The following is a 461,373-nucleotide window of genomic DNA, read 5'->3' as shown; positions in this document are numbered from 1 at the left end:
TGAAATTTCCCTATTATTTTTTGGTAACCATATTTTCCACGCGTAGTATCTAAATCCATTCTACCAATATTAGCCTCCGGAAATAAATGTTCTAATTCTTCTTCAATTTGCTCTGTTCCAAAACCTTTTGTATTTAAAGTTGGACTACCACACGCACCGCAATTATGTAACATAGCTTGTTTATGTCCACAATAATGACATTGTAATTCTTTTTTATAATTATGATATGTTAAGCTTACATCACAATTTGGACATTGTGGAGAAACTCCACAAGTTTCACATTCTACAACTGGAGAATATCCTCGTCTATTCTGAAATAAAATAACTTGTTCTTTTTCTTCTAAAGTTTCTTCAATCATTTTAATTAACCTATCAGAAAAATGACCTTTCATTCTTTTTTTTCTGTACTTCTCCTTTATATTAACTAGTTCAATTTCTGGCAACAGTACATTGTTAAAACGTCTATTTAATTCAACATAACCATACTTGTTTTGTTTGGCATTGTATGAAGTTTCAATACTTGGAGTTGCAGAACCTAACAATACTTTTGCTTTATGAAAACCTGCTAAAACAATACTAGCGTCACGTGCATGATAGCGTGGCGAAGGATTGTATTGCTTATAAGAAGGCTCATGCTCTTCATCTACAATAATTAAATCTAGATTTGAAAATGGTAAAAATAATGATGATCTAGCTCCTAAAATTAATCGTGCTTTTTTCTTATTGTGCAGTGTATTATTCCATACTTCAACTCGCTCGTTAACCGTATATTTTGAGTGATAAACTGATAAGTATTCTCCAAAGTACAATTGCAATCGCTGAATAATTTGAGTTGTTAGAGCAATTTCAGGTAATAAATACAAAACTTGCTTTCCTTTTTCTAATGCTTCTTGAATAAGTTTTGCATAAATTTCAGTTTTACCACTACTTGTAATACCTTTTAATAATGTAACATGTTTGTTTTCAAAAGAAGATTTTATTTCTGAATAAGCTGTGTTTTGATATTCTGTTAATTTTTTAATTACAGATTTTTTTACATTAAAATCTACCCTATCTGTTTGAATGTAATAAAATTCAAAAATTTCTTTATCTACTAAAGATTTTATTACAGCTGTTGAAACATTTGCTTTTTCAATTAAATCTGTTGCTTTTATTGGTTTTTTTTGAGCTTTTAATTGAAAATACGTTAAAACTGCGTCTCTTTGTTTTTTAGCTCTACTTAACTCTTCTAATAACTCTGGTAATTTAGTTTCATTATCAAAACTAGCGTTTAAACGCACATACTTTACCAACTTTGGTTTATACTGCTCGTAAATTTGTTCTTTTATAACAATTATTTCTTTTTCAATTAATTGTTTTAAAACAGGAAAAACAGTTTTTTTTCCTAATATTTCTACAACTTTATTTACAGTTAATTCTGGTTGATGTTGTAAAGCTTCATAAATTAAAAACTCATCATCAGTTAATTCAGTTTCATCTTTTTCACCTAAAACTAATTGAATAATACTTTCACTTTCTAAAAGAAATGCTGAAGGCAATGCAGCTCTAAAAACCTCACCTAGAGAGCACATATAATAATTTGAAAGCCACTCCCAATGTTTTAATTGTAGCTCGTTTACCACTGGTTTATCATCTAAAATTTGATGAATATCCTTTGCTTCATAAGCTATTGGTGGGTTTTGATGAATTTCATAAACTAAAGCAGTATATACTTTTGACTTTCCAAACTCTACAGCAACTCGCATTCCAGGTTTTAGAAATTCTGCTTCAGCTTCTGTTACACTATATGTAAATAGCTTTTGAAGTGGAATTGGTAATACTACGTTTATAAAATTGCTCAATTTGACTAATTAAAGTGTAAAAATATTCATTTCAATTTAATAATGAAGAAAAATTATTACTTCTTAATTAGAATTATTCTAAATAGTGACTTTTATCACCTTTTCAACTAAACCCAAGTATTAAATTTGTTGTTTAAAACTAAAACTTATGAAAAAATATTTATACGTAATTATACTATTAGTTATTGCTACAAGTTGTAATACTTCTAACAAGAAAAAAGAAACAAAAGCATCAAATCCTGAATATGTTGCGCTTCAAAAAAAGGCATCAACAATATTTGGAACACTTCCAACACAGGTTAACAATCCTGAAAATGAAATAACCGAAGAAAAAGTTGTTTTAGGGAAAAAATTATATTTTGACAATAGATTATCTAAAGATAATACACAAAGTTGTAATACATGTCATGATTTAAAAACTTATGGTGTAGACAACTTACCTACTTCACCGGGGAACGATGGTGGCTTAGGTACTAGAAATTCTCCTACAGTTTTAAATGCTGCATTGCATAAAGATCAATTTTGGGATGGTAGAGAACCTGATGTAGAAGCACAAGCTGGTGGGCCTATTTTAAACCCAGTTGAAATGGCTATGCCTAGCGAAGAAGTTGTAGTAGAAAGACTTTTAGAAGATGAGAATTACCTAGAAATGTTTGAAACTGCTTTTCCTGAAGATGAAAAACCAATTACTTATAAAAATATTCAAAAAGCAATTGGAGCATTTGAACGTAAACTAATAACACCTTCAAAATTTGATGATTTTATTGCAGGAAATATTGAAATTCTTAATGAAAAAGAACTAAAAGGTTTACAATTATTTATAGATAATGGCTGTACTGCTTGCCATTCAGGAAATGCTTTAGGAGGAAATATTCATCAAAAATTTGGTTTGTTTGATGATTATTGGAAATACACAAAAAGTAAAACTATTGATGAAGGTAAATTTGAAGTAACAAAAAAAGAAGGTGATAAATATATTTTTAAATCACCATCTTTAAGAAATATTGCTAAAACGTATCCTTATTTTCATGATGGAAGTGTAAATGATTTAAAAGATGCGGTATCAATTATGGGTAAAATTCAATTAAATAAAGAGTTTACACCAGATGAATTAGATGCTATGGTAGCATTTTTAAACTCATTAACTGGTGAGTTACCAGAAGACATTAAAAATACTTTATAAATTATATTTTATTAATACTTAACAAATGTTACAAAGCATAGTAATACGTGTTACGTCTAATTTAAAATATTAAAAATATATTTGTTGTGTAATAAATTCGAGTTTATTTATTAAGGTTTATAAAATTGTATAACCAACTAAATACAAGTATTTTAAAGTAAATAAAAAACCTTAATAACATTGATTTATTCATGGTAGTTTGTTTAAGTTAGTACCCTATTTTTATAGGGTACTTTTTTTTTGGCACGTTGTTTGTAATTGTAAAAGTGTAATGCTGGGAAGCACACAAAGTATTAACTTAAATTTATCAATTATGAAAAACAAATTATTTTTATTCGCAACATTTGTATTAGTTAGCATTGGAGCAATTGCTTCAACAACAACAAACAATAATACAACCGATTATAACCGTTACAATAATGGTTATGGAAATTCTTTCACATTTGTTGAAGACGGTGTAACATTTGCAGTTTTTCAAAATGGTGAATTTGATTTTTACCTTAATCAACGTAAAGGCGTAAACGTAAATTACCACAGTAACAATGTAGATATATCATTCAACTCTGGTTACAATTACGATGCTTATTTACAGTACGATAGATTTGGAGCTGTAATTCAAGTAGAAAACATTCCTATTTTTTATGATTACTACGGAAGAGTTTCTCAAATTGGTAATGTAGATATTAACTATTATAACAATAGAGTTAGAAGAGTAGGACATTTATATGTACATTATGATAACTATGGATTTTACTCTTACACTAGTGGCTATATTAATAGATATAATAGAAAATATGTATACCATCCATACCATAATTTCTTTACAAGACCTTATTTTGAATATAGAGTGGTAAGTCACAAAGCTTATAGAAATAATTACAAACCTATTAGAAATAAATACTATTCAGATCATTCAAAAAACAAATATTATTCAAAAAGAAATTCTAATAATACACATAGAAGAGTTGCAACTAGTTCAATTCCAAAACGTTCAACAAACAACTCTACAAGAGTAAACACTTCTAAAAAAAGAGATTACAATACTAACAGAACAAGTACTTCTACTAGAAATAGAAATGACGTTACAACAAGAAGAAGTACATCTACTTCACCAAGTAGAAGCACAAATCGTACTTCTACAACAACAAGAAGTATTAATACAAAAACACCTAATAGAACAATAAATCGTTCTTCAACTTCAACTAGAACTCCTTCAGCAACAAATAGAAGCTCTAGTTCAACACAAAGAAAAAGTTCTGCAACTAGTAGAACTCCAGTAAAAAAACAAAGTACAAGAAGCACAACGTCAACAAGTAGAAGACGTAGTTAATATATAGTTTAAGTTTAGAGAATAAAAAGGTGTTGCATTATTGCAATGCCTTTTTTTCTTTTCTACTTCCTTCGTAAATTTCGTATTTCACAAATTTACAATTCAAATCAGCATTTTTAAGTGCAATTCTTTTTGAAGTACGTAAACCAACATGTTTTAAAGCTTCAAAATCTGACGTAATTAGCCAAGCTGTTGTATCTGGGTAATGGTGTTTTAACGTGTCTCCTATTTTTCCATAAAATTCTTCAACATCAATATTTAAACGCTCTCCATATGGTGGATTAAATACAATGGTAGTTTTTCCAAAAACTTCTTTTACAGAATTAAAAAAGTTAACATGGTGTACACCTATAAAATCACTTAAATTAGCGTTCTCAACATTCTCTTTAGCTTTTCTAACTGCCGAAGGTGCTTTATCAAATCCCATAATTTTAAAATGCGGATTGGTAATTTTTTTCAATAAAACATCTTGAATTTTAAAAAATAAATCTTCATCGTAATCATCCCATTTTTCAAAAGCAAATTCGTTTCTATTAATATTTGCTGGTATGTTACAAGCAATCATAGCTGCTTCAATTAAAATAGTTCCCGATCCACACATTGGATCAATAAAATTTCCATTTCCATTGTAACCAGAAAGTAATACTAAACCTGCAGCTAAAACTTCGTTAATTGGAGCAATATTTGTGGCGCTTCTATAACCACGTTTGTGTAAACTATCTCCAGAACTATCTAGCGATACCGAACAACCACCCTTTTGAATATGAACATGTATTTTAATATCTGGATGTTTTAAATCTACATTTGGTCGTCTATGATATTTATGCCTAAAATAATCGGCAATTGCATCTTTAGATTTTAATGATATGTAATGTGAGTTTGAAGTAAAACTTTTTGAATTTACCACCGCACCAATAGAAAATGTGCTATCAGCATTCATAAATTGTTCCCAATTTATCTTCTGAAGTTTTTCATACAAATCATCTTCATCAAAAACTCTAAAACTTTTAATTGGTTTTAATATTCTTATTGCGGTACGTAGTGACATATTTGCCTTATACATAAACCCTTTGTCTCCAAAAAACGAAACGCTTCGTACTCCAGTTTCAACCTTTTGTGCTCCTAATTGCTTTAATTCATTTGCTAAAACTTCTTCTAAACCGAATAAAGTAGTAGCAACCATTTTAAAATTTTGATGCATTAAATATCTTTTTTGCAAAAGTACTTAAATAAAATGAAGCGGTTTTCAGTTTTTAGAATAAAACAAATGCTTATTTTTGCATGAATTTAAAAATTATGTCAAAAAAAGATTGGTTTGCTTTGTGGTTTAACACAAGCTATTATCACACATTATACAAACATAGGGATTTTACTGAAGCTCAAGAGTTTATGCAACATTTACTTTCTTTTTTAAACTTTAAGAAAGAAGATTTATTATTAGATTTAGCTTGTGGAAAAGGAAGACATTCTATTTACTTAAACTCACTGGGTTACAATGTGATAGGCGCAGATTTATCGCCAAACAGTATAAAACACGCTAAAAAATTCGAAAATGAAACTTTACATTTTTTAGAACATGATATGCGTATTCCATTTAAAAGAAAATACAATGGAATATTAAATTTATTTACAAGTTTTGGCTTTTTTGAAGATGATAACGAAGATATTAATGTGCTTAAAAACATTAAAAATGCGTTAGAGCCAAACGGAATTGCTGTAATTGATTTTATGAATTGTACTAATGTAATTTCTAATTTAGTGCCTGAAAATGTTCAAGAAATAGATGGTATTACGTTTAACATTTCGCGTTATATTGAAGGTAAATTTATTGTAAAACAAATTGAATTTAAAGCTGACGGTAAAGAACATGTTTATTTTGAAAAAGTTAAAAATTTAGACCTAAATAGAATTCAAGAATATATGAATTTGGCAGGTTTGAAAGTAAAACATATTTTTGGCGACTATAAGCTAAATGAGTTTAAAAAGAATAGTTCGGACAGATTAATTATTATTGCAGAATGACATATTTAATTTTGATTTTATCAGTTTTAATAGGTATTGCTATTGTTTATGGTTTAAAACCAAGCAATAAAATTGCTCAACTTTTACTTGGCTTTAGTGGAGCTTACCTACTCTCAATTACCATACTACACTTAATACCAGAAGTTTACACCGCCAACAATGATTCGGTAGGGTTATTTATTCTTCTTGGGCTTTTAATGCAATTAATATTAGATTTTTTCTCAAAAGGTGCTGAACATGGACACATACATATTGAAACAGAAAATGTTTTCCCTTGGGCTTTATTTTTAAGTTTGTGTGCACATGCTTTTATGGAAGGACTTCCGTTAACTAATCACAGTCATCATGAGCATTTACTATGGGCAATTGTAATTCATAAAGTTCCAGTTGCAATAATATTAGGTACATTTTTTGTTAATTCTAAATTCCCAAAAAAAATGTCTATATTATTTCTAGTATTATTCTCATTAATGTCTCCACTAGGTACTTTTGCAGGAGAAAAAATCCCATTTTTAATTAACTATAAAACTGAAATTTCAGCTATTATAATTGGTATATTTTTACATATTTCAACAGTAATTTTATTTGAATCTTCAAAAGAACATAAATTTAATTTATTGAAATTTTTAGCAATACTGGTAGGTATGTTTATAGCTTATTTAGCTTAATAGTATAGAACTGAAATACGTTAATAAAAAAAAGCTCTTTAACCATAATAGTTAAAGAGCTTTTTTTAAATATTATTCTATTATTTAAAACTTTAATTAGCAACTTGGCTAATAAATTTAATTCTCATTAAACGCAACTCCTCTTCATCATAATCACCATCAAATTCATCTAACGCATCTTGAATTCTATCCGTTTCAGAATCCATAAAGTATTCAAATATTTCTTCTTGTTGATCTTCATCCAACATTTCATCAATACAATAATCTATATTAAGTTTTGTTCCACTATAAACAATACGTTGCAGCTCTTCAATTAAAGCGTTAAATTCTAAACCTTTAGCTTTTGCAATATCCATTAAAGGTAATTTTCTATCTGTATTTTGAATTATATACAATTTTAGTCCAGAATTAACACCTGTACTTTTTACTACAAAATCATCAGGACGTAAAATATCGTTTTCTTCAACATATTTTGTAATTAAATCTACAAATGGTTTTCCAAATTTACGTGCTTTACCTTCTCCTACTCCAAAAATATTCTTTAATTCATCCATAGTAATTGGATATTTTAAAGCCATATCTTCTAATGATGTTTCTTGAAAAACAGCATACGGTGGAACTCCATTTTTCTTTGCTACAGATTTTTGCAATTCCTTTAACATTTTAACCAATGTTTCATCTGCAGCTACTCCTGAACCTTTAGCATTTGAAATTACTGGAGTTGTATCATCATCTGTATAAATATGATCTTCAGTCATCATAAATGATGTTGGAGTTTTTATATAATCCGCTCCTTTTTCAGTTAATTTAACTACTCCATATTGTTCAATTTCTTTTTTTAAATAACCGGCTACTAATGCTTGTCGAATTAACGCCATCCAATAGTTAGCTTCATATTTTTTTCCAATACCAAAAAATGGTTGCTCATCTGTTTTATGAGATTTTAATAAAGCATTTACTTTACCTATTAAAGTATTTACAACTTCTTTAGATTTGTATTTTTGATTACTATCTCTAACTACTTCTAGTAATATTTTAAGTTCTGCTTTTGCTTCTATTTTCTTTTTTGGATTTCTAACATTGTCGTCCATATCTGCTCCCAGACCATTTTCTTCATCAAATTCTTCGCCAAAATAATGCAATAAATATTTTCGTCTAGACATAGAAGTTTCTGCATAACCAACTACTTCTTGCAAAAGTGCATTTCCAATTTCTTGTTCTGCAATTGGTTTACCTGAAAGAAATTTTTCTAGTTTTTCAATATCTTTATATGCGTAATATGCTAAACAAATACCTTCTCCTCCATCACGTCCAGCTCTACCTGTTTCTTGGTAATAACTTTCTAAACTCTTTGGAATATCATGGTGAATTACAAAACGAACATCGGGTTTATCTATTCCCATTCCAAAAGCAATAGTTGCTACTACAACATCTACATCTTCCATTAAAAACATGTCTTGATGTTTTGCTCTGGTTTTTGCATCTAAACCAGCGTGGTATGGAACTGCTTTAATTCCATTTACTTGAAGTAATTGAGCTACGTCTTCAACTTTTTTTCTACTTAAACAATAAATAATTCCAGACTTATTTTTGTGCTGATTAACAAAGCGAATTATATCACTATTAATATTTGCTGTTTTTGGTCTTACTTCATAATATAAATTAGGTCTATTAAATGATGCTTTAAAGGTTTTAGCATCAGACATACCTAATGTTTTTAGAATATCTTCTTGAACTTTTTCAGTTGCTGTTGCCGTTAAACCTATTATTGGAACATCATCAATTTGTTGAATTATAGTTCTTAAATTTCTATATTCAGGTCTAAAATCGTGTCCCCATTCTGAAATACAATGCGCTTCATCAATGGCTACAAAAGAAATTTTCTGACGTTTTAAAAATTCAACATATTCTTCCTTTATTAAAGATTCTGGCGCTACATATAATAATTTTGTAATTCCATCTTCTATATCTTTTTTTACTTGTGCTATTTCGGTTTTATTTAATGAAGAATTTAAAACATGTGCAATACCATTTTCTGAAGAAATACCTCTAATGGCATCTACCTGATTTTTCATTAATGCAATTAAAGGAGAAACTACAATAGCTGTACCTCCTTTTACCAAAGCTGGTAATTGGTAACATAGCGATTTACCACCTCCTGTTGGCATAATAACAAAAGTATCATTCCCTTCAACAATACTTTCTATAACTTCCTCTTGTAAACCTTTAAATTTAGTAAAACCAAAATATTTTTTTAAAGCGCTTTGTATATCAATCTTTTTGTCACTCATTATGCTAGTAATTCGTTAATCTATGTTTTAAATATTTTGTTTTATTTGGGTTAGTTTTGAAGTAAAATAATATTTTTTTAGATCTTTATTCAATTTCTGACTAAATAAATATATTTTTGTTAGCTACTAAAGATAAACATTTTTTAATTTAAAAAAAAAACAAATCTTTGAAAAATAAAAGCAAAATACTTAATACTGCTATACAAACAATAAACCTTGAAAGTAAAGCAATTGCGAATTTAATAAAATTTCTAAACGAAGAGTTTGAAAATGCTGTTAAATTTATTAGAAATTCTAAAGGAAGAGTTATAATTACTGGAATTGGTAAAAGCGCCATTATTGCTCAAAAAATTGTAGCTACTATGAATTCTACTGGTACACCTGCAGTTTATATGCATGCTGCTGACGCTATACACGGTGATTTAGGTTCTATTTTAAAAGATGATGTGGTAATTTGTATTTCAAAAAGTGGAAATACTCCTGAAATAAAAGTTTTAGTTCCTTTTATTAAAAATTATGGGAATAAAATTATTGCTTTAACGGGAAATCCAGAATCTTTTTTAGGAAAAAATGCAGATTTTGTTTTAAACTCTCATGTAGAAAAAGAAGCATGTCCAAATAATCTAGCTCCAACAACTAGCACAACAGCACAACTTGTTATTGGTGATGCTTTAGCAGTTTGTTTATTAGAAATGAATCATTTTTCGAGTTCAGATTTTGCAAAATACCATCCTGGTGGAGCTTTAGGTAAAAAGCTATATTTAAGAGTCAGTGATTTAATCGAAAAAAATGAATTACCACAAGTAAAACCTACTACTCCAATAAACGATGTTATAATTGAAATTTCTAAAAAACGATTAGGAACAACTGCTGTTGTAGATAATGAAAATAAAATTATAGGTATAGTTACAGATGGTGATTTAAGAAGAATGTTAAAAAACAACACCGATATTTCTGGCTTAACGGCTGAAAATATTATGAGTAAAAATCCTAAAACTATCCAAGCTAGTGCTATGGCTATTGAAGCTTTAGATACTATGGAAAATAATAGTATTACTCAATTATTGGTTGAAAAAAATAACAAATATGTAGGTGTTGTACATTTACATGATTTACTAAAAGAAGGAATTTTTTAAATGGCAGAACAAGAAAAAGAAATGTCTTTTTTAGACCACGTAGAAGAATTGCGTTGGCATTTAATCCGTTCTACGCTTGCAATATTTTTATTTGGAATTATTGCTTTTGTAATGAAAGGATTTATTTTTAATACCATATTATTTGCACCAAAAGATGCCAATTTTATAACCTATCGTTTTTTTTGTAAAGTTTCCCAGTTTTTTGGAACAGATGGTTTATGCATAGATGATATTCCGTTTACTTTTCAAAGTTTAGCAATGGCTGAACAATTTAGTGTTCATATTTGGACCTCAATTACGGTTGGTTTTATTCTGGCTTTTCCTTATTTAATTTATGAAGTATGGAAATTTATAAGTCCAGGATTGCATAAAACAGAACGAAAAGGAGCAAAATCGTTTATTATAATTTCATCATTTTTATTTTTTCTAGGAGTGTTATTTGGCTATTATGTGGTTACACCATTATCCGTTAACTTTTTAGGAAATTATTCGGTAAGTGATGCTGTTGAACGTAACATTAAAATTGGTTCGTATATCAGTCTTGTTCGCTCTTCATTATTAGCGTCTGGATTAATTTTTGAATTACCAATTGTAATTTTCTTTTTATCAAAAATGGGATTAGTTACACCTTCATTCTTAAAAAAATACAGAAAACATGCTTTGGTATTAGTATTAGTTTTATCAGCTATTATTACACCTCCAGATATTATTAGCCAAATTATTGTAGCTATTCCTATTCTAATTTTATATGAAGTAAGTATCTATATTTCCAGAGTAGTTGAAAAACGTGAACTAAAAAAATCTAAAAAAAATGCCTAATCAAGTAGAAGAATTTAATGCTTATCGTGAAAAAATGAACGATAAGATATTATCCGGAAATCATAAAATAATTAAACGTATTTTTAATTTAGATACAAATACATACAAAGAAGGACATTTAGACGTTAAAACTAAAGAACTTCTAGGTTTAGTAGCATCTGCTGTTTTACGCTGTGACGATTGTATAAAATATCATTTAGAAACTGCTTATAATGAAGGTATTACTAAAGAACAAATGATGGAAACTATGGAAGTTGCCACTTTAGTTGGTGGAACTATTGTAATTCCTCACTTACGAAGAGCTTACGAGTTTTGGGAAGAATTAGAAAAAGTTAATGGTGAGTAGTGAGTAGTGAGTAGTAAAAGTTATTTTAATTTAAATATAACTTTTAAAACCATTAAGGTTGAAACTTTATAAACTAAAAAAGAATGATTTTAAGAGCTGAAAATATAAAAAAGAAATACGGTAGCAGATACGTTGTAAAAGGCGTTTCAGTACAAGTAGAACAAGGTGAAATTGTTGGTTTATTAGGTCCAAATGGTGCAGGAAAAACAACTTCATTTTACATGATTGTTGGAATGATTAAACCTAACGAAGGGAAAATTTATTTAGACAACGAAAATATTACCGATTTCCCAATGCACAAACGCGCCCAAGCTGGTGTTGGATATTTAGCACAAGAAGCTTCTGTTTTCAGAAAATTATCTGTTGAAGATAATATTATGTCTGTATTACAATTTACAGATTTATCTAAAAAAGAACAAAAAGAAAAATTAGAATCGTTAATTGATGAGTTTAGTTTAGGTCATGTTCGTAAAAACCGAGGAGATTTATTGTCTGGAGGTGAACGAAGAAGAACCGAAATTGCTCGTGCATTAGCATCAGATCCAAAATTTATATTATTAGATGAACCTTTTGCAGGTGTAGATCCAATTGCTGTTGAAGATATTCAAAGTATTGTAGCACATTTAAAAGACCGAAATATTGGTATTTTAATTACCGACCACAATGTGCAAGAAACTTTGGCAATTACTGATAAAACATATTTAATGTTTGAAGGTGGAATACTTAAAGAAGGAACTCCTCAAGAATTAGCCGAAGATGAAACTGTACGTAGAGTTTATCTAGGTAAAGATTTTGAGTTGAAACAAAAGAAGTTTTAACTTATACTTTTTCTCTAATCTTAAAATAAAGCCAGTTATTACAAACGATATACAGTAAAATATGGTTACCTAAATATGAAGTTTAAAACCTTCGTGTGTAGCTTTAAAACCTAAATTTGTGTAAAATTTAATGGCTTTAGGTCTTTTTTTATCACTAGTAAGTTGCACAATATGTGCGTTTTTTTCTTTTGCTCTTGCAATTGCCCATTCAAATAATTTTTTACCTATTCCTTTTCCTCTAAAACTTTCATTAATAAAAACGTTTTCTATTTGAACTCTTAATCCTCCTTGATAAGCTAAATATTGAATAAAAGTTAATTGCAACGTTCCAATAATGGCAGAAGTATTTTTATCTTCAACAACAATTAATTCATTTGAGGTATCTGCATCAATAATTTTAAAGGCTTCATAATATTTTTCAGGAAGTGGTTCTTGATAGTCTTCTCTTAATTTGCCTAACGAATCACTTGCAATAATTTTTACAATACTTGATACATCTTCTATTCTAGCTTTTCTAAAAATCATTTTAATTTAATAGTGTTAGAAATAATTGATAAAACAACATAGGTTATAATAATAAGTGGAACCGCAACAAATTGCAAAACAGCAAATAATAGAACAGTAGTAATTAAAAATACATATTTTATTTGATTGTTTTTCCATGCATAATTTTTAAACTTTAATGAAAATAATGAAATTTCGGCATTCATTAAATATGTGAGTACTAATGAAATTAGTATTAAAAACCATTTATTTAAAATTAACGCATGTATAAATTCAATTGAACTAAATTCTAATATTAATGGTAAACTTAATACAAAAATTGAAGCTGCAGGTGTTGGTAAACCTATAAACGAGCTTGTTTGGCGTTCATCAATATTAAATTTTGCTAATCGGTAAGCTGCACCAAGTGTTATTAAAAGACCTAAAAAAGGCAACAATTCTAATTCACTACTTTCCCAACTAACAATTTTAGTGTTAAATATTTCTAATGTAGTTTTAGATTGTAACAACTTATAAATAACAATTCCAGGTACTACTCCACTTGTAACAACATCGGCTAAAGAGTCTAACTGTTTACCTAATTCACCAGATACTTTAAATAAACGTGCTGCAAATCCATCAAAAAAATCAAAAAATATGCCTAAAAAAACCAAATACGCAGCAATAACTAACTCATTATTAACAGCATATATTACAGCTATTGTACCACTTAATAAATTTAATAGCGTTAGTAAATTTGGAATGTATTTTTTAAGTGTCATAAAATTATTTTTGTAAAAATAGTAAATTGTTCTTCAAAAGATTTAATTATATTTATTTTTTAAAAAATTGTAAATGCCAATTATTCAATCTAGTTACAAACCCAACTTATTTTTCAAAAACACGCACCTAAATACTTCGTATAAAACCTTATTTACAAACCAAAAAATTAAGTATAGCAGAAAACGAATTTCAACACCTGACAAAGATTTTTTAGAACTTGATTTTTCTACAGTTAATTCAGAAACGTTAGTAATTGCTTGTCATGGATTAGAAGGAAGTTCAAATTCTAAATACATTATTTCTGTTTGTAATTACCTTAATAAACAAAAAATTGATTGTCTTGCTTTAAATTTTCGAGGTTGTAGTGGAGAAGATAATAACTTTATGTACTCTTACCATAGCGGTAAAACTGACGATTTAGAAACTATTATAAATTATGTTACAGAAAATTATAAGCACAAAAACATAGCACTTTTAGGTTATAGTATGGGAGGAAATATTGTATTAAAATATTTGGGTGAAAACTCTATAATTTCACCTCAAATAAAATGTGCAATTGCCATTTCTACACCTGTTGATTTAGAAAGTTCATCAAGAGAGTTGGAAAAAACACACAATAAGTTTTACTTAAATCGTTTTTTAAAAACCTTAAAACAAAAGTCTTTGGAAAAAAGTAAAAAATTTCCTGAAGCAAAACTTTCTAAAAAAGCTATTTTAAATTCTAAAAATTTTGAAGATTTTGACAATGCTATTACGGCTCCTTTATTCGGCTTTAAAAACGCTGAAGATTATTGGAAAAAAAACAGTTCTCTTCAATATTTAAATAAGATAACAACACCTACATTACTTATAAATGCTAAAGACGATACTTTTTTAGGTGAAAACTGTTACCCTATTCAACATGCTAAAAATAACACGTATTTAAATTTAGAAATTCCAGATTATGGTGGTCATGTTGGTTTTAACACTTCTTTTAATTCTAATAGAAATTTATGGAGCGAAAAACGTATTCATCAATTTATAAAACATATTATTTTGTAAATATAAACGTTTACTAATAAAGATTTTTTATTTTCGCTTAACCTTAAATAAACAACATTGAAAAAAATAGTAGTACTTATTTTTTGTATTTCACACATTGCTTTTTCACAAACGGCACGAAAATATTCTAATGAATTTTTAAATATTGGTGTAGATGCAGCTGCATTTGGTATGGCAAAAGCTGTAGTTGCAACTAGTAACGATGTAAATTCTGGATATTGGAATCCTGCTGGATTAACACAAGTTGAAGACTACCAAGCATCACTTATGCATGCCAATTATTTTGAAGGAATTGCTGGTTATGATTATGCTGGTTTTGCAATGCCTCTAGACGATAGAAGTGCTATTGGTGTATCTATAATTAGATTTGGAGTTGATGATATTTTAGATACAACAGAATTGATTGATGCAGATGGTAATATTGATTATAACAGAATTAATTTATTTTCAACTGCAGATTATGCCTTAAACTTTGCTTATGCTCGCAAATTACCTGTACAAGGTTTAAATGTAGGTTTAAACACTAAAATTGTTCGAAGAATTATTGGAGATTTTGCAACTTCTTGGGGATTTGGTTTAGATGTTGCAGTTCAATTTGAAAGAAACGATTGGAAATTTGGGGTAATGTTACGCGATATAACTACCACTTTTAACTCTTGGAGTTTTGATGAAGATGAATTCAATAAAATAAAAGATGCCATTCCTGGAGAAAACCAAGATTTACCGGAATCTACTGAATTAACTTTACCTAAAGCTCAATTAGGAATTGCCCGAAAGTTTGAAATAAATAGAGATTTTGGACTTTTAGCTGAAGTGGATTTAAATATGCGTTTTACAGAAACAAACGATATTATTTCAACCGATTTTGTAAGTATTGATCCTGCATTAGGTTTACAAGCCGATTATATTGATACGGTATTTTTACGTTTAGGTGTTGGAAATATTCAAAATGAATTACAATATGATGGATCTGAAGAAGTTTCTTTTCAACCAAATTTTGGTGTTGGTTTTAAATATAGAGGAATTCAAATAGATTATGCATTAACTAATATTGGAAATGTTGGTAGCGCATTATATTCTAATATTTTCTCTGTAAAAGTTGATTTTGATTATTTCAGATAAATGAGTGTTAAAAAACTACTTTTTGGCTTTTTTCTTTTAAGTTTTATACCAATTTTTGGACAGTTTAAACTTTCTAATAAAGCTACGGTTAGTGTAATTACTTGTGGCCCTTATAATGAGTTGTATAGTACTTTTGGCCATAGTGCTTTTAGAATTCACGATCCAATTAATGGTGTAGATTGGGTTTATAATTACGGTACTTTTGATTTTGACGCTCCTAACTTCTATCTAAATTTTGCAAAAGGGAAACTAACATATCAACTTTCTAAAGACAATTTTAATAGATTTATTTATGTTTACAATTACCAAAAACGTTGGGTAAAATCACAAGTTTTAAATTTAAATGCTAACGAAACTCTAGCAGTTTTCAATTATTTAGAAAACAATGCTAAACCAGAAAATAAAAATTATAAATACGATTTCTTTTACAACAATTGCGCTACAAAAATTGAAGATGTTGTTAAGGATGTTTTACAAAATAACGTTGAATTTCCAAATAACCATATTACTACCACAAAATCTCACAGAGATTTAATTGAAGATTACACAAAGAATCAGAAATGGGGAAAATTTGGAATTGATTTAGCTTTAGGTTCTGTAATTGATGATACTGCAACACCTGATGAATACAAGTTTTTACCCGATTATATTTATCTAGCTTTTGAAAATGCTACTATTTTAAGAAATGGCAAAAAAATTCCTTTAGTTAAAAAAAATATTGAATTATTAAATCATCCTATTAAAAATTCTTCAAACTTTCCACCTATAGGAGTTACTTTGATAATTGCTTTACTGGTAATTTGGATTACTAGAAAAGATTCTAAAAAAGGAAAACGAAGAAAATGGCTAGATTTTAGTTTGTATTTTATTACAGGACTTACTGGTGTTGTAATTCTATTACTTTGGTTTGCTACAGATCATACTGCAACTTATAAAAACTTTAATTTTTTATGGGCTTTTGCACCTAATATAGTAGTGGCATTTTACCTTTTAAAAAGTAAAATTCCAAAATGGATTGTTGGTTATAACCTACTATTAATAGTGCTTATAATTTTAACTTTAATTTTATGGCTATTTAAAGTTCAAGTTTTTAACTGGGCTATTGTTCCAATATTAGCGTTACTTAATAACCATTATGCTCACCTTAATAAAATAATTAGATTAAATAAAGCTCTGTAAAGCCAGCTCGTAACTTTGCAATCCAAAACCAGCAATTACACCTTTAGCAACAGGTGCTATATAGGAAACTTGACGAAATTCTTCACGCGAATGCACATTAGAAATATGCACTTCAATAACAGGAGTTGTAATTCCTTTAATTGCATCACCAATAGCTACTGAAGTATGCGTATATGCACCAGCATTTAAAATTACACCTTCAAATTCAAAACCAACTTCATGTAATTTATTAATTATTTCTCCCTCTACATTACTTTGAAAATAATGCAACTCGATGTCTACATACTTTTTAACTAATTGTTGGTAATATTCTTCAAAAGTTTTACTACCATAAATTTCAGGTTCTCGCTTACCTAATAAGTTTAGGTTTGGACCGTTAAGTATTAATATTTTCATAAAGTAAATGTATTAATTTTTTAGGCATAAAAAAAGAGGAAATATAGTTCCTTTTATCTGTACTTTAATTAAATAAATACCCAACAGAAAACAAAAATACCGAGTTTTTAATTTCAAAATCATATTCACCATTATCTTCAGCAATCTCATCAATCTGTGGCATAACGTTATAATGTGTTGCGTCATCAATATTATACAACCCTACATTATACCTTGCTCCAAAGCTAATTTTTTTACTAATAGTATAGGAAACTCCAAAATTTAACCCAAAATCAATAGATTTTAAATCATTTTTAGAATCGTATTCTTCATTTGTAGGTTCTCCTCCATAATTAAATGTATAATCATCTTTAGCTGAAAGAAGAAAACCAATTTGTGGCCCTACTTCTACTGCAAAATTATTCACAACATAATATTTTATTATTAAAGGAACATTCAAATAATTATATTTAAATTTTACCTTATTAGAATATGCTTCTCCAGAGTAATCACTTTTTGCGCCTTGCATAGAATACAATAATTCTGGTTGGAATATAAGTTTTTCAGAAATAAGTATTTCTGCAAATACACCAAAATTTAAACCTAGCCTTGAATCAGCACCTTCTAAATCTCCACTTAAATTTGCGATATTTAAACCCGTTTTTACACCAAATTGAGTTTGTGAATTTACATTTATAGCCGTAAGTACTGTAATAGCTATAATTAAAATTAATTTTTTCATTATTTTTTTAAAATCTATAACCTAAACCAATATTCAAAAAGTTTAATTTTGAATCTATTTGATTAGTTTTATAATAATCGTTTAATTGTAAGGTGTATTTAGCTTCAACAAAAACCTTTTCAGAAATATCAAAAGAAGCTCCTGCTCCAACACCAATATTAACCTTTCTAACTTCATCAATTGTTTTCTCTAAAGTGTACGTTAATTGAGGACCAGCTATTATACTAAATTTAGTATCTAGTTTAAATTTTACAAAAACTGGAATTTGCAATAAGCTTTGATCATCTAAATTAGTATATAATAATTGAGGTGTTAGATAAACTTTATCAGAAAATGGTATTTCAGCTGATATTCCTGCATAAAAACCACCTTCAGATTCTTTTATTGTAACATTTTCCCCATCAGCAAAACTAGTATCTACATCATCAACTAATACTATACCATCAAATTTAATCTTACCAGCACCACTAACGTAACCTGCTTGAAAAGAAAATTTTGCTTCTTGTGAGATACCAATTGAAATACATCCTAGAACTAGAAGTATAAATAAATATTTTTTCATAATAATTTTTTGTTTTAGAAATTAAAAATACACTTTTATAATTAAACAACACTATAATTAAAGTTTACTCTACTATAAAATTAAATAGTGCATTATATAGTAATCAATACTACCTATGGTTAAAAAAATAAATTTAAATAATTGAAACAATTATATATTTGAAATAGTAAAATTAAAACAATGTTTATTCAATAACACATACATATCCCTATATTTACACAATGAAATGGAACAACGCTTTACAAGATTATAAATACTATTTAAAGTTAGAAAAAGGGCTTTCTGAAAATTCTATTGATGCGTATTCTAGAGATGTAAAAAAACTAATTTCGTATTTAGAAGAAAATGAAATTTCAATTTCTCCAATTTTAATACAACTTGAAGACCTTCAACAATTTATATATGCTATAGCTTCCAATTTAAATACACGTTCACAAGCTAGATTGGTTTCTGGCTTGCGTAATTTTTTTGATTATTTAGTTTTTGAAGATTATAGAAAAGAAAACCCAACCGATTTAATTGAAACTCCAAAAATTGGAAGAAAACTTCCGGATACACTTTCATTAGAAGAAATTGATTTATTAATAAACGCTATTGATTTAAGTAAACCTCAAGGTGAACGCAATAGAACTATTTTAGAAACCTTATACAGTTGTGGTTTACGTGTTTCGGAATTAATAAACTTACAACTTTCTGATTTATTTTTTGAAGAAGGTTTTATTAGAGTTATTGGTAAAGGAAATAAGCAACGTTTTGTTCCTATTAACCACCAAACTCAAAAATATATTGGCCTTTATGTAAATGATATACGCTCACATATAAATGTTCAAAAAGGATTTGAAGACACGGTATTTTTAAACAGAAGAGGAAAAAAACTAACTCGAGTAATGATATTTACTATTGTTAAAAATTTAGCAATTAAAATAGATTTAAACAAAAAAATTAGCCCACACACATTTAGACATTCATTTGCTACACACTTATTAGAACGTGGCGCAGATTTAAGAGCAATACAGCAAATGCTTGGTCACGAAAGCATTACTACTACCGAAATATACATGCATTTAGACAAAAGCTTTTTAAAAGAAGTTGTAAATACGTTTCATCCTAGAAAATAAAAAAAACGGTAGTAAATACTTAAGTACTTACTACCGTTTTTATTTAATTAATTCTAGATAAGTTTATTTTTTATACAAAGGATCAGCACCAATTGTACCTTTCAAACTCTCTAAATATTCATTAGAATTTACTTCTTCTAGTTGTAATTTAGCTTTGGTTAATTTATTTACTAAATCTAATTCAACTACTATATCTGTGTTATTTGAATTTGAAATAAAATTCTCTAAATATGAAATTTGTTTTTCATAAAATTGAATATCTTTTTGTTGTTTTAATTTTAAACGATCTTTATACCAATCGCTATTTAAAATAGCTTCTCTATCAAAATAAGCTCTTAATTCAGGATGGCTAATATCTTTACCTTCATAATGTCCATAAGCCATAATATGAAGTAATATTTTTAATGGAGGAATTGCTGCTTCCACACTTCCATCTTCAAAATAACGAATACCTACTTTTTGCTGTGCTTCCACAATATTATTAATTCCGTCCACAAAATCTTCTAAACCTTGTAACTCTGGTTTTAGCATTTTTTCGTTAAAAACAGCATTAGGCTCATCAAATAATCTATTTAAACAACGTAATGAAAATTTACTTGTAATTCTATAGCCTAAACGGCTCGCTAAAACTTTTTCACCTTTATATTCAAAATCTTCTAATTTTTCTAAAGAACCATTTGCTATTAAAGCTTTTGGATCTCTATCTTCAGCTTCTAAACGTGCCCAAATTTCTGGAATTAATAAACTAATATCATGATCAACTTTGTTATCTCCACCAACATAACCTGCTGCTGTACTAAAAGCATTAGACTCTGTTAATATGTGTGATAATAATGCGTTATTTAAATCTGTTGTTGGTGTTAGCATATTAAAAGGCCCTTTTGTTAAAGCTCCTTCAGAACCTGCTCCTGTAGTTGATGGTGATTTACCTGTTAAACTACAAACAAAGTCCATAAATAACTCTGGAGTTTCTTGATAATGAATTGGGTTGTATACCGCCAACGGTCTAATTCCTGCTTTTCTTTCTGCTGGATTATTTCTTCTTCCTGGTAAAACCGCATTAACAATATTAATTACTGGATCTTCAGATTTAATTTTTCTATATAAACGAACTCCAATATCTCCCAAGTAGCTATCTTCAGTTTCGTTAATAAAAATATTACGTTCTAAATAACGTGGATTTTTAGTTGGTTCTCCATCAACTATTCTTGTATGTGATGGTAAAGAGAAATATTCTTCTTCATTTGGACTGTTAACAATACTAATAATTAAGTCTTTTACCGGTTGAGTGTATTTATCAAAATTAATAGTGTCTTCGTAAATTTCAATAGCATCTTTTTTAGTTAAAAGCTCATAATTTGTTAAGAAAACATTGTTTGAAACCAAATCACGTTCAGCTCCTTCATCATAACCTCTTACAATTGCTTCATCTGGTCTTTGAAATAAATGACTTTCACAATTGGCTACAACTTTTAAACTTTTGTTTGTAAATCCTGGATTTAAACTTTTAAACTGAATTCTAGGTAAAGTTATTGAAGCAGAAATATCATCTTCTAATTGAATTTTTTGACTAGCTGAAAAATCTGATCTTAATTTATTCAACATCCATCGTCCTTCTTGGTTAAATCCAATACGCACATAACTACCAACAACATCTGTATTAAAATATTTTAGACCTGTACCTTTTTGACCGTTTACTATTTCAACAGACATGCAATCTTTCCAATTTAAATCACCGTGATCTTGACGATATAAACGTTTTACAAACAATACCAAAGATCGAATATGCACAGGAATTTCCTTAACAAACTGGTTAAATTCATCTGAATTTTTTTCTGAAGGTGTTAATAGCTTCACTGCTGAACCTAGCGTTCTTCCTTTATCTAAAAATGATCTTGATGGAGGTAAACTAGCATCGTAATTTTTCCATCTTTTTGAATAATCAAATTCAATTATTTCATCTGCTTTTTTGAAATCTTCATCAATATCAATAATATTGAATGCACTATACGTAATTGCATTTAACATTGATTTTGATATTTCAGATTTTCCACCACCAGAAACAGTACAAGGTTTATGACAAAAAATACCTTCTGGTGACGTATTTACAATTCTCCATAAAGAAATAGCTTTATGTTTTTCTAATTTAAACTTATTTCCTGTTGGATGAATATATGTTTTATAAGGTGATAATATTAATTTTTGTTCCTTATTATTATAGGTCCAAGTAATACTGTTAATATTTGTATTAATATAAGCATCTTCTGGTATGTAAATTAAATTTGGATACTTTTTATCAATAGCATAATTTTCAGGTTTTATTTCAATTCTATCTCCTAATAATGTTTTAACATCATTAAAAGTAAAACGATTTCCATATTTTGCAGAAAATGCAGCACCATCAACAATATCACCCATTACACCTCTTGGAAATGCAATTGCACCACCTGAATGTTCTTCTTCAACTAAACCAAATAAATTTGCTGAATAACTAATTTGTGTTTTAATTTCTTTTTTTGAATATCCAAAATAATTATCAGCAATTAAAGTAACAACTACTCCTCTATCATCTCTACAAGTAATTTTAAATGCACCACCATTATTATAAAGTTCATCTTCATTTTTCCAGCACATTCCATCATTTCTTTGTCTTTCAGTAGCATTATCCCAATGTGGTAAACCAACATCTTTTTTCTTCAATGTTTTTAATTGCGGTGCTAAAATAATACAACCTGTATGTCCTGTCCAATGTTCTGGATCTAAAGCAGCATCATTATGCGCTAAATTTGGATCACCTGCATTTCCAAAAATAGATTCAACAAAGTCCAAATTACTTACCAAACTTCCAGGAGCAAAAAAACGAACTTCCATTGTTTTTTTAGGTATAACACCTTTAACTTCTGGACATACCATTGGACGCATTAATAATGAAACCATTACTTTAGCTTTGTCTTTTTGATTAGCTGTAAATGGTAACGTTTTTAATTCGTCTGATGGATTTAATGCTGCATTTAGAAAGTGAGCAAAAACAATTTTAGGTACCTCAAACTTATCTAATGGTACAGGTAAATCTCCTTCAACTATATGAAAAGTACCTTTAGTTGTTCTTTTATCGTGAATTGGATTGTTAAGTATTCCTTGTTTTATTCTATGCGAAGTAATATTTTCACTCACAAAAGAATTTCCATTTGGTGGTAAACTAATTTCTCTTGCATGACCTTTTTGATTTAAAACTAAAGTATCATTTGGAATATTATATTCTTTATTACATTCAACTTCTTTTAAATAGTCATTTAAATAATCTTGAATTCTTGAATCCGCTGGTGATAGATATTTTGAAAGTAATCTAGATTTCTCTCTAAAGCCTTTAGTAAAGGATTCTGTTAATTTTTGAAGTTTAGGGTTACAAAACTTCTCCACATCATTTTCATTATCTTGAAAAATTGGTTGCCCTAAAGAGGCCAACTGAAGATTAACATATTGTACTATATCTTTCCTACTTTGACTAGCTTCACTTTTACTTGTTCCCATTTCTATATTTTATGATTGATTTTATTGTTACAGTTGTGCAATCGATTGATCAAATATATTAAAAAATAATTGAAATTGGTTAACCAATTTCAATTATTTTAAAATTTCACAAAAAAAAGCTCTCAATTTTTTGAGAGCTTTAAATACAATATTATGTTTTAATACTTTTATTTAGCAATATTTACTGCGCGAGTTTCTCTAATAACAGTAACTCTAACTTGACCTGGGTAAGTCATATCATTTTGAATTTTTTGCGAAATACTAAAAGAAAGTTCTGCCGCTTTAGCGTCATTCACTTTTTCACTTTCAACAATTACACGTAATTCTCTACCAGCTTGTATTGCATATGCTTTTTGAACTCCTGTAAATCCAAAAGCTATATCTTCTAAATCTTTAAGACGTTGAATGTACGAATCTAATACTTGGCGTCTTGCTCCTGGTCTTGCTCCAGAAATAGCATCACAAACTTGTACTATTGGTGCAATTAAGCATTTCATTTCTACTTCGTCATGGTGAGCTCCAATAGCATTACATACATCTTTGTTTTCGTTATACTTTTCAGCCCATTGCATACCTAATAGTGCATGTGGTAACTCGCTTTCAGTTTCTGGTACTTTACCAATATCGTGTAATAAACCGGCACGTTTCGCTAATTTTGCATTTAACCCTAATTCAGCTGCCATTAAACCACATAGGTTAGCAACTTCACGTGAGTGTTGTAACAAATTTTGTCCGTATGACGATCTATATTTCATACGGCCAATAGTTTTAATTAACTCTGGATGCAATCCATGAATTCCTAATTCTATTACAGTACGTTTACCTATTTCATTAATTTCTTGTTGAATTTGCTTTTCAGTTTTTGCAACTATTTCTTCAATTCTTGCTGGATGAATTCTACCATCAGTAACTAATTTGTGTAATGATAGTCTGGCAATTTCTCTTCTTACAGGATCAAAACATGATAAAATAATAGCTTCTGGAGTATCATCAACTATAATTTCAACACCTGTAGCAGCCTCTAAAGCTCTAATATTTCTACCTTCTCTACCAATTATTCTACCTTTTACATCGTCACTTTCAATATTGAATACAGAAACACAGTTTTCAACTGTTTGTTCAACACCTACACGTTGAATTGTGTTTAGTATAATTTTTTTAGCTTCTTGTGCGGCTGTTAATTTAGATTCTTCTATAGTTTCTTGTATAAAGCCCATTGCATCACTTTTGGCTTCATCTTTTAATGATGTAACTAACTCTTTTTTAGCATCTTCAGCAGATAATCCAGAAATAACTTCTAATTGTTCTACTTGTCTACGGTGAAGTTTATCTAATTCATCCGATTTTCTTTCAACATAGTCTAATTTCTTTATAAAATCGTTGTTTTTTAATTCAACTTCTTTATTTAATTTTTTGTTTTTATCTAATTCTTGAGATACTTGAGACTCTTTATCACGAATTCTTTTCTCTGCATCAGCTATTTTTTTATCACGAGCAATTATTACTTTTTCATGTTCAGATTTTAATTCTATAAACTTTTCTTTTGCTTGTAAAATTTTATCTTTTTTAATAGCTTCAGATTCAATTTTTGCTTCTTTAATCATTGCTGAAGCTTCCTTTCTTGTGTTTTTTAAAACTTTTGAAGCCTTCGACTTTTCTAATGATTTTGCAATAATATAACCTATTGCTAATCCTATTCCTATACCAATTAATATTGGTATTCCATATTCTATCATAACTTTGGTTTTATATAAAAAAAACCTACACTAGTTTGGTTTTATGTAAACTCCATAAAAACAAGTTTAGAGCTAACAAACTGGTCGAGGATCCGCGCTAGACGGCTTGCTCTAATAGTTTAGACTCACTCTTTTTAAAAATGTGACGTTGAGTTTAACAAACGATAACTAATGTAGGCAGTGTTATTAATTAATTTATTTATAAGAACGTTATTCTAAATGATTTTTTAACAACTCATTCAGAATATTTAATTTTTTTTCGACTTCAATAATTTCTTCATTTTTATTTATGGCATTTACTTCAACTAACGATGCAAATTGTAAAGCACACATGGCTAATACATCTTGTTTATCGCTAACTGCATAATTCTTTTCAAATTTTGTAACCAAATCATTTATTTTATTTGCAGCTTTACGCATCCCTTCTTCTTCATTTTCATTTCTAACAACTACTGGATACACTCTTCCTGCTATGGTTACTCTAATTTTTAGTGGTTCAGCCATTTTTAAGAACTTATTCGCTTAATTGATTTATACAAACATCAATTTCACGTATTAAAGCATTTATTTTGAGTTTTGTTTCTCTACTATCTTTTTTACTGCCTTCTATAGTTTTTGCTATTTTTAAAGTTTGATACTTTTTTTCAAGCTCTTTATAATGCAAAATTTCTTTAGCTTTTTCTTGTTCTAAAATTGCTACTTTTTTTAGAAGAAAATCATTTTCTTCTTTTAAAAAACTATAATTATCTATAAGATTTTTAAGTTTTTCTTCTACTAAATTAACAACTTGTGTTATAGAACTCATTATGCTAAATACTAACTATGTTTTACAAAGTTAACATTAGTAAGTCAATATTACAACTGTTTTAGTTAATTTGGTATTTTTATTGCATAAAGTATTTTGTATTTAGCTTATTATAGTGCTATTACAGAAGATTAATTTTATTATTTTAGCCTAAAAATTAGAAGTGAAGAACATTTTTTATTTAATATTATTTATTGCAAATCTAACCTTTAGCCAAGGAGATGCATCATTGGGTAAGGATTACCCTACTAATTATTTTAGAAACCCAATGGATATTCCAATGTATTTATCTGGAACCTTTGGTGAATTAAGAGGAAATCATTTTCATGCTGGTTTAGATATAAAAACTGAACAACGTGAAGGTTTAAAGGTTTATACAGCTGCTGCTGGTTATGTTTCTCGTATCAAAATTTCTACTTGGGGTTACGGAAAAGCAATTTACATAACGCATCCTAATGGTTATACAACTGTATATGCACATTTAAAAAAGTTTAATAAACGTATTGAAGATTATATTAAAAAACAGCAATACAAAAAAGAAAGTTTTGAAATTCAACTATTTCCATCTGCTTCTACTTTGCCAATTTCTAAAGATGAAATGATTGCTTATTCAGGAAGCACTGGTGGTTTTGTAGGTCCACACTTACATTTTGAAATTAGAGATACTAAAACTGAAAAACCAATAAACCCAATGTTATTTGGTATAACAGTTAACGATTCTAAAAAACCAAGAATTAACACTTTAATAGGTTACACCTTAAGTGATAATTCACATATTAATAAAATAGGAAATAAACATCAAATTTCGTTGTATAAATCTAAAAATGGTGATTTAGTTTCAAAAAAAATTAATGCTTTTGGAGCCATTAGTTTTGGAATTAATGCATACGATCAATTGGATGGTGCCTACAATAAAAACGGATTGTACAGCCTAAAAATGTTAGTAAATGGTAAAAAGGTGCATGAATTTATTGCTGAATCTTTTTCGTTTTACGAAACTAGATACATTAACTTACTTATTGATTATGAACGTTATTCAACATTAAACCAACGTATTCAAAAATGCTTTATTGAACCTTTAAATAAATTGAGTATGTATAATTCAAACTCAAAAGGTATTATTAATATTAAAGACAGTTTAACTTATAATGTTGAAATTGTTGCCAAAGATTTTAAAGGTAATATACAAAAAGTGAAAATTCCAATAGTTGGAAAAAAAGATGTTACTATTGTAAAAAAAGAAGAAAAAACTACACCCTATAAAATTAATTATAAAGAGTATAAAAAAATAACTAAAAATGGAGTAACCGTAACTTTTCCTAGTTATTCCTTTTTTCAAGATTTTTATTTAGATTTTAAGGTTGAAGATTCTATTGCTTATATTCATAAACCTATTTATCCTTTGCATAAAAGATTTACAGTTTCATTCAATGTTTCAAAATATTCTGAAGTAGAAAAAAAGAAAATGTACATCGCCTATTTTAATTCAAAAAATAAAGCAAGTTTTGAACCTACCACTAAAGAAGGTAACATTTTTTATACCTCTACACGTAGTTTAGGAAAATACGGATTACTTTCAGACACTAAAAAACCAACAGTTATTCCTTCTAATTTTAAAAACGAACAATGGTTAACTAATTTTAAAACCCTTAAAGTAAAAATTGCTGATTACGAATCCGGTATAAAATCATACAGAGGTGAAATTGATGGTAAATGGATTTTAATGGAATACAATGTAAAATTAGGTTTACTAACCTATAATTTAAGTGATCGAAAATTTGAAACAGCAAAGCATAATTTAAAAGTTGTAGTAACAGATAATGTTGGAAATACAACTACTATAAACCGAACTTTTTACCGAAAAAAATAAATCAACTTGAAAACACTTTTTAAACTCCTATTTATATTAGTAACATGTTCTATTTCTGCTCAACAAGCTCAAATAAGAGGAATTGTTAAAGATTCAGATAACAAACCAATTCCTGGTGTTGCTATAAAATATGCAAATACCAAAGGAACAACTTCAAATTTTAAAGGTGAATTTAAGTTAACAATTCCTTCAGAAACAGAAATAAATTTAGAATTTAGTCATGTTTCCTATAAAACTATAAAAAAAATAATTTCACCAGCTCCAAAAAATAAAACCATTAGAGTTTACCCTATTTTAGAATTAAAAGTGGAACAAATAAAAGAAGTTGTTATTAAAAACAATAAAAATGCTGTTGAAGGAACTATTACAGTAAACCCAACAGATATTACTAAAATTCCAGGCGCAAATCAAGGTGTTGAAAATATTTTAATGACCTTGGCCGGAGTTAATAACAACAACGAGTTGAGTACACAATACAATGTTAGAGGTGGAAATTTTGATGAGAATTTGGTATATGTAAATGGCATTGAAGTATACAGACCTTTTTTAATTAGATCTGGACAACAAGAAGGTTTAAGCTTTGTAAATGGTGCTATGGTTCAAAATGTAAAGTTTTCGGCAGGTGGATTTCAGGCAAAATATGGCGATAAACTTTCATCGGTTTTAGATATTACCTATCGTACTCCAAAAGAATTTGCAGCAAGTGCCAATGCTAGTTTATTAGGCGGAAGTATTACTGTTGAAGGAACTATGTTAAACAATAAATTAAGTGCTATTGTTGGAGCAAGATATAGAGATAATAGTTTATTTATTAATAGTAAAGATACAGATACCAATGCTGAACCAAATTTTACAGATGTTCAAACATTTTTATCTTATTTGGTAAATGACAAACTTAAAATAGATTTTTTAGGAAATTTTTCATTGAATAATTATAAGTACACTCCAAAAACTAGACGAACTACTTTTGGAACTATAGCAGATCCGTTAGAATTAATTGTCTATTATCAAGGTCAAGAAAAAGATCAATTTCAAACACTTTTTGGAGCTTTTAAAGGAAGTTATATTGTAAACGAAAAGTTAAATTTAAACTTAACAACTTCGGCTTACCATACTATGGAAGAGGAATATTACGATATTTTAGCAAGTTATAATTTAGGTGAAGTAAATAACGATTTTGGTTCTGACGATTTTGGTGAAGTTGAATTTTCTGAAGGAATTGGCTCTCAATTAAATCATGCACGTAACGATTTAGATGCGTTAATAACAAATATTGAACTAAAAGGAACATATAAAGTAAAAGAACATCAAATAGATTTTGGTGTTAAATATCAATATGAAGATTTTAAAGATCGTTTAAAAGAATGGGAAGTTATTGATTCTGTTGGATTTAGCGTTAGACCTCCAAATTTTGTATCTAATCTACAACCTTACCAACCTTTTTCAGGTGAAATAGAACCATATCAAAGTGTAAATGCACAAAACAATGTAACTATAGATAGATTGGTTTGGTTTGCACAATACAGCAAAAACACATATTGGGACAATGCTAAAGTGTGGTATAATTTAGGTGTTCGCTCACATAATTGGAATGTGAACGCTAATAATTTAGATGCTGTTAATCAAATAATTTATTCAGTTCGTGGGCAATTCGCCATAAAACCAGATTGGGATAAGGATATGTTATTTAGAATTGCTGGTGGAATGTATGCACAACCTCCTTTTTATAAAGAATTAAGAAATTATGAAGGAACTGTTGTTCCATCTGTTGATGCACAAAAATCGCTACAAGTTGTTTTAGGAAACGAATATAGTTTTGAACTTTGGGACAGACCTTTTAAATTAATCTCCGAAGCGTATTACAAAAATTTAACTGATGTAAATACATATACTGTAGATAATGTAAAAGTTAGATATGCTGCAAATAACAATGCAACAGCTTATGCAGCTGGAGTAGATTTAAGATTAAATGGTGAATTTGTTCCTGGTACACAAAGCTGGGTTAGTTTAGGATTTTTAAAAACTGAAGAAAATATTAACAATCAAGGCTATATTTCTAGACCAACAGATCAACGTGTTAAATTCGCTATGTTATTTCAAGACTACGTACCAAGTATTCCAAATATTAAAATGTACTTAAATTTAGTATACAATTCTGGAATTCCTGGAGGTTCACCTTCTTATTCTGATCCTTACGATTATCAAAATAAATTAAATTCTTACAAACGTGCCGATCTTGGAATTTCGTATGTGTTTTTAGATGAACAAAACCCTTCAAATAAAAAATGGCTTACTAATTTTAAAGAGTTTTCAATTGGTTTTGAAATTTTTAATATGTTCGATGTAAACAACTCAATTACAAATACCTGGGTTAGAGATTCTTATTCAAAAAAATTCTATGGAATCCCAAATTATATGACTAGTAGAGTTTTAAATGTAAAGTTAGATGTAAAATTTTAGATTTTAGTTTTATACCACTAAAATCAAATTGAAGTTGTTATACCTGCGTAGACACTATATTAACTATAATCTAATAAAAAAAGTATCAGTTCTATTTATTAATTTTTATAAACTTAATTTAGATTCCTATTACCATAAGAATCAGATTCAGTTAATTTTACATAACTCGTAATACTGAACTTGGTTTAGCATCTCATCACAATAATAATTTTTATAATAAGCCAACCTTTCGGAGCAGGTTTAATTTATTAATATACAACTCGAAATAGATTTCTGCCTACGCAGGGATAAGACCATAAAAAATAGTGATCTAATCTTAAATTTTACAGTTCTCCAAAAATCTGTGCAGCATGTAATTTTGTTTTCACTTTTGAAAATACTTCTTCAATAATTCCATTCTCATCAATAACAAATGTAGTTCTATGAATTCCGTCATATTCACGTCCCATAAACTTTTTTGGACCCCAAACCCCAAATGCATTTATTACGGTTTTATCTTCATCAGCCAATAATGGAAAAGGTAATTCATTTTTATTAATAAAGTTTTGCTGACGCTTTGCCGAATCGGCACTTACACCTAAAACATCATATCCTTTGGCTAAAAACGCTTTATAATTGTCTCGTAAATTACAAGCTTCCATAGTACAACCTGGTGTACTTGCCTTTGGATAAAAGAAAACTACTAATTTTTTTCCTGAATAATCTTCTAGTTTTATTGTGTTTCCTTGGTTATCTAATGCTTCAAAATTTGGTGCTTTATCTCCTGCCTTTAATGTTGTCATAATTTGTATTTTAGCTTTTTGTAAATATACATAAAATGACAAAACAAGAAAAAGTTCAATTTGTTATTGACACACTAGAAAAATTATATCCGAAAACACCAATTCCATTAGATCATAAAGATCCGTATACGCTATTAATAGCAGTATTAATGTCTGCACAAAGTACTGATGCTAGAGTTAACACCATTACTCCTATTCTTTTTGCAAAAGCAGATAATCCGTACGATATGGTTAAATTAACTGTTGAAGAAATTAAAGAAATTATAAAACCTGTTGGTTTATCTCCAATGAAATCAAAGGGAATTCACGGCTTATCAGAAATATTAATTGAAAAATATAATGGAGAAGTTCCAAAAACATACGAAGCTTTAGAAGCGTTACCTGCTGTTGGTCATAAAACAGCTGCCGTTGTTATGAGCCAGGCATTTGGAATACCTGCTTTTCCTGTAGATACACATATCCATAGATTAATGTACCGATGGAATTTAACTAATGGAAAAAATGTAGTGCAAACTGAAAAAGATGCTAAACGGTTATTTCCTGAAGAGTTATGGAATAAACTACATTTACAAATTATTTACTACGGAAGAGAATATTCACCTGCAAGAGCTTGGGATATTGAAAAAGATATTATAACCAAAACAATTGGAAGAAAATCAGTTTTAAAAAGTCTTTAATAAAATAAAAAACCCATCTTGGTTAAAGATGGGCTAAAGAACATTAATTCAAATGCAATTCAATGTATTTGTTTTTGTTGGTTTTTACTATCCTCAATTGTTTTGAATAGTTAAGCAAATATTGAATTGTTTCTTGTTTAGGTTGCTCCTTTGACAGAGACTTTTTAGAGTAGAGTTTCATCATAATAAATTGGTTAACTTTATTATAGAACGAAACAATTCTCTATTTAGTATTAGTTCACTAAAATAATATTATGTTTTTCTATTAATTTTCTTAAATTGATTAAAGCGTAACGCATTCTTCCCAATGCTGTATTAATACTTACACCTGTGTTTTCAGCAATTTCTTTAAAGCTCATATCCTTATACATACGCATTATTAATACTTCCTTTTGATCTTCTGGAAGCTCAACAATTAATCCTTTAACATCATCTAAAATTTGCATTTTAATAATTTCACTTTCAGCATTTAAGTTATCGTCACTTATTACTGAAAAAATATCAAATTCATCTGTATTTTTAAATGTAGGAATTCGTTTATTACGTCTAAAATGATCGATAATTAAATTATGAGCAATACGCATTACCCAAGGTAAAAACTTACCTTCTTCATTATATTTACCTTTTTTTAAGGTATTAATTACTTTAATAAACGTATCCTGAAAAATATCTTCAGCTATTTCTCTATCCAAAACTTTAGATAACACAAAACTAAAAATACGCTGTTGATGTCTATTAATTAAAACCTCTAAAGATTTTTCTTGTCCGTTAATGTAGTTGCTGACTAAAACGCCATCCGATACTAATGTACTTCTTCTCATAACTCTAAATATTTATAACTCTAAGGGTTATATTTAGTCTATATTAAATTTGATAAAAAGTAATGTTTAGTATAAGCGCTTTATTTTTTTAATTAGTATGCGTCAAATATGAGGTTTTATTTCGAAAATTACAAGTTTTTACACATTAAATAACTGTAAGTCAATAAATTTTAACACTAAATTATATTTCTTTTAATATAGATATTACTTTTTTTAGATTTTGTAGTTATCTTTGCAATTATCCTATTTTTAACTACTCAATGACTCAAAATATTGCCAATTTAGATCCCAAACAAAATATACTTATTAAAGGTGCTAAACTTCATAATTTAAAAAATATTGATGTAGCAATTCCTAGAAATAAACTTGTAGTTATAACTGGTTTATCGGGTTCTGGAAAATCGAGTTTGGCTTTTGACACTTTATTTGCTGAAGGACAAAGACGTTATGTAGAAAGTTTATCTTCTTACGCACGTCAATTTTTAGGGCGTTTAAACAAACCAAAAGTTGATTATATAAAAGGAATTGCTCCTGCAATTGCTATTGAGCAAAAAGTTAACTCTACAAATCCACGTTCAACGGTTGGTACATCAACTGAAGTATATGATTATTTAAAACTTTTATATGCTAGAATTGGTAGAACCTACTCTCCTATTTCTAATAACGAAATTAAAAAACATACAGTTACTGATGTTCTAAATTATGTGAAAAATTTAGATGAAAAATCTAAATTATTATTACTTGCACCAGTACATATTCCAAAAGAACGAAGTGTTTTACAAACATTAAAAATTCTTGCTCAACAAGGTTATTCTAGAATTAAATATAAAGGTGATGTTGTTAGAATTGAAGAAGTTACTGAAGAAGTTGAACACAACTTTTATTTAGTAATAGATAGAATTGTAGTAAAAACTGATGAAGATTTCTATAATAGATTAGGTGATGCTATACAAACAGCTTTTTTTGAAGGAAAAGGAGAATGCATTATTGAAGAATTAGCGACTAACAAACAAACATTATTTAACAACCGATTTGAATTGGATGGACAAACTTTTTTAGAACCAAACACACATTTGTTTAGTTTTAACAATCCTTATGGAGCGTGTCCAAAATGTGAAGGTTACGGTAATGTAATTGGTATTGATGAAGATTTAGTAATTCCAAACACTTCACTTTCTATATTAGAAGATTGTATTTTACCTTGGAAATCAGATTCCTTCAAAAAATATAAAAGAGAATTAATTAATTTTGCTGCCGATTATGGAATTTCTATCCATAAACCATGGTTTGAACTATCAGAAGAAGCAAAACAACATATTTGGAATGGAACAAAATCATTTGAAGGTATTCATCACTTCTTTCAATATTTAGAAGAAAAAAGCTATAAAATTCAATACAGAGTAATGCTTTCTAGATATAGAGGTAAAACTAAATGTACTGAATGTAACGGAAAAAGACTTCGAAAAGAAGCTAGTTATGTTAAAATAAATGGAAAAAGTATTGATCAATTAGTAGATTTACCTTTAAACGAATTGGCTGACTTTTTTAAGAATATTACTTTCAATAAATACGAAGAAAAAATTGCCAAACGTTTATTGGTTGAAATAAACAATAGATTACAATTTTTAAATAATGTTGGTTTAAGTTATTTAACCCTAAATAGAACTTCAAACACTCTTTCTGGTGGTGAAAGTCAACGTATTAACTTGGCAACATCTTTAGGTAGTAGTTTGGTTGGCTCTATGTATATTTTAGACGAACCAAGTATTGGATTGCATCCAAAAGATACAGAACGTTTAATTAATGTTTTAAAAGATTTACGCGATTTAGGAAACACTGTAATTGTTGTAGAACATGATGAAGACATTATGAAAGCAGCCGATGTAATTATTGATATTGGACCAGAAGCAGGCACATTTGGTGGTGAAGTTGTTGCTGAAGGAACTTTTAATGAAATTTTAAAAAGCAATTCGTTAACAGCTAAATATTTAAACAACGAATTAGCTATCGAACTCCCTAAAAAACGTAGAAAATACAACAATTGCATTGTAGTTAAAGGAGCTCGTGAACACAATTTAAAAAATGTTGATGTTACTTTTCCTTTAAATACTTTAACTGTTGTTACTGGAGTTTCAGGAAGTGGAAAAAGTACCTTGGTTAGTAAAATTTTATATCCTGCTGTTCAAAAGAAAATTGGTGGTTATGGTGAAAAAGTAGGTCAGTTTACCGAAATACTAGGAGATTATGATAAAATTGAACATATTGAGTTTATCAATCAAAATCCTATTGGACGTTCAAGTAGATCAAATCCTGTTACTTATGTAAAAGCTTATGACGATATAAGAGCCTTATTCGCTTCAGAAAAATTATCTCAAATTAGAAATTATAAGCCTAAACATTTTTCTTTCAATGTTGAAGGTGGACGATGTGAAAAATGTAAAGGTGATGGTGAAGTAACCATTGAAATGCAATTTATGGCCGATGTTCATTTAGAATGTGATGCTTGTAAAGGAAAACGTTTTAAAAAAGAAGTATTGGAAGTTAAGTTTCAAGATAAATCTATTAACGATGTGTTGAATTTAACAATCGATGAAGCTATTTCATTTTTTAATGAACATAAAGAGTTTAAGATTATAAAAAAATTGAAACCTTTACAAGATGTTGGTTTAGGTTATGTAACATTAGGACAATCATCTTCTACCCTTTCTGGTGGTGAAGCACAACGTATTAAGTTAGCTTCGTTCTTGGTAAAAGGAACTCGTCAAAGTAAATCACTATTTATTTTTGATGAACCTACAACTGGTTTACATTTTCATGATATTAATAAATTGCTAAAATCATTCAACGCTTTAATTGACAATGGGCATTCTATTATTGTAATTGAGCACAATATAGATTTAATTAAATGTGCAGATTATATTATTGATTTAGGTTTAGAAGGTGGAAAAAATGGTGGAAATCTTGTTTTTCAAGGACTTCCAGAAGACTTAATTAAAAATAAAGAATCGTATACTGCTGAATATTTAGCTGAAAAATTATAATGATTTAAGCTTTATAATAACGAGAGTAAAACATCATTGCGAACGAAACGCAGTGAAGTGAAGCAATCTCACCAAATAAATGTGCAGATTACTTCGTCGCTATTGCTCCTCGTAATGACGTTATTATTACATAAAAAAAGTCATACTTCAATAAATTCAGTATGACTTTTTATATATGTTTTTATTTTACGAAAAACTACCTTGAATAATTTGGAGCTTCTTTGGTAATTGTTACATCATGAGGATGACTTTCTCTAATACCTGAAGACGTAATTTTTACAAATTTAGCATCTTTTTGAGCTTCAATACTATCAGAACCACAATAGCCCATTCCGGCTTTTAATCCTCCAATAAACTGATGCATTGTTTCAAATAATTCACCTTTGTAAGGTACACGTCCAACAATTCCTTCAGGAACTAATTTTTTAATATCATCTTCAACATCTTGAAAATAACGATCTTTTGAACCTTTTTTCATAGCTTCAACAGAACCCATTCCTCTGTATGATTTAAACTTTCTTCCTTCAAAAATAATAGTTTCACCAGGCGATTCTTTTGTACCTGCTAATAATGAACCTAGCATTACACTATCTGCTCCAGCAGCAATAGCTTTAGGAATATCGCCAGTGTATCTAACACCTCCATCTGCAATAACTGGCACTCCAGTTCCTTTTATTGCATTTGAAACCTCTAAAATAGCTGATAATTGAGGAAAACCTACACCTGCAACTACACGAGTTGTACAAATAGAACCTGGACCAATACCAACTTTTACAGCATCTGCACCAGCTTCAACTAAATATTTAGCAGCAGCACCAGTTGCAATATTACCTACAACAATATCTGTAGTTGGATACTCTTTTTTAATTTCTTTTAACGTTGTTACCACTCCTTTTGTGTGTCCGTGAGCAGTATCAATAATTAAAGCATCAACACCTTCGTTAATTAAAGCGGTTGCTCTTTCCAATGCATCACCAGTAACACCAATAGCAGCAGCTACACGTAAACGTCCATACTCATCTTTATTTGCGTTTGGATTTTCTCTAACTTTTATAATATCTCTAAAAGTAATAAGTCCAAATAATGTATTATCATCATCAACAACTGGTAATTTTTCAATTTTATGATCTTGTAAAATAATTTCGGCTTGTTTTAGAGAAGTTCCAACGGGAACTGTTACTAAATTTTTTGAAGTCATAACTTCAGAAATTACACGTGTAAGGTCTTTTTCAAAACGCAAATCACGATTGGTAACAATACCTATTAGTTTTTTTTGATTATCAACTACAGGAATACCACCAATACCATATTCACGCATTAAATTAAGTGCATCTAAAACCGTTTTTTCTTTGGTAATAATAACAGGTTTTATAATCATTCCAGATTCGGAACGTTTCACTTTTTTGACTTCATCTGCTTGTTGCTCGATGGTCATGTTTTTATGCAAAACACCTATTCCGCCTTCACGAGCCATAGCAATTGCCATATTCGCTTCTGTTACCGTATCCATGGCTGCCGAAACAATAGGAACGTTTAATGTAATGTTACGTGTAAATTTACTTTTTGTACTTACTTGGTAAGGTAAAACTTCTGAATATGCCGGTATAAGTAGTACGTCGTCGTAGGTTAAACCTTCTCCTACAAATTTTGATGAGTCTGAAATCATAGTGCAATCAACTTAAAAATTAATTGCAGGCAAATTTACAGTATTTATCTTAAATACCTATTTTTTAGCTATAAGTTTTGTAAATATATAATTATTGCTTTTCTAATATCAAAAGCTTTATCAGTTTTCTTATTTTTATATACTTTAATAACTTCTTTATTTTCAGGTTTCAAAAACGGAATATCAAATCCTTTTAATAAATAATCGCTAAATGCAACGGTATAAATTTTAGCATCTTCAATCTCTTTATTTTGAACTAACCATATCTTTTTCTCTTTATTATAAGAAGCGTTATATCTCTGTAAGTAAGCTCCTTTACCAGCTTTTAGCCTTCCGTAATTTAATACTTTTTTTAAAAGACTACCTTTTAAATCAACTTTTAAAACTTCACCTCCATAAGGCAAAACTCTAAAAAAGTCAACACCTGTAATATCACCTTGTAATTGATCATCAATTCTAATAGAGCCTCCATTCACCAAAGCACAATCAATTTCAGTATCAAAACTATGTGACATCGCTTCAGCAATTAAAACACCTAAGTTAGTTTGAGTACTTCTAATTGGTGTATCTCTCCCATCTAAAGGTTCTACTGCTTTAAAAATTACAGCATCAGGATTTGGAAGTATTTCTTTAATTTTTGAATCTAATAAAACATTCCATTGTTGAACAATTCTATCTACATTTTTATCAATACCTGTTTCTTTAGTTATTGGAGCTAATTCAGAATTTATAACTGTTTCATTGGTTTTAGTATTGAAAGATATTCTATGTACATATACAGTTTTAGCATTAGCATCAGCCTTTGTTATTTTAGCATTACCAACTGGTACCGACATATTTACGTGCTCGTGACCTCCCATAATTAATGGAACATTAGGTAGCATTTTTGAAACTAATTTATCTTGTTCTATAGACAAATGTGTTAATCCAAAAATTACATCTGTTTTTGGTTCTAAAGTATTGTATGCAAATTTTGCAGATTCATAAAAATCTTCATATTGTACATACTCTTTAGGGTTTGAAGGTAAACAAGCGCTAAAAAAACCTATGTTAATTTCTTTACCGTATTCATTCTTCACATTAAATGTTACCGTTTTTGGCAATACTGTTTTTACCCCATTTTTTTCAATAGCAAAACGAGCAACACTATCTTTCAATTGATGATTTGTATTGGTTGCAATCCATTGAAAATTAGATTCATTCAACCTTTTTTGAAACTCATCTTCTTTTAAGTCAAACTCATGATTTCCAATGGCTACCAAATCAAAATTCATAGCATTCATTACTTCAACCATTTGTTTTCCTTTTATTCTTTCACCTTTGTATTTTAAAGTTCCTAACAATGAAGGATACAAAAAATCCCCAGCCAACATCATAAATGTGTTTGGGTTTTCTTTTAATAAATCTTGATGTAACTTTTCAACACGAGACATTCCTCCTACTTTTCCTCCTTCTAAAGGAGCAATTTCGTAGACATCATTCAATTGTAAAAAAGTGAAATTTACAGTGTTTTTTTCTTCTGAATTACAAGATATTAGCAAACAGAAAATTACGAATAGTAAACTTATTCTCTTCATAACATTAGCTTTTAAGAGATAAAATTAAACTATTCTATTTAGAAATAATATTTATTTCTTGACAAAAATAACCTGATGAAAAATTAGAATTATTGCAGTTGCATAACATGCACACATTAATATTCCTGAAAAAAGTACTACGTATTTAAACCATAGTATTCCTTTCCACATTAAAAAAATACCACCAAATGTTAATACTAAAGATACAAATGGCTCAATCATTAAGAATTGTTTGAGACCTTTTTTTATTGAAGTTGTTGCTAAAATAAGAGCAATTAAAAAGAAAATTACTGAAAGTGATAATATATGGTTATGAACTAAAGTAAGAATATCTCTCTCACTTTTTTTGAATTTCATTACCTCTGCATTCTCGTCATTTTCATTCCCTAAATAATTAGACTCTATACCCGTTGTAGAGTATGACGTAGTATTGCCAATAAAACTAATACCTCCAAAAAAACCAATACTTAATGTTGTAATAAACACTAAAATTAGCATTTTTATTTCTTTAGGAAATTGATGAATACTACCACTTAAATTCATTTAAATTATCTTTTTTGAATGTAATTCTGACACTGTTTTTAAAACTCTATTTACTTCGTGTGTCAATGCTTTTGCTGAAAGGGTTGCACCTGAAATCCCAACAATATCTTCAAAGTATTTTAACTTTTTTGAAGATGGTTTACCTATAAATTGTTTTAACCATCGTTTGCTTCCAATTTCTCCACCATGTTCTTCTCTATAAACTAAAATTTTAACTTTTGCTACGATTAAATCTTCGTTGAAAATAACCAAAAAGTCAAAATAATCAACTTTTCCAAAAGCTTTTCCAACGTAGTAATGTCCTTTTAAATTTTTATCAACTCTAACTTGAACAAAATTAGATTCGGTAATTTTAACAGGAAGATTTGCATTTATTTCTTCAGAAACATGAATGCTTTCAATTGAATATGCTTCAATATTAAATACTGATTTTACTTCCTTTTGAATTAACTTTTCAACTCTATTAGAAGTAAAATTTGAACTTAATAAAATTGTGAAAAAAATAATTAATTTATTCATACTTAAATATTAAAATCGAGACCATCACGAGGGAAATTACTTATATGATGACCCCAATTACTAGAAATTATATTTTAAAACCAGATAGCAACTCCTGCATTAAATTGTTTTGCCGTATCACTTCCATATTCTTCATTATTTACAAATTGATAATCTACCTTAAAAGCTGCTCCATTAGCAACTTTATAGTTTAAACCAAGTATTAACTCATTTCTATCAAATGCATTATTTACAGCTAATGTACCCTCAGTTTTAGCATGTGTATTATAATTCTCATATCGAACAAAAGGCGTTAATACTTCTACTCCTTTTAAAGGAAAGTTATAAGCAGCTTCAGCGTAAAAACCATCCATTTTAGAACCTAAATCACTACCTATCAACAAGTTATAATCTTCAGTATCCTTTAAAGTAGTAGTTATATATTGACCTCTTAACTGAAAATTTTTCAATCTATAACGCGCATCAAAACCTAACATTGAAACTCCAACTTGGGAACCTTCAATAGCTATATCATCAGTTTGCGTTTTTCCAAAATAACCAGAAATTCCTAACCGTAATCCTTGGATTCCATAATAATCCAATTTAGCTGATAAATTGGCATTATTAATTACAGACTCTGCTCCTTTTTGACGACCTTTTCGTAACCCATCAATTCCCCTTAAAACTCCTTCTCCGTCGGCAAAAGATTTAAATCCATTAAAAACGTATACTTGATACTTTAAAGATGCTGAATTTATAGTCCCAGAAACACCAACACCTAATTCTCTCCAAGTAGTTGGCACAATATACTTATCAACATTTGGTCTTTCAACTCCGTAATATGTAGTTGGTTCATGATATTCATTAATTATTCCCATTGGAACTAACATTAAACCGGCAAGAATATTTAAATTCTCTTTGGCTTTATATTTTAAAAATGCTTGTTCTACATATATTTCTTTTACATGTTCCAGTTCAATTTCTGTTAAAAAGCTAACTTTATCATTAAACTTATAACCGAAAAGCAACACCATTCTATGAACATCTAGTTTACCTGCTTTAGAACCATCATATTCATTATAATCGATTTGAGCATAACCTCCCAAAGTAATACCTTTATTTTCGCTTGACAGAATTCTTTGTCCCGCATTATTTTGTAATGTGTTTTGTGAAATTGCATTAATACTTGTTAAAATTAGTATTGCTAAAAGTAATTTTAAATGTCTCATTTTTTAATTTTATTTAGAATCGTTTTAAATAATGGGACAAAAATATGTAACTAAAGTAACATAACAAAAGTTTATTTAGAATATTTCTAAATAAGATGATAAATGTCAGATTTCAATTATAAAAAAAAAATATTAAGTCGCTGTTTTTGTGCTAGTTAAAAATCTTCAAGGCTTCGTTGTAGGCACTTTCAAAACTCATTGCTTGGATATTTGTATCAGCTTTTTCTTTTGTAAAATAAGAAACTAGCTTTTCTGTTGGCATATTTCCAGTTAAATCATCTTTTGCCATTGGACAACCTCCATAACCTTTTATGGCTCCATCAAAACGATGACAACCAGCTTTGTACGCTGCATCAACTTTTTCAAACCAAGTTGTTGGTGTAGTATGTAAATGAGCTCCAAATTCAATTTTAGAATATAACGGAATTAAATGTTTAAATAAGTATGCAATTGTATCTGATGAAGAACTTCCGATAGTATCGGATAACGACAATATTTTTACTCCCATAGTTGCCAATTTTTCTGTCCATTTACCAACTATCTCAACATTCCAAGGATCTCCGTACGGATTTCCAAAACCCATTGACAAATACGCCACTACTTGTTTATTTGTTTTAGCAGCTATATTTAATATTTCATCCAAAATTAAAACAGATTCTTCAATAGTTTTTCCTGTATTACGCATTTGAAAAATTTCAGAAATAGAAAATGGATAGCCCAAATAATTAATCTCTTCAAACTGCGAAGCATCATTTGCGCCACGAATATTTGCTACAATTGCCAATAATTTACTTTCAGTTTTACTTAAATCTAGCTGATTTAAAACGTCTGCAGTATCACGCATTTGCGGTATAGCCTTTGGCGAAACAAAACTTCCAAAATCTATGGTGTCAAAACCACAGCGCAATAACGCATTTATGTATTGTGCTTTTGCTTTTGTAGGAATAAAATGTGATTTAATGCCTTGCATAGCATCACGCGGACATTCTATAAGTTTTACTTTTGCCATTCTTAAATCAAAGATAGAAATTATTGAGAACTGTTAAAAGGTTTATTCGTTAATAGTAAAAGTATTCATTTATTTATGGATTCTCACCTTTACAAGAATGATAAACATATTTAGTTTTAATTGTTTTATGAAAAAAGTATGAATAACGCTATTCCTAAAAATACCATAATTTTTATCCATTTTAAATTGGAATTAAATTTAGGATGTAATTTTATATAATTTGAAAAATTCCCTGCGAGTAATGATACTATTGAAAAAATAATAAATGCTTGAATTATAAATAGAAACCCTAATACATAAAATTGAGTAGTTATACTTTGATTTGTACTGTATAAGAAACTTGGGAAAAATGCTAAAAAGAAAATTGAGACTTTTGGATTAACTACATTCATTATAAAACCTTGTATATATAATTTCCATACGTTTTTCTTTTCAACTGTATTCTCTACACTTATTTCTTCTGAAGAATTATAACTTAAATACGCTAAATAAACCATGTATATTGCTCCAAAAATTTTTAATAAAAAAAATAAATTAGGAGTTTGAGTAATAAATACAGATATACCAAATGCTACTAAACTTGTATGAACTAAAATTCCAGAAACTAAACCTAATGCGGTTACAATTCCATATTTTTTACCGTTTGAAATACTTTGCAAAAGTACATAGATAATATCTGGCCCAGGCATTAAAGTTAGCACTACGGATGCACTTATAAATGATATTATGATTTCGAAATTCAAAATTAAGTTCCTCTAAAAAACAGTACTGTACTAATGGTTTTGATTATAATTTTTAAATCTATAACTAAATTACGTTGTTTTATATAATACAAATCAAACATTAATTTTTCTTTTTGATCTTCAACTGTGTGTGCATAAGGATGCATTACTTGTGCCCACCCTGTTAAACCAGGTTTTATAACATGACGCAAACCATAGTAAGGAATTTGTTTTTCTAATGTTTTTACAAACTCTGGTCGTTCTGGTCTAGGACCAATTAAACTCATGTCTCCTTTTAATATATTTATAAACTGTGGAACTTCATCTAATCTTGTTTTTCGTAAAATACGGCCTATTGGTGTTATTCTACTATCTGCTTTTGTAGCCCATTGTGCTCCACTTTTTTCTGCATTAGGAATCATGGTTCTAAATTTAATAATATTAAATTCCTGTCCTTTTTTTCCTACTCTATTTTGTAAATAAAAGAGTTTACCTCTATTACCTATTAAATTTAAAACAAAAACAATTGGAATCATAATAATAAATCCTAAAATTCCACCAATTGCAAAAATAATATCTACAATTCTTCTGAATGCTAAATACAAATTATTTTCATGGCTTTTACTAAATGAAAAATTATCGTAAAAATTAGATTTTAATTGATTTTCAGAAATTTTTGATGTTTCGTTTTCTAAAAAGTTATCGATACTTCTAATACTCATTCCTTTTTCAAATAAATTAATAAGCTGATTATTAACCTTTTCACAAATTAAACTCGTGTTATTTGAACATACTAAAATTTCGTTAACTCCAAAGATGGAAATAAGAGGAGCAATAGAAACTGTTTCAATATTTGAAAATGGTATTTCAGAATAATTTGCAATTGGTTTATCTGAAATATAGGATACTACTTTATTACTTTGTTTATGAACGTTACTTTCTATAATTTTAATAACGGTTTTTTCATCTCCAATTACTAAAATATTTTTATAAAATCTAGGAGAAAAAATTAATAAAATATAGAGTAATCTATTCACCATTACTACAGTAAAAATTGTTAATGAAAAATATACAATTTGCAGTCTGTTTTCTGGTAAAATAGGTGATATTTTAGGAGTAAATACGTAAAACACACTTGTAAATATTACTGTTATAATTACACTACGTAATGTTAAATAACGATCACTTGCTACGTTTAAATTAAATAATTCAAAAATTTGTCCAAACAAATAGTAATAAAAAATTAGAACTAAAATCCATATTAATAAATTAGGATCGTTAAAATCAAAATATTCAAATTCGAAAATAAAATTTAACCCATACAATCCTAAAACAATAAGAATTACATCAAAAACTCGTAAAAATACTTTACGTTCTGATATTGAAAAATGAAAGTTTTTAGATTGGGGCATTAGAATAATTTTAAATATTCTGAACTTAAGTAGTCAAAGTTATGGTATTTTTTTACAAAATTGTAACCTTTTTCGCCAATTTCTTCAAAATAATTTAAAGGTTTATCAAATAATAAATTTAGCTCTTTTATAATTGCCTCACTACTTTCAGGTTTTACAATTATAGAACATTTTGACATAGAGCCTGGACTAGCAATATTGTTTGAAGATTCTAATATTAACTTTTTTGCAATCATATAATCAAAATATTTGTTGTATGAAACTCCATATTTATACAACGGATTATCTAATCGACTTAAGTAACAAATTTTTAAAAATGATAGCATGTGCTGTACTTTGCTTTTCGAAATTTTATCAATAAAAGTTATATTATTACAGCCAATTGTATCCTTTATATATTTTTCTTTTAAATACCCTTCACCCACAACTACAAAATGAAATCTTTCATCATCCTTTAATTTTATAACAGTTTCAAAAAAACAATCCATAGCGTTAGCCATACCAATTGTACCCGTGTAACCAATAACAAATTTATTCTTTGGAATTGTATTTACAATTTCATTATCTAAATAATCTTTGCCTAATAATTCCTCATCCAATCCATTAGGAATGTACTTATACTTTGTTGGCTCACCTGATATATTATCTATATAGGTATTTGCTTTTGGTAACACTGACACAATAAAATCTGAATTTTTATAGCCTACTTTTTCTATCCATTTTAGTATAATTACAAATGGATTGTACTCTGAATAATTAGATAAATGAATTGGAGTTAACGGCCATAAATCTCTTATTTCAAAAATTAATTTTTCAGCTTTTAACTTTCTCTTTAAATATATTCCTGATAAAATTGAAAATATTGGCATAGATGATACAATAATCGCCGAAGGGGATTCAATTTTACTAGAGGTCAAAAAACAAATTTTTAAAGCAAAAATTAAGTTACTCCAGAATTTAAATACGCTTCCTCCTTTATACTTTGGTACTTTTACCCAGCAAAAGTCTAAACCATCATTAATTTTTTCAATTGTAAAGGTGTTAGAAGAAACCTTTGGTTGATTCACAAATAAATGATTATATGAACCTGATATAATTTTTACTTTATACCCTTCTTCAATCCATTTTTTTGATAAAAAATAATGACGTTCACCCCAACCTGAATCCAATTTTCCTGCCGTTTGATTTAGTACCCAAATTACTTTTCTATCCATTATTTAATCTAGATATTACTGCTTTATATTTTCCTGAATTTGTTTTACCTATAGTATTTACATACTCAAAATTAATTTCAACTTCTCCTAATTGAGAAACAATTCTTTTTACTATTATTGTTTCCTGGCTTTTGTCAAATTCTTTTTCAACTACCAATTTAACTCTTATTAAATTAACTTTTTCTTGAATTAATTGACTTTGAATTAAACCAATTATATCAATGAAAATTCCGTGAAAACGAACCATTTTTCTTCCATTTTCACCTACAATTACATCTTCCACTCTACCTTCAATTTGTTTAATAATTGGCATATTTAAAATTCCATTAGAATTTTGATTTTTAGATAGTGTAATACAATCGCCTATTCTATATCGAATAAGTGGTTGATCATAATTTAACAAACCTGTTGAAACTACTTCGCCTAACTCTCCATTTAAAACTTCTTCTCCATTATCATCCAAAATTTCTAAAATTCCAGAATCAGGACTAAACAATAACTCTCCAAATTCGTTTTCCGAAATTAATCCACATGCTTCAACTCCGCTATACGCATCAAAAACTTTACATTGAAAAACATTTTCAATTACAAACCTCATTTGTTCAGTTAATTTTTCACTTGATGTTAAAACTGCTAATAATTTTGGTGCTTTAATGCCTAACTCTTGAATATTTTTTGATAATAAATATATGCTAGTAGCATAACCTACTAAATATTTAATTTTAGTTTTATCAAGTTCTTTTACATATTGTTCACTACTTTCTGATGATATATGATATGCAGAGAAATAGGCCTGTTTTTCAGCTAAATTATATCTATAAAATGGTGGTTTTAACTTTGAATTAGATAACACCCTTCTACCTCCTATCATTGCTCTAGACATTTTATAATCTACTCCTGCCCAATTTCTTACTCTAGCTTCGTACAAAGCACTCCATTTTCTATGAAAATCTTTACTGAAATAAACTTTTATAGGTGTTCCTGTACTACCACTACTGCTATAGAACTTACCTTTCGCTTTATTTACTGCTAATAATGTTGAGCTTCCATACGTTCTTAATTCATCTTTAGTTAAACATGGTAGCTTCTTTAAATCTTTGATTTCAAATGACTCAAAATCTTTGGCTGAAAATCCTGCTTTCGAATATTTTTTATTATAAAAAGGTACATTTTTAAAAGAATGTATTAATAGATTTCTTAATTGAATTGTTTGATATACCTCCCATTCTTTTTTTGAGAAAGATTCACGGTTTTTAGCTTCTTCTAAATGTTTTTCAAAAGCTTTACCATATCTTCTATTTTTCCAATAAAAACCATATAATGAAACAAATGCATTTTGTAGAAAAACTGGACTAATATTATAAATGTTATTTAATAAACTCATATAGAATTTAATAGTTTAATCCATTCTTTCATTGTACTTATAGTGTCATAATTTTCCACTTTTTTTCTTGCATTTAATGTAATCTTTTGCCCCTTTTCTGGGTTATTCATCAGGTTTCTAATTTGATTTGTCATTTCTTTAACATTATTGTTTTCAACTAATAAACCATCAACTTTATTATTAATTAAATAAGGTATCCCACCAACATTAGTTGAAATTACTGGTAAACCTAGAGCCATTGCCTCAATAACACTCACTGGCATATTATCAATAGTTGTTGTGTTAATAAAAATATCGTAATCAATTGATAATTGATGCCATTTTTCCTTTGGAAGAACTCCTGTTATTTTTATGTTATCTTGTAAATTATAATCTTCAATTAATCTTTTAACATCATCAATAGTAGTATCTTTAAATGGTCCAACCATACAAAGATCAATGTTCTTAAATTCATGGGTTAAATCTTTTACCACTTCGATTGCCATTATTGGATTGTAAGTTTTATCAAACGCTCTCACCCATAACAATTTTGGTCTATATAATTTTCTTAATCTAAAATTATAATTATCTATTGAAATGGCATTGGGTATATATTTTATTTTAAAACCATGACTTTCAAATTCACTTTTTAAATAATTAGAGGGAGAAACATTAATATAAGAGTTATTAAATAGCAGTTTAGATAAAAATGAATTCTTTTTTAATCTGTAGGGTAAATTACCTCCGTGTAAAATTGGAATATATTTTAACCCTAACAATCTGCAAAGTTGTGAGATTATTAATGCATAATAAAAATTAATCGTGCTAAATGTATCTATTAAAATAACATGAGAAGTCTTTCTGTTTTTATACACAACAAAACACATCTCTAAAATTCTTAATATTTTATTCTCTTTATCTGAAGAAAGAATTATTTGAAAATTGTTTTTTTTCAATCCTAAAGCCAACATTTCCATAGCTGAAAAATAATTCGTCTTTTTGGCTAAATTATTCCCTATGTAAACTATCTTCTTCATCTAAATAAATATTACAAACACTCAATCCATAAATAAATGCTGGAAATGCAATTCGCATTGCGGAATGGTTAATTGTTAAAAACCAAAATACTAAAAAGGAACCTAAAAAAGCTATTGCAAAATATGGTTGTTGATAAATATGATTTAAAGGTACAGATATTAATAAAATTAATATAAATATTCCTATTAAACCATGCTCACTAACTAACCTACTCACTTCATTATGCGATGCTGCATATTTATCAAGCATGTCTAACCTATAAAATTTACTTCCACCAACACCCAAACCAAAAAACGGATTTTCAAAAAAACCATCTAAATCAGTTGCTGCAATTTCTAATCTTCCAGCGCTAACATCGTCTTTTACAATACCTGATGCATTTTTATTTGTATATCTATTCAACAACATTCCATTAGTAACAATTGAAGTATATGTTCCAATTGCCAACACAAATAAAAATACAATACCAGAATATTTTAAAATTAAATTAACCTTATCTTTTCTTGACAAAATAAAAAAGATTGAAAAAATTGAAATTGCCACAAATGCTGTTATCATTCCTCCTCTAGAAAAAGTCAACAATCCTCTATAAATTAAATATGAAAAGAATAAAATATCTATAAAAAAAGATAGAATAAATCGCTTTTTTAAAAACAAATAAACTGAAAAAATAAAAACACCCATTCCTAAAATTGTAGCCACTTGATTAGGTCCATAACCACCAGAAGCAGCAAAATTTGCAACTCCCCCAAATCTAATTTTTTCAATATCTGGAGTTTTAAAATACAATAAACTTAACATGGAGAGTATAGGTAAACCCATAAAGAAAAGTAATTTAAATAACATACTTAAACTTAAATTCCTTTTATAGAAATAAATAGCTGACAATCCCAATAATACGGGGCCACTTAAATTAAAGGCTATCGCTTTTCTTATAGATTCATTAAAAGGTATATCTGTAAATGCAATACCTATTAATAACAATAAAATATAGATTACATAGCTTACGGAAATATGATGACTCTTTTTTTCAACATATAATCCTATTGCTAAAAATATTAATACTGAATACTTCGGTAATTCGTGAAATACCATTCCTCCAGACATTCTGAACAACACTTCAGCACCTACCAAATAGGCACTAAATAAAATAGCTTCATTATTTTCGTTTTTTTTCCGAATAATAATTAGTATTCCAAATACTACAACAAGAGCTGAATATATTTTACCTACAAAAGGTGAAAGTAATAAAACACCTAAAAAAAGATGACTTAATGATAGTATGAATCTCGCTTTGTTTGACATGCTATTTCAAATATACAGCAATCAATTTTTCTAGGTAGGCATCTTCTGAATAATTTTCTTGAACTACTTTATATAAATTTTCACCAAATATATTTATCAATGCATTATCTTCAATCAATTTATTTATTTTTAACGCTAATTTTGTAGCATTTTTAGATGGAACTACAAAGCCTGTTTTTGTATGTTCTACTACTTTAGAACAATCACCCACATCAGTTACAACTACAGGTAATTTAACCAATCCGTATTCTAATAAAGTTACTGGTAATCCTTCTGATTCTGAAGCTAAAACTCCAATAGTAGCCTGACTTAAAACATTTGCTATATTTTGAATACTCCCATAGCAATGTACTACTGAATCTAAATTATTTTCTTTAATATATTGATGCACATTTTTAGAATATTCATCGTTTAAATCTAGCCCTACTAAATGAAGTGTCCAATCATTATATTTTTTATTTATAATTTTAAATGCTTTTAATAAATTTAGGTGATCTTTTTGTGGTCTAAAATTAGCTAAACAAATTATTCTTTTTCCTTCCACTCCTTTTAATTGAAAACTATCTATTTTATTTTCACTTAAACTAGCAAAGTTTGGGAGATTAATTACACTTTTTAATTTCAATATATTTTTACTCCATTGAAATAACAACTCATTTACCACAATTGCTATATTAATTTTTCTTCCTATGAATCTTAATAATAAGTAAGGTCTTTTTTTTAAAGCTTCGCTTTTACCATAATGATCGTGCCAAACCAATGTTAACTTTGGCAAAAACAACTTCATTATAAAACCAATAAATATAGATGATGAGTGTGCGTGAATAATTGTTATTTTTTCTTTTTTAATAAAATGTAATAACGTTTTAAAAGCTCTAATATCTAACGTGTTCTTCCTATTCAGAAACAAATAATTTTTAGTGTTCTTAATCTTTTCTTTTAATAATCCTTCAGTTCTAGTAGTACACAAAAATGATTTTACATTCTTTTTTGAAAGTCCATTAGCAATGTTTACAGCCATCATTTCTGCTCCTCCAGGGTTTAATGAATCTATTATTTGTATGACTTTTAGGTTTTGTTTCATATCTTACTCCCCTCTTGAGAGGGGTTAGGGGTGTGTTTTTCAAATTCAAAAATATAAAATTCTATCGCTTTAATCACATTTTCAATACTGCTAAATATCTCCTCATCTTTAAATCTTAAAATTGAGACTCCAAGTTCATTCAATCTTTTTTCTTTTAATATATCTTTTTGATAAATTTCTTCTAATTCATGAGAATATCCATCTAGTTCAATACCTAATAATAATTCTGGGCAATAAAAATCTAAAATATAATTATCAATTGGTTTTTGCCTCATAAACTTATAATTATTAAGTTGTTTGTTTCTCAATATTTTCCATAAAAGTATTTCAGATTTAGTTGAATTATTTCTTAATTTTATCGCTAATTCTTTTAGTTTAGGGTTATAAGGAATGATTTTTCTTTGTTTCATACTTTATTTACTTTTACACACCCCTAACCCCTCTCAAGAGGGGAAAGTAATTTCTCAATTTCTTCTTCAAATTTCTCTAACGTATATTGTCGCGACCAATCCATTGCATTCTGAGCATGCATTTTATATTTACCCTTTGTATTTAAATAAGATTCTAATCCATTAACAATCTCTTTAATGTCAGGTTCTACTAGAGTACCTCTACTACCATCACCAATCATTTCATTAACACAAGACACATTACTTGTCAATGGTACACAACCCCAAAACATTGCTTCCGCTACAACTTTTGGCCATCCTTCAGATTTTGAAATAAACAATAAAAAGTGCGCTTTTTTATAAGCTGCTTTCACTATTTGTTCTGATTGATTTCCGTGTAAAAACATCCTGTTTTGTAAATTGTTTTTAACTATAAAACGCTCAATTTCATTCCTTTCTTTTCCTTCTCCATAAATGTTTAATTGTGCTTGAATCCCTTTTTTTAGTAATTGGTGAACTACTTTAACTGATAATAAAGGTTGCTTTCCTGGAGTAAGGCCTCCTACAAATAAAAATTTTAGTATAGATTGATGAGATTCCGTGTCAAGCAATGAACGATTGTTGTTCTCGTCATTTTGAGAAGTTTGCGACGTGACAATCTGCTTAGTTGATGAGATAGCTTCACTACTTTCGTTATGACGGTTGTTATCGCCATTTTCAACTTGATTGGAAATCCGTGACTTCTGTCCATGAGACCCTGAATCAAGTTCAGGGTGACGATTCATGGTCCTAATTTCAACATCTTCAATTTCATGCTCTGAATAACTTGCCGTAAAAAAAGGAATTATATTTTTCGATTGATTTGGCCAATTTCCATACACCAATACTTTACAATTTTTTGTTAAAAAAGTATTTGAAAGTATCCATTTTTGAAATCGATAACTAATGGGTTGTTTACTTTTAGGATCCCAATTTCCTGCATATTTAACCGTTTTAGGCTTTGAAGGAAACAAGATTTGAACAAGTGCGCCTAACAAACCAATATTCCCTGGACAACGTACATGAATATGATCAGCCCGTTTCATCGCTTTAAAAATATTCCATAGTATTTTCGGAATTACTAATAATGCTTTTACACTCTTTTTTAATGAAGTAATATCAAATGATGGTATTTGAGTTAATCTAATTCCGTTCAAATCATGAGATCTCGCATCAAGTGCGAGATGACGTTTGTGTTCGTCATTGCGAAGAGTGTGCGACGTGGCAATCTGCTTACTTGATGAAATAGCTTCACTACGTTCGCTATGACGGTTAGGGAGATGATATCTACTATCAATAATACTAATTTCTTCATTAGAAATAGGTGCCACAATTTCTACTTCATCAACATGTTTTAACCATATATTCATTTCTTTCACATAAGGTTTGTAAGCATAGATTTTATCTTGCTTTACTTTATGCTCGGCATGTGTTATGATTACAAATTTCATTTTAAATCTATTTACTCTTCAATTAGATTATTATAAAATTGAATATTTTGCTGAATTATATCTTCAGAATTGAATTTAAAATTCACTTCCTTTTCAGCGTTTTCTGAATATGTGATTGCTTTTGATGGATGAATCAATAAATCTATTACTTTATTAGCAATATCATTTGAATTGAATGGATTACATTCTAAACCAGACACTTTATCCTTAATTAATTCTTTAAATGGTGGAATATTGCTAAAAACTATAGGCTTTTGCATTGCCATTGCTTCAATAACCGTTAACCCAAATGATTCCATATGCGATGGATACACACAAATTTGAGCACTTGCAATTATAGATGGAATTTTATCTTGAGGAATACTTCCATAAAACTTTACATCCTCCAATATATTTTCCTTAATCCTTTTCTTTAAAAAACTAATATATGATGGTATTTCATTACTTTTCCAATCTCTTCCTATTAAGTGCAATGTTGCATTAGGAACTTTTTCTTTTACTATTTCAAAAGCATCCACCAATTCTTTCACACCTTTTTTTTCACAAATAGTACCTATAAAAACTATAGAATTCTCAACAATATCAATTTTTGTATTGGTATTAAATCGATTTAGGTCTATAAAATTATAGATGGTTTTATATGATTTTTTTAAAGATAAAAGTTTTGTTGTTGTTTCGCCTACATAATTACTTACTGCAATTAAAGCATCTGCTTTACTAAAAGATTTCTTCTCTTGAAAGGATCTCCATAGTGCAGGTTTTTTACCAAGTGTTACTGCAAAAAAATGATGTCCACCATGCATACGTATCACTTTTTTATAAGCAGTTTTATTGGGTAAAAATGCAAAAGACAATTCAGAACCTTCAATAATATCAATAGGTTTATTCTTATTTATATCTATTAAAGCTTTTCTAATTCTATAAGAATTGAATAAAAACTTACCAAATTTAGCTTTTGATTGCTGAATTCTATAAACTTTTACTCCATTATCTACTTCAACATTATTTATAGACTTATGAATACCAATTACAGAAACTTCAATACCTTTTAAACATAGATTTCTACCTAAATTTTGAACAAAAGTTCCAATACCTCCATGAGAACTATTTTTATCTGGGTATTCGTTTGTTATAAAAACTATGTGCATAACTTATTTTAGTAATAAATTAGTTATATTTTTAGAAGCTATTTCTCTATCCGTAGAAATTAAATTTAGCCATTTCTGCCCATCTATAATCTCTTTTGAAGTTTTATCAGATTCTAATGCTTTATTTAATGTATCTAAAATTAAATTTTTATTATTCAACCAAAAAACTGGATTCAAAGTATTCATACTTCTAAAATGATGAATTTTATAAATCCTTTTTACTGACCAATTTTGATTAATGGGAACATCATAGTTAATATAAATTGCAGGTTTATGAATCATTGCAAAATCATGTGCCATTGTTGAGCCTACATTTATAACTACATCACAATGTTTGACTGTATTTACTAATAATTTCACATCATTAAAAGTCGGATAAACCAATGTCCAATCATTTTTTTTGGACTTATCAAAATTCCATAAGGGTACTGCCTTTTTTATAATTTCAGGGAACTTATCAACTACCTTATCAAATCTACCCGATACATCTACGGGACATCGTCTTAATAAAATTTGATATTGATTTTCTTTTGGCATAGTAGCAATTGCTTGAGCAAGGTCTTCTAAATAAAGGGGATCGTAAGGTGAGGTACGTGTATCATCTCCAGAAAAACAAATTGTTTTTTTGTTACTATCTAAATGATACTTTTCAAAGAAATCTTCTTTATTTTCTATTAAATCTTCTTTTAAATAAAACTCAAATTGAGGAGTACCTGTAACAAAAATATCATTCTCATTTATTTCTGAATAAAATTGAAGCAACTCCTTTTTCATGTATTCCGACCAAACGAAATAAAGGTCTGTTCGCACACTTAACCTAGCTTTTGGTATATTATCCCAAGAAAAAATAGCACCAATTGTTTTAATTTTTAATTGTTTAGCCTTTTTAATAAGTGGTACAGCCTTAACAGCTCTTTGATGTGTATTTAAAATAACATCTAGCTTTAAATCACTAAAAAAAGTGTCGTATAAACTTGAATCAATGGCATTCTGATACTTCCGTTCTAATTTTAAAATGAAATTATAATTTTTAGTAAGAAAAAAACTTAAAATTTCAATTACTGTATAGAATATATAATTTTTAAGTTTCTTTTTGTTTGGATTCCAATTATTTATTATTGCCTCATTTTGCACTAATTTCTTATTAAACTTTAATCTTGATATTGCAATCAACTCTCGCAAAAATTTTTCTCTGAAAGATTCTTTATAATTAGGTAATCTTTTTAATTTTATTTTTTGACTATGTTGATTCTCTATTTCAACTATTGCATTCTGCGAAATAGAATGTAATAATATTACCTCTATATTTTGCTGCTTCAATAATGTTATAATATCCGAATATAAATAATTTCGAATACCAATTCCATCAACTATTACTATTCCAATTGTTCTCATTTCTAGTTATTATTTTTTTTGTTTCTGACAAAAATAATTCTGTAGAAATCAATCTTATTAAAACCCTCATATTTTGTTTCTCTCCATTATTATGTTTTGTAATTAAATCTTTAATTATATTTTTTGATACATATTTTGAAATTAAGGAATCGTCTGACAAAATTGTTTTGTTTATTAAGGATTTCCAAGATGAATTACTTCGAAGCCACATATCAAAATCAGAGTAATACCGATTATGGGGTTCTAATTTTTTATTTTGATTGAATAACTTTAAACTTTTTAATTCTCGTTCCTTCAATTCTGCAGTACTCTCAATACTTGGTTTTTGATGAAAAGGAAGCATTGTTGCTTGGATATTAACATCTCTTGATTTTTTAATAGAAATATCTGCCAAATCACTATAAAACTTATAATCTTTCAGATAATTTTTAGGGATTGATTTCATTAAAAAATAATTTTCATATGAAAACATAGAATATCTATCTTCCATAAATTCCCTATGAAATTTTTGACGCAAAAATAGTTGCGAAAAAATTCTATAATTTGATGTATAAATATCATTATCTTTTAAATCAAATTCATGTTTTGAAAAATTATTTGTAGGTACTTTAAATCTTTTTTCAATCTGTGTACCTCCAATAAAATTGTTTAATCCAATTCCTGTGTCAAAAATAAAATTCTTATAATCATTTTTATTTATATACTTTTTTATTTTATAAAAAGCAGATTGTACAAAAATATCTAACCCAGCAACATCTAAACAATAAGAAGGTGAATTAGTTACATAATCTTCAGCAAGATATTCTACTTGAGCATAAGGTGTTTTTGTAACTTCGGCTACTTCCCTAGCAATTTTCAATTCATCACTCTCTAAAGTTCCATAAATTAACGCTTTAACATCAATCTTGTTTTCTACAAAACATTCTAATAAAAATCTAGAATCCATTCCTCCTGAAAGCTGAAGTAAGACAGAAGAATCCTTATGAATTTTTTTAATATTCTTTAATACATTATCATAAAAAAAGCTTGGGTTTACTCTTTTATTTTCAAAAGAATATTTATCAGAAAAAACTTCAGTACTATAAACACTTTTCGATACAAAATCTATTATACTAGAAGGTATAATCATTTTAATTTCATTAATAAAGGTTTCTTCAATATCAATTAATCTATTTTGATTTAAATTTTTCTTAATATGCTTATCATTGAATGAAATTGAATTTAAATGAGAATATAAAAATTTTAAGTCTGTACTTATACTTAAGTCTCCATCTGAAATAAAATGTTTTCGAAGCGCAAAAATATCATTAACAAAAAATGGATCTTGATTTTTTTTATCAAATAAAAATAGATTGAACTGTCCTTCAATATAACTTGTAAACTCCTTTCCATATTTAGAATATAAATTCACTATAAATTCAGCTTGAGTTTCATAAGAGTTGGAATTAAAAATCCAACCATCAATTAACACAGCTACAAATTCATTTTCAAAAAAAACTTGTCTATTGTCTAATCGATGAAATGATAAAGTTATATTATAACTTCCATATTTTTTTTTAATAGAACTATGGTAATGTTCTTGATATATTTGATATTTTGATATATGTAATCCAATCATAAATTTTTAATTAATTTATTAGCAATAAACAACTCTGTTTTTTCGATTGATTCCACAGTATTTCCTCCAATATGAGGAGTTATAATAACATTTTTATTGTGTACTGCAAATTCTTTTAAAGGATGCTTATTAATAGTTGGTTCTCCATACAACACATCTGTTGCATACCCAGAAATTATATTATTTTTTAAAGCTATAAGCAGATCTTCTTCATTAACAACACCTCCTCTAGAGGTATTAATAATTACAGTAGTTTGTTTCATTCTTTCAATTAGATCATTATCTATCATAAAATGATTCATCTCATTATAAGGAATATGTATAGATATAATATCAACTATAGAACATAATTCTTGAGCTGAATTACATTTTTTAAAAGATTTAGTTGTAGTTCTATTTTCAATATCATAATAATAGACTTCCATTCCTAAAGCTATTGAATAATCAGCAACTATTTCACCTAATCTTCCTAAACCTAAAATACCAATCTTCTTTTTATATAATTCTCTTCCCTCAAATAAATATCTGTTCCATTTTCCTTTTTCCACATGTACAACTGCTTCTTTTAAATTTCTATACAATGCCAATAACAAACCAATAGTATGCTCTGCTGTTGCTCTAACTTCTTTTAGAAATTCAACTTCTCCTTTTAAACTTATAATTGTTATACCAAACTCTTTACATGCCACCTCATCTATATGATCTAAACCTGTAACAGCACATAAAATATATTTACATTTTGCCTGTTTTAAAACACTATATGTTAATTTATGATTTAATCTAAACCAAAAAACATCGCAATTTTTAAGCGATTGTACTAAACCATCTTTTGAATTGATTGACTTATATTTAATAGTTGCAACATCTTTTAAAACATCTGTTACTTCATTAGATAATTTATCGATACCAGAAACATGTATTTTTAGTTTTTCCATTGTATTAATCTCTTTGAGATTTCATTAAAAATTCTACAAATTTTAAATCTCTTTCTGTATCAATATTTGCCCATTTAGTTTCTGGCATTACATATGCTTTTTTAGTATCTGTAATTAAGGTTTTTTTCAATAAAAACTCTTTAGTTGTAATCGCATAAATACATCCGTTTCTTAAATATACTGGTGTTAAATCTTGCCTTCTGCTACGCTCGTTTTCTTTTTCTAAAGGAAGTAATGCTTCATTATTAGATTTTGAGTACATTCTGGCCGGATGTATGTCATTTAATTCAACAACAGAAATAACATTTGTTAATGTACTATCTTCAATAAACATCTTAATCACATTATCTATATCTTCATTTGTACGTAATGGAGCTGTTGGTTGTAATAATATAATTAAATCATATTTATCACCTAATTTTTCTATCATTTCTAATAAAACATCTTCAATAGGTGAATTATCTTGAGCGTTTAAACAATTCCGTTTAAAAACAGAACAATTGTACTTTTTTGAAATTGCACATATCTCATCATCGTCTGTAGCAACAAATACATCCGTTAATAGTTCGCTTTTTAGTGAAGTTTCAATTGAATAAGCTATTAAAGGTTTATCTTGTATTAATCTAATGTTTTTTCTAGGTACACCTTTTGAACCTCCTCTAGCTGGTATTATTCCTAAAACTCTCATTAATAAGTTATTGTTTTATGAAATATTAAATCAACCGTTGCTAATACTTCTGCAATTTTTTTACCTGACTGTCCATTTCCGTAGATAGTTTCTGAAGTTAAACCACTACTTTCTATATGTTGTTTTATGGCACTAATAATTTCGTTTTTATCATAATTTACATCAATCACATTTATGCCTCGTTCTCTTTTATGTTGACGTGTTCCAATATTTACAACTGGAACTCCTAAATAGGAACATTCTCTAATTCCTACACTTGAATTTCCTATTAAACATTTTGAATTTTTCAGTAATCTTAAAAAATCATTTGGCTCCATATTTTTGAAAAAGCGAATGTTCGTCGGTTTTTTTAATTCTCTAAATGTTCTAATTCCACTTGAAGTTCCATCTGAACCTGCATCCACATTAGGCCAAAACCAAAAAGTTGGTATATTTAATTCTTTAATTGCTTCTAATGTAGTAGTAACATCAAATTTTGATTGCTTATATTCTGTTGTTACAGGATGTTGCATTACTACTATATATCCTTTTTTCCAATCTATCTCTGTTCCTACACCACCATATTTTTGTATTGGATTATAATTAAGAGACGGATTGTCTAAAACTTCTTTAGCCAAATCTATTGAAGGACAACCTGTGTTAAAAACCATTTTTGGGTTTTCCCCTAATTTTATAACTCTCTCTTTAGCTTCTTTAGAAGCTACCAAATGAATATCCGCTAACTTTGTATTTGCATGTCTTACTTTTTCATCAATATTACCAGTTACTTCTCCACCTTGGATATGAACTAATGGTATATTTTGATAAGCTGCTGCAATTGAAGTTGAAATTGTTTCAAATCTATCCGCAATAGTAACTACTGCATCTGGTTGTAGCTTATAAAACACATTACTCAATTCCATAACTCCAAGTCCTGTAGTTTTTGCCATTGCCGTAGGGTTCTCTCCTTCTAAAACCATAAAAACCTTTTCATCAACCTTAAATCCATCATTTTCTATATAATCAACAGCATTACCATATCTATCTAATAATGCAGATCCAGCAATTACCAATTGTAATTCTAATTTTGGATGATTTTTTATGGCTGCTAAAGCTGATTTTACCCTACTGTAAGAAGGTCTAGCTGTTACTACAACACATATTTTTCTTTTAACCATGAAATTGTTTTATAAAATTTAAAAGTAGTTAAAATTTAGCTAGGGTAAAAATGAATTAAACAAGAGTTTTACCAATGCCAAACTAAACTTGCAAAGGCTCTGTTTTAACCAATAGATAACACATACAACTCACACTTCGACAGGCTCAGTGTGACATTAAGTAGTTTATATTATATCTTCCTCATTTAAAAAATCCCATTGATCTAAATTTTTAGATATTTTTTTACCCAACACTTGTTCAAATTGATTTGCATCAATTCCATAACCTTTAGGTTTTTTTGCTTCTAAATCTTCAAAAGTAAGAACGTGTCCAACTTTTAAATTTTTATTTACAGCTAAAGACTTTTCAAAAATATTTTTTAATTCGTTATAGTTAGAATTACTAGCTTTATCTACTGGATTTTCTATAGCTTGCTCTATACTTTTAATAGCGGTAACTAACTGTTTTACCTCTTTAAAGTTCAAAGATGATTTTGTATCAGGACCAAACATTTCTTTATTAAAAGTTACATGAAATTCCACTATTTCAGCACCTAAAGCTATAGCTGCAATCGAAGTTTCAATTTTCGATGAATGATCTGAAAAACCAACAGGAACATGATATCGTTTTTTTAATTCAGAAATCACATTAAATCCAAACTCTTTAGGTTCTGTAGGATATGCTGTTGTACATTGTAGTATAGAAACATCTACATTTCTGTCTTTTAAAAACTTAACCGTGGCATCTAACTCTTCAAAAGAACTCATTCCTGAAGATATAATAATGGGCTTCTTTGTTTTTGCTATTTTCTCTAATAGTAATAAGTTATTAACTTCTCCAGAACCTATTTTATAACGTTTTACTCCAATTTCCTCTAATAAATCTACAGCTTTATTACTAAATGGTGAGCTCATAAACTCAACACCAACTTTATCACAATGTTGTTTTAAACCTTTCCATTGTGTTGAACTAAACTCCATTCGTTTCCAATAGTCAAATCGTGTAGCATCTTGTTTTGAAAATTTCACTCTAAATGGCTCGTATTTACTACTTTCAGCTTCAGCAATATGTGTTTGAAACTTCACAATATTAACACCGGCATTTGCGACTGCATCTATATACGCATGTGCCATTCCTAAACTACCATCGTGTGCTTGACCTATTTCTGCTATTGTTATTGCCATGATTAATATTTTATTGAAGACTTCTTATCTAAACCTTTTAACCTTAAAAAAAATCTCCAAATAAATTGCTTAAAAATTATTCTAGAGAATATCTTATAAACCATTAAAACAATTTTTTTATCTCTTCCTTTTTTAATTGTTGGTATTTCAAAAATATTAAGTTCTTCTTCTAGTGAATTTAATGCTTTATCCATCCATTCTTCATGGGTATTCCCCATGTGATAGGTATAATTATCTTCAGTTGACAACCTCCAATAACCATAATCAATCACTGGTTTATCTAATAAGGTTATTTCACTTCCTCCACCTAAACTATAAGTTGAAGCTTTTTGTTTTATTCTATCAAAAATTTCACCTCGATAAGTTCCAACAAAATGACCTGCACCTATTACTGCTTTTTCTTTGCCATTTGTTACAGTTAAATATTGTTTTAAATGAACAGGTTTAAATAAATTTGAGTCTCCTATACTTTCTGCAAATAATTTTAAAGCTTTCTTATTTTTAACTTTTGTAAATTTTACTCTTTTTGAAAAACCTAAATCAAAAATTGTATTTGAGGTAAGATAACGTAATAATTTTGGGTTTGGTGTTGTTGAAACTATACCTGCTTTTGAGAAACCTTCAAATATTTTATAGGTTTCTTTTTGCCAATTGTTTAAAAACAGAACATCTGCATCTGCTATTGTTATTAATGAAAATGAATGTCCAACAATACCTTTTAATATAGCATTTAACTTACCAATGTTAGTTGTATGAATCAGTTCATGAATAATTTTTTTATTGTATAAGTTTGCTAAATAACCAACAACTATATCACAACTCCCATTATTTACAACTGTAAAATAAGTTTTTTTATGGCAAGTTTTAAAAAGTGACTCTAAACAATATTTAAATATTTGAAAGCTATCTTTAAAATAACCTTCTTCATTTGGTATATACACAGGTATAATTACCTGATGGAAATAATCAAGTTTTGAGTTTTTTTTATCTTTATTGGGGTTATGTCCTATTCGCATTTTGAAATGTTAATTTTAAATTACTTAAAAAACCTTATTATTTAACTAAAAAATAATTCTCCTTTTTTTAAATATCTAATTGAATAAATCCCTATTAATATCTTTAATCTGTCAAAAAAAGAAAAAACATTAACTTTTTTAAAAATAATGAATAAAAATTTGGTAGTCAATTTTGGTTCTTTCATTAAAACACTTTGTTTAATAGAAGATTTCAAAGCTTTTTTCAAAGTTAAAATTGATTTTTCAGAAAGCTTACTTCTATGATTAACTAATATTCTCAAATTTACTCTAAAATTTGAATCACATTTACTCTTTGTAAATGAACTATGTGAAATACTTTCAGAATGCTTCCTAAAGAGGACTAAAGGACTTTCATCATAAAGATAATTATCAACTTTATCTAAAACTCTTATAAAAAAATCCCTTTCTTGCGATTGAGATAAAGTTTCATCAAAGCTCAAATTATTCTTCAAAAGAAAACTTCTTTTAATTAACGGTGCTTGTGTTAACCATTTAATATCATTTGATATAAAGTCATTAAAAAAATCCTTTGAATAAATACTCTTTTTACGTAAACCAAGTATATTTTTCCTATTTTCTTCAAAAACCAAAGTTTGACAAACGGTAAAATATAGAGGAGATTTTAATAATTGTATTACTTGAAGTTCTAATTTTGAAGGCATCATAATATCATCACTATCGAACCAATTTATAAAATCCCCTTTACTCTTTTCATATCCGTAATTACGACAAGCATTAGCTCCTTTATTACGTTTTTTTGGTCTAACATAAAATTTAAAACGGCTATCCTTCTTACAATAATTTTCTAATAAGGTATTTGTATTGTCTGTTGATCCATCATCTACAATAATGCATTCCCAATTAGTATATGTTTGCACATATATACTTTCTAAAGTTTCAATTATTAAATTGGAACGATTATATGTTGGAATTATAATGCTTACCAATGGTTTATTCATTGAATCTTTTAATTATTTTAGCGATATAAAATTTGAAAAGTAATTCAAAATATTTTAATCTTAAATTCTTTACGTTTTCAATTTTCAAAATTAAACTACTATTAAACATCTGAAATCTATTTACATGTACAAAATACTTAATGTAATGTTTTATAAACTCCTTATACTTCCTTGGTAACTTGAAGTAATTAATATAATTAATTTTTTCTAAATATACTTGTTTTTGTCTTGTTTTAGAAATTTTAACTGTTGTTGAACCATCATGTCTTCTAAAAAAATTTAAGTTTTTATTCAAAAAAGCAAATGAATTATTTTTAATTAAAAAAGTCCAAAAAAATTGATCTGATGATTGTTTAAAACTAAATAACTCTTTGGGTATTGCTTGTTTAGGTTTTCTAAATACAACACTGCTACCATTGGTTATATATGTGCTAAAAGGCATTCTATCTATAAATATTTTTGAATCAAATATTTTAAAGCTATTAGTAGGTACATTTAAATCTCGTGTTCTATTAGTAGAATTATACAAATATTCACCTTTTTGGTTCATATAATTACTGCCACAAAATACGAGTGACGTATTTTTATGCTTATCTAATATTTCAACCTGTTTTTTCAGAAAATCTTTATGTGAAAAATCATCAGTTTCAGCAATCCAAACATATGGTGTTTCAGCTAATTCTACACCTTTTTGCCATGAAGTATATCCTGAACCAGAATTTACTTCATTTACAATAAAGTGTTTTACCTTAAATGCTGGATTATTAGTTATAAATTGCTTTATTATGTTAACACTATTATCAGTTGAACAGTCGTCAATAATAATTACTTCAAAATTTTTAAAAGTTTGATTTAAAATTGAAACTAGTCTTTCTTCTAAAAAAGCTGCGTGGTTATAACTTGGAATTACTACTGATACATTTGACATTTTTTAAAAACTTTAATTACTCTGATTTAAGCTTCAGAATTTCTTTAAAAATAACCCTTCCTATTTTCAATAGCCCTATTTTATTTAATACTTTTTTAACCATTAAACCTGTTTGGAAAGTGTTTGATTTTTTTGTTTCAATTAATACTCTCTTATATTTCTCCGATGAATTATAGTATCTTTTCAACAACGAATTGCTAAATTCATAAAATTCTTCATATGATAAAACCTCTTTAAAATATTCAAGAACTTTTGTGTTATTATCATCTATACCTAAAGTTTTCATTCTGCTTTTAGAATTCATTCTATAATAAGCCAAAGGTCTATTTATAAATTTAACTATATTACTTTTTTTTAAAAGTTTTACCCAAACTACCCAATCTTCTTGAGCTGATAATTTTTCAGGAAATCGTATATTTTCAAAAAGACTATTTTTAAAAAATCCACATTGAATTTGAATAGAAAACGATACATTCCATTCATATAAAAAACTATCTAAATTAAAATAATCCTGTTTTATATTACAAAAAGGAGGAAGTATTTTAGTACCATCTTCAGATAGCGTTTTAAAATTTGAAACTACAATGTTAACTCCTTTATTCTCTGGCATATTAAATTCTTTCAAAGAAAGTTCAAACTTTAAATGATCTAAAACATCATCACAATCTAAAAATTGAATATAATCACCTTTTGCTCTATCTAAACCAAAATTTCTCGCACTACTTACACCTCCATTTTTTTTATAAAAGTATTTAAATCTTTTATCTCTAGACTCCCATTTTTGACTAATAATTTTAGTATTGTCTGTACTTCCATCATCAACAATAATACATTCCCAATCTAACACCGTTTGATTAGAAACAGATTTTAATGCAGCGTCTAAAAATTCACCTTGATTGTAACATGGTATAATAACCGATACTAACATTTATTATAGTTTAATTAAAGATTTAAAAAAAAGTTCATATTCTTTTGAAATCTTTGTTGGGTGGAATTCATTTTTCTTTTTTAAATAATCTTTTGTCAAAAATATTTTTTTAAAATCTGTACTTGTTACTTTATCAAGTACATTCTTATAGTTATTTTTTTCAAAATCTAACAATGGAAAATTAAAATATGCTGCCGTTTCAGTCAGATTTCCAATTCTGGGTATCACCATTGGCTTATCAAATGTAAACCCTAAATATAAGATTCCAGAATTTAAATTTCTTTTTCTTGGTATTATTATTAATGATGACTTATTAATTAAATTCACTAGTAAACCGGTTTCAACAAATTTATAACCAAAATAATATTGATTTCTTTTTAATGGATATAGTAAAAGTAAACTTTTAATGGTTTTATATAAATTTCTATATCTGTATGGAAAATGTTTTGGTATTTTAAAATAATTATACATTTTAGGAACTACTAAAATCTTATTTCTTGCTTTTATTTTTTTAAAAATTTTAATTATTAGTTTCAGTTCCTCTAATGATCTAACATTTCCTACAACCGTAACTACAAGCTTATTGGTGAAGTTAACATTAAAAGCCTTCTGAAAATCTTTTTCTACACACTCATTTTTTAGACCTATATACAATGGATGGTAAATTACTTTATGCTTACAATTTTTAGAAAACAGATGAGCATAATTATTTAAAGAATATTCCCCTAAATGAATTACTCCATCTACATATTTTCTAATTAGTATAAATAAACTCTTAAATTTATTTTCTGAATCGTAATGAGATTCAACATCATTAAGAGTTAAAACAATTTTAGATTTTTTTTTCCAATAAATAATTCTATTTTCAAAATCAATAAGTTGTTCTTTTGTTGGTTGTTCCCAATTAAAAATGGCTTCTGGAAATTGAATATTTACTATCTCATAGGTTGTTGAATAGTTTTCTAAAGATGAAAATATATAATTTATGGAAGCATAACTTATAATTTCATCAAAATAAGTATTAAAATCTTTTTTATGTGGAACAAATACATTCATTCAAAAACAATTAATTTCTATTGAATAGATTTAAATATATTTTTTTTAGAGTTAATTTTAATAGTTTTTTAAAATTAAAATGTTCTAAAACCATATTAGATTTTATTTTTTCCGTTCTTATTTTCTCATAAAATTTATCTAGTTCTACTTTCGCTTCTTCAAAACCTCCATGACTGGCTACCATTAAACAAGTTTCTAATTTCATTTTATCAACCTCTGCAGTAGTTTTTGCAGTTGGATGTGTATAGGCGTGTGCAAAACTTTGCTCTATTCTATCTAACTTAAATGTTTTTGATATTTTAATCCATAAATCTACATCCATACAAAAAAATAATGATTCATTTAACGGACCACATTGCTCCCAAGCTTGCTTTGTAAAAAAACAGGCTGGTTGCATAAAATCTTTCTTGTTAGACCATTTAAATAAAGATTTTGTAGTTATTGGATTGTAATATTCTGGTGTATAAACTACAGTATCATTAATATTAATAATATGTCCAATTCCAACTACCGCACCTATCTCTTTACCCCATGTATATTCGCCAATTGTTTTAAATGTGTTTGGTAATAAATAATCATCACTATTAATCCAATAATAAATATCTCCCGTTGCTTTTAAAAAACCTTTGTTTATAGCATCACTTTGGCCATTGTCTTTTTCACTAACCCAATAATGTAACTTATTCTGATATTTTTTAATTATTTCAACGGTTTCATCTGTACTACCACCATCTATAATTATATATTCAAAGTTTGGATAATCTTGATCTAAAACTGATTGTATAGTTTTCTCTATAAATTTTCCTTGATTGTATGAAGGTGTTACAATAGATATTTTTGGGTAGTTATTCATGAATCTTATTTTGTTTTGCAGTTTAGTTACTTGAGAACTTAAAACATTGCTTTATTCTATCAAATACTAGTAGTTTAGGGTAGTTGTAATGTTTTTTTATTATTAGCTTTAAATTATAGTTTGTAAAGAACCTTATTAGGTGATGGCTTTTATCTCCTATTTTTTTATACTTTAAAATTTTCTCTACTACTTTTTTATCTTTTTGAGATATTTTATACGCTACCTCATTCTGTAACAAGTTATCAACTTCTTTAAGATAATCGTCCATAAATTCTAATGATAGCTGGTTGCTTGATCTAATTCTAAATCCACTTAATAAAGATTGAAGAGTGTATAGTTTTTCGTATCTAAAAAATCTTAACCATAATTCAAAATCACCTGCATATTTTAAGTTGGTGCTAACTTTTGATCCTGCTTTTTCCCATAAACATCTTCTCCAAAAAACCGATTCTTGCTGAATCCACTTAAAATCATTTGTATAGTAATTAAATTTAGACCATCTTTTAAAATTATCTATTCTAATTGTTCTTCCTTTTTCATCATAAGCCGATGGTATTCCAACTAACCAATTTACTTGGTTAAAATTTAAAAACACTTCTGAAACTATAGAAAAACCTCCTTTTGCATACATATCATCTGAATTTATCCAAGCCATAATTTCACCTGTTGACTTATCAAACCCTTTTTGAATAGCATGGTACAAACCACTGTCTTGTTCTGAAACCCAATACGATAGTTTAGATTCATATTTTTTTATAATTTCAACTGAACCATCTGTGCTTTCTCCATCAATAATTATATACTCTAAATTAGGATAATTTTGATTTAGAACTGATAAAATTGTCTGCTCAAGATATTTAGCTCCATTAAAATTTGGAGTTATTATTGATATTTTTGGTAATTTGCTAGCATCCATATTTCTAACTATCTCTTATAACAATTGTTTTTCGTTTTGTATTTCAATTTATAGACTTAATGTTTTACAATAACACTAATCATCTATTTTTTTATTACACTCATCCAAAATTCTTTATTTCCTTCGTAAGGTATTTCAGATCTATACCAAGCATGGCAAGCAAAAGGCAACTTCTTGTATTTATTATACAAAAATGCTGGATGTCTGTCCCAAGAGAATAAAATAGCTTGGTTTACATTTGGTGTTTTTATTTTTTTATAAATCAAACTTGCTTGCATAAAAAAAACATCCTCATTGGCTTTGTAATTTTGTGCTAAATAATTTAAGTTGTTTTTATATCCCATTAATCTAAATGGAAAAGAAAAAAACCATTTATAAATATTAAAATTAGCTTTATTCTTTAATTTATTCTTTTCTTCATTTAACTGCTTCATATTTTTTAAAGGAGCTTTAGATGACACTAGTTTTATAACAGTTTTAATATTTCTTAAAGAAAGCCCTCCATTTCCTGGAAACCATTCTTTAGCGCCTAAATTAGGGTTTCCTCTATAATTTTCAAACCAAACACCTCCTATATAATCATAACCTTTATTCGCCCATGCTAATAATTCATCTTTAATAACATAACAGTCTGTTTGGTATAGTAACATATAAGAATAATTCTCAAATGTTTTATAAAAATTGGCTGAAAGCATTAAGCTGTTATATCCCTCAATATTCGCAAAATATTCTTCCTCAAAAAAGGTATAATTTGTTATTTCTTTAAATTTACTTTTATAAAATTTAATATTTAGTTTTTTGGAACAAACAAAATGAATATTGTAATTTGATAATACCTTAATACATTGTAAAATAGATATAATTTCAAACTTATTTAAAGTTTCCTTGTAAATAGGAATAACTATACAAATTTCTTTTTTTATCATTATCGATTTTGCTTGAAAATAATTATTCAATTATTTCAAATTTTTTATCTTTAAATAACCTAAAACCAAAAGTTAAATAACATAATTGATTTAGTAAAAACTTTTTACTTTTAAGTTTTTGCTTTTCTTTTTTTAAGTTTGAAATTTCAATTTGGGCTTTTGAAAAATCAAAGAAAGATCCATATTCTTTTACAAAAAAATCTGCATGTTTTACACTTAAATAATTAAATAAATAGTTTTGCTTTTTATCTGTTAAATCTTTAACCATTGATTTTGATTTAACTCTATAGTAAAATAGTGTTTTATCTATACATTTTACTTCACCATCATTTTTTAATATTGAAATCCAAAATTCCCAATCTTCCCATCCATAAATCATAGCAACATCATAACCGTTCACCTTTTCCCAATCACTTTTTTTAAAAACTGCAGAACAGAAAATCATATTATACCGTACTAATTTTTCTAAAGAAAATTCGCCTAATAACCATTTTCCATTTTCTTCTCCAAACATCTCGGCTTTACAATACACCACTTTTAAATTTAAGTTTTTTTCAAATTCTTTTAAAGCTAATTCTAAATATTGTTCACCAATTTTATCGTCTGCATCTAACGGTAAAATGTAGCTACCTAAAGCGCTTTTTATACCAGTATTTCTAGCGTTACTTAAACCTCCATTTTTAATTTCAATATATTTAAATCGGTTATCTTTGGTTAACCACTTACTAGAAACTTGTTCAGTATTATCTGGTGAACCATCATTTACAATTATGCATTCCCAATTTATATAGGTTTGGTTTAAAACTGATTGTAAAGCCTCATCCAAATATTGAGCTTGATTATAACAAGGGACTATTATTGAAACTAATGGATTCATAATTATTTAACTCTCTTTTTTTTTAAAATATTTGATCCTTTTTTTTTAAACCTAAAAATTAAATTCTCTTTTTCTTTAGCAATTAATTTAGCAATTTCACTATTAAAATAAGTATTGAAAATTCTTTTTCTTTTATTAAGAATTAAGATTCTTTTCAAAAAAACAAATACTTCTATTCGTTCTTTAAATTTTAGATCTTTATTCATAAGAAAAAAATATTTAAAATGTATTTGTGTTAATTTTTCTCTTTTCTTTTTGTTTTTAAAGCCTAATAATTCTAATTGAAAATCTATAGAAGGAAGCACACAGTAATCTTGATCTTCTTTTTTCAGTAAACTTATACTTTCACTATGTGTTCGATAACTTATTAATTTCTTGTCACTATTAGTTACATCATATTTTTGTGCAATTCTTATCCATAAATTATAATCTTGAGCATATTTTATGTGTTCATTATACTTAAATTCTTTAAGAACGTTTGTTCTAATCATTATTGAGGAATGAATTAGTTGATTTTTAAAAAATAGCTTTTCTTTTAAATTAGAAACTTCAACATTAATTTCTCCAATTTGATTATTTCTTTCATCAATTAAATAAGCTGATGAACCCACAATTGCTAATTTTTTTTTACTAGTATTAAATATGTTTAATTGAGTAGCTAATCTATTTAGTTTACAACTATCATCTGCATCAATTCTGGCTATAAATTCTGTTTCTATAATATTTAAAGCTTTATTTAATGATTTAGTTAAACCTATATTCTCATTATTTTCTATCAATCTAATTCTTTTATCAGAATAAGAATTTATAATAGCTAAACTTCCATCAGTACTACAATCATTTATAATATAAAACAGAAAATTTGAATAGGATTGATTTAAAACACTATCAATACACGTTTTTAAATACTTTTCAGCATTGTAAACAGACATTAAAACCGATATTTTTTCTTTCATTTAAATTATATATAACCCCAACCTGGAAGGCTAGAAGAGTTAAAATCATTTTTATCTTCCAACATATTATCAATTATTTTAATACCTAAATGTCTAAAAAACGTTCCCCAACAGTCTGCTAAATACATAGGTGTCTCCATATAGTCCCAACTACTATATTTATATTTTTGCTTATCTAAATTCTTATCAAAAAATTTATGAATTTTACCTTTCGGATACATTCTATAGGAAAAACTACCATCTCTTTTTTTATCATTTAAAAGTGTTTGTTTCATTAGATGTAATTTTTCAAAAACTTCATCTTTCCTATAATCAGTTTGTTTTAAACAACGTAAATATATTTCAATAATATCATAATCTTCACAAGCTCCACCTTCACTTGTTTGAATTAAACCATTTGTTGTATGCATTTTTAAACAATGATCTATAATTTTACTTGAATAAGGTATTTCTTTATTGTAATAATCATAAAATAAATAAATATGTGCCGCACCATAAGCTTTTGCATAATTACTTTCTGTAGTTATATTATCTCCCCAAAAACCATTTTCAATATTTTGATTTGCATTTAAAAACTGAAAAATTCTTTCCATATAGCTTTTGTATTCCTCTTTATCTACATCTAAATTTGCTATACTATAGGTGATAAAATACATAAAAAACATGAGCTGATTTGAAGTTGCCCAAAAATTCTTTTTTAATGAATTTTCAAGCTCGTTATCTACATATTTAGTGTTTAAATTATTTAAAAATGGAAGTTCCATATTTTTCACTCCTAAAACATCTAAAGCTAATAATGTAAAAAATGAAAATTGTGGTATTACATAACTTGAGTTGTGTTCTGGGTGTTTGTGATATTTATAATTAGCATCTATAAAATACCCTTCACTATTTCTAGTGCTTAATAAATACTCTATTATTTTATTTTTATTTTCAATATTTTCACGAAGTAAATTTTTAGTCAATACAACAAATGATGTACTTAAAATTGTTTGGTTTGAATATTGTGAAAATTTAAAACCATTTTCTGTTTTTATTTTGTTAAAATACCTCATTTATTTAATAGCTATAAACATCCATTGATTTATAATATGATAATTACTAAAATATTTTTCAAGAATTTTTTCAAGTTCTGTTTCCGTAAAAATATGTAAATGGTATGGATTTGTAATTCTTAAATCTTTTGCCTGTCTATCGGTGTCTGGAAAAGTAGAGGTTCCAATTAACACTCCGCCACTATTAAGAACTTTTGACATTTCAAAAATATATTTTTCTCCATTTTCTTTAGTAAAATGTTCAATTGTTTCAAATGCAGTTACTACATCAAATTTTTCACCATTTAAAAAACTATTATTTAAAGCATCTCCAATAATAAAATTTGTATTTTTTAAATTCCAAAAACTTCCACTAAAATCAATCGCTTCTTTTTCAATATCAAAAGCGGTAACTGTTTTACTATAGTTACTTAATATTGTACTTCCCCAACCAATTCCACAACAAGAATCTAACACCTTTTTATTTTCACAAAACACTTTTCCTGCAAAAAAATATCTCTTTAACATGGTGTGTGTATAACCTGTTTTCATAAAATTCTCATCTCCCGGAAAAGCTCTTTCCTCCTTCGCAATAAATTTCACTAAATCAGGATTAAAACTTAAAATTTTATCGATTGTTATTTTATGTTTTACTTTTTCTTCTTCATAAATATAATTCACTATTGATAAATTAATTTTATCTAGATCTTTCTCTAAATTAAAATCGACTCTGTTTTTTATAACTTTTGCCGGGTTTCCATAGGCTATACAATTTTCAGGTATAGATTTTGTTACAATACTACCTGCACCAATTATACTTCCATCTCCAATATTAACTCCATCAAGTATCACAGAATTAGCTCCAATCCAAACATTATCTCCTATTTTTATACCTTTTCTACTTTCACCTTGATATTGAATTGGAATATTTTTAAATGAAAAATTATGGTTTGCTGAAATTAAAGTGCAACTAGCTTCAATTTGTGTATAACTTCCAATTTTAACACCTCCATTACCGTAAATTATAGAATAGTTGTTTATTAAAGAATTATCTCCTATTTCAATAAAGCCTCCATATGTTAAAATATTTGCCCCTGTACCTAGCGTAAAATCACATCCAATCTTAAGCACTCCATTTTGATTTTTTAGAACTGCTAGTTCATGTATTTTTGAGTTTTCACCAATAATTATATTGTTTGGAATAACTCTCTCGTTTTTAATTAGTCTAATTAATTTTTTCCTTTTTTTTAGTAAAAAAAGAATATCAATTAGTAAATATTTTATTTTTTTAATCATCAATACTAAATTCAATTTTATTAGTTGTTATACCTGAATAAAAGTTTTTATAATTAAATTTTACGGGTATATTTCTCCACCAAAAAATGCATTCTTCTCTATTTTCATTGAAAATGGCTATAAAAAGGTACATTTTTAAACCGTTTATATGCAAATCTTTAAGTGTTATACTTAATTCTCCTTCACCCTCATTTAAATCAATTACACTGCTATTAACTTTATTATTAGCTTGAAAAAAGTCTATTCCACTCATTATTGAAGCTCTTAAAACTATATCTACATCTAAATTTTTTAATTTATTTTTAGTTTCATATTTAATTTTAATAGATAATTCTGTTTCATTATTAAAATTTATATTAGAATTAATAAGTTTAGGAGAAAAATTTACATCTTTAATTATAAAGTTTTTATTACCAGTAATTACTTTTTCTATTTCTTTTTCAGAATTAAAATCAGCTAACGAATCTTTATAATACTCAATGCTTTTTTCTACTTCACCATAATAAAGTTGATTTCCTTTACTGATAGCAATACCTCTATTACAAAACGTTGTTATTTGGTGCAGATTATGAGAAACTAAAACAATTGCAACTCCATTTTTTCTTAATTCTCCTATTCTATCAAAACATTTTAGTTGAAAATTTATATCACCCACAGCCAACACTTCATCTATTATTAATACATCAGGCTCCATTTGAGCTGCTACAGAAAAACCCAAGCGTACTTTCATACCACTACTATAATTTTGCACAGGCATTTCAATAAACTCACGTATTTCGGCAAAATCTATAATTTCTTCTACTTTACTGTCAATTTCTTTTTTAGTAAAACCTAAAACAGCCCCATTGTTGTAAATATTTTCTCTTCCTGTAAGTATTGGATTGAAACCTGCTCCAAGCTCAATAAGTGCTCCTACTCTACCTTTAATAGTTACTTTTCCTTCATCAGGATTTATTAAGCCGTTTAGTATTTTTAATAGTGTAGATTTACCTGCGCCATTATGCCCAATTAAACCTAAACATTCGCCTCTACGAAGTTCAAAATTAATATTTTTTAATGCCCAAAACTCTTGAGAACGTAAAGTTCTTTCTTTAGAATTACCACGAACATTGGTAAATAAATCTTTTACTCCATACCATAAACTTGTCTTTAAGTCTTTACAAAACTTTTTAGATAGGTTTTCTACTTTTACCAAGACTTCGTTTTCTTTCATTTTAAATTTTTATCACCTGTTCTAATTCACTTTTATTAGATTTCTAGCTATAAACAAACATTCTTAAATCTATTTAGGCACTCATCCGTTCCACCAATACAGGAATAGATACTCTATAAAATACCAATCCTAACAATAGTAATGGAATACAAGCTACTAAAACAATTATAAAATAGGTTGTATAAATTGGTGTTTGTCCAACTATTAAATCTCTAGTTGTTGCAATAATTGGCGTTAATGGATTTAACTCCATAATTGTTTTCATTAAACCATTTTTAGGCACCATATAAACTACTGGCGTAGCATACATTAAAAAACCCAACCCTAAATTAATTACTTTTTTCACATCGTTATACAACATACCTATTGGGGTAATTAAAATACCTATAGTTGTTCCAAATACTATGGTTCCTATAAATGCAAATGGAAAAAGCAATAAACTGGTATGGAAACTTACCTTAAATACCCATAAAAAAATGAATAACAAAAGTATTTTTACAAAGCTATTAAACAATAATTTATAAATTCCAGATACCAACAAGGCTTCTTTTGGAAAGTTAATTTTAGATAATATTCCTTTAGCTGCAATTGTACTAGTCATAGGAGAATCGATTGCTTCTTTTAAAATAGACCACAATAAAGTTCCTGAAAAAGCATACACAGGATAAGGTATACCAGTATCTGTTAATTTTATAGTTCCTGTAAGATTTAAAAACACCCAAACAAAAGCAGTGGTTAAAGGTGTTATAAATGCCCACATAATACCTAAATAGCTTTGACGATATTGCGCTTTTATATCTCTAACGGCCAATTGTTTAGATAAGAAACGAGAATTATAGATATCTTTTAAGCTCTCTTTTAACAGCTTTCCAATATGAACATTACTTTCTTTTTGGTAAATTTTTGTTTCTAGTTTCATACATCTAAAAAGTCAAATTGGTCTTCAATTATTTTTGAATGGGGTTATTTTTTGACTATTAAGCTGTAAATATAGCTGTTTGTACATGAATTTGAAAATGTTTTTTTAACGCATTCACTCATGTTTATTTAGAGTCTTTTAAAAGTTGCCCGACAAATAAAAAAAGTCGCCCGACTTTTTGAAAAAGTTGCCCGACTTTTGAAATTTGTTGGTGGACTAGTTTCATTTATGTTTACAATTTTGAAAATTATCACTTTCAACCAAGCAGATTACTTCGTCGCTATTGTGACTCGTAATGACGAAAGGTAAATAACGTCATTGCGAATGAAACGTAGGGAAATGAAGCAATCTCTTTTTTGCGATGAACTTATTACTTCGTTTTTTCAAAACCTCGTAATGACAGTTGTTGTTTTTATAGGTAACTTAACTTAAAATTGAGAGCTTCAATCCAAAAGGTTCCGTGTCAAGCAAGATAGGTAAGCAATTTTTCTTTTTCTCGTCATTTCCAACTTGATTGGAAATCTTCCATTTTTAAACCTAAAGACCTCCAGTCAAGCTGAAGGTGACGTTATATCCTGTTCTTTGTAATAACAGATTACTTCGATTTCTTCAAAACCTCGTAATGACAGTTGTTGTTTTTATAGGTAACTTAACTCAAAATTTAGAGCTTCAAGCCAAAAGATTCCGTGTTAAGCACGACAGGAAAACGATTTTTCTTTTTCTCGTCATTTCCAACTAGATAGGAAATCTTCCATTTTTAAACCTAAAGACCTCCAGTCAAGCTGAAGGTGACGTTATATCCTATTCTTTGTAATAATAGATTACTTCGGTTTTTTCAAAACCTCGTAATTACGAAAAGGTAGAAACAACTTATTATCAAATTATTCTTCCTATTTTTGCAGTATGAATTCAATTAAAAACGATACTATTATTGCGTTAGCTACATCTGCTGGTGTTGGAGCTATTGCTGTTATTAGACTTTCTGGGGAAAAAGCTATTGAAATTGTAAATGCTAATTTCAATTCAAAATTTGGAAACAAAGATTTGAATACTGTAAAATCGCATACCATTCATTTAGGAAATATTGTTGATGATAAGCGTATTATTGACGAAGTTTTAGTGTCTGTTTTTAAAAACCCGAATTCGTACACTGGTGAAAATGTAGTTGAAATAAATTGTCATGGTTCGGTTTATATTCAGCAAGAAATTATTCAATTATTTATTAAAAAAGGTGTTCGTAATGCTGATGCTGGTGAATTTACCCTACGTGCCTTTTTAAATGGTAAAATGGATTTAAGTCAGGCGGAAGCTGTGGCTGATTTAATTTCTTCTAATTCTGAAACTTCTCACCAGGTTGCAATGCAACAAATGCGTGGTGGCTTTAGTAATGAAATTCAAAATTTACGTCAACAATTACTGAATTTTGCTAGTTTAATTGAGCTTGAACTTGATTTTGCTGAAGAAGATATTGAATTTGCAGATAGAACTGAATTCAATAATTTAGTTACTAAAATTAGTAGTGTTTTAAAACGATTAATTGATTCTTTTGCATTAGGAAATGTTCTAAAAAACGGAATTCCTATTGCTATTGTTGGAGAACCAAATGTTGGAAAATCAACGCTGTTAAATACACTTTTAAATGAAGAAAAAGCTATTGTAAGTCATATTGAAGGAACTACTAGAGATGCTATTGAAGATGAAATAAATATTGATGGTGTTGCATATCGATTTATTGATACTGCTGGCATTAGACACACTCAAGATTTTGTTGAAAATATTGGTATAAAAAAAACGTATGAAAACATTGAAAAGGCACAATTAGTGCTGCATTTAATTGATGCTTCTAAAATAAATGAGTTAGATACTGCTATAAAAGAATTGACTTCGAAATACCCTTCTAAAAAGATTTTAACCATTGTAAACAAAGCTGATTTACTTTCTGAAAAAGAAATTTCAGACCTCAAATCTCAAATTTCAAATCTAATAATTCTGTCAGCAAAGCATAAAACAGGAATTCATAAACTAACTACAACGCTCACTCAATTAGCAAACAAAGGAGCGTTAAGTAATAATGAAACCATTGTTAGTAATTCTCGTCATTTTGAAGCTTTAAACAATGCCTATAACGCTATAAAAGAAGTTCAAAAAGGAATTGATGCTCAAGTTAGTACAGATTTGTTTGCTATAGATATTAGACAAGCACTCTTTCATTTAGGTGAAATTACCGGTGAAGTAACTACCGAAGATTTATTAGGTAATATTTTTGCTAATTTTTGTATCGGTAAATAAATTACAAAAAATCACATAAAAAACCACCTCTAAACACAGAGTTATCAACAGATTTCTTTCGTTTTCAGCATGTAAAATTTTGTAAAATTTTGTAAAATTTTGGGGCTATTTGTATCTTTATTGTACCTCATCAGAGAATTGTTATTGAAAATTTTTTGATGTGTCTAACTTGTGAAACGATGATACACTATGACACACACAGATACATTCTGACACACTATGACATAATAATTGATGAGTTAATTAAACTTAATATTTTATGAAAATTAGAAAAAAATGCCTCAATTGCGGTAAGCTCTTTTTTGCCCAAATGACAACAACTAAGTATTGTAGTCATTCTTGTAATCAACAACATTACAGAATAAAAAAGAAAAAAGAACGAATAAAAGAACAAGCATTAATTGCTCCTCGAAAAGTTGATGAAACACCTTTTGAAGATAAGTTAATAAAGCTTCAAAACCAAGATTTTCTTAGTATTGCAGATGCTTCTACATTATTAGGGGTTAGTAGATCAACAATTAATAGATTGTTAAAAAATGGACTTCTAATACATTCCAAAGTTGGCTCAAGAATTGTAATTAAAAAGATTCATTTAGAACAAATTCTTATACCTCAAACAATTACGGGTATTAGAGAGGAGAATATTCAATCAAAAACCCATAACAATAGAAATTCGTATTTTTACACCAAGGAAATCCCTGACTATTATGATATTTCTATCAGGACTTTAGACAGGCATTTAAAGAAACAGAATATTAAAAAATTTAGAGATGGGAAAAATACATATGTTTTAAAAAAAGATATAGAAAGGATATTTGGAAAACCTACAAAAACCCCAAACAAAAATGGCTAACGTAACCCTGCGGCAAAAGAAAATTGCAAACGATAAAATCAGCTTATATCTAGACTACTACCCTCCTATTATCAGTCCTAAAACTGGTAAGGAAACCAGACGTGAATTTTTAAAATTAAAAATTTACAATAGTCCACAAAACCAGCTTGAAAAAGAACACAATAAAACAACCATAGAGCTTGCTGAAGTTATAAGAGCAAAAAGACTGGTACAGATTAAAAATAAAGAATTTGGCTTTAAAGAAAATATTGAGCTCAATGTAAACTTTGTAGAATATTACTATTCCATTGTTGAAGATTATATGAATAAAGGAGGCAGAAATAATGGTCTTAATTGGCAAGCTTCTTATAAATATTTCACGTCTTTTATTGGTAACAAGATTAGTTCTCAAAATTTAACACTGGGAATAGCAAATAAGTATCGAGAATACCTTTTAACAACCACCACTTTAAAATCGAACACCAAAACACTCTCTCAAAATACTGCGGCTACCTACTACAAACATTTCATTTTTGCTTTAAAAAAAGCATTCGCAGAGAATATTATCTCCACTGATATTGCAAAACAAACTGAATATATTAAACAAGAGCAAACCTTTAGAGAATACCTTACCGAAGATGAACTAGTTAAACTCTGGAATACAGATATAAAATTTCCCCAGATCAAAAGAGCGGCTTTGTTTTCAGCATTAACTGGTTTGCGTTTTGTAGATATCAAAAATCTTAGTTGGGAAACAATTTATGGAGATCAACATCAAGGGTTTTATATTAAATTGAAAGAACAAAAAACTGGAAATATTCATAATCACCCAATTTCAACCAATGCTTTTGATATTTTGAAACAAGAAGAAACTTCTGAAGGTAAAGTTTTTGAAAACCTTAAATACGATCAAGTTTCAAGATACCTGAAACCTTGGATAAAGGATGCCAAAATTCATAAAAAAATTAGCTTCCACAATTTTAGACACAGTTATGCTACTTTACAACTAGCAAATGGGACAGATATTTATACTGTTTCTAAACTTATGGGGCATAAAAATGTGACTACAACACAGATTTACACTAAAGTAATGGATAGAAACAAAATTGAAGCTGCTAACAGAATAAAACTAGACTTGAATGGATTATAACCAGATTTATTTTAACACTTTCAATCACCATATAAAAATAGCAGAAAAGCTATTGAAGAAAAATAGTAAAACGCTAAAAAATAATGGATTTTCATTTAAGTATTCGTACGGTTTTCTATCAGATGAAATTTCTATTTATAAAGATCATATTTACAAAATTTTCTCCTATGAAAATAAGCTTGAACTCTTTAGAATATTTAAAAACAGAAATAAAATTTTTGAATCAGATCCAATAAATCTAATTGTGCAACATAAAATGATTCCATTTTTAAAGAAAAATGATGTACTACGTGAAATAGATCTTGAACATTTAATAAAATCAATTGCAAAATATGAAGCTGTTAGAACCTCTGGAAGATTATTTCAGAATAATAACCAACTCTACCAATTGATGTATGACTTAAACAATTTTAGCAAGCTAGAGTTAAAATCATATGGCACTTCAGTTAGAAATACAGCTATTTATAAAAAACTACATTCGAAATTATTTCCTACTCCTAAATCTTCAAAAACAAAGATTGTAAAAAGTAAAAGCTCTGAAGATGAATTTTTAAATGTGAATGAAGTTGCCGAACTTGTTAATTATGCTGTTCCTACTATTTATGATCTAAAGCATAAGGGGAAGATTCCATTTTATAAAAATGGAGCAAAACTTCAGTTTAAGAAATCTGAAATACTAGAATGGATGGAAAACGGAAAAGGAATTACTAAATCAGACATTGAAGAAAAAGCAAACGAATATTTATTAAAAAATAAATTTTAATTAATTATGCGTAAAACAAACGTTTGTTTTACGCATAATTCCAATAATATTATGGAAAAACAATATTACACCTGTCAATTTTGTCAAGAAGAATTTATTCCAAAAAGAAGAAAAGTTCAAAAATTTTGTTCAGATACTTGTAGAAACAAAAACCACTATCACAAAAATAATAATGTAAAAAAGGAGCCTATTGAAATACTAAATGAACCTATAGAAGCTGAAGAAAAAAAGAAAAATAAAGTTGAAGAAATGAGTACTGCTGGAATCGGTAATGCGGCACTTGGAAGTTTAACAGGGATTGCAATAGTTGAATTACTCAAGAAATTCTTAACTTCATTTGAAAATAAAACTGCTACAAAAGGTGATATTGAAAACCTTCTTAAAGGTTTAAATCAAAGATATTTTCCCGTTGTTAACGTAGCACCTCGTTTTAACAAAAGTACCTATTACGACAAGCAAACAGGAAAAATTGTATTTTATGATAAACAAACCCAAATGTTTGAACTTCCAATTATGGATCTTCAATAATTAAAAACTAACCAGATCTATTTATATTTGAAATCTAAAACTAGTAATTAAATGCAAATACAAGATTTAGTAGGCACCTATAACATTATTGGAAGTAACCAAGATAATTCTGATATCAATTACAAGGGAAAACTCACTCTAGAACTAGATTTAAATAACAGAATACTTGCCAAATGGCTTATTCATAAAGACCAAGAACAAATAGGATCTGGTTTTTTTAAAAATAATATCTTGGTAATAAACTTTAGCTATTTAGGCGAAGATAATGAGACCTATAAAGGTGTTGTGGTTTATAAGTGTTTATCACCAAATATTTTAGAAGGTTTTTGGTCTGAAGAATTTGGAGATCCTTTATATCTGGGAGAAGAACGTTGTTTTAGAATTAAAGATGAAAAAGAACTTTTAAATTAACAACTATGCAATGTCCTTGTAATCCTGAAAAAGACTATAAAAACTGCTGTCAAATAGCTCACAAAAATATTAACTCTGCTACTACAGCTGAACAACTAATGCGATCTAGATACAGCGCATTTGTATTAGCCAATATTGACTATTTACAAAAAAGTCATCACTCTTCTACTCGACCTACTAAAAAAGAGAAAAGAGAAATCGAAAAATGGACTACATCTGTAAACTGGTTAAAACTAGAAGTTTTAAACTCTACATCAGATACGGTTGAATTTAAAGCCTACTTTATGGAAAATGGATCTATCAACGTTATTCACGAAAACTCAAAGTTTGTGAAAGAAAATGGACATTGGGTTTATTTGGGAGCTGCTGAATAGAATAATTTAAAACATAAATCCTTTTTCAGCTTGCATTTCTTCTGTTAAATATTCAGATTTAAATGCTACTAATTGTCCTTCCTTTGCCACACTGTAATCTAAACAAATCACCTTATCATTCTCAATAACTGGATTTCCTTTTAGCCAATAATGTCCAAAAAAGACTGGTTTATTTGATGTGTAATAAAATCCTTTATCATCTTCAATTAGTTCATTTCCATATTCAACAGGGCACATCATTAAAATATCACTATTATTTCTTCTATTTTCTATAGGTTGCCACCATTTTATCCTACATTCTTTTCTTTCAACACCGTCTTTATCAAAAAATGTATGTCCATTTTTTAAAATAATTTCTTTTCCTTTTAAAGTCTCCTCAATAACTCTATTTTCAATGGAGTCATTTTTTATAAAATTGGCAAGAAAATCAATTGTTAGTTTTCCTCTATAGTTATTTTTTATCCAAGAAATGTGCTTATCATCCCAGCAGGCATGAACTCCTCTAAAATTATCCTTTTCTATAAACAAAGGCAATTCCTTAAACCAGTTTAAAAATAGTTCCAACTCTTCATCAAAACCTTTAAACTGTTTTAATGTTTCAAAATGCTGATTGATTTCTGTAAATGTATGCTTTCTATAAAAACCTCCATTTTCTTTATCTGGCGTATGAAAACAAACTGCATTAAACTCATGATTTCCCATAATAGCTTCTGCAGATCCTTCATCACACATATTTTTAACAATATGAAGTGTTTCTCTAATTTTTGGACCTCGATCTATGTAATCACCCAAAAACACTACTTTTCTACCTTTTGGATGTTTATATACACCTGAATTTAAACTATAGCCTAATTTTTGAAGTAACTTCTCTAACTCATCTGCATGTCCATGTATGTCCCCAATTATATCGTAATTCATAAAAAATAAATAATCTTAAAAGTTATATTCAAATTTAATTTATAAATATATTACTAAATAACTTTTTCCCCTTCTCCATACCATTCAGTAATAGTTTTGGAAATTTCTTTTTGCCAATCTTTTATACTAAATATGCTAGGTATCGATAATGAAATTATACTACAATCTTTTTTTTCTAGTTCATATGTACCAGATTTTATGAAACTTTTTTCGCCTGGATATACAAGAGCAACTAATTTTGCATCATAATAATGAGAGTATGCATACATTTGTCTTAAATCAGCTGGTGATGGGTTATATCCATTTAAATTTTTCCATTTTGTATCTAAAACAATACAATCATTCCTGTCTCTATTAATTACAATGTCTGGACGCATTTCAGATACTCTACCCTTTTCTGGTCTCCAAAAATATTTAGATGTTTGTGCTGTAATTGTTGATCCTATAGGTTTATACTTTCTAAGACTTACATAAACAAATTGTTCCCACAATAAATTCATATCAAACAATAATGCAAGAATATTATTCTTTCCAACACTAACATCTGGATGATAATTTAACAATAACAACCTAGCTATTTCTATTGCATTTTTGTACCCTTCTGTTTTACGATTGTAATTAATAGTTTCGAACGTTGCTTCACTGACTATTATATCTAATAGTTCTGGAAAATCTAATAAAATCGACCCTAGTTCGCTTTGTAATGTTGAATTTGTATTAACTTGATTTAATAACTTTAGTGTTTTAAGTAAGATTTGATGCAATTTATGATTACCATCGTATGTAGAGTACTTTACATAAAATCGTTCTTTATGCACACTATTTTTTTGAATGTTTTTTGAGAATTGTAGCCTTCCTTTTAAAGAATTACAATTGCCTTCTGTTTTTCTGTATTTTTTAATTAAACCTTTATGTATTAAATAATTTACTTCTTTTACAAATAACTCAATATAAAGATCTAAAATAGAGTTAGATTTCAGTTTTAAAGAGCTTAAACTTGGTGCTTTTACATTGAATATACCTACAGATTGTAACATTCCTATTAAAAAACTATTCCAGTCTTTTTTAACAGAAATATCGCTATTTTTATTAACTTTTTTATCTGCTTTTGGTAGAATGTTAATTGTCAAATTACCTACTTGTAGCACTCCAACATATTCACAAAAACGAACTCCTTTATTTGTTAAAGAAAAGAAAGGGACACCTTTATCTCCATAGAACTTACCTAATTGATTAATTATAGTTTCATCAACTAAAATACCATCAATCTTTTGACCAACTTTAATAGTTTCGTGTTCAAAAACAGTTATGTATTTAGATTTTTTATTCACTCTGGTTTTTTAATAGTAATTCTATAGCATCTAAAAACTCTATCGTATCCATATCAATTACATTCAATAAATGAAATACTTGTCTCTCGGATAAACTATCAGCATCATAATTGTTTATTGAAAAGTTTGCAAATACGTTATTCTCATTCTCCTGATTATTTTCAAAAAAACCTTCTCCTAATACCAATCCAATTTTACCATAATCTCCGAAAAAATACTCTTGCAATAAGGGTACAATTTTATTTTCGAAGCAGTCTTTTAGTTTATCTAAACTATCTACAGATAAGAAATAACTATGCCCTATTTTATGATCTCTATCAATTAATTTTTCAATTCTCTTATTGATAGTAATTAGCAATTTTTCTAAATCAATATTTTCAATTATCCCTTCTATTTCTCCAGATTTCCCTTCTGTTTTTATTAGCTCTGGTTTTGGCATCATTTCTTTAAAAACAAATCTACGTCGCAATGCAGTATCTAGAGCTTCTACACTCCTATCAGCAGTATTCATTGTACCAATAATATAAAGATTTGGAGGAACTCCAAATTCTTTTTTACTATATGGTAATTTCACTTCTAGAGCTTCCGAATTACCCATACGCTTATCTTTTTCAATTAAAGTTATAAGCTCTCCAAAAATTTGTGAAATATTTCCTCTATTAATTTCGTCGATTATAAGAACAATAGGTTCTGCTTTTTTTCCGAATTTAGTAATAGATTGATTAAAAACACCTTCGTCAAATTTCTTTATAATTTGAGATGTTTCTATATCTCTTGATATTTCTTCTTCTTCCTTATTTTCCCTTTTGTATTCTTCAAATTCGTTTGATTCAAAATCTTTTAACCCTTTAAAAACGGCATAAAACTCTGTTAATCTCGGAGAAACCCCAACAGTTTCTTTTATTTGCTTAAGACTATTTATTTCCTCTGTTGAACTAAAAGAATCATACATTTTCTGTAAATTTTCTTTAGTTAAAGGTGCAACATGCCTTGCAACAGAACCTTTTGCTCTAGCCCTTATTGAATCATTTTTATTAATTTCAAATATCTCTGTAGGTTTGCCAGTAATCGATTCAAAATAAGGCTTTGGATTTGCTTCATTATAATAATTTAAAAAAGCTTCATATAAAGTATCGAAAGTATAATTATTAGTCTTATTCTCTCCTTTTTTTGATGCTAAATAACAATTATAAGCTGCCTGGGCACAACTAGATTTAAAAATACCAGAAATTACTTCATAAGAAATTTGTTTTTCATTTTCTGAATTTTCATCAATTATAGGTTTAATTCCTTCCACAAAATCTTCGTAACTCATACTTTGATGAAAAGTAGTAAAAATGATTTGCTCCCTTTTTCTTAATTCCTTAAAACGATTGGTTAGCTGTTTTCTATCTTTTAAATTTTCTAACAAAAAAGATGAATCAATAATTTCTAAAGCTTTATTTATAGTGTTATAAGTTTTTCCTGTTCCTGGAGGGCCATAAAGAATTTGATTTAATGACATATTTTTTGAATTATTATCTTCTATTGAATCTTGTTTAATAATGTTTTTATTAAATCTTTCTTTTAAAAAATTTAAATATTTCCCTACTCCTGCAGAATAAAATCCTTTTAATCCATAGGATGGAGACTTTTCATTATAATACTTTCCATTTTTATTTCGCTGATCTATAATTAAATCCTCGTAAAGTGAATTAATCTTTCTAATATCATTTATATCATAAATGTTATAAGTTAAAATATCATTCAATTTTTCAATTGCATTTAAATAAGAACTAACTGCATTACTATTCTTCTTTTTGGTTTTATTTAACCAAAGTTGAAACTCTTCCTTTAAATTTGATTCAATACTCATTTCTGAATTTAAATTTGAATATTTATCAAACCTCTTTCCAAGTTTCTCTTTCATCTTCTTAAACTCTTCTTGGCTAATTCTATGTGCAACAAATTGAGGGTTTTTTGCTTTCTCTTTTTTAATACATTCATCAACTATCGGAATGATAAGCTCTAAATTTTTATCAATATCTGATAACATTTCTTCAAGGTTTGAATACTTATCTTTCCTAGATTTAGTTTTAATTGTACACATTTTATTGCTATCTGGACTTGCATAAGAATTACCAACAGCATTATCAAGAGGGGTTTCCAAAGATTTTATAAGGTTTAATACTGAGGTATTCTGCCCTTCATCAGGTGAGTTAGTTTGTGTAAATTCAAAATTATAACTGTATGTTAAAAAGTCAGCAGACACTTGAAAAATTAAATCAATACAATCACCAGAAGATCCTGGAAAACCAACAGGAATAGTCCAAAATGTTAATCCAAAATATCTTGATTTTTCTGTTCCTATGAAGTAATCTGTTTTAGCTCCTTTTGATCCATTCTGTCTTAAAGAAAATGTAAAATTTGGATCTTTTTTATTTTTTTCAATTAACCAGTTATAAACTTTTTGTTCGTATTCTTTATAATCTATCATTAACATCTATTTTTTACGAAACCATTCCTATTTCAAAGATTTCAATAAATTGTTTCATTTTCGCAATTATTCTTTCGCCAATAGTTCTGGCTTTTAACACACTTGGTCTATTTTCTAAACAGCCAAATATTTCATTTCTTATAGGTTCTTGTCCGCTATAGATATAGGCTTCAATTAAATTCTTGAATTGAACTTCGTCTAGATTTTCTTCTTCGCATAAAGTATGTAACGCTTTTATTTTTTGCTCTTGCCAAAACTTTTCAAATTCATCTTGAATTAAATCTACGTCTTCAATATTAGGTAAGTTTTCATCTATAAACTGTTCTATTAATTCTCGTTTACTTCTTAATTCTACTTCTCCACCTAACAACTCAATAATTGCTTTCTTCTGTTGTTTAGCATCTGACTCTTTAGCTTGTTTTAACTTGGCTAATAATTTTAATATATAAGCTACATTAATCTCATCTCTATGAATAAGCTCTAATTCAAAATCTACATCATCTAGAATAGAAGTTTTTTCTTTTTGGTGGTCATTTTTAACCTTGTCATATAAATCTAGATACTTGCTTTTATAATCTTCAAAAGCCTGTTCACTCATAGGTAAATCGTCCCAAGAAAAATCTGTAAATGATGCCAATACATTTTTTATTCTTACTAAAGCTCTAAAAGCACTTACAAATGCTAGTTCTTCGTCTTCACTTGGCAACGTATCAACACTTTTTACGGTTGGTGCAATTTTTAATAATTCAACAAAAGCTTCACTAAATTTCTTTGCAATAGTATCATATGGAGGTACAAAAATATCTTCTTTTGCATTCTTGTTTGAAAACAATAAAATAGCATCATCAGTTGCTTGTTTTAAATTTCTAAAAACCACTATATTTCCTTGTGATTTTTGATCATTTAAAATACGATTGGTTCTGGAATATGCCTGTATTAAACCGTGATGTTTTAAATTTTTATCTACATACAAGGTATCAACTTTTTTAGCATCAAAACCTGTTAAAAACATATTTACAACCAATAAAATATCTAACCTATCTTTTTCATCAAAGGTTACTTTTTCACGTTCTTTTAAACGCTTACTAATATTTTTAAAATAATTTTCAAATTGTTTGCTGTCTTTAGTAGAAAAGGCTGTGTCAAACATTTTGTTATAATCAACAATATATTCTTCTAATTTTTCTCTGGTATGATTTAATTTGTAAACTGGTTTTGGTTCGGCTGCCTTATTTTGAGTATCTGGTAAGGATCCTGATGCTTCTTCATCTTCTTCATTTGCTCCGTACGTAAAAATGGTAGCAATACGCAAATTGTGCTCTCCAGCTTCTTTCTTCTTTTTAAATAAATCGTAATACTTTATTAAATTTTCAATACTACTAACTGCAAAAATGGCTGAATAAGTTCTGCTATGCGTTTTTTGATCGTGATATTTTATAATATAATCTGTAATTTTCTCTAATCGCTTTGGAGAGTCTAATACTTCTTTAGTATCTATAGCCTCAACATCTATATCTACAAAAGTGTTGCTGTTTTTCTTATACTTACCAATGTACTCTATTCCAAATTTTAAAACATTTTGATCTCTAATAGCATCTGTAATTACGTATTTGTGCAAACATTTGTCAAATAGATCTTTAGTTGTACGTTTTCCTAAATCGTTTTTTGAAGCATTGTCTGCAAAAATAGGTGTTCCAGTAAACCCGAAAAGCTGACTGTTAATAAAAAAATCTGTTATTTTTTTATGTGTATCTCCAAACTGACTTCTATGACATTCATCAAAAATAAAAACAATGTTTTTATCTTTTAAATGGTTCATACTTTTTTGATACCTACCAGGAGAAATGGCATTATTTAATTTTTGAATGGTAGTTAATATCAACTTGGTATCATCGGTAAATTGTGAAACTAACGATTTTGTATTATTAGTAACATCTACACTATCCTTTTTAAAGCTGTTAAACTCTTTCATTGTTTGGTAATCCAAATCTTTTCTATCTACTACAAATACAACTTTGTGTACTTGTGGTAAATCCATTATAATTTGACTTGCCTTAAATGATGTTAATGTTTTACCAGAACCTGTTGTATGCCAAATATAACCGTTCTTTTCTGTAGTTTTTACGTGATCTATAATGGCTTCAGTTGCATAATATTGATACGGACGCAAGGCCATTAAAATTTTATGTGTTTCGTTTAAAACTATGTATTTAGAAATAAATTTCCCTAATTGATTGGTGTTTAAAAATGAAGATGAAAAAGCTACTAAATCTGTTATATTTTTATTGTTTACATCTGCCCAAAAAAATGTTTGCTTAAATGTTAAAGCTGCCAACGGATTGTTAGAGTAATACTTTGTATTTACACCATTGCTAATTACAAATAGCTGCACATAATTAAATAAGCTATAATTTGTCCAAAATGAATGCCTTTTATACCTACAAATTTGTTTAAAAGCTTCCTTTAGCTCTAACCCTTTGCGTTTTAACTCAATTTGAACCAACGGTAAACCATTTACTAAAATGGTAACATCGTACCTGTTTTTGTAGCTTCCTTCTTGGGTTATTTGATTGGTAACCTGAAATAAATTTTGTGTCCAATCTTCTGTATTAAAAAACCGTACATAAAAAGTATCTCCGTTGTCTTTTGTTAACTGAAAACGATCTTTTATTTTTTTAGCTTTTTCAAAAATAGAACCTTTGGCTAAATTGTTTAAAATAGCATTAAACTCTTTGTTTGAAAATGTGGTATTGTTAAAGGTTTCTAACTGCCTTTTTAAATTTGCTAGTAATGTTTCCTCGTTATTAATTACAACACACTTATAGCCTAACCCACTTAATTGTTTTAGTAAGTTATTTTCTAATTCAGCTTCAGATTGATGACTCATAGCATTCTTTTTTTCAATCAATAAATTTAGTGAATAGAACTTGAAATTTACACTTCATAAAAAATAGTTTTAAAATTATCTTCTATTGCTTTTACTTCTCTTTCTTTCAAAATTGAAAACTCTTTTTTTAATGCTCGTTTAGATAAAACACCTTTATTTTGCTCTAAAAAACGAACCAACATAGCAACTGTTTTATCAGGCATTTCAAAATTATTATCTAGGTATTTTTTAAACTCATCGTAGTTTTGAAGATAATTCACTTCTTCTGGAATCACTCTTTCTAACGTATCAAATACACAGTCATATAAAAATTCCGCTTGTTTTGTAGCATCAAAATAACGATAAAAATCAATAGTTTGATTGGTTACTTCAACATTATGATTTGTAGTTTCTTTATATTGAATATAGTCTAATAATGGGTGTGAATAGTTTTCTAACACCTTTCTATAATCATTAATATGATCTAAAATAGATGCCGAAACAGGAAAAATAACACCTTGCTTTGTAAATTCTTTTTTTGCTAGAATATGATGAATTAAGTAACGATGTATACGCCCATTTCCATCTGTAAACGGATGTATAAACACAAAACCAAATGCAATTGCTGTTGCAGCTAGTACTGCATCATAGTCTTGTTCTTGCATTATGGCATTTGCAGCTATTAAACCATTTAATAGATGCTCTAAATTTTGTTGTTTGGCTGAAATATGATCTGGAATTGGTTCACCTGTACTTCTATCGTGTTCACCAACAAAACCTCCTTCGGTTCTCAAGCCCATTTTTGTAAACCTACTATTTTCTATTACTATTTGTTGTAAGCGGATTAATTCTTCAATATTTAATTCTTTTTCACCTGCTTGCCCAATGGCTTTTCCCCAACGTGTTGCTCTATTATTGGTTGGATTTTCTCCTTCTATGGTAAATGATGCCTTGGAATCTTTTAATAATAAAAATGAAGAGGCTCTTTGCAGCACATCTTTATGTATACTATTTAAAAATGTGTTTTTTTGGTCTGATAAATTTGTTTTTATGTATGCTTCTAATTTTTCAGTTTTAAATATTAACGGACAAAAATCTACAGTTCCTGGAAGATTGTTTATTATTTTATGTCTTTTTGAACGTGTCCCTTTAACTGCAAACTGAATTTTTTCATCTAACAATGGCACAAAGTTTTTAATAGTTAAATCTGGAATATTCAATTGTTTTTGCTGTAGCCATTCGTATAAAAACCAAATTTTACGACTGTATTGTCCTGTGGGCTCAATCTGTAGTAATTCTGTTATTTCTTTTTCTTGTAATTGCTCAAATAACTTTTTAAAAAACAATAGATTTACTCCTTCATATTTTAAGGCAAAAACTAAATGTTTATAAAGCGTATCATCAAAAGTATTTCTGTTTGAAAACACTTTCCATTTTTTTGAACTATAACTGCGTCTTTTTGTACTAATTATTGCTAATTGTTCTGGAAATGGCATAGGTAATTGAAACCCTTCAATTAAAGCACCATAGCCAACTAATGTGCCTTCTTCTGGAGTTTGTACTCCTTGAAAAATTGTTATTTTTAGTGAAAAACGCATATTATTCATTGCTTTTGGTGAAAAATAGTTATTTTTTATACTTCGTGAAAAACACTTATAAATGGTGAATACTGCTTACTAATTACTATTTAAGGTGAAAAACACTTATTCAAATATACTGGAAAAATAGGTTTTTAACTGGAAAAACAGGTTTTCTTTTGATTATTTTCGGAAAAACAGGTTTAAAAATGTTGGAAAAATGGGTTAAACAATGGAATTTTAGGTTATTTTATATACAAAAATGGCTAAATAGGTTTTAAAATAGGTGTGTAAACTTAACTAATTCGAGCTAAAATAGGTTTAAAATTAAAACTGCGCATTTTTACCTTCTATCAAATAACTTCAATTCCAGCTCTGCTAAAGACAATTGTTTAAACTCGTCTATTCCGTTTCTAATAGTTTTAGCAAATTCTATAACCGCTCCATAATTTGAAGCATTTTTAAACTGTGTCCAAGATTTAACTTCTTGAGTAGGTAAGTTATTCAATTTTGCTATTTTATTAAACTCTTCTTGTATTACTCTATCTACCGGAAAGTGCGGTGGCATATGAGTTAACTCTTCTAAACACCACAAATACTTTAAATATAAGTTCAACATTTTTTGAGCTACTCCAAAATTTATAGGGATAATTTCACCTTCAATTTTTAATTGCTCACTAAAGCTTACAATTGACTTTATATGTTTAATATGTTCTTTTTCTGAAACTTGAACCGAATAATAATCTTTAACAATCTTCTCAACCTCTTCTCTTAATGCTTTTCTAAAAGCAGTTCTTGTTTTTTCAGGATAATTTTGTGTGTACACATTAGCACGTTGAAATGCACCACCAAAAGTGAGTATCCAAATTTCATTATTTATAAAAGTCTTTTTCATAATTTTTAATTAATTTATTGCTACATTATTATTTTGTTATTGAACAAGTTACATTTAACAAACCAACAATAATTTCTATAAACTAAAATAAGGTTGTAAATTTACACCGAGTTTCTCTTACCAGTTGGAAGAAGGAAATCGAAAAACGCAAGCCTAGATGCTATGCGTTTTTTGCTTTATTAGAGTTCTAGTAATTTTCTTCTATTATATTTATTTGCAATTATTTTATATTATTCCAAGTTTTACATTTTTCATAGAAACCATCTAACATTGCTTTTACGTTCTCATCTGTAATTTGCTCAATCCAGCTTTCGTAACTAATTACACCTACTTTACATTCTTTTGCTTTATTGACAATTTCCTTTTCATATTCAATTTTAATATCGTTAAACTTATTATGATCATCTATTCTCTTTTCAATACACTTAATAATTTTTCCTGAATTAACTATATCATAGAATTGATTATATTCTTTTTTGTTTAGTTTTAATTTAGATTCAGGAACTACAACATAGAAAAATATGTCACAATTTTTTGAATATGTGTTTTCAGCAATACAAGCAACATTTCTAGCGGCTTGATTATAATCTGGTGCATTTTTAGTTCCTTTACTTAAAGAACTTCCCATTTTTGCTTCAATAATTCCAAAATTATTAGCATTATCATTAACTGTTAATTTACCTTTTTTCTTTTTTTTACTATAATCAACTGAAAATTCACCTAGAGTAATATCTGCGTGTGTGTAGCCTTCATTATTTATTTTTGCATTTACAAACGGACTAGAAATTAATGCTTCAGATGTCCAATTTTGTATTTTACTAAAATCTATAATTACTTTTTCGTTATTCTTTAATACTAGTTTTTCTTCTATAGAATAATAAACCAACAATCTTGTCATCCAACCTTCATTATATATTTCTGTTGGATTAATTTTATCTTTAATTCCTTTTATTACTTCTAAATTCATCTCCATAGCATTTTAATTTACACAAACAACTGCTGCAACAAGCCTTTTTTAAAGGTTTGGGTTTTTAGCAATTGTTGGTTTACGGTTTCTATTTTTGTGTCTAATGCGGACAAATAATTGGCAATTTTTTGTTGTTCTTTTAAACTCGGTAGACTAAACTTTATTTTTTTTAATTGATTGTAAGAAAGAACTGTTTGAGATGTCCCTACACTATATTTACCAATATAGTTTTGATAATAATTAAGATTCTCAACTATAAAATTTGGATCTCCCAAAATAGAATTAAAAACTGGATAGTATGTACTAATTATTCCAGTAATCCCTAAATTATTAAGATTAAATGTGAACTTTCTATTATCACTTCTTGATCTATAAGTAATATAATTTTCAGGAATTATATTAAAACCAATATTATTTCTTTCAGTCAATCTGTTTTCACCATAATAATCACTTTGTAACATTAACCCTTTATTAGATGATGTCAAAACTTCAAACTCGTCGTTAACCTTTGAATTTTCTTTATATTCTATAATCAAATCCCCTAACCTCTTCTCTTCCCAATCTGGAAAAGCCTTGCTATTTTCATCCCCTTCGACTTCGCTCTGGACAGGTTTAAACCTCAACTGCTGCGAAAACAATTGCTGCATTGCTCCTTTTTTGTATTGGGTTAATAACTCTTTTTTGGTAGTTAGTTGCTGTATTTTGGTATCTACAGATGTTAAAAAACTGGCTATTTTTTGTTGTTCTGGGAGTTGGGGAATGTTGAGTTTAAATTTTCTTAAACTTCCAACTAAAACATTTGGTTGGGCTCCTGATGCATTAAATTTATAAACTTCCTTCATCCCATAATCACTTGTGAGAAAATGTACTAAAAAATAGGGGGAAGTTTTACTGTCACAAGTTATTTTAGCAATATTTTGTTGAATATGAAATTTATTGTTTTCTTCAATTACAACAGCATTTCCAATACTTCCAACACAAGGATAAACTATATCTCCAATGGATAATCTTGAACGTTTTAATTTCATTGACAACCTATCTGAAATATAAGAAAGATCTCGCAATTCCAATTTACCTTTACCTATATTATAACCACGAAGAGCAATTATTTCTTTATTTTCATCTTCAACCCAATATTGTGAATATTCATAACCTGCTAATCTTGTAATTGCTGTAATTTCATCAAATTCCTTGCTTTTAAATTCCCCTTCAAACTCTTTAAAGCGTAGTTTTGGTGTGAGGGTTTTGGGTTTTGTTGGTGAGATTGCCACTTCGCTATCCGTAATTTGAGAAACAGATTGCTTCGCTGCGCTCGCAAATACGTTTTTGTTGGTATTAGTATGTTTTGTTTTGTTGGTCATTTGGTTGTTTTGTGCACTAATTAATGAGATTCTGAAACAAGTTCAGGATGACGAGAAAAACTAAAATGGTGTTTCAATATTTAATTGTTTGCAAAAATCGGCTATGGTAGCATCGGTGTTTTTACTTTGCTCATCAACTTCTTTTAATTGTTTAGAAACTTCAGCCAAATCTACTTGTTCTTCTTCTTCAAAAGTATCTACATAACGTGGTATGTTTAAATTGTAGTCATTTTCTTTTACTTCATTTAACGTGGCTACATAACTGTATTTATCTATGGTTTTTCGCTCTACATAAGTATTTACAATTTGCTCTATATCGGCATCTCGTAAATAGTTTTGCGTTTTAACTTTTTCAAACTGTTGGCTGGCATCTATAAATAAGATATTCTCTTTTACTGCGCTTTGTGGTCTGTTCTTTTTTAATACCAATATACAGGTTGGTATGCTTGTACCATAAAAAATATTGGCTGGCAAACCTATAACGGCATCTAAATAGTTGCGTTCTTCTATTAAAAACTTACGAATATGTCCTTCTGCAGCACCTCTAAACAATACACCGTGCGGTAATACACACGCCATTGTACCATTGTTATCTAATTGATGCACCATATGTTGTACAAAGGCAAAATCGGCCTTGCTTTTTGGTGCTAGTTTACCATAAGATGAAAAACGATCGTCGCTTAAAAATAACGGATTTGCACTCCACTTTGCCGAAAATGGTGGATTGGCTACTATGGCTTCAAAACTTTGATCTATATGGCTTGGCGATGGATTTTCTAGTGTATCCTCATTATAAATATCAAAGCGTTTGTAATGCACATTGTGCATAATCATATTCATACGGCATAAGTTGTAGGTTGTTGGGTTGCTTTCTTGCCCATTAAACGAGCCTACTTCTTTTACTTCTTTGGCTACACGCAATAACAACGAGCCCGAACCACACGTTGGATCGTACACACTTTTTAATTGTGTTTTACCTACAGTAACAATTTTGGCCAATATTTTACTTACCTGTTGTGGTGTGTAAAACTCACCTGCTTTTTTACCTGCGCCACTGGCAAACATACCTATTAAATACTCGTACGCATCGCCTAAAATATCGCTCTCGGTATTGTTTATGTCAAAATCTATTTCGTTTAAATGCGAAAGTACATTTACAATAAGTTCGTTTTTTGCGTTTTCAGATTTTCCTAGTTTGCTACTGGTTAAATCTAAATCTTCAAACAGGTTGCCAAAATCGTCTTCGCTTTCGCTACCCATTGTACTTTGCTCTATGTTGGTAAGTACTTTGCTTAAATCGTCTAAAATAAACTTGCTTTTACCTTCGGCATTTCCTCTACGGTTTAACTCGCTAAATAACTCACTTGGTGCTAAAAAATAACCTAGTGTATCTAACGCTTCGTCTTTTATGGCAAGTAAATATTCGTTTCCTGTTTCGGTAGTTGTATCAATTTCGCTAAATTTTAGATTGTCTGGTTCTAAAATTTCATTGGCAAACTGTAGCATTTTATCACTTAAATACTTGTAGAAAATAAAACCTAATATGTAGTTTTTAAATTCGTTACCATCCATATTACCACGAAGGCTGTCGGCAATATTCCACAGTTTTTGTTCTAATTGTTGTTTTTGTTCGGTCATTTAAATTGAATGCTATTTTTTTGAAGTCTAAAAATAAGAAACCTATTTCACATACACTTATGGAATACCATAAAATGTAGGTGGAATAGGTTGAAATTATTAATCTTTTTAATTTTCCTTATTATAAAATTATTTTATCTTTTACTTGTGATTCATCTGCTCTTTATGTGCAGCCGTTATTTTCTTTCCTAATTCACTGTACTCAATTGCGTTTGCTATTTTTTTTAACGAATTTAAAGAAACAGTACTTTGATCTTTTAGAGCACTATTAAGCTGGCAAGTTGGTAAAACATAAAAGTCCCATTGTTCCATTTTTAATGGATCTATTGTATTTTGGTCTTTATGTTTTAAATGACAAAACACATACAAATCCGCTTGTCTTTTTGGTTCTCCACGTTGATTTGTGTCATAATCCCAACCTCTAGTTGGTTTCACTGAAAAAGAAATAGAAGAATATTTATTTTGATTCCAGCTTTGAATATATGCAGCAGATTTAACCTCTATTTTTATTCCGTTTTCTGTTGTTAAATCATAAGCATCCCATTCTTCTCTTAAATTTTCAGGATTAAGCCCAACAGCAGAGCCAACAATAAATTCAGCAAAACTACCACGTGTAGCATTGCTTAATAAATCTGAAACACTCCAACGCCAGAAATCTAAAACACTGTATTTAATTTGTTTTCCTTGATCTGAAATACACTCGTTTCCACTTTTAGATGTTGCGTTAATTTTTTTAAGTTTATGCATGAAACCCGCCTTTTAAATGGTTTTTCTTTGTTTTGAACGTTAAATTTAGAAAAATCTACATTACTTTTTCAGCTAAATACTTTTGAACCTCATATACATCTACTTTACTATTAAATTTTTTACTTACAGTAGGTGTATTTTCGCTCGATATCCAAATTTTCAATTCAGCATCTAAATCAAAGGTTCCAGCAGTTTCAAGTGAAAACCTTGAAATGTTTTTATATGGCATTGATTTATATTCAACTTTACTACCTGTTATGCCTTGTATATCGATTAAAATCAATCGTTTATTAGTAAACATAAAAACGTCTCTAAACAATTTAAACCCAAGTTCTACTTGCTCACCATCTGCTAATAAACGTGCATATTTATCTGTTAATTTTTCTGAAGAAACCTCACTTGCGTTTCCTAATATTTTATTGAATATTCCCATAGTTTTTAATTTTTAACATAAACCACATAGGTTTTTGTAATTTTATCGTATAAGTTTTGATTTTTATCATCCCATAAAATCCAAATTGAAGGTATAAATAAATATCCTAAAACGTTTTTTAAAAATTCACGTAATGCACCTTCTTTAGCGTTGTTATAGTCAATGCCTGTTTCTGCCGATATAACTTTAATCTTTAAAATTCTATGTCCTAAATTACCACAAAATCTAGGGTAGAAAATAATTCCTACTATTGCTCCTGCTAATCCAGACCACAAGACCTCTAACAAGCTTGATTCTTCACCAACAATATTTAATATTGAAATATTAAATACCCAAGAAATAAATAAGACAAAAAGGATGAATATAAAGGTTTGAAATAAATTAGCTAGAAATCTATCTGATTTTGATGCTATGGTATATCCAAAAACACTATTCTCTTTCATGAAAACATTTTTTAAATTGAAGTTGTTGAAGTTTTATTTTGAACTAAATCTTTTAAAATTTGAAGTTCTTTTTCTTCCTCTTCAATAGTTAATTGATAGTCCCTTAATATTTCTTGTGTTAAACTATCGGCTTTGCTTATTAATTTGTTTCGATGTTTTAACTTTTTAGTCAATCTACTTATGTATAAAAATGATAAACCTAATAGAATAAAAACAATTGCTAAAACACCTATTGAGTCAACAATTTCTTTTTCAGCTGTTTTTTCGATTGACTTATCCAATTCATTTAAGAAAACATCAACTCTTCTTGGGTCATCTGAAGTTATTACTGCAAAAACACCATCTTTTAGTGTATTTCCAGCCATTTCTTTATATTCCTTTTTATAATCGTTAATCAATTCTTCTTTTAAAGTTTTATCTTTAAAAATAGTTTCAGGGTTGAAATAAAAAAAAGCACCTAATCCTATTAAAACTATAGATAAAACAATTAGAATAAGTCGTTTTAAAAAATAATATACGTTTCTAAAGGATCTTGAAAATTTAGATGAAAATAATTCAACATCTATATTTTCAAGTTGTTTTTTTCTTTCTCTTAAAATAGTTTGACGTTCGGTTTTTTTTAATAAAAAATCATTTAATTGGGTTTGGTTCATAGTAATTTTATTACAGTTAATACCTGTTTGTTGTTTAATAATAATATTTGTTCGGAGTGCAATTTTTCCAAATCAAATATAAGTTAACCTTACCATATGAACTATGATATTTATCAAATTAATTGTTTTGTTAAAAACACTTTTAATAGTGCTATTGGTTAATTTTATTTAAATTCGCTGATAGTGATATGGAAGAAAACACAGAGAAATACAGCTTATATTTATTAAAATTAAATAGAGGGTATAATAAGGGTTTGGGTCGAGCACCTCATAAGCCTATACTATTATTATCAATTCTTCAATTAATTAGATCAGGAAATATTGATTCTAATAAAATTTTTATAACCTCTGAACTTGTTTTAGCCTTCAAATCAAACTGGAATCAACTAGTTGAAACCAAACATACGCCTAATTTTGCGCTACCCTTTTTTCACATGAAAAGTGAGCCGTTTTGGAATCTTATTCCTAAACTTGGTATGAGGCCAACAATTACATCTTCAAAGAGTATAAAAAGTTTTAAGAATTTAAATGAAACAATTGCATATGCTGAAATTGACAAGGCTCTTTTTGATTTATTTAAATCAACTAAAACCTCATTAATTTTAGCGGAGTTACTATTAAAGAATTATTTTAAAGCATCTAATTTTACGCTTACTGAAACACCTCAACTTCAAATTGAAATTGAAGATCAAATCTTAAATGAGGGTAAGCATTCTTATACTTCCAAAATTGAAGAACTTCATAATAAGCTAAATGAAGAAGAATTTGAAGAAGAAATCTTTGTTAGAAGTGGAATTTTCAAAAAAACGATCCCAAAAATTTATAATTATCAATGCTGTATTTCAGAAATGAAAATTGAATCAACTGTAAATGCTCAAATGATTGATGCCTGTCATATTATACCATTTAGCGAATCTCATAATGACACTATTCAAAATGGAATTAGTTTATCTCCCAACTTGCATAGAGCATTTGATAGAGGATTATTAACAATAAGTAAAGATTTTATAGTTAGAATCTCACCAACCGTATCTGATAATAATTCAGTTTATTCAATTAGGCAATTTGATGGTAAACAAATTAGCCTTCCTATAAACCCAAAACATTACCCTTCAACAGAATCTTTAGATTGGCATAAGAAAGAAATTTATCAAATATAAGTACTACTCTTTAGAATTTTTTATTTTTTACACACGGTGTTGTAAGCAGTTTTTACCTCATGTATTATTTTATTCACATAGATTTCTCTCTTTATAGACGTCTGTGCTGGATGATAAGCATTTATTAAAATTTTACCTTTTAATTCACAATCACTTAATACACTTTCCTTCAGTTTTTTAAACGTATCATTACCCGCTGTACAAATTATAATATCTGGATTAATTGTTTTAATTTGGTCAAGAAGCGCAACCTTATTTTCATTGAAATATTTTAAAATATTTTTGTTATTTGATTTTGATGATGCTGGTAATTTCTGAATATTTATATAACCAATATTTTTTAATGACTTACTATACTCCTTGTAAATTTTATTTTTATCAAGTTTATCAAATTCATCAATATTGTTCAATATTGCGTATGTTACGTATGTGATAGGATGAAATGTTGCTGATGAATCTTTATTTAATCCTTCTGACCTTACCTTTCTAATATTTTCAACAATTGACCAACCACCACCAGTATTATTTTCACCATCTCTAGGTTCTTTAAGTATCCATAAAATCTTATAATTTGACTCGAAATAAGTCTTTAAATCAACAATACCATCTTTAATCCATTTTCTATCTCTTGTCTCAAGTAACTCATAATGATTTTCAAGTCTTTTATTTAACTCATCAATTTCTTTTTCAAATATTGATAATTTTTGAGTTTTCATAAGTGTTTCGTATTAAATTACTGCCAATGGTAAATTGTATGAGTAGTGGTAGATTGCGTGATACTTTTCTGTCAAGCCGATACGCAGTTTGAGCGGGCTATAAACCTTGATATTAAGCATTATACCTGCCATTACTTATACAAAATGTTATAGCCATTTGCTTTATTCTCCAAAATACCTTCGTATCATCTCCTGTAATTCCATTTCATTAACCGGTTTAGTTATATAGTCATTACACCCTGCTTCTATTGCTTTGTCCTTGTCTCCTGTAAGAGCAAAAGCCGTTTGTGCAATAATAATCACGTTTTTATTGAATTTGCGAATTTCGCGAGTCGCTTGATATCCGTTCATTTTGGGCATTTGTATATCCATAAGTACTAAATCAATATCTGAATGCTGACGACAAGTTTCTATCGCATCTATACCATTTGTTGCTTTAAGTATTTCTTTGCTGAACTTTTTCAGTTTTATCGAAATTAACATTTCGGATGCTTCATCATCCTCGGCAATTAATACTTTCAAGTCAGAAACTTCCGAAATTATTGATTCTGTTTCGTTTTCGGGTATTTTATCAATTAAGATATCGTTTTCCTTCTTTGAATTTATATTACAAGGAAGAGTAAAAAAGAAGGTTGAACCTTTAGATTCTTCACTTTCTACCCAAATTCTGCCACCCAGCATTTCAACATAGGCTCTCGAAATAGCCAATCCCAACCCAGCCCCTTGCCGAGCCATTTTATCTGTAATATCAGCTTGAATAAAACGTTCGAAAATCACTTCTGCCTTTTCAGTTGAAATACCTATTCCGCTATCTTTCACATAAAATTCCACTTCTTCACCTTTATTAATACAACCAAATTCTATTGTTCCTTCATCTGTATATTTTATGGCATTTTTAACCAAGTTAGAGAGTGTACCATAAAACTTTTCACTATCCGTATTAATCGTTGATTCCTTTTCCGGCAACTCACATGTAAAACATAGTTTAAGATTTTTATGGTCGGCATCGAGTTTTAAAGAATCGTAAACAAATTGCAACTGATTATTTATGTTTGTTTCGGAAAGGTTAATATCCACAATCCCCGCTTCTATTTTAGAGATACTTACAATATTATTAATAATATTCAGCATTCGGGCACCGCTTTTTTCGATAATCTGAATATACTTCTGTTGTTTTTTGTCAGTTAAATAAGGTTCTTTCAGTAGTCCGGCAAAACCAAGAATTCCATTCATTGGAGTTCTGATTTCATGACTCATATTAGCCAGAAAGGCTGATTTTAATTGGGTGCTTTCTTGAGCTTTTTCTTTGGCGACAACTAAATCCTCTATAATTCTTTTTCTTTCCGTAATATCTTCGCTAACCGACACAAAGTTGGTCAATACCTGGTCTTCATAAATGGGTGAAATTGCCTTGTTTACCCAATAAAATTCCCCGTTTGATTTTTTATTTTGAAATTCACCAGACCAGGTTTTTCCGGCATTTATTGTATTCCACAATTCTTTATAAACCGTATTGGGAGTTTTACCTGATTTGAGCAAGCGTGTTGTATTTTGACCAATAGCTTCATCGGATGTATAACCAGTTATTTTAACAAACGCCTGATTTACATACTCAATAATCCCTTTTTTATCGGTAATTGTAATTGCAACCGGGCTTTGTTCAACCGAACGGCTTAGTAAGCGAATTAGATGCTCCTGTTTTTTCTTCTCACTAATATCGTGGACAATGGAATATAAATATTGCTTCCCTGAAATGTTGATAGTACTCGAAAAAACTTCCACGGCAGTAGCAACACCATTAGCTTTTCTGTGTTTAAACTCTAGGTACACTTTTCCATTTTTTTTGGCAAGCGCAATAATTTTTTTTATTTCCGAAATTGGCAATGTGTTAATATCGCCAATATTCATTTGGCAAAGTTCCTGTAAACTCCATCCATAAAATGCAGCAGCAGCAGGATTGGCATCGAAAATTTGTCCGGTTTCAGCACATATTAATAATTTAACCGCCGTATGGTCGTAAAATAGTTGTTTAAATTTTTTCTCGCCTTCTTCTGCTTTTAACTTGGCTGTCACTAAATCATGGTTTAATTTTAAAATATCTGAGTTCTGAATTTTAAGTAGCTTCTCAATTTTTTTTCTTTTAATAATATTAGCAGACAATACAGCAATTAAAGCAAGTAATGCCAATAAAATCAAAAGCGTAATAAGTATAGCTTGTTTATACTTATTCCAAAATGAAACTGGTTGATTAATGATGATTGAATTATCGGGAAGTTTATTAAGTGGAACATTATATCGTATTAGTTGATTGTAGTCAAACATAAAAACATTCGGACTCTCATTAACCACCCTTATATCAGAAATAGATTGCCCTGAAAGAATATTGCAGACAACTTCTGCCGCTTTTTTCCCTTGGTCGAAATGCGAGATAATCTTCCCTCCAAAAACACCATTACCCATCCCATGCTCCCATAAATGGAAAAGCGGTGCATTAAGGTTTTTATGAAGGTGATTAATTGTATTGTGAAAATCAACAGTGTTATGTATTTTGTCGCTATAGGCAGAAAGAAGCAATACGGGTGTATTGGAGGAGATTGTTTTTAATTTGGCTTTATATTCGGAATAGGTAAGCTGCGACAGGTTAATTTCTTTGAACTTTGTATTAGGTATTTGTGCCGATATTTTTCTGTACAATTCTAAATCAGACAAACCGCTACTTGTACTATCCGTTATACAATATACGCTGCCGGTTTCAGGAAAGAGTCGTATCATAAGTTCAATTGTCTCTTTCATCGAAACAGATTCAACTATTCCTGTTACATAGGGATTAGAATTTTGTTTTAGTGCTTTTTCGATGTTATTTACCCCAAAAAATACAATAGGAATATTTTTAAACAATTCATCCTCGTGTCGCAATACAAAGTTAAAAGCATCATCATCTGCAGTAAGCACCTCATCATATTTTGTGCTGTTTGCAAGCTTGTTTTTTAGTGATTTGTAGAATAAATCATACGTTGCAGGCTTAGTAAATCTTTTACTATCCATAAACTCTACATCAAGGTTAACATCAGTTGTATCTAGAATCGATTTAATACCGTTTATTTGCTGAAAATAAGTCGGAAACCGGGAATTATATGAACTTATAAGCAAAACATTCTTGTTCTCCTGCGCAGATATATCAAACGATAAATACAGGAAAAAAAATACTAGTAATATATTCCATTCTTTCATTGTCTTCTATTTTGATTATTAAAATAGCATATTAGAATAATTTCCAGTATACCTATATTATAGACGCACTTAGCATTGGCTATAACGTGATTGTGTATGATTTCGTTGCGTTTTTAAGCAACTAATTTAGTAAATAATTACCGACCAAGAAAATCCGATAGGATTTTCGTAAATGTGCTAAAACCAAAATATAAAATATACCAGTTGATACCACACGTTTTTATTTTCAATTTTCTTTTTTTAGTGTAAAACGTGAATTATTATGTTCATATGACAACGTTTCTTCTGATAATTCCAATATATAAAACTTCTCCAGTCTTGAATTGAATCGAATATCAATTATATCACTATCGTCAATAGACCAGATACCATTTGTTACATCTTTATTTTTATCATTAAAAACAAAAGTGTCGTCATCCCAAAATTCAATTGTGCCTAAATTATCTTTCCAAATTCCAATTAATTTTTCTCGTACAATATCTGATTGATTGAAACTTTTGTTTTCACTGACTTTTGTTTTTAGTAGCTCAACTTTACTTTCAAATTCGTCTTTCGTAAAGAGTCCACTTTCAAATAGATTTTTTAAATTGAGATAACCTTTTGATTTATAAATTCTATCAATTTTAATCTGATTTTCTATAATATCTATTTTCTCTCGATATTCAGATTCATTTAGCAATCCTTTTTCTTTAAGAATTTCAACACTCTGTTTTTGTTCCGTTTTTGAAAATCCTTGTTTTTTTGTTTTAGGTGTACTTTCTTTTGATGATGAATTTATATTGACATTTAATGAAGGTTTAATAGAAGAATTGTAGAAAAAAAAAATAATTGCTAAAATCCATTGTGCTGGTGGGAATATAATACAAAAGAGTAAGATTATCTTTTGAGGTTTAGTAAAATTATCTGAATTCCAAATGTAAATTGATGTGCCTGTAACTGCTCCAACTAATAAGCCAACTCCAATTTGTGTATTCATATTTCTAAACGTTTTTTAATTTTTTCAAACAGTCCATAATAGGAATCCTTTTGTCCCTTTTGTTTTGAAACTACTTCTTTAATTAATCTATTGTTTAAATAATATACCATTCCATTTTCCCAAGAATTCCAAACCTCATTGGGTATTCTTCCCATAGTTTTCCATAAATATTCTTCTGCGCAAAAATTTAAATAGTCAATTATAAACTTTTCATATTCTGATGATATTTGATACTCTTTATCTTCTTCCGATTTCTCAACAATTTCTTGTAAGACGTTATTAAATGTTTGGTCATATTTATAGTTGAATTCCGTAAATAGTTCTTTAAAGAGTTTATCATTTTCAGTTTTAGATTGTCTAATTCCGAGTGATAATGAAATTCCAGTTGCGATAACAGCACCTAGCACTTCAACTTTTTCTTTAGTTAAATAGAATAATCCGATTCCAATCACCATTGAAACTAGATTTATTAATATTATGTCAGCGTATTTTTTCAAATGTGTGGTAACGGTTTAATAAATGAAAAGTAGCGTTTTTGAAAACGATATTTTCCGATGTTTAAATTTAATATTTTTTAGGTTTAGAAACATTCTATTTTAATAAATGAAGCTATTTTTTATGTACGTTGTTGTGCGCTGGTTTTTTTAATTATTTCATTATATTTTTTTCTTTATATATGCTTAAAAGACGAGATGTATCAATCAAATGGATTATATAATTCTTGAAATGACTAATGTTTAAAATCTTATAACTTACATTTTCTGAAAACGGTTCTACAGTATCAAAGTGATAATTGTTTTCAAGAAATTCTTCATTGTCAATTACGTAAGTCATTTTTATGTTATGAGCTAAACATTTTTTGAGTTTCCTTTCATCCCTTTTTTTATTCTTTTCAAATAATTGATTAGCAGATTTTTCTCCATTACCACCAAAATCGACTGGTTTAAAATGTTGAACTCCTTGACATTCAACTGCTATGTTCAACTCTGGAAGATAAAAGTCTAACGATTGCCGACCTAACCATTTGAACCTTTTTTGTCTTTTATATGTTATTTTTTGTTCATCCAATATTAATGCGAGTTCTCTTTCTAATTTAGATTCATTGCATATTGGACAACCGCTTTTTCTGGATAAGTGACTATTCGGTGTAACCTCAAACACGCCATGTTCAGGACAAATAAGACTAACTTTTGTTTGTCCATTTACGTATTTAACTTTTGAGTAGTTAAACTTATCTCCAAACAACTCTTTTGCTTTATTAATGAATAGTTCTTTACCCATTGCTCTGTCTTTTGCCATTTGGTCAAAATGACATTTAGGACAACCACGACCCTTTAAATGCTGAACTGCGCTTTGTTTAAAGATTCCATGAGTAAGACAATTTATCTCTAATTTATCTGTAGCATTAAAACATTGGGTCACAGAATAGTCATACTTATCTCCATGGACCTTTTTAGCATTTTTTATGAAATATCTAGTGTTGTATTTATTTACTTTGGATTTAGCTATTTCTCTACCACATTTTCTACATCCACATTTAAGTCTGATATGATTTTGTGGCACTTGCTCAAATTCCCCATGAATTTGACATATGATTGTTATTTTAGTTCTAGTATTTTTCCATTCTACTTTAGAATAATCATATTTTTTACCATGTATTTCTTGAGCTTGTGAAAGAAATTTTTCGAAAGAAGTCAGTCTATATTTTCCATGACTGTACTTATAAGCACATTTCTTACAACCATTTCCTGATAGATGATTAGTTGCTTTTTGATAAAATTCGCCATGTTCTGGACATATTATGCAAACTTCGTTGTGGCTGCCTGTATATTCTACTTTTGAATAGTCAAATTTATCGCCATGGACTTTCTTTGCTTTTTCAATAAACTCTGTGTTGGGCACAGTATTTATATCATCTTTACTGTTTGTGCACACGGTCCAGTTTTATTTTTTCCCATTTCATAAGTAACTAATTGACCGTTTTCAAGTTGTTTCCAATCGCTCCAATTTGCTATGTCAATAAAATCATATCGGTGAGCGAACACTCTACTGTCTTTAGTTTCTATAAAAACGTAATTATCTTTAGGATTTTTTGTTCTACGAATGTTTCCAACTAATTTTTCTTCTTCTGATTTAAAATTAATTAAGCTATTTAAAGAATCATCTGAAAATTTATCTTTATAATGTAAAATTATTTTTTCCTTTAAATCAACTGTTAAATTGATGAATTTGTCATTATCTAGGATTAATTCTTTTATATATTCCTTATAATCTTGAATTTTTACAACTGGTAATATTCTAATAAAAGTTAATATGGCAACACTAAAATTCTTTGCCATTTTATAATCGACAATCTTTTCTTGTACGCAATCCTCAAATAATTCAAAAGCTTTTTTATAGTGTCTTATTCCATTATCAATATCTGTTTGAATTGTAAGTTCACTTTTACCTGTTTCTGAATAATATGATATTAATTCTGTATTCGCGATTCTTAAGTTTTTAGGGTCAAGTGCAACATTTTCCTTAAGATTTCTTACAACTTGAATAGCCTTATTAAATTCTTGTGCTGAATTGAAACATCTTGCTATTAAGAATGCTGTAAATGGATGATTCGGTTTTTGTTCATATACTTTTTTAGCATATACTAATGCACTTTCGACATCTTCTAATTTGAACACTAAAAATTGTGCATAATAGAATAAAAGCCTTGGGTTTTCAGGTGCAATCTCTAATCCTAATTGATAATCCTCTTCTGCACTTAATAAATCTCCTTGTGTAGCTTTAATAAAAGCACCTACTCTATAAACTTCAAAATAATTTGGATCAATGTTTTTAGCCTCTTTTACCTTTAGTAATGCATTATCAAAATCTCCATTTTTTGAAAAAAGTAAGGCTTCGTGTAAAAATTTAGCACTAATCATTTGATTTTGATTATCATAAACTAAAGCGTTGAGAGCAAATTCATTGTACTTTTGGACTTTGTTTATTTGCCTAATTCCTGAACTTAATTCTTTAGATTTTTTAATATTGGCTTTGACGTAAGATTGTTCAATTGGGTACTTTTTAGATAGAAAATCTTTTGCAAAGTCTGATATATAATAAATTACTTCTTCATAGTTATTACCATCTTCAATTTGTCTAGAAATTAAGGTAGTTTTAAATAGTTCAATTAAAAATTTTCGAGTTTCAAGAGGTTGATATGATGACAGATAAATAATTTCAGCAATAGTAACTTTTTTTCTAGAAGCTCTTATCGTTTTTAAAATTGAAATTGCTCCTTCACTTAATTTTTCATAAACATTGGTTAAACAGAAATCAAGTAAATCCTCTTTATTATTAATTACTTCGTGAGGAGCAATTCCAGTTTCTACAGTACTAACAAACCATTTAATTGCTAAAGGGTTAAAGTAAAGTTTACTTGAAATTTCTACCAAAGTTTTTTGAGGAAGTTTCATTAAGGTTTCACTATTTCTAATTCTTGCAATCTCTCTAATTAATTTGGCTGATTCAGTTTCGGAAAGACCTTTTAATTTTCTAGGATATTCTAGCTCTCCTAAACCAATTCTTGAAGTAATCAAAATATTACATTTAGTTTGAGCTTCCCTAATAAACTCTCTTACCTCTGGACTTTGAATTGTTTCTAAATTATCAATTACTAATAAAGTTTTAAAATAATCAAGATATTCTAAAATTTCATGAAGTTTACTATCTGTTCCTATTGAATCACTGATTTCAGAAATCAATCCAGAATAATCAGTAATTGCTGTAAAGATATCCTCTATCCCTTTAGATGTTAGCATTGTTGTTTTGGCGGACGTCCAAATTATTAATTCAAATGGACAATTTTCATTCATATCGACAATGTCATAGGCAACTTTTAATGCTAGTGCCGTTTTACCAATTCCTCCATCTCCTAAAACAGAAACAACTTTATTTGAAAGAACTAATTTTGTTAAAGCTTCAATATCTTGGCTTCTACCTATAAAACCTGTTTCGTCAAAGTCAGGAACAGGTAAATTATGACTTACTTTTGAGATTTCTTCATCTAAATGGTTAGTTGGGAACTTTAATGTTAATACATATGAAGGATCTTTTTCAATTTTATCTCTCGTATCAATCGTTACTGACCATTCAATTGGATCTGATTTTTTAAGGTTAGAAATGAAATTATATGTGAAAGAAAAATCACCACCTAATAAAGGACGAGTGTGCATTACACGATTCCTTATTGGTGTTAAATCACTTAATTGTTTAAATCTTCCTTTTAGATAATTAACTGTTTCTTTTTTTAAGAATTCCTTGTTTTGATTTAGGATTGTAAATGTATCTTGAAAATCAAGAAATTCAATTACTTCATCTAAATTTTCTGAATAATTTACACCAGGATTATCTTTTTCAAATCGTTCAATTATTTTTTTTTCTAATTCTGCATTTTTAAAAAATGCTAAATTTTCAAAATATGGGGTAATGTTTTTTTTAATAGAGTTTTTCAAATCTATTTCAACTCCATAAATTAATGCAGCTAATGTTAATCTTGTTTCTGTAATTTTTGACATTTGCAATTTTTTTATATTCTGCCCAACTCCTTATATAATTACTAATAGCACTACTTAAACATATTATACCCCAGATAAAACAATAATTACTTTATTAGTAAAAATACCTTTTAAAATAAATGATATAACTCAACCACTTTTATCTCTAAAATATACACTGATAAACCAACTATAGTTAAAAGTATAGAATTAAATATGTTTTGTTTTTAGCAATTCTATTTTTGTTACTCAAATTTAAAAAAATATGTCTAAATAAATATAAATCTTACAATTTTTATCAAAATTTAAAATCATTCTAGTTTTGTACCTATTGTACCTCAAAAAAGAGTCATTTTTCCTTATTTTGCTCACTTCCTAAATGTCGGTGGGGAATTTTGACAAAAAAAAGCAACAAAAAATGCTCTTTTTGAACTTGGCCAACTTCTCCCATCAAAAAAGTGATAATTTCAATAAACCCAGTGATAATAAGGGCTCACAGGGTGGTGAAATTAAGGGAGAAATGATTACCTTTGAAAAAGTTACTAACAATTGCAAACTTTTGTGCTAAATGTTTTGCCTTTTTGTACCTCAATTCTTCTGAAAGCCTATAAATAAAGGGATTGCTAAATGTTGTATCGAAATTATAACGAACAAGAGGGTTTGTTTTACAATTTTTTCATTCTTTTTAAATGCCTACTCTATTCAGTTTTCGGCTACCCTCATTAGTTTACCTCAAATGTACTTTAACAAAAAAATAAAGCCTTACGGTTACCCGTAAAGCTTTAGAATCTTTTTCAATATTTACAACAATTTCCCTTATTTTTTTATAGATTAAAATCTATAAGACTCTATATTGATAATTAAAATTAATCTTTTTCATAGCAATTAATTTCACTTCAAAAATAAGGTGTTCTATGCTAACTTTTATACGGATTTCCGTAAACAGTTAGTTTTTCTAAAAAATATTAAACTAAACCTAAATCTTTTGCTATGGAAACTAAATGAGTAGGATTATTAGCATTAAAATGTTCTCTTAAAATATAAGCTTTATAATGATGATTTTTTGCTTTAATAATTTCTAAAGTATCATTTTTTTCACTTTTTTGTGTAAAAAATGAAGCTGACCATAGCACTAAAAAAAATAAATTGAGAGGTGAATTTTATCTAATTTTTCTAAAGAGTTTTATCATTGGTTAACTGTTTTGGATAATAAAAATCAGAATTCTCTTTTTTTTTATTTTTCCAATTTAATATGTAAAAATAAATTTACATTCTCTTCTTCTTTTCCTATTCTAATATTTTCAGGTTTATAACCTGCTTTTTCGGCAAGTTCTTTTAATTCAATTTCCGTTCTATGAATTAAATACCATTCTCCCAAAAGTTCCATATAATCTCTACTAGGATTGTGGTTTTTGTTGAAATTTCCGATAATTATTTCACCATCTGGATTTAACCAATTTTTAAATTTCTTTAAAATTAAGATAAATGCTTTATCATTAAAATAATCAAATAGCCCTGCTGACCAAATTACATCGTATTTATTATTTTCAGAGTGTCTAAAAATATTTTTATGAATGAATGTGATTTGATTAAGGTATTTCTTATTCAATTTTTTTGCATATTTAATTGCAGCTTCATCCATATCAATACAAACAGTATTCATATTAAGCCCAATATTTTCCTCATATAGTTCAAATAAATCTCTCGCGGGTCCACTTGCAACATTCATAAGGTTTAAAGGTTGTTTATTTTTGATTTTTGACTTTATATCTTTTTTAAGATACTCTTTTCTATTTCTTACGGCTTTTGGAGCTGATTGACGGTGGAAATATTCGTCCCAAATTTGATATTTTTCAATTGATGATTTATGAAAAGTGTAAATTTTATCAATCATTAAAAAATCACCAGCATATCCAAAAGGTTTTCTCAACCCATATCCCTGGATTGTATTTTCTAAAAAATCTTTTCCAAAACTTCCATTTATCTTAGAGATATCTTCTTTTGATATTTCACCATTTTTAAATTCTATACTTATTTTTGAAATTAAATTATCTAGTTTGTCAAAATCTTTCTCGGATTTAATTTCTTGGGTTAACATTTCTATTTTTGATTGTTTCATTTTTGCTTTTTGGGGTTATTTTTAAAATGGCAAGTTATTTAATGATCCGTATTTTTATTTAAAGTTCTACATTAATTTTACAAGGTGTTGCAACCAGTTTTTGTTAAATTCTAATTTTAAAATACATACGTTAATCTAAAACTTATCCCTGTAATATTGTATGAATTATTTTCTGTATTTAAACTTGATGATTTTAAAATTGACATATCTAATTTAGGTTGGTATTCTATTAAAAAGTCAATTTTTTGATTTAATATATTAAACACTGCTCCTGCATTTATATTATAACACAATTCATTATTAGTAGTATAGTTTGTGTAAGTTAGGCTATTTGAATTTGAAGTCAAAAAAATTGAAGAGTTTGAATTTAGAATTATTCCACCTGAAATCCCTATATATGGTTTAATATTTGTATTAAGATTATTAAATAAATAATTAGTACCTAACATAAGTTTTGTAAGTTGAGTTTCACTATATAAAGTATAATCTAAATTGTTAATCTTTTGTTTATTTTTCATAAAGTAATCCACAGAGATATTGAAATCTAAATTTTCATCCAACATATTTGAATGAAAGTATAATTTAGCGCCTACTGATGTAAGGATTGTATTAGTTGCTGAAATATCAATTATATTATTATAATCAGTATTTAAATTCATTAATCCGAGAGATACTCCAAATTCAATTTTTTCGATTGGCGCCATTGATTTTTCTATTGCTTCATCAGCAATTTGTATTTCTGATTCTAAATTACAAGAGTTGTAAATTTTAATAATATTTTTTAAATTTCTTAAGGTAAGATTTGTAGCATTTTGTTCTAATTTATTTACTGCTAATTTACAGTTATTAATAAATAAAGAAACTACTCCTGATTTGAATACAGGATAATTTAAATATTCTTTTTTAGCTATTTCTTTTAAACCAAATTTACTGTTTTCTAAATAATAGTTGCTTTTACTTTTATAAAGAGATAATTCTCCACTTGAAATTTGAAGGAATAAGTATCTTCCCCAACCATAGTCTTTTACAAGATATGATTTGTCTTCAATTACTACTTTTGTAATATTATCTAAATTTGAATTTGAATTTTCAAAACGAATATTTTTAATAAGATCATTTTCATAAATAAATATTCCAGAAGTTTTTATTTGTGAACTATCGGTTTTAAAAATAGTCATATTCATAAGTTGTTGAGAAAAAGAGTTTAAACTCAATAGAGTAATACAAAAAAAGGTTAAAATTGTTTTCATAGTATATTATTATTTTAGTAATATTTAAACATCTATAACTAGCTGTTTTGTGATAATTACAACTAGGTACATCTTGAAAAATAGAAGTACTTAAAAGCATTATATTAAGAATAAAACACTAATATTAATTAAAAATTAATTTAAACAAACAATCTAGTTCAGCAGTGTTTATTTTTAGAAAAAACACTAATAATCCAACCTTGTTTAATAAGTGTGGTATAAAAATTTATTTGATCTTTAGCAATTCTATTATGTTACTCAAATTTAAAAAAAAACGATTATATATATTTATAATCTTATAAATTTTATTGAAATTTAGAATCATTCCATTTATGTGCCTTTACAGTTTAAAAAAAAGCTTTTTTTGACTGTTTTGCTTTATGGATTTCTATATATAGATATTGAGTTTATTTTAATACTTATATATTTAACGCTTTACTTAACAAAATCTGGCCATCTTTTTAAATACGTAATAAACTTCTCTCCTAATCCTTCTTTTTTTAAATGTTCCTCTGAAACTGGAATTGCAATTGGTTCAAAATTAGAATTAGCAATTACCAATTTTGGAAAATTATGGTGTAATATGGCTGAAGTTCCAATAGATACAAAATCTACACCAGCATCTAAAACTTTTTGTACATCAACAGCATTGTATATTTTTCCAGCAACTGTCCATTTTACCTTTTTAAAATCTAAACTTTTAAAGTGTTCTAATAAGGTTAAGTTTTGATATTTTTTATCATCAGGAATTTTAAAACAATCCCATAAGGATATGTCTAAAAAATCAATATTTCCTTCATCAATTAATCGCTGACAAACTAATTTTATCTCATTAATATCCATTCCAAATCTTTCAGGAGATAATCTAACACCAAGCAAAAAATTATTACCACATTGTTCTCTAATTCCATCAACTATTTCAAAAAGAAGCCTCGCTCTATTTATTAATGAACCACCATATTCATCTGTTCTTTTATTAACTTCTGAACTTAAAAATTGAGTTATTATGTATCCATGAGCTCCGTGAACTTCTACACCATTGTATCCAGCTTTTTTAGAACGAATAGCCGCGGAAATAAAATCATCTCGCAATTGCTTTACTTCTTTTAATGAAAGTTCTCTTGCATTTGTTTTCTCATTATTTGAAGGACAAACTGGTTGACCTTCTATTAATTCTGAAGGTGTTCGCATACCTGCATGATGTAATTGAATAACAGCTAAACTTCCATGTTCTTTTATTTTTGCTGTCAATTTAATATGTCCATCAATTAAACTATCATTAAAAATACCAAGTTGACCAGGAAACCCTTTGCCTATTTTTTGAACATGTGATGCACAAGTCATAACTAAACCAAAACCACCTTCTGCTCGCATAGCTAACCATTTTAGTTCATCATTAGAAAGCTTTCCATCTTCATAACTTTGTTGGTTTGTTAGAGGAGCCAACATAAATCTGTTATTCATTTTTAATCGGCAAGAGAAGGAAACTGGGGAATTTGTACTTATCATGTTAAAGTATTAATGGTTAAGTTCAAATTTAAGTAGAAATATTGTATTAAGAATTGTTAAAATCTGAATTCATTAATAAAAAGTTATAGATTAATCAATCCAATTTTTAAACTCTTTAACGCGTTCACGACTAACAATAATTTCATTGTTTTTATAGGACTTTAAAACAAGTTTTAATCTACTATTTGTGTACGCAACAATATCTTTTATTGCATTTATATTTACAAAATATTTTCTATTTACTCTAAAAAAAATATTTGGATTTAATTTAGGATCTAGTTGCTCAAGTGTATCATCTAATAAATAATTTCTACCATTTACAGTATAAATATTTGTAGCCTTATTTTCGCTATAAAAACACTCAATATTTTCTACTGAAATCATTTTTAAATGCTGACCAATTTTTACGGTAAACCTTGATTTATAGTTATTTGTTTCATTAGATAATAAACTTTTTAATTTACTTAAATCTAATTTTGTATCTATTTCTGTTTGTTGAAATTTTTTAAATTTTGAAACAGCATTTTCTAATTCATCACTATCTATTGGCTTTAACAAATAATCGATACTATTTAGTTTAAAAGCTTTCAAAGCATACTCATCATACGCTGTGGTAAAAATTATTGCGCTATTTACCTCTATTTCATCAAATATTTCAAAAGATAAGCCATCGGAAAGCTGAATGTCTAAAAATATTAAATCTGGATGCTGATTATTTGTTAACCAATTAAGTGATTCTTCTACAGAATGTAGCATAGTTTTGGGTTCTAACCCAAGCTCATTTAACATTCTATTTAACCTTCTTGCTGCTGGTTTTTCGTCTTCAATTATTAGTACGTTCATTTGGTTGCTGATTGCTGGTTAAAATTAAAAAAAATATCAATTGTTTTTTTTATAATTTAGTTTAAAAAATTATTCCCACATATCTTTTTTATCGCGATCCATTAGTTCTTTAATCTTTCTATCTTCCCAGTTTTTACCTAAAACAAAGTCCATTCCAAACACTCCAAATGCATGAAATGCGATCCCAATTCCCCAGAAAAATAGTGTTCCGTATGAACTCCAATCTAATAAAAGCCCAACACCTTCACCTGATATTATTCTTGCTAAAATTAAAAAAGCATTTACACCGATATAAACAAATAAATGAATGTAAAATCCTTTTATTGCTTTTACTCTTTTTTGAGCTCTTATATATTTTTGATTTTCTAAATTATTATTTTCCATTTTTTTAAAATTTATTGTTTGAATCTTTTTTCATTATCTCTTTAATTTTACGCTCTTCCCAATCTTTCCCAAAAAGTATCTGTTGACCAAAAACTCCATAAGCGTGAAAAACAATTCCAATTCCCCAACCTAACATTGGCCACCAAAACCATTGATACCCTGGCGATGTCATAAGGTTTATAAATATTAAAAAAGGTATAACTAAACAGTAGGATATTAGATTCCAATAAAATCCTTTAATTTCATCAACTTTCTTTTTTGCTCTAATATATTTTTGTTCTTCTGTAAAATCAGTTTTCATACTATTGTTTTTTGTTTTATGATTGCGAATGAAATTTAATTGAGTGAAGCAATCTATTGTTTCAATTTGAGATTACTTCGTCGCATACTCCTCGTAATGACGTACTATATTAATTTTAGGTTTCAACTCAACTCTACTCCCAATATTGTTTTTGATCACTTTCCATAAACTCTTTAATTTTACGTTCCTCCCAATTTCTACCTAAAATTTTATTACGTCCAAAGGCTTTAAATCCTTGTACTGTCATTCCAATTCCCCAACCAAGCATTGGAAACCAAAACCAGTGAAATTGTGGAATATATGTTAAGTTTATATAAATTATTATTGGAATTACTATGCAATAGGCAATAATACCTCCATAAAAAGCCTTTATTTCTTCTACTTGTTCTACTGCTCTTAAATATCTGCTACTTTCTATATTTTCTGATGTTCTCATTTTTTTAGTTTGTTGTGTTAATAATGGTATTTGTACTGTAAAACTTTCTGAAGTTTTTTCAATAAATACTTTTTTTAATGTGATTAAGTTATAACGATCTACAATATTGTTTAATCCAACCTTTGTACTTTTTTCTACAGTAGCTTTTGGGTTATAATTGTTTGTGATTTTTAAATAACCATTTTCTTCAGTTATCACTACTTTTAATGGATTCTCCTCTGAAACAGCATTGTGTTTTATAGTGTTTTCTAATAATAATTGTAACGAAAGAGGTATAATTTTTAATGAAGGATTACTAGCAGAATCTGGAATTTCAAATGTAACAGCATCTTCAAAACGCATTTTTAATAGTTCCATATATGTTTTTGCAAAATGTAACTCTTCATCTAAATCAATTAAATCTTTATTTTTTTGTTCTAAAACATATCTATAAACTTTAGATAGTTTGGTAGTAAACTTTTCAGCTAGTTTTGGATTTTCACCTATTAATGAAGTTAAAACATTTAAACTATTGAATAAAAAATGTGGATCAATTTGGCTTTTTAAACTTTCAAATTTGGCTGATTCTGTTTTAGCAACTATTTTTTGTTCTGTTACTTTTTTTTCAGTTAAAGTTTTGTAAAAGAATATAGCATGAAAAACTAAACTTACAATTAACGTAATTACCAATCCAAATGTGTAGTAATTTATAGCATACGCATCGTTAATAAAACTTTCTACTGGCTTACCAGATATTAAAACAATAGTTACAAATCTTAAAACAACTAACCCAAGCATTGTAAGAGCTATAGAACCTAATGCTCCATAAATTAATCTGCTTTTTGAATTCTCTTTCCAGGTAAATTTAGTTCCTATATAATTGTAGAAATAACCATTTATAACTGATAAAACAAAGGCATACATAAAATGAACACTTAAAACTTTTACTAGTTCACTTATAGGTAAATTAAAACCTTTTGCTGAAATTAATCGTTCTATAATAAATATAGCAAATCCAAGAATTAGCGAAACTTTAAGTAGCGATTTTAAATCTGTTTTCATTGAAATGGTTGTTACTTTTTATACTTGCAATTTAAAACTTAATTTCTAAAGATAAATTTTTGTTAGTCACTTCAAATTTTGATGGCTCAAATTGTGGAGGTCCATAACTCATAGGGTTATTAGATGTTCCATAACTTTCTTTAGGCATTCCATTTAATTCAAAATCCATTTTATTGTTTTCGTTTTCATCATGAAAACATATAATAGCATACTCACCTTCTGGTACATTTTTAAATGTTACTTCAGCTTTTCCATTTTCAATTTTTGAAGATTCAGAATACATTGCTTTTGCCTTTCTAAAAGTTTCTTTTGTATGAAGTGAAAAATAGATAATTCCTTTATCACTTAAAGCATTTGTTACAGATACTTCAATAGTTTGTCCTTCTTCTAGTTCTGTTTCTTTACTAGTTTGAGCAAATAGAACTGATGAAATTAAAAGTGCGATAATTAAAATTGAATGTTGCATAATTTTTTGTTTTTGAGTTAATACTTATTTTTTGATAGTTCAAAAGTCCTTTTTTATTACAACACTTAAAATTATAAATTACCGAACTGTATTTTTTTTAGGATGAAATGTAAAACCGATATTTTTAAAAACAAAAAAAGCAGCCAATTGGCTGCTTTTAAAATGTATTTCTAATTTCTAAAATTCTGAAATAGTCTTTTTTATTATTTCCACACACTCTAACAATTGCTCTTTATTCATAACTAAAGGTGGTGCAAAACGAATAATGTTTCCATGTGTTGGTTTTGCTAATAAACCATTATCACGTAATTTTATACAAATATCCCAAGCTGTTGAACTATCTTCAGTATCGTTAATTAAAATTGCATTTAACAATCCTTTACCTCTAACTTTAAGAAGTAAATCACTAGAATCTACCAATTTTTGAATTTCACTTCTAAATAATTGCCCTAATACTTCCGCGTTTTCAGCTAATGCCTCATCTTTAATTACATTTAGCGCTTCAATTGCCACAGCACAAGCTACAGGATTTCCACCAAACGTAGAACCGTGTTGACCTGGTTTAATCACATTCATAATCTCATTATTAGCTAAAACTGCAGATACAGGATACACACCTCCACTTAACGCTTTTCCTAAAATTAAAATGTCTGGTTGAACATTTTCGTGATTAACGGCTAATAACTTTCCTGTTCTTGCAATTCCTGTTTGTACTTCATCAGCAATAAATAAAACTCCATATTTTTCACATAGAGCTTTAGCTTTTGATAAATATCCCTCGCTTGGAACATAAACTCCAGCTTCACCTTGAATAGGTTCAACTAAAAATCCAGCTACATTTTTAGTTGAAGTTAGTACTTCTTCTAAAGCTTGTAAATTATCATATTCAATTTTTATAAATCCCGATGTATAAGGTCCAAAGTTTTTACGTGCATCTTCATCGTTTGAAAAAGAAATAATAGTTGTTGTTCTACCATGAAAATTATTTTTACAAACAATAATTTGTGCTTCATTTTCTACAATTCCCTTTACTTCATATGCATATTTTCTACATAATTTAATCGCAGTTTCTACAGCTTCAGCTCCAGTATTCATTGGTAACACTTTGTCAAAACCAAAAAAATTGGTTACAAATTTCTCATACTTTCCTAAAACATCATTATAAAACGCTCTTGAAGTTAAGGTTAATGTTTCTGCTTGTGATTTTAAAGCATTAATTATTCTAGGATGACAATGCCCTTGATTCACAGCTGAATATGCCGAAAGAAAATCGTAATATTTTTTTCCTTCAACATCCCAAACATACACGCCTTCTCCTTTACTTAAAACTACTGGTAATGGATGATAATTATGAGCTCCATACTTATCCTCTAACTCAACAGCTTTTTGTGATGAAATTTGTTCTGAAATCATCTTTTTTAAAAATTTTAAATTGAAAAACTAATCAATTCCTTCTTAAAGGAGAGAAATCATCCTATTCTATTCTGCAAATTACAATATATTTTTACAAAAAACATAGTATTTTATTAACCTAACCTTGCTAAAAATTCATAATCCAATAATATTATTCATTAAAAAAAATGTTGAAATTTGTTATAATAATTACACTTTATTTTAAAATAAATAGATAAATTTGTTTAATCAATTTTAAATTAAAATCAAAAAAATGAAAAAATCACTATTTGTACTAGGTATAGCTGCAGTACTATTTGTAAGCTGTGGAGAAAAAAAGAAAGAAGAAGTTAAGAAAGAAGTGGAAACTAAAGTAGAAACTGTTAAAGAAGAGGTTAAAACAGAAGTTGCTGCTGTAGATAATATTGAATTAGGTAAAAAATTATTTGCTGAAAAAACATGTGCTACTTGTCACCAACCAGATGCTAAAGTAATTGGGCCTTCAATTAAAGAAATTGTAAAGGTTTATGCTGAACAAAAAGGAAATATTGTAACGTTTTTAAAAGGTGAAGCTGAAGCAATTGTAGATAAAGATCCAGGACAAGTTGCTATTATGAAAGCAAACCTTGATGGTTTTGTAAAAGATATGAGTGGTGATGAATTAGCTGCTGTAGCTGCTTACATGAGAAGTGTAAAATAATTTAATACACATAAAATTTAAAAGCATTCCTATTTTGGAATGCTTTTTTTATGCGTAAAAATGTACATTTGCACAATGGCAAGAAAAAAGAAACAATACATTTTTGAAAATATTGAAGTAATTGATGCTGGAGCTAGAGGAAAATCAATAGCAAAATCACCAGAAGGGCAAGTTATTTTCTTAAACAATGCAGTACCTGGAGATATTGTAGATATTAGAACAGGAAGAAAACGAAAATCTTATTTTGAAGGTACTGTAATAAAAATACATAAACATTCTGAAAAAAGAACAGAACCTGTTTGTGAGTATTTTGAACATTGTGGAGGTTGTAAATGGCAAAATATGGGTTATGAGCATCAACTTGCATATAAACAAAACGAAGTTACCAACAACTTAATTAGAATTGGGCATTTAGAACTGCCAGAAGTTACTCCTATTTTAGGCTGTAAAAAACAATATTTCTATCGTAATAAAATGGAATTTTCTTTTTCAAATAGCCGTTGGTTAACTTTTGAAGAAATAAATTCAAAAAAAGAAGTTGATAACCGAAACGCTTGTGGATTTCATATTGCTGGAATGTGGGATAAAATTTTAGATATTGAAAAATGCCATTTACAAGAAGATCCTTCTAACCAAATTAGAAATTTTATTAAACAATACGGAATTGAACACAATCTTCCTTTTTTCAATCCTCGTGAACAAAGTGGTTTTTTAAGAACTATAATGTTACGTATTTCTTCAACAGCTGAAATAATGCTAGTTATTCAGTTGTTTGAAGAACTTAAAGAAGAAAGAGAAAAAATGCTACATGCTATTGCTGAAAAATTTCCTGAAATAACATCGCTTCAATATGTTATTAACGGAAAAGCAAATGATACGTTGTACGATCAAAATATTATTCTTTTTAAAGGAAAAGATCATATTTTTGAAGAAATGGAAGGATTAAAATTTAAAATTGGACCAAAATCTTTTTACCAAACAAACTCTGAACAAGCATATGAGTTGTATAAAATAACACGTGATTTTGCAAATTTAGAAGGTAACGAAACTGTTTATGACTTTTATACAGGAACAGGAACTATAGCACAATTTGTTGCAAAAAAAGCAGGAAAAGTTATTGGTGTTGAATCGGTTCCTGAAGCTATTGAAGATGCTAAAATAAATGCACAATTAAACAACATAAATAACGTTGAGTTTTATGCAGGTGATATGAAAGATGTTTTTAACAATGCTTTTATTGCAAAACATGGAAAACCTGATGTTATAATTACAGATCCACCACGAGATGGAATGCATAAAAATGTAATTGCAAAAATGTTAGAAATTTCGCCAAAACGTATTGTATATGTTAGTTGTAATTCAGCAACACAAGCACGCGACTTGGCCTTAATGAAAGAACATTATAAAATTATTAAAACACAAGCAGTTGATATGTTTCCACAAACACATCATGTTGAAAATGTAGTACTTTTAGAAAAAATATAAAATGAAAAAATACTTCACATTATTAATTTTAGCAATAATGTTTGCTGGTTGCGACAAAGATGATATTTGTTTGGAAGATAAAACACCAAGCTTAATCATTCGTTTTTATGATATTAATGACCAAGACGAAACAAAAACTGTTGAATTAGATTCTATTTATGCAGATGGTTTATACGCAGTTGATGATACAACTAGTGAAGAAACAGATTCAATTGCTATACCTTTAGATTTAAATAACGATTTTACAAAATACTATTTTGAATCTGAAGGATTAACAGATACCATTAATTTTACCTACATAAGAAATGAAATTTATGTTTCACGTTCTTGTGGGTATATTATAAATTATGAAGATTTTGAAGCTGATTTAAGCACTTCAAACTGGATAAAAGATATAGAAATAATTAACAATTCAATTTCCGATGAAGAAACTGCTCATATTCATATTTTTCATTAATATTTTTAATTTTCAGCTTAAAGCACAAGAAAATAAAGCTCAAGATTCTACAATTTCTAATAAGAAATATTATGCACTACGTGTTGGTTTAGATATAAGTAAACCTATTATTGGTTTTACAAATGACGAAGACCGAACAGAATTTGAAATAGTTGCCGATTTAAGATTTTCAGAAAAATGGTATGCTGCTATTGAATTAGGTATAAGCGATAAAAATACTATTGAAGATTATTTAGATTTTACAACTAAAGGAAGCTATTTTAAATTAGGAGCAAACTTTAACGCCTACGAAAATTGGGTTGGTATGAACAATGAAATATATATCGGAGCTAGATATGGATTTGCTTTGTTCGATCAAACATTAAATTCATACACTCCAAATGTTTATGGAACTTATTTTGAAGGCGAAACTATTGAAGATGGAACAACATTCGATGGACTTTCTGCGCATTGGGTTGAATTTATTGCAGGAATGAAAGTAGAAACTTTTAAAAATCTATTTTTAGGCGTTTCAATTTCCTTTAACAAAATGCTTTCTACCAAAGAGCCTGAAAATTTTAGCAATTTATATGTTCCAGGTTTTAACCGTGTATTTTCAAACGATGCCGGAATAGGCTTCAACTATACAATAAGCTACCAAATACCTATAAGTAAAAAATAATTTTGTATTTTTAAAAAGTTAACCTAACTATTAAAAATAATGCAAAATATACCAAGTGTTGATTTGTCTGATTTTTTATCAGATGATGCTAACAGAAAACAGAAATTTATCAAAGAAATTGGCGAAGCTTACGAAGAAATAGGTTTTGTAGCGCTGCGTGGTCATTTTTTAAGCGACCAACTTTCAGAAAACTTATACAAAGAAGTAAAAGCCTTTTTCGATTTACCTGAAGAAGTAAAAGAATCGTATGAAATTGAAGGTATTGGTGGTCAACGCGGTTATACTTCATTTGGAAAAGAAAGTGCAAAAGGGAAAAAAGAAGGCGATTTAAAAGAGTTTTGGCATTTTGGACAAGAAGTTGTTGGAAACGAAAAGTTAAAAGCACAATACCCAAAAAATGTTCTAGTAAACGAAGTCCCTAACTTTAATAATATTGGTTCTGAAACATATAAAAACCTAGAAAAAACAGCAATTTATGTATTAAGAGCACTAGCCTTGTACATAGGTTTAGATGAATTATATTTCGATAAATACGTTACTAATGGAAACAGTATTTTACGTGCAATTCACTATCCTCCTATTCAAGGTGAACCAAAAGGAGCCGTTAGAGCTGCTGCTCATGGAGATATTAATTTAATAACCTTATTAATGGGAGCTTCAGCTTCTGGTTTAGAAGTACAAAATAAAAAAGGAGACTGGATTGCAGTAACTGCTTTACCTGAACAAATAGTTGTTAATGTTGGTGATATGTTAGAACGTTTAACAAACAACAAACTACGATCTACAATTCACCGTGTTGTAAATCCGCCAAAAAAAGATTGGAATAAACCACGTTATTCAATTCCGTTTTTTACACATCCAATTAGTGAGATGAAACTAAATTGTTTAGAAAAATGTGTTGATAAAGAACACCCTAAAATGTATGAAGATATTACAGCTGGAGAATTTTTAAACGAACGTTTACGTGAACTAGGATTAATAAAATGATTTCAAAAAAAGTAATTTCATTCTTCACCTTTGGTGTATTTCTTTTAATTGCAGGCATTATATTAATGTTTACTAAAAATCCACAAGCTACAATAATTATGACCATAGGTTTAATTTTTGAACTAATAGCAATTTTAATTTTTGTTTGGAATAAACTTAAAAAATAAATAAACTTTCATTAATTTTACATTTCTTTTTCAACAAAAAATGAGTAAAAAAAAATTAAACAGTCTTGAAGATTTAGGCGGATTTGTATTTTCTACTAATAATGAATTTAAATACGATCAAGAAGAAACACAAGAAACACTTCCTCCTAATAAACAATTTCTTGAAGCTTTATTTTCCAACAAAGGCAGAGGCGGAAAAATAGTTACCGTAATTACTGGTTTTGAAGGATCTGATGAAGATTTAAAAGCACTTGGAAAAATGTTAAAACAAAAATGTGGAGTTGGTGGAAGCGTAAAAGATAACGAAATAATTATCCAAGGAAACCACAGAGATAAACTAATGCAAATCCTTAAAAAACAAGGATATAACGTAAAACGCGTAGGCGGATAAAATTATGAATAAAATAGCACCTTCAGAATTAATTCTGAACCCTGACGGAAGTATATATCACTTAAATTTAAAACCAGAACAAGTTGCCAACAATATTATTTTTGTTGGTGATCAAAACCGTGTTTCAAAAGTGACAAAACATTTTGACTCTATTGAATTTGAAATTCAAAAAAGAGAATTTAAAACCATTACAGGAACTTATAAAGGAAAAAGAATTACAGTTATGTCTACTGGTATTGGACCAGATAATATAGATATTGTAATGAATGAATTAGATGCACTTGTTAATATAGATTTAGTAAACCGTGTTCCTAAAAAAACACACACTAAATTAAATATTGTACGTATTGGAACTTCAGGATCATTACAAGCAGATATACCTGTAGACAGTTTTGTTTTAGCTAAATACGGTTTAGGATTTGACGGTATGCTCCACTCTTACGATTGTGAAGCTATTTTAGAAGCTGATGTTGAAGATGCCTTTATAAAACATACCAACTGGAGCCCAAGAAAAGCAAGACCATATATTGTAAAAAACAGTAGTGAACTTGAAGAAAAATTGATAAGCGATAAAGTTTTTTCTGGTGTTACAGCTACCGCTGGAGGTTTTTACGGACCACAAGGAAGAGTGCTACGTTTAGCCATTCAAGATCCAGAATTAAACAAAAAAATTGATAACTTTGAGTTCAATAATACAAAAGTTACCAATTTAGAAATGGAAACATCTGCTATTTATGGTTTATCTAAATTATTAGGCCATAATGCATGCTCTATGAATGCTATAATAGCTAACAGAGCAAATGGTACTTTTAGTCCTGACCCATACAAACCAGTTGAAGAATTAATAGTTTATACATTAAATAAACTTGCTCAATAAAATATTTTTTTAGTTATTGCGTTAAAAATTAAAACTTTATACAATGAAAAATTTTAAAATTTATATTTCAATAGTAGCACTTACAGGTTTATTTATAAGTTGTGGTTCTACAAATTGTGGCTGTGGATTAACTGGTGATGCCAATAAAGTTGAATTAAATACAACAGTTTTAGAGCAACAAACACTTGTTTCTGAAATAGAATAAATAAAAAATATCTATAATAAATAATCCGCTAAATAGCGGATTTTTTATTTCAAATAACCGTGTATCTTTGCACAAAATAAAAAAACAAGAAATGAATAACGGATTATACGCAAAATTCAACACTTCAAAAGGTGTTATTTTAGTAAATTTAGAGTTTGAAAAAACTCCTGGAACAGTTGGTAACTTTGTTGCTTTAGCTGAAGGAAATTTAGAAAACAAATCAAAACCACAAGGAACACCTTATTACGATGGTTTAAAATTTCATAGAGTAATTGCTGATTTTATGATTCAAGGTGGTTGCCCACAAGGAACAGGAACAGGTTCTCCTGGATATAGCTTTGACGATGAATTTCATCCAGAATTAAAACACGATGCTCCTGGAGTATTATCTATGGCAAACTCTGGACCTGCTTCTAATGGAAGTCAGTTTTTTATTACACATGTAGCAACACCTTGGTTAGATAACAAACATACTGTATTTGGAAAAGTTGTTGAAGGACAAGATGTTGTGGACACTATTGCTCAAGACGATTTAATTGAAACATTAGAAATTGTTAGAGTTGGTGAAGCTGCTGAAGCATTTAATCCAATTGAAGCATTTAGAGTATTTGAAGGTGCTAGAGAAAAACGTGAAGCAGAAGCTAAAGCTACTATGAAAGCAGAATTAGATAAAATTGCTGCTGGTTATAATGAAACTCCAAGCGGATTACGTTATAAAATTTTACAAGAAGGTAACGGAAAACCTGCAACTAAAGGTAGTACGGTTTCTGTACATTACAAAGGTCAGTTATTAGATGGTCAAGTTTTTGATTCTTCATACCAACGTAAACAACCAATAGATTTTACAATTGGTGTTGGACAAGTTATTCCTGGTTGGGACGAAGGTATTCAATTATTAAAAGTTGGTGATAAAGCCCGTTTAGTTATACCTTCTCAATTAGCTTACGGAAGTCAAGGTGCTGGTGGAGTTATTCCTCCAAATGCAACATTAATATTTGATGTTGAATTGATGGATGTAAAATAAATTCTTCAAAAAAACATAAACAAAAAAAAAGCATTGATAATCAGTCAATGCTTTTTTTGTTAGTAACTTCGGCTAAAGTCACTAAACAAATCATGAAATAGATTGTATAATTCTAAAATGTTATCTAAAAAATTAGTTTTCTAGATGTGGTTTTTGTTGTTGAATAGACTTAATGTCGAGAAATACAATAACCAAAAATGCTACTATCGAGACAACAAATACAATTTTACCTATGGTACAAAAAGTACATTGATAAAAATTAATTGTAGAACCAAATAAATGACTTGCACACCCTACCAAAATCATTATCACATAATCAACAAATGCAATTAGTGGTAAAATAATTAAGGATTTTAGTACTACATCCTTCATAATAACAGCTTAAAAATTATACAAATAATTAAACAAACAATTAGATAAATTACAATTAACAATTTAATGCAATTATTGTATTACTTATCTATAGTATAAAATTACAACACCCTAATGTTTTCATAAAATTTAATGTATCTCAATTTTAAATCGGTATTAATTTAATAATTACATAAGATTAATGTAATTTTACATTAAATATGATGTAATTTTAAATCTACTCTGTAGTATGCCAGATTTTTTTAATACCGAAACTCAATTTAATTATGACTTTTTAGACGCTAAAGAGTGTTTAAATATACTAACAAATGAAGAAAAACAACAATTAATTAATAATAAAACTGATGTTGAATTTGACGCTGGTGAAACTATTATTAAAAGAGGGATTGCTGTTAGTAATATACTTTATTTAAATGAAGGTTTAGTTAAACTAGAAATTATAAATGAAGGAAAACCATCTACTATAGCATTAGTTGAATCTCACTCTTTTATTGGGATTATATGCTGTTTTGCTTTTAAAAACTTTGATTTTACAGCTACTGCTCTTGAAAAAACTAAAGTTAGCTTTATTAAAAAAAATGTTTTTGAAGATTTTATTAAACTAAATGGCGATTTTGCCCTTAATTTAATTAAACATATGTCTGGTGTGTCTAATGGCTTATTTCATAAAATAACCACACTTTCACAAAAAAATATTGATGGTGCACTTTCTATGCTTCTATTAGATTTTGCTAGAGTTTACAAATCTGATAATTACATATTACCTATGGTTAGAAAAGATTTGGCAAATATGTTAGGCTATTCTAAAGAAAGTGTAATTAATACACTTTCTAAATTTAATAAAGAAGGAATTATAAAGGTGGCTGATAGAAAAATTAAAATTTTAGATAAAGATAAATTAACTCAAATAAGTAAAATAGGTTAATTTTTTTGAAACAAATTTATATTCAAATCGTCTGATTATTAATAATCAAACGATTTTTTTTATTTTTAAACCACATATATTTCTCTATGAAGTTCAATTACTTTATTTTTTTAATCTCTTTTAGTATAATTGTTAGCTGTTCTTCTTCTACAAACACTAATGAATTTATTAAAAAAACAGAAGGGCGCTATTTATATACTTCCGATGAAGTTTTAGAAGTTTATTTTGAAAATAATATACTTCAATTAAAATGGCGAGGCGCAAACAATATTAAACCTTTAAAGGTAAACGCTACTACATTTTTTGTTAAAGAAATGAATGAAAAATTAGAATTCACTCAAAACAATAAAAATGAAACTTATATAACCATTGTTCCAAAAGAAAACGACACTATTGTACGTAAATTTAGAAAGTTAAGCATTAACGAAAAAATCCCAAGCGAATATCTAAACAATGGAAATTTTGAAAAAGCATTAGCTGGTTATTTAGCAATTAAACAAACCGATTCTCTAAATAAAATTATTGACGAACATTATTTTAATAAATTAGGTTATAATAAGTTAAACAATAAAGAAATCGAAAAAGCGCTAGCCATTTTTAAATTAAATATAGAGCTATATCCATATAGCGCTAATACTTATGATAGTTATGCAGATGCTTTAAAAAGACAAGGAGATACAATACAAGCTTTAATTTACTATAAAAAATCGTTAGTAATAGATTCAGGTAATAAAAGAGCTAAAAAATTTATAGAAAAATATGACCAAAAATAATATTAGAGTAACTAAAACATGCTATTGGTAAGTTTCATTTTTTTTTAGAAATTAAAAAAACTTAATTTAAGTTCTTTTTTTCTTTTTTTCTCTGTAGCTACGTTTGCCTTTTGGCGGTTTTAAACTGTATGTAAAACTTACCATAGTGTACGTTCCTAAACTTTTTCTAAAAGACTCTTCATAATAATCTGCTGTACTTTTTATATGTACTCCAACATCTTTATTTAACAAATCAAAAACCTGTAGTTTTAAGTTCCCTCTTTGCCCTTTTAAAAAAGCATATTCTAACGCTACATTCCAAATAGGCAAAGTTTGTGTATCAAAGTTAGTGTCAGAAATAATAGTATAATTAAATTGAGAATTAACATTTAAACTATTCAAAAAATCCCAATCTACTTTTGTGTAATAGTTTTGGTTGTAGTTATTATTCTCACTATTATCAATTGAATATTTGGAATTTGTATAATCAAAATTAGTTCCAATAATTATATCCAATATATTTTTATTTGTGTTATTAAAACTTAACCCAAAACCTGCTTTTGTATAATCTATTTTATTATAATTATCATCTACATTTGTAATTCTATCGTACAAGTTTGTATTTATTTTTACAACATAACGTAAACCCAATCTACTTATTTTTTTACTAAAATGGATAATACTTTTAAAATTAAATCTTGATCCATAGTTTTCATATGTGGAATATCTAATATTATCTTCATCAAAATAACGTTTTGGTATAATTGCATTTTTTACGTTTGAATATCTAACAAAAGCATAAAAATTATTGGCATTTTTAAAATTATACTTGTAATATTTTAATTGTATGTTTTCTGTTTCTGAAGGTGTTAAATCAGGATTACCAAATGATATTCGCAAAGGATTAAAATCGTTAATAACAGGCGACATTTGATTGTAACCTGGCAATCCTATATTTTTATTGTAAATAACTCTAAAGTTACTTCCTTTTCTAGGCTGATAACTAAATGAAGCTCGTGGTAATAAATTGTTATATTCTTTCTTTACCAATACCTCATCATCAACTTCAAGTTTATGTTCTTTAACATCTAAAATACCCGATAAACTAAATTGAAATTTGTTAATACTAAAATTATAACTTAATTGATTTGAATAATTATCTCTATAATAATCTTGTACATAATTATAAGGATTTTCGATAGTATTTACCGTTTTATTTTGAATTAGTTCAATATCTCGTATTTCATTTCTTATTGATGAAGTAAAACTTAAATGATGGTGTTCTATTATAGGCTCTGAATATCTAAAAGATAAGTTATATTTTACACCCTTTTTTATATCGTCTTGAGTTGTAATTACGTCCTTCTCATTATCCGAATCAGGATCTTGTAATTGATATTTAGTAAAGTTTTGTTGAAAATTTTCATCAAAATAATCAGTAAACGAAAAACCAGAAACAACCTTAATACTTCGGCCATTTTTATTCATTTTTTTTCTATAAGAAAAATCTAACTTCCCATCTTTCCTAGAATCTTCACTATGCGTAATTCTATCATTCAAAATATCCTCATTTTCGTTTGCATCTAAATATATAGTTTTTGAAGTTCCATCAGAAACTCTATTATCACTTTTAAAGTTTCCTCTTAAAGCTAAATAACTATTTTTTTTAGAACGATCTCTTAAACTAAAATTTATATTATGATTGTTGGAAACATTATCAGAATTATAATCAATTTTTGAATTCAATGTTTCATCGTTATTTATAAATTCAGTTCTATTAGAGTTTACTTCTTGTAGGTTTTCTGAATAACCATAATAATAATCTACATTAAAATCTAAATCCTTTTTAATTTCATAATTAAAATTAGCTCCAGATGTTCCTGTAGTTAATTCCCCAGAACTACTACTTGTTTTTGAACCGTCACGCTCAAAAACAGAGGCTCCGGTATTATTAATATTATTTAACTTTCCAAAAACTGCTAGTTGAATATCAGATGTAAAAGCATTAATATCTAAATTAGTAGTGTATCTATTATTGGTTCCAACACCAACACCAGCTTTCCCAAAATAACCAACTTTTTTACCTTCCTTTAAAACAAGGTTTAGAACTTTATATTTTTCACCATCTTTAACACCTGTTACTTTAGTGTCTTCGCTATCTTCATCTATAATTTCAATACTTTCAATTGCATCAGCAGATAAATTTTGAAGCGCAATTGTTGGATCATTATTAAAAAACTCTTTTCCATCTACTAGAATTTTCATTACTACTTGCCCTTGAGCACTAACCTCACCATTTGCTTCTACTTCTACTCCTGGTAATTTTTTCACCAAATCTCCAACATTATCATCTTGCCGAACTTTAAAGGCTTTTGTATTATATGCCATTGTATCTTGTTTTATTTTTACAGGAATAATGGCTTTTACAACAACTTCATCTAACTGATTAACTTCTCGTTTAAGAATAACATTGCCAAGGTTTTTTGGAGTTTTTGATAGATCTATTTTACGTTGATCTACTTGGTAAGTCATCATATAAATTTGAATTAAATATGCACCTTCTTTAAAATTTTTAATTTCAAATTCACCTTTAATTCCAGTTGTTGTGTATTTAACCAACATAGAATCTACAGGATTTAGTAATGAAACTGAAGCAAATTCTAAAGGTTTTTTTTCTTCGTCTAAAACAATTCCAGAAATACTTTGAGAAAACAGATTTAATGTAACTAAAAATAAAATCGCAATAAACACTAATTTTTTATAAACTATAGAACAGCTATTAAAAACACTCAAATTCAATACTTTAGATAGTATTTCAAATTTTATATATTTAGCGAACATAAATTCATTTTTTTTGAATATTCAAAAGTAGTAAATGGTTTATTAATAAACGTCAGTTTTACATTTAAAAATAAAAATAATGAAAACACAAAAACAATGGTTCAGTGAGTACGCTGTTAGTCATCAAATTAAAACAAATCAATTAATACATTACATATGTGTTCCTGCAATATTTTTTAGTATTGTAGGCCTTTTAATGAGTATTCCTTCTAACTTTATACAATCAATAACTAAACTTAATTTACCTTTAATTGAGAATTGGGCTACCATTGTTTTAGTTCTCTTATTATTTTTCTACGCAAGCCTTTCAATAAGCACATTTATAAAAATGTTATTATTTGGTGTACTTTGCATAGTTGGCAATTTTTATTTATCCTATTTAATACCCTTAATTTACATTTCTTTATTTATTTTTGTTATAGCTTGGATTGGTCAATTCTATGGACATAAAATTGAAGGTAAAAAACCTTCCTTTTTAAAAGATCTTCAGTTTCTTTTAATTGGGCCAGCTTGGGTTTTTGAAAAACTTACAAAATAAACAATGAAAAAACATTTGGTATTTATCACCATTTTATTCTATTCAGTAATTCAATCGCAAGAAATCGAATTTAATGTATTTAACACATCAATAAACAGTAAATATGCAGAGCTCGGCACCAAATACTTTGGGCCTTCAAAATTAATTTTTGCAACTTCTAAAAAAAATGAAAACGATGGTGCATTTAAAAAAAACAGACGTAAAAATAATCGCCAACTTTTTTTAGATTTATACGTAGGTGTTATAACAAAAAATGGAGACATTATACAATCTAATAAATTTTATAATGAAACCGACAACAAATTTTTTGAATCAGATGTAGCATTTACATCTGATTTAAAAACAGTTTATTTTACTTGGAATAACTATTATAATGTTGATAATAGAAGAGATTCTACAAATTGGAAAACATTAAGAATAGTAAAGGCAAACATTGATGAAAACTTTCAAATACATAATGTTCATCAATTACCTATAAATAGTGATAAATTTTCAAATAAAAATCCAGTTTTAAATAAAGATGAGACCAAACTTTTTTTTGTTTCAAATAGAGATACTAAAAAAGGAGAGACAGATATTTATGTAGTTGATATTTTAAAAAATAATACTTACGGAGTTCCTAAAAAATTAAACGCCAAAATAAATAGTGAAGCTTCTGAAATATTTCCTTTTATTGATGAAAATAACACATTATATTTTGCCTCAAACGGACATAAAGGCTTTGGTGGGTTTGATATTTTTAAAGTAAATTTAAATAATGAATTAAGTGAAATAGAACCATTACCTACACCTATAAATTCAAGTTTTGATGATTTTGCTTTTATAGTTAATAATACATCAAAAAGTGGATTTTTTACATCTAACAGACCACAAAGTAAAGGCGATGTTGACATTTATGCATTTAATTATAATGAATTAGAAATCGAAATTGAAGAACCACCTTGTGAGCAATTAATTACAGGTACTATTATAGATAGTGAATCAAATAAACTACTAAACAATATTCAAGTTTTTTTATATAATGATTCTCAAATAGTTGAAGCTATTGAATTAAATAACTCTGAAGAGTTTTCTTTTAAATTAGAATGTGAAAAAAACTACAAAATAGTTGCAAAAAAAAATGGTTATTTACCTAACGAAATTGAATTTTCAACAAACAATACCAATCTAACTAACTTAAAAAAACAACTACTGCTAACTCCAATAAAATGTAGAAACATTGTTAGTGGTAAGATTTTAAATTCAAAAACAAACTTACCTCTTTCTAACGCAATAGTTAGTTTATTTAAAAATGATTCTTTAATTTCTAATATTCCTATTAATAATTCTGCTGAATTTAAAGTTCAAATTGACTGTGAATCTAACTACAAGTTGTCAGCCAAATTAAATAACTTTAAAAAAGATTCAGTTTTATTAGTAACTACAAAAGAAAATCATAAAATATTCTATAAAATTCTACGTCTTAAAGAAATTGAAAAAGTAGAAAAAGATATTGAATTTGTAACCGTTCGAAAACAAAAAATGGTAAAAACAAATCCTATTTATTTTGATTTGGACAAATCAAACATTAGACCAGATGCAGCTATAGAACTTTCTAAAGTTGTAGATGTTTTAAAAAAATATCCTACAATAAAAATTGAAGTTAAAGCACATACAGACAGTAGAGCTCCAGACTCATATAACTATAAATTATCAAACTCTAGAGCAAAATCTACTATAGATTACATTATTTCTCAAGGCATTGATTCTGAAAGAATATTTGGTAAAGGATATGGTGAAACACAATTAATTAATAAATGCTCTAACGGCGTAAAATGTACAGAAACAGAACATCAATTAAACAGAAGAACCGAGTTTATAGTAATTGATAAAGAATGAAAGAAGAAATTACATTTGAAGATTTTCAAAAAGTAGATATTAGAATTGGGACAATTATTGAAGTTAATGATTTTCCTAAAGCTAAATTACCAGCCTATCAACTTAAAATAGATTTTGGTGCACTTGGAGTAAAAAAATCAAGCGCCCAAATTACGCATTTATACAGCAAAAAGGATTTGTTAAACAAACAAGTTACCGCAATTATTAATTTTAAAAAAAAACAAATCGCCAATTTTTTTAGCGAGTGTTTAGTTTTAGGTGTTTATAATTCTAATAATCATGTAGTTTTACTACAATCCTCAAAAACTGACATAAAAAATGGTGAACAAGTTTCTTAAATTGATTTAACCAAAAAGAAGTTTTTTTCCACCTATTTTTTATCTTTGAATTACTAAAATAATATTTGTGATTCAACAACAATTAAAAGTGCTTTCTAGTGAAATAAATGGCGAATTAGTTTTCGACAACCTACACAAAAGCATCTACGCTACAGACGCTTCAGTTTATAGAAAAATTCCATTAGCTGTAGCTTTTCCGAAAAATAATACAGATTTAAAAATTCTAATAAATTTTGCTTCAAAAAACAATATTACCTTAATTCCAAGAGCTGCAGGAACTTCATTAGCTGGACAATGTGTTGGTGATGGAATTGTGGTTGATGTTTCAAAACATTTTACTAAAATACTTAAGTTTGATGAGCACCATAAAACCATAACTGTTCAACCAGGAGTAATTAGGGATGAGTTAAATCTATTTCTAAAACCATACAAATTATTTTTTAGTCCAAACACTTCTACAAGCAATAGATGTATGATTGGCGGTATGGTTGGAAACAATTCTTCTGGTACAACTTCCATTCAATATGGCGTTACTCGCGATAAAGTTATTCAACTAAAAACTATTTTAAGTGATGGTTCTGAAGCGATTTTTAATGAAGTCTCAAATGATGAATTCAACCAAAAAAAAATAGGTAATTCTTTAGAAAATCAAATTTACAAATCTATATTTAATGAACTTTCTTCTAAAGAAGTTCAACAAGAAATTATAAATCAATTTCCTAAAAAAGAAATACATAGAAGAAATACAGGTTATGCCATTGATGCGTTAATAAATACAAATGTTTTTAACAATTCAGAAGAAAATATAAATATAGCTAAATTGCTCTGTGGAAGTGAAGGAACACTCGCTTTTACTACAGAAATCACCTTAAAACTAGATGACTTACCACCTACTGAAAGTATGCTGGTTGCTGCTCATTTTACAAGTATTGAAGAAAGTTTAAAAGCCGTTGTATTAACAATGCAACATAACCTACACATGTGTGAATTAATGGATAAAACCATTTTAGATTGCACTAAAAATAACAGAGAACAACTAAAAAACAGAGATTTTGTTGAAGGTGATCCTGCAGCAATTTTAATGTTGGAAGTAAAAGCGACTTCAAAAAAAGAAGTTGAAATATTGGCGCAAGATTTAATTAAAGATTTACAAAATAATAATTTCGGATATGCTTTTCCTGTTTTAAAAGGTGAAGAAATTCAGAAAGCCGTTAATCTTCGTAAAGCAGGTTTAGGGTTATTAGGAAACATTATTGGTGATAAAAAAGCAGTTGCTTGTATTGAAGATACTGCAGTTGAAATGAGCGATTTGCCTAATTATATTTCAGAATTTTCTGAAATGATGAAAAAATACAATCAAAATGCAGTGTATTACGCACACGCAGGTGCTGGAGAAATACATTTACGACCTATTCTTAATTTAAAGAAAAATGAAGACGTTGCACTTTTTAGAACAATTACAACCGATGTTGCAAAACTAGTAAAAAAATACAGAGGTTCTTTTAGTGGTGAGCATGGCGATGGAATTGTTCGTGCTGAATTTATTCCGTTAATGATTGGAACTAAAAACTATGATTTATTAAAACGAATAAAAGCTGATTTTGATCCTAATAATATATTCAACAAAGGAAAAATTGTAGATGCGTTTCCTATGGATAAAAGTTTACGTTATGAAGTTGACAGAATTGAACCTGATATTGAAACCATTCAAGATTTTACTGAAAGTGAAGGAATTTTAAAAGTTGCCGAAAAATGTAATGGTTCTGGAGATTGTAGAAAACCAGTTTCTGCTGGTGGTACAATGTGCCCAAGTTATAGAGCTACAAAAAATGAAAAAGACACAACACGTGCAAGAGCAAATGCATTACGAGAATTTTTAACAAATTCAGACAAAATAAACAAGTTTGATTACGAGGAATTAAAAGATGTTTTTGATTTATGTTTAAGTTGCAAAGCTTGCGCAAGTGAATGTCCTAGTAACGTTGATATTGCAGCTTTAAAGGCAGAGTTTTTACACCAATACTACAAAAGCAATAAACCAACATTACGAACAAAACTTTTCGCTGAAAATGTAAAATATAACAAGCTAGGAAGCATTGCTCCTTTTATAACCAACGTTGCTTTAAACAATCCTATTACTAAAAAAATAATTGGAATTGCACCAAAACGTAGTATTCCTAAATTATATAAAACCACTTTAAAAAAATGGTATAAGCGTAATGTAGCTAAACTTCAACAAAAGGAATTTAAAAATGGTGAAGTGTATCTATTTTGTGATGAATTCACCAATTATTACGATGTTGAAATAGGTATAGATGCAATTAAATTATTAACTAATTTAGGCTATAAAGCAATTATTGTAAATCACGAAGAAAGCGGCAGAAGTGCCATTTCTAAAGGATTTTTAGACAAAGCGAAAATAGTAATTGATAAAAACATTGAAACATTCAAAAATTTAATTTCTGAAAAAACACCACTTATTGGAATAGAACCTTCTGCCATTTTAGGTTTTAGAGATGAATATTTGAGATTAGCTGATGATAAAACATCTGCTAAAGAAATTTCAAAAAACACTTTTACTTTTGAAGAGTTTATAAAAAATGAATTTAAAAAAGGAAACATTTCATCAGAACTGTTTACCTCAAATTCAAAAGAACTTAAAATACACGTACATTGTCAACAAAAATCGTTGAGTTCTTCAAAAGCAACTTTTGAAATGCTAAATATTCCTACTAATTATAAACCTGTTATTATGAATACAGGCTGTTGTGGAATGGCTGGAAGTTTTGGTTATGAGAAAGAGCATTACAACGTTTCAATGCAAGTTGGTGAAGATACTTTGTTTCCAAAAATTAGAAATACTTCAGAAGAAATTGAAATTTCTGCTGCAGGAACAAGTTGTAGACATCAAATTTATGATGGAACAAAAAGAACTAGTAAACACCCAATTACACTATTAAAAGAAGCATTAAAATAATATAAATAACTTTCGTCATGCTGAACTCGTTTCAGCATCACATCAAATTTGTCACATTAAGCAAATGAGACCCTGAACTCAAAGAATCACGAATTCAACATAAGAATAAAAAAACAAGTAATCAAGTTCAAGGTGACGATTTCAAAAAACAAACCAATGAGTAAAAAGAAAAAATACCAAGCAAACGAATCTCGTTACCAAAAAATGAATTATCGTAGAACTGGAAATAGTGGACTATTATTACCTGAACTATCTCTAGGTTTATGGCATAATTTTGGAAAAAATGATGATTTTGACAATGCTAGAAATCTACTAAAATGTGCTTTTGACAACGGAATTACACATTTTGATTTAGCTAATAATTATGGACCACCTTACAGTTCAGCTGAAACTACTTTTGGAAAAATTTTAAAGAAAGATTTCAAAAAATATAGAGATGAATTAATAATTTCTTCAAAAGCTGGTTACGATATGTGGCCTGGACCTTATGGAGATTTAGGTTCTAAAAAATACTTGGTTTCAAGTTTAGACCAAAGTTTAAAACGTATGGGATTAGATTATGTAGATATTTTCTATCATCATAGACCCGATTACAATACTCCTTTAGAAGAAACTATGGGAGCACTTGATTTAATAGTAAGACAAGGAAAAGCACTATATGTTGGACTTTCAAATTACCAACCAGAAAGAGCTGCTGAAGCTTTTAAAATTTTAAAGGATTTAGGAACTCCATGCTTAATTCATCAACCTAGATATAGCTTATTAGATCGTTGGGTTGAGGATGGATTACTTGATTTGTTAGGAAATGAAGGTGTTGGTACAATCGCATTCTCACCATTAGGACAAGGAATGTTAACTGATAAATATTTAAATGGTTTTCCTAAAGATTCTAGAGCTGTAAAAGATGGACGTTATTTAAAAACTGAACAAATTAATGAGCAGTTAGATAAAATTAGAGCATTAAACAAAATTGCTAAAAACAGAAATCAAAATTTAGCTCAAATGGCAATTGCGTGGATTTTAAAAGATGAACGAATTACTTCTGTTCTAATTGGAGCTAGTAAAACTGAACAAATTTTAGATAGTTTAAAAGCAACTGAAAACACAAAATTCTCTAATGAAGAATTAGAGAAAATTGAAAATATTTTGAAATAAATAATTTGTTATTATTTTGAATGAAAAAATAACAATTCTGTTCTTATTTCTACGCAAATAAAAATCTATAGAATATTAGTAGAATTTCTGTTTTCACAGGGATACTAAAAAGCAAAAAGGGATTCCAATAAAATGGAATCCCTTTTCTATTATGCATTCGCCAGCCATAGCTTGTGCATCGTTTTTTATAAGCTGCTTAAACTAGCTTTTATTGTTTCTATTTTTGATAAAGCATCTGCTTCTTTTTTGCGTTCCATAGCTATTACTTGCTCTGGTGCATTGTTTACAAAACGCTCATTACTCAATTTCTTTTGAACAGATTTTAAGAAACCTTCGTTATATTTTAGTTCTTCTTCCAACTTTGCTTTTTCAGCTTCCACATCAATTGCATCACCCATTGGAATAAAATACTCGTTAGATTTTACTCTAAAACTCAACGCTCCATCTACTTTTTCTTCAACATAATTAAGTGATGACAAGTTACCTAATTTTTCAATAACTGCATCAAAATCGGTAGAAACTTTATCGTTATTCAATACAGAAAATTCAATCTGATCTTTAAACGAAATATTTTTATCTTTTCTAACAGTTCTAATTCCTGAAATTACTTCTGAAGCAACTTTAAAACCTTCAATTAAACTTTCGTTAACTTCAATGGCTTTAGGGTATTCGGCAATAATTAATGCTTCTTCTGAAGTTCTTTCAGTAATAGTTTGCCAAATTTCTTCAGTTAAGAAAGGCATAAACGGATGCAATATTTTTAAATTATCTTCTAAAAATGAAATAACTGCTTTGTAAGTTTTAGCATCTATTGGTTGTTGATAACCTGGTTTAACCATTTCCAAAAACCATGAAGAAAAATCGTCCCAAACTAATTTGTAAATACTCATTAAAGCTTCACTAATTCTGTATTGGTCAAAAGATTTTTCTAAATCTACTAATGTTTGTTGAAATTTAGCTTGATACCAATCAATAGCAATTTTAGCTGATTTTGGTTGTTCTATATCTTCAGAAACTTCCCATCCTTTAATTAATCGGAATGCATTCCATATTTTGTTAGAGAAATTACGACCTTGGGCACATAATTCTTCATCAAACAATAAATCGTTACCCGCAGCAGAACACAATAACATACCAACACGTACACCATCTGCACCATATTTCTCCATTAATTTAATTGGATCTGGAGAATTCCCTAACGATTTAGACATTTTTCTTCCTTTACTATCACGTACAATTCCTGTGAAATAAACATTTGTAAAAGGTTTCTCATTTCTAAATTCGTAACCAGCAAAAATCATACGAGCAACCCAAAAGAAAATAATATCTGGTCCAGTAACTAAATCGTTTGTTGGATAATAGTATTCAATTTCTTCATTATTTGGTTTTCTAATTCCGTCGAAAACAGATATTGGCCATAACCAAGAAGAGAACCAAGTATCTAAAGCATCAGGATCTTGTGTTAAATCTTCAACTTTAAACTCCTTCCCTACTTTTTCTGAAGCTAATTTTACAGCTTCCTCAATGGTTTCAGCAATTACATAATCTTCAACACCATCTCCATAGAAAAATGCAGGAATACGGTGTCCCCACCATAATTGACGAGAAATATTCCAATCTCTAATATTTGTTAACCAATGCTTATAAGTACTATTGTAATGTTTTGGAAAGAATTTTACTTCTTCATCTTCCAATACAGCTTTTAAAGCAGGCTCAACAATAGTATCCATTTTTAAGAACCATTGTGCCGAAATTTTAGGTTCAATAACTGCTTTTGTTCTTTCAGAAGTTCCAACTTTATGTAAATGCTGTTCAACTTTAACTAAACAACCTAATTCGTCTAATTCTTTTGTTATTTCCTTTTGAACAACAAACCTATCTTTTCCTTCATAATGTAAACCATTAGAATTTAAAGATGCATCATCATTAAAAATATCAATGACTTCAAGATTATGTTTTTCACCTAAAACTTTATCGTTTTGATCGTGTGCAGGTGTAACTTTTAAACAACCTGTACCAAATTCAAGATCTACATATTCATCTTCAATAATAGGAATCACTCTATTTACAATTGGTACAATTGCTTTTTTACCCTTTAAATGTGTAAAACGTTCATCAGTTGGATTGATACATATTGCAGTATCACCTAAAATTGTTTCAGGACGTGTAGTTGCAATTGTTAGCACATCATCACTACCTTCAATTTTATAATTTACATAGTAAAGATTTCCTTGTTTTTCTTCAAAAACAACTTCTTCATCAGATAATGTAGTTTTAGCTTCAGGATCCCAATTTACCATTCTATAACCACGGTAAATTAAACCTTTGTTATATAAATCTATAAAAACTTTAGAAACAGCTTCACTTAAATCAGCATCCATGGTAAACTTTGTACGTTCCCAATCGCAAGATGCTCCAAGCTTTTTAAGTTGTTCTAAAATAATTCCTCCGTGCTCATCAGTCCAATCCCAAGCGTGTTTTAAAAATTCATCACGCGTTAAATCTGCTTTGTTAATTCCTTGTTCTTTTAATTTAGCAACAACTTTAGCTTCTGTAGCAATAGATGCATGATCGGTTCCAGGAACCCAACAAGCATTTTTTCCTTTTAAACGAGCACGTCTAATTAATACATCTTGAATAGTATTATTTAGCATGTGTCCCATATGTAAAACTCCAGTTACATTTGGTGGTGGAATTACTATGGTATAAGGTTCTTTTTTATTTGGTATAGAATGAAAATAATTATTTTCCATCCAATATTTATACCACTTACCTTCTACTTCTTGAGGTGAATATTTTGTTGCTAAACTCATTTTTGGTCTAATATTTGTAATACAGTTTGCAAATGTACAATTATAAGCATTAACATAAAATATTTTGAAAGCATAAAAAAATAATTACCTTTACACTTTAAAATTTAAATTATGAAAAAAATAGTTACACTATTATTTATAGGTTTGTTAACATTCTCAATGAATGCTCAACAACAAGAAACTACTACTCCAGCAGATCCAAATGCAGCTGCATTTGAATTTGAAGCTGAAGTTATTGATTACGGAAAAGTTGAATTCAATGGTGATGGAGTTAGAAAATTTGTATTTAAAAATACTGGAAAATCTCCATTAGTTATTTCTAGAATTCAGTCTAGTTGTGGTTGTACGGTTCCAAAAAAACCTACTGAACCAATTTTACCTGGAGAAACTGGAGAAATTGAAGTAAAATACGCTACTAACAGAGCTGGTGGATTTTCTAAAATGATTACTGTTTATTCTAATGCTACTGAAAAAGTAAAACGCCTTAGAATTAAAGGGATTGTTGTAAAATCTGAATCTCCTGTAGATAAAAAGAAACCAATGGTTTCTTCTAAAGTATAATAAACTTTAAAATATATATAAAAAAGGCTTCCAAATTGGAAGCCTTTTTTATTCTAAAATATTTTTTAAATAGAATTGGAAAACGTGATGTTGTCCATTTCGTTCAACAGTAACTGATACTTTTTTCTTTCTTTTATAATAAAAATTAGAAAGCACTTCTTCAAAATCCATTGTGTGCACATACTTACCATTTACCTTTATTAATATATCATCTTTTAATAAACCCGCATCATAAGCTGGTGAACCTTCTAATATTTTAAAAATTCTATAAGATGGTTTAAACTTGTATTTATAGTTATAATCTATTACAACTTTGTTCCCTCCTTTTTGTTTATTTTCATAAGAAAAAGAAGAATTATCTCTTTCTTTTACTAAAATTTTTCCATTGTATACTAAATCAATACCACTCATATTATACCTAAAAGCTTCTTTAAAATGAGCGCCTTTTTTTAATGAAATTTTACTATTCTTATAATCAAAAGTTACAATAAACCTTTTAAGAATACTTCCTCCCATACTTCCATTTCGTTCTTTAAACTTTTTTGCAAAAGCAATTGAGATAGAATCTGGGTAAGATACTGTGGGATTTTTTATTTCAAATTTCCCAAAAATTAAAGCTTTAATTTTTGCTCTTTTTCCGTAAATTGCTCCACTTAAACCTTCGCCTAAAAAATCATCAAAATATTTTGTAGGACTTAAAATATCTGGATGACTATTTTCAAACAACCACATGGCATCACTTCCTCCTAAATCTATCAGTAACTTAACAGGTGTAATTTTAGCATTTGTTAACTTAACTTCAGCCTTTATAAATGGTTTATTTTGATAAAACTCTAAATCAAAAATTTCACACTTTTTACAGTTTGAATAATTATAAACACCACTTTTATAAAACGTTATTTTTTTTGAATTATAATTTATTTTTACTACAAAATTCTTTAATAACTTATAGCCAATAATTCCATGAATAGTTATACCTACTTTTGAAGATAAATCGAAATTATTATTAAAAATCACATACAACTTCTGACTATTACCAAGAATATTTTTAAGTTTAAAAACATTGCCTGTTGAAACAATAGCATCAACTGGCTCTTCACTTCCTAGACCTCTTAACTTTATGCTTTTTACATTTTTTAAATCAATTGAATCTTTTGTTTTAAGATTAAACAATATACTTTGATTTACACCAGAATCCAGTATAAAGTTTAATTCTTTCCCATTCACTTCAATAGGTAAAATTATTAAGTTACTTAACAATTTAAAATTAATAGTTTGCTTATCTAATCTATTTGGTAGTTTAAAACTTCCCTGTGCAGAAACAACACTATAATAAAATAGCGTAAATACAATAAAAGAAATGTATAATAATTTAGATTTCAAACTATTCAAATTTGGCTCTTTAAATTACAAAATAGCCGTTTGACTACCTAACTTTTACAATAATTTTAACCTTTAGTTACTAAATAATTACGTTATCTTGTTTTTTTTCGTCAATTTTGTAGGAGAATCAAATAGATATACTAATATGCCTAAAATTTCTAAAAAAGGTATTAAAATGCCTGAATCTCCAATACGTAAATTAGTTCCTTATGCTGAAAAAGCAATAAAAAGAGGAATTGAAGTTTTTCATTTAAATATTGGGCAGCCAGATATTAAAACTCCAGACTGCGCATTAGAGGCTGTTAAAAATAATACTATTGAAGTATTATCTTATACGCATTCTGAAGGTTCAGAAGAATATCGTGAAAAAATTGCAAATTATTACGTTAATAAAAATATTAATGTTACGGCTGAAGATATAATTGTTACTACTGGTGGTTCTGAAGCTTTATTATTTACTTTAGGAAGTGTTACTGATTTTGGTGATGAAATTATTATTCCTGAACCATTCTATGCTAATTACAACGGGTTTTCAATTTTTTCTGGTATTAAAATTATTCCTATAATTTCAAAAATAGAAAATAACTTTGAGTTACCTCCAATTGAAGAATTTGAAAAATTAATTACACCCAAAACAAAAGCAATATTAATTTGTAATCCTGGAAACCCAACAGGTTATTTATATTCAAAACAAGAAATTGAAAAACTCGCAGCTATTGTTAAAAAACATGATATATTTTTAATTGCTGATGAAGTTTATAGAGAGTTTGTGTATGATAATGCTCAACACCAATCTGTTTTATCTGGGTTTGGACTAGAAAATAACGCTATAATTGTTGATTCTGTATCAAAACGTTACAGTATGTGCGGCGCAAGAATTGGATGTATAGTTTCTAAAAATAAAGAAGTTATTACCACAGCTTTAAAATTTGCCCAAGCACGCTTAAGTCCTCCTACTTTTGCCCAAATAGCAAGTGAAGCTGCATTAGAAACTCCTCAAAGTTATTTTGATGAAGTAATTGTAGAATATAAAGACCGAAGAGATACTTTAATTAATGAACTTTCTAAAATTGAAGGTGTTAAAATAGCAAAACCAAAAGGTGCATTTTACTGTGTTGCTGAACTACCTATTGATAATGCTGACTCTTTTGCAAAATGGTTGTTGGAAGATTTTAGTTCAAACAACCAAACTGTTATGGTTGCACCTGCTGCAGGTTTTTACTCAACTGATGGCTACGGAACTAATCAAGTTAGAATTGCCTATGTTCTAAAAAAAGAAAACCTAATTAGATCGGTTGAAATTTTAAAAGAAGCTATTCAAAAATACAACACATTATAATTGAAAATACAAGAAAATATATCGCTTAAAAATTACAATACATTTGGCATAGATACTATTGCTAAACGTTTTGTTATAGTATCTACTTTAACAGAACTTCAAAACCTAATAAAAACAGAAAAAGACTTATTTTTAATTGGTGGAGGTAGCAATATGTTACTCACCAAAAATATTGACAAACTTGTTGTTCTATTAAATTTAAAAGGAATAATTGTTAATGACACCAAAAAAGACGAGGTTTTTGTTACCGCTGAAGCTGGTGAAAATTGGCACGATTTTGTACAATGGTGTATTTCTCAAAATTATGGTGGTTTAGAAAACTTATCGCTAATTCCTGGAAATGTTGGCACCTCTCCTATTCAAAATATTGGTGCGTATGGCGTTGAAATTAAAGATACTTTTCAGCAATTAGAAGCAATTGAAATTGAAACTGGAGCACTGAAAATTTTTACTAAAAACCAATGTAATTTTGGGTATAGAAATTCTGTTTTTAAAAATGAATTAAAAGGTAAATACATTATTGTTAATGTGACTTTTAAATTAACAAAAAACAATCATAATTTCAATATTTCTTACGGAGCTATTAAAGAATTTTTAAAAAATAGTACGCATCCAACTCTACAAGAAATAGCTAAAGCTGTAATTTCCATTAGAGAAAGTAAACTTCCTGATCCAAAAATAATTGGAAATAGCGGTAGTTTTTTTAAGAATCCCGTAATTTTAATAAGTGAATTTCAAAAACTTCAAGAAAAATATCCTGAAATACCACATTATATTGTTTCTAATACTGAAGTAAAAATTCCAGCTGGTTGGTTAATTGAAAAAAGTGGTTTTAAAGGAGAACGTTTTGGAGAAACTGGTGTTCATGAAAAACAAGCTTTAGTACTTGTTAATTATGGCAATGCTACTGGTAAAGAAGTCTATGAATTAGCACAAAAAATTCAGGAAACAATAAAATCAATCTTTAATATTGATTTAGAAATAGAAGTAAATATCATATAAACACCGTTTTAAAATGAGAAAAATATTTGTAATAATAGCCATATCTATTTTCCTAATCAGTTGTGAGGAAACTAAAGAAAATAGCTCAATAAATCCTGAAAACTGGTTAAAACGCACTGTAAATTTAAAAGGTAAAGACTCTCTAGAATATGGAAAATCATATCTTTCTGTTTACTCTCAAATCTACAGTAAAACCCAACACAGAACACACAATTTAACGGTTATGGTTAGCATGAGAAATACAAGCGATTTAGATTCAATTTACATTCTAAAAGCAGAATATTACGATACTCATGGAAAATCTTTACGTACATATTTTGAAAACCCTATATTTTTAGCTCCAATGGAAACCACAGAAATAATTATTGATGAAATTGATGTATCTGGTGGTACAGGCTCTAACTTTATATTTGAATGGAAAACACCACAAAACTGTCCTGAACCTTTATTTGAAGGTGTTATGAGTTCAACAATGGGGCAACAAGGCTTATCTTTCACAACACATGCTAAACGAATTAAATAGAACTTTGTAAATAATAACGTTTACTTATCAATACTTTTTTTTAAGTAAAAGGGATTAATTAATTTTTACTCAAACTTAATAGCTTTTGCTGGGCTAATTTTTGAGACAATAATTGAAGGAATAATAAGCATTAATAAACAAAGTAATAAAGTTCCAATATTCAACAATAAAATATATACAATATTAAATGCAATTGGCACAGTATCTACGTAATATGTTTCTGGGTTTAAATTTATAATCTCAAATTTATATTGAATAAATAAAATTATAAATCCTATTAGATTTCCCCAAAACAATCCTTTTAAAATTAGGTAACCAGCATTGTATAAAAACACTTTTCGAATACTTAAGTTATTACTTCCTAATGCTTTTAAAATACCAATCATTTGAGTTCTTTCTAATATTAAAACCAATAAAGCAGTAACCATATTAATTCCAGAAACTAAAATCATAATAGCAATAATTAAGTAAATATTATTATCAAAAAGATTAATCCATTCAAAAATTGCAGGATATTTTTCTAAAATACTAATGCTATTCAATGTTGAAGAAGTTTGCAAGTAAATTTCATCGCTTTTAGATTCAATTTCATTAAAATCATTTAAAATAACTTCAAAACCTCCAACCTGATTGGCTTCCCATCTATTCATTTTTTGAATATGACGAATATCTGCAATTACAAAATTTTCATCAAAATCTTGAAATCCAGAATTGTAAATCCCAACAATAGTTACAACTCTTAACCAAGGTGGTTTATTTGTATCTTTTTTTACAAATAAAATATTGCAAGTATCACCTAAATTCAATTGCATTCTATTTGCTATTTCTTTCGAAATTAAAACCTCATTCGATACTTCTTCAGAATAATTTGGTAATACACCTTCAACTAAATAATCTTTAAAAAAGCTCCAATTATAATCGCTTGCAACACCTTTAAATATAATACCTTCAAAATCGGATGCTGTTCTAATTATACCTGCTTTTGTAGCGTATACTTGAATATTATTTATACCAGAAACTGTGCTGAATTCTGGATAAAAATCTTGTTCTGTAGAAACAGGTTCTAGTGTAATTTCAGAATTGTTATTATCAAAATTAGTTATTTGAACATGACCGTTAAATCCTGATAGTTTTTCTCTAATTTTTTGCTGTAAACCAAAGCCAGTTGCTAAAGAAATCATCATAATTGTAATACCCAAAGCAATGGCAATAATTGCAATTTTTATTATTGGCGATGAAATACTACTTTTATAGCGCTTTGACGCTATAATTCGTTTGGCAATAAATAACTCGTAATTCAATTAAAATGATTTATAAACTGTTCAAAAATACATATTTCTTATTGGTTTTAATATGTTTTAGTTTGAATTCTTGCAAACAATCTAAAACTCCAACTATTGCTTCACAATTACCTTTAATTCCTAAAAAAATTGAGACCGCAGCAAATCAAACCGATAGCTATTTAAAACTTCTTAAAAATAAAAATAGTGCAGTTGTAGCCAATCAAACAAGTGTAATTTTTAAAAAAAATGGAAATTATATACATTTAGTCGATTCTCTTTTGAAGTTAAATGTTAAAGTAAAAAAAGTGTTTTCACCTGAACATGGTTTTAGAGGAAAAGCGGATGCGGCTGAAAAAGTAGCTGATGGAATTGATATTAAAACAGGTTTACCAATTATTTCATTATACGGAAAAAATAAAAAACCTACTGCTGAAAATTTACAAGAAATTGATATCGTTTTATTTGATATTCAAGATGTTGGCGTTCGATTTTATACCTACATTTCTACGTTACATTATGTAATGGAGGCTTGTGCCGAAAATAATATTCCTGTAATAGTTTTAGATAGACCAAATCCAAACGGACATTATATTGATGGGCCAACTTTAAATTTGGAATATAAAAGTTTTGTTGGCATGCACCCTATTCCATTAGTTTATGGAATGACTATTGGAGAATATGCACAAATGATTAATGGAGAAAACTGGTTGAAAAATAATGTAAAATGTGATTTAACAGTAATTCCTTTAAAAAATTATGCTCATTCTAGTGACTATAATTTACCTATTAGACCTTCACCTAATTTACCAAATAATATTTCAATTAATTTATATCCAAGTTTAGGTTTTTTTGAAGGAACTACTATAAATGCTGGGCGTGGAACTGAAAATCAGTTTCAACAATATGGTGCTCCTTTTTTTCCGAACAGTGAATTTAGCTATACTCCACAACCAAATTTTGGTTCAAAATATCCAAAACATAAAAATAAATTGTGCTTTGGAGTGAATTTAAAAAATAGTCAAAAATTAGACTCTATAAATATTGGTTGGTTAGTAGATGCGTATTCTAAAACACCAAAAACAGAAAAGTTTTTTGGAAATACATTTACTATTCATGCTGGTGATACCATTTTAGAATATCAACTAAAAAATAAAATATCACCTAAAAAAATTAGAGCATCTTGGCAACCAAAAATTGAAACATTCAAAAAAATTAGAAAAAAGTATTTAATTTACAACTAAATAATCAGTATTTTTTTTTGATACTGTTGTGCATTTTGCTTGAACGTTAAAATATAAATACCAGGTTGTACAGGAACATTTAAACTTTCTCCAGTAAAACTTTTCTGAAAAAACACCTTATTACCAGAAAAACTATAAACAGTTATTTCTTCTAATGTAACATATTTAGTAAATTTTAATATTCCATTTTCCACAGGGTTTTTCACATTAAATTCAGATGCTTCAATTAACTCAACACTTAAATTAGATTCACAAGAAGATGAAAGAGAATTTTCGTCCTCTATTATTGATAATTTACGTTTTTCTATAGATGAAAAACCATCGTAATCAATAGGATACCTTTCTGCTCTAAAAATTGCATTACTAATTGGATCTTCTGCTTGGTTGTATATTCTAGATCCAGAAGGATTTTTATAGACCCATAAAATATCGCCATTTTTATTAATTTCAGTTATTTGCCCTTTTGATGTTTCGCAAAATATAAAATTTCCATTAGGTAAAGATTGAGCTCCTGATTTATTACTTTGATAAACTACTTCTCCAAAAACTGAACCGCTCCAACTCCAATTAAATTCATTAGGCAAAAAAATACTTTTCTCTTTTTTATAAGAATTATTGTCAATTTCAGGAACTATTAAATGAATAGAACTAAAAATTTCAGTTCCATTTCCACCATTGTTAAACACAGAAATTTTTCCTTCATCTAAATAGCCTTCTTCCACCCATTTAGCATCGTGTTGTAAAAACAATTTTTGATCTTTAGTATCTCCTTGTTGATAAACTTTAGGATTTCCCCACCTCCATAATATATCGCCTCCTCTATTGTAAGTTCCTCCTGTGCTTCCTTTTGCTTCACTTGTAGTTGTGCTGTGATCTATTATATATATTTCATTTAAATTTCTAGCTGAAATTAATATTTGATCTAATTCTTTATTATAATCAATTGCATTACCGTGTATAAAATCCGATATACTTAATTCATCGTCGTAATAATTTATATCAATCAATTGAGAATTTTCTGAAACATTTCCATAATTAAATTTAGTTTTATCATAATCTTGAATTATATGATCAATAAATTTCCACTCCCAAACTATATTTGCATCATTTGATCCAAGTGGTTCAATTTCAACAATTTTCTCTAATTTAAAATCATTATCATCTAAATTTTTAGGGTTTCTACCATATTCAGCCATTGCAGAACTTGTATATAAATCTTTAACCAGACATAATATGTTGCCATTTGGCAATGGTTCTATGTCATGGTGCTGATTACCTATAGTACTCATATCATAAGACCAAATAATATTATTATCCCAATCTCTAATTTCTATTGATTTTTTACCTGCTCTAAGTAAATTCCCATTTTCTAGGAAATAACAAGTAGATCCGGGAGTTTCATCAAACTCCCATGAGTTAACTAAATAACCACAATTATTAACTAAATAAACACTATTATTTCCCCCTGGAGTAAATAACACATAACCATCTGAAACTCCTTCATTATACAATCTTAAGCCTAAAGTTGTATTTTGAGCAATTAAAAATTGACATAAATTCAATCCTATTATTAATAAAATAGTAAGTTTAATATTATTTTTCATTATATATTTTAAAGCATCAAAATTAAAAAAATAATGTAACTATACAGTCTGTTATTATGAATGATTTTAAAACTTTTAAAACCGAACGGTTAGTGCTTAAACCAATGCAAATTGAAGATGCAGCATTTTTATTAGAACTGCTAAATACTCCCAAATGGATTAAACATATAGGAGATAGAAATGTACACACAATTAAAGAAGCTGAAGAATACATTAAAATTAAAATGTTTCCTCAATTAAAAGAACTTGGCTATGGAAACTATTTAATAGTTAGAAAAGCTGACAATTCCAAAATTGGAACGTGTGGATTATACAACCGTGAAGGTATTGAAGGTATAGATATAGGTTTTGCGTTTTTACCACAATTTGAAAAACATGGCTATGGTTTTGAAGCTGCTCAAAAAATAGTAGACGTTGGTTTTAATGAATTTAATATTTCTCAAATTTCTGCAATTACAACAAAAGAGAATATTGATTCTCAAAAACTAATAGAAAAACTTGGATTAAAATTTGAGAAAATTATTAATATACCTAATGATCCCGAAGACTTACGTTATTATAGTTTACAACGGTAATTTCTTTTTCAACTCTTCTATAATACTATAAACAGCAGGACAAACTTCTGTATTTTTAAGTGTTAAATCTGTTAATTGAATAAATTTACGTCTATTCGTATGCGGATATTCTTTACACGCCTTTGGTCTAACATCGTAAATAAAACACATATTATCATTTAAATCTAAAAACGGACAAGGAGCGCTTTTCAAAACATAATAATCATCTTCATCTACTTGTAAATATTGATCTACAAACTGATATTCCTTCATTTTTAAATGCTTTGCAATACGTTTAATATCAACATCTGTAAATATAGGACTTGTTGTTTTACAGCAATTTCCACACGCTAAACAATCTGTTTTTTCAAATTCTTTATCGTGTAAATCTTGCATAATTAAATCAAGATTTTTAGGCGTTCTTTTCTTTAGTTTTTGAAAATACTTTTTAGATTCTGCTAATTTCTCTTTTGAAAGTTCTGGTAATTCCTGCAAACGTTTTTCCATAGTGCAAATATATAATGTTATTATTTTGAAGAACTACTAAATTTATTATTAAATTCGTTTCACAAAAATATTTTAAAATGAAATTCTTCAAATCGCTCATTCTTTTTTTTGTTGTAAGTTTAACATTTGCGCAAACAAAAGAACAACTTCAACATTTAGATACTTACTTTCAAAAATCACTTAACGAATGGCAAATTCCAGGAATGGCAATTGCAATTGTAACTAAAGATTCTATAATTTTTAGTAAAGGTTATGGATTTTCAAATATTGAAAAAAAACAAAAGGTTGATGGAAACACTTTGTTTGCCGTAGCATCAAACTCAAAAGCATTTACAGCAACTTCTTTAGCTAAATTGGTAGAAGAAGGAAAACTAAATTGGACTGATAAAGTTGTTGATTATTTACCATACTATAAAATGTATAATGATTATGTAACTAATAATATGACCGTTGAAGATTTATTATGTCATAGAAACGGATTGGTAACTTTTAGTGGTGATCTATTATGGTACGGAACTACCAAAACACCTGAAGAAATTATTGCTTCGCAACAATATTTAAAGCCAAAATATGAATTTAGATCTACCTATGGCTATTCAAACATTTCATTTTTAGCTGCAGGAAAAATTGTAGAAAAATTAAGTGGTAAAACTTGGCAAAATTATGTTTCAGAAAACTTTTTAAAACCATTGCAAATGAGTAGAACTTTAACTTCTACTTCTCAATTAAATACAACAAAAAATGTGGCTACACCTTATTATTTTGAAAACGGACAAAACAATATTGTTGAATGGGTAAATTGGGACAATATTGCGCCTGCTGGCGCATTAATTTCTTCAGTTAATGATTTTTCAAAATGGTTACAATTAAATTTAAATGAAGGTAAATTAAATAATAATCCCATTTTTTCAGAAAAAAGTTATCGAAAAATGACTACACCGCATATCAATAATCAAGTTAGAAAAAATGATGAAAAAGTTAATTTTAAAGGTTATGGTTTAGGTTGGAGTCTACAAGATTATCAAGGTTATAAAATTATTGGTCACGGTGGTGGTTATGATGGAATGATATCAAAATCGTTTTTTATTCCGGAAAAAGGCATTGGTGTAGTAATTCTAACCAACAGTATTAACTGGTTACCAAGTGCTATTGGAAACAAAATTATGGATGTTATTTTAACAAATAATTTAGAAGGAAAAGATTGGTCTGCTGATTATCTAGGTTATAAGAAAAAACAAGACGAAGATAGCATAAAAAAATATGTTGAAATTGAAGAAGAAAGAGGTAAACAAAACTCAAATCATTTAGATTATTCAGAATATATTGGTATCTACAAAGATAAAATGTATGGTACAATAACCGTTTCAGTAAAAAATGAAAAGCTTCATTTTAAAATGGATAATACACCTATTTTTTATGCTAATTTAGAGCATTGGAATCATCATATTTTCACCTTTGATTTTCCCAAAAATTTAAGCTCACTTCCTGAAGGAAAATTATGGTTTGATTTAAATAAAAAAGGAAAAGTCTCAAAATTACACATAGATGTTCCAAACCCAGATTTTTATTTCACTGAATTTGATTTTGTAAAACAGTAATAATCAGTATGAATTTATTATTTTTGCACCTCTTAAATTTTACCACTTAAATAACAATGCAAAACATTTTAGAAAAAGCCGTTAAAGAAGGATTCAAACAAATTTACGATGCAACTATTGAAAACGTTGAGTTTCAAGCAACACGTAAAGATTTTGATGGAGATATAACTATTGTTGTATTTGCTTTTTTACGCCACGTTAAAGGAAATCCTGTTGAAATAGGTACAAAAATTGGTGAATATTTAAAAGAAAATGTTGCCGAAGTTGCAGATTTTAATGTTGTAAAAGGTTTTTTAAACCTAGTAATTGCTGATGTTTATTACGCTAATAGCTTTAAAAACATAAATGCTTCAAGCAATTATGGAATTATTGAAGCAAAAGATGGTGAAAAAGCTGTAATGGTTGAATACTCTTCACCAAACACTAACAAACCTTTGCATTTAGGTCATATTAGAAATAACTTATTAGGTTATTCTGTTGCTGAAATTATAAAAGCTTCAGGTAAAAAAGTGTATAAAACACAAATTATAAACGACCGTGGTATACATATTTGTAAAAGTATGTTGGCTTGGCAACGTTTTGGAAATAATGAAACTCCTGAAAGTACAGGCTTAAAAGGCGATAAATTAGTTGGGAACTACTATGTTGCCTTTGATAAAGCTTACAAAGAAGAAATTGCACAATTAATTTCTGAAGGTAAAACAGAAGACGAAGCTAAAAAACAAGCGCCAATATTGTTAGAAGCTCAAGCAATGTTACTAAAATGGGAAGCTGGAGATGAAGAAGTTGTAACACTTTGGAAAACTATGAACGAGTGGGTTTACAAAGGTTTTGACCAAACGTATAAAGAACTTGGTGTAGATTTTGATAAAAACTATTACGAAAGTAATACCTACCTTTTAGGAAAAGACGTTGTTGCAAAAGGTTTAGAAAAAGGTGTTTTCTTTAAAAAAGAAGATGGTTCTGTTTGGATAGATTTAAGTGCTGAAGGTTTAGACGAAAAAATAGTTTTACGTGCCGATGGAACTGCTGTTTATATGACACAAGATATTGGAACCGCTATTGAACGTTTTAAAGATTATGATTTAAACGAATTGGTTTACACCGTTGGTAACGAACAAGATTATCACTTTAAAGTGTTGTTTTTAATCTTATCTAAATTAGGATACGATTGGGCTAAAAATATGTACCATCTTTCTTATGGAATGGTAGATTTACCAAGTGGTAAAATGAAATCGAGAGAAGGTACTGTTGTAGATGCAGATGATTTAATGTTTGAGATGACAAACACTGCTAGAACTATTTCTCAAGAATTAGGAAAACTAGATGGATACTCTGAAGAAGAAAAAGAAACGCTTTACAAAACCATTGGTTTAGGCGCTTTAAAATATTATATTCTAAAAGTAGATCCAAAAAAACGAATCTTATTCAACCCAGAAGAATCAGTAGATTTTAACGGTAATACAGGACCGTTTATACAATATACATACGCTAGAATTCAATCAATTTTACGTAAAGCAGATTTTAATTATTCAACTGAAGTTAAAGTTTCACTTCATTCTAAAGAAAAAGAATTAATTAAAATAATGGAATTGTTTCCAGAAACCATTCAAAATGCAGCATTAAATCACAGCCCAGCACTAATTGCTAATTACACATATGATTTGGTAAAACAATACAACTCATTTTACCAAACTGTACCAATTTTAGGTTGTGATGTTGAAAATGAAATGATATTTAGAGTTCAGCTTTCTAAAAAAGTTGGCGAAATAATAAAAGATGCTTTTAAACTTCTAGGAATTAATGTTCCTGAAAGAATGTAAAAAAATCGAAAATATAAAGAATTAGTCATTGAGCAGAATCTAAATAGCATATTGTTAAAGATTAAAACAATCTTAACTAAATTGACTAAATTTTTAAAATAAAAAAGTTAAATTTGCGCTTAATAGCCAACCAAAACCAAAAGAAATATGAAATACAACGTAATAATTATAGGTAGTGGTCCAGGAGGATACGTTACAGCCATTAGAGCATCGCAATTAGGATTTAAAGTTGCCGTTGTTGAAAGAGAAAATTTAGGTGGAATTTGCTTAAACTGGGGTTGTATACCTACAAAAGCATTGTTAAAAAGTGCTCAAGTTTACGATTATTTAAAACACGTTGATGAATACGGTTTAAAAGCAGAAGCAATTGATAAAGATTTTGAAGCAGTTGTTAAACGTAGCCGTGGTGTTGCAGAAGGAATGAGCAAAGGTGTTCAATTTTTAATGAAGAAAAACAAAATTGATGTTATTGACGGTTTTGGTAAAATAAAAACTGGTAAAAAAGTTGATGTAACTGATGCAAATGGAAAAGTAACAGAATATAGTGCAGACCATATTATTATTGCTACTGGTGCTCGTTCAAGAGAATTACCAAATTTACCTCAAGATGGTAAAAAAGTAATTGGTTACCGCCAAGCTATGACTCTTCCAAAACAACCTAAAAAAATGATTGTTGTTGGTTCTGGTGCTATTGGTGTTGAATTTGCACATTTTTATAACTCAATGGGAACTGATGTTACTATTGTAGAGTTTATGCCAAATGTAGTTCCTGTTGAAGATATTGACGTATCTAAACAATTTGAACGTGCATTAAAAAAATCTGGAATTAAAGTAATGACAAATTCTTCTGTAGAATCTGTCGATACTTCTGGTAAAGGTGTAAAAGCTGTTGTAAAAACAAAAAAAGGAGAAGAAATTTTAGAAGCTGATATTGTTTTATCTGCTGTTGGAATTAAATCTAATATTGAAAACATTGGTTTAGAAGATGTTGGAATAATAGTAGACAGAGATAAAATATTAGTAAACGATTTTTATCAAACTAACATTCCTGGTTATTACGCAATTGGAGATGTTGTTCCTGGTCAAGCTTTAGCTCACGTAGCTTCTGCTGAAGGAATTACTTGTGTTGAAAAAATTGCAGGTTTACATACAGAAAAAATAGACTATGGAAATGTTCCAGGTTGTACATATGCTACTCCAGAAATTGCAAGCGTTGGTTTAACTGAAGCAAAAGCAATTGAAGCTGGATACGAAATTAAAGTTGGTAAATTCCCATTCTCTGCTTCTGGAAAAGCAAAAGCAGCTGGTACTCCAGATGGTTTTGTAAAAGTAATTTTTGATGCTAAATATGGAGAATGGCTAGGTTGCCATATGATTGGTGCAGGTGTAACTGATATGATTGCTGAAGCTGTTTTAGGTAGAAAATTAGAAACTACTGGACATGAAGTTTTAAAAGCAATTCACCCTCACCCTACCATGAGTGAAGCTGTTATGGAAGCTGTTGCTGCTGCTTACGGCGAAGTAATTCACTTATAAAATACAATAAACACATATTAAAAGCTCAAACGTAAAGGTTTGGGCTTTTTTTTAATAATACCAATAGTATAATTTAAAAGGTTTAATTAAATAATTAACTTTACAATTCATAATAACAAACCATGGGAATCTTCAATAAACTATTTAATAAAAAAAACAAAGAAGTTGTAAATACTTCAGATATTATTAAAGATATAGACTATAAAGAAGGAACTTTATTTGCCCAAAACGATACCAACAAAATCTATATAGATATTGAAGAATTAGGTGGATTTCCGTACTTAAAAACAGTATTAATTGGAGATACAAAAGTGAATATTAAACGTAAAGGTTGTTCCATTAGTTTTATTTTAAATAATGAAGAAATACTATTAGATTCTGATAATACCACTGTTGAATCTAACCAAATTAATAAATCAGGAGTACACTACACTCCTATTGATTTTGAATTAGATGAAGAACAAGCTAAAAAAATTCAATCTCATAAAGTAACTGAAGTTAAATACACTTTTAAAAATACCATTTTAACCTTTAAAACTGTTTAATTTTAATTTAATTAGTTTTCTACACTTATCATTTTATAAGCTAATCTTCTTTTTACTTTTTAAACATATCACGTATAAATAACTGAATATGTAGCAACTAACACATATTCAACAAAATTTAATTGCATTTAGTTTTTTATAAAATTGTGTATGCAATCGTTTTCGTAGAAAAATAACTTTATATTTTACAGGAATTATTGATTACGATACTTTTGCACGCTCAAAAACTAAAAAACTAAAAAAATGAAAATTATCAAAACATTAAGAAATCAAGAAGACAAAAATAAATTTTCTAATTCTTCAAATTTTAGAAATACTAAAAGTTCAACTTGGAACACTAAAAGAAGATTTGCATTATAAACTTAAAATACATTAAAAATTATTTAAAATAGGTAAATAGTTTTTAATGAAAAAAATTAATTCAAATCTATAAAACTAATAGTATAGATTTGAATTAATTTTAATATTCAACAATAGTAAATTGTTGCTTTAACGGATCTAACGCTTCAAGCAACATAGGAATAAGGTTGTCTCCTAGCTCTAAATAATACTCTGAAAAGTTTCTAGAACGTTCTTCTAAACTTTGATTTGGAAACAACTCATTTTGAATAGCTTTAACTCTTTCAACTTCATTTGTTAACTTGCGCTTTTGAGCTTTAAGTAATCTTTTTTCTAACTTTTGAAGTCCATTTAGTTGTTTTTTCTCTTGAGCATTTACAGCACCTTCAAAAGATTTATCTGTTTTTAAAGCAACTTTCTTTAAAGCCTTAAATTGTTCTTGTAAAAATAATTTCTGATTTGTAAAATCTATATTTACCTCTGAAATTTCTTTTACTTTTTTGTTAATTAAAACTTCTTGCTTATAAAATATTTCATCTATACTTATGTTTAGTTTATCTAGTTTTTTCTTCTGCTTTTCAGTAATTAATAAAACTGAATTCCTCAACATTAAAATAGGAAAAGGAATCTCTAGGCTAGAGAAATTAGATTTTAATTGAAACCAATAAGCTAGTTCTCCTCCACCTCCAATATAGGCTAAATTTGGTAAAATTACCTCTTGATAAACTGGTCGTAAAATTACATTTGGACTAAAACGTTTTGGGTAGTTTTCAACTTCATTTAAAATTTCTTCTTCAGAAAAAGTAATTGTTGTATTGTTTACTTTGTAAAGTTCACCATCTTTTACAATTCTTTCTCGTAAATTATTTTTTAAATAAAATAGATTTATTTCTCGTGGATTTACTTGAATTTTATAGGAATCTGAAAGCTTTTCATTAGTTTCAGAAACTTTAATAAATGAAGTAGTCTTTAATAATTCCTCTTTTACAACTGGAACAAATAACTCTTTTAAATTAGTATCATCTCCATCAACAATAACCAATCCGTATTTCCCAAACAATTCATTTACTAAAAAACGTGTTGCTTCAGTTAAGTTTGAATGCTTTAAATAAGCATTTTTAAATAACTGCTTTATATAGTTTGCATTAGTTGAATTTCCTAATTTATTAGAGAAAGCCTCAAAAACACTATCAAATCCTTCTAAATCTAACCTACCAACTCCTCCACTGCTTTCTCTATTCCATAGAACTTTTTGACCTTTAAAATTAAAATAATTAATTTCTTCAAAATCATGGTCTTCCGTTGCCATCCAATAAACTGGTACAAAGTTTTTTGAAGGAAATTCAGTTTTTAATTGTTTTGTTAAGTTAATAACCGATACAATTTTATACAAAAAATATAACGGCCCAGTAAAAATATTTAACTGATGCCCCGTAGTTATAGTAAAAGTAGTATCTTGTTTTAATAGCTTTACGTTTTCAGATGTACCTTTTGAAACACTAATAGATTTGTATTGATTTTGCAGTGAATCCACTAAAACAGTTCTATTTTTAACTGAAAAATTTTGTTTTAATTCTAATTGTTTTCTAAAACCATTAATAGATGGATAACCTTCATAAAAGCTGGTTAAACCTTCTTTTTTATCTAAATAATCACAGATTAAATTTGAAAAATAACCTGTTTGTTTAAATGGAATATTGTGTATTTTCATTAATAATTACTTCTTTAGTATAAAGTGTAAATATAGTTTCTTGTATTAATTAGTGGTTTTAACTTAAAATAAACTTATTATTTTCATTATTAATAACAAATGAAATACAGAACTATTACTACACAAATCTACTTTTTTTAGTTTCAATAATTCTGAATGATTTGTTAAATCATCCAGAATTGTTTAGTAATTTATAAATTATATTCAATATATTTTTAACTAATTAAATTATATTTGGTTTTAAATTATTTTAACATGAAGAAACTATTTTTTTCTACTCTATTTTTACTTATTTGTTTTTCAATTCATTCTCAAATTAAAAACCCTTCTGAATATTTAGGTTACGAGCTAGGATCAAGATTTACAAGACATTATAACGTAACTAATTACTTTAAATATTTAGCTAAAAACTCTTTACAAGTTGAGTATAAAAAATATGGTGAAACTAATGAGTTTAGAAGTTTAGATTTAGTATTTATTTCATCTGAAGAAAATATTAAAAATTTAGAAGAAATAAGAACAGATAATTTAAAAAGAATAGGAATTTTAAAAGGTTCTTCTGAAAAAGAAATTGCAATTACTTGGTTAAGTTACAACGTACATGGTAATGAAGCTTCTGCTACCGAAGCCGCTATGAAAACTGCATACGAACTTTTAACCGCAAACAACAATTATCTAAAAAATACTGTTGTAATAATTGATCCTTGTGTAAATCCTGATGGAAGAGATCGATACGTAAATTGGTACAACCAAACAAAAAACACACCATACAATTCAAATCCTTATGTTGCAGAACATAACGAACCTTGGCCAAGTGGAAGACCAAATCATTATTTGTTTGATTTAAATAGAGATTGGGCATGGGCAACACAAATTGAAACTCAACAGCGTTTAAAAATTTACAATACATGGATGCCACATGTGCATGTAGATTTTCACGAACAAGGTTACAACAATCCATATTATTTTCCTCCAGCTGCAGAACCTTATCATGAAATTGTAACAGATTGGCAAATAGAATTTCAGCAACTAATTGGAAAAAATCATGCCTCATATTTCGATAAAAATGGTTGGAGTTATTTTACCAAACAACATTTTGATTTGTTGTATCCAAGTTATGGAGATACATATCCAATGTACATGGGAGCAATTGGTATGACCTACGAGCAAGCCGGACATGGAAAAGCTGGACTCGGAGTTATTACAAAAACTGGTGACGAATTAAAACTAATTGATAGAATAGAACACCATACAACTACTGGTTTATCAACTGTTGAAGTTGCTTCAAAAAACGTTGATAAATTAATTTCAGAATTTGAATTGTATTTTAACAACCAAAATTTAAAACATAAAAGTTATGTTTTAAGAGGTGATTCTTTAAAAATGAATCTTCTATTCGAATTATTAAATAAACACCAAATCAACTATTTTCCAGCAAACAACGAAACTATAAAAGCATTTGATTATATAAAAAATAAGAACTCTACTGTAACTACAACTACTTCGGATTTTGTAATTCCTACAAATCAACCTAAAGGAAAAATGGTTAAAGTGTTGTTTGAAAAACAAACTAAATTAACGGATTCTTTAACTTACGATATCACAGCTTGGAGTTTACCGTATGCTTATGGCTTAAACTGTTTTGCTTCTGAAAAAGAGTATTTATTGAAGTTAAATTACGAAACTCTGCCAACTAAACTTAAAAAAAACGAACCAAACTATAGTTGCGTAGCGTATCTAAAAAATTGGACAACTATAAATGACTCTAATTTTTTAGGAAATTTATTAGAAAATAATATTCTTGTAAAATTTGCTACAAAAGAATTTAATATTGAAGGAAATTCTTACAAAAAAGGAACCTTGTTAATTCAAAGAGGTGATAATAAATCTATTAAAAACTTTGATGAAATAATTACACATTTAGCTGATAAATCTAGAGTTCAACTAACAAATGTCTCTACTGGATTTGTTGATTACGGAAGTGATTTTGGTTCTTCTGATTACAAATTAATTCCGTACAAAAACATAGCTGTATTAGCTGGTGAAGGAACTTCTTCACTAAACTTTGGAGAAATTTGGCACTTTTTTGAAAATGATTTAAAATACCCATTAAATATAATTAACACACGTAATTTCAATAGATTATCTTTAAGTAATTACAATGTATTAATTCTACCCTCTAATTTTAGCGCTAACGATAATCAGTTCAAAAAACTAAAAGAATTTGCAAGAAATGGAGGAACCTTAATTTCCATTGGAAATTCAATTAATAATTTTATTGACAAAAAAGGGTTTTCTATAAAAAGGAAAAATATTGAATCAAAAAATAATGACATTATAAAACCTTATAGTGAATATTACAGAAATCAAATTGAAAATTCTATAACTGGAAGTATTTTTAATAGTATAATTGATACAACACATCCATTAGCATTTGGGTATGAAAACACTTATTACAGTTTAAAACTAAACGCAACTTCATACAAACTTTTAGAAAAAGGAAATAACATTGGTTATTTTTCTAAAAACACAACTAATATTGCTGGTTTTGCTGGGTATAAGGCTTTAAAAAATATTCCAAACTCATTATTATTTGGTTCTGAATATATTGGTAAAGGAAAAGTTATTTATATGGTTGACAATCCTTTATTTAGAGGGTTTTGGGAAAATGGTAAACTGTTTTTTGCCAATGCTGTATTCTTAAATTAAAAAAGAAAATAAAAAAAGGGAGCAAAATTGCTCCCTTTTTTTTATTAATTTTTATTCTTAAACTGGCTCACCATACAAATCAAATTCTGTAGCCGATGTAATTTTAATTTGAGCAAATTTCCCAACTTGCACATAATGTTTAGTTGCATCAATTAAAACCTCATTATCTACATCAGGTGAATCAAATTCAGTTCTACCAATAAAATGATTTCCATCTTTTCTATCAATAAGTACTTTTAATTCTAACCCAACTTTTTCTTGATTTACTTCAAAAGAAACTTGACTTTGTAATTCCATAATTTCATTAACACGTTGTTGTTTAACATCTTCAGGCACATCATCTTCCAAAGTAGCAGCGTGTGTGTTTTCTTCATGAGAATAAGTAAAAGCTCCCATACGCTCAAAACGCATTTCTTTTACCCAATCTTTCAATTCCTCAAAAGCTTCTTCGGTTTCACCAGGATAGCCAACAATAAGTGTAGTTCTAATAGCCATATTAGGTACAGCTTTTCTAAACTCTTTTAATAAATTAGTAGTTTTTTCATGAGAAGTTCCTCTACGCATAGATTTTAAAACTTCATCATTTATATGTTGCAGTGGAATGTCTAAATAATTACAAACTTTTGGTTCGTTTTTAATTACTTCTAAAACATCCAAAGGAAAACCTGTTGGAAAGGCATAATGCAAACGAATCCATTCAATTCCATCAATTTTCACTAGCTCTTTTAATAAATCCGCTAAAGCTCTTTTTTTATAAATATCTAAACCGTAATAGGTTAAATCTTGAGCAATTAAAATAAGCTCTTTAATACCTTTTTTTGCTAATTTTTCTGCTTCAATAACTAAATTTTCTATTGGAGTAGAAACATGTTTTCCCCTCATTAAAGGAATTGCACAAAAAGAACAAGGTCTATCGCAACCTTCAGCAATTTTCAAATATGCATAATGAGTTGGTGTAGTTGTTAAACGCTCACCAATTAGTTCATGCTTATAATCTGCATCTAAAACTTTTAATAAATTTGGCAAATCGTGGGTTCCAAAATACTCATCTACATTTGGTATTTCTTTCTCTAAATCTGGCTTGTAACGCTCACTTAAACAACCTGAAACATATACTCTATCAACTTCACCTTCTTCTTTTTTATTTACATAATGAAGAATTGTATTAATAGATTCCTCTTTAGCATCACCAATAAAACCACAAGTATTTATCACTACAATATTACCATCATCATTCTCATCTTCATGAACCACGTTTTTATTATTCGCTTGTAATTGTCCCATTAAAACCTCACTATCATAAACGTTTTTAGAACAACCTAGTGTTACTACATTAATTTTATTCTCTTTTTTAGATTTTGTACGCACAAATTTGTATTTTGAAATTTAGTTTTGCAAAAGTAATCAAACCTTTTTAATTAAATTTAGTCTAAATTAAATAACTTACTATAAACTGATTAAATGAAGAAATATATTTATCTTTTACTCATTATTTTTATTTCATGTTCAAATAATAATGAAATTATAATAAATGAAACTTCTTTAACTACATTATATTTTCCACCTATTAATGAAAATTCTTGGGAAACATTAACTGCTGAAGAATTGAATTGGAACACTTCTGAAATTGAAACTTTAAACACTTTTTTAGAAGAAAATAATACCAAAGGCTTTATTATACTTTACAACGGTAGAATAGTTTTAGAAAAATATTTTAATGAGCACTCTAATTCTAAAGTTTGGTACTGGGCAAGTGCTGGTAAAACTTTAACTTCAATTACCACAGGAATTGCTGAAGAAAATGGTTATTTAAATATTAATAATAGTGTTTCTAGCTATTTAGGTGAAGGTTGGACTAATACTACTTTTGAAAAAGAAAATTTAATTACTTGCAAACACCTTTTAACAATGACAAGTGGTTTAGATGATGAGTTGGGAGATAGTGTTGATTCAGAAAACTTACAATACATAGCTAATGCAGGTGAACGTTGGGCATACCACAATGTTTATAAAAAACTACAAAATATAATATCAACAACTACAAATGTTGAATTTGAAACTTATTTTGAAACGGAAGTGAATGAAAAAATTGGTATGACAGGTTTTTGGTACAAAACAGGAGAATACAATTTATATTATAGCAACACAAGAAGCATGGCAAGGTTTGGTTTACTAGCTATGAATAATGGTACTTGGGGTACAACTGCAATTGTTAACAAAACCTATTTCAAAAATTCAATAAACACCTCACAATCAATAAATAAATCTTATGGTTATTTATGGTGGCTAAATGGAAAAAAAAGTTATATGCTCCCACAATCACAACTAGAATTTTCAGGTGAAATAATACCAAATGCTCCTAGCGATATGTATGCCGCTTTAGGTAAAAACGATCAAAAAATTTATGTAATACCAAGTAAAAAACTAGTAATTGTTAGAATGGGAGAAAGCGCTGATAATGAAAACTTTGCAGTTTCCACTTTTGACAATGATTTATGGGAAATTCTAAATTCTATTATAAACTAATTTAAGTTTTAAACATAAAAAAAAACCTCTTATCAAAAAATAGATAAGAAGTTTTTAAAATATATTTTAATTGATTCTATTTAAAAAAAGAATCAACAAATTCAAATTTATTAAATACTTGCAAATCATCAATACCTTCACCTACTCCAATATATTTAACTGGAATTTGAAATTGATCAGATATTCCAATTACTACACCACCTTTTGCTGTTCCATCTAATTTAGTAACAGCAAGTGAAGTTACTTCGGTAGCCAATGTAAATTGTTTAGCTTGCTCAAAAGCATTTTGACCTGTTGAACCATCTAAAACTAACAACACCTCGTGTGGAGCATCTCCAACCACTTTTTGCATTACTCGTTTTATTTTTGTCAATTCGTTCATTAGGTTTACTTTATTATGTAAACGACCAGCAGTATCAATAATTACAACATCAGCATCTTGTGCAACTCCAGATTTTAAAGTATCAAAAGCCACTGAAGCTGGATCACTTCCCATTTCTTGTCTAACAATAGGTACTCCAACTCTATCTGCCCAAACTTGTAATTGGTCAATTGCAGCTGCTCTAAATGTATCTGCCGCACCCAAAACAACTTTTTTTCCTGCTTTTGAAAATTGAGCCGCTAATTTTCCAATAGTAGTTGTTTTTCCGACTCCATTTACTCCAACCACCATAATTACGTATGGTTTTTTAGTTAAAGGAATTGTAAATTCAGTTTCATTTCCAACATTAGTTTCAGATAATAAACCTGCAATTTCTTCTCGTAAAATCGAATTTAATTCATCGGTTCCCAAATATTTATCTTTAGCAACACGAGCTTCAATTCTATTAATAACTTTTAAGGTAGTTTCTACACCAACATCTGAAGTTACTAAAATTTCTTCTAGATTATCAAGAACATCCACATCAACTGTTGATTTTCCTGCAACTGCTTTAGATAATTTTGAAAAAAAAGAAGTTTTACTTTTTTCAAGACCTTTGTCTAGTGTTTCCTTTTTTTCTTTCGAAAATATTTTTTTAAACAAACTCATTTATATCAATTTTAAGATGTAAATATAAAAAAGAAAAAGCTACTCTCAATAAAATGAAAGTAGCTTGTATATTTTATGAGCAAAAAATTTATTTTTTGCTAAAAAAGTCTTTTACTTGTGCTGGATCCATAATAGCTTCCACAAATGTATAAGCTCCTGTTTTTGGAGATTTTTTCATTTTGATAGCTTTACTTAATCTTTTAGATCCTGTCTGTAACGATGCTACTGATTTCTTTGCCATGGTCCTTTATTATTTAATTTCTTTATGAACAGTCATTTTCTTCAAGATAGGATTGAATTTTTTAATTTCCATTCTATCTGGAGTGTTCTTTTTGTTCTTTGTTGTAATATAACGAGAAGTACCTGGTAATCCAGTAGCTTTGTGCTCTGTACACTCTAAAATTACTTGAATTCTATTACCTTTAGTCTTTGCCATTATTTATTATTTTTTTAAGAAACCTTTTTCTCTTGCTTCTTTAATCACAGCAGAGATTCCTAATTTGTTAATATTTTTTAAAGCTGAAGTTGATACTTTTAAAGTAACCCACTTATCTTCTTCTGGAATGTAAAAACGCTTTTTTATTAAATTAGCGTCAAACTTTCTTTTTGTTCTATTCAAAGCGTGAGAAACATTGTTCCCAACCATTGCTTTTTTACCTGTAAGTTCACAAACTCTTGACATAATTCTTTACCTTATTTAGTGTAATCTGAAACGAGATGCAAAATTATAACATTCATTCTAATTACACAAACTTATTTTATTAGTTTTTTAAAATTTCTTTTCTTAACAATTCTAATGCTTTTATGGAAGCTCGTTGAATTACCTTTTCTCTTGGTTTCCCAAACGAAAATTCTTCTACCTCAACACCTACTGGTGTAGCAATTGCAATATATACTATTCCTACAGTTTTATCTGTATTATCAGTAGTTGGGCCAGCGTTACCTGTTGTTGCAATAGCATAATCTGTTTTATATTTTTGTTGAATTCCTAGTGCCATTGCTTTAGCAACTTCTGCGCTAACTACTGAATATTTTTTAATAACTTCTTCTGAAACATTTAGTTCTAACATTTTAATACGCACATTATAAGCGACAATACTACCTATAAAATAGTTAGAAGAACCAGGAATAGTAGTTATTATACTTGCAATATTTCCTCCTGTACAGCTTTCAGCAGCTGACACTGTTTGATTTTTTTCTTTTAACAACTTTCCAACTACAATTTCTAAAGCTTCATTATCAAAACCTATAATATTATTTGGTATAATTTTTTGTAATTTAAAAATTTGTTGCTCTATTGCTTTTTCAATTTTTTCTTTACTCTCACCTTTTGTAGATAATCTTAATCTAACTTTTCCAAAAGAAGGTAAATATGCTAACTTTATAGTAGATGGTAAATTATTCTCCCAATCTTCAATTTTTTCTGCTAAAACACTTTCTCCTAAACCGTAAGTTAAAATAGTTTTATGCAAAATATAAGGTAGGTTAAATGTTTTTTGAATTTTAGGTAGTACTTGATTTGATATGAGACCTTTCATTTCATAAGGCACACCTGGTAGTGAAACCAAAACTTTACCATTTTTATTAAACCACATTCCTGGAGCAGTTCCCAATTCATTTTTTAATGGTGTACATTTAGAAGGAACTAACCCTTGTCTTCTATTTGCTTCAGAAAAAGGATAGTTCATTTTTTTAAACATTTTTTTTATATGCTCAACTATTTCTTCATTTAACACTAATTCATCATTAAAATATTCTGCAATTACTCGTTTTGTAATATCGTCTTTTGTTGGACCTAAACCACCAGTTAAAATAATAATATTAGAATGTATATAAGCGTTTTCTATAGCAGATAATATATGCTCACAATTATCTTGAATTGATGTTATTTGATATACTGATACTCCAATTTTATTTAGTTCTTCAGCAATCCATTTTGAATTTGAGTCTAAAATTTGTCCAATTAAAATTTCATCTCCAATAGTTATTATTTCAGCTTGCATTAATTAAAAATATTTTTGGTATAATAATTGTGTAAAAATACTAATAACAACGCAACCTTTATACATAAATCACATCTATTTATAAAAGGAAAACTAAAACTCACCTAGCTATGACTACTACTGAAACAATGAGTAATACTGATTTACTCGAAAAAATTGAAAATTGCACCTTACCAACTAGCGAATTTAACCATGAAACTATGCTAAAATTAGCATGGATTTTAATAAATAAATATGGTGTAGAAAAAGCAATAGCGAAAAATGCAGCGTTAAAAGAAAACTATTTTATTAATGCCATGAACAGTGAAAAATTTAACATCTCACTTTCTAGAGCATATGTTGAGATAATGTACTATTTTATGGAACAATCTTCCCATCCGCAAGATTTTAATAGAATATTAAATGCTTTTCCTAGATTAAAATACAACTTTAGAAATTTAGTTAAAACGCATTATGGTTATAACATTCTAAAAGAACATAGAAAAGAAGAACCTAAAGGAATGAAACCAATTCTATTTACTTTTTAAATTTCTTTGAAAAAAAATCTTTTCCATCTTCTAATAGATTAAAACATTTAACCTTTTAAAATTCAATAAAAAACAGCTAATAATTCAGTTAGCTGTTTTTTTATTTTTTATATTATTGAGTCCTAAAATCAAATACTTGAGATTCTGAACTGTTTCCATGTTTATCATGGGTTATTACCTTCCAGTAATACACTTCATCAGCATTTAATGCTACATCTTCAATTTTAGTGCTTGTTGTATTTTTCAGTAAACTTGTTGGAGGATTATCAACTGATAAATACACATCATAAGATTCTATATCATTATCTACATCGCCTCCATCCCACTCTAAAGAAACTATTGAATTGGTTAATCCACCCATTGGTGGACTTACAACTCCCGCAGGAAAAGGTGCGTAATTTTCAACAGGTAAACCGGCATTATACAACTTCCATATTTCACTAGTAGCTGTTTTAGTTGTACCAGACGCCTTAGAAACTACTTTCCATGAATATGCAACACCTCTTGTTAAAGTTAACGTTATATATGTGTTAGATGTAGAGTTTTCCGTTGTTTTATTTGATTCTAAATTTTTAAGAATTAGCACATAATTATCCGTATTTTCTGAAGCATTCCATTCAAATTCAACATTACTTTCTTCATCTGAAATTATATTTCCTTGATTACATTCTGTATTTTTTAATGGAGATACTAAAACTGCTGCTTCTGGATTTTCAACAACAGGAATATCAGGATCATCTCCACCACCACCGCAAGACACTACCAATGCTAAAATCGAAATAAAAGTGATTTTTTTTAATAAGTTTATCATTGTTTAATAATTTTAGATTGAGAATTAATTGATGTTGAAACAATATGAATAAAGTAAATACCATTACTTAAACCTTCAACGTTCACTTGTATATTTTGATTTTTAATTTTTTCTGTTTTTTGAAATATTACTTGTCCAGTTTGATTAACTATTTGATAATTAATTTCTTCTCCTAAACTAGAAACAGGCACAGCTATTATTAAGTTATTTTTAACAGAATTAGGGTAAATTTTAACCGATTCAAAAACATTAATTTTTTCTAAATACTCACCTTGGCAATCTAATTCTGTAGTTACTTTTAAACTATTCACTCCATTTTTTAGTTGTAACTTTAACTCACTTTGATCAGTCGCAAAAACTACATCATTTAGCTCTACCCTATATATTTTCGCACCTTTTAAACTTAACACAACTTCTTTATTAACTTTATTTATTTTAGATGAAACATTTAATGCCTCCGGTTCCGATATTGTTAAATCAAAGCACTGTTTATACTCTGTATCTTCTGAAGTTGTAATGCAAACAGTATAATCACCAGCTTCTAAATCTGTAAATTCAACATTAGTTGTAAAACTCTTTTCAATAGACGTTCCTTGAATTTTAGCTGTAAATGGTAAGTTTTCATTTGAAGTTATTAAGATTGAACCATTATTACTACTAGCACAATTCTCACCAGAAACTAAAACCTTAAAATTATCAGAAGCCAATACAAAAACTGCACAACCATTTGTGTTTACTGTTGTTCCAATTGGGGTATCTGGGCAATCATCATTCTCGTCAGATACACCATCACTATCTTGATCTTCTTTTGGTAATTGAATACAATCTTCACCTGGAAGTCCGTAACAACCTAACCCTGTTGGTCCGTATAGATAATTCCATGTTATACCTGCTACCCAATTCTCACCTCCATATTCATATGCACCAACATCAGGGTTATTACCTATATAATCATCTGTAATTCCACTAATTATTTTACCTGCATCAATGGGGCTAGAACTGTCCTTTAAATTAAAATTTCCATTATCTGAATCTATAAAAACATCTGAAGTAACAACAAGGTTATTTTGTTGATCAGATTGTGGTTCCCAATTTGCATCACTTCCTAAATTATTCCATACCCTAACATTGGTAAAAGAAGTACCATCTTTATGCCATGCTCCCATAACTCCAGAACCATTCCATAAAGTATTATTAAATATGTCAATATCCTCTCCATTCCAATTTATTTGAACATTGGTCCATTCTGTGTTCCAAACTACATTATGGTGAACTGAAAACCCTGCTGCATCATTATCTAAATAAATTCCAGCAGCTTTATATTTTTCTCCACTTGAAGCGGCATCATGAAACCAATTATGATGAATTTCAGTAGTATATTGTGAACCTGTAGTGTAAAATAACCCACAGTCATCAGCTAGTAAGTTACTTCTAGAAACATCATTATATGATAGCTCATTATCTGTTCCATAATATTGAATAGCATCTCTTCCTCCATTTGCAATAGTGTTATTTTTAATAAGACTATTGTTAATACCTCTAGCAACTAATGGCGCATCATAATTAGATAGAAAATCAAAATCGTGGATATAATTATCTAAAATTGTTTGGTTATCACCTCTTACCTGAATTCCTGCAGAGGCATTAAATGCTATTTCACATTTTTCAATTATATTATTGGATCCTTGTAAATTAAGACTTGCTTTACCAGAACGCGAAGATTCAACAGCACCTTGTGTATGATTTCCATAGAAAGAAGAAATTCCGTACAGCACATTGTTTGTAGTTCTAGTATTTCCATTTGACTGCCAAGTTGAAGAATCTTCCATATTAATGCTTCCACCAAAAACAGCTAAATTTCTTATTTCAATATATTTTTTATCCTTAAGATTAATAGTTTCGAGTCTTCTTCTCATCTTTACCACACCATCAACTGGAGCTGCTCCATTAGGTAATTGAATAAACAATTCATTTGTTGAAGAATCAAAATACCATTCGTTTTCATAATCTAGAGCATCTTTTACACCCTCTAAATAAAAATCTCCCAAATCTGCTGGAGCATGATAAGTTCTAACCCAAGATTCATTATCGCCAAAATTCAAATTAAAGTTTACTCTACCCGCAGAACTACTTGTAATAATTCTTTTCCAAGCTGTCCAACCAGAACCAGCTTTATCACCATAAAACCAAACAGCTCCACCCGTCCAATCAAAACCAGGAATACTTGCTTCAGTTAAATATGCATTGGTAATAACATCTGGACCACTTCCTCCTGTATTTCTTAATGAATTTAATTGAAACGGATCTTCATTAGTTTTATTTGGCCAACGTGCTAAATTGCAAGCCGATTCTCCGTTCATTACAAAATTTTCTTGTTCAAGACTTGAAAAAGAAATGGTTGTTTTATAAATAGAGCCACTATCTAATGTCCAACCCGATAAAGCTTCCATTGCTGAAATGATTACCTGATCTCCTGGAAAAGATTGAAATATTATAGGACTTCCTGCAGTACCAGAATTACTAGGAGCTAATGTTTCTTCATAAGTTCCTTCTTTAATAAATACTGTATCACCAGCTACGGCAACACTGGCTGCTTTACTTATAGTTAAGTATGGTGACTCTTCCGTACCTGAATTAGAGTCGTTACCATTTTTAGCTACATAAATATCTTTTGAATAAACATTCGATAGCACAAAAAAAGTAACTACTATTAATAGTAATTTTTTTACGTTCATTTACTTTTAAATTTTGACTCAAAAATACAGCAGTCAAAATGTTATTAGTAAAACAAATAGGTTTTTTAAGGTTACAATTGGTTTTTTAAAGAATAATTAGTTGTTTCTATCTTATGTTAATCTGAAAGTTTTCTTTTCCATTTAAAATTCCTGTTAAAATATCATTTTCATTTACTTTACCTACACCTGCAGGTGTTCCTGTAAAAATAACATCTCCTATTTTTAATGTAAAAAATTGTGAAACATATGCAATTATTTCGTCAATTTTCCACAACATAGCTTTTGTATTTCCATCTTGAACTAGCTCTTTGTTTTTTTGTAATGAAAAAGATAAATTACCTAAATCTCCTAATTTTTCTTTTTGAATAAAATTACCTATTAAAGCACTTCCATCAAAAGCTTTTGCTTTTTCCCACGGCAAACCTTTTTCGCGTAATTGATTTTGCAAATCTCGTGCTGTAAAATCTATCCCTAAACCAATTTCATTATAATAATTTGGCGCGAACTTTTGAGAAATATGTTTACCTACTTTACAAATTTTTACTAAAATTTCTACTTCATAATGTACATTATTAGAAAATGAAGGGATTACAAAAGGCATATTTTTAGACAACACAGCTGAATCTGGCTTTAAAAATATTACCGGATTTTCAGGTTTTTCGTTTTGTAATTCTTCAATATGCTTGGCATAATTACGCCCAATACAAATTATTTTCACAGTTTATTTTTTAAGGTAAATATTTCTTTTCAAAATTTGGTTTACGTTTTTCTAAAAATGCATCTCTTCCTTCTTTCGCTTCATCAGTCATATACGCCAAACGTGTTGCTTCACCAGCAAATACTTGTTGTCCAACCATTCCATCATCAGTTAAATTCATGGCAAATTTCAACATTTTTATAGATGTTGGCGATTTACCTAAAACTTCTTGTGCCCATTCATAAGCTGTATTTTCTAACTCATCATGAGGAACAACCGCATTTACCATTCCCATTTCAAAAGCTTCTTGTGCTGAATAATTTCTTCCTAAAAAGAAAATTTCTCTAGCCTTCTTCTGCCCTACCATTTTTGCTAAATACGCAGAACCATAACCTCCATCAAAACTTGTTACATCTGCATCCGTTTGTTTAAAAATAGCGTGTTCTTTACTTGCCAACGTCATATCACAAACTACGTGTAAACTATGTCCTCCTCCAACTGCCCAACCTGGAACAACTGCAATTACAACTTTAGGCATAAATCTTATTAACCTTTGTACATCTAATATGTTTAAACGGTGATAATTATCTTCTCCAACATAACCTTGATGTCCACGTGCTTTTTGATCTCCTCCGCTACAAAAACTATACACTCCATCTTTGCTTGAAGGCCCTTCAGCAGATAGTAAAACTACTCCAATAGAAGTATCTTCTTGCGCATCATGAAATGCTACTAATAATTCACTAGTTGTTTTTGGTCTAAAAGCATTTCTAATATTTGGTCTGTTAAATGCTATTCTTGCAACTCCATTGCATTTTTTATAGGTTATATCTTCAAATTTCCGAACGGTTTCCCATTTAATTTCACTCATAATTGGCATAATTTTAATTGTAAAAATAATCTAATTTATTTACTTTGAAATAGCCTTACAAATTAAATTAATTAGATTGAAGCAACCAATAAATCTTATTGTTATCTTATAACAAATATTACTTCATTTTATTTAATAATAAATATGGAAACTAATTAAAAAAAATAATACAGTAACTTTGCCTAAAGTTTTACGACAAAGTAAGTGTGTTTAATAAATTTTGAATGAAAATATTAAAATCTACATATCAAAAAAATTGTGAGTTACCATTGAAATTAAAGGTGAGTTTTAAACCTATTTTTAATTATCTTGAATTGATTTCAAATGAGGAAAATCACTATTTAAACGCTTCTGCAATTAAACTTTTAGAAGAGTACAAAGCATACCCTGAACTTAAGGATGGTTTTGAAGATATGAGTTTGTTAACTAAATACAATAGTCAGATTGATAGATTATTAGATTTGTTATTTCCAGACATTTTACAAACAAACGAGATTAAAGCTATAAGTATTCCATTTGATTTTACTGCTTTTAAACTATCAAAACGATTTGAAAATATAATTAATGACGCTGGAGAAGATTACGAATATCAATTACGTAATTATGAAGATTCTAAAGTTTTTATTTTGTCTTGTGCGTTTATTTTAGCTTATTGCTACGACACTTATATAGATTTTAGAAGACCATTCTACTTTGATATTCCTGATAAAAACGGTATTGAAAAACATTACAGATCTTTATACAATGGTGATTTTTTTAAAGTAACTCCTTTAGAAAATGCTCCAAAAATAACAAAGGAAGATATCGATATTTTAATAGATAATTTTGACAATATAGATTTATGGATTGAGAAATTTCCACCTAAAAGTTATTTGTTTGAAGGTTTTGGAATTATGAATTTATTTGATGTTTCTGCAGATCAATCTATTTCAAAAATTAAAGAAAATTTATTGCGAGTAGATCAAAACACTTTTATTGAACTTGAAAAAAGCATCTCTAAATTATATCAATCTCAAACCATACAATTAGGTTTTTCAACCTACAATTTAGTAAAAGAAGGAGTAACATTTGACAATAATAAAACTGAAAAAAGTTTTATTAAACATGATAATTGTGCAAAATCTTGCGCTGATTTTTTCTGTGAAGGAGTTCTAGATAAAGTATTTAAAAATGAAGAATTAATAGCTATATCAAATATTGAAAACTACGGTAAAAAAACAAATAACAACAAGTTTTACCAAAGTTTAAAAAATCAACTTATTCAAAGTTTAATTTTAGTCCCTATAAAATTAAAAGATAATGTTATGGGTATTTTAGAACTTGTTTCAACAAAAAAACAAGAACTAAACTCTATAAATGCTTACAAGTTAAATGATGTTATTCCGGTGTTTAAAATTGCTGTTGAACGCTATATGGAAGAATATGAAAATAAATTAGAGTCTATAATTCAAGAAAACTACACCTCGCTACACCCTTCAGTAAAATGGAAATTTTTTGATGAAGTAGAAACGTATTTATACGAATTAGAACTAAACCCAAAAGCAGAAATTAATTTAGATGATATTATTTTTGAAAATGTAATTCCGTTATATGGCCAAAGCGATATTAAAGGCTCTTCTATAGCTAGAAACGAAGCTATTCAACAAGATTTAGTGAAGCAATTAAAACTAGCTTCAAAAGTTATTGAAAAGGCCAAACTAATATACAATTTACCTATTTATAACGATTTACTATTCAGAATAAAAGAATGTTTACAAAATATTAGAAAAGGACTTGATTCGGGAGACGAAATTTCTCTAACTGATTTTTTAAGAAAAGATATTTATCCTGCTTTTAATCACTTAAAGCAATTAGATTCAAAATTTAAAAAAGATGTTGATGAATACATGTCGCATATAGATCCTGAAATTCATGTTGTTTATGAAAAACGTAAAGAATACGAAAGAAGCGTTAATAAATTAAATGAAGAATTAGCTAAATTTATAGACAAAAAACAAGAAGAAGCTCAAAAAATGTTTCCACACTATTTTGAGCGTTATAAAACTGATGGTATTGATTATAACATGTACATTGGTCAATCTTTAGTTAAAAACCATACTTATAACGAGATTTATTTAGAAAATCTACGTTTATGGCAATTACAAATGATGTGTGAATTAGAAAATGTAGCTTACAATTTAAAATCTAAATTACAACACCCTTTAGAGGTTGCTAGTTTAATTTTAATCCATAGCAATCCACTTTCTATAAAATTTAGAATGGATGAAAAACGTTTTGATGTTGATGGTGCTTATAATATTAGATATGAAATTATTAAAAAACGTATTGATAAGGCTTTAATTAAAAACACCGACGAACGATTAACACAACCTGGAAAAATTGCAATTGTTTACAGTCAATATAAAGATGCTCAAGAATATTTAAAATACATTCAATACCTACAAGCAAACAATTACTTAAAAAATGGCGCTATTGAATATTTAGATTTAGAAGATTTACAAGGCATTACAGGTTTAAAAGCATTGCGCGTAAGTGTAAATTATAATCAAATTAATGAGAGTAACACTTCATTAGAAGAAATTATTGGAACTATTGAACAACAAAAAAATTAACCTAGCTTACAGCATTCAATAATTCAAAAGAAATTATAAAAGAAATTACTGAAAGTACTATCCCAATCATAAAAATAGTATACGCAATACGCAATAATTTATATTTACGTTGTAAAACTATACCTAGAAAATATAAATCTTTAGTTAAAGATTCGTACAAATAATCTCGATCCTTCATTAATTCTTTCATCCCATCTTGAAAATCTAGTAGAGGCATTTTATGAAAATTTCCAAAAAACAATAAGTTCACTTTTTTATTTTGAACATCTTCTTTTGTAAACTTTCCTGAAGTAACTTTAGGTCTAGTAGATAAAATACTAAATATCATAGTTATAACAGTAATTATTAAAAAAAGTAATGTTGGAAAAATTAAATACGCATTTGCTGGTTTATCTAATTTTGGAAATAAACTAGAAAGTGCAATAGATAAAACAATTGCACTTACTGAAAGTAAAATATTTGCTTTTGTGTCTGCAATATCACTTAATTTTATATGGTTACGAAGTGTAACTCTATACATAGTTTCAATGCCACGTTCTGGTCTTTCTTCTTTTTCTTTTTTACGTTTTAATTCAGCTTTTTTTAATTTTTGTTTTTGTTTTTGTTCTTCGTCTTTAACAATTGCTTTTTTTAAATCTTTTTTTGCTTTTAACCAATTTTGTGTTTTCCGTTCGTTTAACGTTGTAAAAGCATAATTGGTAAAATATTTATGCTCTTTTATAAAATTTTCATTTTGTTCAAGCCATTCAATATCAGTATAATGCTCATTACAAATTTGTTCAATTTCAGTTCTAATTAAATCTGATTTTACCTTAAAGTCATCTGTTCCTAAATGATATAAATCTGCATCGCAAATAATTTTATCTAATTTATTTTTTGGAGTTTGAGGCATTTTTGTAGCATCAATAATTGAGCAAACTTTTGCAATTTTATCTTCGCTAAAACTTTTTTCTTTTAGAAATTTTGTAGCAATATTTTTACTGTGTTCTTCATGTTTTTTGTGACTTACAACAAAGCCTGTATCATGAAACCAAGCCGCAATTAACAATAATTCCAAATCAGCATCGCTTATATTTTCAGCTTTTCCAATTTCTTCAGCAGCAGTAACTACCTGATATGTATGGTTGTAATTATGATAAACTGTTTTTTGTGATAATTTGTTTTTGAAAATATCAAATACAAACGTTTTAACTTCAATAAAAAAATCGTTTTCTAACATCGTTAAATAAGTTTAGTCAAAAATACATATTTTTATGTACTTTTAAAGCTTTTATTAAACGCCATTTATGAGTAGATATTTTATCCTAAAACCTATATTATTATTCTTACTTTTAATTGTTTCTAGCTGTGCTACTTACAAAGTAAATTATAATAAAAATGAAGTTAATTGGAAGCAAAATATCCCTGAATATAATTCAGAAATTATTCATTCATTTTATTTAATTGGTGATGCTGGTTACGCAAAAGCTAATATGCCTTTAGAACATTTAACTTTGCTAAAAAACGAATTAGAAGAAGCTTCAAAAAATTCTACAACTTTATTTCTTGGAGATAATTTATACCCTAACGGACTTGTAAAAAAAGAACATTCCAACAGAGAACTTGCTGAACATAGATTAGATGCTCAAATTGATTTGGTTAAAAATTACAAAGGTCAAACAATATTTATCCCTGGAAATCACGATTATTACAGCAACGGCGTAAAAGGCTTAAAAAGAGAACAAGATTATATTGAAAAAAAACTAGGAAAAAACACTTTTCAACCAGAAAATGGTTGCCCTTTAGAAAAAATAGAAATTTCTGATAATGTAGTTTTAATTATTGTGGATACGCAATGGTATTTAGAAAATTGGGATAAAAACCCAACTATGAATGATGATTGCGAAATAAAAACACGCGAAAAGTTTTTTGATGAATATGAAAGTTTAATTAAAAAAAATGAAGATAAAACTGTTGTTATTGCACTACACCACCCAATGTTTAGTTATGGAAACCATGCTGGTCAAAGTTCTTTTAAACAACAATTATATCCCGTAAAAGGAAGTATTCCACTTCCTATTATAGGAACTGCAGCAAATATTTTTAGAAAAACAAGTGGTATATCTCCACAAGACATGAATAATCCATTTTATTTGGAATTAAAAAAACGATTGGTAACTATTTCACAAAAAGCAGAAAAAACCATTTTTGTTTCTGGTCATGAGCATAATTTACAATACATTATTAAAGATAGTAAAGTGCAAATAGTTAGTGGTGGCGGTTCAAAAATAAATCCTGTTAGAACTATAAACGGAAGTAAGTTTTCTTATGGTGGTTTAGGATATGCAAAAGTTGATATTTATAAAAACGGTGCTTCAAAAGTTTCTTTCTTTACTGAAAAAAATAACAAACAAGAATTGTTATATAGTACTGAAATTTTTCCACCATCAAATAACAATAAAATAACAACCTACCCTACAAAATTTCCTAAAAGTTTTTCTGCTTCTATTTATTCTGAAAAAGAAATTGAGAAAAGTGAATTGTTTAAAACTTTTTGGGGAAAACATTACAGAAAATACTATGGAACTAAAATAAATGCACCTACAGTTTTATTAGATACTCTAATGGGTGGTTTAACACCTATTAGAAAAGGTGGCGGAAATCAATCTCGCTCCATCAGATTAAAAGATAAAAATGGTAAAGAATATGTAATGAGAGCCTTACGTAAAAGTGCTATACAATACATGCAAGCCGTTGCTTTTAAAAATAATTATATTGAAGGACAGTACGATAATACGTTAGCTGAAAAACTACTATTAGACATATATACAGCTGCACATCCATACGCACCTTTTACCATAGGAAAATTAGCCGATGCAATAGACATTTATCATACAAATCCAAAACTATACTATATTCCAAAACAAAATGCATTACTAGAATTTAACGAAGATTTTGGAAATGAATTGTATATGATTGAAGAACGAACAACTGAAGGACATGGTGATTTGGCTAGTTTTGGTTATTCTGATGAATTAATTAGTACAGATGATTTACTAAAAGAATTAAGAAAATCTGATGATAATAGTATTGATGAACAAACATACATTCGAGCACGTTTATTTGATATGTTAATTGGAGATTGGGATAGACACGAAGATCAATGGCGTTGGGCTGAATTTAAAAAAGGAAAACAAACTATTTATAAACCAGTTCCAAGAGATAGAGATCAAGCTTTTTCAAAAAACGATGGACTAATTTTAGGCTTTTTAACCAGAGCAATTCCAGCTTTAAAATTAATGCAAGTGTATGATAAAGAAATGCGTAATGTTAAATGGTTTAATTTAGAACCTTATCCATTAGATATTTCATTTATAAACCATGCTACTTATAAAAATTGGCTTAAAGAAGTTGATTATATTCAGAAAAATATAACTCCTGAAGTAGTTGAACAAGCCTTTTTAGAAATGCCTGTTGAAGTTAGAGGTAAAACAGTTGAAGATATTAAACAAAAACTACTAGGTAGATTAAATAATCTTCCTAAAATCGCAAAAACGTATTACAAACACTTCTCTAAATATGCTATAGTAAAAGGTGACGATAAAGATAATTGGTTTGATATTAAACGTTTACCTAATGGTAAAACAAACATCAAAATTTTTAACATAAAAAAAGGCGAAAAAGGAAGCAAAACATTTGAAAAAACATATTCAAAATCTGAAACAAATGAGATTTGGATTTATGGGTTAGATAGTGATGATATATTTAATGTCAAAGGTAAAGAGCACAATGTTATTCCATTAAAAATTGTTGGTGGACAAAATAATGATGTATATACTATTGAACATGGAAAAAAAGTAAGTATCTACGATTACAAATCGAAAAAAAACACGTTTAAAACTTCAAAAGGAAAACAAAAATTGACCAATAGTTATAAAACTAATGTTTACAATTATAAAAAAATAAAATACAGCCAAAATCAAATTATTCCTTCAATTGGATCAAATCCAGACGACGGTTTAAAAATTGGAATTAATAATACATACACCGTTTATGGTTTTGAAAGAAATCCGTTTACTAGGCAACATATTTTAAACGCTTCACACTATACAGCTACAAGTGGTTTTGATTTAAATTATAGTGTTGAGTTTGCAAACATTATAAATAAATGGAATTTTTTATTAGAAACCAGAGTAACAAGTCCTAATTTTAGCATTAACTATTATGGATTTGGAAACAAATCTATAAATTTAGAAGACGATTTAGGAGACAATTATCACAGAGTAAAAATAAGTACACTCTATGCAAAACCAACCTTAAAATGGATTGGACGAAGCGGTGCTGAAATAAAGCTTGGAGCATCATTTGAAAGTTTAGAAGTTGAAGACACTTCAAATAGATATATAAATACAGTTCCAAACTTTATAGAAGAACGAAAAAACTATGCAAGTATAGATGCTTCATACACCTATAAAAATGCAGACAATCATACATTTCCAACTTTAGGCATGGGATTTGAGTTAAAAACTGGGTGGAAAACCAATATAGAAGAAAGCAATGAAAACCATGCATATATTTCACCTGCTATTAGTGTAAACTATAAATTAGTATCCAACGGAAAACTAGTTTTAGCAACAAAATTAAAAGGAAACATACTAATTGGTGACAACTTTGAGTTCTATAATGCAGCAAGCATTGGCGGTTTAGATGGTTTAAGAGGTTATAGAAACCAACGTTTTATTGGAAATAAGGCTTTTTATCAAAATACCGATTTAAGATGGAGCTTTAAAAAGGTAAAAACTGAATTAGTACCTTTACAACTAGGTTTGTATGGTGGTTTTGACTACGGAAGAGTTTGGCTAAATGGAGAAAATTCTAACAATTGGAAAACTTCCTACGGAGGTGGTCTTTGGCTAGTTGGCGCAAATATGATAAACCTAAATTTAGCAATGTTTAATTCTAACGAAGGTCCATATGTACAATTTGGATTAGGTTTTGGATTCTAAAAAAATATAAATATGAAAAATTTTATTTTAACACTACTAATTTTAATAGCTTTTAGTAATAGCTATTCGCAAAATATAATAACCAAAAAGTTTAACTCAATAGAGTTAGAAAACGATCGTTATTTAAAAATTTATATTCCTCCTAGTTATTCAATTGACTCAACAAAAGTATATCCGCTTACAGTAGTTTTAGATGCAGAATATTTATTTGATGCTTATGTTGGAAACGCCATTCTTTTTGCTAAAAAAGAAGAAGCTCCCGAGCAAATTATTGTTGGAATTAATCAAAATATGTATGATGAACGTTATGAAGATTGCTCCTATTTAAAAGAAAATAGTTTTCCTACCGAACAAGGCGAAGCATTTTATAGATTTATTAGAGGAGAACTTTTCAATTACTTTGATGAAAATTATCGAATTTCACCTTTTAAAACAATAATTGGAAATACCTTAACAGCAAACTTTACAAATTATTTTTTAGTGGAAGATTATCCAGGCTTTAACGCTTTTATAAACATAAATCCATACTACGCTATGGATATGCCTACAATGCTTCAAAATAAAATTGCTACTTTAAAAGATGAAAATATTTATTATTATTTAAGTAATGGAAACTACAATTCAGAAAAAAGAAAAAAACAAATAGAAACTACCAATGTTGTTTTAAAAAGTAGTGAAAACACTTTATTTAAGTACAAATACAACTATTTTGAAAAGAGTACAAACACTTCATCTATTGGCCAATCAATAGCCAATGCATTGGCATTTATATTTGAATTATATTCTCCTATTTCAAAATTAGAATACGAAAATAACATTAAAAATTTATCTCCTGCAGATGCCATTGCTTATTTAGAAAATAAATATGTTGAAATAGAATACCTTTTTGGAAGTAATCTAAAAATTAGAGAACGAGATATTTATGCTGTTGAAGGTATTATTTTAGATAAAGAAAATGGTGATTACCTAAAAAACTTTGGAGAAATGATTAATAAACTATATAAAGAATCTCCTCTTGGCGATTATTATATTGGCCGTTACTATGAAACCGGAAAAAAATACAAAACAGCTCTAAAACATTACAAAAATGGTTATATGAAATTACCTGAAGGTGATCCAAATTCAGATGGTTATTATCAAAATATTGAACGAGTTATGGATAAACGAGATGGAATTTATGTTGAACCAACAAATAATTAAATTTAAATAAATGAAAAAATACATTTTAGCTATTGCTATTCTTACAAATACATTTCTTTTTGCACAAGAAGATAATGTTGTAAAAGTTAATCTTCAAAACGAAGAAAAATACGAATTTACTCCAATTATAGATATTGAAGCTTCTGCCGTTAAAAGCCAAGGAAATACTGGAACTTGTTGGAGTTTTTCAGCCTCTTCATTTATTGAGTCTGAAATATTTAGAAACTCTGGAGAATTAGTTGATATTTCAGAAATGTACAACGTACGGTATACGTATCCTGCAAAAGCATGGAATTATGTTATGCGACAAGGTAAAATTCAATTTAGTGAAGGTGGTTTAGCACATGATGTTTTAAACTCTGTTGAAAAATACGGATTGGTTCCAGAATCAGCTTATTCAGGACTTTTAAATGGAAGTAAAAAACATAATCATGCTAAAATTGTCCCTGAATTAAAAAAGGTTTTAGATGCATATATTAAAAACGATAAAAATTCTTTACACCCAAATTGGAAAGTAGCTGTAGATTCTATTTTAGATGTTCATTTAGGTAAAGTTCCAGAAACATTTTTTTATAAAGGTGTTACCTATACTCCAACAACTTTTTTAGAAAGAACAAAAATAAATACGTCTAATTATGTTACATTAACTTCGTTTTTACACCAACCATTTAATACAGAATTTATATTAAATATCCCTGATAATTTTTCAAACGGTAGATTTTATAATATTGAATTAAATACTTTAGAAACTCAAGTTGATAATGCATTAAAAAAAGGATATACTGTTGCGCTAGATTGTGATGTTTCTGAAAAAACATTTTCTTCAAAATACGGTGTTGCTATTCTTCCAAAAAATCCAGAAAACAATACAAAAGGCATGACATACATTGTTGAAGAAGCCGTTATTACTCCAGAATTTAGACAGCAAGAATTTGAAAATTTTAATACTACTGATGATCATTTAATGCATATTGTTGGTATGGTAAAAGATCAAAAAGGGAATGAATATTATAAAGTAAAAAACTCTTGGGGAGGAAATAGTGAGCGTATTGGAAATAATGGATATGTGTATATGAGTAAAGCTTTTTTTAGACTAAAAACTATTTCAGTTTTAGTACATAAAGATGGATTGCAAAAAGAGTTAATACAAGATTTAGGTTTATAAAACTAACCTAAAAATATATTTCAAAACCTTTGATAATAATACCCAAAAATGAAATTAACAAAAAAACAAATTGTTATTGCATCTCCATTTTTAATTATTGCAATTAATTTTGGGATTGCCTTTTTATTTGGGAATATTATTGGAAAGTAGGAAAGTATCAAAAAGATAATGGTTTGGTACTTGTATTTAGTACAAGTTTAAAAAATTTACGAATTTCTACTGGAAACAATACTCAAAAAATATTAACCAATAAAATTTGTAAAAACACCATTGATACTATTATAATTCCAGAATTTAAACAAGGAAATTTTTATAAAGGAATTAAAAAAGGATTAGAGGAATTAATGCGCAAATAGAAATAAGTTGTATTTCATAATTTTACAACTAAACATTGTAACAACTTAAAGCTATTTATACTGTAATCCTTTTTTAATTATATTATTAAGGCTATTATTTAACGTATTCCGTTAAGCTAATCCCTTCATTGGAAAGCGTAATTAATTTTTGACGATATAAACCTCCAATTGCACTTTTAAAAGCCTTTTTACTCATTTCTAACTGACTTTTAATTTCAAATGGATCACTTTTATCATGCAATGCTAAAAAACCATCATTCTTGCGTAAAGCATTTAGAATTATTAATTCATTACCAACTATAGTTTGTTTAAATCCAATTGGTTGCAGACTTACATCAATTTTATTGTCTTCTCTAATTTTTTTAATATAACCTGTTAATCTTTCGCCTTCAGAAACAATTTGATACATTTCATTTTTGTATAACATTCCTTCAAATTCATCATCAATTAAAACTGTAAAACCCAAATCTGTATGTCTCACTACTAATAATTCTACCTTATCTCCTACTTTTAAATTCATTTTTTAAGCTTTTAAATTTTTAAAATATGCTTTTAGCACTTTATCATTTACATTTTGAGGTGTAAAAACCTCCAATATTTTTGCTTTTTCACTGTTCTTAAAAAAGACTTTTAATTCTTGTTGTAATTCATCAATTGTATTAGTAGATGAATATTCTAAATTATACAATTTAGAAAGCGGTTTTGCAGTTAAATTATGTGGTGTTTCAAAATAATTTAACGCATTTGATTGTTGTGGTCCCGGAATAAATCTAAAAATACCTCCACCGTTATTATTAATTAAAATAATTCTAAAGTTTGAAGGAATGTAGGTGTTCCAAAGTGCATTACTATCGTAAAAAAAACTAATATCACCAGTTATAAATATGGTTTGTTCTTTTACTGCAACTGACGCTCCAATAGCTGTACTTGTACTTCCATCAATTCCACTTGTTCCTCTATTGCAAAATACTTTTATTGAAGTGTGTATATCAAATAATTGTGTATATCTAATTACAGAACTATTACCAACTTGTAGTTGAATATTTGCAGGAATTGCATTTAATATAGTTTCAAAAACCTTTAAATCGGAATATTTACAAGAACTTAAAAATGAAGCATGATTTTGAAGTCGTTTTGACTTTTTCTCCATCCAAAATTGCTGATAATTACTTTCTTTAAAATTAATTAAAGGTATAAACTTTGAGAAAAAATTGCTTGAGTTTGTTTTAAAATGCTTTGTTAAACATAAAAAAGTATCTAACGCCTTTTTGGAATCAACATGCCAATGGTGTTTTGGTTTAAAGTTTCGTAAGTGTTGTTTTATTTTTTTTGAAACTATAAGTCCTCCAATACTTATTACTATATCAGCTTGAAACGCTTCGGCTTGATCTTCTTCAAAAGGAAAAATTAATTTATCTATACTATTAATAAAATTTGGATGCGAAACATTTGCTGTATTTTCTACCAATACTAAAACCGATGGATCTTTAACTATTTCTTCTAAATATTGTTGCAACTGTTTATTAGGAAAATGTTGCCCAACTAACACTATTTTTTTTGAAGCTTTATTCCAAATTTCTGCATAATACTTATAATCAATTTCCTCTTTATTTTCAACTAGTTGTTTTTTAGTCTCTACTTGAATTAAGCTGGAAGTTGTTTCGTACAAAGGTTCGTCAAAAGGTACATTAATATGTACTGGACCTTGATTATTTTTTGAAATTGAAAGCGCTAAATTTACTTCGTTTAAATTAAAGCTATGGTCAGATTCTATAGCTAAATTAGCTTCATATAAAATATGATTTGAAAACACATGCTCTTGCCTAATTGTTTGACCATCACCAATATCTATTAAATGTTTTGGTCTATCTGCTGAAATAACCACCAACGGAATATCACTATAAAATGCTTCTGCAACTGCTGGATAATAATTTAACAACGCAGAACCTGATGTGCAAACAACAGCAACTGGTTGTTGAAGTTGTTGAGCCAAACCTAACGCAAAAAAACCTGCACTTCGCTCATCCACAATACTATATGTTTTTATAGTTGGATAATTTGAAAACCCAATAGTTAATGGAGCATTTCTAGATCCAGGTGAAATAACAATATGCTTAACTGAATTTGCTATGCAACTGGCAATAACAGATTGAGCTAATTTATTTTTTGGGTATTGTGGCATTTTATATTTTTAAGCAAGCACAAAGGTACAAAACTTAAGTAACCTAATTATACCATTGAAATAACAAATACATTGACTTTTATCATGCCTTTTTAACAAGTTAAAAGCTATTTTTATTCTTGTTAATAATAAACTAACCATTTTGATTAAACTAATAGCGCTTTTATCTACAGTATTTATTAACTTATTTGCAGGAATAATTTTGTTAGGAACTTCCGATAAGCAATTTAAAAATCGCTTTTTTTTAAGTTTATTTTTTTTTGACAGCTTTATTTTATTTACAGGTCATTTTTTATCTTTTAATGAAGTTTGGCATACTTTCAAATATTTCGATTTCTTATTTATAACTTCAATAGTAGCATTTTATCCTTTTTATTATTTGTACCTATATAGTGCTTTTAACATGAATTTTATTAAGGCTAAATTTATTGTTCATTTTATACCTGCTATTGTAATTGGTTTAGTAATGCTTATTATTTCCTATACTGCTAGTTGGAATGAATATTATGAGTATATGCAAAACAACTTAAATGGTACACCTTTAAAAAATACTACTTCAAAAATTTTATCGTACTTATACAAAGGCAGTAGAGCATTTCATTTAATACAAATAGTAATCTATAATTTTCTTGCAATTCGATTTATATTAAAAGCCAGAAAACAAATGAATAATTTGTTTTCGAATTTAGATAAATATCAATTAAAATATTTTTATATAGCAAACATATCATTTATTATTTGTATGTCTGTGCCAGGTGTTTTTGTTACTATTTTAGGAAGAAAACCTATTAATACTGATATTATTTCTTATTTAGTTTTATGCTCTTTGTTTACACTACTTTATATAATATTGGCTATTGTTGGTTTAAAACAAATCCCAGCAAAAATTAATATTAGTTCTAAAGAAGATAAAACCGAAAATAAAATTTCATTAAGCAATATTGAAGCTGATTTTGATTTAAATGAAATACATCAAAATTTAATGAACTACTTTGACAAAAAGAAACCTTGGCTTCAACCCGATTTAAATATTTGGGATGTATCTAAAAATATTGGTTCTAACAGAACATACGTTTCAAAAGTTATTAATGAAGAAATTGGTTGTAATTTCAATCAATTTGTTAACGGATATAGAATAGAAGAAGCTAAAAAATTATTAACAAAAACACCCTTAATTCCTATATCTGAAATTAGCGAACTTTCTGGGTTTGGCTCTGTAAATTCTTTTATAAGAATATTTAAAGCTTCAGAGTTGTGTACGCCTAACCAATATAGAATGTAGCTGTAAGTTTATACGATTTAAGGATTCCTTTTTACGATTTAAACACTAAAATAAAACAATCATATTTAACTTTACTATACAAAACTAAGTTCATTGTTAAATACTATTGGGAATGAATTGCTAAAAGGAAATTTATAGTGTTTCCCACAGACACTTTTTTAAATTACTTTCAAAAACTTTGGACTTAGTTTTATTCTATAAAATCGTTTTCATAACATTAGATTTAAATACAGTTTCATTCCACTCTTTACTTGGAATACTACTTGCAGTTATACCTCCACCAATATAAATTGAAACCACGTTAGTATTTACTTCCATACATCTTAAATTTACAAATAAGTTTGTTGATGAATTTATATTTAGTTCTCCTAAAAAACCTGTGTAATACTTTCTATTATATTGTTCATTATTCAAAATAAACTCTTTAGCATTTTCTTTAGGCATTCCACAAACTGCAGGTGTTGGATGCAATTTATGTATCAATTGTTCAACCGTATTTTCAGAAACTACTTTAGAAGTAATATCGGTTTTTAAATGCAATAAACTTCCAGCTTTTACAGTATATGGACCAACAGTTTTAATTGTAGAGAGAATTGGTTTTAAATTATCTAAAATATAATCTGTTACAATTTTTTGCTCTTCCAATTCTTTAGTTCCCCAATTTACATTTAAACTACCTTCATAATTTTGTGTTGAAGCTAAAGACATTGTTTTAAAAACACCTTTATCAATTTGTATTAAACGCTCTGGAGATGCTCCCATCCAAAGTCCTGTTTTTGGATGAAACCAGCAATAAACAAACGCATTTTTGTATTTATGCAGCATATTAATAAATGTTTTTATAACATCCATATTAGCCACCTCAACATTTTCTTTTCTAGAAATTACAATCTTTTCAATTTTAGTTTTATTAATGTGTTTAACTGTACTTTCAATTAAATTTTCATATTCTTTTTTTTCTAATGAAGAAGATAAAACACTAAAATTAGAGTTTAAATATTCAAAGTTACTATCTTCAACAACTGTTGAAATTTTTGAAGAATTATTTAATGAAATTATATAACTATTTTCTGAATTAGTAAACGGACAAAAAACAAACCCTTTGCTATTAAACGAGTCTAAACTTATTAAATTATCTGTATTTTGAAGCAATCCAAAAACCTCAACTTCATTAATGTTTCTATACATTACAAAAGGTGTTTTAGCTTTAAGCTTTTGAGTTATTTTGTCAAAAAAATCTAAATTATTTAATTGCAATTTGTTTTAATTTAATTGTTGTAATAAAGTTGTTTTAATTTCTTTAAATCTAGTCCACACCAAACCATGACCAGCATTAGGTAAAGTTATTAATTTATAGTTTCCATTAATATATTGTTTTTTTAAATAAACTGAATTATCATAGGGTACAATCCAATCTTTATCTCCATGAAAACTAATAATTTCATTAACATTTAAATTCCATTTGTTTTCAAAATTCTTTAAATCTTTTGGGTGCGATATTTTCTCTTTTGATGCCGCTTTCCATACTTCAGGAACTAACCACTGTGTTAATTTCCACTTATAAAAATTCAACGCCCAAGGCATTGGCTCTACTTTAGAATATACAGCTGGAGCTAATAAAATTACTTTTTTATACGTTTTATTAGAAGCTAAAGCAATTGGTCCTCCGTATGAATAGCCTACCAAAATTATTTTTTCAGAAGGAATATTTTTAATTAAATCTTCTAATAAATTCTTTTCAAACTCAATTGATTCCTGAACATCTCCAGTTTGAAACACTCCATAACCTACTCTATCATAAGCAATTAAATTTGCTTTTTTATTTAAATCTTTATCGGTCAAATACTTTTTAAAATTAATTGCTGAACCTATAGAGCCATGAATAAATACTACTGTTGGAAGTGTAGAATCATTTTTTTTCTGAAGTGCTAACACTCTATATGTAAACCCTTCAAATTTTTTTGTTGAAATAAATACTTCTGTATTTTCGGCTTTAAAAGATTCATTAATTTTCTCATCAGTTTTTGGAGTAGACATTTTATAAAACAAAATGTATAAAACAATCACTAGCAATAGTAAAATAATCCCTATTAGTTTTAGTATTTTTTTTAGTTTTTTCAACCTACTATTTGGCAAGAATAAAATTGGTTAGTTTACATAGTGAAATTACTCTACCTCTATCATCAACTACTTTAATTTCAACCAAATGAATTGTTTTTCCTTTATGAATAATTTTGCCAGTAGCAGTAACCATTCCACTTTTTACACTTCGTAAATGATTTGCAGAAAATTCAATACCTCTAACAGTGTATTTTTCCATATCTATTGCTAATAATGATGTTGGACTTCCAACACTTTCAGCCAAAGCCATAGTAGCGCCACCATTTAAAATTCCATCTGGTTGATGTACTTTTGAAGTTACTGGCATTGTGGCTACCAAAAAATCTTCTCCATAATCGGTATATTTAATATCTAAAGTTTCCATCAATGTGTTTTTGCACATTGCATTAAACTTATCTAATGTTGATTTTTTATCCATTTTAATTAACAATTGATTGGTAAAAATACTAATTAAAAGTACTAACTTTGCCGCAATATAAAAAAGAATTATGGCATATAAAATTAGAGCAATTTTAGACGTAAAAGAAGATGTTTTTAGAGATGTTTTGGTATATGAAACTTCTAGTTTAGAAGATTTACACTTTACCATTGCAAAATCGTTTGGATTTAAAGGTCAAGAAATGGCTTCGTTCTATTTAACTGATGATGATTGGGAGCAAGGCGAAGAAATTCCTTTATTTGATGTTTCTGAAGATGGTTCGGCTTTAACTATGTCAAAGTTTACCGTTGAACAAGTTCTAAAATTGGAAGGTGCTAAACTTATTTATGTGTACGATTTTTTTAGTATGTGGACTTTTTATATTGAAGTTACAGATATTGCTTACAAAACTACTGAAGAATTACCTTTTATAGCACTTTCTTTTGGTGAAGCTCCAGATGAAGCTCCAGAAAAAGAATTTACTGCCGAAGACAATGATTTTGATGATTTTGATGCCTTTGACAGAGAAGATGGTTTTGAAAATATAGACGATTTAGATTTGGATAATTACTAGTTATCTTAAATGATTCTTTTTAATTAAATAAGAATTTACATTCTCATAATTTCTAACAACAAATTCAAAAGCTACACCTAAAATATCGCCCATAGATTTTGCTTTTTTAAACTTTACATCTTTTGTATATTCTACTAAACCCATTTTCAACTCATTAATTTTTTCAGGAGTTGATATTGTATCGTTTTTCATACATTTTACCAATCTACGAATTCGCTTTTGAGAACCTTTTAATCTTCTAGCAATAGCTGAACGCTCTTCACGCTTATATTGTTCAATAGATTCTGGTTGTAAATTATCAGCAACCATTTTAACAAACGGATAGTTTTCTTTAAAAAATTGAGGAAAGTATAACCTTAAATTTCCTTCATAACTTTGCTGATCAAAATCCATTGCTCTAATTCTATATTGCACTTGATCAAAATCATACGAAGCTACAATTACATAATTATAAGCTCTCATATCACCTAATAAACGAATCATACAACGTTCATTAAACTTTACAAACTCTTTAGCTAGTCTTTTTTTACCATTTACCGAAACACGTTGAACATCTTCAGCTAAAAAAACATCTCCTGGAATACCTAAAACATGTTCTTCAATTAAAGTGTCTTCATAAACTAAAAAATTAATATTATTTGGTGATAAAATATGCTCTAGTTCCAAACCATAAACACGTGAAGCATCTGCAGTTTTAACGTATAAATAGGTATGGTTATCGTTTAAAATATTTCTTACTTTTATACGGAAGGGTTTAGAGTTTCCGAACGTACAATAATCTATGGCATCAACAGATAAAAAACTTAAAGACTCTTCACTCCCATCTCCATGTAAAATCATGTACATGCGCTTTAAACTCATATCAATTTCATCACGCTCATGTTCAGGATAGTAAACTCGAATCCATAACGTATCATCTCCATTTTTGTCATATACTTCAATTGCTCCAGAAAAACGCAATAAATCATCATAACAAACAGGAATTTTAATACTTCTGTTATAAATAGATAAGTATTCATACAAATCCTTATTTATTGGAAATGCAGGTTTTTTTAATAAAACTATCTTCTCTTCTTCCATACCTCAAAAATATTATAAAAAATCTAATTTCCTATATTGCTGTAACAAATCTCTCTAAAAGTCGTCTTAAAACTATACTAAACTTCAAAATATTGGAAACAATTCTATCTATTAGCAATTTAAACAAAAAATTTGGACATATTCATGCGGTAAATAATTTATCTTTTGAAATTAAAAAAGGAACCGTTTATGGTATTCTTGGTCCAAACGGAAGTGGAAAATCTACAACGCTTGGAATAATTTTAAATGTAGTAAACAAAACTTCAGGAGAATTTAGTTGGTTTAATGGAGATTTATCTACACATGAGGCACTAAAAAAAGTAGGCGCTATTATTGAAAGACCTAACTTTTATCCATACATGACTGCTATTCAGAATTTAGAATTAGTGTGTAAAATCAAAGAAATTCCTTTTAACAAAATTGAAGAAAAATTAAAAACAGTTAATTTATTTGAAAGAAGACATAGTAAATTTAGAACTTTTTCATTAGGTATGAAACAACGTTTAGCTATTGCTTCTGCATTGTTAAACGATCCAGAAATTTTAATTTTAGATGAACCAACCAATGGTTTAGATCCACAAGGAATTCATGAAATTAGAAAAATAATTAAAGATATTGCGGCAAATGGCACAACCATTCTTTTAGCTTCGCATTTATTAGATGAAGTTGAAAAAGTGTGTTCTCATGTTGTTGTTATTAGAGAAGGTGTAAAATTATACTCTGGAAGAGTGGATGAAATGACCGCCTCGCATGGTTTATTTGAATTGAATGTTGAAGAAAATAAAGAAACATTGTTAGAATTACTTTCTAAATTTGATGGAATTGCATCTACAAAAACTGATAATTCTATAATTATTGCTACACTCAACAAACCCATTTCAGCTTCAGAAATTAATAAATTCTTATTTGAAAACGGTGTTGTTTTAACACATTTGGTTAAACGTAAACCTAGTTTAGAACAACAATTTTTATCACTAACAAAGAACAATTAAAATGCTACGACTTTTAAATATAGAAATTCATAAATTAAAACATAATAGAGCAAGTAAAATTTTAATTTTAATTTACTTTTTATTGCTCACATCAATCGCTTTAATTGCGGCTATTAAATTTGATATTGGACCTGTTAAATTTCATTTAGCGGAACAAGGAATTTTTAATTTTCCTTATATCTGGCATTTTAACACTTATATGGCATCCACATTCAAATTTTTCTTATTGCTTGTAATTGTATCTATGATGGCGAATGAATACAGTAATAAAACACTAAAACAAAATTTAATTGATGGCTTAAGTAAAAAGGAATTTATACTCTCTAAATTTTATACTGTTATTCTATTAGCAGCTATTTCAACTATTTTTGTATTTGTAGTTTCACTAATTCTAGGTTATGTATATTCTGACTTTAATGAAATTTCTATTATTACTACTGATTTAGAATATCTATTTGCCTTTTTTATAAAATTAGTTGGTTTTTTCTCTTTTGGGTTATTTCTTGGAATTTTGGTAAAACGTTCAGCTTTTGCTGTTGGAGCCATGCTTATTTGGGCTATGTTTGAAGGTTTTGCAAAAGGTATACTCTATTGGAAATTTAAACCAAATGCTGATGATTTAATGAGAATTTTTCCATTAGAAGCTATGAGCAATCTAATAAAAGAACCTTTTACCAGATTAAGCGCTGTTAAAACGGTTGCAAAACAAGTTGGTGAAGATCTATCTAAAGACTTTTCAGTACAATTTTTTGATATAGTAATTGTACTATTTTGGACAGCAATTTTTATCTATTTATCGTATGCTTTACTAAAAAAACGTGATTTATAACTGTTTACTCCTTCGCTAATAAATGCTTACAACATTAAAGGTTATAGTGTTAAAGTTTAAAATTTAATCTTCGCATCTATAATGGCTACGGTAGATAATATATATTAAATTACGCGTTTATAAAAGTTGAATACAAGTACAAAATAAAAACGCAAAACAAACTACACATAATAACACATTAACAAACTAGTACAAGCCATACTTCAACAATAATTTTCCAAGTAACTTATTCATATTTGGGGAAATATAAAAAAATCATTATAGTTTAATTCAATAGTAATATAATATTTCATTTACTTTAAATATATTTGGGTATTGTTTATTTGAATACTTCTTAATGAAAAATTATATATTTTGTCTTCTTTTATTAATACCAATGTTTATTTTTAGCCAAGGTGAAGCTAACAATTGGTATTTTGGGTTAAATGCAGGAATAAATTTTAATGGTGATACTGTAACTGCTATAACTGGAAGCCTTTCTACTAACGAAGGTTGCTCTTCATTTTCTGATAAAGATGGAAATTTATTATTCTACTCTGATGGAACTACAGTTTGGAACAAAAATCATAATCCAATGCCAAATGGTAATGGAACCTTAAAAGGTCATCCATCTAGTACCCAATCTGCAATTATAGTTCCGCATCCTGGAAATAGCGACCTTTATTATATTTTTACTGTTGGTGCTAGAGTTGGTCAAGTTGGAGAATTTGGATTTCACTCTTATATTGTAAACATGACATTAGATGGTGGTTTAGGAGATATACAAGGTGGAAATACAGATTTATCTAACGGATTAAATACAAATTGGAGTGAGAAAGTTACTTCAGTAAAAGGTTCTGAATGTAATGAATTCTGGGTAATATCATTAGTAAGTAATACGTATTACAGTTATAAAATAGATTTAAACGGATTAAATACAACACCAGTAATTTCAACTGTTGATTATGCCTTTTCAGATAGACGTGGTTATTTAAAAGTTTCTCCTAATGGTGAGAAATTAGCAAGTGCAACATTTACACAATATACAGATGGAAGTGGTAATAATATAATTGGTAATGGAAAACTTCATTTATACAGTTTTGATGATACAACTGGAATAGTTTCTAATAATGGAATTGAATTAATTAATGTAACAACTGATGGAGCACCTTATGGTGTAGAATTTTCACCTAATTCAACTAAATTATACACCTCAACATTCAACGGAACATATAACAAATTATACCAATTTGATATTGAAAGTACAGATATTCCAAACAGTAAAACCTTAATAAAACAACAAATAGGTTTTAGAGGTGGATTACAATTAGCACCAAATGGAAAAATTTATGCAACTGTTCCTGTTAGTTATGATCAAGGAACAAACACTTTAGATATAATTCACGAACCAGATAATGAAGGTATAGCTTGTAATTACGAAACAGATGGTTTTACGTTAAATGGAATGTCTATGCAGGGTTTACCTCCATTTATAGCTTCACTATTAATACCTATTGAAATTACAGATGGTATCTCAACTGAAAACCTCAATAATACAACCATTCAAAAATGTATTGGAGATAACCTTACGCTTACACCTCAAAATATTGAAGGTTCTCCCGTTTATAAATGGTTTTATAATAATATAGAAATAAGTAATTCTCCTAATCTAACCTTTACAAATTTACAACTAACTGATTCAGGAAGTTATGAAATTGAGATATCTACAGTAGATGATTGCGGTTTTAATACTACATACAAAGGTAGCTTTGAGATTAATGTTAACGAACTTCCAAATACATTTCCAACAATTATTTACAATCAATGTGATATAGATTCTAACAGTACAGATAGTAATCTACTATTTAACTTAAATTATAAAATTGAAGAAATTACAAATAATGTTAGTGATTTAGAGGTTACTTTTTTTGAAAATGAAACCGACTTTTCTAATGATAATTTTATTACATCACCCGAAAATTATCAAGTTTCAAATAGCACAACTCTAATTGTTAAACTAACAAACATACTAACGGGCTGTTATGTAAAAGGCTCTATTGAATTAAATGTAATTCCAACTAGTTTAAGTGATTTTGGAATTAGGTATACTTGTGAAAACGATTTATCATTAGGTTTAACAGATCAGCTTAAAAGTATTCCAAGTAACACTGGTTATTTTGATTTTGAAGAAATAAGAACATCAATTTATAATTTATATACAAACCCAGACATTGAAGTTAGTTTTTATGAAACCGCCGAAAATGCACAACTTCAATCAAATCCAATTACTGGTGTAAATGAATATTCTAATACAGAAATAATTGTAGTAATTTCAAATAAATTAACAAAAAATTGCGATTCTGCTGGTACATTAAAACTTCAACTAAATTCACTACCTGATCCTGAAGGAGAAGATGAACCTTTAATTTTATGTGTAAATAATCCAATTGATAGTCCTCAATTAATTTCTTTAAATATAGACGGTTCTACATCTAATTCTACTGATACTTTTCAATGGTATTTAAACAATACTCCAATATCTGGAGCCACATCTAGCAATCTCGATGTTTTTGAAAAAGGTACTTATAAAGTTGAAGCTACTAGAGAATATTTAAATAACACTACTGATACTTCTGATGATAACTACTGTTCAGCATATAATACATTTATTATTGAAGAGTCTAATAGCCCTCTTATTACAATAGATGATTTAACAATAATAGACGATTCTACAAACAATTCAATAACAATAAATGCAAGTAATTTAGGTATTGGAAATTATTGGTTTGCTTTAGATAATGGAAGTTATCAAGATGAACCTTATTTTGATAATATTTCTCCTGGTATTCACCAAATTTATGTTGCTGACCAAAATGGATGTAGTCCAATTGTTTCTATCGAAGTACCTATAATTGGTTTTCCAAAGTTTTTTACACCAAATGGAGATGGCCTAAATGATACTTGGCAAATTCAAGGTTTAACCGAAGGCTTTTATGCAAATTCTAAAATCTATATTTTCGATAGATTTGGAAAACTAGTTGCAAAAGTAAATCCTGAAAGCGAAGGTTGGGATGGATTATTTAATAACAAAACTTTACCCTCAACTGATTATTGGTTTTCTATTGAATTAATAGATAGCAATGGAAATGTAAAACTTCGTAAAGGCCATTTTAGCTTAATTAGATAGCTTAAAACAATATTTTTTTGCTTCTTTTTCGTTTTTAATTTATTAGAAATAAGATATTTATCATATCTTTATAAGAAACGAAAAATCTTTTCCCTATGAAAAGAATCTTATTTTTTTGGTTAATAATTATTCCCTACATATCATTAGCTCAAAAAGAAGCTGCTATATGGTATTTTGGGGAAAATGCAGGGTTAGACTTTAATTCTGGAAGTCCTGTTGTATTAACTGATGGGCAATTGGACACTTTTGAAGGCTGTGCTACTATAAGTGATTCAAATGGAAATTTATTGTTTTATTCTGATGGTGTAACTGTTTGGGATAGAACTCATACCATTATGCCAAACGGAACAGGTTTACTTGGAGATGTTAGTAGTACACAATCTGCTATAATTATTCCAAAACCCAATAATACTGATCAATATTATATTTTTACTGTTGATGATAGACCAGCAACTACAGTGGGTTCTAACGGAATAAACTATACTACTATTGATATGACCTTAAACGGTGGTTTAGGAGATGTTGTAGTCGCTGAAAAAAACTTGGGCCTATTAGGTAATGCATACGAAAAAATATCGGCTATAAATCATTCAGATAATAACACCTATTGGGTAGTTACTTTTGTTCAAAATAGTTTTTACTCCTGGAGAATTGATGCTACAGGAGTTAATACAACTGCAGTAGTAAGCAATGTTTCTTCAACAAGTGCAACTAGAGGTTGCCTAAAAATTTCTCCAGATGGAACAAAAATAGTTTGTGCAAATTTTGGAAGCGGACAAAGTTTACGCTTATATGATTTTAACGATACAACTGGTGCAGTTTCTAATGAACAAACTTTAACTCTAGATGAAAACGATGATATTCCTTATGGTGTAGAATTTTCTCCAGACAACTCTAAATTATACGCTACAACAAGTAAATTAAGCGGAAACACACACATAACACCTGGTAAATTAATTCAGTATGATTTATTAAGTGCAAATATTTCAACATCTAGAGTATTAATTCACTCATCTAATGTGAATACCAGAGGTGGACTTCAACTTGCTATTGACGGTAAAATATATAGAGCGCTCTCTGTTTCTGCAGTAAATCAACTAGGAACCAACTTTTTAGGAGTAATACACAACCCTAATGCAAGTGGAGCTGCTAGTAATTACCTTCATAACAATTTAGATATAAGTGCTGGTGACCCAAACCGAAAAGTGGTAGAAGGCTTACCTCCTTTTATTCAATCTTTTTTTAGAACAAATATTTATGCCAATGATGTTTGCTTTGGAGATGCCACCCAATTTAACTTAAGCTCTACATCAATTCCAGATAGTATTCTTTGGGATTTTGGTGATCCGGCTTCAGGAATAAACAACACTTCAACATTAGAAAATCCTACACATGTATTTTCTGCTCCAGGAGTATATACCGTTACAGCAAGTGTTACCGTTGGATTGATTACAACTGATATTACTTTAGAAATAACTATTTATAGTTTACCAATTATTACTTCACCCTTAACTTTAATACAATGTGATAATGATTTAGATGGAATTACTGATTTTAATTTAGAAGAAGCAAACACTGCTATATCTTCTGAAACTCCAGCTCCAACAATAACATATTTTTTATCACAAACAAATGCTGAAAATAATACGTCTTCTATTCCAAACCCAACTACATTTTCCAATGCAGATTCAGTTACCCCAAATACTGTTTGGGCCAGAATTGAAAATGCTGTAGGTTGTTATACAACTGCTGAAGTAAATTTACAAACCACTTCAACTCAAATTCCAGCAAGCTTAATGTTAAACTTTTATGAATGTGATAATGATACTGATGGAATTATAAATTTTGATTTTAGTACAGCTACAAGTCAAATTGAAACTGCTCTTTTACCTGCAACTAATTTATTGATTACATATTATGAAGATATGATAAATGCTTTAGCTGAAACAAACGCTATTGATGAAACCAACTATACAAATACAACTCCAACAACACAACAAATTATAGTTAGAGTAGATGATTTAAATAATGGCTGCTATGGTTTAGGCTATCATGTAACACTCAATGTAAAATCAATTCCTCAATTTGATTTAGATACTACTATTGAATTCTGTGCAAATGACACCAATAAAACTGTTGAAATTTCGAATCCAACTGATGTGTACGATTATCAATGGGAAGATTCATTAGGAACTATTTTAAGCAATACTTCTTCATTTACAGCAACAACAAGTGGAGATTATATAGTAACAGCTACCAGTCAAAATATTGTAGGTGGTATTTCTTGTGAAAATTCTAAAACAATACAGGTTACAATAAACCCAATTCCAGTTATTACAACTCCAGTAACTTTAATTCAATGTGATGATGATTTAGATGGTATTGTTGATTTTAATTTAGAAGAAGCCAATGCTGCAATATCTTCTGAAACACCAGCTCCAACAATTACTTACTTTTTAGATGAAATAAATGCATTAGCAAACACAAATCCAATAACAAATCCTACTAGTTTTTCTAATAGTATAGCTACAACGGTTTGGGCAAGAATAGAAAACGCTTCAAATTGTTATGTTACAGCTCAAGTTAATTTATCGTTAGCTGCCACAAGTATTCCAAGTGATTTAATGATTACTTTTAATGAATGTGATGATGCTCTAATTGACAATAACGATACTAATGGAATTAAAACTTTCGATTTTAGTTCCGCTACAACTACTATTCTAAATGAATTACTTCCTGAAACAAATTTAGAAGTTTATTATTACGAAACTATAGCAGATGCTTTAGCAGAAACTAATGTAATTGACCCAACTAATTTTAGAAACTCAATTCCTTTTACACAAGAAATAATTGTTAGAGTTGACGATTTAAATAACGATTGTTTTGCTTTAGGAAATTACATCACTTTAAATGTAGAACCTTTACCTACCTTTACTTTACAAACTGAAGTAACACTTTGTTTAACTTCATCAAATTCAAAAATTAGTGTTGAAAACCCTCAAGATGATTATATATATGAATGGCAAAATGAATCGGGTATTAGTGTTGGAAATACGCAAGAAATAGAAGTTGACTCTGCAGAATTGTACACAGTAATAGTTCAAAATAATTCTGCTTCAGCATGTGATAAAATAGCATCAATCCAAGTTATTGAAGCTCCAATAACTCCATTAAGCGAGTTTTCAGAAACTAACTTACAAATTCAATCAAACAGTTTAAATAACACCATAACTATTTTAACGGATAACTTACCAAGCGGAAATTTAGAATTTGCTTTGGACAATGGAATGTATCAAACAGAAAATATATTTACACCAGTTTATGGAGGTGAACATACTATTTATATAAGAGATTTAGAAAATTGTACAGCATCACAAATACAAACATTTTTAATTAGTGTACCTAACTTTTTTACTCCAAATTTTGATGGAACTAATGATACTTGGCAAATATCTGGTATAGAATTTCAACCTAATTCAAATATTTACATTTTTGATAGGTTTGGAAAATTATTAAAAGTGTTAGATCCTCTTGGACCAGGATGGGATGGTTTATATAAAGGAAATAAATTACCATCTACAGATTATTGGTATAAAATAGAATTAGAAGATGGACGAGTTTTAAAAGGTCATTTTAGTTTAATTCGCTAATCTAAAAAATTCGGCAATAAAAATTATTACCTTATTTTTGCAAAATGCAATTCAAATTAGAAGCCAATTTTAAACCAACCGGAGATCAACCTGAAGCTATAAAACAATTAGTTGATGGTATTAATAATGAAGAAAAATATCAAACTTTACTTGGTGTTACTGGGTCTGGTAAAACATTTACGGTTGCTAATTTAATTGAAAAGGTTGAAAAACCAACGTTAATTTTAGCACATAACAAAACGTTAGCTGCTCAATTATATTCTGAATTTAAACAGTTTTTCCCAAACAATTCTGTTGAATATTTTGTTTCGTATTACGATTATTACCAACCTGAAGCATACATCCCAGTTACTGGAACATATATAGAAAAAGATTTATCTATAAACGAAGACATTGAAAAACTTCGTATCAGTGCTTCTTCTGCTTTATTATCTGGTAGACGTGATGTAATTGTAGTTGCTTCAGTTTCTTGTTTGTATGGTATTGGAAACCCAATAGAATTTAAAAAGAACGTAATTAAAATTGAAGTTGATCAAGCAATTTCGCGTACCAAATTTTTACATCAATTAGTAACTTCATTATACTCTAGAACTGAAACTGAAGTTTCTTCGGGAACGTTTAAAGTAAAAGGAGATACTATAACTATTTTTCCTTCTTATGGTGAGCACGCGTATAGAATTCATTTTTTTGGTGACGAAATTGAAGAACTAGAAAGTTTTGATGTTGAAAATAATACGGTAATTGAAAAATTTGAAGAACTAACCATTTACCCTGCAAACCTGTTTGTGACTTCTCCTGATGTTTTACAAAATGCAATTCATGCAATTCAGGAAGATTTGATGAAGCAATACGACTATTACAAAGAAATTGGTAAACACCTTGAAGCAAAACGTTTAAAGGAGCGTACAGAATTTGATTTAGAAATGATACGTGAATTGGGTTATTGTAGCGGAATTGAAAATTATTCTCGCTATTTAGATGGAAGAAATCCTGGAACACGTCCTTTCTGTTTGTTAGATTATTTCCCAGATGATTATTTAATGGTTATTGATGAAAGTCATGTTACAGTTCCTCAAGTTCACGCTATGTACGGTGGAGATAGAAGTAGAAAAGAAAACTTGGTTGAATATGGTTTTAGATTACCATCAGCAATGGATAACAGACCTTTAAAGTTTGAAGAATTTGAAGTAATTCAAAACCAAGTAATTTATGTTAGCGCCACACCTGCTGATTATGAATTGCAAAAAACAGAAGGCGTTTTTATTGAACAGGTTATTAGACCTACAGGATTATTAGATCCTGAAATTGAGGTTCGTCCAAGTATCAACCAAATAGATGATTTAATTGAAGAAATTCAAATTAGAGTTGAAAAAGATGAACGCGTTTTAGTTACAACATTAACCAAACGTATGGCCGAAGAGTTGACTAAATATTTAACTCGAATTCAAATTAGATGTAGATATATTCATTCTGATGTTGACACATTAGAACGTGTTGAAATTATGGCCGATTTACGTAAAGGTTTATTTGATGTGTTAATTGGTGTAAACTTATTACGTGAAGGTTTAGATTTACCTGAAGTTTCACTTGTTGCTATTTTAGATGCTGACAAAGAAGGTTTTTTACGTTCTCATCGTTCATTAACACAAACCATAGGTAGAGCTGCTAGAAATGTAGAAGGTAAAGCTATTATGTATGCAGATAAAATAACTAGAAGTATGCAGCAAACAATTGATGAAACTGAAAGACGAAGAGAAAAACAAATTGCTTACAATACGGCAAATAACATTACGCCTACTCAAATTAAAAAAAGTATAGAAAATACACTAGGAAAAAATACAGGATCATCATACCAATACGATGATTCTGCTGCAATGGCTGCTGAAGAAGAATTAGGTTACTTACCTAAACATGAAATAGAAAGTAGAATAAAAGAAAAACGCAAACTCATGGAGGAAGCAGCAAAAGGTTTAGATTTTATTGTTGCCGCTCAATTACGTGATGAAATTAAAATATTGAAAGAGAACCTATAAAAAAGTCGTTGCGAACACAGTGAAGCAATCTCACAATTCATAATTAAAAAATTCTTCGATCTTACAAAAAATTTGATTTATAGTGTTTTTTATACAATTTCAAATAAATGTTTCATATTTGTAAAAAATCAAGAACATTTATGAATACTTTAAAATATCTATTAACTATCTTTTGTTTCCTGATTACTTTTCAAAACTATGGACAAAATCAACTAAAAATTTCTGGAAAAGTTGTTGATGAAAAAAGTAAATCTCCAATAGAATTTGCTACTGTTGCCATACTAAAATCTACTACTTCTGAAGCTATCACAGGAAATACAACAAGTACAAATGGTACATTTTCTTTCAATATAAAAAATCAAAATTTTTATATTCAAATTAGTTTTATAGGTTATAAAACATTGAATATAAAAGAGTTTTCTATTAATAATAATGTTTTAAATTTAGGTACAATTTCACTAACTGAAAATGCCGAAAGTTTAAATACTGTTGTTGTTAGAGCCGAAAAATCTACTACCGAATTTAAATTAGATAAACGTGTTTTTAATGTTGGAAAAGATTTAAGCAGTACCGGAGCAAGTGCGTTAGAAATTTTAAATAATGTCCCATCGGTAAATGTAGATATAGAAGGAGAAATAAGTTTAAGAGGAAGTTCAGGAGTCCAAGTTTTAATAAATGGTAAACCAAGTGTTTTAACTAGCACCGAAGGAAATGCTTTGGGTTCAATTACTGCTGATATGATAAGTAGCGTTGAAGTTATTACCAATCCTTCAGCAAAATATGACGCAGAAGGAACTACCGGAATTATCAATATTATTTTAAATAAAAATGATAAAAAAGGACTAAATGGAGCTGTTAGCCTAAATGTTGGAACACCTACAAACCAAAGTATTGGTTTAAGTTTAAATAAACGCACCGAAAAATTTAATTTATTCAGTCAATTTGGAATTGGAAAAAGAATTTTCCCTAGAGATAGTTATACTGAAACTAATGATTTAATCGAAGAAACTACATTAATAACAGCTAGTGAAAACGATAAACAAGAAAAATTTTACAATATTGTATTAGGCACAGATTACTATATTAATAAAAATAATGTTTTAACACTTTCAGGACATTATGCTTTTGAAAAAGAAGATGAAGATTCACATTTAATTTACAACTATTCAAAACCTTCAACTAGTAGTTCATCTGAATGGACAAGAGATGAAGACACAAAAGCTGATAATCCAAAATATGAATATGAACTTCAATATAAAAAGGATTTTAATCGTCATAAAAAACAAGAATTATTATTCAGCGCTTTAGGTTCTTTCTTTGGGAAAGATAAACTATCTAATTTCACAAATTCTAACAGTAATTCAGAACAAAATGAAACTGATTTTAAACGAGCAGAATACACGTTTAAATTAGATTATGTTCACCCAATAAACAATACATTTACCATTGAAACTGGATCACAATACCTAATAAATAATGTTACAAACGATTATGTGATAAGAGATCTTATAGATAATGTTTGGGTAAAAGACAACTATTTATCAAATGTTTTTGAATACAAACAAAACGTATTGGCTGGGTATGTTACAACTGCCTATGAAAATGATTTTTGGGGATTAAAAATTGGATTACGAACAGAAAACACCAATATATCTACGCTACTTGAAAACACAAATCAAGAAAACAAACAAAATTATACTGATTTTTTCCCTAGTGCTCATACATCCTATAATTTATCTAAAAAAGTTTCTGTCCAAGCAGGTTATTCAAAAAGAATTTATAGACCTAGAATGCGAAATTTAAATCCATTTTTTAGCATAAGAGACTCTTACAATCAAACTGTTGGAAATTCAAATTTACAACCTGAATACTCTGATTCTTATGAAATTACTTCTATTTATAAATTTAATAAAATAAATTTCAATTTGGGTTTGTATTACATTTACACTACCGATGTTATAGAACGTATTACTACTTATGAAAATCAAATTCAAACTAGAATGCCAGAAAATATTGGAACAAAAAAATCAACAGGAATTGAATTAAACGGAAAATATACTCCTACAAAATGGCTAAATTTTAATGCAGATTTAAATTATGGTTTTTATAAAAGAGATGGTGAATTTGAAGGTGAAAGTTTTGATTTTGAAACTAATTCTTGGCGATCAAAATTTACTACTAAAATAAAATTACCTAGAGATTTAGATATTGAAATAACAAATCAATACAATTCTGGTTTTGAAACTATACAAGGTGAAATTGCATCTAATTATTATGCCAATTTAGGAATAAGAAAAAAAATTGCTAAAGGAAAAATTATCTTAAATTTAAGTATTAGAGATTTATTTGAAAGCAGAGAATATGAATCTACAATTATTCAAACAGATTATAACACTTTTAGTAAAAGTTCTAGAGGAAGGTTTGTAGTTTTTGGTATAAGTTATGGATTTGGAAAAGGAGAAGCAATGGAGTTTGGTGGTCACAAAAGATTTTAATAAAAAAACTGTCTAAAAAGTATTTGAAATTAATTTGACACTAAAATCACTTTTTGGACAGCCTCTTATATAGTAACTATATTCTAAAATAGAATTAGTTTCCTTTTGCGTAATCTTCTAAAAATTTAGCTAAACCACTATCAGTTAATGGATGTCTTAACAATCCTGTAATAGAACTTAAAGGTCCAGTCATAACATCACTTCCTAATTTTGCACAATCAATTACATGCATTGTGTGACGAATTGAAGCTGCTAAAATTTGAGTTTCAAAAGCATAGTTATCATAAATTAATCTAATTTCAGAAATTAAGTTTAAACCATCAGTTGAAATATCATCTAAACGTCCTAAAAAAGGAGAAACATACGTTGCTCCTGCTTTTGCAGCCAATAAAGCTTGACCAGCAGAAAACACTAATGTTACATTTGTTTTAATTCCTTTATCAGAAAAATATTTACACGCTTTTACTCCATCAGCAATCATTGGTAATTTAATTACAATTTGTGGATGTAAAGCAGCTAAAGCCTCTCCTTCTTTTATCATTCCTGCAAAATCTGTTGAAATTACTTCAGCAGAAACATCACCATCAACAATATTACAAATATCTACATAATGTTGTAAAATATTGTCTTGCCCTGTTATACCTTCTTTAGCCATTAACGATGGGTTTGTTGTAACTCCATCTAAAATTCCTAAAGCTTGTGCTTCTTTTATTTGCTCTAAATTAGCTGTGTCTATAAAAAATTTCATATTACTTATTTTAAGTTGTTCTGTATGAATGCAAAAGTAATTAAACTTATTACATTTTATAATGATTCATTAATAACTTTTCGTAAACTTTATCAGGTAAAATACGTTTTAAAGCAATTGAGAATTTTTGCATAAAATCACCTACTTTATAATGCACTTTTGGATTGACATTATTTATAATTTTATAAATAGCTTCAGCCATTTCAATGGGATCACTTCCACTATCAACGTGTGCATCCATTAAATCTAAATTTGACTGATATATATCTTTATATGGTGAAGTTTCAAAAACGGGTGTATGATATCTACCAGAAGCAATATTGGTTGCGAAATCTCCTGGAGCAACATTGGTAACTCTAATACCAAATTGCTTTACTTCCATACGCAAAGCTTCCGTAATTAATTCTAAAGCTCCTTTTGTTGCAGAATAAACGCCTCTAAATGGTAAACCCATATAACCAGCAATTGAGGTTACATTTACAATTAATCCATCTTTTTGCTTACGCATTTGAGGTATAACCGCTTTCATTACTTCAATGGCTCCAAAAAAATTGGTTTCAAATACATTACGCATTTCTTCGGTTGGAGTTTCTTCAATTGGGCCTGTTATTCCCATTCCTGCATTGTTTACCAAAACATCTAATTTTCCTTCGTTTTTAATAACTTCAGCAATTGCAGATTCAATAGTTTCAACATTCCTAACATCTAAAGCCACTAATTTAAATGGGTGATTTTCAATTTTTGAAGGATTTCTACTAGTTCCGTAAACTATAAATCCTTTTGAAGTTAGAAACTCACCAACAGATTTTCCAATTCCTGATGAACCTCCTGTAATTAATACAACTTTTGACATTTTATTGAAGAATTATTAAATAAATGATTAAAATTTTAGTTCAAAAATACATTTTCAAACTAATATGATAGCATTTTAATAACGATTTTATTTGAAGAAAAAAGTTTTTTTAAACGTAACTTTAGCGCATAAAAAATGGCAAGCTACCTACATCACACTGCTACAACCTAATACCTTTGCTGCGTTCCCGCCCTGGAGGATTCAAAGGGAGCTAGTTGTGTAGGACTTGCCGATGCAAATTTACAATCATTTTTTAGTTTACACAATCATTTTTTTTATATTTTTATGTAACATTTTTAAGCATCTGTTTACTAATAAATTATAAAAATATAAATCAATTAATAAACTATAACAATGTTACTATTAGACCTTAATTAGTATATTTGTTTAACTAAAATCAAACTTTATTATGGAAAACCAAAAATCATCAGCTACAAGTGTAATGTTAAACTATGGTTTAATATTAGGATTTATTTCAATTTTAATGGCTGTTGTCAATTATGCAATAGGAGACATTTATAAACCTCACTGGGGAATTGCAGTATTAAGTTTTGTATTAACAACTGCACTAATTGTATTAGGACTAAAAAAAGTTAAAGAAAACAATGGTGGATATTTAAATTTAGGTGAAGCTCTTAAAACAGGATTAGGAATAGCTCTTATATCAAGTATTATTTACGTTATCTACTTATTTATTTTTACAAGTTATATTGAGCCAGAATTTTACCTAAACATGGCAAAAGTCCAAGAAGCTACAATTCTAGAGCAATATCCAAATATGAGTGATGAACAACTTGAAACCTCAAAAGAAATGGCTTCAAAATTTATTGGTCCTGGAGTTACTACAGCTTTTACATTAGCAGGTAGTTTATTCTTTGGTTTTATCATATCTTTGATTGCAGGATTAATAATGAAAAAATCTGAAGAAGAATAAAAACATTTTAAATGAATATATCAGTAGTAATTCCACTACTAAACGAAGAGGAATCTTTAAACGAATTATACGATTGGATTGCAAAAGTTATGCAATCCAATCGTTATTCTTATGAAATACTTTTTATTGATGATGGTAGTACAGATACTTCTTGGGAAGTAATTGAAAAACTTTCGGAAAAAGATAAAAATGTTAAAGGTATTCGCTTTCAAAAAAATTATGGAAAATCCCAAGCATTAAACGCTGGTTTTTTAGAAGTACAAGGTGATGTTGTTATTACCATGGATGCCGATTTACAAGATAGTCCAGATGAGATTCCAGAACTTTATAATCTAATTAACACTAAAGGTTTTGACTTAATATCTGGTTGGAAAAAGAAACGTTACGATTCTAAAATTAGAAAAAACATACCTTCAAAATTATTTAACGCAGCTGCACGAAAAACTTCTGGATTAAAATTACACGATTTTAATTGTGGTTTAAAAGCCTATAAAAAACAAGTTGTAAAAAGTGTTGATGTTAGAGGTGAAATGCACCGTTATATTCCTGTACTTGCAAAAAATGCAGGTTTTACTAAAATAGATGAAAAAGTAGTAATTCACCAAGCCAGAAAATACGGAGTTACTAAATTTGGAATGGAAAGATTTATAAATGGTTTTTTAGATTTAATTACCATTTGGTTTATCTCTAAATTTGGTAAACGTCCAATGCACCTTTTTGGTTTATTAGGTACTATTATGTTTGCTATTGGTTTTCTATTTGCATTTTATTTAGGAATAGATAAACTTTTTATACATACAGAAGGACGTTTAATTACACAACGCCCTGAATTTTACATTTCATTAATTACTATGACTATTGGAACTCAATTCTTTTTAGCTGGTTTTTTAGGTGAAATGATTTTACGCACAAAAAACAATGAAAAAAGATATACTATAACTTCAAAAATTAATTTATAACGTTTTAGTAAAAAGTTCTAAAAATTAGTATAATTAGCATTATTTTTACAACATATTACATTCAATTTTAAGCCTTAATTATGGACACAATATTAGAAAAAGCAAAACTTTGGTTAACAGACACTTTTGATGTTGAAACTCAAAAAGAAATCCAAAATTTAATAGATACAGATCAAGATCAACTAGCTGATAGATTTTATAAAAATATGGAATTTGGAACTGGTGGAATGCGTGGAATTATGGGCGCAGGAATTAACCGAATTAATAAATATACACTAGGTAAAGCTACGCAAGGTTTATCTAATTACCTTTTAAAAACATTTCCAAATAAAGAACTAAAAGTTGCAATTGCTTTTGATTGTCGCCACAATAGTAAAACATTTGGAAAATTAGTAGCCGATGTATTATCAGCTAACGGAATTAAAGTTTTCATATTTGAAGATTTACGTCCTACACCAGAACTTTCATTTTCAGTAAAACATTTAGGTTGTGATGCTGGTATTGTTTTAACAGCTTCTCACAATCCTCCAGAATACAATGGTTATAAAGTATATTGGAATGATGGTGGTCAAATTGTACCTCCACAAGATGGTGATATTATTAACGAAGTTAACAAATTAGGTTTTGATGAAGTTAATTTTGAAGCTCAAGAAGATTTAATTGAAATGATTGGCGAAAAAGTAGACAATGCTTTTATTGATGCTTCAGTAAAAAACGGAACTTTTTCAACAACAAAACAAAGAGAAAACTTAAAAATTGTATTTACATCATTACACGGTACATCAATTACAGCTATTCCAAACGCTTTAGAAAAAGCTGGATATACTGATGTTAATATTGTTGAAGAACAACGTGTACCTAATGGAGATTTTCCAACAGTAGCTTCACCAAATCCAGAAGAACCTGCAGCATTAAAAATGGCAACAGATTTAGCTGAAAAAACCAATGCTGATATTGTAATTGGTACAGATCCTGATTGTGATAGATTAGGTATTGCTGTTAGAGATTTAGAAGGAAATATGAAGTTGTTAAACGGTAACCAAACTATGTGTTTAATGACTAGCTTCTTAATTAAAAAATGGAAAGAAGAAGGTAAATTAAACGGCAAGCAATTTGTTGGTTCTACTATAGTTTCTACTAATTTAGTAAATGAAATTGCTGATAGCTTTGGAGTTGAAACCAAAGTTGGTTTAACTGGTTTTAAATGGATTGCTAAAATGGTTCGTGAAGCTGAAGGTAAACAAGATTTTATTGGTGGTGGTGAAGAAAGTTTTGGTTATATGGTTGGAGATTTTGTTAGAGATAAAGATGCTGTTACCGCAACTTTATTAGCTTGTGAGATTGCAACTAGCGCAAAAGCTAATGGAAGCTCAATGTACCAAGAGTTATTACAAATTTATGTAGATAATAATTTTTATAAAGAACATTTAATTTCAATAGTTAAAAAAGGAATGGATGGAGCACAACAAATTGCTCAAATGATGGTTGATTTACGTCAAAACCCTGTGAAAGAAATAGATGGCTCTAAAGTTACTTTTTTGTTTGATTATGATGCATCAACTAAAACAAATCTTTTAACTGGTGATGTTGAATCTATAGATGTTCCAAAATCAAATGTTTTAATTTACCATACTGAAGATGGAACTAAAGTTGCTGCTAGACCTAGTGGAACTGAACCTAAAATTAAATTTTATTTTAGTGTAAAAGATGAATTATGTTGTATTGAAAAAGCTAAAGAAATTGAAGCTGGTTTAGATACAAAAATTCAACGTATTATTGCTGAAATGAAATTAGCTTAATGGATTATTTCAAAAAGATATTAAAATACTCAAAACCTTATCTTAAATATGCATACTTAAATGTTGTTTTCAACATTTTGTATGCATTATTTAATGTACTTTCTGTTTTAGGTTTTATACCTGTACTCGGAATTTTATTTGGAAAAGAAGAAAAAACCTATTCAAAACCAGTTTACAGCGGAATTTCGAGTTTGTATGATTTTGTTTCAGGCTCTTTAAATTATAAGGTTACCGAATTAATGGAAAGTGGTGGAATTGATAAAGCGTTGCTGTTTATTTGTATTTTATCTTTTAGTTTGTTTTTCTTTAAAAATTTATTTAGATATTTAGCTTCTTACGTATTGGCTTTTTTACGCAATGGAGTTGTAAAAGACTTACGCGACAGCTTGTACCATAAAATAATAGAATTACCACTCGCCTACTTTTCTGAAAAGAAAAAAGGAGATATTATTGCACGTATGACTTCTGATGTTCAAGAAGTTGAAAACTCTTTTTTAACTTCGTTAGAAACCATTGTACGCGAACCTTTAACCATTGTTTTAACATTAATATCAATGTTTGCTATTAGTGCAAAATTGACATTATTTGTATTTATTCTATTACCTGTTTCTGGATTTATTATTTCTGCAATTAGTAAAAAGTTAAAAGCAAATTCATTATTAGCACAGCAAGAAACTGGTAATTTTCTATCTTTTATTGAAGAAACTTTATCAGGTTTACGTATTATTAAAGGTTTTAATGCTGAAACTAAAATTGAAGCTAAATTCAACAATTCAACAACTAAATTTAGAAATTTAATGACCAGTGTTATTCAACGTAAAACTTTGGCTTCTCCAATGAGCGAATTTTTAGGTTCAGCAACTATAATTGCAATTTTATGGTTTGGAGGAAGATTGGTTTTAGCTGATAATAGTGATATGCAACCTCAAGAATTTTTTGGATATATTGGGTTGTTTTATTTAGTATTAAATCCTGCAAAGGCAATTTCAACAGCATTTTACAGCATACAAAAAGGAAATGCTTCAGCAGAACGAATTATTGATATTTTAGAAACTGAAAATACTATTGTAGACAAACCAACTACAATAAAAAAAGAGTCATTTGATAAAACTATCTCTTTTGAAAATATTTCATTTAAATATAAAGATGACTATGTTTTAAAAGACTTTTCATTAACCATTCCAAAAGGGCAAACAGTTGCACTAGTTGGTCAATCTGGAAGTGGAAAATCTACTTTAGCAAATTTGATAACACGTTTTTACGATGTTAATAAAGGTTGTATTAAAATTGATGGAATAGATATTAAAGATATCCCTCAAAAATCATTAAGAAATTTAATGGGAATTGTCTCACAAGAGTCTATTTTGTTTAATGATACTGTTAAAAACAATATAAGTTTAGGTGTTGAAAATGCTACATTAGAACAAGTTAAAGATGCTGCCAATATTGCAAATGCACATGAATTTATAAAAAACTTACCACTACAATATGAAACCAATATTGGAGATAGTGGGAATACACTTTCTGGTGGACAAAAACAACGTTTAAGTATTGCGCGTGCTGTACTTAAAAACCCTCCAATTATGATTTTAGATGAAGCAACTTCTGCTTTAGATACTGAAAGTGAACAATTGGTACAAATAGCTTTGGAGAAAATGATGGAAAACAGAACATCTTTAGTTATTGCTCATCGATTATCTACCATCCAAAAAGCCGATAAAATTGTTGTAATGAAAAAAGGCGAAATTGTTGAACAAGGTAAACACGAAGAGTTATTAGCTAACAAAGGTGAATACTTTAAGTTAGTAAGTATGCAATCTTTATAAGGTTATACGTATTTTTAATAAAGAGTTTTATATAACAACTGTCATTCCTTGGCAGGAATGACAATCTAAAAAAATATAAAGAGTCTAAAGTTTTACTTTAGGCTTTTTTCAATCCTAATTTTTCGGCTCTTTTTAACATAAAGGTAAAAGCTTCATTATAGTCATTTGCAATTTTACCATCTAAAATAGCTTCTTTAATAGCATCTTTAATAATACCAATTTCTCTACAAGGCTTCAACTTAAACGTCTCCATAATTAACTCACCTGAAATTGGTGGTTGAAAATTACGAACGTGATCACGCTCTTCAACTTCTTTAATTTTATCACGTACAATTTTAAAATTGTTATGATATTTTTGAAATTTATGAGGATTTTTTGTAGTAATATCAGCTTCGCAAAGCGTCATTAAACTATCAATATCATCACCAGTATCAAAAACTAATCTTCTAACAGCAGAATCGGTAACATCTGTTGCTAAAACAATTGGTCTAGAACTTAAGAGTACCATTTTTTGTACAAACTTCATTTTTTCATTTAAAGGCATTTTTAACCTTTTAAATAATTTGTACACCATTTTTGAACCCACAAACTCGTGTGCGTGAAAAGTCCAGCCAATAACTTTATCAAATTTTTTAGTTGGTGCTTTACCTATATCGTGTAATAACGCCGCCCAACGCAACCATAAATTATTGGTGTTTTGGGCAATATTATCAACCACTTCTAATGAATGGTAAAAATTATCTTTATGCTTTTGTCCTTCTACCTCTTCTACTCCTTTTAAAGCGGATAATTCTGGTAAAAAACGCTCTAATAAATTGGTTTTATTTAACAATAAAAATCCAATAGAAGGCTTATCCGATTCTAATATTTTATCAATCTCAACTACAATTCTTTCACGCGTAATAATATCTATTCTTTCAGCATTTTTAGTAATTGAACTTAACGATTCATCTTCAATTCTAAAATCTAACTGCGTTGCAAATCGAATAGCACGAAGCATTCGCAAAGGATCATCAGAATACGTAATATCAGGATTTAAAGGTGTTTTAATCAGTTTACGTTCTAAATCTCCTACTCCATCAAAAGGATCTAATAATTCACCATAATTAGATGCTTTCAAACTTAAAGCCAATGCGTTAATAGTAAAATCTCTTCTATTTTGGTCGTCTTCTAAAGTGCCATTTTCAACAATAGGATTTCTACTATCTTCGTTATAAGACTCTTTTCTTGCACCCACAAATTCAACTTCTAAATCTTCAAATCGCAGCATGGCAGTTCCGTAGGTTTTAAAAACCTGTACTTTTGGTTTATTTGGCAATAATTGAGCAACTTTTTTAGCTAAATCTATTCCGCTTCCAATAGCTACAACATCAACATCTTTTGCTTTTCCTCTTTTTAAAATATAATCGCGTACAAAACCACCAATTACATACGAGTCTATTTGTAACTCATTAGCAGCTTGTTTTATATAGTTGAAAACAGGATGTTTTAAAGCATCTGTGTATATCGAGTTTTTTGTCATGTTTTCTAAACAATAAAATTCTAATAAAAACGTCATTCTGAACTTGATTCAGAATCTTATCAAGGCAATTTTCTAATTATGATGCGAACCTGAATCTAGTTCAGGTTGACGATACTTAATACTATTGATTTAAATTACTTACGAAGCACAATAATTTTTCCATTTTCTTCAACCTTTAAAATGGTTGAAGATTTTATGTTTTTTTCTTCGCGCTGCAAACTTACAACATAGTCAACGCTATCCAAAATTGTTTGCGATATTTCAGAAAAGCTTTTTGGAGTTGGTTCTCCGCTTACATTTGCTGAAGTTGAAACAATAGGTTTTCCAAATTGCTGAATTAATTCAATACAAAAATCATTTTGTGGTATTCTAATAGCAACTGTATTATCTTCGGCAATCACATTTTTTGCTAAACCAACCGGGTTTGAATATATTATTGAAGTTGGTTTTTTTACCGTTTTCAACAATACTAGTACTTCAGAAGAAATATTTGGAATGTATTTTTGTAACATTTTAATACATGAAACTAAAATAATTAAACTTTTACTTTCGCTTCTTTTCTTAATAGTAAATATTTTTTGAACCGCTTTTTCTGAAGTTGCATCACAGCCAATTCCCCATACTGTATCTGTTGGGTACAATAATACTTGTTGTTTATTTAAAACTTCTACACCTTTACTTACATCACTCAATACCATACACTTATAATAAAATTACATATTATCAATATGATAAAAATTCTTTTTACTAGTTAAAAAATATTTTAAATTATTTATTAATATAAGTGGTGTTTTTTGGATTTTTCTTTTAATACTATCTATATAGTATGTAATCCCTTTCTTTTTATTTGACCAAGAATCTTCCCACCAATGTATTGCCATTGTATTAACCTTAACACATTCAACAGTAAATTTCTCATTCCAAGAAAACGGATAAAAATATTCTGTTGAAAGTAATTTAACATTATTTAATAATTGAGTTCCATAATTTGTTAGGCCATAATCAAAAATAACTTTGGTCACAATTGGCGGACCACCCATTGCATTATATTCTAATCGTTGTTTTTTTTCAGTTTCTTTTATACAATCTAAAACAAATAAATTTCCCTTTTCCGCCCCAATAACAGCTGAATTTAAAGGGTACTTTGTATCTAAACCCGACTGAAACCCAACAAATGATTTTTCTTTTAATAATTTCCCAAAATCCTTTAAAATCTCTATATCTGTATCTAAATAGATACCTCCTTCGGTATATATTGAATATAACCTCATAAAATCAGTAATAAACGACCATTTTTTTTGCTTATACAATAACCTTAGAAAAGGTAATTTTTCAAAAGGAGTGTTTGTTTCATCCCATTTTTTTATTTCATAATCAGGTAATTTTTCTTCCCAAGAAACTATACACTTTTTAATAACATCGTTATATTCACCCTTACCATACCAACAATAATGAATTTTTTTTGGAATCATTTTTTCCTTATTTTTGTTTACACAAAAGTATGATAAATATTTAAAATAAAAACTATGAAAATAAGTGGATTGGTTATTACTTATAATGAACAAAAATATATTGAAGATTGCATAAACACACTCTTTAAAGTATGTGATGAAGTAATAATTATAGATTCTAATAGTAAAGATAAAACAGTTGAAATTGCCAAAAACCTTGGAGCTAAAGTTTATTCTCAAGATTTTTTAGGAGATGGTCCTCAAAGAATTTATGGGTTGCAATTTTGTAAAAATGATTGGATTTATAACCCAGATGCAGATGAGTTTCTTGATGAAGATTCGGAATCCTTTATAAAAAGCGGTTCTTACATAAATGATGTTTATGATGGTTATGAATTCAGAAGAAGAAATTTTTTAGGAGATGAAGAAATTGGATTTGCCTGTTGGTATCCAGATTATGCTTGTAGGTTTTTTAATAAAAAAACTGCTTCACCTTCAAATGACATAGTTCATCAAAGAGTTGAAGGTGAAAATATAAAAAGAGAAAATGTTCATTTAATCCATTATGGCTGGGATGACTTTCATCAAATTATAGCGAAAAAAAATCAATACACTGATTGGCAATCTAAACAATTTATCGAACAGAATAAAAAAGTAAATTCGTTTTCACCATTTTTACATGGTTTTTCATCTTTTTTTAAATGTTATTTTTTAAAAAAAGGCATAATAAACGGTGTTGATGGGTTTACATTTTCACTTATCCAAGCATTTTTTTCTTATATGAAATATGCAAAGTATTTAAAATCAAAGAAAAAAAATCCTGCTTTTTAAGCAGGATTTTTGGATGGTTTATATTTTAAATATTATTAAACAGCTACCTCATTTTCTCTTAAAGCATCGTTTAATGATGTTTTTTTATTTGTACTTTCTTTACGCTTACCTATAATCATAGCACAAGGTACATTAAATTCACCAGCTGGAAACTGTTTTTTATAACTTCCAGGAATCACTACAGAACGTGCAGGAACTCGACCTTTAATTTCAACTGGTTTATCTCCAGTTACATCTATAATTTTAGTACTCATTGTTAAAACTACCCCAGCACCTAAAACAGCTTCTTTTTCAACACGAACACCTTCAACAACTATACAACGCGAACCAATAAAAACATCATCTTCAATAATTACTGGTGCAGCTTGTAATGGTTCTAAAACACCACCAATTCCAACTCCACCACTTAAATGAACGTTTTTACCAATTTGCGCACAACTACCAACTGTTGCCCAAGTATCTACCATAGTACCTTTATCTACATAAGCTCCAATATTTACATAACTTGGCATTAAAATAGTACCAGCTGAAATATATGCTCCGTGACGTGCAACTGCGTGTGGCACCACTCTTATTCCTTTTTCTTTATACCCTGTTTTTAACGGAATTTTATCGTGAAATTCAAAACATCCAACTTCAATAGTTTCCATTTTTTGAATAGGAAAGTATAAAACAACTGCTTTTTTTACCCATTCATTTACTTGCCAACCACCTTCAATTGGTTCAGCAACTCTTAATTCTCCTGAATCTAATAAAGCAACTACTTTTCTAATAGTTTCTTGTGTTTTTGTTTCCTTTAAAAGTTCTCTATTTTCCCAAGCTTGTTCAATAAGCGCTCTTATTTCTTTCATTGTATTTAATTGTAATTTTTGCAAATATATTACTTATAATCTTATGTCAATAGAAATGACTAAATTTGCACACTTTTAAAACTTATGTAAAATTTTGGCACGTATTTTAGCTTTTGATTATGGTACTAAAAGAACAGGAATAGCTGTTACAGATGATTTTCAAATAATTGCATCTGGTTTAACAACGGTTAATACCAAAGAAATATTTTCGTTTTTAACTAATTATCTAAAAAATGAGAATGTTGAATTGTTTGTAGTTGGTGAACCTAAACAAATGAACAATCAACACAGTGAAAGTGAGCAGTTTATAAAAATATTTATTGAAAAACTAAAAAGTACTTTTCCTAAAATTGAAGTTGTTAGAGTAGATGAACGCTTCACCTCTAAAATGGCATTTCAAAGTATGATTGATGGTGGGTTGAAAAAAAAGCAACGCCAAAATAAAGCTTTGATTGATGAAATTAGTGCTACAATTATTTTACAAACTTACCTTTCAAATAAATAATATTAATTCGTATTTTTGCATTCTTAAATAAATAAGAAATGATTTTACCAGTAATAGCATACGGAGATCCTGTTTTACGCAAAGTTGGCGTTGACATAGATAAAGATTATCCAAATTTAAGTGAGTTAATTGAAAATATGAAAGAGACTATGTACAACGCTCAAGGTGTTGGATTAGCAGCTCAACAAATTGGTAAAGCAATTCGATTATTTATTGTAGACACTTCTCCTTTTGCTGAAGATCCAGATTTAAGTGAAGAAGATCAAAAATTTTTAGCTGATTATAAAAAAGTATTTATAAATGCTAAAATTACCAAAGAAGAAGGTGATGAATGGCCTTTTACCGAAGGTTGTTTAAGTATACCTGATGTAAGAGAAGATGTTTTTAGAGAAGAAAAAATTACTATTGAATATTTAGATGAAAACTTTGAAAAACACACCGAAGTTTTAGATGGTTTAGCAGCGAGAGTTGTTCAACATGAATATGACCATATTGAAGGAATTTTATTTACAGATTTAATTTCTTCATTAAAGAAAAGATTAATTAAGAAAAAATTAGAAAACATTACTAAAGGGAAAGTAAAAGCTGATTACAGAATGAAGTTTCCTACATTAAAAAGAAGATAATTTATGGAGTTAAAAGATATAGTAGCAATTAACGGTAAACCAGGTTTATACGAAATTAAAGCACAATCTAAAGGTGGAATTATTGTACAATCTTTATTAGATAACAAAAAATTTCCTGTAACTATTACACACAATATTAGCGCTTTAAACGAGATTGCTATTTATACGTACGAAGAAGAAGTTCCTTTACGTATTATTTTAAAATCTATTGGAGAAAAAGAAGCAGGAAAAGAAGCATTAAGCCATAAAGAAAGTGGAAAAGTATTAACTTCATATTTTAGAGAAATTTTACCAAATTTTGATGAAGAACGTGTGTATACTTCTAACATTAAAAAAGTATTACAATGGTATAATTTACTAGCTTCAAAAAACTTTGACTTTACTGCTATTAAAGAAGAGGAAGAAATAACTGAAGAAGAAGCATAAAATGAATACAAGAGAACAACAACTTGCAGCCTTTGACAGATTGTTAACTATTATGGACGAGTTGCGCTCTCAATGTCCTTGGGACAAAAAACAAACTTTACAATCATTGCGTCATTTAACTATTGAGGAAACTTATGAGTTAGGTGACGCAATTTTAGATAATGACCTTGAGGAAGTTAAAAAAGAATTAGGAGATGTACTGCTTCACATTGTTTTTTACTCAAAAATAGGTTCAGAAACTAATGACTTTGACATTGCTGATGTTGCCAATTCTATTTGCGATAAGTTAATTACACGTCATCCACACATTTACGGAGATGTAAATGTTGAAAACGAAGAAGATGTAAAAAAGAATTGGGAACAAATTAAGCTAAAAGAAGGAAAAAAATCGGTTTTAGAAGGTGTTCCAAAATCTTTACCTGCATTGGTAAAAGCAAATAGAATACAAGATAAAGTTGCCGGCGTTGGTTTTGATTGGGAAAAGCCCGAACAAGTTTGGGAAAAAGTACAAGAAGAACTTGCAGAACTAAACGAAGAAATTAAAAAAGGAAATACCGATAAAATAGAATCGGAATTTGGAGATGTTCTATTTTCAATGATAAATTATTCACGTTTTATTAAAGTAAATCCTGAAAATGCTTTAGAGCGCACCAACAAGAAATTCATCAATCGCTTTCAATATTTAGAAAAAGAAGCTAAAAAATTAGGTAAAGAATTACACAATATGTCTTTAGCCGAAATGGATGTTTTTTGGAACGAATCTAAAAAGTTCTACAAATAATACTTCTTGACATTTCATAATTAATTTGTATTTTACAATTGTCATTACAAAGAATATAACAACGAAAAAATCTGTCTGTATATATTTAGTAGATTGCTTCTCGATGTTCGCAATGACAAGTTAACCAATCCTAAATTAACTATGCAACTAAAAGCCAATAATCCAGAAGAGTATATTGCTCAAATCCCAGAAAATAGAATTCCGTATTTTAAAAAACTACGCCAAACTATTTTAGATAATATTCCAAAAGGTTTTGAAGAACAAATGAGCTATGGAATGATAGGTTATGTAGTACCTAAAAGCATTTACCCTGATGGTTACCATTGTGATACAACTTTACCATTACCTTTTACAAATATTGCTTCACAAAAGAATTTTATTGCTTTATATCATTCAGGAATATATGCCAACAAAGAAATTTTAGATTGGTTTGTTGCTGAATACCCAAAATATTGTAAACGTAAATTAGATATGGGAAAAAGCTGTATTCGTTTTAAAAAAGCTGAAGAAATTCCTTTTAAACTAATTGCTGAACTAATGCAAAAAATAACAGTAGATGAATGGATAAACATTTACGAAACTAATGTAAAAAAATAATGAAAAAAATAGTAATTATTACTGGCGGAAGCAAAGGTTTAGGTCTTGGACTTGCTAAAGAATACCACAAACAAGGTTATCGAATAATTTCAATTTCTAGAAGTAAAATTGAACGTTTATATTCCATTGAACAATATCAATGTGATTTAAGTAAATTTGAAAATATTGAACCTATTTTAAACGAAATATTTTTACATATAGATAGTGAAAATACTGAAAATATTACACTTATTAATAATGCTGGATATTTAGGAGAAGTAAACACTATTGAAAATATTATAGCTTCAGATATAAATTACGCATTATCTGTAAATTTAATTGCTCCTTTAATTTTAACATCGCAATTTATAAAGCATACTAAAAATTGGACTTCAAAAAAACAAATTTTTAATATTTCATCTGGCGCAGCAGTTTCTGCTTATGAAAGCTGGGCAAAATATTGTTCGTCTAAAGCTGGTTTAGATATGATGACCAAAGTTGTATCTAAAGAGCAAGAAGATAACTTAAACGGTGTTAGTATAGTTTCTATTTACCCTGGAGTTGTAGATACAGATATGCAAGCTGAATTAAGAAATACACCTAAAAAACAATTTAAAAAACTTGATAAATTTAAGGACCTACACGAAAAAGGACAACTTTATTCTCCATCTTATGTTGCTAAAAAAATATACGAATTAGATATGAGTGGAAAACTAACCAACGGAACTATTTTAGATGTTAGAAATGTATAAAAAAAGCAGCCAATTGGCTGCTTTTTTTATTTACAAGTAATTACTAATTATAATTTCTTCGCATTTTTTACTTTCTGTTTCATAAGTGCTAAATCTATAACTTCACTCATTTCAGTTACATAATGAAATTTCAATCCTTTTAAGTAAGATGCTTTTATTTCTTCAACATCCTTTTGATTGCTTGCACATAAAATAAGCTCTTTAATATTTGCACGTTTAGCTGCTAATATTTTTTCTTTAATTCCTCCAACTGGTAATACTTTACCTCTTAAAGTAATCTCACCAGTCATAGCTAAATGAGCTTTAACCTTGCGTTGTGTAAACACCGAAACTAAAGATGTTAACATGGTAATACCTGCACTTGGTCCATCTTTTGGTGTTGCACCTTCCGGAACGTGAATATGCACTTTATAATCGTCTAAAACTTTTGGTTTAATTCCAAAACTTTCAGCATTTGCTTTAATATATTCCATTGCTATGGTTGCAGATTCTTTCATTACAGTTCCTAAATTTCCTGTAATACTTAAACCTTTCCCTTTAGAAATAATAGATTCAATAAATAAAATATCTCCACCAACTCTTGTCCAAGCTAAACCAGTTACCACACCTGCAACATTATTACTTTCGTATTTATCGCGTTCTAAATGAGATGGTCCTAATACTTTTTCAATAGTTTCAACAGAAACCTTTACTTCATAATCTTCTTCCATTGCAATAGATTTAGCTGCATAACGCACCATTTTTGCAATCATTTTTTCTAAACCACGTACACCAGATTCACGTGTATAAGCTTCTACAATTTTTTCTAATTGCCTCTTCCCTATTTGTAAATGAGTTTTTGTTAAACCGTGTTCTTTTAATTGTTTTGGTAATAAATGACGTTTAGCTATTTCAACCTTTTCTTCAATAGTATAACCAGTAACATTAATAATTTCCATTCGATCTCTCAACGCCCAAGGTATTGTAGATAAACTATTTGCTGTAGCTACAAACAATACTTTAGAAAGGTCATAATCTAATTCTAAATAATTATCATAGAATGCTGTATTTTGCTCTGGATCTAAAACTTCTAACATTGCCGAAGATGGATCTCCATTATGGCTAGAACCTGCTAATTTATCAATCTCATCCAATACAAAAACTGGATTTGAAGTTCCTGCTTTTTTCAAATCTTTAATAATTCTACCAGGCATTGCTCCAATATAAGTTTTTCTATGTCCTCTAATTTCAGCTTCATCACGCACACCACCTAATGACATACGCACATATTTTCTTCCTAATGATTCTGCAATAGATTTACCTAATGAAGTTTTACCAACACCAGGAGGTCCGTATAAACAAATAATTGGCGATTTCATATCACCTTTTAATTTTAATACAGCTAAATGCTCAATAATTCTATCCTTCACTTTTTCTAAACCAAAGTGATCTCTATCTAATATTTTTTGAGCACGTTTAAGGTCAAATAAATCTTCAGAGTACTCATTCCAAGGAAGTTCTAATAATAAATCTAAATAGTTACGCTGAACAGAATATTCAGCTACTTGAGGATTCATACGTTGTAATCTTCCTAACTCTTTTTCAAAAGCAGCTTTAACTTCTTTATTCCATTTTTTTGTTTTAGCTTTTACTCGCATTTCATCCAATTCTTCATCGTATGAAACTCCACCTAATTCTTCTTGAATGGTTTTTAACTGCTGATGTAAATAATACTCACGTTGTTGTTGATCCATATCCGTTCTAGTTTTAGACTGAATATCGTTTTTCAACTCTAAACGTTGTAATTCTTCATCCATTTTACGCAAAGTCAATAAAGCTCTTTCCTTTAAGTTATCTACTTGAAGTAACTCTTGCTTTTCCTCCACTCTTAAATTCATGTTTGAAGAAACAAAATTGATTAAAAACGGATTACTTTCTATATTTTTAATTGCAAATGAAGCTTCAGAAGGAAGGCTTGGATTTTCCTTAATAATTTTTACCGCCATTTCTTTAATAGAATCGATAATAGCTAAAAATTCAGGGTCTTTTTCTTCTGATCTATCTTCTTTTCTTTCCTTTGTAATTGCCTGTATATAAGGCTTTTCTTTTACAAATTGTTCTACTTCAAAACGTTTTTTCCCCTGAATAATAACAGTTGTATTACCATCGGGCATTTTAAGCATACGCAAAATTCTAGCTACTGTTCCTACTTTATAAATATCATTTATAGTTGGATCTTCAACAGCCTCATTTTTTTGCGCTACAATACCAATAATTTTACTTCCTTTATTTGCTTCTTTTATTAATTGAATAGACTTATCTCTACCTGCAGTAATTGGAATTACTACACCAGGAAATAATGCCGTATTTCTTAATGGCAGAATTGGTAGAACTTCAGGAACATCTTCATTATTAATTTCTTCCTCGTCCTCTGGAGTCATTAACGGTATTAAATCCGCATCTTCGTCCAAAATATGTTCTAATGACAGATTGTCTAATTTTATAAAATTTGATTTACTCATATCTCTTTATTGGGGTCATTTTGTCACTCCTAACCTTTATGTATTTAATTTAGAATTAACAAAAATAACTCATTTATCTGTTTTACAGTAATTTAAAATATATTCTTATGTATTTCTATTAACTATTTTTCAATTGTTATGCCAAAAATTAGAAGTACAACCATATTTTTTTTAGTAATTTTAATTAAAACTGTAACAGATTAAATTATAGTTTGTCTTTTTAATAGAAACCAGATTTTTGAAGGTAGAAAATCAACATAACAACCAACTAATTTATCGCTGTAAAAAAGGAGATAAATCAGCACAGTTTAAAGTATATAAATTATACTACAAAGCTATGTTTAATACTGCTTATAGAATTGTGAACAATCAATTTGAAGCAGAAGATATTATGCAAGAATCATTTTTAGCAGCTTTCACAAAATTAGATAGTTGGAGCGAAAAAGTAACATTTGGAGCTTGGTTAAAAAGAATAGTAATTAACAAAAGTATTTCAGCATTAAAAAAGAATCACAAATTTGAAGCCGTTTCTTTAGAAAAAGTAAACATTAAAAACATTGAAGAAGAACCAATTGATTACAATAATTTAAATCCTAAAATAATACTTAATAAAGTAAAAGAGCTAAAAAACAATTATAAAGTTGCGCTTACTTTAAATTTAATTGAAGGCTATGATTATGAAGAAATTGCCCAAATAATGAATATAAGTTATGAAAACAGTAGAACTACTGTTTCAAGAGCAAAAAATAAATTAAGACAATTATTAGTTACTGAATATGCCAGATAATTTAAAACATATTTTCGAAAAATTTGAGAATCAATTTGATATTGAAGAACCAAGAATTGGCCATTTTAAAAGGTTTGAAGAAAAACTGAATCCAGTAAAACCTCAACACTTTACAATCAAAACATTATTTGCGCGTATTGCCGCTGCAGCTTCTATTATTTTAATGGTTGGTATTTGGATTGGATCAAATTTAAATTCAACAAACGGAATGGAATTAGCACAGGTTTCAAATGAAATGGAAGAAACACAAAGCTATTTTGTAGCAACTATTGAAAAAGAATTACAAACTATAAAAACAGAACAAAATTCTGATACAGAGCAATTGATTAACGATGCTTTGAATCAGCTTAACAAACTAGAAAATCAATACCATATACTTACTCTAGAGCTCAAAGAAAGTGCTGAAGATAAACGAATTATTTACGCTATGATTTCGAATTTTCAACAACGTATTGAACTATTACAAACACTAATGCAGCAGATAGAAAATGTTAAACAATTAAAAACACAAAACAATGAAACTTATATATAAAACACTACTTATTCTGTTATTTGTTCCACTAACCATATTTGCATCTGAAAAAGGAAAATATACAAGAAACAAAGTAATAAATAAAGAGTTTAAAGTATCCAAAAATGCCACCCTAGAAATTTCTAACAAGTATGGTAATGTAAATATAATAACGTCTAATAGCAACCAAATTATAATTAAAGTTAGCATTACTACAAATGGAAATGATGAAGAAAAAGTTGAACAAAGACTCGATCAAATAGATGTTGATTTTGATGCTAGTTCAAGTTTTGTTTCTGCAAAAACTATTATCGAAAAAAATACTAGCTATTGGAGTTGGTTTGGAAAAAGAAACAGCATAAACATTGAAATTAACTATCAAATTCAAATGCCTATTACAAATAATTTAGAAGTTAGTAATGATTATGGTGGTGTAAACCTAGACAAAATTGAAGGGACAACTAAATTTGATGTTGATTACGGTAAACTAAATATTGGAGAGTTACTAAACTCTAAAAACAACATTAATATAGATTACACTAATAAATCTCAAATAGATTTTATGAAAGATGGTGATATTAATGCCGATTATTCTACACTGCATATTGAACGCTCTGGTAGAACAAACTTAAACGCCGATTATTCAAACATTTCTTTTGAAATGGTAACAAATTTAGATTTTAACTGTGATTATGGAAGTTTAAAAATTGACAATGCAGGTAACGCTTTTGGAAATACGGATTACCTTTCTATAAAAATAAATAAGTTAAGTGGATCAGGTGATTTTGATGTAGATTATGGTGGTATACATATTGACAATTTAGGTGAAAATTTTAAAACGCTAAAAGTAAAGGCTGAATATACAAGCGTAAAAGTTGGAATTCCTGATAATGCTAATTTTAATATTACTGCATCTACAAGCTATGGTGGATTCTCTTACAGAGACGGATTTACTTTTAACAAAGAAATTAAAGAAAATACTTCAAAATATTATGAAGGATATTATGGAACTGAAAACTCTGAAAGCTCTATACATATTAAAACAAGCTACGGAAGTATTTCATTAAAAAACTAAACTACAAATCATGAGAATTTTAACAACAATTTTGGCACTAGTTATTTGCGTATCGGTAAACGCACAATGGAACAAAAAAATTAAAGGAAGTGGAACTATTAAAACTGAAACTAGATCTGTTAAAAATTTTGATAAAATATCCATTTCAGGAAGTTTTGATGTTGAATTAATTAAAAACAACGAAGGAGATATCACCATTACAGCAGATGATAATTTATTAGAATACATTATAACAGAAACAGAACAAAGTACTTTAAAAATAAAACCTAAAGATAAATACAATCTTCGCCCTTCAAAAAGCATAAAAATTAAACTAACTTTTGAAGACTTTGAAAAACTATCACTTGCAGGTTCTGGAAATGTTTTTTCTGAAGATACTATAAAACAAAACGAACTTAAAATTTCTATGGCTGGTAGTGGAAACGTTGATTTATTAGTAGACACTAATTCAACCTCAACAAGTTTAGCTGGTTCAGGAAATTTAAATTTAGAAGGGAATACTTCTAATTTAAAAACAAGTATTGCTGGATCTGGAAATTTGAATGCTTTAGATTTTAAAGCAGATATTGTAAGTATTAGTATTGCCGGTTCGGGTAACGTAAAGGTACATGCTGTAAACGAAATACACGCAAGTATTGTTGGGTCTGGAGATGTTAGATATTTAGGAAATCCAAAAATTGAAAAATCTTCAAAAATTGGTTCTGGAAGTTTTAAAAAAATAAACTAATTCAAAATATAAACTCAAAAAAAATCCTGCAATAAGCAGGATTTTTTTTTAATAATTTCTATACTTTTTAGAGAGATTAAATACATTTTCTAATATACGTTCCTCAACTTGGTCTAATTCAATTCCTCTTCTGCTCATTACAATTTTAGCAGTTTCAGCAGCCTTTTTTAATTGATAGGTTGTAAAACCTGAAGCTCCTCCCCAACTAAAAGAAGGAACAATATTTCTTGGAAAGTTACTACCATATATGTTGGTGCTTACTCCAATTACAGTTCCCGTATTAAACATAGTATTTATTCCACATTTAGAATGATCTCCCATAATTAAACCACAAAATTGAAGTCCTGTTTTTGCAAAACTTTCGGTCTCATAACTCCATAAACGCACCGGTGCATAATTATTTTTTAAGTTTGAAGTATTTGTATCTGCTCCTAGATTACACCATTCACCTAAAACAGAATTTCCTAAAAATCCATCGTGTCCTTTATTTGAATATCCAGAAATTACAGAATTATTTACTTCTCCTCCAACTTTACAATGTGGTCCAATAGTTGTACCTCCATAAATTTTAGCACCCATTTTAAGCGTTGAATGCTCTCCTAATGCAAATGGCGCTCTTACCGAACAACCTTCCATAATTGTAGCGTCTTTACCAATATAAATAGGACCATCAGTAGCATTTAAGGTAGAAAATAAGATCTCTGCTCCTTCTTCAATAAAAATATTTTCTTTATTTAAAAACTGAACACCTTTTGGGATTGGTTGCGATTTTCTTCCTTCAGTTAAAAAATCAAAATCTTGTTGAATAGCTTTGTTATTTAATGAAAAAATATCCCACGTATTTTTTATTTGAAGTACTTTTTCTGAAAAATCAATTTGCTTATAGGAATCAAAATCTACTTCTTCTTGAGTATCTGTAGTATAAAACGCAACAACTTCTTCTTCATAAAATATTGCTTCATTTTCTTTTAATTCTTTAATCTTATCAACCAATAATTTTGTTGGTAAAAACGAAGCATTTATCATAATATTTTGCTCCATTTCAACCATTGGAAATTTTTCTTCCAAATAATCTTCAGTAAGTGTTGTGGTAGTAAAACCAAGATAGTTTTCCCATTTTTCACGAATAGTTAGAATTCCTACACGTAATTCAGCAACTGGTTTTGTATAAGTTAAAGGCAATAGAGCATTGCGTACCGTACCATCAAACAGAATGTAATTCATAATAAATTAGGTTTACACAAATGTACGGTAAGTTTTTACGTTCTCAAATGTAAAAAGTATTTTAGATAGCTTTAATTTTTTTTAAGTAAGTATCTATATTATCAGCTGTATCAAAACAAGCACTAATAGTTTCTACGTCTGTACAATAACGAGAATCCATTTTATGACCACGACAGCTAACAGCTTTCATATCTATTTTTTTAAAATCTTTATCAACTTCAATACATTTATTGTATAAACTTTCAATAGTATCTTCTATTGTAACGTTTACATTGTTTTTTATTAAAAAACCTTTCAAATAATTTTCGATAGAAATTTGGGCATTTTTACATACAGAATAACTTACTAAATCTTCTGAAGGCTTAAACAGTTCTTCTTTTGCCTCAACTAACTTTTCATTTGCTTTTTTAAAGAAAGCTTGTGCTCTAGTTTCCATAATTTTATTTTAATATTAAAAAAAAGTGCTGCACGAAATTACGTGCAGCACTTATGTATTTATAATTTATTATAAATTTTTAAACAACTCTAGTCTTTCCCATTGAACTTCTACTTGTTCTTGAGCTTTATCTAGTAACATTTTTCCACGTTCTGCATCATCTTTTACAACTCTTGTAAAACGAGTTTCTTGATACATGAATTCTTCTAGCGGAGCTGAAGGTGCTTTAGAATCTAATTTAAATTTCTTTCCTTTAGGTGCTAAAGGATTAAATCTAAATAATGGCCAATAACCTGTTTCAACCGCTTTTTCTTGGTGTGCTGCTCCAAATTTTAAATCATAACCATGATCTCCACAATGTGAGTAAGCTATAATAATAGATGGTCCTGGATAAGCTGCTGCTTCTTCAATAGCTTTTAATGTTTGCATATCTTTAGCTCCAATTGCTATTTGAGCTACATAAACATTTCCATAAGAAACTGCTTGTAATGCTAAACTTTTCTTATTACTTAATTTACCATTCATAGCAAATTTAGCACTTGCTCCAGTTTGTGTCGCTTTTGATGCTTGTCCACCAGTGTTAGAATAAATTTCAGTATCCATTACTAAAATGTTAATATTCTCACCAGAAGCTAATACGTGATCTACACCACCGTAACCTATATCATAAGCCCATCCGTCTCCACCAAATATCCAAACCGCTTTTTTACGTAAATATTCAGAAAGATTTTTAAGTTTTTTAGCTTCAGGAGTAGCTATTAAATCAAGTTTTTCATTTAATTCAGCAATATGATCTAATTTAAGCTCTTTTAAAGTTTCTGTATCTTCAGTGTTAGAGATAATATCATTTACTAAAGTACTTCCTACTTTGTCTTCTAAACGTTTTAATAAACCAACAGCAATGTCTTGTTTTTTAGTTAAAGCTAATTGCATACCTAATCCATACTCTGCATTATCTTCAAATAAAGAGTTTGCCCAAGCTGGTCCACGACCATCTTTATTAGTTGTATAAGGTGTTGTTGGTAAATTACCTCCATAAATTGAAGAACATCCTGTTGCATTTGCAATCATAATACTATCTCCAAATAATTGAGTAATTAGTTTAATGTAAGGTGTTTCACCACAACCAGAACAAGCTCCAGAGAACTCAAATAATGGTCGTAAGAACTGTGAACCTTTTACAGTACTAGTTTTAAGCTCTTTTCTATCATAATCTGGTAAATCAATAAAGTAATCCCAGTTTTTATTTTCTACTTCTTCTACTTCTAGTTTTTTATGTAAGTTAATTGCAAATAAGCCTTCAACCTCTTTACTTTCTGCTGGACAAACTTGCACACAAAGATCACAACCTGTACAATCTTGAGGAGAAACTTGTAATACATAACTTTCAGTTTCTTTATCAAATGGTCTACCTTTTGCTGGTACATATTTTAATCCTTCTGGAGCATCGGCTAATAAATCATTTGAAACTACTTTAGCTCTAATTGCTGCATGAGGACAAATGTTAACACACTTATTACATTGTGTACATAAATCTGCATCATCCCAAGTTGGAACGGCATCTGCAATACCACGTTTTTCGTATTGAGTTGTTCCTGTTGGGAACGTTCCGTCAGGTGCAAAAGCACTTACAGGAAGTGAATCTCCTTTACCAGCTAAAATGGTACCTAAAATTTCTTTTACAAAATCATCCGCTTTTTCATCCATCATTGGTAATAATCCATCTTCATTAGTTACATGATGAGGATATTCAACTCTTTCTAAATTTTCTAATGATTTATCTACTGCGTTAAAGTTCATTTGTACTACCGCATCACCTTTTTTAGAGTATGATTTTACAATAGCTTCTTTAATTTTCTTAATTGCTTCGTCTTTTGGAAGTACTCCAGAAATAGCAAAGAAACAAGTTTGTAATACTGTATTTGTACGTTTACCTAATTTTGCATCTTGAGCTACTTGAGTTGCATCAATTACATAAAAATCAATATTTTTATCGATTATAGTTTGCTGCATTGTACTTGGTAACTCTGACCATACTTTATATTTATCGTAAGGTGAATTTAATAAGAATGTTCCACCTTCTTTAATATGATCTAATACATCATATTTATGAATAAAACTAAATTGATGACAAGCAATAAAGTTTGCTGTTGTAATTAAATAATTAGAATAAATTGGGTCTGGACCAAAACGTAAGTGAGAAACTGTTTGAGCTCCCGCTTTTTTAGAGTCATACACAAAATATCCTTGTACAAAATTATCGGTAGTTTCACCAATAATTTTAATTGAGTTTTTGTTTGCCCCAACAGTACCATCAGATCCTAAACCATAGAACATACAGTTAAATGTAGATTTTTTAGTTTGGAATCCTGATTCGTAAGGTAAACTTGTATGTGTTACATCATCATTAATACCAATTGTAAAGTGATTTTTTGGAGTATTATTATCTAATTCATCAAAAATTCCTTTCACCATTGATGGTGTAAATTCTTTTGAAGAAAGACCATATCTACCACCAACAACTGAAGGCATTTCAACACCCATTTCTACATAAGATGTTACAACATCTTGATAAAGTGGTTCTCCAACACTACCAGGTTCTTTTGTTCTATCTAAAACAGCTACTTTTTTAACTGTTTTTGGCATTTGTTCAATAAAGTTTTCTACAGAGAATGGACGATATAGTCTAACAAATAATGCTCCAACTTTTTCACCATTTTCTACCATAGTATCTATAGTTTCCATTACTGGACCTTGACCAGACCCCATAACTACAACTACTTTTTCTGCTTCAGGATGACCTACATAATAGAATATACTGTATTTTCTACCTGTGTGTTTATAAAACTCATCCATAGTATCTTGTACTATTCCAGGAACTTTTTCGTAATATTTATTTGCAGCTTCACGCGCTTGGAAAAATACGTCTGGGTTTTGAGCTGTACCTCTTAATACTGGATTATCTGGATCTAATGAATTCTTTTTATGTTTCATTATTTCCTCTTCTGGCATCATTGCTTTAATTACTTCATCAGGAATAGCATCAATTTTAGAAATTTCGTGAGAAGTTCTAAAACCATCAAAAATATTCATAACAGGAACTTTACTTTTTAAAGCTGCTACTTGAGCAATTAAAGCAAAATCTTGAGCTTCTTGAACTGAACCTCCAAATAACATTGAAAATCCTGTTTGACGAGCTGCCATAACATCTGAATGGTCTCCAAATATTGATAAAGCGTGTGTTGCAATAGTTCTTGCAGCAACATGTATTACAGTTGGTAATAATTCACCAGCCATTTTATACATATTAGGTATCATTAATAATAAACCTTGTGATGCTGTAAATGTAGTTGTTAATGCTCCTCCTTGTAATGATCCATGAACTGTACCTGCAGCTCCGGCTTCACTTTGCATTTCAATAATTCTAGGAACATCACCCCAAATGTTCTCTTGTCCTTTTGCACTATAAACATCAACATGCTCACCCATAGGTGATGCTGGTGTAATAGGGTAAATTGCACAAACTTCATTTGTTTTGTGAGCTACTCTAGCAACCGCCTCATTAGCATCACAAATTAATTTTTTTGTTTTTAATTTCATTTTATTTTGTATTTACATAAAATAATTTGCAGTAAAGATTCAGGAATTGTTACAAACTATTAAATTCAATTATTTATTTTAGTTCTGTAAATTTAGAAGAACAAAACAAGACTTATACTGATATATGTCAGCTAAAATCGAATGAAATTTATTTAGAATTAATCAAAATAAAGGTTTTAAAGTACTGATTAACATGTGGTTTACCTGTTTGGTTAACCAATTAATAAAGCTTGTGTAACATTTTTAACAATCCGTTAACTTGAATTATTAAGGAAATTTAAGTGTCTTTTATTGTAGTTTTATATCAAAAAAAGAAAATTATTCTATTTCAATTTTATCAATTAAAAGTTTAAAATTTTCATTCTTTTTATTTCCAAACAAAAATCCTATCTCTTCTAATTCTTGACCTGGGAAATTTGGATAATTTAATTTTCGACCTCTATATGTTGACTCTAATTCTGAAAACAAAATTTCAATACTTTGCCAATCTTTTGTTGTTTGAAAACGTGTAGTATACGCAAACTGATGATATTTATCTGGTTTAAATCGAAGTTGATATTTTTTACCATCACCTTTTACACGAAGTATGATTTTTTTGTATTTCGAAACTTTTAATTGTTCAAATTGATATTTTACCGATGAAAATCCTCCATTGTTTTCTAAAGAAACATTCCCCTCAAAAACTCCATTTCCATTTGTATCTAAATAAAAACTTCCATTAGACTTTCCTCCCATAACCACATCATCTACAATTTTCCAATCTGAAGTATTACTTTGTTTTTTAAAATCAAAAATGGTTAAAGTATTCATTATTAAAAGTGTTATAAAAAATGATTGAACTAAATACATATACTATTATTTATATGTTCCAAATAATTGATTCAGCTTTTTAGTTCTGTAGTTAAAAATTTCAGTAAGCTTTGGTTTTACTATAATTGGATGTACTAACCTACCTAAAAAACCTAAAGGTATTTTATAATCTATAATATCTTCCATTTCAACACCACCATCAATTTCTTTAATAAAATGTTTGTGATGCCAAAGTGCATAAGGACCAAAACGTTGCTCATCTACAAAATACTTTTTATCTACAACGTGTGTAATTTCGGTTACCCAATTTGTTTTAATACCTAATATTGGAGTTACTATATATTGTATTATCTGCCCTGCAAACATTGGTTTTTCGGCTCCAGATAATATATCAAAACTCATATAATCTGGCGTAATTGTTTTTAAATTTTTTGGACTTGACAAAAACTCCCAAGCTTCATTTACAGAAATTGGTAATTTTTGTTTTGAAGACAAACGATAAACAGTTCCTTTTGTACTAAAATTCATAAATCAATTTTTTAAATAAGAGTAAGCATTTAAACTTGTTGCAATCAATAACCATATAAAGTAAGGCGCTATCAAAATTGATTTATACTTCATTTCAGAAAGAAAACTGAACAAATAATAACCAACTATTACAGTGAGTAAAATAATTACTATTAAGGCTAATCCTATAGCATGTTGATTAAAAAATATAAAGTTCCAAGATACATTTAGCAAAAATTGAATACTAAACAAAACCCAAAAGGTATTTGTTTCTTTTACAGTTACTAGATACGATAAGTATACTGAAAAACAAATCATTATGGTTGTCCAAGCTACACCAAAAACCCATCCTGGTGGTGTCCAGGGCGCTTTATTTAAAGTTAAGTACCAACCCGATGTTGGACCATTATTCATTAACCAGCTACCTATACCAAGCGCTGCGAAATTTATTATTAAAAATAATACTAACCACATTAATTGTTTCATTATAGTTGCTTTGTAATTTTACTACTCATTGGATTTGTTAATGAGTAATAAAAATCAATATACTTTCCGTTTTCATCAATTAAATATTTTTGAAAGTTCCATTTTACAGATGAACTTTTTACGCCATTTAATTCTTTTTTTGTTAACCAAGCATATAGTGGATGTTGGTCATCACCTTTTACATTAATCTTTTCAGTCATTAAAAATGTTACTCCATAGTTAACTTTACAAAAATTTTGAATTTCTGTTAAAGTTCCTGGCTCCTGCCCGCCAAATTGATTACAAGGTACACCTATAACAACCAATTTATCTTTATAGGTTTTGTGCAATTTTTCTAAATCTTCATACTGTTTTGTAAACCCGCATTTTGAAGCTGTATTTACAAACAATATTTTTTTACCTTTAAAATCTTTTAGGTTAATCTGTTCACCTGTAATACTATTAATTGAAATAGCATATAATGATGATTGCTCCATTTTATCCATTTTTGTTGTAGTTGTTTTATTTATAAAAAATACTGAAAGTATTATACTTGTTACTAAACCTGCTATTTTCATTCGTTTTATTTTAAATTAACTTTTAAATGTAGTAATTCCGCAATCCATTTCAAAAATTTGACCTGACATAGATGCTGCTTTTTCTGAAATTAAATACGAAGCCATTTCAGCAACTTCTTTAGAAGTTAAATATTTTTTTAGCGGATGTCTTTCAATCATTTGTTCCTTTTGCCTATCGTTTCTTAATAATTTAGATGCTAAAGTTGTATCAGTAACCGTTGGTGCAATAGCATTTACTCTTATTTTTGGAGCATATTCGGCAGCTAAAGATTTTACTAAACCTTCAACAGCAGATTTTACACTTGCAACACTTGCGTGAAATGGCATTCCTAATTTTGAAGCAACAGTACTAAATAATAAGATGCTCGAATTATCTACTTGTTTTAAATTTGGCAAATACTTTTGAATAGCTTTTACTGCTCCTATAAAATTCAACTCATAATCAGTTTTAAAATCTTCTATTTTTAAACGTTCAAAAGGTTTTAAATTAATACTACCAGGACAGTAAATAAGTGTATCAACACTATCTAAATCAGGTAATTCATCAGCTAAAATATCACAACCAAAATGTGTTAAATTTTGATGCGTAAGTTCTGGCCTAGTTCTACTAATATTAATTATTTTGTTAGTACTTACTAGTAGATTAGATATTTCTTTCCCTATACCTTTACTACCTCCAACTATTAGAATTGTTTTCATACTTTCTATTTTAAACGGTAATGCGCAATTTTAATCGTTTTTCAATTTTTTTCTTAATCACAGTTAAGCGCTTCATCATATCCATTAATTCAGGATTTTTTGTTTTTTTGTAAACCTCGTTTATTCCTAATATTAGTGCTTTAACTTTTTTTGAAGCAATTATTCTATCGTTCGTAGATTTTAATGAAAGTTTACGTTTTTCAAATTCTAACGCTTGTTCTATTAATTCCATACTTATAATTTTAAATAATTTTGAAGTTCTACAATTTTTTCTGGTGTATTAAAAACACCTCCATAGTAACTTGTAACTGTTGCTGAAGAATCATCTTTAATACCTCTAGAGGCAACGCACAAATGCTTTGCATCTATAATTACTGCAATATCATCTGTTTCCAATATACTTGAAAGTTCTAATGCAATTTGATTGGTTAAACGCTCTTGTACTTGTGGTCTATTTGCAAAATATTGCACAATTCTATTAATTTTTGAAAGCCCAATAACTTTCCCCGAAGAAACATACGCCACGTGAACTTTTCCAAAAATTGGCACAAAATGATGTTCACAATTTGAATAAAATTGTATGTTTTTTTCAACCAACATTTGGTTGTACTTATATTTATTTTCAAACAATGCTATTTTAGGCTTGTTTTCAGGATTTAAACCCGAAAAAATTTCTTCAATATACATTTTAGCAACTCTTTTAGGTGTTCCTTTTAAGGAGTCATCTGTTAAATCCAAGCCCATAACTTCCATAATTTGTGAAAATAAATCGGCTATTTTTTCTTTTTTTTCTTCATCTGAAATATCAAAAGCATTATCAGTTAAAGGAGTTTCTATTCCAGTATATAAATGATCATCTCCTATTTCATCAAAAGTAAAACCGTTCAGTTCAGTTCCGTTAGTAGGGATATTCAACAAAGTTTCGTTGTGTCTCATAAAGCTTAATTTTTAGTTCGTAGTTTTCCTCTATATAAGGTCTTAATATGTTATAAATAACAATTGCAATATTCTCAGCAGTTGGATTTAAATTTTCAAATTCAGCAACATCTAAATTCAAATTTTTATGATCAAATTTATCAAGCACGTACTTTTTTATTAAATCCGATAGCAGTTTGGTATCTATAACATAACCAGTCTGTTCATTAACCGTGCCAATAACTTTTACCTCTAATTCATAATTATGACCGTGGTAATTTGGATTGTTACATTTACCAAATACTTTTAAATTCTTTTCATTAGACCAATGTTTATTATGTAATCTATGAGCCGAATTAAAATGTTCTCTTCTTGATATTGCTACCTTAAAATTCATTTTGTTTATTATTATTTAAACAAAGTTAAACATTTTAAGTTAACATTCAACAATACACAATCAATTTTATTGATGCTTTAATAAACATTTAACATAGTTAATTAACTTGTAAGTTATTATTTTTTGTTTAATTTGTTTATATTTACATTAAACAATATAAAATTAAGTAAAAATGTCAAAAAAGAAAGAAATAAACGCGTTAGAAATTTTAACATTGTATATGAGCTATGTTTTAGAGCATAACACAAAACCAAGCTCTGTTTACACTTTTGCTAAAGAAAACAAATTTGAAGAAGCTATTTTCTACAACTATTTTGGGTCGTTTGAAGCTATTGAAAAAGAAATTTTCAATACGTTTTTCAAAAACACCATTTCAATTCTAGAAAAAAGTAAGGACTACCAAACTTTTGATGCTCGCAATAAGTTGTTAAGTTTCTATTATACATTTTTCGAAAACTTAACCGCCAACAGAAGTTATGTTATTGCAACTTTAGATTCTAAAAAGTTAGATTTAAAAAAATTAGATGTATTGTCTAGCCTTAAAACTAGTTTTACAAATTATATTGATAGTCTTGAAATTGAAACAATTGATTTAAAACAAAAAAACATTGCTCAAATTCAGCAAAAAAGCATTAAAGAGTCTGCTTGGATTCAACTTTTAATAACGTTGAAATTTTGGATGAACGACACTTCTGCTTCCTTTGAAAAAACAGATATTTTTATTGAAAAATCTGTAAATACCAGCTTTGATGTTATAGACTCAACACCTTTAAAAAGCATTATAGATTTGGGTAAATTTTTATACAAAGAAAAAATGAACATAAACTAATAAACTATGCTAAAAACAATTGATACAATTCCCGTTTCTAAAATTCATAGAGCTTCTAAACTAGTGCAAACTGGTGCAAAAGTTGGTATGAATTACCTAAAGTATTACGGAGATAAACTAGTAAATACCGAGGATGAAGCTAAAGAAAAATTAAACAAAAATAATGCTGAAGATATTTATGATGGACTTAAAAAGTTAAAAGGCAGCGCATTAAAAGTTGCTCAAATGTTGAGTATGGAAAAAAGTGTTTTGCCACAAGCTTATGTAGAAAAGTTTTCTTTATCTCAATTTTCTGTTCCGCCTTTGTCAGCTCCTTTAGTTGTTAAAACATTTAAAAAGTACTTTGGAAAATCTCCAAATGAAATTTTTGACACATTTAATGCCAATTCAGTAAACGCAGCAAGTATTGGTCAAGTGCACAAAGCAGTAAAAGATGGTAAAAATTTAGCCGTAAAAATTCAATATCCTGGCATTGCAAATAGTATTTCAAGCGACTTAACAATGGTAAAACCAATTGCTATTAGTATGTTCAACATTAAAGGAAAAGATTCTGATAAATATTTTAAAGAAGTTGAAGATAAACTAATTGAAGAAACCAATTATTTAATTGAAATAAAACAAAGTAAGGAAATTTCTGAAGCTTGTAAACACATACCTAACTTAAAGTTTCCAAAATATTATGAGGAATATTCTTCAGAAAGAATTATAACAATGGATTGGATGCACGGAGAACATTTGTCTGAATTTACAGCGCATAATACCAACACAAATAAAGCCAACAAATTGGGGCAAGCCTTATGGGATTTTTATATGTACCAAATTCATTCATTAAAAAAAGTACACGCCGATCCGCATCCTGGTAACTTTTTAATTTCTAAAGAAGCTAATTTAATTGCGTTGGATTTTGGCTGTATGAAAACCATTCCTAATGATTTTTACATTCCTTATTTTGAATTGGCTAAAAAAGAAAACATAAACAATCCAACATTATTTGAACAAAAACTATTTGAATTAGAGATTTTAAGAGAAGACGATTCTAAAGAAGAATTAGCCTTTTTTACAGCAATGTTTCACGATATGTTAAGCTTGTTTACGCAACCTTTTCACCAAGAAGTTTTTGATTTTTCTGATGCAAATTTCTTTAAAAAAATTGCAGAATTGGGCGAACGTTATTCAAAAAACACTGAACTTAAAAAAATGAACGGAAACAGAGGCTCTAAACATTTTATTTATATCAACAGAACCTTTTTTGGATTGTATAATTTAATGTTCGATTTAAAAGCAACCGAAGTTCATATTAATAATTTTAAAAATTTATAATGACGCATTTTAATATTGATGATATTAATCGATTAAATCATTTATATAAAATAAACTTAATTAATAGTTGTGCTGGCTATAAGTCAGCCAACTTAATTGCAACAAAATCTTACAAAAACAACACTAATGTTGCTATTTTTAGCTCAATTATTCATTTAGGTTCTGCACCGCCATTATTAGGTTTTATTTTAAGACCAACAACAGTTCCTAGAAACACCTATGAAAACATTTTAGAATCGGGTTTTTATACTATTAATCATATTCATAAGGAGATTTTAAAAGATGCGCACCACACATCAGCTAAATATAAAAGTGATATTTCTGAATTTGATGTTACTAATTTAGAAACAGATTATAAAAACAACTACTTTGCGCCTTATGTAAAAGATTGTCCAATTCAAATTGGAATGAAATATGTTGAAGAGTATGATATTAAATCAAATAACACAAAACTTATTGTAGGGGAAATTCAAGAGTTGTATATTGAAGAAAAACTTATAAAAGAGGATGGTTTTGTTAATTTATCTGAAGGAAATATTGCAACTATAAATGGATTAAATGGTTATGCCATTCCAACTTTAAAAGAACGTTTTGAGTACCAAAGACCTATAAAATAAATGAAAATTCTAGTTACAGGAGCAACCGGCTATATTGGAAAACGCTTAATACCACTGTTATTAAGTGATGGCCATAGCATTGTTTGCACTGTACGCGATAAAAATAGAGTTCCCAAAAATTTTATAAATGATGATAACATAATTATTGTTGAAGTTGATTTTTTAAAACCAGAAACTTTCAATAATATTCCAAAAAATATTGATACAGCTTATTATTTAATTCACTCTATGTCTAATTCTTCAACAGAATTTCATACACTAGAAGAAAAATGTGCTCAAAACTTTAAAAACTATATAGAAACTACTGCAGTAAAACAAGTAATTTATTTAAGCGGAATTACAAACGACACAAAACTGTCTAAACATTTACTATCTCGTAAAAATGTAGAAAACAGGTTGGCTTCAAACAATTATGCATTAACTACTTTTAAAGCAGGTATTATTGTTGGTTCTGGAAGTTCATCTTTTGAAATTATTAGAGATTTGGTTGAAAAACTACCTTTTATGATTACGCCAAAATGGCTAAATACTAAAACTCAACCAATTGCTATTAGAGATGTATTAACCTTCTTACAAAGAGCGAACGGAAAAAAAGAATTATACAACAAATCGTTTGATATTTTTGGTCCAGAAATACTTACCTATAAACAAATGCTGTTACAGTTTGCAGAAATTAGAGGTTTAAAAAGACATATTATTACCGTTCCTTTAATGACTCCAAAACTATCGTCTTATTGGCTTTATTTTGTTACTTCAACTTCTTACAAACTTGCAGCCTCATTGGTTAACAGTATGGGTATAGAAATTATTGGTAAACCTAGTAATATTTATCAGCAGTTAAAAGTTAAACCTATTTCGTACAAAGAAGCTGTAGAAAATGCTTTTGTAAAAATTGAGCAAAATAGCATTGTTTCTAGTTGGAAAGATTCTTTTATTAGCAGTGCTTTAGTAAGTGATTTACACAAACATATTAATGTACCAACATACGGTTGTTTTAAAGATAAAAAACAACGTACTATAAAAAATGAAAACTATACATTAGAAAAAATTTGGTCTATTGGAGGTAAAAATGGTTGGTATTATGGCACTTTTCTATGGAAATTACGAGGTTATTTAGATAAATTTTTTGGAGGAATTGGTTTAAGACGAGGACGCACGCACCCAACAGAATTAAATAATGGAGATTCTTTAGATTTTTGGCGTGTAATTTATGTAAACAAAGAAGCTAAAAAACTATTATTATATGCCGAAATGAAACTTCCTGGTGAAGCTTGGTTAGAATTTAAAATAGAAAATAATACGCTATACCAAACAGCAACCTTTAGACCACAAGGTATTGCAGGACGTTTATATTGGTATGCCATAACACCTTTTCACTGGTTTGTTTTTAATGGGATGATTTCGAAGTTAGTTTAACTTAAAACCTATTGCACTAACGAAGACTTTACAACTTCTAAATAACGTAAACGAGCAAATTTATGCTCCACAATTTCAGGAATATTTTTATAATTAGGATTCCACTTTTTGATGTATTCAAAATTAGGATCAAATTTTTGTTGCTGTGTTGTTGGATTAAAAACTCTAAAATACGGCGCCGAATCGCAACCAGTTCCGGCAACCCACTGCCAATTACCATTGTTTGCCGCTAAATCGTAATCCAATAATTTTTCAGCAAAGTAAGCTTCTCCCCAACGCCAATCTATTAACAAATGTTTGTTTAAAAAACTAGCAACAATCATTCGTACTCTATTATGCATATAACCTGTTTGGTTTAATTCTCGCATACCTGCGTCTACAATTGGGTAACCGGTTTTTCCTTCGCACCACATTTTAAACTCTTCTTCATTATTTCTCCAAGGAATAAAATTATATTTCGCTTTAAAATTTTCATTTACAACCTTTGGAAAATAATACAAGATTTGCATAAAAAACTCTCTCCATATTAGCTCATTACAATATGTCTCGTTTTTAGTTTGCGCATATTTAAATAGTTTACGTGTACTAATCAAACCAAAACGTAAATACACTGAATTGTTAGACGTAGCAATAGCCGGAAGATCTCTAAAATTTTGATAATCTAAAATAGCCTTCGTATTAATTGCTCTAACTTTAATAGTACTTTTAGTAAAACCAATAGTATCTAATGAAGGAAAATTGAAGATTTTTTTTATGAAATTATCTTTATAATTTTCTGAAGGAAAAAACTTTAATTCCTGTGAATTAAATAAATTCCACCACTTATTTTTATAAGGCGTATAAACGGTGTACGGTTTTCCATCAGCTTTTAAAATTTCACCAGCTTCAAAAATAACCTGATCTTTATAAGAATGTACTTCAACATTATTTTCAATACATAAATTGGTTATTTCAGCATCTCGTTTAATAGCATACGGCTCATAATCTTTATTAAAAAATACTTTTTTTATGTTGAATGTATTCAAAAGTGCTTTCCAAACGGTTGCAACTTCCCCTTTTTCAATATATAACGAGGCATTATTTTCAAGTAAATCTTCATTTATTTTATGTAAAGATTGATGTATAAAATTTACGCGAGCATCCTCTTTTGGCAATTCATTTAAAATAGCTTCATCAAAAATAAAAATGGGTAAAACCGGATATTCTGAATTAAGCGCATTAAACAAACCTACATTATCGTACAAACGTACATCTCTTCTAAACCAAAAAATTGAAACTTCTTGCTTATCTATCATTTTTTTTATTAAATATTGGTTTCAATTTTTCAATTAACATAGTTGCTCCAAACAACATACTAAACGCATAAAAAATATCTTCAACAGGAACAGTACCTAATCTAATTCCTAGATTTTCTGCATTATTATACCAAACTACTTGCTCTTCAATAAAACTCCCTGTTAATAATCCGTTTACTATAAAAAAAGGTATTAAAACCACTAAAAATGTAAGGTAAAAAGAATTTAAACTACTATTTTTAGTTACAAATGCATAAGACAGTATTACTACAAAAACTGAAAAATTTACAAATGTGTACCACTTATCATAATTAAAAAATAGCACTAAAACAGTTATAAATAAAAGGATTACAGTAATCCATTTTGTAACTTGTTTTGACAATGCTAACTTTGGAAAAAAGTGTAACAAAGCATAATGTGTAAATATACTTGCATATGGTATACAAAAAAAGAAAAGGACTTCTTCAAATGGTAAATTAGCAATTTTTGGGCCTAATAAGTAAGCTGAATTAAAACCCCAAACACCCATATTTGTAAACCAAACATCCCAAATTAAAAAAGGAATTGCCACAATTGAAATTGCTAAAAAAACAGATTTCCAATATTGTATAAATCTCATTTTTTTCTGAAAACTATACAAAAACGGAATAAAAAAAGACGCTATATTTATTATAAAATATAATGCAATCATATTTTAAAATACTTAAATGGAACGAATAACATACCAAAACATTCACCGTGCTCCTTACCTAGATGTTTATGATGCACTTTATGCGCTTTTCTTAAACCAATTAAATATTTATTTGTTGTTTTATTAAACCACTTAAAACGTTTATGAATTAAAACATCATGCACTAAAAAATATGCAATTCCGTATAATAAAATACCTAAACCTATAAAAAATAAATAGTTTAAACCACCTTCTACACCAAAGTAAAATAAAGCAATACTTGGTATGGCAAAAATTACAAAAAACACATCGTTACGCTCAAACCAATTTTGATATCTTGGTTGGTGATGATCTTCATGAAAGTACCACAAAAAACCGTGCATTACATATTTATGCGTTAACCACGTAACGCATTCCATTAGTAAAAAAGTAGCTATTGTAATAAGTGGAAATACAATCATTGATTTAATAATTCGTTAATTTTTTGTTTATGTGAAATTGATAATTTATCTAATTTCAATAGTATTTTAAGCTCTCTATTTTTAATAAAATCTGCTTTATAAATAGCTTTAAAATCTTCTATTTTATCCTCATTATAATTTAAAAAGCTTGGTATCTGATGTTGAAATATAAAACGTATATAATGTAATTCAACAACATTTGGATTCTTTTTTATTAATAAATCCAAAAGATTCTTTCCCTTTTTAAAATACTTATATTTTGTAGTAGGAAATTTAACATACTTTGATTTAAAAAAATACATTGCAGCTAAATACCCTTGAGAACTTACATCTTTTCTATTTTCTAATTTCTGAATAAAATTCTCTGCTTCTTCTTTATTTTCAATAAGAGGGAATTTAGAACGAATTTGGTCTAATATGGGAGATGCAAAACTCTGAATATTAATAAATAAAAAAAGTGTTATTATAAATTTCATTAGAGCATGTTTAACTTAAAAACTACAAAAGATTTTGCTAACAAACTAATTTTTATAGGATTAGAAACTCTAATTCTTGTATTTAAAATTTCTTTAGAAGGTGTTTTTTTAAGCTTAAACAACAATCTTTTATAATAGACATATGCTGTATAAACTCCAAATTTTGCTTCTAACGGTAGCTTTTTAATACCTGTTAGTGCTTCGTTAAAATCAGCTTCAATATCTTCAATTATTTTAGCTTTTTCATTGGCATTTAATTCTTTTAAATTTACACCTGGGAAATAAGAACGGTTTAATAACTCGTAATCATCTTTTAAGTCGCGTAAAAAATTTACTTTTTGAAAAGCAGAACCCAATTTCATTGCAGAAAATTTTAATTCATCATACTTTTCATTATCTCCATTTACAAAAACTTTCAAACACATTAACCCAACTACATCTGCAGAACCATAAATATACTCATTGTATTCTTCAACTGTATTATACGATTCCTTATTTAAATCGGCTTTCATACTTTTTAAAAACGATTGAATTAAATCATCTGTAATATTATATTTTTTTACAGTGTGTTGAAAACAATTTAAAATAGGATTTAAACTTATACCATTTTTATATGCTTTGTAGTAATCTGCCTCAAATTCGTTTAATAATATCTCTTTTTCATGAGAGTGAAAAGAATCTACAATTTCATCAGCAAATCGAACAAAAGCATAAATACTATAAATAGCCTCTCTAATTTTGGGTGATAACATATAAACTGCTAAAGAAAAAGAAGTGCTATATTTTTTAGTAACAATTTTACTGCATTTAAATGAAGTTTCATCAAAAAGCTGTTTCATAATTTAATTTTTTTAGTTAGTAGTAGTAGTAGTAGTAGTAGTAGTAGTAGTAAGTTTTTAGTTTATTTAGTATTTTTTATAACCATATCTGAAACAATTTTTCCTGAAATAATTGATGGAGGAACACCTGGTCCAGGAACTGTTAATTGACCTGTAAAAAATAAATTTTTCACTTTTTTACTTTTAATTTTTGGTCTTAAAAACGCCGTTTGAAATAATGTATTAGCCAAACCATATGCGTTTCCTTTATATGAATTGTAATCCTTTTCAAAATCTTTCACACAATAGGATTCTTTAAATATAACATTTTTTAATAAATCTTGACCAGTTAATTCTTCCATTCGCTTTATAATTTTTATAAAGTATTCTTCTCTAACTTCGGGAATATCATCTAAACCTGGCGCTAAAGGAATTAAAAAAGTAGCCGCTTCCTTTGAAATAGGGGCAAAACTATTATCGGTTAAACTTGGGAAACTCGCGTAAAAAAGCGGCTCTTTTGGCCATTTTGGCGTATCGTAAATATCTTTAGCATGTACATCAAAACTAGTATCAAAAAACAACGTATGATGTTTTACATTTTTTATTTTTTTATCAAAAGCAACATAAAATAGTAATGAAGAAGGTGCAAATGTTTTTTTATCCCAATAATTTTCAGAATACGCTCTAAACTTTTTTGGAAGTAGCGTTTCTGTATGATGATAATCTGCTCCGCTTACAACAAAATCAGATTCATAAAAAGATTCTGATGTTTTAACACCTCTAACTATACCATTTTCTACAACAATTTCTTCAACATTTTGGTTTGTTTTAATTTCAACACCTAAATCTTTTGCTAATTTTACAAAACCATTTACCACTTCATACATACCTCCTTTTGGATGCCATGTTCCTAACCCAAAATCTGCATAATTCATAAAATTATAAAAACTTGGAGTATTTGATGGTTTAGCTCCTAAAAACAACACTGGAAACTCTAATATTTGCTGAAGTTTATTACTTTTAATTTTTTTTCTAACAGTTGAACTAATAGAAGTGAAAAATTGATTAACTCTTGTAATAGTGGTTAAGTTGATTAATTCTAAAAGTGAATTTCCAGGCTTATAAACTAAATTGTTAATTGCTACATTGTAATTGAATTGGGCTGATTTTAAGAATTTTTTGAGAAATTTAGAACTTCCCTTTTCTTCTTTTTCAAATACACTGTATATGGACTCTAAATTATCACCAATTGTGATTGTATCTTTTTTACCAAAATAAACTTGATATGCAGGACTTAATTTTTCTAAATGATAATAATCTGAAGGTTTTTTGTTAAAATCTTTGAAAAATTTTTCAAAAACATCTGGCATCCAATACCAAGTTGGTCCCATGTCAAATTTAAATCCTTCTTTTTCAAATTTTCTAGCTCTTCCTCCCAAAGAACTATTTTTTTCAAGTACAACAACTTTATAACCTGCCTTTGCTAAATAACAAGAAGCTGCTAAAGAGGAGAAACCTGAACCAATTATGATTATTTTTTTACCCATTTTGTTTAACAAATATAGTCAATTATTAAACATAAACAAATTGTTTAATAAAAATTATAGATTATTTAACAAGGTATCAATTGTTTTAAAAGCTTTTATTTTTGAGTTAGACGATTTAAAATCAGATTCAGCAACTTTTCTACCAAGTAACCATAGCTCTCCTTCACCTTCATTTAACACTTGTTCTTCTACATTTGTAATATAATCTTCAACAGATATTCTTGATGGTTCAACAGTAAGATATGTTATGAAACATATTGAATTATAAACTTTTTGAATATCGTTTAAATTAGCTACAGGCACACTCTGACCTAAATATATTGATTGATAACCATGTAATAGCAACTCAAAATGCAGATACAACAACCCTAATTCATGAATTTCATTCATTGGTAAATACAAAACAAATATTTTATCAAAATTTGTTGGAGATGACAATTGCAATCTCTCAATATTTATAAATATTTTTTGTTTGATAAGGTTTGTAATAAAATGTTCGTGCGCAGGTGTAATAGAATTTACTTGCCACAACAAGCCTATTTCATTTAAAAATGGCAAAAAAACATTTTTAAAAACGTCTCTAAGAGATGATTGAGCAATTAAATTATTATAAGTAACATTAAATAAGTTTTCATCAAAATTTAACATAGAAAGTTTTAATGAATTTGAAGCTTGTGTATTTGCTCCTTCTTTTGCTACTAACTCCCTTACTTTAACAGCTATTTGCGAATCTGGCAAGTCTGCAATTCTAGAAATTTTTAACCCGTTATTATTTAATAACGATACATTTAAAAGCTTTTGTAGATTATTAATATTATAATATCTAATGTTAGAATCTGTTCTATTAGGCTCTAATAAATTATAACGTTTTTCCCAAATGCGAATAGTGTGCGCTTTAATTCCTGAAAAATTTTCAAGATCTTTAATTGTAAATTCAGATTTTATATTGTTCAATGTAATTGATTTTTTATTGAACAAATATAGTATATATTTTTAAATTAAAAAAGAGCTTCAATTATGAAGCTCTTTTTTAATTTAATTTTGAATATTATATTATTTACTCAAATACATTTTTCGTCTAGAATACAATTCGTAAAACTGATCGTCTTTTAAACTATCAATAAACAAAATACTCTCTCCTGTTGATTTCATTTCAGGTCCTAACTTTTTATCAACATTAGGAAATTTATTAAATGAGAAAACTGGCTGTTTAATTGCAAAACCTTCTAGTTTTGGATTAAAATTAAAGTCTTTTACCTTATTCTCTCCTAACATAACTTTTGTAGCATAATTTACATAAGGCTCTTGGTATGCTTTTGCAATAAACGGTACTGTACGTGAAGCTCTTGGATTTGCTTCAATAATATATACAATATCATCTTTTACTGCAAACTGAATATTTATTAACCCTTGTGTTTTAAGAGCTAATGCTATTTTTTTAGTATGATCTTTAATTTGCTGCATTACAAATTCACCTAAATTAAAAGGTGGTAATGTTGCGTTTGAATCTCCTGAATGTACTCCACAAGGTTCAATATGCTCCATTATTCCAATAATATATACATCTTCACCGTCGCAAATTGCATCAGCTTCTGCTTCAATAGCACCATCTAAATAATGATCTAAAAGTAGCATATTATTAGGAATCTTACGTAATAAATCTACTACATGCTTTTCTAATTCTTCTTTATTAATTACAATTTTCATTCCCTGACCTCCTAATACATAAGATGGACGAACTAAAATTGGAAAATCTAAATCATCTGCTATCAAAGAAGCTTCATCAGCAGTTGTTGCTGTACCGTATTTAGGAAAAGGAATGTCTAAATCTACCAATAATTCAGAAAAACGTTTTCTATCTTCGGCTAAATCTAAAGCCTCAAAACTAGTTCCAATAATTTTAACACCCCATTTATCTAGTTTCTCTGCTAATTTTAAAGCTGTTTGTCCACCTAATTGAACAATAACTCCTTCTGGTTTTTCGTGCTCAATAATATCGTAAATATGTTCCCAAAAAACAGGTTCAAAATATAGTTTATCAGCCGTATCAAAGTCTGTTGAAACGGTTTCAGGATTACAGTTAATCATAATAGTTTCATAACCAGCTTCTTTTGCCGCCAAAACTCCATGAACACAACAATAATCAAACTCAATTCCTTGCCCAATTCTATTTGGCCCAGAACCTAAAACAACTATTTTCTTTTTATCGGTAACAACACTTTCATTATCTGAAATTGCTTTCCCTTTAGGAGAAATCATTTTATTTTCAAAGGTTGAATAATAATAAGGTGTTTGAGCAGCAAATTCAGCCGCACAAGTATCAACTAATTTATAAACCCTATTTATATCTAGTTCTGTTCTTTTTGCTTTTACTTCACTCTCCCAACAACCTAACATATGCGCTATTTGTCTATCAGCAAAACCTTTTTGTTTTGCCTCTAATAACAATTCATACGTTAATGTACCTAGTTTGTTTGTTGAAATTTCATTCTCAAGAGCTAACAATTCTTCATATTGCTTTAAGAACCAGTAATCTATTTTAGTTATTTCATGAATTCTACTTAAAGGAATTCCAATTTGAATAGCATCGTAAATTACAAAAACTCTATCCCAGCTTGCGTATTTTAATTTTTGAATAATTGTTTCATAATTTTTTTCACCTTTTCCATCTGCACCTAATCCATTTCTTTTAATTTCTAAAGATTGTGTTGCTTTGTGTAATGCTTCTTGAAATGAACGTCCAATTCCCATTACTTCTCCAACAGATTTCATTTGCAAACCTAAAGTTCTGTCTGAACCTTCAAATTTATCAAAGTTCCAACGTGGAATTTTCACAATTACATAATCTAATGTTGGCTCAAATAATGCTGAAGTTGTTTTGGTTATTTGGTTATTTAATTCATCTAAATTGTAACCTATAGCCAATTTTGAAGCAATTTTTGCAATTGGATATCCAGTTGCTTTAGATGCTAATGCTGATGAACGCGAAACACGAGGATTAATTTCAATAGCGATAATATCTTCTTTTTCATCAGGACTTACAGCAAATTGTACATTACAACCACCTGCAAAATCACCTATAGAACGCATCATATGGATTGCCATATCACGCATTCTTTGAAAAGTAGTATCACTCAAAGTCATTGCTGGAGCAACTGTAATTGAATCTCCTGTATGAATTCCCATTGGATCCATATTTTCAATAGTACAGATAATTACAACATTGTCGTTTTTATCACGTAATAACTCCAACTCATACTCTTTCCAACCAATTAAGGCTTTATCTATAATTACTTCATGTATTGGAGAAGCTTCTAGCCCTCTACTTAATAAATCGTCAAAATCTTTTTTATCATAAACTATTGAAGCTCCATAACCACCTAATGTAAATGAAGGACGAATTACTAATGGAAAACCATATTCTTGTGCAATTTCTTTTCCTTTTAAAAATGAAGTTGCTGTTGTGGAAGGTGCTTGGCCTACACCAATTTCAATCATTAACTTTCTAAACTGCTCTCGATCTTCAGTAATATTAATAGCATCAATATCTACACCTATTAATTCAATATTAAAATCTTTCCAAATACCTTTATCATCAGCTTCAATACATAAATTTAGTGCCGTTTGCCCTCCCATTGTTGGCAAAACAGCATCAATATTTGGATGCATTTGTAAAATCTCTATAATAGATTTTGTGGTAAGCGGTTTTAAATAAACATTATCTGCAAGCGAGGGATCCGTCATAATAGTTGCAGGATTAGAGTTAATCAAAGTAACTTCAATTCCTTCTTCTTTTAATGATCTAATTGCTTGGGAACCTGAATAATCGAATTCACAGGCTTGACCAATAATTATTGGACCTGAACCTATGATTAAAATTGATTTGATGTTAGTATTTTTTGGCATTCTTAAAAATTTGTTTTCAAATATCTATAAAAATCGTTTTTTATAACAGAATAGTTATTAAAACTTATCAATAGGTCATAAAAAAAGGTGTTACTAAAAAAAAGTAACACCTTATATATAAAACCTATAGTTTCATTATTTTTTTGGTCTTGGATCAGAAGAAACACTTAATCTCTTTCTACCTTTAGCTCTTCTTCTCGCTAGCACTTTTCTACCGGTTACAGAAGCCATACGCTCTCTAAACCCATGTTTGTTTCTTCTTTTTCTTTTCGAAGGCTGAAATGTTCTTTTTGGCATTACTTTATATTTTAAATCGTGTTTCTTTTATTTTTAATTTGCTTTAAGAAGTAGACTCCCTGAAAGCGTGGGCAAATATACAAATCCTTTTATGTTTGACAAATAGAATTTAAAAAAAAATTAAAAAAATTTAATACTTGAATAATTCTTCAATTTATTTTTTAGTTTTTTATACATTTATTACTCTATTTTATGGTGTTATTTATTTCTGAAAAAACTATAAATTACGTTTAAGTAGTTTATTAATTTTTAGAAGTAATTCTTCTTTTTTTATTGGTTTTGTAATGTAATCATTACACCCTGCATTAATTGCTTTTTCTCTATCTCCGTGCAAAGCATATGCTGTTTGGGCAATTACACCAACACTTGTATTTATTTCTCTTATTTTTTTAGTTGCCTCATAACCGCCCATTTCAGGCATTTTTACATCCATTAATATTAGATCAATATCTTTATTTTTAGAAAAAACTTCTACTGCTTCAATACCATTTTTTGCACAAAGTATTTTTTCAAATTGATCTTTTAAAATTATTGTTAGATAATCCATTGCCACTTCTTCATCTTCAACAATAAGTATTTTAAATTTAGAATAATCTATATTTTTAATATTAGTTTCTTTTTTAACTTGCTTTTTATTATTTATAGTTAACGGTATTGTAAATCTAAATTTTGACCCTTGCCCCTCGTTTGACTCTAAAGTAATTTCTCCATTAAGCATTTCTATATATGATTTAGAAATAGACAAGCCTAAACCAGAACCTTCTAAAGCTTTTACATCTTTCAAATCTGCTTGTACAAAACGATCAAAAATTGCTTTCTGTCTTTCTTTTGGTATACCAATTCCAGTATCTCTTACAAAAAACTCGATACAATCATTATAAATTTCATAACCAAAATCTACACTTCCTGTTTCACTGTATTTTATAGCGTTTTTAATTAGGTTACTTAAAATTCCATTTAACTTATCACGGTCTGTCTCTATCACCAACAGATCGCTATTTTCAGGTAGTAACAAATTAAACAACAGGTTTTTACAACTTGCCTCAAGTTTAAAAAATGTATGTAAATTTTTAAGTTCTTCGTTTAAATTTATATTATTTAAATGTATTTTTACTTGCCCAGTTTCTAATTTAGACATTTCCATTAATCCATTTAAAGTATCGAGCATGCGCTCTCCACTTTTTTTAATAATATCAATAAATTTTGTCTGATTTTCAATTGATGTATTTGGATCGCTAAGTAGATTGGCAAAGCCCATTATCCCATTCATTGGTGTTCTAATTTCATGAGATATATTTGCTAAAAATGCAGTTTTTAACCTATCACTTTCTTCTGCTTTTTCTTTTGAAATGGATAGTTCTTTTGTTCTTAATTCTACAAGTTCTTCTAGATGGTTTTGATATTTTTCAAGTTCAATAGTTCTAATTTTAACTTTTTTTTCAAGAGAAGTGCTTAACTCTTTTAATTGCTGATTTTGAACAACTAATTGGTTTTCTTGGTGGTAACTTTTTAAAGCTTGACTTATGGTTAAAATTAAATCATCATTATTCCAAGGTTTAGCTATATACCTGTATAAATCTGCTTTATTTATTGAATTTGTGACTCCTTCAACAGTTGCCTGCCCTGTAAGTAATACTTTTAATGTTTTTGGTGATATGCTATGTATTTTTTCTAACAGCTCATCTCCTTTCATATTTGGCATTACATAATCAACAATTACAACTGGGAGTTTATATCCTAAAGATAGTAACTCTTTAATTGCTTCAATAGCTTCGTCTCCCGATTCTGCAGTTTCAATAATACAATTATTACCAAACTCACTTTTTAATTCAGTTTTTAAACTATTTAAAACAATTTTCTCATCATCAACACAAAAAATTATCTCTTTATTCATAATTTAATAATTTTATATCAATACTCTTTAAAATATTAATTTTAGTTAGAGTAAATTAACACTAACTTATTCTACTTCAACAGGTAAAAATACTTTAAACGTAGTTTTTCCTGGTTTACTTTCAACTTCAACTTTTCCATTATGCTTTTTCACTATTCTTTTTACAATATCTAGACCTATACCTGTTCCTTCTCCTGCTGGTTTTGTAGTGTAAAAAGGATCAAATATTTTAGCTATTTCTGTTTCGGGTATTCCTTTTCCATTATCGGTAATAGCTACAACAACATAATTTTCTTTATTATAAACGCTAACATCTAAATTTCCTTTTAGCTTCATTGCATAAATTGCATTGTGCAAAATATTTGTCCAAACTTGATTTAATTCATCTGGATTACATAATATTTTTGGTACAATTTCATAATCTTTAGAAACTATAATTCCTTGTTTTATTTGGTTGTTGTATAGCGTTAATACTGTTTCTATACCTTCTGTAATATTAAATAACATTTGTTCATCTGAATGACCTAACCTTGATGAATTTTTTAAAGCAAATACAACTTTAGAAGCTCTATTGGTGGCGTACTGTATATTACTTGTACTTCTTTGCAAACCTGTTAATTTATAGGCCATATCTATTAAAACTTTTGAATTTGGTAGCTTTAACAAGCTCAAATACTTTTCTACATTATTTACAACCATCATATCTACAAAAGTATCGGCAAAATAATGTGAGTTTTCTATATGGTTATTATCAAAAATTTTGATGATATTTTTTTTATAAGTTCTCTCTTCTTTTGAAGTTAATAAATGTTGATTTTTTAATGATTCTTCTAAAAGCTCCGTAAATAGTTTTCTTGAATTAGGTGGAATTTCATTTATAAAATTTGGATACTCTTTTATTACTGTTTTTAAAGAGTTTTTAAAATTTCCAATAGACGACCTAATAGCTCCTAATGGTGTATTAATTTCATGTGCAACACCCGCAATTAACTGTCCTAGAGCTGCTAGTTTTTCTGAATCTATTAATTTTTGTTGTGTTTTCTTTAAATCATCAAGAGTTTTAGACAATTGGTTTGTGCGCTGTTTTAAGGCGTTTTCTCTTTCATATACTTTGGCTAACATTTTGTTATACTCATCTACTAACTCACCTATTTCATCGTTTCCTATTTTTTCAACTCTTAACTTGTAGTTTCCTTCTTCTGAAATATTTTTAGTAGCTTTTGTTAGTTTTAAAATTGGGTCTGAAAGTATTCTTTGTAAACCTAAAGCAATAAAGTAACTTACAAATAATAACGCAGTTAACAAATATAGCATTGTTAATAAATAACTTTTTATTTTTTGTGACAATTTACTGGTTGAAACTTTTAAATAAATTTTACCTACAACATTATTTTCGTATAAAATTTGTTGACAAACATTTAAATAATCGCCTTCAAATTTACTCCAAGATTCAATACTATCTGGTAATTCAACCTTAACTTTGGTTCCTTTTTTATAAAACTCAGCAAATATTTCATTTTTATTATTAAAAACTATTCCTATTTCAACTGAAGGAATATTTTGTAATTTTTCTAATGTTTCGGCAGCGTTTTCAGACATATCAAAGTCTAAAGGAACTGCGCAATAATCACCAATTAATGTAGCATTAATAATGGTGTTATTTCTCATATCATTTTTAAAATTGGCAATAGTATTTACAATTACATATGAAAACCCAATTAGTAATGAAAAAAGTGATACTAATTGAATAATTAAAATAATCTTAAATTTTATGGATAAATTTTTAAAAAACATATGCAATTTCAACAACTAAAATTCCCAATTTAAACCAATTAAAATTTGACTACCTATATTATCTACAAAACCATATTCTTTATGTTTTCCTAAAATATTTTTAAAACTTATATTGGTTGAAGTTTTTTTATTTAACTGATATGATGCTCTTGCATTTAAAATTAAATTAGAATTCACATTTGTTTTAATTAGTGCTTCTTCAACACTCTCTTCGTCTGTTAACTGATAATAATTAGAATTAGAAAACTCTTGACTTGACATAAAATAAGCGTCTGTACTAAAATTCCATTTATTATTAGCTTTAAAGTTTATTAAAAAACCTCCAAAAAATGATGGTGTTAAATCTTCATTCCATTGAGTTGGATTCATTAAAGTATTAACTTCTGTTGTAACTGTATTACTAGCGGTAAGCTCACCAACATTTACTCCAGTTACCGTAAAATCTATATTCTTTCTACCCTTAATATTGGTTTTTTGAAATGTACCATAGAGTTTAGCTTTCAGTTTTTTAGAAAAATTGTAATTTAACGTAAAGCCTGCACCAAATTGATTGGCATCTAAATTGTAATTCTCAAATAAAACTTCTCCAGAGGCATTTATACCAATAACTCCTAAAGATTCTCCTGATGTATTGTATTGCTCTGTTATAGTTGAAGTTCTATAAACATTTGGGTTTACAAAATTATCAACTTCTGAATAAAACAATTCTAAATCTAAACTCAAATTTTTACCCAATTTAGTTCTCCAACCAATTTCTTCACTTGTAATTGTTGGATATTTTAAATCTTCTTGACCGTGAATACTTAAACTAACTGGCAATCTTATTGACGTTTCATCTGAAACACTTACATCAGAATTTACTACAATACTAAATTTTGAATATGTATCTATAAAAAATGGAGACTTATTAGCTCTAGAATGCGCAAACCTAATTAAGTTATTTTTATCTATTCTATAGGTTGAAGCTATTTCGTGACTTAAAAAATAATTTTTATTAAAACCAAACTTGTCTACCCTTGCCGCACCAATTACTCTTAATTTAGATGTAGGTTTATACTCTGCCAATACAAATGCTGAATATGATGATGTTTCTCTAGGTTCATCTTTAAACTCATAATTAAGATTGTTTAAACTAAAAGGCTCATCATAAGTTACAGGACTATTGTATGATAAAAACTTATAACTTAAACCTGGTCTAATACTAAATTGCTTAAACTGTTTAAAATATTCAATATTGGCTTCGATATTGGTGAATTTCACTGAATTATATTGATAATTACTTAAATCTTCTCCTGAATTTATTGAGAATTGCCCATCGAAGTTTTTATGATGTATTTTTGCATTTACATAGTAACTTTCGGTTTCAATTTGAGATAAAGCAGTTGAAAAATTTAAATATGCAACCTTTTGACTTTGAGATTTTTGAGCTCCCATTGCAATATCTATATTAGTTTGTTCTGAAAAGTTATGAGTTAAAAATACATTTCCTGCTAACTTTCTTAAACTTAAATCAACATTATAATAGGCGTCTAAAACTTTTTGATACTCATCAAAAGTCCATTCTTCATCATAGTTATTGTATTTAACTGCTGAAACAAACATTGAAATATCATCAATAGAGCTATAGTCTTTTTTATTAAAATCGTAATACTCATTATCAAACCTTTTTCTTTCAGTAAAGTTACCCGAAAAAGATAGTTTGGTTTTATCATTCCAATTATAACCTATAGTAGTATTTAAATTTTTTGCTTGGTTGCTTCCAACACTTGTATTAACTAAAATATTCTTTCCTTTTTTACTTGCGTGAGACGTAATAATATTAATAACTCCAGTAACAGCATTTGTACCATATAAAGCTGATGCTGGCCCTCTAACTACTTCAATTCTTTCTACATCGTTAATATCTACAGGTAAAGATTCCCAAGATGTTCCTCCAGAAAAATAACTATAAACCACTCTATTATCAATCATAACAAGAGTTGTTGTATTGTATGGTAATGTTAAATATACATTTTTAGTAATATCATCATAACCTCTTATATGAATATCATAATTTCCAGGCGTAATTTCTCTAACAATAACGCCTTGCGATAAACGTAATGCTTCAGGAATACTAGTAACACCAGATTGTTTAATCTCTTCTTTACTAATTATAGTTGTTGACAAAGGTGTTTCAAACAAGTCTTCAGGTTTTTTTGATGCGGTTACAACCACATCAATATCCAACAACTCATCTAGAGTCATTTCATCATAAACTTTATTTTCTTGGGCTACCACCATAAATCCTAAATTACTTAGAAATAGTAATAACATTATATATTTTTTCATTCTCTCCATAACATTCTCATTTACATATTATAGCAATTCTTAATATTTCAGAAGAAAGCGATTGATTCTCTTCCTCCAATGATTTTAAATTCAAAAATATTTTAGGCTTGTTATTTTTAATACCAAAACCTAATGACACCTTACCTTGCACTACATACTCCGAGTTCCCGGTAACTGACAACACCTTTTCTTTTTTACAAATAGAAGCTTCATCCTGTAAACCCGGCATAAAATAAACCAAGTCAACACCATCAATTTGTTTTTCCAAATCACTCACTATTACACCTTTAACCTCAAAATTTTCCCCTAGCTCTCTAATCAATAAATTTTTAGTTATTTCAGAGTTATTGTTATATACCACAAGCATTTTTATACTCTCTTTTGAAGCAATGTTTGAGTTAAATTTTAAAATTTTAGGTAAAAGTGCCGCCTGAATATTTTCAGGAACCGGTATGTTTTGAGAAAAACTATTTGAAATTGATAACAGAACAATAAAAAATAAACATAATCTTATAGTAAAGTGGGAAATAGAAATATATTTCTTTTTTTTAATCTTCAAAATAAGTTGTTTATTATTGGGATTTAGCAATTTTTATTAATCTTGGGCAATATTACAAATAAAGTTATATCATTTATTAGTATATTCAAAATTAAAGTTTTTTTATTAATGTATTCAAAAAATAAATAAAAACTTTCTAACTATTCCTTTTTGCCAACTAAAATAGCTTTAGTACTTTTGCGCAAACCTATACACAATGAATAAAACAAAATATGTTTTTGTAACAGGAGGTGTTACTTCATCACTTGGAAAAGGAATTATTGCAGCTTCATTAGCTAAACTTTTACAAGGCCGAGGATATTCGGTAACTATTCAAAAATTAGACCCATATATTAATATTGATCCAGGAACGTTAAATCCATACGAACATGGTGAATGCTATGTAACTGATGATGGTGCTGAAACTGATTTAGATCTTGGGCATTATGAGCGTTTTTTAAATATTCCAACCTCTCAAGCTAATAATGTAACTACTGGTAGAATTTACCAAAGTGTAATTAATAAGGAACGTAAAGGTGAATTTTTAGGAAAAACTGTACAGGTTATTCCACATATTACAGATGAAATTAAACGTAGAATTCAAATTTTAGGTAACACTGGAGATTTTGATATTGTAATTACTGAAATTGGAGGAACTGTTGGTGATATTGAATCGTTACCATATGTAGAATCTGTTAGACAATTGTTGTGGGAATTAGGTCATGAAAACGCTATTGTTATTCATTTAACATTAATCCCTTATTTAGCAGCTGCAGGCGAATTAAAAACAAAACCTACACAGCACTCTGTTAAAATGCTAATGCAAAGTGGAGTAAGTCCAGATGTTTTAGTATGCAGAACAGAACACAAAATTAACGATAGCATAAAACGAAAACTTGCATTATTCTGTAATGTAAAACAAGAAGATGTAATAGAATCTATTGATGCTGAAACTATATATGATGTACCTAATTTAATGTTAAAAGAAGGTTTGGATAAGGTAGTTTTAAAAAAATTACAACTACCAGAAGACATACAGCCAGAATTAAAAGACTGGAATAAGTTTTTAAAAAAATTTAAAAACCCTAATAATATCATTGAAATAGGTTTAATTGGAAAATATGTTGAATTACATGACGCCTACAAATCTATTACTGAAGCCTTTATACATGCTGGTGCTGAAAACGAAGTTAAAGTAAATATTAATTGGATTCATTCAGAAGATTTAACAGTTTTAAATGTTCCTAGAAAATTAAAAGATTTAGATGGAATTTTAGTTGCTCCTGGTTTTGGTGAACGTGGTATTGAAGGAAAAATTGATGCCGTTAGATATGCCAGAGAAAACAATATACCTTTTTTAGGAATTTGTTTAGGAATGCAAATGGCTGTAATTGAATTTTCAAGAAATGTTTTAAAAATTGAAGATGCCAACTCTTTGGAAATGGATGAAAAAACTCCAAACCCAGTAATTAACTTAATGGAAGAACAAAAAGATATTACTGAAAAAGGAGGAACTATGCGTTTAGGAGCTTGGGATTGTGAACTTTTAGAAAATTCAAAAATAAAAAGTATTTACAATAGTAAGTTAATTAGTGAACGACATAGACATAGATACGAGTTCAACAATACGTATTTAGAACAAATTGAAAAAGCTGGAATGATTGCAACTGGTAGAAATCCAAAAACTAATTTAGTTGAAGTTGTTGAAATTCCTTCACACCCTTGGTTTGTTGGTGTTCAGTACCATCCTGAATATAAAAGTACTGTTTTAAATCCGCATCCTTTATTTGTTGACTTTGTAAAGGCTGCTTTGGAACACCATTTGCAATAATAAGGTTTCATTAATAATAACAGAGATATAAAGTTACTTTTAGTACATTTGTCGGGCTTTTTGAAAATTTTTTAAAAAGTTATGACAATTTGACATTTACACATTTACAATGGAAGAAAAAAAATTTGATTTTAATACGTTAATAGGTTTTGCACTATTAATTGGTATTTTTTTATGGTGGTCTTATACTAACCAACCAACACCTGAAGAAATAGAAGCACAAGAAAAACAGAAAACAGAACAAGTTGAAAAAGAAACTAAAACTGTTGAAAGTGCTACTTCTCAAAAAACTACAGAAACCACATTACAACCTAACGATTCTTTAGCTTTTGTACAAGCTCAAAAACAACTAGGTGCTTTTGCTCAATCTGCAAACGTAAAAGATGGAGAAACTGTTTTAGAAAACAATGTTTTAAAATTAGTAATCTCAAATAAAGGTGGATATATTAAAGAAGCTTTAATTAAAGAATATGTTACTTACGATTCTTTACCGCTTTATATGGTAAAAGATCAAAATGCTTCCTTCAATATTAATTTAGGAACTACTGATAATAGAACTTTAAATACAAAAGATTTATTTTTTGAAGCTGAACCAAGCAATAGCGGAGATAATCAAATTCTTTCTATGAAGCTTAAAGTATCTGATGCTCAATATTTAGAGTACAGATATGAGATGAAACCAGACGAATATATGATTGATTTTACAGTTCGTTCTCAAGGGTTAGCATCAACCATAAATTCTTCTCAACAAATTGAGTTAGATTGGAATTTAAAAGGTTACCGTCACGAAAAAAGTATCAAGTACGAAAATCAGCAAACTGAAATGTACTATGAAAAAGAAGATGAAGATATTGATTACTTATCAATGGGTGGAGATGATGATGCTAACGAAAGTGATGTAAATTGGGTAGCTTTTAAACAACATTTCTTCTCTTCTATTTTAATTTCAGAAAAAGGATTTAACACCGCTCAATTAAATTCTACATCTATTTTTAAAGATGAAAAAATTGATAGTGTTTACACTAAAGAGTTTTCGTTAAAAACTCCTTTAACATTGGAAGCTGGAGAGTTAAATTACAATATGAATTGGTACATTGGACCTAATGATTACCAAATTCTAAAAAAATACGACAGAAATATAAAAGAAGTTATTAACCTTGGTTGGGGAATATTTGGAGTAATTAACCGAGTGGTTTTTGTTCCTGTATTTAACTTTTTACAAGGTTTTATTGGTAATTATGGGCTAATTATTATTCTACTAACCATTATTGTTAGAATTATAATGTCTCCATTGGTTTACAAATCTTATTTGTCTAGTGCAAAAATGAAGATTTTAAAACCAGAAATGGAAGAAATTAACGAGCGTTTAAAAGGTAAAGAAAATGCCATGAAACGTCAACAAGAAGTTATGGCGTTACAAAGTAAAGCTGGTGTTAGTCCATTGTCTGGATGTATTCCTGCATTACTACAAATGCCTGTTTTCTTTGCATTATTTAGATTTTTCCCTTCAAACATAGATATTCGACAACAAGGTTTCTTATGGGCTAATGATTTATCTGCTTATGATAGTGTTTTTGAATGGACCACTCATATTCCATTAGTATCAAGCTTATATGGTAATCATTTCAGTTTATTTCCTGTTTTAGCATCCATTGCAATTTTCTTCTATATGCGAATGAGCCAAAGTCAGCAAATGAATATGCAACAACCAACACAAGAAGGTATGCCTGATATGCAAAAGATGATGAAAATGATGATGTACTTCTCACCTGTTATGATGCTTGTCTTTTTTAACAACTATGCTAGTGGATTAAGTTTATACTATTTTGTTTCTAACTTACTAACTATTACTATTATGTTAGTTATTAAAAATTACATTTTAGATGAAGATAAAATTCATGCTAAAATGCAAAAACAAAAGGCAAAACCTAAAAAAGAGAGTAAATTCCGTAAACGTTTAAACGATGCTATGAAACAAGCGCAGGAACAACAAGCTCAACAAAAAAAGCAAAAGAAAAAATAAATCTTACCATTTATTAAATTATATGCCCATTCATTTTAATGAGTGGGCATTTTTTATACTTTTACGTAAAATATTAACCTCGTAACAAAAAATGTCATTAAAAAGTATTTATAAAATAATAAATAACCACAATCTTATTATTGAACTCCATAAAGGAGATATTGACTTAAACTCTTACATTAAATTTAAACAAAAACTTATTAATGATAACTCTTTTAAAACTGGATGTAATTATTTTATTCATTTTAAAAACGTAAAATTCGACAACCAAAATTTTGATGATATTATTGAATTTAAATCATTTATCGGTAAAATTTCAAAAAATAAAAATAGTAGAAAAATAGCCATTGTTACTGATACCCCAAATCAAGTAGTAACATTAACTTTATTTAAAGAATATAAAGATCATTTCACTAAAAATGTTGAAATTTTTTCTACAAATAAAAAAGCAATTCAATGGCTATTCCAAAATAAATTTAATGAAGATATTGATCTAATTTTAAATGAATTGGATCAGAATATTTAAACATTAAAACTACTACATATCAACAACTTAAAGAACCACCTTAAATTTTGAGTAAATCAAAAGATAAAACCTACCATTTATTAGAATATAAGGTTTTTAGTAGCTTCTAAACATCTTTTTTTTTAACTTTATTAATCAAAACATTCACTATAAAATATGTCTTTAAAAAGCACATATAAAATATTACCTAAATATAAACTCTTAATTGAGTATCATAAAGGAATTCTAGAAACTAATTCATATATAGAATTCAAAAGAAAATTAACTGAAGATTCTTTATTTGATTCTAATATGAATTATTTTATTAATTTTCAAGAAGTTAAATTTAATGTTACACCTGAAGATATTGAAGAGTTTGTAAGTTTTATGAATTCTAAAAAAGAAATTTTAGGAAAAAGAAGACTTGCATTAATTACAAATACTCCAAACCAAGTAGTTTCAACTACAATTTATAAAAGTTTAAAAAGTGATTTATTACAAGATGTTGAAATATTTTCAACAAACCAAGAAGCACTTAAATGGTTACTAAAAAACCCTTTTCAAGATAATTTAATTGAAATTTTATCTGAAATGGAAAAAAGTCTCTAATTAAATTAACTATGTCTCTAAACTTAAAGCAATTTTTATTTGCTATTATTTTTGTTATTACATCTTGTTCTAAAGAGTCTAACAATATAGTACCAATTGTTGAAGAATCAGAAAAAAAGATAACTATATTTCACATAAATGATCCACACGGAAACTTTGATAATTTTTCAAAAATTAAATATTTAATTGATCAAGAAAAAGAAAATAACAATGTGTTATTTGTGTGTGCGGGTGATATTTTTTCAGGAAATCCTGTAGTTGATAATTACCAAGAAAAAGGCTATCCAATGATCGATTTAATGAACAAAGCTGGTGTTGATATTTCTGTGCTTGGAAATCATGAATTTGACTATGGTGAAGCTATTTTAAAAGATAGAATAGCACAATCGGAATTTGACTGGATATGTGCAAACATGAACACATCTAACTCGGTGATACCTCAACCAGAAGCGTATAAAACAATAGGTGTAAACAATATAAAAATAACATTTCTTGGATTAGTTGAAACCAATGGTAGCGATAATGAAACAATTCCGTCAACGCACCCATGGAGAGTTAAAAACATAGATTTTTCCAAATATTCAGAAATTATCAACAACTACTCAAATTTAAAAACTACTGAAAATGCTGATGTGTATATTGGTTTATCTCATTTAGGTACTAATTCTGATATTTCAATCGCCAACAATTATCCATTTTTCGATATTATTATTGGTGGACATTCGCATGCTAAAGTAAATTCTAAATATAACAACACATATATTTATCAAGCTAGCTCTAACTTAAACTACCTTGGTAAAATAGAAATTATTATTGATAAAGATAAAAATGTAACAACAACATATAACCTTATAGATTTAGCTACAATTTCAAATTTTGATAGTTCACTAAAATTAATAGCTGATAACTATACTAAAAATGCTGATTTAGATGAAGTAATTGGCTATGCTGAAGCCTATCACAGTAATACACAAGTTGGTTATTTTTATACTGATGCTTTAAAAAACGAAATGAATGTTGATTTAACTTTCCAAAATACTGGTGGTATTAGAAATTCATTAAATGAAGGTGATATAACTAAAAGAGAAATTTTTTCTATAGATCCTTTTAATAATGGAAGTGTAACTTATTCTATGACTATTGAAGAAATAAAATATTTTCTAAAAGAAAGTAAAGAAGGTTTATATTACGCAGGATTAACCATAGAACAATCTGGAGATTCTATAATTATTAAAAACGAAAACGGAGATATTTTAAGTGACAACACTTCTATTACTTTAGGTTTAAACGATTACATTCCGGCTGTTCATAGTAATTATTTCACCTCAACTCCAACTACAAAAGAGTTTACTACTGCTGAAACCATTATTAATTATTTAAATAATAATTCAACACCAGTAAACTATACTCAATATTCAAACTACTTTAAATATCAATAATTCTTTAAAAAATTCAATACGTTTTTTTCTATTCTTTCAGTAATATTACTAACATCCGATTTAACAAAAGTTTCTCCGGTAATATTTTCATATAACTCAATATATCTATCAGAAATCTCGTTTATTTTTTCATCGCTCATCTCTGGAACAGTTTGACCTTCTAGCCCTTGAAAATTATTAGCAATTAACCATTGGCGCACAAACTCTTTAGATAATTGTTTTTGAGCTTCACCTCTACTTTGTCTTTCTGCATAACCTTCAGCATAAAAATAACGTGAAGAATCTGGTGTATGAATTTCATCTATTAATAGAATTTTTCCATCTTTTGTTTTACCAAATTCATATTTAGTATCCACTAGAATTAAACCTCGTTCTGCTGCTATTTCAGTTCCTTTTTGGAATAAAGCTTTGGTATATTTTTCTAAAACAGCATAATCTTCAGCAGACACAATTCCTTTTGCAATTATATCTTCTTTAGAAATATCTTCATCGTGATCACCATCTTCAGCTTTAGTTGCAGGTGTAATAATTGGTTCAGGAAATTTATCATTTTCTTTCATACCTTCAGGCATCTCAACACCGCAAAGCACCCTTTTTCCAGCTTTGTATTCACGAGCTGCATGACCGCTCATATAACCTCTAATTACCATTTCAACTTTAAAAGGTTCACACATATAACCTACCGCAACATTTGGATCTGGTATTCCTAAAATCCAATTAGGAACAATATCTTTTGTTGCATCTAACATTTTTGCTGCTATTTGATTCAAAATTTGACCTTTGTAAGGAATTTGTTTTGGCATTACAACATCAAATGCAGATAACCTATCTGAAGCTATCATTACTAAAACTTCATTGTTAATATTATAAACTTCTCTTACTTTTCCTTTGTAAACAGATTTTTGTTTTGGAAAATTAAACGCTGTATTATTAATTGTATTACTCATTTATTATTTTTTTTGAAATCAACTACTTCTCCTCCTTAAACTTATAAAATTATTTATTTTTTCTTTTTTAAAACTTTAATTTGCTTAATATTATCAGAAATTGGTGTTACCGTAATTACTTTTTCACCAGGAATAACATAGAAAAAATAAGCAGAATTTTGACCTATTTTTTTTACATCTAATCGAGTATTATCTTTAAAAAATAAAGAGTAATTAGGAATTATTTCTTTTTCCATTAATTTTTGTTTGGTTCCAATTCCCATTCCAATTCTCATAGAAACAAAAAGTAAGAAAAATATAAACATCAATCCGGTAAGCAAATTCTTTTTCTGCCCTAATTTCTCATATTTTTTATCCAATTTTTCAATGTTATAAATTTTTTGGTACCACTTTTTAACTCGTAAATAAGCATAAAATTTAAACATCCATTTTGAAAAATACATATGCATTAACCAAAACATTACACCTAAAAATATAGATAAATACCAATTATTTATTAATAAACTTAACGGAGACATTAACGCATCTAAAATTGTTGTATAATTTAAATACGAAATACCAAAAATTCCATAGAAAATTGCATCACTCACTATTCCTAAAATAATGAGGTATAAATATATTATGTAAAAGTACTCTTGGAGCTCTAATTTATCTTCGTCTATTTTTATCATTCAGTTTCTATACTTTTATATGCTGAAATTATTTCTTTTACTAATCTATGTCTAATAACATCTTTATCATCTAAAAGAACAAATGCAATTCCTTTAACTTCTTTTAAAGTTAACATGGCTTCTTTTAATCCTGAAACCTGACGGCGAGGTAAATCTATTTGTCCAGGATCTCCAGTAATTATAAATTTTGCGCTTTTTCCCATTCTGGTTAAAAACATTTTCATTTGATTATGTGTTGTATTCTGCGCTTCATCCAAAATTACAAATGCATTATCTAATGTTCTACCACGCATAAATGCTAATGGCGCAATTTGAATCACTCCTTTTTCAATATAGGAATCTAATCGTTCAAATGGAATCATATCTCGTAAAGCATCATATAATGGTTGCATATACGGATCTAATTTCTCCTTTAAATCTCCAGGTAAAAAACCTAAATTCTCTCCAGATTCAACTGCTGGACGCGTTAAAATAATTCGTTTTACTGCTTTTTCTTTTAAAGCTTTTACAGCTAGAGCAACTGCAGTGTAAGTTTTACCTGTTCCCGCAGGTCCAATAGCAAAAAGCATATCGTTTTTATCCATTCTCTCAACCATTCTACGTTGATTAACGGTTTGAGCTTTTATTAATCTACCTCCAACACCGTGAACCAAAACACCATCAGACATTTTAGAGTTTTTATGCTCATTTCCATTAGATGTTAAAATACGCTCTATACTATTTTCATCTAATTTATTATATCTGTTAAAATACTTGATTAAACTATCGAGTTTTTTTTCAAACTCATTTAAAATCTCTGGCTCTCCATATGCTTTAAGCTTTGTGCCTCTAGCAACAATTTTTAGTTTTGGAAAATATTTATGTAAAATATCTATGTTAGAATTTTGTGTACCAAACAAATCGTTTGGATTAATTTCTGTTAACTCAATAATGCGTTCGTTCAAATGTAAAATTGTTAAGTTTAATTACTAAATTCTGCATAAAATAATCGAATATTTGATTAGCTTTGCATAACAAATTTAAGCATATCTAATGTGTAAAAATCATTCTTTAAAAATAAGTTTTAAACATTTTATTAAAGGTTTTTAAAAAATTTGTTACTATAAAATTGAAGTGAAAAATATATGTCAATAATAACTTTAACTACTGATTTTGGGACAAAAGACCACTTTGTAGGTGCTATAAAAGGCACTATCTACAGTGAACTGCCTGATGCCAGAATTGTTGATATTACGCATCATATTTCTCCTTTTAGCATTTCAGAAACGGCGTATGTTTTGAAAAATGCCTATAAAGGTTTTCCTGAAGGAAGTATACATATTATTGGTGTAGACTCTGAACTAAACGAAGAAAATAAACATATTGCTATTAAATTAGACAATCATTATTTTATTTGCCCAGATAATGGCGTAATATCATTATTAGCTTCTGAAATTAAACCAGAACAAATTGTAGAGATTAATATACACGATAGAGTTGAAAGTATTTTCCCTGTGTTAGATGTTTTTGTAAAAGTTGCTTGCCATATAGCACGAGGAGGAAAATTAGAGGTTATTGGAAAACCTATTGAAACTTATAAAAAAATTACTGAACTTCAACCAAGTATTTCCACAGATAAAAGTACTATTAATGGTTGTATTATGTATGTTGATAACTATGGAAATGCCATTAGTAACATTTCAAAAAAACTATTTAATGAAATTGGTAGAGGAAGAGATTTTGAAGTAAATGCAAATAGGTATACTTTTAAAGAAATTTATACTAAATATAGTGAATTTATTGATTTTTCCATCCCAAAAGAAGATAGACAATATGATGGAAACAGACTAGCACTTTTTAATTCAGCAAACTATATAGAAATTGCAATTTTTAAAAGCAATTTAAAAACTGTTGGTGGAGCTTCGACCCTATTAGGATTAAATTATAGAAAACCAATTACAGTAAAATTCTTTTAAATTATGCTTGTACGAATTGTAAAAATGACATTCGACGCTTCAAAAATTGAAGAATTTCTTGAAAATTTCAATAAAAACAAACAAAAAATACGAAATTCAAATGGTTGTCGTTTATTAGAGTTGTATAGAGACAAAAACAATTCAGCTATCTTTTTCTCTTATAGCTACTGGGAATGTGAAGAAGATTTAAATACTTATAGAAATTCAGATTTATTTAAAAATGTTTGGGCAAAAACCAAAGTTTTATTTGCTGAAAAACCAGAAGCTTGGAGTGTTGATAAATTAGAAATAGTGAGTAGTGAAAATGAAGTATAAAAAACAAGTAATTAAAAAAATATAAATATATAAAATGTGTAATTCTGAACTTGTTTCAGAAGCTTAACATATTGCTTTCCAAATTTAATATCAACCTTTAACAAATTAAGGTTAACAAAAACGGAAACCAAAAATAAACAGTATATAAAATGCTTTCAATTTTAAAAAAAGAATTAAACTCGTTTTTTGCCTCACCAATTGGCTATTTAGTTATTGGTGTTTATTTGGTAATTAATGGTCTTTTTTTATGGGTTTTTGATGGTGATTTTAATATTTTACATGCAGGTTTTGCCGATTTAAATAGTTATTTCTTTTTAGCGCCATGGATGTTAATTTTTCTAATTCCAGCAATTACAATGCGAAGTTTTTCAGATGAACTAAATACTGGAACTATTGAAATTTTAAAAACTAAACCAATTAATTTATGGCAAATTACATTGGGTAAATTTCTAGGTGCTTTTGTATTGGTAGTATTAGCTATAATTCCAACATTAATCTATATTTATAGTGTTTACCAATTAGGAAATCCTGTTGGAAACATAAAATTTGGAGTAACTTTTGGATCGTTTATTGGATTACTTTTTTTAGCTTCAACATTTTGTGCTATTGGAATTTTTGCTTCAACACTTTCTAAAAATCAAATAGTAGCATTTATAACTGCTGTACTTATTTGTTTTCTTTTTTATTATGGCTTTGAAGCCTTGGCTAGTTATAATTTATTTGGAAATTTAGACTATATCGTTAAAAATTTAGGAATTACAGAACATTTTAATAGTATTAGCAAAGGTGTTATTGATACCAGAGATTTAATTTATTTTATTTCTATTTCGTACCTGTTTTTATTTGCAACTAAAATTAGCATTCAAAATGAAAAATAAGTTTGCTAACATATTAGGTGCTTTGGCTATAGTTGTACTACTTAATTTTGTTGCTTCAAAATTTTACCAGCGTTTTGATTTAACCGAGGATCAACGCTATACACTTTCTGAAGCCACCAAAAATATTGTAAAAAATATTGATGATTTTGTCACCATTAAAGTTTATTTAGAAGGTGATTTTCCTGCTGAATTTAAACGCTTACAAACTGAAACCAAACTACATTTAGAAGAATTAAAAGCTGTAAATAAAAATATTCGTTTTAGATTTATAAATCCAGAAGATGAAATTGAAGATTTAATAAATCAAGGTTTACAGCCTAGTAGGCTACAAATTCAAGAAAATGGAAAGCTTTCAGAGTTAGTAATTTTACCTTGGGCGGTTGTTGAGTCCAAAAATAAAAAAGAAAATGTTTCCTTATTAAAGGATAATGCAACTAATTCACAAGACGAACAATTAGAAAATTCTATTCAAAATTTAGAATATGCATTTGCAAACGCAATTCATAAAACTACTTCAAAAAAATCAAAGTCTATTGCAATTTTAAAAGGCAATGGTGAACTAGATGATATCTATATAGCTGATTTTTTAAAAACCTTAAGTGAATATTATTTGTTAGCTCCCTTTACATTAGATTCTGTTTTAAATAGCCCTCAAAAAACTTTAGAACAACTAAATTCATTTGATCTAGCAATTATTGCAAAACCTACTGAAAAATTTTCTGAAGAAGAAAAGTTTGTTATAGATCAATACAGTATGAATGGTGGAAAATCTATTTGGCTAATTGATAATGTTCAAGCTGAATTAGACAGTTTAATGAATACAGGAGAATCTTTAGCTTATCCAAGAGATTTAGGGTTAACCGATTTCTTTTTTAACTATGGAGCTAGGATTAATCACGATTTAATCGCAGATTTATACAGCTCCGAAATAACACTAGCCACAGGAAATATTGGGAATCAAACGCAATTCAGTCAATTTCAGTGGGAATATTACCCTCTTGTTAATTCATTGAATAACCATTCCATAAACAACAATATTGAAATGGTAACTACAAAATTTACCAACAGTATTGATACCTTAAAAAACAAGATTAAAAAAACCATTCTTTTACAAAGTTCTTCAATTTCTAAAACTTTGGGTACACCTCAAATAATTTCATTAAAAAGTATTGCCGAAGAAAAAAAACAGGAAAATTACGCTAATGGTAACAAATCAATTGCAGTACTTTTAGAAGGTGAATTTAAATCTGCCTTTAATGGAAGAGTAAAACCATTTACTATTTCAAACGCACTAGATAAAGGAAAAGAGTCTAAACTAATTTTAATATCTGATGGCGATATAATTGCTAACGATGTTTCTAAAGGAAAACCTTTACAACTTGGAGTAGATAAATGGACTGGGCAACGTTTTGGAAATAAAGAGTTTTTACTAAACTGTATAAATTATTTATTAGACGATTCTGGCTTAATAAATGTCCGTTCTAAAACTGTAAAAATTGACTTTCTAAACAAGCAAAAAGCTTTTGAAGAATCAAAAAAATGGCAATTCATCAATTTACTTTTCCCTCTGATTTTACTTGCTTTTTTTGGCTTTATTTTTAATTTCTTTCGAAGAAAAAAATATCAATAGGTATTAATTTCATCATCTTAAATAATTGTTAAAAATAGAATAGTTCTAAATAACAGTATACTTTAATGCTATATTTGTTACATAACTTAAACAAATAATTATGCTAAAAAAATTCACACTTCTACTTTTAATAGTTGGTTTATCAACAGCTGTTGAAGCACAAATTAAAACTCCACAACCTAGCCCAACTTCTAAATTAGAACAAGTTGTTGGTTTAACTGATATAACATTAGAATATTCTCGCCCAGGAATTAAAGGAAGAGTTATATTCGGAAATTTAGTTCCGTTTGGAAAAGTATGGAGAACTGGTGCAAATGCAAATACAAAAATTACATTTGGTGATAATATTACCGTTGCAGGACAAGAATTAAAAAAAGGTACGTATGCTATCTATACAATTCCTAATAAAGATTCTTGGGATATTATATTTTATTCGGACACTAATAATTGGGGAAATCCAAAAAAATGGGATGAATCTAAAGTTGCTGCAAAAGCTACTGTAAAAACAGAAGAAATTCCATTTAGTGTTGAAACATTTACTATTGATATTAACGGAATTACAAATAATGGTGCTCGTTTAGAATTTATTTGGGAAAAAACTTGGGTAGGACTTGATTTTGAGGTTCCAACAGAGAAAATTACTTCAAGAAGTATTGATGCTGTAATGAATGGTCCAAGTGCTAACGATTATTTTCAAGCTGCAACTTACTACCATACTTCAGGTAAAGACTTAAACAAAGCTTTAGAATGGATGAAAAAAGCAACAGCAGGAGAAGATGCTAAATTTTGGCATTTACGCAGAATGAGTTTAATTCAAGCTGATTTAGGAGATAAAGCTGGAGCAATTGCAACCGCAAAAAAATCATTGGCAGAAGCTGAAAAAGCTGGAAACGCTGATTATGTTAAAATGAATAAAGAGTCTATTGCTGCTTGGCAGAAATAGTAATTTAAATTTGATTTATTATTATTGATTCAAAAATGCTTTCGGAAATTTCTGAAAGCATTTTTTTTATTTCTTTTTGATAGATTGAATTAGTATTGCAATTCCCATAACCAAACCACAACCAAATAAATTAAGCCATAAATAAGGCATCCAATCAAACCACCAACCCATTACTACAATTGCTTGTGTAATTATTGCAGCAACAAATACAGCATTGCTTTTTACAAACTTTATAAAAAATGCTAATAAGAATATTCCCAAAACATTACCATAGAAAATAGATCCAATAATATTTACTAACTGTATTAAATTATCAAATAAACTTGCAAAACAGGCCACTAAAATGGCTAAAATTCCCCAACCTAGTGTAAACCATTTTGAAGCTTTTACAAAATGCGCACCTGATTTTTCTACAGTTACATTTCTTTTATACAAATCCATTGCAGTTGTACTTGCCAATGCATTTAATTCTGAAGCTGTACTAGACATTGCCGCCGACAAAATAACAGCTAATAATAAACCTATCAATCCTTTTGGTAAATGATGAAGAATAAAATGAATAAAAACATAATCTTTATCATTTGTTTCAACATCTAATTTTGCTTTTTCAATTAACTCTTTAGCTTCTGCTCTATTATTTTGCTCAAGCTTGTTAACTTTTTGAATTTGTTTTTTAATTTCTAAATTTTCTACAAAATCAACTTCTGAAACACTTGCATAACTTAAACTTGCAGCATTTTTTAAAACTTCAATTTCTTTATGTTTATCTTCTAACTTTTTAAATTCTTCAGCATATTTAGTTTGTTTAATTTTTTCTGCAGCTTGTGGATTAAAATGCAATGGTGAAGCGTTAAATTGATAAAAAACAAATACCATAACACCAACCAATAGAATAAAAAACTGCATTGGTACTTTTAACAATCCGTTAAAAATTAAACCCATTTGCATTTCTTTTATAGATTTTCCAGATAAATAACGTTGTACCTGACTTTGATCTGTTCCAAAATAAGACAATGCTAAAAATGTTCCTCCAATAATTCCACTCCAAAAAGTGTATCTATTTTCTAAATTGAAAGAAAAATCTAGCACTTCCATTTTTCCACTTGCTCCAGCTATTTTTAGTGCTTTTGTAAACGTAATATCATCTGGCAAATAACTTAAAATAATAAAAAACGCGGTGAACATTCCTGCAAAAATAATGGCCATTTGCTGTTTTTGAGTTACACTAACCGCCTTTGTACCACCAGAAACCGTGTAGATAATTACTAAAACTCCAATAATAATATTTAGCATTGTTAAATTCCAACCCAAAACTGCCGATAGAATAATGGCAGGTGCAAAAATGGTAATTCCAGCAGCTAAACCACGTTGAATTAAAAACAAAATAGCCGCTAAAGTTCTCGTTTTTAAATCGAAACGAGTTTCTAAATATTCATAAGCAGTAAAAACTTTAAGTCTATGATAAATTGGAATAAAAACCAAACAAATTACCACCATTGCAATTGGCAATCCAAAATAGAATTGCACAAAACCCATTCCACTATGAAAAGCTTGACCAGGAGTTGACAAAAATGTAATAGCACTTGCTTGTGTTGCCATTACCGATAAACCAATGGTCCACCATTTAGCTTCACTTCCACCTTTAATATAATCAGTAACATTTTTACTTCCTTTAGTTTTCCAAGCTCCGTAAGAAACTATAAACAACAAGGTTCCTATTAAAATTATCCAGTCTATAGATTGCATATTATGAGAATATTTGCATTAAAATATAAAACAACACAATGTAAACTGCATTAGCTACTAAAACAGCTGTGTATGATTTTTTCCAAGTAAATTTTTGCTGTTCCATAGTTAGTTTTTTAATTCGTTTTCTTTTTTATTTTTTCCAACAGAAAGCATATTTGCAAACAATTTATAAGCTCCAGGAACACCAGCTGGTAATTCTCTAAAAAAGCTTAAACCTGTATAAATGTATTTTCCTTTACCATAATTAGCAATTAACAAACTTCCTTTTTTTGGAGTTTCGTTTTTATCGTGCATACTTAAAATGGGTACAAATTCTTCACTCCATTCGTTTGGAAAGTACAATCCACGTTCTTGCACCCAACCTTTAAAATCTTCATCGGTAATTTTATTAGGCAAACTCATAATTTCATGAGCAGGGTTTAATATTTTAACTTCTGAATTTTCATCGGTAACTCTATCTCTAGATAATTTTAATTTATAAGGAGCAATATCATTCACTTTTAACCTGCGAGAAGTGTTGTATTGAGTAATTAATGTTCCGCCATTTTCAACATAATTAAGTAAATGTTTGTTATAAAATTTTATTCTATTGTTTGTATTGTATGCTCTAATTCCAACTACAACAGCATCAAAATTGACTAATTTTTCTTCGGTAACATCATCATCTTTAAGTTCTACAACTGTATAACCAATTTGGCGTAAACTAGTTGGAACAACATCACCAGCTCCTTGAATATAACCAATTAATTGTCCTTTTTTCTCAATATTTAAACGAACAACTTTAGCTTCAGAAGGCATAACAACAGATTGAAAAGGAATGTGATTGTAATCTATCTCCACCAATTCGCTTGTATAAACTTTATTACCAACTTCAACCATTGGAGAAATAAAACCTTCCGATTGTTTTGCTGGTGGCGTTAACATAAATTCAAACGTGGTTTCTTCACCTTTTTTTGCTATTGTAAAATCAATTTTTTCAGGAGAAACTTTCCAGTCATTTGGTAAACAAACACTCAATTTACCAGTGAAATTATCTTTTAAAGATTTTACTTTTACTTGTACTTTTTGAGCTTCATCTGAAGAAAATATGTTTACTTTTTCAGTAAACGAAGCAGAAACTTCTGGTAAAACCTCAAAAGGCTTGTAAACTTCACCTTTTACGGGATCGTTATATTTATAAATTATATTTTTATAGTACGGAATTTTAATTCCATCAATTTCTACGTTAAATAATACCTGTAAAGATTTCGGTGTTTCTGGGTTTCCAATAAAACCTTTATTTTGAACCTTATACATTCCCAAACTTCCCTTTTCACGCAACCAATATGGAGACGTAAAACTTTCTTCGGAAGAAATATGTATTGAAGATTTTTTATTAAAACGTTTATTATTTTCTAAATAAACATCTTTTGCAATTTCTTTTTTTTCTGAAGGAATTCTAATTGAAGTTAGCTTCATTTCAACATCACTTCTGTTAATAACTTCAACATTAAAATCTACCAAACTATTAAGTGTAGCATTAGATTCAATAGCTGAAGCTTCCATATATAAACCAGAACAAGCAGCTATAATTTCTTTAATTTCTTGCAGTTTAATCTGTTTCCAATAACCATTTTTTAAATTAGTAATTAAACTATATGCTTTAACTAATTTTGCAATACTTACCGAAGGTTTTCTAAAGTTATACTCCTGTTCAACTTCTTTCAACATTTTATATATTTCACTTGCTCCTTCTACTCTATTCCAAGTAGTATCAATTCCGTCAAAAACATTGTTATTTTTTGGAAAATCACCTTTTAAAAACTCTAAATACTCTATTTGCTCACCTCTTGTTCCAGTACTTCCAAAACCTTGAGACTGGTGTTGACTTCTACTTAATGATGCTATTTCACTGTTAGACAAACCTTTTTGCTTGTAATATTTTCCAATGTCAACGCTTAACAATTTAGATTTATCGGCCTTTTCAAAATTTTCTCTACTACCATAAAACCACCACGATGTATTAAATAACAAGCGTTTTGGTTGCCAAACTGCGTCATTTTTTAAATGCGTTTTAAAATTTCTATCTCCAACCAAATCAAAAGCTTCAAAACTTAACATTGCCGATGATGTATGATGTCCGTGAGTTGTTCCTGGAGTTTTATGATTAAATCTATTGATTATTACATCAGGCTTATATTTTCTAATAATAGCTACTACATCTTCCAACACTTCCTTTTCATCCCAAATTTCTAACGTTTCATCTGGATGTTTAGAATATCCAAAATCATTTGCTCTTGTAAAAAACTGTTCTCCACCATCAATTCTGCGCGCAGCCAATAACTCTTGAGTTCTAATAACACCTAAAAGTTCTCTAATTTCGGGCCCAATTAAATTTTGTCCACCATCTCCACGTGTTAAACTTAAATACGCAGTTTTTGCTTTTACTTTATTAGCAAAATACGAAATCATTCGTGTATTTTCATCATCAGGATGTGCAGCAACATATAAAACTGAACCCAAAAAATTCAGTTTTTGAATAGATTCATAAATTTGATTTGAGGATAATTTCTTTGGTTTTTGAGAATAAGAAATTGAAATACAGCATAATGCAAGTACAAATGCAAAAAAGTAACTCTTCATAAAAAGATTGAATTTAGTAGTAAAAACAAATATAAAATTAAATTTAAACTAGCTAGTTTTTAACAAATCAAATTAACATAATTATAACTTTTTTTAAGTCAAGTTAATAGCTACATTTATCACTTTAAAAGTGTTAATAAATATGTTTTTGAATACAACATATTTAGAATATATTTGTAGTTATACTTAATAAAAAATAACGTAGATGAAATTTATAGTATCAAGTAGCCAATTACTAAAACAATTACAAGTTTTAGGAGGTGTAATTAATAGCAGTAATACTTTACCAATTTTAGATAATTTCTTGTTTGAACTTAACAGCAACGAATTAAAAATTTCGGCTTCAGATTTAGAAACTACCATGAGTACTAGTATAGAAGTTGAGTCGGATTCAGAAGGTGCAGTAGCTATTTCTGCTCGTTTACTTTTAGATACTTTAAAAACATTTCCTAATCAGCCTTTAACATTTAAAACTGAAGAGAATAATACTATTGAAATTAGCTCTAGTCACGGTAAATATGATATGGCTTATTTTGATGGAAGTGAATTTCCAAAAGCAGTTTCAATTAGCTCACCAAGCACAACTGTTATTCCTGGAAATGTGTTAGCAACTGCTATTTCAAAAACTATTTTTGCTGCTGGAAACGATGATTTACGCCCAGTAATGAGTGGTGTATTCTTTCAATTTAGTACAGAAAGTTTAACATTTGTAGCAACTGATGCTCACAAATTAGTGAAATATTCTAGAACAGATGTTACTGCTGATGCAGCTGCTGAATTTATTATGCCAAAAAAACCTTTAAATTTATTAAAAGGAATTTTAGGTGGTATTGATAGTGATGTTACTATTGAGTATAATGATGCAAATGCAAAATTCACATTTGACAATGTAGTTTTAGTTTGTAGATTAATTGACGGAAAATATCCAAATTACGAAGCGGTAATTCCAAAAGAAAACCCAAATAAACTTACTGTTGATAGAGGAACATTTTTAAACTCTGTAAAACGTGTTTCTATTTTCTCTAGTAAAACAACACACCAAATTAGATTAAAAATGGCTGGAACTGAATTAAACATTTCAGCTGAAGATATAGATTATTCAAATAAAGCAGAAGAGCGTTTAGCTTGTGAGTACCAAGGTGATGATATGCAAATTGGTTTTAACTCTCGTTTTTTAACCGAAATGTTAAGCAACTTAAATTCTGATGAAGTTTTAATTGAAATGAGTTTACCAAACCGCGCAGGTATTTTAACACCTGCTGATGGTGTAGATGATGGTGAATTTGTAACAATGTTAGTTATGCCAGTTATGCTAAATAGCTAGTTTAACAAACAAAAAACATAAATAAAACCACAACTTTTTGTTGTGGTTTTTTTATTGCAATACAATTAAAATTATTTTTGTTTTTTCTTATTTCTTGGTAATACTTCTTCAGGAAATGGGAATAAAATAGTTGAATTTTTTTCTGAAGCTATGTTAGCCAACGTTTGATATAAACGTAATTTAATTGCTGAAGGAGATTGATCAATTAATTTACCAGCCTCTAATAACTTACCTGCTGCTTGCTCCTCTGCAAGTGCTAAAATAATACGAGCTCTTCTAGAGCGCTCTGCTTCGGCTTGATTCGCCATCATGCGTCTCATATTTTCAGGTAATTGAATGTCTTTAATTTTTACATCCATAATTTCAATACCCCAATCTTTAGTTTCATTTTCAACAATAGACTTAATATTTTTCCCCATTTCTTCTCTTTTTGATAAAATGGTATCTAACTCAACCTTTCCACAAACATCTCTTAAAGCTGCTTGAGACAATTGAGTTATAGCAAAATTAAATTCTTCTACTTCAAGTACAGCTTTTTCAGGATCATTCACTTTAAAAAAAACAACACCATCAATACTACAAGGTACGTTATCTTCAGTCATAACTTCTTGTGATACAATATTAATTGTTATTACACGTATATCAACTACTTGAATGGTTTCAACAAATGGAATAACCCATCTAAACCCTGGCTCTAGGATTTTGATATATTTTCCAAATCTAAATTTTAATGCTCTTTTATATTCAAAAATAATTCGTATTCCTCCTAATAAAAACAATGCAAAAAGAATACTAAAAAATATGGTAAAACTCATAATTGAGATTTTAAATTAAATAGAGGTTGTAAATAGTAAAAGCAAAATAATAAGTATATTTAACTTTAAAGTTTTAAAAAATTAAATAGGCTATAAACCTTTTAATTAGTTAATTATCATTCACTTAAATTTACAAATTATATAGTTCCTATCAAAATAATAAACCACTTAAAAACTACTCTTTCAATTTTTACTATTTAGAATTATTTATTCTTAAATTAGTATAAAATATAAAACCGTTAACATATAAACTTATGAAAATTAATAGAAGAGATTTTATTGCAAAAACTTCTTTAGCTAGTAGTTCTTTATTAATTCCGACTGAAATTTTAGCTGAAAATTTACTTTTTAAAAACTCTAAAACTCCAAAAAAATTAGAACTCTTTCTTTTTTCTAAATGTTTACAGTTTTTAAATTATAAAGAAGCATGTATTGCCGCTAAAGAAATGGGCTTTGATGGATTAGATTTAACTGTTAGACCAAAAGGGCATGTATTACCTGAAAATGTAAAAGAAGACCTTCCAAAAGCAACTGAACATATGAAATTACATGGACTAACACCTAAAATGATGTCTACCAATGTAATTTCTGCAACTAACCCTGTAGATATATCTGTACTTGAAAATGCCAAAAAATTAGGTTATGAAATTTATAGAACTGGATGGTTAAAATATAACAGTAGTTTTTCAATTCAAGAGAATTTAACAAAAGCAAAAACCGAATTTACACAATTAGCTGAACTTAATAAAAAAATAGGAATTAGTGGTGGCTACCAAAACCATAATGGTCTTTATATTGGATCACCTATTTGGGATTTAGCTCAAATATTATCAGATATTTCACCATTAAATTTGGGATCTCAATACGATATTATGCATGCATCTGTTGAAGGTGGAAAAAATTGGGAGTTAGGTCTTAAATTAATAAAACCCAATATAAACTCAATAGTATTAAAAGATTTTAAATGGGAGAAAATAAATAATAAATGGAAAGTTGTTTACACACCTCTTGGAGAAGGCATGATTGACTTTCACCATTATTTTTCAATACTTAAAAAATACAATATTCAAGTTCCTATTTCACTACATGTTGAATATGATTTAGGTGGTGCAGAACATGGTAAAATTCCAACAATGGATACTTCAAAAATAGTGCATAAAATTAAAAAAGATGTAGAATTTATTAATAAAACTTGGAAACAGGTAAATATTCAACAATAAAAACATCTAAATCTTTAAATAAATCATAATTTTTGTTGAAGTTTTATATTGTTTATAAACTCCTTTTTTTGTAACATTGTTTATGAAATCAATTCTATGAATATACTTGCTCATCTTTATCTTTCAAAAAGCAACAAAAATATACTAATTGGAAACTTTATTGCTGATGCCGTTAAAGGTAAAAGTTATAAAAACTATTCAGAAGAAATTCAAATTGGAATTTTATTACATAGATATATTGATTCTTATACAGATACCCATCCAATTGTTAAAAAAAGTATGCACCGTTTAAATGAACGCTATAGACATTACGATGGAGTTATTATTGATATTTTATACGATCACTTTTTAGCGAAAAATTGGGATGCTTACTCTAATACTCCTTTACCATTTTATGCAAAAGAAACATATAACTTTTTAAATGAAAATATTGATATTTTTCCTGAAAGAATTCAAAAAATGCTTCCATTTATGATACAGTATAATTGGCTTGAAGCTTATAGATCTTTAGAAGGAATTGAACGTGTTTTAATTGGAATGAATAAGCGTACTAAAGAAAAATCTCAAATGCATCTAGCTATCAACGATTTAAAAGAACATTACAACGAATTTGAAAATGATTTTACCACTTTTTTTAAAGATTTAATTTTATTTTCAGAAAAAAAAACCCACTATTTATCTCTACAATGAAAAAACTAATTACCCTACTTTTAATACTATTTATAAGTATTCAATGCAAAAAAATAACAACTTTTAAAAAAACTAGTTACCAAGGTCTAATTGCTGAAAAAGCAATAGTTGTTAGTGCCAGAAAAGAAGCTTCAAAAATTGGGTTGCAAATTTTAAAAAAAGGTGGAAATGCCTTTGACGCAATGATAGCTACCGAATTTGCTTTAGCTGTGGCATATCCTTTTGCCGGTAATCTTGGCGGTGGCGGGTTTATGGTTTATCGAACTAAGAATGGTGAAATTGGAGCGCTTGACTACCGTGAAAAAGCACCATTATTAGCTTCAAAAAAAATGTATCTAGATAAAGATCAAAATATTATCAAAGGTAAAAGCACTATTGGACCTTTAGCAATTGGAGTACCAGGAACTGTTGCTGGGATGTTTGAAGTACATAAAAAATTTGGCTCATTACCTATTGAAGATATTATTCAACCAGTAATTGATTTAGCAAAAAAAGGAGTTGTTGTAACTAAAAAACAAGAAAAACGACTAGCGAGTTATTTGCCTTCATTTAAAAAAACAAATAAAGATTCTATTCCATTTTTTAATGTTTGGAAAGAAAACGACACCATTAAATATCAAAATTTAGCAATAACCTTTGAAACTATTTTAAAAAATGGAGTTGAAGAATTTTATAAAGGTGAAACTGCTAAAAAATTAGTTAAATTCATTCAAAAAGAAGGAGGAATAATAACCCTCGAAGATTTAAACAAATACAAGGCTGTTTGGAGAGAACCAATAGTTTTTAATTACGATAACTTAAAAGTTATCTCAATGTCTCCTCCTTCAAGTGGTGGTATTTGTTTAGCGCAAATAATGAATAGCCTAGAACCCTTTGATTTACATAATTACAAACACAACTCAACTAAAACTATTCAACTTATTACTGAAGCCTCTAGAAGAGCTTATGCAGATAGAAGTTATTTTTTGGGAGATCCAGATTTTGTTAAAATACCTATTGACACACTTATAGATAAAAACTATTCAAAAAAAAGAATGGAATCTTTTTCTTTTGAAAAAGCCACATTATCTTCAACTGTTTCACATGGTAATATTCAAATTGTTGAAAGTAACGAAACAACACACTATTCTATTATAGACCAATTTGGAAATGCAATTTCCGCAACAACAACCTTAAATGGTGGTTATGGATCGAAATTATATTGTAATGAATTAGGTTTCTTTTTAAATAATGAAATGGATGATTTTAGTAGTAAACCTGGAGAACCAAACATGTTTGGATTAATTGGAGCAGAAGCAAACTCTATTGCTCCTGAAAAACGCATGTTAAGTTCCATGACACCAACTATTATTGAAAAAAACAATAAACTATACATGTCTCTAGGAACTCCAGGAGGTTCCACTATAATAACTTCGGTTTTACAAACAATTTTAAATGTACATGAGTTTAACATGGGAATGCAACAAGCTGTAGACCAACCTAGATTTCACCATCAATGGTTACCTGATGTTATAAAAATGGAACCTAATAAATTTGACAGTATTACTAAAAATAATTTATTGAATTTAGGATATAATTTAGATGAAACAAATTCACCTATTATTGGTAAAGTTAATGGTATTTTAGTTTTAGAAAATAAAAAACTAGAGGCTGGAGCAGATAAACGTGGAGATGATGAGGCTGTTGGTTTTTAATAATCATTATATTTGCGATTAGTTACACTAAATTATGACTTCAAACACTATAACAAACGGAATTTTAAAAGCAATAGGAATATTAATTGGAGTTTTTTTATTACTCTATTTCCTTTTTAAAATTCAATCTATACTTATATACATTGCAATAGCTGTTGTTTTATCATTAATTGCCCGACCAATAATCCGTTTTTTTAAAAGAACTCTAAAACTCCCAAATACAATTGCTGTGATAATTGCAATGCTATTTATTTTAGGAATTTTTGCTGGTTTAATTGGTATGTTTGTTCCGCTAATAATAAAACAAGGAGAAAATTTATCACTTCTTAACATTGAACAATTACAAGGAAATATTGAAAACCTTTTAAATCAAATAAATAATTATTTTTTAGCACGTAATATTGACATTTTAAACGAAATTAAAAAAGCTGATTTATTTAATAATGCAAAAGAAATACCAAATCTATTTAACACAATTGTTGGTACCATTGGTAATTTAAGTATTGGTTTATTTTCAGTAATTTTTATTGCTTTCTTTTTTATGAAAGATACTCATTTAGTCGAAGATTCAATCTATGTAATTGTACACGATAAAAGTGAATCTAAAATTAGAAAATCAGTTTCAACCATCAAAAATTTGCTTTCTAGGTATTTTATTGGACTTGTATTTCAAATAACAATTCTATTTTTAATTTACACTATAACCTTATTAATTTTTGGAATAGAAAACGCAGTTGTAATCGCTTTTTTATGTGCTTTACTTAACCTAATTCCATATTTGGGACCATTAATTGGAGGTTTTTTAATGATGTTTTTAACCATGAGTAGTAATTTAGGTTTAGACTTTCAAACAGAAATTTTACCTACCACTATTTATGTTATGATAGGGTACTTAATTGCCCAATTAATTGATAATTTTTTAAGTCAACCTTTAATATTTTCAAATAGTGTTAAATCACATCCTTTAGAAATTTTTCTAGTAATAATGATTGCTGGAACTTTATTTGGCGTAGTTGGAATGATAGTAGCTATACCAACATACACAGCAATTAAAGTTATTTTAAAAGCTTTTCTTTCTGAAAATAAAATAGTTAAATCTTTAACTAAAAATCTATAATACAAACATATTTTACAATACAGCAAGTAATTATTATTGAATACAAAAATATTAAATACGGAAGTTCAAGAGTTTATAAATTCAAATTTAAAATCAGATATAACAAAACTAATTTTAAAAGGAAGTCCTTTTGAAACTATTTCAATTCAAGAAATAGCAGAACAAATAGTAGCAAAAAATAAAGCTGAAAAAAAACTTACAACGTGGTTTAGAGCCAAAAAAATTTATTACCCAAATAAGTTAAATCTTGAACAAACCTCTTCAGAAATTACAGCAAAATATAAATCTGACCTAGTTTCGGGTAACTCACTAGTAGATTTAACTGGTGGATTTGGAGTAGATAGCTACTATTTTTCAAAAAAAATGAAAAATGTAGTTCATTGTGAAACAAACAAAAAGCTTTCACAAATTGTAAAACATAACTTTCACAAACTAGATACTGTAAATATCGAAACTTTTACTGGAGATGGTTTTGAATATTTAAATAATATAAACAGCGTAGATTGGATATATATAGATCCTTCAAGAAGAAACGACCTAAAAGGTAAAGTTTTTTTACTAAAAGATTGCCTTCCAAATGTTCCAGAAAATATAGATTTCTTATTTAAGAAAACTAAAAATATTTTACTAAAAGTTTCTCCTATATTAGATATTACAAGTGCTTTAAATGAACTGAAACATACAAAAGAAATTAGTATAGTAGCTGTAAATAATGAAGTTAAAGAACTACTCTTTTTACTTGAAAAGGAATATACTGGTTCCACACAAATTAAAACAATTAATTTTTCAAAAAACAAACCTCAACTATTTAATTTTAAATATGGTGAAGAAGCTACTTTAATTTTTGATCAACCTACTACCTATTTATACGAACCAAATGCAGCAATATTAAAAAGTGGTGGATACAATTTTATTCCCGAGAAATTCAATGTAAAAAAATTAAATAAAAATTCTCATTTATTTACTTCAACAGAATTAATAGATTTTCCCGGTAGATCTTTTAAAATTGTTTCAATTCTAAACTACAACAAAAAGATTTTAAAAAAATACCTCAAAAATAATAAAGCTAATATTACAACTAGAAACTTTCCAGATTCTGTAGCTCAAATCAGAAAAAAAACAGGAATTTTAGATGGAGGAAATGATTATCTATTTTTCACTACTAATAACCAAAACAAACTTATTATAATTGCGTGCTTAAATTTACACTTATCCTAAATTTAAACAAATAGCATGATTTACCAAATAAACAGTGTTTTTTAGGTAACATTACGTTTTTTATTATTTTACTAAACATCTTGTTTTTAAAAAATTAATGTTATATTTGTCATATAAAGCGAGTCCCTAAAATAACAAATTTTTACGGAGAGAATTTGTTATTACATCAATTAACTGATAGTTAATATTGATAAAACTGCTTTTTTAATCTCCAACATAGAAATTTTTTCATTAAAATTTAAAAGGTTTAAATTATTGATTATTAGAACATTAATAATTTAAGACACTTTACTCTTACTTGATTTTTAAAAATTTAAAAAAGTTAAGCAGGAATTTTTTTGCTTTTACGTAAGATTTTTCTACATTTGATGCTCTTACTAATCATTTAATTCTTACAAAAAATGAAAAAATTAAAATTAATTTTCGGATTACTTATGGTATCTGCTTTTGTAGCAGTAACAGTTTTAAACTACACTACTAGTGATAATCAAGCAATTAAAAAATCTCACATTATCTTACCTAGAAACGGATAAAAAACTCATTAAAATATCATACTAAAAGTTAAAAATAACACCACAACATAATTAGTTGTGGTTTTTTTTTATCTGGGCTTATATTTATTGACTTTTCATTAATTATATCTATATTTGTTTATAGTTAATTATTATTTACAGCAATAAACCCCACATGAAAAAAAACAAAAAAACTTCGTTACTTCTAGGGAGTTTAATTACATTAATTATTTGTATTTCTCCTTATTTATTATATATACATAACAACATACCTGATGATTTGACAGAAATAGAAACTTTTCTAGGTACAATTAAAGGTGGGTATTATCAACTTGCACAAACTTATGTATATTTCTTTTTTTCAAAATTTGTACCTCTTTTTCTTCTAATTATATGGTTTATCACTAATAAACATTGGTGGGTACATGCTATACTGATTCCTATTTCGGTTTATCTATTTCAATTAATATCTGTAATTTATGACAGTGAGGAATTTTTAGATGAAATTGAATTTATATATACAATTCCAATATTAGTTATCATCATTTTAATACTTTATTATTTAAGAAGCAAACTTTCTATATACATCCAAGCAGTAGATTTAAAAAAAGAAATGGATGAAACCATGGGTAGCGATTTCTAAAATTAAAATTCACCCAACTTTAATAAGTCAAAACTATATTAAATATGTATTTATAAATTCCATAAAAAAACCTTCAAAAATGAAGGTTTTTTTATTTAGTTAATTAATTTAACTAATGATCCCTCCATAATAGCAGCAACTACATCAGGGTTAAGTAGAGTTGAAATATCTCCTAAATTTGATGTTTCATTTTCAGCTATTTTACGTAAAATTCTACGCATAATTTTTCCTGAACGTGTTTTTGGTAAACCTAACACAAATTGAATTTTATCCAATTTAGCAATAGGTCCAATAGTTCTTGCAATTAAACCGTTGATTTCTTTCTTTAAAAAATCTTCATTTTCAGGTGTTTCATATACAATAACATACGCATACAAAGCATTTCCTTTAATATCGTGCGGATATCCAACAATGGCAGATTCAACAACATTTGAATGTTCATTAATAACATTTTCTATTGGAGCTGTTCCTAAATTATGACCAGAAACTATAACTACATCGTCTACTCTACCGGTAATTCTATAATTACCTTCTAAATCTCTAAACGATCCGTCTCCTGTAAAATATTTACCCGGAAAAGCAGAAAAGTATGTTTCTTTATAACGTTGGTGATTTCCATAAATAGTCCTCGCCATTGAAGGCCAAGGATATTTTATACATAATTTCCCTTCCGAAGGATTTGATTCTAACTCATCTCCATTTTCATCCACTAAACAAGGCTGAATTCCAGGTAAAGGTCTTGTTGCAAATGTTGGTTTTGTAGGTGTAACACCTGCCAATGGAGAAATCATTATTCCTCCAGTTTCCGTTTGCCACCAAGTATCTACAATTGGAGATTTTTGTTTACCAATTTTTTCGTTGTACCAGTGCCAAGCTTCTTCATTAATTGGTTCGCCAACGGTTCCTAATACTTTTATAGATGAAATATCATGCTTTTCTATTAATTCATTTGATTGAGCAGCTAATGCTCTAATTGCAGTTGGCGCTGTATAGAATTGATTTACTTGATGTTTTTCAACAATTTGCCAAAAACGCCCATAATCCGGATATGAAGGAACTCCTTCAAACATTAATGTAGTTGCACCAGCAGCTAAAGGCCCATAAACTATATAACTATGACCCGTAATCCAACCAATATCAGCGGTACAAAAATACACATCACCATGATTATATTGGAAAACATTTTTAAAACTGTAAGCAGTATGCACCATATAACCAGCACAAGTATGTACCATTCCTTTTGGCTTACCTGTTGAGCCTGATGTATATAAAATAAACAGCATATCTTCTGCATCCATTTCTTCCGCAGGGCAAACATCATCTACTTTTGCTAATTCTTCGTGCCACCAAACATCTCTACCAGCAACCATAGTTACTTCAGAATTAATTCTATTTAATACAATTGAAGTTTCAATAGTTGGACATGTTTCTAGGGCCTCATCAGCTATAATTTTTAAATCAACTGCTTTACTACCTCTATTTACACCATCGGTAGTTAATAGAATTTTACATGAAGCATCATTAATTCTTGTTGAAAGTGCTACTGCAGAGAAACCTGCAAATACTACAGAATGTACTGCACCAATTCTAGCACAAGCTAAAACTGCAATGGCTAATTCTGGAACCATTGGCATATAAACACAAACTCTATCACCTTTTACAACGCCTTTATTTTTAAGCACATTGGCAAATTTGCTAACTTCAGAATGCAATTCTTTATAAGTAAGTATTCTATTTGACTCTTCAGGATCGTTTGGTTCCCAAATAATTGCAGCATCATCTCCACGTTTTTCTAAATGACGATCTAAACAATTTTCAGTAATATTTAATTTTGCACCTTTAAACCATTCAAATTTTGGTTTTTCCCAATCAAACTCAACAACTTTATCCCATTTTTTACGCCACGTAAAGCTTTCAGCAATTTGAGACCAAAACCCTTCAGGGTCATTTACACTGTGTTGGTAAGACTTATAATATTTTATGAAGGAATCAACTTTTAAATCGGCTAATGTTTGTTTTTCCTCTTCTGTTGCATGTGCATAAACTCCAATTTTATGTAATTTGAATTCATGCGTAATTTCGTTGATAATTTCAGGGTCATCAATTGTTGAAGGGATATTATAATCTACTCCATCAGCAATATTTCGCAATAATTTTCGAAGAATTTTTCCTGAACGCGTTTTAGGTAATCTTTGAACTAATAATACTTTTTTTAAAGAAGCAACAGGTCCAATTTGTTTTCTAACTTCTTTAACAATATTAAATTCTAATTCAAAACTAGAAACATAATCACCCGATTTTAAAACAACCAATGCTAAAGGAACTTGCCCTTTTAATTCATCTGCAATTCCAAAAACTGCACATTCAGCAACCGAAGGATTTGAAGAAACAACTTCTTCCATTTCAGCAGTTGATAATCTATGGCCGGCTACATTAATAACATCATCAACCCTTCCTGTTATAAATATATAACCATCATCATCTGTATAACCTCCATCACCCGAAAAATAATAATTTGGAAATTTTTTTAAATACCCATCTACATATCTAGAAGTATTTCCCCAAATATTTAATAAAGTTCCTGGAGGCATTGGTAATTTAACCGCCACAAAACCTTCTTCATTTGCACTTAATTCTTTTCCTTCTGCACTTAAAATTTTAATATTATATCCACTAACTGGTTTTGCCGAAGAACCTGGCTTTACAGGCAATGGTTCTACTCCCATCATATTTGATAACATTGGCCAACCCGATTCAGTTTGCCACCAATGATCAATTACTGGAATGTTTAATTTCTCTTCCAACCAATGTAATGTAGCAGCATCGCATCGTTCACCAGCCAAAAACTGGTATTTTAAACAACTTAAATCGTACATTTTTAATAATTCACCATCAGGATCTTCCTTTTTTATAGCTCGAATTGCTGTTGGAGCAGTAAACATAACTTTTACATTGTTTTCACTAATTATTCTCCAAAAAGTACTTGCATCAGGTGTTTTTATAGGTTTACCTTCAAAAATAACGGTAGTATTTCTATTTAAAAGTGGAGCATAAACAATATAACTATGGCCAACAACCCAACCAACGTCTGATGCTGCCCAAAAAACATCTCCCTCTTCAACATTGTAAATGTTTTTCATTGAATATTTTAAAGCTGTCGCATAACCTCCTGTATCACGAATAATACCTTTTGGTTTCCCTGTGGTTCCAGAAGTATATAAAATATATAACGGATCGGTTGATTTCATTTCAACACAATCAACAGGCTTTGACTTTTTAACTAACTTTTTATAGCTAATATAACGCTCTGTTTTAGGGTTATTAGCTCCTAAATTACGTTGATAAACAATTACCTTATCTGGTTTATGTGTTGCCAATTTAATGGCTTCATCAACCATTGGCTTATAAGCTATTAATCGATCAATTTCCATTCCTGAAGTTGCAGTAATAATAGCTTTTGGTTTACAATCATCAATTCTAATTGCTAGTTCATGAGGTGCAAACCCTCCAAAAACTACTGAATGAATTGCGCCAATTCTTGCACAAGCCAACATGCTAAATGCTGCACGAGGCATCATTGGCATATAAATAATTACTGTATCACCTTTTTTAACACCTAAATCACGTAATCCTCCTGCTAAACGAGCTACTTCACTTTTTACTTCATTAAATGTGAAATTTACTTTTTGTTGGGTTACCGGAGAGTCGTAAATAATTGCTACTTGCTCACCATAACCATCTTCAATGTGTTTATCTAAAGCTAAATAGCACATATTTAAAGTTCCATCTACAAACCATCTATCAAAACCATTTTCATCTTTCGATAAAATATTTTTTGGTTTTTTATACCATTTTAATTGATTGGATTGTTCTTTCCAAAATTCTAATGGATTCTCTATACTATAATTGTAATGTTTTTGGTAGCTCATATTATTGTTTTTTAGGTGTTTAATATTTAACTAGTTAGTTTTTTTTAATAAAATTTTTACATTGCTTATAAGTTTTTTTAATTGAAAAAGTTTGGTAATATAATTATTACCACAAACTTCTATCTTAATTTAATATTTACTGATTTACTTTCTATTTTACTTAATATAATAGCTTTAAAACTTGTAAATTGCGGTAGTTAATAATCTATAGTTATCTACAGTATCGGTTGTTGATGTAATATCTCCACTCTCATTAATTCCTCCATATTGAGCGTTTGTATACTCAGCTTCCAAACCAATTTTTAAATTTCCTGATTTCCAACCTATTCTCGGAGAAACCCTGTAAGCACTTTCTACACTGTTACCAAAAAAACCATTAACATAAGTTATAGCCTCTCCAAAACCACCATTTTTTGCATATCCTCCAAATATTCCCCATTCCATATTAGAATTTGAAAAATCTCCCATTAATTCAGTCCAAGTAGAAAAAGTTGAATTACTTACATAATCACCATTTCCATTAATTCCAAAACCACCAATTTGTAATACATCAGTCATATTTTCACCATAGGTTGCTTCCGCTTTCCAAGTAACCTTACCTATTCTTGACCTTAAATAGGCAACAAAGGCTGTACTTGATATATTATCTTTACCTAGTTCTGGTCGAGCAGATTTAAAATTAAATCCAACTCCTCCAATTGTATTTTTAACCGATCCAAATTGTAATTGGGCATGAACTTGAGGTATTCCAGATTGACTCAAACTTGCTCCACTAGTTTGAAAATCTCTTTCAGTATATAAAACTCCTATAAATTTAAACTTTCCTTTAGTAGTTATTCTAATTTGAGGATTTCTTGCAAAAGGTTGAAATGGTACACCTGTATTAAATGAATATACGCTAGGAAAAACTTCAGTTACAAACATAGGATGCCAATATTGCCCAACTATTATATCTATTTTATTATTAGACAATTTTACAAAAGCATGTCTTAATCTAAATTCTCCAGTAGTTTCATTAGTATTACCAAAAAAAGCAGCTTCAATAACTCCAGAAGTTTTCATACCAAAAAAATCTGGACCAGTAATAGCTCCTTTTATTCGAGAATGAATAGATAAAATATTAAAATTTGATTGGTTATTTAAATCTTCTCCATCAACTAAATTTTCAACTGAAGGTAAAATATTAAAATGTCCTTCTCGAGCATTTACTGTTTGACGCGTATCATACATTACATCGGTTTTTACAAAACCACTCCATTTAATTCCAAAAGCTCTATCAGAATCAGTAGTTTGACTATAACTAAATAATGTAAAATTTAAAAATAGTATTAAGTGAATTGAAAATTGTTTTTTCATAAAATTAGTATTGATTTATTATTTGTTGCAAAAGCTAACATTTTATTTTTAGTTTTAACAATATGAAAATAAATATTTATACTCAAAAATTACATTAAAGCATTTAATTCTTTCATATTTACCCATAAAAAATATGCTTTTTTAACTTTTAAATCTGTCTTTTCAATATAGAAAGTTAATATAGCCACTATTTTTTAATAAGTATATCATAAATATATGACCATAAAAATACATTTATCATATTATAATTGAATTATATGTTTTATTAAATTAATTACAACGTTTTCGTAGTTTAGTTAAGAGTTAAAATCCTTTTTTGCTATTTTTACATGAAATAATTTAACAACTAATTTCCTACTTAATGATTAAACAAGGATTGTACTTACCAGAATTTGAACATGAAAATTGTGGAGCTGGATTCATTTGCAACTTGAAAGGGCAAAAAACAAATCAAATAATACATGATGCTTTAGAAATTTTAGTAAAACTTGAGCACCGAGGAGGAGTCAGTTCTGATGGTAAAACAGGAGACGGCGCAGGCCTATTAATTGATATTCCTCATAAATATTTCCAAAGAGTTTGTGAGTTTGAATTACCTGCTCAAAAAGAGTATGCTGTTGGAATGGTTTTCTTCCCTAAAAACAGTAATCAATATAGATATTGTAAAGAAGTTTTTGAACAAGAAATACTAAACCAAGGCTTAAAAATACTTGGCTGGAGAACCGTTCCAGTTGATTCATCTCAATTAGGTGAAATTGCCCTAGCTTCTGAACCTAGAATAGAACAGGTTTTTATAACTAAAGGTCGTATTAAAAAAGATTTAAATTTTAAAGCAAAATTATACGCTGCCAGAAAAATAACAGAACACACTATTGCAGCTTCAAAAATGTCTGAAGCTTCTTATTTTTATGTTTCAAGTTTATCCAATACCACTCTAATATATAAAGGTATTATTATGCCTGAAGATATTGGACCTTACTTTATAGATTTACAACAACCCGATTTAGTAACAAGATTAGCACTTGTACATCAACGCTTTTCAACAAATACAATGCCTTCTTGGGAATTAGCTCAACCGTTTAGATATATGTGTCAAAATGGAGAGATAAATACTTTACGTGGAAACGTAAGTAGAATGCGTGTGCGTGAAGAAATAATGAAAAGTGACATTTTTGGAGATCAAATTGATAAATTATTCCCAATTATTTTACCAGGAAAATCGGATTCAGCTTCAATGGATATGGTTGTTGAGTTGTTAACTCTTTCAGGACGTTCTTTACCAGAAGTAATGATGATGTTAATTCCTGAAGCCTGGGAAAAACACAAAACAATGTCTAAAGAACGAAAAGCATTTTACGAATACAATGCTTGTTTAATGGAACCTTGGGATGGACCAGCTTCTGTACCTTTTACTGATGGAGATTACATTGGAGCATTGTTAGATAGAAATGGTTTAAGACCTTCTAGATATACGGTTACTAAAAGCGGAAAATTAATTATGTCGTCTGAAATTGGTGTAGTTGATATTGCCCCAGAAGATATTGAAAAACATGGTAGATTAGAACCTGGAAAAATGTTCTTGGTAGATATGAATGAAGGCCGAATTATTGAAGATGAAGAAATAAAAGCCAAAATTGTATCTGAAAGACCTTATAAAGAATGGTTAGATGAAACAAGAGTTCATTTAAAAGATGTTCCTGATAATAAACAAGAGTGTCCAATAGAAACATTAGACATTAAAACACGTTCTCGTTTATATAATTACACTATTGAAGACATACAAGAGGTAATTACTCCTATGGCTCAAAAAGGAAAAGAAGCACTAGGTTCTATGGGTATTGACACTCCTTTGGCTGTATTATCTGACCGACCTCAATTAATTTCAAACTATTTTAAACAACTTTTTGCTCAAGTTACAAATCCACCTTTAGATGGAATTAGAGAAGAAATTGTTACTGACATTAGCCTAGCACTAGGTAAAGACCGAAATATTTTTAGTATTTCACAAAGGCAATGTAAAAAACTTCGAATTCAAAACCCTGTTATTTCCAATAGAGATATGGAAAAAATCAGGAACATAAAAATTGGTCGTGATTTTAAAGCAATTACCATTCAAATTTTATATAAAAAAGAAAGAGGTGTTAATGGTTTAGAAGATGCACTTGAAGATATAATATTACAAGTTTCTAAAGCTATTGAGAAAAGAAATAATATAATTATTTTATCTGATAGAGGTGCAAACCAAGAAATGGCACCAATACCAGCATTATTAGCCTGCTCATACGTTAATCATCAAATGAATCGTTTAAGAAAACGTTCATACTTTGATATTATTATTGAATCTGCAGAACCTAGAGAACCACACCAATTTGCAACTTTATTTGGTTATGGTGCAAGCGCTATAAACCCTTATATGGTAAACGAAATTATTCGCTTACAAGTTCAAGAAGGTTTTATAAAAGGTATGGACGAGCAAAAAGCTGTAGATAACTTTAATAAAGCAATTGGAACAGGATTATTAAAAATTATGAATAAAATTGGAATCTCAACATTACATTCATACCGAGGTTCTCAAATATTTGAAATTGTAGGTTTCAATTCAAAATTTGTTCAAAAATATTTCCCTTATACTGCATCTAGAATTGAAGGTGTTGGATTGTATGAAATTGAGAAAGAAATTTCAGCACGTTACAATTATGCCTACCCAAAAACACTTATTAAAAACAGATTAGGACTTAATATTGGTGGACACTACAGATGGAGAAGAGGTGGTGAAAGACACATGTTTAACCCAACAACTGTAGCTAAATTACAACAAGCTGTTAGATTAAGCGATCAAGCAAGTTATAATGTTTATGCCAAAACTGTTAATGAACAATCTGAAAATTTAATGACAATTAGAGGTTTGTTTGAATTTAACAACTACGATCCTATTCCTATTGAAGAAGTAGAACCATGGACAGATATTGTAAAACGTTTTAAAACAGGTGCAATGTCTTACGGATCTATATCTAGAGAGGCACATGAAAACCTTGCCATTGCCATGAACCGTATTGGAGGTAAAAGTAACTCTGGTGAAGGTGGTGAAGATAGAAAACGTTTTCAAAAAGATATTAATGGAGATAGTAGAAACTCGGCAATAAAACAAGTTGCTTCAGGTAGATTTGGTGTTACTTCACATTATTTAACTAATGCTGAAGAAATTCAAATTAAAATGGCGCAAGGTGCTAAACCTGGAGAAGGTGGACAATTACCAGGTGAAAAAGTATTACCATGGATTGCTGAAGCTAGAAACTCAACACCTTTTGTTGGATTAATTTCTCCTCCTCCACACCACGATATTTATTCTATTGAAGATTTAGCTCAACTAATTTTCGATTTAAAAAATGCGAATAGAGAAGCCAGAATTAATGTAAAATTAGTTTCTGAAGTTGGAGTTGGTACCATTGCTGCTGGTGTTTCAAAAGCAAAAGCAGATGTAGTATTAATTTCTGGATACGATGGTGGTACAGGAGCATCTCCTCTAACATCATTAAAACATGCAGGATTACCTTGGGAACTAGGTTTAGCTGAAGCTCAACAAACTTTAGTTATGAACGATTTACGTTCAAGAATTGTTGTTGAATGTGATGGACAATTAAAAACAGGACGTGATGTTGCTATTGCTGCTTTATTAGGAGCTGAAGAATTTGGTTTTGCAACCGCACCACTTGTTGCTTCAGGCTGTATTATGATGCGTAAATGTCATTTAAACACTTGTCCTGTTGGTATTGCAACCCAAGATAAAGAATTACGTAAAAATTTCAAAGGAACACCAGAACATGTAATTAATTTCTTCTATTATGTTGCCGAAGAATTAAGAAGTATTATGGCGCAATTAGGCTTCCGTACCATGGAAGAAATGATTGGACAAACTCATAAAATTGATTCAAACAAAGCAATTAAGCATTACAAAGCAAAAGGTTTAGATTTAACATCAATTTTACACAGACCTGAAGGCTATACAAAAATGCCTTTGAGAAATTCTGAAAAACAAGATCACGAATTAGAAAATGTACTTGATTTTAAATTATTAAAAGATTCACATAGAGCAATTTACAGAAAAGAAAAAATGGTTTTAAACTATCCTATTTGTAATATAGATCGTTCTACTGGAGCAATTTTAAGTAATGAAATTTCTAAAATATATGGTCATTTAGGATTACCTGAAGACACTCTAAATATTAATTTCACAGGTTCTGCAGGTCAAAGTTTTGGAGCATTTGGAGCTCCAGGCCTTACTTTTACAATTAATGGAAACACAAATGATTACTTAGGGAAAGGATTATCTGGAGCTAAAATAATTGTGAAAAAACCTGAAAAAGCAACTTTTCTTGCAGAAGAAAACATAATTGTAGGAAATGTTTGTTTATTTGGAGCAGTAAAAGGTGAAGCCTACATTAACGGTATTGCTGGTGAAAGGTTTGCTGTTAGAAATTCTGGAGCAACAGCCGTTGTTGAAGGAGTTGGAGATCACTGCTGTGAATATATGACTGGAGGAAAAATAGTAGTTTTAGGAAAAATAGGAAGAAATTTTGCTGCAGGAATGAGTGGAGGAATAGCTTATGTATATGATCCTCAAAATAAATTTACTAATGGATTGTGTAATACTGAAACAATTGAATTTGAAACAATTGAAAATGAAGATGCTGAAGAACTAAAAGCTTTGATTAAAAAACATGTATCAAACACAAACAGTAACCGTGGTAAAGTATTATTAAAAGATTGGCCAAACAGTTTAAGCAACTTTGTAAAGGTAATGCCTATTGAATACAAAAAAGCATTAAAACGTTTAGAAACAGAAGAACCAATGGTTGAAGAATTAACAGCATAAGAAAATGGGAAAAGTAACAGGATTTAAAGAATTCGAAAGAAAAGACGAAACATATAATTCAGTAAAAGAACGTATAACAAATTATAATGAGTTTACAAAGCCATTAAATGAAGCTGAATTAACAAAACAAGGTTCTAGATGTATGGATTGTGGAATTCCATTTTGCCATAGTGGTTGTCCGCTTGGTAATTTAATTCCAGATTTTAACCATATGGTACATCAAGGTGAATGGCAAAAAGCCTCTTGGATACTACATTCAACAAATAATTTTCCTGAATTTACGGGTAGATTGTGTCCTGCTCCATGCGAACAAGCTTGTGTACTTGGAATAATTGATGACCCTATTTCAATCGAAAATATTGAAAAAAACATTGTAGAAAGAGCTTTTAAAGAAGGGTGGATTACTCCACAAATTCCTAATAAAAGAACAGGTAAAAAAATAGCAGTTGTAGGTTCAGGACCAGCAGGTTTAGCAACCGCACAACAATTAAACAGAGCTGGTCACAAAGTAACTGTATTTGAAAGAGATGATGAAGTTGGTGGTTTATTACGCTACGGAATTCCTAATTTTAAATTAGAAAAAGGTATAATTGATAGAAGGATTGACATACTTATAAAAGAAGGTATAAAGTTTAAAACCAATACAAATGTTGGTGTAAATTATTCTGTAGAAAAATTGAAAAAATTTGATGCTATTGTTTTATGTGGTGGTGCAACTCAAAAAAGAGGTTTACCAATTGATGGAGCTAATAGTTATGGAGTAGTTCAAGCTATGGACTTTTTAACCCAACAAACCAAAGTAGTTTTAGGTAAAAAAGTAAATAATCAAATACTAGCAACCGATAAAAATGTTATTGTTATTGGAGGAGGAGATACAGGATCTGACTGTGTTGGAACCTCAAATAGACAAGGCGCCAAATCGGTAACTAATTTTGAAATTATGCCAAAACCTCCAGGGCATAGAAGCCCCTCAACACCTTGGCCTTATTGGCCATTACAATTAAAAACCTCAACTTCTCATAAAGAAGGTTGTGATAGAAATTGGTTAATTAATACCAAAGAATTTATTACTAATGAAAAAGGTGAATTAACAGCTTTAAAAACCATAAACGTTAAATGGAAAATGATTCCTGGTCAACGACCTGAATTAATTGAAATTAAAGGTACAGAAAAAACATGGCCATGTGAATTAGCTTTACTGGCATTAGGTTTTACTGGTCCAGAAGCTACTTTAGCTGAACAATTAGAAATTAAAACTGATTTTAGAAGTAATTATAAAGCGAACACTAGCGAATATCAAACAAATAAACCTAAAATTTTTACTGCTGGAGATATGCGTAGAGGACAAAGTTTAATTGTTTGGGCTATTTCTGAAGGTAGAGAAGCTGCTAGAAAAGTTGATGAATATTTAATGGGTTACAGTAATTTACCAACTAAAGGAAATGGTGATTTACCTCCAATGTAATTCTTTTATAAAATAATTTTAAAAACCATTCCTTAAACAGAATGGTTTTTTTTATTTCAAAATTCTTCCTTCCAATATTATATAACTTGCTGACAATAATCATTCTTTTTTAAGTTAACAAATTCTAATTTAGTAGTCTAAATAAATTATAAAACTAAACTTAAATAAATGAAAAAAATTATAATATTATTAGTTATAACAACAATGTTATTTTCTTGTAAAACTGAAACTAAAAAAGAAGCAATTGAGAATGTTACAAAAACTGAAGAAGTTATTGAAACTCCTCAATTAGCAATTGGTGAATTTGATATAAAAGCAGGTAAATATATAAACAAAGAGGTTCAATTAAAAGGTATTGTAGACCATGTATGTAAACATGGTGGAAAAAAGTTGTTTTTAGTAACAGATGATGGCGATGCTCATGTATTCTCTGATGAACGTTTTGAAGAAGCTTTAAAAGGAAGTGAAATTATTGTTAATGGAATAGTTGAAGAAGAAAGAATTGATGAAGCTTACTTATTAAAATTAGAAGAAGATAATATTAAAAGTCACTCTGAAGGAAAATCTAATAAAGAACAATTTGACAGTAGAAAAAAATATATTCAACAATATAGAGATAAAATGAAAACTGATAGTGTTGATCATATTTCAAACTATTCGTTAAAATACGTTTCACACAAAGAATTAAAATAACAGCTTCATTTTATTATGAAAATGAAAATTTTAAGAAAATGGAGTAGAATTCTTCATAGAGATATTGGTTATTTTTTTATTGGTACTACCTTAATTTACGCTATTTCTGGAATTGCTCTTAACCATATGAGCGACTGGAATCCAAATTATTCAGTAACAATAAAAAACTTTAATACAGATTTGAATTTAAAAAATTCAACCAATGTTAAAAAAAATATTTTAATACTATTAGATAAAGTTGATAGTAGAAAAAATTACAAAAAACACTATTACCCAAATAACAATAAATTAAAAATTTTTTTAAAAGGAGGCTCTTCAATTGTTGTTAACGTAAATAAAGGTTTTGGTACAGCTGAATATTTAAGAAAACGTCCTCTAATTTTTGAAACTAATTATCTGCACTACAACCCAAATAGAATTTGGACTTGGTTTTCTGATGCGTTTGCTGTGGCATTAATTCTATTTGCAATTACTTCGTTTTTTATGGTAAAAGGTAAAAAAGGAATTACAGGACGAGGAGGAATTTATACTGCGTTAGGATTTTTAATTCCTATTCTATTTTTAATATTCTTTATGTAAAAATAAAAAAGACTCTTAAATAGAGTCTTTTTTATTTTATTTATTTAACTGTGTAAAATCTGCAATTACAAGCGCTGCAATAGCCTCTACTATAGGTACAGCTCTTGGCACTACACAAGGATCATGACGACCTTTCCCCATCATTTCAACAATATTTCCATCCTTATCGATAGTTTGTTGTTTTTGCATTATGGTAGCAACAGGTTTAAAAGCAACCCTAAAATAAATATCCATTCCGTTGCTTATACCTCCTTGAATACCTCCAGAAAGGTTTGTTTTTGTACTTCCATCTGCATTAAAACTATCGTTATGCTCACTTCCTTTCATTTTAGCGCCACAAAATCCACTACCATATTCAAAACCTTTAACTGCATTTATTGAAAGCATTGCTTTTCCTAGTTGTGCATGTAACTTATCAAATATAGGTTCACCCAAACCAACAGGTACATTTTGTATAACACATGTTATGGTACCTCCTATTGTATCTCCCTGCTTTCTAATTTCATCTATTTTTGAAATCATTTTTTCAGCAACTTCAGCATCTGGACAACGTACAATATTATCTTCAATTTTACTAAAATCTAAATCTTGATATGGTTTTTCTAAAAACAAATCTCCAACAGAAGAAGTATACGCATTTATTTTAATATTTGGAATTGATTGTTTTGCAACCGCTCCACCAACAACCCAATTTGCAGTTTCTCTAGCTGAAGTTCTTCCTCCTCCTCTATAATCTCTATGACCATACTTTTTATCGTACGTATAATCAGCATGAGAAGGTCTATAACTATCTTTAATATGTGAATAATCATTTGAACGTTGATGCACATTTTCAATAATAAATCCAATAGAAGCACCTGTAGTTTTTCCTTCAAAAATACCAGACAAAAAACGAACTTCATCTGGTTCTTTTCTTTGAGTAACAATTTTAGATTGACCAGGTTTTCTTCTATTCATTTCAGTTTGAATAGCATCAAAATCTAATTCAATTCCTGCAGGACATCCATCAATAACACCTCCAATAGCTTCACCATGAGATTCTCCAAATGTTGTTATTGTAAATATTTTTCCAAAAGTATTTGACATATACATATTTTAAGTAGCAAATGTAAAAAAAGAATTTTACAGAAGTATCATATTTCCACTGAAAAACCGCTAAAAAAACCAGAGTTTTATTGCCATAATAATAACCATAACAATTAAAAAATAACGAATCATTCCATCTCCTTTTTTTACAGACCATCTACTTGCAAACCATCCACCAGCAGCATTACCAAGTGCTAAAGTTAAACCTAGCCTCCAATTAATAGAATTATTATATATAAAAACAGCTATTGCGGCAAATGTGTAAATTAAAACAACTACAACCTTAATAGCATTACTTTTTACTAATGAAATATTATTTACCGAAGATAAAATTAATAATATAACAAAACCTACTCCAGCCTGAATAAAACCACCATAAATTCCAACAAAAAAGAACAGTACAATACTTAACCACAAATGCTTACCTGTTGTTTTCTCTATGCCTTCTAAATGCTTAAATTTAGACTTAAACACCATATAAAACACAACTAAAATCATTATAATAGCAAATATTTTATTAAAAGTATCTCCTTTGATATCAACAGCTATTTGTGCACCTAAAATTGAACCTAATAAAGCTGAAATACCTATATAAATACTAAAAGGAAACGTAACAACTCCTTTACTTTTAAAACCAGCAGTTGTAAATATGCTTTGAAAAAAAATTCCAATTCTATTTGTTCCATTTGCAATATTTGGTGGTAAGCCTAAAAAAATAAGAATTGGTAAGGTAAGTAAAGACCCTCCACCTGCTATTGTATTAATTACTCCAGTAACAAAACCAACTATTACCAGTACTATAATTTCTACTAAAGGATTCATCTAAATAATTGAAATGCAAATGTATGTTTATTTTTATTTAAAAAAAGTCTAAAAAAGTTTGAGCAAAACAAAAAAGCGTTTTATATTTGCAACCGCTAAAGGAGAAATGGCAGAGTGGTCGAATGCGGCAGTCTTGAAAACTGTTGAGGGTCACACCTCCGGGGGTTCGAATCCCTCTTTCTCCGCTAAAAACTCGAAACATACGTTTCGAGTTTTTTTATTTTATATCTTCGCATAACAATTTAAGACCTTGGAAAACAACAACTCAATAAATTTAAACAAGTACATAAGTTCTACTGGAATTTGTTCCAGGCGAGAAGCTGAAAAGTTTATAACAAGTGGCTCCGTTACTATAAATGGAAAAACAGCCCAACTAGGAAACCGCGTTTCTAAAGGCGATATTGTTGAAATTAATGGAAAACCCTTAAAAAATAAGCCAAAAACACTTTATATCGCTTTTAATAAACCTGTTGGTATTGTTTGTACAACTGACTCCAAAGAGAAAAAAAATATTATAAAATATATTAATCATAAAGATCGATTATTTCCCATTGGAAGATTAGATAAACCTTCTCAAGGACTTATTTTTTTAACCAATGATGGAGATATTGTAAATAAAATTCTTCGTGCTGGAAATAATCACGAAAAAGAATACATTGTTTCTGTAAATAAACCCATAACTGCTGAATTCATAAAAAAAATGGGAAATGGAATTCCTATTTTAGGAACTATTACAAAGAAATGTTATGTAGCTCAAATAGATAAATTCACATTTAAAATAGTACTTGTACAAGGTCTAAACCGTCAAATTAGACGTATGTGCGAGTATTTAGGTTATAATGTTACTAAATTGAATAGAACACGTATTATGAATGTTAATTTAGGAAATTTGAAAATTGGTGATTGGCGAGAAATTTCAAAAAATGAAATGAAAAAAATTAACGAAATGGTTAATTCTTCATCAAAAACTGAAGAAGCTTCCGTTGACTTAAAGAAAAAATTTCAAAGACCTAGAAAGAAATAAATTTCAATCTTCTTTTTCAACCTTATAATCTCTCAATTACTTATATTTGCCGACTATGCAATTTGAATTAAAAACAACAGACCCAAATAGTAAGGCAAGAGCCGGTGTTATTACAACAGATCATGGTAAAATTGAAACACCGATTTTTATGCCTGTTGGAACTGTAGGAACTGTAAAAGGAGTTCACCAAACTGAACTAAAAAACGAGATAAATCCAGACATTATTCTTGGAAACACTTATCATTTATATTTACGCCCACAAACTAAAATTTTAGAAAAAGCAGGTGGCTTACATAAATTTATAAACTGGGATAGAAATATTTTAACCGATAGTGGAGGTTACCAAGTTTATTCGCTCTCTGAAAGAAGAAAAATTAAAGAAGAAGGCGTTAAATTTAAAAGTCATATTGATGGATCCTACCATACATTTACTCCGGAAAATGTAATGGAAATTCAAAGAAGTATTGGTGCTGATATAATTATGGCATTTGACGAATGTACACCCTACCCTTGCGATTATAATTACGCTAAACGCTCTATGCACATGACACATCGATGGCTAGAACGTTGTATTACACATTTAGACAAAACACCTTATAAATACAATTATTCTCAAGCTTTTTTCCCAATTGTACAAGGAAGTACCTATAAAGACTTAAGAAAACAATCGGCTGAATATATTGCAGGTGTTGGTGCAGAAGGTAATGCAATTGGAGGTTTATCTGTTGGTGAACCTGCAGAAGAAATGTATGAAATGACTGAAATTGTAACAGCTATTTTACCAAAAGACAAACCTAGATATTTAATGGGCGTTGGTACACCAATAAATATTCTTGAAAATATTGCATTAGGTATTGATATGTTTGATTGTGTAATGCCAACAAGAAATGCTAGAAATGGAATGCTTTTTACGGCTCATGGAACCATTAACATTAAAAACAAAAAATGGGAAGACGACTTCTCTCCTATTGATGAAATGGATATAACGTATGTTGATACATTGTACTCTAAAGCATATTTACGCCATTTATTTGCTTCAAAAGAATTATTAGGAAAACAAATTGCTTCCATCCACAATTTAGGTTTTTATTTATGGTTGGTTCGAGAAGCTAGAAAACATATATTAGCAGGAGATTTTACCGAATGGAAAAATCGAATGGTTAAACAAATGAATAAACGCTTGTAAAAGTTGAAAATACTTGATAAATATATACTAAAAAAATATTTAAGTTCCCTAATTCTAATATTGGGGCTTTTATTACCTATTGCAATCGCTATTAATGTATCTGAAAAAATTGATAAGTTTTTAAGACATGATGATTTAGGAATAGGAGAAATTATCCAAGATTACTATGTTAACTTTATAGTTATATTTGGTAATACTTTTTTGCCTTTAGCATTGTTTATTGCTGTAATATTTTTCACATCAAAGCTAGCAAGTAATACAGAAATTATTGCAATTCATTCTGCAAAATTATCATTTACAAGGTTTTTAAAACCTTATTTTGTTGGTGCAACAATAGTAACGTTGTTTGCTTTAGCAATGAATCATTTTGTGGTTCCAAAAAGTAATAAAGTTTTTAATGAATTTGAAAGAACCTATTTAAAAAAGAAAAAATATAACCAAAACTTATTACTTAATGTAAATCTTCAATTAACTGATAGTACCTATATTTTTATAAAACAATACCATACAGAGAGAGATATGGGCTACGATTTTAGTTTTGAAAAATTTGAAGGTAATAAATTAAAACAAAAATTAATGGCGAGTTCTATTAGATGGGATAAACAAGATACTCTGTTTAAATTATCAAATTATAGACGTAGAACAATTTTAGCTTCAAAAGATATTATTGAAACAGGTTCTAATTTAGATACACTATTTGATTTTTCTCCAGACGATTTGGTAAATGTAGACTATAAAGCTAAAGAAATGAATTCTATAGAATTGGCAAAATTTATTAATAAATCCGAAAAACGAGGAATTAGTAATTTAAACACCTATTTAGTCGAATTTCATAAAAGAACCAGCTTACCAGTTTCATCATACATACTAACATTTATCGCTGTTGCATTGTCATCACGTAAAAAACGTGGTGGAATGGGTGTTAATTTAGCTATAGGAATATCGCTAATGTTTCTTTATGTTTTCTTTTTGAAAATTGCTGAAGTTTTAGGTGCAGGTGCAGAAACAAATTCATTATTTATGGTTTGGTTACCAAACCTTATTTTTGGTGCTTTAGCTATTTATTTATTCTTTAAAAATGCCAGAAACTAATTTAAAACATTATTTACACCTCCATTTACTAGTTTTTATTTGGGGATTCACTGCTATTTTAGGAGCTCTTATTTCTATTGATTCTGTTCCGTTAGTTTGGTATAGAATGCTTATGGCCACTATTATTGTTTTAGCCTATTTTATAATTAAAAGAAAAAAATTAGCAATTCCTCCAAAGGCAATTATTAAATTTATAATTGGTGGAATTTTAATTGCTGTACATTGGATAGCATTTTTTTCTGCAATTAAAATTGCTAATGTATCTATTGCATTAGTAGCTATGAGTACTGGAGCGCTATTCACCTCATTAATTGAACCTATATTTTTTAGAAGAAAAATAATTCCATTAGAATTACTATTCGGACTAATTGTTGTTTCTGGCTTATATTTAATTTTTAATGTAGAAGGAGAATATAGTTTAGGTATTATTTATGCTTTAATTGCAGCATTTTTATCTGCATTATTTTCAGTATTAAATGGATTGTATGTAAAACAATACGAAGGTGAAGTTATCTCTTTTTACCAGCTTTTATTTGGTGTAACTTTTATAACAATATACATTTTATCAACCACAGGCTTTAACATTGAAGACTACACATTAACAAATACAGATATATTATACTTATTTATTTTAAGTAGTATTTGTACAGCATACGCGTTTATAGTTTCAATAAATATTATGAAATATCTAACACCATATACCGTTATGCTTACCATTAATTTAGAACCTGTTTATGGAATAATATTAGCAGTAATTGTATTTGGTGAGAAAGAGAAAATGAGCTTTGAATTTTACATTGGAGCTTGTATTATTCTTATAACTGTTATAGTTAATGGAATTATAAAAAATAAAAAATCACGAAAATTACCTATATAAATTTTAGAAGTTATATATATTTGTATTTACATCCAAAATAAAAAAAATGGAATATTTAGAATTTGAATTACCTATTAAAGAACTAGAAGAGCAGTTAGACAAATGCGAAATAATTGGTAAAGAAAGCGGTGTTGATGTTAGCGAAAGCTGCCAAAACATTGAAAAAAAATTGCTAAAAACTAAAACAGATATATATAAAAATCTTACAGCATGGCAACGTGTACAACTTTCTCGTCACCCAAGCAGACCATACACATTAGATTACATTAATTTCTTGGCTGGAGGTACTTTTATGGAACTTCATGGAGATAGAACTGTATATGATGATAAAGCAATGGTTGGAGGTTTAGGTAAAATTGGTGATCAATCGTTTATGTTTATTGGTCAACAAAAAGGTTACAATACAAAAACACGACAGTATAGAAATTTTGGAATGTCAAATCCTGAAGGCTATAGAAAAGCTTTACGACTAATGAAAATGGCAGAAAAATTTGGAATTCCAGTAATTACGCTATTAGACACACCTGGAGCTTATCCTGGTTTAGAAGCTGAAGAACGCGGACAAGGTGAAGCAATTGCAAGAAATATTTTTGAAATGACCAAATTAAAAACACCTATTATAACTGTTGTAATTGGTGAAGGAGCTTCTGGAGGTGCCGTAGGTATTGGAGTTGGTGACAGAGTTTATATGATGGAAAACACTTGGTATTCTGTTATTTCTCCTGAATCTTGTTCTTCAATTTTATGGAGAAGCTGGGAACATAAAGAAGAAGCTGCTGAAGCATTAAAATTAACTGCTGAAGACATGAAAAAGCAGAAAATAATTGATGGAATTATTAAAGAACCTCTTGGAGGTGCTCATTTTGACAGAGTTACAGCTTTTGAAGAAGTTAAAAAAACAATTATTAAAGCTTACGATCAATTAAAAGATTTATCTGACAAAGAGCTTATAAAACAACGAATGGATAAATACATCTCGATGGGTGAATATAAAGGATAAAAAATTGACTAAAAAACCTCTCAAAATTGAGAGGTTTTTTAGTAATTTTGAGTATGTATATACTCAATTCAAAACAAATTGCTTTAGCTGATAAAGCTACTATAGAAAATAATAATATTTCTTCCATTGATTTAATGGAACATGCAGCCTCACAATGCTTTCATTGGCTACATTCTAGACTTCAGGGTCAACAAATAAAAATTCACGTTTTTTGCGGTATTGGAAATAATGGTGGTGACGGTTTAGTAATTGCTAGACTACTACATCAACACGGTTATAATATTGAATGCTATGTAGTAAACTTTAGTGAGAAAAGAACTGAAGAATTTCTAATAAATTACAACAGATTAAAAGAAATTGGAGAATGGCCAAAAGTAATTACTTGCGAAAAAGAATTCCCCGAAGTTAAATTTGAAGATATTGTAATAGATGCCATATTTGGTAATGGACTTACAAGACAACCAAAAGGTTTTACAAAAAAATTAATTCAATATATAAACAGTACAAAAGTATTTACTTTGGCTATCGATTTCCCTTCTGGGTTGTATAGCTCAAAAAGTGTAAAAAATCCAAATACAGTTTTAAAAGCAGGACATGTGCTAACCTTTCAATGTCCTAAAATGGCTTTTCTTCTTCCTGAAAATAAAAACTATTTTAGTACATGGGAAGTAGTAGAAATAGGACTAGATGAAGAGTATATTGCTAGTTTAAAACCAAAAAATCACTTCATTACTAAAAATGAAATTATTCCATTATACAAACCTCGAGAAAAATGGTCTCATAAAGGTACTTATGGACACTCATTAATAATTGGTGGAAGCTTTGGTAAAATTGGAGCTGTTACTTTAGCTGCAAAAGCTGCTTTAAAAATAGGAAGTGGATTAGTTTCTACATATGTACCAAAATGTGGTTATACAATTTTACAAACTTCAATTCCAGAAGCTATGGTTGAAGTTGATGAAGACAATGCACTTAACTATTTTAATTTTAAAACTAAACCCACTGTAATAGGAGTTGGTCCAGGAATGGGAACTTTAGAAAAAACTGTTATTGGTTTTGGAAAATTTTTAAAAGAGAATAAAATACCTTTAGTTATAGACGCTGACGCTATAAATATAATTTCTGAAAATAAAGATTTTTTAAACTATCTACCTGCTAAATCAATTTTAACCCCACATCCAAAAGAGCTTGAGAGATTGGTTGGCTCATGGGAAAATAATTACGAAAAACTTAAACTTGCTACAAAAATATCTAAAGAATTTAATGTTATTTTAGTTTTAAAAGATGCTCATACTATTATTATAGATGGGAATTCAAAATTTATTAACTCTACAGGAAACCCTTCTTTGGCTACTGGAGGTAGTGGTGATGTTTTAACTGGAATAATAACAGGATTAATAGCGCAAGGTTATTCTCCAATAAACGCAGCAATTTTCGGAGTTTATTTACATGGTAGAACCGCTGATTTAGGTTCTCAAGATTTAGGTTTTGAAACTTTTACCGCAAGTACTATTTTAGAATATTTACCAGATGCCCTTCTAGATTTATTTAAAAAAGAAGAACCTATTCAAAAAGAAGAAGAAACAGAAGAACCAAAAGAATAAAAAAAAAGCTCCTAAAATTAGGAGCTTTTTAACAAACATTTTTTAATAAATTAAATTCCTAAAGCCTTTAATTCTTCTTTTAAAGCTGGATTTGAAGGTCTTTTAGCATTTGAATCTACTATTTTTCCTTGAGGATCAATAAGTATAAAACGAGGTATACTATTAACATTATATTCTCTAATAAAATCAGAATTAAAATCTTTATCAGCAAATAATTGAATACCACTTAATTGTTCAGCTGCAACCATTTTTTTCCAGCTATCGTAACTTCCACGTTTACCATCAACATTATCTACTGAAATACTTACAAACTCAATATTTTTACCATGAAAATCTTCTTCTAAAGCTTTTAATGATGGTATTTCGCGTTTACAAGGTCCACACCAAGTAGCCCAAATATCTATGTAAACATATTTTCCTTTTAAATCAGTTAATGATGTTTTCCCACCTTTAAAATTTTCATAATTTTCAAAAACTGGTGAATCATTTCCGGCTGCAAATTTCACTAAATTAGAATGTTCACGCTCATAACTTGATTCTACAAACCCAAAAAATTGTTTATTATTTTTTTCTGCTATTTCTAATACTAAAGAGTCAACATTTTTTTTATTAAATGCATTTATTTCGTCTTTAGCTGAAGCTATTTTTGTTTTAAATGCTGCTTCATCTAATTTAAAATACTCTTTTGGATCTCCTTTCTCTCCAGTGAAAAAGTTAATTAAATTAGCAAAATAAATATTTGATTCTTTTCCGTTACCCTCAAAATCAAAACTTTCAGTAGGCTTTTCTCCATTTTGAGAAATTTTTAAATTGTACCCATTTTCCAAGAAAATAGTAGTTTTCACACCATCCTCTGTACTTATTGCATACATATCTTTCTTAATTTTTAAAGTATCTGAAAAATTACCATCTTCATCAACTTTTATAATTTTTGAATAACTTCTACCATTCAGTAATAATTCATTTGCTGTTGTATTAATTTTACCAGATACTTTAGCATATTCCGGATTTTCTGTTTTACATGCTGCAAAAACTACTATTGCAACTACCATTAAAGTTAATTTCTTCATTTTATATATTTAATTTATTTAAATCATTTATTAATTTAGAATCTGACGGACGTTTTGCGTTAGAATTTATTATATTTCCTTCTGTATCAATTAAAATAAAACGAGGAATTCCTTTAATTAAATAATCCTTTACAAAATCAGATTCCCAATCTTTGTCGGCAAATAATTGAACACCTTTCAATTCTAAATCTGTTACCATTTTTTTCCAAGTTTCATGGTCTTTAGCTTTATCTACTGAAATACTGATAAACTCAATATTTTTCCCATGATATTTTTTCTCTAATTCTTTTAATGAAGGTATTTCTCGCTTACAAGGTCCACACCAAGTAGCCCAAACATCAATATATACATATTTTCCTTTAAAATCATCTAACGAAGTTGTTCCACCATTAAAATTTTCATAATCCACAAATTTTGGAGAAGGTTGTCCTTTAGCAACTGTTTTAAGCTTATTATAACTTTCAGTTATTTTAGCTTTATGCTCATTATTTGAAGAATTATCCATATATAACTTGTAATAATCTTCTAAATTTTCAGTGTATGTTATGCCGTATTTTACATCATCAAACAATAGTTGATTTTTTATTTTTTCGTTTTCAGCTTTACTTACGGCAACTAAAAAAGCAATATCTTCTGAAATGGAATCTGTTTCTATTAATTTTGAAGCTGCTTCTCTATAGTGCGTGTTTACCATGTTTTTATAACCTTGAGAAAACATAAAGTCTTCTTCGTTATTAAAATCGGTTACTTTTTCAACATCAGCTAATAAATTTTCAGACGCCTTAAAATCTTTATCTTGAGCATAATGTGCATGGTAACGTTCAAAAATAGTTAAGTTTGAAATATAATCATAGTTAATATTACGTAACTCTTTAGCTTTAAACGCTTCTGAAATATTACTTGTTGAATTTAATAATTCAATAGCTGCATTTTTTGCTTCTATACGAGTAGCTTTATAATCAGCTTCATTTTTTTTGTAAATTTCTGGTCCGTTACCTATAATTTCTTTAACTCTTTTATTTTTTAATAATAGATAGTTAGAAATTTCAGATCCTTTTCCAGTAATAACTAGAGTACTATCCATATTTTCAGCATCAAAATCAACTTTAATACTTGAACCATTTTCAATAAAAAGCTCTACTCCATTTCTACCTTGATATAAAATATATTTATTAGGTTCAACTTTTAAAGTATCTAAAAACGAACCATCTTCATTTACTTTAATAACTTGCTTAAAGTATCTATCTGAACTTATTACAGTTAGATCTTCAGCAGATTTATTTATTATTTTTCCAGAAATAATTGCATATTCTACTGCTGTTTCTTTTTTGCAAGAAACAACAAGCATTAATGCAATAAAAAACATTATTCTTTTCATTATATTTAATTGATTTATTTACAATTTCCCAAAGATAAAATTAAAAAAACAATTCATTATTGTTAGTATAACTTTAACAAAATATTTGCATATGTGCTTTTGAATCTCCAACTTTGAAATACCAATTTATAGTTATGACAAATTATCACTTCATAAATTCAGATTCAATTAGTTTTGAAAATTTAAGAACAATTATTCATACTAACATGCTCTTAAAATTATCTGATGAAGCTATTGATAATATAAAAAAATGTAGACTTTATTTAGATGAAAAAATAAAAAACAATCACCAACCAATTTATGGTATAAACACAGGTTTTGGATCGTTATGCAATGTTAAAATAGACAATAAAAATTTAAGAAAATTACAAGAAAATTTAGTTAAAAGCCATGCTTGTGGTACAGGAGAAGAAGTCCCTCAAGATATTGTAAAGTTAATGTTGTTACTTAAAATTCAATCGTTAAGTTACGGACATTCAGGAGTTCAACTCGAAACTGTATTACGCTTAATTGATTTTTACAATAATAATATTATACCTATTGTATTTACACAAGGTTCTTTAGGCGCTTCGGGAGATTTAGCTCCGTTAGCACATTTATCACTACCACTTTTTGGAGAAGGTAACGTACATTATAAAGGTAAAAAAGTTACTGGAAAGTCTATTTTAAAAAAATTTGAATGGAGTAAAATAAAATTAAAATCTAAAGAAGGTTTAGCTCTTTTAAACGGAACACAGTTTATGACAGCATACGGTGTGCATTTAGTTTTAAAATCGTACAAACTTTCATATTTAGCTGATTTAATTGGTACACTTTCACTGGAAGCCTTTGATGGCAGAATTTCTCCTTTTAAGGATTTAATTCATAAAATTAGACCACATTACGGACAATTAAAAACTGCAAAACGTATTAAAGAATTTTTACAAGAAAGTGAAATAATACATCAATCAAAAGAACATGTTCAAGATCCATATTCATTTAGATGCATACCACAAGTACATGGAGCTAGTAAAGATGCTTTTGAATATGTAAAAAAAGTATTTACAACTGAAATTAATTCAGTTACAGATAATCCAAATATTTTTATTGAAGAAGACGAAATTATTTCTGGAGGAAATTTTCATGGTCAACCATTGGCGTTGGCGTTAGATTTTTTAGCTATTGCACTTGCCGAATTAGGTAATATTTCTGAACGAAGAATTTTTCAATTAGTTTCTGGTTTACGTGGCTTACCTCCTTTTTTAGTTAAAAATCCAGGTTTAAACAGTGGTTTTATGATTCCTCAATATACTGCAGCTAGTATTGTAAACCAAAATAAACAATTAGCAAACCCTTGCTCAACAGATTCTATAGTTTCAAGTAATGGACAAGAAGATCATGTAAGTATGGGCGCAAATTCTGCTACCAAAGCAAAACGGATAGTTGATAATTTAGAAACTATTTTGGCTATTGAATTGTTAAATGCTTCTCAAGCTCTACATTTTAGATTGCCTTTAAAAACATCACCTTTTCTTGAATCAATTTTAAAATCTTTTAGAGATGAAGTAGATTTTATAGAAAATGACAAAATTTTAAGTACTGAAATTGAAAAAACAAAACTATTTATAAAACATTTGGTTATAGATAATGAAGAAATTTTTAGTTAAAAATTATATTCATATCAAAAAAAAAAACACTCTTTTAAAGAGTGTTTTTTTTGATTAATTCAAACATTTATTATTTACTTTCTATTTTATTATGAGAATACTTTTATTTAAATTTTATTATTACTTACTTTATTAATGAAAAACAAAATTCTTTTGTTTTACTATGCAAATATACAAAGAGAAATTATTACTACAACGTTTTCTTTGTGAAATTATTATTAATTTAACATTAAAACGCTCTTTTATTAATTCTTTAACATATTTAAGAACGTCTAATTAGCATATTTTTAACAAATGTACACTGTACAATTGCTAAAATATACGTTCTCCTAATTTTTTTAATTATATTAGTTTTAAATCAAAATTTAACTTCATGAAAAAATTAACCTATTTATTACTTTTTATTACAATTCTACTTTCTTGTAAATCAGAAATACCAAAAGAAAAAATTTCGGAAAATATTGAAATTCAACAACAGAAATTTGATGAGGATCTAGCAAAAAAATATGGAGCTGATGATTATGGAATGAAAAAATATGTAATTGCCTTTTTAAAAAGAGGTCCAAACAGAAATCAAGATTCTATTACTAAAGCCAACCTTCAACGTAAACATATGGCTAATATTAATAAATTAGCTAAAGAAGGTAAACTAGTTTTAGCTGGACCATTTTTGGGTAATGATAATTTACGTGGAATATATATATTTGATGTTGAAAGTATTGAAGAAGCAAAAAAACTAACAGAAACAGATCCTGCAATAAAAGCTGGTTCTTTAGAAATGGAACTCAAAGAATGGTATGGTTCAGCTGCCTTAATGGCTATTAATAAGCTACACAAAAAAATAGCAAAAATTGAAATATAAAAAAAGCCAAACTATTTTTTGGCTTTTTTTAAATAACAAGTTACACTAATAAAGCTTATAGCTTAATCCAAACATTAAATTTCCTTTTGGCATTGGCACCAAATTAGTTTCAGAATATTCAGAGTTAAAAATATTATTAGCGGTAGCAGATAATAACCATTTTTTATTAAGATTTGTTGATATTTTAGCATCGACTACATTATAACTTTCACCATCTGTTCTTTCAACATAACGATAAGAAATTGAATTACTTATGTTATCACAAAATTTAAAGTCTAAAGTAGTATTAAATTGGTGTTTAATACTATTTAAAGAATAGCGTGTAAACTGAACATTTTCATCTTTAATTTCATCATCTATAAAACTATAAGACATATTAACTTTTTGCTTTTGAGTACCTAAAACAAAACTATACCCTAAATTTGTTTCAAAACCTCTAGTAATTACTTCACTAAAGTTCTGGCTTTTCCACTTATCTTCTAAATTCTCTTTAGTCCAATCTATTAGGTTGTCTGATTTTCTATGAAATAAAGCCACATTAATTTTCCAATTATTTTTTGAAAATTTAAATCCTAACTCTTCTGACAAAGCGGATTCAGCTTCTAATTCAGGGTTCCCTTCAGTAGTTGAACCAATGTAATATAAATCTGTAAAGGTTGGTACACGATACGTATATCCTATATTTCCATATAGTTTTATACTTTCAGACATTTTAAATCCAACATCTATACCTGGAAATGCATTTGTATCAAAATCTGAATAAGAACTTATAGCAACACCTGGAGTAATATCAAATTTATTAAGCTCAAATCTGTGTTCAAAAAAACCAGTAATTGCAGTTCTGTTATGATCGTTTAAATTATTACTCACCAAAAAAATACGAGCTATATCAATTCCAATACCTGTTTTACCAAAAGATGAATTTACTTCTACATTTGTTTCTACACCAACTTTATTTGATATATGCAAATTTCTATATATTGAAGGATTACTTCTTATATAAACATACATATCTTGATTTCTACGCCAGTAAACTCTGGGCTTAATAACAAAATCTCCAGAAGTATATTTTGTACCTAATGCAACTAAACTTGTTTGAGTTTCTTCATATTGATCTATTGCTTCTGGTGAAGCATAAAAACCATTAGCACCAAAATCTCTACCCGTAAATGAGCTTGTTATATTATAATTTCCCAAATTTGCTTTTAAAAAAATAGATTTATTCACAAAATCCGTATTATATCTATAACCATCGGACTCTTGATAACCAACTGAAGCTAGAATTCCACCATTCTTAAACTTTTGATTAAATAAAATTGTTCCTTTCTTATTTTCATAAGAACCATATGCTAATAAAGCTTTTAATGAATTTTCTGTTATTTTTTTTGTGACAATATTAATAGCGCCAGTAAAAGCATTTTGACCATAAATACGAGCTGCAGGACCTTTTATAACTTCAATTCTTTCAATTGTATTTAAATCTAATATTGCGTTCATAGTATGGTGTCCCGTTTGTGCATCATCCATTTTTACGCCATCAATTAAAACAAGTGTTTGATCTAAACTTCCTCCACGTATATACAAATCAGATTGCATACCATCAACTCCTCTTCTACGGATATCAACTCCAGCAATTTGTTGTAATAAATCAGCTACGTTATTTGCAGGTAACTTTTGAATTTCTTCAGAAGAAATTAATTCTATAGTTCTAGATGTTTTAGAAAAAGGTAAAGTAATTCTATTAGATGTTATTTCAATTTCTTTTAATTTTACAGTGTCTTTTTGTGCAAAAGCTGTATTTGATAAAATTATTATAAAAAGAAAATATTTAATTTTAGTAATCATTCTAATTAGTTTTAAAAAGAGTTCAAAACTAAAAAGAAGTTCACTTTTGAAATAAAAAAAAGGCAAAAAAAAACGTCGAATTTTATTCGACGTTTTTTTTATTTTATGCTTCACCTACCGGTCCAAAATTCATTGGAATTGGCGGTTGTTCATAATCTTTTATCTCACCATGGTGTTGCTCAAACTTTTTAACATTTTCAGCTAAAGCTTTTGCTAATCTTTTTGCATGTTGAGGAGTCAAAATAATTCTTGATTTTACTTTAGCCTTTGGTTGTCCAGGCATAACACTAATAAAATCTACAATAAATTCTGAAACTGAATGATTTATAATAGCTAAATTAGAATAAATTCCTTCAGCAGTTTTATCGTCCAATTCAATATTTATTTGTCCTTCTTTTGACTTGTTTTTATCACTCATAATTATAAGTTAGAGTCCATTTCTTCTTTTGAACCAACAATAATATTGTCGTATACTCTCATACCTGTACCTGCAGGGATTCTCTTACCTACAATTACATTTTCTTTTAACCCTTCTAATGTATCAACTTTACCACTAACAGCAGCTTCGTTTAATACTTTAGTTGTTTCTTGGAACGATGCAGCAGAGATAAACGATTTAGTTTGTAACGATGCTCTAGTAATACCCTGAAGTATTTGTTGAGCCGTTGCTGGTTGTGCATCACGTGCAACAACTAATTCTTTATCTTCTCTACGTAAAATTGAATTTTCATCACGTAATTCACGTGGTGATACTATTTGACCTTCTTTTAAGTTAGAAGAATCTCCAGCATTTTCAATTACTTTCATTCCATAAATTTCATCATTTTCGGTAATAAAATCATTTTTATGAATTAATTGATTTTCTAAAAATAAAGTATCTCCAGAATCAATAATTTTAACTTTACGCATCATTTGGCGAACAACCACTTCATAATGCTTATCATTAATTTTTACACCTTGTAATCTATAAACCTCTTGAATTTCATTTACTAAATACTCTTGAACCGCAGCCGGACCTTGAATATTTAATATATCATTTGGTGTAACAGCACCTTCAGAAAGCGGCATACCTGCTTTAATAAAATCATTTTCTTGAACTAAAATTTGATTAGAAAGTTTAACTAAATACTTTTTAATCTCTCCAAGTTTAGATTCTACTATAATTTCACGGTTACCACGTTTAATTTTACCAAAAGAAACTACACCATCAATTTCAGAAACTACAGCTGGATTTGAAGGGTTACGAGCTTCAAATAATTCTGTTACTCTAGGTAAACCTCCTGTAATATCACCTGCTTTTCCAGATTTACGAGGAATTTTTACAATAATTTTACCTGATGCAATTTGTTCTCCATCTTCAACAATTAAATGAGCTCCAACTGGTAAATTATAAGATCTAATTACTTCATCACCATCTTTTAATAATAAAGCTGGAATAACTTTTTTGTTTTTAGACTCTATAATTACTTTTTCTTGGAAACCTGTTTGCTCATCAATTTCAACTATGTAATTAATACCTTGTTCAATATTATCAAACTCAATTTTACCAGCAAATTCAGAAACTATAACACCATTAAATGGATCCCATTTACATACAACATCATCTTTTTTAAGTTTTTGTCCATTCTTAACAAAAATAGTTGAACCATAAGGAATGTTATTAGTACTTACTGTTAAACCAGATTTTTCGTCTATTATTTTAGCTTCAGAAGTTCTAGAAACAACAATATCAATATCATTACCGTCTGAATCTTGACCTTTTACAGTTCGTAAATCTTCAATTACTACTTTTCCTGGGAATTTAACAATTAAGCTATTATCTTCTGAAATATTACCTGCAACACCACCAACGTGGAATGTACGTAATGTTAATTGCGTACCAGGTTCTCCAATAGATTGAGCAGCAACTACTCCAACTGCTTCACCAATTTGAACCATTTTTCGAGTTGAAAGATTTATTCCATAACATTTAGAACAAATTCCTTTTTTAGCTTCACATGTTAATGCTGAACGAACTTCAACACTATCTATTTGAGTTCCTTCAATTTTTTTAGCAATTTCAGTAGTAATTTCTTCTCCAGAATGTACTAGTATTTCTTCAGTAACTGGATCCACAACATCATGTAATGATGTTCTACCATCAATTCGCTCACTTAAAGATTCTACAATTTCATCATTCTTTTTCAATGCTGAAACAGACAACCCTCTTAATGTACCACAATCATGCTCATTAATAATAACATCTTGTGAAACATCTACTAAACGACGAGTTAAATATCCTGCATCGGCAGTTTTTAATGCTGTATCCGCAAGACCTTTACGAGCACCGTGTGTTGAGATAAAGTATTCAAGAATTGATAAACCTTCTTTAAAGTTAGAAAGAATTGGATTTTCAATAATCTCTCCACCTCCTGATGTAGATTTTTTAGGTTTCGCCATTAATCCACGCATACCTGTTAACTGACGAATTTGTTCTTTAGAACCCCTTGCACCAGAATCTAGCATCATAAATACCGAGTTAAACCCTTGTTGATCTTCACGTAAACGCTTCATCGACAATTCTGTTAAACGATTGTTTGTAGAACCCCAAACATCAATCACCTGGTTGTAACGCTCTTTACCAGTTAACATACCCATATTATAGTTAGCTACAATATTGTCAACTTGTGCGTTAGCTTCAGCAATCATTGTATGTTTTTCTGGTGGAATAATAATATCCCCTAAACTAAATGATAATCCTCCACGGAATGCAAACATATATCCCATTCCTTTCATATCATCCAAGAATTTTCCAGTAGTAGGAACATCAGTAACTTTTAAAATATTACCAATAATATCTCTTAATGATTTTTTATTCAATACTTCATTTACATAACCAGCAGCTTCAGGTACAACCTCGTTAAATAAAACTCTACCTACGGTAGTTTTTATTAACATAGAAACTAACTCACCTTCTTCATTAAAGTCTTTTGTTCTAACAGTAATAGAAGCATTTAAATCAACAGCTTTTTCATTGAATGCTATTGTTACTTCTTCTGGAGAATAAAAAGTCAATCCTTCACCTTTTACAGGAGCTTCAGGAGTTGATTTTCTTTCTTTAGTCATATAATATAAACCAAGTACCATATCCTGTGAAGGTACCGTAATTGGAGCTCCATTTGCTGGGTTTAATATATTATGAGACGCTAACATTAGTAACTGACACTCTAAAATAGCTTCAGGTCCTAATGGTAAATGTACCGCCATTTGATCCCCATCAAAATCGGCATTAAATGCCGTACACACTAATGGGTGTAATTGAATTGCTTTCCCTTCAATTAATTTTGGTTGAAAAGCTTGGATACCTAAACGGTGTAACGTAGGCGCACGGTTTAACATTACAGGATGTCCTTTTAAAACATTCTCTAAAATATCCCATACAACTGGTTCTCTTTTATCAATAATTTTTTTTGCAGATTTCACTGTTTTTACAATTCCTCTTTCTATTAATTTTCTAATAATAAAAGGTTTGTATAATTCAGCTGCCATATCTTTTGGCAATCCACATTCGTATAATTTTAATTCTGGTCCAACAACAATAACCGAACGTGCTGAATAATCAACACGTTTACCTAATAAGTTTTGACGGAAACGACCTTGTTTACCTTTTAAACTATCAGATAATGATTTTAATGGTCTGTTAGATTCAGTTTTTACTGCTGAAGATTTACGTGTGTTATCGAATAATGAATCTACTGATTCTTGTAACATACGTTTTTCGTTACGTAAAATAACTTCTGGAGCTTTGATCTCCATTAATCTTTTTAAACGATTGTTACGAATAATTACTCTTCGGTATAAATCATTTAAATCTGAAGTTGCAAAACGACCACCATCTAATGGTACTAATGGACGTAATTCTGGTGGAGTCACCGGAATTACTTTCATTATCATCCACTCTGGTTTGTTTTCTCTATTTTTTTGTGCATCTCTAAAAGCTTCAACAACATTTAAACGCTTTAAAGCTTCTGTTTTACGTTGTTTTGAAGTTTCTGTATTTGCTTTATGACGCAATGAATATGATAATTCATCTAAATCTAAACGTTTAAATAATTCAATTAAACATTCAGCACCCATTTTAGCAATAAACTTTTCTGGGTCATTATCATCTAAATACTGATTTTCAACAGGGAATGTTTCTAAAATATCTAAATATTCTTCCTCTGTTAAAAAGTCCATTTTTTGAACTGGTTCACCTTCAGCATTTTTAGCTCCTGCAGGTTGAATTACTACGTAACGTTCGTAGTAAATAATCATATCTAACTTTTTTGAAGGCAACCCTAAAAGGTACCCCATTTTGTTAGGTAAAGATTTAAAGTACCAGATATGAGCAACAGGAACCACCAAATTAATGTGTCCTACTCTATCTCTACGTACTTTTTTTTCTGTAACCTCAACACCACATCGGTCACAAACAATTCCTTTATAACGAATTCTTTTGTATTTACCACAGGCACATTCATAATCCTTGATAGGACCAAAAATTCGCTCGCAAAACAATCCGTCTCTCTCTGGTTTGTGCGTACGGTAATTTATCGTTTCAGGTTTTAAAACTTCTCCGTTTGATTTTTCTAAAATCGCTTCAGGAGATGATAAACCTATTGAAATTTTGTTAAACTTTTTTACAGTGTATTTATCGTTTTTTCTGGCCATAATAATTTGATGGTATCGAATTTTATATGTAAAAAGGTAGATAGGAATTAAAAATTCCTATCTACAAAAATTTTATTATTCTTCTAATCTAACGTCTAGCCCAAGCCCTTTTAACTCATGCATTAATACGTTAAACGACTCTGGTAATCCTGGTTCTGGCATTGTTTCACCTTTTACAATGGCTTCATAAGTTTTAGCTCTACCTAAAACATCATCTGATTTCACTGTTAAGATTTCACGTAATGTACTTGATGCACCATAAGCTTCAAGTGCCCAAACCTCCATTTCTCCAAAACGCTGACCACCAAACTGTGCTTTACCACCTAATGGTTGCTGCGTTATTAATGAGTAAGGTCCAATAGAACGAGCATGCATTTTATCATCAATCATATGACCTAATTTAATCATATAAATTACACCTACTGTTGCAGGTTGATCAAAACGTTGTCCTGTTCCACCATCATATAAATATGTATGGCCAAAATCTGGAATACCTGCTTCATTAGTTAATGCTGTAATTTGGTCTATAGTTGCTCCATCAAAAATTGGTGTAGCAAACTTTCTACCTAAATCTTGTCCTGCCCAACCTAAAACAGTTTCATAAATTTGTCCAATATTCATACGAGAAGGTACACCTAATGGATTTAATACAATATCTACTGGTGTTCCATCTTCTAAAAATGGCATATCTTCTTGACGTACAATTCTAGCAACAATACCTTTGTTACCATGACGTCCAGCCATTTTATCACCCACTTTTAATTTACGTTTTTTAGCTATGTAAATTTTAGCAAGTTTTAAAATACCTGCAGGAAGTTCATCACCTACTGAAATAGTAAATTTATCTCTTCGCAATGATCCTTGTAAATCATTAACTTTAATTTTATAGTTATGGATTAATTCCGAAACTAAAGAATTTATGTGATCATCAGTTGTCCAAACACCTTTTGTTAAGTGAGCAAAATCTGTTACTGCATTTAACATTTTTAAAGTGAATTTTTTACCTTTTTGAAGAATTTCCTCTTCTAAATCATTCTGAACTCCTTGAGAAGTTTTACCACTAACTAAATGAAATAATTTATCAACCAAAATTGAACGTAATTCTTCAAATTTAGCACTATACTTACTCTCTAAATTAGCAATATCTACTTTATCTTTAGCTCTCTTTGATTTATCTTTAACAGCTCTTTCAAACAACTTCTTATCAATTACAACACCTCTTAATGATGGCGAAGCTTTTAACGAAGCATCTTTTACATCTCCTGCTTTATCTCCAAAAATTGCACGAAGTAATTTTTCTTCAGGCGTTGGATCAGATTCTCCTTTAGGAGTAATTTTACCAATTAAAATATCGCCAGGTTTTACTTCAGCACCAATACGAATCATTCCATTTTCATCTAAATCTTTAGTAGCTTCTTCAGAAACGTTAGGAATATCATTAGTTAATTCTTCAGCACCTAATTTAGTATCTCTCACATCCATTGAGTATTCATCAATATGAATTGATGTAAAGATATCTTCACGAACTACTTTTTCAGAAATTACAATTGCATCCTCAAAATTATACCCTTTCCAAGGCATAAAGGCTACTTTCATATTTCTACCTAAAGCTAATTCACCACTTTGAGTTGCATAACCTTCACAAAGAACTTGCCCTTCTTCAACTCTATCACCTTTTCTAACAATAGGTTTTAAGTTAATTGAGGTTCCTTGATTTGTTTTTCTAAATTTAATTAGATTATATGTTTTACTATCTACATCAAAACTAACCATACGGTCTTCATCAGTTCTATCGTATTTAATAGTAATAATATTAGCATCAACATAAGTTACTTCACCCGCACTTTCTGCATTTATTAAAATACGAGAATCTTTTGCTACTCTTCTTTCTAATCCAGTTCCAACAATTGGAGATTCTGGACGTAATAAAGGTACAGCCTGACGCATCATGTTCGATCCCATCAATGCACGGTTGGCATCATCATGTTCCAAAAATGGAATTAATGAAGCTGAAATAGAAGCAATTTGATTTGGAGCAACATCCATGAAGTTAATTTCTACTGGATCTACAACAGGATAATCGGCTTCTTCACGAGCAATTACTCGTTCTTGAACAAAACTTCCATCATCTTTTAAAGGTAAGTTTGATTGAGCAAACTTCATTCCTTCTTCTTCTTCTGCACTTAAATATCTAGGTTCATCAACTATGTTAACTTTCCCTTCTGATATTTCTCTATAAGGTGTTTCAATAAATCCTAAATTGTTAACCTTTGCAAATACTGCTAATGAAGAAATTAAACCAATATTTGGTCCTTCAGGTGTTTCAATTGGACATAAACGACCGTAATGTGTATAGTGAACATCTCGAACTTCGAAACCTGCTCTTTCACGAGACAAACCTCCAGGTCCTAATGCAGATAATCTACGTTTGTGTGTTATTTCTGCTAATGGATTTGTTTGATCCATAAATTGAGATAACTGGTTTGTTCCAAAAAATGAATTAATTACTGATGATAATGTTTTAGCATTAATCAAATCAATAGGTGTAAACACCTCGTTATCACGAACATTCATTCTTTCACGAATAGTACGAGCCATACGTGATAAACCAACTCCAAACTGACTTGCTAACTGTTCACCTACAGTTCTAACACGACGGTTTGATAAGTGGTCAATATCATCAACTTCAGCTTTTGAATTAACAAGCTTAATTAAGTTTTTGATAATAGTTATTATATCTAGTTTTGTTAATACTTTTTGATCAATATCAACATCTAACTCTAATTTTTTATTCATTCTATATCGTCCAACTTCACCTAAATTGTAACGTTGTTCCGAAAAGAATAATTTATCTATAATACCTTTTGCGGTTTCAAAATCTGGCGGTTCAGCATTACGTAATTGGCGATAGATATGCTCAACTGCTTCTTTTTCAGAGTTTGTAGGATCTTTTTGAAGCGTATTATGAATAATAGCGTAATCAGCTGATTGGTTATCTTCTTTATGTAAAAGAATTGTTTTTGAACCAGAATCAACTATTTCTTCAATATGTTCTTTTTCTAATATTGTATCACGATCTAAAATAATCTCATTACGTTCAATAGATACAACTTCACCAGTATCTTCATCAACAAAGTCTTCAAACCATGTTTTTAATACACGAGCTGCTAATTTTCTTCCTAAAACTTTTTTAACTCCACTTTTAGAAACTTTAATTTCTTCTGCAAGGTTAAAAATTTCAAGAATATCTTTATCTCGTTCGTAACCAATTGCTCTAAACAATGTAGTTACAGGTAATTTTTTCTTTCTATCAATATAAGCATACATTACTTGATTGATATCGGTAGCAAATTCAATCCAAGAACCCTTAAAAGGAATTACTCTTGCTGAATATAATTTTGTTCCATTTGCATGGAATGATTGCCCAAAGAAAACTCCAGGAGAACGGTGTAATTGAGATACAACAACTCTTTCAGCTCCATTGATACAAAAAGTACCACTATGAGTCATATAAGGAATTGTACCTAAATATACATCCTGCACAATTGTTTCAAAATCTTCGTGCTCTGGGTCTGTACAATATAATTTTAAACGGGCTTTTAGAGGTACACTATAGGTAAGACCTCTTTCAATACATTCTTGTATCGAGTAACGTGGTGGATCAACAAAGTAATCCAAAAACTCTAATACAAATTGATTACGAGTATCGGTTATTGGGAAGTTATCCAAGAAGGTTTTATACAATCCTTCATCACTTCGTTCGTCAGCTTTAGTTTTTAACTGGAAAAAATCTTGAAACGATTTTACCTGAATATCCAAAAAATCTGGATATTCCATAACTAATTTAGCTGATGCAAAGTTTATTCTTTCGGTGAATTTTTTTGTTGCCAATGGACAAAAACTTTAGGTTAAAAAAACTATTAAAATATAAGAACGAATATATACGCAAAATGGTTTAGGCCTAAGGAAACCCTAAGACCTAAACCTAAAATTTTGTAACTTAGTTAAGCTTACTTAAGCTCAACCTCTGCTCCAGCTTCTTCTAATGATGCTTTTAAGCCTTCTGCTTCATCTTTAGAAACACCTTCTTTGATAGGTGCTGGTGCGCTATCTACAATTCCTTTAGCTTCTTTTAATCCTAAACCAGTTAATTCTTTAACTAATTTTACTACTGCTAATTTAGAACCACCTGCCGCTTTTAAAATTACGTCGAATTCTGATTGTTCTTCAGCTGCTGCTTCTCCACCTGCTGCTGGACCTGCTACTGCAACTGCTGCTGCTGCTGGTTCAATACCGTATTCTTCTTTTAAAATATCAGCTAACTCATTTACTTCTTTTACTGTTAAGTTAACAAGTTGTTCTGCGAAATCTTTTAAATCTGCCATTTCTCTTTGTTTAAATTTTATTTTAGTTTATTTGTGCACTTATTCTTTTTCTGATAATGTTTTTAAGATACCTGATAATTTACTACCACCAGATTGTAACGCTGAAATTACGTTTTTAGCTGGAGATTGTAATAAGGTAATAACGTCTCCAATAAGCTCTTCTTTAGACTTAATGTTAACAAGCATATCTAATTGGTCATCACCAATGTAAATTGCTTCTTCAACATAAGCACCTTTTAAAACGGGCTTTTTAGATTTTTTACGAAATTCTTTAATTAATTTCGCTGGTGCATTACCTGTCTCAGATACTAAAATTGATGTATTACCTTTTAATGTTGTTGGTAACTCACCAAATTCTTTATCAGATTTTTCCATTGCCTTTTCAAGCAATGTATTTTTAACAACCGATAGTTTGATATTTGCTTTGAAACATGCTCTACGTAAGTTTGAAGTTTCTGTAGCATTTAATCCTGATATATCTGCTAAATAGATAATACTACCTTCAGTTAACTGTGTTGTTAAAGCCTCTATTACTTGTGATTTTTCTTCTCTCGTCATAATTATAAGATTTTAACTTTGTGAAACTGATTTAGCATCTATACTAACACCAGGACTCATTGTACTAGACATATAAATACTTTTTATATAAGTACCTTTAGCTGCTGTTGGTTTTAACTTTATCAAAGTATGTAATAATTCATTTGCATTGTCTGCAATTTTGTCAACATCAAAAGATGCTTTACCAATAGAAGCATGTACAATTCCAGTTTTCTCAACTTTAAAGTCAATTTTACCAGCTTTCACATCTTTTACTGCTTTTGCTACATCCATTGTTACAGTACCTGTTTTTGGGTTAGGCATTAAACCTCTAGGACCTAAAACTCTTCCTAAAGGACCTAATTTTCCCATTACACTTGGCATTGTAATAATTACGTCAACATCTGTCCAACCTCCTTTAATTTTCTGAAGGTATTCATCTAATCCCACATAATCAGCACCTGCTTCTTTAGCTTCGTCTTCTTTATCTGGAGTTACTAATGCTAAAACTTTAACATCTTTTCCGGTTCCGTGTGGTAATGTTACAACACCTCTAACCATTTGATTTGCTTTTCTAGGATCAACTCCTAATCTAACAGCTAAATCAATAGATGCATCAAAATTTACATTAGTAATTTCTTTTACTAAAGCTGAAGCTTCACTTACAGTTAAAGCTTGATTTCTATCAACTTTAGCTACTGCTTCTTTTTGCTTTTTTGTTAATTTTGCCATTTCTTAAATAACTGTTTATTGTTTAATAGGAGCTACTCCCTTTACTTTAATTCCCATTGAGCGAGCTGTACCAGCCATCATTAACATTGCTGATTCAACTGTAAATGCATTTAAATCAGGCATTTTATCTTCAGCAATAACTCTCAATTGATCCCAAGTAACTGTAGCTACTTTAACACGATTAGGTTCTCCTGAACCTTTCTTTACTTTAGCTGCTTCTAATATTTGAACAGCTGCTGGAGGAGTTTTAATTACAAAATCAAAAGATTTATCCTTGTAAACTGTAATAGCTACAGGTAAAACTTTACCTTGTTTATCTTGAGTTCTAGCATTAAACTGCTTACAGAACTCCATAATATTAACTCCGGCAGCACCTAAAGCAGGTCCAACAGGTGGTGATGGGTTTGCTGCCCCTCCACGTACTTGTAACTTAACTACTTTACTTACTTCTTTTGCCATTTTTTAATTTTAAATTAGATATTACATATAAGTTGGAAGCTAACTGTAATATCAAAAATTACTTTTGTAACAATTATGAAATTTTATCAACTTGCATATAACTTAATTCTAAAGGTGTTTTTCTTCCGAAAATTTTCACCATTACCTCAAGTTTACGTTTTTCTTCATTTACTTTTTCAATAGTACCATCAAAACCATTAAACGGACCATCAATTACCTTTACTGTTTCACCAATTACATAAGGTATTGCAATGTTATCAGATTGAACTGATAATTCATCCACCTTACCAAGCATTCGGTTAATTTCAGATTTTCTCATTGGTACAGGTTCTCCTCCTTTAACTTCACCTAAAAAACCTATAACACCTGGAATAGATTTAATAATGTGTGGCATTTCACCACTTAAGTTTGCCTCTATCATTATATAACCAGGAAAGTAAACTCTTTCTTTATTTACTTTTTTTCCATTACGTACCTGAATAACTTTTTCTGTAGGTACCAATACTCGGTCTAAATAATCAGTCATTCCTAAACGAGCAATTTCAGTTTCAATATAGTTTTTAACTTTATTTTCTTGCCCACCTATAGCTCTAACTACATACCATTTTTTTACAGAATCAGCCATAAACTTTAATTAAAATAATTCAAAATACTTTGTTAAACCAGTCTGGAAGAATTTATCTACAAAAAATACTGCTAACGCAAATATAATTGTAAAGATTGCAACTACTATAGTAGATTTTTGAGCTTCTTCCCAAGAAATCCAAGATACTTTGTTTCGCAATTCTTCAAATGAGTCTTTTATATATTTAACTAAATTCATTTTATTTTTATTTGCACGGGTTGAGAGACTCGAACTCCCGACACCTGGTTTTGGAGACCAGTGCTCTACCAACTGAGCTAAACCCGTAAAGAAAGGTGCTTCGATATGTAAAGAAGCACCTAAACTTATTATTTTATATAATAGATGTAAATTAGTCTAACATTTCTGTTACTTGACCTGCACCTACAGTTCTACCACCTTCACGGATTGCAAAACGTAAACCTACATTTAATGCAATTGGTTGGTGTAATTCTACAGTAATAGTTAAGTTATCACCTGGCATTACCATTTCAACTCCATCAGGTAAATTAATAGTTCCTGTTACATCAGTTGTACGTACGTAAAACTGTGGACGGTAGTTATTATGGAATGGTGTGTGACGACCACCTTCTTCTTTTTTAAGAACATAAACCTCTGCTTTAAATTTAGCATGAGGAGTTACAGAACCTGGTTTACAGATTACCATACCTCTTTTAATATCTTCTTTATTAATACCTCTTAATAAGATACCAACATTATCACCAGCTTCACCTCTATCTAATATTTTACGGAACATCTCAACTCCAGTAATTGTAGAAGTTAATTTTTCAGCACCCATACCGATAATATCAACTGCATCTCCAGTGTTTGCTACACCAGTTTCAATACGACCTGTAGCAACAGTACCACGACCTGTAATTGAGAATACATCTTCAATTGGCATTAAGAAATCTTTATCAACATCACGCTTTGGTAACTCAATCCAAGTATCAACAGCATCCATTAATTCCATTATCTTATCCATCCATTTTTCTTCCTTATTCAAACCACCTAAAGCTGAACCTTGAATTACTGGTGTATTATCACCATCATATTCATAGAAAGATAATAAATCTCTAATTTCCATTTCTACTAATTCCAATAGTTCTTCATCATCAACCATATCCACTTTATTCATGAATACAACTAATCTAGGAATCCCTACCTGACGACCTAATAAGATGTGCTCTCTAGTTTGAGGCATTGGTCCATCTGTAGCAGCTACAACAATAATTGCACCATCCATTTGAGCAGCACCCGTAACCATGTTCTTTACGTAATCCGCGTGACCTGGACAGTCAACGTGAGCGTAGTGACGATTAGCAGTTTGATACTCTACGTGAGCAGTGTTAATTGTAATACCTCTTTCTTTTTCCTCTGGTGCGTTATCGATTTGATCGAAATCTTTTACTTCAGAAAGTCCTTTCTCTGCTAATACAACAGTAATAGCAGCTGTTAAGGTTGTTTTACCGTGATCAACGTGTCCAATAGTACCAATGTTTAAATGTGGTTTCGAACGATCGAAGGTTTCTTTAGCCATAATTATTAATTTTTAAATCTTAGTTATATATAGTATTAAATTCTATTCATTTTATTTGAGCCAATGACGGGATTTGAACCCGTGACCTCTTCCTTACCAAGGAAACGCTCTACCCCTGAGCTACACCGGCTTTAAAAAAAAGAGCGAGAGACCGGGCTCGAACCGGCGACAGTCAGCTTGGAAGGCTGAAGCTCTACCAACTGAGCTACTCTCGCAATATTTTTTTTCAAATCATCATTGCAGTAATAATTTCTTATTACTTAAATTTTGTGGTGAGAGAAGGATTCGAACCTTCGAAGACATAGTCAGCAGATTTACAGTCTGCCCTCGTTGGCCACTTGAGTATCTCACCATTTAATTTATCAAAGATCTTTTTCTTTTGTTTTGAGCCGATGGAGGGACTCGAACCCACGACCTGCTGATTACAAATCAGCTGCTCTAGCCAGCTGAGCTACATCGGCAATTTACTCCACAAAAGAAGTCCGCTATTTCTAACGGACTGCAAATGTATTAAAGTTTTTATTTTTAAACAAAACTTTTCTTTCTTTTTTTGTTTTTATTTTGCTTTAACTTTTTCTTTCTTTTTTGTAAGCTGTCTTTTAAGCGTGTCAGCTGCCAACATTACTCCTTCTTCAAATGTTTTACATTGTTTTTTTACAACAAAATCGTTACCTGGAACGTTTAATTTAACGTCAACTAATTTATTTTCTTTCTCGCTTGTTTGTTGAACTTTCAAATACACTTCCGCATCTACAATTTTATCGTAATACTTTTCGATGCTATTTAATTTTTTTTCGACAAACTCAACAAGACTTGCATCTGCTTTAAAATTTACAGATTGTATAAATACTTTCATATTGAAATTAGTTTTTAGAGCTCCTTGGGTGAGCCTGATTATAAACTTCTTTTAATTTTCCCAAACTTGAGTGGGTGTATACCTGTGTTGACGCTAAACTAGAATGCCCAAGCAATTCTTTAACTGCATTTAAATCAGCGCCTTCATTTAATAAGTGTGTCGCAAATGAATGCCTAATCACATGCGGGCTTTTTTTCACTTTAGATGACACCGTACTAAAATAATTATTTATTACACGATAAACAAGTGTATTGTACATTTTTTTACCACTTTTTGTTATTAAAAAAGAAGATGATTTTGTATTAATATCACTTCTTAATTTTAAATATTGCTGTATTGTTATTTGAACTGCTTTTAATAACGGAATGTATCTTTCTTTATTTCTTTTACCTAATACTTTAACAGTTTCATTAACAAGATCAATATCTTTTAATTCTATCCCTATTAATTCAGCTCTACGCATACCTGTTGAGTATAATAACTCAACTATAAGTTTATCACGTAAACCTTCAAAATCTTGCTTTTCATTTAAAATATCTAGCACTTGTTTTAATTCTTTTTCTGAAAAAGGAACTTGAATTTTTTTTGCTATTTTTAAAGGTTGATGTTTTGTAAGTGGACTTATTTTAATTTGTTGAGTTTTTTGAAGGAACTTGTAAAAACTTTTTAATGAAGAAATTTTTCTATTAATACTTCTATTTGATATGTTACTATTTACTAAAGTAACTATCCAACTTCTAACTTGGGAATAATTAATATTAACAATTGAAGTTTGAGAAAATTCTTCTAAACAAAATTGCTGAAAAGATAGTAAATCATTTCTATATGCAGTAATAGTATGAGCAGCATATTTTTTTTCAAAAGTTAAATAATCTAAAAAAGAATTTATAGGCATAAAAAAAACCGTTAGTATTTACAAAATTAACAATTGTTATTTGTAAATACTAACGGTAAGTATTTTTATATTTAAAAAATTATCCCTGCTCTTCAGTAGTTCTAATTCTTTGAACGTATTTTGCTTTAATCATTTGAGCTCTTTTCTCAACAGATGGCTTGTTAAATTGCTTTCTGTTACGTAAAGTTTTCATAGTTTTAGTTCTATCAAATTTTCTTTTGTAACGTTTTAACGCTCTGTCAATGTTTTCTCCGTCCTTTACTGGTATAATTAACATAATTTAGCACCTCCTTTCAAAATGTTCTCTTTTAAATTTTTAAGATTGCAAAGATACAACTTCTTTTTATACAAACAATTAATAAAAACTATTTATTTTATAGAAGCTTTATATTCTTTTTTATCTATAATCATTTTTGAAATAATTTCACGTAGAATTTCTGAAGTTCCACCACCAATTGGCCCTAATCTACTATCTCTAAGTAAACGAGCTAACGGATAATCTTCCATATAACCATAACCACCTAATAATTGCAAGCAGTTATAAATTACCTCATCTGCAATTTTTGTTGCTGTTAATTTAGACATACTAGCTTCTTTAACTACATAATCTCCTTTATCTAAACGATGAATTATTGAGTAATTAAACTCTTTACACATCTCAATTTCACTTGCCATATCTGCAATTTTATGACGTAAAGCTTGATATTGATCTATAGTTTTTCCAAAAGCTTGTCTTTCTGACATATATTGAATGGTATATTCTAAAGCAAACTCTGCCCTTGCATGAGCGTTAACAGCCATTATTACTCTTTCTGATGCAAAATGCTGCATTATGTACGAAAAACCTTTTCCTTCATCACCTAACATGTTACTTGCAGGAACTCTAACATTATTAAAAGCTATTTCTGCGGTATCTGAAGCTTTCCAACCTAATTTTTTTAAATCGGTTGCAGTAATACCTTCCATTTGTCTATCTAACACAAAAATACTCATTCCTTTGTGTTTTAAATCTGGATTTGTTTTTACTGCAACTACCAAATAATCTGAAAAAACACCATTAGTTATAAATGTTTTTGACCCATTAATTATATAATCATTCCCATCTTTTACAGCAGAAGTTCTTATACCTGCAACGTCAGACCCACCAAAAGGTTCGGAAACACATAAACAACCTACTTTTTCACCTCTAACACTTGGTATTAAATATTTTTGTTTTATTTCTTCACTTCCTTCTGCATCAATATGCGTCATTGCTAAATAAGCATGTGCCCACATTGCTGCTGCTGTACCTCCAGAATTTACTTTTTGTAGTTCTTCTAAAAAAATAACAGAATAGAACAAATCGAGTTCTAATCCTTCATATTTTTCGGGATAATTCAAACCGAAATATCCCATTTCACCAAACTTTTTGAAAATTTCTTTACCTACATATCCATTTTCTTCCCAACTATCAACATTGGGAACTACTTCTTTTTGTAAAAAATCTTTAAAACTTTGGCGGAATGCCTCGTGCTCTTCTGTAAAATACATATCCTAATTAGGCTATTTTAGATTGAAAAAATTTATTTAGCGAACAAATATAAGGCTATTCTATTAAATTTTTCTAAAGGAAAGGTATCTATTTTTTTTAACTCTTCAATTGACTGAATTTCTGCAACTTTATTTTTATAAGTAAAAATTTTCTTGGTTAACTCATAATCAATATAAGGTAATGCTAAAACCTCTTTAAATGTGGCTTCATTTATATTTAACTTTTGAATTATTGGCTTTTGTTTTATTTCAAAATGATTTAAAATTTCTTTACAATTATCATCGTTTAATCCATAAACTTCATTTAACTGATCTTCAAAATAAAAGCCTTTAATTGAATTTCTATATTTGACAATTCTAGCTGAAACATACTCACTAATTCCAATTTTAAAAAAATCTTGAGCTGTTGCTTTATTTAGCTCTCTTTTCTCTAAAGGAAGATTTATTAGTTTTTTTGGCTTTGACTTCTTTTTTTGTTTGCTTACCCAATTTGGAAACTTAAATAATGGAGAAATTTTAAGTAATAAACTATCACTTACACCTGTAACTTTTTGAAATTCTTTTTTCGAATTAACATATTTTCCAGTTTTTCTGAATAAAAGTAATTTATCAATTTCTTTTGTAGACATTCCTAATTGATATCCTTTATAATCAGTAATATAATTAGGGTTAAAAGGTTTTATCTCAAACTTTTTAGATAAAAAATTTAATTTTTGAAGTGAATCAAATTCTTTTTCAAAAGCTATTAGTTGAGTATTTGAAACTTCAAAAGAATTTTTATTTGAAAAATCTACAAAGAAAAAAACTAATTGAAGTAAAACTATAATTAAAAGCAAAAACAAAATCCCATTTCGTTGACGTTTATTGTAATTGAAATAGGATTTAATATTTATCATTTAGCTTTATGAGTTTTTAATTTATCTTTTCTTCCAATTGCTATTAAATATTTACTTAACTCCTTTTTCACCTTTGGAGCTAGTAATAACAAACCAATAATATTTGGAAATACCATAGCAAAAATCATAGCATCTGAAAATTCTATTACAGAACCTAAACTAGAAGATGCACCAATAACAACAAAAATTAAAAATAATGTTTTATATGAAATATCTACTATTTTACTTTTTCCAAATAAATATTTCCAACCTTGAATTCCATAATATGACCAAGATAACATGGTTGAAAAAGCAAATAGAATAACTGCTATTGTTAATAGAATAGAAAAATTAGGAATTGCAGAATCAAATGCTACAGATGTCAAATCAACACCTCCTAAATGTTTTCCTGTACCATTCATTATTACATTTTTTCCAGCATCTAAATTTGAATAATTAAATAGGTTGCTTTTTAAGTTAGTTACAACAATTACCAAAGCTGTCATAGTACAAATAATTACTGTATCTACAAATGGACCAATTGAAGCTACTATTCCTTCACTTGCAGGGAATCTAGTTTTAACTGCTGCATGTGCAATAGATGCTGATCCAACACCTGCTTCATTAGAAAAAGCAGCTCTTTGAAAACCTACAATCATAACTCCAATTACACCACCTACAACAGATGTTTTATTAAATGCTCCATCCCAAATTTGAACTAAAGCATCAGGAATAATTGTAATATTCATTACAATAATAACTAAAGCAGCACCAACAAACATTATCCCCATTAATGGAACAATTTTTTCAGTTACTTGTCCAATTCTTTTAATTCCACCTATTATAACTATTCCAACTAAAATAGCCATAATAATTCCAAAGAAAAAACCAGAATCAAGTCCAAAAAGCAATTTAAATTGCGCTGCTGCTTGATTGGATTGAAACATATTTCCACCTCCAAAAGATCCTCCAATTACAAAAATGGCATACATCCCTGCTAAAACTTTTCCTAAACCTGCTAATTTTTTCTCTTTTAAACCTTTTTTTAAGTAATACATTGGACCTCCATATATTTTCCCATCTTCACCAACTTCTCTATACTTTACACCTAATGTAGCTTCAACTAATTTTGTAGACATTCCTAAAAAACCTGCTAAAATCATCCAAATTGTTGCTCCAGGTCCACCAATTGCAATTGCCACAGCAACTCCGGCAATGTTTCCTAAACCAACTGTAGCAGAAAGTGCTGCTGTTAATGCTTGAAAATGTGTAACCTCACCTATTACTCCTTCAGCTTGTACGCTTTCAAAAACATCTCCTCCTGGTGTAGGGTCTCCAGCTGCTATATCAACGGAATGATGGTCAACACTATCGTATTTTCCTTTAGCTGCTCTTATAGCAACTCCTAATAATGTAATATTTGCAAATTTAAAATACAACGTAAAAAATAAGGCTCCCAGTAATAATATAATAATTACAATAGGAACATCAATACCAACAATTGAAACTGGATAAAAAACTACATGGCTAACAGCATCTGCAAATGGTTTAAATTTTGCTTCTATTTTTTCATCTATAGTTAATTCTTGTGCAAATGTTAAAAATGGAGTGATAAGTAGTAATAAGGATAGTATTTTATGTTTCATAAATATCTGTTTTTTTTAAAACAGCTGCAATATGGCAAAAAATTGAAGTTACTGCAAGTTTTTAACAGGAAAACAAGAAATCTATTATTATTCTAAATAATATGATGAAAAAGCAATAATTAGAGTTAAAAAATTTCTCTTAATTTTTTTATCTGTTCTTTATTACCTAAAACAATTAAATGTGTATCTGCTTCAAGTTTTATAGTAGCTTCAGGGTTTATAATATAATCATTCCCAGCAGTTTTAAAGCCTATAACTGTACAACCTGTATGGTTGCGTAAATCTAAATCTAAAATTGTTTTATGAAGATATTTAGAAGGAAGTTCATCTACAGATATTTCTTCAAGGTTTGCTTCTACTTCACCAGCAATTGTTAATCTATCAACAAATTCAACTAAATCTGGAGTTACAACTAACGATGCCATGTGCGCACCTCCTAATTTATCTGGCATAATAACATTTGTTGCACCAGCAAATTTTAGTTTACCGTAAGAAGATTCATTAGAAGCTCTACTTATTATAATACATTTTTTATTGTATTGACGAGCAGTTAATACCACAAATAAATTATCAGCATCTGAAGGTAAGGCGGTTATTAAACTTTTAGCTCTTTCAATTCCTGTTGAAATTAAATCCTCATCAATAGTTGCATCGCCTTCTATATATAATACACCGTCCCGCTCCAAATCTGCCATTTCATCTTTGCGCTTTTCAATAACTACGCAAGGCTGATCAAAATGTTTTAATTTAGCAACTGCTTGTTTACCATTTCTTCCATAACCACATACGATAGTATGATTTTCTAATTGACTAATTTCTTTTTGCACTTTTTTTAATTTTAACTTTTCAAAAAATCTTCCGTTAGCTATAAATTCGGTTAAAATAGAAGCCGTATAACCGTAAGCACTAATACTAATTAAAATAAGAAAAATTGTAAATAATTTTTCATGTTGATTTAATGGATGTACTTCACCAAACCCAACTGTTGTCATTGTAATAATTGTCATATACAATGAATTGATGAAATTTTCATCTGACAACAACATGTATCCAATAACTCCAATAGTTATTACGGAAATAAATAAGCCAATAGCTCTGTATATTTTTCGAGGTAAATAGGTTGTCATTTATAAATCAAAAACTGATTTTCTTTTTGTATAAAACATATCTTTTAATCGCAATAAAAAAGCTAATGTCAAATATATTCCAAACGAAAAACCTAATGTTACAAAAGAAATATAAATAAAAAACAAACGCACATTAGATGCACTCACTCCTAATCTATCAGCAAACCTAGAAGAAACGGCAAAACCATGCCTTTCAAAAAAATGTCGTAAAGAATCAATCCAACTCACAAGCCTAATATATGAATGCAATATAGTAATTAAATGAATAAGATATAGAGGATATAGTAAAATTTTAGTTTCATTTATTTAACTTTGCAACTTTCCAATTTTCAATGCATAAAAAAGAAGAATATATAGAAGTGTATGGAGCACGTGCCCATAACTTAAAAAACATAGATGTTCGTATTCCACGAGAAAAACTTGTTGTTATTACTGGTTTAAGTGGTAGCGGAAAATCATCTTTAGCATTTGACACTATTTATGCTGAAGGTCAACGGAGGTATATTGAAACATTTTCAGCGTATGCTCGGCAATTTTTAGGCGGGCTTGAAAGACCCGATGTAGATAAAATTGAAGGGCTTTCTCCTGTAATTTCTATTGAACAAAAAACAACTAATAAAAGCCCTCGATCAACCGTTGGTACAATTACAGAGATTTACGATTTTCTTCGATTATTGTATGCAAGAGCTGCCGATGCTTACTCCTACAACACTAATAAAAAAATGGTGAGTTATAGCGACGAGCAAATAAGAGACCTTATTTTGAAAGATTTTGACGGAAAAATAATTGTTGTTTTAGCTCCAGTAATTAAATCTAGAAAAGGGCATTATAGAGAGTTGTTTGAGCAAATTGCTAAACAAGGTTTTGTTAAGGTTAGAGTTGATGGTGAAATTGTAGATATTGAAAAAGGAATGCGTTTAGATAGATATAAAACGCATGATATTGAAATTGTTATAGATAGATTACAAGTTTCAAAAGCTTCAGAAAAAAGATTAGAAGAAACCATTACTACTGCTTTATATTCTGGAGAAAATATTTTAATGGTTATTGATTACGAAACTAATACTCCTCGATATTTTAGTCGAGAATTAATGTGCCCAGAAACGGGTATTTCATATCCAAATCCAGAACCAAACACTTTTTCTTTTAACTCACCTAAAGGTGCTTGTCCAACTTGTAATGGACTTGGAAAATCTAATAAAGTAAATATTAAAAAAATAATTCCTAATAATACAATTTCTATAAAAAATGGAGGAATTGCACCTTTAGGAGAACAAAAAAGTAGTTGGATTTTTAAACAACTAGCCTTAATTGCTGAACGTTATAAATTTCAATTAAGTGATCCTATTTCAAAAATCCCAAAAGAAGCACTCGATATTATTTTAAATGGTGGTAACGAAAAATTTGAAGTAGTTTCAAAAGCAATGGGAATTACACGCAACTATGAAATTGATTTTGAAGGAATTATAAATTTTATTGAAAATCAATTTAAACATAGTGAATCCACTTCTATAAAACGCTGGGCAAGTGATTTTATGGATGAAACTGTTTGCGAAACTTGTAACGGAAATAGACTAAAAAAACAAGCTTTATACTTCAAAATAAATAATAAAAATATTTCACAATTAGCACAATTCGACATTGTTGAATTAGCAAATTGGTTCGATGCTCTTGAAAGTAAACTTTCTAAAAAACAAGTAATTATCGCTTCAGAAATATTAAAAGAAATTAGAACTCGAATCCAGTTTTTATTAGATGTAGGTCTAGATTATTTAACACTAGATAGAAGCTCTAAATCACTTTCTGGCGGTGAAGCCCAACGCATTAGATTAGCAACACAAATAGGCTCTCAATTAGTTGGTGTGCTTTATATTTTAGATGAACCAAGTATTGGTTTGCATCAGCGCGACAATCAAAAATTAATCAATTCTTTAATAAACTTGCGTGATGTTGGAAATTCAGTAATTGTAGTGGAACATGACAAAGATATGATTGAGCATGCTGATTTTGTTTTAGATATTGGTGCTGGTGCTGGAATACACGGTGGAGAAATTGTAAGTAAAGGCTCTTTTTCTGAATTAAAAACACACAATACGTTAACTGCCGATTATTTAAACGGTACAAAAAAAATAAAAATCCCTTCAAAAAGAAGAAAAGGAAACGGTAATAAAATAAAACTTTCAGGTGCTAAAGGAAATAATTTAAAAAACTTAACTGTCGAATTTCCTTTAGGTAAAATGATTTGTGTTACTGGTGTTTCCGGAAGTGGAAAATCAACTCTAATTAACGAAACTTTATATCCAATTTTAAATAAACACATATATAGAGGTGTAAAAAAACCAATGCCTTACAGCAAAATAAAAGGTTTAGAACATGTAGATAAAGTTATTGCTATAGATCAATCTCCAATTGGAAGAACTCCTCGCTCAAATCCTGCAACCTATACTGGAGTTTTTAGCGAAATAAGAAGTTTATTTGCAAAAACAAGCGAAGCCTCCATTAGAGGTTACAAACCAGGTCGATTCTCATTCAATGTAAAAGGTGGAAGATGCGAAACTTGCCAAGGTGGTGGAGTTAGAGTTATTGAAATGAATTTTTTGCCAGACGTTCAGGTAGAATGCGAAACTTGTCAAGGTAAACGTTTTAATAGAGAAACACTAGAAATTAGGTACAAAGGAAAATCAATTTCTGATGTTTTAAATATGACCATGGAAGAAGCTGTAAAGTTTTTTGAACATATTCCAAAAATTTACAGAAAACTTAAAACAATAAATGATGTTGGATTAAGTTATATAACATTAGGTCAACAATCTACAACACTATCAGGCGGTGAAGCACAACGTATAAAACTAGCAGCTGAACTTTCAAAAAGAGATACTGGTAATACATTTTATATTCTTGATGAACCTACAACAGGTCTTCATTTTGAAGATATTAGAGTGTTAATGGAAGTTTTAAACAAACTTACCGACAAAGGAAATACTGTATTAGTAATTGAACACAATATGGATGTTATAAAACTTGCTGACCACATTATAGATATAGGAATGGAAGGTGGTAAAAATGGTGGTGATTTAGTTTGCTCTGGAACTCCAGAAGAAGTTGCAAAACATAAAACTAGCTTTACAGCACAATTCTTAAAAAAAGAATTAAATTAGACCACACTCAAACAAAAATAGATACTAAAAATTAAACACAAATATGTCTCCAAACGAAGATAGAAAAATACGCGAAAAGTTTAAACAAAAAACTTGGAATGAAGTAAAAACAAATGACTCTTGGGCAATTTTTAAAATTATGTCCGAGTTTGTTGAAGGTTACGAAAGATTGAGTAAAATGGGACCTTGCGTAAGTATTTTTGGCTCTGCAAGAACCAAAGAAGATCACGAATATTATAAACTAGCAGAAAATATTGCTTACAAATTAACCAATAGTGGTTATGGAATTATTACTGGTGGTGGTCCAGGAATTATGGAAGCTGGTAACAGAGGTGCTTATAGAGGAAAAGGAACTTCAGTAGGATTAAATATTGAATTACCTTTTGAACAACACGACAATCCATATATTGATAAAGATAAAAGTTTAGATTTTGATTACTTTTTTGTTAGAAAAGTAATGTTTGTAAAATATTCACAAGGGTTTGTAGTTATGCCTGGAGGTTTTGGAACCATGGATGAATTATTTGAAGCAATTACTTTAATTCAAACTAAAAAAATTGGTAAATTTCCAATTGTATTGGTTGGAAGAAAATTTTGGAGTGGATTATTAGAATGGATTAAAACTACACTAATAGAAGAAGGAACAATAAGTCCAAAAGATTTAGACCTTATTTCTATAGTTGATACTGAAAATGAAGTTCTTGAAGTAATTGACACGTTCTATAAAAAATACAGTTTAAGCCCTAATTTCTAAATCAACATTGAAAAAGTATTCCATTTTTATAACCTTAACTTTTGTATTTTGTATAAACAATACTTTGTTTGCTCAAAATAACAACATAGAAATTAATGCTTTTTTAAATACGGAAACTAACGAAATTGAAATTCAACAAAAAACTATTTATTATAATAAATCAAATAGTATTTTAAGTGAAGTTTACTTTCATAATTGGGCTAATGCCTATAAAAATAAAAAAACACCTCTAGCTAAAAGATTTATTGAAAATTACTCTAAACAATTTCATTTTTCAAAAAATAAATTTAGAGGTAATACAGACATTTCAACCATACAAATTGGTAACGAATATATTAATTGGGAAGAGTCTAAAAAAAATCCAGATATTTTAAAAGTTCACCTTTTAAAACCACTTAAACCTAGAGATTCTATTGAAATATCAACAAATTACACGGTTAAATTACCCAAAGATAAATTTACAAATTATGGCTATGGAGATTTAAATTTTCATTTAAAATATTGGTATTTAGCTCCTGCTATTTACACTAAAAAATGGGAAGTTTATAACAATTTAGACATGGATGATTTGTACATGGATTTTACTAATTACAACATAAATTTTACAATTCCTTCAACATATGATTTAGTTACAGATTTAGACCAAAACAAAACCGAAAACAAATTAACAACTACCTATAAATTAAAAGGAATAAATAAATTAGATGTTGAACTTATAATTACACAATACAACAATTATATAAAATACAATTCACGCTCAACTAGAATAATTTCAAACCTTAATCAAACTGATTTAAACACAAACCTTAAAACCGATATTTTAAACCGAGAATTATTATTTTTAGAAAAATATTTTGGAAAACTCTCAACAAACAGGTTATTAATTAGCAATGTAGAATATGAAAAAAATCCGGTTTATGGATTTAGTCAACTACCATCATTTATCGCTCCTTACAAAGAAACCTTTGAGTGGGATATTAAAATGTTCAAAATTTTAAGTAAAAAATACATTCAAAATCAATTTATTTTCAATCCAAGATCAGATTATTGGCTGCAAGATGGTATGCAAACCTATTTAATGATGAAATATGTTGAAACATATTATCCCGATATAAAAGCTATTGGAGATATGTCTAAAGTTTGGGGAATTCGAAAATTACACCTCTCAAAAGTTGATTTCAACAGTAAATACAGCTTTGTTTACCAATTTGCAGCTAGAAAAAACATAGATCAATCCTTAACCACAAGATCAGATTCACTTTCAAACTTCAATAGAAAAATTGTAAATAAATATAAAGCTGGTTTAGGGATAAAATATCTCGAAGCATATGTTGGCGAACAAACAATATTTAACGCTATTAAAAAATTTACTAACAAACATAAATCTTCCATTACAAAAAGTGATTCTTTTTTAGACGATATTGAAACTGAAAAAGATTTAAGTCTTTACAAAATTGATTTTTTAAACTCAACAAGAAAAGCAGATTATACAATAAAAAAAATTATTAAAAAACAAGACTCTATTGATGTTCTAATAGAGAATAAAAGCAACATTTCTGTTCCTATTCAACTTTACGGAGTAAAGGATAACGAAATTAAATTTACACAATGGTTAAACGGATTTGATTCTATAAAAAGATTTTCAGTTCCAAAAAATGGATTTGATAAACTCTCTTTAAATTATGAATCTCTACTTCCAGAAATTAACATGAAAAATAACTGGAAACATGTAGGTAGTAAATTATTTCACAGGCCACTGCAGTTAAAGTTTTTAAAAGACATTGAAAACCCTTACTACAATCAAATATTTTACATTCCTGTTTTAAGATATAATTATTACGATGGAGCAGTTTTAGGGTTAGCATTTTCAAATAAAACAATTTTAAATAAAAGTTTTATCTATAAATTATCACCTTCATACAGTACAAAAAGTAAAACATTTTCTGGCTCTTATTCATTTATATATGAAAACCTTCCAGAAAACAGAAAAGTTAACAAGTTTAGAATTGGAATTGGCGGAAGCAATTATCATTACGCTCAAAACCTAACTTACAATTCAATTACGCCATTTGCATCTGTTGAATTTAAAAGAAAAAGTTTACGAGATGTAAGTTCTAAAGTTTTAGCAGCATCTTTAATCTCCATTAACAAGCAAAAACCTAAAGTTTTAACCAATCACGAAGAATCGTACAAATACAATGTTTTTAATTTAGGTTATGGGTATTCTAACCCTAATATTATAACAGATTTTAGATATGGAGCAAACTTTCAAATAGCTAATAATTTTAGTAAAGTATCACTTACTGCGCGCTACAGAAAACTTACAAATGCAAATAGACAATTTGACGTTCGGTTTTACGCTGGTGCCTTTTTAAAAAACAATACCGAATCAAATTTTTTTAGTTTCGCTCTAGATAGACCAACAGATTATTTATTTCAATATGATTATTTAGGACGATCGGAAACCAGCGGTTTTTTTAGCCAACAAATTATTATTAATGAAGGTGGTTTTAAATCTAAACTTCCTGTTCCTTTTGCAAATCAGTGGCTAACAACAGTAAATACCAGTGTTGGAATTTGGCGTTGGTTAGAATTATATGGTGATGTTGGCCTAGTAAAAAACCGAGGAGAAAATGTTTACTTTGCTTATGATAACGGTGTACGCTTAAATTTTATCCAAGATATTTTAGAAGTATATTTCCCTGTGTATTCCAATTTAGGATGGGAAGTTTCACATCCACAATACAGTTCAAAAATTAGATTTGTTCTAGTTTTAAACCCTAAAAAAATCTTTAATTTTGTAAAAAGAGGGTTTTATTAATAGCTACTAAAAAACACTTCTTATTTTCAAATAAAGAGTAAACCTACTATATTCTTAAAGAAAATCTAGTTAAAAGTCTAATTAATAATTGATTTTTATTAACCACTTAAAATTTGTACTTTTGCAAAGCTAAAAAACAATGTTTTTATGATGGAAAAAACTTCTTCTTCTCAACAACAACTATCATTTTCAGAATTTAAAAAAGAAGTATTACAGGATTACAAAATTGCTGTATTAAGTAGAGAATGTAGTTTATTAGGACGAAGAGAAGTATTAACCGGAAAAGCTAAATTTGGAATATTTGGAGACGGAAAAGAAATTCCTCAATTAGCTATGGCAAAAGCATTTAAAAAAGGTGATTTTAGATCTGGCTATTATCGAGATCAAACCTTTATGATGGCTATTGGTGAACTAACACCTCAACATTTTTTTTCAGCTTTATATGCAAATCCAAATATAGATGCCGATCCAATGTCTGCTGGGCGCCAAATGGGTGGACATTACACAACACATAGTTTAGATGAAAATGGAAAATTTAAAAATCTAACTGAACAATACAATTCAACATGCGACATCTCTCCTACCGCTGGTCAAATGCCAAGAATGTTAGGAATTGCAAAAGCTTCTAAATTGTACAGAAACCTTCCTGAAATTAAAAATTCTAAATTCTCAAATAATGGAAATGAAATTTCTTGGGGAACTATAGGTAACGCAAGTACTAGTGAAGGTGTATTTTTTGAAACTATAAACGCTGCTGGTGTTTTACAAGTTCCTTTTATAATTAGTATTTGGGATGATGCTTATGGAATTTCTGTTCCAGCTAAATACCAAACTACTAAAGAAAATATTTCTGAAGTATTAAAAGGTTTTCAACGTGATAAAGACAATAATGGTTATGAAATACTAAAAGTTAAAGGTTGGGATTATGCTACCTTAATAAATGTATACAATAAAGCTGCAGAAATAGCTCGTGTAGAGCATACGCCTGTATTAATACACGTTGAAGAATTAACACAACCACAAGGTCACTCAACTTCTGGATCTCACGAACGTTACAAGTCAAAAGAGCGTTTATTATGGGAAAAACAACACGATTGTATTGCTAAAATGCGCGATTGGATTATTGAATTTGATTTAACAGATGAAAAAGGAAATTCATTAAAATTTATTGAATCAGAAGAAGAATTAATTAGAATAGAAAAAGACGCAAAAAAAGAAGTTATACAAGCTAAAAAAACTGCTTGGAAAGCTTTTATAAATCCAATAAAAGAACAAAAGAAAAAACTACTTATCATCCTATCTAATTTGGCCGATAAAAGTAGTAACAAACAGTTTATTTTTAAATTAAAAAATGAATTAGATAGTACTGTAGATGCTTTAAGAAAAGATTTACTTTCTACCGCTAGAAAAGCTCTAGTATACGTTAGAAATGAAGAGTCTATAGAAAAAAAACAACTTCAAAATTGGATTCAACACTATTTTAAAACTGAACAACCAAAATACAGTTCTCACTTATACAGTGAAACTGAAAGTAAAGCTCAATTAGTACAAGAAGTTCTACCAACTTATAATCAAAATGCTGATTTAGTTGATGGAAGAATTATTATTAAAGATAATTTTGACACACTATTTGCTAAACATAAAAACCTTTTTATATTTGGTGAAGACGCCGGAAACATTGGTGATGTAAATCAAGGTTTAGTTGGACTTCAAGAAAAATATGGAAAATTAAGAGTTGCTGATACAGGAATTAGAGAAGCTACAATTATTGGACAAGGTATTGGTTTAGCTTTACGTGGTTTACGCCCTATTGCCGAAATTCAATATTTAGATTATTTATTATATGCTATACAAATTTTAAGTGATGATTTAGCCTCACTTCATTATAGAAGTGCAGGAAAACAAAAAGCTCCACTTATTGTCCGCACACGTGGACATAGATTAGAAGGTATATGGCATTCAGGTTCTCCAATGGGAGCAATTATACATTTATTAAGAGGAATGCATGTACTAGTTCCTAGAAATATGACAAAAGCTGCCGGATTTTATAACACTTTATTAGAGAGTGATGAGCCAGCCTTAATTGTTGAAAATCTAAACGGTTACCGATTAAAAGAAAAAGCACCTAACAATTTTGGAGAATTTAAAACACCTATTGGAGTTGTAGAAACTGTAAAAGAAGGAACAGACTTAACTGTGCTATCATACGGTTCAACTTTAAAAATTGTTGAAGATATAGTTCCAAACCTAAATCAAGTTGGTATTAATATTGAAATTATTGATGCACAATCACTTCTTCCTTTTGATATAAATCATGATGTTGTAAAAAGTATTCAAAAAACAAATCGATTATTAATTGTAGATGAAGATGTTCCGGGTGGTGCTTCTTCATATTTATTAAACGAAATTTTAGAGAACCAAAATGCATATCAATATTTAGATAGTAAACCTTCAACATTAACTGCAAAAGCTCACAGGCCAGCTTATGGTACTGATGGTGATTATTTTTCAAAACCTAACGCTGAAGATATTTTTGAAACTATCTATAATATTATGAGAGAAGTACAACCTTCAAAATATAAAAAATTATATTAAGAAACCATTGTTACAAACTTTATAAAACTCAATAAAAGTGCCAATTATGGCACTTTTTTTTGCTTACTACCACAATTATTTTATGACAAATATCAGTAAAATGATTTAAATCATATTTTATTCAACGAAAACGTTTTAAATTTGAGAATACTTGAATTAGAGTAGTTTATTCACATAAAAAATTATAATAATGGCAAAAGTAAAAGGTGCTATCGTAGTAGATACAGAAAAATGTAAAGGCTGTGAGGTTTGTATTCCTGTTTGCCCTGAAGATGTAATTGGAATGACGCAAGAAGTAAACAGAAAAGGTTACCATTATGCCTATATGAAAAACCCTGAAGCATGTACAGGATGCACAAATTGTGCAATAGTTTGTCCTGATAGAGCAATTACAGTATACAGAGTAAAAGTTTCAGATTAAAAAATTAACTAATTATGTCAGAATTAAAATTAATGAAAGGTAACGAGGCATTAGCTGAAGCTGCTATTAGAGCAGGTGTTGATGCATACTTTGGTTACCCAATTACACCACAATCTGAAGTTATTGAATATTTAATGAGTGAACAACCAGAAAAAAGAACTGGTATGGTTGTACTTCAGGCTGAAAGTGAAATTGCAGCTATAAACATGGTCTATGGAGCTGCAAGTACTGGAAAAAAGGTAATGACCTCCTCTTCTAGTCCTGGAATTTCATTAAAACAAGAAGGAATCTCTTATATAGCTGGTGCAGAATTACCTGCTGTAATTGTAAATGTTGTTCGTGGTGGTCCAGGTTTAGGAACAATCCAACCTTCACAGGCAGATTATTTTCAATCTGTAAAAGGTGGTGGACACGGAGATTATCATTTATACGTATTAGCTCCATCTTCAGTACAAGAAATGTCAGATTTTGTTGAAGATGCTTTTGATATTGCTTTTAAATACAGAGCTCCTGTGTTAATTCTTTCGGATGGTCTTATTGGTCAAATGATGGAGAAAGTTGAACTAAAAGATCAACAAGAACGTTTAACCGATGAAGAAGTTATAAAACGTTACGATAGTTGGGCAACTACCGGAAAAACAAATAGAGAACGTAATATTATAACTTCATTAGATCTAGTTTCTGAAAAAATGGAAGCTAGAGTTCATAGATTAATGGCAAAATATAAACGTATGGAAGAAGAAGATCTTCGATACGAAAAAATAATGTGTGACGATGCTGATTATTTATTTGTAGCCTATGGTTCTAGTGCACGTATAGCTCAAAAAGCTTTAGAATTAGGTAGAGAAAAAGGCATAAAAATTGGTTTATTACGTCCAATTACATTATTTCCTTATCCAAAACAACAATTATTTGAATTAGCAGACCAAGTAAAAGGTATTTTAAGCGTTGAATTAAATGCTGGTCAAATGGTTGAAGACGTAAAATTAGCAGTTGAACACAAAGTTCCAGTAGAGCATTTTGGTAGAACAGGTGGAATTATTCATACACCTGAAGAAGTATTAGAAGCTTTAGAACAAAAAATTATAAAAAATGGAAGTATTAGACATCATAAAACCCGAGAATCAAGTATTCTGTAAAACACAATTATTGACCGATACAACCTTATCGTATTGTCCTGGTTGTGGTCATGGTACTGCACATAGTATTACTATGGAAGTAATTGAAGAAATGGGCATAGTTGAAGATACTATTGGTGTTGCACCTGTAGGTTGTTCTGTACTTGCTTATGACTTTATGAATATTGATATGACACAAGCTGCACACGGTAGAGCTCCAGCAGTTGCTACTGCTATAGCTAGAGTCTGGCCAGAAAAATATGTTTTCACCTATCAAGGTGATGGAGATTTAGCAGCTATTGGTACTGCAGAAACTATTCATGCTTGTAATAGAGGAGAAAATATTGTAATTATTTTTATTAATAATGGTATTTATGGAATGACTGGTGGACAAATGGCACCTACTACGTTAGAAGGAATGATGTCTTCAACATCGCCTTACGGTAGAGATGCTAAAACTATGGGAATGCCTATAAAAATGACAGAATTAATTTCTAATTTACCAGGTGTTTATTACGCTACTCGCCATGCTGTGCACACACATAAACATGTTAGAAAAGCAAAAAAAGCTATTAGAAAAGCATTTGAAAATACACGATTAAAAAAAGGTATTTCTTTTATTGAAATTGTTTCAAATTGTAATTCAGGTTGGAAAATGACTCCAAACGAAGCAAATGTTTGGATGGAAGAACACATGTTCCCATACTTTCCACTTGGTGATATTAAAGTTAATGGAAAATTAAAATAATAGGTTATGACAGAAGAAATTATTATAGCAGGTTTTGGTGGTCAAGGTGTACTATCAATGGGAAAAATTTTAGCATATTCTGGCATAATGCACAATCAGGAAGTTAGCTGGATGCCTTCTTATGGACCTGAAATGCGTGGAGGAACTGCAAATGTTACTGTTATTTTAAGTGATAACAGAATAAGTTCACCATACTTAAAAGTTTTTGATACTGCCATTATTTTAAATCAGCAAAGTATGGATAAGTTTGAAGAAACAGTGAAACCAGGAGGTTTATTACTATATGAACCAAACGGAATTCATCAACATCCAACTAGAAAAGATATTAATATCTACCAAATTCAAGCTAATAAATTAGCATTGGAAATGGGTAATACTAAAATTTTTAATATGCTAGTTTTAGGTGCATATTTAAAAATTAAACCTATTGTTGAATTAGAAAATGTTATAGATGGTTTAAAAAAATCGTTACCAGAACGTTATCATCATTTAATTCCTTTAAATGAAGAAGCCATTGAAGTTGGTATGAACAATGCAAAAAAATATATAGTTGAAGATTCTATTCTTCAAAGTTAAATTCTGATTATACATAATAAAAATCGGTTAAAAGTGCTATATTTACTTTAACCGATTTTTTTATGAAAACAATTTTAATTACTGGAGGCACAGGACTTATAGGTAAAACTTTACAACAAAAATTAATTTTACTAGGCTTCAAGGTCACTATTTTAAGCAGACGTAAATCTGAAGATTTAAACGTTTTTTATTGGAATATTTCTGAAGGAATTATAGAAGAAAAAGCTATTAAACAAGCAGACTATATAATTCATTTAGCTGGAGCTGGAATTGCTGATAAACGTTGGACAGCAAAAAGAAAGGAAATATTAGTGAATAGTAGAGTAAATTCTACTCAATTATTATTAAAAAAAGTAAAAGAATTAAATCCCAACCTAAAAGGGTTTATTGCAGCATCTGGTATTGGTTATTATGGCGCTATTACTTCAAACAAAATTTATAATGAAGAAGATATTCCAGGATCAGATTTTTTGGCTGAAATTTGTAAAGTTTGGGAAAAAGAGTCTTTTAAATTTCAAAAAAATAATATTAGAACAGTAGTTTTAAGAACTAGTGTTGTTTTTTCTGAAAAAGGTGGTGCGCTAGAAAAAATAATAAACCCTATAAAAAAAGGAATTGGAGCAGTTTTAGGAACTGGTAAACAATACATGCCATGGATTCATATTGATGATTTATGTACTATGTATGTTGAAGCTATAACTAATAAAAACATAATAGGTATTTACAATGCTGCAGCCCCAGAACATATAACAAATAAAGAGCTTACTTTAAAAATTGCAGCTATTTTAAATAAAAAAATAATACTTCCAGCTGTTCCATCATTTATGTTAAAACTAATTTTTGGTAAAATGGCTATTATTCTATTAGAAGGAAGTAGAGTTTCATCTAAAAAAATAGAAAAAACAGGTTTTAGTTTTAAATATACAACTGTAAATTCTGCGCTAAAAAATTTACTTTAACGTGTTTTTATATGGCCTAATTATTAGTCTAGTTTCTCTATCAAATCTAATATAATTATAAACCCAATTTAAAAATACCACAGCTTTATTTCGAAACCCAATTAACGAAAATAAATGAACAAACATCCATACAAACCAAGCAAAAACACCTTGAAATTTCCAGTTTGGTAAATCTACTACGGCTTTATTTCTACCAATAGTTGCCATTGAACCTTTATCTTTATACACAAAAGGTTTTATCTCTTTGTTTTCTATAATTTTAATAATGTTTTTTGCTAAATGTTTACCTTGCTGTATTGCAGGTTGTGCCATCATGGAATGACCGTATGGGTATTTTTCTGATTCCATACTAGCAACATCACCAATTGCAAAAATATTTTCACATTCATTAACTCTACTAAACTCATCTACCTTAAATCTACAAGGTCTATCAATTATACATTCTTCTTTTAAACCTTTAATTGTAGCTCCTTTAACTCCAGCAGCCCAAATTAGAGTAACAGCTTTAAATTGATCTTCACCATTAGTTTTTACATTTAAACCATCGTAATCCAAAACACGTAGGTTTTTCCAAACATTGACTCCTAATTTTATTAGAAAATCTTCAGCTTTTTCTGAAGCTTTTTTACTCATTCCTTTTAGTAATCTATTAGAACTTTGAATAACATTTATTTGCATTGTTCTAATATCTAAATCTGGATAATCTTTAGGTAGTATTCCTTTTTTCATTTCAGCCAAAGCACCAGCTAACTCTACGCCTGTTGGACCTCCACCAACAATAACAAAGTTCATAAGCGCTTTTCTTTTTTCTAAATCTGTTTCAAGTAAAGCTTCTTCAAAATTTTCTATAATTAAACTTCTAATATTTAACGATTGTGGAATAGATTTCATTTCCATTCCATATTTTTCAATATTTTTATTTCCAAAGTAATTGGTTTCAGAACCTGTTGCTATTACTAAATAATCATATTCTAATGTTCCAATTGTAGTATTCACTTTGTTTTTTTCTGGAAGCACTTCTATTACCTTTGTTAATCTAAAAAAATAATTTTCTAAATCGTTTATAGTTTTACGTAATGGAAAAGCAATACTATCAGGCTCTAAACCTCCAGTAGCAACCTGGTACAATAAGGGTTGAAATGTATGGTAATTATGTTTATCTAATAAAACAACCTGAAGTTCCAAATTTTTTAATTCTTTAGCAACAGCTAATCCTGCAAATCCACCACCAATAATTACAACTCTAGGAAAACTTGTTTGAGGTATATTCATATTTTTTATTTAGTAGTATACAAATGTACAAATACTAATAGATTATTAAAGGCTTCTTTTTAATTCTTGAAGTGTTGAATTGGAACTTATTAATTTTTTTATCAGTATTTCACTTACAACTTCAACATCATCATTTAAATACTTTGCCCAATTATTATTTTTAAATAGGGATTTTATTTCTTTTTGTCTTTTAAAAGCATTGTCTAATGTCATTAAAAAAAAAGTAGTAGTACTTTCCTTTCTTTTAATAATTTTAGAAGTTCCGTTTTCAAAAACCTGTATATAAAATTCTTTTTCTAATGAATTTAAAGGAAAAAAATCGAACCAATTTGCATAACCAACATAGTAATTTTGATTTTTATAATGCTCTACTCCACTTATTTTCCATCTACAATTTCCAACTCTTCCCCAATGATTTGAATAACGATACACTCCTTGCTTTGTATAAAAATACAAGCTCCCAGATTTACTTTTATAATGAATTTTATTTTCTTTAAAAAAGTCTTCTTGAACTATTTCAAACTCACAATAAGAATGTTTATGGAAATTAAATTTGTTGTAGCTTTTCAAATTAAACTATAATTACTTTTTAAGTATCAAAAGTATTAATTAATTAGTTTTAAAACTACATCCTTTACTGGTAAAACCTTTTTAGTATGTTCAATACTTGGTCCTGCAACCCAAACTGTTTTATAAGTTGCTTTAGTAGCTGCATTTTTGGTAGCATTCATTCCTATTGAAAAACGAATCATTTTTACCCATTTTTTTAGTTTCTTATTTTTGTTTAAAACACGTTCTATCCAAGTTTGCTTTGTTCCTATTTTTTGAACGTAAGGTGTATTAATAACGGTACATGGTGTTCCAGAAATACGCTCTGTCATAACAATATCTTTTTCGCCATACTCAACACAAGCCTGCTTGTATTCATCTGTTACGCCCGCTTCAATTGATGCTATAAACGGACTTCCAACAGAAACGCCTTCAGCTCCATAACTTAACATTCTATCAATATCAGCTCTACAGCCTACTCCACCAGCTGAAATTATTGGTATGTTACAATTTTCAACTAAATTAGGTATTAATACTTCTGGTGAAGAACCTCCTCTATGTCCTCCAGCTTCATTATTTACAGCAATAATTGCATCTGCACCTAAATTTTCAACCTTTTTAGCAAATTTTAAATCAACCACATCACAAAATACTTTAATCCCAACTTTGTGAGCTTCATTAATTGTATCTTCTGGACTTCCTAATGATGTAATTATAAAATCGGCTCCTTCTTCACAAATAACCCTTAATTGTTCTTTATATTTAATATTTGACTTATTTACAATTAAGTTAAATCCATACGAACCACCTTTAACTTTTGCGGCTTTTAATTTTTTAAGCGCAGCTCTTAACTCTTCTAAAGTTCTATAATTTAAAGCAGGAATACAACCAGCTATACCACTTTTCATAGCTTCAATTACCATGTTTGTATTTGAAACCAAAAACATTGGAGCTTGTATAATTGGATATGTTATATTGAGTAACTCACTTAATTTAGTAGTCTTCATTTTTTAGGATTTTTCCAAATATAGGGAATATACTTAATAGATACCTTTCAAGTAGTCCTCACTATGATCTACTTTTATTTCAACCCACATTGGTAAATGATCTGATATTTGAAATGTTTTCCATGTTTTATAATAATATTCAAACAATTCATTATCATTTAATATCATTGCTTTTAAATCTGCAATTGCATTAGTTAGCTTATCTATGTCTTCAGTATTTGGAGTTTCTTTTCCTTGCAATTTAACTAACTCTTTTTCCTTTCTTTTTAGTTGTTTAGCTAATGTTTTTATTACTTCAGGTTTATAATCTTCAAACTGATTTTCTCTAAATACATGGTTAAAAAAATTAAAAGTACCTGCGCTATTATCTTCTTCACCTAATTGAAAAAATCCAGATTTAGAGCGTATCCCAATTTGATCGTAATATTTTGTTTGAAACGTATTTGTACCTTCTGGTTTTTTACGGATTTGTTCTGGAATTTTAAAACCATTGTCGAGTAATGCTTCCATAGTTTTATGCTCGTGATCTACAATATTAAAATCTCCCAAAACCATTAATGTTTCCTTATCGCTATCTGCCTTCTTTTTTAAGAATTTAGCAATTCCTGCAATTTCTTCTTGCCTTCTAACTAATTTTACTCCAGAATCTGCTCCAAAATAAATATGAACTGTACATAAACTAAATTTTGTCCAACCAGATTGAAAAGAAACCATAAAAGGAGTTCGTGCAAATTGTATATCGCCTTGAATTAAACTTGTTTGTGGAAGCACAACTTCTCCTGCTACATTTTTAAATGAAACTCTTCTAGTATCATAAATAAAGGTCATACGTTCTTGATTTCCACTTGCGCCAGCAGTTACATCAGTTGTTATATAATTCCATTTATCACCTAATAAATACATTAATTTATAAAGTGCTTTTAAATTTTTATTTACTTCTTGTACTGCAATTAAATCGAATTCTGAAACCATTTGAGCAATGTAAAAATAGGATTCTTTCAAGCGCGGACCATGGTTAAATTTATTCGAATCAAAATCGCGAATGTTCCAAGTTGCAATCAATAAATTTTTATCCAAGCTTTTTTTAGGAACTTTATCTTTTATCGCATTTTTAAGTTCTAATAAATTATTGACAACAAATTCTCGTTTATCACTTTTAATATCTTTTTTTAATTGGTAATATCTCATAAGTTCTAGATTTATGGTTGATAATTATTACCTTATTAAATTACAAATAAATTCAATAGTAAGCATAAAAAAAACTGTCTAAAAGTTTTCACTTCTAAACAGCTTTAAATTTATTTTAAAAAAGAAGAAAATTATTAGTCTTCTTTTACCTCTTCAAAATCAACATCTTCTACATTGTCACCTTCACTTTTAGGTTGACCATTGCTTTGAGCATCTCCAGTTGGAGCACCTTGAGCTTCACCTTCTTGTTGCGCTTTGTACATTTCTTCACTTGCAACTTTCCAAGCTTCGTTAATTTTCTCCATTGCAGCATCAATTTGAGCTAAATCTTTAGATTCGTGTGCTTTTTTCAACTCTGCTAAAGCAGCTTCAATTGGTCCTTTTTTATCTGCTGATAATTTATCCCCAAACTCTTTTAATTGCTTTTCTGTTTGGAAAATCATAGAATCTGCTCCATTAATTTTTTCAGCAGTTTCTTTAGCAGCTTTATCAGCTTCAGCATTTGCATCAGCGTCAGCTTTCATTTTTTCAATTTCAGCATCAGATAAACCTGAAGAAGCTTCAATTTTAATGTTTTGAGATTTTCCTGTAGCTTTATCAGAAGCTGTTACATGAATAATACCGTTTGCATCAATATCAAAAGTTACTTCAATTTGAGGAACTCCTCTTTGCGCAGGTGGAATATCAGTTAATTGGAAACGTCCAATTGTTTTGTTATCCGCAGCCATAGCTCTTTCACCTTGTAACACGTGAATATCTACTGATGGTTGGTTATCTGCAGCTGTTGAGAATACTTGTGATTTTTTTGTAGGAATGGTAGTATTTGCATCAATCAACTTTGTCATAACATTACCCATAGTTTCAATACCTAAAGATAATGGAGTAACATCTAATAATAATACATCTTTTACATCACCTGTTAAAACTCCACCTTGAATAGCTGCTCCAATTGCAACAACCTCATCTGGATTTACACCTTTTGAAGGCGCTTTTCCAAAGAATTTTTCTACAGCTTCTTGTACTGCAGGAATACGTGTTGAACCACCAACTAAAATAATTTCATCAATATCTCCTGTTGATAAACCAGCATTGTTTAATGCAGTTTTACATGGCTCAATAGTTCTTTTAATTAAATCGTCAATTAATTGTTCAAATTTAGCTTTAGATAAAGTTCTTACCAAGTGTTTTGGTCCACTAGCTGTAGCTGTAACATAAGGTAAGTTAATTTCTGTTGAAGCAGAAGATGATAACTCAATCTTTGCTTTTTCAGCAGCTTCTTTTAAACGTTGTAAAGCCATTGGATCTTGACGTAAATCCATATTTTCATCAGCTTTAAACTCATCAGCTAACCAATCAATAATTTTTTGGTCAACATCATCACCACCTAAATGCGTATCACCATCTGTAGCTAATACTTCAAAAACACCGTCTCCTAACTCTAAAATAGATACATCATGTGTTCCACCTCCAAAGTCAAAAACAACTATTTTTTGGTCTTCACCTTTTTTATCCATTCCATAAGCTAATGCTGCTGCGGTAGGCTCGTTAATAATACGGCTTACTTTTAAACCTGCAATTTCACCAGCTTCTTTAGTTGCTTGACGTTGTGCATCGTTAAAATATGCAGGAACTGTTACAACAGCTTCAGAAACTTCAGTTCCTAAATAATCTTCCGCAGTTTTCTTCATTTTTTGAAGTACCATTGCTGAAATTTCTTGAGGTGTGTACAATCTACCATCAATATCAACTCTTGGTGTATCATTATCACCTTTAACAACTTTATAAGGTACACGTTCTGCTTCCATTTTAGATTCAGAATATTTGTTACCCATAAAACGTTTAATTGAATAAATGGTTTTTAATGGATTTGTTACTGCTTGTCTTTTAGCAGGATCTCCAACTTTACGTTCTCCTCCTTCAATAAATGCAACTATTGATGGAGTTGTTCTTTTACCTTCTGCATTAGGGATTACCACTGGCTCATTCCCTTCCATTACAGAAACACAAGAGTTGGTAGTTCCTAAATCTATTCCTATAATTTTACTCATAATTATATATTTATTTTTTTTGTTTTTAAATCTTTTTAAACTTACATCAACAAATAGTCAATAGTTATGCCATTAAAAAAATATATGTCAAGTTGTCATAATTAGGTTTGCAATCTGAATTAAATGTCATTTTTAAACAAATTCTAATAGTATTTATACTTACATAACGACAGTTTAAAGCAATCGTCTATATTTACACAGCTTAAAAAATAATATCTATATATGGAATGTATTTCGATTTTTGATATGCTAAAAATTGGGATTGGTCCTTCTAGCTCACATACTCTAGGTCCATGGCGAGCTGCTGAACGATGGATTAACCATTTACAAAAAGAAAATACTTTTAAACAAGTAACCTCTGTTACTATTGATTTATATGGTTCGCTTTCATTAACAGGAAAAGGACACGCTACAGATTTAGCTGTTATTTTAGGTTTAGCAGGAAAAGATCCTGAAACTATTCCAACTGAAAATATTCAAAACATTATTCAAAATATTAAAACTACTAATAAATTAAATTTTGGAAATGAATTTGAAATTAACTTTAACTCTTCTAAAGCTATTACCTTTAATTCAGAATTTTTACCATTTCACGCAAACGGAATACGCTTTAAGGCTTTTTCTTCTGAAGGAAAAGAAATCTCAAATGATACCTACTACTCTATTGGTGGTGGATTTGTAGTTAGAGAAGAGCTAATTAATGCTAAAGAAAATATTGAAATTCAAAAAACGTTTCCTTATCCAATTCAAAATGCAAAAGAATTAGAAAACTACTGTTCTACAACTAAAATGCAAATTTCAGAAGTTGTTTTAGAAAATGAAAAATCACTTCGTACATCTAAACAAATTGATTTTGAAATAAATAGAATTTGGCAAACAATGCTAGAGTGTATGTATATAGGTTGTCATACTGAAGGAACACTACCTGGAGGTTTAAATGTTAGACGCAGAGCTTTTGATATGCATCAAAAACTTAAAGGAGGAATGCCTTATAGTAATTCAAAAGAATGGATTGAAAGTATTAGAAGTACTGGAGTTAAATTTAGACAAATACTAAAATGGGTTAGTTGTTTTGCATTAAGTGTTAATGAAGTGAATGCTAGTTTAGGTAGAGTTGTAACAGCACCTACAAATGGAAGTGCAGGCGTAATTCCTGCTGTTTTAATGTATTATTTGGTAATTGAAAATCACGAAGCAAATTTCAATCATATTAAACAATTTTTATTAGTAGCTGGTGAAATAGGTAGTATATTTAAAAAAGGTGCAACTATTTCAGCTGCAATGGGTGGATGCCAGGCAGAAATTGGTGTGTCAAGTGCCATGGCTGCAGGAGCATTAACTGAACTTTTAGGAGGTACACCTGGACAGGTTTTAATGGCTAGTGAAATTGCTATGGAACATCATTTAGGTTTAACGTGCGACCCAATTGGTGGTTTAGTTCAAATACCTTGTATTGAACGTAATGCTATGGGAGCAATTAAAGCTATTAATGCTGCTGAATTAGCATTAGATTCTGATTCGAAAAATGCTAAAGTTCCGCTAGATAAAGTAATATCTAGCATGTGGGAAACGGCTAAAGATATGAACTCAAAATACAAAGAAACTTCCGAAGGAGGATTGGCCGTTAGTGTAAATATTTCAGATTGTTAATTTTTTTTATCCTAATGCACCATTATTTTTTTTATATTTGAGAAAAGAAACCATTAATAATAAAAAAAATTCGTTACTCATGAGTAAATTTGATGAAAAATTAGCACTGTATAAAAGTGAAATGGAAAAATTAGGATTAAGCTTTGATGCAGATTTATTAACAGCTGTAACTAAAGGATTAGGACCTTCTATTTATAAAGCTGACGCAGAAACTGTTTCAGGTTCTGATAAAAAAGAATTAGAAACTGTAAAGAAAAACTTTTTACTAAAAAAATTAGGTTTATCTGATGGACCTAAACTAGATGATGCTATTGCTACAGTTATTGAAAAGGTAGGAAAATCTAACCGTAACAAGTATAGAGCAATTGTATATTATTTATTAGTAAAAGAATTAGGTCAAGAATCTAAATATTAATACTATCAAATTATATAAATAAAAAAAACTCGCTATTAAGCGAGTTTTTTTTATTTAATTGAAATTTCTATCGTGTAAATACTAATTCTTTTTCTGAAGATAAATTAGTGTCAAAAGCATAACCTTCAGAATTAAAACCTTTTAATTTTTCTATTGAATCAATATTATTGTCAATTATATAACGTACCATTAATCCTCTGGCCTTTTTAGCAAAAAAACTAATTGTTTTCAATTTTCCATTTTTGTAATCTTTAAAAACTGGTGTAATTACTGGAACTTTTAATAATTTAGGTTTTACAGCTTTAAAATATTCGTTACTTGCTAAATTAACAAAAACCTCATCATCTTTAAGTTCTTCATTTAAAGCATCTGTTATTTTTTGATCCCAATATTGATACAAATTATCTTTTTGACCAATTTTTAATTTGGTTCCCATTTCTAACCTATACGGTTGCATTAAATCTAAAGGTTTTAACAAACCGTATTGTCCAGAAAGAATTCTTAATTTTTTTTGAAGTTGATTAATTTGATCTACTGAAAGTGAATACGCATCCAAACCAATATAAACTTCGCCTTTAAAAGCAAAAACTGCCTGACGAGCATTCTCTAATGAAAAAGGTAATTTCCAATCTTGATTTCTTTGCCAATTTAAGTCACCTAACTTATCTGAAATATGCATTAATTCTGAAAGTTTTTTTGGTGATTTCTTTTTTAAAACTCCATTTAATTTTTCTGCTTCATTTAAAAAAATTCCTTCTGAATATTCAGTTATTGGAACTTTTGTTTCATAATCTAATGATTTGGCTGGTGATATTACTATTTTCATTTCTTTTACTTTTTTACGAAGTAAATTTAATAAAAACAGTGGTAACAACTATAGAAGTAGTATATTAAATACTTATAAAGAAATAATAAAACTTTATAACAATTGATCTATAAAACCTTGCATTTTTTCGTACAACAAACCTACATGAACTCCATCCATTAAAGCATGATGAACTTCTACAGAAAATGGCATTATTTTCCTTCCATTTTCTTCATAATACTTTCCAAAAACTATTTTAGGAATTCCAATTTCTTTTTCATTCCCATTTCGTGCGTGTTTAAAACCTGTAATAGAAACCCAAGGAATTGTAGTACTATGCGCCACATCTAAATCGTAAACTTGAGAATCATCAACAATCCCATTTCTATGATCTTCAATTACTTTTGAACTGTTTTTTATAAACTCTAAAATTGTTGGAGCAGTTACAAAATGACAAAATGAAAAAGTTTCATCATCATTTAAAACGGTAGAATCTATATGAATGTTATCAAACTCAACAACATCTCCATTTTTAAAACGAAGTTTAAATGCAGGAATTTGATTCATTGCTTGATTTGCAACGTACAATCCGGCTAGAAAAAATGATAAGTTTTGTTTTTTACAAAAAGCGTATAAATTAGTTACATCTATAGTTGCAGTAATATTAAAAAACGGATCTTCATAATCTTTAAAAAATTCAAATTGATTTTTTCTTTCCCAATTTTTTAAATCTATTACTTTCATTATTTTACTCTTTCTGATTAACAGTATACGTTCTCCATTTTTCTAAACATAATTGAATATCTTCCGGAATATCACATTCAAAACGCATAAACTCTCCAGTTGTTGGATGCTCAAAACCTAATGTTTTGGCATGTAATGCTTGTCTTGGTAATGCTTTAAAACAATTATCTACAAACTGTTTGTATTTAGTAAACGTAGTACCTTTTAAAACAGCATCACCTCCATAACGTTCATCGTTAAAAAGTGTATGACCAATATGCTTAAAATGTGCTCTAATTTGGTGTGTTCTACCAGTTTCTAACTTACATTGCACTAATGTAACATAGCTAAAACGTTCAATAACTTTATAATGTGTAACGGCATGTTTTCCAAAATCACCTTCCGGAAAAACACTCATTTGCAATCTATTTTTAAGACTTCTTCCTATATTTCCTTCAATTCTTCCTTCATCTTCTTCAATGTTTCCCCACGCTAAAGCATAATATAAACGCTCTGTAGTTCTATCAAAAAATTGTTTAGATAAATGTGCCATCGCATAGTCCGTTTTAGCAACAACTAATAAACCACTTGTATCTTTATCTATTCTATGCACCAAACCTGGGCGTTCGTTGGAGTTGGTTGGTAAATTTTCTATATGATGAATTAAACCATTTACTAAAGTTCCGGTATAGTTCCCATGACCTGGGTGTACAACCATTCCTGCAGGTTTATTTACAACAATAACTTCACTGTCTTCATAAACTATATCTAACGGAATATCTTCTGCAACTAATAAGTTCTCGTGTGGCGGATGTGCTAAAACTACTCTAACAACATCATTTCCTTTTACCTTGTAATTTGGTTTTACAGGTACTTCGTTTACTAAAACATTTCCAGCTTTTGCTGCTTGTTGAATTTTATTTCTAGTCGCATTTTCAATAAAATTCATTAAAAACTTATCTACTCGTAAAGGTTCCTGACCTTCATTAGCTACATATCTAAAATGCTCGTAAAGTTCTTCGTTTTCTAATTCTTCAATCCTACTCATTAGTTATTTTCTGAAGTTTTTTCGGTATAACGTCCACTTCCATTTCCATCACCTAATATTAAAGTAATTGATGAATTTTTAGGTATCTTGTCTCCTGCTTTTATTCTTTTTCCTTTAAATTCCAATCCTCTAACTACATTTTTAGCAATATCACTCACAAAAATTTCGCTAGAACTAATTCTAAAACCTATCGCTTTTAACTGCGAAACTGCCTGCCTTTTAGTTTTTCCATAAATATTAGGCATTTCAACATTTTTATACCCTGAAGGATTTAATGTTAAATATATTTTTCTTCCTTCTTTTACAAAATCACCAGTTTCAGGATCTTGCTCAATAACAGATTTTTTTGGAAAATTTGGATTGTAACTTGTAGAGTCTAATACTACAAAATCTAAATCCAATTCTGCTAATGTTTTTTGAACATTCTCTAAACTCATTTTTTCTAAATTTGGGACTTCAATTTTTTGATTATGATTGGTTGAAATATCTAACCACTTCATAACTATAAAAACAAATAACACCAATCCTACAACTGCAATTATAAGTTGTTTTAAAAACGTTTTAGAGGTAATAAATTTTACAAGACTCATTTTAGCTATTTTTATTTGGAGCAAAGATACTTTATAAATATCAACTAACAAACAACCTAATTATTGTTTAAGTTTACTTAATAACTTTACTATTTTCAATTTGTTCTTTAAACTTTTATTTGTGTAAGTTTGTAATACTAGTTTATAAATAATTATGAAAAAAAATATAGCCATTATAATGGGAGGCTACTCTTCTGAAGTTAATATTTCGCTAAAAAGTGGAAATGTTGTTTACCAATATTTAAATACGGAAAAATACAATCCGTATAGAGTTCATATTTTAAAAGAAAAATGGGTTGCTTTGGATAAATATAATACTGAATTTCCTATTGATAAAGATGATTTTTCAGCGGTTATTAATGGACAAAAAATTAATTTTGACTGTGTTTTTAATGCAATACATGGAACACCTGGAGAAGACGGAAAAATACTAGCTTATTTGGAATTATTGAATATCAAACACACTTCTGCTCCGTTTTATCAAATGGCATTAACGTTTAATAAACGGGATTGTTTAAGTGTTGTAAAACAATACGGAATTAAAACAGCAACATCTTATTTTTTAAATAAAGGTGATACCTTAAGCACTTCAGAAATTATAGATAAAGTTGGTTTACCTTGTTTTGTAAAACCTAACAATGCAGGTTCTAGCTATGGAATTTCTAAAGTAAAAATACTTGAAGAACTAATTCCTGCAATTGAAAAAGCCTATAAAGAAGATACGGAGATTTTAATTGAAAGTTTTTTAGATGGTAGAGAAGTTACTATTGGAGTAATTCAATATAAAAATGAAATAAAAGTTTTACCAATTACTGAAATTGTTACAGAAAATGATTTTTTTGATTATGAAGCAAAATACGAAGGAAAATCCGAAGAAATAACACCTGCTAATCTTTCAAAAAAATTAAAAGAAAAACTTGAAAAAGTTGCCATAAAAACATATAAAGCTTTAAATATGAGTGGTTTTTCACGTACCGAATATATTATTGTAAATGGTGAACCACACTTTTTAGAAATGAATACCGTACCTGGTTTAACAGCTGCAAGTATTATTCCTCAACAAGCAGGAGAAGCTGGAATAGACTTAGAAGATTTATTTGACAATGCTATTGAAATGGCACTTAAAAATTAACTAAAATGAAAAGAGCAATTTTCCCTGGATCTTTTGATCCAATTACTTTAGGCCACGTTGATATAGTAAACAGAGCTTTACCTCTATTTGATGAAATTATAATTGCGATAGGAATAAATTCTGATAAAAAATATATGTTTTCGTTAGAGGAAAGAAAACATTTTATTGAAAAGTACTACCAAAACCAACCTAAAATAAAAGTAACAACCTACCATGGTTTAACTACTGAATATTGTAAAGAAATTGATGTTGATTTTATTCTTCGTGGTTTAAGAAACCCAGCCGATTTTGAATTTGAAAAAGCCATTGCTCAAACCAATAGAAAATTAGCTCAAATTGAAACAGTTTTCCTACTAACTTCTGCCGATACAGCTTTTATTAGCTCTAGTATTGTTCGAGATGTTTATAGACATGGAGGTGATATTTCTGGTTTAGTTCCTCCAAGTGTGTTAGAAAAATAAAATATGAAGAAGCTTTTATTTATTGCATTACTAGTAATTATTTCATGTAAACAAAATTCAGAAAATTCTACAGTAGATTTAACTACCAAATTTGAAATTTCAAAAGGAACGGAAACAACTACTTATAAAGAAACTATTGCATATTTTAAATTATTAGCAAACAATTTTTCTGAAATTTCTATTCAAGAAATGGGTGAAACTGATAGCGGTTTTCCGTTGCATTTGGTTTTGTATAATTCAGATAATGAATTTGATTTAGAATCGCTTAAAAAGGGTTCAAAAAACATTATTTTAATTAATAATGGAATTCATCCTGGAGAACCTGATGGTGTCGATGCTTCTATGATGCTTTTAAGAGATATTGCTCAAAATGAAGACTTAAAAAAGCAATACAAAAATGTTGTTTTAGCCGTTATTCCAATGTATAATATTGGAGGTTCTTTAAATCGAAATTCTCATTCAAGAGCAAATCAAAATGGTCCAGAAGCTTATGGTTTTAGAGGTAACGCTAGAAACTTTGATTTAAATAGAGATTTTATAAAATCAGATACCAAAAATGCGCAAAGTTTTGCGCAACTATTTCACGCTTTAAATCCTGATGTTTTTGTAGACAATCACGTAAGTAATGGAGCCGATTATCAATACGGAATTACTCATTTATTTACACAACACAACAAATTAGGAAATGGTTTAGGCGAGTTTTTAGAACAAAAAATGCGACCACAAATTGAAGCTTCACTTTTAGAAAAAGAAATAATAATTACGCCTTATGTAAATGTTTGGGGTAAAACTCCTGATATTGGTTTTAGTCAGTTTTTTGACAATGCACGTTATTCAACTGGTTACACAACACTATTTAATACTTTTGGTTTAATGATTGAAACTCATATGCTAAAACCTTACAAACAACGTGTAGAAGAAACCTATGCGTTATTAGAAAGCATTATTGAGTTTACTTCAAACAATTCAGATAAAATTAAAGAGTTAAGAACAAATGCCGTTGAAAAAATTCTTTCAGAAAAAGAATATGCTATTTCATATGAATTAGATAAAACTACATTTTCAACACTTCAATTTAAAGGTTACGAAGGAAGTTTAATAGATAGTAAAGTAACTACTGGAAAACGTTTGTTTTATAACAGAAGTAAACCGTTTACAAAACCTGTAAAATACTTCAATACCTTTAAGTCAAAACAAACTGTAAAAATTCCAAAAGCATATATTTTAAAAAGTGGTTGGTGGAAAGTAATTGAAAACTTAAAAAATAATAACATTCAATTTACAACTTTTAAAAAAGATACTACTATAAATGTAATTGAACAAAAAATTGAAGATTATAAAACTATGACTGCCGCTTATGAAGGTCATTATCCGCATTTCAACACTACAATTTCACAATCACAAAAAGAAATTCATTTTTCAAAAGGAGATATTTACATTCCAACAAATCAAAATGGTGTTAGGTATATTATTGAAACGTTTGAAGCCGAAGCTCCGGACTCATTTTTTAATTGGAATTATTTTGATACTATTCTTCAAAAAAAAGAAGGTTATTCAGCTTATGTTTTTGAAGATATTGCTGAAGAAATTCTAAATAACAATCCAAGTTTAAAGGAAGAACTTCAAACTAAAATTAAAACTGATACAGAATTTGCTAAAAACCCAAGAGCACAATTAGATTTTATTTATAAAAATTCACCGTATTATGAAAAAGCGCATTTAACCTTACCAATTTATAAGGTCTATTAGTTTTTTACTTGCTCTAAATAACCTAAAACATATACTGCTGGTGAGTTCCAATTAAGGCAAACTTCATTAGAAGCATAACTTTCTTGCACATCCATATAAGATTTTGCAGGTAAAATAGAAGTATATTCTAACTCTCCTTTATCTTGCTTATCAAAATTTGGACCTCCAATTACAAACCCTGGGATTGGTTCAACTATATCATCTGCTCCACTTGGTCTATGGTGTGGAAACTTTGCCTGTTTACTTCCAAAACCTGTAACAAAACTATAACCTGTTGCGTTTTTACCAAAAATATAATCTGTTATTTGTATGGCTCCTTTTAAATATTTCGCATCATTTGTTAACCTATGTGTATTGCATAAAATAAGTGCCTGATTTAAAACATCGCTATTTGATCCCCATTCAAATCTATTTAATGCAATTCTATACGGGTTTTTAGAAATACTATCTAAAATAACGTTGGCCAAATTAATTTGATCTATTATTAATTTTTTTGAAAAAACTGAATCTAATTCTCCCTTATGTTCTAATAAAGAATGAAAAGCATTGTTTCTAATAAAATACTTCCAACTATTTGTTAGTTGATGTGTTAATTCTTCTTCATTATTTACCAAGTAATCAAAGTACTTTTGCTCTTTTGTTGTTATAAACAATTCAGCAGCAGCCCAATAAAAATCATCAGTCAATACATCATCTCCATATTCTCCAGTAACAACATCACTTGGGTTTTTATAAATTATAGCATTATTTTTTTCTGCCCAATTCCAAGCCTTTTGTGAAGCAGCCAATGCTTTTTCTGCCCAAACAGTGTCAGTTTCTTTAAATAATCTTGAAGCTTGAGACATTACAGCCGCAAAATTTAACGTTGGCATTGTTGTTTTACCAATAACTAAACGCTCAAGATTATACGCATTTGGCATTACAAAATCACTAAAGTTTTTAGCGGTAACTTTAAAAAACACACCACCATCGTTATCTTGCATTTTTAGTAACCAATTAAGTTCGTATTTAAGTTCATCTAATAAATCACTTCTATTGTTTCCACTTTCTGGTATATTCAAATCACTATCAGAAATACAGTTTGGAAATTGTTCGGCTAACAACAACATTTGACCAACTGAAAAAGCAGCATTATTAACATACTTACCATAATCACCTGCATCATACCAACCGCCTGAAACATCTATTTTTTTATCTGAACCATAAATTTTACAATCGTTATCTAAATGCCCTGCTTTTCTATTATAAATTCCACCAAACTCCTTTTCAATTGGCATAGAAGCTCTTTGAAAATAGTAACTCTTTACCATTGCATTTAATGGTTTTTCATATACATTCTTTTTAATTTCAAATGAGAATGATTGATATTTTTTATCAATCAATACTTTATAAGTTCCTTCTTTTGTAAAAGAACTAAAATCACCCATTAAAACTTGTTCTCCAGATTTATCCCAAACTCCATTATCAACCATTTCACCGCTAAAAACTACATCTTTATCTTCATTTATTATTTCAAAGTCCTTTGCTAATTTATCAACAAAAACAAATTGCTTTACTGAAGTTGGGTAAAACCCAATTTGATTCATTCTAATTAATTTACTCTCAATAATATTTTCTTTATTAACGTTACAAGAAAATAATAAAGTAAAAACCATAACTGTAGTAATAATATATTTATTCATAATCTAGTTTGTTTTGTATTTCAAAAATAGTCAACAAAAGAGTAGTGTTTTAATACTATTTTGTCAATTAATAAACTCAAAATAAAACTTTTATAAAATTACATTTTAACATTCATCAAAAGCACAATTAATATTCAAAAAATCTAATATTAATTTGTAATTTGCACTTTTAGAAATTACTATTTTTATGAAAGTTTGCATTGCCGAAAAACCTAGTGTAGCACGTGAAATAGCATCTGTATTAGGTGCAAACACACGCCATGATGGTTATTTTGAAGGCAATGGTTATGCCGTAACTTATACTTTTGGGCATTTATGTACGCTTTTTGAGCCAAACGATTACAAACCACATTGGAAAAGTTGGGATTTAAATAATTTACCAATGCTTCCTGAAAAATTCAAAGTAAAAGTTGTAAACGATTCAGGTATAAAAAAACAGTTTAATATTGTAAAAGGTTTATTTGAAAAAGCCGATGTAATTATAAACTGTGGCGATGCTGGGCAAGAAGGAGAACTCATTCAACGTTGGGTTATAAATGAAGCTGGTTACAAAGGAGAAGTACAACGTTTATGGATTTCTTCATTAACAACCGAAGCTATTAAAGAAGGTTTTCAAAAATTAAAACCTGCTACAGATTACGATAATTTATACTACGCTGGTTTTTCTAGAGCTATTGGAGATTGGCTTCTAGGAATGAATGCTACCAGACTTTACACGGTAAAACACGGAGGCTACAAACAAGTACTTTCGGTTGGTAGAGTTCAAACACCAACGTTAGCTATGCTTGTTGAGCGTTTTAAAGAAATTAACAGCTTTAAACCTCAACCTTACTGGGAATTACAAACTTTATATAGAGATACACTTTTTAATTGTGAAGAAGGTAGATTTTTAAAAAAAGAAGAAGGTGAAAACTTTGCAAACAAAGTAAAAGAAAGTGATTTTGAAGTAGTTTCTATTACAAAAAAAAATGGAACTGAATACGCTCCAAAATTGTTCGATTTAACTGGGTTACAAGTATACTGCAATACCAAATTTGGATTTTCAGCAGATGAAACTCTAAAAATTGTTCAGCATTTATACGAGCAAAAATTAGTTACTTACCCTAGAGTTGATACCACTTTCTTACCGAATGATGTGTATCCAAAAGTAGCTGGTATTTTACAAAAACTAACAAATTACCAAACTTTAACTCAACCTTTATTAGGAAAAAAAATAAAAAAATCTAGCAGAGTATTTAACGATAAAAAAGTAACCGATCACCACGCAATTATTCCTACCGGAATGCAAGGTAATATATCACATAACCACTTAAAAGTATATGATATTATTACCAAACGTTTTATTGCTGCTTTTTATAACGATTGTAAAGTTGCAAATACTGCCGTAATAGGTAAAGCTGATACGGTTTCATTTAAAACTACGGGTAAAGAAATATTAGAAAAAGGTTGGAGAGTTGTTTTTGAAAACCCAAACAATCCTCAAAAAGAATCTGGAATATTGCCAAAATTTGAAAAGGGTGAAAAAGGGCCACACATACCAAGTTTTTTAGAGAAACAAACCAAACCTCCTAATTATTATACTGAAGCAACTTTATTAAGAGCAATGGAAACTGCTGGTAAACAAGTTGATGATGATGAAATGCGAGAATTAATGAAAGAGAATGGAATTGGTCGTCCTTCTACCCGAGCAAATATTATAGAAACGCTTTTTAGACGAAAATATATTGTTAGAAAAAAGAAACAAATTCATCCAACACAAACTGGAATTCAATTAATTGACACCATTCAAAATGAATTGCTAAAATCTGCCGAATTAACTGGTCGATGGGAAAAACAATTGACAGAAATTGAGAAAGGAAACTTTAACGCCGGATCATTTATTAACAATATGAAAAAAATGGTTGATAATTTGGTGTATGAAGTTAGAATGGAACAAAAAAGAGCCAATATTTCATTCTCAAACAATCAACCTAAAAAGGAAGCAAAAAAGGTTTCTAAAAAAGGAATTACTTCAAAAAAATGCCCTAAATGTAAACAAGGAAATATTTTAAAAGGAAGTTCGGCTTACGGATGTAGCAATTATAAAAATGGCTGTGATTTTAAATTACCATTTGTTTTTCTAGAAAAGAAAATTTCAGAAAACCAATATATTAGACTGCTTGATAAAGATTCAACAGTAAACTTAAAAGGTTTTAAAACTGAAACTGGAAAAGTGGAAGGTTTACTTCGTTTTGATGAAAATTTCAATTTAAAACTAGAACCAAAAAAAGCAATAATTCCAGATACACTAAAATGCCCTAAATGCAACAAAGGAACTATTTTAAAAGGAAACACAGCTTACGGTTGTAGTGAATACAAAAATGGATGCGATTTTGTTTTTACTTTTGAAAACATTAAACAAAAAGCCAAAGGCAAACAACTTACCAAAGAACTGGTTTACAATATTCTAAATGGAAAAACCTAAACATCAACATTTTGCAATTTTTAAACCATACGGTTATTTAAGTCAGTTTGTAAATAACCAAACTAAAAGATCTAATAAAAAATTATTAGGTGAATTGTTTAATTTTCCTAAAAATGCAATGGCAATTGGCAGACTTGACGAACCATCTGAAGGCTTGCTTTTAATTACTACTAATGGAAAAGTTAGCGAAGCTGTAAGAAGCTCTAAATTTGAAAAAGAATACTACGCTCAAGTTGATGGAATTATTTCTAATGAAGCTATTGAGTTACTTAAAAATGGTGTTGAAATAAATACTGAAACAGGAAAATATCTCACAAAAAAATCCGAAGTATTTAAACTCACTGAAACTCCAAAACTTCCTGAAAGAGCCAAAAAAATTAGAGATGAACGTCACGGACCAACTAGTTGGATTTCTATTACTTTAACTGAAGGAAAATTTAGACAGGTTAGAAAAATGACTGCTACTGTTGGTTTCCCAACTTTACGTTTGGTAAGAGTAAGAATTGGCGAAATTTCAATAAATAAAATGCAAGCAGGCGAAGTTATTGAATTTAATAACCTTATAGAATAGTCACTATACACTTGAAAACATCAGTTTAAAAGAATTAAATTCTTCTAAACTATATGCTTGTTATTCCTAATTTTTTATAGAAATACAAATTTCAAAAAAAAATAGTAACTTGAAAACTCATTAAAACTACAACTAACTATGATTACGCTTCGTATTAATGGAAAAAAACATTCAATTGATGTTCCTTCAGATATGCCTTTACTCTGGGCAATTAGAGATATAATTGGCTATACTGGAACAAAATTTGGTTGCGGAAAAGGTTTATGTGGTGCTTGTAAAGTACTATTAGACGGTTCTGATGTTCAATCGTGTCAAATTCCTGTATCAATGGCTGAAGGAAAAGAAATACTAACTATTGAAGGTGAATCAGAAAACCTACAGTTATTACAAAAGTCTTGGGCTGAAGAAAATGTTGCGCAATGTGGATTTTGTCAACCTGGTCAATTAATTGCTGCTACTTCATTATTAGATAAAAACGAAAATCCTTCAGAAAAAGAAATCGAAGAAGCTATGATTGGTAATATTTGCAGATGTGGAACATACGAACGCATTAAAAAAGCAATCAATAAAACTGTTGAACTAAAAAAACAAAGCTAATTATGAGTGGTATAAAAAATATAAGTCGTAGAAGTTTTGTTAAAAGTCTAGGTTTAGCATCTGGTGGATTGGTTTTAGCATGTAATACTTCAATTTTCTCTAATGAAGAAAAAACTCCTGAAAATTTAGTAGCATTTAATCCTAATTTATTTGTTCAATTAAATTCTGACGGAAGTTTAGTTTTGATTGCTTCACGTTCTGAAATGGGAAATGGAGTTAGAACTTCATTACCTTCTGTTATAGCAGATGAAATGGAAGCTGACTGGGAAAGAGTTTCAGTAAAGCAAGCGGAAGGAGATAAAAAATATGGTGATCAAAATACTGATGGTTCTCGAAGTATTAGGTATTTATTTAAGCCAATGCAAACCATGGGTGCAATGGCAAAAGCAATGTTGATTTCTGCTGCTGCCCAAAAATGGGAAGTTGCTGAAATTGAATGTAAAGCCGAAAATCACTTTATTATTCATTCATCTGGCAAAAAAATAGAATTTGGAGATTTGGTGGAAATTGCTAAAACTTTGGAAGTTCCTTCTGAAGAAAATTTAACTTTTAAAGATCCAAAAGATTATAAATACATAGGTAAAAGTTTACGTAGTATAGATGCTGAAGATTACAGCAACGGAAAAGCCATATTTGGATTAGACAAACGCATACCTAACATGAAATTTGCAGCAATTGCTCGTTGCCCAGTTACTTTTGGAACTGTAAAGTCCGTTGATAAAACAGAGACTTTAAAAATCCCTGGCGTTATTGATGTAATTGAATTCCCAAGAGTTGAAAGACCTTTTGGAACACTTGGTGGCGTTGCAGTAATAGCTGATAATACGTGGGCTGCTTTTAAAGGAAAAGAAGCGTTAAAAATTGATTGGGATTATGGAGAAAATGCCTCCTACTCTTCCAAAGAATATATGGAGGAATTAACCAAAAATGTTACAAAACCAGGAAAAGTATCTAAAGATCTTGGAAACATAAATAGAGCTTTTAAAACCAGCTCAAAAACTGTTGAAGCCATTTATAAATTACCTCATTTATCACATACTCCAATGGAAACTCCAAACGCTCTTGCTTGGGTAAAAGAGAATAGTTGTGAGGTATGGGCACCAACCCAAGAACCACAAGCTGCAAGAACTGAAGTTCAAGAGTATTTGCAAATTCCTCGTGAAAATGTAACTATCAATGTAACACTTCTTGGTGGTGGATTTGGGAGAAAATCGAAACCCGATTATATTGTTGAAGCTGTAATTCTTTCAAAAAAATTAAATCTTCCAATTCAAGTTATTTGGACACGAGAGGATGATATAAAGCACGATTATTTTCATACCGTAAGTGCGCAATACATGAAAGCTTCATTCGATAAGAATGGAAATGTTTCTGGTTGGTTACATAGGTTTGCTTTGCCATCTATTGTTTCAACTTTTCAAAGTGGTGTAGAATATGCTGGTGGATTTGAAATAAATAGCGCTTCTAATCTTCCATATGCTATTAAAAATATGAGAGTAGAAATTGGAAAAGCACCTGCCAAAGTTAGAATTGGTTGGTTACGCTCTGTAATTAATATTCCTCATGGATTTTCTATCAATGTTTTTGCTGATGAATTAGCTTCGGCTGCAAATAAAGATCCTTTAGAGTATAGATTACAATTATTAGGTGAAGATAGAATTATTGGTAAAAAAGGTGAACATCAATTTGATGTTTCAAGATTAAAAAATGTACTAAAAAAAGCTACAAAAAATGCAGATTGGGGAAGAAAATTACCTAAAGGACACGCTTTTGGATTGGCTGTACATAGAAGTTTTTTATCATATGTAGCTTCTGTTGTTGAAGTTTCTGTAATAGAAAACAAAGTACAAGTGCACAATGTTTGGACCGTTATAGATGCAGGACTTGTTGTAAATAAAGATACTGTAAAAGCACAGATGGAAGGTTCTGCAATATTTGGTATGTCAATTGCATTTTATGGTAAAATAACAAGTAAAAATGGTGCAATAGAACAAAATAATTTTCACGATTACCAAATGACACGTATACATCAATCTCCAAAGGTACATGTTGAAATAATTAATAGTACTGAAAGTCCAACGGGAGTTGGAGAACCTGGAGTTCCTGTTATTGCTCCTGCCATTGTAAATGCTATTTACGCTGTAACTGGAAAACGTATTAGAAAACTACCTTTAATTGATGAAGGCTTTACTGTTTAATAAATATAAAAAAAGCGACTTTAATAAGTCGCTTTTTTTATATTCTAATTTTCTAACAATCCTTTTGGAAATTTCTCTGGATTTGCAGCTAAATGATAACGCGGATCATCAATATCTTCAATTATAACTTCTCTAAATTTAGGATTACTTTTATACAGTAATTCTTTACATTCTTCACTTAAATGTTTTAGATGAAGTGATTTTCCAGCAGCTTCATATTTTTCAACAATACTTAAAATTGCTTCTAAAGCTGAATGATCACTAACACGAGATTCAATAAAATCTATTTCAACTTTATCTGGATCATTCTTTACATCAAACTTATCGTTAAAAGCTGTAATTGAACCAAAAAATAAAGGTCCCCAAATTTCATATGTTTTAGTTCCGTCTTCTTTCATTCTTTTTCTAGCTCTAATTCTAGTTGCATTTTCCCAAGAAAATACCAATGCACTCACAATTACACCAGCTATTACTGCTATTGCTAAATCAAAAAATACAGTTAAAGCAGATACTAAAATCAATACAAACAAATCTGTTTTTGGTATTTTATTAATAATTCTAAAACTACTCCATGCAAAAGTACCAATAACAACCATAAACATAACTCCAACCAATGCGGCAATTGGCACTTGCTCTATATATGATGAAGCAAACAATATAAACATTAACAACATTACAGCTGCTACAATTCCTGAAAGTCTTCCTCTACCTCCACCTTTGATGTTTATAATAGATTGACCAATCATAGCACAACCACCCATTCCACCAAAAAGTCCTGTAATAATATTAGCGCCACCTTGGGCTAAACATTCTCTATTTCCATTACCACGGGTTTCAGTTAAATCATCCACTAAATTCAGTGTCATTAAAGATTCAATTAATCCAATAGCTGCCAATATTAATGAATATGGTAATATAAATTTTATAGATTCCCAAGTAAAAGGAACTTTTGAAAATGTTTCTAAATTAGGTACTGGAAAACCACCTTTTAAGCCTTCACCACCACCATCTCTAATAAATGATCCAACTGTTGCGACATCTAATTTTGCAAATATTACAATGGCACTTACCACTAAAATAGCTATTAATGCTTCTGGCAATTTACTTAACTTTTTAATTTGTGGCAATCCCCACATAATTAACATAGTTAATGCTACTAAACCAATCATAAAATATAATGAAGTACCTTGTAACCAAACTTTTTCACCAGCAACAGTTTGCTTAAACATTCCTAATTGCGAAAGAAATATTACAATTGCTAAACCATTTACAAACCCCATCATTACAGGATGTGGAATTAGTCTTACAAATTTACCTAACTTTAAAACTCCAGCTAGCATTTGTATAATTCCCATTAAAATAACAGTTGCAAAAAGATAATACAAACCTAAATTTTCACCAGGTTCTCCCATTGCGTTTCCTTCAGAAACTAAAGAAACCATAACCACTGCTAACGCACCTGTTGCTCCAGAAATCATTCCTGGTCTACCTCCAAATATTGAAGTAATTAAACCAACCATAAAAGCAGCATACAAACCAACTAATGGATCTACACCTGCCACAAAAGCAAATGCAACTGCTTCAGGCACTAAAGCCAAAGCTACGGTTACCCCCGAAAAAATATCATTTCGTACGTTTGATACTCGCTTTTTAATAAATTCTGTCATAACTAATTTAGTTTCAAAAGCGGCAAATATAGATGAATTTAATGGAGTGCAAAAATTAATGATGTATTGATAACGAAATCGTTTAAAGTATTGATTTTATTTTAATTAAAAAGCAATTTTATGTTTTTATACGTGTTTTCTAATGCAATATTTACAGCTGTTTCATTTTTAAATTCTACTTTTTCAATACCTTCTTCTAATTGAGGTTGAAGTTTACCAATATATGTGCTTTTCATTAAAAACCAATACGTAACTTTTAATATTGTTTTTCCATTTCGTTTAAAAATATGATATGTTGTTGGTAATTCTTTTTCTATTATTAATTCAGAAACTCCACATTCTTCTTCAACTTCTCTAATAGCACACTGTTCAATTGTTTCACCTTTTTCTAATTTACCTTTTGGTAAATCCCATTTTTTAAAACGATAAATAAATAGAATCTCTTTATTTTTATTAAACACTTTCCCTCCTGCAGCCTTTTGAACTTTAAAAATGGCCTTAAACCGTTCCCAATCTTCAGTTATACTGCTAGATATCAAACAAATACCATTCAATTCATTATTGAATAATTTTTCTACAATCTCTACTAAATCAACTTTACTAAAACTTTTTTTCACAAATTCTGTTGAAAAATTCTTTTTTTCGGTTAAAATAATTGGATTTTCATTAACAAAAACTTTATACATTTGCAGTATGATTTTAAACAAAAACATTGCTAAAACTACAGCTGAATTATTATTACAAATTAAAGCTATAAAATTACAGCCAAATGAACCTTTTACTTGGGCATCAGGATGGAATTCGCCTATTTATTGCGATAATAGAACAACTCTTTCGTTTCCAAAAATACGAAATTTTATTCGAGAAAATTTAGCTAAAGTTATTGAAGATCAATACGGAAAACCAGACGTAATAGCTGGAGTTGCTACTGGAGCAATTGCAATTGGTGTGTTAGTGGCACAAGAATTAAACATTCCATTTGTGTATGTGCGCCCAGAACCCAAAAAACATGGTAGAAAAAACCAAGTTGAAGGTTTATTAGAACCAAACAAAAATGTTGTTGTTGTTGAAGATTTAATTAGTACTGGAAAAAGCAGTTTAAATGCTGTAAAAGCTTTAAAAGAAGCTGGTGCTACTGTAAAAGGCATGGTTGCTATTTTTACGTATGGATTTGATATTGCTACTGAAAACTTTGAAAAAGACAATGTGCAATTAAATACTTTAAGCGATTATAATAACTTATTAGAATTAGCTTTAACTAACAACTCTATTTCTGAAAAAGAATTGGATACTTTAAAAGAATGGAGAACCAATCCAAGTGGTTGGAATAAATAAACACCTATAAATTATGATGAATTTAGAAAGTCCCAAAACTGTTGTAAACAAATCTCAAAAAGAATTGTTTGAGTTTTTAAACAACTTAAACAACTTTGAAAAAATAATGCCTGATACTATTCAAAAGTTTGAAGTAGATGGAGAATCTTTTATTTTTAGTTTAAAAGGAATGCCTGAAATTAGATTGGTATTAAAAGAAAAACAAGAATTTGATAAAATTATTTTAGGTGCTGCTAGTAGTAAGTTAGATTTTACATTAACTGCTAATTTAGTTCCCGTTTCAGAAAATGAAACTGAAATTCAATTACTTTTTGCTGGTGATTTTAACCCAATGATGGCAATGATGGTTAAAAAACCACTTCAAAATTTTATAAATACACTTACTGAAAAGACGAAAGAATTATAAAATATCTAAATAATATCTCTACTCGCAAATTTGATTTCTTTTAAATTGAATTTGCGAGTTTTTTTAGGTTCAATTTCTACTTCTAATCTACCATCTTCTCCTACAGAAATTATTTTTCCTATAAACTTTAAACCTAAATTATCTACAAATTCAGTTGATTTATTAAACATATATAAATTGCTGTAATACATTTCTTTTAGCGCTTCAAACTTTTCTTCAGAAACAAAATTTAAATATTTTTTTAATGAATTGATAAGTTCAATTAACAATTCATCCGTTTCAATTTCAGTACCAGATAACAATTTTAATGAACTTACTTTACCTATGTTTGTAGGAAATATTTCTTGATTAACATTTAAACCAACACCTATTATAGAGTTATTAATCTTACCACCTTTTAAACTGTTTTCTATTAAAATTCCCGAAACTTTGTTTTCATCTGCCAAAATGTCGTTAGGCCATTTTATAACTAATGAATTATTAACATAATTTTTAAGAACCTCAATAACAGCTATAGCAACTGCAATACTTATATAAAACTGATGACTAATTTTGAACTCACCAAAAACAATTAACATACTGAATGTTAGATTTTTATTGTTTTCAGAGACCCAATTTGTTCCCATTTGACCTCTACCTGCTGTTTGATTTCGAGCAACCGCAACCGTAAAATTTTCTAGGTTATTTTCATCTGCCAATTTTTTAAGGTACAAATTGGTAGAGTCAATGGCATTAAGTTTGATTATATTCATAAAAAATATTTGTGCAAAGTTACTTATTTAAAAAAATAATTTAAATAAATATAATAACTTTGCAAAAAATTAAAATTAATTGAATGACTAAAAGTAAAGTAAGCGTAGACGAACTAATAACGTCAATTTTAAAAGCAATAGATGAAATTAAGGCTGATGACATTCAAATACTAGATTTGCGAGAAATTGAAAACACCGTTTGCGATTACTTTGTAATTTGTACGGGAACTTCTAACACACATGTAAATGCAATAGCTGGTATTGTTCAAAAACAAGTTAGCAAAGCTATTCAAGAAAAACCTTGGCATGTAGAAGGCGAAAGCAATTCAGAATGGGTATTGTTAGATTATGTAAATATAGTTGTGCATGTTTTTCAAAAACATACTCGTGAATATTACGATATAGAAAGTTTATGGGGTGATGCCAAGATTACTTCAATTTCACAACCTAATTAAAAAAAGTTTATAACTTAAGAAAATATAAATGAGTAAAGAAAAGAAAAATACCCCTAATAAAAATATAAAGACACCTAAATTTAATTTCTATTGGATTTATGGTATTGTTTTAGTTTTATTTATTGGATATCAATTTTTTAGCGCAGGAACTACTTCGACAAAAAATTTAAGTCAAAATGAATTTAAAACTATTTTAACTGATAACGATATTAAAAGTGTAGTTATAGTAAATAGAGATGTTGCTGAAATTTATATTAAACCAGAAGCTTCAGAAAAAGAAAAACACAAAAAAAATAAAACAACTTTTTATACTGAAAAAACTCCATTGTATTATTATGATTTTGGAGATTTACAAAACTTTGAAAAAGAATTAGAAACAGAAAAAGAAAATAATTCTCTTGATTTTGATGTTACTAACACCGAAAAAACAAATATTTTAGATCAATTATTTATCTATTTACCATTTATATTTTTAATAGGTTTATGGATTTATTTTATGAGAAGAATGTCTGGTGGTGGTTCTGGTGGTGGTGGACAAATTTTTAGCATTGGAAAATCAAAAGCTAAATTATTTGACCAAGATCAAAAAGTAAAAACTAGTTTTAAAGATGTTGCTGGTTTAGAAGGTGCTAAAGAAGAAGTTCAAGAAATTGTAGACTTTTTAAAAAGTCCAGAAAAATATACTTCATTAGGTGGAAAAATTCCTAAAGGAGCTTTATTAGTTGGCCCTCCAGGAACAGGTAAAACCTTGCTTGCAAAAGCAGTAGCTGGTGAAGCTGGCGTGCCTTTCTTTTCATTATCTGGTTCAGATTTTGTTGAAATGTTTGTAGGTGTAGGAGCTTCTAGAGTTCGTGATTTATTTAAACAAGCACAACAAAAATCTCCTTCTATTATATTTATAGATGAAATTGATGCCATTGGTAGATCTCGTGGTAAAAATAATATGACTGGTGGAAATGATGAAAGAGAAAATACACTGAATCAACTTCTTACAGAAATGGATGGTTTTGGAACAGATACAAACGTAATTGTATTAGCTGCCACAAACCGAGCAGATGTACTTGATAAAGCACTTATGAGAGCTGGACGTTTTGATAGACAAATCTATGTAGATTTACCTGATTTGAATGAACGTGCTGAAATTTTTAAAGTTCATTTAAAACCTATAAAACTAGATAAAGATGCAGATATAGAGTTTTTATCGCAACAAACTCCTGGTTTTTCTGGTGCAGATATTGCAAATTTATGTAATGAAGCTGCCCTAATTGCTGCAAGAAAAGGAAAAAAATCAGTACATCATCAAGATTTTTTAGATGCTGTTGATAGAATTGTTGGTGGTTTAGAAAAGAAAAACAAAATAATATCTTCTAAAGAAAAAGAAACTATTGCTTATCATGAAGCTGGACATGCAACCGCTAGTTGGATGTTAGAGCATGCAGCTCCACTTGTAAAAGTTACTATTGTACCTAGAGGACAAAGTTTAGGAGCCGCTTGGTACTTACCTGAAGAACGTCAAATAGTTCAAGCAGAACAAATGCTAGATGAAATGTGTGCTACACTAGCTGGAAGAGCTGCTGAAAAATTAATGTTTAATAAAATTTCAACAGGTGCTTTAAATGATTTAGAGAAAGTAATGCGCCAAGCAAAAGCAATGGTTACTGTGTATGGATTAAATGATAAAATTGGAAATCTAACTTATTATGATTCGTCTGGTCAATCAGACTATAACTTTACAAAACCTTACAGTGAACAAACTGCTCAAGTAATTGATAAAGAAATATCTGATTTAGTAGAAAGCCAATATCAAAGAGCAATTAAAATTTTAGATGACAATAAAGACAAGTTAATTACTTTAGCTAAACATCTTTTAGAAAAAGAAGTTATATTCAAAAATGATTTAGAAAGAATTTTTGGAAAACGTCCTTTTGAAAAAGAAGACGAGCAAGTAATTGATAAAAAAGAAAATACTTCTGAAAATTCAACTGAAACAGTTGAATAAATTCATGGTTTTTTCATAATTTTGAATTTATTCAAATCAAATAATGAGTTTTTTTAAAAACCTATTTAGTTCTCAAAAAGATAAAGAAGTAGAATCTACTGATAATCCTTCTTTAAAAAATTTACCATTAGATGAAATTTTTGTAAAAAATTTCATAGAAAATAATGGTAAATTTTTGTATTGTACAACATTACAAGAAGTAACACAGAACTTAAATCAAATTGCAAAAGAAAATTCTTGGGACACTATTATTTGTAATGATATTGACTTACTAAAATTAGCAGCTACGTTAGATATAAAAATTAAACGTAGTTTTAATAATAAATTTCCTGTATTTGTTTCGTGTGAACACTTAATTGCTGAAAATGGAAGTGTTCTATTTTCTTCAAATCAATTAAAAGAAAATAAAATTTCTGAACTATCAGATAATTTTATTGTTTACGCTACTACAAGTCAATTAGTAAAAACAAAAGGGGAAAGTTTAACTGGAATAAAATCCAGATATAGAGGGAATATTCCTAGCAACATTAGCCCAATTAAGAATTACAATATTGGTGGCGATAATAGCAGAGATTTTATGAGTTACGGAAATACTAATTCAAAAAATTTATATTTGTTGTTGTTTGAAGATTTATAAATATGAAACAACTTTTAGTTAGAAGCCTTTCAGGATTCGTTTTTGTAAGCGTTCTTATTTTCTCAATACTGTATAGTAAAATTACATTTATTGCAATGTTTTTTATTTTAATGCTATTCTGTTTATTTGAATTTAAGAAAATGATAAAGTTGAAAAGCATATTTCCATATTTAATTGGAACTTTATTATTTGTTTTTGCAAATATTTTAAACGTTGAAGATGTGCCTGCTTTTAAAATTTTTGAATATGTAGGTGTTGCTTTGTTTTTAACTATTTTTATTTCATTTGCTTCTATTTTATTTGCTAAAAAAGAAGAAGTTGTAGAGCATTTAGGTAAAATATTTCTAACTATTATATATATAGTTGTTCCTTTTTCTTTAATGGTGCAAATCCCATTTCTAAATTCTAATTTTGACTATATTAACTCAACAATTTTAGGTGTATTTATTCTTATTTGGGTTGATGATAGTTTTGCTTATTTAGTGGGGAAAAATTTTGGTAAACACAAGTTATTAGAGCGTATTTCACCTAACAAAACTATTGAAGGTTTTATTGGTGGAATGGTATTTACTTTTATAGCAAGTTATTTTCTTGCGCAACAATTTACAACATTATCTTTAACACAATGGATTGTTATTGCCGGAATAGTTAGTATATTTGGTGTGTTAGGTGATTTAATTGAATCTATGTTTAAAAGGCAAGCTGGTGTTAAAGATAGCAGTAATTTTATTCCTGGTCATGGAGGTTTTTTAGACAGATTTGATAGCGTTATTTTTGCAGCGCCATTTATTTTTATTTACTTACAAATAGTTCACTAATATGTTTCATAAAGAAGGTTACAGAATAATATTAATTACCACCATAATTGTAGGTGTATTTTTTATTTTAATCGAAAATTTTATAGCTAATTTTATTGTAAACAAGGTTCTTTCTGTTTCAATTTTAATAGTTTATGTACTAATTCTTCAATTTTTTAGAAACCCTAAAAGAAAAACTCTAATTGATGATACTACTATAATTGCTCCTGTTGATGGTAAAGTTGTAGTTATTGAAGAAGTTGAAGAAAATGAATATTTTAACGATAAAAGAATTCAAGTTTCAATTTTTATGTCTCCTTTAAATGTTCATGTAACACGCTATGCTTTAAGTGGGGAAGTAAAATTCAGTAAATACCATCCTGGTAAATATTTAGTTGCATGGCATCCTAAATCTTCGGAAGAAAATGAAAGAACAACTGTTGTTGTTGAAAATAAAGTGTTTGGTGAAGTATTATACCGTCAAATTGCAGGTGCATTGGCTAGAAGAATAGTAAATTATGCTAAACCAAAAATGCAAGTTGTACAGGGTGAAGATGCTGGTTTTATAAAATTTGGATCTAGAGTTGATTTATTTCTTCCATTAGACACTAAAATTAATGTGAAATTAAATCAAAAGGTTAAAGGTGGTGAACAAATTATTGCAAGTTTAAAATAATGCTATAAAATGGGAGAAGATTTAAATAAAGAGTTTGAAAAAGCCTACACGTTAGCTTCTACAACTTCAACAAAATTACCTCCCGATGTAATGCTACAATTCTATGCTTACTATAAACAAGCTACTAAAGGCAATTCTGTTATTTTTCATAAACCATCAGGAAATGTTGAATTACGAAACGCTTTTAAATTAAACGCTTGGATTCAAATTGGAAATTTATCAGCTAATGAAGCCAAAATTGAATATATTAAATTGGTGAAAAAATATTTAGAATAACTTAATCTATTAACTATTATGAAAAAAACAATTGTATTTGGGATTTTAGCATTTGCAACTTTATTTATGTTTAATGCTTGTAAAGAAAAACCTAAAAAAGAAGCTGCTACAAAAGGTTATATTGTTGAAGCTAAAACTACTACTATAAATTGGACTGCATACAAAACAACTAGTAAAACTCCAGTAAAAGGTGTTTTTACTAAAGTTAATTTTGAAAATGCTACATATGGAAAAACATCTTTTGATGCTTTAAATGGTTTAAAATTTAACATTCCTGTAAGTAGTTTATTTACAAAAGATACTATTAGAGATAACAAGCTTAAAAAATTCTTTTTTGGAGTTATGGATAATACCAAACTTATATCTGGGACTATTAATATGAATAATGAAACATCAGGTACCGTTGATTTAACTATGAATGGAATAACTCAAACACTACCTATTACATACATTATTAGCGACCAAATGGTAACTATGGAAGCTTTAATGGATACAGATAATTGGAACGCTCAAAATGCGCTTATATCATTAAACGATGTTTGCAAAGAATTACACACTGGAGAAGATGGTATTTCCAAAACTTGGAGCGAAGTTAAAATTGATATTGCAACTTATTTAAAACATGAATAATTAATAGCCGTATTTTATAAAAGTATCTATTTTTATAAAATACGGCTATACTATTTTAGTGTTCAAACTTTTCAAATTCTAATTTCATTTGTTTAAATTTTTCTTGTAATTCAAATGAAAATTCTTTTGTATTCTCTAAATAATGATTCATTAAATTTATTGATCTACCTAAAATTACTTTACTGTTCTGCTCTTTTGAGTCTAAATAAATTAAACTAGCTAACATTTCAACTCTTTTTAGATAATCTCCATCCTTCTGTTTAAAAAAATTATAAACCTCTTCAAAATCACTGGTTAGAAAATAACCTTGTGTATTTCCTAATAAATTATAAGTATCAGAGATGTGTAATTGCATATTTTTATTTCCATTATCTAAACCATTTTCTAAATTAGATAACGCTTCAAAAAATGTAGTTACTAACCTCATTAAATAATCTTTTTTAAGCATTATTATAAGTATTAAAAAAGCCGCTTAAAGCGGCTTTTTTTGTTTTTAATATTCTAATTGTCTCAAGTAATTTAATTTAGTTACCCAAATTTCTAAAGTTTCTTTATAACTATCAATTTGATTTCGAACATTTTTTAGAAGTGGATTATCATCTGACACATTTGAAATAAAACCAATGTTATTTTCTAATTGTTGAATTTCTTTATTAGTCTCATCGATTTTTTTTCTAACAAACATTTGTTCTGAATCTAATTTTCTAAAATCACCTTGTTCTAAATAACTATTTACTAGATTTTCAAATTTCACCATTTCAACAGCTTCCTTATCAATTTTGTTTTCTGAAGCTATTTTATCTAACATTTTATTAAATTTCATTTCAATATGACGCATTTCGTAAGGAACTCTACCTAATGAACGCCAATTAGTTACAAAATCTTTTAATGTTTCTAAATCAATTTCAACTTTATTATCAATAGTGTTTTTAATAGTGCTTAATAAATCTTTTTTCTTGTTTAGTATTTCTACTTGCTCTTTGTTTCCTTCATCTTGCTTATTATGTAATCTATCAAAATAATAATTACAAGCATCTTTAAATTCTTTCCACAATTTATCGGAATACTTTCTAGGAACATGCCCAATTTTTTTCCAATCAGATTGAATTTTTTTCATCACTTCAGTTGTAGAATCCCAATCTTCACTATCTTTAAGTGCAATGGCTTTTTCTATAAGTGCTTTTTTCTTGTTTAAATTTTCTAAATAATCTTTTTTTAAGTCTTTGAAAAATAAATTTTTAGCTGCGTTAAACTTTTTTGTAGCATTTTTAAATTTATTCCAAATTTCATCACTTTTTGCTCTTGGAACTTGGCCTACTGCAAAAAACTTCTCACGTAATTTTTCAATTTCATTGATACTTTTTTGCCAATCTGATCTTGAATTATTTTTAGAAGTGTCTAAAGCTTCAATTTCAGCAATAACTGCTAGTTTTTTATCAATATTACCTTCAAATTTACTTTTTAAAGATTTATAATGCTCGTGACGTTTATCGTGAATTTTTTTTGTAGCCTCACTAAATTGATCCCAAACTTTTTCTCTATGTTCTCTAGCAACAGGACCAATATCTTCTTTCCATAATTTATGAAGTACTTGTAACTCTTTAAAAGCTTCATTAATATCTTCTAATTTATCTAATTCTTCTGCCTTTTCAACAAGCTTTAATTTTTCATCTAAATTATGTTTAAAATCAAGTTCACGTAGATCATTACTCATATGTAATAAATCGTAAAAACGTTCTACATGATGATGGTATGTTCTCCAAGTATCATTGTATTTTGCTCTAGGAATTGGGCCTGTTTCTCTCCATCTATCTTGTAAAGCTTTAAAATTCTTATACATATCTCCTCCATGAGCATTATCTACTAGATGTTTTAATTGCTCTATAACTTCTAATTTTATATCAAGATTTTCATTTAACTTATTTTCTTGATTTTTAAAAAACTCTGCACGTTTAATTTTAAAATCATAAAGGATACTATTATAAGTAGTTTTAATTGGATTTTGATAATGAAAATCTATAGTGTTTCCTCCTGCTGCAAGAAATTTTTCCTTTTCCGATTTAATTAAAGCTCCAAACTTACTGTTAAAGGTTTTTTTAATTTTATTAACATTCTCATTAATACTTTGTACTGGCTGATTTTTTACCAATGAAGTTAACTGATCAACTAATTCTTCTAGAGTAAATTTGCTATAATCAACAACTTCTATTTCCTCATGATCACTACCTTCTGAAGATTCAGCAATTTTATTTTCAATCTCGTCAATAGCTTTATTTGAAGATGTATTCTTTTCTACCTTTATTTCTTCAGTAACTTCTTTCTCTACTTCTGGCTTGCTATCAATTTCAACAACCTCTTTAGGTTTTGTATCAACTTTATCTGCTTTATCTAGATTTTCAGTTTTTTGATTTTTTAGGTTCTCTTCGTTTTCTTCCGGTAATTTTTCAGTTTCGTCTAACATATTAAAATGTTTAAGTTCAATAATTAATTTTAGGTTTTGTTTAGAAAATTAGAAATTTTCTGTTATAAAATTAGATGCAAAAATCTAACATTAGTTGCGTAAAAATAAGGAATTCATTTTACGAATTCCATATTTCCCATGACTTTTCTGCTTGTAACTCTAACATTTCTAATCCGTTTTTAATTTGTGCTCCATTTTTCTCTCCTTCTAATAAAAATTGAGTTTTTTCGGGGTTGTAAATTAAATCGTATAATAAATGCTTTTGTGTTATAAATTTATAAGGAATATCAGGTGCTTCAGTTGTATTAGGAAATGTACCAACTGGAGAGCAATTAACAATAACTGTATATTCTTTTAATATCTCTTCATTTAAAACTGAATATAAAAAATTGTTATCTCCAAGTCTTCGCGACACAAATTTAACTTCAATATTTAACTTTGAAAACGCATACGCTATTGCTTTTGAAGCGCCACCGGTTCCTAAAATTAGTGCTTTTGTATGATGTGGTTTCAACAAAGGTTTAATAGAATTTTTAAAACCATAAAAATCAGTATTATAGCCAATTAACTTATAATTGTCCGTAAACTTAATAGTGTTTACAGCTCCAATTTTTTCAGCATCTTCATCTATTTCATCCATATAACGCATAACGGCTTGTTTGTATGGAATTGTTACGTTTATTCCTCCAAAATCTTCTTCTTGTTGGTAATACAAAAAAGGAAATTCTTCAATTTCAGGAATATCGAAATTCACATATTTTAAATTGGTTAAACCAAGTTTCTCAAACTTTTCTGAAAAATATTTTCTTGAAAATGAATAAGATATGTCCTTTCCTAATAATCCAAATTTAAATTTTTTCATCTAAATAATTTTTTTGCTCTTCGCCATATTTATCAATTAATAAAATAATACCAAATCCAACTAGTACAAAAAACAATGCTATCCATGTTTCAGAACTTGAAAAATCTGGAAAATAACGCTTAAAGTTTTGAATTACTTTATCTCCATTTCCATCTAATAGTATTTGCCCATCTACCATTTTATAAATCTCTTTTTTCCAAGGCCAAACTATACCTAATGAGCCTGTTATAAAACCAATAATTACAGCAGTAACAATTTGATGCCACCGTTTTAAAACGTATCCCAAAATATGCGATGTAAACACTAAACCAAACACAGAACCGCCTGTGAATGTGGCAATTATTTTTAAATAACGAATTTGCTCTTCATTATCCATAAAACTAAAATCACCTAGAAAAACTTCAGTTAATGTTTGAAATAATACAGTTACTGAATCTACTAATAATAGTACATAGTTTCCCATTAAAATAAGAATAAATGAACCAGACAAACCTGGTAATGTCATGCCTGAAACTCCTATAATTCCACATGCAAATACAAACCATAAATTATCGTTTTCTTTAGCTGGATTCATAAAACTTATGGCTACTCCCATTGCAATTCCAATAAAAATTGAAATTACATTTTTTGTTCTCCAATCGTTAAATTCTTTAGAAATATAATAAATAGAACCTAATATCATTCCAAAAAAGGAACTCCAAACATATAACTCGTAATGATGAATTAAGTAGTCTAATACTAAAGAAACACTAAAGTAACTAAACATACTTCCTCCAAAAACAAGCAATAAAAATGGTGCATTTACATAATAATAAAAACTTTTAAAACGTCCATTTAAAAGTAATAATAAAGCTTTATAATTAATTTTTCGAAACGAGTAAATCATTTCTTCATAAAAACCCAAAACAAAAGAAACTGTACCACCAGATACGCCAGGAACTTTATTTGCAGCTCCCATACCTAATCCTTTCAAAAAAAGGAAAAATTTATCTGAAAAAGTACGCTCCTGTCTTGCCATTAACTCACATTTGAAGTGTTCGCAATTTTTTCTAATAATAAAATCACTACAAATCCAACAATTGCTAGACCAATAGCGCTTAAAATTTGTGGTTCACCAATAAAATTAGCAGGTAAAACACTTGCTTCTTTTATAACTACCTCTTTATCTCCATACATTCTGGTTTCTAAAACATTTTTCCAAGGCCATATTTTATTTAATGATCCTAAAATAAAACCAGATAAAACGGCTAACGTATAGTTTTTATAATTGCTAAATAGCCATTTTAATATTTTTGAAAAACTTAATAAACCTACTATAGCTCCTACTCCTAAAATTGCAATTAATTTAAAATCTCTATTATGAATTGCTTCTAATACTGGCTTATATGCTCCTAATAACACTAGTATAAAAGCGCCTGAAATTCCAGGTAAAATCATAGCACAAATTGCAAGTGCGCCTGCCAAAAACAAAAACATTGGAGATGAGTGTTCAGAAATTAATGGTTGTAGTGTTGTTATATAATATGCTAAAATAGCACCAAGTATAAATACAAGAACTGTTACAAAATTCCATTTAGTAATTTGTTTTGCTACATATAAAATACTAGCTAAAACTAACCCAAAAAAGAATGACCAAACCATAATAGGTTTGTGCTCTAATAAGTATGAAATTAGTTTTGCTAAAGATAATATACTAACAAAAATTCCAGCTAAAAGTGCAACTAAAAAATTTGCGTTAATTGCTTTCCATGTTGCTTTAATTCCATCTGTTTTTAACAACTTTAACGTTGCAAAGTTAATAGAACTTATGGATGTTAATAATTCTTCATAAATACCTGAAATAAAAGCGATTGTACCTCCCGAAACTCCTGGAACTACATCTGCGGCTCCCATTGCCATTCCCTTTAATGAAATTATTAGATACTGTGTAAATGTACGTTGTTGCATTGTTTTTAGTTAAACAACAAATGTACTATTTTTAAATAGAAGAATTTTTAAAATTAATTATAATATCTTGTACATGTTCTAGGTTATAAACTTCGATAAATAACTCTTTTAAAACTGTTTGGTACTCAAAATCTATAGTTAATGCGTTTTCTAAATGAAATTTTCCTTTTTCTAAATTTTTAAACTTAAAAAACAATCCACTTAAACGATATTCAATTTCTGCAAAATCGTAAAAATAGGTTTTGGCTTTTAGCAAATTTTTTAATGCAGCTTCATATTCACCAATAAAGCTTAAAACATCGCTTAAACCTATCCAAATTTCAAGACTCAAATCATTTAATGTCAAACATTTACTAAAAGCTTTTTCAGCTTCTTTATAACTATTTAATTTTAAATTTATTTGTGCATATTTACGCCAATATATTGAGTTTTGATCATCAATTTCTAACGCTTTATTAATAGTATAAAGAGCTTTTCTATATTTTTTTTGCTTAATTTTTAGACTTGCAATAGCTACCCAACCTTTATCTAATAGTGGATCTTCATGTACGGCTTTTTTGTAATATTGAATTGCTAACGCATCTAAATTTAGCTTTTCATAACATTCACCAATTCTTAAAAACGCAAAAGAAGTTGGATCGTCTAGTTCACAAGTAGCTTTGTAATTTTCAATAGCTTCTTCATATCTATTTAAGTTCTCCAAAGTTTTGGCCTTTTCTAGATATCCACCAACAAAATATTCATCAATTAAAACTGCATAATCAAAAGCTCTTAATGCTTCTTCAAAATTATCCAAAATAAAATGCTGACGACCTAATTGATGCCATGCAACCTCGCTATAAGGATCTTTATTTATGTAATTATCTAAATACTCAATTGCTTCTTTATGCTGATTTTGCATATCAAAGCAATAAATTACATTGTACAACGAAGAATAATCTTCAAAATCTACCTCTAAACATTTTGCAAAACTTAATCGTGCATCATCAAATTGATCTAAATAAAGATGCTCCATGCCAATCATTGCTAAAATATCTGCCGTTTCATCTGTAAAACTTAAAGCAATTCTTAAAGAATTTATAGCTTTTTGATGTTCATCCTTTTTTGAATATATAGCCGCTTGTTGAATATAAACTTCTTCGTTTGTTGGCTCAATTGCGTTAATTTCTTTTAATAACACCGAAGCTCTATCTAACTCATTATCAAACACATATATTTCAGCTTTTAACAGCTTTAATATAACTGAATTTGGGTGTTGCTTTAAACCTAATTTTATTGCTTTTTTGGCTAAAGAATTTTTACCTGAATCTAAATAATAATGAATAATTTCTTCAAACTCTATAGAGTCGAAAAAATACTCGCTATTAGTTTTTAACATCGACTCAAATTTAACACGAGATAAATTATTCTCTTTTGGAGTTAAAGACATAAAAAGTGTTTTTCCTTCAGCAATAAAAGTACAATAAGTGGTTAATAATTTTGTTGTAAGTTACATTTGTTTTTAACAATTTAATTAACAAAATACGCTATATTTGTTTTCCAAACAATGTTTGGTATATAATGAGTAAAAAAGAACTTCTCAACTCAAAAGAAATTGACATAATACTGCATAGGTTAGCGTGTCAATTGATTGAAAATCATAATAATTTTGAAGATACTGTTTTAATTGGGCTTCAACCAAGAGGTATTTTTTTAACTGAAAGATTGATTGAAATTCTAAAGAATGAATACAATATTTTGGATATTAACTATGGTAAACTAGATATTACATTTTATCGCGATGATTTTAGAAGAAGAGACGAACCTCTTTCTGCTAACTCTACAGATATTAATTTTGTAGTAGAAAATAAAAACGTTGTGTTTATTGATGATGTTCTGTTTTCTGGTCGAAGTATTAGATCTGCCTTAACAGCCATCCAATCTTTTGGAAGGCCTACAAATGTAGAATTACTAGTACTTATAGATAGACGATTTAGTAGACATTTACCAATTCAACCAAATTATAGAGGAAGACAAGTAGATGTTATTAATGAAGAACGAGTAATAGTGAACTGGAAAGAAAATGATGGTAAAGATGCCGTATATATTTTAAACGAATAAAAAATGAGTCAATTAAGCGTAAAACATTTAATAGGAATTAAGCATTTAAACAAGGCTGATATTGATTTAATTTTTAAAACAGCCGATAATTTTAAAGAGGTTATTAATAGACCTATTAAAAAAGTACCTTCATTAAGAGATATAACCATTGCCAATTTGTTTTTTGAAAATAGTACACGTACTAAACTATCTTTTGAATTGGCCGAAAAGCGTTTATCTGCAGATATTATAAACTTTTCCGCAGGACAATCTTCAGTAAAAAAAGGTGAAACATTAATAGATACTGCCAATAATATTTTATCAATGAAAGTTGATTTGATAGTAATGCGCCACCCAAATGTTGGAGCTTGTGACTTTCTATCAAAGCACGTAGACGCCAGAATTGTAAATGCAGGTGATGGAACACATGAGCATCCAACACAAGCTCTATTAGACTCTTATTCTATTAGAGAAAAATTAGGTAGCGTTGCAGGTAAAAAAGTAGTAATTATTGGTGATATTTTACACTCGCGTGTAGCCTTATCAAATTTTTATGCTTTAAAATTGCAAGGTGCTGAAGTAAAGGTTTGCGGACCTAAAACATTAATACCAAAATATGTTGAAAGTTTAGGAGTTGGTGTTGAATATGATATTAAAAAAGCGCTAGAATGGTGTGATGTTGCCAATGTTTTACGAGTTCAAAATGAAAGAATGGCAATTAATTATTTTCCTTCTACTAGGGAATATGCACAACTTTTTGGAATAAATAAAAAATTGTTAAACTCAATTGGCAAGGAAATTGTAATTATGCATCCAGGACCAATAAATAGAGGTGTTGAGTTAACAAGTGATGTTGCAGACTCAAAACAAGCAATTATTTTAAACCAAGTTGAAAATGGTGTTGCCGTTAGAATGGCAGTTATTTATTTATTGGCTCAACAAATAAAACACGAATAACTAATGAACATTTCAAAAAATAAAAAATATACTTTAGTTAAAATTGAAAACACTAATATTTCAAATTTTTTAAAGGATTTTACTAATAATTTTACTAATTTTAAAGGAGAGCAATTAATTGTTGATTTTTCTGAAAATAGCAATACCACAGAAAAAGATTTAATTTTATTTTTAAAATTAAATAATCAGCATAAAGAAGATGGCACAAGTTTTGTGATTATTTGTGAAACTGTTGACATTGATAATTTACCTGAAGAATTAAACGTTGTTCCAACATTAACAGAAGCTGAAGATATTATAGAAATGGAAGCTATTGAACGAGATTTAGGATTTTAAATTGATAAAATATAGATGAAAAAACTACTATTATTAACTTTACTATTATTCACCTTAAATTCTTTTGCCCAGCAAATAAAAGGTGAACTTATTGTTAATAATAAACAGCAATATCAAAAATCTATTATTAAAGTTTCTGCCTATCCTAACCCATTTATAAGTAAAACCAATATAAATTTTATAACAACAAAACCTCAAAAAATTACTTTTGTAGTTAAAAATTTATTGAGTAAAACTGTTTACTCTGAAATAATTTCAGCAAAAAAAGGACAAAACACTTTTCTATTTAATAGAAGTAATTTAACCAAAGGAATGTATCTATACTCAATAATAGCAGAAAACGAAACAATTTCAAAAAGAATGATTATTAAATGAGTCTAAAACTAACTATTTTAGGCTGTCATTCAGCCACACCAAGGGTAAATGCATACCCAACTTCTCAATTTTTAGAAATTAAAAATCAGCATTTTTTAATAGATTGTGGTGAAGGAACGCAAGTTCAATTAAGAAAATACGGCGTAAAGTTTTCAAAAATTAAACGCATTTTTATTTCTCATTTACATGGAGATCATTTTTTTGGATTGGTAGGTTTGGTTGCTACATTTAGACTTTTAAATAGAGAAAACGAATTACATATTTATGGTCCAAAAGGCCTAAAAGAAATAATTACACTTCAACTTAAACTTTCAAAATCTTGGACTAATTACCCTCTTATTTTTCACGAATTAAAATCAAAAGAAAGCGAATTAATTTTTGAAGATGAAAAAGTAGAAGTACATACCATTCCTTTAAATCATAGAGTGTACACTAACGGTTTTCTTTTCAAAGAAAAATTAGGAGAACGTAAATTAAATATGTCTGAAATTTCAAAATATAAAGAAATTGAAATTTGCGATTATCAAAACTTAAAAATAGGAAGAGATTTTACACTTCAAAATGGTAAAGTAATTGAAAATAACCAACTTACTTTAGATCCACCAGAGCCAAAAAGTTACGCATATTGCAGTGATACTTCGTATTTGCCTGAAATAATTCCAATTATAGAAGGTGCTACTTGCTTATACCATGAATCTACATTTTTACAAGAAAGAGCCGAACTTGCCGAAACCACTAAACATTCTACTGCAATGCAAGCGGGTAAAATTGCACGTTTAGCAAATGTTAAGCAGTTAATTATTGGCCATTATAGTAGTCGCTATAAAAACAAAGAAGATTTTAAAAATGAAGCCCAATTAGAGTTTAAAAACACTTCACTTGCCATTGAAGGTGAAACCTTCTCTATTGATTAACAACCCTTTAAACATTAAAAATAAACTCTTATATTAGCGTATACTAACTTTAATATTTTTTTTGAATAAAAAATCAATAAATAGCGTTTATAATAAAATCTTCAAAACTTATCCTCAAGTTGAAATTGAAGAACATATAAAAAAGTTAATAGAATTAGATTTCTATTACCCTTACAACACTACATTTTTTTGTATTACTAATACTGTAACTCAAAGTTTTGAATATGTAAGTAAAAATTTTACCGCTTGTACAGGATATAAAAAAGATAAGCTAACAAATGGTGGAATGGATTTTTTTTGGTCGCTTTTTCACAAAGATGATATTGGGTTATGGATTGAAAGTTTACAAAGCTTAATGCAATTCACAATGAATGAATTAGATGAAGGTAAACGCAAAAGAATGAGCTACACATGGAATTATCGAATTAAAAACAACGATGGTAACTATGTAAATATTATTCAAAACACTACTCCTCTACAATTTGATGAAAACAAAAAACCAATAATTGGATTAGCTCATTACACCGTTTTAAATGAAGGAATTCATATGGATATATGTGCATCTGCTAAATATTTAAATAGTAAAAATGAATATGAAACTTTGTATTTCACAAATCTCTCTAATAAAAATTTATTAAATGCCATTAGTAAAAGAGAGCGAGATATTATACGCTTATTACTTATAAAAAAAACCAGTATTGAAATTGCTGAAAATCTTCATTTAAGTAAGCATACTGTAGATACACACAGAAGAAATATATTGAAAAAATTTAATGTATCGTCAACAGGAGAATTAACTTCATTTTTCAAAAAAAATATCAACTTACTTTAAAATACTCACAATGAGTATTGTTTACTAGAATAGTTCAACTTAATTTAGTCCTGTAAGAATTAATGTAAAATATTAATTAAAAAATAGGAAAAAGTAAAAGTGATTTATTAATTAGTCAGTTTAAAGTCGTCCCTTATTTTAAATTATGGTTAAAACTAAATACGATAGTGAAATTATTTTAAACACATGGAAAGGTTATGTGTGCTTAAAAGAAATTGATCCAAAATGTAAAGGTATTATAAACCTTTACGTAAATGGGTTTTCAGCAAATTATGTTAATAATTACTCTGAAGCACAAATAAATACTATTGATTATGCTATAAATAATTCAGAAAACATCCAAAAAATTCTATTGCTAAAAATTTCCAGTTATGCTTTAGAGAATAACATAACACTTTCTAATTTAAAAAATCAGATTGGTTTGTATAGCATTTCAATTATAGAAAATGAAAAGGATAATTACGCTTATAGTAACTATATTATTAAATTATATGATTTAAATTCTAAAGTATATACATTAAAAGTTTATTCATATAAAGATTTTGTATTCAGAATAAAAGAAATTTAATACGCACCAATACTTAATAACACTAAAGTACAAGCCCGTTCAAAAGCAATATTACTTCCCTGCAACATTTGCTCAAAGAACGGGTTTTCTGTTCCTGGATTAAATAAAACTCTTTTTGGCTTTAAATCAATTATATATTGGTAATATTCAGGTTGATTTCTAGCACTTAAATACAGCGTAACGGTATCAACATTTTTAAAGTTTAATAATTCTGTTTCAATAGTTACATCTTCAACTTTTCCATTTCTTTTTGCAAAAGCAACAACATCAATACCTTTCTCTCTTAATCTTTTTATAGCAATATTTGAATATCTATTTGGATTTTCCGAAGCTCCAATTACTAATGTTTTTTTATTCATTTGTTTAAATTAGTTAAAGTATGTTTATTATAAAAGTCTAAAAAGCTCTAGAAAACTTACATATAATTTAACCATTTTATAACAGTTAACAAACTCTAAAGTATTTAGTTATATAACAATATAGTATAGAAAAAGGCTGTCTAAAAAGTATTCAAAATCGTTGTTCTAAATTTACTATAGAAAAGTATTATGCTAATTATCTATAATTAGTATACTAAACTAAGACAAATTAAAGTTTACGAAATTCTCTTTTTAGAAAGCCTCTTTTATTAGTGTTAGTAAATTACCAACGTATTATTACACTTCCCCAAGTAAATCCACTTCCAAAAGCTGCCAACACAACTAAATCATTATCTTTAATTTTACCTTTTTCCCAAGCTTCAGTTAAAGCAATAATTACAGATGCTGCAGTAGTATTTCCATATTTATGAATATTACTATGCACTTGATCATCTGTTAATTTAAATTTCTTTTGAATAAATTGTGTTATTCTTAAATTAGCTTGATGAGGGATTAACATATCAATATCTTTCTCTTCTAATCCGTTTGTTTTTAAACCTTCGTATATAGCTTCTGAAAAACGAACAACTGCATGTTTAAACACAAAAGTTCCATTCATATATGGAAAATAAGATTCATCATTTTCATCATTAGTTTCAAGTAGTTCAGGAACCCAATGTTTAGCACTAGGTGCAAGTACCGTTAATTCTTTGGCATGTTTTCCTTCTGAATGTAAATGTGTTGAAAGTAGACCTTTTGCAGTATCTTCACTTCTAGATAAAACTGCTGCTCCAGCACCATCTCCAAAAATTACAGAAACACCTCTACCTCTAGTACTTTTATCTAAACCAGATGAGTGGTATTCTGCACCAACAACCAATATATTTTTATACATTCCAGTTTTAATAAACTGATCTGCTACAGACATAGCATAAATAAAACCAGAACATTGATTTCTAATATCTAATGCTCCAACAGTTTTCATATCAAGCATTTCTTGAAGCTGAACACCTCCACCAGGAAAATAAAAATCTGGGCTTAAAGTTGCAAAAACTATAAAGTCAATATCTTTTGAAGTTAAACCTGCTCTTTCTATAGCTATTTTTGAAGCTTTTGCTCCCATCACTGAAGAAGAATCATCAGTTCCTTCTTTAATCCATCTTCTTTCCTGAATACCTGTTCTTTCCTGAATCCATTCATCATTAGTATCCATAAATTTGGACAAATCTTCATTTGTCACAATATTATCTGGAACATAGTATCCTAATCCAGTAATTTTTGAATTATACATAATTGTTAATTTTTTACTTTATTTTTTCAAACTTACTAAAAACCACATATTAATACAATAGCTTTTTAGTAATATTTCAATTCATATTAATTTGTAATTTAATAAATTTTCATCACTTCTTGCAAACTTTTTTTGGTTATGTTTGGTACATATGTATTGTCAGAAGCATAACCAACTGGCAATAATAAAAAAGCGCGCTCATTATCTGGACGTTGCAATATTTTTTCTAAAAAACGCATAGGGCTTGGCGTATGTGTTAAGGTTACCAAACCTGCATTATGTATGGCTGAAATTAAAAATCCACAAGCCAAACCAACCGATTCGTTCACATAATAATTTTGATGTTTTTTACCTTTGTTATCATACTCAAAAGGTTGTTTAAAAACAATAATTAAATATGGTGCTGTTTCTAAAAAAGGCTTATTTGCATCTGTACCTAAATGTTTTAAATCATCTAACCACTCTTCACTCATACGTTGAGCATAACTTTTACGCTCTTCCTCTTCAGCAGCCAATCTAATCTGTTTTTTAATTTTTGGATTGGCAACTACACAAAATGTCCATGGTTGTTTATTAGCTCCTGATGGTGCTGAAGAAGCTGTTTTAATTATATTTTCTATAACTTCAACTGGAACTTCTTTATCAGAAAAATCTCGTATAGATCTTCTTTTTTTCATTAACTCAAAATATTCTTTTGAACATTTTAACATTTCATCATTAGAAATAGTTTTACCATTATATTTTAGATGTTTAAATCCGTTTATTTCTATAAAATCACTTTGTTTCATGCGTGTATTAATTAAGAGCTTAAATATAGTTTTTTAACTAAAAAACACTTCTTAAAAGAATAAAAAATATTTTAAACTCTTTTATCACGTATAAAAATAATAGATTTATAATCTATTTTGAACAACTTTTTTATAATATTAAATCTAATTCTATCTTAATATAATTTCAGAAAATTGAGGAGTTGCAGCACCTAATTTTTCACTTAATTTTGATGGTGATGAATTTCCAACAATTACTTTGTAAGCACCTTTTCTCCAAACTTTTTCTCCTTCAACATTAATTACCTTTAAATCCTTTGCTTTTATAGTAAAGTTAATGGTTTTAGTTTCTCCTTTTTTTAATGAAATACGTTGAAAACCTTTTAAACTTGTATTTGGTAAATTTTCATCATTTTTAACAGGACTAATATATAACTGCACAACTTCATCAATATCAAAATCTCCAATATTACTAACTTCAACAGAAACATTTAACTCATCTTTACTTTTTAATTTTTCTTTATTTAACGTAAGGTTTTTAATTTCAGTTTTTGAATACGTTAATCCAAAACCAAATGGAAACATTGGTTCTTCCGTCATATACTTATAAGTTCTACCTTGCATAGAATAATCATCATAAGCAGGTAGTTGAGCAATACTTTTTGGAAACGTAATTGGTAAATGACCTGAAGGAGAAACATCTCCGAACAATATTCTAGCTACCGCATTTCCTCCTTGTTCACCTGGATACCAAATTTGTAAAATTGCATCGCAGTCTTCTTCAATTCCTTCTAAAGATATTGGGCTTCCACTTGCAACAACTAATACAAGAGGACCTTTTTTTTGCTTTGCAATCTCCTTTACATAGTTTACTTGATTTTCTGGTAATTTTAAATCTGCCTTATCACCAATATCTTGTGAAGCAATAGCATCAACCTCTTCTCCTTCTCTATCTGCGGTTAAACCAACTACGCATATTGTTACATCAGACATTGAAGCAACAACTGGAGCATAATTTTTAGGATTTATATTTTTATGAAATGGCAATGCTCCACTTCTATAATTTAATGAAGTTCCTAAAGAAACTATATCTGTAATTCCTTCTAAAATAGTAACTAAATTAGAACTTACACCATAATAACTTCCCATTAACATATCACCAGAATTTGCAAAAGGTCCGGTTACATAAGGCACTTTAATATCTTTTGGCAATGGTAATATATTGTTTTTATTTTTTAAAAGAACTATCGATTTCTCTGCGGTTTCTAAAGCTAATTGCACATGCTCTTCACTATGAATTTCTTCTTTACCAATTTTTGAATATGGATTCTTATCGTCCTTATCAAACATTCCCAATCTAAAACGAGTTTTAAATAATTGCTTTGTTCTTTTATTAATTAACTCTTCTGTTACCAAACCTTTATTCATTGCTTCTTGCACATGCTTAAATGTACTTCCACAATTTAAATTGGTACCAGCGTTAATAGCTACAGCTGCAGCTTCAACACCCGTTTTCACATATTTCATTTTATAAGCAATTCCTCCAACTGCACCACAATCTGAAGTTATATAACCATCAAAACCCCAAGTATCTCTTAAAATTTCTTTTAGCAAATATGGACTTGCAGCTGCTGGTTTTCCATAAACAGCATTGTATGCAGCCATTACACCTTCAACTTTTGCGTCTTTTACTAGAGCTTCAAAAGCGGGAAAATAGGTTTCATATAAATCTTGCTTTGTTGGTTCTGCATTAAAAGTATGACGCACATTTTCAGGTCCAGAATGCACTGCAAAATGCTTTGCACACGCTGCTGTTTTTAAGTATTTATCATCATCTCCTTGCAATCCACTTACAAAAGCAACTCCAATTTTAGACATTAAAAAAGGGTCTTCTCCATACGTTTCTTGACCTCTACCCCAACGTGGATCTCTAAAAATATTTACATTTGGTGTCCAAAAAGTTAAGCCAGAATACCTGCTGTGGTTCCCCATACTTTGTGAAACCTTATATTTTGCTCTAGCTTCATCTGATATTGCTGAAGCAACTTTCTTTGCTAATACTGGGTCGAACGTTGCGCCAAGACCAATTCCTTGTGGAAAAATTGTTGCTTTTCCATTACGAGCAATTCCGTGTAAAGCTTCATTCCACCAATCATAATCAGGTACATTTAACCTTGGAATTGATGGTGCAGAATTTACTAATTGTCCTACTTTTTCTTCTAAAGTCATTTGAGACACTAAAATATCTACACGCTTTTCAATTGATAAACTTGTATCTTGAAAAGAGAAATCTATATCTTGAGCATTTAATTTAAATTGACTTACTACACAGATTATTAAAACAGCTAAAAAATTATATTTCAATCTAATCATTCTTAATTTATTTATTCTTTAAATCTTCGTTCTCTTGGGCAATTCTTTTTTTCTGCTTTCCATTTAAACCTAATTTGTAATAAAATTCTGGTTGATGATGAACGTTTGTTCTTTTCATATCTTGATCATCTACATCTAAACTTAAATCGCAATCAAATCTAGTTAATACTGCATGATTTGTAGACCAACCATTTACAGCTGTAAAATGAGATATTCCCCAAGTAATTCCTTTTCCATATTTTGTATCTGTAAAAGCATCTGGTATAAACGGTCCACCAGCACTTGGCATATATTCTGTTATTGAAGCAATATCAAAATTAACTCCATCTTCAGCATATTGAACTGTAAAATGTTCATTTCCATCTCTAATAACCAATGCAGCAATTCCTTCTTTAAAAGGAAACATTGTAGTTTCGTGACCTGAATTCATTACAGGATTTAATGGATGCTTTGTAAAAGGCCCAAGTGGATTATCAGCAGTAGCCAAACCTTGCATTCTTATTAAATTTGGTTGTCCATTAGAATCTGATTTATAGTATAAATAAATTTTCCCTTTATATACTAAAGGGTATGGATCGTGAATTGAAAATTGATCCCAAGCTCCTTCTGGTCCGTTAGGAATCACCACTTTATTATATGGTGTCCAAGGTCCATCTGGTGAATCGGCATATGAAACTGCTACCGGACAATCGTCTCCGCGTTTTCCACTTGCTTCCATAAACCCTTGGTAGTATAAATAATATTTACCTTTCCACTCTAAAATATCCGTTGTTGACACAGATCTCCAACCAACATTTGGTTTTTCAGGTCTTGGAATAGCAACTCCTTGTTCTTCCCAAGTAAATCCATCTTCACTTGTAGCGTAAAAAATATCACATAAATCCCAATCACTTGAAGGAATAACATCTGTACTATTTTTAGCTCCTTTTGGTGGAGTTGGTGTTTCTCTATGAGTATACCAAACATAATATTTTCCATTTGCAAAAATTACTTTTGAAGGGTCACGACGCGAAATAGTTCCATCGTGATTGTTATAATCAAATCCTTTCAATTCTGTGTATTTAAACTGTGTATACAATTCATTATCTTGAGGTCTTGGAGCCATGTAATCGTTATAATTACGTTCCATTGCGTTGCTTAATTTAATATTAGGCTTCTCATTTGGAAACTCATATGGAAAAATTCCTTCTTTCGGTTCTTCTTTTACTTCTTTATTTTGTCCTGTTGAACAAGAAACAATTAGTAGTGATACTATAATTAATAAATACTTCATGTGTTATAATTTTGCTTGTTTTTTATATTTTTTTGGTAATTTAGTAATCGGTTTTATTTGAATATTTTTATAATAAACTTCAGCAGCTTCAGACTGAATTTGAATTTTTCCACTTTGAATAGGAATTGTTTCCCCACCAACATTATAACGTGCATTTTTAACAACATTTACAACGTTTCCGTTTACTACATGAATACTTGTTCTACCAAAACAAATAACCTCAAGCGTATTCCATTCTCCGTTTGGATTTTCATATAATTTATTTTTAGATGCTTGCCCAGCTTCAAAACCTTTTCCCCATTTTAATGGAGTTAACTTACCTTTTGGATTATATACAAAGTATGGTTTTCCATTTTTTTGTAATAATCTATCTGAAGGTACATCACCATAAACATCATTTAACGCTATAAAATCTCCACAATCTCCTTCTTGAACTTGGAATTCTAAACTACTCATCCATACATTCCAAAATGCACCATGCGGTCCATTGCAATGGTATAATACTCCACTATCTCGTTTACTTTGTAGTCTAGGTTCCCACTTTTTCTCTCCCCATTTAAATTGAGTTTTAAAATGGTAGTTTTCATATTCTTGTTTAGACGTTAATCCTCCATATACTTCACCTGTAATTTTTAAAATTATTTCTCCTTCTTCATTTATTGTTGAAAACACTTTTTTAGGATCATTGTTTACACCTAAAGGAACTCCTGTTCTTCCATCTTTGCTTTTACCTTCCCAAACCAAATCAACAGATTCGTGAGGAACTCCCATAAACTTATCCCATTTAGATAAATTAGAGTCTAACAAATTTTCCCAACCTTCATTCATTTCAACATCAATTCTTCCTGCTGTCCAGTTTACGGCTTCAATAATATGTTTTTCGTAATCTGGATTACTAAAAATTTCTTTGGTATGTCCCATTCCAGTATAAAAAACTCTTCCACCTTCATAATAATGATACCATGCTATTGGGTGATTTTGATTCATTTTTTTTCCTTCATAAGAACTTTCATCTAAAGTTAGTAATACGTTTACATGCTCAAGAACTGGCTCTTTAAAATTATACCATTCATCAACAACAGTAAATGTTTTATCAAAATGTTCTATTGAAGGATGATTGCATGAATGATTTACATCTATTTTAGCTTGTTGCGTTTTAGGGTGACTTTTAAATTGAGCTCCTAACATTTTCGCATACCAATCCCAATTAAATTCTGTATCACATGCTGAATGAATTCCTACAAAACCTCCACCTTTATTTATAAACTTTTTTATGGCTGTTTTGGAAACTTCGTCTAAAATATCTCCTGTTGTATTTAAGAAAACAAGCACATTGGTTTTTGATAAATTGGCATCTGACAAATAACTTGTTTCTTCAGAAAAAGACACATTCCAATTCTCTAATTTTGCCCATTTTTTAAATTGTTCTTTTCCTGTTTCAATAGATTTATGCCTCCAACCAGCCGTTTTGGAAAACACTAAAACACTTGTAGTTTCTTGCGCAATTAATTCATTAAAACTAACAAGCATCACAGCTATTAAAAATAAATAATTTCTTAAAATTTTAACCATAATTCAATAAGCTTTACACTTTATCAAATATACGTTTTACTCTAAAATACTACAGACCTTTGTTAAAAACATATATCTAAAAGACTGACACATATGATTTATTTTATCAAATTACTAGACTACTTTACTAGACATGTAATATTTATGCTAAATTCTAATTGTAAAAACACTTTGTTCTTTTTACATTTGCATACTTAAAAATTTTAGAAAATTATGGGAAGAGCCTTTGAATTTAGAAAAGCTAGAAAAATGAAACGTTGGTCTGCAATGGCAAAAACATTTACCAGAATTGGTAAAGACATTGTAATGGCTGTAAAAGAAGGAGGTTCAAATCCAGAAACTAACTCACGTTTAAGGGCTGTTATTCAAAATGCGAAGGCTGCAAATATGCCTAAAGATAATGTAGAGCGCGCCATAAAAAAAGCGAGTGATAAAGATACAGCAGATTATAAAGAGGTTTTATTTGAAGGATATGCGCCTCACGGAATTGCTGTTGTTGTTGAAACCGCTACCGATAATAACAATAGAACTGTTGCTAATGTTAGAGCTGCATTTAGTAAATGTGATGGAAACATGGGAACTTCTGGATCTGTTGTTTTTATGTTTGACCATACTTGTAATTTTAGAGTAAAAACCGAAGATTTAAAAATGGATCTTGAAGAGTTTGAATTAGAATTAATCGATTTTGAGGTTGAAGAAGTTTTTGAAGATGAAGATGGAATTTTAATCTACGCTCCGTTTGAACAATTTGGTGCTATTCAAAAATATTTAGAAGAAAATAGTTTAGAAATACTTTCTTCTGGATTTGAACGTATTCCAACAACTACAACAAAACTTAATGAAGAACAACAGGCAGATGTTGACAAGTTGTTAGAAAAATTAGAAGAAGATGATGATGTACAAAACGTATATCATTCCATGGAAGGATAAGCATGTTTCTAGCTGGTAAAAAATCAACTATTTTAAAAAGTGAAAATTCACTAGATTTAGTTTGCCCAAAATGTAATTCTAAAAACTCTACAAAAGTTTCTATTCTAGGTTACTACAAACATTTAATTCAAATTCCTTTTTTATCTGGAGGAAAATTTGGTGTATCAGAATGTAAAAAGTGTAAACAACAATATAATTTAAAAAATATGCCGGCGAACATTAAGCTAGCATACTTTGAATTAAAAGAAACAAGTAAAACCCCTATTTGGTTTTATTCAGGTTTAATAATTATAAAATCTTTAGTGCTAATTAAAATTTTTAGTAAATATTATTAATAACAAGCTTATTAATTTATTTAAAGGGTTACTTTTGTGGTCTTAATTTTTATAAGGTATAAATGGACACAATATTTAAACCTAAACTTTTTAGTTTACTAAAAAAAGGCATTTCAAAAAAACAAATTTTTAATGATATTTTCGGAGGAATTGTAGTAGGTATTGTTGCCTTGCCTTTAGCAATTGCTTTTGCTGTTGCTTCTGGAGTATCACCAGAAAAAGGGTTAATCACAGCTATAATAGCAGGTTTTTTAATTTCGTTTTTTGGAGGTAGTAGAGTTCAAATTGGTGGACCAACTGGTGCTTTTATTATTATTGTTTATGGAATAGTTGAAAAATATGGATTAGATGGTTTAATAATTTCAACAGTATTAGCAGGTATTTTATTAATTATTTTTGGATTATTAAAGCTTGGTGTACTTTTAAAATATTTTCCTCAACCTCTTATTGTTGGGTTTACAAGTGGAATTGCGCTTGTTATTTTTTCTACTCAAATTAAAGATGCTTTTGGGTTAGAAATAGCTAAAGTTCCTTCAGGTTTTATTGATAAATGGTCGCTCTATTTTTCGGAAATACCTTCAATTAACTTTTACGCATTAGGATTAACCCTTTTAGCAATTTTAATTATTGTTATTTCATCAAAATTAAAAAGCAAAGTTCCAGGCTCTTTTTTAGCCATAATAGTTATAACATTTATTGTTCAATTATTTAAAATTCCTGTAAGTACTATAGAATCTTTTTTTGGAGAAATTCCTCAAAACTTCCATTTTGTAATACCTTCTTTTGAATTTAATAATTTATCTATGTACATAGCTCCTGCAATTACCATTGCATTATTAGGAGGAATAGAATCGTTACTTTCGGCTGTAGTTTCTGATGGTATGATTGGTGGAAATCACCGCTCAAATACTGAATTAATTGCACAAGGAATTGCCAATATTGTAACTCCTTTTTTTGGTGGAATTCCAGCTACTGGAGCAATTGCTAGAACAGCTACCAATGTTAAAAATGGTGGAAGAACTCCAATTGCAGGTTTAGTACACGCATTAACATTGTTATTAATAATGTTGTTTCTTGGGAAATGGGCTAAATTAATTCCAATGTCTGCATTGGCTGGAGTTTTAATAGTTGTATCCTATAATATGAGTGAATGGAGATCTTTTTACTCCATTTTAAAAGGTTCCTTTTTTGATGTGATTGTTCTAGTTACAACCTTTTTATTAACTGTTTTAGTTGATTTAACTGTAGCTATTGAAGTTGGAGTTGTGCTCTCTGCCTTACTATTTATGAAAAGAATGTCTAACATAAATCCTTATGTTACCAATGAAATTGACACCGATGTTTTGGATGATTATTCAAAAATATCGAAAGGAATTTCTATTTATGAATTAAGTGGACCTTTATTTTTTGCTTCTGCAAAACAATATGCCGAAACTTTAAAAATTATTGGAATTGACAGCAATGTATTAATTATTAGAATGAGACATGTTCCATTTATTGATGCAACAGGAGTTCATAATTTTAAAGATGCTTTAGATTTATTGAAGGAAAATAATGTTAGCATTGTATTATCCGGTGTAAACCAAACAGTTTTAAAAGATTTAGAAAAAAATAAAGTTATTTCCAATAACAAGAAAATTTATACTTTTGACTCTTTTGAAAAAGCACTGCAATATTCAGAAAAGTTAAATATTAAAGAATAGACCTATTTATTCTAATAAAAAAGACAGTAATTAATTACTGTCTTTTTTATCTAAATTGATTTCACTAACCTAATAAACTCACTTCTATACCCATTTTCATCTTCCCCTTTACCTGCTTTAGCTAACTCAATTACTTTATCTAGTTTTGCTTTATTTGTAAATTTTGATTTGGTTAAATTCATGCCAAATAAAGCAACTGCACTTGAAAATTTAAAATCTGAACTCATATTATCTAAAGTCAACTTCTCATCTTTTACAACCTCAACAATTTCAATACTCTTATCACCATTAGGTTTTTTATATCTAAATTTCACAGTTAATAATTCATCGCTTTTATTTGAAGAATTAGCTTTTGTATATTTCAAATTATCAATATTTTTTAGAAATTTACTCTTTACTCCTACCGGAATAATTTCGTACAAAGCTGTTACAGTATGTCCGCTTCCCAATTCTCCAGCATCTTTCTTGTCATCTTTAAAATCTTCAGCATTTAACAATCTATTTTCATAACCAATTAATCGGTAAGCTTGAACTTTATTAGGGTTAAATTCTACCTGAATTTTTACATCCTTTGCTATAGTATACATTGTTCCAGCAAATTCTTCTCCAAAAGTTTTATTAGCTTCTTGCATAGTATCTATATAAGCATAATTCCCATTTCCTTTATCTGCCAAAGTTTCTAATTTTGAATCTTTTAAATTTCCATACCCAAAACCTAAAACTGTTAAAAACACACCAGATTTTCTTTTTTCAACAATTAAATCTTTCATTGCTTTATCACTTGAAGCACCAACATTAAAATCTCCATCTGTAGCCATAATAACTCTGTTATTTCCACCTTCTACAAAATGCTTTTCAGCTAATTTATATGCCAATTCTATACCTTTACCTCCAGCAGTTGAACCTCCAGATTCTAACTTATTTAAAGCATTTAAAATCTTTTCTTTATTATCACCTGAAGTTGGTTTTAAAACGACTCCAGCTGCTCCTGCATACACAACAATTGATACTTTATCTTCTTCTCTTAACTGATTAACTAATAACTTAAAAGCAGATTTTAACAATGGTAACTTATTAGAATCACCCATAGATCCAGAAACATCTAACAAAAACACTAAATTAGATTTTGGAATATTTTCTTTATCTAAATCTTTTCCTTGCAAACCAATTTTAACAATTTTGGTATCCTTATTCCAAGGTGTTTCAGCAACTTCCGTATTTATTGAAAAAGGTTGTTCACTAGTTGGTTGTGAATAATTATATTTGAAATAATTAATGAATTCTTCAATTTTAACAGCTTCTTTTGGAATCTTTTGTCCGTTATTAATCATTCTTCTAACATTTGAATATGCAGCTTTATCTACATCAATAGAAAATGTTGAAAGCGGATTTAATTGAGAACTTTTAAATGTATTCTCGTTAATTTCTTTATAAGATTCATTAGCTGAAACCGGATTTGAATAGTTAATTACTGGCTTTGACTTTCTATTTCTTCTAATAAAAAGGCCACTAATTTTCCCTTTTAAACTTCTTCCATATCCAACAACAACAACTACTTCTTCTAAACAATTAGAATCCGCCTCCATTAAAACGTTAATTATGTTTTCACTTCCAACTGTAACTTCAGAAGTTTTCATACCTACAAAATTGAATACTAGCATATCTCCTACTGAAGCTTCTATTGCATATTCACCGTCAAAATTACTTGTAGTTCCAGTTGTTGTTCCTTTTATTAAAATATTAACCCCAGGTAATGGTCCAGATTCATCTGTAATTATTCCAGTTATAATTTTTTCTTGAGCATTCAATTGAATTGCTAAAAATAAGCTTACCAAAAAGTAGAAATAAATTTTCATAGTATTAAAATTTGAATTAATAATACCTAAAACTACATGAGTTCATTTCATTAAAATAATTAACTTGAGTGAACACGCCTTATCAATGAGTAAAACTAACTTTCCTTTTAGTTAAAGGATTAAACATAGAATGTCGTGTAAATGTCGTGTAGATGTAGTTGCTAATTCATACCTTTATAAAGTACTTTTACCCTATCAAAACAAAGTATTATGACTATAGGTGAAAAAATAAAAACAATACGAATTCAGAAAGGGTTAACGCAAGAAACTTTAGCTGAAAAAACAACTATTAGTACACGAACTATTCAACGAATAGAAAATAACGAAGTTGATCCTCGCTCCTATACTTTAGAACAAATTGCTGAAGCCTTGGAAATAGATTTTAATGAGTTTACTTCGTTTCAATTTCAAAACAATGAAAAAGTAGACAATCAATATTTAGCGTTGGTACATTTAAGTGGTTTACTTTATTTTATTTTTCCTCCGATTCTATTATGGATGTATAAAAAAGGGCAGGTAAAAAATTTAGATAAACACGCTAAAGACGTTGTTAACTATCAAATTTCTGTTGTAATTTATTTATTAGTTTGCATACCTTTAATGCTAATTGTTATTGGGTTTTTTGCAATGATTTTTATTGCCACATTTAGCTTTGTGGTTATAATAATGAATAGCATTAAGGTATTAAACGGCCAAGATTATAAATACAAATACAGCCTTAAAATATTAAAGTAACTGAATAGTTTTTGTTCTATTAATTTTTTGAGTAGGTGTCTCTACAAATTTTGGAATAAAAAAGATTTCTTTAGGTTGTTCAAATTTTGAAAGTGACTTGAGGTTCTTCAATTCATTCAAAATAGTATTATCCTTAATTCCTTCAATAATTAACATTAATTTTTCACCTAAAACTTCATCAGCTATTCCATAAACAAAAAAACGTTCTTTAATAATTTCTGAAAGTTTTTGCTCTATTTGCTCTGGAATTAGTTTAACTCCACCAGAATTAATCACGTTATCAAATCTACCTAACCATTCAAACTCATTTTCAGAATGAATTTTTACAATATCATTTGTAATAATTTCTTCTTCTGAAACTTTGGGAGCATTTATTACTAAACAATTTCTAGAATCTTTAGAAAGAACAACATTTGGCAATGTTCTAAAATAAGATTGCTTCGTTCCACTCGCAATGACATTTTTAAAGTTATTCAACTTTTTTACGACAATATGCGTTATAGTTTCAGTCATACCGTAAGTTGCAAAAACTTCAGTTTTAATATTCTGAATTTTATGTAATAATACTTTTGAAACAACTCCTCCACCAACAATTAGTTTTTTCAATTTATCAATTTCATTTAAAGAATTATGTAGTTGCAATGGCACCATTGCCGAAAAATCGTAGGTTTTATCAACACCTTTTAATGGATTAGAAGAAGGTTCAACTATATCTATATGCCAACCTAATTCTAGTGCTCTTACCAGCATCATTTTTCCTGCAATATAATTTGGAGACATACATAACAAAGCTGTTGTATTTTCCTTTAAATTGAAAAAAGTACCTGTTGCCAAAGCACTATTCTTCATATATTCTTTTTTAAGCTGAATTACTTTTGGTTTTCCTGTTGAACCAGAAGTTTGTACTTCAATAAAATTATCTTCAGAAAACCATTTTTTTAAAAACTCACAAACTTCTTCAGAAGTTGTTTTAGAGAAATTGAGCAATGGTGTAACTTCAGAAAAAGATTTTCCGTTTAATTTAAAACATTTATGAAATTGGATCTTCGTCATTTTTATAATATGGTTTCAATTCCGCTCAACCACCAAACTATGCTATAAATTCATCTTCGTTTAATTCAATTGGTTTTCTAATAGTTGAAAACATTTTCTCGTTCCAATTTGTCCATTTGTATTTTTTTGAAAACACATATAAAATTATTGGGAAAAATACAAAAACTGGTAAAAACATTTCAAAACCTGCCGAAGGTTCTGATGTATCAATTAATAGCGCATCAGTTTGAAAAACGGTCCAATTTGTAGTTACTAAAATAGCAGCAATAATATTATTTGCGGAATGAAAACCTAATGCTAATTCAGTACCTTCATCCATAATGGTAAATATTCCCAACAACAATCCAGTTCCAATATAATACACCATTGTAATCCAACCTAATTTTTGAACTTCAGGATTCATTCCGTGTAGCAATCCAAAAATTACTGATGTTATTATTAAAGCTATAAAACCTTTCTTAAACCAAGTACCAAAACCTTGCATTAAATAACCTCTAAACAACACTTCTTCCATTGAGGTTTGCAATGGTAATAAGAAAAAAGAGATTAAACAAAGTAATAAAAAAGGTATTGGTTTAAAGTTCCAAACATAATCTTCTGGAGCTAAAAAATAACCAATTGCAATAGTTACAACTCCAATTGCTGCCCAAACTGAAAACGCATAAAAAATACGATTCCAATCTAATTTTTTTCTACTTGTTAAAACACTTAAAATTGACCTTTTATGAATGGTTTTAACTCCAATTAACAATGAAACAAGACCTGCTATAAAGGTAAAAATAACAAGTATTAAATACAGATTTGAATTAATTTCTAAACTAGCAAAACTATCATTCGCTGCATTTTGAAATTCAAATAAATCTTCTGAATAAGCGAATGCCACAGCACCTAATGGAATAACTCCAATAAATTGCCATCCAAAAAATAATATAGTTATGGTTACTAAATATGCCCACCATTCGTTAATTCCTTTATATGCTTGTTGTATAAATTTCATTTTTCTTAATTTAAATAGATTGCCACGTAATTTCACTCCTCGCAATGACAATTATATTTTCACTTTCCAGTTTTTTGAATTGTTATAACGTAAATGGCCGTTTTTTACTTCTAGCGGACTTTCAAAATTATTAGTAAATAAACTTCCAGTTCCTAAACCTTGAGGCATTGTATTTCCCAAACTATAGGTCCATTGTGCAATAGCATTTAAACCAATATTACTTTCTAATGCTGATGTTATCCACCAACCAATTTGTTGTTTTTCTGCCAAATTAATCCATTGTTCGCTCCCTTTAAAACCTCCAACTAAACTTGGCTTTAATATTATGTATTGCGGATTAATTGTTTGTAGTACTTTTTGCTTTTTTGTTACATTAAAAATGCCAATTAATTCTTCGTCTAATGCAATTGGTAAAGGAGTTTTTAAACAAAGCTCTGCCATTTCATCAATTTGACCTTGCTTAATTGGTTGTTCAATTGAGTGAATTTCTAATTCACTTAACCTTTTTAGCTTTTCCAAAGCATCTTTAGGTTGAAAAGCTCCATTGGCATCTACCCTTAATTCAATTTCTTTTGATGAAAAATCTTTTCTAATACTTTTTAATAATTTAATTTCTGTATCAAAATCAATAGCGCCAATTTTCATTTTTATAGTTGAAAACCCTACTTTTAATTTATCTTCAATTTGTTTTTTCATAAAAGCTTCACTTCCCATCCAAATTAAACCATTGATATTTATGGAATCTTTAGATGTTGTAAATTTCGAAGGGAATAATTCAAAAGGATTTTTATTATATAAACTTAAAAATGCTTGTTCCAAACCAAATTGAATTGATGGAAATTCTCTCAATTCACTGAATAACATTTTTTTATCTAAATGAATATTTTTACAAAGCCATTGCAATTTTTCTTCATAATCAGGTCTATCATCAGCACTTAAACCTCTAAAAAGTCCACATTCTCCATAACCAATTTTTAATTTTTTATTTAGAATTAAAAAGTAGGTTTCTTTAGTACGCAAAACACCACGTGATGTTCCACTCGCTTGTTTAAAATTGAGGATGTATTTTTTATATGATGCAATCATTACTAAAACGAAATTACTATTTAAAAATGAATTTTTAAAAGAAAAAAAACACTTCAACTTGGTTTAATATTCTATTGTTTTATTAGTTTTTAGAGTGTATTGCTATTCTATTTCCTTCAGTATCAATAAAAGCAGCCATGTAGCCAATTTCTTCAGTAATTTGCATTTTTTCAACAATTGGTTTTCCACCAGCAGCTTCAACTTTATTTAATTCAACACTTACATCGTCAACTTGAGATGATAAATAAATTAAAACGCCATTTGTGCCTGGTGAATAATGTTTAGGATTGTAAATAAGCGATCCGCCTGCTCCTGCTGCATCTTTATCTTCTGAAGCTGGAAACCAACCCATTTGAGTACCGCAAAATTCTTGAACCGTAATTTTTATATTAAAAACTGTTTCGTAAAATTTAACGGCTCTTTCCATATTTGATACTGGGATTTCGAACCAACATAACATATTTGCTTTCATAATTAGTAGTTTTTAGTTAGTAGTTTATATTATTTAGCTACCAGCAAATCGAGTTCCAAATAATTCAACTACTAGCTCTATCCAAATTAATAAAAAAGTAAGATGAGAATTAAAAGAAAAATATAAATTCTTTTATATTTCACTTGAAATAAGACGTTAACTCTTTTTTTTTGGTTATTAATTATATTAAATTTTTATATTATCACCTATTGGTAGTAATAGTAGTTTTTTTCTAGCTTTTCTAAATTTTTCAACAGCTTTAGTTTTATCAATTTCAATATATCCAAAAGTATCAAAATGGTACCCTAAAATTTTGTTACAGTTTAAAAATTTACTTGCTTTAATAGCTTCATCAACGCCCATTGTAAAATTATCTCCAACTGGTAAAACTGCTAAATCTAATTCTCCAATAATTTCAGGTATCAATTTCATATCATAGGTTAAAGCAGTATCTCCAGCAATATAAATTCTATGATGACTTGTTTCTATTACAAAACCTCCTGGCTGACCTCCATAACTTCCATCGGGAAAAGAACTTGAATGAATTGCATTAGTATAATGAACGGTTCCAAAATCAAATTTCCATTTCCCTCCATGGTTCATTGGATGTCCAGAAATTCCTTTAGCTTCAAAATACGTAACAATTTCATAATTAGAAACTACAATGGCGCCTGTTCTTTTAGCAATAACTTCAACATCTAAAATATGATCTTGATGTGCATGTGTTACTAAAATATAATCGGCATATAATGTATTAATGTCAATTGCTGAAGCTAACTCGTTTCCTGTAATAAATGGATCAATTAATAACGTTTTATCTCCTGTTTCAATGCTTATACAAGAGTGACCTAAATAAGATATTTTCATAAAAAAAAGGTATTAGTTGGTTTACTGCAATTTAACAAATTAAATTCACAAAAAAAACCGTGAAAATTAGATTTTCACGGTTTTAAACTCACAATAAAATTCTAATTATTAGAATTTATATTTAACATACACTGTGAAATTTCTTCCTGGTTCAAATATTTTACCAGATAGTGTATTTGAATTAGCGTACGCAAAATTCAAATGCTCGTAATATGTTTTATCAAAAATATTTAAAACTGCTGCACCAACAGAAATATTTTTATAAGGTTCAAATCCTGCTCTAAAATCAACAGTTCCAAAACCTGGAGTCTCTTGCTCCATAAATGACGCTGCCACTCTACTTTGTTTTGCAACTAACCTACTATTTAAAGCTAACCAATAATTATCACTATCGTATTTAACTCCTAACATAGCCATAAATGGTGGAATTTGAGCAAGAGGTTCATCTAAATCTTTGTTTTCAGCATAGGTATAAGATAATTCTGAAGTGAACACTAATTTATCTGTTGCCATGTAATTAAAATTAAACTCAACTCCTGTTTGAGATGCTTTATCAATATTTACAAACTGCTTTGCTACTGTTGGCTCAACTGTAGGTGTAAATTTTCTAGGAATAGATGAATTAACTACAGGAACTATATAATCTTCCAAAAATGAATGAAAAACAGATGCTCCTACCTGAATAGTTTTAAACTTTTTACTGAATGAAAGTTCTATTTGATTGTTAATTTCAGGATCTAAATTTGGGTTTCCAACATACTCATACGGATCTACACCTACTGAAAAATGATTAATAAAACGTTCAATCATAGTTGCCGTTCTAACACCTCTACCAATTGCTAATTGAGCCTGAAAATTATTATTTTGAAACTTTAACGATGCATTTCCACTAATATTAGTTTCGGTAACATCATCTATTTCTCCACCATACAATGCTAAAAAGTCCGCTGCTGGATCATTAATTACTGCTTTTACAAAATCAGCTCTAATTCCTGTAGTTAGTGTTAATTTATCGGCTACTTTAAATTTTCCTTCAGCAAAAACACCATAATCATCTAATTCCGAATCTTGCCAAATTTTATCTTCGAATACTTTTGGTTCTGGAAGCATTGTTCCATTTGCCATTTTTACAATTCGTGTTCTTGAGCCATCACGTTGAATACTATTTACATCAATTCCTGTAAATATTTTAGATTTAGTTGAAGGTGTAAATACAACTTCAGCTTTTCCTCCATAGGTTGAAACCTCAACGGGCGATTGTGCATCAACCATATTAAAGTTAGGTCTATTTCCATTGGTCATTAAATGATCTACATATGAATAGAAAACCTTTGCGTTAAAACTCTCTATTTTTTCTGAAATGTTTTTCCATTTGTAATCTAAACCAGCTAAATAACTATCATCATATGGTGAATCCATTGGTAAACCTGCATGATCCATATCTCTACCAAATGATTGTCTCCAAGTTGCCATTAAACGTTGATTTTCTGTAGGATTGTAACCTAATTTTACTGAATAATCTGTTGTTCTAAACGATGAAGGTACTTCAGTTCCATCACCATCTTCATAATCTCCAAATTCACGGTATGAACCATTAAATTGAAGATCAAATTTATCACCAACATATACTAATGAAGCTCCTGTAACTAAATTTTCACCATTAGATTCGTAACCACCTTCAACACTACCATGCAATCCTTTTTGTTGTTTTGCCGGATTTTTTCCAACCAAATTTATAATTCCACCAAAATTTTGACCAAAACGAACTGTAAAAGGACCTTTTACAATTTCAATTTTTTCAATTTCTTCTGGTATTACATGTGTTGTAATTGGATCCATTCTATTAGGACAAGCATTTAGTATTTTAAATCCACCATCGTATTGAATATTTAATTGTTCATATTTAAATGAACGAAAAACTGGTTCTGAAGCATAAGCTCCACGCTTTGCAATACCAAATCCTTGAATTTCTTTAAATAAATGACCAACGCTTCTTGGTTGGCTAATTCTTTTTTCAGTATCATTTATAACAACTGATTGAGAAATATCATCTAAAGAGTTTCCTTTAACTATTATTTCGCTTAATTCAATTTGACTAGACTGCAAACTAATCTGAATTCCATTAGTTAATTCAATATTTAATGTGTTAAAACTAATATGAGAAATTTCTGCTTTGTCTCCTTTATTTGCTTCAATACTAAATTCTCCATTAGCATTAGAAACAGTATTTGTGTTATTTTTTAATAGTTTTACTGTTGCAAACTGAACTGCCTCGTTCGTATTTACAGCAACAATTTTTCCTGTTATTATTGTGGTTTGTGCATATATTGCAACACCAAACAACAGTACTAAACCTGTTAGTATGTTTTTAATCATTTTTTTATTTAAGTTAGGTTTATTAAAATTTGGACATGTGTATACATATCCTTGAGGCTCTCTAAAAATATTTTTAAATGTTATTCCGAAAAAATATAATTTTGAAGTAATCTATTTATCTAGAACTTAAACGTTAAAGATAACTTCGTTTTACTCACGATAATCAATTATTAGAAAGTTTCCTCTATCTAAATATATTTAAAGTATATACTTTGGAGGCTTAAATAATGTAATAAAAACTCCTTGTGAAGTGGTATTATTTTGATAAAAATTTGAAGATACATTATTCTCTTCTGAAGAAATTTTATAAGTAAATTCTTCTATCGGACTCACTGGATAATCCTTTAAATCAATTGAAGGTATTGTTGAATTGTGGTTGTGTGAACTGTGTGAGTTATTCTTTTTAATTTGGCTTTGTAAATAACATTTACCATTGCATTCTAAATAAGGTTTATCTCTATTCTCACATAAAACCGTAGCTATATAATCGTAATTAGCGTAATATTCCATAATAGGCATAATGGGTTTCACCATTGCTAGTAAATAAAGCAAATAAAACGATATGGCTAGTATTTGGTTTTTCATTAGAATACTAAAAGAATAAACTTATCTCTTAATTTTAATAGTATTAAATTTTTTCGCAATCTATAAAATAAAACCTAAACCAAAAAGAATTGCAAAAAGAAACGTACTTAATGCTAATTTTTTAAGTTCTGGATCTAATAATTTGGCATTTGTATTTTTAAATACTGTGTAAAAATGTTTAAAAATAGGTACATACGCAATTACAAAAAGAAAATTATATGCTGATTTATAGCTAATTACTATGTATAATAGTGCAAATAAAAATGAAGTAAATAATAGATAGTAATGATAATATTTTGCGAATTCTGCTCCTATTTTTACAACTAATGTATTTTTATTAGCTTTTATATCAGACTCACGATCTCTCATATTATTTAAATTTAAAACTCCAGCACTTAACAAACCAATAGAAAAAGCTGGGAAAAAAATTTCAAATGGCAAACTTTTAGTAAATAGAAAATAACTGCCACATACGCTTAACAAGCCAAAAAACAAAAAAACAAAAACATCACCTAACCCAACATACCCATAAGCATTTTTACCCATTGTATATTTTATAGCTGCAGCAATACTGGCTATTCCTAACACAAAAAATATAAATAAATTTAAAAAATCATCTTTTCCAAATGAAACATAAATAAGTGCTATTGCTAACAAAAAAGTAATAAAAACCGATACTTTTATAGCATTCATCATTTGCTTTTGAGAAATAACTCCACTTTGAATTGCTCTTTCTGGACCAACTCTATGTTCATTATCTGTTCCTTTTACACCATCTCCATAATCGTTTGCAAAATTTGATATAATTTGAAAACCAATGGTAGTTAATATAGCTAAAATACATACTAACCAATTAAAACTGCCATGTGAAGCTGCCAAAAAACTTCCAACAATAATACCCGATACAGAAAGAGGTAATGTTCTTAATCGGGCAGCTTGTATATAATGTTTTATCATTAAATAAAAATCTATAAATTTTCTGAATTTGCTATTAATTCGGCAATATCTAGTACTTCTATACTGTCTTCTTTTTCTTTCGCTTTTACACCATCTGTAATCATAGTATTACAATACGGGCAAGCAGTTGCTATAATTTTTGGGTTTGTTTGCAAAGCATCTTCAGTTCTTAAAACATTGATATCCATATCTCCTTTTTCAGGTTCTTTAAACATTTGTGCACCACCAGCTCCACAACACAAAGCTGTTGCTTTATTGCGTTTCATTTCAGTATAATTAACTCCTAATCGCTTAATAATACTTCTTGGTGCTTCGTATTCTGAATTTGCTCTTCCCAAATAACACGGATCATGAAATGTAAGATTTTGACCTTTATACTTTTCTGAAGAAATTTTTAATTTTCCTTCTGAAATTAATTGTTGAATAAATTGTGTGTGATGTATTACTTTGTAATTTCCGCCTAATTGTGGATATTCATTTTTTAAGGTATTAAATGAATGAGGATCGCAAGTTACTATTGTTTTTACTTCATAAGCATTTAATACTTCTATGTTCATTACCGCTTGCATTTGAAATAAAAACTCGTTTCCTGCACGTTTTGCAACATCACCTGTACAACTTTCTTCTGTACCCAAAACAGCAAAGTTAACTTTTGCATGATTCAATATTTTAACAAAAGCTCTAGTAATTTTTTTTGCTCTATCATCAAAACTTCCTGCAGATCCAACCCAAAATAATATTTCTGGCTGTTTGCCTTGCGCCATTAAATCGGCCATTGTAGGTACATTCATAATCTTTAGTTGTTAGGTATTGGTTTTTAGTTGTTCTTTTTCATTTTACTAAAAACTTATAATTATTCGTCTTTCCAATTCATTCTATCCATTTGGCTATATTGCCATGGTGCACCATTATTTTCAATATTACTCATCATATTATTTAATTCTTGTGGTGCTACAGATTGTTCCATTACTAAATAGCGGCGCATATCTACAATAATTGATAAAGGATCAATATTTACAGGACATTCTTCTACACATGCATTACATGTTGTACACGCCCAAAGTTCTTCGTTGGTAATATAATCTCCTAAAAGTTGTTTTCCATCATCTTTAAATTCTCCATTTTTATCTATATTTTTTCCAACTTCTTCTAACCTATCACGTGTTTTCATCATAATAGCTCTTGGAGATAATTCTTTTCCAGTAAGGTTTGCCGGACAAGCTGATGTGCATCTACCACATTCGGTACATGTATAAGCATTCATTAATTGTACCCAATTTAAATCTGTAACATCACTTGCTCCAAATTTTTCAGGTACAGCACCATCATCTTCTGCAGGAGCAGTATAAGGATCTGCATCTGGATCCATCATTAATTTAACTTCGTTGGTTACTGCTTCTAAATTATTTAACTGTCCTTTTGCATTTAAATTCGCAAAATAGGTATTTGGAAATGCTAATAAAATATGTAAATGTTTTGAGTAGTATAGATAGTTTAAGAAAATTAAAATCCCAACTATATGCAACCACCAAGCTGTTCTTTCAATATAAAAAAGTGTTGATACATTAAAGTTTTCAAAAATTGGAACTAAAAACTGACTTACAGGATTACCTAAATTTGATTGTTGAAAAGGAACATCAGTTGCATTCATTATTAAAAACAAACTCATTAATACCATTTCAAAATACAAAATGTAAAGTGCATCGTTTTTTGGAAACCCTTTCATTTCTTTATTCCAAAACCTAGGAATACGTAGTACCATTCTTCTTATCCAAAAAACAATTACTGAAACTAGTACAAGCAATGCTAAAATCTCAAATGAAGCTATTAAAAAATTATAAAAACCGCCTAAAAAAGATAATATTCTGTGCGTTCCAAATAGGCCATCAATAATAATCTCAATTACTTCAATATTAATTATTACAAAACCAATATAAACAATAACATGAAGAATTCCAGCAACTGGACGCTTAACCATTTTGGATTGTCCAAGCGCAATCATGGCCATATTTTTCCAACGTGCACTCGAATTATCTGATCTATCGAGTTCCTTACCTAACTTTATATTTCTAATTAATTTTTGTATGTTTTTTATAAAAAAGCCAATCCCAGCAATTAGGATTATTGCAAAAAGTACGTTGTCAATATAGCTCATAGTATTAATATCTCATTTTAGGTTGAAATATTTTACAAGTTCAATAAATAAACTTGTAAAAAAACTTAATTAATAACAAATATAACTTTAAGATTTTAAACTAAAAATCAAAAATGTAACAATTATAGTAATATAAATATTCTAAATTGTTTTTGCTCTAAAATTTACTAATAGATTATACAAATAAAAAGGTTGCAGTTTAAATTTGTTATTCTTTCTGTTCTTCAGGTGAATAACCTTTATCTTTTTTTCCAAATAAAGAAAAATGAACAAAGCGTTTTGGGTTTAATTTCATTTCACGCAACAACTCTTCCATTTCTTTAGAAGCATTTGTTAAGTTTGTATACATCCCTTCATCGTGTAGTAACTTTCCAAGAGTTCCTTTACCAGATTCCATATTAGATAGTATACCGTTTAAACTATTAACCGTTATTTCTAACTTTTTTACAGTTTCACCTATATTGGATTGGTTTAATGAATCTGAAATTTGAGCCAAATTACTTGTTAATTCTTCAGTATTATTTAAAGTTTTACTCAATTTAGCATCGTTATTTTTCACTAACTCATTAACAGACGTAGATATATCTTTAAAATTAGTTATTGTTTGATTTAGCTGTGCTATACTAGAACGAAGGTTTTTTCTACTTTCTTGATTAAAAATATCATTTAATCCCATCATTAAAGAATCTGCTCTAACAATTACATTTTCAACTTTTGCTTGTAATGGATTGAGTTTTTCAGTTACCGAAGATAAAATATCCGATTCTATTTCACCTTGAAGAAAATCACCGGGTTTTGCTGTTTCGCCTTCATAAGAAGGGATAATTGCCAAAGATTTACCGCCCATTAAGCTTGCACTATATATTTTTGCTATACTTTTTTTTGAGAACTCAAAATCGTTTTCAATACTAAATTCAACAATTAACCAACCTCGTTTATTTGGATTATTATTAAACTGAATATCAACAACTTTACCTACATCAACACCGTTAATAGTAACTACACTTGCTGTATTTAATCCTTGCACATTAGAGTATTCTGTTTTATACGTTTTTAACGGGCCATCAAATATATTTAAACCTTTTAAGTAATTATAACCCCATATAAATAATGCTATTACAGCTACTGCAACAAAACCTGTTTTAAACTCTCTACTTATTTTCAAAATTATTTGTTTTTCGTTAGCAATAATACTAATTATTTTTGGCAGTATTATTAAATTTTTATCATGATTTTTTTATCACTTGACTAACTGGAACTTTTACTCCTTTATTAAAAGCAACAATAAAGGCTGAAGTATAACCTTTTGATTTGGCTAATTTTTGAAGGTCTTTAACTTCATTATAATTAGATGTGTTTCCTAAATAATATTTGTAAGAGTTCCCAACTTTCACTCGTTCAATATTTTGCAACCCTTTAAAATTATACGACTTTGTTGTTAGTTTTCTAGTTCCAGATGCAATTTGTACTTTAAATTTTACTGAAGTATCTACCGTTTCAATTATATTTTCTGTTTTTGTTTCAGTAATTTCTTCAACAGATTTTTTTTCTGTAGTTACTGCATTTATATCTAACTGATTCAAATATTTTTTAATTCCTTTAGCTATAGATTCAGAAAATTTAAGTTTTCCCTTTTCTGTATTTAAATAAGCTCCCTCGCTTTTGTTTGATATAAAACCTGTTTCTATTAAAATACTTGGCATATAGGTTTGGTGTAAAACTACAAAGCCCGCTTGCTTAACACCTCTATTTTTTCTTTTTAAATCGTACGTAAAACCATCTTGAATTATACTGGCTAATTGAATACTTTGATCTAAATATTCTTCTTGCATTAACGTTAGTCCAATTATAGATTCTGGTGATTTAGGGTCAAAACCTTTATAATTTACTTTGTGATTATCTTCTAACAAAATTACAGAATTTTCAGCTTTTGCAACTTCAAAATTTCTACTATTTGCATGTGTTCCTAAAACCCAAGTTTCTGAACCATAAGCTTGAGACGTATGTGAGTTACAATGTACCGACACAAATAAATTTGCATCTGCTTTATTGGCTATTCTTCCTCTTTCCCATAAATCAACAAACACATCGGTTTTACGTGTATAAATAACTTTAATATTCGATTCTTTCTCTAATATTTTTCCAACTTTTAAAACAATATTTAATGCTATATCCTTTTCTTTTGCGTTTTTATACCCAACTTTACCTGGATCTTTACCTCCATGTCCTGCATCTAATACAACTACATACTTTTTAGTTTGAGAATAAACATTATTTTCACTTAATATTAACAATCCAAAAAGTACGAAAAGTGTAAATATTTTCGTTCTTGTTTTTATTTTAGAAAAGTGTTGTGAGTTCATCAATTATTTTAATTATTTTTGGCAACTTATAGATAGGTATACAAATATTGAGCCATTTCAATTTTGACAGCTTTTAAACAATAGTTATTTAATAGCTAAAATAAAAAAATTGAAGCTTTTAAACCAATTTACAAGCTAATATTATAAAACAAAACGATATTAAAACAAAAATTAAAAATATTTTTATAAATAATCTACTATTAATAATAGTATGTAGTATTGGTATTAATAGCTATAGCCAAGAACCTCAATTAATTTCTAAAAATCCTATTCCTACAAAAATAAAGGATACTGTTTCACCAATTAAACAAGATAGCTTACTTTTTAATAAAGATTCTCTTATAGTAAAAAAAACAGATACTTTAAAAAAAGATGAAGTTTTAAAGGCTATTGTTGAACATTCTGCGGATAGTTTAATTAGACAAGATGTTAAAAATAATAAAATCCAATTGTACAAAAATGCCAAAGTTGTTTATGACGATATTGTATTAGACGCTGGTTATATAGAAATTAATAATGAAAACAATGTTATTACTGCAAAAGGTATAAAAGATAGCATTGGTGAATATACTCAATTACCAATTTTTAAACAAGGCGGGCAAGAATCTGTTCAAGATTCATTACAATACAATTTTAAAAGTGAAAAAGCTAAAATTTGGAATTTAAAAACAGAACAAGAAGGTTTAATTATTAGAGGACAATACAGTAAAAAATATAACGATTCTATTCTATTTCTTGAAAATATAAAAATCACCTCTTCACAAAAAGAAAACCCTGATTATTATATTGCAACTAAAAGGGCTAAATTTATTAAAGATAGTAAGTTAGTTGCAGGAAGAAGTCAGCTATATATTGTAGATGTTCCAACACCTGTTGTTCTACCATTTGCCTATGTTCCTTTAACTAAAGGAAGAACTTCTGGGTTTCTAATGCCAACATGGGGAGACACAACAGAACAAGGTTATTTTTTACAAAATGGTGGTTACTATTTTGTAGTGAATGATAATTTAGACTTGGCTATTTTAGGAGATATTTACACTAATGGAAGTTGGGGTTTACGAGCTGAATCTAGTTATAAAAAACGTTACAAATCTAGTGGTAGTTTTACATTAAGTTATGAAAATTTAATTTCTAGTTTAAAAGGACTTGATGACTACGGAAAAACAACAAATTACAATATAAGGTGGAGTCATAGCCAAGATACTAAAGCTAGTCCAAACAGTAGATTTTCTGCTTCTGTGAATATGGGTAGTAGTAAATACTTTAAAGAATCTTATAACGAGTACAACAGTAATTCCTTTTTAAACAATACTTTAAGTAGTTCGGTCTCCTATTACAAAAACTTTGTTAACACACCTTTTAACGTATCTTTATCAGTTACACATTCACAAAACACTAATACTGAAGCAATTAATATGACACTTCCATCACTGCAATTAAATATGGATAGAATATATCCTTTTACTGGCAAAAATGGAGCAAAAAAGAATGCACTTCAAAAAACTGGATTAAACTATTCTTTAAAAAGTGAAAATAGAATATCAACAACTGATGATGAGTTTTTTACAAGTAAAATGTTCAGCGAGGCAAGATCTGGTGTTCAACACACTTCATCATTAAGTACAAGTATAAAAGCTTTAAATTATTTTACAATTTCTCCTAGTTTATCTTATGAAGAAGTTTGGTATTTTGATAGATTAAACAAAGAATATGACGATATTGAAAATGAAGTAGTAACTGACACTATAAGTGGTTTTAATGCTTTTAGAGAGTATTCAACTTCGGTATCACTTTCTACAACATTTTACGGAATGTATACCTTTAAAAAAGGTAAAATAGAAAAAATTAGACATACTGTTAGGCCTAGTGTTTCTTATGGTTACAGACCTGACTTTAGTTTTTATGATGAAGAATACCAACAAAGTGATGATCCAACAGATATTGCAACCTATTCACCTTTTGCAAATGGAATATATGGAAGCCCAGGTAGCGGACTCTCAAACAGTATAAGTCTTTCATTAAATAATAATATTGAAGCTAAATTGCGTAAAAAAGATTCTACATCTACCGAAGAAGCAGAAAAAATAACGCTTTTAAATAATTTAAACTTTTCAACTAGTTACAACATGGCTGCAGATTCTTTAAAATGGAGTCCTGTTAATGTAACTGCTGGAACAAATTTTTTCAACAACAAACTTTCATTAAATGCCAGAGCAACTTTAGATCCTTATGCATTAGATGCTACTGGAAATAAAATTAACACTTTTAATATTGAAAATGGTGGTAGCTTATTTAGAATAACAAGTGCAGGTTTAACAATGAATTACTCCTTATCTAGTAAAGGAAATAAAGACAATAAATCCGGCCAACAGTCTAATAGAGATGCTAATAACTCGGATGGTATATTTGGTGAGAACTTAAATGCATCTAACAGAGTTAGCAAAGATTCTAATGAAGAAGAAAGTTCCGAAACAACAGCAAAATTATTTCAATCTACCATACCATGGTCTTTAAAATTAGCCTACGCTTTAAATTATTCTAATTCTATTAGACAAAATGAAGTCACCTCACACTCCTTAATGTTTTCTGGAGATTTAGATTTAACTCCTAAATGGCAAGTAGGTTTTTCATCGGGTTACGATATAAAAGATAAAGGGTTTAGTTATACTCAATTAAGATTTTCACGGGATTTAGATAGTTGGAAGTTAAACTTTAATTGGGTACCTTTTGGAACTCGACAAACATATTATTTCTTTATAGGAATAAAATCATCTATGTTAAGTGATTTAAAATACGACAAACGTAAAGTTTCTGATAAAGTACTCTATTAATATTTTAAGGTATGAAAAAAATTATAAACACAAACAATGCTCCTGCTCCAATTGGACCCTACAATCAAGCAGTTTTAATTGAAAACACACTCTATACTTCAGGACAAATAGCTATTAATCCAAAAACTAACCAACTAGTTTCTTCATCAATAAAAAATGAAACAGAACAAGTTATGGAAAACTTAAAAGCTGTTTTAAATGAAGCAGGAATGACTTTTGAGAATGTTATAAAATCATCTATATTTATTGCAGACATGCATCAATTTAGTCAAATAAATGACGTTTATGGAAGTTATTTTAACGCTGAAACTGCGCCTGCTAGAGAAACCGTAGAAGTTGCAAATTTACCAAAGTTTGTAAACGTTGAAATTTCTATGATAGCCGTAAAATATTAAATCGATTTTATTAATAGCTCTGCAGTTGCTGGGTTTGTAGCTAATGGAATGTCATGTACATCACATAAGCGCATAAGCATTGCTATATCTGGCTCGTGAGGGTGCATTCCAAGTGGATCTCTAAAAAATAATACCATATCTGTTTTCCCTTCAGCAACTCTACCTGCAATTTGAGCATCGCCTCCATAAGGACCCGATAAATATTTAGTTACAATAAAACCTGCTTTTTCTACATGTTTTCCTGTGGTTCCAGTTGAAATTAAAGTAATATCTTTTGCTAAAATAGTTGCTTTAAAATCCATTAAAAACTGAACCATCTCTGTTTTTTTACCATCATGGGCAATTATTGCTATTTCCATAGACTAAATATATAAATTAGTTTTCTAATGAATGTGAATATTCTATTAAATCTACCAGTTTTGTTGCATAACCAAATTCATTATCGTACCAACAAATTATTTTAAAAAAGTGATTGTTTAGCTCTAAACCTGCACCAGCATCAAATACCGATGTTCTAGTTTCTGAAACAAAATCTTGAGAAACAACAGCATCTTCAGTATATCCCAAAATTCCATTTAATTCATTTTCTGAAGCTAATTTTACAACTTGTTTAATTTTACTATATGATGTGCTATTTTTAAACCTAACCGTAAGATCAATTAACGATACATCTGACACTGGAACTCTAATGGCAATTGCTTTTATTTTACCTTCCAAGGCTGGTATCACTTTAGTTAATGCTTCTGAAGCCGAAGTTGAAGTTGGAATACAATTATTTAAAGCTGCTCTTCCTCTTCTCCATTTTTTTAGTGGAGCATCTACCGTAGTTTGTCCAGAAGTTGTGCAATGAACCGTTGTTACCAATGCTTCTTCAATATTAAAATTAGTATGTAAAACCTTTGAAATTGGCGCCAAACAATTTGTTGTACATGATGCGTTAGAAAAAACCACATCTGTGCTTTTTAATTTTTGATGGTTTACTCCCATTACAAACATTGGTGCGTTTATAGATGGTGCTGAAATAACTACTTTTTTAGCTCCTCCGTTTAAATGAAGTTCAGCTTGCTCTCTTTTAGTAAATAATCCTGAAGATTCAATTACAAAATCTACGTTTGAACTTTTCCAAGGAATTTTTGATGGGTTATTTTCTGAAGTGATTTTTATGCTTTTACCGTTAACAATTAAATTGTTGTTATCCACTTCAACAGTTCCATTAAATTTACCATGAACTGAATCGAACTTTAGCAAGTACGCAATATGATCGATGTCAATAACATCATTAATTGCAACTACTTCTATGTTTTTGCGTGCACAAATTGATCGGAAAGCAATTCTACCAATTCTTCCAAATCCGTTTATTCCAACTTTAATCATTAAAGTTTTAATTGATGATATTCTTCTTGAAGTTTTTCAAAACCAATATCTAATAATTCTTTTGTATGATACTTTGCATCACTCTCTTTAGAATCTAGAATTAATTTTTTGTTGTTGTAGTATAAATTACGTTGGTAAACTTTATCTTCTTCTAATTCTCTAGATGGGAAAATTTCATAAATTTTCACACAAACTAAATCATCATTATCGTAATAAAATGCCTTTAATTTTACAAAATTATTTTCTAAAGATTCTTTCTTTTTTAGCTTTATAATTTTGTTTTTATAGAACGTTTTATTTTTTTCAGAAATATGTTTTGTAATGTGGTGAGATTTTCTAAACCATTTTAATTCATCTACACTAATACTGTCAAAATCTTTTGAAGATGCATTTATTTGATATACATAGCTATCTACACCATTTACATAATTATCTATTTTTTTTATTAATTCTGCCTTATGTTTTTCTTCGGCAGAAACATCTACAACTTCATTTTTTACTTTACATGAAACTAAAACACTAAACAATACTAAAATTAAAACTAATTTATTCATTTTTTATATAGACATAATATCACTAACTCTTAACAACTCTTTATTTATCGAATGTTTTCCTTTCACAGCTTTTTCAAGATTAGTAGTTTTAATTTTATCATTAATAATTCCAACCATTAAATTTGTTTTACCATCTAATATAAGTTCTACAGCTTTAACTCCTAATCTACTTGCTAAAACTCTATCAAAACAACTCGGAGAACCACCTCTTTGCATATGCCCTAAAACAGATACTCTAACCTCGTATTGCGGTAAATTTTCTTCAACATAATTTGCCAACTCAAAAACTGATTTACCAATTTTATCACCTTCAGCTACAACAACTATACTTGATGATTTACCTGAACGTTTACTTCTTTTTAAAGATTCTAATAATCTATCTAATCCTAAATCTTCTTCTGGAATTAAAATTTCTTCAGCACCAGAACCTACTCCAGCGTTTAAAGCAATAAATCCGGCATCTCGCCCCATTACTTCAACAAAAAATAAACGATTATGTGAACTAGCTGTATCTCTAATTTTATCAATTACTTCAACGGCTGTATTAAGTGCAGTATCATAACCAATGGTAAAGTTTGTTCCATAAATATCATTATCTATGGTTCCTGGAATACCTATACAAGGAAAGTTATATTCTTCATTAAAAACCATACCTCCAGTAAAAGTTCCATCTCCACCTATTAAAATCATTGCATCTATAGATTCTTTTAATAAGTTTTCATAAGCTTTTGCTCTACCTTCTTTAGTTCTAAAATCTTTTGAACGAGCCGACTTTAAAATTGTTCCACCTCTATTGATTGTATTGCTAACTTTTCGAGCATCAAGTGTAATAAAATCACCTTCTATTAAACCTTGATATCCTCTGTAAACTCCAACACATTCTATTTGGTAGAATGCGCATGTTCTAACAACTGCTCTAATGGCAGCATTCATTCCAGGAGCATCGCCACCAGAAGTCATTACGGCTATTTTTTTTATAGTATTTTTCATTTTATGGAAGTGCAAATTTAAAACATATTTTTTTAATTATGCTTAATTTTCTGTTTTTGATTAAGTTATAATTATTGTTACTGCAATTACTTTCCAAATTTAAATTATTTCCAAAGGTTTTTTGGATAAACTCCACTATTTTTTAACTTTTGAATTTCAGCCTGTACATAAGGTTTATCTTCTTTATAAGTTACACCAAACCAGCGAGCATTTGAAGTTAAAACTTTTAATGTTGCTGTTTTATTAGTTATTACTTCGTTTACAACTTTTGGAATAAAAAATTCGGCTTTTGGCTCTTTATAATTATGCTTTAAAAAATCTTCAAACATTGATGAAGATATTTCAAAATACTTTGGTGTAAACCCAAAACAATTCATTGAAACAATAGTTTCTTCTGAAATTGGTTCAAACTCTCCATTGTTATTTTTATAATTTAAAACTCCATTTATTTTTTCAATATGAGTTCGTTCTGTAATATCTGTTAAAAAACCTTCTCTATTTACTTTACATTCACCTCTTGAAACAAATCCGTGTTCTGAAATTGTGTTTTTTAACACATATCCCATCATATTAAAATTAGTAGAATTTTTATCTGTTTTTGCAAAAGCCTCTGCTAAACCTTGAAATGCTTCTCTTCCATAAAAATCATCGGCATTAATTACTGCAAAATTCTCTGTAACTGCATTTTTAGCCATTAATAAAGCTTGCCCTGTTCCCCAAGGTTTCTCGCGCCCATAACCTTTATATTTTTCGGGTATAGCATCTACTTCTTGAAATACATATTCTACCTCTATTTTACCTTCTAATTTAGGATTGAAAAAATTTTTAAAATCTTCTTCTATTTGTTTTCTAATAATAAACACTACTTTTCCAAAACCTGCCTGAATTGCATCGTAAATAGAAAAATCTAAAATTGTATCTCCTTCTTCTGAAAAGGTGTCTAATTGCTTCAATCCTCCGTATCTACTTCCAACTCCAGCTGCCAAAATAACCAATGTAGGTTTGTTCATAATTGTTAATTTTTAAAGTGTATAAGTTTGTTTTTATTTTTAATTGTGTCTGTTTTTTTTACTTGTAAGGAATCTTTTACTACTTTCTTTTTTAATCCTAATTTCTGTAGCAACTCCTTACCATTATCAAAATCTATTTGATAACTTAAACCAATTCCTTGTGTGTATCCTTCTTCTTCATCTGAATATTGAATTTCGTTTTGACGATTAAATGCAGATGAACGTAAAGTTCCTTCATCATTTAATAAAACTTCTACATTTACTTCTCCAATAACTGTAGATTGTTCTTTTGAACCAATGGGAACTCCTAAACTACCGTTAATTAAAATTCTATCGTTTATCTGATAATCTAGAGCTAAACTTAATTGATCGTCTATATCAATATTACTAACTGTATTTTTTTCACCAACAGTATAAACGGGTTTAAATTTAAATTTATTACTTCCTTGATTAAATATATTATCGAAAGCATTTGACAACATGTCAGATGCTGTTCCGTAAACTAACCCTGTTGTATTTACACTAAAATCGCTCTCGTTATAGAATGCTCCTGATGCTAATAATGAAACAAAATGACGTGTTTTACTATTTCCATCATTATCATCTAATTTAAATGCTAACTCTGATGCAACTGTAGAGCTTGAATTTGGAATTTCTATATCAAAAGCTCTTTGAGAGTTAAATAATTCACCTGAAAACCTTGTAATTAAATCTATTGGAATTTTTCTATTTGTAGTTATGTTTTCTAATAATGAACCTGGATTTGCTGACACTCTATACACGGCTTCAATATTTAATATTGCTGCATATGGATCTCCACTCCAAGATATACTTCCTCCTTTTCTAACACTAAATGGTTTATTTATAAATCCACCATATTTAAAACTATAAATTCCGCTATCTACAATAAAATCTCCGTACATATCAAATTTATCTTTTGTGTCTACAGAAATTTGAAGACTTCCTGTTCCATTACCTTTTAAAAAACTTCCCGTTGATTTATCTAATACCATTTCAAAAATAGCATCTTTTGTTACGTCTAAATTAAAGTTTAGTGTTAACCCTTTAAGTTTGTCAGAAATAAATGCTCGTCTAATTTTTTCGTTTTCCTCTTTATTTTTTGAGACAAACCTAACTAATTGATTTTCTTCGATAGTTTTAACATCACTAATAGGTACAACAAAGTAGGTTCCTTTATTTGTTCTACCAGTTACATCTATAACTAATTTATCTGTTGGGCCTGATAAATCTGCGTTTCCTCTTAAATATCCAGTACCGTAATACAATGAATTTTCTTGCTCTTTAGTATCTAAAACAAGTAAATTATTTGTGCTTATACTTAAATCTAAAAACCAATCTTCGAATTTATGATATCGTAAAGTTCCAGTTAAATTTCCTTTAGTATTTTCTTTAGTATCTTTTAACGTAACATCATTAAAATCGAAGGTTTGTTTGTCTAAAGTTATAATACTTGTTCCTTCCATTTCATAATCTACATTAATGTACGGGAAATATAAACCTGCTTGATCTAGGTATAAATCTCCAGTCATATCTGGATTTTCTAATAATCCTGTAAAGTTTACATTTCCATAAACATAACCTCTAATGTTAGTAAAAACATCTTCACCTAATGGGCTAAATGCATCTAATTTAAATTCTTCAAAATCTACAATTACATCTAATGTTGGTTTGTTAGGTGTAAAATCTAAATTTCCAACTGCCGAGAAAGAAATAAAATCATCTCTTTTTAATGAGGCTTTTACATCGTATTTTGTTACCGAATTTTTCCCTTCTACTAAAACTTTTAAGTCTCCTTGATGCGAATTATTAATTTTAAAGTTTGTTAATGAAAGGTTTGCAGTAGGTTTAATTTTTTTATTTAATTGGTTGTAGTTTATGTGTCCATTAATTAATCCTTCAAGTTTTAAGCTGTCAATATTTGGGGTTATTTCATCTAATTTAACATTGGTAAATTTAAAATCTAAATCTTTTGAGATAGTATCATTAATAATACCTGAAAATTCAATTTCTTGATTTTTTGAAGCAATTAAAAATGGTTCTATAGTATATTTTTTTGTTTTACTATTGTAAACTACTTTATTAAGTTTATTACTATTTGGATTAATTTTCCAGACATTATTTTTAAACGTGAAGTTAGAATTTTGCAATCCAAAAACTGATTTATTTTCTTTATTTATGGTGTGAAAAAAGGCTAAATTATAATCTTCTGTTTTTTTCTTACCTCCTCTAAATTCGGTTCTAAAATAAAGTGTATCGTTTAAGGTAATATTAACCAAATGAAATTTAGAAATATCAAACACTTCTGAATTTACACTTTCTACTGTTAATTGCGTATTAAAAAGCGGATTTTTATTATCAATTTGTAATCGAACATTATTAATTTCATTTTCAAATGCTAAAATTTGAGGTGAACGTATGTTTAGTTTAAAAACATTATCATCTGAAGTAATGCTCCCTGAAATTACTGTGTTTGAACCTAAATCTATTTTAGGATAAAAAATTTCTACAATTTTATTATAAATTTTAAATCTAAAATCTAATTCTTGCCCTGGAGTAACTTCATAAGGTTTATAATTTGTATAAATGCTTCCTATTGAGTTTTGTGTTAAATTTAATAATTCATTCATTTTAAATTTTCCACGAATTCTACCTTCAATAATTTCAGAAGAGTTTATAGTAATTGTTCTAACGCTATCTAAAAAGCTTGAAGTAACGTTAAAATCTTTAAAAAAGTAATTTCGTTTATGATTTGCAAACAAAGAGTTTTTAAAATTTACAGAACCAACAACATCATCAATTGAATTACCTTTTAAATCTATATCTATTTCTCCTTTAATATTTGCAACACTATCTCTTTCAAATACTTTAATTGCTTTTAAATTACAGTAATCTACATTTGTATTAAAATTAAAGGTATAAACATCACTTGAAAAATCAGCTAAACCTTTAAAATTCAACTTAATATTCTCATCATTTACTTCAGTATAACCGTCAAAATGTTTTTCTCTAATTACACCATTTACATCAATATCTTTATAAGTATAATTGTTATAATAAAACGTAGATATATTTCCTTTAACTTCAGAATCTAATTTGTCTAACGTAAAACCTTTACCATCTACATCGGCTATTAACGATATTTTTCCAATAGAAGGATTGTCTACAATTTCTCCTAATTCAAAATCTATAACTCTTATAGCACCAATATATGAAGCATTGTCAATATCATCTATATTGGTTAGTTTTAAATCTGAAATTGCGGTTCCTAAATCTGTTTGAATATTTAATTGGGCATCAATAAAATTAGTAGTTATATGTGTATCTCCTGAAATAGTAAACCTTCCAAATTGCTTAAATGCTGAAGGCAAAGTATTACCTAATACATTTGGTAGTAAACTTTTTAAATGAAAATAATCTGATGTTAAGTTTTGAAGATTTCCTTGCAATTCAAAACCATTCTCTGTATTAAAAGTATTTATAAAATTTAAATCTCCTTTTATAACAGCTCCTTTATCTGAATTTAGTTTTAAATCTGTAATATAAAAATCGTTTAAAACACCTTCTATTTTTGTTGTAAAATGCAGTACATCATCTTCACCTAATTCACTATAAAAATGCTTTAAATCAATAAGTGAAATATCTGCTTTTTTTACATCTGCTTGTACATATACTTTATTATTAAAGCCATAAAAATCTTCTCTGTTGTAATCAAAATCTATTTTAGCTTCTATTTTTGAAGTTTCAGTTTCTAAAATTGTATTGTAAAATTTCATAAACTGTTTTGTATACGTAAAATCAGAAATTAAACTTTTCACTTCAATTCCATGGTTCTCAACAAAAGAAACTCCTCGCAAATTAGCATAAACTTTTGGCCCTTCTAACTTAAAATCATCAATAACTCCTGTAATATTCTTGTAAAAAACAGGAGAACTTTCTTCTTCATTATCATCAATAATAAAAACATTTCCGTTTTTTAAATTCATTTTAGAAAACGTCATTAAAAAACTAGAAGGCTTTTCTGAAACAGTTCCATCATCAAATTTATCCACAAAAACAGTTAACGCATCATCTATTTCACCTTTATATGTTTTAATGTTTAATATAAAATCACTTAAACTTACGGCACCAAATTCCATTTTATTATTCAGAATGTTTCTATAACTCAATATTGAAGTTGATAAATTATCTACATAAATTAAAGAATCTTGGTGATGATCTTTTATAAAAATTTCTTTTAGCTGAACACTTCCTAAAAAGGATAAATCAACCTTTTCAACATTTATATCAACATCAAACTCTTTCTGCAAATAGATTGTTGCTCGATTTCCTAAATAAGTTTGTACGGAAGGGATAGCTAATAAAATACTAGTAACTGCTAATAATAGCAGTAGTGTAATTAAAATTCTGACTAGTATTTTTTTAAATCGTTTGATAAGCTGTAAATTTGCATTTTTTATGGCAATTATCATGCCTTTTTTTTAAATAAATAATGAATCAAAAACCAGTTTATATTTTAGGTATCGAATCATCTTGTGATGATACAAGTGCTGCTGTTTTATGCAACGGAAAAATCTTGTCTAATGTTGTTGCTAACCAAGAAATTCATGCCAAATATGGCGGTGTTGTTCCTGAATTAGCTTCTAGAGCACATCAACAAAATATTGTTCCTGTTATTCAGCAGGCAATTGAACAAGCAAATATCGACAAAAAAGACTTAAATGCCATAGCTTTTACACGCGGACCTGGATTAATGGGTTCTTTACTTGTTGGAACTTCATTTGCCAAATCTTTATCATTGGCTTTAAACATTCCTTTAATTGATGTAAACCATATGCAAGGGCATGTTTTAGCACATTTTATTATTGAAGAAGGTCAACAAAAACCTCCATTTCCATTTTTATGTTTAACCATTAGTGGCGGACACACACAAATTGTAAAAATTACTAATTATTTTGAAATGGAAGTAATTGGTGAAACTTTAGACGATGCTGTTGGTGAAGCTTTTGATAAATCTGCAAAAATTTTAGGGTTACCCTATCCTGGAGGACCTTTAATTGATAAACATGCAAAACTAGGAAATCCAAAAGCTTTTAAATTTACAAAACCACGAGTTGCAGATTTAGGTTTTAGTTTTAGTGGTTTAAAAACTGGTATTTTATATTTTATTCAAAAGCAGGTAAAAGAAAACCCAAATTTTATTGAAGAAAATTTAAATGATATTTGCGCTTCAATTCAACAAACAATTTGTGATATTTTATTTGACAAACTTAAAGCAGCTTCAAAACAAACTGGTATAAATCATATAGCAATTGCTGGTGGAGTTAGTGCAAATTCTCAAATTAGAAGCACTTTAAAATCTTTTGAAAAAACTTTAGGTTGGACCACTTATATTCCAAAATTTGAATTTACTACAGATAATGCCGCTATGATTGCTATTGTTGGATATTACAAGTATTTAGAAGGTATTTTTGCTAAAGAAAATGTGGTTGCTACAGCTCGTTTAAAAGTAAGTGAACAATAATTTATATGAATTTTAACTATTTATATTTATTCTAAATAGTATATTTGTAGCAATGAGAGAAGTAGTTTATAAAATAATAGCCTTATTTATGGTTACCATTTTAATGGTTTCTACTACTTCATTTTCATTATACAAACATTTTTGCGGAGATAGTTTGGTTAAAATTTCAAGATACGTTCAAACAGATGAATGTTGTGATGTTGAAATAAGTCACAAACCTATTTCTGAACTTAATTTTTCAGAAAAAGATTGTTGTAAAAGTGAAACTGAAACCAATGATATTTTAACCTTTGAGAGTTCAAAATCTCTTAAAATTGTAAAAAACCAACTTGTTTTTATTACTGCCTTCTATTACAGCTTTATTCAGCCTATTGAAGAAAACATTACAAAAACTAATTACTACAACAACTTTTCACCTCCCAAAATTGTATACAATAAACAAATACAATTTCAATCTTTTTTAATCTGATAACTTATTCTTTTTAAGCAACTTATAAAAGTCAATCTTATTATTGACTTATGTTTAATTTTTTTAGAATAGTTAAATGAAAAAACACATATTTTACATTCTAATACTGTTACCTTTTGCAGTATTTAGTCAACATCAAATAAAAGGAACAGTATTAGACAATTCAAACAATCCAATTTTTGGAGCGAACATTTTTTGGAAAAACACAACTATTGGAACAACTTCCAATGTAAATGGAGATTTTGAAATTCAAGCTTCAAAAAACAACAACATTTTAATTGTAAGTTATATTGGTTATCAAACTTTAGATTTTACCATTAAAAATAACAAACCTATAACTATAATTTTAACTGCTAAAAATGAATTAGAAACTATTAATATTAAAGCGCGTAAGCAAAGTTCAAGCAGACCTAGTTATGTTATTTCAAATGTTATTAATGTTAATAAAGATGAACTTCTCAAAGCGGCCTGCTGTAATTTAGCTGAAAGTTTTGAAACTAATCCGTCTATTGATGTTAATTATACCGATGCATTAACAGGAACCAAACAAATTAAAATGTTAGGTTTAACAAGTCCATACATTCAAATAGTTCAGGAGAACATTCCTAATATTCGAGGCGCAGCACAAACTTTTGGATTAACTTTTACACCTGGAACTTGGGTGGAAAGTATACAAATAACTAAAGGTGCTGGAAGTGTTATTAATGGTTATGAAAGTATTTCAGGACAAATAAATGCTGAATTAGTTAAACCTTTAACGGATGATAAGCTATTTGTAAACGCATACGGCTCAAAAAATGGACGATTAGAATTAAACACCCATTTCAATCAAAAAGTTACTAAAAAATGGAGTACTGGAGTATACTTACATGGAAACTTACGTGATAAAAAAATAGATGAAAACAACGACAATTTTTTAGATGCTCCATTAACAAAGCAAATAAATATAATGAATCGTTGGCAATATACCGATACTGAAAAAGGTTGGGTTAGTTTTATAAATTTAAGATATTTAAATGACAATAAACAATCTGGTGAAATTGATTTCGATCATAAAATTCATAAAAAAACAACTGACTCTTGGGGAAGTGAAATTGACTCTGAACGCTTTGAAACATCTGCTAAAATTGGTTACGTTTTTCCAGACATGCCTTATAAAAGTTTTGGCTTACAAATGGCTTATAGCAACCATAAACAAAATTCCTATTTTGGGCTGAAAGATTACAATATTGAGCATCAAAGTATGTATGTAAACTTCTTATTCAACTCAATTATTTCAAATACAAAAAATAAAATTAGCACTGGAATTAGCACAACTTATGATGATTATGATGAATTAATTTTAACCAATAGCTATTCTAGAAACGAAAAATCAGTTGGAGTATTTTTTGAATATAATTACGATAATTTAGAAAATTTAAGCCTGTCTGCAGGAATTAGAGTTGATCATCATAATTTATTGGAAACCTTTGTTACGCCTCGCCTACACGTAAAATACAATCCTTGGGAAGAAGGAACGCTTCGTTTATCTGCAGGAAGAGGAAAACGTAGTACTTCGATATTTGCTGAAAATCAAAAATTGTTTGGAACCAATAGAAGCATTAACATTATAAATAATAATGGTGATTTTTATGGTTTAACACCAGAAATAGCATGGAATTATGGGATTTCATTCAATCAAAAATTCAATCTATTTAATAGAAAAGGAGATATCACTTTTGATTTCTATAAAACAGATTTTGAAAATCAGATTGTGGTTGATTGGGAAAATCCTTCAGAAATTTTATTTTACAATGATAAAAACGGTGGAAAAGCAAACAGTTTTCAAGTTGAAGTAAATTACAGTCCATTTACACATTTTAATATTAGAACCGCCTATAAATATCAGGACATTACCAACAATTATATTTCAGGAGAAAAACAAGCACCTCTTCAACCTAAAAATAGATTTTTTACTAATTTATTTTTTCAAACACATCAAACAGAAAAAGGTGCTAACTGGAAATTTGACTATACGTTTAATTGGCAAAGTAAACAACGGATACCAGATACAAGTATTTATAATTCAACTTATCAATTACCTGAATATTCTGAAAGCAATTCAACCATGAATGCACAAATTACTAGAGTATTTTCACCAAGATTTGAATGGTATATTGGAGGAGAAAATATGACAAATGAAAAACAAAAGGTACCTATTTTAGGTGCTGATAATCCTTTTGGAACAAATTTTGACACAAGTTTAGTATATTCTCCAATACTTGGAGCAATGTATTATACAGGAATTAGATTTAATATTAACTAAAACTATATAAAATGAAGAAACTATTTTTAATACTAGGAATATGTTTAATTGGCATTTCAACTCAAGCACAAAAAAAGAATGCTAAAATTACTTTTGAAGTTAATGGAGTTTGCGAAATGTGTAAAGATCGCATTGAAAAAGCAACACTAAAAACAAAAGGAGTTAAATTTTGCAATTGGACTATTGATACGCATCAACTTGCTTTAATTTATGACGAAAGAAAAACCAATGTTGAAAAAATTCAAACAAATATTGCAGCGGTTGGCCATGATACTGAACAAATTAAAGCTACTGATGAAGCTTATAATAGTTTACACGGTTGTTGTAAATACGATAGAAGTAATTTTCCATTTAACCCAGAAAATAACACAAATCATTAAATACAATTTTCGTTTTTATAATTGTAAAAATATTTGATTTTTAGCTAGTTATACAAATTCTACAACTTAAACATAGCATATTTAAATAGTTAAGTTCAGTACTAATTAATCTACTTTTTTAAGTAATTTAATATATTAATTATTGCTGAACTTTATTTACAAAAGATTGTAGATCCTTACCAGTTGGCTCTTCAAAAACTTCTAAATCAAAATAAGGTATTGAAGCAATAATATGATCAAAAATATCTGCCATAATAGCTTCATAATTAGCCCATTGTTTATTACTGCTAAAACAATAAATTTCTAAAGGAATTCCTTTTGAAGTTGGTGCTAATTGCCGTACCATAGAAAACAACTCTTTACTAACAGAAATGTTTTGTTCTAAATAAGCATCTAAATATTTTCTAAAAACACCAAAGTTGGTTAAATTAACTCCGTTTATTAAAACAGATTTGTCTGCACCTATTTTTTTATTATACTCATTAATTTCATTTATTTTAAACTCAAGATATTCAGTTACTAAATGTATTTTTTTTAAGTTTTCAATTTCTTCTTGAGTTAAAAATTTTATAGAAGACTGTTTAATTAATATCGCTCGTTTTATTCTTCTTCCTCCAGATTCTTCCATTCCTCTCCAATTTTGAAAAGAATCTGAAATTAAGCTATACGTTGGTATGGTAGTAAATGTATTGTCCCAATTTTGTACACGAACCGATGCTAAATTAATATCCGTAACTGTACCATCTGCACCAAATTTAGCATAAACAATCCAATCTCCAATTCTAACAATATCATTAACAGAAACCTGAATTGAAGCAACAAAGCCTAAAATAGTATCTTTAAAAATTAACAATACTACTGCAGAAGCTGCTCCTAATGTTGCAAAACTTAAAACATCTTTTCCTGTTAACTGATAAATAATAAAAAAAATGGCTGTTCCCCATAAAAAAATCATTAAAACCTGTACATAACTTTCTAACGGCTTGTCTTTATACTGTTCTTTTGTTCTTAAATATCTTTTAGTAGATCTTAAAAAACTTCTTACAATTTTTACAAGTAAAATAACTGAATAAATATTAATAAGTCCATTAAAAACTTTAAATAGCAGTGGAAAATCCTTTAAAACTAATGGTATCATTAGCTTTAATAGCACTAAAGGTATTATATGTGCAAAATATCTAGAAAACTTACTTTGCACCAAAAAATCATCAAATGTAGTTGTTGTTTTCACTGAAAATAAAGCAAATAATTTTATTATTATTTTTCGTAAAACACGATCAATAGCATAAACTACAACTATTATTAAAAATAAAACAATTACCAAATTAATTATCTCTGCCCAATTTTCAGCAACACCGTTAGTAATTAAAAATTTTTTAATAAAATTCACATAGTCTATAATAATTTGATACTCACTCATTATCTAGTTTATTAATGCACAAATTTAACAGTAATTATGTTTAATTAAATAATTTAATTGATAAAAAAAAGAGGCTTTATATAAAGCCTCTTTTTTAAAATATTTTGTTCTAAATTAAAAACTTGCATTTACATCCCAAGCTTCTAAAATATCTTTCACTGTTTTAATAAACATTCCTCCAAGAGCTCCATTTACAACTCTATGGTCATAAGAATGTGATATAAACATTTTATGACGAATACCAATAAAATCTCCTTCTGAAGTTTCAATAACTGCAGGTACTTTTCTAACCGCACCTAGAGCTAAAATTGCTACTTGTGGTTGATTGATTATTGGAGTTCCAAATACACTTCCAAAACCTCCAACATTGGTCACCGTATAAGTTCCTCCTTGAATTTCATCAGGTTGCAATTGGTTATTTCTAGCTCTTAAAGCTAAATCATTCACAGCTTTAGTCATTCCTGTTAAGTTCAACAAATCAGCATTTTTTATAACTGGAACTATTAGATTTCCATCAGGTAAAGCAGCAGCCATACCTAAATTTATAGCTTTCTTTTTAATAATTTTATTACCATCAACAGCAATATTAATCATTGGATATTGCTTAATAGCTTGTGCAATTGCTTGCATAAATATAGGTGTAAAAGTTATTTTTTCACTTTCACGTGCAAAAAACTCATCTTTTACTTTTTCTCTCCACTTTACAATATTAGTTACATCAACTTCAATAAAAGATTGGACATGTGCCGAAGTTTGTTTTGAAGCAACCATGTGTTCTGAAACCAACTTACCCATTCTAGTCATTTCAATAATTTCATCTTCACCATTCACTGAAACTGGAATAGATGGTTTTACTGTTGCCTTTTTAGGTTGAGTAATTTTTTCTACTTGCTGTACTTTAGATGCCTCTTTCTTTTTTGGTTGGCCCAACTTTTCACCATTTTCTATATATGCTAAAATATCGTTTTTAGTAACTCTATTTTCGCTACCTGTACCAACAATAGCTTCTAATTCATCCATTGTAATTCCTTCTTCTTTAGCTATGTTTCTAACTAACGGTGAAAAGAATTTACCTGAAGGTGAATTTTTAGCTATTTCAGGTGTATCAATTAAATTATTTACTTCAGATTCTAAAGTTTCAATTTCTTCAGGAATTTCTTCAGGAATTTCTTCAATTTCTTCTTCTAAAGTAGTTTTAACCTCAACATCGCTATCTGTTTCAATAATTGCAATTGTAGCTCCAACATTTACAACATCATCAACATTAAAAAGTATTTCTACAACTTTACCTGAAACTTCACAAGGAACTTCAGAATCTACTTTATCTGTTGCAATTTCAACAATAGCTTCATCTTCCTCAATAGTTTCTCCAACAGATTTTAACCACGTTGTAATTGTTGCTTCTGCAACACTTTCACCCATTTTAGGAAGTTTTACTTCGAATTTTGCCATAATTGAACTTTTTTTAAGTGCTGCAAATTTACAAAAAGTATTGACTTTATAGTGTTTCTAAATAATTAAGATTAAAAATATGAAATTGAATTATTTGTAAAAATAACCTACAAATAATTTAATTTTTATAGTAAATTCAAAGAATTAATCCTTTCATAATTTAATTCAAAATTATATTGTCATAGAAAAAACACGAGTTTCAGGTTTATTTTCAATCAAACGTAAATCAAATGCCATACAAATATTACGTACAAACATTCTACCTTCTTCTTTTACAATAAGTTTATTTTCAGAAACTTCCAACAAACCATCATCAATAATTTCTTGCAGTCTTTCAATAATTTCAGCCTTTATTTTAGCATCTAAACCAACATTCCACTCCGTTTCCAAATTACACATTATGTTTAAAATGTGCTTACGAATAATTAAATCTTGGTCTGTTAATAAATGACCTCTAAAAATTGGAATTATTCCATTGTTTACTTTTTCAGTATACGCTTCTACTGTTTTTTCGTTTTGTGCAAATGCATACCAAGAGTCACTAATTGAAGACATTCCTAAACCAATCATTAATTCAGTTTTACCAGCTGTATAACCCATAAAGTTTCTATGTAACTTTTTAGAATCCATAGCTTTACATAATGAGTCGGTTGGTAATGCAAAATGGTCCATTCCAACCTCAACATAACCGTTATCAAAAAACAGTTGCTTTCCTAATTCGTATAAATAGCGCTTTTCTTCATCTTTTGGTAAATCATTTTCATCAAAACCTCGTTGCCCAACACCTTTAATCCAAGGTACGTGTGCATAACTGTAATAAGCTATACGGTCTGGTTTTAATTCAATGGTATTTTTTATAGTATTTCTAATACTTTCTTCAGTTTGAAAAGGAAGACCGAAAATTAAATCGTGGCTTATTGATGTATAACCAATTTCTCTAGATAAATCGTTTACACGCTTCACTTGTTCAAAACTTTGAATTCTATGAATTGCTTTCTGAACAATAGGATCATAATCTTGAATTCCAAAGCTATTACGTCTAGAACCTAAATCAAATAAAGTTTGTAATTGTTCTTTTGAAGTATGGTTTGGATGACCTTCGTAACTAAAATCAAAAGTTTCAAATTTATCTGCTCTTTTAAAAATTCCGTTAATTAATTTTTTTAAATTTTCAGAAGAAAAAAATGTTGGAGTTCCACCACCTAAATGAATTTCTCTAATTTTTGGTCTTTCAACCAATAAATCACAATATAAATCCCACTCTTTTAAAACTGTTTCTAAATATGGTTGCTCTACTTCATGACGCTTTGTAATTTTTTTATGACACGCACAAAACGTACATAAACTTTCACAAAATGGTAAGTGAATGTATAAACTAATTCCCTCAACATCATTACTTTCATCAAACGATTTTTTAACCGTTTTTTCCCAATCTTGTTGAGCAATTCCTTCTTTATCCCAAAATGGTACGGTTGGATAACTAGTATATCTTGGACCTGGAATGTTATATTTTTGAATTAAATTCTTCATAATTAGTAGTGAGTAGTGAGAAGTTAGTTGTGAGCTTTTTCTCAATTCTATTATCTAGTTATTGTACTCTTTAACCGCATCAATAAATGCTTTTGCATTATCTAAAGGTATGTGCGGTAAAATACCGTGACCTAGATTTACAATGTATTTATCCTTCCCAAATTCATCAATCATTTCTTTCACCATTGTTTTAATAACTTTTGGTGGCGATAATAAACGAACTGGATCAAAGTTACCTTGTAAGGTTATTTTATTTCCTGTTAATTTTCTAGCAACTTTTGGAGAAACTGTCCAATCTACACCTAGAGCAGATGCATTAGAATTTGCCATATCTTCTAAAGCAAACCAACATCCTTTTCCAAAGGCAATTACTGGAGCATCATCTTTTAAAGCTTCAATAATTTGGTTTATGTATTTCCAAGAAAATTCTTGATAATCTACTGGAGATAACATTCCTCCCCAAGAATCAAAAATTTGAACAGCATTAACACCAGCTTTTACTTTTTCTTTTAAATAAGCAATAGTGGTATCTGTTATTTTTTGAAGTAAAGTATGTGCTGCAACTGGTTGGGTAAAACAAAATTCCTTTGCTTTATCGAAGTTTTTTGAACCTTGCCCTTGCACACAATAACATAAAATTGTCCAAGGTGAACCCGCAAAACCAATTAATGGAATTTCATCGTTCAATAGTTCTTTGGTAGCTTTAATTGCCTCCATAACATAACCCAAAGTTTCATCAATATCGGGTACAATTACATTGTCTACATCTTTTTGAGAACGAATAGGATTTGGTAACCACGGTCCAACATTAGGTTTCATTTCAACCTCAATATTCATTGCTTGTGGAATTACCAAAATATCAGAAAATAAAATAGCTGCATCCATTCCGTATCTACGAATTGGTTGCACCGTAATTTCTGAAGCTAATTCTGGAGTTCTACAACGTGTAAAAAAGTCATATTTTTCACGAATTGCAATAAATTCTGGTAAATATCTACCTGCTTGACGCATCATCCATACTGGAGGTCGCTCAACAGTTTCGCCTTTTAAAGCTCTTAAAAATAAGTCGTTTTTTATCATTGATTTTTTAGTTGTTTGTTATTGGTTGTTAGTTGATTGTTTTAACTTAAAACTAAACACTAACAACTAATTATTTCATTTTCCCTACAGATTCCATAGCTATATAAATAGCTTTCTTCACCTTTAAAATATCTTTTTTAGTCATTGCTGAAGCTAAAAACCAAGATTCAAATTGTGATGGAGGTAAAAACACTCCATTTTCCATCATTCTCCAGAAAAACTCTTTAAATTTATTTGTGTCACTAGTTTGAGCAGATTTAAAATCAGTAACTTCTTCTTTTGTAAAGAAGGCATTAATCATAGATCCAAATCTGTTTACTTGTACACCTACTCCATTTTCTTTTGCAGCTAATTTTATATGTTTTTCTAAAAATCTTGCAGTTTTATTAAATGCTGGGTAAATATCTAATTTCTTTAACTCTGTTAATGTAGCAATACCCGAAGCCATAGCTATTGGATTTCCAGATAATGTACCTGCTTGATATACATCTCCTAAAGGTGAAACCATTTCCATAATTTCATTTCTTGCTCCATAAGCTCCAACAGGAAAACCTCCACCAATTACTTTTCCTAAACACGTAATATCAGCTTCAATACCTAGTAATTCTTGTGCTCCACCAAATTTAGAACGGAAACCAGTCATTACCTCATCAGCAATTAATAATATATCATTTGCTTTGGTTAACTCAACCAAATCTTGAATAAAATCTCTAGTTGGTTGCACAACTCCCATATTACCTGCAATTGGCTCAATAATTACGGCTGCAATATCTTTATTCATATTCATGTGCTTTTCAACACTATCAATATTATTAAACTCTGCAATTAATGTGTTTTTTACAGCATCTTCTGGTACACCTTTACTTCCTGGTAAACTTAAAGTTGCTAAACCAGAACCTGCAGCTACTAATAACGAATCTGAATGGCCGTGATAACAACCTGAAAACTTAATAATTTTATCTTTTCCTGTATAAGCTCTTGCTAAACGAATAGCGCTTAAAACAGCTTCTGTTCCTGAATTTACAAAACGAATTTTATCCATTCCAGGAAAAGCATCACAAACTATTTTTGCTAAATCTATCTCTCCTTTAGTTGAAGCTCCAAACGTATAACCTCTTTTTAATTGTTTTTCAATTGCAGATTCTACCTTACGGTGACGATGACCTAAAATCATTGGGCCATAAGATAAAACAAAATCTATATACTCATTTCCATCAACATCGTAAATTTTGCTTCCTTTTGCTTTTTCAATAAAAATTGGAACTCCTCCAACCGATTTAAAAGCACGAACAGGTGAATTCACAGCACCTACTAAGTTTCTTTTTCCTTTTGTGTAAAGTTCTATGGATTTTTCTAATTTCATTTTCTTTAGTTTTAGATTGCCACGTCACTACGTTCATCGCAATGACAACTACTATTTACTTTCTCAATATTTTTGCTACTTCTTTTGCAAAATAAGTAATAATAATATCTGCTCCTGCTCGCTTCATAGAAAGTAAACTTTCCATCATTACACGCTCTCCATCAATCCAACCTTTTTCAGCCGCAGCTTTAATCATTGCATATTCACCACTAACATTGTAACAAGCAATTGGTCTGTCAAAATTATTTTTCAAATCTCTAATAATATCTAGATAAGAAAGTGCTGGTTTTACCATTAAAATATCAGCTCCTTCTTGATCATCAAAAGTTGCTTCGCGCATTCCTTCATCTCTATTTGAAGGATCCATTTGATAGGTTCTTCTATCTCCAAAAGTTGGAGCAGAATCTGCTGCATCTCTAAATGGTCCGTAAAATGCTGAAGAATATTTTACAGCGTAAGACATAATTGGCAAGTTTGGAAAACCTGTATTATCTAATGCTTCACGTATGGTTTGAATCATTCCATCCATCATTCCTGAAGGCGCAACCATATCTACACCAGCTTTTGCATGTGAAATAACTTGCTTTGCTATGTTTACTAAAGTAGCATCATTATCAACATCATTATCGTGAATAATACCACAATGTCCGTGACTTGTATATTCACAAAAACAAACATCAGTAATTACATATAAACCTGGATAATTTTTTTTAATGAAACGAACAGCTTGTTGCATAATTCCATTATCATTCCAAGTTTCAGAACCCGTATCATCTTTTTCAGTTGGAATTCCAAACAAGATTACTGCTGGAATATCTAAAGCGACAACTTCATCTAATTCTTTTGAAATTTTATCTAATGAAAAACGCTTAATACCAGGCATTGAAACAATTTCGGTTTCAATATTTTCTCCTTCTTCTATAAATAGAGGATAAATTAAATCGTCAACAGTTAATTTATTTTCACGAACTAACCTACGAATGTTTTCAGTTTTACGTAATCTTCTGGTTCTGTTTAACATCTTTTAAAAGTGTTTAATATGGTGAATTTTTAGTTTTTAAACTCGTATTCGTTTACAGATTTTAAAACACTCTCTACAGTTGCTAATTTTGCAACCTTAACTGTTTTAAAATGTTTTTTAGCTTCAGTTGCAGTTGTATCTCCAATGCAAAATGCCACTTCATTTTCAGCAACTTTATTTTCTAACAAATAACTTTCAACAGCTGAAGGACTAAAAAATAGTAAGCCTTGAAACTTATTATCTAATTTTTTAGGTGTTAAATTTGTTTGATAACATTCAACTTCATTAACTGTAATATTATTAGCTTCTAATATTAAAGGAAGTTCTTCTCTACGTTTATTTCCACAGAAAAAAGTAACCTCTTTTTCTTCTAAATTCTCAACTAGATACTTCGCTAATTTAGCTGCAGAAGATTCTACTTTAGCAACTTTTCCAATTCTGCGTTCTATTAAACGTTTAGTTCTTTTACCTACGCAATAAATGTTTTCAAAATTTAATTCTAATGAAGAAAAACTACTCAACAGTGCTTCTACAGCATTTTGACTTGTAATTACTACGTTTTTAATTGGGTTTTTAACTACTATTGGCTTTAATCTATTATTTCGAATTGAAATAAAATCGCGCATTTCAATATTAATGTTAACATCAATACTGTTTGCTTGATCTTGCGACAAAAACTTAGTTGAAAAAACATTTATTTCTTTTTCAATTTCAATTTCTGGACGCATTAGTTTTTTTCCTCCTCTATCTATAATGTAGTTAGCTGCCTTTTCAGCTATATATCTAATTTTATCTTTTCTATCTGCATCAACTTCTTTAGAGTATTCCATTTTATGCTTTCCATCTGGACTAAACAATACACCTTTAAACTTAAACTCGTCTTTAATTATCATTGCCATTGCCCCGATTGGTGCAGTACAACCACCTTCTAACAATCTTAAAAATTCACGTTCTACTCCAACACAAAGTGCTGTTTCTTCATGATTTATTTCTTTTAGAATTTCTAAAAGCTCTTCTTTATCACCTAGGGCGGCAACCATTACAGCTCCTTGAGCAGGCGCAGGTACCATCCAATCTAATTTAAGTCCTTTTTGTTTTTCAGGAAGTAACTTCATTCTTTTTAAACCTGCTGCTGCAAAAATTGCCCCGTCCCAATCGTTATCTTCTAATTTTTGCAAACGTGTTTGAATATTACCTCTTAAACCTGTAATTGTGTGGTTTGGGTAACGATATAGCCATTGTGCTTTTCTTCTTAAACTTCCTGTTGCAACAATTGCAGAATGGTTATCAAAAAAATTAACATCATCTTTTATAACTAGTATATCGCTAAAATCACCACGTTTTAAAACTGCTGCTTGAACAATTCCTTCTGCTAATTTTGTTGGTACATCTTTAAAAGAATGTACAGCAATATCAACTTTATTATTTAACAAAGCAATATCTAAATTTCTAGTAAAAACTCCTGTAATCCCAAGCTCATACAAAGGTTTATCTAGCACAACATCACCTAAAGAATCTATCTTTACTATTTCTGTTTCGTGTCCTAAAGTTTCTAATTGATGTGCTACGGTGTTTGCTTGCCAAAGTGCTAACTCGCTTGATCGAGTTCCAATTCTAATCTTGTTCATTTAAATTCATTTCTTTTACATTGAATACTTTGCGCATTACATCAATGCTTTGATTTACCGAAGTGTCTTCTTCTTTTAAATGTTTTACAAATTGCGTAGTAATTTTTTGAATAATTCTTGAAGTTATTACTTCTGCTTGCTCAACATTAAAGTCTTTTATTTTTTTTGTTTGAAAATCTATTTCATCATTTTTTATAGATTCCAATGATGTTTTTAAAGCATTTACTGCTGGCATTAATTTTCTATGTTCTATCCAATCGTTAAATTCTGCTTTATATCTTAAAATTATTTCTTCTACTGCTGGAATTTCATTTTTACGAGTCTCAATTGTTTCGTCAGTTATTTTAGAAAGTTCGTCTAAATTTACCAAAGTTACACCCTTTAACTTTTTAACTTCTGGGTTTACATTTTCTGGCATTGATAAATCTAAAATTAATAGATTTTTATCCTTATTTATATGCTCTTTTAAAATAGTAGCTTTACTTGAACCTGTAGAAACAACTAAAATTTCAGTATTTTCAATTTCATTAATTAAATCTACTTTATCCTTAACAATAATTTGAGGGTGTGTTTGTTGAAATTCAAGAGCCTTCGCTTTTGTTCTATTTATTAAAGTTATATTTTTATTTGTAGTATATTCAACTAAATTTTTACAAGTATTTTTTCCAATTTCACCCAAACCATAAATTAATACTTTTTTAGAATTAAAATCTACTTTGTGTTTTAACAAATACTGAACTGCCGCGTATGCAACTGAAGTTGTACCTGAACTTAATTTAGTGTTATTTTTAACTTCTTTACTCGCTTGTAAAACAAGATTCATTAAACGCTCCAAATAAGAATTTGTAGTATTTAAATCTTTTGCTTGGCTATAAGCTTCTTTTAGTTGTCCTACAATTTCATAATCACCTAAAATTTGACTTTCCAAACCTGTTCCAATTTTAAACAAGTGTTTTATAGCTTCTTTATTTTTGTATACAGTGGAAATATTTATAAAATCTTCAACATTACCTTTTGAATATTTTACTAATAAACTTATAAGCTCAAAAGGATGTTTTGCAAAACCTGTTATTTCAGTTCTATTACAAGTTGATAAAACTATAATACCCTTAATTCCATTCTCCCTTGCTTCTTGCAATAATAGCTTTTGATTTTTTTTTGAAATACTAAATGCACCTCTCATTTGCACATCAGCCTTTTTATAGCTCAAACCTACATTGTACAATTTAGCTGGTAAACTCTCCAAACTCATAAAAAATTAATTATCTTAATAAGTATCGACAAAAGTACATTTTCTTGTTTGCAAAAAATAGCGATAAAAGTACTTTTATTGTCGGAATAAGTTATTTTTAATTAATTTAGACTAGTTCTAAATAGTGATAAAATGCTATATACACTACTAGATACAGCAAATTAGGTATATTTTGATTTTCAAAATTAACATTTTTTTACAATAAATTATAGTTTTTTAGTATTCTAAAAAATTGTAATTTTGCTTATGTAAGTAAAAGAATATAGTATAAAATCTAATGCAAAATAATATAGAGAAGTATAGAAATATCGACAAAAGTACCCATTTGTTTTTTGATGAAAAAAAGACTTTTAAAATTATCCATTTCAACAACTTAAGTGACAAAACTAATTTTTATAACTACAAATTAGAGACTAATTATATCCAACTTTTTTTTTGTAAAAAGAATAAATGTAAAATTGCATTTAACATGGAACACTGTGCTGTTGAACTATTTGAAAACAATTCAAATATGGTGTACTTTAAAGATGAAAAAATGCTTGTTCTACATGAAATCCCTGCAAATTCTGAAGTTATTTGCTTATTAATTTCTATTGATTATTTCCATTCTTTATTCTCTTCCGAAGGCAACTTCCTATTTAACTTTAACAATTTTAAAGTTGGTCAACCCATTATTGAACCAAAAGAAATTAGTAATACTTGTAAACTTATTCTAAACCAACTAACAGCAAAAAATGTTGCTGAATCTCTTCAAGCAATTTACACTAAAGGTAAAATTTATGAGTTATTAAGCATCTATTTTAGTAATATTACACAAGAAAATAGTGACCATTGTCCTTACATTACAAATGAAGAAGTAGTTGGTAAAATTAAATTAGCAAAAGAAATTGTTATAAAAAACATGAACAATCCACCTTCATTAAACGATTTAGCTAAAGAAGTTGGTTTAAATATTAAAAAATTAAAATCGGATTTTAAAGAGTTTTATGGAGTTCCAGTTTTTACTTTTCTATTGAACTATAAAATGGAACTCGCAAAAAAATTATTACAAGAAAATAAAATGAATGTAAACGAAATTTCAACACATTTAGGCTATAGTAGTTCTAGTCATTTTATTGCAGCATTTAAACGTAAATTTGGAATTACTCCAAAACAATTTTCAAAATCTTAATTATGAAAGGAGCATTATTAGTAAATCTAGGTTCACCAGATAGTACTAAAGTTAAGGATGTAAAAAAGTATTTAGATGAATTTTTAATGGATAAGCGAGTAATTGATATTCCTTATTTAGTTAGAGCTTTTGTTGTAAAAGGAATTATATTAAATACAAGACCAAAAAAATCTGCTGAAGCTTATAAAAAAATATGGTGGGATGAAGGCTCTCCGTTAATTGTACTTTCAGAAAGACTTCATAAAAAAGTACAACAAAAAAGTGAAATTCCGGTTGAATTAGCCATGCGCTATGGAAAACCTTCAATAAAATCTGGTATTGAAAAACTAGTTGCACAAGGCGTTAACGAAATTTTCCTAATTCCATTATATCCACAATTTGCAATGGCAACAACAGAAACTATTGAAGTTTTAGCTGCTAAATTGGTTAAAAAACATTTTCCTAATATTCAATTAACCAACCTTCCCGCTTTTTATAATAAACAAGATTATATTTCGGTCTTAAGCAAATCAATTAAAAGTTATTTAGAAAAGGAAAAACCTGAACATCTATTATTCTCATATCACGGAGTTCCTGAACGCCACATTAGAAAATCTGATATTACAAAATCACATTGTAAAATTGATGGCAGCTGTTGCAATACTCCATCCCCAGCACATGAATTTTGTTACCGTCACCAATGTTACGAAACCACAAAACAAGTTGCAGAAGTATTAAATTTAGAAGAAGGAAGTTTCAGCACATCTTTTCAATCTAGATTGGGAAGAGATCCTTGGCTACAACCTTATACAGATAAAACTATAGAAGGTTTCGCTAAAAATGGTGTTAAAAATTTAGCAGTTGTAACACCTGCTTTTGTTTCAGATTGTTTAGAAACTTTAGAAGAAATTGGAATGGAGGCTAAAGATGATTTTATAGAAAATGGAGGTGAAAAATTTACAACTATTCCTTGCTTAAACGATAATGAAGATTGGGTTGACACCCTTACAAATTGGATAACTAATTGGGCTAAATAAACTTTTGTAGTAATTGCAAACAAAAAAACATCTTATGGGTATAATTAAAAAAGTAACAATATTAATAATAAGTTTAATAAGTGTTTTTGAGCTTTACTCACAAGAATTAAACTACAATAACAACAGAATTGCAGTTAGTTTTGATGGTAATAGCGCCCCAGATAAGCTATATAAATGGCCTACAGGAGACCCTGATGATTGGGGAGCTTTAGTAGCTTCTTGCGCAATAATGGCTAAATTAGAATTACAAGATAAATTAGTACATTGTTCTTACAATAATTTTATTGATGCTCCTGCTGGACCTGACAATAAAAATCAATTAAAAATTAGTGCTGATGGATGTATTGAAAGATGGGGTTTTGAAAAAAACGTATTTTTCGATGTAACTACTCAACTAAAAAAAGCAAAAGCAAATTTAGCAACAGAAATGGGGAAATCAACTGCTGAAGATCCATTATACTTTTTACATGCTGGCTTATCAGAATTTTTATATCAAGTAATAGAAGTGGTAATTGCTCAAGGAAATATTGAAGCACTGAATCATGTCTATCTTTTATCTCATAGTAAATTCAATGAAAATGAAATTCGAAGAGATTATCACCATACTTGGAATGATGTACAAAAATTATGTGGCAATCGTATTAAGTATAAAAAAATTAAAGATCAAAATGATAAAAATAATCCTGAAAATTTATGGCATTCAATGGATAACTTTTCAGTTTGGCACTGGATGAGAGACCACAAAGACCCAAACATTAGATGGATGTATACACGTATACAAGCACATAGTAAGGGGCATGCTGATATTTCAGATTGTGGTTTATTTTATTATTTACTTACAGGTGATGATAATGGAAACCCTCAAAAATTTAAAAACTTTATTGGAGAAGGGATATATAGTAATTAAAACAGAAATCAACACACCCACAACACCATATACAATTTATGCCTCTTTTTGAACTAACACAAACAAAAAACATTCAACTAACAATTTGTTACATCCGAAAAATCTCTATTTTTCCAGTTACACAAATTATATAAAAACTAATTATGCAATATCTTTACATAAAATCACTTCATATAATTTTTATAACAACTTGGTTTGCAGGTTTGTTTTATATTATTCGTTTATTTATTTATTACAAAGAAGCTGAAGAAAAACCTGAAATTGAAAAAAATGTTCTAATTAAACAATACAAGTTAATGATAAAACGCTTGTGGTATATAATAACTTGGCCTTCTGCAATATTAGCTACGTTTTTTGCTGTTTGGTTAATATTAACACCACTTGGTATGGCGTATCTTACTCAACCATGGATGCATATTAAATTAGGTTTTGTAGCGTTACTTTTTGCATACCATTGGACATGTCAAATTATGTACAATCAAATTAAAAAAGGACATTTAGAGTATTCATCCTTTACTTTAAGAATTTGGAATGAAGTTGCAACAATTATTTTATTTGCTTGTGTTTTTCTAGTTGTACTTAAAAACTCAATTGGATGGATTTTTGGAACAATAGGTATTGTTGGTATTTCCGTTTTACTAATGTTAGGAATAAAACTTTACAAGAATATTCGTAAAAAAAACAGCTGGGATAAATAAAGTATAATTTAACCTCGTTTTTAAACCTCTATTTTAAATAAAAAGCACTAATTAACATTAATTAGTGCTTTTTATTTTTCTTTTTGACTTTTTTATTAAATTTACCATAATTAAAACTGAATAATACTACATTTTTAACATTCTGTTTTTCAGCACCTTAAAAAAACAAACTGATTAAAATCATACTTTTTTTACCATATTTTTCGTATTTTTAATTAATAATTCACCTAATTATATTAACAAAAAATACGGAATGTGTATTTATCAACTTCAGTATTAAAAGGTTATCTGTAAATACTGTTGTTTTTCATCATATTTCTTAAAAATTTAATGAAATGAAACAACTTTTTTTAGGTAATGAAGCATTAGCTCAAGCAGCTATCGATTCAGGAATTTCTGGCGTATATGCTTACCCTGGAACTCCATCCACTGAAATTACAGAATATATTCAAAAATCAGAACTAGCTAAACAATTAAATATTCACTCTAAATGGTCAGTGAATGAAAAAACAGCAATGGAAGCAGCTTTAGGAATGTCGTATGCTGGTAAAAGAGTTATGGCTGTTATGAAACATGTTGGATTAAATGTTGCTGCCGATGTATTTATGAACATGTCTATTTCAGGAATTAATGGAGGTTTTGTAGTAGTTGTTGCAGATGATCCATCCATGCATTCATCACAAAATGAGCAAGATTCTAGGTATTATGGTCGTTTTGCTTTAATTCCAATTTTAGAACCTTCAACCCAGCAAGAAACTTATGATATAACACGTTATGCTTTTAACCTTTCAGAAAAAGTAGGATTGCCAGTTTTAATTAGAATGGTAACCAGATTATCACATTCTAGAGCTGGAATTACAACCTCTAAAAGAGAAGAACAAAAAGAAATTCAATTACCAAAAGATCCTCATCAATTTCAATTAATTCCGTTCTATGCCAGAAAAAGATATCAGCATTTAATTGATATTCAAAGCGATAATAGAAAACGTTCAGAAAATAGTCCATTTAATAAATATATAGATGGTCCTAATACTTCAATGGGAATTATAGCTTCTGGAATTGCCTTTAATTATTTAATGGAAGATTTTGAAGATGGTGGCTGCCCTTATCCAATTTTGAAAATTTCGCAATACCCAATGCCAAAAAAGAAAATAAAGAAACTTTTTAAAAACTGTAAAAAGATATTAATTTTAGAAGATGGCTACCCATTTATTGAAGAATTAGTTGGTGATTTTTTAGGAGAAGCTAAAAAAAGAAAAGTTATTGGTAGGTTAACAGGACATTTAAATAGAGTTGGAGAATTAAATCCAGATAATATTTCAAAAGCACTTGGTTTTGCACCTAAAAATGTTGAAGAAATTCCAGAAGTAGTTTCTAGTCGCCCACCAGAATTATGTGTTGGATGTCCGCATCGAGATTTATTTGATGCCATTAACGTACTTGGAAAAGAAATGAATAGCCAACAAGTTTTTGGAGATATTGGCTGTTATGCGCTTGGTGTTCTTCCTCCTTTTCAAAGTATTAATACTTTAATAGATATGGGAGCTTCTATCACTATGGCTAAAGGAGCTGCAGATGCTGGAATTCATCCTGCTATTGCAATTATTGGAGATTCTACTTTTACGCATTCTGGGATGACGGGATTATTAGATGCAGTTATTGAAAAAACACCAATAACAGTTATAATTTCTGATAATTCAGCGGTTGCTATGACTGGAACTCAAGATTCAGCAGCTTCTGGTAGATTAGTTTCAATTTGTAAAGGAATTGGAGTTGAAAAAGAACATTTAAAACTTATAACTCCGCTTCATAAAAATATGGAAAAAAATATTGACACTATAAGACAAGAGTTAAAATATAAAGGTGTTTCGGTAGTAATTGCTCAACGTCCTTGTATTCAAATTCCAAAAGCAATGAAAGCAAGAATAAGAGAAATAGAAAAAGAAACGGTGTAATTAAAAAATTCAGAAAATGAAATCAAATATAATATTATCAGGTGTTGGTGGACAAGGAATTTTAACCATTGCAGCCATAATAGATACAGCAACTTTAGCTAGTAATTTAAATATAAAACAATCTGAAGTTCATGGAATGAGTCAACGTGGTGGAGCTGTTCAATCTCATGTTAGAATTTCAGATAAAGAAATTTATTCAGATTTAATTCCTAAAGGAAAAGCTGACGTTATAATTTCTGTTGAACCTATGGAATTACTACGTTACTTGCCTTTTTTAAAAAAGAAAGGTTTTTTAATTACCGATTCAAATCCGTTTTTAAATATTACAAACTATCCTGAATTAAAAGATTTATATGCTGAAATTCAATCGCATCCAAACACTATTTTAATTGATGCAAAAAAAATTGCAAAAGATTTAGGAAACGCCAAAGCAACAAATATTGTTTTGTTAGGAGCTGCATCTTCTCTACTACCTTTAAGTAAAGAAAGTTTAAAAAAAGCTATAAAAAACTTATTTGAACGCAAAGGCGAAAAAATTGTAACTAAAAATTTAGAAGCTTTTGAAAAAGGAAAAGAAATAGCTTCTTCATTAGCTGTATAAAAACAAAACACATGTTGCACTCAAAATTTTTAAATCCTAAAAGTATTGTAGTAGTTGGAGCTTCCAATAACACTCACACTCCCGGAGGAAGCGTTTTAAAAAACTTACTAGCTCATAATTTTAAAGGCGAATTAATTGCTGTTAACCCAAAAGAAACTGAAGTACAAGGTGTACAATGCTATAAACATGTTTCAGAAATTCCGAATATTGATGTTGCAATTATTGCAATTGCTGCTAAATACACTTTGGAAACTGTTCAAATTTTAGCGCAACAAAAAAACACAAAAGGATTTATTATTTTCTCCGCAGGTTTTAGCGAAACAAGTGAAGAAGGTAGAATTTTAGAACAACAACTAGTTGAAGAAATTAAAAAAGTTGGCGGAACTCTTTTAGGCCCAAATAATATTGGTTTAATTAATCAGAATTATACAGGTGTTTTTACAACTCCAATTCCAAAACTAGATCCAAAAGGAGTTGATTTTATTTCAGGATCTGGAGCCACTGCAGTATTTATTATGGAAGCTGCATTGTCAACTGGATTAACTTTTTCAAGTGTTTATTCAGTTGGAAACTCTGCGCAAATTGGAGTTGAAGAAGTTTTACAACATTTAGATGAAACATTTGATTCTAATAATAGTTCAAAAGTAAAATTACTATATATTGAAAGCGTTAACAATCCACCAAAATTGTTAAAACATGCGAAATCACTTATTCAAAAAGGCTGTAAAATTGCAGCGATTAAAGCTGGAAGTTCTGACGCTGGAAGTAGAGCTGCAAGTTCACATACTGGCGCTTTAGCGAATTCTGATGTAGCAGTTGATGCTTTATTTAAAAAAGCAGGAATTGTAAGATGCTTTAGCAAAAATGAATTAATTACGGTTGCTTCTATTTTTATGCAACCTGAATTAAAAGGAAAAAAAATTGCAATTATTACGCACGCTGGAGGTCCTGCAGTAATGTTAACTGACGCGCTTTCAAAAAACGGATTAAAGGTTCCTGAAATTAAAAATGAGAATAAATCTGATTTGTTATCTCAATTGTATCCAGGTTCATCAGTATCAAATCCAATAGATTTTTTAGCTACTGGAACGGCAGAGCAATTAGGTATTATTATAGATTTTTGTGATAAAAAATTCACTGAAATTGATGCAATGGTTGTAATTTTTGGAAGTCCAGGATTATTTAATGTATCTGAAGTTTACAAGGTTTTAAACAGTAAAATACAACAATGTAAAAAACCTATTTATCCTGTTTTACCCTCGTTAGTTAATGCTAAAAATGAAATTGAAGAATTTATAACTTACGGAAATATTAATTTTCCTGATGAAGTGCTATTCGGAAATGCTTTAGCTAAAATCTACAATACAAAAAAACCAATTAACCAAGAAAAGCCCATTTTTCAGATTAAAGAAAATACAATTAGAACAATTATTGAAACTTCTAAAAATGGGTATTTACATCCAAATAAAGTTAGAGAACTATTAGTTGCAGCAACAATTCCAATGGTTGAAGAAAAAATTTGCACATCTAAAGAAGAATGCAAAATAGCGATAACAAATTTTGGATTTCCTGTAGTTATGAAAGTTGTTGGACCATTACATAAAAGTGATGTTGGCGGAATTTTTTTAAATATAAATTCTGAAGAAAAGTTAACAACTGCATTCGACCAAATAATGCAAATTAAAAATGCCAAAGCTGTGCTAATTCAACCTATGAAAAATGGAACTGAATTATTTATTGGAGCTAAAAAAGAAGGTAAATTCGGACATTTAGTTTTAATTGGTTTAGGTGGAATTTTTATTGAAATTTTAAAAGATACTCGAGCTTGTTTAGCTCCTGTTTCTAAAGAAGAAGCAACAACAATGATAAGAAATTTAAAATCTTACAAAATAATTCAAGGTGTTAGAAATCAAGAAGGTGTGAATAAAAATTTATTTACTGAAATAATTACAAAAGTGTCTCAATTAGTTGAAATTGCACCTGAAATAGTTGAATTAGATTTAAATCCTTTAATGGGAAATTCAAAAGAAATATTTGCTGTAGATGCGAGAATTAGGATTGAAAAAACTAATTAGTTTTTACAAACTCTACTTCTCCCCTTTTTTCAGAACAAGTACTTCCAATTATATAATTTGTAGTTCTTGGATGTATTTTAAATGCTACGTTCTGATTTTTTAATTCCTGTAAGCTACATATAATTTTTTTATTAGAAATCTCATCATTATCAAACACAACTTTATCTATTTTTTCATTAGATATAATGCTTTTTACTTGTTCAATATTTTCAGCAAGACTTTTTGTTATAACTAAATATTTTTCTTTTAAACTATTAATAATATGCTTATTTTCAGTAAATAAAAGTAGATTTTTTGCTTCTAAAGGTTTTTCTTCATTATAAAATCTGAATTTTAAAAACTTCATTAAATACCAAATCTGAATTCCTAAACTCATGGTAAAATCATATAACAAATTCAGTCTAAAATGTTTTTTATAAAAAATCTTCATGGCTCCTAAAAAATATTTCAAATATTTAATATCTTTTTTAGTACTTTCACCTTTATAATGAATCACTTGCGTATCTGCCAAATAGTAATTCTGATATCCTTTAACCTTAACTTTGTAGCTTAAATCAATATCTTCTCCGTACATAAAGTAATCTTCATCAAAGCCTTTAACTTCTATATAAACTACTTTTTTAATAAACATAAATGCACCTACTAAAACATCAACAACTCCAGTTTCATTTTCATTAATATGCGTTGCATAATACTTTCCTGTTTGTTTACTAGAAACCCCAAATAACTTATTAAACGAGACTCTAGGTGTTGGAATTCCTCTTTTGCTTTCAGGTAAAAACTTTCCTGTTCCGTCCACTAATTTTACTCCTATAATTCCAATATTTGAACGTTTTTTTGCAAATAACAACAATTTATCAAAAGTATCTTCAGCTAAAACTGTATCAGGATTTAATATAAGAACGTATTTCCCAGTAGCAATTTCAACTCCTTGGTTATTTGCTTTTGAAAACCCCGTGTTATTTTTGTTTGCAATTAGTATTACTGAAGGATATTTTTTTTGAAGCATTTCACAGCTTCCATCTTTTGAATTATTATCTACAACTATAATTTCAGTTATACAATTTTTTGAAGCTGCTTGTACACTTAAAATACATTGCTCCAAAAAGTATTGAACATTATAATTTACAATTACAACTGAAATATCCATTTATTATAGCGATTTTTCGAAAGGAATTCTATTTAAAATACTTCTTCCAAGTGTTACCTCATCAGCATATTCTAATTCATCACCAACTGATATTCCTCTTGCAATAGTTGATGTATTTATTTCAAATTTTTCTAATTGTTTAAAAATATAAAAATTTGTAGTATCTCCTTCAATAGTTGAGCTTAACGCAAAAATAACTTCTTTTATTGTACCTTCTTTTACCTTTTCAATTAAACTATCAATAGTTAAATTTTGTGGTCCAATTCCTTCAATTGGTGAAATTTTACCTCCTAAAACATGATACAAACCTTTAAACTGCGCTGTATTTTCTATAGCCATTACATCTCTAATGTCTTCTACAACACATACAATTTCTTCATTTCTCATTGGGTTTGCACAAATTTCGCACAATTCAACATCCGAAATATTATGACATTTTCTACATAATTTAATTTCATCTACTAAATTATTAAGTGCTGAAGCTAAATGATGTGTATGCTCTTTTGGCTGTTTTAATAAATGTAATACTAACCGAAGTGCTGTTCTTTTACCTATTCCTGGTAATTGAGACACTTCATTTACAGCATTTTCCAAAAGTTTTGAAGAAAAATTCATTACGCAAATGTACTATTTGCAAACGATATTCTCAATAATTTTAGTTTCTTTGTTACCAAATTTAAAAACATCTAAATGCAGCCCATTTATATTTTACTTTTAATTGTTGCCTATTTTGGAATTCTATTAACAATTGCCTACTTCACAGGAAAAAATGATAGCAATGATACTTTTTTTAAAGCAAATAAAAAATCTCCTTGGTATGTAGTTGCTTTTGGAATGGTTGGTGCATCGCTTTCTGGTGTCACTTTTATATCGGTTCCGGGCTGGGTAGCTAGTTCTCAATTTAGCTATATGCAAATTGTAATTGGTTATTTATTTGGCTATTTAACTATTGCTTATGTATTACTTCCTATTTATTATAAGCTAGAAGTTACTTCTATTTACGAGTTTTTAAAACATAGATTTGGAACAGTATCACATAAAACAGGTGCTTTTTTCTTTTTTGTATCACGAGTTTTAGGAGCTTCATTTAGATTATTTTTAGTTGCTTCGGTTCTACAATATTTTATGTTTGATGCTTGGAATGTTCCATTTGAAATAACAGTAATTCTTTCTATATTATTAATTTGGGTGTACACCTTTAAAGGAGGAATTAAAACCATTGTTTGGACAGATACATTACAAACAATTTTTATGCTATTTGCTGTAATTGCAACTATTTCTATTATTCTTACTAAATTAAATTGGTCTTTATCTGAAATTTTCTCCTCTGAAGAATTTAATAATTACAGTCAAATTATTTTTAATGAAGACTTTAACGATAAAAAACATTTTCTAAAATCGTTTTTAGGCGGAATGTTTATTGCAATAGCTATGACTGGTTTAGACCAAGATATGATGCAGAAAAACTTAACTTGTAAAAACACTAAAGAAGCGCAATGGAATGTAATTTCATTAGGAATAGTTTTAATTTTTGTAAACTTTGTTTTTTTAACACTTGGTGCTCTCCTATTTATATATGCAGAAAAATTTGGCATTCAAATTCCACTAGTTGATGGAAATGCTAAAACAGATTTATTGTTCCCAGAAATTGCTTTAAACGGTGGTTTAGGACTCACAATTGGTTTTATTTTTATTCTCGGTTTAATTGCTGCTGCCTACTCAAGTGCAGATAGTGCTTTAACTTCATTAACAACATCATATTGCATTGATTTTTTAGATATAGAAACTAAAGAGAAATCGAAACAAAAAAGTATTCGTAAAAAAACACATATTGTAATTTCAATAGTTTTAGTACTTGTAATAATAATATTTAAATATGTTTTAGAAGACAATGTAATAAGTAGTTTATTACAAGTAGCATCTTACACGTACGGTCCACTTTTAGGATTATTTGCTTTTGGAATTTTTACCAAATTTAATATTCACGATAAGTTTGTATGGATTGTTGCTATTATTTCTGTAATTGCAACTTATTTTTTAAATGATTATTCCAAAGAACTTTTTAACGGTTATATTTTTGGATACGAATTATTAATTGTAAACGGAATATTTACTTTTATTGGTTTATTATTTTTAAAAAAATCAAAATAAATTCTATTTAAACTACTAAACATTTTAATTTTGCCGCATGGAAAAAGATTTAGGAAACTATAGAAAAGTCTACCAAAAAAAGGAACTCTCAATTAATGAGATTTCCGACAATCCTATGGAAGTATTTCAAAAATGGTTTTATGAAGTTGATGAATTTGGAGGAGATATAGAACCTAACGCTATGACTATTTCAACTATTGGATTAGACGGAATTCCTAAAAGCAGAGTAGTTTTACTAAAAAAATACACTTGGGAAGGCTTTATATTTTACACAAATTATAATAGTGATAAAGGAAAAGCTATTGAAAAAAACCCAAAAGTATGTCTATCATTTTTTTGGAACACTATAGAACGTCAAATTATTATTCAAGGTGAAGCAGAAAAAATTTCTGAAAACCTATCCGATGGTTATTTTGAAAGCAGACCTGATGGAAGCAAACTTGGAGCTTGGGCTTCAGACCAAAGCCAACCAGTAGCATCAAGATCGTATTTGGACAAAAGACTAAAAGATTTTGAAGAAAAATTTGAAGGAAAAGAAATTACGCGTCCGCCACATTGGGGAGGATATATAGTTAGACCTCAAACCATTGAATTTTGGCAAGGAAGACCAAATAGAATGCATGATAGAATAAAATTTACCCTTCAAGAAAATTTTGAATGGAAAATTGAACGTTTAGCTCCATAATTTTTATATTTGAACATCACTAATGCAACAGAGTAATACATGAAAACCATTTACATTGTTAGACACGCAAAATCCTCTTGGGAATATGAAGGTGTAAAAGATATTGATAGACCTCTAAAACAAAGAGGCATAAACGATGCTTACTTAATTTCAAGTGTACTTCAAAAAAAAGTATCATGTCCAGATGTATTTGTTGCAAGTTGTGCAAATAGAGCGCTTCATACAGGAATGATTTTCAGTTACACATTTAATTACCCTTTATCCAACTTAAAAATTAGCAAATCGCTATATAGTTTTAGCGATGGTTATTTAATTAAAACTGTTAAAGCTTTAGATGACGGATTTGATTCAGCCATTATTTTTAGTCATGATCATGGAATAAATGATTTTGTAAATAAATTTGGAAGTAAAAAAATATTTCATGTACCAACTTGTGGAGTTATTGGAATTAAATTTGATACAGAGCATTGGAAAAATATAAAATCAGGTGAAACTTTTTTAACTGAATTTCCAAAAAATTATAAATAGAATATATTTTGAAAATTGAAAAACTTGCTGGAATTGATATTGGCTCAAACGCAATACGTTTATTAGTAGCCAATGTAATTACAGATACTAAAATAGATCAACCTAGCTTTAAAAAATCAGCTTTAGTTCGTGTTCCAATCCGTTTAGGTGAAGATTCTTTTATAAAAGGAAAAATTTCTGACGAAAACAAAAACCGAATGATTAAAGCTATGAAGGCTTTTAAACTATTAATGGATGTTCACGGAGTAAAAAAATATTATGCATGTGCTACTTCAGCAATGAGAGATGCTTCAAATGGAAAAGATATTGTTGAACAAATTAGTAAAGAAGCTGCTATAAACATAAATATTATTAATGGTAAAAAAGAAGCTGCTATTATATTTTCAACAGATTTAAGTGCTATTATTGAAAATGACAAATCTTACTTATATATAGATGTTGGTGGTGGAAGTACAGAAATTACTATTTTTTCTAATGGAAAAATAATAAATTCAAAATCGTTTAAAATTGGTACTGTTAGACTTCTAAACAAACAAAAATCGTTTAAACCTATCTGGGACGATATGGAATGTTGGATTTTAGAAAACACCAAATTATTAAAAAAACCAATTTTAATTGGTTCTGGAGGAAATATTAATAAGCTTTTTAAACTTTCTGGAAAACTACCTGGAAAACCTCTTTCATATATATATATAAAATCTCAATACCATTTTCTAAAAAAAATGACATATTCTGAACGTATTAGAGAGTTAGATTTAAATCCAGATAGAGCTGATGTTATTATACCTGCAACAAAAATTTATTTAAACGCTATGAAATGGAGCGGTGGAAAAAAGATTTATGTTCCAAAAATTGGATTAGCTGATGGTATTGTTAAAAGTCTCTACAACAACAAAATATAACCTCATTACTAATCAAGATATAACTTAAACTTTTAGTTTTTTAATTTTTTTTAATTAAATTTACATAAAAATTGTGACCAACACTCCCTTCCTTGTGTCATAGTTGTTGTATAAAGTATTTTACTAATCAATTTAATATACAAATAAAATTATGAGAAAACTATTATTTTCAATTACACTTTTAGTGTTTGGAGCAAGTGCTTACGCACAAGATTTACCAACAAACCCAGAACCTGGAAAATGTTACGTTCGATGTAAAACTCCAGATGTATGGAAAAATCAAGATGTAACTATTGAAACTCAAGCAGCTTACAAAAAAATTGTAACACATCCTGCAGAGTACAAAACAGAAACTGAAAGAGTTTTAGTTAAAGAAGCAAGTAAACAATTAAAATTAGTTCCTGCAGTTTACGAAACAAGAGATGTTATTGTTACAGTTAAAGAAGCTAGTTATAAATTAGAAGTTGTTCCTGGATCATTTGGTTCTGAAACATTAACTTATACAGCTAAAGATGATGCAAATAAATTAAAAGTTATTCCTGCAACATTTAGATCTGATTCTCAAACAATCGAAGTTAAACCTGCAACTGCAGTTTGGCAAATGAGCGACAAAGCTCCTGATTGTGAATCTAGTAATCCAGACGATTGTAGATACTGGTGTTACAAACCAATTGCTGCTGAATTTGTTACAATTCCTCAAACTAAATTAGATGTTGACGCACATACCGTTAAATCTGAAGTACCTGGTTTTGACAAAACTTATAAGAAAACAGTTGTTGCTAAAGAGCCTACAACTAAAAGAATTGAAATTCCAGAAATTACTAAAGTTGTTAAGAAAACAGTTATGGTAACGCCTCCTTCAACTAGAGTTATTGATATTCCTGCTGAATATTCAACAATTAAGAAAACTGTATTAGTTAAAGATGCTTGGGAAGAAGCTGTAACAGTTCCTTCACAATTTAAAACTGTAACTAAAGAAGTTTTAGTTACAAAAGGTGGATTAACTACTTGGAAAGAAGTTGAGTGTGAATTATTAGAGTATAGCCCACTTCCAATTAACTGGAATTTAGGTAGTGCTACTTTAACTCCTGCTGCAAAGAATATTATTGATACTAGATTATTACCTATCTTAAAAACTGGAGTTAAAGCTGAAATAGCTTCTCATACAGATGCAAGAGGTTCAAATTCTAGCAACCAAGATTTATCTGATAGAAGAGCACAAGCTGTTGTTAATTATTTAATGGCAAAAGGTGTTAACTCTAGTCAATTAATTGCTAAAGGTTACGGAGAAACTCGTTTAACTAACAGATGTGCTGATGGTGTAACTTGTACTGAACGTGAGCATTTAGCTAACCGTAGAACTGAATTTAGAGTTATTAACCAATAATTTCTAAACAACATAAAACAAAAAAACCCGCTAATTAGCGGGTTTTTTTATGGCTTATCTTCACTATTAAAAGTATCTATTAAATTAAACACCTATATTTTATTGTAAACTTGGCTTTTATTCTATTAAAAATTCATTTCCATCAAATAAATTCTACCATTCTAAATAAGTTCAATAACCTTATTATTTATAACTAACTCTTGTTATTCTTTAAACACTTGTATAAACTTAATAGATACTAAAATTACTCAAACTTATAAATTAGATAATCAAATTAATATAATTTTTGAATCTAATAGAACCTTTTACCTATTTTAAGAATCTTAATTTAATAGCTTTTATTTACTATCTCAAAACAATATAAAAACAAAAAAACCACTAAATAGTGGCTTTTTTTATATTATAAATATCAATAATTTTATTTAATAATACTTTCTATAAAACTAAAATGATAACTAGAATCTCGCATTAAATTATATCCTTTTTTACGCGAAATTTCATTTCCATTAGAACCAACAACAACAATTGTTGGATATGAATGAATCTTATATTTAGACTGCAGCTGTTTATTGTATGCTTGTTGCTCTTTAGTAACTAAATCTGTGCTTCTTGGAAAATCTGCTTCGTAAAGAACAAATTTATCTGATAACTGACCAAATTTACTTGTATTAAAAAAATCCTCCACTAACATTTTACAAGGTCCACACCAATCTGAACCTGTAAAAAATATAAGTATAGGTTTATTTTTCTTCTTTGAAATTTTTTCTGCTTTTTTAAAACTTTGTTCCCAATCTAAATTAGAAGCTACTTCTACACTATCTTGTGCATGTATAAAACAAATAGAACCAACTACAATTAAACAACTTAAAAATATTTTTCTCATTCTAAAAATTTAAAATTAACAAAGCTAAAATAATGCCAAATTAACTTTTTATAAATTCTTCTACTAATTTACCTACTATTTTTTCTGATTTTTTAGCAACTTCCTGTACTTCTTCATGAGAAACTGCCTCTACAATTCCTTCAACACCTAAATCCGTAATAACTGAAACTCCAAAACAAGTTATTCCCATATGTTTGGCAACAATTACTTCTGGAACTGTTGACATTCCAACAGCATCAGCTCCCAAAATTTTAACCATTTTATATTCAGCAGGAGTTTCAAAAGTTGGACCTTGTAATGCTAAATAAATTCCTTTATGTACTTTAATTGCTAATTTTTCTGCTAAAGCTTCCATTTTTGCAATCATTTTTTGACTGTAAGGCTCGTGCATATCTACAAATCTTGGTCCAAAACGCTCATCGTTTTTTCCATGAAGTGGATGATCTGGCATCATATTAATATGATCTGTAATTATCATAATATCACCAACTTTAAAATCTGGATTTACGCCTCCTGAAGCATTTGAAACAATTAAATTATCAACGCCTAAAAATTTCATAACACGTACAGGAAAAACTGTTTGTTGAATTGTCCATCCTTCATAATAGTGAAATCTCCCTCGCATTGCAACAACTTTTTTTGTTCCAATACTACCAAATATTAATTCTCCAGAATGTCCTTGTACTGTTGATACTGGAAAATTTGGTATTTCATTATACGGGATTACTATATCTGCTTCTATTTTTTCTGCTAAATTCCCTAACCCTGTCCCTAAAATTATTCCGTAATCTGGCTTGGTAATTCCTTTATTTTTTAAAAAACTAACTGTTTCTTGAACTTGTTCCCACATATTCTAATATTAGATTGTCAAAATCTTTTTTATGATTAATAAATTCTGTTTTTATAGGTAAATAATGCAATTTTTCAAACTTTTCAAAAATACGCACATAATCTTTCTCTGTTGTTAATATTATCTTATTTTTTGATTTTATTTTACTAAATTTTAATTCGATTTCTGCAGCATCTCCTTCAGTAAAAAAATAGTGATCTGCAAATTTCATATGATTAAAAACAACCTTTTTTTCTTTTAAAAAATTAGTTAAAGGTTTTGGATTTGCAATTCCTGTAATTAATAAAACTTCGTAATTATTTAAATCGTCTACTTTAATTTTTGAACTTCCTTTAATTACATCATCATACTCTATTGTTGTAAAAAAAACCGTTTGGTACAATGTTGGATTTAACCTTTTTGCAACTTCAAATTGTTTTTCTTCGGTTAAATCTGAAGGGCATTTTGTAACAATAATTGCTTTTGCTCTTTCGGCTCCAGACACTTTTTCTCTTAAATTACCTGTTGGCAACATTTTATCATCAACATATAAATCGTTATACGAAGTCAATAAAATATTAAATCCAGCTTCAACTTTTCTATGTTGAAAAGCATCATCTAACAAAACAACATCTAATTTGTTATTTAATTGTATTAATTGTTGAATTCCATTTACTCTATCAGCATCAACTGCAACTTTAATATTTTTAAATTTAGTAAAATATTGATATGGTTCATCACCTATTAGTTGCGCGTTTACCTTCTCATCAGCTAATAAAAAACCTTTAGTTTTGCGTTTATAACCTCTACTTAAAACCGCTATTTCAAAATTACTTTTTAATAAACGAATTAAATATTCTATTTGAGGAGTTTTTCCAGTTCCTCCAACACTTAAATTCCCAACCACAATTGTTGGAGTTTTAAATTTAGTAGACGTAAGTATTTGAGCATTGTACAAGTGATTTCTAGTACTTGTAATTGCTCCATATAGTAATGAAAATGGGTATAATATTTTTCTAATTGTTTTCACTTATTACAAAATTACGAATTAATAGTAATTTTTACATATAGATACAGCTACTTTATATTGTATATTTTATATTTGTATACAATAATTAGATATGAATATTAAAGATATTACCAATTGTATTGAAGAAATTGCGCCTTTAAGCTATGCTGAAGGTTTTGATAATGTTGGTTTATTAGTTGGAAATTATAAAACTAAAGTAACTGGAGTTTTAGTTACATTAGACACTTTAGAAAACATAATTGAAGAAGCGATTGAAAAAAAATGTAATCTAATTGTTAGTTTTCATCCAATTATTTTTTCTGGCTTAAAAAAATTAAACGGATCAAATTATGTAGAACGTGTTGTTTTAAAAGCTATAAAAAATAATATTGCAATTTATGCAATGCATACAGCTTTAGACAATTCCATTAAAGGTGTTAATGCTAAAATATGTGAAGTTTTAGGTTTAACCAATACTAAAATTTTAATACCTCAAAAAAATACCATAAAAAAACTTACAACCTATGCTCCTATTGAAAATGCAGAAATAGTAAGAAATTCACTTTTTAAAGCTGGCGCTGGGAATATTGGAAACTATGATAATTGCAGTTTTAACACTAAAGGTGTAGGAACGTATAGAGGAAATGAAAACTCTAACCCAACTATTGGAAATAAAGGAGAATTTCATTCAGAAAAAGAAACTTTTATTAGTGTAATTTTTGAAAAACATAAAGAAAAAAATATTCTAAAAGCATTGTTTGAAACGCATCCTTACGAAGAAGTTGCTTATGATATTGTTTTATTAGAAAATAACAACCAAGAAATTGGTATGGGAATGGTTGGAGAACTCGAAAAAGAAGTTAATGAGGTTGAATTTCTTCAATATTTAAAAAAAACAATGAAGGCAAAAGGTATTCGTCACTCTAAATTAATAGGTAAACCCATTAAAAAAGTTGCAGTTTTAGGAGGTTCAGGAAGTTTTGCTATTGAAAATGCAATTGCCAACAGCGCAGACATTTATATTACTGCTGATGTAAAATACCATGAATTTTATAAAGCTGAAAACAAACTAATTATTGCAGATATTGGTCATTATGAGAGTGAACAGTTCACAAAAAATCTTTTAGTAGACATACTTACAAAAAAATTTCCTAATTTTGCAATCATTTTGTCGGAAAAAAACACAAATCCAATTTATTACTTATAATATGGCTAAAAAGAAAGAAGTTACGGTTGAAGAAAAATTAAGAGCTCTTTACGACTTACAATTAATTGATTCTAGAATTGATGAAATTAGAAATGTAAGAGGTGAATTACCTTTAGAAATAGAAGATTTAGAAGATGCAATTGTTGGATTGAATAAAAGGCTTTCTAACCAAGTTGAAGATGTAACAAATCTTAAAAATGATATTACAGCTAAAAAGCAAGTAATTGAAGAAGCTAAAGCTTTAATTAAAAAATACGGTGAACAACAAAAAAATGTTAGAAATAACAGAGAGTTTAACTCATTAAGTAAAGAAGTTGAATACCAAGAGTTAGAAATTCAATTAGCAGAAAAACGCATTAAAGAGTTTAAAGTTAAAATTGAACAAAAAAATGAAGTAATTACTGCTACTAAAGAAAAAATTGCTCAACAAGACGATTTATTAAAACATAAATCTGATGATTTAAAAGCAATTATGAATGAAACCGTTAAGGAAGAAGAGCTTTTAACTAAAAAATCTAAAGAATACGGAGATCTTATTGACGATCATTTATTAAAAGCATACTCAAGAATTAGAACAAATGTTAAAAATGGTTTAGCTGTTGTTTCTATTGAACGTGGAGCTTCTGGTGGTTCATTCTTTACAATTCCACCACAACGTCAAGTTGAGATTGCTGGTAGAAAAAAAATTATTACAGATGAGCATAGTGGAAGAATTTTAGTTGATGGAGCACTTGCTGAAGAAGAAAAAGAAAAAATTGACAAACTTTTTAGTTAATTTTTAAAACACATATAAATAAAAAAGGCTTCCATTTTGGAAGCCTTTTTTTATTTTTTAGTTGCTTTAATTGTGTAAACAAGTGGAAACATTTCTGGATTTTTTTCAAAAACATACATTCCATTTTTATTTTCAACCATTTCTGGTAAACAGTTATAAGGTGATTCATTAAACTCATGTAAAAATTCAATAGTTAACCCAGCCTCACTTAATGATGATATTACCTCTCCTAACCCATGATTCCATCCATACTCTTTACTTATCATTTTTTCTTCACCATTTTCAGCATATGTGCCTTCGTACTCTTCGTAAATAACATCGCTTTTTAAATAAGGATATTTCATTGTTGGTTTTTCCAATGTGTAATCAAACATCCAAACAATTGGATGAAATTCAACCATATAAAAAACTCCTCCTTTATTCAATTTTTCTGAAATAATATTTGCCCATATTTTTAAATCGGGCAACCAACCTACTACTCCATACGAAGTGAAAACAATATCAAATTTACCTTTCACATTTTCAGAAACATTGTACACATTACTTTCTATAAATGTAGCATCTAAACCCCGTTTTTTATTTAACTCTTTAGCTTTTTTAATGCCTTCATTAGATAAATCTATTCCAGTACATTGTGCTCCCATTCTAGAAAAACTTAATGTATCTTGTCCAAAATGACATTGTAAATGCAATAACTTTTTTCCTTTTACTTCTCCAAGCTCATCTAATTCTAATTTATTTAACGATGTTTTCCCATTAATAAATTCTTTCAAATTATAGAAATCAGATTTTGTATGTATTGCTACTTTTTTATTCCAAGTTTCTTTATTTACTTTAAAATAAGTATCATATTTATTTTTCATTGTTTAAAAATACATTAAAATTATTAACCAAAAAATGGGAATAGATTCTACCCATAATGCTGTATAAAATCTATTATTTTTTGGAGTAGAAAACAATAAAAATATAAATGTAATTATTGCTATTAATAATGTGCTTTTTAAAAGTGGATTACCCTTCAAAAATTCTAAACCATAAAAAACAACCAACAAAATGCTTCCGTAATATTTTGATTTTAAAACACCTAACGTTTGAGGAATTGTTTTTAATTCTTTTGGATCTGTTAATAAATCTCGAATATCAAAAGGTAGCGTTATTACAATTAAAATTAAAAATCGTTGTAGAAATTCAATCCAAACATCTGCCGTAAATTCAATATTATATACAGAAAGTGTAAATAAAACCGTAACTCCAGCCCAAGCAAAAGCAATACTGTAAATTTTTATAAATGGAAAATTTCTAAAAGAGAATTCTTTTTTATTCTTTTTTGAAAATGGAATTACATAAAACAATGTAATTAAATAAAAAAGCAAAAGAAGGCTTGTTGATTTAGTATCTAAATTCATTTTTAAAAGAAGAATACTTCCTAATATTAATGAAATAATACTCACTAAAAATATAAATATTTTATATGTCTCAAACCAACTTTTAAACCACTTTAATCTATTCGTTTTAATTTCATAATATCTAATAAAATTATAAGAAACCACAATTGAAAACGCCACAAAAAACGGTACTAAATTCTCTATAATAGAATATTTAAGTAATGTAATTTTTACAATACAAAAACCAGCAATAGCTACGTGAATATTACTAAAAATATAGAAATTAAGAATTTTCTTAAAAAAACCCATTTAGCAAATGTAATTAATTGTTAATAATTCAAATTCTATGGTTAACAAAATATTGAAATTTATTAAATCTGACTTAAAAACATGCACTTAATTTCAGTAATTTTGAGACACAAAACATAACCTATTTAACTAGTATAAATGAATACAAATTCTTTTGTTTTAAGACACGTTGGACCAAGAAACAACGAGGTTTCTGAAATGCTGAAAACTATTGGAGTTGAATCAATTAACGAATTGATGTACAAAACAATTCCTGATGATATTTTATTAAAAAATGAGTTGAAATTACCTGAAGCTATGAGTGAGTTTCAGTATATAAAACACATTAGAGAAGTTTCCAAAAAAAACCATATCTATAAAACATACATTGGTTTAGGTTATCATCCAACAATATTACCAGGAGTTATTCAACGTAATATTTTAGAAAACCCAGGTTGGTATACAGCATATACTCCTTATCAAGCCGAAATTTCACAAGGAAGATTAGAAGCTTTGTTAAATTACCAAACTATGGTTTCTGATTTAACCGGAATGGATTTGGCTAACGCATCTCTTTTAGATGAAGGTACTGCAGCAGCAGAAGCTATGATTATGCTTTATAACACACGTTCTAGAGCACAAAAGAAAAGTAATGCAAATACATTTTTTGTTTCTGAAGATTTATATCCTCAAACTATTGATGTACTTAAAACAAGAGCTTTACCTTTTGGTATTGAATTAATTTTTGGAAACCATTCAGAATTTGAATTTTTAGAAAATGTTTTTGGTGCTATTGTTCAATATCCAACAAAATATGGTACTGTAAGCAATTATAAAAACTTTGTAGAAAAAGCAAACTCTGTAGAAGCTAGAGTTGTTGTTGCAGCAGATTTATTAAGTTTAGCCTTGTTAACGCCTCCGGGAGAATGGGGCGCAGATGTTGTTGTTGGAACTACACAACGTTTTGGAATTCCAATGGGTTACGGAGGTCCACATGCAGGTTATTATGCTACTAAAGAAGCATACAAACGTAATATTCCGGGAAGAATAATAGGTGTAACGCAAGACAAAGATGGCAAACGAGCTTTACGTATGGCGCTGCAAACTAGAGAGCAACATATAAAACGTGAAAAAGCAACTTCTAATATATGTACAGCACAAGTTCTTTTAGCTGTAATGGCCGGAATGTATGGAGTTTATCACGGACCAAAAGGATTAAAATTTATAACATCCAAAATATTCAATCTAACTTCAACATTAAATAAAGGATTAAAACAAATTGGTTTAACACAAAATAACCAAACATTTTTTGACACCTTATTAGTTGATGTTTCAGATTCTAAAAAAATTAAAGAATTATCTGAAGCTAAAAAAGTTAACTTCTTTTATCCTACAAATAATCAAATCTTAATTTCAATTAATGAAACTTCTACTTTAGAAGATATTAATGAAATTATAGCAATTATAGCTAAAGCTGAAAATAAAGAAACTATTGTTGTTCAAAATGAAGAATTTTCTATTGATGAAAATTTAAAACGTACAAGCAGTTTTATGACGAATGAAGTTTTTGATAAATACCACTCAGAAACTGAAATGATGCGCTATATTAAAAAACTAGAACGAAAAGATTTATCATTAAATCATTCTATGATATCTCTAGGTTCATGCACAATGAAATTAAATGCAGCAACAGAAATGTTGCCTTTAAGTTGGCCTGTTTGGGGAAGTATTCATCCATTTGTTCCAGCTGATCAAGCAAAAGGGTATCACCAAGTATTTGAAGAGCTAGAAGCTGCCTTAAATGAAATTACAGGTTTTTATGCTACTTCACTACAACCAAATTCAGGTGCACAAGGTGAATATGCTGGACTAATGGTTATAAAAGCGTATCATAAATCAAATAATGAAGCTCACCGAAATATATGCTTAATTCCTTCATCTGCTCATGGAACAAATCCTGCTTCTGCTGTAATGGCTGGAATGAAAGTAATTGTTACCAAAGCCACTGAAGAAGGTAATATTGATGTTAATGATATACGTGAAAAAGCAGAACTATATAAAGATAATTTAGCAGCTCTAATGGTAACCTACCCATCTACACATGGTGTTTTTGAAAGTAGTATTATCGAAATCACAGAATTAATTCATAAAAATGGAGGTCAAGTTTATATGGATGGCGCCAATATGAATGCTCAAGTTGGAATTACAAATCCAGCTACTATTGGTGCAGATGTATGTCATTTAAATTTACATAAAACATTTGCCATTCCACATGGCGGTGGTGGACCTGGAGTTGGTCCTATTTGTGTTGCAAAACATTTAGCACCTTTTCTACCCTCAAATCCAATAATTCCTACTGGAGGAAATAAAGCTATTACAGCCATCTCCTCTGCTCCTTGGGGTTCTGCCTTGGTATTATTAATTTCGTATAGCTACATTAAAATGCTAGGCTCTGAAGGCTTAAAAGACTCTACTATTAAAGCTATTTTAAACGCAAATTACTTAAGAGTAAAACTACAAGAACATTATAATATTTTATATGCTGGCGAACAAGGGTTTGCTGCACATGAGATGATTGTTGATTTTAGAAAATTTAAATCAAAAGGAATTGAAGTTGTTGATGTTGCAAAACGATTAATGGATTATGGTTTCCATGCTCCAACCGTATCTTTTCCGGTTGCAGGAACATTAATGATTGAGCCAACAGAAAGTGAAAACAAAGCAGAATTAGATAGATTTTGTGATGCTTTAATAAATATTAAAAAAGAAATAGAAGCTATTACTGATATTGAAAATTCGGTTATAAAAAATGCTCCACACACTCTTGAAATGTTAACTTCAGATGAATGGAATTTTAATTACACCAGAAACGAAGCTGCATATCCTTTAGATTATTTGAAAGAAAATAAATTTTGGCCAGCAGTTAGAAGAGTTGATGATGCTTATGGAGATAGAAATTTAATATGTTCTTGTAATCCTATTGAAGATTACATGGAAAATTAATTATTTTAATACATATTTTA

Annotated in this window: 399 protein-coding genes, 6 tRNA genes and 2 other RNA genes (1 of these 407 only partly in view); 176 read left to right on the top strand and 231 right to left on the bottom strand. The window is 28.7% G+C overall.

All coding sequences use genetic code 11. The features are described 5' to 3' along the window. Nucleotides 1-1,841 carry the 5' portion of a primosomal protein N' gene (gene priA, locus R3X25_RS09420; protein WP_317674171.1) on the bottom strand. Its footprint begins 604 nt before the window's first position, so the window shows 1,841 of its 2,445 coding nt (coding positions 1-1,841); its start codon is at nt 1,839-1,841; the stop codon falls past the left edge of the window. A gap of 148 nt (nt 1,842-1,989) precedes the next feature. Between priA and R3X25_RS09415 the strand changes: the two genes are divergently transcribed. Together R3X25_RS09415 and R3X25_RS09410 are read left to right on the top strand one after the other, a co-directional pair. Then, nucleotides 1,990-3,024, top strand: a complete 1,035-nt coding sequence (locus R3X25_RS09415) for a cytochrome-c peroxidase (RefSeq protein WP_317674169.1) — start codon at nt 1,990-1,992, stop codon at nt 3,022-3,024. 313 nt (nt 3,025-3,337) lie between these two features. Beyond that, the gene (locus R3X25_RS09410; protein ID WP_317674167.1) at nt 3,338-4,354 is read left to right on the top strand and encodes a hypothetical protein; all 1,017 of its coding nucleotides are present in this window, start codon (nt 3,338-3,340) and stop codon (nt 4,352-4,354) included. 37 nt (nt 4,355-4,391) lie between these two features. Here the strand turns inward: R3X25_RS09410 and R3X25_RS09405 are convergent, their stop codons facing one another. Continuing rightward, the gene (locus R3X25_RS09405; protein WP_317674165.1) at nt 4,392-5,555 is read right to left on the bottom strand and encodes a class I SAM-dependent RNA methyltransferase; all 1,164 of its coding nucleotides are present in this window, start codon (nt 5,553-5,555) and stop codon (nt 4,392-4,394) included. A gap of 95 nt (nt 5,556-5,650) precedes the next feature. Here R3X25_RS09405 and R3X25_RS09400 point away from each other — a divergent pair, with 95 nt between their 5' ends. Next, nucleotides 5,651-6,376 (top strand): class I SAM-dependent methyltransferase, encoded by a 726-nt coding sequence (locus R3X25_RS09400; protein WP_317674163.1) that lies wholly within the window; start codon nt 5,651-5,653, stop codon nt 6,374-6,376. Next, nucleotides 6,373-7,044: a ZIP family metal transporter gene (locus R3X25_RS09395; RefSeq protein ID WP_317674161.1), complete on the top strand. Its 672-nt coding sequence runs from the start codon at nt 6,373-6,375 to the stop codon at nt 7,042-7,044. Before R3X25_RS09400 ends, R3X25_RS09395 begins: the two co-directional genes overlap by 4 nt. 92 nt (nt 7,045-7,136) lie before the next feature. Here the strand turns inward: R3X25_RS09395 and recQ are convergent, their stop codons facing one another. Next, the gene (gene recQ, locus R3X25_RS09390) at nt 7,137-9,335 is read right to left on the bottom strand and encodes a DNA helicase RecQ (protein ID WP_317674160.1); all 2,199 of its coding nucleotides are present in this window, start codon (nt 9,333-9,335) and stop codon (nt 7,137-7,139) included. Nucleotides 9,336-9,502: 167 nt separating this feature from the next. Here recQ and R3X25_RS09385 point away from each other — a divergent pair, with 167 nt between their 5' ends. The 4 genes from R3X25_RS09385 (at nt 9,503) to lptB (ending at nt 12,454) form a co-directional block, all read left to right on the top strand. After that, nucleotides 9,503-10,471 carry a KpsF/GutQ family sugar-phosphate isomerase gene (locus tag R3X25_RS09385; protein ID WP_317674159.1) on the top strand — a complete coding sequence of 323 codons (969 nt, stop codon included), beginning with the start codon at nt 9,503-9,505 and terminating at the stop codon, nt 10,469-10,471. Next, the gene (gene tatC / locus R3X25_RS09380) at nt 10,472-11,290 is read left to right on the top strand and encodes a twin-arginine translocase subunit TatC (protein WP_317674158.1); all 819 of its coding nucleotides are present in this window, start codon (nt 10,472-10,474) and stop codon (nt 11,288-11,290) included. Further along, nucleotides 11,283-11,636, top strand: coding sequence for a carboxymuconolactone decarboxylase family protein (locus R3X25_RS09375; protein ID WP_317674157.1), 354 nt, complete (start codon nt 11,283-11,285; stop codon nt 11,634-11,636). The genes tatC and R3X25_RS09375 overlap by 8 nt, the downstream gene beginning before the upstream one ends. A gap of 83 nt (nt 11,637-11,719) precedes the next feature. Beyond that, nucleotides 11,720-12,454, top strand: coding sequence for an LPS export ABC transporter ATP-binding protein (gene lptB, locus R3X25_RS09370; protein WP_317674155.1), 735 nt, complete (start codon nt 11,720-11,722; stop codon nt 12,452-12,454). A 69-nt stretch (nt 12,455-12,523) separates the two neighbouring features. Here the strand turns inward: lptB and R3X25_RS09365 are convergent, their stop codons facing one another. Together R3X25_RS09365 and R3X25_RS09360 are read right to left on the bottom strand one after the other, a co-directional pair. Beyond that, nucleotides 12,524-12,979, bottom strand: coding sequence for a GNAT family N-acetyltransferase (locus tag R3X25_RS09365; protein ID WP_317674153.1), 456 nt, complete (start codon nt 12,977-12,979; stop codon nt 12,524-12,526). Next, the gene (locus R3X25_RS09360; RefSeq protein WP_317674151.1) at nt 12,976-13,719 is read right to left on the bottom strand and encodes a CDP-alcohol phosphatidyltransferase family protein; all 744 of its coding nucleotides are present in this window, start codon (nt 13,717-13,719) and stop codon (nt 12,976-12,978) included. Before R3X25_RS09360 ends, R3X25_RS09365 begins: the two co-directional genes overlap by 4 nt. 73 nt (nt 13,720-13,792) lie before the next feature. Between R3X25_RS09360 and R3X25_RS09355 the strand changes: the two genes are divergently transcribed. The 3 genes from R3X25_RS09355 to R3X25_RS09345 are packed head-to-tail and all read left to right on the top strand — an operon-like array spanning nt 13,793 to nt 17,062. After that, complete coding sequence (locus R3X25_RS09355) at nt 13,793-14,761, top strand: YheT family hydrolase (protein WP_317674149.1); 969 nt, start codon at nt 13,793-13,795, stop codon at nt 14,759-14,761. Between the two features lie 57 nt (nt 14,762-14,818). Further along, nucleotides 14,819-15,883 (top strand): PorV/PorQ family protein, encoded by a 1,065-nt coding sequence (locus R3X25_RS09350; RefSeq protein ID WP_411556574.1) that lies wholly within the window; start codon nt 14,819-14,821, stop codon nt 15,881-15,883. After that, nucleotides 15,884-17,062 (top strand): DUF4105 domain-containing protein, encoded by a 1,179-nt coding sequence (locus R3X25_RS09345; protein ID WP_317674147.1) that lies wholly within the window; start codon nt 15,884-15,886, stop codon nt 17,060-17,062. On the opposite strand, the gene aroQ is transcribed toward R3X25_RS09345, so the two are convergent. The 3 genes from aroQ to R3X25_RS09330 all read right to left on the bottom strand — a co-directional run bounded on the left by aroQ (nt 17,045) and on the right by R3X25_RS09330 (nt 18,741). Continuing rightward, a complete protein-coding gene (gene aroQ / locus R3X25_RS09340) occupies nt 17,045-17,458 on the bottom strand; it encodes a type II 3-dehydroquinate dehydratase (protein WP_317674145.1) in 414 nt (137 codons plus the stop codon). The genes R3X25_RS09345 and aroQ overlap by 18 nt on opposite strands. 64 nt (nt 17,459-17,522) lie before the next feature. Continuing rightward, entirely contained in the window at nt 17,523-18,179 is a 657-nt protein-coding gene (locus R3X25_RS09335; RefSeq protein WP_317674143.1) for a porin family protein, read from the bottom strand. 7 nt (nt 18,180-18,186) lie between these two features. After that, on the bottom strand, nt 18,187-18,741 hold the full coding sequence (locus R3X25_RS09330; protein ID WP_317674141.1) for an outer membrane beta-barrel protein: 555 nt from the start codon (nt 18,739-18,741) through the stop codon (nt 18,187-18,189). 221 nt (nt 18,742-18,962) lie between these two features. Here R3X25_RS09330 and xerD point away from each other — a divergent pair, with 221 nt between their 5' ends. Next, the gene (gene xerD / locus R3X25_RS09325) at nt 18,963-19,859 is read left to right on the top strand and encodes a site-specific tyrosine recombinase XerD (RefSeq protein ID WP_317674139.1); all 897 of its coding nucleotides are present in this window, start codon (nt 18,963-18,965) and stop codon (nt 19,857-19,859) included. A gap of 63 nt (nt 19,860-19,922) precedes the next feature. Here xerD and R3X25_RS09320 read toward each other — a convergent pair whose 3' ends face one another. The 5 genes from R3X25_RS09320 to R3X25_RS09300 all read right to left on the bottom strand — a co-directional run bounded on the left by R3X25_RS09320 (nt 19,923) and on the right by R3X25_RS09300 (nt 25,931). Continuing rightward, entirely contained in the window at nt 19,923-23,390 is a 3,468-nt protein-coding gene (locus R3X25_RS09320; protein ID WP_317674137.1) for a hypothetical protein, read from the bottom strand. A 167-nt stretch (nt 23,391-23,557) separates the two neighbouring features. Next, nucleotides 23,558-25,126 (bottom strand): ribonuclease Y, encoded by a 1,569-nt coding sequence (gene rny, locus R3X25_RS09315; RefSeq protein WP_317674135.1) that lies wholly within the window; start codon nt 25,124-25,126, stop codon nt 23,558-23,560. A 47-nt stretch (nt 25,127-25,173) separates the two neighbouring features. Next, nucleotides 25,174-25,280: non-coding RNA, 6S RNA (gene ssrS, locus R3X25_RS09310), on the bottom strand. Between the two features lie 56 nt (nt 25,281-25,336). Continuing rightward, the gene (locus tag R3X25_RS09305) at nt 25,337-25,630 is read right to left on the bottom strand and encodes a cell division protein ZapA (protein ID WP_317674133.1); all 294 of its coding nucleotides are present in this window, start codon (nt 25,628-25,630) and stop codon (nt 25,337-25,339) included. A 10-nt stretch (nt 25,631-25,640) separates the two neighbouring features. Further along, on the bottom strand, nt 25,641-25,931 hold the full coding sequence (locus R3X25_RS09300; RefSeq protein WP_317674131.1) for a hypothetical protein: 291 nt from the start codon (nt 25,929-25,931) through the stop codon (nt 25,641-25,643). A 163-nt stretch (nt 25,932-26,094) separates the two neighbouring features. On the opposite strand from R3X25_RS09300, the gene R3X25_RS09295 reads away from it, so the two are divergent. Then, on the top strand, nt 26,095-27,801 hold the full coding sequence (locus tag R3X25_RS09295; protein ID WP_317674129.1) for a M23 family metallopeptidase: 1,707 nt from the start codon (nt 26,095-26,097) through the stop codon (nt 27,799-27,801). A gap of 6 nt (nt 27,802-27,807) precedes the next feature. Further along, nucleotides 27,808-30,261: a carboxypeptidase-like regulatory domain-containing protein gene (locus R3X25_RS09290; protein ID WP_317674127.1), complete on the top strand. Its 2,454-nt coding sequence runs from the start codon at nt 27,808-27,810 to the stop codon at nt 30,259-30,261. A gap of 323 nt (nt 30,262-30,584) precedes the next feature. Here the strand turns inward: R3X25_RS09290 and bcp are convergent, their stop codons facing one another. Continuing rightward, nucleotides 30,585-31,043: a thioredoxin-dependent thiol peroxidase gene (gene bcp / locus R3X25_RS09285; RefSeq protein WP_317674125.1), complete on the bottom strand. Its 459-nt coding sequence runs from the start codon at nt 31,041-31,043 to the stop codon at nt 30,585-30,587. Nucleotides 31,044-31,078: 35 nt separating this feature from the next. On the opposite strand from bcp, the gene R3X25_RS09280 reads away from it, so the two are divergent. Continuing rightward, nucleotides 31,079-31,720, top strand: a complete 642-nt coding sequence (locus R3X25_RS09280; protein ID WP_317674123.1) for an endonuclease III — start codon at nt 31,079-31,081, stop codon at nt 31,718-31,720. A 233-nt stretch (nt 31,721-31,953) separates the two neighbouring features. On the opposite strand, the gene R3X25_RS09275 is transcribed toward R3X25_RS09280, so the two are convergent. Next, complete coding sequence (locus tag R3X25_RS09275) at nt 31,954-32,541, bottom strand: RNA polymerase sigma factor (protein ID WP_317674121.1); 588 nt, start codon at nt 32,539-32,541, stop codon at nt 31,954-31,956. Between the two features lie 260 nt (nt 32,542-32,801). Between R3X25_RS09275 and uvrA (R3X25_RS09270) the strand changes: the two genes are divergently transcribed. Next, nucleotides 32,802-35,582, top strand: a complete 2,781-nt coding sequence (uvrA, locus tag R3X25_RS09270; protein WP_317674119.1) for an excinuclease ABC subunit UvrA — start codon at nt 32,802-32,804, stop codon at nt 35,580-35,582. Between the two features lie 196 nt (nt 35,583-35,778). Here uvrA (R3X25_RS09270) and guaB read toward each other — a convergent pair whose 3' ends face one another. The 36 genes from guaB to R3X25_RS09090 form a co-directional block, all read right to left on the bottom strand. Beyond that, on the bottom strand, nt 35,779-37,248 hold the full coding sequence (gene guaB / locus R3X25_RS09265) for an IMP dehydrogenase (RefSeq protein WP_317674117.1): 1,470 nt from the start codon (nt 37,246-37,248) through the stop codon (nt 35,779-35,781). A gap of 68 nt (nt 37,249-37,316) precedes the next feature. After that, nucleotides 37,317-38,825, bottom strand: coding sequence for a bifunctional metallophosphatase/5'-nucleotidase (locus R3X25_RS09260; protein WP_317674115.1), 1,509 nt, complete (start codon nt 38,823-38,825; stop codon nt 37,317-37,319). Nucleotides 38,826-38,876: 51 nt separating this feature from the next. After that, nucleotides 38,877-39,368, bottom strand: coding sequence for a hypothetical protein (locus tag R3X25_RS09255; RefSeq protein WP_317674113.1), 492 nt, complete (start codon nt 39,366-39,368; stop codon nt 38,877-38,879). Beyond that, complete coding sequence (locus R3X25_RS09250; RefSeq protein WP_317674111.1) at nt 39,369-39,887, bottom strand: FMN-binding protein; 519 nt, start codon at nt 39,885-39,887, stop codon at nt 39,369-39,371. Between the two features lie 74 nt (nt 39,888-39,961). Further along, complete coding sequence (locus R3X25_RS09245; RefSeq protein ID WP_317674109.1) at nt 39,962-41,095, bottom strand: hypothetical protein; 1,134 nt, start codon at nt 41,093-41,095, stop codon at nt 39,962-39,964. Between the two features lie 151 nt (nt 41,096-41,246). Further along, nucleotides 41,247-42,104 carry a hydroxymethylglutaryl-CoA lyase gene (locus R3X25_RS09240; RefSeq protein ID WP_317674107.1) on the bottom strand — a complete coding sequence of 286 codons (858 nt, stop codon included), beginning with the start codon at nt 42,102-42,104 and terminating at the stop codon, nt 41,247-41,249. A 125-nt stretch (nt 42,105-42,229) separates the two neighbouring features. After that, nucleotides 42,230-42,847, bottom strand: coding sequence for a LysE family translocator (locus tag R3X25_RS09235; protein WP_317674105.1), 618 nt, complete (start codon nt 42,845-42,847; stop codon nt 42,230-42,232). Between the two features lie 2 nt (nt 42,848-42,849). After that, nucleotides 42,850-44,238 (bottom strand): exopolysaccharide biosynthesis polyprenyl glycosylphosphotransferase, encoded by a 1,389-nt coding sequence (locus tag R3X25_RS09230; protein WP_317674103.1) that lies wholly within the window; start codon nt 44,236-44,238, stop codon nt 42,850-42,852. Then, nucleotides 44,238-45,452 (bottom strand): glycosyltransferase family 4 protein, encoded by a 1,215-nt coding sequence (locus R3X25_RS09225; protein ID WP_317674101.1) that lies wholly within the window; start codon nt 45,450-45,452, stop codon nt 44,238-44,240. Before R3X25_RS09225 ends, R3X25_RS09230 begins: the two co-directional genes overlap by 1 nt. Continuing rightward, complete coding sequence (locus R3X25_RS09220) at nt 45,445-46,836, bottom strand: hypothetical protein (protein WP_317674099.1); 1,392 nt, start codon at nt 46,834-46,836, stop codon at nt 45,445-45,447. Before R3X25_RS09220 ends, R3X25_RS09225 begins: the two co-directional genes overlap by 8 nt. Beyond that, on the bottom strand, nt 46,833-47,852 hold the full coding sequence (locus R3X25_RS09215) for a glycosyltransferase family 4 protein (protein WP_317674097.1): 1,020 nt from the start codon (nt 47,850-47,852) through the stop codon (nt 46,833-46,835). The genes R3X25_RS09220 and R3X25_RS09215 overlap by 4 nt, the downstream gene beginning before the upstream one ends. Next, entirely contained in the window at nt 47,824-49,158 is a 1,335-nt protein-coding gene (locus R3X25_RS09210; RefSeq protein WP_317674095.1) for an O-antigen ligase family protein, read from the bottom strand. Before R3X25_RS09210 ends, R3X25_RS09215 begins: the two co-directional genes overlap by 29 nt. A gap of 1 nt (nt 49,159) precedes the next feature. Further along, the gene (locus R3X25_RS09205) at nt 49,160-50,242 is read right to left on the bottom strand and encodes a glycosyltransferase (protein ID WP_317674093.1); all 1,083 of its coding nucleotides are present in this window, start codon (nt 50,240-50,242) and stop codon (nt 49,160-49,162) included. Continuing rightward, on the bottom strand, nt 50,239-50,652 hold the full coding sequence (locus R3X25_RS09200) for an endonuclease domain-containing protein (protein WP_317674091.1): 414 nt from the start codon (nt 50,650-50,652) through the stop codon (nt 50,239-50,241). Before R3X25_RS09200 ends, R3X25_RS09205 begins: the two co-directional genes overlap by 4 nt. A 23-nt stretch (nt 50,653-50,675) precedes the next feature. Then, complete coding sequence (locus R3X25_RS09195; RefSeq protein ID WP_317674089.1) at nt 50,676-51,827, bottom strand: glycosyltransferase; 1,152 nt, start codon at nt 51,825-51,827, stop codon at nt 50,676-50,678. 305 nt (nt 51,828-52,132) lie between these two features. Further along, complete coding sequence (locus R3X25_RS09190; RefSeq protein ID WP_317674087.1) at nt 52,133-53,269, bottom strand: glycosyltransferase family 4 protein; 1,137 nt, start codon at nt 53,267-53,269, stop codon at nt 52,133-52,135. 3 nt (nt 53,270-53,272) lie between these two features. After that, nucleotides 53,273-54,664, bottom strand: a complete 1,392-nt coding sequence (locus tag R3X25_RS09185; RefSeq protein WP_317674085.1) for a hypothetical protein — start codon at nt 54,662-54,664, stop codon at nt 53,273-53,275. After that, nucleotides 54,636-56,282 (bottom strand): hypothetical protein, encoded by a 1,647-nt coding sequence (locus R3X25_RS09180; protein ID WP_317674083.1) that lies wholly within the window; start codon nt 56,280-56,282, stop codon nt 54,636-54,638. Before R3X25_RS09180 ends, R3X25_RS09185 begins: the two co-directional genes overlap by 29 nt. Next, nucleotides 56,279-57,217, bottom strand: coding sequence for a D-isomer specific 2-hydroxyacid dehydrogenase family protein (locus tag R3X25_RS09175; RefSeq protein WP_317674081.1), 939 nt, complete (start codon nt 57,215-57,217; stop codon nt 56,279-56,281). The genes R3X25_RS09180 and R3X25_RS09175 overlap by 4 nt, the downstream gene beginning before the upstream one ends. 4 nt (nt 57,218-57,221) lie before the next feature. Further along, nucleotides 57,222-57,905: an acylneuraminate cytidylyltransferase family protein gene (locus R3X25_RS09170; protein ID WP_317674079.1), complete on the bottom strand. Its 684-nt coding sequence runs from the start codon at nt 57,903-57,905 to the stop codon at nt 57,222-57,224. After that, complete coding sequence (gene neuC, locus R3X25_RS09165) at nt 57,905-59,062, bottom strand: UDP-N-acetylglucosamine 2-epimerase (RefSeq protein ID WP_317674077.1); 1,158 nt, start codon at nt 59,060-59,062, stop codon at nt 57,905-57,907. Before neuC ends, R3X25_RS09170 begins: the two co-directional genes overlap by 1 nt. A 165-nt stretch (nt 59,063-59,227) precedes the next feature. Beyond that, nucleotides 59,228-60,226 carry an N-acetylneuraminate synthase family protein gene (locus tag R3X25_RS09160; protein WP_317674075.1) on the bottom strand — a complete coding sequence of 333 codons (999 nt, stop codon included), beginning with the start codon at nt 60,224-60,226 and terminating at the stop codon, nt 59,228-59,230. Nucleotides 60,227-60,228: 2 nt separating this feature from the next. Beyond that, nucleotides 60,229-61,242, bottom strand: coding sequence for a glycosyltransferase family A protein (locus R3X25_RS09155; RefSeq protein WP_317674073.1), 1,014 nt, complete (start codon nt 61,240-61,242; stop codon nt 60,229-60,231). Nucleotides 61,243-61,283: 41 nt separating this feature from the next. Continuing rightward, complete coding sequence (locus R3X25_RS09150) at nt 61,284-62,222, bottom strand: glycosyltransferase family 2 protein (protein ID WP_317674071.1); 939 nt, start codon at nt 62,220-62,222, stop codon at nt 61,284-61,286. Then, complete coding sequence (locus R3X25_RS09145; RefSeq protein ID WP_317674069.1) at nt 62,215-63,150, bottom strand: glycosyltransferase family 2 protein; 936 nt, start codon at nt 63,148-63,150, stop codon at nt 62,215-62,217. The genes R3X25_RS09150 and R3X25_RS09145 overlap by 8 nt, the downstream gene beginning before the upstream one ends. A gap of 16 nt (nt 63,151-63,166) precedes the next feature. Then, complete coding sequence (locus R3X25_RS09140; RefSeq protein ID WP_317674067.1) at nt 63,167-64,078, bottom strand: glycosyltransferase family 2 protein; 912 nt, start codon at nt 64,076-64,078, stop codon at nt 63,167-63,169. A 3-nt stretch (nt 64,079-64,081) separates the two neighbouring features. Continuing rightward, a complete protein-coding gene (locus tag R3X25_RS09135) occupies nt 64,082-65,134 on the bottom strand; it encodes a hypothetical protein (protein ID WP_317674065.1) in 1,053 nt (350 codons plus the stop codon). Between the two features lie 10 nt (nt 65,135-65,144). Next, nucleotides 65,145-65,987: a glycosyltransferase family 2 protein gene (locus R3X25_RS09130; RefSeq protein WP_317674063.1), complete on the bottom strand. Its 843-nt coding sequence runs from the start codon at nt 65,985-65,987 to the stop codon at nt 65,145-65,147. Between the two features lie 22 nt (nt 65,988-66,009). Continuing rightward, nucleotides 66,010-66,903: a glycosyltransferase family 2 protein gene (locus tag R3X25_RS09125; protein ID WP_317674061.1), complete on the bottom strand. Its 894-nt coding sequence runs from the start codon at nt 66,901-66,903 to the stop codon at nt 66,010-66,012. Nucleotides 66,904-66,986: 83 nt separating this feature from the next. Further along, nucleotides 66,987-67,829: a DUF5672 family protein gene (locus R3X25_RS09120; protein WP_317674059.1), complete on the bottom strand. Its 843-nt coding sequence runs from the start codon at nt 67,827-67,829 to the stop codon at nt 66,987-66,989. 22 nt (nt 67,830-67,851) lie between these two features. Next, the gene (locus R3X25_RS09115) at nt 67,852-68,706 is read right to left on the bottom strand and encodes a glycosyltransferase family A protein (protein ID WP_317674057.1); all 855 of its coding nucleotides are present in this window, start codon (nt 68,704-68,706) and stop codon (nt 67,852-67,854) included. Between the two features lie 2 nt (nt 68,707-68,708). After that, entirely contained in the window at nt 68,709-69,662 is a 954-nt protein-coding gene (locus R3X25_RS09110) for a glycosyltransferase (RefSeq protein WP_317674055.1), read from the bottom strand. Nucleotides 69,663-69,667: 5 nt separating this feature from the next. Then, complete coding sequence (locus R3X25_RS09105) at nt 69,668-70,717, bottom strand: hypothetical protein (RefSeq protein ID WP_317674053.1); 1,050 nt, start codon at nt 70,715-70,717, stop codon at nt 69,668-69,670. After that, nucleotides 70,718-71,992: a methyltransferase domain-containing protein gene (locus R3X25_RS09100; protein WP_317674051.1), complete on the bottom strand. Its 1,275-nt coding sequence runs from the start codon at nt 71,990-71,992 to the stop codon at nt 70,718-70,720. It abuts the gene before it with no gap. Next, nucleotides 71,985-73,205: an ABC transporter ATP-binding protein gene (locus R3X25_RS09095; protein WP_317674049.1), complete on the bottom strand. Its 1,221-nt coding sequence runs from the start codon at nt 73,203-73,205 to the stop codon at nt 71,985-71,987. Before R3X25_RS09095 ends, R3X25_RS09100 begins: the two co-directional genes overlap by 8 nt. 73 nt (nt 73,206-73,278) lie before the next feature. Continuing rightward, entirely contained in the window at nt 73,279-74,124 is an 846-nt protein-coding gene (locus R3X25_RS09090; RefSeq protein ID WP_317674047.1) for an ABC transporter permease, read from the bottom strand. A gap of 903 nt (nt 74,125-75,027) precedes the next feature. Between R3X25_RS09090 and mnmE the strand changes: the two genes are divergently transcribed. From mnmE to R3X25_RS09055, 7 genes are all read left to right on the top strand, one after another. After that, nucleotides 75,028-76,413, top strand: coding sequence for a tRNA uridine-5-carboxymethylaminomethyl(34) synthesis GTPase MnmE (mnmE, locus tag R3X25_RS09085; RefSeq protein ID WP_317674045.1), 1,386 nt, complete (start codon nt 75,028-75,030; stop codon nt 76,411-76,413). Between the two features lie 259 nt (nt 76,414-76,672). Further along, entirely contained in the window at nt 76,673-77,266 is a 594-nt protein-coding gene (locus tag R3X25_RS09080; protein WP_317674043.1) for a helix-turn-helix domain-containing protein, read from the top strand. Further along, complete coding sequence (locus tag R3X25_RS09075) at nt 77,259-78,395, top strand: site-specific integrase (RefSeq protein WP_317674041.1); 1,137 nt, start codon at nt 77,259-77,261, stop codon at nt 78,393-78,395. Before R3X25_RS09080 ends, R3X25_RS09075 begins: the two co-directional genes overlap by 8 nt. Further along, entirely contained in the window at nt 78,385-79,158 is a 774-nt protein-coding gene (locus R3X25_RS09070) for a helix-turn-helix domain-containing protein (protein ID WP_317674039.1), read from the top strand. The genes R3X25_RS09075 and R3X25_RS09070 overlap by 11 nt, the downstream gene beginning before the upstream one ends. Before the next feature lie 51 nt (nt 79,159-79,209). Further along, nucleotides 79,210-79,686, top strand: a complete 477-nt coding sequence (locus R3X25_RS09065; RefSeq protein ID WP_317674037.1) for a hypothetical protein — start codon at nt 79,210-79,212, stop codon at nt 79,684-79,686. Between the two features lie 51 nt (nt 79,687-79,737). Continuing rightward, nucleotides 79,738-80,097: a hypothetical protein gene (locus tag R3X25_RS09060; protein WP_317674035.1), complete on the top strand. Its 360-nt coding sequence runs from the start codon at nt 79,738-79,740 to the stop codon at nt 80,095-80,097. Between the two features lie 5 nt (nt 80,098-80,102). Then, nucleotides 80,103-80,471, top strand: a complete 369-nt coding sequence (locus R3X25_RS09055; protein ID WP_317674033.1) for a YchJ family protein — start codon at nt 80,103-80,105, stop codon at nt 80,469-80,471. 6 nt (nt 80,472-80,477) lie between these two features. Here R3X25_RS09055 and R3X25_RS09050 read toward each other — a convergent pair whose 3' ends face one another. From R3X25_RS09050 to R3X25_RS08990, 13 genes are all read right to left on the bottom strand, one after another. Next, complete coding sequence (locus R3X25_RS09050) at nt 80,478-81,389, bottom strand: metallophosphoesterase (RefSeq protein WP_317674031.1); 912 nt, start codon at nt 81,387-81,389, stop codon at nt 80,478-80,480. Nucleotides 81,390-81,442: 53 nt separating this feature from the next. Further along, nucleotides 81,443-82,720, bottom strand: a complete 1,278-nt coding sequence (locus R3X25_RS09045) for a 5-methylcytosine restriction system specificity protein McrC (protein WP_317674029.1) — start codon at nt 82,718-82,720, stop codon at nt 81,443-81,445. Then, nucleotides 82,713-85,196 (bottom strand): McrB family protein, encoded by a 2,484-nt coding sequence (locus R3X25_RS09040; RefSeq protein ID WP_317674027.1) that lies wholly within the window; start codon nt 85,194-85,196, stop codon nt 82,713-82,715. The genes R3X25_RS09045 and R3X25_RS09040 overlap by 8 nt, the downstream gene beginning before the upstream one ends. Nucleotides 85,197-85,209: 13 nt before the next feature. Beyond that, a complete protein-coding gene (locus R3X25_RS09035; RefSeq protein ID WP_317674025.1) occupies nt 85,210-88,083 on the bottom strand; it encodes a type I restriction endonuclease subunit R in 2,874 nt (957 codons plus the stop codon). Between the two features lie 47 nt (nt 88,084-88,130). Beyond that, on the bottom strand, nt 88,131-89,660 hold the full coding sequence (locus R3X25_RS09030; protein WP_317674022.1) for a Fic family protein: 1,530 nt from the start codon (nt 89,658-89,660) through the stop codon (nt 88,131-88,133). Nucleotides 89,661-89,982: 322 nt separating this feature from the next. Further along, nucleotides 89,983-90,534, bottom strand: coding sequence for a hypothetical protein (locus R3X25_RS09025; protein ID WP_317674020.1), 552 nt, complete (start codon nt 90,532-90,534; stop codon nt 89,983-89,985). A 220-nt stretch (nt 90,535-90,754) separates the two neighbouring features. Then, nucleotides 90,755-91,501: a hypothetical protein gene (locus R3X25_RS09020; protein WP_317674018.1), complete on the bottom strand. Its 747-nt coding sequence runs from the start codon at nt 91,499-91,501 to the stop codon at nt 90,755-90,757. 17 nt (nt 91,502-91,518) lie between these two features. Further along, complete coding sequence (locus tag R3X25_RS09015; RefSeq protein ID WP_317674016.1) at nt 91,519-92,862, bottom strand: restriction endonuclease subunit S; 1,344 nt, start codon at nt 92,860-92,862, stop codon at nt 91,519-91,521. 60 nt (nt 92,863-92,922) lie between these two features. Next, nucleotides 92,923-94,500, bottom strand: coding sequence for a type I restriction-modification system subunit M (locus R3X25_RS09010; protein WP_317674014.1), 1,578 nt, complete (start codon nt 94,498-94,500; stop codon nt 92,923-92,925). A gap of 141 nt (nt 94,501-94,641) precedes the next feature. Further along, complete coding sequence (locus tag R3X25_RS09005; protein ID WP_317674012.1) at nt 94,642-95,247, bottom strand: hypothetical protein; 606 nt, start codon at nt 95,245-95,247, stop codon at nt 94,642-94,644. Between the two features lie 55 nt (nt 95,248-95,302). Continuing rightward, complete coding sequence (locus R3X25_RS09000; RefSeq protein WP_317674010.1) at nt 95,303-95,680, bottom strand: PH domain-containing protein; 378 nt, start codon at nt 95,678-95,680, stop codon at nt 95,303-95,305. A gap of 5 nt (nt 95,681-95,685) precedes the next feature. Next, nucleotides 95,686-96,123 carry an RDD family protein gene (locus R3X25_RS08995; RefSeq protein WP_317674008.1) on the bottom strand — a complete coding sequence of 146 codons (438 nt, stop codon included), beginning with the start codon at nt 96,121-96,123 and terminating at the stop codon, nt 95,686-95,688. An 11-nt stretch (nt 96,124-96,134) separates the two neighbouring features. Beyond that, complete coding sequence (locus R3X25_RS08990; RefSeq protein ID WP_317674006.1) at nt 96,135-96,776, bottom strand: hypothetical protein; 642 nt, start codon at nt 96,774-96,776, stop codon at nt 96,135-96,137. A 188-nt stretch (nt 96,777-96,964) separates the two neighbouring features. Here R3X25_RS08990 and R3X25_RS08985 point away from each other — a divergent pair, with 188 nt between their 5' ends. Beyond that, entirely contained in the window at nt 96,965-97,936 is a 972-nt protein-coding gene (locus R3X25_RS08985; RefSeq protein WP_317674004.1) for an HNH endonuclease, read from the top strand. A 20-nt stretch (nt 97,937-97,956) separates the two neighbouring features. On the opposite strand, the gene R3X25_RS08980 is transcribed toward R3X25_RS08985, so the two are convergent. The 16 genes from R3X25_RS08980 to rocD all read right to left on the bottom strand — a co-directional run bounded on the left by R3X25_RS08980 (nt 97,957) and on the right by rocD (nt 117,156). After that, nucleotides 97,957-98,652 carry a hypothetical protein gene (locus R3X25_RS08980; RefSeq protein WP_317674002.1) on the bottom strand — a complete coding sequence of 232 codons (696 nt, stop codon included), beginning with the start codon at nt 98,650-98,652 and terminating at the stop codon, nt 97,957-97,959. A gap of 162 nt (nt 98,653-98,814) precedes the next feature. Further along, nucleotides 98,815-101,883: an ABC transporter substrate binding protein gene (locus tag R3X25_RS08975; RefSeq protein ID WP_317674000.1), complete on the bottom strand. Its 3,069-nt coding sequence runs from the start codon at nt 101,881-101,883 to the stop codon at nt 98,815-98,817. Between the two features lie 226 nt (nt 101,884-102,109). Next, nucleotides 102,110-102,859, bottom strand: a complete 750-nt coding sequence (locus tag R3X25_RS08970; protein WP_317673998.1) for a hypothetical protein — start codon at nt 102,857-102,859, stop codon at nt 102,110-102,112. Next, on the bottom strand, nt 102,856-103,314 hold the full coding sequence (locus tag R3X25_RS08965) for a hypothetical protein (RefSeq protein WP_317673996.1): 459 nt from the start codon (nt 103,312-103,314) through the stop codon (nt 102,856-102,858). The genes R3X25_RS08970 and R3X25_RS08965 overlap by 4 nt, the downstream gene beginning before the upstream one ends. A 193-nt stretch (nt 103,315-103,507) precedes the next feature. Next, nucleotides 103,508-104,761 (bottom strand): hypothetical protein, encoded by a 1,254-nt coding sequence (locus R3X25_RS08960; RefSeq protein ID WP_317673994.1) that lies wholly within the window; start codon nt 104,759-104,761, stop codon nt 103,508-103,510. Between the two features lie 5 nt (nt 104,762-104,766). After that, nucleotides 104,767-107,415, bottom strand: a complete 2,649-nt coding sequence (locus R3X25_RS08955) for a tetratricopeptide repeat protein (RefSeq protein ID WP_317673992.1) — start codon at nt 107,413-107,415, stop codon at nt 104,767-104,769. A 944-nt stretch (nt 107,416-108,359) separates the two neighbouring features. Next, entirely contained in the window at nt 108,360-108,527 is a 168-nt protein-coding gene (locus R3X25_RS08950; RefSeq protein ID WP_317673990.1) for a hypothetical protein, read from the bottom strand. Between the two features lie 101 nt (nt 108,528-108,628). Further along, nucleotides 108,629-109,513 carry a class I SAM-dependent methyltransferase gene (locus tag R3X25_RS08945; protein ID WP_317673988.1) on the bottom strand — a complete coding sequence of 295 codons (885 nt, stop codon included), beginning with the start codon at nt 109,511-109,513 and terminating at the stop codon, nt 108,629-108,631. 116 nt (nt 109,514-109,629) lie between these two features. Then, nucleotides 109,630-110,691, bottom strand: coding sequence for a hypothetical protein (locus R3X25_RS08940; protein WP_317673986.1), 1,062 nt, complete (start codon nt 110,689-110,691; stop codon nt 109,630-109,632). A gap of 507 nt (nt 110,692-111,198) precedes the next feature. Then, on the bottom strand, nt 111,199-112,227 hold the full coding sequence (locus tag R3X25_RS08935; RefSeq protein ID WP_317673984.1) for an NADH:flavin oxidoreductase: 1,029 nt from the start codon (nt 112,225-112,227) through the stop codon (nt 111,199-111,201). A gap of 135 nt (nt 112,228-112,362) precedes the next feature. Next, on the bottom strand, nt 112,363-113,115 hold the full coding sequence (locus R3X25_RS08930; RefSeq protein WP_317673982.1) for a LytTR family DNA-binding domain-containing protein: 753 nt from the start codon (nt 113,113-113,115) through the stop codon (nt 112,363-112,365). Nucleotides 113,116-113,184: 69 nt separating this feature from the next. Continuing rightward, entirely contained in the window at nt 113,185-113,499 is a 315-nt protein-coding gene (locus R3X25_RS08925; protein ID WP_317673980.1) for a 2TM domain-containing protein, read from the bottom strand. A 4-nt stretch (nt 113,500-113,503) separates the two neighbouring features. Continuing rightward, the gene (locus R3X25_RS08920; protein ID WP_317673978.1) at nt 113,504-113,800 is read right to left on the bottom strand and encodes a 2TM domain-containing protein; all 297 of its coding nucleotides are present in this window, start codon (nt 113,798-113,800) and stop codon (nt 113,504-113,506) included. 133 nt (nt 113,801-113,933) lie between these two features. Further along, the gene (locus R3X25_RS08915; protein WP_317673976.1) at nt 113,934-115,277 is read right to left on the bottom strand and encodes a 2TM domain-containing protein; all 1,344 of its coding nucleotides are present in this window, start codon (nt 115,275-115,277) and stop codon (nt 113,934-113,936) included. Between the two features lie 31 nt (nt 115,278-115,308). Continuing rightward, nucleotides 115,309-115,743: a DUF2141 domain-containing protein gene (locus R3X25_RS08910; protein ID WP_317673974.1), complete on the bottom strand. Its 435-nt coding sequence runs from the start codon at nt 115,741-115,743 to the stop codon at nt 115,309-115,311. 177 nt (nt 115,744-115,920) lie between these two features. Then, a complete protein-coding gene (gene rocD / locus R3X25_RS08905; RefSeq protein WP_317673972.1) occupies nt 115,921-117,156 on the bottom strand; it encodes an ornithine--oxo-acid transaminase in 1,236 nt (411 codons plus the stop codon). A gap of 253 nt (nt 117,157-117,409) precedes the next feature. Here rocD and R3X25_RS08900 point away from each other — a divergent pair, with 253 nt between their 5' ends. The 12 genes from R3X25_RS08900 (at nt 117,410) to R3X25_RS08845 (ending at nt 126,159) form a co-directional block, all read left to right on the top strand. Continuing rightward, nucleotides 117,410-117,835, top strand: a complete 426-nt coding sequence (locus R3X25_RS08900; RefSeq protein ID WP_317673970.1) for a c-type cytochrome — start codon at nt 117,410-117,412, stop codon at nt 117,833-117,835. Between the two features lie 75 nt (nt 117,836-117,910). Then, nucleotides 117,911-119,320: a 23S rRNA (uracil(1939)-C(5))-methyltransferase RlmD gene (rlmD, locus tag R3X25_RS08895; RefSeq protein WP_317673968.1), complete on the top strand. Its 1,410-nt coding sequence runs from the start codon at nt 117,911-117,913 to the stop codon at nt 119,318-119,320. 1 nt (nt 119,321) lies between these two features. Beyond that, nucleotides 119,322-119,777, top strand: coding sequence for a DUF6452 family protein (locus R3X25_RS08890; RefSeq protein ID WP_317673966.1), 456 nt, complete (start codon nt 119,322-119,324; stop codon nt 119,775-119,777). Continuing rightward, the gene (locus R3X25_RS08885) at nt 119,743-120,438 is read left to right on the top strand and encodes a DUF6048 family protein (RefSeq protein WP_317673964.1); all 696 of its coding nucleotides are present in this window, start codon (nt 119,743-119,745) and stop codon (nt 120,436-120,438) included. The genes R3X25_RS08890 and R3X25_RS08885 overlap by 35 nt, the downstream gene beginning before the upstream one ends. A 39-nt stretch (nt 120,439-120,477) precedes the next feature. After that, nucleotides 120,478-121,425, top strand: coding sequence for an isopenicillin N synthase family dioxygenase (locus R3X25_RS08880; protein ID WP_317673962.1), 948 nt, complete (start codon nt 120,478-120,480; stop codon nt 121,423-121,425). Then, on the top strand, nt 121,422-121,592 hold the full coding sequence (locus R3X25_RS08875) for a hypothetical protein (RefSeq protein WP_317673960.1): 171 nt from the start codon (nt 121,422-121,424) through the stop codon (nt 121,590-121,592). Before R3X25_RS08880 ends, R3X25_RS08875 begins: the two co-directional genes overlap by 4 nt. 40 nt (nt 121,593-121,632) lie before the next feature. Further along, nucleotides 121,633-121,983: a translation initiation factor gene (locus tag R3X25_RS08870; RefSeq protein WP_317673958.1), complete on the top strand. Its 351-nt coding sequence runs from the start codon at nt 121,633-121,635 to the stop codon at nt 121,981-121,983. 4 nt (nt 121,984-121,987) lie between these two features. Further along, a complete protein-coding gene (locus R3X25_RS08865) occupies nt 121,988-122,860 on the top strand; it encodes a nucleoside phosphorylase (RefSeq protein ID WP_317673956.1) in 873 nt (290 codons plus the stop codon). A 43-nt stretch (nt 122,861-122,903) separates the two neighbouring features. Further along, nucleotides 122,904-123,065, top strand: coding sequence for a hypothetical protein (locus R3X25_RS08860; RefSeq protein ID WP_317673954.1), 162 nt, complete (start codon nt 122,904-122,906; stop codon nt 123,063-123,065). Between the two features lie 91 nt (nt 123,066-123,156). Next, complete coding sequence (locus R3X25_RS08855; protein ID WP_317673952.1) at nt 123,157-124,089, top strand: peptidylprolyl isomerase; 933 nt, start codon at nt 123,157-123,159, stop codon at nt 124,087-124,089. Nucleotides 124,090-124,690: 601 nt separating this feature from the next. Next, complete coding sequence (locus tag R3X25_RS08850; RefSeq protein ID WP_317673950.1) at nt 124,691-125,386, top strand: Crp/Fnr family transcriptional regulator; 696 nt, start codon at nt 124,691-124,693, stop codon at nt 125,384-125,386. 86 nt (nt 125,387-125,472) lie between these two features. Further along, nucleotides 125,473-126,159: a hypothetical protein gene (locus R3X25_RS08845; RefSeq protein WP_317673948.1), complete on the top strand. Its 687-nt coding sequence runs from the start codon at nt 125,473-125,475 to the stop codon at nt 126,157-126,159. 66 nt (nt 126,160-126,225) lie between these two features. Here R3X25_RS08845 and R3X25_RS08840 read toward each other — a convergent pair whose 3' ends face one another. Continuing rightward, nucleotides 126,226-128,979 (bottom strand): TonB-dependent receptor, encoded by a 2,754-nt coding sequence (locus tag R3X25_RS08840; protein WP_317673946.1) that lies wholly within the window; start codon nt 128,977-128,979, stop codon nt 126,226-126,228. 79 nt (nt 128,980-129,058) lie between these two features. On the opposite strand from R3X25_RS08840, the gene R3X25_RS08835 reads away from it, so the two are divergent. The 5 genes from R3X25_RS08835 to mgrA all read left to right on the top strand — a co-directional run bounded on the left by R3X25_RS08835 (nt 129,059) and on the right by mgrA (nt 135,865). Then, nucleotides 129,059-129,517, top strand: a complete 459-nt coding sequence (locus R3X25_RS08835; RefSeq protein WP_317673944.1) for a DUF962 domain-containing protein — start codon at nt 129,059-129,061, stop codon at nt 129,515-129,517. A gap of 3 nt (nt 129,518-129,520) precedes the next feature. After that, the gene (locus R3X25_RS08830) at nt 129,521-131,395 is read left to right on the top strand and encodes an OmpA family protein (RefSeq protein ID WP_317673942.1); all 1,875 of its coding nucleotides are present in this window, start codon (nt 129,521-129,523) and stop codon (nt 131,393-131,395) included. Beyond that, nucleotides 131,392-131,733 (top strand): tRNA-binding protein, encoded by a 342-nt coding sequence (locus tag R3X25_RS08825; protein ID WP_317673940.1) that lies wholly within the window; start codon nt 131,392-131,394, stop codon nt 131,731-131,733. The genes R3X25_RS08830 and R3X25_RS08825 overlap by 4 nt, the downstream gene beginning before the upstream one ends. Before the next feature lie 67 nt (nt 131,734-131,800). After that, nucleotides 131,801-134,710: an FAD-binding and (Fe-S)-binding domain-containing protein gene (locus R3X25_RS08820; protein ID WP_317673938.1), complete on the top strand. Its 2,910-nt coding sequence runs from the start codon at nt 131,801-131,803 to the stop codon at nt 134,708-134,710. A 156-nt stretch (nt 134,711-134,866) separates the two neighbouring features. Beyond that, on the top strand, nt 134,867-135,865 hold the full coding sequence (gene mgrA / locus R3X25_RS08815) for an L-glyceraldehyde 3-phosphate reductase (RefSeq protein WP_317673936.1): 999 nt from the start codon (nt 134,867-134,869) through the stop codon (nt 135,863-135,865). 185 nt (nt 135,866-136,050) lie between these two features. On the opposite strand, the gene R3X25_RS08810 is transcribed toward mgrA, so the two are convergent. Next, entirely contained in the window at nt 136,051-138,678 is a 2,628-nt protein-coding gene (locus tag R3X25_RS08810) for a valine--tRNA ligase (protein ID WP_317673934.1), read from the bottom strand. Nucleotides 138,679-138,789: 111 nt separating this feature from the next. On the opposite strand from R3X25_RS08810, the gene R3X25_RS08805 reads away from it, so the two are divergent. Next, entirely contained in the window at nt 138,790-139,239 is a 450-nt protein-coding gene (locus R3X25_RS08805) for a DUF1573 domain-containing protein (RefSeq protein WP_317673932.1), read from the top strand. A 48-nt stretch (nt 139,240-139,287) separates the two neighbouring features. Here R3X25_RS08805 and R3X25_RS08800 read toward each other — a convergent pair whose 3' ends face one another. Beyond that, nucleotides 139,288-140,622: an aspartyl protease family protein gene (locus R3X25_RS08800; protein WP_317673930.1), complete on the bottom strand. Its 1,335-nt coding sequence runs from the start codon at nt 140,620-140,622 to the stop codon at nt 139,288-139,290. Nucleotides 140,623-140,767: 145 nt separating this feature from the next. On the opposite strand from R3X25_RS08800, the gene R3X25_RS08795 reads away from it, so the two are divergent. Genes R3X25_RS08795 through R3X25_RS08785 form a run of 3 tightly spaced genes read left to right on the top strand, consistent with a single transcriptional unit; the run spans nt 140,768 to nt 143,486 of the window. Then, nucleotides 140,768-141,961: a pyridoxal phosphate-dependent aminotransferase gene (locus R3X25_RS08795; protein ID WP_317673928.1), complete on the top strand. Its 1,194-nt coding sequence runs from the start codon at nt 140,768-140,770 to the stop codon at nt 141,959-141,961. Continuing rightward, complete coding sequence (gene murB / locus R3X25_RS08790; protein WP_317673926.1) at nt 141,962-142,963, top strand: UDP-N-acetylmuramate dehydrogenase; 1,002 nt, start codon at nt 141,962-141,964, stop codon at nt 142,961-142,963. A gap of 13 nt (nt 142,964-142,976) precedes the next feature. After that, nucleotides 142,977-143,486, top strand: coding sequence for a DUF3124 domain-containing protein (locus tag R3X25_RS08785; protein WP_317673924.1), 510 nt, complete (start codon nt 142,977-142,979; stop codon nt 143,484-143,486). Nucleotides 143,487-143,551: 65 nt separating this feature from the next. On the opposite strand, the gene R3X25_RS08780 is transcribed toward R3X25_RS08785, so the two are convergent. After that, nucleotides 143,552-144,787 carry an ABC transporter permease gene (locus R3X25_RS08780; protein ID WP_317673922.1) on the bottom strand — a complete coding sequence of 412 codons (1,236 nt, stop codon included), beginning with the start codon at nt 144,785-144,787 and terminating at the stop codon, nt 143,552-143,554. Nucleotides 144,788-144,792: 5 nt separating this feature from the next. On the opposite strand from R3X25_RS08780, the gene R3X25_RS08775 reads away from it, so the two are divergent. Then, on the top strand, nt 144,793-146,010 hold the full coding sequence (locus R3X25_RS08775; RefSeq protein ID WP_317673920.1) for a DUF1343 domain-containing protein: 1,218 nt from the start codon (nt 144,793-144,795) through the stop codon (nt 146,008-146,010). Here R3X25_RS08775 and R3X25_RS08770 read toward each other — a convergent pair. Further along, on the bottom strand, nt 146,007-147,614 hold the full coding sequence (locus tag R3X25_RS08770; protein WP_317673918.1) for an arylsulfotransferase family protein: 1,608 nt from the start codon (nt 147,612-147,614) through the stop codon (nt 146,007-146,009). The two genes, R3X25_RS08775 and R3X25_RS08770, sit on opposite strands and share 4 nt — an antisense overlap. Before the next feature lie 56 nt (nt 147,615-147,670). Here R3X25_RS08770 and R3X25_RS08765 point away from each other — a divergent pair, with 56 nt between their 5' ends. After that, nucleotides 147,671-148,189 (top strand): GNAT family N-acetyltransferase, encoded by a 519-nt coding sequence (locus R3X25_RS08765; protein WP_317673916.1) that lies wholly within the window; start codon nt 147,671-147,673, stop codon nt 148,187-148,189. On the opposite strand, the gene R3X25_RS08760 is transcribed toward R3X25_RS08765, so the two are convergent. After that, nucleotides 148,178-148,675, bottom strand: a complete 498-nt coding sequence (locus tag R3X25_RS08760; protein ID WP_317673914.1) for a YkgJ family cysteine cluster protein — start codon at nt 148,673-148,675, stop codon at nt 148,178-148,180. The genes R3X25_RS08765 and R3X25_RS08760 overlap by 12 nt on opposite strands. Before the next feature lie 77 nt (nt 148,676-148,752). Here R3X25_RS08760 and R3X25_RS08755 point away from each other — a divergent pair, with 77 nt between their 5' ends. The 4 genes from R3X25_RS08755 (at nt 148,753) to R3X25_RS08740 (ending at nt 154,177) form a co-directional block, all read left to right on the top strand. Next, complete coding sequence (locus R3X25_RS08755) at nt 148,753-150,273, top strand: serine hydrolase (protein WP_317673912.1); 1,521 nt, start codon at nt 148,753-148,755, stop codon at nt 150,271-150,273. A gap of 56 nt (nt 150,274-150,329) precedes the next feature. Further along, the gene (gene argS / locus R3X25_RS08750) at nt 150,330-152,096 is read left to right on the top strand and encodes an arginine--tRNA ligase (RefSeq protein ID WP_411556573.1); all 1,767 of its coding nucleotides are present in this window, start codon (nt 150,330-150,332) and stop codon (nt 152,094-152,096) included. Between the two features lie 147 nt (nt 152,097-152,243). After that, nucleotides 152,244-153,632: a dihydrolipoyl dehydrogenase gene (gene lpdA, locus R3X25_RS08745; protein ID WP_317673910.1), complete on the top strand. Its 1,389-nt coding sequence runs from the start codon at nt 152,244-152,246 to the stop codon at nt 153,630-153,632. 122 nt (nt 153,633-153,754) lie between these two features. Beyond that, entirely contained in the window at nt 153,755-154,177 is a 423-nt protein-coding gene (locus R3X25_RS08740; RefSeq protein ID WP_317673908.1) for a hypothetical protein, read from the top strand. Between the two features lie 460 nt (nt 154,178-154,637). On the opposite strand, the gene bshC is transcribed toward R3X25_RS08740, so the two are convergent. Further along, the gene (bshC, locus tag R3X25_RS08735; protein ID WP_317673907.1) at nt 154,638-156,227 is read right to left on the bottom strand and encodes a bacillithiol biosynthesis cysteine-adding enzyme BshC; all 1,590 of its coding nucleotides are present in this window, start codon (nt 156,225-156,227) and stop codon (nt 154,638-154,640) included. A gap of 255 nt (nt 156,228-156,482) precedes the next feature. Between bshC and R3X25_RS08730 the strand changes: the two genes are divergently transcribed. Beyond that, on the top strand, nt 156,483-158,936 hold the full coding sequence (locus R3X25_RS08730; RefSeq protein ID WP_317673906.1) for a M14 family metallopeptidase: 2,454 nt from the start codon (nt 156,483-156,485) through the stop codon (nt 158,934-158,936). Nucleotides 158,937-158,993: 57 nt separating this feature from the next. On the opposite strand, the gene rimO is transcribed toward R3X25_RS08730, so the two are convergent. Next, on the bottom strand, nt 158,994-160,304 hold the full coding sequence (gene rimO, locus R3X25_RS08725; protein WP_317673905.1) for a 30S ribosomal protein S12 methylthiotransferase RimO: 1,311 nt from the start codon (nt 160,302-160,304) through the stop codon (nt 158,994-158,996). A 93-nt stretch (nt 160,305-160,397) separates the two neighbouring features. Between rimO and R3X25_RS08720 the strand changes: the two genes are divergently transcribed. Continuing rightward, nucleotides 160,398-161,462 carry a serine hydrolase domain-containing protein gene (locus tag R3X25_RS08720; RefSeq protein ID WP_317673904.1) on the top strand — a complete coding sequence of 355 codons (1,065 nt, stop codon included), beginning with the start codon at nt 160,398-160,400 and terminating at the stop codon, nt 161,460-161,462. A 76-nt stretch (nt 161,463-161,538) separates the two neighbouring features. Here the strand turns inward: R3X25_RS08720 and ftsY are convergent, their stop codons facing one another. The 5 genes from ftsY to R3X25_RS08695 form a co-directional block, all read right to left on the bottom strand. Further along, entirely contained in the window at nt 161,539-162,492 is a 954-nt protein-coding gene (ftsY, locus tag R3X25_RS08715; protein WP_317673903.1) for a signal recognition particle-docking protein FtsY, read from the bottom strand. A gap of 88 nt (nt 162,493-162,580) precedes the next feature. Further along, nucleotides 162,581-162,733 carry a DUF4295 domain-containing protein gene (locus R3X25_RS08710; RefSeq protein WP_317673902.1) on the bottom strand — a complete coding sequence of 51 codons (153 nt, stop codon included), beginning with the start codon at nt 162,731-162,733 and terminating at the stop codon, nt 162,581-162,583. Between the two features lie 9 nt (nt 162,734-162,742). After that, nucleotides 162,743-162,928 (bottom strand): 50S ribosomal protein L33, encoded by a 186-nt coding sequence (rpmG, locus tag R3X25_RS08705; RefSeq protein ID WP_291799720.1) that lies wholly within the window; start codon nt 162,926-162,928, stop codon nt 162,743-162,745. Between the two features lie 6 nt (nt 162,929-162,934). Continuing rightward, on the bottom strand, nt 162,935-163,174 hold the full coding sequence (rpmB, locus tag R3X25_RS08700) for a 50S ribosomal protein L28 (protein WP_317673900.1): 240 nt from the start codon (nt 163,172-163,174) through the stop codon (nt 162,935-162,937). 79 nt (nt 163,175-163,253) lie between these two features. Beyond that, a complete protein-coding gene (locus tag R3X25_RS08695) occupies nt 163,254-164,495 on the bottom strand; it encodes a competence/damage-inducible protein A (protein WP_317673898.1) in 1,242 nt (413 codons plus the stop codon). A gap of 110 nt (nt 164,496-164,605) precedes the next feature. Between R3X25_RS08695 and R3X25_RS08690 the strand changes: the two genes are divergently transcribed. After that, nucleotides 164,606-165,022, top strand: a complete 417-nt coding sequence (locus R3X25_RS08690; protein ID WP_317673896.1) for a hypothetical protein — start codon at nt 164,606-164,608, stop codon at nt 165,020-165,022. A gap of 112 nt (nt 165,023-165,134) precedes the next feature. Here the strand turns inward: R3X25_RS08690 and R3X25_RS08685 are convergent, their stop codons facing one another. The 4 genes from R3X25_RS08685 to R3X25_RS08670 all read right to left on the bottom strand — a co-directional run bounded on the left by R3X25_RS08685 (nt 165,135) and on the right by R3X25_RS08670 (nt 170,136). Beyond that, nucleotides 165,135-165,833 (bottom strand): hypothetical protein, encoded by a 699-nt coding sequence (locus R3X25_RS08685; protein ID WP_317673894.1) that lies wholly within the window; start codon nt 165,831-165,833, stop codon nt 165,135-165,137. Further along, on the bottom strand, nt 165,830-168,568 hold the full coding sequence (locus R3X25_RS08680) for a right-handed parallel beta-helix repeat-containing protein (RefSeq protein ID WP_317673892.1): 2,739 nt from the start codon (nt 168,566-168,568) through the stop codon (nt 165,830-165,832). The genes R3X25_RS08685 and R3X25_RS08680 overlap by 4 nt, the downstream gene beginning before the upstream one ends. Nucleotides 168,569-168,674: 106 nt before the next feature. Then, complete coding sequence (locus R3X25_RS08675; RefSeq protein WP_317673890.1) at nt 168,675-169,286, bottom strand: fumarylacetoacetate hydrolase family protein; 612 nt, start codon at nt 169,284-169,286, stop codon at nt 168,675-168,677. A 10-nt stretch (nt 169,287-169,296) separates the two neighbouring features. Further along, the gene (locus R3X25_RS08670) at nt 169,297-170,136 is read right to left on the bottom strand and encodes a 1,4-dihydroxy-2-naphthoyl-CoA synthase (RefSeq protein ID WP_317673888.1); all 840 of its coding nucleotides are present in this window, start codon (nt 170,134-170,136) and stop codon (nt 169,297-169,299) included. 224 nt (nt 170,137-170,360) lie between these two features. Between R3X25_RS08670 and R3X25_RS08665 the strand changes: the two genes are divergently transcribed. Further along, nucleotides 170,361-172,748 carry a GAF domain-containing protein gene (locus R3X25_RS08665; RefSeq protein ID WP_317673886.1) on the top strand — a complete coding sequence of 796 codons (2,388 nt, stop codon included), beginning with the start codon at nt 170,361-170,363 and terminating at the stop codon, nt 172,746-172,748. 1 nt (nt 172,749) lies between these two features. Here the strand turns inward: R3X25_RS08665 and R3X25_RS08660 are convergent, their stop codons facing one another. Continuing rightward, nucleotides 172,750-173,967: a Pycsar system effector family protein gene (locus R3X25_RS08660; RefSeq protein ID WP_317673884.1), complete on the bottom strand. Its 1,218-nt coding sequence runs from the start codon at nt 173,965-173,967 to the stop codon at nt 172,750-172,752. 67 nt (nt 173,968-174,034) lie between these two features. On the opposite strand from R3X25_RS08660, the gene R3X25_RS08655 reads away from it, so the two are divergent. The 4 genes from R3X25_RS08655 to R3X25_RS08640 all read left to right on the top strand — a co-directional run bounded on the left by R3X25_RS08655 (nt 174,035) and on the right by R3X25_RS08640 (nt 180,454). Next, nucleotides 174,035-177,733 carry a metallophosphoesterase gene (locus R3X25_RS08655; protein ID WP_317673882.1) on the top strand — a complete coding sequence of 1,233 codons (3,699 nt, stop codon included), beginning with the start codon at nt 174,035-174,037 and terminating at the stop codon, nt 177,731-177,733. Nucleotides 177,734-177,745: 12 nt separating this feature from the next. Then, on the top strand, nt 177,746-178,933 hold the full coding sequence (locus R3X25_RS08650) for an alpha/beta hydrolase (RefSeq protein ID WP_317673880.1): 1,188 nt from the start codon (nt 177,746-177,748) through the stop codon (nt 178,931-178,933). A 10-nt stretch (nt 178,934-178,943) separates the two neighbouring features. Then, nucleotides 178,944-180,098 carry a C1 family peptidase gene (locus R3X25_RS08645; protein WP_317673878.1) on the top strand — a complete coding sequence of 385 codons (1,155 nt, stop codon included), beginning with the start codon at nt 178,944-178,946 and terminating at the stop codon, nt 180,096-180,098. Between the two features lie 173 nt (nt 180,099-180,271). Next, nucleotides 180,272-180,454 (top strand): TPM domain-containing protein, encoded by a 183-nt coding sequence (locus tag R3X25_RS08640; RefSeq protein WP_317673876.1) that lies wholly within the window; start codon nt 180,272-180,274, stop codon nt 180,452-180,454. Between the two features lie 94 nt (nt 180,455-180,548). Here the strand turns inward: R3X25_RS08640 and R3X25_RS08635 are convergent, their stop codons facing one another. Then, nucleotides 180,549-180,974, bottom strand: a complete 426-nt coding sequence (locus R3X25_RS08635; protein WP_317673874.1) for a DNA-binding protein — start codon at nt 180,972-180,974, stop codon at nt 180,549-180,551. Nucleotides 180,975-180,977: 3 nt separating this feature from the next. Further along, nucleotides 180,978-182,636, bottom strand: coding sequence for a 2-succinyl-5-enolpyruvyl-6-hydroxy-3-cyclohexene-1-carboxylic-acid synthase (gene menD / locus R3X25_RS08630; protein WP_317673872.1), 1,659 nt, complete (start codon nt 182,634-182,636; stop codon nt 180,978-180,980). 403 nt (nt 182,637-183,039) lie between these two features. On the opposite strand from menD, the gene R3X25_RS08625 reads away from it, so the two are divergent. After that, a complete protein-coding gene (locus tag R3X25_RS08625) occupies nt 183,040-183,918 on the top strand; it encodes a helix-turn-helix domain-containing protein (protein WP_317673870.1) in 879 nt (292 codons plus the stop codon). Nucleotides 183,919-184,113: 195 nt separating this feature from the next. Here the strand turns inward: R3X25_RS08625 and R3X25_RS08620 are convergent, their stop codons facing one another. From R3X25_RS08620 to R3X25_RS08610, 3 genes are all read right to left on the bottom strand, one after another. Continuing rightward, complete coding sequence (locus tag R3X25_RS08620; RefSeq protein ID WP_317673868.1) at nt 184,114-185,106, bottom strand: chorismate-binding protein; 993 nt, start codon at nt 185,104-185,106, stop codon at nt 184,114-184,116. Between the two features lie 75 nt (nt 185,107-185,181). Continuing rightward, nucleotides 185,182-185,955 carry an alpha/beta hydrolase gene (locus tag R3X25_RS08615; protein ID WP_317673866.1) on the bottom strand — a complete coding sequence of 258 codons (774 nt, stop codon included), beginning with the start codon at nt 185,953-185,955 and terminating at the stop codon, nt 185,182-185,184. An 88-nt stretch (nt 185,956-186,043) separates the two neighbouring features. Beyond that, complete coding sequence (locus R3X25_RS08610) at nt 186,044-186,457, bottom strand: PaaI family thioesterase (protein WP_317673864.1); 414 nt, start codon at nt 186,455-186,457, stop codon at nt 186,044-186,046. Nucleotides 186,458-186,527: 70 nt separating this feature from the next. On the opposite strand from R3X25_RS08610, the gene R3X25_RS08605 reads away from it, so the two are divergent. Next, entirely contained in the window at nt 186,528-187,031 is a 504-nt protein-coding gene (locus R3X25_RS08605) for an IS1096 element passenger TnpR family protein (RefSeq protein ID WP_317673862.1), read from the top strand. Here R3X25_RS08605 and R3X25_RS08600 read toward each other — a convergent pair whose 3' ends face one another. After that, the gene (locus R3X25_RS08600) at nt 187,032-188,111 is read right to left on the bottom strand and encodes a hypothetical protein (protein WP_317673860.1); all 1,080 of its coding nucleotides are present in this window, start codon (nt 188,109-188,111) and stop codon (nt 187,032-187,034) included. A gap of 92 nt (nt 188,112-188,203) precedes the next feature. Here R3X25_RS08600 and R3X25_RS08595 point away from each other — a divergent pair, with 92 nt between their 5' ends. The 6 genes from R3X25_RS08595 to R3X25_RS08570 all read left to right on the top strand — a co-directional run bounded on the left by R3X25_RS08595 (nt 188,204) and on the right by R3X25_RS08570 (nt 201,276). Continuing rightward, the gene (locus R3X25_RS08595; protein ID WP_317673858.1) at nt 188,204-189,103 is read left to right on the top strand and encodes an ABC transporter ATP-binding protein; all 900 of its coding nucleotides are present in this window, start codon (nt 188,204-188,206) and stop codon (nt 189,101-189,103) included. 1 nt (nt 189,104) lies between these two features. Beyond that, nucleotides 189,105-189,932, top strand: coding sequence for an ABC transporter permease (locus R3X25_RS08590; protein WP_317673856.1), 828 nt, complete (start codon nt 189,105-189,107; stop codon nt 189,930-189,932). A 337-nt stretch (nt 189,933-190,269) separates the two neighbouring features. Beyond that, complete coding sequence (locus tag R3X25_RS08585) at nt 190,270-193,098, top strand: T9SS type B sorting domain-containing protein (RefSeq protein WP_317673854.1); 2,829 nt, start codon at nt 190,270-190,272, stop codon at nt 193,096-193,098. 95 nt (nt 193,099-193,193) lie between these two features. Next, nucleotides 193,194-196,748 (top strand): T9SS type B sorting domain-containing protein, encoded by a 3,555-nt coding sequence (locus R3X25_RS08580; protein WP_317673852.1) that lies wholly within the window; start codon nt 193,194-193,196, stop codon nt 196,746-196,748. A 44-nt stretch (nt 196,749-196,792) separates the two neighbouring features. Then, nucleotides 196,793-198,781, top strand: coding sequence for an excinuclease ABC subunit UvrB (uvrB, locus tag R3X25_RS08575; protein ID WP_317673850.1), 1,989 nt, complete (start codon nt 196,793-196,795; stop codon nt 198,779-198,781). A 140-nt stretch (nt 198,782-198,921) separates the two neighbouring features. Next, entirely contained in the window at nt 198,922-201,276 is a 2,355-nt protein-coding gene (locus R3X25_RS08570) for an outer membrane beta-barrel family protein (protein ID WP_317673848.1), read from the top strand. A gap of 94 nt (nt 201,277-201,370) precedes the next feature. On the opposite strand, the gene fsa is transcribed toward R3X25_RS08570, so the two are convergent. The 3 genes from fsa to ffs form a co-directional block, all read right to left on the bottom strand. Continuing rightward, entirely contained in the window at nt 201,371-202,024 is a 654-nt protein-coding gene (fsa, locus tag R3X25_RS08565) for a fructose-6-phosphate aldolase (RefSeq protein WP_317673846.1), read from the bottom strand. Nucleotides 202,025-202,073: 49 nt separating this feature from the next. Continuing rightward, nucleotides 202,074-202,877, bottom strand: coding sequence for an SDR family oxidoreductase (locus tag R3X25_RS08560; RefSeq protein WP_317673844.1), 804 nt, complete (start codon nt 202,875-202,877; stop codon nt 202,074-202,076). A gap of 133 nt (nt 202,878-203,010) precedes the next feature. Beyond that, nucleotides 203,011-203,109: signal recognition particle sRNA small type (gene ffs / locus R3X25_RS08555), an RNA gene on the bottom strand. 177 nt (nt 203,110-203,286) lie between these two features. On the opposite strand from ffs, the gene R3X25_RS08550 reads away from it, so the two are divergent. From R3X25_RS08550 to R3X25_RS08535, 4 genes are all read left to right on the top strand, one after another. Next, complete coding sequence (locus R3X25_RS08550) at nt 203,287-203,811, top strand: DUF4199 domain-containing protein (protein ID WP_317673842.1); 525 nt, start codon at nt 203,287-203,289, stop codon at nt 203,809-203,811. A gap of 11 nt (nt 203,812-203,822) precedes the next feature. After that, the gene (locus tag R3X25_RS08545; protein WP_317673840.1) at nt 203,823-204,770 is read left to right on the top strand and encodes a glycosyltransferase family 2 protein; all 948 of its coding nucleotides are present in this window, start codon (nt 203,823-203,825) and stop codon (nt 204,768-204,770) included. 80 nt (nt 204,771-204,850) lie between these two features. After that, on the top strand, nt 204,851-206,569 hold the full coding sequence (locus tag R3X25_RS08540; protein WP_317673838.1) for a phospho-sugar mutase: 1,719 nt from the start codon (nt 204,851-204,853) through the stop codon (nt 206,567-206,569). Further along, nucleotides 206,569-208,395 carry an ABC transporter ATP-binding protein gene (locus tag R3X25_RS08535; protein ID WP_317673836.1) on the top strand — a complete coding sequence of 609 codons (1,827 nt, stop codon included), beginning with the start codon at nt 206,569-206,571 and terminating at the stop codon, nt 208,393-208,395. The genes R3X25_RS08540 and R3X25_RS08535 overlap by 1 nt, the downstream gene beginning before the upstream one ends. Before the next feature lie 97 nt (nt 208,396-208,492). On the opposite strand, the gene R3X25_RS08530 is transcribed toward R3X25_RS08535, so the two are convergent. From R3X25_RS08530 to R3X25_RS08520, 3 genes are all read right to left on the bottom strand, one after another. Further along, nucleotides 208,493-209,953 (bottom strand): CCA tRNA nucleotidyltransferase, encoded by a 1,461-nt coding sequence (locus tag R3X25_RS08530; protein WP_411556572.1) that lies wholly within the window; start codon nt 209,951-209,953, stop codon nt 208,493-208,495. 98 nt (nt 209,954-210,051) lie between these two features. Continuing rightward, the gene (locus tag R3X25_RS08525) at nt 210,052-210,615 is read right to left on the bottom strand and encodes an L-threonylcarbamoyladenylate synthase (RefSeq protein WP_317673834.1); all 564 of its coding nucleotides are present in this window, start codon (nt 210,613-210,615) and stop codon (nt 210,052-210,054) included. Between the two features lie 15 nt (nt 210,616-210,630). Then, nucleotides 210,631-211,389 (bottom strand): glycosyltransferase family 32 protein, encoded by a 759-nt coding sequence (locus R3X25_RS08520; protein ID WP_317673832.1) that lies wholly within the window; start codon nt 211,387-211,389, stop codon nt 210,631-210,633. 54 nt (nt 211,390-211,443) lie between these two features. Between R3X25_RS08520 and R3X25_RS08515 the strand changes: the two genes are divergently transcribed. Then, the gene (locus R3X25_RS08515; RefSeq protein WP_317673830.1) at nt 211,444-212,199 is read left to right on the top strand and encodes a glycosyltransferase family 2 protein; all 756 of its coding nucleotides are present in this window, start codon (nt 211,444-211,446) and stop codon (nt 212,197-212,199) included. Nucleotides 212,200-212,234: 35 nt separating this feature from the next. Here R3X25_RS08515 and R3X25_RS08510 read toward each other — a convergent pair whose 3' ends face one another. After that, nucleotides 212,235-213,050 carry a 2,3,4,5-tetrahydropyridine-2,6-dicarboxylate N-succinyltransferase gene (locus R3X25_RS08510; protein WP_317673828.1) on the bottom strand — a complete coding sequence of 272 codons (816 nt, stop codon included), beginning with the start codon at nt 213,048-213,050 and terminating at the stop codon, nt 212,235-212,237. A gap of 94 nt (nt 213,051-213,144) precedes the next feature. On the opposite strand from R3X25_RS08510, the gene ruvX reads away from it, so the two are divergent. The 6 genes from ruvX to R3X25_RS08480 all read left to right on the top strand — a co-directional run bounded on the left by ruvX (nt 213,145) and on the right by R3X25_RS08480 (nt 216,716). Beyond that, on the top strand, nt 213,145-213,555 hold the full coding sequence (gene ruvX, locus R3X25_RS08505) for a Holliday junction resolvase RuvX (protein ID WP_317673826.1): 411 nt from the start codon (nt 213,145-213,147) through the stop codon (nt 213,553-213,555). A gap of 38 nt (nt 213,556-213,593) precedes the next feature. Continuing rightward, a complete protein-coding gene (gene def / locus R3X25_RS08500) occupies nt 213,594-214,181 on the top strand; it encodes a peptide deformylase (protein WP_317673824.1) in 588 nt (195 codons plus the stop codon). Between the two features lie 3 nt (nt 214,182-214,184). Further along, complete coding sequence (locus R3X25_RS08495; RefSeq protein ID WP_317673822.1) at nt 214,185-214,607, top strand: DUF5606 domain-containing protein; 423 nt, start codon at nt 214,185-214,187, stop codon at nt 214,605-214,607. Between the two features lies 1 nt (nt 214,608). Further along, nucleotides 214,609-215,388, top strand: coding sequence for a nucleoside triphosphate pyrophosphohydrolase (mazG, locus tag R3X25_RS08490; protein WP_317673820.1), 780 nt, complete (start codon nt 214,609-214,611; stop codon nt 215,386-215,388). 141 nt (nt 215,389-215,529) lie between these two features. Continuing rightward, a complete protein-coding gene (locus R3X25_RS08485; RefSeq protein ID WP_317673818.1) occupies nt 215,530-215,985 on the top strand; it encodes a DUF1801 domain-containing protein in 456 nt (151 codons plus the stop codon). After that, nucleotides 215,985-216,716: an SDR family NAD(P)-dependent oxidoreductase gene (locus tag R3X25_RS08480; protein WP_317673816.1), complete on the top strand. Its 732-nt coding sequence runs from the start codon at nt 215,985-215,987 to the stop codon at nt 216,714-216,716. The genes R3X25_RS08485 and R3X25_RS08480 overlap by 1 nt, the downstream gene beginning before the upstream one ends. Nucleotides 216,717-216,763: 47 nt before the next feature. On the opposite strand, the gene lon is transcribed toward R3X25_RS08480, so the two are convergent. Continuing rightward, complete coding sequence (gene lon / locus R3X25_RS08475; RefSeq protein WP_317673814.1) at nt 216,764-219,217, bottom strand: endopeptidase La; 2,454 nt, start codon at nt 219,215-219,217, stop codon at nt 216,764-216,766. Nucleotides 219,218-219,455: 238 nt separating this feature from the next. Here lon and R3X25_RS08470 point away from each other — a divergent pair, with 238 nt between their 5' ends. From R3X25_RS08470 to R3X25_RS08455, 4 genes are read left to right on the top strand one after another with little or no spacing between them, the layout of a single operon-like run. After that, nucleotides 219,456-220,004, top strand: a complete 549-nt coding sequence (locus tag R3X25_RS08470) for an RNA polymerase sigma factor (protein ID WP_317673812.1) — start codon at nt 219,456-219,458, stop codon at nt 220,002-220,004. Further along, the gene (locus R3X25_RS08465; protein WP_317673810.1) at nt 219,994-220,536 is read left to right on the top strand and encodes a hypothetical protein; all 543 of its coding nucleotides are present in this window, start codon (nt 219,994-219,996) and stop codon (nt 220,534-220,536) included. Before R3X25_RS08470 ends, R3X25_RS08465 begins: the two co-directional genes overlap by 11 nt. Next, complete coding sequence (locus tag R3X25_RS08460) at nt 220,520-221,590, top strand: DUF4097 family beta strand repeat-containing protein (protein ID WP_317673808.1); 1,071 nt, start codon at nt 220,520-220,522, stop codon at nt 221,588-221,590. Before R3X25_RS08465 ends, R3X25_RS08460 begins: the two co-directional genes overlap by 17 nt. A 10-nt stretch (nt 221,591-221,600) precedes the next feature. Then, nucleotides 221,601-222,317 (top strand): head GIN domain-containing protein, encoded by a 717-nt coding sequence (locus R3X25_RS08455; protein ID WP_317673806.1) that lies wholly within the window; start codon nt 221,601-221,603, stop codon nt 222,315-222,317. A gap of 48 nt (nt 222,318-222,365) precedes the next feature. Here R3X25_RS08455 and R3X25_RS08450 read toward each other — a convergent pair whose 3' ends face one another. The 11 genes from R3X25_RS08450 to R3X25_RS08400 form a co-directional block, all read right to left on the bottom strand. Next, entirely contained in the window at nt 222,366-223,541 is a 1,176-nt protein-coding gene (locus tag R3X25_RS08450; RefSeq protein ID WP_317673804.1) for a GlmU family protein, read from the bottom strand. Between the two features lie 61 nt (nt 223,542-223,602). Beyond that, nucleotides 223,603-223,977, bottom strand: a complete 375-nt coding sequence (locus R3X25_RS08445; protein ID WP_317673802.1) for a HEPN domain-containing protein — start codon at nt 223,975-223,977, stop codon at nt 223,603-223,605. Nucleotides 223,978-224,046: 69 nt separating this feature from the next. Continuing rightward, nucleotides 224,047-227,577, bottom strand: a complete 3,531-nt coding sequence (gene nifJ, locus R3X25_RS08440; protein ID WP_317673800.1) for a pyruvate:ferredoxin (flavodoxin) oxidoreductase — start codon at nt 227,575-227,577, stop codon at nt 224,047-224,049. A gap of 318 nt (nt 227,578-227,895) precedes the next feature. After that, complete coding sequence (locus R3X25_RS08435) at nt 227,896-228,387, bottom strand: CIA30 family protein (RefSeq protein WP_317673798.1); 492 nt, start codon at nt 228,385-228,387, stop codon at nt 227,896-227,898. 45 nt (nt 228,388-228,432) lie between these two features. Beyond that, complete coding sequence (locus R3X25_RS08430) at nt 228,433-228,915, bottom strand: SRPBCC family protein (protein ID WP_317673796.1); 483 nt, start codon at nt 228,913-228,915, stop codon at nt 228,433-228,435. Nucleotides 228,916-228,918: 3 nt separating this feature from the next. Continuing rightward, nucleotides 228,919-229,380 carry a TspO/MBR family protein gene (locus R3X25_RS08425; RefSeq protein WP_317673794.1) on the bottom strand — a complete coding sequence of 154 codons (462 nt, stop codon included), beginning with the start codon at nt 229,378-229,380 and terminating at the stop codon, nt 228,919-228,921. Next, nucleotides 229,380-229,865 carry a glutathione peroxidase gene (locus R3X25_RS08420; protein WP_411556577.1) on the bottom strand — a complete coding sequence of 162 codons (486 nt, stop codon included), beginning with the start codon at nt 229,863-229,865 and terminating at the stop codon, nt 229,380-229,382. The genes R3X25_RS08425 and R3X25_RS08420 overlap by 1 nt, the downstream gene beginning before the upstream one ends. Before the next feature lie 87 nt (nt 229,866-229,952). Beyond that, complete coding sequence (locus R3X25_RS08415; protein WP_317673792.1) at nt 229,953-230,636, bottom strand: SDR family oxidoreductase; 684 nt, start codon at nt 230,634-230,636, stop codon at nt 229,953-229,955. Nucleotides 230,637-230,646: 10 nt separating this feature from the next. Then, nucleotides 230,647-230,868 carry a hypothetical protein gene (locus R3X25_RS08410; protein ID WP_317673790.1) on the bottom strand — a complete coding sequence of 74 codons (222 nt, stop codon included), beginning with the start codon at nt 230,866-230,868 and terminating at the stop codon, nt 230,647-230,649. 2 nt (nt 230,869-230,870) lie between these two features. Continuing rightward, nucleotides 230,871-231,572, bottom strand: coding sequence for a GTP cyclohydrolase I FolE (gene folE, locus R3X25_RS08405; protein ID WP_317673788.1), 702 nt, complete (start codon nt 231,570-231,572; stop codon nt 230,871-230,873). Beyond that, entirely contained in the window at nt 231,535-231,948 is a 414-nt protein-coding gene (locus R3X25_RS08400) for a 6-pyruvoyl trahydropterin synthase family protein (RefSeq protein ID WP_317673786.1), read from the bottom strand. The genes folE and R3X25_RS08400 overlap by 38 nt, the downstream gene beginning before the upstream one ends. Nucleotides 231,949-232,120: 172 nt before the next feature. On the opposite strand from R3X25_RS08400, the gene R3X25_RS08395 reads away from it, so the two are divergent. Genes R3X25_RS08395 through R3X25_RS08380 form a run of 4 tightly spaced genes read left to right on the top strand, consistent with a single transcriptional unit; the run spans nt 232,121 to nt 236,130 of the window. Beyond that, nucleotides 232,121-232,777, top strand: coding sequence for a TetR family transcriptional regulator C-terminal domain-containing protein (locus tag R3X25_RS08395; protein ID WP_317673784.1), 657 nt, complete (start codon nt 232,121-232,123; stop codon nt 232,775-232,777). 6 nt (nt 232,778-232,783) lie between these two features. Then, complete coding sequence (locus tag R3X25_RS08390; RefSeq protein WP_317673782.1) at nt 232,784-234,097, top strand: ABC1 kinase family protein; 1,314 nt, start codon at nt 232,784-232,786, stop codon at nt 234,095-234,097. Next, nucleotides 234,097-234,714: a flavin reductase family protein gene (locus tag R3X25_RS08385; RefSeq protein WP_317673780.1), complete on the top strand. Its 618-nt coding sequence runs from the start codon at nt 234,097-234,099 to the stop codon at nt 234,712-234,714. Before R3X25_RS08390 ends, R3X25_RS08385 begins: the two co-directional genes overlap by 1 nt. Then, complete coding sequence (locus tag R3X25_RS08380; protein WP_317673778.1) at nt 234,715-236,130, top strand: SDR family oxidoreductase; 1,416 nt, start codon at nt 234,715-234,717, stop codon at nt 236,128-236,130. It abuts the gene before it with no gap. An 8-nt stretch (nt 236,131-236,138) separates the two neighbouring features. Here the strand turns inward: R3X25_RS08380 and R3X25_RS08375 are convergent, their stop codons facing one another. From R3X25_RS08375 to R3X25_RS08315, 13 genes are all read right to left on the bottom strand, one after another. Beyond that, complete coding sequence (locus R3X25_RS08375) at nt 236,139-237,422, bottom strand: deoxyribodipyrimidine photo-lyase (RefSeq protein ID WP_317674329.1); 1,284 nt, start codon at nt 237,420-237,422, stop codon at nt 236,139-236,141. Then, complete coding sequence (locus tag R3X25_RS08370; RefSeq protein ID WP_317673776.1) at nt 237,415-238,116, bottom strand: lycopene cyclase domain-containing protein; 702 nt, start codon at nt 238,114-238,116, stop codon at nt 237,415-237,417. The genes R3X25_RS08375 and R3X25_RS08370 overlap by 8 nt, the downstream gene beginning before the upstream one ends. After that, the gene (locus R3X25_RS08365; protein ID WP_317673773.1) at nt 238,113-238,556 is read right to left on the bottom strand and encodes a sterol desaturase family protein; all 444 of its coding nucleotides are present in this window, start codon (nt 238,554-238,556) and stop codon (nt 238,113-238,115) included. Before R3X25_RS08365 ends, R3X25_RS08370 begins: the two co-directional genes overlap by 4 nt. Then, on the bottom strand, nt 238,553-239,032 hold the full coding sequence (locus R3X25_RS08360; protein ID WP_317673771.1) for a hypothetical protein: 480 nt from the start codon (nt 239,030-239,032) through the stop codon (nt 238,553-238,555). The genes R3X25_RS08365 and R3X25_RS08360 overlap by 4 nt, the downstream gene beginning before the upstream one ends. Continuing rightward, the gene (locus tag R3X25_RS08355) at nt 239,032-239,871 is read right to left on the bottom strand and encodes a phytoene/squalene synthase family protein (protein ID WP_317673769.1); all 840 of its coding nucleotides are present in this window, start codon (nt 239,869-239,871) and stop codon (nt 239,032-239,034) included. Before R3X25_RS08355 ends, R3X25_RS08360 begins: the two co-directional genes overlap by 1 nt. Before the next feature lie 62 nt (nt 239,872-239,933). Continuing rightward, entirely contained in the window at nt 239,934-241,397 is a 1,464-nt protein-coding gene (locus tag R3X25_RS08350; protein ID WP_317673767.1) for a phytoene desaturase family protein, read from the bottom strand. A 54-nt stretch (nt 241,398-241,451) separates the two neighbouring features. Then, nucleotides 241,452-242,351, bottom strand: coding sequence for a MerR family transcriptional regulator (locus R3X25_RS08345; RefSeq protein WP_317673765.1), 900 nt, complete (start codon nt 242,349-242,351; stop codon nt 241,452-241,454). Between the two features lie 99 nt (nt 242,352-242,450). Then, the gene (carB, locus tag R3X25_RS08340; RefSeq protein WP_317673763.1) at nt 242,451-245,303 is read right to left on the bottom strand and encodes a carbamoyl-phosphate synthase large subunit; all 2,853 of its coding nucleotides are present in this window, start codon (nt 245,301-245,303) and stop codon (nt 242,451-242,453) included. A 135-nt stretch (nt 245,304-245,438) separates the two neighbouring features. Next, a complete protein-coding gene (rpmH, locus tag R3X25_RS08335; protein WP_317673761.1) occupies nt 245,439-245,600 on the bottom strand; it encodes a 50S ribosomal protein L34 in 162 nt (53 codons plus the stop codon). Nucleotides 245,601-245,817: 217 nt separating this feature from the next. Then, on the bottom strand, nt 245,818-247,494 hold the full coding sequence (locus tag R3X25_RS08330) for a response regulator (RefSeq protein WP_317673759.1): 1,677 nt from the start codon (nt 247,492-247,494) through the stop codon (nt 245,818-245,820). A gap of 66 nt (nt 247,495-247,560) precedes the next feature. Further along, nucleotides 247,561-249,162, bottom strand: a complete 1,602-nt coding sequence (locus R3X25_RS08325) for an ATP-binding protein (RefSeq protein WP_317673758.1) — start codon at nt 249,160-249,162, stop codon at nt 247,561-247,563. Between the two features lie 141 nt (nt 249,163-249,303). Beyond that, nucleotides 249,304-251,625 (bottom strand): TonB-dependent receptor plug domain-containing protein, encoded by a 2,322-nt coding sequence (locus R3X25_RS08320; protein WP_317673757.1) that lies wholly within the window; start codon nt 251,623-251,625, stop codon nt 249,304-249,306. A gap of 7 nt (nt 251,626-251,632) precedes the next feature. Next, nucleotides 251,633-252,175, bottom strand: coding sequence for a YfiR/HmsC family protein (locus R3X25_RS08315; RefSeq protein WP_317673755.1), 543 nt, complete (start codon nt 252,173-252,175; stop codon nt 251,633-251,635). Nucleotides 252,176-252,371: 196 nt separating this feature from the next. Between R3X25_RS08315 and R3X25_RS08310 the strand changes: the two genes are divergently transcribed. From R3X25_RS08310 to R3X25_RS08290, 5 genes are all read left to right on the top strand, one after another. Next, on the top strand, nt 252,372-253,985 hold the full coding sequence (locus R3X25_RS08310) for a CTP synthase (RefSeq protein ID WP_317673753.1): 1,614 nt from the start codon (nt 252,372-252,374) through the stop codon (nt 253,983-253,985). A 109-nt stretch (nt 253,986-254,094) separates the two neighbouring features. Then, nucleotides 254,095-256,008, top strand: a complete 1,914-nt coding sequence (yidC, locus tag R3X25_RS08305; protein WP_317673751.1) for a membrane protein insertase YidC — start codon at nt 254,095-254,097, stop codon at nt 256,006-256,008. A 91-nt stretch (nt 256,009-256,099) separates the two neighbouring features. Beyond that, nucleotides 256,100-256,534, top strand: a complete 435-nt coding sequence (locus R3X25_RS08300; RefSeq protein WP_317673749.1) for a hypothetical protein — start codon at nt 256,100-256,102, stop codon at nt 256,532-256,534. Nucleotides 256,535-256,690: 156 nt separating this feature from the next. Continuing rightward, nucleotides 256,691-257,122 carry a hypothetical protein gene (locus R3X25_RS08295; protein ID WP_317673747.1) on the top strand — a complete coding sequence of 144 codons (432 nt, stop codon included), beginning with the start codon at nt 256,691-256,693 and terminating at the stop codon, nt 257,120-257,122. An 11-nt stretch (nt 257,123-257,133) separates the two neighbouring features. Continuing rightward, entirely contained in the window at nt 257,134-258,561 is a 1,428-nt protein-coding gene (locus R3X25_RS08290) for a bifunctional UDP-sugar hydrolase/5'-nucleotidase (protein WP_317673745.1), read from the top strand. On the opposite strand, the gene R3X25_RS08285 is transcribed toward R3X25_RS08290, so the two are convergent. Genes R3X25_RS08285 through R3X25_RS08275 form a run of 3 tightly spaced genes read right to left on the bottom strand, consistent with a single transcriptional unit; the run spans nt 258,555 to nt 261,123 of the window. Continuing rightward, nucleotides 258,555-259,508, bottom strand: a complete 954-nt coding sequence (locus R3X25_RS08285; RefSeq protein ID WP_317673743.1) for a phosphoribosylaminoimidazolesuccinocarboxamide synthase — start codon at nt 259,506-259,508, stop codon at nt 258,555-258,557. The genes R3X25_RS08290 and R3X25_RS08285 overlap by 7 nt on opposite strands. A 53-nt stretch (nt 259,509-259,561) precedes the next feature. Then, nucleotides 259,562-260,179, bottom strand: coding sequence for a hypothetical protein (locus R3X25_RS08280; protein WP_317673741.1), 618 nt, complete (start codon nt 260,177-260,179; stop codon nt 259,562-259,564). Beyond that, the gene (locus R3X25_RS08275; protein WP_317673739.1) at nt 260,176-261,123 is read right to left on the bottom strand and encodes a PhoH family protein; all 948 of its coding nucleotides are present in this window, start codon (nt 261,121-261,123) and stop codon (nt 260,176-260,178) included. Before R3X25_RS08275 ends, R3X25_RS08280 begins: the two co-directional genes overlap by 4 nt. A 180-nt stretch (nt 261,124-261,303) precedes the next feature. On the opposite strand from R3X25_RS08275, the gene R3X25_RS08270 reads away from it, so the two are divergent. From R3X25_RS08270 to R3X25_RS08250, 5 genes are all read left to right on the top strand, one after another. Continuing rightward, nucleotides 261,304-262,134, top strand: coding sequence for an SAM-dependent chlorinase/fluorinase (locus R3X25_RS08270; RefSeq protein WP_317673737.1), 831 nt, complete (start codon nt 261,304-261,306; stop codon nt 262,132-262,134). Nucleotides 262,135-262,137: 3 nt separating this feature from the next. Continuing rightward, nucleotides 262,138-262,449, top strand: a complete 312-nt coding sequence (locus R3X25_RS08265; RefSeq protein WP_317673735.1) for a putative quinol monooxygenase — start codon at nt 262,138-262,140, stop codon at nt 262,447-262,449. A 149-nt stretch (nt 262,450-262,598) separates the two neighbouring features. After that, nucleotides 262,599-263,327: a gliding motility-associated ABC transporter permease subunit GldF gene (gene gldF / locus R3X25_RS08260; RefSeq protein WP_317673733.1), complete on the top strand. Its 729-nt coding sequence runs from the start codon at nt 262,599-262,601 to the stop codon at nt 263,325-263,327. Then, the gene (gene gldG, locus R3X25_RS08255; RefSeq protein ID WP_317673731.1) at nt 263,317-264,957 is read left to right on the top strand and encodes a gliding motility-associated ABC transporter substrate-binding protein GldG; all 1,641 of its coding nucleotides are present in this window, start codon (nt 263,317-263,319) and stop codon (nt 264,955-264,957) included. Before gldF ends, gldG begins: the two co-directional genes overlap by 11 nt. 100 nt (nt 264,958-265,057) lie before the next feature. After that, the gene (locus R3X25_RS08250) at nt 265,058-265,900 is read left to right on the top strand and encodes a DUF2911 domain-containing protein (protein WP_317673729.1); all 843 of its coding nucleotides are present in this window, start codon (nt 265,058-265,060) and stop codon (nt 265,898-265,900) included. 66 nt (nt 265,901-265,966) lie between these two features. Here R3X25_RS08250 and R3X25_RS08245 read toward each other — a convergent pair whose 3' ends face one another. After that, the gene (locus R3X25_RS08245; protein ID WP_317673727.1) at nt 265,967-267,646 is read right to left on the bottom strand and encodes a sodium:solute symporter family transporter; all 1,680 of its coding nucleotides are present in this window, start codon (nt 267,644-267,646) and stop codon (nt 265,967-265,969) included. 108 nt (nt 267,647-267,754) lie between these two features. Continuing rightward, the gene (locus tag R3X25_RS08240; protein ID WP_317673725.1) at nt 267,755-270,271 is read right to left on the bottom strand and encodes a PIG-L family deacetylase; all 2,517 of its coding nucleotides are present in this window, start codon (nt 270,269-270,271) and stop codon (nt 267,755-267,757) included. 205 nt (nt 270,272-270,476) lie between these two features. On the opposite strand from R3X25_RS08240, the gene dnaN reads away from it, so the two are divergent. Next, nucleotides 270,477-271,595: a DNA polymerase III subunit beta gene (dnaN, locus tag R3X25_RS08235; RefSeq protein WP_317673723.1), complete on the top strand. Its 1,119-nt coding sequence runs from the start codon at nt 270,477-270,479 to the stop codon at nt 271,593-271,595. 71 nt (nt 271,596-271,666) lie between these two features. Here the strand turns inward: dnaN and R3X25_RS08230 are convergent, their stop codons facing one another. Further along, nucleotides 271,667-272,410: a slipin family protein gene (locus R3X25_RS08230; protein ID WP_317673721.1), complete on the bottom strand. Its 744-nt coding sequence runs from the start codon at nt 272,408-272,410 to the stop codon at nt 271,667-271,669. A 254-nt stretch (nt 272,411-272,664) separates the two neighbouring features. Here R3X25_RS08230 and R3X25_RS08225 point away from each other — a divergent pair, with 254 nt between their 5' ends. The 7 genes from R3X25_RS08225 (at nt 272,665) to R3X25_RS08195 (ending at nt 279,504) form a co-directional block, all read left to right on the top strand. Beyond that, nucleotides 272,665-273,630 carry a sugar phosphate isomerase/epimerase family protein gene (locus tag R3X25_RS08225; RefSeq protein WP_317673719.1) on the top strand — a complete coding sequence of 322 codons (966 nt, stop codon included), beginning with the start codon at nt 272,665-272,667 and terminating at the stop codon, nt 273,628-273,630. Between the two features lie 96 nt (nt 273,631-273,726). Further along, nucleotides 273,727-274,320 carry an acyl carrier protein phosphodiesterase gene (locus R3X25_RS08220; protein ID WP_317673717.1) on the top strand — a complete coding sequence of 198 codons (594 nt, stop codon included), beginning with the start codon at nt 273,727-273,729 and terminating at the stop codon, nt 274,318-274,320. Continuing rightward, nucleotides 274,317-276,014 carry a gamma-glutamyltransferase gene (gene ggt / locus R3X25_RS08215; RefSeq protein ID WP_317673715.1) on the top strand — a complete coding sequence of 566 codons (1,698 nt, stop codon included), beginning with the start codon at nt 274,317-274,319 and terminating at the stop codon, nt 276,012-276,014. Before R3X25_RS08220 ends, ggt begins: the two co-directional genes overlap by 4 nt. 34 nt (nt 276,015-276,048) lie before the next feature. Further along, nucleotides 276,049-277,131, top strand: coding sequence for an AI-2E family transporter (locus R3X25_RS08210; RefSeq protein ID WP_317673713.1), 1,083 nt, complete (start codon nt 276,049-276,051; stop codon nt 277,129-277,131). Between the two features lie 36 nt (nt 277,132-277,167). Beyond that, entirely contained in the window at nt 277,168-278,349 is a 1,182-nt protein-coding gene (locus R3X25_RS08205; RefSeq protein ID WP_317673711.1) for a THUMP-like domain-containing protein, read from the top strand. A gap of 401 nt (nt 278,350-278,750) precedes the next feature. Then, on the top strand, nt 278,751-278,882 hold the full coding sequence (locus R3X25_RS08200; RefSeq protein WP_317673709.1) for a hypothetical protein: 132 nt from the start codon (nt 278,751-278,753) through the stop codon (nt 278,880-278,882). Nucleotides 278,883-279,036: 154 nt separating this feature from the next. Next, nucleotides 279,037-279,504, top strand: a complete 468-nt coding sequence (locus R3X25_RS08195; protein WP_317673707.1) for a hypothetical protein — start codon at nt 279,037-279,039, stop codon at nt 279,502-279,504. 95 nt (nt 279,505-279,599) lie between these two features. Here the strand turns inward: R3X25_RS08195 and acs are convergent, their stop codons facing one another. Next, the gene (gene acs / locus R3X25_RS08190) at nt 279,600-283,433 is read right to left on the bottom strand and encodes an acetate--CoA ligase (protein ID WP_317673705.1); all 3,834 of its coding nucleotides are present in this window, start codon (nt 283,431-283,433) and stop codon (nt 279,600-279,602) included. Nucleotides 283,434-283,607: 174 nt separating this feature from the next. After that, the gene (locus tag R3X25_RS08185) at nt 283,608-284,789 is read right to left on the bottom strand and encodes a hypothetical protein (protein ID WP_317673703.1); all 1,182 of its coding nucleotides are present in this window, start codon (nt 284,787-284,789) and stop codon (nt 283,608-283,610) included. Between the two features lie 361 nt (nt 284,790-285,150). On the opposite strand from R3X25_RS08185, the gene gltB reads away from it, so the two are divergent. The 4 genes from gltB (at nt 285,151) to R3X25_RS08165 (ending at nt 292,399) form a co-directional block, all read left to right on the top strand. Next, the gene (gene gltB, locus R3X25_RS08180; protein WP_317673701.1) at nt 285,151-289,662 is read left to right on the top strand and encodes a glutamate synthase large subunit; all 4,512 of its coding nucleotides are present in this window, start codon (nt 285,151-285,153) and stop codon (nt 289,660-289,662) included. 4 nt (nt 289,663-289,666) lie between these two features. Then, on the top strand, nt 289,667-291,127 hold the full coding sequence (locus R3X25_RS08175) for a glutamate synthase subunit beta (protein ID WP_317673699.1): 1,461 nt from the start codon (nt 289,667-289,669) through the stop codon (nt 291,125-291,127). 168 nt (nt 291,128-291,295) lie between these two features. Continuing rightward, nucleotides 291,296-291,820, top strand: coding sequence for a hypothetical protein (locus tag R3X25_RS08170; protein ID WP_317673697.1), 525 nt, complete (start codon nt 291,296-291,298; stop codon nt 291,818-291,820). A gap of 21 nt (nt 291,821-291,841) precedes the next feature. Continuing rightward, complete coding sequence (locus tag R3X25_RS08165; protein ID WP_317673695.1) at nt 291,842-292,399, top strand: PepSY-associated TM helix domain-containing protein; 558 nt, start codon at nt 291,842-291,844, stop codon at nt 292,397-292,399. A 36-nt stretch (nt 292,400-292,435) separates the two neighbouring features. Here the strand turns inward: R3X25_RS08165 and aroC are convergent, their stop codons facing one another. Both aroC and R3X25_RS08155 read right to left on the bottom strand, forming a co-directional pair. Further along, a complete protein-coding gene (gene aroC / locus R3X25_RS08160) occupies nt 292,436-293,485 on the bottom strand; it encodes a chorismate synthase (RefSeq protein WP_317673693.1) in 1,050 nt (349 codons plus the stop codon). 69 nt (nt 293,486-293,554) lie between these two features. Then, nucleotides 293,555-294,307, bottom strand: coding sequence for a sulfite exporter TauE/SafE family protein (locus tag R3X25_RS08155; protein ID WP_317673692.1), 753 nt, complete (start codon nt 294,305-294,307; stop codon nt 293,555-293,557). A 100-nt stretch (nt 294,308-294,407) separates the two neighbouring features. Here R3X25_RS08155 and R3X25_RS08150 point away from each other — a divergent pair. From R3X25_RS08150 to R3X25_RS08120, 7 genes are all read left to right on the top strand, one after another. Continuing rightward, nucleotides 294,408-294,492: transfer RNA gene (locus R3X25_RS08150), tRNA-Ser, on the top strand. A 65-nt stretch (nt 294,493-294,557) separates the two neighbouring features. Continuing rightward, the gene (rluF, locus tag R3X25_RS08145; RefSeq protein ID WP_317673691.1) at nt 294,558-295,331 is read left to right on the top strand and encodes a 23S rRNA pseudouridine(2604) synthase RluF; all 774 of its coding nucleotides are present in this window, start codon (nt 294,558-294,560) and stop codon (nt 295,329-295,331) included. A 55-nt stretch (nt 295,332-295,386) separates the two neighbouring features. Beyond that, entirely contained in the window at nt 295,387-296,517 is a 1,131-nt protein-coding gene (gene tgt, locus R3X25_RS08140; RefSeq protein ID WP_317673690.1) for a tRNA guanosine(34) transglycosylase Tgt, read from the top strand. A 3-nt stretch (nt 296,518-296,520) separates the two neighbouring features. Next, nucleotides 296,521-297,609, top strand: a complete 1,089-nt coding sequence (locus R3X25_RS08135; RefSeq protein ID WP_317673689.1) for an LptF/LptG family permease — start codon at nt 296,521-296,523, stop codon at nt 297,607-297,609. Then, nucleotides 297,596-298,486 (top strand): DMT family transporter, encoded by an 891-nt coding sequence (locus R3X25_RS08130; RefSeq protein WP_317673688.1) that lies wholly within the window; start codon nt 297,596-297,598, stop codon nt 298,484-298,486. The genes R3X25_RS08135 and R3X25_RS08130 overlap by 14 nt, the downstream gene beginning before the upstream one ends. 46 nt (nt 298,487-298,532) lie before the next feature. Further along, nucleotides 298,533-299,486: an acetyl-CoA carboxylase carboxyltransferase subunit alpha gene (locus R3X25_RS08125; RefSeq protein ID WP_317673687.1), complete on the top strand. Its 954-nt coding sequence runs from the start codon at nt 298,533-298,535 to the stop codon at nt 299,484-299,486. Between the two features lie 53 nt (nt 299,487-299,539). Further along, a complete protein-coding gene (locus tag R3X25_RS08120) occupies nt 299,540-301,090 on the top strand; it encodes an NAD(P)H-hydrate dehydratase (protein WP_317673685.1) in 1,551 nt (516 codons plus the stop codon). A 50-nt stretch (nt 301,091-301,140) separates the two neighbouring features. On the opposite strand, the gene R3X25_RS08115 is transcribed toward R3X25_RS08120, so the two are convergent. After that, entirely contained in the window at nt 301,141-302,160 is a 1,020-nt protein-coding gene (locus R3X25_RS08115; RefSeq protein ID WP_317673683.1) for a TlpA disulfide reductase family protein, read from the bottom strand. A 1-nt stretch (nt 302,161) separates the two neighbouring features. After that, nucleotides 302,162-303,538, bottom strand: a complete 1,377-nt coding sequence (locus R3X25_RS08110) for a TlpA disulfide reductase family protein (RefSeq protein ID WP_317673681.1) — start codon at nt 303,536-303,538, stop codon at nt 302,162-302,164. Between the two features lie 134 nt (nt 303,539-303,672). Between R3X25_RS08110 and hutH the strand changes: the two genes are divergently transcribed. After that, the gene (gene hutH, locus R3X25_RS08105) at nt 303,673-305,184 is read left to right on the top strand and encodes a histidine ammonia-lyase (RefSeq protein ID WP_317673680.1); all 1,512 of its coding nucleotides are present in this window, start codon (nt 303,673-303,675) and stop codon (nt 305,182-305,184) included. A 373-nt stretch (nt 305,185-305,557) separates the two neighbouring features. After that, a complete protein-coding gene (locus tag R3X25_RS08100) occupies nt 305,558-306,046 on the top strand; it encodes a YciI family protein (RefSeq protein ID WP_317673679.1) in 489 nt (162 codons plus the stop codon). A 45-nt stretch (nt 306,047-306,091) separates the two neighbouring features. Here the strand turns inward: R3X25_RS08100 and R3X25_RS08095 are convergent, their stop codons facing one another. The 24 genes from R3X25_RS08095 to R3X25_RS07980 all read right to left on the bottom strand — a co-directional run bounded on the left by R3X25_RS08095 (nt 306,092) and on the right by R3X25_RS07980 (nt 328,015). Next, entirely contained in the window at nt 306,092-307,891 is a 1,800-nt protein-coding gene (locus tag R3X25_RS08095) for a TonB-dependent receptor (protein WP_317673678.1), read from the bottom strand. Nucleotides 307,892-307,994: 103 nt separating this feature from the next. Further along, nucleotides 307,995-308,309, bottom strand: coding sequence for a DUF3467 domain-containing protein (locus tag R3X25_RS08090; RefSeq protein WP_317673677.1), 315 nt, complete (start codon nt 308,307-308,309; stop codon nt 307,995-307,997). A gap of 2 nt (nt 308,310-308,311) precedes the next feature. Beyond that, nucleotides 308,312-312,583 (bottom strand): DNA-directed RNA polymerase subunit beta', encoded by a 4,272-nt coding sequence (gene rpoC / locus R3X25_RS08085; RefSeq protein ID WP_317673676.1) that lies wholly within the window; start codon nt 312,581-312,583, stop codon nt 308,312-308,314. A 75-nt stretch (nt 312,584-312,658) separates the two neighbouring features. After that, nucleotides 312,659-316,474, bottom strand: coding sequence for a DNA-directed RNA polymerase subunit beta (rpoB, locus tag R3X25_RS08080; protein ID WP_317673675.1), 3,816 nt, complete (start codon nt 316,472-316,474; stop codon nt 312,659-312,661). A gap of 119 nt (nt 316,475-316,593) precedes the next feature. Beyond that, on the bottom strand, nt 316,594-316,968 hold the full coding sequence (gene rplL / locus R3X25_RS08075) for a 50S ribosomal protein L7/L12 (protein WP_317673674.1): 375 nt from the start codon (nt 316,966-316,968) through the stop codon (nt 316,594-316,596). Nucleotides 316,969-317,007: 39 nt separating this feature from the next. Then, entirely contained in the window at nt 317,008-317,526 is a 519-nt protein-coding gene (gene rplJ / locus R3X25_RS08070) for a 50S ribosomal protein L10 (protein WP_317673673.1), read from the bottom strand. Nucleotides 317,527-317,538: 12 nt separating this feature from the next. Then, nucleotides 317,539-318,237, bottom strand: a complete 699-nt coding sequence (rplA, locus tag R3X25_RS08065; RefSeq protein WP_317673672.1) for a 50S ribosomal protein L1 — start codon at nt 318,235-318,237, stop codon at nt 317,539-317,541. A gap of 15 nt (nt 318,238-318,252) precedes the next feature. Then, nucleotides 318,253-318,696 carry a 50S ribosomal protein L11 gene (gene rplK / locus R3X25_RS08060; protein ID WP_317673671.1) on the bottom strand — a complete coding sequence of 148 codons (444 nt, stop codon included), beginning with the start codon at nt 318,694-318,696 and terminating at the stop codon, nt 318,253-318,255. 73 nt (nt 318,697-318,769) lie between these two features. Next, complete coding sequence (gene nusG / locus R3X25_RS08055; RefSeq protein WP_317673670.1) at nt 318,770-319,321, bottom strand: transcription termination/antitermination protein NusG; 552 nt, start codon at nt 319,319-319,321, stop codon at nt 318,770-318,772. 9 nt (nt 319,322-319,330) lie between these two features. After that, on the bottom strand, nt 319,331-319,519 hold the full coding sequence (gene secE / locus R3X25_RS08050) for a preprotein translocase subunit SecE (protein WP_317673669.1): 189 nt from the start codon (nt 319,517-319,519) through the stop codon (nt 319,331-319,333). A 14-nt stretch (nt 319,520-319,533) separates the two neighbouring features. Next, a tRNA-Trp gene (locus R3X25_RS08045) sits at nt 319,534-319,606 on the bottom strand. Between the two features lie 64 nt (nt 319,607-319,670). Further along, entirely contained in the window at nt 319,671-320,858 is a 1,188-nt protein-coding gene (gene tuf, locus R3X25_RS08040; RefSeq protein ID WP_317673668.1) for an elongation factor Tu, read from the bottom strand. A gap of 58 nt (nt 320,859-320,916) precedes the next feature. After that, nucleotides 320,917-320,988: transfer RNA gene (locus R3X25_RS08035), tRNA-Thr, on the bottom strand. A 12-nt stretch (nt 320,989-321,000) separates the two neighbouring features. Continuing rightward, a tRNA-Gly gene (locus R3X25_RS08030) sits at nt 321,001-321,073 on the bottom strand. 55 nt (nt 321,074-321,128) lie between these two features. Next, nucleotides 321,129-321,210, bottom strand: a tRNA-Tyr gene (locus tag R3X25_RS08025). Between the two features lie 35 nt (nt 321,211-321,245). Then, nucleotides 321,246-321,319, bottom strand: a tRNA-Thr gene (locus tag R3X25_RS08020). 95 nt (nt 321,320-321,414) lie between these two features. Beyond that, nucleotides 321,415-321,714 carry a ribosome hibernation-promoting factor, HPF/YfiA family gene (gene hpf, locus R3X25_RS08015; RefSeq protein WP_317673667.1) on the bottom strand — a complete coding sequence of 100 codons (300 nt, stop codon included), beginning with the start codon at nt 321,712-321,714 and terminating at the stop codon, nt 321,415-321,417. A gap of 7 nt (nt 321,715-321,721) precedes the next feature. Beyond that, on the bottom strand, nt 321,722-322,609 hold the full coding sequence (locus R3X25_RS08010; protein WP_317673666.1) for a tyrosine-type recombinase/integrase: 888 nt from the start codon (nt 322,607-322,609) through the stop codon (nt 321,722-321,724). Nucleotides 322,610-322,688: 79 nt separating this feature from the next. After that, a complete protein-coding gene (rpsU, locus tag R3X25_RS08005) occupies nt 322,689-322,886 on the bottom strand; it encodes a 30S ribosomal protein S21 (protein ID WP_317673665.1) in 198 nt (65 codons plus the stop codon). A 92-nt stretch (nt 322,887-322,978) separates the two neighbouring features. Continuing rightward, a complete protein-coding gene (locus R3X25_RS08000) occupies nt 322,979-324,139 on the bottom strand; it encodes an acyl-CoA dehydrogenase family protein (protein WP_317673664.1) in 1,161 nt (386 codons plus the stop codon). Nucleotides 324,140-324,171: 32 nt separating this feature from the next. Then, the gene (locus R3X25_RS07995; protein WP_317673663.1) at nt 324,172-325,035 is read right to left on the bottom strand and encodes a helix-hairpin-helix domain-containing protein; all 864 of its coding nucleotides are present in this window, start codon (nt 325,033-325,035) and stop codon (nt 324,172-324,174) included. Then, entirely contained in the window at nt 325,032-326,660 is a 1,629-nt protein-coding gene (locus tag R3X25_RS07990) for an alanine/glycine:cation symporter family protein (RefSeq protein ID WP_317673661.1), read from the bottom strand. The genes R3X25_RS07995 and R3X25_RS07990 overlap by 4 nt, the downstream gene beginning before the upstream one ends. 125 nt (nt 326,661-326,785) lie before the next feature. Continuing rightward, nucleotides 326,786-327,787 (bottom strand): potassium channel protein, encoded by a 1,002-nt coding sequence (locus R3X25_RS07985; RefSeq protein WP_317673659.1) that lies wholly within the window; start codon nt 327,785-327,787, stop codon nt 326,786-326,788. Next, a complete protein-coding gene (locus R3X25_RS07980; protein WP_317673657.1) occupies nt 327,788-328,015 on the bottom strand; it encodes a PspC domain-containing protein in 228 nt (75 codons plus the stop codon). Nucleotides 328,016-328,119: 104 nt separating this feature from the next. On the opposite strand from R3X25_RS07980, the gene uvrA (R3X25_RS07975) reads away from it, so the two are divergent. From uvrA (R3X25_RS07975) to R3X25_RS07935, 9 genes are all read left to right on the top strand, one after another. Next, the gene (gene uvrA / locus R3X25_RS07975) at nt 328,120-330,945 is read left to right on the top strand and encodes an excinuclease ABC subunit UvrA (protein WP_317673655.1); all 2,826 of its coding nucleotides are present in this window, start codon (nt 328,120-328,122) and stop codon (nt 330,943-330,945) included. A 43-nt stretch (nt 330,946-330,988) separates the two neighbouring features. Beyond that, complete coding sequence (locus R3X25_RS07970; protein ID WP_317673653.1) at nt 330,989-331,699, top strand: TIGR00730 family Rossman fold protein; 711 nt, start codon at nt 330,989-330,991, stop codon at nt 331,697-331,699. Between the two features lie 7 nt (nt 331,700-331,706). Then, nucleotides 331,707-334,520, top strand: coding sequence for an aminopeptidase (locus tag R3X25_RS07965; RefSeq protein ID WP_317673651.1), 2,814 nt, complete (start codon nt 331,707-331,709; stop codon nt 334,518-334,520). 150 nt (nt 334,521-334,670) lie between these two features. Continuing rightward, nucleotides 334,671-337,115 (top strand): thiamine pyrophosphate-dependent enzyme, encoded by a 2,445-nt coding sequence (locus R3X25_RS07960; RefSeq protein WP_411556576.1) that lies wholly within the window; start codon nt 334,671-334,673, stop codon nt 337,113-337,115. 190 nt (nt 337,116-337,305) lie between these two features. Continuing rightward, entirely contained in the window at nt 337,306-337,536 is a 231-nt protein-coding gene (locus R3X25_RS07955) for a ferredoxin family protein (RefSeq protein ID WP_317673647.1), read from the top strand. A 14-nt stretch (nt 337,537-337,550) separates the two neighbouring features. Next, a complete protein-coding gene (locus R3X25_RS07950) occupies nt 337,551-338,675 on the top strand; it encodes a 3-methyl-2-oxobutanoate dehydrogenase subunit VorB (RefSeq protein WP_317673645.1) in 1,125 nt (374 codons plus the stop codon). Continuing rightward, entirely contained in the window at nt 338,629-339,402 is a 774-nt protein-coding gene (locus tag R3X25_RS07945; RefSeq protein ID WP_317673643.1) for a thiamine pyrophosphate-dependent enzyme, read from the top strand. The genes R3X25_RS07950 and R3X25_RS07945 overlap by 47 nt, the downstream gene beginning before the upstream one ends. Nucleotides 339,403-339,408: 6 nt before the next feature. Next, on the top strand, nt 339,409-339,978 hold the full coding sequence (locus R3X25_RS07940) for a 2-oxoacid:acceptor oxidoreductase family protein (RefSeq protein WP_317673641.1): 570 nt from the start codon (nt 339,409-339,411) through the stop codon (nt 339,976-339,978). Between the two features lie 62 nt (nt 339,979-340,040). Beyond that, on the top strand, nt 340,041-340,937 hold the full coding sequence (locus R3X25_RS07935) for a TIGR01777 family oxidoreductase (protein ID WP_317673639.1): 897 nt from the start codon (nt 340,041-340,043) through the stop codon (nt 340,935-340,937). Here the strand turns inward: R3X25_RS07935 and R3X25_RS07930 are convergent. From R3X25_RS07930 to dnaK, 5 genes are all read right to left on the bottom strand, one after another. Then, nucleotides 340,929-342,209, bottom strand: coding sequence for an NAD(P)/FAD-dependent oxidoreductase (locus R3X25_RS07930; protein ID WP_317673637.1), 1,281 nt, complete (start codon nt 342,207-342,209; stop codon nt 340,929-340,931). The genes R3X25_RS07935 and R3X25_RS07930 overlap by 9 nt on opposite strands. A gap of 45 nt (nt 342,210-342,254) precedes the next feature. Then, nucleotides 342,255-342,779, bottom strand: coding sequence for a hypothetical protein (locus tag R3X25_RS07925; protein WP_317673635.1), 525 nt, complete (start codon nt 342,777-342,779; stop codon nt 342,255-342,257). 35 nt (nt 342,780-342,814) lie between these two features. Then, on the bottom strand, nt 342,815-343,765 hold the full coding sequence (locus R3X25_RS07920; protein ID WP_317673633.1) for a nitronate monooxygenase: 951 nt from the start codon (nt 343,763-343,765) through the stop codon (nt 342,815-342,817). A 33-nt stretch (nt 343,766-343,798) separates the two neighbouring features. Further along, the gene (locus R3X25_RS07915) at nt 343,799-344,953 is read right to left on the bottom strand and encodes an endonuclease/exonuclease/phosphatase family protein (RefSeq protein ID WP_317673631.1); all 1,155 of its coding nucleotides are present in this window, start codon (nt 344,951-344,953) and stop codon (nt 343,799-343,801) included. A 134-nt stretch (nt 344,954-345,087) separates the two neighbouring features. After that, entirely contained in the window at nt 345,088-347,001 is a 1,914-nt protein-coding gene (dnaK, locus tag R3X25_RS07910; RefSeq protein ID WP_317673629.1) for a molecular chaperone DnaK, read from the bottom strand. A gap of 222 nt (nt 347,002-347,223) precedes the next feature. Between dnaK and R3X25_RS07905 the strand changes: the two genes are divergently transcribed. Then, nucleotides 347,224-348,651, top strand: coding sequence for an L-serine ammonia-lyase (locus R3X25_RS07905; RefSeq protein WP_317673627.1), 1,428 nt, complete (start codon nt 347,224-347,226; stop codon nt 348,649-348,651). Between the two features lie 79 nt (nt 348,652-348,730). After that, nucleotides 348,731-349,066, top strand: a complete 336-nt coding sequence (locus tag R3X25_RS07900) for a DUF2853 family protein (protein ID WP_317673625.1) — start codon at nt 348,731-348,733, stop codon at nt 349,064-349,066. Nucleotides 349,067-349,133: 67 nt separating this feature from the next. Here R3X25_RS07900 and yaaA read toward each other — a convergent pair whose 3' ends face one another. The 4 genes from yaaA to R3X25_RS07880 all read right to left on the bottom strand — a co-directional run bounded on the left by yaaA (nt 349,134) and on the right by R3X25_RS07880 (nt 352,232). Further along, nucleotides 349,134-349,892, bottom strand: coding sequence for a peroxide stress protein YaaA (gene yaaA, locus R3X25_RS07895; protein ID WP_317673623.1), 759 nt, complete (start codon nt 349,890-349,892; stop codon nt 349,134-349,136). A 93-nt stretch (nt 349,893-349,985) separates the two neighbouring features. Continuing rightward, nucleotides 349,986-350,615, bottom strand: coding sequence for a CatA-like O-acetyltransferase (locus R3X25_RS07890; RefSeq protein ID WP_317673621.1), 630 nt, complete (start codon nt 350,613-350,615; stop codon nt 349,986-349,988). A gap of 4 nt (nt 350,616-350,619) precedes the next feature. Then, nucleotides 350,620-351,642 (bottom strand): RluA family pseudouridine synthase, encoded by a 1,023-nt coding sequence (locus tag R3X25_RS07885; protein ID WP_317673619.1) that lies wholly within the window; start codon nt 351,640-351,642, stop codon nt 350,620-350,622. Beyond that, nucleotides 351,642-352,232 (bottom strand): PASTA domain-containing protein, encoded by a 591-nt coding sequence (locus R3X25_RS07880; protein ID WP_317673617.1) that lies wholly within the window; start codon nt 352,230-352,232, stop codon nt 351,642-351,644. Before R3X25_RS07880 ends, R3X25_RS07885 begins: the two co-directional genes overlap by 1 nt. A gap of 154 nt (nt 352,233-352,386) precedes the next feature. On the opposite strand from R3X25_RS07880, the gene R3X25_RS07875 reads away from it, so the two are divergent. The 3 genes from R3X25_RS07875 to R3X25_RS07865 are packed head-to-tail and all read left to right on the top strand — an operon-like array spanning nt 352,387 to nt 355,574. Then, the gene (locus R3X25_RS07875) at nt 352,387-353,364 is read left to right on the top strand and encodes a D-alanine--D-alanine ligase (RefSeq protein ID WP_317673615.1); all 978 of its coding nucleotides are present in this window, start codon (nt 352,387-352,389) and stop codon (nt 353,362-353,364) included. Between the two features lie 5 nt (nt 353,365-353,369). Further along, nucleotides 353,370-353,825, top strand: a complete 456-nt coding sequence (gene coaD / locus R3X25_RS07870) for a pantetheine-phosphate adenylyltransferase (RefSeq protein ID WP_317673613.1) — start codon at nt 353,370-353,372, stop codon at nt 353,823-353,825. Nucleotides 353,826-353,828: 3 nt separating this feature from the next. Beyond that, a complete protein-coding gene (locus R3X25_RS07865) occupies nt 353,829-355,574 on the top strand; it encodes a M14 family metallopeptidase (protein ID WP_317673611.1) in 1,746 nt (581 codons plus the stop codon). Here R3X25_RS07865 and R3X25_RS07860 read toward each other — a convergent pair. Continuing rightward, nucleotides 355,571-357,256, bottom strand: coding sequence for a glycoside hydrolase family 9 protein (locus R3X25_RS07860; RefSeq protein WP_317673609.1), 1,686 nt, complete (start codon nt 357,254-357,256; stop codon nt 355,571-355,573). The two genes, R3X25_RS07865 and R3X25_RS07860, sit on opposite strands and share 4 nt — an antisense overlap. A gap of 187 nt (nt 357,257-357,443) precedes the next feature. On the opposite strand from R3X25_RS07860, the gene R3X25_RS07855 reads away from it, so the two are divergent. From R3X25_RS07855 to R3X25_RS07840, 4 genes are all read left to right on the top strand, one after another. Next, complete coding sequence (locus R3X25_RS07855; protein ID WP_317673607.1) at nt 357,444-359,720, top strand: DNA topoisomerase 3; 2,277 nt, start codon at nt 357,444-357,446, stop codon at nt 359,718-359,720. Beyond that, the gene (locus R3X25_RS07850) at nt 359,707-360,291 is read left to right on the top strand and encodes a pseudouridine synthase (RefSeq protein WP_317673605.1); all 585 of its coding nucleotides are present in this window, start codon (nt 359,707-359,709) and stop codon (nt 360,289-360,291) included. Before R3X25_RS07855 ends, R3X25_RS07850 begins: the two co-directional genes overlap by 14 nt. A 138-nt stretch (nt 360,292-360,429) precedes the next feature. Further along, nucleotides 360,430-360,888, top strand: coding sequence for a (2Fe-2S)-binding protein (locus R3X25_RS07845; RefSeq protein WP_317673603.1), 459 nt, complete (start codon nt 360,430-360,432; stop codon nt 360,886-360,888). Nucleotides 360,889-360,890: 2 nt separating this feature from the next. Further along, nucleotides 360,891-363,086, top strand: a complete 2,196-nt coding sequence (locus R3X25_RS07840; RefSeq protein ID WP_317673601.1) for a xanthine dehydrogenase family protein molybdopterin-binding subunit — start codon at nt 360,891-360,893, stop codon at nt 363,084-363,086. A 44-nt stretch (nt 363,087-363,130) separates the two neighbouring features. On the opposite strand, the gene R3X25_RS07835 is transcribed toward R3X25_RS07840, so the two are convergent. Next, complete coding sequence (locus tag R3X25_RS07835; RefSeq protein ID WP_317673600.1) at nt 363,131-364,753, bottom strand: SulP family inorganic anion transporter; 1,623 nt, start codon at nt 364,751-364,753, stop codon at nt 363,131-363,133. 101 nt (nt 364,754-364,854) lie between these two features. Beyond that, nucleotides 364,855-365,439, bottom strand: a complete 585-nt coding sequence (locus tag R3X25_RS07830; RefSeq protein WP_317673599.1) for an NUDIX hydrolase — start codon at nt 365,437-365,439, stop codon at nt 364,855-364,857. A 7-nt stretch (nt 365,440-365,446) separates the two neighbouring features. Here R3X25_RS07830 and pyrE point away from each other — a divergent pair, with 7 nt between their 5' ends. Both pyrE and R3X25_RS07820 read left to right on the top strand, forming a co-directional pair. Next, the gene (gene pyrE, locus R3X25_RS07825) at nt 365,447-366,088 is read left to right on the top strand and encodes an orotate phosphoribosyltransferase (RefSeq protein WP_317673598.1); all 642 of its coding nucleotides are present in this window, start codon (nt 365,447-365,449) and stop codon (nt 366,086-366,088) included. A gap of 16 nt (nt 366,089-366,104) precedes the next feature. Then, nucleotides 366,105-366,494: an SRPBCC family protein gene (locus R3X25_RS07820; RefSeq protein ID WP_317674327.1), complete on the top strand. Its 390-nt coding sequence runs from the start codon at nt 366,105-366,107 to the stop codon at nt 366,492-366,494. A gap of 5 nt (nt 366,495-366,499) precedes the next feature. Here the strand turns inward: R3X25_RS07820 and R3X25_RS07815 are convergent, their stop codons facing one another. Next, nucleotides 366,500-367,246, bottom strand: coding sequence for a biotin--[acetyl-CoA-carboxylase] ligase (locus tag R3X25_RS07815; RefSeq protein WP_317673597.1), 747 nt, complete (start codon nt 367,244-367,246; stop codon nt 366,500-366,502). An 83-nt stretch (nt 367,247-367,329) separates the two neighbouring features. On the opposite strand from R3X25_RS07815, the gene rsfS reads away from it, so the two are divergent. From rsfS to R3X25_RS07780, 7 genes are read left to right on the top strand one after another with little or no spacing between them, the layout of a single operon-like run. Continuing rightward, entirely contained in the window at nt 367,330-367,701 is a 372-nt protein-coding gene (rsfS, locus tag R3X25_RS07810) for a ribosome silencing factor (protein WP_317673596.1), read from the top strand. 28 nt (nt 367,702-367,729) lie between these two features. Next, nucleotides 367,730-369,700 carry an ATP-dependent zinc metalloprotease FtsH gene (ftsH, locus tag R3X25_RS07805; RefSeq protein ID WP_317673595.1) on the top strand — a complete coding sequence of 657 codons (1,971 nt, stop codon included), beginning with the start codon at nt 367,730-367,732 and terminating at the stop codon, nt 369,698-369,700. Between the two features lie 43 nt (nt 369,701-369,743). Continuing rightward, nucleotides 369,744-370,337 (top strand): hypothetical protein, encoded by a 594-nt coding sequence (locus tag R3X25_RS07800; RefSeq protein WP_317673594.1) that lies wholly within the window; start codon nt 369,744-369,746, stop codon nt 370,335-370,337. 2 nt (nt 370,338-370,339) lie between these two features. Continuing rightward, nucleotides 370,340-371,155 carry a phosphatidate cytidylyltransferase gene (locus R3X25_RS07795; RefSeq protein ID WP_317673593.1) on the top strand — a complete coding sequence of 272 codons (816 nt, stop codon included), beginning with the start codon at nt 370,340-370,342 and terminating at the stop codon, nt 371,153-371,155. A gap of 1 nt (nt 371,156) precedes the next feature. Then, entirely contained in the window at nt 371,157-371,810 is a 654-nt protein-coding gene (locus tag R3X25_RS07790) for a phosphatidylserine decarboxylase family protein (protein ID WP_317673592.1), read from the top strand. A 9-nt stretch (nt 371,811-371,819) separates the two neighbouring features. Then, nucleotides 371,820-372,086, top strand: a complete 267-nt coding sequence (locus R3X25_RS07785) for an acyl-CoA-binding protein (protein ID WP_317673591.1) — start codon at nt 371,820-371,822, stop codon at nt 372,084-372,086. A gap of 18 nt (nt 372,087-372,104) precedes the next feature. Continuing rightward, nucleotides 372,105-372,716 (top strand): YceI family protein, encoded by a 612-nt coding sequence (locus R3X25_RS07780; RefSeq protein WP_317673590.1) that lies wholly within the window; start codon nt 372,105-372,107, stop codon nt 372,714-372,716. 55 nt (nt 372,717-372,771) lie between these two features. On the opposite strand, the gene R3X25_RS07775 is transcribed toward R3X25_RS07780, so the two are convergent. The 6 genes from R3X25_RS07775 to R3X25_RS07750 all read right to left on the bottom strand — a co-directional run bounded on the left by R3X25_RS07775 (nt 372,772) and on the right by R3X25_RS07750 (nt 379,415). Next, entirely contained in the window at nt 372,772-373,143 is a 372-nt protein-coding gene (locus R3X25_RS07775) for a hypothetical protein (RefSeq protein ID WP_317673589.1), read from the bottom strand. 66 nt (nt 373,144-373,209) lie between these two features. Then, entirely contained in the window at nt 373,210-375,177 is a 1,968-nt protein-coding gene (locus tag R3X25_RS07770) for a DUF349 domain-containing protein (RefSeq protein WP_317673588.1), read from the bottom strand. Between the two features lie 118 nt (nt 375,178-375,295). Continuing rightward, nucleotides 375,296-376,039: a shikimate dehydrogenase gene (aroE, locus tag R3X25_RS07765; RefSeq protein ID WP_317673587.1), complete on the bottom strand. Its 744-nt coding sequence runs from the start codon at nt 376,037-376,039 to the stop codon at nt 375,296-375,298. Further along, nucleotides 376,026-377,057 carry a DUF368 domain-containing protein gene (locus tag R3X25_RS07760; protein ID WP_317673586.1) on the bottom strand — a complete coding sequence of 344 codons (1,032 nt, stop codon included), beginning with the start codon at nt 377,055-377,057 and terminating at the stop codon, nt 376,026-376,028. Before R3X25_RS07760 ends, aroE begins: the two co-directional genes overlap by 14 nt. Further along, nucleotides 377,057-377,986, bottom strand: a complete 930-nt coding sequence (locus tag R3X25_RS07755) for a DUF368 domain-containing protein (RefSeq protein ID WP_317673584.1) — start codon at nt 377,984-377,986, stop codon at nt 377,057-377,059. Before R3X25_RS07755 ends, R3X25_RS07760 begins: the two co-directional genes overlap by 1 nt. 31 nt (nt 377,987-378,017) lie before the next feature. Then, entirely contained in the window at nt 378,018-379,415 is a 1,398-nt protein-coding gene (locus tag R3X25_RS07750; RefSeq protein ID WP_317673582.1) for a tetratricopeptide repeat protein, read from the bottom strand. Between the two features lie 131 nt (nt 379,416-379,546). Between R3X25_RS07750 and pyrR the strand changes: the two genes are divergently transcribed. From pyrR to R3X25_RS07715, 7 genes are all read left to right on the top strand, one after another. Next, nucleotides 379,547-380,086 (top strand): bifunctional pyr operon transcriptional regulator/uracil phosphoribosyltransferase PyrR, encoded by a 540-nt coding sequence (gene pyrR, locus R3X25_RS07745; protein WP_317673580.1) that lies wholly within the window; start codon nt 379,547-379,549, stop codon nt 380,084-380,086. A gap of 3 nt (nt 380,087-380,089) precedes the next feature. Further along, nucleotides 380,090-381,022: an aspartate carbamoyltransferase catalytic subunit gene (locus R3X25_RS07740; RefSeq protein ID WP_317673578.1), complete on the top strand. Its 933-nt coding sequence runs from the start codon at nt 380,090-380,092 to the stop codon at nt 381,020-381,022. Nucleotides 381,023-381,025: 3 nt separating this feature from the next. Further along, nucleotides 381,026-381,358 (top strand): ribonuclease Z, encoded by a 333-nt coding sequence (locus R3X25_RS07735; RefSeq protein WP_317673576.1) that lies wholly within the window; start codon nt 381,026-381,028, stop codon nt 381,356-381,358. Nucleotides 381,359-381,373: 15 nt separating this feature from the next. Then, a complete protein-coding gene (locus R3X25_RS07730; protein WP_317673574.1) occupies nt 381,374-381,733 on the top strand; it encodes a T9SS type A sorting domain-containing protein in 360 nt (119 codons plus the stop codon). After that, nucleotides 381,730-382,647: a ribonuclease Z gene (locus R3X25_RS07725; RefSeq protein ID WP_317673572.1), complete on the top strand. Its 918-nt coding sequence runs from the start codon at nt 381,730-381,732 to the stop codon at nt 382,645-382,647. The genes R3X25_RS07730 and R3X25_RS07725 overlap by 4 nt, the downstream gene beginning before the upstream one ends. 61 nt (nt 382,648-382,708) lie before the next feature. Next, the gene (locus tag R3X25_RS07720) at nt 382,709-383,479 is read left to right on the top strand and encodes a LuxR C-terminal-related transcriptional regulator (protein ID WP_317673570.1); all 771 of its coding nucleotides are present in this window, start codon (nt 382,709-382,711) and stop codon (nt 383,477-383,479) included. Nucleotides 383,480-383,624: 145 nt separating this feature from the next. Next, on the top strand, nt 383,625-384,047 hold the full coding sequence (locus tag R3X25_RS07715) for a hypothetical protein (RefSeq protein WP_317673568.1): 423 nt from the start codon (nt 383,625-383,627) through the stop codon (nt 384,045-384,047). On the opposite strand, the gene R3X25_RS07710 is transcribed toward R3X25_RS07715, so the two are convergent. The 6 genes from R3X25_RS07710 to R3X25_RS07685 form a co-directional block, all read right to left on the bottom strand. Beyond that, entirely contained in the window at nt 384,044-384,406 is a 363-nt protein-coding gene (locus tag R3X25_RS07710; protein ID WP_317673566.1) for a CoA-binding protein, read from the bottom strand. The two genes, R3X25_RS07715 and R3X25_RS07710, sit on opposite strands and share 4 nt — an antisense overlap. A gap of 283 nt (nt 384,407-384,689) precedes the next feature. Further along, nucleotides 384,690-385,697 (bottom strand): beta-ketoacyl-ACP synthase III, encoded by a 1,008-nt coding sequence (locus R3X25_RS07705; protein WP_317673564.1) that lies wholly within the window; start codon nt 385,695-385,697, stop codon nt 384,690-384,692. A 98-nt stretch (nt 385,698-385,795) separates the two neighbouring features. Then, on the bottom strand, nt 385,796-386,485 hold the full coding sequence (locus tag R3X25_RS07700) for a nitroreductase family protein (protein ID WP_317673563.1): 690 nt from the start codon (nt 386,483-386,485) through the stop codon (nt 385,796-385,798). Nucleotides 386,486-386,635: 150 nt separating this feature from the next. Continuing rightward, on the bottom strand, nt 386,636-388,837 hold the full coding sequence (locus R3X25_RS07695; RefSeq protein WP_317673562.1) for a glycoside hydrolase family 3 C-terminal domain-containing protein: 2,202 nt from the start codon (nt 388,835-388,837) through the stop codon (nt 386,636-386,638). 7 nt (nt 388,838-388,844) lie between these two features. Next, nucleotides 388,845-390,110, bottom strand: coding sequence for a glycoside hydrolase family 117 protein (locus tag R3X25_RS07690; protein WP_317673560.1), 1,266 nt, complete (start codon nt 390,108-390,110; stop codon nt 388,845-388,847). 3 nt (nt 390,111-390,113) lie between these two features. Further along, nucleotides 390,114-391,682: a ThuA domain-containing protein gene (locus R3X25_RS07685; protein ID WP_317673558.1), complete on the bottom strand. Its 1,569-nt coding sequence runs from the start codon at nt 391,680-391,682 to the stop codon at nt 390,114-390,116. 213 nt (nt 391,683-391,895) lie between these two features. Between R3X25_RS07685 and R3X25_RS07680 the strand changes: the two genes are divergently transcribed. The 3 genes from R3X25_RS07680 (at nt 391,896) to R3X25_RS07670 (ending at nt 394,650) form a co-directional block, all read left to right on the top strand. After that, on the top strand, nt 391,896-392,612 hold the full coding sequence (locus tag R3X25_RS07680) for a YebC/PmpR family DNA-binding transcriptional regulator (protein WP_317673556.1): 717 nt from the start codon (nt 391,896-391,898) through the stop codon (nt 392,610-392,612). A gap of 2 nt (nt 392,613-392,614) precedes the next feature. Continuing rightward, nucleotides 392,615-392,947, top strand: coding sequence for a hypothetical protein (locus tag R3X25_RS07675; protein ID WP_317673555.1), 333 nt, complete (start codon nt 392,615-392,617; stop codon nt 392,945-392,947). 62 nt (nt 392,948-393,009) lie between these two features. Continuing rightward, complete coding sequence (locus R3X25_RS07670) at nt 393,010-394,650, top strand: SulP family inorganic anion transporter (RefSeq protein ID WP_317673554.1); 1,641 nt, start codon at nt 393,010-393,012, stop codon at nt 394,648-394,650. A gap of 50 nt (nt 394,651-394,700) precedes the next feature. Here the strand turns inward: R3X25_RS07670 and R3X25_RS07665 are convergent, their stop codons facing one another. Continuing rightward, complete coding sequence (locus R3X25_RS07665) at nt 394,701-396,506, bottom strand: vWA domain-containing protein (RefSeq protein ID WP_317673553.1); 1,806 nt, start codon at nt 396,504-396,506, stop codon at nt 394,701-394,703. A gap of 210 nt (nt 396,507-396,716) precedes the next feature. On the opposite strand from R3X25_RS07665, the gene R3X25_RS07660 reads away from it, so the two are divergent. Continuing rightward, nucleotides 396,717-397,241 (top strand): helix-turn-helix domain-containing protein, encoded by a 525-nt coding sequence (locus R3X25_RS07660; RefSeq protein WP_317673551.1) that lies wholly within the window; start codon nt 396,717-396,719, stop codon nt 397,239-397,241. Here the strand turns inward: R3X25_RS07660 and R3X25_RS07655 are convergent. From R3X25_RS07655 to R3X25_RS07600, 12 genes are all read right to left on the bottom strand, one after another. After that, on the bottom strand, nt 397,233-398,294 hold the full coding sequence (locus R3X25_RS07655; protein ID WP_317673549.1) for an AMP-binding protein: 1,062 nt from the start codon (nt 398,292-398,294) through the stop codon (nt 397,233-397,235). The genes R3X25_RS07660 and R3X25_RS07655 overlap by 9 nt on opposite strands. 37 nt (nt 398,295-398,331) lie before the next feature. Further along, nucleotides 398,332-399,291, bottom strand: a complete 960-nt coding sequence (locus tag R3X25_RS07650) for a CPBP family intramembrane glutamic endopeptidase (protein WP_317673547.1) — start codon at nt 399,289-399,291, stop codon at nt 398,332-398,334. 51 nt (nt 399,292-399,342) lie between these two features. Beyond that, nucleotides 399,343-400,377: an o-succinylbenzoate synthase gene (locus R3X25_RS07645; RefSeq protein ID WP_317673545.1), complete on the bottom strand. Its 1,035-nt coding sequence runs from the start codon at nt 400,375-400,377 to the stop codon at nt 399,343-399,345. 82 nt (nt 400,378-400,459) lie between these two features. Further along, nucleotides 400,460-400,849, bottom strand: a complete 390-nt coding sequence (locus tag R3X25_RS07640; protein WP_317673538.1) for a VOC family protein — start codon at nt 400,847-400,849, stop codon at nt 400,460-400,462. Nucleotides 400,850-401,035: 186 nt separating this feature from the next. Continuing rightward, the gene (locus R3X25_RS07635; protein ID WP_317673536.1) at nt 401,036-401,716 is read right to left on the bottom strand and encodes a metal-dependent hydrolase; all 681 of its coding nucleotides are present in this window, start codon (nt 401,714-401,716) and stop codon (nt 401,036-401,038) included. A 108-nt stretch (nt 401,717-401,824) separates the two neighbouring features. Further along, nucleotides 401,825-404,092 (bottom strand): TonB-dependent receptor domain-containing protein, encoded by a 2,268-nt coding sequence (locus R3X25_RS07630; RefSeq protein WP_317673534.1) that lies wholly within the window; start codon nt 404,090-404,092, stop codon nt 401,825-401,827. Between the two features lie 198 nt (nt 404,093-404,290). Further along, nucleotides 404,291-404,677 (bottom strand): hypothetical protein, encoded by a 387-nt coding sequence (locus R3X25_RS07625; RefSeq protein WP_317673532.1) that lies wholly within the window; start codon nt 404,675-404,677, stop codon nt 404,291-404,293. Between the two features lie 60 nt (nt 404,678-404,737). Continuing rightward, nucleotides 404,738-405,634, bottom strand: coding sequence for a 1,4-dihydroxy-2-naphthoate polyprenyltransferase (locus tag R3X25_RS07620; RefSeq protein WP_317673530.1), 897 nt, complete (start codon nt 405,632-405,634; stop codon nt 404,738-404,740). A gap of 11 nt (nt 405,635-405,645) precedes the next feature. Beyond that, nucleotides 405,646-406,425 carry a (Fe-S)-binding protein gene (locus R3X25_RS07615; RefSeq protein WP_317673528.1) on the bottom strand — a complete coding sequence of 260 codons (780 nt, stop codon included), beginning with the start codon at nt 406,423-406,425 and terminating at the stop codon, nt 405,646-405,648. A gap of 62 nt (nt 406,426-406,487) precedes the next feature. Further along, nucleotides 406,488-407,789: a (Fe-S)-binding protein gene (locus R3X25_RS07610; protein WP_317673526.1), complete on the bottom strand. Its 1,302-nt coding sequence runs from the start codon at nt 407,787-407,789 to the stop codon at nt 406,488-406,490. Nucleotides 407,790-407,997: 208 nt separating this feature from the next. Continuing rightward, a complete protein-coding gene (locus R3X25_RS07605; RefSeq protein ID WP_317673524.1) occupies nt 407,998-408,954 on the bottom strand; it encodes an MlaD family protein in 957 nt (318 codons plus the stop codon). Nucleotides 408,955-409,015: 61 nt separating this feature from the next. Continuing rightward, the gene (locus R3X25_RS07600) at nt 409,016-410,152 is read right to left on the bottom strand and encodes an N-acetylmuramoyl-L-alanine amidase (RefSeq protein WP_317673522.1); all 1,137 of its coding nucleotides are present in this window, start codon (nt 410,150-410,152) and stop codon (nt 409,016-409,018) included. Nucleotides 410,153-410,601: 449 nt separating this feature from the next. On the opposite strand from R3X25_RS07600, the gene R3X25_RS07595 reads away from it, so the two are divergent. Both R3X25_RS07595 and R3X25_RS07590 read left to right on the top strand, forming a co-directional pair. Continuing rightward, the gene (locus R3X25_RS07595; RefSeq protein ID WP_317673520.1) at nt 410,602-412,983 is read left to right on the top strand and encodes a putative LPS assembly protein LptD; all 2,382 of its coding nucleotides are present in this window, start codon (nt 410,602-410,604) and stop codon (nt 412,981-412,983) included. An 11-nt stretch (nt 412,984-412,994) separates the two neighbouring features. Further along, nucleotides 412,995-413,378, top strand: coding sequence for a Rid family detoxifying hydrolase (locus R3X25_RS07590; protein ID WP_317673518.1), 384 nt, complete (start codon nt 412,995-412,997; stop codon nt 413,376-413,378). Here R3X25_RS07590 and R3X25_RS07585 read toward each other — a convergent pair. The 6 genes from R3X25_RS07585 to R3X25_RS07560 form a co-directional block, all read right to left on the bottom strand. Beyond that, nucleotides 413,375-413,737, bottom strand: coding sequence for a methylglyoxal synthase (locus R3X25_RS07585; protein ID WP_317673516.1), 363 nt, complete (start codon nt 413,735-413,737; stop codon nt 413,375-413,377). The genes R3X25_RS07590 and R3X25_RS07585 overlap by 4 nt on opposite strands. Nucleotides 413,738-413,753: 16 nt before the next feature. Further along, entirely contained in the window at nt 413,754-414,752 is a 999-nt protein-coding gene (gene gap / locus R3X25_RS07580; protein ID WP_317673514.1) for a type I glyceraldehyde-3-phosphate dehydrogenase, read from the bottom strand. After that, nucleotides 414,752-415,306 carry a hypothetical protein gene (locus R3X25_RS07575; RefSeq protein WP_317673512.1) on the bottom strand — a complete coding sequence of 185 codons (555 nt, stop codon included), beginning with the start codon at nt 415,304-415,306 and terminating at the stop codon, nt 414,752-414,754. Before R3X25_RS07575 ends, gap begins: the two co-directional genes overlap by 1 nt. 3 nt (nt 415,307-415,309) lie before the next feature. Then, entirely contained in the window at nt 415,310-416,296 is a 987-nt protein-coding gene (pfkA, locus tag R3X25_RS07570) for a 6-phosphofructokinase (RefSeq protein WP_317673510.1), read from the bottom strand. Nucleotides 416,297-416,400: 104 nt separating this feature from the next. Continuing rightward, nucleotides 416,401-417,306: an NDP-sugar synthase gene (locus R3X25_RS07565; RefSeq protein WP_317673508.1), complete on the bottom strand. Its 906-nt coding sequence runs from the start codon at nt 417,304-417,306 to the stop codon at nt 416,401-416,403. A 5-nt stretch (nt 417,307-417,311) separates the two neighbouring features. Further along, nucleotides 417,312-421,796 carry a translocation/assembly module TamB domain-containing protein gene (locus R3X25_RS07560; protein ID WP_317673506.1) on the bottom strand — a complete coding sequence of 1,495 codons (4,485 nt, stop codon included), beginning with the start codon at nt 421,794-421,796 and terminating at the stop codon, nt 417,312-417,314. Nucleotides 421,797-421,816: 20 nt separating this feature from the next. Between R3X25_RS07560 and tsaD the strand changes: the two genes are divergently transcribed. The 4 genes from tsaD to R3X25_RS07540 all read left to right on the top strand — a co-directional run bounded on the left by tsaD (nt 421,817) and on the right by R3X25_RS07540 (nt 426,002). Beyond that, a complete protein-coding gene (tsaD, locus tag R3X25_RS07555; RefSeq protein WP_317673504.1) occupies nt 421,817-422,848 on the top strand; it encodes a tRNA (adenosine(37)-N6)-threonylcarbamoyltransferase complex transferase subunit TsaD in 1,032 nt (343 codons plus the stop codon). A 52-nt stretch (nt 422,849-422,900) separates the two neighbouring features. Continuing rightward, complete coding sequence (locus R3X25_RS07550) at nt 422,901-423,317, top strand: HYC_CC_PP family protein (RefSeq protein ID WP_317673502.1); 417 nt, start codon at nt 422,901-422,903, stop codon at nt 423,315-423,317. Nucleotides 423,318-423,393: 76 nt separating this feature from the next. After that, nucleotides 423,394-425,622, top strand: coding sequence for a TonB-dependent receptor (locus R3X25_RS07545; RefSeq protein ID WP_317673500.1), 2,229 nt, complete (start codon nt 423,394-423,396; stop codon nt 425,620-425,622). A gap of 11 nt (nt 425,623-425,633) precedes the next feature. Then, nucleotides 425,634-426,002, top strand: a complete 369-nt coding sequence (locus tag R3X25_RS07540) for a heavy-metal-associated domain-containing protein (protein WP_317673499.1) — start codon at nt 425,634-425,636, stop codon at nt 426,000-426,002. Between the two features lie 139 nt (nt 426,003-426,141). Here the strand turns inward: R3X25_RS07540 and R3X25_RS07535 are convergent, their stop codons facing one another. The 8 genes from R3X25_RS07535 to hemA form a co-directional block, all read right to left on the bottom strand. Next, nucleotides 426,142-427,422, bottom strand: coding sequence for a mechanosensitive ion channel family protein (locus R3X25_RS07535; protein WP_317673497.1), 1,281 nt, complete (start codon nt 427,420-427,422; stop codon nt 426,142-426,144). 114 nt (nt 427,423-427,536) lie between these two features. Beyond that, nucleotides 427,537-428,874, bottom strand: a complete 1,338-nt coding sequence (locus R3X25_RS07530; RefSeq protein WP_317673495.1) for a dihydrolipoamide acetyltransferase family protein — start codon at nt 428,872-428,874, stop codon at nt 427,537-427,539. Between the two features lie 171 nt (nt 428,875-429,045). Beyond that, nucleotides 429,046-430,404 carry an oxygen-independent coproporphyrinogen III oxidase gene (hemN, locus tag R3X25_RS07525; RefSeq protein ID WP_317673493.1) on the bottom strand — a complete coding sequence of 453 codons (1,359 nt, stop codon included), beginning with the start codon at nt 430,402-430,404 and terminating at the stop codon, nt 429,046-429,048. 54 nt (nt 430,405-430,458) lie between these two features. Continuing rightward, nucleotides 430,459-431,484, bottom strand: a complete 1,026-nt coding sequence (hemE, locus tag R3X25_RS07520) for a uroporphyrinogen decarboxylase (RefSeq protein ID WP_317673491.1) — start codon at nt 431,482-431,484, stop codon at nt 430,459-430,461. A 70-nt stretch (nt 431,485-431,554) separates the two neighbouring features. Further along, nucleotides 431,555-432,847, bottom strand: coding sequence for a glutamate-1-semialdehyde 2,1-aminomutase (gene hemL / locus R3X25_RS07515; protein WP_317673489.1), 1,293 nt, complete (start codon nt 432,845-432,847; stop codon nt 431,555-431,557). Between the two features lie 55 nt (nt 432,848-432,902). Then, the gene (gene hemB / locus R3X25_RS07510; RefSeq protein WP_317673487.1) at nt 432,903-433,868 is read right to left on the bottom strand and encodes a porphobilinogen synthase; all 966 of its coding nucleotides are present in this window, start codon (nt 433,866-433,868) and stop codon (nt 432,903-432,905) included. Nucleotides 433,869-433,897: 29 nt separating this feature from the next. Further along, a complete protein-coding gene (gene hemC, locus R3X25_RS07505; protein WP_317673485.1) occupies nt 433,898-435,496 on the bottom strand; it encodes a hydroxymethylbilane synthase in 1,599 nt (532 codons plus the stop codon). Continuing rightward, nucleotides 435,483-436,748 carry a glutamyl-tRNA reductase gene (hemA, locus tag R3X25_RS07500; RefSeq protein ID WP_317673483.1) on the bottom strand — a complete coding sequence of 422 codons (1,266 nt, stop codon included), beginning with the start codon at nt 436,746-436,748 and terminating at the stop codon, nt 435,483-435,485. The genes hemC and hemA overlap by 14 nt, the downstream gene beginning before the upstream one ends. A 469-nt stretch (nt 436,749-437,217) precedes the next feature. Between hemA and R3X25_RS07495 the strand changes: the two genes are divergently transcribed. The 7 genes from R3X25_RS07495 to R3X25_RS07465 all read left to right on the top strand — a co-directional run bounded on the left by R3X25_RS07495 (nt 437,218) and on the right by R3X25_RS07465 (nt 445,171). After that, nucleotides 437,218-437,919, top strand: coding sequence for an AraC family transcriptional regulator (locus R3X25_RS07495; protein WP_317673481.1), 702 nt, complete (start codon nt 437,218-437,220; stop codon nt 437,917-437,919). A 2-nt stretch (nt 437,920-437,921) separates the two neighbouring features. Beyond that, the gene (hemH, locus tag R3X25_RS07490; protein ID WP_317673479.1) at nt 437,922-438,935 is read left to right on the top strand and encodes a ferrochelatase; all 1,014 of its coding nucleotides are present in this window, start codon (nt 437,922-437,924) and stop codon (nt 438,933-438,935) included. A 34-nt stretch (nt 438,936-438,969) separates the two neighbouring features. Beyond that, nucleotides 438,970-439,842: a hypothetical protein gene (locus tag R3X25_RS07485; protein ID WP_317673477.1), complete on the top strand. Its 873-nt coding sequence runs from the start codon at nt 438,970-438,972 to the stop codon at nt 439,840-439,842. 143 nt (nt 439,843-439,985) lie between these two features. Continuing rightward, a complete protein-coding gene (locus tag R3X25_RS07480) occupies nt 439,986-440,540 on the top strand; it encodes a CopD family protein (protein WP_317673475.1) in 555 nt (184 codons plus the stop codon). A 335-nt stretch (nt 440,541-440,875) separates the two neighbouring features. Continuing rightward, nucleotides 440,876-442,495, top strand: a complete 1,620-nt coding sequence (locus R3X25_RS07475; protein ID WP_317673473.1) for a thiamine pyrophosphate-dependent enzyme — start codon at nt 440,876-440,878, stop codon at nt 442,493-442,495. Nucleotides 442,496-442,511: 16 nt separating this feature from the next. Then, complete coding sequence (locus R3X25_RS07470; protein WP_317673471.1) at nt 442,512-443,096, top strand: indolepyruvate oxidoreductase subunit beta; 585 nt, start codon at nt 442,512-442,514, stop codon at nt 443,094-443,096. An 11-nt stretch (nt 443,097-443,107) separates the two neighbouring features. Next, nucleotides 443,108-445,171 (top strand): acetate--CoA ligase family protein, encoded by a 2,064-nt coding sequence (locus tag R3X25_RS07465; RefSeq protein ID WP_317673469.1) that lies wholly within the window; start codon nt 443,108-443,110, stop codon nt 445,169-445,171. Here R3X25_RS07465 and R3X25_RS07460 read toward each other — a convergent pair. Further along, on the bottom strand, nt 445,164-446,321 hold the full coding sequence (locus R3X25_RS07460; protein WP_317673467.1) for a glycosyltransferase family 2 protein: 1,158 nt from the start codon (nt 446,319-446,321) through the stop codon (nt 445,164-445,166). The two genes, R3X25_RS07465 and R3X25_RS07460, sit on opposite strands and share 8 nt — an antisense overlap. A gap of 3 nt (nt 446,322-446,324) precedes the next feature. Next, nucleotides 446,325-446,936 (bottom strand): recombination mediator RecR, encoded by a 612-nt coding sequence (gene recR / locus R3X25_RS07455; protein ID WP_317673465.1) that lies wholly within the window; start codon nt 446,934-446,936, stop codon nt 446,325-446,327. 75 nt (nt 446,937-447,011) lie between these two features. On the opposite strand from recR, the gene R3X25_RS07450 reads away from it, so the two are divergent. The 5 genes from R3X25_RS07450 (at nt 447,012) to R3X25_RS07430 (ending at nt 451,974) form a co-directional block, all read left to right on the top strand. Further along, a complete protein-coding gene (locus tag R3X25_RS07450; RefSeq protein ID WP_317673462.1) occupies nt 447,012-448,472 on the top strand; it encodes a sodium:solute symporter in 1,461 nt (486 codons plus the stop codon). 37 nt (nt 448,473-448,509) lie between these two features. Next, nucleotides 448,510-449,157: a pyridoxamine 5'-phosphate oxidase gene (gene pdxH, locus R3X25_RS07445; RefSeq protein WP_317673460.1), complete on the top strand. Its 648-nt coding sequence runs from the start codon at nt 448,510-448,512 to the stop codon at nt 449,155-449,157. 39 nt (nt 449,158-449,196) lie between these two features. Continuing rightward, nucleotides 449,197-449,685 carry a SixA phosphatase family protein gene (locus R3X25_RS07440; protein ID WP_317673458.1) on the top strand — a complete coding sequence of 163 codons (489 nt, stop codon included), beginning with the start codon at nt 449,197-449,199 and terminating at the stop codon, nt 449,683-449,685. Between the two features lie 5 nt (nt 449,686-449,690). Beyond that, nucleotides 449,691-450,587, top strand: a complete 897-nt coding sequence (locus tag R3X25_RS07435; protein ID WP_317674325.1) for an exopolyphosphatase — start codon at nt 449,691-449,693, stop codon at nt 450,585-450,587. A 151-nt stretch (nt 450,588-450,738) separates the two neighbouring features. Then, the gene (locus R3X25_RS07430) at nt 450,739-451,974 is read left to right on the top strand and encodes an OmpA family protein (RefSeq protein ID WP_317673456.1); all 1,236 of its coding nucleotides are present in this window, start codon (nt 450,739-450,741) and stop codon (nt 451,972-451,974) included. Nucleotides 451,975-452,392: 418 nt separating this feature from the next. On the opposite strand, the gene R3X25_RS07425 is transcribed toward R3X25_RS07430, so the two are convergent. From R3X25_RS07425 to lpxK, 3 genes are read right to left on the bottom strand one after another with little or no spacing between them, the layout of a single operon-like run. Further along, entirely contained in the window at nt 452,393-452,857 is a 465-nt protein-coding gene (locus tag R3X25_RS07425) for a thioredoxin family protein (RefSeq protein ID WP_317673454.1), read from the bottom strand. A gap of 40 nt (nt 452,858-452,897) precedes the next feature. Next, complete coding sequence (locus tag R3X25_RS07420; RefSeq protein WP_317673452.1) at nt 452,898-453,707, bottom strand: purine-nucleoside phosphorylase; 810 nt, start codon at nt 453,705-453,707, stop codon at nt 452,898-452,900. Continuing rightward, nucleotides 453,679-454,716 (bottom strand): tetraacyldisaccharide 4'-kinase, encoded by a 1,038-nt coding sequence (gene lpxK / locus R3X25_RS07415; RefSeq protein ID WP_317673450.1) that lies wholly within the window; start codon nt 454,714-454,716, stop codon nt 453,679-453,681. The genes R3X25_RS07420 and lpxK overlap by 29 nt, the downstream gene beginning before the upstream one ends. 91 nt (nt 454,717-454,807) lie before the next feature. Here lpxK and R3X25_RS07410 point away from each other — a divergent pair, with 91 nt between their 5' ends. After that, a complete protein-coding gene (locus R3X25_RS07410) occupies nt 454,808-455,902 on the top strand; it encodes a Nif3-like dinuclear metal center hexameric protein (protein ID WP_317673448.1) in 1,095 nt (364 codons plus the stop codon). A gap of 1 nt (nt 455,903) precedes the next feature. Continuing rightward, nucleotides 455,904-456,677 (top strand): zinc ribbon domain-containing protein, encoded by a 774-nt coding sequence (locus R3X25_RS07405; protein WP_317673446.1) that lies wholly within the window; start codon nt 455,904-455,906, stop codon nt 456,675-456,677. Between the two features lie 50 nt (nt 456,678-456,727). Here R3X25_RS07405 and R3X25_RS07400 read toward each other — a convergent pair whose 3' ends face one another. Together R3X25_RS07400 and R3X25_RS07395 are read right to left on the bottom strand one after the other, a co-directional pair. Continuing rightward, on the bottom strand, nt 456,728-457,540 hold the full coding sequence (locus tag R3X25_RS07400) for a class I SAM-dependent methyltransferase (RefSeq protein ID WP_317673444.1): 813 nt from the start codon (nt 457,538-457,540) through the stop codon (nt 456,728-456,730). A 3-nt stretch (nt 457,541-457,543) separates the two neighbouring features. Further along, entirely contained in the window at nt 457,544-458,371 is an 828-nt protein-coding gene (locus R3X25_RS07395; RefSeq protein WP_317673442.1) for a hypothetical protein, read from the bottom strand. A gap of 138 nt (nt 458,372-458,509) precedes the next feature. Between R3X25_RS07395 and gcvP the strand changes: the two genes are divergently transcribed. Next, nucleotides 458,510-461,353 (top strand): aminomethyl-transferring glycine dehydrogenase, encoded by a 2,844-nt coding sequence (gene gcvP, locus R3X25_RS07390; protein ID WP_317673440.1) that lies wholly within the window; start codon nt 458,510-458,512, stop codon nt 461,351-461,353. Nucleotides 461,354-461,373: the final 20 nt, after the last annotated feature.

It is taken from the genome of Lutibacter sp. TH_r2 (assembly GCF_033101135.1).
Taxonomy (GTDB): domain Bacteria; phylum Bacteroidota; class Bacteroidia; order Flavobacteriales; family Flavobacteriaceae; genus Lutibacter.
The sequence above is the reverse complement of the archived record's forward strand: the minus strand, read 5'-3'. Positions and strand labels throughout refer to the sequence as shown.

Excerpts from the sequence above, each read along its gene's own strand:
- R3X25_RS09415 (WP_317674169.1), top strand. The coding sequence starts at position 1,990 with ATGAAAAAATATTTATACGTAATTATACTATTAGTTATTGCTACAAGT.
- R3X25_RS09410 (WP_317674167.1), top strand. The coding sequence starts at position 3,338 with ATGAAAAACAAATTATTTTTATTCGCAACATTTGTATTAGTTAGCATT.
- R3X25_RS09405 (WP_317674165.1), bottom strand. The coding sequence starts at position 5,555 with ATGCATCAAAATTTTAAAATGGTTGCTACTACTTTATTCGGTTTAGAA.
- R3X25_RS09400 (WP_317674163.1), top strand. The coding sequence starts at position 5,651 with ATGTCAAAAAAAGATTGGTTTGCTTTGTGGTTTAACACAAGCTATTAT.
- R3X25_RS09395 (WP_317674161.1), top strand. The coding sequence starts at position 6,373 with ATGACATATTTAATTTTGATTTTATCAGTTTTAATAGGTATTGCTATT.
- recQ (WP_317674160.1), bottom strand. The coding sequence starts at position 9,335 with ATGAGTGACAAAAAGATTGATATACAAAGCGCTTTAAAAAAATATTTT.
- tatC (WP_317674158.1), top strand. The coding sequence starts at position 10,472 with ATGGCAGAACAAGAAAAAGAAATGTCTTTTTTAGACCACGTAGAAGAA.
- R3X25_RS09375 (WP_317674157.1), top strand. The coding sequence starts at position 11,283 with ATGCCTAATCAAGTAGAAGAATTTAATGCTTATCGTGAAAAAATGAAC.
- lptB (WP_317674155.1), top strand. The coding sequence starts at position 11,720 with ATGATTTTAAGAGCTGAAAATATAAAAAAGAAATACGGTAGCAGATAC.
- R3X25_RS09365 (WP_317674153.1), bottom strand. The coding sequence starts at position 12,979 with ATGATTTTTAGAAAAGCTAGAATAGAAGATGTATCAAGTATTGTAAAA.
- R3X25_RS09360 (WP_317674151.1), bottom strand. The coding sequence starts at position 13,719 with ATGACACTTAAAAAATACATTCCAAATTTACTAACGCTATTAAATTTA.
- R3X25_RS09355 (WP_317674149.1), top strand. The coding sequence starts at position 13,793 with ATGCCAATTATTCAATCTAGTTACAAACCCAACTTATTTTTCAAAAAC.
- R3X25_RS09345 (WP_317674147.1), top strand. The coding sequence starts at position 15,884 with ATGAGTGTTAAAAAACTACTTTTTGGCTTTTTTCTTTTAAGTTTTATA.
- aroQ (WP_317674145.1), bottom strand. The coding sequence starts at position 17,458 with ATGAAAATATTAATACTTAACGGTCCAAACCTAAACTTATTAGGTAAG.
- R3X25_RS09335 (WP_317674143.1), bottom strand. The coding sequence starts at position 18,179 with ATGAAAAAATTAATTTTAATTATAGCTATTACAGTACTTACGGCTATA.
- R3X25_RS09330 (WP_317674141.1), bottom strand. The coding sequence starts at position 18,741 with ATGAAAAAATATTTATTTATACTTCTAGTTCTAGGATGTATTTCAATT.
- xerD (WP_317674139.1), top strand. The coding sequence starts at position 18,963 with ATGAAATGGAACAACGCTTTACAAGATTATAAATACTATTTAAAGTTA.
- R3X25_RS09320 (WP_317674137.1), bottom strand. The coding sequence starts at position 23,390 with ATGGGAACAAGTAAAAGTGAAGCTAGTCAAAGTAGGAAAGATATAGTA.
- rny (WP_317674135.1), bottom strand. The coding sequence starts at position 25,126 with ATGATAGAATATGGAATACCAATATTAATTGGTATAGGAATAGGATTA.
- R3X25_RS09305 (WP_317674133.1), bottom strand. The coding sequence starts at position 25,630 with ATGGCTGAACCACTAAAAATTAGAGTAACCATAGCAGGAAGAGTGTAT.
- R3X25_RS09300 (WP_317674131.1), bottom strand. The coding sequence starts at position 25,931 with ATGAGTTCTATAACACAAGTTGTTAATTTAGTAGAAGAAAAACTTAAA.
- bcp (WP_317674125.1), bottom strand. The coding sequence starts at position 31,043 with ATGACAACATTAAAGGCAGGAGATAAAGCACCAAATTTTGAAGCATTA.
- R3X25_RS09280 (WP_317674123.1), top strand. The coding sequence starts at position 31,079 with ATGACAAAACAAGAAAAAGTTCAATTTGTTATTGACACACTAGAAAAA.
- R3X25_RS09275 (WP_317674121.1), bottom strand. The coding sequence starts at position 32,541 with ATGAGAAGAAGTACATTAGTATCGGATGGCGTTTTAGTCAGCAACTAC.
- uvrA (WP_317674119.1), top strand. The coding sequence starts at position 32,802 with ATGACTCAAAATATTGCCAATTTAGATCCCAAACAAAATATACTTATT.
- guaB (WP_317674117.1), bottom strand. The coding sequence starts at position 37,248 with ATGATTTCAGACTCATCAAAATTTGTAGGAGAAGGTTTAACCTACGAC.
- R3X25_RS09260 (WP_317674115.1), bottom strand. The coding sequence starts at position 38,825 with ATGAAGAGAATAAGTTTACTATTCGTAATTTTCTGTTTGCTAATATCT.
- R3X25_RS09255 (WP_317674113.1), bottom strand. The coding sequence starts at position 39,368 with ATGAATTTAAGTGGTAGTATTCATCAATTTCCTAAAGAAATAAAAATG.
- R3X25_RS09250 (WP_317674111.1), bottom strand. The coding sequence starts at position 39,887 with ATGAATAAATTAATTATTTTTTTCACAATTTTATTAAGTTCAAATTTT.
- R3X25_RS09245 (WP_317674109.1), bottom strand. The coding sequence starts at position 41,095 with ATGAGACATTTAAAATTACTTTTAGCAATACTAATTTTAACAAGTATT.
- R3X25_RS09240 (WP_317674107.1), bottom strand. The coding sequence starts at position 42,104 with ATGGCAAAAGTAAAACTTATAGAATGTCCGCGTGATGCTATGCAAGGC.
- R3X25_RS09230 (WP_317674103.1), bottom strand. The coding sequence starts at position 44,238 with ATGCCCCAATCTAAAAACTTTCATTTTTCAATATCAGAACGTAAAGTA.
- R3X25_RS09225 (WP_317674101.1), bottom strand. The coding sequence starts at position 45,452 with ATGGATAGAAAAGTAATTTGGGTACTAAATCAAACGGCAGGAAAATTG.
- R3X25_RS09220 (WP_317674099.1), bottom strand. The coding sequence starts at position 46,836 with ATGAGTTTATTAAATAACATTTATAATATTAGTCCAGTTTTTCTACAA.
- R3X25_RS09215 (WP_317674097.1), bottom strand. The coding sequence starts at position 47,852 with ATGAAGAAGATAGTTTACATAGGGAATAATTTAGCCAAAAAGACGAAT.
- R3X25_RS09210 (WP_317674095.1), bottom strand. The coding sequence starts at position 49,158 with ATGTCAAACAAAGCGAGATTCATACTATCATTAAGTCATCTTTTTTTA.
- R3X25_RS09205 (WP_317674093.1), bottom strand. The coding sequence starts at position 50,242 with ATGAAACAAAACCTAAAAGTCATACAAATAATAGATTCATTAAACCCT.
- R3X25_RS09200 (WP_317674091.1), bottom strand. The coding sequence starts at position 50,652 with ATGAAACAAAGAAAAATCATTCCTTATAACCCTAAACTAAAAGAATTA.
- R3X25_RS09190 (WP_317674087.1), bottom strand. The coding sequence starts at position 53,269 with ATGCACATAGTTTTTATAACAAACGAATACCCAGATAAAAATAGTTCT.
- R3X25_RS09185 (WP_317674085.1), bottom strand. The coding sequence starts at position 54,664 with ATGAGAACAATTGGAATAGTAATAGTTGATGGAATTGGTATTCGAAAT.
- R3X25_RS09180 (WP_317674083.1), bottom strand. The coding sequence starts at position 56,282 with ATGATTGGATTACATATATCAAAATATCAAATATATCAAGAACATTAC.
- R3X25_RS09175 (WP_317674081.1), bottom strand. The coding sequence starts at position 57,217 with ATGGAAAAACTAAAAATACATGTTTCTGGTATCGATAAATTATCTAAT.
- R3X25_RS09170 (WP_317674079.1), bottom strand. The coding sequence starts at position 57,905 with ATGAGAGTTTTAGGAATAATACCAGCTAGAGGAGGTTCAAAAGGTGTA.
- neuC (WP_317674077.1), bottom strand. The coding sequence starts at position 59,062 with ATGGTTAAAAGAAAAATATGTGTTGTAGTAACAGCTAGACCTTCTTAC.
- R3X25_RS09160 (WP_317674075.1), bottom strand. The coding sequence starts at position 60,226 with ATGGCAATAACAATAGCAGAAATAGGTCAAGCACACGATGGTAGTTTA.
- R3X25_RS09155 (WP_317674073.1), bottom strand. The coding sequence starts at position 61,242 with ATGCGAATAGGACATAACCCCAATAAAGATAAAAAAAACTCAAAACTT.
- R3X25_RS09150 (WP_317674071.1), bottom strand. The coding sequence starts at position 62,222 with ATGAATAAACCATTGGTAAGCATTATAATTCCAACATATAATCGTTCC.
- R3X25_RS09145 (WP_317674069.1), bottom strand. The coding sequence starts at position 63,150 with ATGTCAAATGTATCAGTAGTAATTCCAAGTTATAACCACGCAGCTTTT.
- R3X25_RS09140 (WP_317674067.1), bottom strand. The coding sequence starts at position 64,078 with ATGTTAGTATCGGTTATTATACCATGTTACAATCAAGGTGAATTTTTA.
- R3X25_RS09135 (WP_317674065.1), bottom strand. The coding sequence starts at position 65,134 with ATGAATGTATTTGTTCCACATAAAAAAGATTTTAATACTTATTTTGAT.
- R3X25_RS09130 (WP_317674063.1), bottom strand. The coding sequence starts at position 65,987 with ATGAATAACTACCCAAAAATATCTATTGTAACACCTTCATACAATCAA.
- R3X25_RS09125 (WP_317674061.1), bottom strand. The coding sequence starts at position 66,903 with ATGGATGCTAGCAAATTACCAAAAATATCAATAATAACTCCAAATTTT.
- R3X25_RS09120 (WP_317674059.1), bottom strand. The coding sequence starts at position 67,829 with ATGATAAAAAAAGAAATTTGTATAGTTATTCCTATTTACAAGGAAACT.
- R3X25_RS09115 (WP_317674057.1), bottom strand. The coding sequence starts at position 68,706 with ATGAATCCATTAGTTTCAATAATAGTCCCTTGTTATAATCAAGCTCAA.
- R3X25_RS09110 (WP_317674055.1), bottom strand. The coding sequence starts at position 69,662 with ATGAAAGAAAAAATATCGGTTTTAATGTCTGTTTACAATGCTGAAAAG.
- R3X25_RS09105 (WP_317674053.1), bottom strand. The coding sequence starts at position 70,717 with ATGAGGTATTTTAACAAAATAAAAACAGAAAATGGTTTTAAATTTTCA.
- R3X25_RS09100 (WP_317674051.1), bottom strand. The coding sequence starts at position 71,992 with ATGATTAAAAAAATAAAATATTTACTAATTGATATTCTTTTTTTACTA.
- R3X25_RS09095 (WP_317674049.1), bottom strand. The coding sequence starts at position 73,205 with ATGAAAGAAAACGAAGTCTTGGTAAAAGTAGAAAACCTATCTAAAAAG.
- R3X25_RS09090 (WP_317674047.1), bottom strand. The coding sequence starts at position 74,124 with ATGAAACTAGAAACAAAAATTTACCAAAAAGAAAGTAATGTTCATATT.
- mnmE (WP_317674045.1), top strand. The coding sequence starts at position 75,028 with ATGAATTCAATTAAAAACGATACTATTATTGCGTTAGCTACATCTGCT.
- R3X25_RS09080 (WP_317674043.1), top strand. The coding sequence starts at position 76,673 with ATGAAAATTAGAAAAAAATGCCTCAATTGCGGTAAGCTCTTTTTTGCC.
- R3X25_RS09075 (WP_317674041.1), top strand. The coding sequence starts at position 77,259 with ATGGCTAACGTAACCCTGCGGCAAAAGAAAATTGCAAACGATAAAATC.
- R3X25_RS09070 (WP_317674039.1), top strand. The coding sequence starts at position 78,385 with ATGGATTATAACCAGATTTATTTTAACACTTTCAATCACCATATAAAA.
- R3X25_RS09065 (WP_317674037.1), top strand. The coding sequence starts at position 79,210 with ATGGAAAAACAATATTACACCTGTCAATTTTGTCAAGAAGAATTTATT.
- R3X25_RS09060 (WP_317674035.1), top strand. The coding sequence starts at position 79,738 with ATGCAAATACAAGATTTAGTAGGCACCTATAACATTATTGGAAGTAAC.
- R3X25_RS09055 (WP_317674033.1), top strand. The coding sequence starts at position 80,103 with ATGCAATGTCCTTGTAATCCTGAAAAAGACTATAAAAACTGCTGTCAA.
- R3X25_RS09050 (WP_317674031.1), bottom strand. The coding sequence starts at position 81,389 with ATGAATTACGATATAATTGGGGACATACATGGACATGCAGATGAGTTA.
- R3X25_RS09040 (WP_317674027.1), bottom strand. The coding sequence starts at position 85,196 with ATGATAGATTATAAAGAATACGAACAAAAAGTTTATAACTGGTTAATT.
- R3X25_RS09035 (WP_317674025.1), bottom strand. The coding sequence starts at position 88,083 with ATGAGTCATCAATCTGAAGCTGAATTAGAAAATAACTTACTAAAACAA.
- R3X25_RS09030 (WP_317674022.1), bottom strand. The coding sequence starts at position 89,660 with ATGCGTTTTTCACTAAAAATAACAATTTTTCAAGGAGTACAAACTCCA.
- R3X25_RS09025 (WP_317674020.1), bottom strand. The coding sequence starts at position 90,534 with ATGAAAAAGACTTTTATAAATAATGAAATTTGGATACTCACTTTTGGT.
- R3X25_RS09020 (WP_317674018.1), bottom strand. The coding sequence starts at position 91,501 with ATGAATTTAGAAGTAATAAAAGGAATTAAAGATAAAATTAATCCAACA.
- R3X25_RS09015 (WP_317674016.1), bottom strand. The coding sequence starts at position 92,862 with ATGACCAACAAAACAAAACATACTAATACCAACAAAAACGTATTTGCG.
- R3X25_RS09010 (WP_317674014.1), bottom strand. The coding sequence starts at position 94,500 with ATGACCGAACAAAAACAACAATTAGAACAAAAACTGTGGAATATTGCC.
- R3X25_RS09005 (WP_317674012.1), bottom strand. The coding sequence starts at position 95,247 with ATGCATAAACTTAAAAAAATTAACGCAACATCTAAAAGTGGAAACGAG.
- R3X25_RS09000 (WP_317674010.1), bottom strand. The coding sequence starts at position 95,680 with ATGGGAATATTCAATAAAATATTAGGAAACGCAAGTGAGGTTTCTTCA.
- R3X25_RS08995 (WP_317674008.1), bottom strand. The coding sequence starts at position 96,123 with ATGAAAGAGAATAGTGTTTTTGGATATACCATAGCATCAAAATCAGAT.
- R3X25_RS08990 (WP_317674006.1), bottom strand. The coding sequence starts at position 96,776 with ATGAACCAAACCCAATTAAATGATTTTTTATTAAAAAAAACCGAACGT.
- R3X25_RS08985 (WP_317674004.1), top strand. The coding sequence starts at position 96,965 with ATGGAAGAAAACACAGAGAAATACAGCTTATATTTATTAAAATTAAAT.
- R3X25_RS08980 (WP_317674002.1), bottom strand. The coding sequence starts at position 98,652 with ATGAAAACTCAAAAATTATCAATATTTGAAAAAGAAATTGATGAGTTA.
- R3X25_RS08975 (WP_317674000.1), bottom strand. The coding sequence starts at position 101,883 with ATGAAAGAATGGAATATATTACTAGTATTTTTTTTCCTGTATTTATCG.
- R3X25_RS08970 (WP_317673998.1), bottom strand. The coding sequence starts at position 102,859 with ATGAATACACAAATTGGAGTTGGCTTATTAGTTGGAGCAGTTACAGGC.
- R3X25_RS08965 (WP_317673996.1), bottom strand. The coding sequence starts at position 103,314 with ATGGTGATTGGAATCGGATTATTCTATTTAACTAAAGAAAAAGTTGAA.
- R3X25_RS08955 (WP_317673992.1), bottom strand. The coding sequence starts at position 107,415 with ATGTCAAAAATTACAGAAACAAGATTAACATTAGCTGCATTAATTTAT.
- R3X25_RS08945 (WP_317673988.1), bottom strand. The coding sequence starts at position 109,513 with ATGAAACAATCAAAAATAGAAATGTTAACCCAAGAAATTAAATCCGAG.
- R3X25_RS08940 (WP_317673986.1), bottom strand. The coding sequence starts at position 110,691 with ATGACTATTTTTAAAACCGATAGTTCACAAATAAAAACTTCTGGAATA.
- R3X25_RS08935 (WP_317673984.1), bottom strand. The coding sequence starts at position 112,227 with ATGAATAACAGATTTATGTTGGCTCCTCTAACAAACCAACAAAGTTAT.
- R3X25_RS08930 (WP_317673982.1), bottom strand. The coding sequence starts at position 113,115 with ATGAACGTACTAATAATTGAAGACGAAAAACCAGCAGCAAGAAGGTTA.
- R3X25_RS08925 (WP_317673980.1), bottom strand. The coding sequence starts at position 113,499 with ATGGAAAATAATAATTTAGAAAATCAAAAATATATAAGAGCTCAAAAA.
- R3X25_RS08920 (WP_317673978.1), bottom strand. The coding sequence starts at position 113,800 with ATGAAAACTGATTTTACAGAAGAACAAAAATATATTAGAGCAAAAAAG.
- R3X25_RS08915 (WP_317673976.1), bottom strand. The coding sequence starts at position 115,277 with ATGAAAACAGATTTAAAATCGCTACTTAAAGTTTCGCTAATTCTTGGA.
- R3X25_RS08910 (WP_317673974.1), bottom strand. The coding sequence starts at position 115,743 with ATGCAACATTCAATTTTAATTATCGCACTTTTAATTTCATCAGTTCTA.
- rocD (WP_317673972.1), bottom strand. The coding sequence starts at position 117,156 with ATGATTTCAGAACAAATTTCATCACAAAAAGCTGTTGAGTTAGAGGAT.
- R3X25_RS08900 (WP_317673970.1), top strand. The coding sequence starts at position 117,410 with ATGAAAAAATCACTATTTGTACTAGGTATAGCTGCAGTACTATTTGTA.
- rlmD (WP_317673968.1), top strand. The coding sequence starts at position 117,911 with ATGGCAAGAAAAAAGAAACAATACATTTTTGAAAATATTGAAGTAATT.
- R3X25_RS08890 (WP_317673966.1), top strand. The coding sequence starts at position 119,322 with ATGAAAAAATACTTCACATTATTAATTTTAGCAATAATGTTTGCTGGT.
- R3X25_RS08885 (WP_317673964.1), top strand. The coding sequence starts at position 119,743 with ATGAAGAAACTGCTCATATTCATATTTTTCATTAATATTTTTAATTTT.
- R3X25_RS08880 (WP_317673962.1), top strand. The coding sequence starts at position 120,478 with ATGCAAAATATACCAAGTGTTGATTTGTCTGATTTTTTATCAGATGAT.
- R3X25_RS08875 (WP_317673960.1), top strand. The coding sequence starts at position 121,422 with ATGATTTCAAAAAAAGTAATTTCATTCTTCACCTTTGGTGTATTTCTT.
- R3X25_RS08870 (WP_317673958.1), top strand. The coding sequence starts at position 121,633 with ATGAGTAAAAAAAAATTAAACAGTCTTGAAGATTTAGGCGGATTTGTA.
- R3X25_RS08865 (WP_317673956.1), top strand. The coding sequence starts at position 121,988 with ATGAATAAAATAGCACCTTCAGAATTAATTCTGAACCCTGACGGAAGT.
- R3X25_RS08860 (WP_317673954.1), top strand. The coding sequence starts at position 122,904 with ATGAAAAATTTTAAAATTTATATTTCAATAGTAGCACTTACAGGTTTA.
- R3X25_RS08855 (WP_317673952.1), top strand. The coding sequence starts at position 123,157 with ATGAATAACGGATTATACGCAAAATTCAACACTTCAAAAGGTGTTATT.
- R3X25_RS08850 (WP_317673950.1), top strand. The coding sequence starts at position 124,691 with ATGCCAGATTTTTTTAATACCGAAACTCAATTTAATTATGACTTTTTA.
- R3X25_RS08845 (WP_317673948.1), top strand. The coding sequence starts at position 125,473 with ATGAAGTTCAATTACTTTATTTTTTTAATCTCTTTTAGTATAATTGTT.
- R3X25_RS08840 (WP_317673946.1), bottom strand. The coding sequence starts at position 128,979 with ATGTTCGCTAAATATATAAAATTTGAAATACTATCTAAAGTATTGAAT.
- R3X25_RS08835 (WP_317673944.1), top strand. The coding sequence starts at position 129,059 with ATGAAAACACAAAAACAATGGTTCAGTGAGTACGCTGTTAGTCATCAA.
- R3X25_RS08830 (WP_317673942.1), top strand. The coding sequence starts at position 129,521 with ATGAAAAAACATTTGGTATTTATCACCATTTTATTCTATTCAGTAATT.
- R3X25_RS08825 (WP_317673940.1), top strand. The coding sequence starts at position 131,392 with ATGAAAGAAGAAATTACATTTGAAGATTTTCAAAAAGTAGATATTAGA.
- mgrA (WP_317673936.1), top strand. The coding sequence starts at position 134,867 with ATGAGTAAAAAGAAAAAATACCAAGCAAACGAATCTCGTTACCAAAAA.
- R3X25_RS08810 (WP_317673934.1), bottom strand. The coding sequence starts at position 138,678 with ATGAGTTTAGCAACAAAATATTCACCTCAAGAAGTAGAAGGTAAGTGG.
- R3X25_RS08805 (WP_317673932.1), top strand. The coding sequence starts at position 138,790 with ATGAAAAAAATAGTTACACTATTATTTATAGGTTTGTTAACATTCTCA.
- R3X25_RS08795 (WP_317673928.1), top strand. The coding sequence starts at position 140,768 with ATGCCTAAAATTTCTAAAAAAGGTATTAAAATGCCTGAATCTCCAATA.
- R3X25_RS08785 (WP_317673924.1), top strand. The coding sequence starts at position 142,977 with ATGAGAAAAATATTTGTAATAATAGCCATATCTATTTTCCTAATCAGT.
- R3X25_RS08775 (WP_317673920.1), top strand. The coding sequence starts at position 144,793 with ATGATTTATAAACTGTTCAAAAATACATATTTCTTATTGGTTTTAATA.
- R3X25_RS08770 (WP_317673918.1), bottom strand. The coding sequence starts at position 147,614 with ATGAAAAATAATATTAAACTTACTATTTTATTAATAATAGGATTGAAT.
- R3X25_RS08765 (WP_317673916.1), top strand. The coding sequence starts at position 147,671 with ATGAATGATTTTAAAACTTTTAAAACCGAACGGTTAGTGCTTAAACCA.
- R3X25_RS08760 (WP_317673914.1), bottom strand. The coding sequence starts at position 148,675 with ATGGAAAAACGTTTGCAGGAATTACCAGAACTTTCAAAAGAGAAATTA.
- R3X25_RS08755 (WP_317673912.1), top strand. The coding sequence starts at position 148,753 with ATGAAATTCTTCAAATCGCTCATTCTTTTTTTTGTTGTAAGTTTAACA.
- argS (WP_411556573.1), top strand. The coding sequence starts at position 150,330 with ATGCAAAACATTTTAGAAAAAGCCGTTAAAGAAGGATTCAAACAAATT.
- lpdA (WP_317673910.1), top strand. The coding sequence starts at position 152,244 with ATGAAATACAACGTAATAATTATAGGTAGTGGTCCAGGAGGATACGTT.
- R3X25_RS08740 (WP_317673908.1), top strand. The coding sequence starts at position 153,755 with ATGGGAATCTTCAATAAACTATTTAATAAAAAAAACAAAGAAGTTGTA.
- bshC (WP_317673907.1), bottom strand. The coding sequence starts at position 156,227 with ATGAAAATACACAATATTCCATTTAAACAAACAGGTTATTTTTCAAAT.
- R3X25_RS08730 (WP_317673906.1), top strand. The coding sequence starts at position 156,483 with ATGAAGAAACTATTTTTTTCTACTCTATTTTTACTTATTTGTTTTTCA.
- R3X25_RS08720 (WP_317673904.1), top strand. The coding sequence starts at position 160,398 with ATGAAGAAATATATTTATCTTTTACTCATTATTTTTATTTCATGTTCA.
- ftsY (WP_317673903.1), bottom strand. The coding sequence starts at position 162,492 with ATGAGTTTGTTTAAAAAAATATTTTCGAAAGAAAAAAAGGAAACACTA.
- R3X25_RS08710 (WP_317673902.1), bottom strand. The coding sequence starts at position 162,733 with ATGGCAAAGAAATCAGTAGCATCGTTACAGACAGGATCTAAAAGATTA.
- rpmG (WP_291799720.1), bottom strand. The coding sequence starts at position 162,928 with ATGGCAAAGACTAAAGGTAATAGAATTCAAGTAATTTTAGAGTGTACA.
- rpmB (WP_317673900.1), bottom strand. The coding sequence starts at position 163,174 with ATGTCAAGAGTTTGTGAACTTACAGGTAAAAAAGCAATGGTTGGGAAC.
- R3X25_RS08695 (WP_317673898.1), bottom strand. The coding sequence starts at position 164,495 with ATGCAAGCTGAAATAATAACTATTGGAGATGAAATTTTAATTGGACAA.
- R3X25_RS08690 (WP_317673896.1), top strand. The coding sequence starts at position 164,606 with ATGACTACTACTGAAACAATGAGTAATACTGATTTACTCGAAAAAATT.
- R3X25_RS08685 (WP_317673894.1), bottom strand. The coding sequence starts at position 165,833 with ATGATAAACTTATTAAAAAAAATCACTTTTATTTCGATTTTAGCATTG.
- R3X25_RS08680 (WP_317673892.1), bottom strand. The coding sequence starts at position 168,568 with ATGAACGTAAAAAAATTACTATTAATAGTAGTTACTTTTTTTGTGCTA.
- R3X25_RS08670 (WP_317673888.1), bottom strand. The coding sequence starts at position 170,136 with ATGAGTGAAATTAAATGGGAAACCGTTCGGAAATTTGAAGATATAACC.
- R3X25_RS08665 (WP_317673886.1), top strand. The coding sequence starts at position 170,361 with ATGAAAATATTAAAATCTACATATCAAAAAAATTGTGAGTTACCATTG.
- R3X25_RS08660 (WP_317673884.1), bottom strand. The coding sequence starts at position 173,967 with ATGTTAGAAAACGATTTTTTTATTGAAGTTAAAACGTTTGTATTTGAT.
- R3X25_RS08655 (WP_317673882.1), top strand. The coding sequence starts at position 174,035 with ATGAGTAGATATTTTATCCTAAAACCTATATTATTATTCTTACTTTTA.
- R3X25_RS08650 (WP_317673880.1), top strand. The coding sequence starts at position 177,746 with ATGAAAAATTTTATTTTAACACTACTAATTTTAATAGCTTTTAGTAAT.
- R3X25_RS08645 (WP_317673878.1), top strand. The coding sequence starts at position 178,944 with ATGAAAAAATACATTTTAGCTATTGCTATTCTTACAAATACATTTCTT.
- R3X25_RS08635 (WP_317673874.1), bottom strand. The coding sequence starts at position 180,974 with ATGAATTTAAAAGTAGGAGATAAGGTAGAATTATTAGTAGTGAGACAT.
- menD (WP_317673872.1), bottom strand. The coding sequence starts at position 182,636 with ATGCCACAATACCCAAAAAATAAATTAGCTCAATCTGTTATTGCCAGT.
- R3X25_RS08625 (WP_317673870.1), top strand. The coding sequence starts at position 183,040 with ATGAATTTTATTAAGGCTAAATTTATTGTTCATTTTATACCTGCTATT.
- R3X25_RS08620 (WP_317673868.1), bottom strand. The coding sequence starts at position 185,106 with ATGTATAGAAACATTAATGAAGTTGAGGTTTTTGGATTGCTTCAAAAT.
- R3X25_RS08615 (WP_317673866.1), bottom strand. The coding sequence starts at position 185,955 with ATGTCTACTCCAAAAACTGATGAGAAAATTAATGAATCTTTTAAAGCC.
- R3X25_RS08610 (WP_317673864.1), bottom strand. The coding sequence starts at position 186,457 with ATGGATAAAAAATCAACATTAGATAAGTTTAATGCAATGTGCAAAAAC.
- R3X25_RS08605 (WP_317673862.1), top strand. The coding sequence starts at position 186,528 with ATGGCATATAAAATTAGAGCAATTTTAGACGTAAAAGAAGATGTTTTT.
- R3X25_RS08600 (WP_317673860.1), bottom strand. The coding sequence starts at position 188,111 with ATGGAAGAAGAGAAGATAGTTTTATTAAAAAAACCTGCATTTCCAATA.
- R3X25_RS08590 (WP_317673856.1), top strand. The coding sequence starts at position 189,105 with ATGCTACGACTTTTAAATATAGAAATTCATAAATTAAAACATAATAGA.
- R3X25_RS08585 (WP_317673854.1), top strand. The coding sequence starts at position 190,270 with ATGAAAAATTATATATTTTGTCTTCTTTTATTAATACCAATGTTTATT.
- R3X25_RS08580 (WP_317673852.1), top strand. The coding sequence starts at position 193,194 with ATGAAAAGAATCTTATTTTTTTGGTTAATAATTATTCCCTACATATCA.
- uvrB (WP_317673850.1), top strand. The coding sequence starts at position 196,793 with ATGCAATTCAAATTAGAAGCCAATTTTAAACCAACCGGAGATCAACCT.
- R3X25_RS08570 (WP_317673848.1), top strand. The coding sequence starts at position 198,922 with ATGAATACTTTAAAATATCTATTAACTATCTTTTGTTTCCTGATTACT.
- fsa (WP_317673846.1), bottom strand. The coding sequence starts at position 202,024 with ATGAAATTTTTTATAGACACAGCTAATTTAGAGCAAATAAAAGAAGCA.
- R3X25_RS08560 (WP_317673844.1), bottom strand. The coding sequence starts at position 202,877 with ATGTCAAAAGTTGTATTAATTACAGGAGGTTCATCAGGAATTGGAAAA.
- R3X25_RS08550 (WP_317673842.1), top strand. The coding sequence starts at position 203,287 with ATGGAAAACCAAAAATCATCAGCTACAAGTGTAATGTTAAACTATGGT.
- R3X25_RS08545 (WP_317673840.1), top strand. The coding sequence starts at position 203,823 with ATGAATATATCAGTAGTAATTCCACTACTAAACGAAGAGGAATCTTTA.
- R3X25_RS08540 (WP_317673838.1), top strand. The coding sequence starts at position 204,851 with ATGGACACAATATTAGAAAAAGCAAAACTTTGGTTAACAGACACTTTT.
- R3X25_RS08535 (WP_317673836.1), top strand. The coding sequence starts at position 206,569 with ATGGATTATTTCAAAAAGATATTAAAATACTCAAAACCTTATCTTAAA.
- R3X25_RS08530 (WP_411556572.1), bottom strand. The coding sequence starts at position 209,953 with ATGACGTTTTTATTAGAATTTTATTGTTTAGAAAACATGACAAAAAAC.
- R3X25_RS08525 (WP_317673834.1), bottom strand. The coding sequence starts at position 210,615 with ATGGTATTGAGTGATGTAAGTAAAGGTGTAGAAGTTTTAAATAAACAA.
- R3X25_RS08520 (WP_317673832.1), bottom strand. The coding sequence starts at position 211,389 with ATGATTCCAAAAAAAATTCATTATTGTTGGTATGGTAAGGGTGAATAT.
- R3X25_RS08515 (WP_317673830.1), top strand. The coding sequence starts at position 211,444 with ATGAAAATAAGTGGATTGGTTATTACTTATAATGAACAAAAATATATT.
- R3X25_RS08510 (WP_317673828.1), bottom strand. The coding sequence starts at position 213,050 with ATGAAAGAAATAAGAGCGCTTATTGAACAAGCTTGGGAAAATAGAGAA.
- def (WP_317673824.1), top strand. The coding sequence starts at position 213,594 with ATGATTTTACCAGTAATAGCATACGGAGATCCTGTTTTACGCAAAGTT.
- R3X25_RS08495 (WP_317673822.1), top strand. The coding sequence starts at position 214,185 with ATGGAGTTAAAAGATATAGTAGCAATTAACGGTAAACCAGGTTTATAC.
- mazG (WP_317673820.1), top strand. The coding sequence starts at position 214,609 with ATGAATACAAGAGAACAACAACTTGCAGCCTTTGACAGATTGTTAACT.
- R3X25_RS08485 (WP_317673818.1), top strand. The coding sequence starts at position 215,530 with ATGCAACTAAAAGCCAATAATCCAGAAGAGTATATTGCTCAAATCCCA.
- R3X25_RS08480 (WP_317673816.1), top strand. The coding sequence starts at position 215,985 with ATGAAAAAAATAGTAATTATTACTGGCGGAAGCAAAGGTTTAGGTCTT.
- lon (WP_317673814.1), bottom strand. The coding sequence starts at position 219,217 with ATGAGTAAATCAAATTTTATAAAATTAGACAATCTGTCATTAGAACAT.
- R3X25_RS08465 (WP_317673810.1), top strand. The coding sequence starts at position 219,994 with ATGCCAGATAATTTAAAACATATTTTCGAAAAATTTGAGAATCAATTT.
- R3X25_RS08460 (WP_317673808.1), top strand. The coding sequence starts at position 220,520 with ATGAAACTTATATATAAAACACTACTTATTCTGTTATTTGTTCCACTA.
- R3X25_RS08455 (WP_317673806.1), top strand. The coding sequence starts at position 221,601 with ATGAGAATTTTAACAACAATTTTGGCACTAGTTATTTGCGTATCGGTA.
- R3X25_RS08450 (WP_317673804.1), bottom strand. The coding sequence starts at position 223,541 with ATGAATTACATTCTGTTTGATGGTACGGTACGCAATGCTCTATTGCCT.
- R3X25_RS08445 (WP_317673802.1), bottom strand. The coding sequence starts at position 223,977 with ATGGAAACTAGAGCACAAGCTTTCTTTAAAAAAGCAAATGAAAAGTTA.
- nifJ (WP_317673800.1), bottom strand. The coding sequence starts at position 227,577 with ATGAAATTAAAAACAAAAAAATTAATTTGTGATGCTAATGAGGCGGTT.
- R3X25_RS08435 (WP_317673798.1), bottom strand. The coding sequence starts at position 228,387 with ATGAATACTTTAACCATTTTTGATTTTAAAAAACAAAGTAATACTTCA.
- R3X25_RS08430 (WP_317673796.1), bottom strand. The coding sequence starts at position 228,915 with ATGAATTTTAGTACAAAAGGAACTGTTTATCGTTTGTCTTCAAAACAA.
- R3X25_RS08425 (WP_317673794.1), bottom strand. The coding sequence starts at position 229,380 with ATGAAACAATTAATGTGGTTAGTATTATTTTTAATAATAAATTTCGCA.
- R3X25_RS08420 (WP_411556577.1), bottom strand. The coding sequence starts at position 229,865 with ATGGATAAAATGGAGCAATCATCATTATATGCTATTTCAATTAATAGT.
- R3X25_RS08415 (WP_317673792.1), bottom strand. The coding sequence starts at position 230,636 with ATGAAAACAATTCTAATAGTTGGAGGTAGTAAAGGTATAGGGAAAGAA.
- R3X25_RS08410 (WP_317673790.1), bottom strand. The coding sequence starts at position 230,868 with ATGGAATTAATAGAACAAGCGTTAGAATTTGAAAAACGTAAACTTTCA.
- folE (WP_317673788.1), bottom strand. The coding sequence starts at position 231,572 with ATGAGACACAACGAAACTTTGTTGAATATCCCTACTAACGGAACTGAA.
- R3X25_RS08400 (WP_317673786.1), bottom strand. The coding sequence starts at position 231,948 with ATGAATTTTAAGGTAGCAATATCAAGAAGAGAACATTTTAATTCGGCT.
- R3X25_RS08395 (WP_317673784.1), top strand. The coding sequence starts at position 232,121 with ATGTCAAAAAAGAAAGAAATAAACGCGTTAGAAATTTTAACATTGTAT.
- R3X25_RS08390 (WP_317673782.1), top strand. The coding sequence starts at position 232,784 with ATGCTAAAAACAATTGATACAATTCCCGTTTCTAAAATTCATAGAGCT.
- R3X25_RS08385 (WP_317673780.1), top strand. The coding sequence starts at position 234,097 with ATGACGCATTTTAATATTGATGATATTAATCGATTAAATCATTTATAT.
- R3X25_RS08380 (WP_317673778.1), top strand. The coding sequence starts at position 234,715 with ATGAAAATTCTAGTTACAGGAGCAACCGGCTATATTGGAAAACGCTTA.
- R3X25_RS08370 (WP_317673776.1), bottom strand. The coding sequence starts at position 238,116 with ATGATTGCATTATATTTTATAATAAATATAGCGTCTTTTTTTATTCCG.
- R3X25_RS08365 (WP_317673773.1), bottom strand. The coding sequence starts at position 238,556 with ATGATTGTATTTCCACTTATTACAATAGCTACTTTTTTACTAATGGAA.
- R3X25_RS08360 (WP_317673771.1), bottom strand. The coding sequence starts at position 239,032 with ATGAAATTTATAATAACACTTTTTTTATTTATTAATATTCAGAGTTTT.
- R3X25_RS08355 (WP_317673769.1), bottom strand. The coding sequence starts at position 239,871 with ATGAAACAGCTTTTTGATGAAACTTCATTTAAATGCAGTAAAATTGTT.
- R3X25_RS08350 (WP_317673767.1), bottom strand. The coding sequence starts at position 241,397 with ATGGGTAAAAAAATAATCATAATTGGTTCAGGTTTCTCCTCTTTAGCA.
- carB (WP_317673763.1), bottom strand. The coding sequence starts at position 245,303 with ATGCCAAAAAATACTAACATCAAATCAATTTTAATCATAGGTTCAGGT.
- rpmH (WP_317673761.1), bottom strand. The coding sequence starts at position 245,600 with ATGCCAAAAAGAACATTTCAGCCTTCGAAAAGAAAAAGAAGAAACAAA.
- R3X25_RS08330 (WP_317673759.1), bottom strand. The coding sequence starts at position 247,494 with ATGAATAAAGAGATAATTTTTTGTGTTGATGATGAGAAAATTGTTTTA.
- R3X25_RS08325 (WP_317673758.1), bottom strand. The coding sequence starts at position 249,162 with ATGAGAAATAACACCATTATTAATGCTACATTAATTGGTGATTATTGC.
- R3X25_RS08320 (WP_317673757.1), bottom strand. The coding sequence starts at position 251,625 with ATGGAGAGAATGAAAAAATATATAATGTTATTACTATTTCTAAGTAAT.
- R3X25_RS08310 (WP_317673753.1), top strand. The coding sequence starts at position 252,372 with ATGAATAAAACAAAATATGTTTTTGTAACAGGAGGTGTTACTTCATCA.
- yidC (WP_317673751.1), top strand. The coding sequence starts at position 254,095 with ATGGAAGAAAAAAAATTTGATTTTAATACGTTAATAGGTTTTGCACTA.
- R3X25_RS08300 (WP_317673749.1), top strand. The coding sequence starts at position 256,100 with ATGTCATTAAAAAGTATTTATAAAATAATAAATAACCACAATCTTATT.
- R3X25_RS08295 (WP_317673747.1), top strand. The coding sequence starts at position 256,691 with ATGTCTTTAAAAAGCACATATAAAATATTACCTAAATATAAACTCTTA.
- R3X25_RS08290 (WP_317673745.1), top strand. The coding sequence starts at position 257,134 with ATGTCTCTAAACTTAAAGCAATTTTTATTTGCTATTATTTTTGTTATT.
- R3X25_RS08285 (WP_317673743.1), bottom strand. The coding sequence starts at position 259,508 with ATGAGTAATACAATTAATAATACAGCGTTTAATTTTCCAAAACAAAAA.
- R3X25_RS08280 (WP_317673741.1), bottom strand. The coding sequence starts at position 260,179 with ATGATAAAAATAGACGAAGATAAATTAGAGCTCCAAGAGTACTTTTAC.
- R3X25_RS08270 (WP_317673737.1), top strand. The coding sequence starts at position 261,304 with ATGTCAATAATAACTTTAACTACTGATTTTGGGACAAAAGACCACTTT.
- R3X25_RS08265 (WP_317673735.1), top strand. The coding sequence starts at position 262,138 with ATGCTTGTACGAATTGTAAAAATGACATTCGACGCTTCAAAAATTGAA.
- gldF (WP_317673733.1), top strand. The coding sequence starts at position 262,599 with ATGCTTTCAATTTTAAAAAAAGAATTAAACTCGTTTTTTGCCTCACCA.
- gldG (WP_317673731.1), top strand. The coding sequence starts at position 263,317 with ATGAAAAATAAGTTTGCTAACATATTAGGTGCTTTGGCTATAGTTGTA.
- R3X25_RS08250 (WP_317673729.1), top strand. The coding sequence starts at position 265,058 with ATGCTAAAAAAATTCACACTTCTACTTTTAATAGTTGGTTTATCAACA.
- R3X25_RS08245 (WP_317673727.1), bottom strand. The coding sequence starts at position 267,646 with ATGCAATCTATAGACTGGATAATTTTAATAGGAACCTTGTTGTTTATA.
- R3X25_RS08240 (WP_317673725.1), bottom strand. The coding sequence starts at position 270,271 with ATGAAGAGTTACTTTTTTGCATTTGTACTTGCATTATGCTGTATTTCA.
- dnaN (WP_317673723.1), top strand. The coding sequence starts at position 270,477 with ATGAAATTTATAGTATCAAGTAGCCAATTACTAAAACAATTACAAGTT.
- R3X25_RS08230 (WP_317673721.1), bottom strand. The coding sequence starts at position 272,410 with ATGAGTTTTACCATATTTTTTAGTATTCTTTTTGCATTGTTTTTATTA.
- R3X25_RS08225 (WP_317673719.1), top strand. The coding sequence starts at position 272,665 with ATGAAAATTAATAGAAGAGATTTTATTGCAAAAACTTCTTTAGCTAGT.
- R3X25_RS08220 (WP_317673717.1), top strand. The coding sequence starts at position 273,727 with ATGAATATACTTGCTCATCTTTATCTTTCAAAAAGCAACAAAAATATA.
- ggt (WP_317673715.1), top strand. The coding sequence starts at position 274,317 with ATGAAAAAACTAATTACCCTACTTTTAATACTATTTATAAGTATTCAA.
- R3X25_RS08210 (WP_317673713.1), top strand. The coding sequence starts at position 276,049 with ATGACTTCAAACACTATAACAAACGGAATTTTAAAAGCAATAGGAATA.
- R3X25_RS08200 (WP_317673709.1), top strand. The coding sequence starts at position 278,751 with ATGAAAAAATTAAAATTAATTTTCGGATTACTTATGGTATCTGCTTTT.
- R3X25_RS08195 (WP_317673707.1), top strand. The coding sequence starts at position 279,037 with ATGAAAAAAAACAAAAAAACTTCGTTACTTCTAGGGAGTTTAATTACA.
- acs (WP_317673705.1), bottom strand. The coding sequence starts at position 283,433 with ATGAGCTACCAAAAACATTACAATTATAGTATAGAGAATCCATTAGAA.
- R3X25_RS08185 (WP_317673703.1), bottom strand. The coding sequence starts at position 284,789 with ATGAAAAAACAATTTTCAATTCACTTAATACTATTTTTAAATTTTACA.
- gltB (WP_317673701.1), top strand. The coding sequence starts at position 285,151 with ATGATTAAACAAGGATTGTACTTACCAGAATTTGAACATGAAAATTGT.
- R3X25_RS08175 (WP_317673699.1), top strand. The coding sequence starts at position 289,667 with ATGGGAAAAGTAACAGGATTTAAAGAATTCGAAAGAAAAGACGAAACA.
- R3X25_RS08170 (WP_317673697.1), top strand. The coding sequence starts at position 291,296 with ATGAAAAAAATTATAATATTATTAGTTATAACAACAATGTTATTTTCT.
- R3X25_RS08165 (WP_317673695.1), top strand. The coding sequence starts at position 291,842 with ATGAAAATTTTAAGAAAATGGAGTAGAATTCTTCATAGAGATATTGGT.
- aroC (WP_317673693.1), bottom strand. The coding sequence starts at position 293,485 with ATGTCAAATACTTTTGGAAAAATATTTACAATAACAACATTTGGAGAA.
- R3X25_RS08155 (WP_317673692.1), bottom strand. The coding sequence starts at position 294,307 with ATGAATCCTTTAGTAGAAATTATAGTACTGGTAATAGTTGGTTTTGTT.
- tgt (WP_317673690.1), top strand. The coding sequence starts at position 295,387 with ATGCAATTTGAATTAAAAACAACAGACCCAAATAGTAAGGCAAGAGCC.
- R3X25_RS08130 (WP_317673688.1), top strand. The coding sequence starts at position 297,596 with ATGCCAGAAACTAATTTAAAACATTATTTACACCTCCATTTACTAGTT.
- R3X25_RS08125 (WP_317673687.1), top strand. The coding sequence starts at position 298,533 with ATGGAATATTTAGAATTTGAATTACCTATTAAAGAACTAGAAGAGCAG.
- R3X25_RS08120 (WP_317673685.1), top strand. The coding sequence starts at position 299,540 with ATGTATATACTCAATTCAAAACAAATTGCTTTAGCTGATAAAGCTACT.
- R3X25_RS08115 (WP_317673683.1), bottom strand. The coding sequence starts at position 302,160 with ATGAAGAAATTAACTTTAATGGTAGTTGCAATAGTAGTTTTTGCAGCA.
- R3X25_RS08110 (WP_317673681.1), bottom strand. The coding sequence starts at position 303,538 with ATGAAAAGAATAATGTTTTTTATTGCATTAATGCTTGTTGTTTCTTGC.
- hutH (WP_317673680.1), top strand. The coding sequence starts at position 303,673 with ATGACAAATTATCACTTCATAAATTCAGATTCAATTAGTTTTGAAAAT.
- R3X25_RS08100 (WP_317673679.1), top strand. The coding sequence starts at position 305,558 with ATGAAAAAATTAACCTATTTATTACTTTTTATTACAATTCTACTTTCT.
- R3X25_RS08095 (WP_317673678.1), bottom strand. The coding sequence starts at position 307,891 with ATGATTACTAAAATTAAATATTTTCTTTTTATAATAATTTTATCAAAT.
- R3X25_RS08090 (WP_317673677.1), bottom strand. The coding sequence starts at position 308,309 with ATGAGTGATAAAAACAAGTCAAAAGAAGGACAAATAAATATTGAATTG.
- rpoC (WP_317673676.1), bottom strand. The coding sequence starts at position 312,583 with ATGGCCAGAAAAAACGATAAATACACTGTAAAAAAGTTTAACAAAATT.
- rplL (WP_317673674.1), bottom strand. The coding sequence starts at position 316,968 with ATGGCAGATTTAAAAGATTTCGCAGAACAACTTGTTAACTTAACAGTA.
- rplJ (WP_317673673.1), bottom strand. The coding sequence starts at position 317,526 with ATGACGAGAGAAGAAAAATCACAAGTAATAGAGGCTTTAACAACACAG.
- rplA (WP_317673672.1), bottom strand. The coding sequence starts at position 318,237 with ATGGCAAAATTAACAAAAAAGCAAAAAGAAGCAGTAGCTAAAGTTGAT.
- rplK (WP_317673671.1), bottom strand. The coding sequence starts at position 318,696 with ATGGCAAAAGAAGTAAGTAAAGTAGTTAAGTTACAAGTACGTGGAGGG.
- nusG (WP_317673670.1), bottom strand. The coding sequence starts at position 319,321 with ATGGCTGATTCTGTAAAAAAATGGTATGTAGTTAGAGCTATAGGTGGG.
- secE (WP_317673669.1), bottom strand. The coding sequence starts at position 319,519 with ATGAATTTAGTTAAATATATAAAAGACTCATTTGAAGAATTGCGAAAC.
- tuf (WP_317673668.1), bottom strand. The coding sequence starts at position 320,858 with ATGGCTAAAGAAACCTTCGATCGTTCGAAACCACATTTAAACATTGGT.
- hpf (WP_317673667.1), bottom strand. The coding sequence starts at position 321,714 with ATGAAAGTATTTATACAATCTGTAAATTTTAAAGCAGATGCAAGTCTT.
- R3X25_RS08010 (WP_317673666.1), bottom strand. The coding sequence starts at position 322,609 with ATGCCTATAAATTCTTTTTTAGATTATTTAACTTTTGAAAAAAAATAT.
- rpsU (WP_317673665.1), bottom strand. The coding sequence starts at position 322,886 with ATGTTAATTATACCAGTAAAGGACGGAGAAAACATTGACAGAGCGTTA.
- R3X25_RS08000 (WP_317673664.1), bottom strand. The coding sequence starts at position 324,139 with ATGTATTTTACAGAAGAGCACGAGGCATTCCGCCAAAGTTTTAAAGAT.
- R3X25_RS07995 (WP_317673663.1), bottom strand. The coding sequence starts at position 325,035 with ATGATAAATATTAAATCCTATTTCAATTACAATAAACGTCAACGAAAT.
- R3X25_RS07990 (WP_317673661.1), bottom strand. The coding sequence starts at position 326,660 with ATGAAACATAAAATACTATCCTTATTACTACTTATCACTCCATTTTTA.
- R3X25_RS07985 (WP_317673659.1), bottom strand. The coding sequence starts at position 327,787 with ATGACAACCTATTTACCTCGAAAAATATACAGAGCTATTGGCTTATTT.
- uvrA (WP_317673655.1), top strand. The coding sequence starts at position 328,120 with ATGCATAAAAAAGAAGAATATATAGAAGTGTATGGAGCACGTGCCCAT.
- R3X25_RS07970 (WP_317673653.1), top strand. The coding sequence starts at position 330,989 with ATGTCTCCAAACGAAGATAGAAAAATACGCGAAAAGTTTAAACAAAAA.
- R3X25_RS07960 (WP_411556576.1), top strand. The coding sequence starts at position 334,671 with ATGGAAAAAACTTCTTCTTCTCAACAACAACTATCATTTTCAGAATTT.
- R3X25_RS07955 (WP_317673647.1), top strand. The coding sequence starts at position 337,306 with ATGGCAAAAGTAAAAGGTGCTATCGTAGTAGATACAGAAAAATGTAAA.
- R3X25_RS07950 (WP_317673645.1), top strand. The coding sequence starts at position 337,551 with ATGTCAGAATTAAAATTAATGAAAGGTAACGAGGCATTAGCTGAAGCT.
- R3X25_RS07945 (WP_317673643.1), top strand. The coding sequence starts at position 338,629 with ATGGAAGTATTAGACATCATAAAACCCGAGAATCAAGTATTCTGTAAA.
- R3X25_RS07940 (WP_317673641.1), top strand. The coding sequence starts at position 339,409 with ATGACAGAAGAAATTATTATAGCAGGTTTTGGTGGTCAAGGTGTACTA.
- R3X25_RS07935 (WP_317673639.1), top strand. The coding sequence starts at position 340,041 with ATGAAAACAATTTTAATTACTGGAGGCACAGGACTTATAGGTAAAACT.
- R3X25_RS07930 (WP_317673637.1), bottom strand. The coding sequence starts at position 342,209 with ATGAATATACCTCAAACAAGTTTTCCTAGAGTTGTAATTATTGGTGGT.
- R3X25_RS07920 (WP_317673633.1), bottom strand. The coding sequence starts at position 343,765 with ATGAAGACTACTAAATTAAGTGAGTTACTCAATATAACATATCCAATT.
- R3X25_RS07915 (WP_317673631.1), bottom strand. The coding sequence starts at position 344,953 with ATGAGATATTACCAATTAAAAAAAGATATTAAAAGTGATAAACGAGAA.
- dnaK (WP_317673629.1), bottom strand. The coding sequence starts at position 347,001 with ATGAGTAAAATTATAGGAATAGATTTAGGAACTACCAACTCTTGTGTT.
- R3X25_RS07905 (WP_317673627.1), top strand. The coding sequence starts at position 347,224 with ATGGAATGTATTTCGATTTTTGATATGCTAAAAATTGGGATTGGTCCT.
- R3X25_RS07900 (WP_317673625.1), top strand. The coding sequence starts at position 348,731 with ATGAGTAAATTTGATGAAAAATTAGCACTGTATAAAAGTGAAATGGAA.
- yaaA (WP_317673623.1), bottom strand. The coding sequence starts at position 349,892 with ATGAAAATAGTAATATCACCAGCCAAATCATTAGATTATGAAACAAAA.
- R3X25_RS07890 (WP_317673621.1), bottom strand. The coding sequence starts at position 350,615 with ATGAAAGTAATAGATTTAAAAAATTGGGAAAGAAAAAATCAATTTGAA.
- R3X25_RS07885 (WP_317673619.1), bottom strand. The coding sequence starts at position 351,642 with ATGAGTAGGATTGAAGAATTAGAAAACGAAGAACTTTACGAGCATTTT.
- R3X25_RS07880 (WP_317673617.1), bottom strand. The coding sequence starts at position 352,232 with ATGAGTCTTGTAAAATTTATTACCTCTAAAACGTTTTTAAAACAACTT.
- R3X25_RS07875 (WP_317673615.1), top strand. The coding sequence starts at position 352,387 with ATGAAAAAAAATATAGCCATTATAATGGGAGGCTACTCTTCTGAAGTT.
- coaD (WP_317673613.1), top strand. The coding sequence starts at position 353,370 with ATGAAAAGAGCAATTTTCCCTGGATCTTTTGATCCAATTACTTTAGGC.
- R3X25_RS07865 (WP_317673611.1), top strand. The coding sequence starts at position 353,829 with ATGAAGAAGCTTTTATTTATTGCATTACTAGTAATTATTTCATGTAAA.
- R3X25_RS07860 (WP_317673609.1), bottom strand. The coding sequence starts at position 357,256 with ATGAATAAATATATTATTACTACAGTTATGGTTTTTACTTTATTATTT.
- R3X25_RS07855 (WP_317673607.1), top strand. The coding sequence starts at position 357,444 with ATGAAAGTTTGCATTGCCGAAAAACCTAGTGTAGCACGTGAAATAGCA.
- R3X25_RS07850 (WP_317673605.1), top strand. The coding sequence starts at position 359,707 with ATGGAAAAACCTAAACATCAACATTTTGCAATTTTTAAACCATACGGT.
- R3X25_RS07845 (WP_317673603.1), top strand. The coding sequence starts at position 360,430 with ATGATTACGCTTCGTATTAATGGAAAAAAACATTCAATTGATGTTCCT.
- R3X25_RS07840 (WP_317673601.1), top strand. The coding sequence starts at position 360,891 with ATGAGTGGTATAAAAAATATAAGTCGTAGAAGTTTTGTTAAAAGTCTA.
- R3X25_RS07835 (WP_317673600.1), bottom strand. The coding sequence starts at position 364,753 with ATGACAGAATTTATTAAAAAGCGAGTATCAAACGTACGAAATGATATT.
- R3X25_RS07830 (WP_317673599.1), bottom strand. The coding sequence starts at position 365,439 with ATGTATAAAGTTTTTGTTAATGAAAATCCAATTATTTTAACCGAAAAA.
- pyrE (WP_317673598.1), top strand. The coding sequence starts at position 365,447 with ATGATTTTAAACAAAAACATTGCTAAAACTACAGCTGAATTATTATTA.
- R3X25_RS07820 (WP_317674327.1), top strand. The coding sequence starts at position 366,105 with ATGAATTTAGAAAGTCCCAAAACTGTTGTAAACAAATCTCAAAAAGAA.
- R3X25_RS07815 (WP_317673597.1), bottom strand. The coding sequence starts at position 367,246 with ATGAATATAATCAAACTTAATGCCATTGACTCTACCAATTTGTACCTT.
- rsfS (WP_317673596.1), top strand. The coding sequence starts at position 367,330 with ATGACTAAAAGTAAAGTAAGCGTAGACGAACTAATAACGTCAATTTTA.
- ftsH (WP_317673595.1), top strand. The coding sequence starts at position 367,730 with ATGAGTAAAGAAAAGAAAAATACCCCTAATAAAAATATAAAGACACCT.
- R3X25_RS07800 (WP_317673594.1), top strand. The coding sequence starts at position 369,744 with ATGAGTTTTTTTAAAAACCTATTTAGTTCTCAAAAAGATAAAGAAGTA.
- R3X25_RS07795 (WP_317673593.1), top strand. The coding sequence starts at position 370,340 with ATGAAACAACTTTTAGTTAGAAGCCTTTCAGGATTCGTTTTTGTAAGC.
- R3X25_RS07790 (WP_317673592.1), top strand. The coding sequence starts at position 371,157 with ATGTTTCATAAAGAAGGTTACAGAATAATATTAATTACCACCATAATT.
- R3X25_RS07785 (WP_317673591.1), top strand. The coding sequence starts at position 371,820 with ATGGGAGAAGATTTAAATAAAGAGTTTGAAAAAGCCTACACGTTAGCT.
- R3X25_RS07780 (WP_317673590.1), top strand. The coding sequence starts at position 372,105 with ATGAAAAAAACAATTGTATTTGGGATTTTAGCATTTGCAACTTTATTT.
- R3X25_RS07775 (WP_317673589.1), bottom strand. The coding sequence starts at position 373,143 with ATGAGGTTAGTAACTACATTTTTTGAAGCGTTATCTAATTTAGAAAAT.
- R3X25_RS07770 (WP_317673588.1), bottom strand. The coding sequence starts at position 375,177 with ATGTTAGACGAAACTGAAAAATTACCGGAAGAAAACGAAGAGAACCTA.
- aroE (WP_317673587.1), bottom strand. The coding sequence starts at position 376,039 with ATGAAAAAATTTAAATTTGGATTATTAGGAAAGGACATATCTTATTCA.
- R3X25_RS07760 (WP_317673586.1), bottom strand. The coding sequence starts at position 377,057 with ATGGCAAGACAGGAGCGTACTTTTTCAGATAAATTTTTCCTTTTTTTG.
- R3X25_RS07755 (WP_317673584.1), bottom strand. The coding sequence starts at position 377,986 with ATGCAACAACGTACATTTACACAGTATCTAATAATTTCATTAAAGGGA.
- R3X25_RS07750 (WP_317673582.1), bottom strand. The coding sequence starts at position 379,415 with ATGTCTTTAACTCCAAAAGAGAATAATTTATCTCGTGTTAAATTTGAG.
- pyrR (WP_317673580.1), top strand. The coding sequence starts at position 379,547 with ATGAGTAAAAAAGAACTTCTCAACTCAAAAGAAATTGACATAATACTG.
- R3X25_RS07740 (WP_317673578.1), top strand. The coding sequence starts at position 380,090 with ATGAGTCAATTAAGCGTAAAACATTTAATAGGAATTAAGCATTTAAAC.
- R3X25_RS07735 (WP_317673576.1), top strand. The coding sequence starts at position 381,026 with ATGAACATTTCAAAAAATAAAAAATATACTTTAGTTAAAATTGAAAAC.
- R3X25_RS07730 (WP_317673574.1), top strand. The coding sequence starts at position 381,374 with ATGAAAAAACTACTATTATTAACTTTACTATTATTCACCTTAAATTCT.
- R3X25_RS07725 (WP_317673572.1), top strand. The coding sequence starts at position 381,730 with ATGAGTCTAAAACTAACTATTTTAGGCTGTCATTCAGCCACACCAAGG.
- R3X25_RS07715 (WP_317673568.1), top strand. The coding sequence starts at position 383,625 with ATGGTTAAAACTAAATACGATAGTGAAATTATTTTAAACACATGGAAA.
- R3X25_RS07710 (WP_317673566.1), bottom strand. The coding sequence starts at position 384,406 with ATGAATAAAAAAACATTAGTAATTGGAGCTTCGGAAAATCCAAATAGA.
- R3X25_RS07705 (WP_317673564.1), bottom strand. The coding sequence starts at position 385,697 with ATGTATAATTCAAAAATTACTGGATTAGGATACTATGTTCCAGATAAT.
- R3X25_RS07700 (WP_317673563.1), bottom strand. The coding sequence starts at position 386,485 with ATGAAACAAAGTGATTTTATAGAAATAAACGGATTTAAACATCTAAAA.
- R3X25_RS07695 (WP_317673562.1), bottom strand. The coding sequence starts at position 388,837 with ATGATTAGATTGAAATATAATTTTTTAGCTGTTTTAATAATCTGTGTA.
- R3X25_RS07690 (WP_317673560.1), bottom strand. The coding sequence starts at position 390,110 with ATGAAGTATTTATTAATTATAGTATCACTACTAATTGTTTCTTGTTCA.
- R3X25_RS07685 (WP_317673558.1), bottom strand. The coding sequence starts at position 391,682 with ATGGTTAAAATTTTAAGAAATTATTTATTTTTAATAGCTGTGATGCTT.
- R3X25_RS07680 (WP_317673556.1), top strand. The coding sequence starts at position 391,896 with ATGGGAAGAGCCTTTGAATTTAGAAAAGCTAGAAAAATGAAACGTTGG.
- R3X25_RS07675 (WP_317673555.1), top strand. The coding sequence starts at position 392,615 with ATGTTTCTAGCTGGTAAAAAATCAACTATTTTAAAAAGTGAAAATTCA.
- R3X25_RS07670 (WP_317673554.1), top strand. The coding sequence starts at position 393,010 with ATGGACACAATATTTAAACCTAAACTTTTTAGTTTACTAAAAAAAGGC.
- R3X25_RS07665 (WP_317673553.1), bottom strand. The coding sequence starts at position 396,506 with ATGAAAATTTATTTCTACTTTTTGGTAAGCTTATTTTTAGCAATTCAA.
- R3X25_RS07660 (WP_317673551.1), top strand. The coding sequence starts at position 396,717 with ATGACTATAGGTGAAAAAATAAAAACAATACGAATTCAGAAAGGGTTA.
- R3X25_RS07655 (WP_317673549.1), bottom strand. The coding sequence starts at position 398,294 with ATGACGAAGATCCAATTTCATAAATGTTTTAAATTAAACGGAAAATCT.
- R3X25_RS07650 (WP_317673547.1), bottom strand. The coding sequence starts at position 399,291 with ATGAAATTTATACAACAAGCATATAAAGGAATTAACGAATGGTGGGCA.
- R3X25_RS07645 (WP_317673545.1), bottom strand. The coding sequence starts at position 400,377 with ATGATTGCATCATATAAAAAATACATCCTCAATTTTAAACAAGCGAGT.
- R3X25_RS07640 (WP_317673538.1), bottom strand. The coding sequence starts at position 400,849 with ATGAAAGCAAATATGTTATGTTGGTTCGAAATCCCAGTATCAAATATG.
- R3X25_RS07635 (WP_317673536.1), bottom strand. The coding sequence starts at position 401,716 with ATGAAAATATCTTATTTAGGTCACTCTTGTATAAGCATTGAAACAGGA.
- R3X25_RS07630 (WP_317673534.1), bottom strand. The coding sequence starts at position 404,092 with ATGATTAAAAACATACTAACAGGTTTAGTACTGTTGTTTGGTGTTGCA.
- R3X25_RS07625 (WP_317673532.1), bottom strand. The coding sequence starts at position 404,677 with ATGAAAAACCAAATACTAGCCATATCGTTTTATTTGCTTTATTTACTA.
- R3X25_RS07620 (WP_317673530.1), bottom strand. The coding sequence starts at position 405,634 with ATGATAAAACATTATATACAAGCTGCCCGATTAAGAACATTACCTCTT.
- R3X25_RS07615 (WP_317673528.1), bottom strand. The coding sequence starts at position 406,425 with ATGAATGTACCTACAATGGCCGATTTAATGGCGCAAGGCAAACAGCCA.
- R3X25_RS07610 (WP_317673526.1), bottom strand. The coding sequence starts at position 407,789 with ATGAGCTATATTGACAACGTACTTTTTGCAATAATCCTAATTGCTGGG.
- R3X25_RS07600 (WP_317673522.1), bottom strand. The coding sequence starts at position 410,152 with ATGAACTCACAACACTTTTCTAAAATAAAAACAAGAACGAAAATATTT.
- R3X25_RS07590 (WP_317673518.1), top strand. The coding sequence starts at position 412,995 with ATGAAAAAAATTATAAACACAAACAATGCTCCTGCTCCAATTGGACCC.
- R3X25_RS07585 (WP_317673516.1), bottom strand. The coding sequence starts at position 413,737 with ATGGAAATAGCAATAATTGCCCATGATGGTAAAAAAACAGAGATGGTT.
- gap (WP_317673514.1), bottom strand. The coding sequence starts at position 414,752 with ATGATTAAAGTTGGAATAAACGGATTTGGAAGAATTGGTAGAATTGCT.
- R3X25_RS07575 (WP_317673512.1), bottom strand. The coding sequence starts at position 415,306 with ATGAATAAATTAGTTTTAATTTTAGTATTGTTTAGTGTTTTAGTTTCA.
- pfkA (WP_317673510.1), bottom strand. The coding sequence starts at position 416,296 with ATGAAAAATACTATAAAAAAAATAGCCGTAATGACTTCTGGTGGCGAT.
- R3X25_RS07565 (WP_317673508.1), bottom strand. The coding sequence starts at position 417,306 with ATGAACAAACCTACATTGGTTATTTTGGCAGCTGGAGTTGGAAGTAGA.
- R3X25_RS07560 (WP_317673506.1), bottom strand. The coding sequence starts at position 421,796 with ATGATAATTGCCATAAAAAATGCAAATTTACAGCTTATCAAACGATTT.
- tsaD (WP_317673504.1), top strand. The coding sequence starts at position 421,817 with ATGAATCAAAAACCAGTTTATATTTTAGGTATCGAATCATCTTGTGAT.
- R3X25_RS07550 (WP_317673502.1), top strand. The coding sequence starts at position 422,901 with ATGAGAGAAGTAGTTTATAAAATAATAGCCTTATTTATGGTTACCATT.
- R3X25_RS07545 (WP_317673500.1), top strand. The coding sequence starts at position 423,394 with ATGAAAAAACACATATTTTACATTCTAATACTGTTACCTTTTGCAGTA.
- R3X25_RS07540 (WP_317673499.1), top strand. The coding sequence starts at position 425,634 with ATGAAGAAACTATTTTTAATACTAGGAATATGTTTAATTGGCATTTCA.
- R3X25_RS07535 (WP_317673497.1), bottom strand. The coding sequence starts at position 427,422 with ATGAGTGAGTATCAAATTATTATAGACTATGTGAATTTTATTAAAAAA.
- R3X25_RS07530 (WP_317673495.1), bottom strand. The coding sequence starts at position 428,874 with ATGGCAAAATTCGAAGTAAAACTTCCTAAAATGGGTGAAAGTGTTGCA.
- hemN (WP_317673493.1), bottom strand. The coding sequence starts at position 430,404 with ATGAAGAATTTAATTCAAAAATATAACATTCCAGGTCCAAGATATACT.
- hemE (WP_317673491.1), bottom strand. The coding sequence starts at position 431,484 with ATGATAAAAAACGACTTATTTTTAAGAGCTTTAAAAGGCGAAACTGTT.
- hemL (WP_317673489.1), bottom strand. The coding sequence starts at position 432,847 with ATGAAATTAGAAAAATCCATAGAACTTTACACAAAAGGAAAAAGAAAC.
- hemB (WP_317673487.1), bottom strand. The coding sequence starts at position 433,868 with ATGTTAAACAGAACCAGAAGATTACGTAAAACTGAAAACATTCGTAGG.
- hemC (WP_317673485.1), bottom strand. The coding sequence starts at position 435,496 with ATGAACAAGATTAGAATTGGAACTCGATCAAGCGAGTTAGCACTTTGG.
- hemA (WP_317673483.1), bottom strand. The coding sequence starts at position 436,748 with ATGAGTTTGGAGAGTTTACCAGCTAAATTGTACAATGTAGGTTTGAGC.
- R3X25_RS07495 (WP_317673481.1), top strand. The coding sequence starts at position 437,218 with ATGGAACACTGTGCTGTTGAACTATTTGAAAACAATTCAAATATGGTG.
- hemH (WP_317673479.1), top strand. The coding sequence starts at position 437,922 with ATGAAAGGAGCATTATTAGTAAATCTAGGTTCACCAGATAGTACTAAA.
- R3X25_RS07485 (WP_317673477.1), top strand. The coding sequence starts at position 438,970 with ATGGGTATAATTAAAAAAGTAACAATATTAATAATAAGTTTAATAAGT.
- R3X25_RS07480 (WP_317673475.1), top strand. The coding sequence starts at position 439,986 with ATGCAATATCTTTACATAAAATCACTTCATATAATTTTTATAACAACT.
- R3X25_RS07475 (WP_317673473.1), top strand. The coding sequence starts at position 440,876 with ATGAAACAACTTTTTTTAGGTAATGAAGCATTAGCTCAAGCAGCTATC.
- R3X25_RS07470 (WP_317673471.1), top strand. The coding sequence starts at position 442,512 with ATGAAATCAAATATAATATTATCAGGTGTTGGTGGACAAGGAATTTTA.
- R3X25_RS07465 (WP_317673469.1), top strand. The coding sequence starts at position 443,108 with ATGTTGCACTCAAAATTTTTAAATCCTAAAAGTATTGTAGTAGTTGGA.
- R3X25_RS07460 (WP_317673467.1), bottom strand. The coding sequence starts at position 446,321 with ATGGATATTTCAGTTGTAATTGTAAATTATAATGTTCAATACTTTTTG.
- recR (WP_317673465.1), bottom strand. The coding sequence starts at position 446,936 with ATGAATTTTTCTTCAAAACTTTTGGAAAATGCTGTAAATGAAGTGTCT.
- R3X25_RS07450 (WP_317673462.1), top strand. The coding sequence starts at position 447,012 with ATGCAGCCCATTTATATTTTACTTTTAATTGTTGCCTATTTTGGAATT.
- pdxH (WP_317673460.1), top strand. The coding sequence starts at position 448,510 with ATGGAAAAAGATTTAGGAAACTATAGAAAAGTCTACCAAAAAAAGGAA.
- R3X25_RS07440 (WP_317673458.1), top strand. The coding sequence starts at position 449,197 with ATGAAAACCATTTACATTGTTAGACACGCAAAATCCTCTTGGGAATAT.
- R3X25_RS07430 (WP_317673456.1), top strand. The coding sequence starts at position 450,739 with ATGAGAAAACTATTATTTTCAATTACACTTTTAGTGTTTGGAGCAAGT.
- R3X25_RS07425 (WP_317673454.1), bottom strand. The coding sequence starts at position 452,857 with ATGAGAAAAATATTTTTAAGTTGTTTAATTGTAGTTGGTTCTATTTGT.
- R3X25_RS07420 (WP_317673452.1), bottom strand. The coding sequence starts at position 453,707 with ATGTGGGAACAAGTTCAAGAAACAGTTAGTTTTTTAAAAAATAAAGGA.
- R3X25_RS07410 (WP_317673448.1), top strand. The coding sequence starts at position 454,808 with ATGAATATTAAAGATATTACCAATTGTATTGAAGAAATTGCGCCTTTA.
- R3X25_RS07405 (WP_317673446.1), top strand. The coding sequence starts at position 455,904 with ATGGCTAAAAAGAAAGAAGTTACGGTTGAAGAAAAATTAAGAGCTCTT.
- R3X25_RS07400 (WP_317673444.1), bottom strand. The coding sequence starts at position 457,540 with ATGAAAAATAAATATGATACTTATTTTAAAGTAAATAAAGAAACTTGG.
- R3X25_RS07395 (WP_317673442.1), bottom strand. The coding sequence starts at position 458,371 with ATGGGTTTTTTTAAGAAAATTCTTAATTTCTATATTTTTAGTAATATT.
- gcvP (WP_317673440.1), top strand. The coding sequence starts at position 458,510 with ATGAATACAAATTCTTTTGTTTTAAGACACGTTGGACCAAGAAACAAC.